Source organism: Paenibacillus sp. FSL M7-0802, from assembly GCF_038004945.1.
In the GTDB taxonomy this organism is placed as follows: domain Bacteria; phylum Bacillota; class Bacilli; order Paenibacillales; family Paenibacillaceae; genus Paenibacillus; species Paenibacillus polymyxa_B.
In genome coordinates this window covers 461372-922744 of sequence record NZ_JBBOSD010000001.1, presented here as the reverse complement: position 1 = coordinate 922744, position 461373 = coordinate 461372, and the positions used below count along the sequence as shown (strand labels likewise).

Below are 461373 nucleotides of genomic sequence, written 5' to 3'. Positions count from 1 at the left end.
TGGATATGTATACATTGAGGATGCTGTGACAGAAGATATCGTCATTCCTGAGATGATCCATGAACAGACAAGGGCCGCGGCGCTACAGGAAATCAAAAAGCAGTTTCAAGGGTTGTCATCCTACTCCGTAGATCATAAGCACAAATATTTTGGCAAGTCATTTTATAAGGTGATGGAATCCATTCTGGACGATATTGGAGGCCGTCAGGACACCATCATTATGTTGATGGATATCGGGGCCGCGGATCAGGATTTGTATCATCATTCTTTGAACGTATGTTTATATTCACTAGTACTTGGAATATCCAATGGCTACGATAATAACCAGCTCATGGAGCTGGGGATAGGTTCACTACTGCACGATATCGGTAAAATGAAAATTTCACCTCAAGTACTCTATAAGCCGGGTAAATTGACGGATGAGGAATATGAGCATATGAAAACACACACGGTGATCGGCTACAAGCTGCTCAAAGACGAGCCTGGAATTCCCTTGTTGTCGGCTCATTGTGCATTACAGCATCATGAGCGTATCGACGGCAGTGGATACCCACATGGTTGGAAAAAGGACCAGATCCACGAATATGCGAAATGGATCGGTCTGGCGGACTCGTACGACGCAATGACAGCAAGTCGGATATATAAACAGGCTTTGTTGCCTTATGAAGCGATGGAAGTGCTGTACGCCGGGGCAGGAACGTTATATGAGCAGCGAATGCTGGAAGCCTTTCGTGATTGTGTAGCTATTTACCCCCTGGGACTCTCTGTGGTGCTCAACACGGGGGAAGAGGGGGTCGTGGTGCGTATACATCCCAAAATCCCGCAAAGACCCGTCATTCGCATTGTAAGGGACCGGGATGGGCAGGAAGTGAAGGCACCTTATGATGTCGATTTGTCCGTATCCCTCTCGGTTATGATTACAAACACATTGGGCGCTACTGCCGCCCCTTTCGGAGGAGTACACGTAGATTAGCAGATGATGTGGAAGAAAGCATGCAGACACTTTACACATCATGATATGATAATTATACGTCTTTTGAGGTTAATAACAGAAATAAGGTGAAAACATAATGACAGTTCTACAAAATAACACGCTACCCCAAATATCGCCAACCTATGATCCGTGGGACCCGATTGTCTCACTGCGTACACATGGTCGTCATTTGCTAACGAGTGTGGAAATGACCGTAACGCATCTATGTAATATGCGCTGTGAGCATTGCGCTGTTGGCGACATGTTAGTTATGAAGGAGGCCCCTTTCCTGCCGTTAGACCTAATGCTGAAGCGTCTGGATGAAGTCGAGCATCTGGAGACCATCAGTATTACAGGCGGGGAACCTGCTTTACTCGATAAAACAGTGGATGAAGTGATCGTTCCACTGCTGAAATATGCCAAGGAGCGCGGTATTCGCTCACAAATCAACTCCAATCTGACGTTAGATATTCGCAGATATGAGAAGATGCTTCCTTATCTGGATGTGATGCATATTTCGTTTAACTATTTGAATGCGGACGATTTTTATGAAGTGGGTTTTGCAAATACCGGCCGGCCGACTCCACGTGCGGGTGCTGTTCGCCTGTATGAAAAAATGATGGAAAATGCCCGCAGATTGAGTGAAATGGGAATGTTCATTTCAGCTGAATCCATGATTAATTATCGGACACACACGAAGCTGGAGGGCATTCATCAGTTAATCAACGAAATGGGATGCCGACGGCATGAAGTTCATCCAATGTATGCGTCGAATTTTGCCTCTGCTTTGCCTGTGCTTTCACTCGACGATATGCGAAACTCTATCCATAAGCTGCTGGATGTACGTAATCAGGACATGTGGATGTTGTTTGGGACATTACCGTTCTTTGCTTGTTCGGATCGGGAAGAAGACCGCAAACTGCTTCGCCGCTTGCGTCAGGAACCGAATATTACGGTGCGTAATGATCCAGACGGAAGAAACCGTGTGAATGTGAATATGTTCACGGGTAGCGTGTATGTGACGGATTTTGCAGACATTCCGGCTTTCGGAAACATTCAGGAAGACAGTCTGGACGATATTTTTGGTGAATGGCTGAATGAGCATCCGCTGAATCAGACTGTGAACTGTCATTGTGATGCCGCTGCCTGTTGTGGACCGAACCTGCTCGTGGCGGATATGTACTACAAAGGAATAGACTTTAAATCAAGAAAAGCATTACAATTATGAGTATTTTTGCATGATTTTAATTAGCAGCTTCCAATCAATAAAATTTGGATTGAATTGCTTGCAAACCAAAAGATGCAAAATGCAAACTATAGAAATGGGGAGTTCGTATTGGATGGTCATACCGAGTTTCATTGGGGATTGCTAGCTGTGAATCTCCTCTTGGTACTGCTGCTTGTCTTTCTAAATGGTGTATTTGTGGCCGCAGAATTTTCGTTGGTCAAAATGCGCCAATCCCGATTGACGCAGCTCCAAAGCGAGGGTCATCGCCTGGCAGGCTATGCGCTGAAGGTGAACCAAAAGTTGGATGCTTATCTGTCCGCCACCCAATTGGGCATTACGCTGGCTTCATTGGGCTTGGGTTGGATTGGAGAGCCAGCAATATCCGGCTACCTGATAGAGCCACTCATGCACAAACTCGGTGTAACTGACGGTACACTGATTACAACGGTATCCGTTATCGTCGGATTTTGCGTAATTACCTTTTTGCATATCGTATTGGGGGAACTGGCGCCAAAGTCCTTAGCGATTCAGAAGACCGAAGGTGTGGCGTTGTTTTTATCGGCGCCTTTGCTGCTTTTTTATAAGGTCTTTCTGCCTGTGATCTGGGTATTGAATGCTGCGGCAAATTTACTGTTGCGTGCATTCGGCATTCAGCCGGCGAGTGAAGCCGAAGCGGCTCATTCGGAGGAAGAGATTCGTATATTGATGAATCAGAGCGCCAAAAGCGGTGTGATTGATAAGGACGAAATTAAGCTGATGGATAATATTTTTGATTTTTCTGACTTGCTTGCCCGCGAAATCATGCTGCCGCGTACAGATATGGATTGTTTGTACACGAATTTGTCGTTTAAGGAAAATCTCAAGATTATCAGCGAGACCAAGCATTCCCGCTACCCGGTAGCGGTTGAGGATAAAGACCAGATTATCGGTTTTGTCCATATTACGGATCTTCTGCTAGCTGAGCAGGGAGAGCAACTGGATCTGGCTTCGGTGGTACGTCCTATTTTGAATGTGCCGGAGTCCATGGAAGTGAGTCACGTGCTACGCCTTATGCAGAAAAAACATTCCCAAATGACTCTCGTGGTAGATGAGTACGGCGGAACGGCCGGGCTGCTGACAGCGGAGGAAATTTTGGAGGAAATCGTCGGGGATCTCTATGATGAATTTGAGGATGAACGCCCGAGCGTGGAAATGAAGGAGAACTTCATCTCTGTGGACGGTCGTATGCTCATTGAGGATGTCAATGATTTGACTGGAGTGAATATTGAAGACGACGAGGTGGATTCCATCGGGGGATGGCTGTTCAAGGAATTGGAAGGCATTCCGGTGAAAGGGAAGAAAATTGAGTTTTATAACCTTACCTTTGAGGTGGAGGAAGCAACAAGGCTTCGCATAATGAGAGTGAAGATTCACCGCAAGCCTGAGCCTGTGATTGAAGATGAGCTTTCTACCGATTGATTCCTGATCCACAGAGATAGGTAAGATCAGTTGAGGTATGTAAGTTATTATAGAGTGCTGAAGAAAGAGCCTTTAGATCCACGTACCGTGGGTTTAAAGGCTCTTTTTTGATTAGAAACAGTTCTATAGTTATTTTCTTTGAACAATTATTTTTATCTGTGATTTTTTGTTCGAGACTTGGGCGATGCGGCATATGTTGAATAGTAAAGCAGATGGATCAATCAAAGGAGGTCCCGGCCCGTGAAATTTCCACAGCAAGGTGAGTATGCCCCGTTTGTCGGCCCGTTCGATCCGTGTCCACCCGTCCTGTGCAAGACTTATGTGCTTCCGCCAAACTTATTTGTACAATTTCAGCCCCCTGGTCTACCGCAATTCAGTCCAGATGAGGCGCTGACGAAGGGGACACTATGGCCTCTACTTTACAGCCCTTATGAGCCTATGAGAAACCAGGGGGGAGGCGAATAGAATGGAGAATCCAAAACAGGGTCAGTCCCCAAACCCATTCCAACAGCAAATTCAGCATGAGAGTGGGTATCAACAGCCGAATCCATATCAAAGCCCTTATTCAAATCCGTATTCATACCAGAACCAGTATCAGAGCCAAGCTCAGGACTATAGTCAAGCCGGAAACCCAGCCCAAGGCTGCACGCCCCAAACCAAGCCGGGTGATGCCCAGTTTTATGCGCTGTTGGAGAAGCTTCAGGCGGTAGATTTTGTATTGGTGGAACTGAATTTGTATCTCAATACACACCCGGATGATTTACAGGCTATCGAACAGTTCAATAAGCTGACGCAGGAAAGAACGGCGATTGCTAACGAGTACCAGATCTTATATGGGCCTTTACAAAATTTTGGCCGTGCCTATTCCAAGTATCCTTGGGAATGGAACCAAACTCCTTGGCCGTGGCAGGTCTAGGTAGGTACAACCTTTTATAAAGGAGGAACATGAATGTGGGTATATGAGAAAAAACTGCAATATCCCGTACGTGTCAGCAAATGTGATCCTCATATGGCCAAACTGCTTATGGAGCAGTATGGTGGAGCGGATGGCGAGCTGGCGGCGGCTTTGCGGTATCTGAATCAGCGGTATACGATTCCGGATAAGGTTATCGGCGTACTTAATGATATAGGTACGGAAGAATTTGCGCACCTCGAAATGATTGCGACTATGATTTACAAGCTGACCAAGGATGCGAGTGTAGAGCAAATGAAGGCAGCCGGGCTGGGGGAATATTATGCGGCGCATGATCATGCGCTGTATTACCAGAGCGCAGGCGGAGTTCCTTTTACAGCGACCTATTTTCAAGCCAAGGGTGATCCAATTGCGGATTTGTATGAGGATATTGCGGCAGAAGAAAAGGCGAGAGCTACATATCAGTGGCTGATTGATTTAACAGATGATGTGGATTTGCAGGATAGTCTGAAGTTTCTGCGTGAACGCGAAATAATCCATTCGCTCCGTTTCCATGAGTCTGTGGAAATTTTGAAGGGGGAAAGAGATCGGAAGAAAGTGTTCTGAGAAAATGATACACAAGGTCTCTTGGTGAGCTTAAGCTTGCAGGAGACTTTTTTCTTTTGAAGTCATCTAAGCTATGAAATGGTCGTTCTCAAGGAGTAGCAATGGGCATTTTGTATATAAGAGGGGGCAAAAATAAAAGCCCCCAAAAATTGCAGGCTGTCAGCCCGGGTATCGTGCCGAGCACATATCGGCATGATGACTAAAAGGCCGCCTACATTAAACGACCTTCCCTGGCGCGTCTTTCTCATCCCTATTGCTTCAGTTGTGCAAAATATTGCTCGTTATATAACACGCTTGGATGGGTAGGATGGTGCAACTGAGCGATGCGATGATGCGATTTTGCCTTTTCGATGTCACCGATTCGGTCGTAACACAGGCATAATTGCAAGTGTGGAAACCAGGTATAGTACGAGGAATTGGTTAAGGCCATCACATCTTGTGGAGGCTCTATCAGCGTCGCCTGACGAAACCAGTAAATGGCTTGAGTATACTGCTCATCTTCAATGAACAAATTGCCAAAGGCACAGCAGAACTGTGCGCGTGGTACATCAAGGTTAAGTGTGCGAAGCAGAGCCATACGCTGCTCCTGTTTTTGACCCTGGTGAGCGTAGCAATCCGCTAGCTTAAAGCAAGCAGCAATCCGATCTTCAATCCATCCGAGATCTAGACCCAGATAGTGTTTGTACTGCTGGATGGCTTCTAGTATGCGTCCGTTATCATAAAGTTCATTAGCGAAGTAGTAGTGATCTCGTTCAGAAAATGCGGTGCCTTGCTCCCGATGTTTGAGATAGATATGCAAATTACGATCAGTGTAAGCACGTGTCTTTTTATGAGTCACCGCCATATTACTGTGAAAGGTACTGCCTGTCACATTCAGGAATTCGTGAACAAATCCGATCCATCTGAATTTACGATCACGTCGCACCATTCGGTTTCTTTTGAGCTTATGCAGCGGCTGCCCCTGTTCATCTACAGATAGCACATAATCCATCGTAATGCTGTCATACGAGACGGTGGCTTGTTTTTTCCAGTCGAGAAATGCCAGTCGGTCTTGCTCTTCTAAGATGTCGTCGGCATCCAGCCAAAATTGATATTCCTGTGTTGCCTGATCAAACGCATAATTGCGGGCTGCGGAAAAATCATCACACCATTCAAAAGGGTATATCCGAGCGTTGAACGATGCAGCTACCTCTTGGGTACTGTCGGTAGAGCCAGTATCAACGATAATGATTTCATCTACCAGGTCATGGACTGATTTCAGACAGGTATGAAGTGCTTCTTCTTCATTTTTGACAATCATACATAAGCTGACAGTTACCATGCTCTTTGTCCCTCCCAAAAAACTTGATATAATCTCCATTTTATGTAGGATAGCTTGCTCATTATGTAGTAATTCCGATGGAGCATTTAGAGGATGTGTAATGATCATAAATTCAAACTTGCTCTAATAAATTAGAAAATCAAAGTCTGATATGAAGGGGGAGGAGATTGTGCGAAATTCGATATTATCAAGTGCGACCGGGAAATAAATTTGATGGCTAAATGTAGTTGGAAAACAGGTGAAAAACAGAAAAAAGGCAGTTAACTGGATGTTAAGGTTGTATTTTTGTATTGATGTCGTTTTCATTGATATTTCCAGGTGTAAGTCCATTCCTACCACGCTCACTCCCATATCGCTTGGTCGCAATTATGGTATGCCTTAGGACATGGAGGGAGAACGGTTTATGAGGCTTCTACCTGATGGAGGCGTTGAATCATGCGTATACTAATCGGTAGCCCGGTGCACCAGAAACCGGAAACATTGTCTTTATTTCTTCAAGCTTTGGAGCGACTGGAGGCACCTGACGTGCTGCCCGATTATTTATTTGTCGATGATAATGACAATCCGACTTCAAGCCAATGGCTTGCCGATTTTTCCAATCGACTGCCAGGCAGGGTTTTGCCCTTGTTGACAGGCTCACAGCAAGTGGAGAACCGAAGTGATGAGCACACTCATTATTGGCCGCCTGCCCTCGTCTGGAAAGTGGCTGATTTTAAAAATCGTCTTATTGATTATGCACTTCAGCATAATTATGACGCGCTGTTTTTGGTCGATTCAGACCTGATTCTCCATTCCCGTACCTTATGTAAACTGGTAGAGGCGGAGAAGGATATTGTATCTGAGATTTTCTGGACACGCTGGCAGCCGGAGGGGCCTCTATTGCCTCAGGTGTGGGTTAGTGATGAATATAATTTGTTCCATCGTGAAGAAGGCGAAGTGTTGTCGGCAGAGGAGCGAGCGCAACGCGAGTTGCATTTCATACACCAATTGCATGTTCCTGGTTTGTACGAGGTGGGTGGTCTAGGCGCTTGCACCCTAATCCGCAGACGTGCACTGGAAGCAGGGATTCACTTTGGTAAAATCAAAAACGTTTCCTATTGGGGAGAAGATCGACATTTCTGTATTAGGGCAGCTGCATTTGGATTTCCACTTTTTGTGGATACACACTATCCGGCGATGCATCTGTACCGGGAAGCGGACAGAATAAAGGCAGAGCAGCTACTATTCACCCTAAAGTATTTTACAACGAGTGGTGTTCATACGGACCATTCAGAACATTTAGCATATCTGGATCACTCCGATACTTCTACTAACTCTCCTGCCTTCAATCGTTCTGCATCATCAAGTCCCTCTAAGTTCTCTGAACCTCCTGTTATACCTTATGATCTCCGTGAGTCAGCTGTCTTTGCCAAGTACACTGCAGATTCTTTTGCTGTACCACAAACATTCTCTGGTCCACGACAAAGTGAACTTCATACGCCGCCTGTCTCCAAACCCAAATTGACGCTGACCATGACGGTATACAATGAGGCAGATCGCAAGCTCATTGACGTGCTGCGGAGTCATCGGGAATATATTGATGAAGCGGTCATTATTGATGATGGCAGTCAGGATGATAGCGGAGAGTTGTGCCGCGAGATCCTGAAGGGAATCCCATTGCGTTTAATACGCAATGAAACAGCTTCTTTTACCAATGAATTAGAGCTGCGAAAACAGCAGTGGAGAGAGACGTTGGCATCCTCTCCCGAATGGATATTAAACATGGACGCTGACGAAATGTTCGAATCCCGTTTTGCTCAAGGGGTACATTCGTTGTTAGCAGGAACGAAAGCGGATACGATTTGTTTCAGGTTGTTTGATATGTGGACTTCCACGCATTATCGCGATGATGATTATTGGCAGGCTCATCAGTATTACCGTCCTTTTTTAATTCGATATAAGGAAGGGTTTTCTTATAAATGGAAGGAGCAGTCCTTGCACTGTGGGAGATTTCCCGAAAATGTGCTTGACCTACCCAGTGAAATCAGCAACTACCGTATCCAGCATTGGGGATGGTGTACACCTGCTATTCGCATGGCCAAATTTCAGCGATACCAGTTGCTTGATCCAAGTGCTCGTTATGGCTGGAAAGAGCAATATGAATCTATTTTGGACCCGAACCCCCGACTCACGCTTTGGGTAGATCAGGACAACATAAATGCAGAAAAAGAAACTGCACCAGAGTATGAAGCTGCCGATGATGTGAACGCCATGGATGTTGCAGAGATTGCGAGTGTCCAGGTTATTAATAATTCCGACCTACAAATAAAAATTGAAACAAAGGACTTACTTTATAGTAAATGCAAACTGTGTGGCTCATCCGACACGGCAGTATTTCATAGCTATGAACGCTTTACCTTGATGGGATGCGGCTCCTGCGGATTGGTTTTTCGTAATGATGTGGATCATATACAGCCAGAGGATATGATTGCAAAAATTTATAATGCCGAATGGGTTGCTATGCGGGATAGTGCAGCAACTTCAACTTATGGAGATCATGCCCTTTTTGGACTTATGCTGCTGGATATGTTCAGTACCAGTAAAGGAAAATTGCTTGAGATTGGATCAGGTACCGGAGAATTTATTCATGCTGCCCTTCAAGCCGGCTGGGATGCAGTGGGCATTGAACCTTCCATAGACTCGCGTGCTTACGCCAAATACAAATATGACGTGGATTTATTGCCGGGTTACTGGGGCGATGAAGCCGAAGAAGATACTCAAACCGAAGAAGCACATGAAATACAGGAATTGAATGAAGAACAAGAAGCAGAAGAAGATACTGACTTATCACTGGATCACAAATACGAGGCCGTAGCATGCTGGCATGTGCTGGAGCATATTGCGGACCCTGTTACATTTTTGACAGATTTACGCGAACAGCTTCAACCTGACGGAACGTTATATATTACGGTGCCCAACAAAAACTCGTTCACCAATGAGGCTTATGGTGTTTATTCGCCTTTATTTACGGAGGAAGATCATTTGTATCATTATTCTGAGCACACGCTTGCGCTCTTACTAGCAAAGTCTGGCTTCCGCCCAGTGGCTATGTTCACCCGCCAACTTCCCTCTGGTTTGGATGCCCTGCTGCAAGCCCATCCTTTGTACGGTGAGCTTGCCTTTACGGAGCAAATGGGATTGTTAGCCAAACTTCAAGGCGAGAAACGGGGTCATGAACTGTGCTGTGTCGCAAGAGTAATTTAATCATCCCTAAAAGGAGGCAGCATCCATGAACATGTCTGACCCGTATCTGTCTCGCTTTTTTGTATATTCTGATCCCAACTCCTCCAGCATGATTTACAGACTCCCCCAAAGCTGGTGGAGTCGCCCCTATGAGTATGAGTGGTGTCTTCAATTTATGTCTGGGCAAGATACAGTGCTGGACGCAGCATGTGGAATCCCACATCCATTCAAATTTGAGTTGGCCCGCCGTTGCGCTCAGGTCTATGCCTGCGATCTGGATATTCGGATCATTTCCGTGGATGCCATTTTGGCCGAGGTGCGGCGGGATATCGGAGAGGAGGCTGCCGAGCGCATTCAGGAGATTTTGCCAGTTCGGCTCCACTCCGCACATGCCAATCTGACGGCTCTGCCCTATGAGGATGCCAGTTTTGACAAAATTGTATGTATTTCGGTGCTGGAGCATTTAACACCTGATGAATCTTTGGCAGCCTTACGTGAATTTCACCGGACCTTACGCGATGACGGAATGCTTCTGCTGACGTTTGATTACCCTACAGTGGACCTGTCAGCGATGGAGCAATGGATAGAGCAGGTGGGATTTTCGTATTGGAATGGTGTGGATCTCAAGCTTCCACGGGGTGCTTTACACACGGATATGTGGGGTGGTTTGCATTGTTTCAGGACTGTTTTAAAAAAATATAAGAGTTAGCGGTATGCGCAATGAGGTTTACACGGACCTCTCTTATTGCTTATCATGAGAGGGGTTAGAGTTGTAAACCTACATAGGAAAGGAATGACTGATAACTACATGAACAATGCACCTGTGTTGAAGAAACCTGAGGCTATGGTATTTGATATGGACGGTACACTTTTTCAGACGGAGACGCTATTGCTTCCTGCGTACCACAAGCTGTTTGATACGCTGCGCGCCGAAGGGCTTTATGAAGGAGAGACTCCTCCCGAGGAGCTTATTTTGAATAGTTTGGGCATGCTGCTGGATGAAATCTGGAGAAGAGTGATGCCGGAAGCCAGCGAAGCGGCCCATAGAAGAGCGGACGAGCTGCTGCTTCAGCTGGAACTGGAAGGATTGAAGAACGGAAGTCATGCCCTGTATCCACATGTAAAAGAAACACTCCAGACCCTTCATGAGCAAGGTGTTCGATTGTTCGTAGCCAGTAACGGGCTGGAGGACTATGTAAAGGGGATCGCTGCTGCGTATGAAATGGTTCCCATTTTTGAAGGACTGTACAGTGCTGGGGAGTACAGCACGCTTTCCAAAGTGAATTTGCTGGAAATTCTGTTGAGCAAGCACGATATTTCGAACGTATGGATGGTAGGAGATCGTTCCTCAGATGTGGAAGCAGGCAAAAAGAACGGACAGACGGTGATCGGTTGCGCTTATGCTGGATTTGGTGTGAACGATGAGTTGAAGGGGTCCGATGCGATTATTACAGACTTTACGCAACTGCTTACACTTTATAAAAACGCCGAGTAACTGTGAAACACAGGTAATTGGTTATAAATAGGCTCGACGCACCATATAATTAAAACATGCTGGTACTGTCGGGCAGACGAAAAAAGAAAGGAAGGCAGCCACTTTACGTGGAGCCTTCCTTTGTCTTATTCTCTGTCTTATTCTCTGTCTTATTCTCTGTCTTATTCTCTGTCTTATTCTCTGTCTTATTTTCTGCTTTATCTTCTGCTTTGTAGTCCGTCTGAGGCTTAGGATTAATTTGTGTGTGGTAGACCCACAAAGCATATTCCATGGGCTTGGCGATGGAACGGCGATAGGTTTCTTTTTCACCAATACGTGAAAAGACCTCACGGGCTGGCTTCGGGTTGACTTCCAGCACGTATATATGACCGTCCTTATTAATTGCCAAATCGAGCGCAAGCTCGCACAATGCCCCGTAGCTTTCTTCCAGATATGCAGCGATGTCCAGTCCGAGTTTTTCCCCTTGCTTGATGATTTTCTCTCTATGGCTTTCATCACGAATCCATTGCGTCAGCAATTGGCTCATCGGTACCGCCTTGCCTCCACCATGCAGGTTGGAAGTGACACTCCGATGTGCCCCGATTCGCCCGGCGCATCCGGTTAGCTCCCATACTCCTTGGCTATTTTTCTGTACCAGCATACGGTAATCATGGACTCTGCCATTCGGCAACTGCACAGGAATGCCTTCCTGAACAATGTAGTTATCCATGTTCCAGCTGCTCAGACGCGGCTCCAGACGGTCTAGACGTACCCGCTGCTGGGGAATAATATGGCGTTTGCGATTGCGGCCCTCAATCAGATACAGGCCTCCTTGCTTGTTAACAGGTTCAATACGTAAAATGCCGCGGCCTCCCGTACCGTTAATCGGCTTGAGGTACACTAGTGAATTCTGTTTAAGCATCCGTTTTACACTATGAAATCCACTGAACAGCTCTGTTGCAGGCAAATGGGCGCGAAAGGCAGACCTCCTCGCAAGCTGCTGATGAATGACCCACTTGTTACTCAGCGGTCGGTTTAAATATACAAGGTCTGTGTATTGCAATCGGAACTGCTTCAACTGACGATATCGCTCACTGCGCTGTACCCGGCAACGGTCGAAAATCATATCTGGAAACTCTCGCCATTTTAGGGTCCATTTTCCGCTGTGTGGATCATAGATTTGGGCAAGGAGCAGCCTGCGATCCTTGTGGACATCTGCAGGAGTGAATACATATATATCCAGTCCCAGCCTTTTCCCTTCTGCAATCATGCGCTCATATATGTCGCGCTCCTCCAATTGCTTCTTGTTGTTCAAATACAAGGTCATGATGCCTAGGACAGGTTTTGGCACAGCATTCCACCTTCCTCTGCCGTCTGCTTATCTTGGGATAACTCCCCGTGAAATATCAGCGTGGGTTTCCCGGTCGGTCCAGTCGTCATTTCGTGCGCAACAAGTCCAGCGCGGAAACAGGTTTTGAGACTGGACATATTGTCGGCGGCTACGCTGCACGTCAGACGGCGCAGCTGTTTGAGCTGGGCGGACAGCAGTCTAGCGCCCAGTCTGCGGCCCCGGTAAAGCGGACGAACAATTACGATGCAAGCATCCTTCCCGTAATTCAGAGCGAGGGAAAATCCCGCAATCCGCAGCCCCTTCTCCGTGCGCACATATGCGCACAGGAGGGAGGAGCCAGGGGTGTTCAATAGCTCGGGCGTTAAAACTGCCAACTGCCGCAGAGCATTACGAGTAATGCGCATGCCCCCTGAACTGCGGGCCAAAAACAGCAACTGTCGTCGTCTCAGTAGCCAGCTCCGGGCAGGCAAATGTTGAACATCGCTAATTTGCGGCATGATTCCACTTCCTTGATCATGATTTCAATCGTCCGGCCAAAAAGGAGCTGTACTGGAATATGCGTCTAAGCGACTTTTGGCGGATTTCCGGCTCGTCAAATTTCATCGGTTTGGCATTGGCCTCAAAAAACCAGAGTGTTCCGAGCGTATCCACGCCCAAATCCATGGACATTTCGCCGTGAGAAAGACCGGATGCGCGTTCAATTTGACGTGCAATCTGTATGGCCGTACTTTTAACTTTGTTCAGTAGATCCGTGCTGTCCTCAGGCCCAAACAGCGAGGATAGTAGCTTGAACGGGTCCTCTACACTCCCGCCACGCGGGACATGTGTGGTGATGCTCCCTTTACCCGCCAGTCTGGCACCGACCCCGGTTATACTCCAGGAGCCACGGATATTTTTTTGTACCAGGATACGCAGGTCGAAGGGTTTTTTCTGATAGGTTGCCAGATCGATACCCTGTTGAATGATATAAGGCGAGTTGCCTGCTTCCCGGCGGATACGTCCCCACAGCCGGGATAGCGATACAGATTTGTAGGTTACACTTTTTTTGTCATGCTGAATGGTCAGTCTGTAAGCCATGAGATGGTCTGGGTGGAATTTAAGAATCATAATCCCTTTTCCGGCCTTACCGTTTTCCGGCTTGAGATACAGGTATGGATACGCAGACAGCATTTTTCCTAATGAAGACAGGTTGCTTAACCGTTTGGTTGCCGGAACAAGCTGACGAGTGGTTTCCGAGGTACGCAACCACTTGAACAGTTCCCATTTGTTAAAAAAGCCTGGATTGTACAGTTCAATGCCTGAGGCATGTGAAATTTCATCCAACTTTGTGCGCACAGAGGTTTTAAGTTCATAATTACGGTTTGGGATGCGATTATAAATGACCTGTGGAGGTGGGAAATTCTGTTCCTCCCACGTCTGTAAGCTCTTGTTGAAGACATAGCCCTTAACCGTCTCATCTGCCAGTTTCAGGTCCCTGACGGTAACAATGTACACCTGATATCCCATCCGTGTTCCCGTTTCAAGAATATCCCTGAAATTGCGCTGATTACCCTTGAAAAATTGCCCTTCGTCGTGCACTGTCAATACAGCAACGACTGGCTTATGCTCCGCCCGGGTATTCATAGTTCCTCTTTTCTGCGGAATTTACTGAGGTAAAGACAGTGGTCCAAAATATGCTCCACGGATGCTTTACCCTCCGCACGCAACGATGGATGCTGAAAAATGGATCGGCCTGGCTTGGAGTTGGCTTCAAACATCCATACCTTTTCATCCTGATCAATGCCCAGATCAAAGCCGATTTCACCCAGTAGATGCTGGTGGTGGTGTTCAATGGCTTCAGCGAGCGTAACTGCTACGTTCTTGGCACGTTGAAGCACTTCACCCGCCCGGTCTCCGAATACCCGGTTCAACGCCTGTTCAGGTGTCATAAGGGAGCCGCCATTTTTGATATGGGTTGTGACACTGCCACGTCCGGATTTTTTAGCTCCAATGCCGACAACGACCCACTGGTTATTTCCATTTTTATGCATGTGAAACCGGAAATCAATCGGGCAATTGTCAATCTCGATCAGCTGGATGCCCTGTTGAATGACATAACCCTTTAGCATCTGTCCCTGATTGGAGTGAAGCATCCTGAGCATGGAGTTAAAAGAGGTGAATTTTAGCAATACATTGCTATTTTTCTTACGGTACCTCACATAATATCCTTGCTTGGGAACATGGGACAGACGGTAGATTCCTTTACCGAGACTGCCTCCACTTGGCTTGTAATAAGCAAATTGATGTCGCTCCAGCATACTTCGGATACGTTCAGAGCTGGGATTCGTGTATGATTCAGGGACATAGCGGTTAACATCTGGGTTATTCTCCAGCAGATTATAGATATCGGACTTATTGAAAAAGCTCCAGTTAAAGAAGGGAATTCGTTTGCGGGAAAAGCGTTCGCGTAGTTGATTGATCGCCGGGGAAAAATCAGAGCGACGGCTCGGCAAACGATTATAGATCACGTCTGGCAAAGGTACAAGTTTACGTGTGAATTCCCCGCTGGATGACAGAAAATAGCCGTTAATCGTATCATTTTGCCAGTTGATATCCCGAGGGGTGAAGGCAAAAATATACGATTTTTTGCTACCTTCCTTCAGCAGTTGCTTAATAAAGCCTGTGCGTGATCCGAAAGGGCGAGTGGTGGAGGTGGTACCGTCAGACAGCACGCCAATCAACGGCCCTAGCTGTATATCACCATCCAGATTTCGCAAATAGATGGACCCGCTTTTGGGAACACGGATTGCGTTACGTAAGCCGGAGGTCAAGTATAGATGGCGTCCCGCCTTCTGAATTGGTTTTACTGTAGCGGGGATCTGATCCTTACCGAGCCGCAGACGAACGGACTTGGCTCCGGATAATTTAAGGCTTTTCAACAAGGCAGTGGATATATACGCCACCTTGTCGGGCTGCTGTGAGAAATGCACATTGCAATGCGTTAAACTCATCTGTTTATCCTCCTATACCGTATGTTCAAGGGAGGCGTCCGCGCCCTTTGGCCCTGTCGCTTTGGAATGGGTCATTAAATATCGAGCATATTCGAGCGGGCGGTTGACCGACTGGAAAGCGCACTCTGGCTGACGGGTCTGAAAAAAGGAGGCCCGCCCAGGTCGGGAATTAACCTCCAATAGCCAGATGTTCCCGATCCGGTCAATACCGTAATCAATTCCCAACTCGCCAAGGCGGCCATAACGTTCCTCCAGCGCCCTGGTAATGGTCAAGGACAGCGTCATCATCTGCCTGATGATGAGACGCGTGGTGTCCGCGCCAAATTGTTCACGAAGGTAAGGCTCAGCAGGATGGGCTTCGCCTCCACCGTGCAGATTAGAAGTCAGGGTTCCTTTTCTGCCTTCTCTTACGGCAAAGCCCGTCAGGCACCAATAGCCGTTGCCATCCTTTTGCATGAGTGCGCGAACATCAAAGGGATGATTGCTTTGGCTTGTTAATTTCAAATAAGGCTGCACGATATAAGCGCGTTTGTGTGCAATTCCGTGGATCCATGACAATCCTGCATCCAATTCGGAAAACGAGCGCCGGAACGGGCGGTTACGGGAGTCTCTACCCTGTACAAGTAGTCCCTGCCCTCCTTCTGCCAGCCGGAGATACAGTGTGCTCTTGCCATGTGTTCCGGTCTGTGGCTTCATAAACAGCTCCGAATGGCGTCGTAGCCATTCCACAAGCTGAGTCGTGTCCCGGTAAGGCGCCGTAGGCGGCACAAAGGGACGCACTTTATCTACCGCATGCAAAGCGCGATACACCTGCCATTTGCCAGGTAAGTTACGCGACCAGTAGATGAGCTTGCGCGATTTTTGCTCCGCCATGTCTTCCAGTGTGCGCCTGACATTCTGGCTCTCGTGGACATGGAGACAGCGGTTATACACAATGTCCGGCAACGGAAAGCGGCCGGATGTCCATACTCCGTTACGATAAACATAACCTCGTATGGAGTGATCTTCAGGTGAGACTCCTTCGGCGGTAAACGCCATTACGCTAAGACCAGAGCGCCTGCCCAACAGACTTAGCCTGCGGCAAAAATCGGCTTCGGTAATAGGGGGAGTGACGGCCTGATTCCGGCTAACAAGCACGCCCAGCGTACCTGGCACAACAAGAGACACCGACAACAGCTCCTTTGGCAGCCAGACTCTGGAAGAGATGAATTCATTTGAAGCCGGCTGAATAACAGCAGTATTCAATCATTTTTTTAACGGACGGGCGAGTTTTCTGATCATTTAACGGCGTGTTGTCATTCTTTGATGGCTTAGAATTGACCTCCAGCAACCAGATGCGCCCTGTGCTATCTATTGCCAGATCAATACCAAATTCCGCGAAATGGGCGGGAATTTCTTTTTCCACTCCGCTTGCGATATCCAGTGCTGCTGTTTTCAGAGAGGTATGCCCATTCGATTTAACGGTTGCGGGCAGCGTGGTTTTGGCAAGTGCTTCCTTGACTGTGCTCAGCGTGCCGCCTCTTGCCAGATTGGACACAAAGTGGCTTCCTCCAGCGATCCGGGCGACAATGGATGTTACGGTCCAGGTTCCGGACGAATTTTTCTGTACAAGCGCACGAAAGTCGACCGGACGCTTACCGTGATCAATCAAGGTAAGTCCCTGTTGGAGTTGAAAGCGTGTTGTTTTCATTTTTCCCGCTAAGCTTTTGTACAGCTTATCTACGTTGGCATACGTTTGCTTGCGGGGCGTGCCCGCTGTTGTGGATAACACCGAAAAGGTGCCATCGGTTTGCTTGTTAATGCGCATTATGCCTTTACCTAAGCTTCCGCGCACTGGCTTGAGAAAAACAGCGGGATACTGGTTGCACATTTTTTTGAAAACAGCAAAGGTTTGCAGCAAGTGGGACTCGGGTAAATACTTGCGCAGGGAAGAATTTGATTTAAGCGCATCAAATACTTCATTCTTATCCAGAAACTTTTCGTTAAAAATGGTCGTGCCGTACTGCGATTTTACTTCTTTCATGAAATGCTGTACGCTAGTTCTGTTCTCGAGTTTACGGGAGGTAAGACGATTATTGACGACATCGCCGGCGGGCATGACCGTCTTTTTCCAGCCTCCGTCATACACCCATCCCTGAACTCGCCCGGGCTGACTTCCGATATGCTCCGGGGTGAAAAAATACACATATGCTCCTTGTCTGCGGCATTCCCCGACTAGTTCACGGCAAAACAGGGTGATCGACCCGAAAGGCTTGTCGGGCTGTTCGGGATAGTCCCGACTGACCAGCACGCTAATAAGTGGGCCCACTCGAAGTGTCCGGCGACCTCGGCTGTAGGTTACTCGCAGATCACAATTGGCATGAAGCCCCATTTTTCGGGCTAGCACGCTTCCCACACGTAGGCCGCTGTAGCGGGGCACCGATATGACGGTAACCTCTTGGCGGAACGAACCGAAGGCGAGCTGAACGGGGTGGCCAGCGGATATTTTCCATTTGCGAAGCAGGGACTCGCCGACCATGAGTACGTCATCCTGCAAGATGCCCGATCCGATGATTTGAATCGTTGTTTTTTTGATGGACATCGTGGATCTCCTTCCGGGCAGCAACTTGATGTCTTGAAAGTAACGGGAAACGTGAATGGGCTGTAATAGCACTGATTCATCATATGAGGACATATATCCCTTGGTGATTGACGGACAATGTGAAATGTTGACACTAAACTTGTATTGGAGGAATAAACAATCATGAACATCTATGACAAAGCCCATGATTTAGCGAAAGCATTGAAGGAAAGCAAAGAGGTAGAGGAAATTACGTCAGCGATGAAGCTGATCGAAACCGATCCAGAAGCCAAGAAAATGCTCGACGATTTCCGTGAACGCCAAATGGAAGTACAGCAACGGATGATGAGCGGCGATATGCCAGCACAGGAAGAGATGGAAAAGATGGAGAAGCTGTTTGAGGTACTTAGCTTGAACCTCAACATCCGACGCCTGTTCGACGCTGAACGCCGCTTGAGCGTGATTATTGAGGATGTTAACAAAATTATTGCAGACAGTCTTCAAGATTTGTACGGTTCATCTCTGTAAGTTTGTCTCATATTCCTTCCTGTCCTCTCATAGACTAGATACATAGAGTCACAGGGAGAGGAAGGGATACGATTGGGTTCTTTTAAAAAATGGAAACACGGTTTGTACACACTGATTGCGCTGGCTATGGTCTTGGTTGCGTTACCACGCATCTCGCTTGCAGGCGGTTTGAACTGGGTCAACGGCTTTGGGATAGTATGGGTACTTTTTGCGCTGCTAGTCATCGGGGCGAACATGCATTTTTTGCTGGGTGTGGATGAGGAAAAGCGCAAAACGCTGGAGCGTGTGCGGCGGGCCAAAATGCAGCAGTGGCAGATGAAATGGGATAAAAAAGCTGACAAAGGTAGCATGCAGTGAGTTTTTTTTAGCTTGTCCTGGGCTTGCCCCTAGATACAAATCAATCATAGTAAGAAGCGGTCCTTGTAATAGAGGGGATCGCTTTTTTGCTATTTCCGAAGCAGAAAACTCAAAATGAACAAAGGTCTAAAATAAAGGGATTTTGTGCTATAATAGATACAGAATGATACAGATTGAACGTTGGGGGTGTAACAGAGTTGGACGGGCTAGATGAAACAGTTACGAAGCATGAGCAGCTATTGCGACATATCGAGCAGTTGAAAATAGGCTCCAAAATTTCTGTGCGCAGGTTGGCTAAAGAAATGAGCGTCAGCGAAGGAACGGCCTATCGGGCCGTGAAGGAAGCCGAGAACCTGGGAATTGTCATTACCAAGGAAAGGATCGGAACAGTACGAGTAGAGAAGCGTCCGCGCGGCTTGTCCGAGCAGCTGACCTTTGCAGATGTCGTGAATATTGTAGAGGGACATGTGCTGGGCGGAAGTGAGGGGCTGGAGAAGCCCTTGCACAAGTATGTTATTGGGGCGATGCGCGAGGAGGCTATGGCCCGTTATATTGACGCTGGCAGTTTGCTGATCGTTGGTAACCGTGAGGATGCGCATTCACTTGCATTGGAGCAGGGGGCAGGTGTGCTGATTACAGGAGGATTCGGTACGAGCCGAGAGGTTAAGCAGCTCGCAGACAAGATCAGTCTGCCGATTATTTCCTCACGCCATGATACTTTTACAGTGGCATCTATGATTAATAGAGCCATATTTGACCGCTTGATCAAAAAGAAAATTATGCTGATTGAAGACATTGCGGCAGGCAAACCGAAAACGTTGACCTTGAAAATCAACAGCACGCTTACCGAGTTTGAAGAACTTTCGGTGACGACTGGACATCATCATTTTGCAATAGTGGATGAATGGAATCGTTTAATTGGTATCGTCAGCCGCAAAGATGTGGAGGGGCTTCAACCTGAGCATACGATGGATAAATGTCTGATCCGCAATCCGATAACGGTCACTTACCAGACCTCGCTGGCTTCAGCCGCGCAAATGATGGCGTGGGAAGGTGTGGATTACTTGCCGGTCGTGGACCGCAACCGCAAGCTGCTCGGGTCCGTTACACGGCGTGAGGTGCTGGAGGCGCTGCGTAACGCCCAAAAGCAGCCACAACTTGGCGAGACGTTCGACCAGCTGATCTGGAACGGGTTTGCTGAGGAGCGCAATGAGGATGGATCGTTATTTTTTCGCGGTTTTATCATTCCGCAAATGGCGACCAATTTAGGTACGATCTCGGAAGGCGTACTGGTCAACGTGATGACACAAGCGGGCTACCGGGCAGCTAGAGACATGACCGGCAAGGATTATGTGCTGGACAATTTGACGACTTATTTTATTAGACCCGTACAGATAGAGGATGCTGTCGTTCTTCGTCCGTTGTTGCTTGAGATGAGTCGCCGCACCTGCAAGCTAGAAATTGCAATTTCACGGGAAAATCATTTGGTATGCAAAGCAGTGATGACGCTTCAATCCATTGAACATGGTTAGTCTACCAATGGATTGGAACAAGGTGTGAAGGCGAATAGATCGACTTAGTGGCTTTCAGGCAATCTTTCTTTTGCTTCCAGCCAAATTTGCAGCACACCTTCCATTACAAGCATCGTTTTGACCTGGATCGTATACTCCTTGTCACGAACGGTGTATTTTTTTTGGTGCAGCAACATACGTACCAGCTTGCTGTCAGAGTCAATCTCAAACATATCTCTGCCACGCAGCACCTCCAGATCACGACTGACACGGCGCAGAAGTTCCTTTAGGTTAATAGAATCAATTTTTTCGGCCGAAGCTTCCTCCGGAATCAGCTTGATCTCTTTGACAACGGTTTGGCGCTTGCTGTATTTGCGCAATGTTTTGTTGTCCTCCTCGGCTTGCTGGAGCTGGAATTGAAGATCCTGGTTGTTCGTCCATAGCTGATTGAAGCTGGCATGCCAGATGGCATTGTAGATCATTCCTCCCGTAATCATACCGAGTACAAAGACGGAGGATAATTGCATAAAAGGGCGCAGGCGCTCAAAAGGGGGGACTCTCATAGTCGTTTCACCTCACGGCCGTCCGTTGCCGCATACCCACTTGACCAGCTCTGCACCCATATGAGCGCCTAAAAAGGCGAAAATCAAATACAATATCTGCTTAATGGCAGGTGACAAATTACCATCTAACATATTGCTTTCAATAACCCGGATCGGGTCCATCGTCCCCCCCACAGCGGCGGCAAGCGCCCATATTTTAATTCTTCCAGCAACCTCCAGCATGGTCTGGGTAGGCGGCTGAAGCGATACCACAGCTCCCATTCCGCCGAGCATGGCTCCCCCGAGCACGATGCCGAAGGCAATGAAGAAGTCGAGAATCGCTTTGGATATAAAAGTGCTCATGCTCTTTTCCTCCTTAGGTATACGAATCAGGACGGCGCTTGTCCGCCGAGGTCTGTACTTTTTATTCTATGGGCGCTACTAACGCGGATATGATAAAATAGTTTGAAGAAAATCAAGCGGTGAAAGGAAGAGAAGCGCATGAGTTCATTTGTGCATTTGCATGTTCATAGCGAGTACAGCCTGCTGGACGGCGCGGCTCGTACCGCGGAGTTGGTCAAACAGGCATCAGCTTACGGAATGAAGGCGCTGGCCCTTACAGATCACGGGGTCATGTACGGTGCCATTCCTTTTTATAGAGCGTGTGTAGAGAACGGCATTAAGCCGATTATCGGGTGTGAGGCCTATATGACGGCAGGATCGCGCAAGGAGCGTGGCAGCCGGAAGGATCAGCCCATATATCATTTAATTTTGCTCGCCAAAAATAAAACAGGCTATCAAAATCTGATGAAGCTGTGCTCCATCGGCCATTTGGAGGGCTTTCACTACAAGCCGCGCATCGACATGGAGGCTTTGGCTGCCCATCATGAAGGCATCATATGCCTGAGCGCTTGTTTGGGCGGTGAAGTGCCGCAGCATTTACTGCATGGTCGGGAAGCTGAAGCACGACGAGCAGCGGAGCGATATCGTAACATTTTTGGCGATGATTTTTATCTGGAACTCCAGGATCATGGTCTATCGGAGCAAAAACGCGTAAATCCTCTCTTGATCGCACTGGCGAAGGAACTGGATATTCCACTGGTGGCGACGAATGACGTGCATTACTTGACTGAGCCAGATGCAGACGTGCAGGACGTTCTGATCTGTATCGGGACAGGGAAGACAGTTGACGATGAGGAGCGCTTGCGTATACCAACACGTCAGTTGTATCTGAAAAGTCAGGAGGATATGGCTCGTTTATTCCCGCATGTGGCAGAAGCCATCGCCAACACGGTGCGTATTGCTGAAAAATGCGAACTGGAGCTGGAATTCGGTCAATCCATTTTGCCTGAATATCGTCCGCTGCCGGAAGGAATGACCTCTTCTTCCTATTTACGCAATTTGTGCGTGCAAGGGCTGGAGCATCGCTATGGAAGCGATCCCGGATGGGAGCAGCCGGAAGAACGGGAAAGGCTGAACCAACGGCTAAACTATGAGTTAAATACCATTGACAGTATGGGTTTCAGCGATTATTTCCTGATTGTATGGGATTTTATTGCCTTCGCTCATAAGCATAAGATAGCAACGGGACCGGGGCGGGGTTCCTCAGCAGGCAGTTTGGTTGCCTATGTGCTTAACATCACGAATGTCGATCCGATGAAATACAACCTGCTCTTTGAACGGTTTCTGAATCCCGAACGAATTAGTATGCCGGATATAGATATTGATTTTAGTGATGAACGGCGTGACGAGGTTATCGACTATGTAGTACAAAAGTACGGAAATGAGCATGTAGCGCAAATTATTACCTTTGGAACGCTGGCGGCAAGAGCCGCTGTCCGTGACGTCGGTCGTGTATTGAACGTGCCATATGGCGAGGTGGACAAGGCAGCCAAGCTGATTCCGGCGCAGCTAGGCATTAATATCCGTCATGCGTTGGAAATTACCCCGGAGCTGAAAACGCTATATGAAACGAAGCCCAAGACACGTGAACTGCTGGATATGGCGATCAAGGTTGAAGGAATGCCTCGTCATGCTTCGACACATGCAGCAGGTGTTGTCATTTCGCGGACTCCATTGACCGATGCGGTTCCGCTTCAAGAGGGGAGTGAAGGGGTACCTTTGACGCAGTACTCGATGGAAAATCTAGAGCGCATTGGTTTGCTTAAAATGGATTTCCTTGGGCTGCGTACACTCTCCATTATTGAACGGTGCATACACTGGATTGCGGAAGACCATGGAGAAACGCCTGATTTTAGCCGTATTCCCGATAATGATCCACATACCTATGACTTGCTAGGCAAAGGAGATACAGGAGGCGTATTCCAGCTGGAGTCGGCTGGTGTACGCCGGGTACTCAAGGATTTGAAGCCGAGTGTATTCGAGGATATCATTTCTGTCCTGGCTTTGTATCGTCCGGGCCCGATGGGATTTATTCCTAACTTTATACAGGCCAAACATGGTCAGATTGAGATTTCTTATCCGCATCCTGACCTGGAACCGATCTTAAAGGAAACGTACGGTATTATTGTGTATCAGGAGCAAATCATGCAGATTGCTTCGCGCATGGCGGGTTTTTCCCTGGGAGAAGCCGATCTGTTGCGCCGGGCTGTGTCCAAGAAAAAGCGCGAAGTGCTGGATCTGGAGCGCGGGCATTTTGTCGAAGGCAGTATCAAGCAGGGATACACGGAGGAGGAGGCCGGAAGGGTTTACGATATGATTGTCCGTTTTGCTGACTACGGCTTCCCGCGTGCCCATGCAGCTGCTTATGGTGTGCTAGCATTTCAGACGGCTTATTTAAAGGCCCATTATCCGGTACAATTTATGGCTTCAATGCTGACAGCGGTGATGGGAAGTCATCGAAAAGTGGCTGAATATGTTGTCGAATGCCGTCGTATGGATATCGCAGTGTTGCCACCTGATGTGAATGAGAGCGGGGTGCTGTTTACTCCGTTACAGCAGGGAGGCATCCGCTTCGGCCTGGCTGCGATTAAAAATGTCGGCACACAGGCGATGGAGAGCATTCTCGCTGTTCGCAAGGAACGGCCTTTCGACAGCCTGCTCGATTTTTGTCGACGTGTCGATTTGCGGGTATGTAATAAGAGAGTAATTGAATCGCTTATTCAGGCAGGGGCCTTTGATTCGTTGACGGGTCATCGGGCACAGTTGCTTGCCATGCTGGATGAAACGGTGGATGCAGCCGTCAAATGGCGCAAGGAACGGGATGACTTACAAATTGATATGTTTGGTTTTGTGGAAATGCCCAATTGGGATATCGAATATCCCAATGTACCCCAATTTAGTGCCAGCCAGCAATTAGAGCTGGAACGTGAACTGCTGGGACTTTATTTATCGGGGCATCCGTTGGATGATTTTGAGTCGCTGTTGGAAAGCAGCGAGGCGGATCGTTTGATGGAGCTGGGCGATGTCCCCGATGAAACGGTTGTTGTGACTGCAGGCATGGTAGTGTCACTCAAAACGATTACGACCAAGCAGGGTAAGGCTATGGCCTTTATTGAGCTGGAGGATCAGATTGAGCGCTGTGAGGTTGTGCTGTTTCCTGAGGTATGGAAGCGAAGCCAGCAGTGGATTGAAAAGGGAGCTTTGCTTACGCTTCGAGCCAAGATGCAGCAGCAGGACGAGCACTTCAAGCTCCTTGCGGATGAGACCGCCCCGCTGGCGGAAGACTCGCTGGCACGGCTCCTCCAGCGCCGACGTGCCAGTACGCGCTCGTCCGCCACAGCTGGAGCATCCGTACCAGCTGCTGGCCCTGCTGCTGGCGGCGCGGGTGGGAGAGCGTCGCGTATGTCGTCTCCGCCTTCGACAGCCACTGCATCTGCTTCGCCTCAACCGAAGGCGGCCCGTCCTGTGACGGCTACTTCACCGCGCGGAGCCGAAGCGGCTCGCGGTGAGCAGGTGCCGGGCCCGCGCAGCGTGGAGTCGACCACTCGTCAGCGGGTGTTTGTCAAAATCACCCGCCAGGCCGAGGAGGACGCCAGCTTGCTGGTCAGTCTCAAGGCACTGCTACAGGAGCATCCCGGTGCTATGCCTACCGTGCTTTTTTATGAGAGCAACCAGCGTCTGCTTGCGTTGAGCGATGCTTACAACATTAAGCCTTCTCCTCAGCTTTTTGATCAAATGGAGTCGATGTTGGGTGAAGGCACGGTGAAAGTCAAATGATAGGCACACAGCAAAGCGCCCTTATTGTAACGGTTTAATGAACATTTTCCTTCCCTCCAGCATACACTTGGAAAACTGGCGGAACAGGAGATTCAACACGTACCCTGCACCATAAGGTCCCGTACGGTGAAAGAATAGAACTGCACGGTGAAAGCGGGAGGGAAATTATGTCCTATGAATATGCAGAAACTTTGTTAAATCGCAGAGGCATTCGGATCGAGTCCATTGCGGACATTGTTTTTCAGCTTCAGCTAAAATATTATCCTCATTTGACGATGGAAGAATGTATAGACAGTGTCAAAGCGGTTTTGCAAAAGCGCGAGGTTCAATATACGTTGCTCACAGGTATTGCGCTTGATGAACTGGCCGAAAAAAAACTTCTTCCCCAGCCATTGCAAGCCATTATGGAGGCTGACGAACCGCTGTACGGAGTGGACGAGACACTGGCTCTTGGAATTACGAGTGTGTACGGTATGATCGGCTTAACCAGTTTTGGTTATCTGGATAAGGAAAAGACGGGGATTATTGAACAGCTGAACCAAAAAGGCAGTGGTATTCATGTGTTTTTAGACGATCTTGTCGCCGGACTGGCTGCCGCTGCTTCTTCGCGCATTGCACATCGGAGCCTCCATGCTAAGCATTATCCTGCATCATTGGATGCTTAATTGACCTGTGTGGACAGAGTTGATGATTTTCTAGGCCCTCCGACGGAACTTGAATGATCAGGAGGGCTTTTGTTGCGGGAAAAAAGTAAGGTATGTTATCATGAGTCTATTATATGGGCTCAAAACTTGAGGCTTAGGGGGTAGAAACAAGGCATGTGGACGGTGATTTATATTGCACCGACGGCCAGACTGGCTGACATGATTAAGCTCAAACTGTCTGAAGAAGGTTTTATGGTGCAGGCCCGGGCCATCAGCGCATCCAAGCAACAGTTTGAGATACTTGTGCCTTCGGGTGAAGTCGAAGAAATACAGGAAGTGCTTAATTCGATTTTGCGCCCTTGAGTCCGGAACGGCGGAAGTGATACAGCAGCATGAGTGGAACAAAGGATGCACGATCGGCGGTAATGTTTTAGTAACAGGCGTTGACGTGTGTATGAACATAATGCTTAGAGGTGCCGCATAGACGGCAGAGGACCTTGTATCGGTTACGGCTGACAAATAAACGGCTGGAGAGGTGTAGTTGTGTTTAAAGATTTATTCCAAAAGAAGCGTAAATACGCGACCATCCCTTCGGAACGGGCGCTGAGCGGCGATCAAGCGGACATGCCGGATCGTCCCAAACGGGAAATTCCCGAAGGTCTTATGACCAAATGTGGCAAGTGCGGAAGTATTCAATACAGCAAAGAACTAGAGAAAAATTTGAAAGTGTGTCCGGTGTGCGGATACCATATGCGTTTGAATGCAATGGATCGCATTCGCATGGTGCTCGACGAAGACACATTTACGGAATATGATGCAGATATGATTTCGGTTGACCCGCTGGACTTTCCGGGATATGCGAGCAAGCTGGAGCAACAGACCCTGAAATCTGGCTTGCGAGAGGCTGTCGTTACAGGCGACGGCCTTATTTATGGACATCCTGTTGTCGTTGCTGTGATGAGCTTTGACTTTTTTACCGGCAGTATGGGTTCGGTCGTAGGAGAGAAAATTACCCGCGCCATTGAGCAAGCAATAGACAAGCGTCTGCCGCTAATTATTTTCTCAACTTCTGGCGGGGCACGTATGCAGGAAAGTATTTTAAGCTTGATGCAGATGGCCAAAACAAGTGCTGCTCTTGCTCGTCTGGATGAGCAGGGCTTGCTCTATATTTCTGTTATCACCGACCCGACTACAGGCGGAGTATCCGCCAGCTTTGCTACGCTTGGAGATATTAATATTGCGGAGCCAGGAGCTGTATTCGGCTTTGCAGGGCGTATTGTAATTGAACAGACAATCAGACAGAAGTTGCCGGATGATTTTCAAACATCCGAATTTAATTTGCAGCACGGACAATTGGATATGGTTGTACACCGCAAGGAACTGCGTGATACCCTCGGGCAACTGCTTGATCTGCACAGTGTGAAAGGGGTGGAATAGATGGCTGGTGAATTGCCTTATGAAAAGCCCCTGGTCGAGATGCGACAGAAGATCGAAGAACTCAAGCAATTCGGACAGGATAAGCAAATTGATTTTACAGATGAAATCAACCGTCTCGAGGACCGTTATCTCGAGATGGAAGAAGAAATATATTCGAACATTACAGCACCACAAAAAATGCATTTGGCCCGTCATCATCAAAGACCAACGTCTCTTGATCTGATTGAGCAGGTGTTTACGGACTTTATTGAATTACACGGCGACCGCTTGTTTGGAGACGATCTGGCGGTTGTGGGCGGAATTGCCAAGCTAAATGGTATTCCGGTGACCGTCATTGGTCAACAGCGTGGTAAGGATACGAAAGATAACATTGCACGTTTCTTTGGTAGTGCTCATCCGGAAGGATTTCGTAAAGGCTTGCGTCTTATGCAGCAGGCTGATAAATTCAAACGCCCTATTATTACATTCATTGATACGAAGGGCGCTTATCCGGGTAATACAGCAGAGGAGAGAGGTCAATCGGAAGCGATTGCCCGCAACTTGCGGGAGATGGCAAAGCTTTCGGTGCCTGTTATTTGTGTGGTCATCGGCGAGGGTGGAAGCGGCGGTGCGCTTGCGTTTGCAGTTGGTAACCGTGTGCTGATGCTGGAACATGCCATTTATTCGGCCATTTCTCCAAACGGTGCTGCCTCGATTCTATGGAAAGATGCTTCCAAGGCCGATCAGGCAGCTGAAGCCATGAAGATTACGGCTAATGACCTCCTGCGCATGGAAATTATCGAGGATATTGTGCCGGAGCCGAAAGGAGGCGCGCATCGTAACTATGAAGTGACCGCTGCCGCAATCAAGGAGCTATTGGAACGTCATTTGGCAGACCTTACGAATATGAGCTGCGATGAATTGAGGGAAGATCGGTATCAAAAATTCCGAAAAATAGGTCAATACACCTTCTTGAAGTCTTCGGAATCTGAGCCTATGTTGTAATACGCTGTAAACGGGTAACAATAAATATGACGAACTTCCTATACAAATAGGAAAAAGTGTAGTAGATTTAATTGTTGGAAAAAGATATAAAGAGTAGCACCTTTGAAAACGGAGGAAAAACCCAAATGCGCAAAACTAAGATTGTATGTACCATCGGTCCTTCCAGTGAGTCATTGGAAAATGTGAAGAAACTGATTTTGGCTGGTATGAACGTAGCCCGCCTGAATTTCTCTCACGGTGATTTCGAGGAGCATGGCAACCGGATTAAAAACATCCGTCAAGCTTGTAAGGAACTTAACAAGAACGTTGCTATTTTGCTCGATACGAAGGGGCCGGAAATCCGGACAGGAAAGCTCGAAGTTGAACCTATTGAGCTTGTTCAGGACGAGTTCATTACGCTGACAACGGAAGAAATTCTCGGTACGCAAGATCGTATTTCTATTACGTACAAAGATCTTCCCTCGGACGTGGAGCCCGGCTCCACCATTCTGATCGACGATGGTCTGATCGGACTCACCGTTATTGAAGTATCAGGCACTGAAATCAAATGCCGCATTGTTAATGGCGGAACGATCAAGAGCAAGAAGGGCGTTAACGTTCCAGGCGTCGCTATTTCTTTGCCTGGTATTACGGAAAAAGATGCTAATGATATCATTTTCGGTATTGAGCAGGACATTGATTTCATCGCGGCTTCTTTTGTTCGTAAAGCAAGTGATGTGCTGGAAATCCGCGAATTGCTGGCGAAACACAACGCAAGTCATATTCAAATCATCTCCAAAATAGAAAATCAGCAAGGTGTTGACAACCTGGATGAAATTTTGGAAGCTTCGGATGGCCTGATGGTTGCTCGTGGTGACCTCGGTGTGGAAATTCCTGCTGAAGAAGTGCCTCTGGCGCAAAAATTGATGATTAACAAATGTAATGTAGCTGGCAAGCCTGTTATTACGGCAACACAAATGCTGGATTCCATGCAACGTAACCCGCGTCCGACTCGTGCGGAAGCAAGTGACGTGGCGAATGCTATTTTTGACGGAACAGACGCAATTATGCTGTCCGGCGAAACAGCTGCGGGTAAATATCCGGTAGAATCCGTATTGACGATGTCACGTATTGCAGAAAAAGCTGAGTCTTCTCTGAACTACCGTGATTTGTTCAAGAAACAAAGAACGGCTCAAGAAATTAGTATTACAGAAGCAATCAGTCAATCTGTTTCTATTTCTGCACTTGACCTGCATGCCAAAGCGATCCTGACGTCCACACAAAGCGGAACAACGGCGCGTATGATTTCTAAATACCGTCCTGAAGCTCCGATTGTTGCTGTTACAACACAGGAAAGAACAGTTCGCCGTTTGGCTCTGATCTGGGGCGTACATGCAGTACAAGGCAGACCAGTCGTTGACACAACAGATAGTCTGTTTGACAATGCGCTGGAAGGCGGTCGCAAATCTGGCCTCGTTAAAGAGGGCGATTTGGTTGTGATTACTGCGGGCGTACCTCTTGGTGATTCCGGTTCTACGAACCTGATCAAAATTAGCTGCGTTCCAGCACAAGCGTAATTAAAGTCTCGAAATAATACCGAGGCTGTATGTATTCGTTACAACAAGCAAAAGAGCATTCAAGTCAATAAGACTTGGATGCTCTTTTTTTATGCTCTCTAGCTTTTCATTTCCAGTCCTTCTCGTCGTATGAAATCAAGGAATGCCTGTTGCGTCAAGTTCATGTGTGTATCTTGTTGGTACACGATGTTTATTTGATAATGACTCCTTTTGTTATCACCCTCGGGATAAGGAAGCCATTCCACCGAGGGAACAGCATTTTCATTATTATCGACTCCACTTGCAGGAAAGAAGGCAAGCGCTTCTCCGCCGCTTACGACTTGCTTTACCGCTTCCCAAGAGTTGATTTCCAGATGAGGCTTAACTAGCGAGGAATACTGATCTACAACTGATGAACCGCTATATTTTACCCATGTGTGCTTGTCCAGCATATCGGGTCCATCGAACTCCTCTGATATGGATGCAGGTGCAAGTGCAGATGCAGAACGGATAACTCCTACTTGATCTGAAGCCACTGGCTCTGCCACCGTATACTCTGAAAGAGAATCTCTATCGTCGAGAAAAGCAAAATCAATTTCTCCCTGTTTCAGTAGCTGCTTAATGGCATCCGGGGATTGAATCTCCAACTGAATACGACAATCTGGATATCGTTGAGCAAACTTAGCCATCAAAGTGGGGAGGAGATACGTACCTGATATCGACTCTGCACTCAGATGTAATTGACCCTGTGACTCTTCTGTCAGTTCATCTACAGCTTGTCTAGCTTCTTGCTCCAGAGAGATGATCTGTTTTGCGTAAGGTAATAATTTTTTTCCAGCTTCCGTTAGCATAATCCTGCCTTGTTGAAGAGAGAATAGGGAAACACCCATTTCCTTTTCCAAGCTTTTCATATGAAAGCTGACGGTAGGTTGTTTGACTTGCAAAGCTTCGGCCACATCCGTTGCCTTATGGAATTTGTCGATCAGCATCAAGATACGCAATTTTAGAATATTCATGGAATCCAGCAGCTCTCCTTATATGTCGTTCATATGTGAATTTCAAACTATAGATTAATTATATACCGAAAAATAATTTATCTATCAATATTTTATATTTGTTTTACAAAACCACGTCGTTCGTCTAACATTCCAGGCCTACAATGTAAAAGTGTTGATGGTCATAAATAAAAAACCGTCACTTAACTAAGGGGAGGACAATAAAAAATGTTGAAAAAATGGCCGTTCATTCTGATGACTCTCACCATGGTATTTGCACTTGCAGCTTGCGGATCAGGTAACAATGCTGCACCACAAGGAGAAGCTGCTACAGGAACAGACAATAAAGCAGCTGCTGAACTGACAGGAAATATTCTGGCTGTTGGCTCCACTGCACTTCAACCATTGGTAGAGCAAGCGGGACAAAAATTTATGGCTGTCGATAAATATAAAGGCATTGCAGTTCAAGTACAGGGCGGCGGTAGCGGTACTGGCTTGACTCAAGTTTCCGGCGGACAAGCGGACATCGGTAACTCCGACGTGTTTGCAAAAGAAAAACTGGAGAGCGGCGCAGATGAACTGGTCGATCACCAAGTAGCTGTTGTAGCCATGTCAGCGGTAGCGAATCCTAAAGTAGGCGTTACAGACCTGAAAAAAGATCAATTGGTACAAATCTTTACAGGTAAAATCACGAACTGGAAAGAAGTTGGCGGTGCAGATCAAAAAATCGTTATCGTAAACCGTCCAAGCAGCTCCGGTACTCGTGCAACATTTGAAAAATACGCATTGGGACAAAAAACGGAAGATCTGCCGGGCTCCATTCAAGAAGATTCCTCCGGTACTGTGAAAAAACTGATTGCTGAAACACCGGGTGCGATTGGTTATCTGGCTCTGTCCTACATCGACAACACAGTAACTACTTTGAAATATGATGGCGTTGAAGCTAACGTTGAAAATGTAGAACAAGGTAAATATCCAGTATGGGCTTACGAGCATATGTACACTAAAGGTGAGCCAAAAGAGCATGTAAAAGCATTCCTTGACTACATTCTGTCAGATGAAATCCAAAAAACGGATGTCGTAGACTTGGGATACATTCCAGTAGCAGGTATGCAAGTGAAACGTGATGCTGACGGTAATATCACGAAATAAGGAGAGTCACACCTCCTGTTCGATGAACGCAGCTAACGCGAGTATATTCACGAAGAAGAGGCGGACTAGCGTCCTGCCTCTATTCTTCGGTTAAAGGAGTTACAGTATGGAACCAATTGAAGGGAAGGCATACATGGAACAGAATAAACGATCCCGAGTTATGAAAGAAAGACATTACTGGGAAGAATGGACCGGCCGCATATATACGTCGGTTTGTGTCGTTTTTTTAGTTGCAGTCATTGTCTCCATCGTATATTTTGTTGCCTCCAAAGGTGTAGCTACATTTGCGGTGAATGGAGTCAGTCTGCGAGAGTTTTTCTTTGGAACCAAATGGAGCCCGGATGGCGAGCCTAAGTCCTTCGGAGCGCTTCCGTTTATTACGGGTTCTTTTGCAGTAACCATACTGGCGGCTTTAATTGCCAGTCCGCTCAGCTTATGTGCGGCTTTATTTATGACGGAAATCGTGCCGAAATCGGGTAAACGTATCCTTCAACCCGCGATTGAATTATTATCTGGTATTCCGTCGGTTGTATATGGCTTTGTCGGCTTGACCGTCATCGTCCCGCTGCTGCGGAACGTGTTTGGAGGACAAGGCATCGGCATTCTGGCAGGTTGCCTAGTGTTGTCAGTCATGATTTTGCCGACGATTACGAGTATTATGGCGGATGCGTTGTCTTCCTTACCGGGGGGGCTGCGTGAATCCTCTTATGCTTTGGGTGCTACCCGCTGGCAGACAATTGCCCGTGTTATTATTCCGACGCTGTTGCCTGCTCTTTTAACAGGAATTATTCTCGGTATGGCTCGTGCCTTCGGAGAAGCGTTGGCTGTACAGATGGTAATCGGGAATGCTCCGCACATACCGCATTCCTTGCTGGAATCCGCTTCGACCTTGACCAGCGTCATTACGCTTAGCATGGGGAATACAGCGATGGGCTCCGTTCATAACAATGCTCTCTGGAGCATGGCGCTTGTTCTTCTGCTCATGACATTCATTTTCGTGCTGCTGGTAAGGCTGCTTGAAAGGAGAAACCGGGTTTGATGAAAGCTAAAACGACCGACAAGATCGCTACATTTGTAATCTGTTTCTTCGCCTTGTTCATTGTTGCACTTTTGGTGGGATTACTGGGCTTCATTTTGGCCCGCGGAGTCAGTCATATTTCTTTTGACTTTTTAACCAGTGCTCCCCAAACATTACGTGCAGGCGGTGGCATTGGCCCACAGCTATTTAATTCCGTATTTTTGTTAATCTTAACTTTGATTATCACCATTCCGATTGGCTGGGGCGCAGGTATTTACATGGCGCAATATGCAAAGCCGGGGAAAATTACGGACTTTATACGACTTGTCGTCGAAGTATTGTCCTCGTTCCCCTCTATCGTCATCGGATTGTTTGGACTACTACTTATCGTAAATACGTTTGATTTTGGCTTTTCCCTCTTATCAGGAGCCTTGGCTTTGGCCGTATTCAACCTGCCGCTGATGGTTCGCACAACTGAGCAGGCTTTCCGAGCTGTGCCGAAGGAGCAAAAGGAAGCTGGACTCGCGCTTGGATTATCCAAGTGGAAAATCATCACCTCCATTTTGTTGCCAGCTGCGCTGCCAAGCTTGATTACGGGTACGATTTTGGCCGCAGGCCGTATTTTCGGGGAAGCCGCCGCATTGCTGTTTACAGCAGGGATGAGTACGCCGCCGCTTGATTTTACCGATTGGAATCCATTGCATGCCAGATCGCCTATTAACCCGATGCGACCTGCTGAAACATTGGCTGTTCATATTTGGAAGGTCAACAGTGAGGGGATTGCTCCTGACTCCAAAGATATTGCTGCAGGCGCTTCTGCCGTACTGGTGCTGCTTGTGCTTGCATTCAACTTGAGTGCAAGATGGTTCGGAAGAGTTGTATACCGCCGTCTGACAGCTGCCAAACGTATGGATTAGAAAGGGGATGGAGAACAATGGAACATGTGATTACGCGAACGGCAAAAACCGCCGCACCAGCAACATCCGTTCAGTCTACGCGTTCGGAACAGCTTGCGGGGCAACCGCCGCATCCGTTCAGTACTGAGGATTTGAGTATTTATTATGGCAGCTTTGAGGCTGTGAAAAAAGTGAATCTGGCCTTTCCCGAGCAGACTGTGACTGCCCTGATCGGGCCTTCCGGCTGCGGTAAATCGACCTTTTTGCGCTCCCTTAATCGAATGAATGATGAGATTGCATCTTCCTCTACAACGGGTCACATCTGGATGGATGGACAGGATTTGACAGCACCGGAAACGGACGTGATCAAGCTGCGTCAGCAAATTGGCATGGTGTGGCAGCGTCCCAACCCTTTTTACAAATCTATTTACAATAATATCGCCTTCGGTCCCAAATACCGTGGGGTGCGTAAGAAGAAACAGCTTGATGAAATCGTCGAAAGCAGCCTGCGTAAAGCAGCATTATGGGATGAGGTCAAGGATCGCCTTCATGACTCCGCTCTGGCGCTGTCTGGCGGGCAACAGCAGCGGCTTTGCATTGCACGTGCACTATCCGTTCAACCGAAAATTCTATTGCTTGACGAGCCAGCCTCCGCGCTGGACCCTGTGTCTACAGGCAAGGTAGAAGAGCTCATTACCGAATTAAAAAAAGAACTGCGCATCGTTATTGTGACGCACAATATGCAGCAGGCTGCACGAATTTCCGATTATACTGCTTATTTTTATATCGGAAGTCTGGTTGAACATGGGAAAACGAACGATATTTTCACGAATCCTGAAAATGAGCTGACTCAGGAGTACATCATGGGTCGATTTGGTTAAGCGATGTTGCTCATCGACCTACTATATATTAGCTGCACGTAAAATCCTCTTACTAATCCAGCATTAGTAAGAGGATTTTTATTGTTTTCAACGTTTTGTAACTTTTTTAATCTATTAGTAAATTAAAATATATTGATCGTTTGGATATATTTTCATATAATACAACTAACTATTTATCATGCATAAATAGTGGTTCAGTTCCCTTCGCTATCAAAAAGAATCTTCAGCAAGAATATATAGGGTTAAACTGAACGCAATTACCCAACTCAAAATAAGGGAGAGGTTCAAATGAAGAAGAAGATGTGTCCAACCGTAAAGATGATAGCGCTCTCAAGTTTGGCGATTACAGTAACGTCAGGACTCCTAAGTCCCTCATGGGCTGCGGCACAGGAGATGGTGCCGGCTACATATGATTCAGGACGTGAATCGGCGACTGCTTCTTATGAGCTTACCACAGATTCAGCTGTGGGACGGGACGTTTATGGTGACGGTGTAAATTCAGGTGTTTTGGATCGTGAGCAATTATTTGGGCTGTCGGCTGTGACGAAGCCAACCGCTGTTGTGAATACAGACAGCCTCCTGAACAAAATGCGCGACTTTAGCAAGTTCTCTACGGGAAATACATCCAAGGATACTACACTTGCCTTAAATATTGTATCCTGGCAATTACCACATGGCGGATTCTTCAAAGCTATGGAAAAGAATTATAAATCCAAATGGGATGGCAAAACTGCACGCTCCACATGGAAGAGCAAGGATGGTGTTGAGCTCGGAACGTTCGATAACGAGGCCACGACAACCGAGATTCGCTTTTTGGCGGATGTATACAAAAAAACAAAAAATAAAGACATTAAGAACAGTGTACAAAAAGCAATTGACTTCGTTTTAACCTCTCAGTATTCCTCCGGTGGCTGGCCGCAAGTATACCCTAAACGTGGTAATTATTCCGATGCTGTAACTTATAATGATGATGCGATGGTTAGAGTTATGGTTTTGGCTGACGATATTGTGAACAAGAAGCAGCCGTTTGATAGCGATATTTTGGACGATGCATCTCGCTCCAGACTTCAGCAAGCGCTAAACAAAGGTATCCAGTACACAATTAAGTCTCAAATTGTAAATAATGGTACACCGACAATCTGGGGTGCACAGCACGATCCGGCTACTTATGCATCTGTTGAAGCCCGGGCATTTGAGCTACCTTCCAAAACAACTACGGAATCAGTAGGCATTACTGCTTTTCTCATGTCCCAGCCGCAAACCGCTGAAGTGAAAAAAGCGGCTCAGAGCGCTTTGAAATGGTTCGACGCGAACCGAATCGACGGTATCAAATACAATCGTCAAGGTCCGGAGTTTTTTCAAAAGGATGCATCGAGCGTAATGTGGTATCGTTTCTATAATGTGGAAGACAATAAGTATTTCTTTTCAGACCGGGATGGCAAAAAGTATACCGACATCATGAAAATTAGTGAGGAAAGACGACTTGGTTACGCCTGGGCGGGAAGCCAGGCTAAGAGTTTGCTTAAGCTGGCTTCGGATAGCGGATATTATAAACTGTCCAAGCCGTTGCCACAATAATAAAGGCATTATTATATATGATTTGCGAGGGTGGACCGGTCGGTCTGCCCTCTTTTTGTTCCTGGGCTGTAAATATGGTTTAATGGAGAGAGGGCAAAATAGAGATAAAGATGCACAAAGATAGGAGAGCTTGTATGACTCAAGAGGAGAAACAAACGGAATTACGCTGGTATGGCGCACCGCTACGTGTCCGTTATCAGGAAAGCGACCAGATGGGGGTCGTATATCATGCAAATTATTTGAACTGGTTTGAGATCGGGCGTACCGAAATGATCCGGCAGGCGGGCTTTAACTATCGGAGCATGGAGGAACGAGGAGTCTTGCTGCCAGTTATTGAAATCAATGCGAAATATGCGAGTCCTGCTCGATATGATGATTTAATTACCATTTATACGGCAATTACGGACTTCTCTAGACTACGTCTAAACTATACCTATGAGGTTCGACGGGTAACGGACGATGAGCATCAAAGGTATCTGGGAAAGGTATGGACCCAGGCAGACACGCTACCGGGAGAACTGCTTGTCACAGGGATGACACGTCATGTATGGTTGAACACCGAATGGAAGCCTGTTCGACTAGATCAGGCGCTACCTGAGCTGTACACTGCATTAAGGTTTGCTTTTACAGGCGGGGAGGGGCAGAAGTCATGATGATGCGTAAACGTCTATGGCTGTTGCTGCTGCTCATTCCTTTGGCGGAGCTGTACGGGTTTATATGGGTAAGTCATTGGATTGGAGCGGGCAAAACGATTTTACTCATCATTCTGACGACCCTAATCGGGGCTGCCATGATGCAATTTGAAGGTCGTAAGGTGATTGCCGATGCGAAAAATGAAATGAACCGGGGGCAAATGCCCGGCCGTAAAATGCTGGATGGATTATGTGTCTTTTTCGGTGGGAGCTTGCTGCTTATCCCCGGATTTTTAACAGATATTATTGGTTTTACGTTGGTATTCCCTTTAACACGAGCGTTGTACCGCCGCTTTTTATTGAAGTGGCTGGAGAAAAAAATGAAAAACGGCAGTATTACGTTTCGGCGATTTTGACGTGAGCTGCCGTTTTTCCTATCCATGATCTAGCGGACTCTTCCAGCGAGAATATAGTTGCGCAAGTCCTGAATGACATTCGCACGATTCAGTGCATCAACGACAATTAGTGATACAGGTCCGATAATTAATCCTAAAACGCCAAATAGCTTGAGCCCGATGAACATACCGATGAGGGTGGGAAGCGGGTTCAAGCCCACGCTGCTGGCCAGCACCTTAGGCTCCACGATCTGTCGTCCAATCAACAGGATGATATAAAGGATCGACAATCCTACCCCTAGTGCCAAATTACCAGACATATACGCATACAGTATCCACGGAATCATCACAATGCCAACCCCCAAATAAGGTAGCAAGTCCACTAGCCCGATCATCAAACCGATGGTAAAGGCGGATTCCACACGCAATATGAACAGCCCAACAATGACTGTTAATGCCGTAATGGAGATGATAATAAACTGTGCACGCAAATAGCCGTACAGTGCTTTACGCAGATCGTGCCATATATCCGACAATGGTTTGCGAATCGTATCAGGAACCGTATTTGAGAGCATCCGACTATGTCGGTCCCAGTCCTTACTAATAAAAAAGGCTGCTAATACAATAACCATTAGAACTGCTCCCATATTAGGCAGAGAGGTTAGCAAGTTCAAAACTCCATTAAAAAATTGAGCGACTAGCGTAGTGACAGCCGAACTCACGGTTTGAGTTGTCTTATCAATATTACTGTTAATGGTATGTTGGTAATCCGGATTATCCCGGATAAAATGGTTAATTTCAATAATTACATTTTGAATCAAATCGCTTTGTGTCCAATCGATAAACAGACTTTTAAAACGCTCAATATGTCCGTCGAAAGTCATGGCCAACTTTATAACTTCTCGGACCATGCGGGTGATTGCCGCAGAAAGGATAATTGCAATTCCACCTAAATATACAAATAATGAGACCGTGACAGCCGTCCAACGTGGCATACGGGCTTTGTTACGCAGAAAACTAACCAGTGGATTCATGGCATAAGCCACAAGCCAGGCGAATAGGAAAGGATAGATGAGAGGGAAAAGCGCATATATGCCCAGTAACAGAGCTACAATCACGATTGCCACCCATATAGCACGAAATATGCGATTCAGGATTAATCGGCTCAAGCTCTCACGGCTCCTTTCTTTTGCGATAGTTTTTCATAAAATAAATGCTCTACTATACATATGCGGGAAAGTGGGGAGACAAGACCTGTGTAAAAAAGTGCAAATAAATCAATATTTTTTGTAAGGGGTTTCAAAAATTTATTTATGGAAGCGATAAAACATTTGAATGTGTTGGAATAGCCCTCAATGTTCACATAAACGACAAAATCCAGTATAGTGAAAGAAGGTTTAAATATTGACATATGGCGTTAACATTACTCAGCTATTTAAAAGACATATCTTACTTTTGAAAATGTTTACATTGCAAGTCCGTTCACAATGTTTTTACAAAGGAGAGATGTAACGATGACAGCGACTAAAGGTCTGGAAGGGATCGTAGCGACCACTTCCTCCATAAGCTCTATCGTAGATGGCGTTCTCACGTACCGGGGTTATAACATTGATGATTTGGCTGTTAACGCCGATTTTGAAGAGGTAGCTTATTTGTTGTGGTTTGGAAAATTACCTGATAAAGAGCAATTGCAGGAGCTTCGCAACCAGTTAAGCGAATACGCTGCTATTCCGGATGAAATTGTTACTCAATTAAAGTTATACCCGAAAAATTTGAGCACGATGGCTGCCTTGAGGTCAGCCGTATCGTCTCTCGCTTTGTATGACCCAGAGGCGGATGATATGTCGAGAGAGTCTAATGTGACTAAAACCGTCAAGCTTCAGGCGCAATTGCCCACCATTGTGGCAGCGATAGCACGTATACGCGAGGGCTTGGAGCCGATTGCGCCTAAAAAAGGTATTTCCATCGCTGAAAACTTTTTGTATCAGCTGACTGGCAAGGATCCAGAGGAGACGGCTATTAAAGCGTTCAATCAGGCTCTCGTGCTGCACGCCGATCATGAATTAAATGCTTCTACCTTTGCTGCGCGTGTAACGGTAGCCACATTGTCGGATATTTATTCTGGAATCACGTCTGCAATTGGAGCTTTAAAAGGACCACTGCATGGTGGGGCCAATGAGGCTGTGGCCAAAACGCTGGAGGAGATTGGTGGTTTGGATCAGGTGGACTCCTATATTCAGGCGAAACTGGATAACCGCGAAAAAATTATGGGCTTTGGACACCGAGTCTATAAAAACGGTGATCCGCGTGCCAAGCACTTGCACAAAATGTCCCGCGAGCTGGGGGAAATGAACGGTGACACAACGTTGTTTGATATGTCAGTTCGAATTGAAGGAATTGTAACAGGGCAAAAAGGCTTGAAGCCCAATGTGGATTTTTATTCTGCCTCTGTGTATACCCAACTGGGCATCAAGAGAGACCTGTTTACACCTATTTTTGCTGTGAGTCGTGTATCTGGATGGACCGCACACATTTTAGAGCAGTATGAAAATAACCGCCTGATTCGTCCTCGCGCCGAATATACAGGTCCAATGGATCAAAAATATGTATCACCAGAGTTGCGCTAACCCTTTGTCGAAGGAAGATTGAGGTTGTATACCCTGAATTTAAAAAATAAGGTACAATAGAGGGGACGACGAGAGATGTACGTTTTTGTCTGTGATAAAGATCATGTCTTTCGTCCTGTACCCATTCATATCTGAGGAGGAAAAGGAACTTATGGCGAAATTTGAAAAGTTTGAGCTCCCAACTGAAGGCGAAAAAATTACGATTGATAACGGTCAACTACAGGTTCCGAACCATCCGGTAATTCCGTTTATCGAAGGTGACGGCACGGGTCGCGACATCTGGAAAGCTTCCAAACGCGTACTGGACGCAGCTGTAGAAAAAGCATATAACGGCAGCAAAAAGATTGCCTGGTATGAAGTATTCGCTGGTGAGAAAGCTTTCAATACATACGGCGAATGGCTCCCTAACGATACTTTGGAAGCCATCCGTGAGTATATTGTAGCCATCAAAGGACCACTTACGACACCTATTGGCGGTGGTATCCGTTCGTTGAATGTGGCATTGCGTCAAGAACTGGATTTATACGTATGTCTGCGTCCTGTTCGTTATTTTAACGGTGTTCCTTCTCCAGTGAAACGTCCTGAATTGGTAGACATGGTTATTTTCCGTGAGAACACAGAAGATATTTACGCGGGGATCGAGTATGCTGAAGGGTCTGAAGACGTGAAAAAGGTTATTCAGTTCCTCCAACAAGAGCTGGGTGTGAACAAAATCCGTTTCCCTGAAACCTCTGGTATTGGCATTAAGCCAGTTTCTTCCGAGGGTTCAAAGCGTCTGGTGCGGGCTGCCATTCAGTATGCTGTTGACCACGGACGCAAGAGTGTAACGCTCGTACACAAAGGTAACATTATGAAATTTACCGAGGGTGCCTTCAAAAACTGGGGTTATGAAGTGGCTGAGGAAGAATTTGCAGATAAAGTATTTACTTGGGCCCAATATGATGTAATCAAGGAAAAAGACGGTGAGGATGCGGCGAATGCAGCTCAAAAAGCAGCTGAAGATGCAGGCAAAATCATTATCAAGGATGCGATTGCTGATATTGCACTTCAGCAAGTACTGACTCGTCCTTCTGAATTTGATGTGATTGCTACGCTCAACCTGAACGGGGACTATCTGTCCGATGCTCTTGCTGCCCAAGTTGGTGGAATTGGTATTGCGCCAGGTGCGAACATTAACTATGTAACAGGGCATGCTATCTTTGAAGCTACACATGGTACAGCTCCAAAATACGCCGACAAAGACGTAGTGAACCCTGGTTCCGTAATTCTGTCGGGCGTAATGTTGCTTGAACACTTGGGTTGGCAAGAAGCGGCTGACCTGATTTACAAAGGGTTGGAGACGTCCATTAATAAGAAGATTGTAACTTATGACTTTGCTCGTCTGATGGATGGTGCTACACAAGTGAAATGCTCCGAGTTCGCAGATACCATTATTAGTAACCTGTAAGGAAGGGGAATACCACTTGTCCATTCAACGTAAAAAAATATCCATTGTTGGCGCCGGTTTTACCGGTGCCACTACCGCATTGCTGCTGGCTCAAAAGGAGCTAGGTGATATCGTACTCATCGATATTCCGCAACTAGAGAATCCGACCAAAGGCAAGGCGCTTGATATTTTGGAGGCCGGTCCGGTACAGGGATTTGACAGCCAGATCACGGGCACTTCCAATTACGAGGATGCAGCTAACTCGGATATCGTCATTATTACAGCCGGGATTGCACGCAAGCCGGGTATGAGCCGTGATGATTTGGTAAATACGAACGCAGGAATTGTAAAATCCGTTTGTGAGAACGTGAAGAAGTATGCGCCGGATTCTATCGTCATTATTCTGAGTAATCCGGTAGATGCTATGACCTATACTGCCTATCAAACGCTTGGGTTCCCGAAAAATCGGGTTATTGGCCAATCAGGTGTGCTGGATACAGCGCGATATTGTACCTTTATTGCACAAGAACTGAACGTTTCTGTCGAAGACGTGCGCGGCTTCGTTATGGGTGGTCACGGTGATGATATGGTGCCCCTGGTACGCTATTCCAGCGTTGGAGGTATACCTATCGAAACCCTGATTTCGCAGGAACGTATCGAAGCGATCGTACAACGGACACGCGGCGGTGGCGGAGAGATCGTTAATCTGTTGGGTAATGGTAGCGCATATTATGCTCCGGCAGCTTCGCTTGCACAAATGACAGAAGCGATTGTAAAAGATAAAAAACGGATTATTCCGGTCATTGCATACCTGGAGGGAGAGTACGGCTATCAGGATTTATTCCTTGGCGTACCGACACTTCTTGGCGGCAATGGCATCGAAAAAGTGTTCGAGTTGGAATTGACAGCCGAAGAAAAAGCAGCGCTCGATCAATCCGCCGAATCGGTCCGCAGTGTGATTAAAATAGTTACCGTATAGATTCAATTTTCTACTAAGACGGTATACTTTTACTTGAAGAGGTGTCCCCAAGCCATAGTCATGGCCGCTGGACACCTCTTTTACTTTTAAGTAATCTATTCGTTTTCTTCTGTATTCCTTTGCTTTGACCCACTTCCCCGGTATAATAGAGTTCATATGTATTGATAGTTACATGAGGATTTTGCAAAATCCTGACATAGAAAAGCATGTCCCAAAACACTGAAAAGATGGTAGTCATTCGTTGGAATATGATCGTTCTATGGAAAAAAAGTTTGTAAGAAAACAAAGAAATGGAGGTTGTAAAGAATGTTTTTTATTCACATTATTGGATCACTGGCAATGGGTTTTTATTTATTGCTCCCCTTCGTTGTGGGCAAAATCGACAAATTGGCTCCTAGCGTGCAGGAGGGAACGATATCGGCTGTTCAGCTATTGAACCGTTTGGCTCAATTTGCACTGATCCTTGTGCTTGTTAGCGGTATCTATATGATTTTTCCCTGGGGTTCTTATTCGGTAGCATGGATCGTTGTCGTTTTGCTGTTGTTTCTCGCCATTTCTGGTATCGCGGGAGCCATGGGTAAGCCGTTACGGCTGTCGCTGGAAGCGATTCGTAGCCAACAGCCTATTACGCAATACGCTGGCAAAATGCGAATGTTCAGTACGCTGCTTGCCGTCTTCCTCATTTTAATTACGTTTTTAATGGTATACAGCCATATTATTTAATTATGCATTTGGTGAGAGCCTGTAATCGAATGATGACAAATGCTAAATTGAAAAAACGGTCTGTGCTGAATAAGCATAGGTCGTTTTTTTGTGCGCTCAAATAACTACATTTTTCGTTTAACGAATAACTTTGTGTGGTAAATCAGGAGTAGAGTGGATGCAAATGTTGCATCCTAAAAAATATCTGATTTTGAAGGGAGAATGTACAATGCCTAAAAGTAACCAACCTCAGCAAACCTTGCCCCCACAGCATCAGGACCAGCAACCGGGGATTGAGTCCAAAATGTCGCCTGCACCCCAGTTTGAAAAACCAACTTACAAAGCTGCTGGCAAGCTAACAGGTAAAGTTGCACTTATTACTGGTGGAGACAGTGGAATTGGACGGGCTGTAGCTGTCACGTATGCCAAAGAAGGTGCGGACGTAGCTATCATTTACTTGAATGAACACAAGGACGCGGAAGAAACAAAACGTCAGGTAGAGCAGGAGGGACGCAAATGTGTGTTGATTCCTGGCGATATCGGAGATGACCAATTTGCCAAAAAAGCGGTTCAACAGACGGTTCACGAGCTGGGCAAGCTCGACATCGTTGTGAACAATGCGGCAGAGCAGCATCCACAGCAAAAGCTGGAGGATATTACCAAAGAACAGTTGGAGCGTACTTTCCGTACGAATATTTTTGGTATGTTCTTCCTGACGCAAGCAGCATTGCCGCATTTGAAGAAAGGAAGCACTATCGTCAACACAACATCGATTACCGCGTACGCTGGGAACAAGACACTCATTGATTATTCATCGACGAAAGGGGCAATCACATCCTTTACTCGTTCCCTTTCACTCAATTTGGCGGATCAAGGTATTCGGGTGAACGCTGTAGCACCAGGGCCAATCTGGACGCCGTTAATCCCGTCTACATTTGATGCCAAGACGGTCAGCGAGTTTGGAGGAGCACAGCCAATGAAGCGTCCGGGCCAGCCGGAAGAATTGGCGCCAGCCTATGTGTACCTTGCTTCAGACGATTCTTCATATGTAAGCGGGCAGGTTATTCATATCAACGGCGGTGAAGTTATAAACGGATAAGAGGATAAAGGAAAGGCTGGGGGCGTGTTATGCCCTGGCCTTTTTTTCTTTTCACAGTGGAACATAATGAAAGTAGCCTGTAGAATGAGACTTAACCTACATAAAGGATGGGCATATTTTATGAAATCGTTTCGTTTCAGGCTTACCCTGATCATGCTGATTTTGATTGGCGTATCTGTCCTTGCTGCTGGAATCACGATGGGACAAATTTTTAAAAATTCGAATATGAAGGTGCTAGAGGAGAACATGGGACGGGAGATTGACCTTCTTCGGGCTACATTCCCTTTTGTTAATGCAGATGCCCTGTCCAGTACGGATTATGTCTCTTATTATTCTCAAAAGGCGAAAGAAATTGCTCGTCTGACGGAATCGCGGGTGACCTTCATTCGCAAGGACGGGACGGTGGTTGGCGATTCGTTAAGTGATCCTCGTAAGATGGAAAACCACGCATCTCGTGATGAAATACGGCAAGCCACGGCGGAAGGAATCGGTCGGACAATACGCTACAGCGAAACTCTGCAACGAAACATGCTATACGTCGCTGAACCTGTTGTATCGGACAAGGGCTTTGATGGGTATATCCGTTTGTCTATGAGCCTGAAAGCGGTGGAGGAGGGAGTACGGCGTGGCTGGACGGCCATCGGGATTGGTCTTGTGTTGCTGTTTATTGCTGCTGGACTGGTGAGCTATCGTATTGCTCGCAGCCTCACCTCGCCCATTGAACATATTACAGGGGTAGCCAACCGCATATCAGGGCTGGATTATGACGCAAGAGTCGGTGTACAGCGCCGGGATGAGGTAGGGCAACTGGGTGAAGCCATTAATCGTATGGCTGACAGTCTCCAAGACCAAATGAAAACGATACGCGACAATGAGGATCTACTCCAGAGCGTCATGAGTAATATGACAGGCGGAATTCTAATGATTGATGCAAGTGAGTGTATTGCGCTTGTAAACCGTGAGTCTGAGCGAATGCTTGGTGTCGTGGGTAAACGGGTGACGGACAAGCCGTATCATGAGCTGAAGAAGCACTATGAGCTCACAAAGCTAATTGAGGGCAGCATACAAAGCCGAGAGAGGTTGCATGGTGAGGTTCATTTGTACAATCCCGAGGAGAGACTCGTGTTGCTGGACGGTGTCCCGATGTATGAGGATGAAGGCGGATACCGCGGGATGCTGTTCCTTTTACAGGATATTACGGCCATTCGACGGTTGGAAAATATGCGGAGCGAATTTGTGGCTAACGTTTCTCATGAGCTAAAAACACCGATTGCCGCGGTCAAGGGCTTTGCCGAGACGTTACTCGGTGGCGGGGTTAAAGATGAAGAAACGGCCCGCTCATTTTTGCAAATTATATATGATGAAAGCGAACGATTGAATCGGCTAATCGGTGACATTCTGGAGCTATCCAAAATTGAATCCAAGCGTTCTCCGCTGGATTGCTCGCCGGTGCACGTTTCGTCGTTCATAGATTCATTGCTGGAAAAACTGAACAATGTTGCGGCCAAAAAAAGAATTACGCTACACATGGATATCCCGGATGAGTTGTTTATGGAGGCAGATGAAGATAAGCTTCAGCAGATTTTCTTGAACCTTTTGTCTAATGGCATCAACTATACACTTGATGGTGGCAAGGTAAAGATTAAGGTTCTAACGATACAGCGGGAGAATGACACGGAAAAGGTCGTATTTACAGTCAGTGATACAGGTATTGGAATTCCGAAGAAGGACCTGCCACGTATCTTTGAGCGCTTTTACCGGGTGGACAAAGGACGCTCGCGCAACTCTGGCGGAACGGGGCTGGGATTGTCGATCGTCAAACACTTGGTCGATTTGCATCATGGCACCCTTTCGGTGGAAAGTGAGCTTGGATTGGGTACCACGTTTACAGTTGAATTACCACTATTGCAACAGGAAGAATGAACTAGAACATTTTTTACATTCTGTTAACAATGCCGTGATAAAATAAACGGGTGTCGCATGAGTATGAAAAAGGTTTCAGGATTTTGACCAATGCGCCTTTAACAGGTAAACAGGAGATGAAGTTATTTATGGGACAACGCTTGCTGGTTATTGAGGATGAACCAACGCTTGCCAGATTGCTATCCTACAATTTGATACAAGAAGGCTTCGAAGTGGACACGGAGGATCATGGCAGTGCCGGGTTTGAGAAAGCCTCCAGAGAGTCCTACGATTTGATCCTGCTGGATTTGATGTTGCCGGGAATGAACGGACTGGACATTCTGAGCAGACTTCGCCATCAGGGGCTGACGACGCCTATCATTATTTTAACGGCCAAAAACGGTGAAGCAGAGGTTGTTCAAGGGCTGAAGTCGGGTGCGGATGATTACATCACGAAGCCTTTTGGCGTTTCTGAGCTGTTGGCCCGCGTGACGGCTGTGCTGCGAAGAACTTCCGGCGGGGATGAAGGAGTGTTGTCTGATCAGAAAGATAGCTCCAAAATTCAATTGGGCGAGCTGGAGATTTACCCCGAAAAATATGAAGTCATTCTTGGAGGTCAGTCCATCAGCCTCAGACCAAAGGAATTTGAGGTACTTCTTTATTTGTCCCGCAAGCCGGGTGTGGTATTGACCCGAGATGATCTGATGAATGCTGTTTGGGGTTTTGACTACATTGGCGGTCAACGGACCGTGGATGTGCACGTCAGTTCCTTACGTAAAAAGCTGGAGCTAGATCCCGACTCGGTTCATATTGATTCGATCCGTGGAGTGGGGTACAAGCTGGTTGTAAATAAAAAAAGAAGCGCTTCTCATTTATTATAAATGAGGAGCGTTTTTCTTTATCTATGGCAGTGTCCGGCGACTTTTGTGTCCATTTCGTGATTTTACATTTCATTAACAAAACTGATCGCTAGAATCAACAAATGACCGATATGATGTTCCCGTCACTCCAAGTAGTTAAAAAAAGGGGACTTCAGAACGATGATAACGGAACCAAAGACCCAGCCGAGTTCCACTGCCGTGATTGAACGTGAAGCATACAAGCCGATTACTACCTATGTGCCATGCCGGGAGGTTCCGATCATTGGTACGGACATGTCTTGTAAAGAACTGTTAGCACTTATGAAAACACAGGAAGATATACCTTGTGTTATTGTTGTGGATAAAAATGATCTTCCACTGGGCATTATTATGAGAGATGCGTACAATCGCCATTTTACGGGCAGATTTGCTGCGGCGTTGTTCTATGACAAGCCTGCAGCCATATTTGCCGACCCCGATACATTAATTGTGGATTTAAAAAGCCGGGCATCGGACATTGTGGAATTGGCGATGTTGCGTGAAGAACAGCGTTTTTACGATTGTGTGTTGATTAAGGAAGGCACACGATTACTCGGCGTACTCACGATTCGTGATATCCTGTCCGTCGTGCAGCGAATGCAAAGAGAAGCGGACGAAGAGCGGGGCGATGTGATTCGGCATAGCTATGACGGAGTCCAGCGTATTCAGCTGACTGTGCTGGATGCAGCTAAAGAGGCCGATGACAGTGTGCGGCTAACCCGCTCAATGAGTGAATTATCCCGCCGTGGCAAAGTAGAATTGGAGGATGTTTTGCTCTCCTATCGTGCGGTCACGGAGCAAATGAAGCGCCAGCATGAGCAGATGACGGCGTTGACCCAATCGCTGAATGACATTGCGGGCATGGCCTCATCCATTCGTGCACTGGCAGATCAAAGCGGACTGCTGGCGATCAATGCGTCCATTGAAGCGGCGCATGCTGGCGAACACGGACGAGGCTTCCAGATTGTGTCTCAGGAGGTGCGGAATATGTCACTCCAGACGAAAGCTTTTTCCACGCAGATTACAGGCTTACTCACCCATATCGAGCAGATGCTGCGTGACACTGCTGAACTGACGGATACGAGTATGCAGCAGATTCATACAGGCTCTCAATATATTTCTGCTGGAACACAAACTTTTGCCAAACTATTGCAGGCTGTCGATGAAATTGAAGCCAAAAACAGCGAAATGTCCCATTCCGCAGAGGAAGCGGCTTTGAATGCAGCCGAAATTGCACAGGAGCTTGAGCTCATGCTAAGTTCTTGATCATTTTACATACCGTTAACAAATCCACCACACTAAATTTACACACAGCTTATATAATCTTCATATTGTGCAAATCAGGTGCAATGCTTGAGGATCATAACTGCAACACGAAGGAGATCATAAATCCATGAATGATTCCGTAATCCGGATTGATAAGCTGAATTTATATTATGAGAAATTTCACGCGCTGAAACATATAAACCTCGATATTCCTGAAAAAACGGTAACTGCCTTTATCGGCCCGTCCGGCTGCGGCAAATCGACCCTGCTGCGTACGCTGAACCGGATGAATGACATGATACCGGGAACGCGTATTGAAGGCACCGTGAGTATCGCAGGTCAGGATATATACGGCGATACTATGGAAGTAGAAACTCTGCGTAAGCAGGTAGGAATGGTTTTTCAACAGCCTAACCCATTTCCCAAATCGATTTATGATAACGTGGCCTACGGCCCACGTCTGCATGGAGTTCGGCAAAAGGACAAGTTGGACGAATTGGTCGAGCAAAGCCTGCGGCAGGCGGCACTCTGGGAAGAGGTCAAGGACTTTCTGAAGCGTTCAGCTCTGAGCTTGTCCGGTGGACAACAGCAGCGGTTGTGCATTGCCCGGGCGCTTGCTGTACAGCCAGATATTTTGCTTATGGACGAGGCGACATCTGCGCTAGATCCGATCTCCACGATGAAAATTGAAGAACTGGTTCAGGAATTGCGAGACACATATACCATCGTCATGGTGACGCATAACATGCATCAGGCAGCGCGTGTGTCCGGTCGAACTGCGTTCTTTTTAAATGGTGTTGTGGTGGAAGCGGCGGATACAGAGACGATGTTTTCCACGCCGCAAGATTCACGTACAGAAGATTATATTTCAGGGCGATTTGGCTAAAGCCTACCAGATGAATATGCCAGAAGGGGTGACTTCGAAATGATACGTAGAAAAGGTTTTGATGAAGGGTTAGATGAGCTGAGAGCCGTACTGCGCGAAATGGGTGCACACGTTTCGAAGGCGCTCGATCAGGCCATTGAATGTTTGCAGACCAAAAATATAGAATTGGCTCAGCAGGTGGTCAAAAATGATGCATCCCTCAATACGCTGGAAGAGAATATTCTCGATATGGGTTCCAAGCTCATTATTACCCAGCAACCGGTAGCGAAGGATTTGCGCCGGATCATTGTTGCATTTAAAATTTCCAGTGATCTGGAACGAATGGGCGATTTGGCACTTGATATTGCCAAGGTGACACTTCGTTTGGAAGGGCAGCAGATCATTAAGCCTCTGGTGGATATTCCGCACATGGCTTCCATTGTTAAAGAAATGATAGATGATGCGATCAAATCCTATTTGGATGAAAATACAGATCTGGCCTACAAAATGGCCAAAGAGGATGATCGTGTGGATTCCATGTATAGCCACATGATCAGCGATCTGTACGCCTTTATGGTAGAAAAGCCGGCAGAGGCTTCACAAGCCATGCTGCAACTGCTTGTAGGACGATACATTGAACGAATTGGTGACCATGCTACGAATATCGGTGAAAGTACTGTATATCTCGTGACAGGGGAGAGACCAGATTTGAACCAGTAGAGCTTTCAGGTATATAGCGGTTGTTTCTGACCCAGACTTGTCTTTGAGCAAAAGGCAAATTTGGTTAGGAAGCAGCCGTTTTTTTCTGAAAAAGGAGTCTTGTATGTTAAGATAGGAAGAGGAATGCGTAAAACGTAAGAACGTTACGAATGCATTGATGAACTTGCGAGGTGCTAAATGGATAAACTCATGCTTATAGATGGTAACAGTATCATTTACCGGGCGTTTTTTGCTATGCCACCGTTAACGAATTCGAGCGGGCAGCAGACGAACGCGGTGTACGGATTTACGACGATGTTATTGCGGCTCTTGGAGGAGCACAAACCAACACATATTCTGGTTGCCTTCGATGCCGGTAAAATAACGTTTCGCCATAAAGGATACGAGGATTACAAAGGTGGACGGGAGAAAACACCGCCAGAGCTGTCTCAGCAATTTCCGTTGCTGAAAGAGCTATTGACCGCTTTCGGCATTGCCCAGTTTGAACTGGATGGCTATGAGGCGGACGATATTATAGGCACCCTGTCCAAGACAGCGGACGAAGCCGGTTTTAATGTGCTGGTCGTGACTGGGGACAAGGATATGCTCCAATTGGCCTCAGACCATGTCACAGTCGGCTTGACCCGCAAAGGGGTTACTGAGGTGGAGACGTATGGACCTGAGCAAATTCAGGAACGATATGGCCTGAAGCCGCTGCAAATTATTGATCTTAAGGGTCTGATGGGCGATACGTCGGACAATATTCCTGGTATTCCTGGCGTGGGAGAAAAAACAGCGCTCAAGCTGCTGCATCAATACGGTTCAGTCGAAGAAGTGCTGGCGCACACGAATGAGCTGAAGGGCAAAATGAAAGAACGTGTAGAGACACATGCTGATGATGCGCGAATGAGCAAAGATTTGGCGACCATTTATCGGGATGTAACGTTGGACAAGCAGCTGGAAGATGTGGCCTTCGGCGGGCTGCAAGCAGAAACGGCCGGGCCAGCTCTGGCGAAGCTGGAGTTCAAGTCCTTGCTGGAGCGTTTATCCTTTTCAGGTGAGGTTGGAAGTACTGGGGTAGACGTAGAGGAAGCCGAGGCTGACGTAACAGTGCTGGATGAGCAGCGGATTAGCGAATTGGTAGAAGTGTTGGATCGTGTGGATGTGCTGCATGTTGAGACGCATGGTGATAATCCGCATCATGCTGACATTGTAGGTCTGATATTTGCCGCAACGGGACAGCAATTTTTTATGACACTGGATGCACTGCAAAGCGATGCAGCTACACCTATTCGCGCATGGCTTGCTGACCCTGAACGCAAAAAACGCGGTCATGATCTGCATCGAACGGATTTGGCTTTACACTGGCATGGAATTGAGTTTGCAGGTGCCGAGTTTGATGTGCAACTGGCAGGGTACTTGCTGGACCCAACCGATGCAAACCAGACATTGAGCGGATTGGCAGCCAAATATGGCTTGTCTTCGATCCGTCCAGACGAAGAAGTGTTCGGCAAAGGAGCTAAATATAAAGTCCCTGACGTGGATGTACTGTCCGATCATGTGGCGCGTAAGGCAGCGGTGATTGAAGCTTTGGTGCCTGTGCAGCAGGCGGAGCTGGAAAAAACGGAAATGCACAAGCTGTTTCATGAGCTGGAGATGCCGTTGTCCCGCATTTTGGCGGATATGGAGAAGCAGGGCATCTTGGTGAACGTAGAAGAACTGCGCGCTTTGGGGAAAGAATTTGAAGCCCAGATTGCAACGTTGGTGGGTGAAATCTACAGCATTGCCGGAGTAGAGTTCAATCTGAATTCACCTAAACAGCTGGGTGAGATTTTGTTTGATAAACTGGGTTTGCCTGTCATTAAAAAGACGAAAACGGGGTACTCGACCGATGCGGAGGTATTGGAAAAGCTGGCCCCCTATCATGATATTGTGCAAAATATTTTGCAGTACCGCACTATTGCCAAACTCCAATCGACGTATGTCGAAGGATTGCTGAAAGAAATTTCGGAGAAAACGGGTAAGGTGCATACGTATTTCCGGCAGACGGTTGCAGCAACTGGACGCTTGAGCAGTCAATTTCCGAATTTGCAAAACATTCCGATTCGTCTTGAAGAGGGTCGTAAAATCCGCAAAGTGTTTGTTCCGTCCGAACCGGGCTGGTCTATTTTGGCGGCAGACTACTCACAGATTGAGCTGCGGGTGCTAGCTGATATTTCGGATGATGAACGTTTGAAGGAAGCCTTTGTCCACGATATGGACATCCATACCAAGACCGCATCCGATGTGTTTGGTGTAGCAGCGGAAGATGTGGACTCCAACATGCGGCGTTCTGCGAAGGCAGTCAACTTTGGGATTGTCTATGGAATCAGTGATTATGGTCTGTCACAAAATTTGAATATTACGCGGAAGGAAGCGGCTCGCTTTATCGACCAGTATTTTGATGTGTTCCAAGGCGTTCGCCGTTACATGGATGATATTGTGAAGGATGCGAAGCGGGACGGCTACGTAAAAACGCTGTTGGAACGCAGACGCTATTTGCCGGAGATTAACGCCAGCAATTTCAACCTGCGTTCATTCGCTGAGCGTACAGCGATGAATACGCCGATTCAAGGTACCGCTGCCGATATTATCAAGTTGGCGATGGTACAGATGGATAAGGCGCTACGTGAACGTAATCTTCGCAGCAGAATGCTGCTCCAAGTACATGATGAGCTTGTGTTCGAGGTTCCGCCTGAGGAAATGGAGACGATGAAAGAGCTTGTCCCGGCTACCATGGAAGCTGCATTAAAGCTGGCTGTGCCGCTCAAAGCCGAAGTAAGCTATGGAAGCAATTGGTATGAGGCCAAGTAAGATATTTCAATGAGTAGATAGTCCCAATTTGACGCTGCTTCCGTTATAATATAGGGTGAGGTGAAGACATCATGCCGGAATTACCGGAAGTAGAAACAATTAAACGAACGCTAAACGAGCTTATCGTTGATAAACATATAGATCATGTCACCGTGAATTTACCGCGGATCATTCAACGGCCCGATGATATCCATGCTTTTGCGATGGAATTGGCCGATCACCGGATTACAGGGGTGGAGAGACGCGGAAAGTTTCTGCGGATTTTGCTGGACGGGCTGGTGTTGGTCTCCCATCTTCGAATGGAAGGGCGATATGGATTGTATTCGCAACATGATCCTGTGGAAAAGCATACCCATGTCATCTTTCATTTTAAAGATGGTACGGAGCTGCGTTATCAGGATGTGCGCCAGTTTGGCACGATGCACTTATTTCCGGCAGGACAGGATTTGCTGGAAAAGCCGCTGAACAAGCTTGGTTTGGAACCGATGGACGAGGCCTTTACACCCGAAATGCTGCGTGTCGCTGTTGGAACTCGTTCGACTTCGATCAAGGCAGCGCTGTTAAACCAGTCATATGTGGTGGGCATTGGGAATATTTATGTAGATGAATCGTTGTTTAAGGCGGGGATTCATCCAGCACAGCCAGCCAAAAGCCTAACGGATAGCCAATTTCATGTCTTGCATGAAGCTATTGTCTCCACGCTGGGTGCGTCGATTCAGGTTGGAGGCTCGTCCATTAAATCGTTCGTTAATGGACAGGGCAAAACGGGCGACTTCCAGCATCAATTGCAAATCTATGGACGTAACGCGAAGCCTTGCATTAACTGTGGCACATTGATCGAAAAATCTGTCGTAGCCGGACGTGGCACACATCATTGTCCGGTCTGCCAGCCTCTGCGCTAAACAGGCACAGTCACCCCAAGCCCATCCCTCTCATATATTGTTCCAAGTACCAATACTGCGGAGGGTTTCGGTTGTTATAAGGCCCTGCCTTCGCAATGGGAGGGAATTGGAGTGGCTAATCATTGGGGAGCACTGCTGTTACTGGCATTTGCGCTAAGTTTGGACAGTTTCGGAGTCGGTGTTACATATGGTCTGCGCAAAATGAAAATTCCACTGTTGTCGATTGCTATCATCTCCGTATGTTCAGGTTTGGTGATTGGCATATCCATGCAATTGGGCGCATTACTATCTCGTGTCCTGTCTCCTGTATATACGACCGTTTTCGGCGCTGTCATCCTGATCTGTATCGGCTGTTACTCTTTGTTTCAAGCTCTGCACCGCAAAGAGGATTCGCTAGAGGATTCAGCGGAGGCCTCTCGGGGGCTGCTTCTTACAGAACAGACTGATCCAGTGAGCAGATCTGTTCTTGGAGAGAAGAAGAGTATAGAGGATGCTGATACAGAGTCTTTCCTTAGCTCAAGAAAAGATCTGTCGGCAGAAGCTTCTGTAGAGCAGCAGGAGCGAACGCTATTTTCTCTGGAGTTCCGCAAATGGGGACTTGTTATTCGGATTCTTCGAAGCCCGTCTGCTGCGGATATGGACCGTTCTGGCAGTATATCTGCTACCGAAGCGGTTTGGCTGGGTATTGCATTATCGGTCGATGCGTTCGGAGCGGGATTAGGGGCAGCTATGCTTGGTTTTCAGCCACTGTCTACTGCGCTGGCTATTACGTTATTCAGTGGAACATTTTTGATTGCAGGGATGAAGGCAGGCTTCTTTCTATCAGCATTTCGATTTATGAAGGCGCTGGGTGTATTGCCGGCATTATTACTGATTATGATGGGCATATTGAAGCTGTTATGAGGTGAAAGAGCATGAATATCGGATTAACCGGAGGTATTGCTACCGGAAAAAGCACCGTGTCGGCTCTTTTGGTCGCCAAAGGTGCGCTGCTGATCGACGCAGATGCCATTGCCCGGGAAGTGATGCTTCCGGGGCATCCGGTGCTGGCGGCGGTCATACAGCATTTTGGACAAGCTATAGTGAACAGTGACGGAACCCTGCACCGCAAAAAACTGGGTGAGATTGTATTCGGAGACCCTGCCCAGCGGCAGGCACTTAACGATATTACACATCCTGCTATTCGTGAGGAAATGCGACTGCGTATGGAAGCATATGAACGGGAACAGCCGGACAAGCTTGTTTTGGCAGATATCCCGTTAATGTACGAGTCCGGGCTGGAGAGCTTGTACGAGGAAATTATGGTTGTGTACGTACCACGTGATATTCAGCTCCAGCGTCTGATGCTCAGAGACGGTCTGACGGAGGAACAAGCTGGACTTCGGCTGTCCGCACAAATGGATATTGAACAAAAGAAAAACTTGGCCGATATCGTTATCGATAATAGCGGAACACAGTCTGAGACGAAACGACAAATTGATCAATTTTGGCAGCGGAAGGGACTTGCATGAATATTTTGCGAAAGAAAAGAGTCCTGCTCACTTTGTTTGTCGGGTTTGTCCTGATTCTGTTCCTCAATTCAAATTGGATGTCCTGGTTCTATCCGATTCAATATAAGGATGAGATTCGGCAGTATTCACAAACGTATGAAGTGGACCCATTTTTGGTGGCGTCTATTATCCGCGTAGAAACCAATTTTAAAACCAGTAAGCAATCGCATAAGGGTGCACTGGGGTTGATGCAGATTATGCCGAATACAGCAAATTGGATTATGGACAGCGCCCAGATTCAAAAGGTTCCGCTAGACAGTGTCAAGCACGAGCCTGGTACCAATATAGAGCTGGGAACCTGGTATTTGCATAACCTATCCATGAAGTTTCAGGATAATCCTGTAGCAATCGTAGCTGCTTACAATGCAGGGCCGGGTAAAGTTCAAGAGTGGCTCGATAAGGGAGTGTGGGATGGAAAAGAAGAGTCCATTAAGCAAATCCCTTTTGGTGAGACACGACATTATGTACAGCGGGTCATTTATTACTACAGGCAATACACGAAAATTTATAATGATTTTTAAAAGACAAGTTAATGACATGATGAGCCTTTTCGCTTTAAAATGAAAAAAAGCGCAGGACAGGCTGTTTTTAGCAGCCCGTCCATACACTTTTTCTTGTTATTTCTGCATTATTACCGCGATTATTGGTATTGACCTGCCAATTGTTGTTCGGCGATCGTTACGAGGCGTTTTGTGATGTAGCCCCCGATCGAACCGTTCTCATAGGAAGTCATGTTACCTTGGTATCCATCTTGAGGAATGCTGATACCCAGCTCTTGAGCGATCTCATATTTCATTTGCTCCAGAGCGCCGGAGGATCTGCTGACTACCAGATTGTTGGAGTTGCCATTGTTTCCTTGTGCCATTGTTGTTCACCTCCTCGCGATGTGGTAAACATATTATGATCCGTTTTGACAAAATTATTACTAAAAATCTTCGGGAATTTATTGGAAAAAGAAAGTGGTGAGATTATGAAATGTCCGTATTGTGCCTACAATGGCACAAAAGTGTTGGATTCGCGACCTGCGAATGATAACAAGTCCATCCGTCGCCGCCGTGAATGTGAGCAGTGTGCCAGGCGTTTTACCACCTTTGAAATGGTGGAGGAAACCCCACTCATGGTCATCAAAAAAGACGGCAGCCGTGAAGAGTTTAGTCGTGATAAAATGCTGCGCGGTCTCATTCGAGCCTGTGAGAAGCGCCCAGTATCCGTCGAGCAATTGGATATGATCGTATCCCAGGTGGAGAACGCTATCCGCAACACAGCAGCCACAGAAGTCGATAGTCAGCAGATCGGGGAGCTGGTCATGGAACAGCTTTACCCAGTGGATGAAGTCGCCTACGTACGTTTTGCGTCCGTCTATCGTCAGTTTAAAGACATCAATATGTTTATGAAGGAACTGAAAACATTGTTATCTAAAGATACAGCCAGCGACTGATCGCTGACTGTATCTTTCTTGGGTCAAGGTGGGAAGATGATTATATTTTTTTTATAAAAGTATTGACACAGGAATAAAAATTTTATATGATATAGAAGTCGCTTGAAACGTTGATTAACTTACTTATGATGGGGCCTTAGCTCAGCTGGGAGAGCGCATCGCTGGCAGCGATGAGGTCAGGGGTTCGATCCCCCTAGGCTCCACCAAACTTACCAATCCAAAACCCTTGTATATCAAGGGTTTTTTTGTTTTTATGTGAAGTGTGCCGTACACACGTTTTTTCAAAATTATCGTCTTGGGGACGAATTGGGGACGAATTATGAATTTCGTCTTTTCAGTTGGTTAAATGTTTGAATAGCTTCTTTATTCATTTTCTCAATTGCGTGAGTATACATATTACCAGTCGTTCGTATGTCTGCATGTCCAAGGAGTGACTGGATTTGTTTAATAGGTACACCTTTACTCATTAGATATGTGGCAGCTGTATGTCTGAGGCCATGAAATGGTAAATGTTTTAATTTGTTTTTTTTCAGGAATTTCCTAAACCACCATGTTGGTGATGTGTGGAACATTGGTAATCCATTGTCCTGACCAAAAAGCAACAGCCTATCACCGCCTTGCCACTTGTCTCCAAAAAACAACTTATTTCTTTTTACTTCATTGATTCGTTTTTTTAGAATAGGTAAAACTTCATCAGCTACTGGAATTGTACGCCGGGACTTTTTGGTTTTTACATCCTTAAAAATTGTCTGCTTATTAGCATATGCCAATGACTCACGAACTTGAATATATGCTGCTTCAACACCATTTTCTTTTTCAATAAAGATATGTTTGATTATATCAAGAGCAAGCAACTCACCACGACGCATACCAGTTGTGGCAGCTAATTCAATCATAACACGCCATTTAAGAGGGGCATTCTCCAGCAACTCAAACATTGTAAACAACTCGTCTTCGTCCATAAAATCTTTTTCCTCAGTATCCAGCTTAGGACGTTTTACTTCACCAGCTGGATTGCTTTTAATTAATTTCCATTCAACAGCGCGATCGAGTATATCCTTTAGTACGCGGTGTGTAAACCTTCTGGATGTGCTGCTTAATCCCCCTTCCTTTCCGTCTTTACGAGCACCTGGTTCTGATAATTTATCCAAAAAAGTTACTACGTGTAGCGGTTTTATTTGGTCAATACGCATATGACCAAACATAGGGGTTATGTGGTTTTTTAAGTGGCGATTATAGTTATCTAAGGTGGTCCCTTCTAAATGCTTGACTGCGTACTTACGCGCCCATTCATTCTTAAACTCTTCGAATTTCATTTTTTCAGGTGAAATGTATTCGCCTGCTTCAACCTCGATTTTGAATTTAGCAAGTTCAGTTTCAAGATAATCTTTCAGTTTCTTTGTGGTTTTCAATAACGCCGGATCATCTACAGTAATGGTTTTTCTCCTACGATCCCTGTCACCGCTTGACAGTAGTCCAACATCTACGCTTAAACGCCAACTGTTATTCCCTCTCTTTTCGATACTTCCTTTAGCCATAGTATGACTCCTTTCAGATTAATGATTTGAACTTAGTTCCAGTTAGCACCACCTCCTTTAATAAATAGAACTTATGTTCGGTTTTTTGGGTGCAGAAAGTAAGCTTTCACTGAGGGTAAAAGCCTACAAAAACAGTTTATGTATTTCACGAGGGACCCCACAGCGCAATAGGAAACGATCTATTGGTTCGTCGGTCTTCTGTTGTTCGTTAAAAGTAAGTAGTTTAACCGCAAATGTATTAGCCTGACGTTCATATTTTCCTGTATTGAAGAAAGTGTTCTCGTCTAACCAAAACCTTCCCAATCCTGGGTGAAGTCGATCATGACCCAATTCATGGGCGCATACAACTCTTTGCCATTCTTCCGAAAGTCCACTGTGAATAACGATGAATCTTCTTCGCAATTTTCGAAAGTATATGCCACGAGTTGCTTTGCCTAAATCTTCATAGACCAAAGCAATATTTAACCCTTTGGCAATTTCAAAAGGATCGTTTGTTCCGAATTTTTTTACAAGCCTTTGAATGACATTGTCCATAGGGTCACCTACTCATTAGTATTATCTGAGTTGCCTTTATTGGTGTTCTTCTTTCTCCCATAGGTCTCTTTGTTTAAGCGTTTAGCTTCCCAGAATAACCCTGTCAGTACGTCATTTATCCGTTGCTTATCTGCATGGTCTAAAGGCAGGCCATCAAACATTAATTCTTGGTCGTCAGTCAAAAGTTGCTTGAAATCCCGTATATCTTTTTTTGTAGCCCAAGCTGGTATTTCTTCATCCTTGTTGTTACTGGACTTTCTTCTGACATCGCTAAGACCCAAAATATAGTCTGTATCGACATCAAATAACTTCGACATCTCTTTCAATATGTTGCCAGGTGCAATTACACGGCCAGATTCATAATTAGCTATATTCGCTCTGCCCATACCTAGTTTCTCCGCGAGTACATCTTGTGAATATCCCTTTAACTCCCTTTCTGACCGTATGCGCAGCCCCATGAGTTTACGCTCTTCTGAATTCATATAAATCTCCTTTTCAAAAAAAGTTTTTTTAAATTACGTTTATACCATTGACGTGTTTTTAAATATCGCTTATGATAATGATGTAATTTAAAAACACATTAAAGATTGAGGTGATACCGTGAGTGTTTCTTTAAAACGCAGAGAACAATTTCGTATCTTGCGTGCAAAGTTCAATATTTCCCAAAGGAAATTATCAATTGATCTTGGAGTTAGTGAAAGCCATATCCGCAATATAGAAAGCGGAAGAGGCAACCCAGACGCTGTTTTACTTTTCAAACTTGCAAAATATTTTGGTGTTCCACCAGAAAGTTTATTTCCAGACTTGGCAGAAGTCGAAGTTGTACAAAAGTAATATACTTACAGTCATTATTATAAACCGTCATTTAAAATAACGCAAGTATAAATGACTATATTTGAGTGGGAAGGAGAGAAGATATGGACTCTAAAGACTTGTTAGATGAAATATCCAAGCGAGTGTTAGCAAAAATCCAGCCTGATATTATTAATTTTTTATCAAATCAAATGAACATATCTCAGGACAGAAAGTTGGATGTTGCCCAAGCTTCTGAGTATTTAGGTATAGCAGACAAAACGTTATATACCATGTGCAAAAAGAAAATAGTTCCACATCGTAGATATGGAACGCGTATCATGTTCAGCTCTGCTGCATTGGATGCATGGGGCCGCGAACAGGATAGGCTTAATTATCAGCCTAATAGGGAAGGAGTATCTTTATGAACCAACTGGTATTTATCCAAAAGGGACAAGTCGTAACAGATAGCCTTATTGTCGCGGAATCATCTGGAAAAGAGCATGCCCGAGTATTGAGGGACATACGCGAGTTGCGATGTAGTGAAGAATTTCGGGTCGGCAATTTTGCCGAGTCAACTTATAAAAACGCTCAAGGGCGTGATACACCCAAAATCATCATGACAGAGCAAGGATTTACCTTGCTGGCTATGAGTTATACCGGACCGAAGGCAATGGAATTTAAAGAGCGTTACATTACAGAGTTCCATCGGATGCGGCAGCAACTACAGACCGCAGCCGTAGACACCTCCCAACTAAGTCCTATTCTCCAGCTTCTTATTCAACAGGAGCAGCAACAGAAGGCAATCATTGAACGTCAGGATGCGACAGACAAACGTGTTTCTGTAATTCAGGAAACAATTTTGCAGCGTGACGACGATTGGAGAGACAAGCTAAACGGGATGCTTAATGGAGCTGCTAGACGGTCAGGCGGAGTATTTCGGGATTTGCGGACGCGTAGTTATGAAATGCTGGAGAGTCGGGCTAAATGCGACCTTAACCGCCGCTTGCGTAATCTGAGGGATCGGCTTCAAGAGACTGGAGCGACCAAGACCAAGATATCCGAAGCAAACCGTCTTGATGTGATTGAGGCCGATCCAAAGCTAAAAGAGATTTACACAACTGTTGTAAAAGAATTGTCCATCGGGACATTAACCTGAAAGGAGTGTGGATGTGTATGGAATACGCAAAACAACGTCTTGACGAACTTGAAAATATGTACGATATGCTGGCTAATAATCCAGGTTGGGTACATCCAAAAGTTTCTCAATGTGCTTTTGGATGGATGCTTAAAGAGATTTTGGACTTACGCGCCGTGCTAGGTATCGTCGGAGAGAGGGTGTACACATTGGAAACACGCTTAATACCAGTTTTGGACGCTTCCGGCTTGCGAAGCTATCTGGAAGTACCGGGAAGCACATACTTCGAGGCCGCATACAACGCAAACAGTCTGCTTAGTGGGGCAGCTACGTTAGACATGGATTTACTCGAATTAACTGAACAGGAGATAGATGTACTGCATAAGCAAAATGAGTGTAAGCTCATTCGGGAACAGTTACATGATGTAAGTTACAAAAAACTTGATGCTCTTGCTAACAATCGCAATCCTCGTAAATTTTTGAAGGAACAAAACGAACTTAGTTTCCGGCTGTTTCGACTGGAGAGAGAAATAAAAAAAGCCTGCCCATGATGGACAGACCCATAATCGTGCTACCAACACGATTGCTTTAGAAAACAATTACCGGAATTATAACACACATTTAAATTTTTGGAAACAGGAGTCCCTTCATGGACCATAAGGAGCTTGAAAAAATTAAGGAGATTAAGTTGTACATCCGAGAGATTCAGAAATACCGGGATACAGCAGAAGGCATCCCTACGGATTCACCGGGCGCGTTAATTCAGAAGGTGGAACTGCTTACCAAGGCACATACCCTTATGGGTCGCGTAGCGGCGTATATGGACGGACGGTACCGCCAGACCTATAGCCATCGAAAGCGGGTGTACGCGGAAACTCTCCGTGATACAACCAAGAGAAACAAGCAGAATGCCGCAGAATTGGCGGTACTGAATATTCGCGATCAGGAGGCGAAAGACCAGGAACGTATGGTCCTCTGGAGAAACGAATTTAGGTCTATTGCAGAGCAGTTGTATGAATTGCGTCTACGGCTTCGGGTGGACATGCACATAGGAGGCGGTCAGGAATGATTTACGGGTACAATCCTGCCCCTAAACCTGCGCATAAGCGAGGCAGAAAGAAGCGGGGGAACCACACGGCTATAACTGCCGCTGTGCGGGAAGAAGTGGATCGTCGGGCAGCTGAACATACCGGATATGTGATATGTGAGCGCTGCGGAGTTTCCCGCCCCGCGTTATGGTTTGAGAAAGCACATTTGGTGAATGCCAGCCAGTACGGTAGCGGGTCGGAGCCTTGGAACATCGCTAACCTGTGCGGCCCCCGTACAGAAACGGGCACATGTCACCAGTGGTCAGACGATACAGCGGCAGGCCGGGAATGGAAGCTCCGAAAGAGGGACGAGCTTATTGAATACTATTTCCGTGGCTCAGGCCGGGAATGGTGGAAAGGGGATTAGATCATGGCGCGGCCGTTAAAGGAGAGCCTGGATTACTTCCCGCTTGATATCGACTTTGACCAGGACGACAAACTGGTCGTGCCGATAGCTAAATATGGGATGCAGGGGCTTGGAATCATCGTGAAGCTCATGATGAACATTTATCGCAACGGGTATTTTTACCCTTGGGAAGAACGTGAACAATATGCACTCGCAAGCAAAGTAAATGTAGACATTAACTCTGTTACTGGTGTAGTTAATGAGTGCATTAAATGGGGTTTCTTCAATCAGCAAGTGTACGAATCACATAAGGTTCTTACTTCACGAGGTTTTCAGAAGAGATATTTGGAGGCGGCGAAGCGGAGGAAGTCCCTTGCACTCAGAGAGGAATGGGTCCTAATTGACCCCGCAGCAGAGTGCAAAAATGTAGTATTTTCCATTTCTATAGTTAATGCTGACGGAAACGTAGTTAATGAGTACATTAACCCGGATAAATGTAACTCAGGGTATACAGGAAATACACAAAGTAAAGTAAAGGAAAGTAAAGATGAAAGTAAAGAACCTAAAAGATTAAAAGATTCTTCTCCTGAACAGCCTCCGGCAGTTCCGGGAAAGCCTCCTGCTACGCCTTCGGGAAAAGGGAATAAGCCGGATAAATACGGACCTGACAACACGTATTACAAAATGGCTGTGTACTTTAAAGACCGGGTAGATGAAATGGCGAAGGGTGAGGGGTTGGAACACCTTACTGCTAGAACCAACATTCAAAAATGGGCAGACGACTTCCGGAAGCTGGTCGAATTGGACAAGCACCATGATAAGGAACTTATTGCTAGGGTAATGGATTGGGTCGTCAAGGATGATTTTTGGTGTAGGAATGTATTGAGTGCTGAGGCATTCAGAAATCAGTTCGGCAAGCTGGTCCTAGCTATGCGTAAACCAAACCGCCAGTCCCGTCCTGCTGGAAGGAACGATAAGCAATCTATAGATATCGTTAAACCGCAGGAAGATGTAGAAGGCGTTTCACAGGCCGAGTTGGACGAGCTCATGCGGCTTGCTGAACGTATGCAAGCAGGCAAAGGAGGCCACCAGAATTGACACCAACTGCATATATGGAAAAGCAATCTGTTTCCCGGTTGCGTGAAATGCTTCATGACGAACGATTGGATTATGACATTCGGGCATATGCCGAAGTGGAGTTATTAAGGCGGATCGGAGGTGCCGGGCTTGGGAAAAAGGATATACACGCCAGAAGATTGGGACAAGCGGTTGGACAAGTTGGGGAAAATGACCCGGAACATACACATCGCCTGTGAAGAAATGAATTTCCTTTGGTCTTCTGACGATCTTGCAGAGTTTCGCGACATGTGGAGGCAGGGGTACAGCGTGGAAGAGATTCGCAGTTACTTTGACCGGGAGAGCTGGCAGGAAGTAATTTTAATCGCACTGGATCAAATGCGGTGGGGATACATCAAAATACGCCCTGACGTTTTGATCGTGGAATAGGACTCTGTTATGGTCAGAGGCCGCAGCCCTCCACAGCCGTTAAACCAAACATATGTACTTATAAATTAATTATTTGGAGGTTTATGTAATGGATAATCATGTGGAATTGAGTGGGTTGGTACAGGGTGGCGTGCAAGAGCAATTCAACAAAGAGTGGGATCGTGTCATTAGGAATATTGACGATCCTAATACGTCTGCAACGGCAGCGCGTAGCATCACAATTACGATAACGCTCAAACCGGATAAAAAGCGGAAGACCATTAATTCTACAATTGCTACTAAATCGACCATCGCGCCAGATAACCCATTGGATACCACATTTGTTATGGGCGCTGACAGCGCTGGAAATGTAGTCTCGAAGGAATTGATGTTCGGTGACGAGGACCAGACGTTTTTTGACAACGAAGGCACTGTACGTACTGGAACTGGCGAAGAGGTCGACAAGAATACCGGGGAAATAAAGTCCGGGGATGGAAATGTAGTCAATTTCAGATAACTAATAACTAAAAATTAGGAGGAATTATAAATGATTAAAGAAGCAATGCAATATATCGCGGGTTTGGCAAACAAGGAAATTAAAGAAGTTGGTGGACAAATGTTTTCTACCGGAAAGCTGGAAGAGATTAATGAACCCACTACCACCGCGTTAAAGGTAAATACTCTTTCCGCAATGGTCACGTATCTGAAAGAAAACTATGACAATGTGGCCCCCGTGTTGATCCATGTGGTTAGTGAAACTGACGTGCGGGTTCTCAGCACCTTCAACCGAGACAAACGCCGTAACGTGTTGATAAATGCGTCTGCTGTGCTTCCAGATATCAGATTTGAACGGTTCATGGATGTAGAGAACTTCAACATACAATTACAAGCTTGCTTTGTAGATAGCCTTGATCGAGCTGCTGTATTGAAGCTAGTAGGGAACGTCAAGGAAGAGACAGGAAATACCTATGCAGACGATGGAGTAACGCAACAGGTAACAGCCAAAAGCGGTGTCGCCAGCCTTGAAAAGGTGATCGTTCCTAACCCTGTGAGCCTGAAACCATTCAGGACGTTTATTGATATCGCCCAGCCAGAATGCAGTTTTGTATTCCGGCTGCAATCCGGCCCAAGTGCTGCTCTGTTTGAAGCTGATGGCGGCGCTTGGAAATTGCAGGCTATGGCGAGTATTAAGGAATATCTGCATGCGGAGTTGGGCAAAGAGGTCGAATCCGGTTTTGTAACCATTATTGCTTAATACATCCTTGGGGCGGCTAAGGCTGCCCCTCTACCAAGGGAGTGAGAATATGCCGAATGCAAACGGCTGGTTAAGCCGCGATGAAGTCAGACAATTAAACGTGCCTGTGCTGATACCGGATAAAGACGCACAGCGGGGGAAATGGCACAATGGACTGCCTCCGGCTGGAGGGGTATTACTTACCCGGACGAGCTGCGTAACCATGAATTGCCCAGTAGCTGAAAACGAAACACCTGTAGCATACATGTACAATCCAAAACACCGATCCGAATACCGATATGCCCCCTTCTACTTCCGTACTAAAGAGCAGTTGAACGGTTTGGAAAAGGTATGACTCAACTGGAATTTAACTTTGATGCCGCTGAGGTTATACCGGAAACACCGGAATTACGAAAAGGGACGGATGGGCAACTGTTAAACGGATGTTTTTATGAGCGAAGCACCGGGGCCTTTGTATCTTATGTGCTGGGGCGGAGGCATCATGTGTTTAATATTGATGTTCTCACGAAGGAATGGATGGAAAAGACCAAGCGGGAACGCTGGATCGAATAGGACAGAAGGGATGATAATCATGTCTAATTCAGGCAGAGCAGTAGTGTTTAACTCAAATCAAACGAAAATAAAAATTGTTGATTTAGAGGAAGTCCTTAAATCAGTGGTAGGGATGGACATAGGGATATCCGTTGGGGAATTAAAAAAAACTGAATATCTTCTTTCTATTAATCCAGAAATATTCAGCTTGACGAAGAGTTATGAATCTAGTGTTAATACTGGATTTGTTAAAAGTGCAGCATCGGAGCTGTACGCAGTGTATAAAACACTTTCAACTATCATTCAAACTTCAATTCAAAATGTGGTAAATCCGCATGAGAAAATGATACTAGAACTTTTGTACATCAAAGCAATGAAATATCAAAAAGCCCAATTGTATATGGAAAAAGGATACCAAGCGGATATCTATCCAATTAGCTCTACAACGTTTGCGGATCGTAGGAGAAAGGCTATTAAATGTGTTGCACAAAGTTTCCGATTAATCGGAATTTTGGAGTATGTCCAAGACGGATATAGATTAGGTGACTTAGCTAGTTTGAAGTTTGTTCAATAATTGGAGCTCTATCCCCTATACCAAAGGAGAGATATACGCATGGCAACAGGACAAGTAAACCCTAATTTATACGACCTATTGAGAGAGCGTGAAACTGGACTTTACACGCAAAACTTCGAAAAAAATGAAACAGTATTTGCATATGTCCATTTAGACTACAGCGACGTTGCAGATTTTGTTGAGTTGGTTGGATACGATTTTTTATGTGAAGGCGGATACGATGCCAAGATTTGCGCTACTTCCGTTTGCATTGAAATAAATGATGTTATAGAACGTTTCGGGCATGATCTATCCGACTATAAAAATTGCTTTGATGAAGACCTGTGGAAAGATCACGAAAAAGAAATTGCAATTATGGAGGCATAACAGCCTCTTACCCTATACCCCCATAAGGAGAATGATTGTATGTCGTTCGTGATATTAGTAAGAGATTTATGGAGCATGAGCACAGATTTTTATGCGGGAAAGACATATATTCATCAAGGCCAATATTTCCCTTGCTTAGCCGATAACGAGAAGCCAGCTAAAAAGTATTCCAGTCGGAAGATAGCCGAGCGTTCAGCTTCTAGGCTAGAAGATAAAACAGGTCAGACATGCGAAGTCATGGAGGTAGAAGGAGAGTGAATAGATATGGATGGACTAATCATTAAGCCTAAATGGGCGGATATGGTTCTGTCGGGATTCAAACCGTGGGAGATTCGCGGGAGTCGCACTCATAAGCGCGGTACCATTGGTATTATCAAGAGCGGCAGCGGCTTAGTATATGGCACGGTGGAACTTGTGGGTTGTGTTCCTCTAACCATGTACAACTGGTACGAAAACAATGATAAGCATCATCTGTCGTATGCAGATGTAGATTACAAAACACCTTATGCATGGGTAATGCAAAATCCAGTCATTTACCCGGTGCCTATACCTTATAAGCATCCACAAGGGGCAGTGATATGGGTTAGGCTACCGAAAACAGTTTACCAAGGAGGCGGTAAAGGTGAGTGAACGGACAATTAATTTACCGGATGGTCTGCAACCTATGTCAGAAGAAGATTTGAAAACTATTTGGAACAAAGCCGACGATGCTCGGGGTGAAGAAGCTCATATGAGTAATGATGTGTTTGATTTGGTCAACGCTCTTGATGCCGCCTATGCACAAATAGACTCACTCCAGCAGCAGATGGCAGAGAGGGACCGGACAATAGCCCGGCTATCTGCTGACCTGGATACATCTGTTTCAAGCCAAATAGACATGACTGACAAAGCATACAGATACCAAAAGGCACTGAAAGAAGCCAAAACAGCCATACAGAAGAACTTAGCATTTGCTAACGGTAAGGATGAACAGGCGTTATTATCGGCGTTTAACCATATCAACACAGCATTAGGTAGGGAGGATATATAGATATGGCAAGACCAATTATAGTCCATAGATTTTATGCAGGAGATAAGTGCGTGTTAATCTCTGAATGGTATGAGCCAATGTCTGTAGATCAGCTCAAGGAAAGAGCACAGCAAGCAGTTGAATGGGGTTATGGTGATCCAGACATTGTTACAGACTCCACTGGTCGTCTTGTAAGGCTCAAGTAAAAAGGGAGGATTAATATTGCCTAAATTCAAGCGGAAAGTTAGATTACCCAATCCCCCAGCATTGAATATAAACCGGATACGTCTTGAACTTAAATTAGGCGGTAATTCATATTGGCAAGAAGTAGCGGGGCAACTGGTGGATGAAATAGACCGGATGAAAAGTATCATGAAAGAATCTTCTTCTGCTTTATCTGAAACAATCAGGCTGTCGGACGAGCTAATAGAGGATCATAAGCAGACAGCACGTATATGGCATGATAAATACATGGAGCTGCTACAAAAATATGAAGGATGAACACAACAAAGCCCCCGCAACCTTGGCAGGGAGCACGGGGGCATGTTACTTCATTTCTCAAACCCATTATATCACAAAGGGGGAATGAGGATGCTTGCAAATGAGGAAAAGCCCATGAAACAACAAATGGAACCTATAGATTTAGGAGCAGCGACACCCCTCAACTATCGCAAGGCAAGGAATATAGCAAAGCGAATATATGAAGAAGCAACTCCTGCCGAAAAGGAAGTTATCTCCGACATGATTAGAGATTGTGAATTTGTGGAGGAATGGCTAGTAACTGGGAGAATGCCAGGGAATAAGCGAGGGGTTGAACGGCTGGCTGCTTATCAGCGTGAGCGGCCTGTAGACCCATTAAGGATGCAGGCATATGTACAAAAAAATCACGCAGGTAGTCCGGCTAATTTATCTGATTGGCAGCTATTTCAAATAGAGGACGCATTATCTACACTCAGTCCACGTGAGCGCGAATGCTATACAATGGCTCATGGACAATGCTTCTCAAGAAGTCAGATAGCGGAGTTTTTGGGTATTACAAAGGATAGCGTAACCGAATATGTGGAGAGGGCCGCAAAAAAAGTTGCTCAGGCTGTTCAAGAGAGCTTGTTTTTGTCCCCCGATTGCCACCTATAGGTAGAAACTATTTTGTGTTTGTCACTAATAGTTTAATAACATAAGCAGACATGAGGGCGTAGGGTAACCGCGTCCTTTTTGTTATGCACACATAGGAGGAAATAATATGTCTGTAAAACCACGTTTTGCATTTCTGAGTAAGGACCGCATTTTACACTTGCACGATGAGGAACACGCCGCACAACATGGCAAGCATGTACAAACATCCCTGACGGACGACGAAAGCGGATATCCAGTAATTGAGGGCCAGGGCGTTGTCTACTATGCCGACGAGGATAAAGCCTACATCAACGGCAACAAGTCGGACGGTAAACTTATTGCCACACCACCAGTGCTCAAGCAACTTGCAGCAGAGCTATTGTAATGCCTTACCCGGCTTATGCCGGGCTTGTGGTGCATACAGGACTATGGGCGGTTCGATTCCGCTGTGTGCCATTTATTAATTGGGGGAAGACATATGTTTAAATCAACCAAGCGACCGCCACCAGTGCCTGTTGTGTCGCCTCTACAGCCCGATCAATGCAAAGGATGTGTATGGGGAGATTGGACGGGCAGTAAGCAGATATGCATGTGGGTGGACTGTTGGAAGGAAATGAAACAGTGAATAAAGTACATGTTTTAGCTGAGTTTATGAACAATGCTGTTGAGTTACCTCTTCAAGATTATTTACGCATTACCATGAATATAGAATGCGATGAACGCACGTATTGGGAAGATGGGCGGCTATATACAACACACGAAGACGGTAGAGTTGCTATAGTTGCTGAGTCTATAAGCGATGCACTCTGTTTTGTTGTACCTAATGAACTGGAACGATTAGGGAGGCAGATATGAAAATACTCAAGTGGCTTGTACGTTTCACAGCAGAGCGCGCAACTGCTCCAAGAAACAGGAAGGAGCGCAGGCATGGAAATTAACCGTGTTAAGGTGAGCGTGTACAACATGAAGAGTCAACCCAGCTTATACAATCGTCCCACTATATACAGTTGGTATATGGAGGGCGTTGTAATAAAGAGTCATACTCAGTCAGTCATAGGTATCCATATACCTGGAGTTAATCAGCAGGATAGAATCATCGTGAACCTGACTCTGTTGGATAGGCTGCGTGGCATCAAGATACAGGACAAGACATGGAAGGTGTTCGAGAAGTGGGAAGGCATCTGCCATGAGAATAATAAAGAACTGGAATATTTCCATGAATTAGGCCAAAAAATAATCGGAAATAAGATTAATTTGTAAATTAATTTAAATTTGGGTCCTTCCCAGGCCGGGGGTACCATGCGGGTACGAATGACCCCGATTTCTGGCTATTTTTAATTAAAAAAAATCACTGTGCACTGTGCAAACCGAGGGGGTGTTTTGAGCTTGGATTCCAACGTAAAAATGATTGAAGAAACCTTATGCATCAGTGCTTCATACGCTGCCGAGCTTTTTGGTGTCCATCGGAACACACTTGCACAGTGGGTGAAGCTGGGTATGCCCAAAATGAAGAATGGTTGGTACCCGCTTAAATCATGTTTTGATTGGGTGATGGATTATAAACTAGGCGTCGATGAAGATGATGACGAAGAAGGGGAGCCTAAGACTGATGCGGCTAAAAAGTTAAAGCATGAGGCTAGGCTAAAAGAACAGCAGGCTGAAGCAGCAGCGTTCAAAAATGCAGTGATTCGAGGGGAATACATTCGGCGGGATGAAGTGATTAGCGAACTTCAACGTTTTTTCACTTCACTTAAACGTTCCATGAATGGTTATAGCCGATCCATCGCCAACGAAGTTGCACCATATGTTGATCCTGAGTTAGTTCGTCAAATTGAGCAGAACATCAGTGACAAGACAAACGCGGTGCTGCTGCAAATGTCTGTCAGAGGTGTTTATCATGCCAAAAAAGGCCGGAAGTAAATGGACGGAATGGCTGAGTGAGGCGTTTTCCGTGCTGCGTCCGCCTGAAAAACTGACAGTCTCCGAATGGGCGGATAAATATCGAATATTGGATGGTAAGACATCATCAGTTCCTGGTCCCTGGTCTACTGATCGGACGCCTTATCTACGCGGTATCATGGATGCCTTTACTGATCCAAGGGTGGAGGAAGTTGTTTTCCTGAAACCTACACAGGTAGGCGGAACCGAATGCCTTAATAACATGCTGGGATATGTCATATCACAGGACCCCAACCCGGTCATGATTGTTTATCCGAATGAAAAATTAGCACAGTTTACCTCAGAAAACCGTCTGCAACCTATGATGAGGTTGAGTCCAGCGCTCCAGAGTCGTTTTCACGAGAACAGAAGTAAAGACTTAGAACTTCAGTTTGACGGGATGTACGTTGTTATTGCAGGTGCCGCCAGTCCTGCAGGTCTTTCTAGTTTACCAGCGCGATATTTGTTTATGGATGAAGTGGACAAGTATCCTGCTGCAGCCGGAAAGGAAGCTGATCCGAGATCACTTGCCCGTGAGCGTACCCGAACATTCGATAGCAATAAAAAAATTATGCAGACATCAACGCCGACTTTGCGTACTGGACCTATTTGGACAGCGTGGGAAAAGGCATATATTAAATTAGAATATTATGTTCCATGTCCTCATTGTGGCGAATTTCAGACGCTAAACTTTAAAAAGGTAAAATTCGATTCAACGATTGACCCTGAGATCATTAGAACAACCGCGCATTATGAATGTGCTCATTGTCAGGGTGTAATTCGTGATGCCCATAAGCCTGCCATGCTGCGTGCGGGTGAGTGGCGGGACCCTAAAGGAGAAACTTCCAGAAAACGTATAACAGGCTATTGGCTGAATGCTTTGTATAGCCCATGGGTACGCTTTGGTGATGCTGCCGTTGAATTTATCAATTCTACGCGTTCCGGGCCAGAAGAACTGCAAAACTTTGTGAACTCTTGGCTGGCTGAACCTTGGGAAAATACCCAAATAAAGCTTAATAGCAGCAAGGTTCTGGAAAAGGACAGTGGGTATGAGGAAGGTGTCGTACCTGACCGAACCATTATGATTACTGGTGGTGTCGATGTTCAGAAGGATCGGTTTTACTACACCATCCGGGCATGGGGCGAAGGAATGAACAGTCAGAATATTCGGCATGGAGTGGTCGAAACATGGGCGCAGATTGAAGATGTGATGAACATTTCTTACTGCGCTCGAGATGGGACAGAGTTTTTTGTAAATCTCTGTGCTATTGACTCCGGTTATAACGCAGACGACACCTATACATTTTGCGTTAACAACAGTGAATGGGCGGTTGCAGTTAAAGGTTCCAACACGGCACTACCCAGTAAGTACAAGCTGTCCAAAATCGACCGCGAGGAACGTGGCATGTACGGCATATCCCTGTACCATGTCGATGGTGGTTATTATAAAGACTTTATATCCAACCGCGTGGTTCGCAAAAATGACGAGCCGGGCGGTTGGTTTGTTTATACAGGTTGTGATCTGGAATATGCTGAGCAAGTTACAGCAGAAGAAAAGGTCATTGAGAAACGAGGCCGCGAAGTTTGGCGACCAAAGACAGCACACGCAGATAACCATTACCTTGACACAGAGGTCTATGCCGCTTTTGCTGCGGATTGTTTGGGCATCCGGTACATGCGATACGAAGAGAAGCCGGAACCCAAAAAAAAGGTTAGTAAAAAGCCTGCGAAGCAAAATTCATGGGTAGGGGGAGGTAATGGTTCATGGCTATGACACAGGAAGAAAGGCTCTTAAAGCTACGTGAACAACTGCTTGAGGTTGAAACAGCAATCAGCGCCATACAGTCAGGGGCGCAAGAATATTCAATCGCAAATAGGTCGCTTAAACGTGCTGATTTATCTACGTTATATACAGAACGAAGCCGCTTAGAAAAAGAAATTGAAGCACTAGAAAGCGGAACAGGGATGTTCCGAAGAGTTTACTTTGAAGGGAGGTAGTCCTAATGAATTGGCTGGACCGATCAATAGCTGCTGTAAGCCCACGATGGGCATATAAGAGGTTGGCTTGGCGCTCCGGCATGGAAGTGTTCGACGCTGGGAGTAGAGGGCGCTTAAATCACAACTGGAACCCTTCCCAGTCTCCTAATGAACACATGAAAGCGACTGAACGATCGTTAATCCGAGCGCGGGCGCAGGATATGGAGCGTAATAGTGATATCGGCGGGGCTATTCTTTCCGCCTTTGATCGAAATGTCGTCGGGACAGGAATAACCCTTCAATCTAAGGTATCCCACGATTTGCCCGGAAACTTAGAAGGAGAATTTAATCGGCAAATTGAACGACTCTGGAAGGAATTTTGTAAGGCTGAAAATGTAGATATCACTGGTACTCAGTCGCTGGAGGAAATAGAAGATATGTCAATCCGCCGTTATATCGTTGATGGCGGTATTTTTCTAGTGAAGGTCTACGTTAAAGACACTAAATTCCCTTTCAAAATCCAAGTTAGGTCCGTTGACGAACTGGACACCAAAAATACCATCGTTACTCCAAGCCAGGGCAACAGGATTGTTGAAGGCGTGGAAATTGACCAGCACAACAAGCCAGTAGCATACCACTTCAAAAAAGTTGATGGTTATCTACTTAATTCCGTTGAAACAGTCAAGATTCCAGCCAAAGACGTTATTTTTTTGTTTAAAAAGACTTCTCCGCAGCAGGTGCGGGAGGTATCCAATTTGGCAACGGCTTTACCACGCGTCAAAGATGCAAATCAATTTGTTGAAGCTGTATCCATAAAGGAGCGTGTCCTCGCTTGCTTGTCTGTTTTCATTAAAAAGGATGTTCCTTCTGGTGGTGCAGGGCGGGGAGTGAGAACCAGTAGCGAAACGATTGACTATTCTGGAGTGTCACTTGCTCCGGGGATGATCGGGGAACTAAATCCTGGGGATGAAGTCCAGACGGTTGTTCCGTCCGGTCAGGCATCGAATGCCAAGGAGTGGATTACCACATTGGTGCGGCTCACATCTGCCGGAATCGGCCTTAGCTATGAAGCTGTGTCGCGGGATCTGTCCCAGGTCAACTATTCCTCTGCACGCCAAGGATTAATTGAAGACCGTAAATTGTACAAGAAACTACAAAAAATGTTGATCGAACGTGTGCTTACTCCAATTTATCTGGAGTTTTTGGACGCTATGGTGCTTACAGGCCAGTTGAATTTACCCAAATACCAACAAAACAAAGATTTGTATATCGCTCATGTATGGATACCACCGGGCAGTACATGGATTGACCCTTTGAAGGAGGTGAAAGCAAATGAAACAGCTCTTGCTTCCAATCAGGACACCCTAGCCCGTATTTGTGCCGAGCGCGGGGAGGATTGGCGCGATGTGGTAGCGCAGCGTGCAGCAGAACAGCAATTGATCCGCGAATTGTCCGGTCCAGAACCGACAGCCACGGATATTCCAAAGGAAGGAGCAGACAATGAGCCAGATGATGAATCGAAAGAAAATGCCGATGACGCTGCATAGAAATGCAACGGTACCGGATAAGCAACTATCTCGTGTATTGACTATCAATACTGAATCTGTAAACGAAGAAGATCGAACGATTGAACTTTCATTTTCATCCGAAGCCCCATACGGTAGGTGGTTCGGTGATGAAATTTTATCTCATGACCCCGGAGCGCTTGACCTATCTAGGTTGAACGATGTCGGGGTTTTACTTTTCGCACATGGTCGTGACCCGAATTACGGAAATATGCCAATCGGTACCATTAAACAGGTATGGACTGATGATACCGAGCGGAAGGCACGAGCTATTGTGGAGTTTGACGACGATCCTGACAGTGACCGAGTGTTTCAGAAGGTTAAAAAAGGGACCATCAAAGGCGTATCTGTTGGCTATGAAGTCAGCTCCTGGGAAGAAGTTAAGGCGGGTAAGACTTCCGCCAATGGTCGATTCACCGGGCCAGCTTATGTGGCTCTTAAATGGCAGCCGTTTGAAATAAGCATCGAGCCTACACCTGCCGATCCGTCAGTTGGTATAGGACGTAATTTACAAAATGGAAGCGAGGAAGATGATATGTTGAAAGGTTTGAAACACATTGCGCTGGCTGCGCAAGGATTGGTACATGCTCCAGATAAAGGCGGGGAGATTGGAGGCGCAGGAGGCGAACACCGATCCGGTGAACCAGCAGCAACACCACCAGCGCCACCGATTAACGAAGATGGTATTCGAGCGGCAGCAGCAGCGGCAGAACGGAGCCGCGTAACAGAAATTAATGCGCTTTGCCGTAACTTCGGCGTGGATGCTTCACCGTACATTGAGGATGGCAGCGGAGTTGATAAGGTCCGTCAGGCCATTTTGCAAAAACAAATTGAAGATCGTAAACCACACCCATCAGGTATACAGGTTACAACAGAGGAAACAGACAAGTTCCGTGCTGCTGCATCCGATGCCCTGCTTATGCGTGCAGGTAGAGGTGTTGCGAAGCCTGCGCCGGGTGCGCCAGAACTGCGCTCGCTGCGGTTGCGTGATTTGGCTGTGGAGTGCTTGGTACGCGCTGGGGAGTCGGGAGCACACTTGCTACGCGATGAAGATTTGTTGAAACGGGCGTTGTCGCCTGATAGTACATTCCAAGGCATTATCTCCAACGCTGCTAACAAAACGCTGGCACAGGCTTACGCAGAAGCCCCAACAACATTCCAATATTGGACAGGCCGTGGTAGTAACTCCGATTTTAAGGCAGCGGAGCATTACCGACTTTCCGAGGCGGGAAGTTTGGAACTGACAGCACAAAATGCTCCAATTCCTTATGATGGTCCCATGAAGGATGAAAAGGTCACAAAAGCAGTCCTGACATACTCCAAGCGTTGGGGCTTTACCCGTCAAGCTTTCATAAATGACGACCTGGACATGCTTTCTAAGGTTCCACAGGCTTATGTTATTGCAGCCAAGCGAGGTATTAATGCCCTGGTGTATAAGATGCTGGCATCCAATCCGCTTATTTGGGACGGTAAAGCACTGTTCGGAGTGGATCACAAAAACTTGGGTACAGGCGCGGATATTTCTACCACCTCCATGACGGAAGCACGCACTGCTATGCGAACTCAAAAAGGGCCACGAGGGGAAGGCACACTTAATCTCGCACCACAATTTCTGTTGGTTCCAGCAGCCTTGGAGACAAGCGCTAATCAATTTGTTCATTCCGATGCCGATCCTTCAGGTAAGCACAGTGGAGTAACAAATGTTTTCCGCAATAGCTTGGATATTATTGTGGATGCGGAGTTGGATCAGTATTCAGCAGCGGCCTGGTATGCGGCGGCTAGCCCGAATATTGCGGATACGATTGAGGTCACTTATCTGCGGGGGCAGGAAGAACCGACATTGGAAACCGATGTGCCGTTTGACCGTCTTGGTTTGGACTTCCGTATTTACTTCGACTATGGAGTAACCGTTTTGGATAGCCGTGGAATGTTCAAAAATCCAGGTGCAACAGGAGGTAGTGGAGCATGATTTTAAAGAAACCACTCAATTATGGCGGACGACTGTGGGAGGCTGGTGAAACCGTAACGGGCCAGCTTCCCATTGATTTGATTTTGGAGCTTCAAGAGAGCGGCGCGATTGATAAGAATGAATCCCCGGCGCAGGAGGCGGCAGGCTTAACAGACACTACTGTTTCTGCTGCTGATTTTGCTGCATTGGGGCCGAACGAACAAAAAGCACGCCTTGAATCACTTGGGCTGACAGCATCCAGTAATAAAGAAGGTCGCCAAGAGCAATATGAAAAATGGCTTGCTGAAAATCCTGCCAAATAATAACGGAGGTGCGTCATGAGCTTGCGTGATCAAATCATTCATGATGTACAGAATGTATTCTTTAACCCTTTGGAGTTTTCGGAGCCGCACGTTCTCGTGGCTGGTAGTAAGTCACGCTGCCTCAATATGATCGTGGAGACGTTTACGTTGGATGGTCGTCCGATTCAAACGGCAGAGGGTGTATCTGCGCATAACGCAATCATCCATATTGATCCGCGTGTATTGGGCTTTACACCTGCAAGGGAACAAGTAATTGTCCTAGACAATCTCAAATATCGTATCACAGCGGTGTCAAACGACATGGGGGTGCTTAAAATTTCCCTTACATCCAATGGCGGTGGTAGGTAGTGACTTTTCTTGATGTAAGAAGTAACCTCCGGGCGGCTCGAAAACAGATGGCAGTCATGGACAAGATACTCAAACAGGCTACACGTTCAAGCGTTAACCGCGCCACACAGCGTTCCAAGACAGAGTTGGGACGGAAGATAAGGGAAAGGTATGTTATTAAGCAATCTGAGGCTACAAAGACCGTCACAGTCCGCAAAGCGGCAGGTACGGGCATGTCTTCCGAGATTAAAACCAAAGGGAAGACTATACCTCTGATTAACTTTAGTGTTAATCCAAAACAACGACCTGCCAGACCTAAGACGGTCAAAGCGGGTGTGTTGAGAGGATCGCCGCGCAAACCACTCAAAAGGGCGTTCATATCCAACATGGGCGGTCATACGGGTGTATTTGAGCGAGTTGGAAAGAAAAGACTTCCTGTACGCGAATTGAGGGGGCCAGCCGTGCCGGAAATGGCGAACAATGAAGAAGTCGTTACGCATGTGCAAGAGGTATATGCAGACGAAATGAACAAGCGTATGCCTCACGAACTCAATAGGCTATTAGGGAGGTTGTAACGATGGAATTATCTCCGTCCAGCATGATGGACAGAATCAGGGACTATATCCTCGAAATCACGTCCGAAATGTATCTTGGCGAAAAGACCAGTGACGATAATACCGATGGAAAAGTCAAAGTATTTACAATGGATTTGCCTCCTAGACAGGTGCCTGAGTATGAGGCTATGCCTGATCCTTACGCGCCGCAGACACTAGAGCCTGTTCCTAACCAACAAACGCTGGAAACATATAGAGACGAACGGTTCCCTTTTGTGATCGTTCGTTTTTTGCGTTCAACGGATACGGACGACATGGTACGGCTGTGTGAAATTGATCTGATATGTGGCGTTGAGGCAGAGGGTTTGCAGGCGCAGAAGGATACACTCCACTTGATGGAGGTTATCAGGCAATCTCTACTAAAGCATGACTACGCTGGATGGGGATTTAGAATAGCACGTCCGCTCGATATTGATTTTTTCGAAGAACAGACGGACCCCTATTTTATAGGCGTGGTCAGCACCAATTGGGAGGCACCTACAATACAAACGGAGGTACGACTATGGTAGATAAAATTGAAGATAAAAGCGAAGAAGCAAAGAACACCCGTAAAACAAGAGCTGTCGAAGCTGAACAGAGTGTAATTGTGAATGAGCAACCACCTGTAGACGAGCAACATCTTGTGTATATTGGCCCAAGATTGGATAAAGGACGGTTACGAACGTACCAAATATTTGTAGGTGGATATCCGAACCACTTTCAAGACCTGTACGACAAGTACCCGCAACTCAAGTCCTTATTTGTGCCCGTTACTCAGCTATCTCAAGCGCAAATTGATGTAGGCGTTCCAGGGCATCCGCTCAATGTTTCGTACAAACTTGTGAAGGAAGTGAAATAATGGCGGAATATCATGGTATTAGAACCAAAGAGCTGTTCCGGGATCGTAGCGGCACCACTGTGCAAACTACTACCTTGCCCGTGTTTTTCGGTGCGGCTCCAGTCAATATGACGCAAAGTAATGCGCCAGTCACCAATAAAGCTATTTTGGTGTCGAGCATGGAGGAATTTGAATACTACTTTGGTTATTCGGATGATTGGGAATCGTTCAAGCTCTGCGAAGCGGCTTTCTACTTTTTTAAAACTGCTAAACTGTCTCCTGCGGTGTTTGTCAACGTGCTTGATCCTGCCACGGATAATAAAGTTGTAGCCCCTGCTGCGGCCACGTTTTCTGATGGGATTTACACCACTTCTGAAAGTGGCATTGTCGCCTCTACGGTGAGCGTGAAGTCCTCTGACGGTGCGACTACGTATGTGGTCAACACAGACTTCGCGACAAGCTTTGATAGCAACGGTAGAACGGTGGTTACGATCATCCCAGGTGGTGCAATCCCTGCAAACACTACAGTGCTACAAGTGGGTTACTCTAAACTGGACCCTTCAAAGGTGACAGCGGCTAAGATTATCGGCGGGGAAAACTCCACAACAGGCGTTAGAACGGGGTTGGAAGTCGTAGAAGAAGTTTTCTTGACTACTCGCCTAGTACCTAACCTATTGGTTGCACCAGGCTGGTCCAGCGATCCTACGGTTTATGCTGCTATGGTTGCGAAGTCCCTCAACATTAACGGTCTTTTCGAAGCTCACGTTATTGCGGACTTGGATGCAAGCGAACGCTACATTAACTTGGTCAACTGGAAAAACGACAATCGCTACACCAGCCCATACAGCTTTAATGTATGGCCTAAAGCCAAGTACAACGATGTGACCTATCACATGTCAGTGGTGGCGGCTGCTCGCACCGTGGCTATAGATGCAGATAATGGCGGTATCCCGTTCGAGTCTCCATCTAACAAAGATATTTTTGTGGATAGCTTGGTCATGGAGGACGGTTCAGAGGCTTACGTTCCGTTTAACCAAGCCACTTATCTAAATAATAACGGTATTGTCACAGGTCTTAATATGGGCCGAGGCTGGAGATTGTGGGGGAACCGGACAGCAGCCTTTCCGACTTTAACGGACGCACAGCGGGCCTTTATTCCTGTTAGGCGCATGTTCTCGTGGGTGAAAAATAACGTCGTCCTTCAATACTGGAATAAAGTTGACCGTCCGCTTAATAATCGTCTGATTGGAGAAATAACGGATGATGTTAACTTTTGGTTGAATGGATTGGTTGCAGCTGGTGCGTTGCTGGGTGGTCGAATTGAATACCGCGCCAGCGACAACACGGTTTCCAACTTGGAGGATGGTATCCTGACATACCGCTTGTTCATCACACCTCCAAGTCCGGCACAAGATATTGAATTTATCGTTGCTTATGATCTGGCGTATCTGACTACGCTGGGCGCAGCAGCATAAGGAGGGGTAGACATTGGCTAAAAATATTCCGGTTAAATTGGTCGGTATGGCGATCTATGCAAATGGCTCAAGCACCGATTTTTCCACGGGTGACATTACGTTGCCCAACTTCACACCTTTGACAGATACGTTGTCCGGGGCTGGCATCTTGGGGGAACTTGATATCCCAACGCCAGGGCATTACGGCTCACTGGAACTTGGCATTGCTTGGCGTACGATTGACAAAGATGCATTCGGGTTGATAGGTACTAAACTCAAGTCCTTGGAGATTCGTGGTGCATTTACCGAGTTTAATACCACATCCGGTGAGTTGGAAACACGGGCCGTTAAGATAGTGGTCAAGGGCATCGGGAAAGGGATTGACCTTGGTACTTTCGCCCAAAATGCCACTACTGGCACCTCAACTACGCTTGAAGTCACGTACATCAAAGTTTTCATTGACGGCGTAGCAGTAATCGAATTGGACAAGCTCAACAGCGTAAGTCGCATTAATAGTGTGGACGATCTATTCGACATCAATAAAGCATTGGGCAAAGCCTAATCCTAAAAATAGAAAGGTTGATTAAACATGAGCGCACAAGGGACAACGGAAGAACAAATGAAAGAGGAAGTAGCACAACCAACAGGGACAGTCATTAGGCTGTCTCTTTCTGTTAATTGGGAGGATGTTGATTATAACGAGCTTAATCTCGAATTCGACAAACTCACAGGCGAAGACATTATCGCGCTTGAGGGTGATTTTCTCGCTCTGAATCAAGGTAAAAACTTCCTGCCCTCCTTCAAAAATGAACATCCGGCGTATTTGGCTGTCTTGGCTGCCAAAGCTGCTGGCGTGCACCCAAACTTCTTGAAAAAGCTCCCAGCCAAAGATTTTAACCGGGTTATTGGAGCGTCTCGACGTTTTTTGGACGGCTTGATCTAATAGGGAACCCGTCTACGAAGGTGATGGAGGATTGTATAGCCCTTGCTAAATTCGCAGGCGGAAGCCCGTTAGATTACATCAAGCGCCCAATGGTTGAAATGGATGATTGGATAATTTCCATGAACAATTTCCACAGGAAAGTGGAAGAACGGCGGAAGGAAGACAATCCACAGTAGAATTGAGGTATTTTAGATGGCTGGAGCTGGAGGGGGTTCGGGAGGTTCAAGGCGGTATGAACTAACGTTTGAGTTGTCGGGACAGATTGACCCACGTATCATACGTAGCTTCACCGACTTGAGTAGAGACGTAGCTTTGCTGGAACAGAATTTGGATGAATTAAGGCGCACACGTCCTATCCCGGACGATGTGCCTGACTCTATCCGAGACATTACAGATCGCGCGCGTGAGTTTGGGGATGTATTTCAACGCGCGCTGGACTTCACAGGCGCTAAAGCGATTATAGACGGTGTTACCGGGGCGTTTGGCAACATGATAAACGACGTGGGTGAGCTTGAGGAATCTTTATTAAAGGTTCAGGCGGCAACTGGAGCCAGTGCCACGGAAATGAAGGATTTAGATAGCTCCATACGTGGCATGTATGAGTCTAATTACGGTGAGGGGTTCGGTGATATAGCCGACTCTTTGGTTGGCGTTAAAAACGCCACAGGACTCACAGGCGAAGCGCTCAAAGATGCTACGGAATCAGCGTTGTCATTGCGTGATGTTTTCGGATACGAAGTTCCTGAAACCATGCGGACGGTTGGCGTGTTGATGAAAAACCTTGGCATATCATCCGAGGAAGCTTTTAACCTCATTGCACAAGGTAGTCAGAAGGGTCTTAATCGCGCTGACGACTTTTTGGATACACTGAACGAATATTCAGTACAGTTCAAAGACGCTGGCTACAATGCCCAACAGATGCTAAGCGTACTCAACAGCGGGCTTGAAAAAGGGGCTTTCAATACGGACAAAATAGCGGATGCCCTCAAAGAGTTCCGTATCCGTATCGTAAGCGGTGATAAGGCAGTAGTTGAAGCAATGGACGAACTGTTCGCGATGGATGGCATAGAGAAGTTTACCAAAAATCTAGCCAAGGGCGGACAGAAAACCAAAGAGTTTCAACAACTGGTAGCTAAAACGAGCAAAACAACAGCGGCTACCATGCTTAAAACGTTGCAGTCTGGCAAAGGCACGCAGGTAGCCAAGATGCAACAAACTATCAGCTCAGTTATGAGTGATAGTCAAAAGGTATTCAACGGTCTTTCTAGCGGGTCTATGAAGGCGCGTGACGCGTTGCAGTTGGTTAATGACAAACTACTAACCATAGACGATTTGCAACAGCGAAATGCTATTTCCGTGTCCCTGTTCGGTACGCAATACGAGGATATGGGCGCAGGCATCACGCAAGCGCTCAATGATGTAAACGGCGGGTTTGATAAAAATCTAAATTCGATGGAAGAAATCAAAAACCTCAACATGCAGTCATTCACCAAGCAGTTGCGCGGATTGGGCAGGGAAATTATGACGGAAGTTGTTCTCCCAATCGGTGAAGAACTTTTGCCGATGCTTCATGAAATGGTGGACTGGGCAAAGGAGCATAAGGATTTTATCGAGTTTATAGCCCTTGCGACTCCTGCTGCTTTGATTGGTAAAAATGTGACTGTACTTGGTAAGGGCTTATGGGACTTGAAAGGTAAGTTAACCGAAGCGGCTGGAGCTGGGGGATTGCTGGGGAAATCTTTGGCGTTTATGAAATCACCTGCTGGCATTGCTGTCGGAGCTGTCGGTTTGCTTACAGCGGGTTTAATTGCGTATCAGGAGCATCAAGAGGCTGTACGCGAGTCTATGATTAACATGGGTGATGAACTTAAAACTGCTTTTGATGATTACAACACAGTGGATAAGCAACGCGACAAACTGACCAACTTGGTCAAGGAGTACGATCGGTTAAAAGCCAAAATCGACAACGCCAAAACTCCAGCTAATGAACTTGCTGAAGCTCAACGGAAAATAGCCGATATTGAACAGAAGATCGTAGAACAAAGTGACGGTTACATCACCGCACAGGATGCTAAAACCAATGCATTACGTGAACAGGCTGGCGCTCAGCTTGATCTTTATAACAACATGGCTAAAGCGTCAGAGCAGGAAGCACGTATTACCATTCTTGACAAGGAGGCACAGCTTCCCGATTTACTGAAGGAATATGATAACCTTCAGAGCAAAGAAAAAGAATTAAACAAAGCGCAAGGAAATAGTGAGTCAGTCCTCACATCATTAATAGCTCTACGCATAAAATATAATGAGGTCATGAACAATACTCCAGCCGGAGCAAAGAGGGATGAACAATTAAAACCTCTAACCGATGAATTAAAGCAATTAATGAACTATGATCAGGCTAATTTAGGTAGCCTTGACCAGTTCATTGGTACAGTAAGAATGACCATGAATAAGACCAAGCAAGACTTGGAAACGAATGAAAAGGAAATGGAGTCCTCTAAAGCCTCATTCCAGGAGCTTTATAACGCAAATGTTCGGCTTGTCGAAGTACAGGACCTGGGTGGAGAATCGCTGCAATCGCTCATGAGGAAGTATGATCAGTTATCCAATACGGAAAAAGCTCGAGTAGACGCTGCTATACTCAGGGTCCAAGAGCTGAATAAAAGCCTTAGTGATTTGCCTTTTGAAAAGCAGATTGATGTCACGCTTGATATAAAACAAAAATATGGGCCAATGGCTACTCCAAACAACTTTCCGAATGTGGTCAAAAATACACACGGGTTCCCTCTACAGGCAATCCCGCCTCTGAAACCTAGAAAGTTTGCTGATGGCGGCATTGTAACAAGCCCAACGCTGGGTCTTGTGGGTGAGGCTGGAGACGACGAGGCAATTATACCCCTCAATAACTCCAAACGATCACGCGACCTCTACGCAGCCGCAGGGAGTGCATTAGGGATGGATGGTGGAGGGGGCGGACACTTTGCCCCTGTGTTTAGCCCTCAGATTGTTATTCAAGGGAACGCAGACGAAAAGGTGATCCAAAGGTCATTGCGAGACTCACAACGCGAATGGGAAGCCAATATGCAGGAGTGGGAGCGGAAGAACAGAAGGAGGTCGATGGTTTGACCACAACATATCGAACCATACAGGGCGATACATGGGATAATATCGCCTACAAACTCACAGGCAGTATAAACTTTATGACCGATCTAATGGCAGCCAACTTCGACCATGTAGATACGGTCTTTTTTGGTGCTGGCGTTATCTTGACCGTCCCTCCTGTTCCTGATGATACATCGTCCACCCTGCCGCCTTGGAGGATTGGAGAGGAAGAGGGTGACGGTGAGTAATGGCAGTTGTAAACGAAGGGCGCACAGCAAGTGTCGCCCTTACCTACAATGGGAAGGTTGTCAGCAGCACGGTCCTGGATCAATACCTAATTGATTTTACCTATTCGGATGGATATAACGGTCAGATTGACACCATTACAATAACACTGGATGACCGAAACAACGATTGGATTAAAGGCTGGGTGCCTTACATTGATGATAAGATACGGGCCGAAATTGTCACCCGGGATTGGCATAAAAACGGCGAGGTCAAAAAGCTGGTATGCGGCACGTTTTATGTCAAAGCGTTTCGGTTTACCGGGAAGCCTGACATGATCGTCATTGAAGCGAGCGCGTTACCTTTATCCGGGCAGTCTACCAAGCAACAAAAACGATCCAAGTCATATGAAAAGGTCCAGTTGCGGACGGTAGCTGCGGATATTGCCAAACGTTCGGGTCTTGCCCTTAGTTACAACGCCAAGGTAAACCCGCAATATGAGCGATTAGACCAGTCGGACGAAACCGACTTCGAATTTCTGATTAAGACATGTCAGGCTGAGGGAATATCCGTGAAACTGTCCGGCAAAAAACTGGTCTTGTTCAGCGAACTGGATTTTGAAAATAACGCCCCTGTGATGGATATTGTCAGAGGTAAAAGTGATATCCTCAGCTACGAATTTAGTAAGGACAGCGAAAGCACGGCATATGGCAGGGCGATTGTAAGCTACACAACAGCCAAAACCAAAACAGAAAAGAGCAAGACGGTAACCGGGACATATAGCGCTCCTGGCATGAGTAAATATCCGACCTTGAGGCTGAATGAACAGGCTGGTACCGTGGCAGAAGCCACAAGAATAGCCCGTAACAGACTCCGGGAACAGAATAAGAAGTCAGGCAAGGCTAAGCTTGAAATGAGCGGTGATACGCGTCTGGCCGCTGGTGTGACGGTTAACGTGCTTGAAATCGGATATTACAGCGGCAAATACATCATCGAAAGCGCGGAACATCATATTGGCTCCAATGCTCCGTATACGACGACTCTTGAAATCAGAAAGGTATTGGGGTGGTGAATATGTTAGCTAAGTTTGGAACCTGTTCAACAGCAGACGAAGCATCCGGCACAATAACAGCAACGTTCCCTGACAGAGAAGACTTTGTTACGGGTGACCTGCCCGTAGTGTTCCCGGCTGGGATGTTGCGAAAAACACTCCCCAAACCGGGAGACGAAGTTTTCGTGCTCATGTTTGACCGTAGTAATGGCGTGTGCTTTGGCGTTACATCCGAATTTGTTAACACGAAGGGTGATGCTGAAATGAAAGGCACACTTACGATAGACGGCAACTTGAAAATCCTTGGAACTCCACCTGAAACGGGCGGTATAGTAGCAGTTGGAGAGGTCAAGGGAAGTAACATATAAGGCGGTGATAGCATGGCAAAGGATTGGGGTGGGTTAGCCACACTTGGCGATATTGTTTTTATCGTTACTCACTACAAAATAAGGACCTTCACCGACTTTACCCGCACCAACAATGACAGATGGGCGGCGAATGAAATTATCGGAAAAAAACCCCGTTCGCAATTCCTAGGGCCGGGGCTTGATACGATAGATTTGACGGTCCGAATTGACGCGTCCTATGGCATGAATCCCCGTAAAGAGGTGGATAAGCTTGTTGACTACAGCCGAAAGGGGAAGGTGATGCCGTTTGTGTTGGGCAATAAGGGGCTGGGTGTGAAGTGGTGGAAAATCAAAGGTATGTCGCAGAAATTTAACAATATCGACAACAAGGGCCGGCTCATATCCGCCACATATTCCCTATCATTGGAGGAATACGTATAATGACGGATCTTTACGAGATTACAGGGATATACAAGCCTTTTAAGTTTGGCTTAACAGGTGTAGACGCAATTAAACAGCGTGTTCGAATTATCACTTCGACAGTGCTAGGAACGTGTGTTATGGATCGGGAATTGGGTGTAGATGATGTGAGTCAGGACTTGACCACGCTGGGCGCTAGACAGCTAATGATTGCAATGGTAATCACAGCAATCAATGAGCAGGAACCTGCGGTAGAGATACAAGAGGTTGATATCGTCGAGGATGCAGACTTTGAAAAAACAGGCAGACTCGTGCCCATAATCAGATTTACGATCAATGAAGGCGGAGAGGGGGCAGGCGTTTAATGGCACAGCAAATAACTTTACCGGATATCCAGTTTACAGATTACGATGTGCAAAAAATATTAAGTGAGTCCCTTGTATCTCTCCAAAACAAAACAGGAAAGGTCTACGAAAAGGCCGATCCTGACCGAATTTTGTTCCTGGCTTTGATGAATGAGATTATCCAGTTGCGTGTGCTGATTGACCGGGAGAAAAAAGCGGACTTATTGCCGTATGCTACGGGTGTCATGCTGGATTACATCGGTTCACTTTATAAAGTAGAGAGATTACAGGCGGAGCCAGCGACCACGCAGCTCCGCTTTAATTTATCTACGCAACTTAGTACATCTTCCACCATCCCAGGCGGGACGCGGGTTGGTGTTCAAAATGCGGACGGGACGATATACTTTACAACCAATCAAACGATCATCATCCCTCCAGGCTCTTTGTTCGGGACGGTGGCAGCGACTGCTAATATAACAGGGGAAAGTGGAAACGGGTTTTCGATTGGTCAGGTCAACACGCTTATGGACCCGCTTGCCTTTGTCGCCAGCGTATCCAATACGACTGAAACGGGTGGCGGATCAAATATCGAAAGTGATGATGCTTTTAGGGAACGGATCAGGATAGCCCCGGAGTCGTTTTCCACGGCTGGCCCTCGTGATGCTTATGTATACTGGGCTAAGTCTGCATCATCTTCTATTATCGACGTTGGTTTGTCGTCTCCCAATCCGTATGAGGTTATTGTCGTCCCACTACTGACAGGTGGAAACATCCCAGGTCAGGAAGTGCTTGACGCGGTATATGAATCTGTAAATGACCGTACACGCCGCCCCCTGACGGACTTAGTTAAAGTTCAAGCCCCCGTTGCTGTCAGCTATGACATTAACGTTAAATTTTACATCAGCCAGGGTAAAGCAGCAGAATCACAGGCGATTGAGTCTAATGTCCGGCAGGCCATAAATGACTATATCCTGTGGCAAAAAAGCAAATTGGGGAGAGATATCAACCCGACGAACCTCATAGGCCGTATGTATGCGGCTGGAGCGGTCCGCGTCGAGGTTGTAAGCCCTGTTTTTACAAAAGTAGGACTATTAGAGGTTGCACATGAAACAACGCCTAATATCGTCTATGGAGGGCTTGCAAATGATTGATATTACGGACGTGAGTATTGTCGATTTGCTTCCCAATAGCATAAGAGACGACCCTAACGTACAAGCATTCGCTAAAACCCTGGACGAGCAGCTTCTAGAGCCTAAGCAAGACATTTACAAGTTGCGGCGACTAACCCGAATCGATGATTTGACGAGCGATGAAGCAAACGACATGGCGTATCAGATGCACGTGGACTTCTACGATCCGGCTCTACCATTGGAAACTCGGCGGGAGCTTATAAAAAACTCAATTAACTTCCACAGGATTAAGGGGACCCCGGCAGCGGTGGAACAATTAATAGATATCTTGTTCGGGGACGGGGTAGTTGAAGAGTGGTTTCAATATGAAGGCATTCCAGGACACTACCGCGTTAAGACGAGCAACCCGCAGGCTACACGGGATAGAGTAGAGGAATTTTACCGTGCTATTGATTCGGTCACTCGCTTTTCCGCACACCTGGACAGTGTGATGCTGGAGCAGACGGAGCAAATGGACCTGTACTTTGGTGCTGGTCTACATATGCGAGATATTATAACGGCAAGGATGGTGTAAGCATGGCGGCATTTGGTGGTTTAGTTTTAACAATCAAGGGGCGTAATCTACAGGCTAAGGTGCAGGCAGGACAGCAATTAAAGTTCAGCCGTATGGGTTTGGGGGACGGTATCGTAACAAGTCAATCCATCCCCAATATGACAGAGCTTATCACGGAGCGTAAGAGCATAACTGCAAATCGGGTGTATACCCCAAGCCCAGGCCGGGCGGCGGTAAGCGCGATTCTATCCAATCAGGACGTGACGACAGGATTTTTCTTTCGGGAATTGGGCGTGTTTGCTCTCGACCCAGACGAAGGGGAAATCATGTATGCGTATGGTAACAGCGGTAGCGGGTCGGCTGAATATATACCGCCTACTGGTGGAGCTGATCTGATTGAAAAACTCATAAATGTAAACCTATTAGTTGGCAATGCGACAAATATAAGCATCACAACCGATCAGTCACTGGTTTATGTGACTATACAAGACTTGGAGGAAACCTTACAAGAGGCAAAGGAGTACACCGACACGCAGATAGCTAATGTCAAAGTGCCGGACGCAACAACCACAGTTAAAGGTATCGTAAGACTAAGTGCAGATTACAAGTCTGCATCTTCTACGACTGTCCCAAACAGTAAGGCTCTGTCGGACTTGTATACCGATTCCCTAGCTGATAAAGGCAAGCCGTTCATGGATGATTTTAATTTATTACTTGGTGCGGGTAGATGGAGGATTGACAGGTCTTCTTTTGCTCCTGCTACGGACCATAGCCCACCAGGAGCATATCCTAAGGGTGTCCTTTTTGTCGCAAGCTCAAATGTGACGGAGGGGCTTGTGGTTGTCCATATGTACGTAGATGATACTGGCGGAATTTATAACCGTGTAAGAACATTAGCTGGGACGTGGTTGCCTTGGGATGGATTAGCCAGCAAGACATACGCCCAAAGGAATTTGAGACTAGAAAGAGCTGTCGAGCTTGGCGCAGACCTTACCGGGGCTGGTCCGACATACATCGACTTCCACAGTAGCGGTACAGGAAATGACTATGATAGTCGCATTATAGCCGAAGGCGGCACAACTGCCACTGGTAACGGTAAAATCACTATCCAAGCCGCGACTACAGCGCTAACCGGGAAGGTCGAAACATCCGGTCAAGTGTGGGTCGCTAAAAACACGCAATTCGGTTCATCATCCTCTCTATCCTTGCCAATAGGTGATGGAGATACAGGGCTTAATTGGTACGGTGACGGTGGGGTTGACTTTTACTCAAACAATTCAAAGGTTGCTGCTTTATCTGATGGCGTTTTTAAGTATTACGAAGCTGACGGTACCTGGAAAGTTTTGCGAGACGAGATAAGCAATTTAAAGCAATCTGTCGTTGATGGGAAAGGTGTCGTTGCTGGCGCTATCAACGGCAAGGGTGGTAATGTATCAGCCAGCAACACTCACGCGGAACTAGCGGCAGCTATAACAAACCTACCCGTCAAGAGATGGGCAACAGGAACGTTCAACGGTCAAAATGCTCAGGCTAGTAGTTGGGGACAATCCATATCAATGGTGGTTTCTGTTGGAGGTCTTTCTTTCACGCCTTCTATGGTTTTTATAAGAGTTAGGTTAACTGAATCGGACGGCTTCCGGCACATAGATTCTTTCGCCCGTCTCAGCACCGCGACCGGAGACACCATTTACGGCTGGAGAGGCAACAGTGTATGGGTTCCTCCTTTGCGTCAACAAGCCGGAGGGTTTAACGCGACCATCGAGGGCAGCAAAATAGACGCATACGCCGGGGGATCGCCTGTTTCTAAGGTATGGGCGTATGAATGGTGGGCATTCGAATAATAGAAAGGGTGGTTTATATGAAAATTGGGCCAAAGGTTTACTGGAGAAAATCAAGCGGTGAGGTAATCTTCGTTACGCCGGAAATCGAATCAGAACATGCCCGTGAGACTACAAAGGACGACGACATGGGGTTTTACCCGCAACTCAAGGGGTTTGATCCTGAACAGGTTGAGGTGTTGAAACTCACCTATAGACAATATTACGAAGACTTCCAGCGAGCAAAGTCATATGTGGTCAACCCGGACACTGAAAAACTGGAGTTTGTCTATATTGACGGCAACGGTGGCGAGACTCCTACACCGCAAGTTCCTCTGACTGATCAGGTGACAGAACTCAAGACGCGCCAGGACAGCACAGAGGCCGCTTTGCTTGCTCTTATGGATACCACTACTACAACCTAACAAGGAGGTGAGGCATTATGTATACATTTCTGCTGAACATGTGGATTATGGGCAAGGTTGATGAGGAACGTCTTAAGCGATACACACCTAAGTTTATTCAAGAAGCAGAGCGAAACGAGATTCTAGCAACACCGCAAAATGTTTAGCCAGCGTATCCAATCGGATGCGCTATTTTTATGCCCTCGTAGTGGTCGGGGGCCTATTTTAGATCAGGAAAAGTTTCCTGAACAGAGAGACGGGGGAAGAAAGGTTGGATAAGTGGGAGATTTTCAAGTTTAGCACCGCTTTAGGGAGTAGTGCGGTGACGTATCTTTATGGTGGGTGGTCGGGAGTATTGGGGGTGTTGCTTGCACTGGTCATTATTGATTATGTGACAGGGCTGTTCGCGGCGGGAGCCGAGGGTAAGAAGGGGACCGGACCCGGCTTGAAAAGTAAGATCGGCCTGATCGGTATTGCCCGAAAGGTATTTATTTTTGCAATGGTAGCAGTATCCCATCTGATTGATGGAGTCTTAGGCGATTCGCACCTTTTCCGGGATGCGGTCGCTTATTTTTATATGGCGAATGAATTGCTGTCGATAGTTGAAAATGGTGGCAGGCTTGGCGCGCCAGTTCCGTCGATCATTCGGCAGGCTGTTGAGGTGCTAAAGAGTAAAAGCGGAAGTCAGGAAGGGGATAGGGAAGATGCAAGCAAGGAAAAAAGGTAATGCTCAAGGGATTGATGTATCCCGTTATCAAGGAAAGATTGATTGGAAGGCGGTCAAGGCTAATGGTATTTCATTTGCCTTCATCAAGGCCAGCCAGGGGCAACGTTACGTTGATCCTACATTCACCACGAATGCAAAAGGAGCCAGAGCAGCCGGGGTATTGTTGGGAGCATACCACTTTGTAGACGCAATCAGCGTTGAGGCAGCCAAAGCAGAAGCGCGGCACTTTGCCGAAGTATTGGAACAGGTAGGTGGTGGGAAAACGCTAGACTTGCCGCCTGTAATGGATTATGAAAATAATCCCGGTAACCTGTCCAAAACGCTTATTAGCGCTGTAACTTTGGCTTTTCTGCTCGAACTGGAGCGACTTACAGGACGCAAGCCCATTATCTATACAGGTAATGCATTTGCAGCGAATTTTAACGCCTCATTGAGCGGTTACCCATTATGGATAGCCCGCTACAGTGATACTCGCGTCCCAAGCGATACAGTGACGTGGAAACGTTGGGATATTTGGCAATACAGCGATAGCGGCAAGGTAGAGGGGATAAAAGGGAACGTGGATATGAATGAGTATGACGGTACAACGGACGAACTGCGAGAATGTTTCACAAAGCGTCCTGAGCAGACGGAGACAGTCACGTCCGGTTCGTTCGTCGTAAATGGCAAACAGGTAGGGAAGACGCTTCTCTTTAGTGGCAGGACGTATGTTCCGCTGCGTGTGCTTGCTAATGTGTTGGGCTTATCGTGTCATTGGGACACCCGTCTCAAGGTCGCTTATTTAAATGGAGCCAAGCTGCAATCTGTCCAACTGGTCGAAGGAGTGGCATACGTGCAGCTCAGACCTGTTGCGGAGGCATACGGTGCTGTAGTGTCCTGGGATCAAAAAAATAAAATCGCAACATTAACGAGAGGGGAATAACCATGATTGAACAATACGTTACAACCATTGCACTGTCCGTTATCTGCTTGATTACTATCGGAGCGTTGACACTTGGCACAGCAGTATACCGCAAGCTCAAGCCTTTATATGAGGCTCGTTTTTCCGTGGAGCAGCGTAACCGAATCGGGCAACTGGCAGGGGATGCATACGCTTGGGTAGAGCGCAATTATGCTGGAGCTGGCGCGGAAAAGTTTCGCGAGGCCGTGAAGTACCTGACTATCAAACTGGATCAGATCGGCGTATCGATCAAGCCGGAGGAAGTCGAAGCAGCTATCCAAAAAGCCTGGGAAGAATTTAACCCAAATAAAATTAAATCTGTATAAAGCAAATACCCTACTGGCATTTAGCTGGTAGGGTATTTTTGTTTCGGACGCTGTGATATGGCAATCACAACAATTCAATTGTAAGTGTGACAAGACATAAAATCAAACAGTATAGTCTTCCACACCTTTCTCTTATTCATATTCCAAGTTAGATTCCAAAAATTCGATGCCCTTAACAGTAATACTTATCGACAACACTTCATCCATTCCTTTTCCGCCCATAGGTGTAATATCTATTAACCCCATAGACACTAGATAGTGGAAAGCTAAATGGCGTTCAGTGTTTCTTTCTTGATATATGTCACGCTTTGTACCAGACATGCTGATTTCGCCGCCACTAAACCAAAGCTGGTATAGTTCTGCTAGTATATCTAATCTTAATTTCTTACGCTCTCTCACTTGCTTAATATCTATCATTTCGGTTATCTCCTTTCAATTAAAAAGACAATAGTCAGGAACATAGACGATCATTATCTCTAATGTCCTGACTATTGTCACTTATAAAGTTTATACTTATTTCAATTCAATTTTATCTGGATCATTGGAAATAATAATCTTCGGATCATAAGCTCTGGAGGCAGACCATAATTCGATATTAGTTCCCCCTTGAGTGTGATATATGTTTCCAGATAAGAAAACTCTATATGTCCCTTTTTGGTCAGGGTAGAACGTACGCTCATTATGTTCATCAGCACCAAGACCACCAGGGTAATTATATCTTACAGTGTCTACTGTCTTCCAAGAATGTAAAAAATCTTCCCTGTATTCTAAATACATCGTCAAGTCTACCTTAGTAACTACTTTGCCCGGATTTTTATAGTCCCACTCAGCAAGTAATCCTCCAGTTCTTCGCACGGTCAAATCGACGTAAGTGTCTGCTTTTTGAAGGCTTATATTGCCATTACCATAAGTCTCACTGGTAACAGTGGCAGGGTTATTTGACTGCAAAACACTACTGGCTTGTGTTGTTGTTGTTTCTTGCGCTGACACTAAACCGAATGGCGCAATTGTTAGCAATAAGACCAACATAGCGAAAACAGAAAAAAATTTCTTCATTCTACTAATCTCTCCCTATTATTAATTATTTTATGAAACGATAGGATTATAACATATATCTTCCAATAATTATGGTATATTTCTACAATAAAATGTAAAATGACTCTTTTGAACTACTTAATTTACAAGATTCGACAATATACACGAAATAAAATAACGACTCCTGTAAGAAGTCGTTATTTGAGCTAAATATAATTATTAGAATATTCCGTGACTATCAGGAGTGATTGAACCAGACCCTGTATTAATGGGTGGTGTGAGGATGATCAAACCTAATACGATTGTCAAAGTAATAAATACCTTTTTCATTTTTCAGTTCCCCTTCCAAGATTTTTTTAAAGATCAGGGCATAACTGTCAAGCTGAGACGGGGTGGCGAAACCTCTAAACGCCTCGAATAGAGCTACACACCGTTTGAAGTATTTACCATCTTCTATTTTAATGGAGGATTCCAATGCCTGTAGCAAACATTTTAATGCATCGACGAACTTATCTTTTCTTAGGTGATACAGAGCTAAATGATAAGAATAGTCAATGAACTGAAAAATATTCCCGTAATCCTCTAACTCTGCGAATGATGCACTGTGATGAATCATGGATGCTAACTCAGAATCAATGTCCCACCCATACTGTAAGGCTGCTTCGACGATTGAGACATGGGCCGGGAGCCAATCATCTTCCGGGGACATTTCTAAGAATTTTATATACTCAGGAATAATGTGCTTGTTACCTTTAAACATTTGTAATTCGTATTGGTTTAGTTTGGCAAGGAGTTTGAAATTTTCTACTACTTCAAGCCCATCCTTATCTAATCCGTTAAACCAACCTAACTCAGAGTATTTTTCAATACAGTCCTGGGTGGCTGTGTAATTTTGCATCTTTAGATGTGCTACACCACGCATTAGGTGGCTGTAACCGTAGTAAAATACCAGAGGTTGTTTTAATTCTTTACTATGTATATTCTCATCTATGTTGTTAAATGTTGCTTCATATGTTGACTTGGCACACATATATAGATGCTCTGTCAACCTTAGAAGTCTTTCCCAATCTTCTGATGTATAACACATCCTGATGTAATGTACGATTGCGTCTAAATCTTCAACATTAAGCAGGTCTTTTTCAACTGTATCCACTTCCATTCCTAAATCCTCCTTTTCTGATTTACCGCATAATCCCACAATATAGAACTATTTACCATATGTCAATTACGTATGTACGGCACAACAGATAGCCTGATTACGCCTTGTGATTTATGAGGTCTGGGCATAATAAAAAAACCGGATTTCTCCGGGGCTGTTTCTACGAATCACGTTTCCAACTGTATTTAGTTACATACTTTGCTTCTATTTCATCACATATTTTTTTTACCTGATCCTTGTCACCAAGCCCAATATACTTAGATGCTTCCATAAACTTATCTCGTACGTCCCCTTTAAAAGTGTCTGCTACATCCCCAACTATTCCTGCAAGTTGTTTTTGAAAATCAGTATCTTCATCATTGAGACTAAGGTAAGACCTCGCTATGCTAATAGCATTAGCTGTCCGTTCTGTCTCATCATCCACGTAAACAATATCGTCCTGTGTGTCATTAGTAACTTCACTATCGGATGTTTGTGTTTGTTTAAAAGTAGTCTGTCCACCATTGGTTGCACAACCCGAAATTAAAAGGATAAGTATGACTAGAAAAATAACAGATGTCTGTCTAAACCTCTGACCCAAATTGTTCCGCCTCCTTATTAATGGTCATTGAGGGTGTTTCTTTTTTAGGTTCACCCAAGCGATCCATAATAAAAAAGAAGCATCCAATTATAGCGAACACAAGGGAAGCGACTCCATATAGGATACCGCGCATACCCATAATAATGTAATTGTACGCATCACCGCCTACAACATGGCCCATCTTATCCCATGAGCTGTCATGCAACGAAGAGTATTCCGCACTATAATCTCCGTAGTGATAAGCAACTATAAAACCAGTTATAAGTAATACACACGAAAGCAAAAAGAAAAAATAAGAAGCTTGTTTCATCTTTCAATCCCCTTTAGGTCTTTTGATACGGTTAGTCTATCAGACCTAGGAATATTTTTCTATATTTTTTCCTCGTACGAAAATCATTGAAAACAAAGGAAACTCCCACTAACTTTGTAGTCAGCAGGAGTTTCCTTCTAATCTAATTCATTTTTTTCTATTGTCGTTTTCCGAGGCTTTTTAACTAATGTTTTTACATACAAATAAGGCTTCCCATGATATTCCCAATTGTTCTTTTGATCTTCGCGTTTATTGATCCTTATCTTTATTTCGATATTTGCTACCTGACGTTGAAATTGAGAGATGTACCTTTTACAAAGCTTCAGCCCGTTTTCCTCTTTGTCATTAAGAATAACTTTTAGTAAGAATCCATTAGCGTAGATTTCAAAACGGTAGATGTTCATGACTGATCTCCTTTAGCGGTGTTACCTTTATAGTAACATTTCTTGAGTTCCAAAGGAGATAAAAGACAGATGAACAGAGGGGCCAAGTTGGGGACAGATTGGGGACAGAACATATCCCTCTATCAAGAAATGAATCCAACAGGCTCCAAATAAAAAATAAAAAAAGCTTGATTTTATTATTTGTAAGGAATATAATCTAAATCACGGTGTACGGAAAACAACACTGGCAGCGATGAGGTCAGGGGTTCGATCCCCCTAGGCTCCACCAAACTTTTATTATGGACTCTTAGCTCAGTTGGTAGAGCAGTTGACTCTTAATCAATTGGTCCAGGGTTCGAGTCCCTGAGAGTCCATCCTTTTAGAAAAAACGGCAGAGATGCCGTTTTTTTGTTGTTTATAGATCTATTCCCAGTCTAACCGAGAACAGTTATGGGGTTTTCATTAGCATTTTTTCATTAGCATATCAAAAGAAGTATGGCAAAAAAGAACATCATTGTTTAACGCTGACTGACATAATCGGAAAGGGATTTGAGATACTCACCATTCACCAATTTTCTTGGGGCGAATACGGCTGTTAAGAAAGTTAGAGATTTTGAACGCGCGATTTTTTCATCCATCATGGAATGGTCGGCTTCAGGTAAATGAATCACGGACAGCAGTTCTGGAGGTATTTTCTGGCGATAGACTCGCTCGGTATCCTTTACATCAACATTAATATCTTTGCCAGCCAGAACCAAGAGTACAGGAGAATGGAAGTGACTTAATTCTTCGGTGGAATCAGACAGAAAATTTTTGCCTATAAAGCTCCATCTTTCTTTGGAAATCATATCGTCAGGATCGGCTATGCCTAGATATTCTTCATAAGAAGCATGCTTTTTCAGTAACTGTAGAACTTCTTGATCGTAGTTCAATGTCTTTTGAATTTCTTGCGGAGTAGCTCCTTCTTGTTCCATTTCTTTTCTGGTATTAAATTGTCCTTGGGAAATCCAGTTCACGGCAGGCGATACAAGGATGCTGAATGCAATATCATGCTCCTCTTTAACGATCTTCGGAATGACCCATCCTGCTTGACTGGCTCCCCATAGGCCGATTTTTTGCTTATCAATCATCGGTAAGCTTCTTGCCCAGTCTATTGCATATCGGATCTCCTGTGCGCGGTCCTCCATGCTTTGGTCGAGCCAATTGCCAGGAGCGCTGTTAATACCGGGCTTATTCAGTGACAGGGAGGCATAACCCTTGGAAGCGAACTTTTCCCACAGTGGTTTGTATCCATCATCATATGTGTCATTAATAGGACCATCCCCATGGACAAAAACAACCAATCCAACCTTTCCCGAGTAGTTCTTAGGCAAAGCTAATGTACCTGTTAACAGCCCTTTAGGTGTCTTAATTTGTATTTTTTCTTCTGTCATCTTGTAGGAATTTTGATATAGAACAATTAGTATCAAGGCAACAGCCAGAGTTGCCGCAATACCAAAAGTAAGCTTGAATGTTTTTTTCAACGATGCTCTCTCCTCGAATGCAGGTTCTCTTTCCAACTCATCAGATACCATACAGGCTCCTTGAACCAAAAATGCCGTAACCCATTATACTTGGATTGTTCTACTTCAAACGCCAGTTTGTGATACAAACGGATAGCCCCTTGGTTCTTATGCGCTACATGAAGCGTCAATGCATGAAACCCAGATTCAACCGTAAATTGCTGTGCGAAAGCTAGAAGACGGCGTCCTATTCCCTGGTTACGATTACTTGAACGAATCGCCAAATGATCAATGTAACACTCATTTGCAGCGGGGGTATACTCCAGCGCATGCATACCTGTCAAAAATTTAAATACATTGAAGCAACCAAACTGTTTTAGGAGCGGAGCTAAAGAAATGGGATTTGTTTCAGGAAGTGAAGAGGAGGGGGCCTTCCATTTGAGGGAAAGAACACCGACAACATCTTCGTTCTCTTTGGCTACAAATTGTTTCATAGATGAAGAATAAGGATTTTGAACCCAAACCTGCATTAACAACTTCTGTATATCTTGCTCCTCCAGTGTAACAAGAGATTGGAATTTTGCTTTAAACGATTCGACTAAAAGACTGCAAACAGCTTCATGGTCTTGTTTCTGGTATGCAACAATGTCAAAGGATTTTGCACTCATGTAACGCCCTCCAAGATTTATTCTACTTTAACCTGAATTTCGTATTGCAGCTTGTTGTTGTCGAACATCGAAAGATAAGATTTTTCTACTAGAACAATCTTGCTTTGGCAGTTATATTGGTGATGAGCTACATATCGTTCCATTTGTTTAATTTCATAATCAATCTCTGGTTCTTCAATGACGGAAAGATGCTTATAAAGATAGTTGCCCTCTTCCAGAATATAGTCAGCCACATCCGCCGTTTCATAACATAGCTTCGCCTGTCCAGCATCAGACAAGTAATGCAGGTCATTTTCAAATAATCGAGGTGGGGCAGGGCGGTGTTCAAATAGGTTACCGGCAGTGAGCTCTTGACCATTCTCCAATGCAAACCATAGCTTTAAATGACGGGGAGCTAATCGTTTGACCTGATACTCATCGTCCTGCTGGGTCCGATTATTATGTTCTTCTAACACTTTGTGAATAAACTGTTCATGCATCTTCAAGTTAGCTATTTCGGCCTGTACCTTCTGCAACGAATGCTCTAAAAGCTGGTTATAGTCATCGGCAGCATAGGAAGCCATACATTCTTGAATCTGACCGACAGGGACATTTAATTTGCGTAATAATAAAATATGCGAAAGCTGATAAATCTCATGAAGCCCGTACATTCGATATTGATTTTCTTCTGTATGTGATGGATACAGGACTCCCTTTTCTTCAAAATATCGCAGTTGATGTACAGATACATTCATGAGCTGAGCAAGCTGGCTGATCGTAATGTGTTCTTTCAATGACAGGACTCCTTACTGATAGTTGAATAACTCCACTATAAACCTTAGGTCAGACCTAGGGTCAATAGAAAATATCAAATCAAATCTTGGATAGGCGTATGTGTCGAGCATTTGATGCCCACACCAAGGGGGAGACTGGAGAGTTTACCTGTCGGTGATAACCCGTTATAATCATAAGATTAGTGAGCATAAACAAGATGCTCCGGATGAAGGTTAGAATGGGGAAATCATGTTGAAAACTTTTAAAAAGGTATACATTGAGATAACGAGCATTTGCAATCTCGCATGCAGTTTTTGTCCTCAAACACAGCGTGTCAAAAAATTTATTGATCCGGAAGTCTTTCGAAATGTGCTTGATCAGGTCAAACCACATACGGATTACATCTATTTGCATGTAAAAGGAGAGCCGTTGCTCCATCCGAAAATTGATCTTTTGCTGGAAAGTGCTCATGAGAAAGGCTTGAAGGTCAATATAACCACCAATGGTACCTTGCTGCCGAAGACCGGACATAAGCTGCTTGGGCAACCAGCGCTGCGTCAGATGAACTTCTCTCTCCACAGTTTTGACGGGCATGAAGGCTCCGTGGATCGAGAAGGATATTTGGGTAATATTTTCACGTTTGTAAGAGAAGCGGTGAAACACAATGTCATTATTTCGTTCCGTCTCTGGAACTTGACTGAAGATAATTTGACTAATGTGCAGCGTCAGCGCAACCGGGAAACACTTGAACGACTGGAGCAAGAATTTGGACTGGACTATCGGATTGAGGAAAAGGTGATACCAGGCAGTGGGGTCAAAATCGCACCAAACGTTTATTTGAATCAAGACCATGAATTTGAATGGCCGAGCCTCAGTGCCCCCGAAGATGACGGAAAAGGCTTTTGCCATGCACTCCGTAGCCAAGCGGCGGTATTGGTGGATGGAACGGTGGTCCCTTGCTGTCTGGATGGAGAAGGTGTCATTAATTTAGGTAACGTGCATGAGCAATCTTTTTCCGACATTGTGGAAGGGGAGCGTGCAAACCGTCTGTACTTCGGGTTCTCTAAGAGAGAAGCGGTAGAAGAGTTATGCCGAAAATGCGGGTACCGCAAACGATTTGGAACATAACGGAGATTTGGCAGGTGGAGACTTCGAATCTCTGACAAATCGTTACCTCCGTTTTGAGTTTAGATTCTTAGGAAAAATCCGCTAAACATCAAGGATTTCTTGGTGTTTAGCGGATTTTTTGCATACGTAAAACATACTTACATTCAACTATTAACCAGCGCTTTGGCATACTGTTTGCCTGCCGAGAGAAGGCTGTCACTCAGTTTAGGATCATTAACAGAACGTGCAAGCACAAGAGAACCAACCATACTACTGAACAATGCACTGCCCTTGGACTGATCCATTCCCCCCAAATTGGAGATAAACGTAATCATTCTTTCCAACTCCTGCGTGAATATCTGCCGGATTTCTTCGGAAGAACGGGCTATTTCTACGGAAAGGGCAGGAATAATACAGCCTATTTCTGTTCGATCACGGTGATGGGTGCTTAAATAGTAATCGATGACAACATTAATTTTAGGATCTTGCTTTTCTTGGTCAACGGCCTCCTGAAGCAGTGCGAGGGTATCACTGACGGCATAGCGACAGGCTTCGGCGACTAGCTGTTCTTTGTTATCAAAGTGTGAATAAAACCCGCCGTGAGTTAATCCTGCCCCTTTCATAATAAAGGGCACACTTACATCTTGAATACCGTTGGCACGGAAAGCTTGGGCAGCACTTTCAACGATCTTACTCCGCACTTTCATCTTATGGCCTTTTGGATAAGGCATTGTAATCACTCCACGGGTTTATAATGCTAACTTCAAAATATTATAATCATCATAATAAAACGTGTCAATTTGTCTTCCTATAACGACAACTTCAGAAAGGCTGATCAAGACTATTGACGCTTTTAAAATATGATGACTATAATATATTATAATCATCATATTTTAAATCATGCCATTTTAACAGGAGGTATTAGTTATGAGCAAGCTTGAATCTGTAGAAACACTGGTCATTGGATCAGGGCCAGGAGGTTATGTGGCAGCATTGCGTTCTTCTCAGCTTGGAATGAAAACGGCGATTGTTGAACGCAGTCAGCTAGGTGGAGTGTGCACGAATGTGGGCTGCATTCCATCCAAAGCTTTGATTGCCGAAGCACATCGCTATGAGATACTCAGGCAGGTAAATCAGGCAGATGCAGCGATGTCATTCGTGAATGCTCAGGCTTTCAAACAGGGGATTGTGAATAAGCAGGCAGGCGGAGTTGGCTTTTTAATGAAAACGGCAGGTGTGAGCATTCTGGAAGGGGAGGCAAGTTTGGTTGATGGGCATACAGCCATCATCAATCAAAATGGAGCGGAACAAACGATATCCTTTAAGTATGCCATATTGGCAACCGGCTCCCGTCCAATCGAGCTGAAAGCATTTCCGTTTGGCGGACGTATTTTGTCCTCTACAGAGGCGCTTTCGCTTCCAGCGGTTCCGTCCAGCCTGATCGTGATAGGTGGTGGATATATTGGCGTTGAGCTTGGACAAATGTATGCCAAATTTGGAACAAAGGTAATGATTCTGGAGGGAGGGGAACGGGTGCTGCCGGGATTTGAGACGGACCTTGTGGCCCCTGTTGTTAAGCAATTGAAAACAGATGGTGCAAGCATCGTAACTGGGGCGATAGCCGAAAAAGTCGTGCATAATACGGATACTATTACGCTGCATTATTCAAAAGATCAAGAGCAGCATCATGTCACCGCTGAGTTTGTATTAGTTACTGTAGGCAGAAAACCGAATACGGATGGCAGATTAGGATTGGAGCACATTGGCTTGCCACTGACGAGCAGGGGGTTGATCGAGACAGACGAGCAGTGTAGAACGGCTATTCCGCATATTTTTGCCATTGGAGATATTACGGAGGGTCCAGCCCTTGCCCATAAGGCTTCCTATGAAGCGAAGATTGCGGCAGAAGCGATTGCAGGTCAAGCTGCTAAAGTGGATTATAAAGCCATGCCGCTGGTTGTCTTTTCTGAACCAGAGCTGGCTAGTGTTGGCCTAAGTGAAACAGAAGCAAAGGAAAAAGCCTTACCGATTGTCATTGGCAGAGCTTCCTTTGCAATTAACGGCAGAGCATTGGCGCTAAGGGCAGCAGAGGGGTACATCAAAATCGTAGCAAAGCAGGGGTCGGGGATCGTACTGGGGGCGCAAATCGTCGGCGTCGAAGCTTCAACACTCATTTCCGAGCTTGCTCTGGCTATCGAGATGGGAGCAACCGTAGAAGACTTAGCTCTAACCATTCATCCCCATCCTACATTGGGAGAAGTAATCATGGAGGCTGCGGAGAATGCGGTCAGAAAAATGGACCGTCCAAAGTAGAGGCTCCGTATGAAATCACTTCATTGCCTGTGAGAATAATTATCAACTATAATATATTATAGTTTGAATATGAGTTTGAGCAGGTACGTGGATGGTTTGGATCGGGGGCTGAACAAAAGCAATGAAGTTGAATGATCACATTTTGCTGTGGAATCATGTTTTTATACAGGTGATGGATGTTCGTCATAAGAAGATCGAAGAAGGGGAGGAGCTACGAACCTACTTACTTCCTGCCAGTGCGTTCTTGTATACCGTTCGTGGAAACGCACGGGTACGGTTGGATAACAGTATTCACAGGGTAGAGCGTTTCCATGTACTGCATGGCGGAAAAGGAATGTGCCTGAGTATCCTGGCGGAAGAGGTGCTTGAATATTACATCATTTTGTACAAGGCAACGTTGGCCCTGCCTAGCCGCAAAGAGATTGCACAATTGCTGGAAAAGGAAAATCCTTTTCAGAACCAGTATGCTTTCGCACCTCATTACCCACTGCCCCTGTACGATAAAGTGAAGCTGTTGGAGCAAGAATGGCGTGAAGCTTCCGGACTTGGCAAACTGCATGTCAAAGCCTTATTTCAACAATTTGTATATGAGTTGATGCAGCAGTTGTATCGGCAGGGCATTGAGCCTCTTAAGCCCGACCTGGTATCGCAGGCTGTAGCCTATATTCGTGAGCATTTTAGTCGGCCTATGGCACTTGAGTCCATTGCAGAGGAGCTAGAATGCAGTATTGGACATTTATCCAGGTTGTTCAAAAATAAAATGCATACCAGTCCGATTCATTACTTGGGCCAAGTAAGAGCAGATCGAGCGGCAGAACTGCTAATGCAGACAGACGCCACTTTGCAGGAGATCGCAGAGCGTGTGGGATATCCAGATGCCCATTCTTTAAGTCGCAGCTTCAAGAAATATAAGGGACTATCTCCCGTACGATTCAAAAAGGAACGGGAGCATCATGCTCAGAAGCAAGATCAGGATATGCCCCAAACGATGCTTAAATATGCCCTTCAGCGGACATCTTTCGCACGTTATACTGATATTGATTATCAATATCGGTATAACGCGGAAGGAGATTTGTTTATGCACGGAAGAGTCAAAATAACGGCCATGATGATTATGCTGTGTTTATCATTGATGCTGGGAGCTTGCTCGGCTCCGACGAATACAAATGGAAGCTCGCAAACGAAGGCTAATCATACAGCGACATCATCCAACAGCGATGGACAAGCGGCAGTGCAAGCACAGACAAGAACGGTTAAGACATTAAAAGGCGATGTGGAAGTACCTGCAAACCCGAAACGAGTGGCATCGGATCAGTATATGGGTCATCTTTTGAAGCTGGGGATTATTCCGGTGGGGGTCAGAAGCTTTATGCTGAATGAGGCTTGGATTGATCAATCGGGATATCCCAAAGAGAAATTGGCCGGAATCAAGGATCTCGGTGAATTTCCTATGGATTTGGAGGAACTGACCGTTCTGCAACCGGATTTAATTATCGGTTCAATCGAAAAGAACATCGACAGCTACCAAAAGGTAGGAACGACTGTGTTCCTGCCGTATTGGGAAGGCGAATCTACAGCGGGACCGCTGGATAAATTCCGCAGAATTAGCGAAATCTTTGGCAAGCAGAAAGAAGCCGAGCAGTGGATTACTGAATATGAGAAGAAAGCTGCAGAGGCCAGAACGAAAATTCAAGGTATCGTTAAAGACGGAGAGACGGTTTCAATTGTACAAGTCGCCAATAAATCGATATATGTTTTGGCAGCAAAAGGCGGCAATTACGGAAGTCCGACCATTTATCAGATGCTAAAGCTGCCACCTACCAAAAAGGCATTGAACATGAAAGAAGGATTTGAAAATATTTCGCTTGAAGTTTTACCCGAGTATATGGGAGATCACATCTTTGTATACGGTTCAGAAGATGAAGGGGCTAATCAGATTCTGCATAGTGAGCTATGGAAAGGCCTTCCGGCTGTAAAAAAAGGACAGGTTTATATGTACGGTTCATTTAGCGATAAAGGGGATGAGTTTGTGATGGAAGATCCTTATTCATTGGAGCTTCAATTGGATACCATAGTTAATCTCTTATTAGCCCACAAGAAATAAAGCTGAATACAGCTATAAAAATCGAAAATACGTTACCGATGAAACACTTGATTCATAGACAAAAAAACTGCTAAAACGAGGGTAAACCTCTGTGTTTAGCAGTTTTTTTGTCGTAATTCAACAGAGGCACTCACCTCAGTCGCTTATTGTAGTCGTCACCACGCCATTAATGACTGCCGTTCGCTGCAACATCCTCGTTTACAAAAAACAGTGACTATTCTCACAAAAAACGACATCTTCCGACACTGGAATGCCATATTATAGTAAGTGTTGATAGGCTATAATCGTAGCAGTGAAAACGGATTGTCACAAAAATTTATTAGAGTCAGGATTGGTGGTTCAAATAATGAAGCTGGCAACAAAATTAACTTGGATGATGCTCATCATATTGCTTCTCGTAGGCTCCTCCATTGGATACTTCGGATATCGTACCGCTTACCATCAAGTGGATGAAGCTGCTGGAATCGAGCTGGTGGGTTGCGCCAATATTACGACTGGCCTTATAGATCCTGCGGATATATCGGCTCTGGTCAGTGGAGATAACAGCAAACTTGCTGCCATTGAAGACCGGATCGGCTGGATTGTAGCCCATAAGCCTATTTTTAAGGAGGCTTTTATTATCTCTTTAGATGGAAAAATTTTGGCCGCCGATGCCAACTTTAAGCAAAGAGGCTATCAAGCTGGCGATTCTTTCTACTTTACAGACGAAGACAAAGAAATGATAACTACCATGAAACATTCAGCATATTCCAAGGTTTATACATATGAAGGAACCTCGCTCAAAACTGGATACGGCCCCATTTATCAGGACCATGATCCCACCAAGCCCATTGTTGCACTGATGGCCATCAATTTTGACGGCTCGTTAATTCAGGAACGGACGTTGGATATTATTGTTCAGCCCTTTATTATTGGCGGCTCCATTTTCATCGTGGCTATCCTTGTTGTTTACCTGTTGATTCGCCATATGGTAAGTCCGCTTACCAAGCTGTCAGCCTCTGTGAACACCATTACCAAGGGCGACCTTACCCATGAACCGCTTCTCTTCAAAAACAAGGATGAAATCGGGACGCTGGCCCGCGACTTCAACGATATGACAATGAACCTGCGCAACCTGATTACTCAGGTCAATGACACCTCTATGCTGGTCGCTTCTTCCTCTCAAGAGCTGTCTGCCAGCGCACAGGCAACGAACCGTGCTGGAGAGCATAGCGTGAATGTTACGATTGAGTTGGCAGATGGGGCGCATACCCAACTGCAAAACCTGGAAGGAAGCTATAAAGCTATTCAGGATATGTCCCGCTTCATCAGCGATATTGCTGGCAATGCGGACATCGCAATGAACAAGGCCGCGGATAATGTCCAGAAAGCACGCCTTGGCCGGGAATCAATGGATTCCACCACCTCCCAAATGGGAGTTGTCAGCGAAAGCATCGGCGATCTCTCAAGCATTATTCATACGCTTGGCAGCCACTCCAAGGAGATTGAGAACATTGTCGGCACCATTGCCAGCATCGCCGAGGAGACCAACTTGCTGTCTTTGAATGCAGCGATAGAAGCTGCGCGCGCCGGAGAAGAAGGTCAGGGCTTTGCCGTTGTCGCTGGCTCTGTCCGCAAATTGGCCGAACGTTCTGCCAATTCTGCCACACAAATCAGCGAACTGATCAGTCTGATTATCGCCCAAATGGACAAGGCAGGAGAAACTATGAAGCGTTCCACGAACGAAATGATGCAGGGCAAGGAGTTGATCATATCAGCCGGGCGCTCCTTCTCCGAGATTGAAGTCTCCATCTCCGACATGTCTTCCCAAAGCGAGCAAATATCAGCCACAGTTCGGGATCTGGCGCTGATCTCTGAAGAGCTCGTTGAAGCCATTCAGAATACCGTAATGGTCTCTAACCATACGGTTAAAGGGGCAGAGTCCCTGTCCGTCTCTTCGGAGCAACAGCTTGCTGCCATGCAAGAAGTGGAATCCTCCGCAGCGCTCCTCTCATCACTGGCCGAGAAGCTTCAGGTGCTTGTGGAGAACTTCAAGATTTAAATATTCGAGGTTCAAAGAGAAATAAACCGCTAAAGACGAGGGGAAACCCTGTGTTTGGCGGTTTTTTTATAGTAATTTTACGAAGGCTTTCTCTCAGTCGCTTATGGTAGTTGTTACTGTGACATTGTTGACAGAGGTTGAGGAAGCACTAGAGTTGAAATTAACAACCTCAACGACTACTGTTGCACCAACAATCAGGCCTGTATTTATAATTAGATTTGTAGCAGAAAGCGTTGTTAAGCCGCCTCGCTGCAACGTCCCATTTACAAATACATTATAGTATCCGCTAATGGTCGGAACAACAAGACTGTTTGCCGCGACTGAAGTACCACTATCATTCGTGAAATTTTGTGCCGGGATAGTGGTCACTCCACCTAATATATTACCAAGCACGACAATAGCTGTGTAACGATTAACCACTGGAGTGACATTGATACTTGTTGTAATAGCAATGTTTCCAGATACGATACTGTCTGCTTCCAGATAGATTCGAATAATAGACATAGGAATTCCTCCATTCCTAATATTCCAGATAAATATTATAGTTTATGTGAATATTCTAGATATGGATTGGATGGGGGGAGGAGTCTTCCAATTATTTCTCTTTGTTCAAGCTTCTTTGGGCCCGGGTTACTATTCGCTTCGTTTCTTTGGTATCCGAAATCATCAGCCATGCATTACAAACTTGAAAAACCCATTCTGGGTTGGTTTTGCTGGCGTCATTCAACCAATTACCAACGGAGTCCTGGACATATTTGGCCGGATCGGACTGAACAGCCTCCAAGAGAGGAAGAGCCAGCTCGGGATGTTCTTTTAGTTCAGGGATGTGCCTGGCCCAAACGCCTTGCGGTCGGGTTAATTCAATGGCAAAACGACGTATGTTAGCATCCTCATCTCGCACCCAACTGTCTAACAGGGCAAGCCCTTCAAGCAGTTGCAAGGATATGGATTCTCTCACGGCCATCCAGGCTATTTCACGTACTCCGAAATGGGAATCGGCTGCAAAGGGGCGAATGCCAGCCAATTTTTCCTTTACACTTAAACAGGGATCAATCCCGATGATGTAGGCAGCCCAGCAGCGAATACTGTCTGAAAGATGGGAGGCCATCGCATCAAAGATGCGAATACGTTCTTCTATCGCTTGTTGCTCAAACACATGAAGCCACGCTCGCGCGATTGCGGGTATCATTTTCATGATCTTCTTTTCCTTCAGCTGATTCAATTCGGTCATGAAGACATCGGATGATCGCTGCAAGCCAAATTCATCAAGAGTATTTTGCAATAGTACAACATGATCGACAGCCAGCCATTCGGTGAGATTCACCGTCTCAAGCCGCCCCTGCTGTAGCAGCTGAAGCACATCATTAGGAATATCTGACCCTTTGCGGGCCCCTTTTCGGTGTAACATTTCATTCACTCCATATCGTAAATTGTCTGATAGGTATACGATACTTTTTTGGGTAGGAGTATAGATGTAATGTAGTTTACAACTTCATTAGCTTTTCGCGATGGATGTAAATCGTCTTAAAGCCGGTTTTAATGACCTTTTCTTTGACAAGCTCCTGAAGAGCAGTTGTTACAGCCTCACGGGTGGCCCCGACCAGATTCGCAATTTCCTGATGGGAGAGAGGAAAATTGATTTTGCAATACTCTTCACGGCTTTGGAGGGCGAACTGATCGGACAATTTCAGAAGAACATACAAAATTTTATCCTGTAAATTTCCCAAAGCTAAATGCTGGGCCAGACTGCTCATTCCTGAGATTCGGTCACTTAACACCTTGATCATGTTCATCATGAACCGGGGATGTTCTATTAAAAAATGCTCGAATCGGTCTTTGTCCATCCGGCAGATATCGCATTCTTCTATCGTTTCTATATACATATCCCTTGTCCCCAGTGAAATCATATCCATTTCACCAAATACATTTCCTTCGCTGAGGATATCCAAAGTAAATTGCTTTCCGTCAGCGTTTAGCTTATACAGACGTACTTTTCCCTTTTTCACAAAATAAAGTCCCTCGGAAAAGGTTTCTGGGGTTTGTATAAAGGTTTTTTTCGCTATAGTCGTAATGGAGGTCATTTGGTCCATTTCAATTAAATCTTCTAATGAGAGACTATGAAGCAAATTAAATTGGGACAGGTATTGAATGCTATTCATATGTTCTCCTTTTCGTTGCACAGGGTATACAGAATCATAATACAATTATAGCTTCTCTGAGGTATTTTGACCTCTATTACTCACTTGTTTGCGCTAGAGTGAATAATGAATTTTGGGGAATCTGTCGGATTTATGTAAAGGGGAGGTTGGTATAAAATAGATATGCATGTTTGATAGTAGATACATAAAGAGTGAGGTAATAACGATGATTAAATTAAAAGATGTAGGCAATTTCGAGGTCCTTCCTGAGCTAGCGATGCATATCGTTCAAGGCAATATATCCGCTTTACGCCAAGCTCTGACCGAAGGCTGGGATATAGAACAAGGGATCGTACTCAGTAAATATACGACATTAAGTCCATTGGATATTACACTCATCACTGAGCAAATGGAAGTCTTGAAGCTACTGGTCGATGAGGGGGTTCAACTTAATGTGAAGGATAATCCCGCATTCCTGACGGCTGTTCGCTATGGTACCGAAGAGATTGTCCGTTATGTGGTCGCCCATGGCGCGAAGCTGGACGGGAAAAATCATGTCAAATCCGGTGCCTATGAGCAAGCCTACTACGGTAACAAAAGCAATATGCTGCTTATCCATGAGCTGGGCCTCGATATGAAGCAGCATGCTGGAGCAACACTCCGCAACGCAGTTAGTAAGCATGACCTGAAAACAGTAGCATTACTAGTGGAACATGGCGTAGATATTAATTTCAATGCCCCTAATATGGTATATCCTTATAAAGCCACGCCTTTGACAGTGGCGGCACGCAACAATGATTTTGCGATGGTGAAGTATTTGGTTCAGCAAGGCGCTGATGTGACGCTGGCAGAAAAAGATGGAGAACGGGCATATACAATTGCACTAAGTAATAAAAACGTAGAAATGGGTGAGTATTTAAAGTCTGTAGAGCCTCCAGCATTTCATAATCTGGAAAATAAACGACATGCTTTGAAAAGCTACAAGCTTCCAAAGGAGATTGTTGCCTTTCTGATGGGGGATCAGCTCCGTGTGGACCTGCCAGAAAATGATCTTGATATTCAATTTGTTGATTTCTTCTCATTCATAGATACGGTTGAGATGAAGGTAGGTCGGCAAAAGCTGTTGCGTCTGTCTCTAAAAGTAGATAATTACTCGGATATTATATTGGTGTGGAATCCGAGGCAGAAGTGCCTGGGTTATTATGACGAGGAGCATCAGGAATATGCGGATGTGTGCAGCTTTGCCGAGTTTCTTGCACAGCCGGAAGATTATCTGGAGAAGATTATTGAGGGGGAATATTTATCATAACGAGGTGAGCCATGAATGCGGTATGCACGCAGTCATGGCTCTTGTTATTTTAAAATACAGCGCTAGTGTACACAGATGCCTAATGCTCATCAGGAATGGTTACGTATGAGCTGAATGAGATTTAGGGTAGCGGTAGATAGGGGTTCGTTCTTGCGGGTACAGATGGCGATTGAATTGAGAAACTGGATGTCTTCTACATATACCCGGCACAGCTCGCCACGTTCTACATATTCATATTCTTGTTTGAATTTTGCAATCCAGGCCGGAATGAGAAAATGAGCCGGTAAATAAGTAGCTGCTAGCCGGATATGACCATGGGCTCCATCACGATAATCTTGAGATAATTGTTCGATTTGCTGTTCGACGACAAAGAGCCGTTTGGCGAGTACAGCAAGTTTTTCACCAGCATCCGTTAAGGCAATCCCTTCCTAGCGGCATGAGCAGTGAGAGAGATATTTCTTTTTCAAATTTTTTAATCTGGGCGGTAACCGCAGGTTGGCTAATATTTATAAGTTCAGAGGCACGTGTCACACTCCCTAATAATTCATTTACAATCAAATTGTAAGTTAATCCAAAGGAGAGTGGAGCGAATGAATCAAACGAACACGTGGGATCAAGTAGACCAGTATATCTCGGAGAGTCTCATTCCGCATGATGCTGTCTTGGAACAAGTATTGGCTACTAACCAAAAGGCGGGACTACCTCCGCATGATGTATCGCCCAATCAGGGAAAGCTATTAAATATCCTTGCTCAAATGCAGGGAGCGCGACGCGTGCTGGAGATCGGTACTTTGGGAGGCTACAGTACAATCTGGTTGGGAAGGGCGTTGCCGAAGGATGGAAAAATAGTTACGCTGGAAGCCAACCCGATCCATGCTAAAATTGCTCGGTCGAATATATCGCTGACTCAGTTGGATGGAATGGTGGAACTTCGGGAGGGAGAAGCTTTGGAGCAGTTAGCACAGATGAAAGAGGAGGAAGTTGAGCACAGACCCTCGGGTGCAGGGAGTAAGAAAGTTTTATGATATGCTGGCTGAAGAATCAAGAATTACAGCTACAGCTATCCAAACCGTGGGGAGCAAGGGGTATGACGGTTTCGTCATTGGAATCGTTAAGGGCTGAACGCTAAGCGTCTCGATTGGCTAAACACAAAGGGGATCAGTCCTCGTGTTTAGCTTTTTTCTGAGTAGAGAAGGTGGGGACGAATTGTGCGCATAATGGTAAAATAGTACTGATGGAAGCCTTAGAACGTTTTTGAACGTTTACTGCTGAATTCCTATGTAAGAAGAATGAATTTACATAAAAGTAGATGGATTTTCTTTAAAATGTAAACGCAATCATAATGATTGGAGCAGGAATTCACCATTTTGTAAAAAAATGAATTAGAAATGAATTTTTTTGAATCTTTTTGAAGAAAAATGATTGTTTTTTGTCAAGTTTGTGGTACGATATGAACAGTTGGGGGAATGATGATGCTGACGGAAGAAAGATACAAGTTAATAATACAGCGCTTACAAGAATGTGGTGTTGTAAAGTTGCAAGAATTGGCTGATCTGTTGGGAGCTTCTGAGTCAACGATTCGGCGTGATTTGATAGATCTTGAGGGCCGTCAGTTGCTCAAGCGGATTCATGGCGGGGCAACCTTGCTGAATCAGAAAAGTCAGGAACCTGGCATGGAAGAAAAAACATTCAAAAACGTTCAAGAAAAAAATGCAGTGGCCCGTATAGCAGCCAAAGAAATTTTGGATGGCGAATGTATTTATCTGGATGCGGGAACAACAACGATGGCGATGATTCCTTACATTGAAGCTAAAGACGTGACGGTCGTGACGAATGGACTATCCCACGTAGAAGCACTGGTAAGCAAAAGAATCAGAAGCTATCTACTGGGAGGGATGATGAAAATTCATACCAAAGCCGTAATCGGGAGTATTGCCCTACAAAATTTGGACAATTTTCGATTCGACAAGTGCTTTCTAGGAACGAACGGGGTGGATATGGAAATGGGGTATACAACTCCTGATCCCGAAGAGGCGCTGATCAAGCGGCGTGCCCACCAGTTGTCTGGCAAAACGTATGTGTTAGCCGATTCCAGTAAAATTGGAGAAGTAACCTTCGCCAAACTGTTCGAGCTCAAGGAAGCTATACTTATTACCGAATCGATGCCAGAACGGTCACGCCGATCCATCGCTCAGAAAACTAAGATAATCGAGGGATAACAATGATATATACAGTAACGCTGAACCCTTCCATTGATTATATCGTGGAAGTTGATGATTTGAAGCTTGGTGATTTGAACCGGATGAAACGTGATTTAAAACTGCCCGGTGGTAAGGGAATTAATGTATCACGTGTACTGAACCAGTTGGGAGCAGATAGCACGGCGATTGGTTTTCTCGGAGGATTCACAGGCAGGTTTATCGACGATACATTGCGGGAAGAATCCATTAAAACTGATTTTGTAATTATCGAAGATGACACACGGATTAACATTAAGCTCAAGCATGGCGATGAAACGGAAATTAACGGTTTGGGACCTGCGATTCGTGAGCAAGAGGCCGATGCGTTGGTGCAAAAGCTGGCGGGACTCCAGAAAAATGACATTGTCGTCTTGTCGGGAAGTATCCCGCCGTCACTTGGAGGAGACTTCTATGATCGGCTGATTAGCGTATGCCAGCAAACTGGAGCTGAATTCGTCATCGACACCACAGGTGAGGCGCTGATGAAGGCACTGGTTCATAAACCGCTGCTCATCAAGCCGAATCACCATGAGCTGGCTGAGTTGTTTGGCGTAACTATTCATTCAAAGGAGGAGATCGTCACTTACGGTCGTAAGCTGCTGGAAGCAGGTGCAAAAAATGTACTGATTTCCATGGCAGGAGAAGGGGCTTTGTTCATTACGGCAGATGAAGTGTATCACGCAAATGTACCAGCAGGAACGGTGAAAAATTCTGTAGGCGCAGGTGATTCAATGATTGCTGGATTCGTGGGTACGCTGGCTCTTCATGGCGATCCGATCGAAGCATTCCGTGCAGGAGTGGCATCCGGAAGCGCAACTGCGTTCTCCGATGATCTGGCTACTAGAGAGAAGATTGAACAATTACGGCCGCAAGTCACGATTTCAAAACGGTAATCCAGCTGCATCATGAGCTTATTATGCGTGTCTCGACACGCTGATCGAACTTAGGAGAGTGTGAAAAATGAGAATAACAGACCTGATGATTAAAGAAACGATGATCATGGACCTGCAGGCGACGACAAAAGACGAGGCGATTGAGGAGCTCATCGCTCGTCTCGAAGCAAGTGGACGTATTAATGACCGTGCCTTGTTTAAAGAAATGATTTACAAACGTGAAGCAGAGTCCAGCACTGGAATCGGCGGCGGCATTGCGATGCCGCATGCCAAGACCAAAGCCGTGAATGAAGCGACTGTCGTTTTCGCCAAAAGCAGTAAAGGCGTAGAATTCGAATCGTTGGATGGTGAGCCGGCAAAAGTGTTCTTTATGATTGCGGCTCCGGAGGGAGCAGCAAATACGCATCTTCGCACATTGGCTGCCCTTTCCCGACTGTTGATTGATACCGATTTTATCGGGAGCCTTATGAAAACGCAAACACCGGATGAAGTAGCTATGCTGTTTGATACCAAGCAGGCGGAAGAAGAAGCTGCCAAGAAAGCAAAAGAGGCTAAGAAAGAGGCTGCCAAAGCGCAGCAAACACCAGACGTTATCGTTGGCAATCCGAGTTCTGACGAGTTTGTGGTTGCAGTGACCGCTTGTCCTACAGGCATTGCACACACGTTTATGGCAGAAGATGCTCTCATTAAGAAAGCGAAAGAAATGGGTGTAAATATCCGTGTAGAGACGAACGGCTCGGAAGGCGCACAAAACGTACTGACAGCGGATGAAATTCGCCGTGCCAAAGGTGTAATCGTCGCAGCTGACAAGAAGGTTGAAATGGCCAGATTTGACGGTAAACCTGTATTGCAAAGACCAGTAAGCGACGGTATCCGTAAATCTGAGGAACTGATCCGCAAAGCGCTGAACGGCGATGCCCCAATTTATCGTAGTGAAGGTAAAGGCAGCGCTGATGAGTCGAAAGCGGAGAAGAGCAGCGTGGGCAGCAAAATCTACAAGGATTTAATGAACGGTATTTCTCATATGCTGCCATTCGTTGTAGGCGGGGGGATTTTGTTAGCAATTTCCTTCTTGATTGAACAAGTGGCAGGAGAAGACAATGTATTGTTCCAACTGTTGCAGACAATTGGCGGTGGAACAGGTGCGTTCCACTTCCTGATTCCGATACTGGCCGGATTTATCGCGATGAGCATTGGAGACCGCCCGGCACTGATGCCAGGTATGGTTGGGGGTCTGATGGCTGTAAACTCTAATGCAGGCTTCCTTGGCGGTCTGGCAGCTGGTTTCATGGCTGGTTATGTGGTGATCTTCCTGCGTAAAGCTTTTGCAGGTCTGCCGAAAGCGCTGGATGGTTTAAAACCAATCTTGTTATACCCTGTATTTGGACTCCTAATTTCAGGCGCGATTATGTTCTACCTGTTCGATCCGATTTTCGGTGGTATTAATACGTGGCTTGTCAATGTTCTGAACAATTTGGGAACAGGTAATGCGGTTATTTTGGGCCTGATTCTGGGCGGAATGATGTCGATCGACATGGGTGGACCTTTTAACAAAGCAGCTTACGCATTTTCGATCGGTGTCTTTACTTCCAGTGGTAACACGAACGGAGCTATGATGGCGGCTGTTATGGCGGGTGGTATGGTACCTCCGTTGGCGATCGCATTAGCTTCGACGTTCTTCAAAAATAAGTTTACTGAGCAAGAGCGCAAGTCTGGCTTGACGAACTATGTACTTGGATTGTCCTTCATTACGGAAGGAGCCATTCCATTCGCAGCTGCTGATCCTCTGCGTGTCCTGACCTCTTGTATTGTAGGTTCAGCGATTGCTGGTGGTCTGACGCAGTTCTGGCAAATCAATCTTCCAGCTCCACATGGCGGAATTTTTGTAGCAGCTCTTGCCAATCATGCTTTGTTGTTCTTGCTTGCAGTGGCGATTGGTTCCGTGATTTCCGCGCTCATTCTGGGATTGTGGAAAAAACCGCTCGAAGCGAAATAACGGGTATCACAGGAGTGAAAAAATAAAAAGAGGGTCACATTTCCTTAGGCCTTCAAAATAGTAAAGCCGCTAAACACCAGGTTTCTGAGTGTTTGGCGGCTTTTTCTTTATGCAAAGGTGTCGGCTTTGCCTATATAGCTTATTAGTAGTTATTGCATTGGAGCTATAGCCTACAAAGCTCCTTAACCAGCTGTATAAACAGCTTTCGGGCCGAAAACATATACTGCTGGTGATGGTTGTTTTGTAGGAGTCCAATAGGAATATTCGGGTCTGTTAACTGGAGGGGGACGGTGACCAGTTCCTCCTGCATAGGCATTGATGATAGAACCACTCCAACTGAAGGGATCGTTTTTACAAATGTGGGGATCGACGAAATTTGACTGACAGTATAAAAAAACGGCATCGACGGGAAGCGGGAAAGTTCTTTTTCCAGTCGTATATGGTACAAGCAATTCTTACCTCCGACGATAAGCGGGTACTCGTACAGATCTTCGAGATGAAGCTCACTTTTTAACGTAAAAGGGTGATTACGGGACACAATAAAGGCGATGTGTTCGTGATATATGGGTTCAAAGTGTAAGGAAGGAATCGAGTGAGGTTCCCCGGAGATTGCAAAATCCAGCTTACCGTCCACCAAAGCATGTGCGAGTGCATCCGTGTTTCCAACTGTAAAATGGCACGTAATTTTCGGTTTATGCTCTCGAAACTGCTGCAGAACCAAGGGCAGTACGGTAGCCGCCACCGTTTCAATCACACCGATATGAAGCGTGCCAATCTCCTCCTTTTTCAGAGACTTCGCCTGGTCCATTACAAAATTCCAATGCTGAATAAGCCCGTCTATCTCCTCGGCATATAGTTTGCCTGGGGACGTTAACTCCGCATCCCAACCCCTTTTAAAAAGCTGAAATCCCAGCTCTTTCTCTAATCTCTGGATTTGGCTCGTGACTGTAGACTGAGCGTAGTTTAATTTGGCAGCAGCTTTTGAAAACGTTCCTTCTTCGATTATGGTACGAAATGTAGTTAATTCTTTCAGATCCACGCATGCTCATCTCCATCGGTGAAATTGAATATATTTATGATTATTTTCAATTATACAGATGAAAGTAAGGGGAGTACAATTATATTATCCCAACGGATAGGAGAGTTGAACATGCCATTTGTACGAGTTGGCTACATGGAGCAGCAATACACAGAGCAAGAGTTGCCTTGGATTAGTCGTTGTATCATGAACGCTTTGATTGAACATTTTCTGGTTCCGGAAAAAGATTACTTTCAGGTTTTTCATGCTCATAAGCAAAGCGAGTTTTATTATAGTCCCGATTATTTGAATGTACCCAGAACAGATAAGCTGCTGTATATTCAAATTACAATGGGAACGGGTAGAACTACGGAACAAAAAAAGAGTTTCTACCAAAAGTTAGCGGAACTCTTATCTATTGAATGTAAGATTAGACCGGAGGATGTATTTGTGACACTGATAGAGACTGAATTAGAGGATTGGTCCTTTGGCAACGGACTTGCCCAGATGATTGTATGAAGCATAAATTGATCAGATCGAGTGTTCGGGTAACGATCGGTGATTTTGCTCCCGCTTTTGTAGGTTATACAGAGGATGTTCTTTTTGGAGATGTATGGAGAAGAAGTGAGCTATCTCTCAGAGAACGGAGTCTCATCACCGTCTCCGCATTGGTAGCGGGTGAGCATGTAAATCAACTCCCTTATCATCTGAAACTGGCCAAGGAGAACGGGATTTCGGAGGAAGAACTGGTTGAGGTCATTACACAGCTTGCCTTTTATGTAGGATGGCCCCGGGCAGCCTCAGCTATTCAGGTTGCCAAAGAGGTATTTTGTAAAGAGAAAGAGAGTTAAACATGAACCTAAAAAAACCGCTAAGCACAAGGGATTCCGAGTGTTTGGCGGTTTTTTTGGCATGGCATACAAATGGAGAAGCGAAGGACTATCTGATCAGATGCAGGCAAAAGTCCAGATCAGCCTGAAGATGCTCCTTCATCAGCCGTTCTGCTGTATCGCCGTCATGTGCGCGGATAGCCTCACAAATATGCTGGTGCTCATCAATCAGAAAGGGACGATGATAGTAGACGACCGTATGACGGAATAAATAAATAACGGATTGCATCCGATCAAACAAATCAATCATCATCGAATTATTACTGGCCTTCATAATGATCTCATGAAACTCTTTGTTCGCTTGCATCACCTCATCCAGCGAGCCGGAACGCCCGATGTCCACACATTGCTCCAAAGCCAGTAGCTCTGTCTCGGACAAGTAGGCAGCCGCGCTGCGCGCCGCATGTCCTTCAAGCAGCATCCGTAGCTCAAAGGTATTGCGCAGGTCGGTTTCAGATAGCTTGACTACACGTTTATTGACGATAAGCCCTTCCTGCTCCAATTTGCGGATGGATTCACGGATAGGCGTGCGGCTTACACCGAGCTGCGTGGCAAGCTTTTCCTCAACCAACTTGGTTCCTTGAGGGATGGTTCCGTTCAGTATCATATCACGCAGTGTTTCATAAGATTGCTGGTGCGCCGTTCGAGAGTTATTGCTGCTGTACTGCATGTCATTCACCTCTACGTCTACTTTAGCGAAAAGATGGAGGTTAAACAATGTCTATCCTATATAATCGATAAAATTGATACAAATTTTAAATTTTTGTATACAAAAATGAATTTATTGTGTACAATCGCAAATATAAAGACGAATTAATAGCGCTTACATGTGATAAAAAGCGTTTACAAATGGATTTATCTAAAAATCCTGAATAGGAAATCGAATTCGAAAAGCTATGGAGGGAATTTACATGACAAAGAAAATTGGATTTATTGGATTAGGTATTATGGGTCGTCCGATGTCGTTAAATCTTTTGAAAGCGGATTATGAGCTGACCGTATTTGATATTAATCAGGAAACCGTCACTGCTTTGGTTGCGTCAGGCGCACATGCAGCGGCATCCCCGAAGGAAGTTGCAGAGCGCAGTGAAATCATTTTTACGATGTTGCCGAATTCCAATCATGTGAAAGAAGTCATTTTGGGCGAGAACGGGATTTTAAAAGGGGCTAGTATTGGAAGCGTTATCGTAGATATGAGCTCGATTTCTCCAGTCGTCTCCAAAGAGCTGTCGGTGAAAGCCGTTGAGGCTGGTCTGCACATGCTGGATGCCCCTGTCAGTGGTGGCGAACCGAAAGCAATTGATGGGACATTGGCGATTATGGTTGGTGGCAAAGAATCAGTGTTTGAGCATGTCTTGGATGTTCTGCATGTGCTGGGTCAGGATGTCACCTTGGTTGGTGATAATGGCTGCGGCACAACGGCAAAGCTGGCTAACCAGATCATGGTGAACCTGAATATCGCGGCCATGTCCGAAGCGCTTGTATTTGCAGCCAAGGCGGGAATTAATATTGAAAAAATGGTGCAAGCGATTCGCGGTGGATTGGCAGGCAGTGCGGTACTGGATGCTAAAGTTCCTCTGATCTTGCAACGGAATTTTGTAGCTGGGGGTCGGATTGATATTAACCTCAAGGACATCACGAACGTTATGGAAACCGCGCATGACATCGGTGTACCGTTGCCACTTAGTAGCCAACTGCTGGAAATATTCCACGCACTCAAAGTGGATGGTAAAGCGGCGGATGATCACGGCGGAATCGTGCAATATTTTGAAAAACTCGCAGGCGTACAGGTAAAAGCAGAGTAGTAGAGCATGCTAATCAAGAATTTGAATAAGGTGGAGATCACATGAATGTAAATGCAGGATATACTTCGTTGTTAGCTCTTCAAGCAGAATTGCCTCCTGAATGGGACAGCAAAGGATTGCGTCAGGAAATTCGCCGGATTAATGACGCCAGAGGACGGAAAATTATCGTATTAGACGATGATCCGACCGGGGTACAAACCGTTCATGATATTGATGTTTTGACGCAGTGGGATGAAGCATTGCTTCGTGAAGCATTCGACTCACCGGAAACGCTATTTTATATCCTGACCAATACACGCGGACTTGATGCGCAAACCGCAGAACGGATTAACCGCGAGATTGCTCGCAACGTACAGGCTGTCGCCACCGAAAAGGGCAAATCATTTACCTTTGTCAGCCGTAGTGATTCCATGTTGCGTGGGTATTACCCGCTGGAAACGGACGTACTGGCAGAAGAAGGATCGCGTCAAAGTGGACGGAGCTACGACGGTCATCTGATCATTCCAGCCTTTTTCGAAGCTGGGCGAGTAACTGGAGGCAACACCCACTATATGGTGGAGGACGATACGCTAATTCCCGTACATGAGTCGGAGTTTGCTAAGGATAAGGTATTTGGCTATGAAAACGGTGATTTGGCGGCATGGGTGGAAGAAAAGACAGAAGGCCGTATTCATGCCTCGGAATGTCTTGTCATTTCACTGGAACAGATTCGCAAGGGACCAGACGCTGTGCAAGAAGTATTGCTACAAGCGAAGGATAACGTACCAATCATCGTCAACGTGCTTTCGTATGCGGATATGGATGTAGTATCACTGGGGCTACTGAAAGCAGAAGAGCAAGGGAAAATGTTTATTTTCCGCACAGCTGCTTCTTTTGTGAAATCGTATGCCGGGATATCTGACCAGGAATATTTGCCAAAGGAACGACTGATTGCAAGTGGACAGGAAGGTCACGGTGGTATTGTAGTCGTCGGTTCCTATGTTCAAAAAACAACAAAACAGCTGGAGCAGTTACTTACGTACCCGGAAATTGTGGGTCTTGAAATTGATGTGGAACGGGTGTTGGATTCTGAGGGCTACACACAGGAATTAAGCCGTGTTATCGCAGAAGCCAATACACAACTGGCTGCGGGCAACAATGTGGTGGTATACAGTAGCCGAAAACTCATTGCGGTAGATAATAAAGCTGATAATTTCAAAATTAGTCAAACGGTATCCGGTGCACTGGTCGAAATCGTACAGTCGCTTGAGACGGTGCCTAAGTTTATCATCGCCAAAGGCGGCATTACTTCCAGTGATGTGGCAACCAAAGGTCTTGCTATCCGAAAAGCACGTGTACTCGGCCAGGTTGCGGCAGGCATCCCTGTGTGGCTGACCGGAAACGAAGCCAAATTCAGCGGCATTCCGTATATTGTGTTCCCTGGTAATGTGGGCGGAGAACGAACATTGCTGGAAACCGTAGAGAAAATTGAAAACGAGCAGGGTTAACCCCTGTTTTTCAACAAACTTAGAGAGCGCTTACTTAATGAGGGGGTTATAACATGTATTCCGTATTCGGACTCAGTCATGATGCAAGTTTGTTATTATATGCACTTATTTCTATTATTGGACTGATTCTGCTGATCGCTAAAGTCAAAATGAACCCATTTGTCGCGCTCATCGTCGGTGCTGTGTTCATGGGTCTAATTGCAGGTATGCCGCTGAAAAGTATTGTGACAGCTTATCAAGAAGGTGTGGCCAGTGTGCTCGGTTTTATCGCCATTGTTCTTGGTCTGGGTACGATGCTGGGTAAGCTGATGGCTGAGTCTGGTGGTGCGGAGCAGATTGCCAAGACCATGGTGCGGGTGTTCGGTGAGAAAAATGTCCATTGGGCCATGATGGTGGTCGCTGTCATTTGTGGTATCCCGGTATTCATTCAGGTAGGTATCGTACTGTTGTTCCCGCTCGTATTCGTTATTGCCAAGCATACCGGAACTTCGCTCATTAAAATCGGGATTTCTCTTGTAGCTGGATTGGCGGTTGTGCATAGTCTTATCCCTCCGCATCCGGCAGCGATGCTGGCAGTAGGTATTTTTAACGCGAATATTGGTAAAACGATCTTCCTTGCGCTTATCGTAGCATTGCCGTCCGCAGCGATTGCGGGTCCGATCTACGGAAGCTGGATTTCCAAGCGTATCAAGGTGGAGACTTCGAGTGAATTGATGGAGCAATTTACAGAAACGAAAGAAAGAGAATTGCCAGGCTTTGGTATTACACTCTTCACCATTATGCTGCCCGTTATTTTGATGTTGCTGGCGACGATTGTCGATCTGATTTTGCCAGAAGCCAACGTCTTCAGACAGGTCATTGATTTCATCGGCAGTCCGATTATTGCGTTGCTGATTGCTTTGCTGTTCTCGCTTTACTCTTTTGGTTATGCACGCAACTTCGATAGCAAGCAGCTATTGAAGTTTACGAACGATTGCCTGGGTCCGGTTGCTTCTATCATCCTGCTGATCGGTGCAGGCGGTGGTTTCAACAAGATTCTGACTGCCAGCGGTGTAGGAGATGCGATTGCAGGTTTTGCCCAGCATGCACATTTGTCTCCGCTTGTATTGGCCTTTGTGATTGCAGGTCTTATCCGGGCCGCCGTTGGTTCCGCCACGGTAGCCATGACGACGGCGGCAGGTATTGTCGCTCCGATTGCAGTCACGATGCCGGGGGTGAGCCCGGAGCTACTGGTGTTGGCTACCGGAGCAGGCTCGATCATTTTGTCCCACGTGAATGACTCCGGCTTCTGGATTGTTAAAGAATACATGAACCTGTCCGTACCTCAAACGCTGAAAACGTGGACAGTCATGGAAACCATTCTCGGGTTCAGTGCTTTTGGTATCGTGATGATACTCAGTATTTTTATCTGATTTGTTCATAAACGATCTTCCCAGAAGACTTTTCAGCATGATTGTATTGTTATTCTGCTTTGAAAGCGGTATAGTAAGAGTAATTGAATGAAGGGTTAAGTGCCCTTCGGGATTGTTACTGGTTAGCAGGCGATACCCAAATAATGACTAATTGATTTAGTCGTTATTTGGTTTTTTTTGTTATTACAAACTTTGTCATTACATCAATGAGGTGAGCAGATAAATGATCATCCGGCAAATATTTAACAACAATGTCATCCGGGCCGAAAATCAGGTGGGTCATGAATTTGTTGTCATCGGGAATGGTCTGGGCTTTAAAAAGAAAACTGGTCAGAGGGTTGATGAGGAAAAAATAGAAAAAACCTTTGTATTAAAGTCTGATAAAATTCCGCAAAAATTAATTGATCTCATTGGAGAAACATCTGTAGAGTATTTAAAGGTGGCGGATGAAATTGTAGGCAGCGCGAAAAGGGAAATGGGAGATATTTTTAGTGATAATATCTATATTTCTCTGATTGACCATATTCAATTTGCCATCTCTCGATACAGAAAATCCGTGGGACTTAAAAATTCACTCTTATGGCAAATTAAAAAATTTTACAAAAAAGAATTTATGATCGGAATGAATGCATTGGACATCATCCATGCTCAATTTGGCATCCAAATGGATGAGCATGAAGCAAGCTTTATTGCTATGCATTTTGTAAATGCAAGACAAGACGGTCAGGGAATGAAACAAACGGTTGAGATTACCGAGGTCATTGATGACATTTTCAACATTGTAACCGATTACTATCAGATTACACTGGATGAAACTTCGTTCAATTATTCCCGGTTTATTACTCATTTGCAGTACTTTGCCCAACGATTGCTGAGCAATGAACAAGAGCAACTAGCTTCAGGTGACAATTTCTTGTATGATCAGGTCAAAGATAAATATGCGAGGGCTTTTCAATGCACCCAATTAATCAATCAATATTTGGAATTAAAGCATGAAAGTGCTATGTCAATTGACGAAAAAGTGTATTTGACGATTCATATACAGCGTGTAACCTCCAGAAACGATATGGCTACTTCTTAGAAAAAAAAGCTTGCAAACGATTTCTAAGTGATTTATAGTAGGCTCACAACTTAAATATAAGGATTGTTACTGGTTAAGCAGGCGATACCTAAATGAATGGCAGTGATCATGTTCTTTGATCATACAGGCCTTTCGTTTAGGTATTTTTTTGTTTTCAGGCAATCTGCCCAAGAGGAGAATGAACATGGACCATAAGAAAATGGGCGAAGACATCGTACGTCTCGTTGGAGGAGAAGAAAATATCAATGGGCTTGTCCATTGTGCTACACGACTCCGATTTGACCTGAAGGATTCACGAAAAGCCGAAAGAGAAGCGCTTGAGAAGCACGAGGGGATCATTACAGTTGTTGAAAGCGGAGGACAATTTCAAGTTGTTATTGGCAGCCATGTTGCCTATGTATATGCGGAGATCATGAAAAACAGGAATTTTGAATCGAATTCCTCTACAGCCAGTGAATCTAGTGGTAAAAAAACATCGGTCATATCCACAATCTTTGAAGTCATTTCCGGCAGTTTCTCCCCGTTGATTCCGGCGATGGCGGGCTCGGGGATGATAAAAGCACTCCTGACGGTTTTGACCTTGCTGGGATGGATGTCTGCAACAAGTGATACTTATATGATCCTGTCTGCTGCAGGGAATGCTGTGTTTTACTTTTTGCCGATTTTGCTTGGGATCACGCTTGGTATAAAGCTGAAGGCGAATCCTTATGTAGCTGGTGTGATCGGTGCGGCTCTCATGGAACCCAACTTTACGGGGCTGATGGACAAAGGCTCTGATGTATCGTTTTTAGGAATACCGGTGGTCATGATGAACTACTCCGCCAGTGTTTTCCCGATTTTCATATCCATTAGCATATATGCGTTGGTGGATAAGTTTTTGAAGAAGATCATTCTTAAGGATTTACAACTATTTTTAGTTCCGATGCTGGCTTTGATGATTATGGTTCCGCTATCTGCGATGGCTTTCGGACCTTTCGGTACAGGGGTAGGAGATTGGATTTCTTCAGGTGTGACATGGTTAATCGGTGTAAGTGGCATTTTGTCAGGGATTGTTCTTGGCGGTTTTATGACCTTTATGGTCGTCTTCGGACTTCACTGGGGTTTTACACCCATTACGATTCAAAATATCGGTGTTGGCGGTGATCCGATTGAGGCGATGGCTGCAGCAGCTGTATTTGCTCAAATTGGTGTCGCATTTGGTATCTTCCTGAAGGCGAGAAAAGATAAAACACTTAGAACTCTTGCCGGTTCCACGAGTATTACAGGATTGCTGGCTGGTGTGACAGAGCCGATTGTGTATGGTCTGGTGCTTCGTTATAAACGTGTCATTCCGATTGTCATTATCGCAGGCGCTATAGGCGGAGCTATCAATGGACATTTTGGAGTGAAAATGACGGCTTATGTTTTTCACAACATTTTTGCAATTCCAGTATATACGCCAACCTTAATTTATGTTATCGCCATTGCATGTTCATTTATAGCTGCAACGATGCTGATCCTTATTTTTGGATATGAAAGCAAGGTGAAGGGGGAGGCCCCAGAAACAGTTGAATCCGTGAAAACAGCAGAACCAGAGCCTGTTGTTACAGCAACCAAGGCCGTTGATATCAAGAAAGAAACAATCTACAGCCCGATCACAGGCAGGACCACACCACTGAGTCAAGTGAATGATTCTGCATTTTCTACAGGGGCCATGGGAAAAGGGTTAGCCATTGAACCGTCTGTCGGCGAGGTTGTAGCGCCAATAGATGGAGTCGTAACCTCGCTGTTCCCCACAGGACATGCCATAGGATTGACTTCCAGTGCAGGTACAGAGATATTAATTCATATCGGAATTAACACCGTTGCGCTGAAAGGGAAGCATTTTAATCCAGTGGTTAAAGAGGGCGACAGCGTGAAACAGGGCGATTTGTTAATCCAATTTGACAGGGAGCAGATTATTGAAGCAGGATACGAAATCGTGACGCCTGTCATCGTCACACTTACGCAACATAAAGTGGACGTATTTGAGACAAATCAGGAGCAGATTCAAAAAAATGAAGTATTGTTAACTTTGGTTGTGTGATACTGGCAAGCATCATCATCACATATATGAATTGCGAACATCAGAAGGATATAACTATAACTGGAGGGACTAGATCATGAAACATAATCAATTGAAGGCATTTCCTGAAAATTTTTTCTGGGGAGCTTCCACTTCCGCTTATCAAGTAGAGGGTGCATGGGACGAAGATGGAAAAGGACCTTCTGTCATTGACATGGCTAATCACGTCGAAGGGGTCACTGATTTTAAGGTAACCAGTGATCATTACCATATGTTCAAAGAAGACGTAGCTCTGATGGCTGAAATGGGCTTTAAAGCATATCGTTTCTCTATTGCTTGGACACGTATTTATCCCCAGGGCGCAGGTGAAGTTAATCAGAAGGGAATCGCGTTTTACAGCTCATTAATTGATGAACTAATTAAATACGGGATTGAACCGATTGTTACTATGTATCATTTTGATCTGCCTTATGCTCTTGAAAAACAAGGCGGTTGGTCGAAGAGGGAGACGATTGATGCCTTCGAACAGTATGCCAAAACATTGTTTGAGAACTTTGGAGACAGGGTGAAATATTGGTTAACCATTAATGAGCAGAACATGCTGATTCTCCATCCCGGTTCTATTGGCACATTAGATACAAGTCTCGAAAATCCACAAAGGGTACTGTATCAACAAAATCATCATATGTTAGTCGCGCAGGCGAAAGCAATGGTATTGTGCCATGAAATGCTACCTGACGCGAAAATTGGACCTGCGCCGAATATCGGGGTTATCTATCCAGCCAGTTCCAAGCCGGAAGATACACTGGCGGCTGATAACTATGCAGCCATTCGCAACTGGCTCTATCTGGATATGGCTGTATTTGGCCGTTACAATCACATTGCGTGGAGCTATTTGGTCGAGAAAGGCTATGAGCCTGTCATTGAAGAAGGGGATATGGACATTTTAGCGAAGGGGAACCCGGACTTTATCGCATTTAATTATTATACCTCTCAAACCGTAGGAGAAAGTTTAGATGACGGAAATGATTTTTCACATACAGGAGATCAGCATGAAATTGTGGGTGAACCCGGAGCGTACCGAGGTTCCATCAACCCCAACCTGCAAACGACGGAGTTTGGTTGGGAGATTGATCCGGTCGGCTTTAGAACCACATTACGCCAAATTTATTCTCGCTACCACTTGCCTTTAATCGTGACAGAGAACGGCTTGGGCGCTTTTGACAAGCTTGAAGAAGGGGATGTAGTGAATGATCCTTACCGCATTGACTTTTTCAAGAAACATATCGAGCAGATTCAACTGGCTATTACAGACGGTGTAGAAGTATTCGGCTTCTGTCCGTGGTCTGCGATTGATCTTGTTAGTACCCATCAGGGCTCCAGCAAGCGTTACGGTTTTATCTATGTGGATCGTGAGGAGTTTGATCTCAAGGATCTGCGTCGTATTCGTAAACAAAGCTTCTATTGGTATCAAAAGCTGATCTCCACAAACGGTGAAATTCGTTAATTAAAGTATCATAACTAGAGCACCTCCCTGAATGGAAGATTTTCATTTAGGGAGGTGTTTATATTTTTTAAACCTTAGGGGGAGAGGCTGATTTCATTTAAGCAACAACTATCCCTTTTCCAGAAGTGTAATTATGTATTATATAATAGAAGAAACACAAACGGAAAGGACATTATGCATTGACCTTACAACAATTAAAATATGTCATTGAGGTTGCCAATCGTGGCTCCATGAATGAGGCGGCGAAGCGATTGTTCATTTCCCAGCCCAGTCTGTCGAACGCGATTCGTGATTTGGAGGAAGAAATTCATATCACCATTTTTGAGCGTACCAATAAGGGGATTTCTTTGTCCAAGGAAGGCGTGGAATTCCTCGGTTATGCACGTCAGGTCGTTGAGCAGGCGGAGCTGCTGGAAAGTCGCTATCTGGATGCCAAGCCTTCACCACAGCATTTTGCTGTGTCCACGCAGCATTACGCTTTTGCTGTAAATGCATTCGTAAATCTGGTGAATCAATATGGTCAAGAAGAGTATGAATTGGCTTTACGAGAGACCAAAACCCATGAAATCATACAGGATGTCAAAAGCCTGCGCAGTGAGATTGGAATCCTGTATCTGAACGAATTTAACGCCAAGGTCATTAACAAGCTGCTAAAAGATGCGAATCTGCAATTCAATAGCCTGTTTACGGCCAAGCCGCATATTTTTATCAGTGCCAATAATCCGCTATCCCGACAGTCTATCGTGACCATTGATCAGCTTCATCCGTATCCGTATTTGTCCTTTGAACAAGGGGAGTACAATTCCTTTCACTTTTCCGAGGAGATTCTCAGTACGTTATCGCATCCCAAAAGCATTCGTGTCCATGACCGGGCGACCCTTTTTAATTTGCTCATTGGCTTGAACGGCTATACGATTTCTACCGGGGTGATCAGTGCGGATCTGAACGGTAACGACATTATTTCCGTCCCTCTGGAATGTGATGAGTCTATTAATGTGGGATGGATTTGCCATAAAAACGCTGCGCTCTCCAAGCTGGCTACCGTCTATGTAGAAGCGTTGCATGAGGCGATAGGGGAATAAAAGGTTGGGTATAGCCTTAGGCTATAACTAGCTATAGTTTATTGGAGTTACCTTATAACTGAAAATGTATGTTATCTTTCTTACAAGAACTTCACTACAGAAGCGAAAAAGGAGATAACCCTAATGAGCAGCATCCTTGACAATGCATCCCAACGTAAAGTGACCCCTTTTAGACATGATATGGTCGGCAGCTTTTTGCGCCCGCAAGCGATTAAAGACGCCAGAATTCAATTTCAAAATAATGAAATCTCTGCGGACGAGCTGAGAAAGATTGAAGATAACGAAATTATCAAGCTAGTGGAAAAGCAAAAATCGGTAGGACTTCAAGCCGTGACAGACGGTGAATTCAGACGCTCCTGGTGGCATCTTGATTTTATGTGGGGTCTGGACGGCGTGGAAAAGGTACAGCTTTCGAACGGCTACCAATTCCAGGGTGTGGAAACAAGAGCGGAAACCGCACGCTTGTCCGGTAAAATCGGACATTCCCGTCATCCTTTCATTGAAGATTTCAAATTCCTGAAGCAAGTAGCAGGTGAGGATGCCATCGCGCGCCAAACGATCCCGGCACCTGCGCAATTTCTGGCTGAGCTGTTGCGTGGCGAAAATAAAGAAACAACCGACACGTATTACAGCAATCTGGATGAGCTGGTGACGGATATCGCCAAAGCCTACAAATCCGTGATTCAAGCGTTGTACAATGAGGGCTGCCGCAGCTTACAGCTGGATGATTGCACATGGGGTATGCTCTGTGATAAAAACTATTGGGAAGCTAGACAGCATGCGGGTGAGAATGTGGAAGATACCAAAAAGCTGTTTGCCCGTGTGAATCAGGAAACGGTGAATGATCTCCCAGCCGATTTGGTCGTTACGACCCACGTATGTCGTGGTAACTACCATTCCACCTGGGCATCATCTGGCGGCTATGAGCCTGTAGCCGAAACTCTGTTCGGCATCGACAACATCGACGGCTACTATCTCGAATTCGATACCGACCGTGCAGGTGATTTCACACCGCTTAAGCATCTGAAAGATCAAAAGCAGGTCGTACTGGGCCTCGTTTCCTCCAAAACAGGTGAACTGGAAGACAAGCAGACGGTCATTAATCGTATTAAGGAAGCGACTCAATTCGTCGACATCAACCACATCTGCCTCAGCCCACAATGCGGCTTCGCTTCGACAGAAGAGGGCAATATTCTGACAGAAGAGCAGCAGTGGAAAAAGCTTGCTTTCATTAAAGAGATTGCGGACGAGATTTGGAAGTAAGGGTTATAGGGAGTTAATATAGCTTTCCAGTGAACTCAACGAGCTACGACAACAGACTCTGATATTAAAGGATAGAAGAGATAGAGGATTAGCAAGCGAAGATCAAGGACCGTGTAGATGAGATTATTCAAATTTCAAACAATCGGCAAGCTATACTAGAACAATTTGTTGATAACCTAATTAATGCGTTGGTGGAGAAGATCACGACTCTCTTACCAGTGCATTTTGTTTTTACCTTGAAATGTGGAATGAGCATAGATGAAATATTGGACTAACAAAATCATAGGTGGCGTAATGCTTCTTGAAACCAATCTGGCCAACTTGACATGGGAAACAGTTGTAGAATTAGTCGGCTCTGGACTTACTGGAGCAGCATCAGCGGCTGGAGTGGTTAATGATCGTTCACAAGCTAGATCTAGTCTTAAACAAGCATATAATTATATTCAACGTATGTAATTTTCGAATGAAGAGTAATAAAATTAGCAAAGGTGATATTAAACCTTTGCTAATTTTATTTTAAAGGGGGAACATGCAAATATGGTTTTCGTTATTATCTCGATAGTATCTTTCTTACTACTATTTTTTCTGATTTATAGAATTATTAAATATAAGACAAGGAAATATAACCGTGAAAATTTTGGGCTATCATTAATTATGCTTCTTATTCTAGGAGGAAGAATATATACCAATACAGGAGAATCTAATCTAAAACCCTTGCTAATAGGTTATACATTTTTGTTCTCTGTTTTATTATTAATTTTTTTATTTGGCATGATTCGTAAGAAAAATAGTAAGCAATGAACGGAAGACCGTTTTAATGGTCGTCGTTGGACTTTTTATGTAGTGAATTTTTATTATGAAAAATCAAATAAGGGAAAACATCGAGGCCTCCATGCTCTAGTGATCAGATCGGTCAATATGCCGGCCTTATATTGAAGGGATTGTTTTCCTAGTTAGTAAGCCATCCGCTAAGGTTGTCACTGCTCGAACCACGACCAGTTCTTTGCCTTGTCCAATTGTAAGGTGATGAGGTCGCCCATCGCATAGTATTGCAGACTTTCGATCATGTAGGTGACATACGAGCCAGCACGTTCTCCCGGCTTTTTTACATCCAGCTCATGAAATGTTTTTCGTACACGATAAAATACATCCTGCTCTACCTTATGTTGCTTGCCTTCTAGCATCCCGAAGAAAACCTTGGGCGAGGCTGCGCTTACCTCTGGCACAAGTACGGAGCCAAAGCGAGAGGCGAGACGTTTTAAAAACGCCCAATCCGTCTCCTCATATTGTAAAACAAATGTATCCAGCTTGGTATAATTAGTTACGGTATCAATGGCATCTCCGTACTGATATTTTCGAACCAGTGCTGTGACCAGATCATCATAAGTACGGTGAATATCTTGATAGGAGCGTCTTTTACGTTTAATATCCATCTGGTATGAATGGGAAGCGGCCTCCAGTTCAAATGTATACACGCCTCGCACACAGTGTACGGACATACGTGTAACAATCCCATGGAACAGCCTTCTCAGCGATTGTCCCTGATCATTCAACTGACGAATCACAATCGGCTCTTGCTCCATATTTTGACCGATACAAGCGGCTCCCTGTTCTTCAGAGAGCATGCCACTGATATGTAAATAGACATGATCGTTAATGGTACGTGTTATTTGAAGTTGATCGATGTGTAGGGGCTGAAAGGGACCATAAAAGCGTAGGCTTTCATATCCGATCCCATCTGATAATACGCTCAAGTGAGTTCATGACTCCTTTCTAGATGCGATGGCTGATTACAAAAGTAAAGTGCAGTATTTTTAATTCGAGTCTGACTAATAGAAGAAATGGATGAATACAACTTTGAGTCAAGACCTATATGTATCACTGAGTTTGTTGGGTATAAAGTTACGAGATGTGATATTTAAATAACAGTCCAGCATATGTATTTATCGGTTAAAAGAGAGATTTAGTTTACAGAATGACCCATTGATTGGTGTATTTACTATGTGTATTTTTGGAAGTAGGAGAAATGCGAGGGGGTTAAGTTGTGTACAGTGGCGGTTATTATCAATACTTTCATTACTCAACTGATCGGATATCTGTGTAAACAAAAAAACGTATTTAGTTTACTCGACTAAATACGTTTTTTCCTTTTAAAAATGCATATTTATGTTTTAGCTACGACTTCCGAATGAACCCACATATGTAAGATCATTGCTGTCAATGACTTGACCTGGAGTTACAAAAGCCTCTTTATTTGGAGTATAGTGACCGATAATATAGTCTGTGTCATAGTTTCCATAATAGAATGCTTGCCAAATAAATTTAGAGCAGTAATTAGGGTTTATAGTTTTAAGTTGAAAGTTATCCCAAGAATAAATAGGTATATGGTAACTTGTTACCGAAGAGTAATTGTTTTGTGCCCAATAAGCTGCGTTACGGCCATGAGTCGCTCTATAGACAGCGATTGATTCACCAGCCTTATGCCTCGTTTGGTAATAAGAAATGGTATCCCTTTTTCCGCCTTCTCCTTGATTATCATTAACTGCATTTACATGATAAACCATATAATCAGGTCCAATGATACCAACATGTCCAACAATCATTGCGCTTCCGCCTAATGCTTTTGATGAATAAAGTACATCTCCTACCTTAACTCTGATATTGGTTCCTGGGTAGGTTGAATCTGGCTCTAACGCTGATGGAGAAAAGTCATACGTGGCCTCTGGAGCACTTATTGAAGGATCAACTTCTGGAGCACTTACAGAAGGATTAACCTCAGGAGCACTTATAGAAGGGTCAACTTCAGGAGCACTTACAGAAGGATTAACCTCAGGAGCACTTACAGAAGGATTAACCTCGGAAGCACTTACAGACGTTATACCAAAAAAAGAGGTAAAGAAGAGAAGCATTAGTAGAGCAGGTAAAAAAACTTTTATTTTTTTCATAATGTACCGCCATTTTCCATAAATTTAATTGCAATACTTATTATACACAGAATGTACTGGAAGTAAATAGAATAATAAGGTATGATTATCCTAAAAGAAGATTTGTTTGTTTGAATAAGATGAGGGAGATGAAAAATTGAATTTTTATAATAATAGAGTGGTTCAGATATTAAGCGTAATACTCTATCCCATTTCGGCATTCATCATATTAAGTAATGGTGATAAGATAGTTTCATGGGGTATACCAGCAGTCATTGCAATTTTGTTTTGTTTTCTTTGGAAAAATGTTCGACATCTAATGATTTCCAATGCATTGTTATGGATTTTATCAGTACCAATTTGGTTGTTTTTGATTGAGGGAGGGCAGGGAGCAGAAGTTTTCATTGCATCTTTACCATTCATCATACCCCTATATATATTTATTGTGTTTCTACCAGAAATTATAATTGTTTTGATTAGGAATTTCCTTCTCAATAAGTTTAGACGGTAGCGTCAAGAACTATGTGTAAATGAAAATAACCTTTCTTGTAGAAGTTGGTATTCATCTTTGCTGGTGAACATGATGAGTCCGCTACAGAAGGGCAACCAATGGATTTATGCTCGCTTGTCAGAGACTCACGTTATCTGATTGCCTCGGATTGTAGTCATAGACTATGTTTAGAGAACAGCCCCGATTAATCAATGATTCTATTCTTTTCGATAGACATGCTATTTCTGCTCATAAGTATATTCTTTCCATCGTCTCGACACACGTGGAGTGCGTGGTAGTAATATACGGGAAGATATACTGGAGAAAGGCCTCGCTATAAGGTGCAGTAATATTTGATCTCTCATCATATTGGAGTGTGGAGACAACCATAGTCGAAGAACCCACCTGTATTTAAGAAACGGGTGGGTTTATTTGATTTTCATAATTTTGAAAACAAAAAAATCTTTTTTAATTTGTAATTTCCCTTATCACATTCCTCGCCAAACGTACTTTCTCTGGACTCGACTTTTTGAGCATCGTAATAATTTCTATAATATCTTCATCAGACTCCACAATTTTGGGGTCCTCGCTTACATATGAAAACAACTGAACTAAGTTTACGTCTAGTGCTTTTGCAATTTTAGCTACATTTATCAAAGAAACATTCTTTTCTCCACGTTCGATCTGTCCAATGTATGTAAAATGAAATCCACCTTTTTCCCCAAGAGCTTCTTGTGAGAGGCCTTTTTCTTTGCGTAACACTCTTATTCTAGCCCCAACTAGCTTTAGTACTTCTTTGTCCTGCATTTATCTACACCCCTTCATACTAAAAAGTGTAGTCAAGATTTTCTTGGGTAAACATGAGATTAAGAATCGTATATTCAGCATTGATTATATCTATAAGTATTATTTTAGAGTATAATAAGACTATTCTTAAAATTCTCTGGAGGAATAGATATGAAAGAAGCTCCTTCTACCTTTATTCCAAGTCCCACCCAACCATCCAGACCTTCACAACACCTACATAATTCAATAACCGATTTCCACACTCTATCCCAATACCACATGAAACTAGCCCAAATCCTGTACAAGCACAATCAAGTCCAATGCTGCATTATCCTATGTGACTGGGCGTTGACTTCCAAGTTAAAAGCACTATATATGAAAGAAAACAACAGCCTTTTCCCCCCCGGATTCCTGTCCATGACTGATCTGCTGCACTTATTACATACCGAAACCAACCCGGGATTGGATGTTGTTGTATTTATAGGTACCACTCAATTTCTTTCATCCCAGTTAGAAACCCCGCTCCTTCAAAAAATGAAGTACAAGGATGTGAGCAGGTTACTGCGAAGAACGGACGACATTCTCTGCCAGTTGTCATCCCGAGTGATTAGCGATCCATCCGAGACGTATCAGTCCATTTTCTGAATAGCCCTTCCATGGCAAATAAACTTGCCAATTCGCCCTGTCGTAATCCGCTTTTCTTCATACGATAAGAGTAAGCTTTAACGCAAGGAGGGATTCAGACATGGGTGAAGTAGGTTACGGTGGAGCATGGACATCCACAGGAGCGATTTTGGTATTGTTCATTTTGTTGGTGATTATTACTAAGTCGTTTCTGATCTAACAGCAGGTTAGCATCGCTTAAATCCACAAATCGGCCTTCTTTCACGACATCGTGAGGGAGGGCTTTTTTATGCAGAATGGGTGTTAGTCCTGCATGTTGTCTGGTTCTGCAAGCATTGTTATACTTTACATACAGGGAGATTTTCCCTCAAGTATATAGCAATACGGATAGCGTAAGACGTGGAAAAACGGAAATTCGCTGACCAAAATCAGGAGGATCGGATGATGAATATGGCAAGCAGTCCATTTCAATTTACGACAGACACGGCGACTCTCTGCCTATTTGATACGCAAGCACTTAAGCATCGTTTGGACGATGATCCGGATTGGTGGTCCATCGAAGAGGACGAGCTGGGCGAGTTGAATGCGGGAAATGTAGCTTTTTTGAATCTGGGAGCCGACGGGACCTATGAGGTTGTGATGACAGATCATATTGACAAGCCTGCTGTACGACTGTTTTTGAAGGTTCCCTCAGGTAACCTATTTATTGGAGCAGGGGAGGAAGCCACAAGTGGTGGACTGGAGCCTGAATGTGTATGGGGAGGGACGTTCCTTTCTGTGCAACCGGGACTTTATGAATGCTTGGCGAGCAGAGAAGACAATCGTATTTATCTTTCTTTAAAAAAAGGAAGCGAAGGCACCAATAGCTTTACGGGTCTGATTCGATTGTAGGTTGCAGGATCAACCCGTAATGGCCCATACAAGCCACCTGAACAGGTGGAAGCAGGAACAACCGGAACCGGGGGAAAATGGAAAAAGGGCTATCCCCACGGCTTACAGATCCGTGAAGGCAGCCCTTTATCCGTCTATTGATACTTTACAATAATGGCATTGCTGATTTGGCGGCCGGGTGTGGTGAGGTAGGAGCCGTTGTGATACAGCCCGCTGGAAGCACCGCCGTCCAGATTCATGGCCTGATAAGCTCCGGCCTGTTTCATCATTTGGGCGAGCTGCGGTATAGTCGCTCCGCTTGTGGTCAGGAGGATCAGCTTATGATCCCGACTCATTCCTATTGCGCTGCGGGCGCCGCCGCCTGTTAATATTTTAGGGTCCTTGAAGCCTTCGGCTTTGACATTTAGGGAAACCTGTCCGTTCGTGACCAGACGAGGCCCGGCTTGCAGGGCACCTTCGATGTTACCTTGGCTTAATCTTTGTTCAAAGGCAGAACCTGACACCAGTTCAGCTAAACGGTTAGCATCGTAGGTGAAGACCGTCCGTTGGTCGCCGGAGCTTTTTTTCAACATCTTTCCGTGACTGACCAGGTAGCCGTAAGGCGTTTTGTAGGAGCTTTTGGTATAGGCGTCAAAGAATGTACCATTTATGGCTACAACCGCTTGATTACGTTTGGCGAGACTGCTTAAGTCTTCCACTTTGCCGATAGTATTGCCTGCCAGAGCCACATCCAGGCTTACCTTGGGATGGAGCATAGAGATGGTGACCACCTTAGCGGAAAAGGTACGAGATCCGACCTTGAAGCTTTTATGAGCCGTCGTAATGGGTGTAGTATTTCCGGGTAGCTTACCAGTAAGTACCGGAAGCGTGACGGACGTTGTACCCTGTTTAATGCGTACAGCTGAGGTTTCCTTTTGCCATGAGATTTGCAGGTTTAAATATTGGCTGATGAACTGCAAGGGGACATAGGTCGAACCATTATCGGTAAAAGGAGCATTTTGCAAACGGACCGTTTGATCGTTCACTTTGGCAGTAGATTTTCCGGCAAATAGGGTAATCCGAGTATTGCCTTGCGCAATTTCTATTTTTTTGTCCGCTGCCGTCATGTTGAGTGTGATCCCTTCATAGCTGTTCAGGAGACGAAGCGGGATGAAGGAGTGGTTACTCTGGTCCACATAGACCAGCATAGGTGCTGGGGCAGCAGCGTAGATCGGGGATACAAGTAATAGCAAGGACAGGATAACAAGTGCGGTGATTCTTTTCATGAATAGATCAATCTCCTTATGTAGTCTTGACACTTTACGAGGTGCTTGTAATTATATCGGGTTTTATAAGTTGTAAATGTATGTTATGCGAATTTTGAGTGTTTAGCTGATATAGGAAGCGGGAGGTTGGAGATGAGCAGGTATGAGACAAGACTTGAGGATTACCGTCGCAGAGAGCGCCCGTCTTATCGTGTATTTGAAGGATTACAGGAATTGGTGCGTAGCGTGGGGCAACTGCATAATAACTGGTTATATGTGAATGTGGATCAATGGGATCAGGACCCTGTTTACACACCGATTTATTATTGGGATGAGCATTGGCTAGAGGAATGTGCAGAGGAGGGTACAGCCGTAACCAACGAACAGGACGAGTATATTCCCAAGTGGGTGCCGGATCGTCAGGTTCAAACCTGGTTTGAGTTGGCGACCTTCGAAAGTATTGTAGGAGTCCTTAAGGCTGCTGGACAGCCAGTGACGCTTCAGATGGTGATTATGGCGGTAAAATACTATGACAAACGAGATGCCTATCTGGACTATGAAGAGGTGAAGGCAGTGACAGACCTGTGGTCTGTGCTGACAAAGGTGAGAAACCACCTTACATAATGAACAAAGCCTGTAGAACAAACAGGGCATACATACACTGGATGGGGGAAGCAAATGAGTTGGTTGAATCATGAAATGGCAGCAAAGTGGCGACAGGAAGGAAAAAGGTATGCCGCAGATGTGAATGAATTTATCAGAGTCGGCATGGAAAGTGAATGGCAGCAGGAGCAATCAGAGCCAAAGCAGGACGAACGCCCCAAGATGGCTAAAGATATTTTTCGTATGATTCAGGAGGCAAATCAGGCTGGTGAAATGGAGCAGTTACGTCGAGAAATTCCAGCCGCGTCTTGGCCGCTTACACCAGCGTTCGAGGAGGCTTTGCAAGCCGTTAGGCCGATAGCTTTTGTGAATGGAGGCAATGAAATCATTGTACATGCGGGCAATCCTCGGGAACGTGGGACGATCTATGTGACGGGAAAAGATGGAATCTTGCAAATCCCCGGACTGCATCGAGTAGGCTGTTCGCCGGACGGGACTTATTTTGCGTTGGTGGATGGACAGGGGATTCGTATTGTTCGTCAACCGGACCGAAATCTGCAAGGAGAAGAGACAGCACATTTTCAGTGGAAGGATATACAAGGACGCTTAAAAGCATCCATTCCTGATCTGGAGTGCTTGGGAGATGAGGATCATCCTGAGGATATATTAGATGAAGTGATTCCGTTTGGCGATGGACAGCGACTTCTGCTGGTTTGTGGTTACGGCGTTTATTTGCTGGCTGGTGATCAGGTGGATTTGATCCATCCTAAGGCGTCTGAACGAAGAGAACTAGAGCTGGAAGATACGATTGTGGATATGGTACATGGAGCTGTGTCGAGGGATGGACGCTGGATCGCATACGGCAGCCAGATGAGTGAGCATATGCTTATGGATCTGTCCGATAAGACGGTGCATACATTGGAGCCAAGTTCTAGTTATCCGCATTATGCTCTATTTTCCAAAGATGATCTGGACGTCTGGTACAATGCCTGTCATTTCTACAACGGTGCCACCATTCAAGTGTCGATTGCTGAGGTGGAGCAGGGTCTTGCTCAGAATAAGGAAGAATGGTCGATAATGAATGAAGAAATGCGAGTATACGCTGCAACAGCGCTGACACAAGGATCTATTTTGGGTGATGCCTACGGTTATCTCCGTCTGATTGACAGGAGGGGTCGTGAACTTTGGCGCTATTTTGTCGGCAGTACGTTATCCGGGCTGGCAGTTACACCTGATGAAGGTATGTTGGCGGTTGGAACGTATGGAGGTATGCTTCATTTGATTGATTTGCAGAGCGGCACGAAGGACGAATATAGCATTGGCACCGCGCCAATTCACGAGACAGCGCGTTGGGTGATCTGGCGGAACTATGAGCCATTGCGCTGGTAATACTAATATTCCGCAAATGGTGATAAAAGCAAGTTCTGATAAGCTGAACTTAAAAAGTGTAGTAGCACATGATTACAATGCTATTTTCAGATAGAGGCATTTGGCATTAACCCATGATGCAAAATGTGAATAGAGAGGAAAGAGGTGTGAGGACATGGACAAGAAAGCGGATATTCGTACATCCATGAAGGAACTATTTGCTCAGATGGATGAAGCCTTTTTTATGGATGTGGAAGAAAATGTACCGATTGAAATGCGTGATGGGAATGTCGACGAGGAGGGATGGATCAAATGGAAGCCTCTCCCTTCACAGATTACTGAACAAGAAGTTCGGGAGATGGAGGAAAAATACCATTTTGAGCTGCCGCCCCTGCTGAGGAGTTTTATCATGTCCTACCATTATGTATCTTTACAATTCGATAATGAATCCATTCCGGGAGTATACTGGAGCGATTGTACGTTTGTTGAGTTTCCACGTCTGCCTGTAGGTCAGGGCTTAAAGGCATTTTATGATTTGCTCGATCAATGGTCACCTCTGCTGTCAGCAGGCTACATTCCTTTTGCAATAGCAGAGGACGACCAGGGCCCCGTTTGTTTAAATGCAGGCAGCAGACATAAGGACGGCGATTATCCTATTGTTTGGTTCTTTCATGAGGACCTACAGCATTTGAATGAGGATGAGTTGCGGATCAGGAGTAATCTGCTTCCCCATGTACAGGGGTTGTTTCCATCTTCTGTCGAAATGTTTAACGTGATGTTTAAGCACATTAGACACTAGCGATTTCCTAAAATGTAATTTTACTGCTCAGCCAACCGAGATATTGACATAAAAAATGAGGAATGTTATAAAAAAGGTAGGCTAGCACTCGAATGATGGGAGTGCTAACAAAGTTGAATCGTTTGCATAGCTCATATCTGCTGGCCTTACATAGGTTCATATCTGAAAGGAGATATCCGAATGGAGAAAAAACAGTTTCAGGCTGAGTCCAAGCGTCTGCTAGAAATGATGATTAACTCGATTTACACGCAAAAGGAAATTTTCCTAAGAGAGCTGATCTCCAATGCAAGTGATGCGATTGACAAAATTTATTACAAAGCATTGACGGATGATCAACTGGTCTTTGACAAAGAAAATTATTATATCAAAGTAACGGCCGATAAGGATAATAGAACGCTAACCCTGCGTGATACCGGGATTGGTATGACCAAGGAAGAACTAGAAAATAACCTGGGTGTTATTGCTAAAAGCGGCTCACTGGCATTCAAAAATGAAAATGAATCCAAGGATGGTCATGATATCATCGGTCAATTCGGCGTCGGCTTCTATTCAGCTTTTATGGTAGCCGATGTGGTTACAGTGACTACCAAGGCTTTGGGAAGTGATACTGCTTATAAATGGGAATCCACAGGTGCAGACGGGTATACCATTGAAGCAGCTGAGAAGGACGAGGTCGGAACCGAGATTGTTCTGAAAATCAAAGCAAACACCGAAGATGAGTCCTACGACGAATATTTGGACGAGTATCGTTTAAAAGCACTGATTAAAAAATACTCCGACTTTATCCGCTATCCGATTAAAATGGATATTACAGGCAAGCGTCTGAAAGAGGGAAGCGACAACGAATTCGAGGATTACGAAGAAGAACAGCGTATCAACAGCATGGTTCCTATCTGGAGAAAAAACAAAAGCGAGCTGACCGACGAGGATTATCAAAATTTCTATGCGGAAAAACGCTATGGCTACGACAAGCCGCTCCAGCATATCCACGTCAGCGCGGACGGCGCGGTAGTGTACCAAGCTATTCTGTTTATTCCTGAAAATATCCCGTTTGATTTCTACTCCAAGGAATATGAAAAAGGGCTGGAGTTGTATGCCAACGGTGTGCTGATTATGGAAAAATCTCCTGACCTGCTGCCGGATTATTTTAGCTTTGTCAAAGGTATGGTTGACTCCGAAAGCCTGTCACTCAACATTTCCAGAGAAATGCTGCAGCATGACCGTCAGCTGAAGCTGATTGCCAAAAATATCGAAAGCAAAATCAAAGGCCAATTGCTGACCTTGCTCAAAAATGACCGGGAGAAGTATGATCAATTCTACAAATCATTTGGCAGACAATTGAAATTTGGTGTTTACAACGATTACGGCAGACATAAAGAAACTCTCCAGGATCTGCTTATGTTCTACTCTTCTACAGAGAAAAAGCAGGTTACCTTGGACGAATACGTATCACGTATGCCAGAGGATCAGAAGTATATTTATTATGCTTCCGGCGAGTCCAACGAGCGTATTGAAAAACTGCCGCAAACCGAAATGGTGGCCGATAAAGGCTACGAAATTCTGTACTTCACCGATGATATTGATGAGTTTTCTATTAAAATGCTCTTAAGCTACAAAGAGAAAGAATTCAAATCTGTATCGAGCGGCGATCTGGGCATTGAGCCTGACGAAAACGAGAAAGAAACAGAAGCAGAACAAAACGACAACAAAGAGCTGTTCGAGTACATGAAGGGCTTGCTGGAAGGCAAGGTATCCAGTGTTAAAGCCTCCAAGCGCTTGAAGACACATCCGGTATGTCTGTCCGCAGACGGCGAAGTGACGATTGAGATGGAGAAAATCTTAAACGCTATGCCTAATAACGCCGATGTCAAAGCGAATAAAGTGCTGGAAATCAACATAAACCATGCGGTGTTCAACTCTTTGAAAGAAGCTTTTGCCGAGGATAAGGAGAAAGTAAACCTCTATACGGCATTACTGTATAATCAGGCTTTGCTGATCGAAGGCTTGCCGCTGCAAGATCCGGTTGAATTCACGAATGATATTTGCAAAATCATGGTTTAAAAAGCTTTACTGTATAGAGCCGTTCCCATACTGGGGGCGGCTTTATTTATCATAAACGCTTCTTAAAGCTCCATAATAGGTCATATAGCGCTTACAGAAAAAGGGATGGGCCACACAATGCCGATCATACTCAATACAAAGGAGGGCGATTACATGAGTCTGGATCGAGCCAGCGAGGAACTCCAAAATTTAGACCGTTTAGAACGAAGTGAGCTTATACAGTTGGTGGAAAAAATCATCAGAGGTGAGGGAACAGAAGAGGAAATCGACAGTATGCTGACCATAGTGATGCAAAATACGCCCCATCCGGGGATCAGTAATTTAATCTACTGGGATGATCGTGATTTGAGTGCGGCAGAGATCGTAGATGAGGCATTACGCTATCAGCCCATTATTTTACCACCCCATGAATCTTCTTCATAGGATGCGGAGGGGTGGTCTTTTGTTTAGAAATAAGATAATATTAACTCTTTAGGGCTATGAGCATTATATTCAAAAAAACTTCCGTTAAATGCGTGCTGACTTCCCTGGTATGTATGGGGTAATATTTGTTTTCTGCTCACTTCACGAAGTTTTTATGCCTAATTTTGGGATTTGTAAAGTTTTTGTGACATGCTCCTGTGAATTTTGATACAGCAAATTGTCGTTTTTCTTGATTATTTGGTGGGATGTCTTTATAATCATTTTGTTTGCAAGAATGATTAGCGATTAGCGTATGGAATAAGGAGGTTATTTATTTTGGGAAAAGCATTGATTATTGGCGCCGGTGGCGTGGCCAGCGTTGTGGTGCATAAATGTTGCCAAAACCCAGATGTATTTGAAGAAATTTGTATCGCAAGCAGAACTGTTGAGAAATGCGATGCGCTTAAAGAGAAGCTGGGTGGAGGTCGTACGAAGATACAAACGGCTCAGCTTGATGCTGACAACACCGACATGGTCATTGACTTGATTCGAAGCTTTCAACCGGATGTAGTTATCAATGTGGCTCTCCCTTATCAGGATTTGACGATAATGGATGCTTGCCTTGAGACAGGTGTTCATTACGTTGATACGGCGAACTATGAACCGCCGGATACGCCGAAGTTTGAATACAGCTGGCAATGGGCCTACAAAGAAAGATTCGAAAAAGCAGGAATTACAGCTCTGCTGGGCAGCGGTTTTGATCCAGGCGTAACTGGAGTATTTACGGCTTATGCTCAAAAGCACTACTTTGATGAAATTCATACGATTGATATTGTGGATGCGAATGCAGGGGACCACGGATATCCTTTTGCAACTAATTTTAATCCGGAAATCAATATTCGTGAAATTACGGCGAAGGGCCGTTACTTTGAAAACGGAGAATGGATTGAAACTGAGCCACTTTCTGAGAAAAAGGTATACGACCTTCCTGAAATTGGACCGAAAAATATATATCTTTTGTACCATGAAGAACTGGAATCTCTTGCAGTGAATATTAAAGGCGTGAAAAAAATCCGCTTCTGGATGACGTTCTCGGACAATTATCTGAATCATCTGAATGTACTTCAAAACGTAGGCATGACTTCTATCGAGCCTATTGATTACGAAGGACAACAAATCATTCCACTGCAATTCCTAAAAGCTATTTTGCCAGACCCAGCTTCTCTGGGACCAAGAACAAAAGGCAAAACGAACATTGGTTGCATCATCCAAGGCGTGAAAGATGGAAAACCAAAAACGTATTATGTTTACAATGTTTGTGATCATGAGGAATGTTATGCAGAGGTTGGCTCCCAAGCCATTTCTTACACAACTGGTGTTCCTGCCATGATCGGCGCAATGCTTATCATCAAAGGTATCTGGAAAAAACCAGGCGTTTACAACGTTGAGGAATTTGATCCAGATCCATTTATGGAAGCACTAAATAAACACGGATTGCCATGGCAAGAGAACTTTACGCCAACGTTGCTTGATTGAGGTCTGCGATGAATATTGATATTACAGGACTTCCATCACCTTGTTATCTTGTTGACGAAAGACTTCTTGTCAAAAACCTTGAGGTTTTAAATTCCGTCCAAGAGCGGACAGGCTGCAGTATTTTGCTCGCTCTTAAGGGATTTTCGATGTTTTCGACCTTTCCTCTGGTTGGCAAATACTTAAAAGGCGTAACCTCCAGTTCGTTGTTCGAGGCACGACTTGGTCGCGAAAAAATGGACAAGGAGGTTCACGTATATGCACCTGCTTATGTTGACAGTGAATTTGATGAGCTATTGGAGTATGTTGACCATATTGTTTTCAACTCCTTTGATCAACTGAAACGCTACAAAAGTAGAGTGCAAGGCGTAACTTCCAAAAAAATTGACATCGGCATTCGGGTTAATCCGGAATATTCGGAAATCGAAACGCCGCTGTATGATCCTTGCTACAACAACTCCAGAATGGGTGTGACCCTGGCTAACTTTAGACCTGAGGATCTGGATGGCGTGGACGGTATTCATTTTCATACAATGTGTGAACAGAATTCAGATACGCTGGAGCGCACCATTAAAGTCGTGGATGAGAAATTCGGGCCATACATTAAGAATATGAAATGGCTCAATTTCGGCGGCGGTCACCATATTACCAGAGAAGACTATGATCTGGACACGCTGGTACGCTGTATTCAATATTTTCAGGATAAATATGGTGTGCAGGTTTATCTGGAGCCAGGCGAAGCTATTGCTTTGAATACCGGATATCTGGTGGCTACCGTATTGGATACGATGAAAAACGGAATGGATATTGCCATTCTGGATACTTCGGCTGAATGTCATATGCCTGATGTACTGGCTATGCCATATCGTCCGAATATCATTGATGCAGGCCAGCCTGGCGAGTATGCTTACACCTACAGACTTGGTGGACTTACGTGCTTGGCTGGAGATGTGATTGGTGACTATTCCTTTAAAGAGCCATTGAAGCCGGGAGACAAGCTTGTATTCTGCGACATGGCCCATTACACGATGGTCAAAAACCACATGTTCAACGGAGTCAACCTGCCAGCCATCGCCAGCTACAACGACGAAGAAGGCATCAAGGTAATCCGTCAGTTCTCCTACGAGGACTTTAGCTCACGTTTGTCGTAAGACAAGGGTAATGTGAAATAACAGAGTGTACCAATTGCATGATCTTAAAAAAGAGCCTAGCCCCTTAAAAAAGGGGCTAGGCTCTTGGTGTAGTTAGAGTTTTTTGATTTTTGTACGCGCCTTTTGTATGTATCCAACACAACAGCAGGCAGTAAATAATAATTTAACTATTTGGAAAGTTACATAAATTTATTTAGGCTACCTTATAACTTCAGTAGAGATTTTATAGTCGAATACCTTTCCTCCAGGTTGAAGTCCTGGTACATCGACAGCTAGGTAGTATTCCTTACCTTTTTCAAGATCAGCATTTAAAGAATATTGGGCGTTTTTTGAACGTTTAATTCGTTTACCATTACTATCGTAAAGAGTTAGTTCCATCCAAGAATCAGGGTATTGGTCGCCTTCAATTATAAACTGAACTTCGTTCGATCTAAAAACCTTAATTTTAAATACATCGTAGGCTTCCCAGTCTCCTTGAACCTCTTTACCAAGGGTACCGATGACAGCATCACCTATAAAAAAATAGTTAGCTTGTTCAAAACTATCATTTGGCTCCTGTTCATTATATTCAAGTACAGAGGTTAGAGTTGATTCCTTTGCTACTGGTACAGAATTTGCTTCTTCGGCTAAAGCGACACTGGCAGAAGTACTTAACATAAGTGTCAGGCCTAATGAAGTTAACAACATTTTTTTCATTGATAAACTTCCTTCCTTTTTTGTGATTTATATTCATTTATATGAATATATTAGTAATTACGCTCGAGTTTATTGTATATCATTAACCAGGGAATTGGAATAATAAAAAGGGATATTTATCAATAAAATAAATATAATAGAACATTTTGTTACGGAATTGCATTTCGCTTGTTTACAGGTTTTTTCTAGGGCTTCTGTTTAAAGGTTAGGTTTCTTGGAGGAAAATATATATGGTATACTCATTGGATTAGGAACAAACTTCGACATGAGTTGGGGAAATAAATTGTAACGATAGGCAGAGGTGAATTGCACATGTTCGATCCGACCGTTTTTGATAATTTAAAAGTGGCCATGGAAAATACAGTATACGATCTGGATAATTTGGATTCACGTATTGACATTACACAGCGGATCGACAGATTGGAAATGTCTGTGATGTCACGTGAATTTGCTGTCCAATTCAGACTGAGAGAACACCCGGGTGTGACAGCAGAGATTCAACTAAAGGCGGATTTAAACAACTTGGCTGCGGAAATTTTGGAAATCAAAGATCAAATTCCGGGATGTGTCTTGTTACTGAGTTTTTACATGGAAATTCGTGAGATTGAGTCACAATGCAGCCGGATTGAAAATATACTGGCCGAAATTTGGAAGCCCGATCTTAGACCGGTACAAACCCTTAGTCAGATTTACGGAGAGAAGACGTCTATATATCAAAACAGGATTGAACTCCGATTTTCCAGACAAATTAACGAAGATCAGATGGAAGACATTCCAGAGCTGTTGGAACACATATTGCTGACGCTTATGGAATTAAACAAGGTCTAAAGGGTTAGGGCCCTAATGTAAATGACATTAGTAGACCAACAAGTTAACGTTAGAGGAGTTGAAAGTATAAATGAATGAACTAGAATTCTCTCAAGTATATGCGATTATGGAGGCTTCTTTTCCTGAAACGGAATGCAGAACATCCGAGTCACAAAGGGCTCTGCTTCATCATCCATGTTATCGTTTACTTACCAAAAAGGACGAACAAGGGCAAATAATTGCTTTTTTGGCGGGATGGGAGTTTACAGATTTTCGGTTTGTAGAGCATATTGCCGTAGATTCGGCTATACGAGGTGGCGGGTTAGGTAAAGAGCTTATGAGCAAGTTTATTTCACAGTCCGGTAAACCGGTAGTACTGGAGGTTGAGCCACCAGTGGATGAATGGACTCGGAGAAGAATTGGTTTTTATGAACGCTTGGGGTTTCATCTGAACCATTTTGACTATGTACAGCCCCCTTTAAGAGAAGGACAGGCTGATCTGCGGCTTCAAATTATGAGCTATCCAGGTGCGCTGGCTGAACAGGATTTTGCTCCGTTTAAAGAGATTTTATATACCGAGGTCTATAGGTTAAATAAGAAGACTATATAGCTAAAGGTGTTTCATTATCGTTAATGTTTTGTCCATGCCATCACAAATTCTTTCTCGTCAGTTTCGGCATCAACAGATTCCGCTTGAATGGTAAATCCATTTTTGGTATAGAAGTTAAATGCTTTCGTGTTCGACTGGTATACTTTTAATTGAATCTCATCATGTTGCTTCTTGATCCAATCTAGTAGTAACTTGCCATAGCCTTTTCTTTGAGAATCAACACGTATAAACAGAGCCGCCAAGTATCCATCCAACATGGAAACAAAGCCGCCAATGCTATGATCATCTTGTATGATAACGTAGTTTTGAGCGAGGGGAAGGTACCTGTTTTCCATCTCGGTAACTTGTGATGCCCAATACTGCGGAGCAATAAAATGATGGGCTTCTATGGAAGCATCTAGCCAGATGGCTGCCAACTCGTTGAGCTCTTCCACATTTGCGGGTCTAATCGACATCGTATCTCCTCTTTTCACAGTGCAGTATGTAATCTTATAGATGATGTTGAAATAAAAAAGACCGTCCGAGGACGGTCTTTCTACCCGTGGCGCTTAATTAAAGCTTTGATCCGTATCCCGCGCCTCCGTCAACTCTGTAAATTAGAGAATAACGGACCGGGTAAGGGATACGCTCAACATGTGATTATTGATGTTGACGCACCTCCTTTCCTGATGGACCCATTTTACCATATCTGGTTTGTGATATCCAGTGATTTTCTTATATTTGCGGAAATGATTCATAGAAAATATAATATAAAAATAGCTTGATTTTATGTTCTATGGGAGATATAATCTGAATTACCGTGATTGAAAAACATCGGTGTGAATACATAATATGCGGTCGTGGCGGAATTGGCAGACGCGCACGGTTCAGGTCCGTGTGGGCTAACCCCCCGTGGAGGTTCGAGTCCTCTCGACCGCATCATAGCCTAACATTTACAGGTTCTTGGATTGGCTGGATGCCACCAAGAGCCTGTTTTTATATGGTTAAGATGCGTGTACCATTATAACTATTTTATTTATACTGAAATATATATTTAATATAGTCCTTTGCACTCTGATTAATGTCTTCGTCGCTTGCTTGAAACGAGGCTCCGAAGACAGCGAAATAGGGTAATGTTATCGCGCCAACATGCACTGCGCTTGCTTTAAAAGGTGCTATAACTTCATCTACAGTAAAAGAAACGGAACCAGTAGGTGAGTAATTTTCTTTTTTATCGCCAATGGACATGGCTATCCCTAGCTTCTTTCCTTTTAGCTTATCACCTTGTGAACCATAAGCCCATCCATGAGTAAAAACATCATCCATCCATTTTTTTAATAAAGGCGGGTAACTATACCAATATAAAGGGAATTGAAATATGATATTACTATGTGCTTCAAGTAACTTTTGCTCTTTCAAAACATCAATGCTCCAGTTTGGGTACTCTTTATAAATTTCGTGAATTGTAATTTCATTGGTATATTGAAGTAATTCTCGTTTCCATCTGTTATTTACTCTAGAATCTTCGATATGGGGATGAGCTAAAATCACAAGAGTTTTCATCATAAATCACCTTTCTTACGTAACATATTTGCCTTTGTAGATGCTCTATTATTATTCTGTATGCTTCAAAAAAAGTAAATACACACAATAAAGTAAGATAGTTACTTGAAAGTGTGCATTGGACTTAGAGTGAAGATACGCAATTATAAAATTAATTAGATAAACTTTGTTATTTTTAGCGTTGAAGAGGTGGTACTATGAAACAATATAATTTAGGCATAGAAGCAACACTTGAGATCATCGGAGGTAAATGGAAATCATTAATCATTTGTTTATTAATGTCTGGTAGAAAAAGGACAAGTGAATTACAGCGTAGTATTCCGGGCATTTCTCAAAAGGTTCTTATACAGCAACTTCGCGAACTTGAAAAGGATTGTATCATAGGTAGACATGTGTATAATCAAATGCCTCCAAAAGTGGAGTATTATATAACGGAATATGGAATTACAGCAAATGAAATTATTGACTTAATGTGTTCTTGGGGGAGGGCTAATATCAAAATAAGACAACAGCAAGGAGAAGATGTGAAATTGTTAGAAAATGATTCGAAATGAATAGTGGAGTAAAAAAGCGTTGTAGACTATGATGTTTACGACGGTTTTCTTCGCCTGCCTTCAAGTGCTAGGTTATATGTTGAGCCGCAAGCTGATTTGCTATATAGTTATGACTGGACAACCATTCCATCCATATTAAATGAATGCCAAAGTAGGGGGACCCTTGCAATGATTATTAAACCGAAAATTCGTGGTTTCATATGTACGACTGCACATCCTGCAGGATGCGCGGCTCATGTTAACCGTCAGATCAACTACATCAAAGATAGCACATCAATACAAGGAGCTAAAAAGGTACTTGTGATCGGAGCATCTACTGGATACGGGCTGGCTTCTCGTATTGCTGCGAGCTTCGGTCTGGGAGCGGACACCATAGGGGTATCCTATGAACGTCCTGCATCAGAGGGGCGCACGGCTTCAGCAGGCTGGTATAATACGGTAGCCTTTGAAAGAGCGGCCAGAGCAGCTGGCTACATAGCAGAAAGCATTAATGGAGATGCTTTTTCTCATGAAATTAAGCAGGCGACGTTGAAGCTGGTAAAGGAAAAGCTGGGCAAGGTAGACCTGATTGTATATAGTGTCGCTTCACCGCGACGGACACATCCCGAAACGGGTGAGACCTTTAATTCCGTTCTCAAGCCTATCGGACAGTCTTTTTCTAATAAAACAGTAAATACCAATACAGGGGTCGTATCAGAAATTACGCTAGAACCGGCTACGCAGGAGGAAATTGAGAACACCATCACGGTAATGGGTGGCGAAGATTGGTCCTTGTGGCTAAAAGCGTTGGAAGAAGCTGATCTGCTGGCTGAAGGGGTAACCACACTGGCTTACTCGTATATTGGTCCCGAAATTACAGAGGCTATCTATCGTAAAGGAACCATTGGCCAAGCTAAAAATGATTTGGAAGCTACAGCACATTCTCTAACAAAGCAACTGGAACGTTATCATGGAAAAGCCTATGTTTCTGTGAATAAAGCTTTGGTTACACAATCCAGTTCGGCTATTCCAGTCGTACCTTTGTATATTTCTTTGCTGTTTAAGGTCATGAAAGAAAAGGGACTGCACGAGGGATGTATTGAGCAGGCACAACGTCTGTTCGAGACGCTATATAGTGGGTCCACTGTGGAAACGGATGAAGCAGGACGCATCCGTCTGGATAACTGGGAAATGAGAGACGATGTGCAGCAGGCTGTCAAAGCAGCTTGGTCCGAAATCACTACAGAAAATGTATCTGAATTGGGCGATCTCGAACAATACCGTCTGGATTTCCTCCAATTATTTGGATTCGGGTTTGATGAAATTGATTATGAATTAGATGTTAATCCAGAGGTTGATACAACTTTATAAGTGAATATTTGTAAAACAAAAACGGGTACTCTCAAGCGATGCAATTGCTTAAGAGACCCGTTTTTTATGTATACTGTCAAAAAAACAAGTTCACTAACAGCATGCATTTATCGAGAATTAGACGTGGAAAGTGACTTACGGTGCAGTAAGCGAAAAACGACAATGGTTATGATAATCCCCGCAACGCCAAAGACTGCAACAGAAGTTAGGGCCCGATAAGCTTGCCAGCCGAACAAAAAAGCAATACCACTGCCAAACGTTGTACCTGCCAGTAACCCAAGTGCACAGGCAATATCCGTTCCAAATTTCATAAACATGTTCCTTTCGAATATATAAATTAAAAAGTAACTTGTACTTTTTCTCTGGACTTGGACACACACTTGTGCGTACAATTAAATAGTAATCGTTTTCAAACGGAATCTATTAATCATTATGGATCATTCTTGTGCAAATTATTCCTTTTCAGGAGGCTGATGAAACGAATATGAATGAACAGATCAAGCTGTGGAACGAAGAGGCGCAGGCTAGTAACGCTGACCATCCTCACCGAAAGGTTGAATTGTGTATCGAGGTACGGGATGGAGCACTGGAGTCTGTTGTTCCTTATTTGAACCAACTGGATTATCGTCATGTAACTTTGGTAGAAGATGAGCATACTTCGGCGGCGGCAGGAAAAAAAGTGGCTGAGCTGATCCGTGATGCAGGTTTGACCGTTGATGTAGTTCGCTTACCTCCGAATGCTGTAGGGGATGTCATTGCTGATGAAACCTACATTATGAAAGTGCTGCTGGGTGTGGCGGATAAGAGTCAGGCTGTACTTGCTGTAGGCTCCGGCACGATTCATGATCTGGTTCGCTTCGTATGTTATAAAATGAATCGTCCGTTCTTGTCAGTACCGACGGCTGCTTCGGTGGATGGTTTTACCTCCGCAGGCGCACCACTAATTGTGGACGGCAGCAAGCAGACATTCCAAGCAGTTCCGCCAGAGGCGATCTTTGCTGATTTGTCCGTGCTGGCAAATGCGCCACAGACGATGACTGCGGCCGGTTTTGGCGATATGCTCGGTAAGTTCACCTCACTAGCGGACTGGCATGTTTCCAGAGATTTGGGAAACGAGCCATATTCACCTGTGGCTAATCGCATTACTGAGGAGGCTCTGCGTGACTGTGTAGAGCATGTCGACGAGATTGCGGCAGGTAGCAAGGCTGGGGTCGAGGTATTGATGAATGCGCTGATTGCATCCGGTATTTCGATGCTGATGATAGATCATTCCCGTCCAGCGTCAGGGGGAGAGCACCATATTTCCCACCGAATTGAAATGGATTTTATCGCAGAGGGACGCAAGCAAGTTTTGCATGGTGCCAAAGTGGGCGTAGCATCCGCATTGCTGTCTGACCTGTACAGGGATTTAGCAGCCAGTCAGGATGTAGAGGCATTTAAGGTGTATCGGGAATTGCCTACGTCGGAGCAGATGCGCGCATGGCTGGCTCAGGTCGGAGGCCCATCTACCATTGCCGAGCTCGGGGTTACGGAGGAACAGCTCGCTCGTGCATTGCGCACGGCTCATACCTTGCGTGATCGCTATACTGGACTTAAGTATATGAATGAACATCAATTGCTTCGTTCGTAATGTGCAACATCTACACAAATTGTCCTTAGATATTCGGCCAGTTATGTGTGGCAAGGAAGGGATAAGTGAATGGGTTTACACCTCCGGCAGCAATACGACGATATCCTGCTCCTGTAACATTTGTATGTACAAATGAACGGTATGCTATAATCGTGGAATATGAACAGGTACACGATATTGCAAGTACGGAGGAAATTATGGCGCCCAAATATATACAAGTTAAACAAGAAATTTTGTCCTGGATTCATTCATCTAAACTGGAACCACAAAGCCAGCTTCCATCTGAGCATGAAATGTCTGAACAATTTGCCGTTAGTCGGCAAACGGTGCGTCAGGCGCTGGGTGAGCTGGTGCAGGAAGGATGGCTGTTTCGGATGCAGGGCAAGGGAACCTTTGTCGAGACACGGGACAGCAAGCAGCCCGAAGATCCAAAGACGATTGGAGTCGTTACAACCTATATATCGGATTATATTTTCCCATCCATTGTACAGGGAATTGAATCCAAATTGAGTCGCCAGGGATACAAGATGCTGCTGTCAAGCACAGGTAATGACCCTGAGCAAGAAAGTCAGTGCCTAGAAATGCTGTTAAGTCAACCGCTGAGCGGAATTATTATTGAACCGACCAAAAGTGGAGAGCGTAACCCCAATCTGAACTATTATTTAACCGTGGAAAATCGCCAAATCCCTTATTTGATGATCAATGCGCGTTATGAGGAAATGGATGCGCCATGTCTGCGAGTAGATGATGAAAAGGGTGGTTTTTTGGCGGCCGAGCATCTGATTAAGCTGGGACACCGACGCTTGGCCGGATTTTTCAAAACCGATGATATGCAAGGAATTCTTCGTATGAAAGGATTTGTGGCTGCTCACCGCAAATATGGAGTGACATTACACCCGAACGCAGTAACGACTTACCGGACAGAAGAAAAAAATGAGATTCCGCTACAACGTGCGTCGAGGCTGCTGGCGATGGAGGCGGGAGAGCGTCCTACTGGATGGGTGACCTATAATGATGAGTTGGCTGTTCGACTCCTGGATATTGTACGTTCGGCGGGCCTGAACATTCCCAATGATCTATCGCTGGTTGGGTTTGATGATTCATTTTTGGCGACAGCAACGGAAATCAAGCTAACGACAATTCGACATCCAAAGGAAGAATTGGGGTTACGTGCTGCCGATACCATGCTGTCGATGATTGAAGAGAAGGGGTACCATGAAGAAGATCGTCAGTTAATTCTACCGCCTGAGCTCATCGTTCGTGAATCTACGGGGCCTGTTCAGGTAATGCCTGGAGAAAACTAGGCAGGGAGATCAGTCTTAACATGTAAGGACAAGTTAGTAAGTGTACAGCTTCAACGCTTAATATTTGATGGGCATGTTACTCGCCATACCGAACAGTCTGTTTTCTGGATTGCAGAAATAGACTGTTTTTGCTATGTTTTTTCTGAAAATGAGTACATAAATCTATCGAGAAAATACATAAAAAAGACTAGCTAAGTTGTACGTACAAGCATATAATGAAAGCGGAACCAAGGATAAAGGGTCGTTAAGACCTTCCTGTAATTTTCCATTTGAAGTTAGTTTCAGTCACCTCCTCCATTGCAGATTTCAGAAATGATAGTAAAAGGTGTGTTTTATACATATTAGAACAATTGAAAAAGGAAGTATGGGAGGCCAATTTGGCTCTTCCAAGGAGTGGCCTATGAAGAACTGAAAGCGGAGCAACTGGTTGTACTGATTCTACAAGGCGATATTGTCGAGGTTGACCTTCGGCCTTCGTCAGATACGCCTACACATCATCTGGCACTATACCGTTCTTTCGTTCGGAATCCAGAATTCACCTTAGTGGATCTGGCGCTGCTGGGTAAGCATTTTCTGCGCAAGCATGGGGCGAACGCTTATGATGGTCAACGATAAAGGAGGAGGCACACAAATGAGCAAGTATACAATTGGTGTCGATTATGGAACGGAGTCTGGCCGTGCGGTCATTGTTGACCTGTCTGACGGAGCTGAAATTGCTACACATGTAACACTTTACCGTCATGGAGTTATTGATGAAGTATTGCCTGGTAGCAGACGCAAGTTGGATATGGATTGGGCGCTGGAACATCCGGCTGATTATATTGAAGTGCTGACTATTTCTATACCTGCCGTTATGAAGGAGACTGGCATTTCTCCAGACGATATCATCGGGATCGGAATTGATTTTACAGCATGCACGATGCTGCCGATCGACGCGCAAGGACAACCGTTGTGCTTTGACGAGAACCTAAAAGATAACCCGCATAGTTGGGTGAAACTGTGGAAGCATCATGCAGCACAGGATGAAGCGGACCGTTTAAATGCCATTGCCTCGCAGCGAGGAGAGGCCTTTCTGCCCCGCTATGGAGGGAAAATTTCTTCCGAATGGATGATCGCAAAAATTTGGCAAATTCTGAACGAGGCACCGGACATTTATAATCAAACAGACCGCTTTGTAGAAGCGACCGACTGGGTAATTTCCCAGCTCAGCGGGGAACTGAAACGTAATCAGTGTACAGCTGGCTACAAGTCTATTTACCATCATCGCGATGGTTATCCGGATCGTGAATTTTTCAGAGCGCTCGATCCGCGTCTAGATAATTTGACGGATACGAAGCTGCGCGGTGAGATTTATGAATTGGGTGCCCGTGCGGGTGGATTAACAGAGGAGATGGCTGCAAAACTCGGACTGAACCCGGGAACGGCAGTAGCGGTAGGCAATGTGGATGCTCATGCGGCTGTTCCGGCAGTAGGCGTCGTCACACCAGGCAAGCTGGTGATGGCGATGGGAACTTCCATTTGCCATATGCTCCTCGGTGAGGAAGAAAAAGAAGTAGAAGGTATGTGTGGCGTTGTAGAGAACGGAATTATTCCGGGCTATTACGGGTATGAGGCTGGACAATCGGCGGTAGGAGACATTTTCGCATGGTTTGTGGAACATGCTGTTCCGGGCGAAGTGAAGGAGCAGGCAGCTGCGGAAGGTGTGAACGTCCATGTATGGCTGGAGCGTAAAGCGGCTGAATATAAACCGGGCGAAACCGGATTGCTGGCACTCGACTGGTGGAACGGTAACCGTTCTTTGTTGGTTGACACCAACCTGACGGGGCTGATTGTCGGATATACGTTGCTGACGAAGCCAGAGGAAGTGTATCGTACATTGCTGGAAGCAACTGCGTTCGGAACACGTAAAATTATCGATGCATTCCATCATAACGGCGTGCCAGTAGACGTATTGTATACGTGCGGTGGATTGCCGCAGAAAAATCGTCTTTTGATGCAAATTTATGCTGACGTAACCGGACGGGAAATTAAGGTCGCTGCTTCTACCCAAACTCCTGCGTTGGGTGCAGCCATGTTCGCAGCAGTGGCTGCGGGAGCTGAAGCTGGAGGGTACGACGATATCGTCGTAGCAGCGCGTCATATGGCGCGTGTACGGGACGAGAGCTTCAAGCCGATCCCTGAGAACGCGGCCGTGTATGATAAGCTGTACGAGGAATACAGCCGTCTTCACGACTACTTTGGACGTGGAGGCAATCCGATGATGAAAAAGCTAAAGTCCATCAAGGAAGAAGCCAAACGTTCAACTGAAACGGCAAGCATTCATTCTTAAAAAGCTGACAAAATATAAGCAAGAAGTATTTAAAGGTCTGTTATCTAAAAAGCACAGTGCGCCGAGGAATCGGCAGACTGTGCTTTTTTGCATTTTTATATTCTGTGAATTACATGATGTGAAAGTCTCAGCGGATGAAAGATGGTAATGCGTTCCTTTCAAAGACTTTCATGAAAATTACAACTATTTCTCTTTTACGGACATTTTTACTTTTTCAGCATGGCATCAGCAAACAAAATGGATTTTGGAATACGGAAAAACTGTTCCGCCTGATCCTGGAAGGTTTGCGAAGGAACGGTACCCTGATGCAACCATTTCCGAAATGTACCGGGGTGAACACCAATCCAATGACTCACATCGGTCACCGAAATATCATGTACCATGCATAGACCCGCCAAGATCCGATTTTTAACCGGAGAACGAGTCACAGTCCGTTTCATAAAACGGGACGGCGCTGGTTGACAGATGAGTGGTGAACGCCGGACAACCTCTTCATTAAATAGAATATGGTGCGGATAACCAAGTGTATTACACGTCTTTTCCAGATTAGTGTTGCCGGGAATGCGACCTTCATATACCCACGCACTGACACTACGGGAGGAAATGGAAAGCTCCTCGGCAAGTTGGGACAGTTTAATGTCATTAGCCATCAAAACGGCAAGCAAAACGCGATTGCGCACTTGACAGCGTGTTGGTTTACGAAAACGTTTGACACGCACACCTTTTCCCAAATATTTGCGATTGATCAGAGACCACGCCTGAATGGAATGTTTATCTTGTTGTTTAGGCATATACCCTCCGATTTTTTTTAACCACATACTACTATACCCGAAGGGGGGTTTGCAAGTGACTCCTCTCCTGATTTTCTTTTAATCCCATGGGCTTAACCGGTTTATGGAAAATAAGGTCCATTTGGCCTATAAAAATGGAAGTTTAAGGTGTCGATATATTAAAATGTGACATTATTAATGGAAATGGAGGTAATATGTTCTTCTCTTACGATTGTAAGGATGTACAGAGAGAAAAGTGGGTTTTTGCAGCCCAACATGCAATTTTTTTGACGAGAGAAAGGGAGGTTATACAGTTAGATGATTTGTAAAAAGGTAATGGTATGGTTTCTGACGGCACTTTTGGCAACGAACACTTTGCTGTGCTTGCCTAGTGTGGCAGGAGCGGAAAAACAAGATTTAAAGGACGGAATGCAACTGGACCAAGCAGATTTGGTACAGAAGGAACAGGAGATCACTAATGAAACAGTTTCTTTTGATCCGCCAACTTCTGTAACAAACAGCGTTTATAATGCACTCATGATGAGCTTGGCGGCAACGGTGGAGTATACGTCAATCGTTATCGAACCTGGGGAAACCTATGAATTCGAGAATACAGATACGATCAGTAAGTCCATATATAGCAACGCTTCTCAATCAAAAGGCATTTTGTACGATAGTGTAAGTTACAAAGAGGACGGAGACATTAGCACTGTCCATATGGACTATGGCATTAGCCCCATTGGTGTTCCTGGGGGAGGCACAGCGTTTATTACGAATACAGGAACAGCAGCATTAACCGTAAAAGTAACGGACGTCTTCACCTACAGTACATCGGAGGACCCGGCACTAGAGCGAGTTACGGTCTCTAAAAATGAAAGCTATCGGATTGTGAATGAAGGATGGACTGCCCGTTCGATTCAGCATGATGGGTCAAATGCGGACAATCGCCGTTTTGATTACGCAAAATACAAGGCAGACGGAACTTTATCCGCATCTGATCTCAATAGCATTGCTCATCCCTCTTTGGGTGATGGCGAGGAACTGATTATTACAGGTTCCACTGCCAATGCGGTGACCTTCGGATTTCCATACGGCAAATACAGTATAGAAAGCACCGGCGAGCCGGCTTATGCGCGGGTTACCCTAAATCAGGGGGAAAGCTACCAATTTATCAATGTGGGAACCCGATTGGATACGGTGGAAAGTGACGGTACATCTAAAGATAAACTTGACTATGTTGTTTATCTGGCAAACGGAACAGAGGCTTCACGCGGCAGTGGCACTACGGCGAAGCCGCAGATTGCTGTGGACAGATACGCGGTAATTACCCAGGTCACTGCCAATCCGGTTACATACGGGGCTCCATATCGCAATTTTATTGCTCGTCCTGTGGGTGGTGATGCAATCAGCCGTGTGGAGCTTGAGGTGGGCAAGAGCTACATTTTCCACAATAATGGTACGCTAATGAATCCGATCTACAATAACTCCAAAAAGGTAGGAAGCTTGTTCGACTATGCTATTTACAAGCCGGATGGAACGGTAAATTCCTCTGGTTTTAACAGCCAGTCTGGTCCCATGATCCCGCCTTCGGGATATGCCATTGTGACTGTGATCGGTCCGAGTCCTATTATCTTTGACTATACAGATGATTTTTCCTGGGAAACGAGTAGCCATCCTGCTTTCTTGCGGGTAACACTTTCGAAAGGTGAAAGTTATGCTTTTACCAATATTAGTGATCATTTGAGGAATCTGCACAGCACTGCCAGTACCGTTAAAGGAAAATATGATGTGGTTCTGTACAAAGCAGATGGTACAGAGCAATCCAGGCGCAATACCGGGAACTCAACCTTTTTGGTTGGTGCAGGTAAAAAGGCCAGTGTGACGGTAACCAGTGACACGCCAATCACGTTTGGTGGTATCTATCGGAGCTTTAAGGCCAGTGAAGATGATAATGGTATCGGGCAAACGACGCTGGAGCCAGGGGATTCGTACATTTTCCGCAATCATGATAGCAAATCGAATTCATTGCGGCATGACAAAAGTAGTGGAAGTGCACGCTTTGATTCGGCAAGCTATCGAGGGCTTCGTTTACTGACATCAGATCATTTCAACAATACAGTGGACCCAGAGATTGTTGCAGGCGGTGAAGCCATTGTCACCAATGTATCCGATCGGCCAATCACCTTTAGTTACAGCAGTAAGGTAGAGGCTATGCTTAACGCACAGGCAGCCTTCCATCGAATTACATTGAAACGCGGTGAAAGCCGGAAATTTATCAATGTAAGCACTTTGGACAAGGCTCTGGATGTCATTTCAGTCAGCAATATGAAGTGGAATTACATGAATTACAAGGCAGACGGTACGGTGTACAGTCAGGCCAGTGATACGACTCAATTGCCGTTGGTACAGGCTGGTGGATATGCCATTGTAACGACGGTTTCGGATGTGCCAGTGACTTATGGAGCTGTGTTAGGAATATTCGACGTTGAGGATGCTCAGGTGCCGACAGGCAATCAAGTCACTGTCAAGCAGGGAGAAAGCTATGTATTCCATAATACTGGTTCACAGGCTTCCTCATTAACGACAGATGCTTCAAACGAAAGCCGCCTCTACGACTATGCCATATATGAAGAAGGTAGCGGTGTAAATTCCAAGGTGGATAGAGCAGGTATGGATGCTTCTCTACCTGAAATCTCACTTGGAGCCGGAGATACGCTCGTTGTGACTGTCACTTCGCCGCAAGCCGTGACCTTTCATTTCAAGAATGAAATTAAAGCGGAGCCAAGCACAGAACCGGCGTTGTTAAAAACGTCTTTGTCTGGCGGCAACCAGGAGATATGGATCAATCGCGGAAGTCAGGAGGCCCCTATCGTGACGAATGCGAAGGCGGCTGGTGGAACGTATCAATATACCGTTACGGATCAGGCTGGAAAAGTGATTCGTGAACATAAAGAGGCGATAGATAATCAACAGCAAGTGCCAGCTAATGCAAATATTCATCTTGCCGTAGCTGCAGCTGCTCCTGCTGTTAACTTTGGAGCGCCTTATCGTGTGTTTGCCGTAAAAAATAACGATGACAGCAAGCTGGACGAGCTAATTGAGCTCATAGATAAAGAAGCTGACTTTACGGCAGGCCAACAAGGGAAATATCGGTTTACACCCAAAGAAGACGGGATTTACCGTTTTGCTGTGAAGGAGAAATCCAACTTTGCTGCGCAGAAACCCATTGTAAGCTTGTTTACGGACCCTGATTTTAGTAACCAGCTTGTCTCTTCAACAGAGCAAGCACAAATATATGGTTGGGATTACACGGTCTTAGAGTATGAGATGAAGGCAGGCCAAACGATTTATGTGAAGTTGACAGAAACCAATAGCGGCGCATTACAAACCGTAATTAAGGCAGCACATATGGCGCTTGGTAAGGATACTTCATATGAATATGGAAAAGGGAACCGAATGAATAAAGTTATTTTGTTCACCGGTGATCAAATTCAACTGGATTATGACTTAAACGGAAACGTCATTAGACGGACGAAGAAGGTATTTCCTTTTACAGATTAAAAGGATGTCTTTGCTTCGAAAAAACATAACAGATAGTTAGATGTACAGGCATTATTAAATAGGGGTGAGCGAGTGTTTAAACGTTATATTTGTAGTCTACTATGTATGGCAATGTTGCTGGGTCCATGGAGCACATGGGCATATGGAGAAGAAGGGCACGGAGAGGCGGCAGCTTCTCAGTCTTCTTCGTCTTCCACTCCACAGATTATTACCAGAGCATGGCTTGCGAAGCAAACTGGTAAGGATCAGGCTTGGGTCAATGCACAGTTATCCAAAGGCTATACTTTATATGATATTTATACAGCTTGGCAAAAAGATGGTGGAGAAAATTCATTACCGGAACAAAGTCCAAGCTTGTGGGTACAGCAGAATGGACTGACATTGAGCATAAATGCAAAGGCGGAACCGTCTGATGAGTCGGCTGAGCTGAAGGAAGGTGAAAAGCCCACTCAGGCCGCCCAGGATGAAGAAGTTACTCAACAACCGCTAGATAAGGAAGAGGGTAAAGCACCGGCTCCAGACACGACTGAGATGGATATACCATCCATCCCCCGTGTAATTGATTCCGTATATGCGCCGACTCCAGGAGAAAACAGTCTGATCAGGCAGAATTTACTTCAACAAAGTTTGTTGCAGGTATCTGCTACAACAGATGTGTATGCTCCTTTTGATCAGGCGGCGCTTGCACAAAGCAGGCTAAGTGATGATACTTCGCGTTATGGGCTGGATTACGGTGACAACAGTGTGTCCACCGCTTCAGGACAGCTTGTCGTGCAAAATACGGACTTGGTGTTGCCGGGTTCATTACCCTTTGCACTGACTCGTGTGTATAACAGTTCATTGGCAAATAATCAGATTGGTGTGCAGCAAAATGGAGGGTTGTATACAAACGCCAGTGCCATCCGTGAGGAGGAAGCAGCTTCTGGTTTGGGAAGAGGCTGGAAGTGGGATCTTCCTCATATACAGAAACAGGATGGTAAGCGGTATTTGTATATGCCGGGAACAGGCTCATATGAGGTAAAAGATGATTTTCAGCTTGAAGGATATGCCTACAAAGATCTCAAGATCAGTACAGATCAAAGCGCAAGTGTGCAGGGAGTAAGCAGTGCATACAAAATAGCAGTGTTGAATGGAAACGACTATTATCTCGATCAGGACGGTTATTTGATTTTGATCCAGGATGCGTATAAGAATCGAGTGGAATTTGATTATACAAGTTCTGGCGGAGCAAAGCTTATTCGTTCGATTAGAAACAATGATGGCAAAGAGCTTGATTTCACTTACAATGCTGGACAGCTTGTTGTTAAAGAGCAAGGCACGGACCATCAGTATACCTATCGACAAAGTAGTGAGGGAAGCAGCAAGGTGCTGTCAGAAGTATTGGATTCTCTTTCCCGAAGCACAAGCTATGCGTATACATTCATGGACGCTCCTTTTAATGTGGTCGTAGATGGTGAAGGAAAGACTGGAGCCCTACAGCAAAATGCATCGGCGTTGCTTACACGAATTGTACGACCTACTTCATCAATCACAGACATTCGTTATGAAGCATTTAACAAGCAGATAGGTGTATACGGTACACAAGGCGTGTTCAAGGTGGTTTCACGCGCTGATATGTACAGTACAACCGCAGGCAATCGTTTTTTAAATAAAATTGATTTCACCTATTCCGGAGAAGATCTAGCCAACTATGGGAAAAACTCTGAATGGACGGTAGTTGCCCAAGGGACACGTACAGCGGAAACCTTCCATTTCGGTAAAGTCTTTAGAGGAGATAACACACCAGACAAGCTTGTTCTTAACCGCTATGATCAAGAGGGTGATTCTACCGGCTATCATATAAATTACACATATAATGAGGCCATGGATTGGAATTTGCCTGTGCAAATGGAAGAGTCCTATACGGAAGGAGGTTCTTCGTCAGAACCTGTAACCACCTCCTATGACTACAATGAATATGGTCTTCCACTAAAAGTATCCCAAAGTACTGGATTGGAGACTGCTCATACGTATAAAACCTCTAGTGAGCCTTTTTTCTGGGTTCAACCTACCCAGACGGTTACTAAAATAAGTGAAGGAAAAACTGGAACGACAGTTCGAACTTATAAAGCAGAGGGCGCATTGTATGAACTAAAAAACTATGAAGGTACAGAGCAAGGGAAACTTTTATCACATACCTATACTTTTTACAATGCAAAAGGGAATGTAAGTGGTCAGAAAGTTCTCATAGATGACAGAAACTATACGGATGTTTCTATTGATTATAAATCGCCATATGGTTCTTACCTCCCAACAAGGCAGCTTTTGCCTAAAGGTGTTGAGTATACGTATGATTACTATCCGACCGGAGAAATCAAGTCCCAAACAGATGCCAAGCGCAAAACGGAGTCTTATGTGTATGACGCAATGGGGCGTGTAACAAAGGTTACTTATCCGGACGGCACTCAAACTGTCGTGGTGTACAAGGATGATACGAATGATGTCACTGTTACCGGACCCGATGGCGTAAGCGTTGAAAGATTGTATAATCCGTTCGGGCAGATGCTCCAGCAGCAGGTGGATGATGCAATCTATGGTTATGGTTATGATGAGAATGGGGATTTGGTAGAAAGCACGGATGCCCAACAAGCAACCACTCGCTATGCCTATGATGCCTTTGGACGACCTGTGAAGACGACCTATGCGGATGGCACAACAGATACCGTGACGTATAACGCGGTGGATCGTACTGTCACTCAGACGGATGTGTCCGGTTATCGTGTGCGTGAAGTATCAGATGCTTTAGGTCGTGTGACTTCCACACAAGAAGCTAAAAATGGATCATTTCAGCCGCTGGAATCGTTAGCTTATAATTATGCGGGTATGGTCACTAGCCGTACAGACGGTAATGGTCAACGCACGCTCTATGATTACGATGCTTTGGGACAAATGACCTCGGTCACTGATCCATCCGGACAGCAGGTCAGCTATGTGTATGATCTAGCCGGAAATTTGAAGACCGTTCAGTTTCCAGATGGGCAAAAAAATGTGTATTCATATGATGAGTTGGGCAGACGTACGTTACTTGAGAAATCAAGCGGAGGAACTACGTTAAATATTTACGATACGGATGGAACTATCTCCCGTATGTTGACAGGAAAATCGGATGCCATTACCTTTCAATATAACACTGACGGATTAGTTACCGAAGCGGCAGGTCCCGATTTTAAAACCAATTATACCTATGACAGCGCAGGACGAAGAAAAAGCATGACAGATGGTCAGGGAACGACCACCTATGCCTATGATCCATCAGATGGGTCGTTGACTGGGCTGAAGTACCCTGATGGTACGCACATCAGCTATGAATACAACAAGCAGTCTCGTACAGGCTATGTGCTAACAGATGCTGCTGGCACGTCTATGCACGTTCAATCCAAGCTGGACAGTGTGGGCCGAGTTACCCAAATAGACATTAGCGCTGGGACCGGTGTGGCAAATGTACAGAGTTTGGGAGAAGCGAGTGCTGCTGCGGGTGGATCACTAGATAGCATGACGTTTGATTATGCTCCTAATGGTTTGCTAAAAGGTCAGTCTTCGAGCAGAGGACTGAGTACACGATTCAGCTATAACGGACTGGATTTATCCGGGGTTACGGTGGAGCAAGGCGGTACGGCGCTACACCAATTTGGTTATGAACGGGATGGGAATAAAAACATCATCGGACGTACACAAAACGGAACAACAGACCAGTTTGGATATGACCCGTCAAATCGGATTGCCAGCGAAGCCGCTGGTGAAAAAAATAAGACCTATGGCTACGATCCGAATGGAAACCGAAGCGCTGAAAGCAGTGGCAAAGTGTTCGGCATGAAAAATGCTGAATATACGTATGATTCTGTCAGCCGTCTGACAAAGGTGACCGGTGAAGGCAAAGAGGTCGGGTACAGCTATAACGGAGACGGTCTACTGTACGAGCGTACAGAGGGCGGCAAAACGACTCGGTATTACTATGACGAAGAAGCGAAGCTGATTGCGGAAGCCGAGGTCCAAGGTGGAACAGCCAAGATCACTTACGCTTACGTGTATGACTTGTCCGGTCAACTGTGGGCCAGACAAGACAAGGTAAGCGGGCAGTTGCAATATTATCAGCTCAACGGTCACGGTGATGTAGTAGGCCTAAGTGATAGTTCGGGCAAGGAATTGAATAGCTACAGCTACGATATCTGGGGCGGCCCGGAGAAGGTCAAAGAGACCGTTCCGAACGTGCTGCGCTATGCTGGCGAGTATTGGGACGATACGACCGGACTCCAGTACCTGCGGGCTCGCTGGTATGATCCAGGCACAGCCCGTTTTATGGGCGAGGATACGTATCAGGGCGAGATGAATAATCCGCAAAGCTTGAACTGGTATGCGTATGCAGCTAATAATCCGCTATTCTATGTGGATCCGAGTGGACATTTTTTTGAAACCAGAGATTATCAAGAGCTTAGAATATTACTAAATGAAGCCAGACTTAAATCGAGTTCCAGCAAGAAGAATCAGAATTATCAGGTATACAAGGATTTCATACGAAAACGCTACGATTTTGTGTCCATTTATGGAGGAGCAAACCAGTACAATTACTTATACGACCTGTTAACGGGAACAAGTGACTATAAGAATAGTTCTGGCAAGTCTGATTGGGCTAAAGATCAGTTGCTAAGTGCATACCAAAAGTGGACAGATGCCGAAGTCCTTGGCATAGCTGCGATGGGAATGATTAGCGATGTGAACTTTAGTGGCAAAGGGAAGTATAGTGGTAAAGTAAAATCAGGGAAATGTAATTGCTTTACAGCTGGTACTAAGGTTCAAACAGACGAAGGAGAGAAACCTATCGAGGAAATCGAGGTAGGGGAGAAGGTACTTGCTAAGTCTGATGAGACTGGAGAAGTGGCATATAAAGAGGTCGTGGGGCTGTTCCAAAAACAAGCTGACGAAATCTACTATGTCCATATCGGAGATGAAATCATCGAGGTAACAGGTGAACATCCTTTTTGGTTGGATGGTAAAGGATGGACGTTTGTTAAAGACTTAAAAGCTGGTGACTTACTTGTTTCGAGTGATGGTTCTAAACTGGCAATAGATAAGATTGAGAAAGAACCGCGAAAAGCAACAGTTTATAACTTTGAGGTTAAAGACTTCAATTCGTACTTCGTTTCAAATCTCGGAGTTTGGGTGCATAATTGTAGTGTTTTAAGATATGCACTAAAATCACAAGATTTGGATTGGAGGGGGGCTGGAAAGTCCTGGAGAGATGCGGTTAATTTAGCATTTAGTAAAACAGGTGTTGATAAAAGTGGATTTACAGCAACAAAATGGGCGAAAAATGTAAATGGTAAATCATTTCCAGTGGAATGGCGATCAAAAAACGGAGCAGAAGTTAGTATTGATTATGCACATTATGGAGTGGATAGAAACGGGAACTGGGCTTCCGGGCCTGATGCGCCACATGTTGGTTGGCAAACCCCGGGTAAAAAGAATACAGTAGGACATATAATAATTGATTCTGTACCATTTGGGAGACCAGCGAATAAATAATCAAATGGGAGGACACATGTGGAATATTAAAGAACAAATATTTTCAGCCTCAAGTAAACTAGATATTGACTTGAGTATTTTGCCCGCAGAAGAAGCAGTAAAAATAAAACAGAGCATTATGAGTAAGTACTTGGAAGATGGTAGTTCACATAATTTTCCGCTTTTTGAAAGAATACATGATTATGTAGGAATTGATGTTCCAGATTCATGGATGTGGATATCCAATTTCGTAAATAAAAATCCAGTAATTTTATTCTTTAATCCAGAGGATGAAAAGGGGTTTTTCAAATTAAATAGTGGTGAGGATGTGGTTTCAATTATCGATGAGATTTACAATGTTGAATTTTATGTAACTAACTTTGATACCGAATATTTATTAGGGTACAACCATTCACAATGTTTGATTGCTTCTGGAACAGCATCGTTCTGGCTAGAAAACCACGAGGGCTATAAAGCAAGATATAATAAATAGACAGAAATTCTTTTTAAGAAGACCTTGACGAGGTAGGGACTGACCCCCGTTTGTGAGACAGGGATCAAAACACCTTGCAAGTTTAAGCAGCCAGTCGCCTGTAATCCACCGGCGACTGGTTATTTAGTTTCGCTTGAATCCGAATTGAGTTATAGTAGGTGATGTAGTCTCGAACGGTCTGTTCAACGATTGCAGTCGTTGTACACATGAGATCTTCGAGGTAGAACGTTTCAGACTTTAATGTGGAATGAAACGATTCGATGGGGGCATTATCAGCGGGCGTTCCTTTACGGGACATGCTCATGGTAATGCCTTTTCCCTTTACTGCAGCTTGATAAGCCTGTGACGTATATACGCTTCCCTGGTCGCTATGGAGCAGCATACTTGTCCGTTTTGGAAGTTGATTCAGCGTATCCAAAACCAAGGACGTATTTTGCTTGTCCGCTATACTGTAAGCCACAATCTCCCCGTTGTACAGATCTAGAATGCTGGAGAAGTACAACATCTTTCCGCCAAATGGTAAATAGGTGATGTCCGTGACGAGCTTTTACAGGGGCGCCTCTGCATGGAATTGCCGCTTCAACAGATTTTCTGCTGGATGAGCGGGCTGCCCAGTGGCCTTTCGTTTCTTCATCCTCACGCGGCACTGTAGCCCCTCACGCTGCATCATCCGCTGAACTCGTTTGTGATTCGTTCTTTGCTCTCTCCGAAGGAGTGCGGCGATTTTCCGGTAACCATACCGAAATTTATGACGGATGCAAAGCTGCCGGATTTTCTCTACCGTAGCATCTGTACGCTCTGTCTCCACGCTTGCTTTCCAGCGGTAGTAGGTAGCTCTTGCGATCCCGAGCCATGCACAAGCCTCAGACACCGTCACTTCTTCTCGAATGGACTCGACCCAGGCAATGACGACTTGAGGTTCCACCTCCTTTCCAGTTCCTTGTACTTTTTTAGCAGGTCCAGTTGCTGCTTCAGGAACCGGTTCTCCGCTTTTAATTTTTCGGGCTCCGAAGAGTGTTCCGGACCTTTTCCGTAGCTGTACTGTTTACCCACAGGTTGCTCCAGACGATGCACTTCGCCTTTTCGATACCAACTCATCCATGTTTTTAGCTGTGTCTTATTCCGTATTCCCAATTGCTCCATAACCTCTCTTACTGGAACTCCTGCCAATCTCATTTCAATAGCTTTCATCTTTATTTCTAAGGGGTAACTCACTCTCGTTGCCAACGTAAAAACACCTCCAAGGTTATCTCCATATCTTACGACATGGCTCGATTCTCTTGAAGGTGTTTTGATTTGTCTCACGTTATGGGGTCAGTCCCCAGTCCCGGTACGCCTCTCAAGGTCTTTTTTCACCGCACCTGGTGCCGAATGAATTGGAAGCTATGTCGAAGCAGATTTTACGCTCATCAATTTCATATGATACTCCGTAAATACGATTGTACGCATATATAAGTTTTTGATTAATATACCTTTATTATTTTTACCTCCGCCCCTTGTCCCAAAGTCATGGGAATGGTCTCGGACAGCCCTACTTTTTTAATGGAAGACAAGAAGAACATGTATAAGTAAAACGAGAGAATGGAACTCGAGAACGGCCAAATTCCTATAGAGATTTTTGTGAGCTCAGGTTTTGACATGGATACCACCTGTTGCAACGCTAGAGTTACTTGTACCGACTGCAAATAGTAGGAGGTTTTTTAGATCCGGCCAATTTATTCACAACTTTGTAACCTTCTCTGGTAGGGGGGTTGCGAGATTGTTTTCAAATTGTTTTACTATATTTACCTACTATAGTCTGGTAATCTATTAATATATATAGGGGGAACGAAAAGACGTCAGGTTCAGTCGGTTCATACGCGTTTATGTTCTATATGTTGAGTGAATGTCTATATTGCCATGTCTATATCGTCATGTCTGTATAACTTCATAGACAAGCTAGAGATAGCTCCCACACATTATAAAATACAGCACAGGATGGTGTAATGAATGAAGCTTTTAAATGCAAAATGGATGGCTGTATACTTGATGGCAATCTGTTGTTTGGGTTTGCTAGGTATACATACGGATACGGCGAGTGCACAAGCGAAGGCTCCTTTGCTGGGGGTCAATGATGTGTTGCTAGATTCGAATACCATTCAGCCCGTAATGAAAAATGATAAGTTGTATGTTCCTATCGTTACATTAGGGCAAAAGATGGGTATTTCTACTTCTGCCAACGGAAATACATTGGTGCTGACTGGACATAATCGCAGCTTTACGCTGAATTTGAACCAGGGGGATGTGTTCGAGCGTGGAGGACGCACGATGGTGCCAATTCGCACTCTGACCGATGCATTCGGCTTCACTATTACGGTTCCTACAAGTAATCTGTATCGAATTCAGAATGCAAACGCTAGTTTGTCTGATGCTCAGTTCTTGAATACATTCGCGGCGGAAATTAAACAGTACGCAGCTGTCAAGCCAGGCAAAACTAGCAATACAGGCAGCACAGAAAATGCCAAGCCTTCCAGTCGTACGATTTATTTGAGCTTCGATGATGGTCCTACGGCGCATACGTCGCAGCTGCTAGATATTTTGGATAAATATAATGCAAAGGCTACTTTCTTCATGCTGGGACCTGAAATTCGTCAACATAGCGCAGTGATGAAAAGAATGGTAGAGGCGGGTCACGGTTTGGGCTTGCATGGGATGACGCATCAGGTGAAGAAAATCTATGCATCCCCGGCAGCAGCATTGGCAGAGATGAATCAGGATAATGAAATTTTATTTAAGGCTACAGGAAAACGCACTTCTTTGATTCGTACACCTTATGGCAGCAAACCATATTTGAAGAAAGCATACCGCGATCAACTGACAGGTGCAGGCTATCATATTTGGGACTGGAATATCGATTCCAATGATTGGCGTTATACTAAAAATCCAGAGCATTTTGTACAGACTGTCCTAAGTGATATTAGAAGATTGAAAAAGCAAGGCAGAACACCAGTCGTTCTTATGCATGATAAGCCATCTACGATCAAGGTGCTTCCACAAATCATGGCGGCCTTGCAGAAAGAAGGATATTCGTTCGAGCCGTTGAATGATAACATGACTCCGCTTAATTTTTGGAATGATCATCGTTAATTGAATAGCATGAAAGAAAAGGCACCTTTTCAACCATTTGTATAGTGGTTTGGAAGGTGTCTTTTTGTTGTATTTGCTCGAAAATGTGAAGTTTGCAGCATGGTTTATATGAATCTATGAATTCATGTCTATGCACAGGTCATATGACTTTACGGGTTATCACGTCGCTGCATATATTACAGTAACCGCCCCGAGAGGAGGAAGGTATGAATATTAATCCGAGTATGTTTAGTATGATTTGTGCTACCGCAGGAGCCTTTATTACGTTTGCCTTTGGCGGCTGGAATCAGCTAATGGTGCTATTCACGGTTGCAATGGCTGTCGATTATGTGACTGGAGTCGCCGCAGCAATTAAGACTGGGCAAGGTTTAAGCAGTAAAGCCGGCTTTTGGGGGCTGGCGAGAAAGGCTTTAATGCTAATGGTAATTTCTTTGGCGCATCATGTGGACCTCCTGATGGGTACCGAAATCATGAAAGGGGCGGCAACGTACTTTTATTTATCCAATGAATTGATCTCTATTACGGAAAACTGTTCACGAATGGGTCTACCGCTCCCACCGAAGCTCAAGAATTTTTTTGCCCTGTTAAAGGACAAGGAGTCTGATGGTAAAAATGGCGGAAAAGATCGCTAGAATTACAAAGTTTCTTTCCGTATGTGGGGCGTTATGATAAAATTTTCAAGAGAACATTTTAAGATAAGGAGCCTATACGCATGATTAAACATATTGTTTTGTTCAAATTGAAAGACCGCTCCCCCGAAAGCATTGAGCACACAGCATCCATCTTGCGCAGTATGAACGGCAAAATCAAAGAGCTGCTGTCACTCGAAGTAGGTACGGATGTGATTCGTTCGGAACGTTCTTATGATATTTCCCTTACCGCAGTTGTCGAAACACTGGAGGATTTGCAAACGTATCAGGTACACCCTGTCCATCAGGAAATTATTGTACACATGAATGAAGTAAAGGATGTATCTATCGCAGTTGATTATGAAATCTAAAGCGATTACTGGAGGTGCAGGACCTTGTATTATGTCAACCGGGAACAAATTGAGCTTCGACTAGGGGCTGTTCCCGACATTGTCGCCGGACTTCGCCAGACTTCTGCTGCCTGGAACGGCGATCTGTTGCAGGGGCTAGTGCAGGAGCGCTGCCTTCATCTGGCAATTGAGACGGTAACGGACGTAGGAAGCTATATCATCGACGGATTTATTATGCGTGACGCTAGTAGCTATGAGGATATTATCGGTATCATTCATGAGGAAGGTGTACTGGATGATACCGTATTTCATTCGCTAGTAGAGCTGGTAGGCTTACGTAAACCCCTAGTACAGGAGTACTTCCATTGGGACCGGACAAGCCTTCACCCGCTTACATCAAAGCTGCCTGGGTTGCTGGAGCTTTTTGCATCTAACGTGCATGATTATTTAAATAAGGAATTGGGTCCCCAGCCCGAGGGAGTGTAAAGGCAAAAGTGACGGATAAGTATATCGTACCCGAAATGCCCACTAGGCGCATGATCATGACATTATTGAAAACCCAGGGACCTGTGGGCGTCGGAAGCTTGGCAGCTCAATTGGGCATTACCGAAATGGGAGTGCGCAGGCATCTCAAATTGATGGAGCAGGATGGTCTGATCGTGGCTACGATCGTGAGACAGGCGATGGGACGCCCGACGTTTTTATACAGTCTGAGCGAGCAGGGAAGCGAGCAGTTTCCTCGTAATTATGATCATCTGTTACTGGAACTGTTAGAGGAGCTGGATGAAGAACAGGGAATGGAAGCTGTTTACTCGCTGTTTGATGGTAGAAAACGTAAAATGATGAAGCGCTACGCCCCTCACATGGAGGGGAAGACTACACTGGCCTCACGTGTGGAAAAGCTTTCGGGCATCCAGAATGCTTCCGGATATATGGCAGAGTGGCACGAGGAAGAGGATGGTAGCTACTCTATTGTGGAATACAATTGTCCTATCTCTCAAATTGCAGGCCGTTACCGCAAGGCTTGTGAATGCGAGCAGCAAATGTTTGAGGAGCTGCTTGATGCCGAGGTTGTTCGTGAGGATTGTTTGGCGGATGGGGGCCGTTGTTGCCTGTATCGTATCCGCTCTAAAAAAAAGTAAAACTTTTCATGCTTGTTTCCTGTATCATAACAAGCTCTCCATGCTTATAATGCACTAACAGATGGGCATTCGCCCGGGCATAAGGGAGAGATGATGATGAAGGAGAACTGCAAAAGTTTTATCCGAGGCGCGTTGGCAGGCAGCATTGTTGGTTCGGTTGCTGCTTTATTATTTGCCCCTAAGTCAGGTCGTGAGCTGCGTCAGAATATTACAGATCAGGCGCGCAACGTAAGTGATAAGGGACAGGAGCTAGCGGGGAAAATTTCAGACACTTCAATTGAGTATACTGACAAAATTAAGGAGACAGCCTCAGCCGTCATTCATGAAATTGGGCAATGGCGTAAAAAGGGTGAAATTATTCCTGAGGTTAGTATTTCATCAGCGACTGTTCAAGTAGATACGGAAAAAGATGCTCTGTAACGGTCTGTAAAACGTAGGTGAAACACTGAATACGGTTTGAATTCGTGGCTTCTCCCGTTGGGGTGGAGCCTTTTTATTGATCACTTCCTCGTTTTAGGGTAATCTTTTGGGGTACCTTTTACATTAATACAACATAAGGTATGTAGCAACGGATAGCTTTCCGAGATGAAACAACTCATATTTGAACAAAAAAGGAAGCGGTGTGTACGTGCAGCAAGCGATTGCAATATTGGATTCCGGTGTAGGAGGTTTGACGGTTGTAAAAGAAGTCATGCGTCAGCTTCCACGGGAAAAAATCATTTATTTTGGAGACACTGCGCGCACTCCGTATGGCCCCCGACCATCGGAAGAGGTTAAAAAATTTACAGAGCAAATGGTTGATTTTCTGATTCAATTTGATCCGAAAGTCATTATTATTGCTTGTAACACGGCTACTGCCGCGGCATTGGACTATATAAGCCAAAAGGTATCCATTCCGGTGATCGGAGTCATTCACCCTGGGGCTCGTGCTGCGATTAGCGCGACGGCTACCGGGCATGTCGGGGTGATTGGGACTGTCGGTACGATTCGAAGCGGAGCGTATACAGCTGCGCTCAAGCAATTGTCTCCTTATGTAGACGTGGTGAGCCATGCTTGTCCTGCGCTTGTTCCATTGGTGGAACAAGGGTTATTCCGCTCCAAGACGACATCGCAGGTTGTGGAGGAGACATTGAGACCTATTCAAACGTATCCGATTGATTGTCTGATTCTTGGTTGTACGCATTATCCTTTTTTGAAGGAAACGATTCAAGAAGTCATGGGGCCTGCAGTAAAGCTCATTAGCTCGGCAGATGAAACGGCGCGTGAGACGAGTACCATTTTGTATAACAAAGGCAAGTTGGAAGCTGGGGACGAAACGCCGGTGCATCAGCTTTTTTGTTCCGGCGATCCTGAATTGTTCCAGCGCATTGCCGCACAGTGGCTCGGGGAGCAAATTCGCCAAACGCCTGTCGTCTGGCAAGTCACCAATTTGGATTAACGAGACAGCCGACTTTTTTTGTCATTGGACAAAAGAAGTCGGTTGTTTTGCTTTTCGCTACATCAAGACACGCCGCGTCTGCATAACATGCAGTAAGGCAGATGGAAGGGGCGTAGTAAGATGAGGGAATATATCGTTCAAAAAGGAGATACATTGCACCGGGTCGCCTCGGCTTTTAAACTATTGGCGGATACTTTGATCGTAGATAATCCGTGGGCCGCCACGCAACCCTATCTGATTAGTGGTCAAGTGTTATATATTCGTCCGTCTACGGATCGCAAATACGTTATTCAGCCTGGTGAATATGCAAGACAGATTGCCAAGCAGTTTGGTGTGAAGCTTGATGAGTTACGGCTAGCCAATCCAGGACTTGCGGAGCATGATTTTACGGAAGGAAAAACAATTGTTATTCCTGAAGACCATCAGGATCAGATTGTACGATTACGTGGAGAGTATGGATATGAAGATTTAAAGGAAGACCTAGCGGCCTTGGCCCACAGATATCCATTTATTGAAGTTGGCAGCATTGGCACCAGTGTCATGGGGAAGGATATTCCTTATGTACGTATTGGGCAGGGAACGCGTAAAATTCATGCCAATGCTTCTGTTCATGCTAATGAATGGCTGACGACGCCTTGTTTGCTGCGTTTTATAGAGCAATATGCACAAGGGATCGATGGGACTGAAGAACATATAGGGACCTCTCAATGGGTGTATGGAGGTTCTCCGCAGGATTTGCTGGAGCATACATCCCTATGGGTGGTTCCGATGGTCAACCCGGATGGGGTAGAGCTGGTGCAACAAGGTGTACTCCCAACTCATCCGTTGTATCATGACCTCAAAAAGTGGAATGAAGGACGTGCTGATTATCGCGGTTGGAAGGCCAATATTCGTGGTGTCGATCTCAACGATCAATTTCCGGCATATTGGGAAGAAGAGGTACGCAGACGCGGTAAAATAGGTCCGTCTCGACGAGACTATGCAGGACCTGCACCTTTGTCTGAACCAGAGTCCAAGGCGCTTGCCGATCTGACGGAGCGCGAACAGTTCGACATGGTGTTATCCATACACAGTCAGGGACAGGAGATCTATTGGAATTATCGGGATCTAGAGCCTAAGGAGAGCCGAGATTGGGCCTTGCGGCTAGCTGCCGCAACAGGGTACCGGGCGGTAAAGCTGGGTGGGAGCGATGCAGGGTACAAGGATTGGTTTATACAGCGATTTGGTAAACCAGGGTTTACCGTTGAAGTCGGTCTAGGTGTAAATCCGCTGCCCATGCGTGATTACGATGATATTGCAGCAGAAGTGGGCATGTTAATGGCAACAGTGCTGTCATGGTGAAAAATTCGGCCTACTGAAACGTATCGAATCATTTGCGCGTATTAGGAGGAACACGTTTTTTATAAGTGTTCCTCTTTACATGTCCCTTCAATGGGGTATATATACTTAGGAGCATTGGAAATGGAGTGAACAACTATGAAGTGGAAAAGATTACTATCTCTCCGTCAATGGTCACATGTATTTCGTCGTATGCCCCGATTTATTACTTCATCAAGGATTCCGCTGGGAGAAAAGTTACTCTTTGCGGTGCCTGTATTGCTCTATTGGGTATTACCTGATGTCATGCCATTTATGCCCATCGACGATATTGGTGTGACGCTATTGCTTATGAATTGGTTTGTCACCCGTGCCGAACGAAAATATCCAGATGTGCTTGAAAAACAGCATGTACGTGTTCGGTAGATAAGCTTATGAATTTCGTGATTGCGATTTTTCACGATTTTCTTTACAATAGGAATATTGCCTTTTGCTATGCTGAATATAATTGTGGTCTATCGGCTCATGATGATGTTTCAGACGCAGCTGTGCTGCCGTAGTACCTCTTTCCCTCTGGGATAGAGGCTAATTATTTGAGTTGTTGATTTTACCCGCTAGGTTGTGTGGTGTGGATAGGTATCCAATGAACCACATTTCATTTAATGAATATGAAGGAGATGAAGTTTGATGAACTGCAAAATTACTCGTAACGCAGCTAAAGTATTGAAACTTGAACTGGATAAGGAAGAGAACCAAGGGAAGAGCCTGCGCGTTGTTATTACTCATGCTCATGGAGATCATGCTCATTACGGGCTGGATTTGGACACGCCTAAAGAAACAGATACTGTCGTATCTACAGATAAAGGCATTGACGTCATTTTGGAAAACGGCCAGCCGCTGCTGGATGGTGTAAAAATTGATTACTTGTACTTCCCCGAAGAAGGATTTGTCATTACTAACCCTTCCCAAGGTAATCACGGCGACCACTAAGCCGGAGCTCGGAGGGATGACAGATGGCCAATGATATTCGCGTATGTGATGAATGCAATCATATCCGCTTGAAAACGATCTTGCCCAAGTTGCAAAAGATGGCACCAGATGCCGAGATCAAAATCGGCTGCAAATCGTATTGCGGTCCTTGTGGGAAACGAGCGTTTGTATATGTGAACGGACGTTATGTGAGTGCGGCCACAGAGGATGAAGTATTGGAGAAGGCTGCGCGCTTTATCAAATAGTTCCAGTACGCAGCATTCGCAATTTTTGAATAGTTCTCCTTCTTCTGATCCATGCTAATGGATGTAGACCACTGCCCAAAAGGAGGAGTGACTCATGGCCCAATATGATTCTAATCTCGACAATCACAGCGTTGAGGCTCAAACACAAAACTCGGTGGACAGGCTCCACAATGCCGTCTCTCAGGCATTGTCACATCCGGCTGAGCAACTGATTGAACAGGCGGAGCAATCTCGCACTCATGCGGAACATGCCATACAGCAGGCAAAGGATAGCCTTGGTGACGACTCAGTAGAAGTTGCAGAGGACATGCTTGGTGAAGAGGTACAACGGCTTGAACAGGCTAAAAAAACGTTGCGTTCCTAGCGCAGTCGAGTGACAATCCATATAAAAAAGCACGATCCACAGCACTTACAAGCTGATGGATCGTGCTTTTTTGTTATATACAGGGTGGGTATGCGATCGGCATCCTTAAAAGAGTCCGGGGAGGATGCTATGTTAGCAACCTCCCACAGAAAAGTCTATTAGATACAGAAGGAGTTACTTCTTTGTTTGTGGTTCCCATTCGCGAATAAGATCGTATGTGATAACCTGATCGGATATGTTCAACCGATTGAGAGCTTCGGTATAGCCCGGTCCGCAGGCGTTTACATCTGTAGGCTGGCCTGTATTCAGGTTGTAACAGGTCCCTTTGGAAAATGTACCGTCTTCAGATGGAATGTAGTACACTCGTCCATCGGTGAAAGCACCAGTACGCAGCACAACCATACGAGGCTTCCCGCTAAACAGATCGTTTCCCATAAAATGATATGGTTTTGTAGAAATCCCAAGTAGGTGCATTACGGAAGGCGTCAGATCCAACTGACCTGCCGGTTCCGTATACGTGCCCGCCTGACTTCCGTCGGGAAGATGCACAAGCAATGGCACCTGATTCATGATTTTCTGCATGTCCAGATCCGTAAGTGGCTTGCCTAAAAACTTCTCATACAGTGCTTTGTCTTTAATAGAATTGTCATGATCCCCATAAAACATCAGGATCGTATCATCCCACAGTCCGTCTTTCTTCATCTGATCTACCAATTCGCCCAGTGCTTCATCTACATAATGGACAGATTTCAGATAGTCTCCGAACATGGTACCTTCAAACTCGCCAACGTCTAAATCTACCGCGTCAGGTGACAGGTTGTACGGATGATGGCTGGAGATACCGACCATATAGGCGTAGAACGGCTGCTTAACTTCGGTGGTGAGATCATTGAGCGTTTGACGGAAAAAGGATTTATCTCCCAGGGACCAACCGAGTGGCTCATCTATTTTAAAATCTTTTTTACTGTAGAACTTGTCATAGTTCATTGCCTTATACATGGTGTAACGGTTCCAGAAGCTGCTATCGTACACGTGAAACGCATTGGGACTATACCCAGTATCCTTCAAAATGGAAGGTAACGTATCGAATTTATGGTTCGCATAACGGATAAATACCGAGCCAGTAGGGAGCGGATGCAGCGAAGCATGTGTAGAGAAGTCCGCGTCCGAAGTACGACCCTGCGCAGTCTGGTGAAAATAATTGTTGAAATACATGCTTTCCTTCGTCAGTTTGTCAAAGTTAGGCGTAATCGCTTGACCGTTGATCTGTTTGCCGATAAAAAAGTTCATGAACGCTTCAGCTTGAATGACCATCACGTTTTTTCCCTTATACTTGCCAGATAGATCATTTTTAACCTGAAGCAACTTTTGGTGCTGATTAAACCATTCCTTATCCTTATCAGATTCCGCTTGAGCCAATGTTGGCTGGGGACCAAGGTGATCTTGACCATAACGGTAGATGTCATATCCATGAAATCCGATCAATCCGGTTACGTTGTACAAGGCCATTGACCACCAGTTGCCGACAAATATGCCAGTTGCCCACGTGGAGGTATAATATTTGATCGGCCCAAATGTCAATACATAGCCAATCAGGAAGGCCAATGCCCCTTTGGAGAAGCGAAGCAGGAACCTCCTTGTGAACGAGCTTCGGGATGCTTCTAAATAAGTATCATTCGTTGTAAGTCGACGTCGTAACGAAGCCACAAATATGACATACGGAATGAATAGAATCCAGTCTGCAAAAAAGAAAATGTCCCACCAGTACATAAGGGATGCGATACTTCCGCCCAGAGAGTCAACTTGTCCGGCTTGAAGTAAGACGGGAATCGTAATGAAATCCTGGAAATACCGATAATAAACCATGTCGGAATAAATGAGCGCGGTGAGCAAAATATCGAGCACCACAAGAGCAATCAAACGTCCGCGACGTGGTAGCCATAAGGTCCAGAAGCTCACAAGTAAAAGAGAACCAATAGCGATGACATAATCCAGCGGATTCATGTCAATATTTTGGGCATGCAAGTTATAGTGAATCAGTACGAGCTTGCCGATCATAAGTACAAAAAACAGACCTAATCCAAAATATCGAGACAGCAGCACTCTGCTGAACGTGTTACCAGTGCGACTTGCACTGGACGTGCGAATAACCAACACTTTACCCCCTCCGGCAGAAATGTTCGGCTAGTATAAACTACATATTAACGTAATGTTAAAACCGAAATGCCTTTAATTATTATAGCGCTCATCTCGCGCATTTCAATGATTAAGTAAAGAAAATACAGCACAAATCAGGCCAGAAGAACGAACTGAGGGTTCGTTTCCTGGCCTAAGCTTCATCATATTTAAGGCTGCAACGGCGAAGTATCTTTGCGGCGCGGAGGCAGAGGGCCTAGATACTGATAGTATTGGCATTCAATACGGCCGTTAAACAACTTCCGGCGCTTGTCTGCTTTACGGCCCCAATAATGCTCAAATTGCTTGGTGGAGCTGATGGCAAAGAAGGACCAAGTCTTCATTTCGGCTGCCGTGCGTGCGAGTGAACGGATCAGCTTTTCCACCTCGGATTGCTCGCTCAGCCTCTCGCCATAAGGTGGGTTTGTAATCATCACACCATATTGTCCTTCGAGTCTGACTTTAGTTACAGGCATTACCTTAAGAGGGATGTCTTTAGCAAAGCCTGCTGCTTTTACAGCTGCCTCAGCAACTTGTATGGCATTTGGGTCGATATCGCTACCTGCAATCTCAAAAGGAATGTCATCGCGGGTCAAATCCATCGCTTCGTCGCGAGCCTGATCCCATAATTCTCTGCCAATGACAGGCCAGTCTTCCGAGTTAAAGGTACGTCTCAGGCCTGGTGCAATGTTCCAGGCTTGCATGGCAGCTTCGACCAATAAAGTACCGGAACCGCAGCATGGGTCATAGAATGGTCGGTCAGGGCTCCAGCGACTAAGCTGAATAAGAGCAGAAGCCATCGTTTCTTTGAGAGGCGCCTCTGTAACGAGCTTACGATAGCCGCGTTTGTGCAGTCCTGGACCGGTCGTATCAAGTGTCAGCAACGCACGATCATTCAATAGAATGACCTCAATGACGTAACGAGGGCCATCTTCAGCAAACCAATCTGTGTGGTAGGTTTCCTTGAGCTTCTCTACAATCGCCTTCTTGACGATTCCCTGACTGGCTGGTACGCTACTAAGCTGTGATTTGTGCGAACGTCCCTCTACGGGAAATTCACCATCTACAGGAATCCAATCCTGCCAAGGCAATGCTTTGGTACCCTCGAACAGCTCGTCGAAGGTAGTTGCAGCAAATTCACCCATTTTTATAAGCACGCGGTCTGATGTGCGAAGCCACAGGTTACACCGGCATATATCCATATAATCTCCGGTAAAAACGACGCGGCCATTTTCAACGGTCAGATCTTCGTACCCGAGTTCTCTGAGTTCCCGGGCCACGACGGCTTCAAGTCCCATTGGCGCAGTTGCAATTAGTTGCAGTTGAGTCATTAAACGTATTCACTCCGTCCCCATAATCATGTAAGCTTGGTTCAATCCCTATAGTATAGGTCATTGTACTCGAAGAGACAAATCATTAAGGTAAAAAATTTGCGAAGGACATCACGTCCAACCTGCGCTATGATTAAGCAAGAAGGAGAGATGAACCGTGGAAATTACACCAAATATGACCCCTGAACAATATGTAGACCAGCTGGTACAAGAAGATGAAGCACTGCGCAGTATTAGGGAGGCTATCGTTAAAGAAGGTATGCCGGAAGTATCCGTTGCTCATCCTTACGGAAAACTGTTGACCTTTCTAATTGAAGTATCTGGCGCACAGCATGTACTGGAAATCGGCGCATTAGGCGGCTACAGTGGATTATGTCTGGTCCGTGGGCTGGGAGAAAAGGGCCGCATTGTGTCACTTGAGCTGAAAGAAGCGTACGCAGCGCTGGCAAATCGACATATGGAAAACAACGGCTACGGTGACCGTGTCGAATACCGTATCGGACCCGCAGCGGATAGTTTGAAGGAACTTCAGGAAGAGGGAAGAACATTCGATTTTTTCTTTATTGATGCAGATAAGGAAAATTACCCAGTGTATCTGGAATATGCGATTGCTCTGGCGAATCCGGGTGCCATTATTGCGGGAGACAACTGTTTCCTTCGCGGACGGACGCTGAATACGGATAAGAACGGCCCTGCCGTCCAGGCCGTGAGACGTTTTAACGAAACGATAGCAACAGATCCACGGCTGGTCAGCACGCTTTTGCCAGCGTACGATGGATTGGCGCTAGCTCGAGTTAAATAGCGTTCATTCCCCATGTATAGCCACATATAAAGAAAGAACCACCTTGTCCACGGCAGCGTGAACAAGGTGGTTCTTGTCTGTTAAGGCAGGCTTGTCTTACCCGAAGGTTATCTTACCTGAAATCAGGCGTAGCCTTACGATCAAAAAGCTTCATGCGTACCCAGAATATGTTGACGATTAACAGGACACCTGACATGATAAACAGTCCTTCGATGCCAATAAACCCGGATAGCACCCCGCCAATGACAGCACCCAGCATATTTCCGAGCGCTAGTGAACTGGTATTGAAGCCGAAAGAACGGCTTTCCATTCCTTCCGGTGTATACGTGCGAATCAACGCATTTACGCTTGGTAGCAGACCGCCCATAAATACACCCATGAAAAAACGGATAATGACAAGTTGCCATACTTCATTGACAAAAGCCTGCGGAATGAGCATAACCGCCGTTCCGAGCAGTGCAATGGTCAAGATCTTGTGCGCTCCTATCTTGTCACTCAATCTTCCAAGGAGCGGTGCAGCAACCATATTGGATACGCCTGTAATAGCCGTAACGAACCCGGCAATCAACGCAATTCCTTCTGCCGACCCATACAGCTTTTGCACATATAACGGCAGCAGAGATACCGTACTGATCATGGCAAACTGGAGTAGAAACGTTACGGTGAACAAAGCCGGAAGCTGGGGCGTATGGCTTAGCTCCTTTAATCCGGCAAGAACCGAAATTTGCGGTATACGTGCGGCTTCCGTTTTGCTGAAATTTTCTTTAACCAGAAACATTGCGATGAGCGAGGCTATAAAAATTAGAGCGCCTGTAATATAAAAGATCGGTCTGAATCCGACCCAGTCAGCCAAAAATCCGCCTAGCAGAGGACCGAGAATCGTGCCAGCCATCTGACCGGATTGCATAATCCCCATAGCGAATCCGGTTCGCTCTTTGGGAGTGGTACCCGACACTAGGGAAATCGATGCCGGATTGAAACCCGAAATCGTACCGTTCAGCAGGCGAAGCGCCAGCAGTTGCCACGGGTGGGTGACCAAACCCATACATCCGATGACCAAAGCCATACCAAAGCCTGAGCGAAGCAGCATGACTTTACGTCCATATCGGTCAGCCAGCTTGCCCCACAAAGGCTGGAACATAAATGAGGTCAAAAAGTTAGCGGCAAAAATAACTCCGGCCCATAGACCAATATCGTGCTCTCCCTTCACATGAAGGTCCTGAGCCAGATACAGGGCGAGGAACGGAGTAATCATCGTGATACCCGCATTGACCAGAAACTGACCGAACCAAAGCACAATGAGATTGATTTTCCACGTCTCCCACGTCTCCCACGTTTTCAATGTGCTTTCACTTCCTTTCTGCCCATTCTCATCCTGTTGTAAATCCTACTTATCAAAGCATAACTTCTCCGGAGCTTTAAAAAAGCCATTTCTCTAGTATAGCACACTTCATTGAAACTTTATCCAAATGTCATGGGTTTGTCATGGTTTGTTCGAGAGCTGCGGTTGTTACGACTCTTGAAAAAGGGCATAATAAAATATAGTATTTATGATTCGAACTGGAGGCTGAAGTCATGACCTACAATGATACTTTTATCCGCGCTTGCCGCAAGCAAGCTGTGGATCATATTCCCGTATGGTACATGCGGCAGGCCGGAAGGTATGACCCTGAGTATCGCAAAATTAAAGAAAAATACACATTGCTTGAAATATGCCGCCAGCCCGAGTTGGCCGCAGAAGTGACCTTGATGCCCGTGCGCAAGCTTGGGGTGGACGCTGCAATTTTATATTCTGATATTATGAATCCGGTAGCCTCGCTAGGGGTTGATTTTGATATTGTCAAAAATATTGGCCCGGTTATTGATAATCCGATCCGGTCAGCCGCAGACGTAGATAAGTTGCGTCCAATTGATGTGGAACGCGATTTGGGTCATATTTTGGAAACGATTCGTATTTTGGACCGTGAACTAAACGTGCCATTGATTACGTTCGCTGGAGCGCCTTTTACCATTGCAAGCTATTTAATAGAAGGAAGGCCTTCGAAAGGATATATTCGCACCAAAGCGATGATGTATGGAGAGCCTGAGCTGTGGCATCGCCTGATGGATAAGCTAGGAGACATGGTTATTACATACGTGCGAGCCCATATCGCTAATGGCGGTAAGGCTTTTCAATTGTTTGATAGCTGGGTAGGTGCGCTCTCGCCTTATGATTTTCAAACTTTTGTGCTGCCGACTATCACACGTATTTTCCATGAACTATCTGATCTGGATGTACCTAAAATTTATTTTCCGGGCGTAAGCTCTGGTGAATTGCTCCCACACTTGAATGGGTTAAAAGCCGATGTGATTGGACTGGACTGGCGGGTAAGTATACCTGAAGGACGTCGTCGTTTGGGCAACGGTTTTGGTGTACAGGGAAACCTGGATCCTTATGTGCTTACTGCGCCAATCGATGTTATCAAGCAGTATGCGAAAACCATTGTAGATGAAGGCATTTTGGAGCCGGGTTACATTTTCAATCTCGGTCATGGTTTATTTCCTGAGGCCTCGCTAGATAAGCTAAGAGAGCTTACTAATTATGTACATGAGTATTCCCGCTCGGTTTTGTCAAAAAATGAATACATTAGAAATGTTAAGAGGTGATCTGTTAATGAAAACAAAAGTGGGTGTACTGGTCATGTCCTACGGGACGCCGGAGAGTCTGGATCAGGTGGAAGCCTATTATACACATATTCGTCGCGGCAATGCTCCCTCGCCGGAGCAGTTAAAGGAATTAAAGGATCGTTATGAAGCTATTGTAGGCGGTGTGTTTCCGCTGCGGCAGAACACGGATCGGCAGGTTCAAAACTTGCAGGAAACCTTAAATCGGGAAAATCGCAACCCGGACATTGAATTTATCTGTTATCAGGGACTCAAACATGCCAAACCGTTTATTGAAGATGGTGTGGAAGCTATGGTGCAAGATGGCATTCGTACAGCGGTGGGTGTCGTGCTGGCTCCTCATTATTCCGTTATGAGTGTAGGCACTTATATTAAGCGCGCACAGGCTAAGGCACAGGAACTGGATCTAGCCATATCATTTGTGGAGAGCTATTATCTTCATCCAAAGCTGATTAAGACGCTGACTGAGCGTGTAAACGCCAAACTGGCGCTTTTTGAAGAAGCTGGAGCCAAGCGGGATGAGGTTCGTGTTCTGTTTAGTGCGCACAGCTTGCCTGAACGGATTTTGGCTATGGGTGATCCTTATGTTGAGCAATTAATGGCTACATCGCAGGCTGTTGCGGACAAGGCGGGAATTACCAACTGGCAGTTTACGTGGCAAAGCGCCGGTCGTACAGCAGAGCCATGGCTGGGGCCAGACATTTTGGATACCATGCACAGTCTTAAAGAGGAGCAAGTGGAGTATGTGCTGGCTGCGCCAGTTGGCTTTGTTTCTGATCACTTAGAGGTGTTATACGATCTGGATATTGAAGCACAGGCGTTGGCGAAGGAATTGGATATGCGTTTTCAGCGTATTGATTCACTCAACAGTGATCCACTGTATATGGAGACGCTTAGTGATGTCATCATAGACCAATGGAAAAAGGGATGAGGGCATAATGGAGCAAAAGTTACGTAATATTGTGATTGTAGGCGGAGGCTTGACCGGGCTTAGCACTGCTTTTTATACACGAAAAATGTACAAAGAAGCTGGCTACACACCTCGAATTACGCTGGTGGAGAAAGCTTCCGTGCTGGGCGGGAAAATTGAAACGCTGCATAAAGATGGTTTTGTAATTGAAAAGGGGCCAGATTCCTTTCTGGCCCGTAAAACGGCCATGATAGACCTGGCAAAAGAGCTGGAGTTGGATCATGAACTGGTGAGCACAAATCCTGAGGCTAAAAAGACATACATTTTGCATGAAGGACAGCTTCATCCGATGCCTCCTGGGCTGGTGCTGGGGATTCCAACAGAGCTGAAACCCTTTTTGCGCAGCGGCTTGATCTCTCTAGGCGGGAAAATGCGGGCTATGATGGATTTTGTCATTCCGCCTCGCCGTGTACCGGGAGATGAGGCGTTGGGTGATTTTATTGAACGCCGACTGGGCAAAGAAGTGCTGGAAAATGTAACTGAGCCACTGCTGGCGGGGATTTATGCTGCCAACATGAAGACGCTAAGTTTGCAGGCGACCTTCCCACAATTTGCTGAGGTAGAGCAACAATACGGAAGCCTCATTCACGGGATGATGACAGGCCGAAAACCAGCTGAAACACATACAGGTACGAAAAAAAGCGCCTTTTTGACCTTCCGTCAAGGCTTGCAAAGTTTGGTGCATGCGTTGCTGAATGATTTGTATGACTGTGATTTACGCACCGGAATTGCTGTTACAGAATTCACAAAGACCACGGAAAGTGGAGACAGCCCATATCGCGTTATGCTGGATAATGGAGAGACGCTGGAGGCGGATGATATTTTTGTAACGACTCCCAACTTTGCTGCTGCGCCGCTATTGCGAGATCATGTCAATGTGGCTGCACTGGAAGCCGTTAATTATGTCTCCGTAGCAAACGTGGTCATGGCCTTCGATAAAAAAGATATTGAGAATGTCTTTGACGGTTCTGGTTTTCTGGTCCCTCGCAAAGAAGGACGCAGCGTGACCGCTTGCACATGGACGTCTGCCAAGTGGCTACATACTAGCCCGGATGATAAGGTGCTGTTGCGCTGTTATGTAGGGCGAGCAGGAGCTGAAGACACTGTAGAGTTACCTAATGATGAGCTGATTGCACTGGTACGTAAGGATTTGAAAGAGATGATGGGGGTTACAGCAACTCCGTTGTTCACGGAAATTACACGTCTTCGCAATTCCATGCCGCAATATCCGGTAGGGCATCCGCAGGCTATAGCTGATTTGCGGGAAGAGTTACAAACTGCCATGCCAGGAGTGTATGTGTTGGGTGCTGGCTATGATGCGATTGGTTTACCGGATTGTATCCGTCAGGCTAAGGAATGGGCCTCCCATTCCGTACAAACGACACAGCAGGAAGCGGTCAAGGTACAGGTGTAAATGTTCAATGATGAACCCTTCGCGATGCAGGCGAGGGGTTCTATTTATATTGAAATTTGATATATAATGGAGAAGGTGTAAAATTCGCTAGCTAATAATGAAGTTATGCATATGCAATAGCATAGAAGGAGTGAAGAATGTACCCTCCCAGATCACAGAGAAATGAAGGTCGCAAGAAAGCGAGAAAACCAAAAATAGGCAAGGCTTGGATTATTACGAATCTGGTCCTGCTGCTTATGATCGTAGGTCTTTTCGGTTATTATTACATATTTGAACACGACAACAGTGGCTCTCTTGCGGAAAATGCCGGGTATTCGCAAACGGAGAAGAAAATCCAATCGGAATCTGCTAGTGAAGAGCGGTCTACTCCCTCGGTCAGTGAAAATGTTACAGCCTTGTCAAATAAACAGCTGGACGAAGGCCCCCATGCAGATAAACAATTTGCTGACGATGAAACGAAGCAATCTGCTGCTTCAGACACAAGCCATCGTCCCGCGACAACGTCTGACACAAATGCTCCCCAAGGCAGCTCTTCAGGAGCAAAATTATCCTCGGGGAAAGACGGGCAGGCAGGGAACGATACGTCTAAGGATGTATACGACGGTAATCCATCCGCCGATAAGGGAGGAACGGAGGATGTGAAAAAATCCAAAACAGACGGTGCAGATTCTCCGACAGTCACGCTTCACTTTGTAGGGGATGTGCAATTTTCCGGTAAAGTTGAGCAGCGATTGGAACAGAATGGGTTTGATTTTCCTTATCAATATCTCGGAAACTTGTTTCATAAAGACGATCTGACGATTGCCAATCTGGAAACGCCCGTGACAACGAATGGTGTGGGTGCGTTAAATAAAACGTATGTGTATAAATCTTCGCCCAAGGCGTTAACTGCGTTGGCTGCGGCAGGGATAGATGCTGTCAATTTGGCCAATAATCACATTTTGGATCAGGGCACAGACGGATTATTGGATACACTGAAATATCTGGATGAAAAAGGTATTTCCCATGCTGGAGCCGGACGTAATGCAAAAGAAGCGTATGCGCCGCATTATTTTGAACGTAAAGGGATCAAAATTGCGTTATTAGGGACTACACGTGTCATGCCTGAAGCCAACTGGAATGCAGGCGCCAAACTGCCCGGTGTAGCAGGAGCCTATGATTCGTCCGCTATCGTAAAGTCCATCCGTGAGGCACGAATGCAGGCCGATCTGGTGATTGTCATTGCCCATTGGGGGAAGGAGCGCGCTACTGCACTTGAGCCCCATCAGACCGAGTTATCGCATGCTTTTATTGATGCTGGAGCTGATCTTGTCATTGGCGGTCATCCACATGTGCTTCAAGGGATGGAGCAATATAAAGGTAAATGGATCGCATACAGCACAGGCAATTTCATTTTTTCTAAATCAACGGTGCCAGCCACTTGGGATACAGCGATATTTCAGGCAACCTGCACCCGAAAAGGGGCTTGCGAAATGAAGCTGACCCCTTATCGGGCGGAGCTGGGTCAACCGATCCCATTGAAGGATACGGAGGCCAGCAAAATTTTGCAGAGAGTGGCGGCACTGTCACCGGGAAATGTCTCGATAGGGACGGATGGTACAGTAAGCACTCAATAGAAGTTCGAAAAGAAATTTTTTATATGGAAATTGACGGAATGATCGTATGAGGGACTCCTTTGTGGATGGAGGTCATAACAAGATGAATCATTTGTGCGTGGCTCACCGCGGTTTTTCGGGTATTGCTCCCGAGAACACGATGGCAGCCTTTAAGCTTGCGTTGGAGCAGCCGTTTGTACACTGGGTTGAGCTGGATGTACAGCTGTCAAAGGACGGTGTTCCGGTGGTAATTCATGATTTTACGCTGGAGCGAACGACGAATGGTACAGGGAAAGTAAAGGATTCAGACTGGAAAGCATTGCAACAACTTGATGCTGGTAGCTGGAAAAGTGCAGAATACCGTGAAGAAATGATCCCTTCCCTCGCACAGGTACTGGATTTATGTCGTGGCCGCGCATCACTCAATATTGAGCTTAAAACAGCGGGAGATATGTATCCGGGACTGGAGAAAGCCGTACTCCGTGAAATTGTGATGAGGGGGATGGAGGGAGAGGTGGTATTAACCTCTTTTGAGCGTGCCGCATTACGCCGGGCTAAGGAGCTGTCTCCTGAGATCCGTACCGGATTGATTATCGATGCGCGCCCAGATGATTTGGCAACGCAACTGGAGCAGCTACATTGCACTTTTTTATCCATAGGCTATCCGCGTTTGGATCGAAACCTGATGAAAGATCTCACCGGACGCGGTATTGCTGTCATGGCGTGGACGGTGGATGACCGCCGTATAATGCGGAGATTGTCCTCAATGCATCCTGAATTGATGATTTGCACCAATTGGCCGGATCGCTGGGAGCAGGTTTTTTTGCTTTCCAAGCACCGGATGTGGCACTATATACGTAAACTTATTCGTTAATCAATTGAACTACATACGCGGGAAGGGTGACGGATCGTGATGAACGTGGAAATTCGTAATGTTTATTGTGTCGGACGCAATTATAAGCTGCATGCGGAGGAGCTGGGTAATGAGGTTCCCGCAGAACCGATGATTTTTTTGAAGCCGTCTCATGCAGTCGTGCCGCTGGATGGCGCCACGCTGGAGCTTCCTCAGGGGCAGGGAGATATTCATTTTGAGACTGAGCTGGTCGTGGCTGTAGGACGTAAATACGAACCAGGCATGTCTGCAGATACGTGTCTGAACGCATTTGCATTCGGCATTGATTTTACCCTGCGTGATGTACAAAGTATCCTCAAGAAAAAAGGCCATCCATGGACCGCCGCCAAAGGCTTCAAATCGTCTGCTCCTGTGACACGATTCCTGCCTTTAGAAAAATTGGACATGCTGGAGCAGCAGGATTTTTCCTTGCTCAAAAATGGACAGGAAGTCCAGCGTGGACATGTTAAAGATATGATTTTTTCTATCCAGCATATCGTTGAATACATAGCTACTCATTATGGGCTGGGTGAAGGAGATATTATTTTTACAGGTACCCCAGCAGGAGTAGGGCCTACAGCAAGCGGGGATCGCTTTGAGCTTTTGTGGGGGAGTGATCGTCAGGGAAGCTTCACCATTGCATAAATTTGTGAACGGCATTCATGGATGAGGATTAAAAAAGGGAATGTTCTTGGTAGTTGGGAAGTAAAGAGCGATTCCCGTAGATAAGCATTGTGAAGGCCGTGTCCTGTGCCAAAGCATGGGACACGGCTTTTATATAAGTGTAGAGCATTGTACAATAATATACAGAACGAAAAAAGAAAAACGGAGATTCATTTCAAAAGCGGGGGTATATCATGGACTGGATCATCGGATTGCTTTGTGCTGCTGTGGTGGCGGGAGCTGCATTTTATAAAAAATCCTTAACCTTATCAGGCTTTGCCGCGGCTGTACTGATGGGAACCGTATATTATGGGGCGGGTAACCTGTTCTGGTTCGGCACATTGCTCTTGTTCTTTATCACGTCGACCCTCCTGTCGAGGTTCAAAAAGGAGCGCAAGGCTGAGCTGGAAAAATCGTATGCCAAAACTGGAAACCGGGATGCAGGCCAAGTATGGGCCAATGGGGGATTAGGTATGCTGTTATGCCTGGGCTATGCGATATGGCCTCATGTTACGTGGCAGCTGGCTTTTGTCGGTGTCATGGCTACGGTAACATCCGATACGTGGGCAACGGAATTTGGCAGCCTGAGTCGTAGGCCACCCCGTTCGGTGCTTAACGGGAAGGTGCTCGCACCCGGAACCTCAGGAGGAGTATCTGTATTGGGAACGGCTGCGGCCTTGGCTGGGGGTGTACTGATCGGCATAGGTGCATGGGGCTTTGGACACGCCATAGGAACGCCGAGCTTGCCGTTATGGCTGTGGGCACTGGTTGGAGGTATATCCGGTAGCGCCGGGGCCTTTGCTGATTCCTATCTAGGTGCTACAGTGCAAATGATGCGTTCCTGCACGGTTTGCGGACGGGAAGTAGAAGTAGACTCACATTGTGGACAAACGACGGTCTATGTACGAGGCTGGCGTTGGATGAGCAATGATCGGGTGAATAGCATTAGTTCTATTTTCGGAGGATTGGTCGCTCTTGCAGGTATTTTTTTTATATTTTGAACACGGAGCTGGAGATCATTACAAGGAAAAAATTGTTATAAGAATTGACCGTGTTTCAATCCTTGTATAAGGAGGTGCTAAGATGGGCGATATACAAGGAGATAAATATGAAGCTATTTTGGACGCCGCTTACACCGTCTTTGGCACCAAAGGCTTTTATGAAAGCAAAATTTCCGAGATTGCAGAACAAGCGGGAGTTGCCAAAGGCACAGTATACTTGTACTTTAAAAGCAAAGAGCAGCTATTTACAGCAGTCACACGTAGAGATTGCGAGCAATACCTAGCCGAAATGCAAGGCGCATTAATCAATCGTACTTTGGGAGAAGGACTGCTGCGGATGGCAAATTTGCATCTGCACTACTATTTCAAGCGCAAGCAGCATACTAAATTATTTTTTATGACCCCCAACAGTGACCCCGACCTAATGGAGTTTATGTGGGGATTTATCCAGGACTATACTGATTTGGTCAAAAATAAACTGGCGTCAGAGGGTGTACAGCAGTCTGAGTTTCATGCGAAGGCTTTCATTGGTATGTTGGAACGCCTAAAAATGGATATTTTATTGAATAAAGATTTCCGCGAATGTGACGTAGATCAGACGGCTGAATTAGCGGCGAACTTATTTATGCATGGCTGTAAAGCCGGGGTACAAAAATCCTGACATCTTGTTGCTAAAAAACCGTACTGACTTCGTTCAGGTAACGGTTTTTTTAATCATTGGCTGTGACTGTGTTAAAATAAACAGGATGCATCACAAAATAGGGGAAGAGTAGGGAATCCGTATGAATATTATGACCGTTGAACATATAACGAAAAGCTATGGCGAGAAAATGTTGTTTGAGGATGCTTCCTTTGGTATGGATGAACGTGACAAAATAGGGGTCGTCGGTGTAAATGGTACCGGCAAATCAACGTTTTTACGGGTAATTTCCGGCTTAGAGCCGCCAGATGATGGCAATATTGCAGTGAACAACGATGTGCGAATTCAGTATCTAGCACAAAATCCGGAGTTTGATCCCGAAATGAAGGTGCTCCAGCATATTTTTCATGGCAACCAGCCTGAGATGAAAGCGGTCCGTGAATATACGGAAATCATGGAGTTGTTGGAGTTAAATCCGGGTAGCGAGGAGCTTCAAAACCGTCTATTGCGAGCAAGTCAGCAAATGGATACGTTCCAGGCATGGCAGCTGGAGAGCGAGGCCAAAAATATACTTACCCGACTGGGGATCACCCAGTTTGAGTCTCGTATGGGCGTTCTATCCGGCGGGCAGCGTAAGCGGGTGGCTTTGGCGGCGGCTTTAATCCAACCCTGCGAGTTGCTCATTCTGGACGAGCCTACAAACCATATTGATAATGAGTCTGTTGAATGGTTGGAGCAGTATTTGCAAAAAAGACGTGGTGCGTTGTTAATGATCACGCATGATCGCTATTTTCTGGATAGAGTTGCAAATGTCATGCTGGAGCTGGATCATGGCCGCCTTTTCCGTTATGAGGCTAACTATACCCGTTTTCTGGAGCTGAAGGCAGAACGCGAGGAGCGGGAAGCGTCTACGGAACAAAAAAGGAAGAACTTGCTGCGTAATGAGCTGGCCTGGATTCGTCGTGGAGCAAAGGCTCGTTCCACCAAGCAGAAAGCGCGTATTGACCGATATGAGCAGCTTAGGGATCAGCAACCGGAAGCTCGTTCTGGATCTGTAGATATGTCTGTCGCCTCCACACGTCTGGGTAAAAAGATATTGGAGATCGAGCATCTGTCCAAATCGGTAGATTCCCGTAAGCTGATACAGGACCTGAGCTACATTGCGGTTCCTGGTGATCGTGTTGGTATCCTAGGTCCTAACGGTAGTGGGAAATCCACTCTGCTCCAAATGATTGCCCAGCACATAGAACCGGATTCCGGCAACGTTGTGCTGGGACCGACGGTGAAGCTTGGCTATTTTACTCAGGAACATCAGGAAATGAACGAATCATTACGTGTTATTGAATATATTAAGGAAGAAGCCGAAGTGATTCGTACAGCAGACGGATCGACGATTACAGCAGCACAAATGCTGGAGCGTTTCCTGTTTGCACCAAGCGCACAATGGACGGTTATTTCCAGGCTGTCTGGGGGCGAAAAACGGCGCTTGTATCTGCTTCGTGTTCTGATGTCGGCACCGAATGTGCTATTGCTGGATGAACCAACAAATGATCTGGATATTCAGACCCTTTCCGTTTTGGAAGACTATCTGGATGAATTCCCGGGCGTGGTGTTTATTGTTTCTCATGATCGCTATTTCCTGGATCGGACAGTAGACAAAATACTGGCGTTTGAAGGGGACGGACAGGTACGTGTACATGTAGGCGACTATAGCGAGTATGCAGAATGGATCAGTAAAAATGCTCAATCTTCTGTGAATACGTCTGTCTCGACGAGTACGGTTTCCTCGAATCGCTCTTCCGCGCCTAAGTCTGCGGGTCCTTCCGATTCAGTCAAGGAGACAAGTAAAACCAAGCTTAAATTCACCTTCAAGGAACAGCGGGAATATGAGCAAATTGATGAACTGATTGAACAAGCCGAACAGAAGTTGGCCGACATTCAGCGGCAGATGGAAGAGTCTTTCAGTGATTCAGCACGACTACAGGAGCTCATGGCTGAGCAAGTAAAGGCCGAACAGCATCTGGAGCACCAAATGGAACGCTGGACCTACCTGAATGAGCTAGCCGAGCAGATTGAACAAAGTAAATCTTAAAAACACAAAAGCAAGTCACCATTCAGAGTGGGGGCTTGCTTTTTTTATCGAATTATTAATACGTTTTTCATATTAAAAGCGAGTCAATTATATATTTCTAATATTAAATTACAGTGGGTATAATGGATTGCAGATGGAGGGGAGGAATTGAAAATGGAATATCGTAAACTTGGAAAAAGTGGTTTGATGGTAAGTGAGATTGCATTGGGGAACTGGATCACCCACGGTGCCCAAGTGGATGATACCATAGCGCAAGCCTGTGTAAAGGCTGCACTAGACTCAGGGATTACCACGTTTGATACCGCTGATGTGTATTCGGATACCCTGGCGGAAACGGTTTTGGGTCATTCTTTAAAGGGAATACGCCGTGAAAGTATTGAATTATGTACTAAGGTTTTTCATCCCACAGGTACCGGACAGAATGATAAAGGGCTGTCTCGTAAACATATCATGGAGGCCTGCCATGCTTCTCTTCGACGCCTACAAACGGATTATATTGATGTATATTATGCACACCGTTTTGATCCAACCGTATCGCTTGAAGAAACTTTTTTGGCCTTATCCGACTTGGTGCGGCAAGGGAAGGTTTTGTATGTAGGAGTAAGCGAGTGGACAGCAGAGCAGATTAAGCAAGGAGCTGCTCTGGCTAGGGAATTAAAGGTCCCATTCGTGGCAAGTCAGCCCCAATATTCCATGCTGTGGCGTGTCATTGAAGCTGAAGTGATTCCCGCTTGTGAGCAGGAAGGGATTGGGCAGGTGGTTTGGTCACCTCTGGCACAAGGTATCCTTTCTGGTAAATATACAGCAGACAAGCCGTTACCCGAGGGTTCACGAGCTTCTACGACAGCAGGGTCACCATTTTTCGAACGTTTGGCTGGACAATGGTTACGTAAAGAAGTCCTTTTGGCAGTAAAGAAAATTCAGCCGATTGCAGAAGAATGCGGACTGACGCTGCCCCAGCTTGCAGTCGCATGGGTTTTACAAAACCCGCAAGTGTCCTCAGCTATTATCGGTGCTTCCAAGCCCGAGCAGGTTAAAGAGAACGTAAAAGCTGCGGGTGTCCGTCTAGATGGGCAGGTCATGAGACAATTGGATAGCGTTTTAAATGGTATTGTTGAACGTGATCCGAGAAAAACAGGTTAAGATATACGATCAAGGAGATTTACATGTCTAACTCTTCGTTACAAGCTGTTTCTTCAACCACTTCCAGAAAATGAGTCAGAACAGTTTCATGTGCACCTGTTTTCCATGCAGCATAAAGTGGGATGGACGGAGACTCTTCTTGAAATGAACGAAATACGACATCACTGCGTTGAAAGACAGATACGGAAGAGGGGACAATGGAGATACCTATACCCGCCGCTACCAAGTTAACGATCGTATACATTTGAACGGCTTCCTGTACGATTTGAGGCTGAAATCCGTGTTGTCCGCAAAAGTCGAGTATGAGATTATGAAAAGAAGCTCCCATATGAGGCGGAGACAGGATAAAAGATTCGTCCGCTAAAGAACGTAAAGACAAAGTTGAATGGTGGGCTAACGGATGTGTCTGAGGAAGAACGGCCATGAGTGATTCGTTGGTGTAAAGACGAGAAGTGATATGTATAGATGGATCTGCACTGCGCAGGAAGCCCACATGAACTTTGCCATCGTGTATGGCTTTTAGTTGTTGGGCAGATGTCATTTCAAATAACGTAAGCTTCACATCTGGGAAGCGCTCTTGGAATTTCTTCAAGGCATTAACCATCAGACTGCCAGAGGCTGAATCTACAAAAGCGATGGATAATTGTCCGAATTTCCCCTGACTTGCAAGCTGTGTGATCTTAATAGATCTTTCCAATTGAGCAACCATATTTCTGGATTCTTCTAAAAATATCGCTCCTGCTGACGTAAGTCGAACTTGTCTTTTGGTTCGTTCCAAAAGCTTCACACCAAGCTCTTCTTCAAGGCTTTGAATTTGTTGGCTCAAGGGAGGTTGGGTGATATTCAGTTTTTTCGCAGCACGGTTAAAATGCAGTTCTTCCGCTACTGCGATAAAGTAACGTAGTTTTTTCAGATCCATAGCTGTGATTTCCTTTCACTAAGCCTTCACCGACCTATTCTCCAGTGGAACAGGTCGGTTTTTATCGTTCGAATTAAACTGTCACATAAGCTGCAAGCAGACGTGCAGTGTTCACCACGGCCTGCTTGTGCGTGCGCTCCATTGCATGGGAGGCGTGTACGCCAGGGCCGATCAACGCAGCACGGATGTTATTACCTGCTCTTAGTGCAGCCGAAGCGTCCGAACCGTAGTGCGGATAAATATCTACAGCATACGGAATATTCAGCTCTTTGGCCAGCTCAATCAGACGGGTCGTCATATTATAGTCGTAAGGCCCGGAGGAATCTTTGGCACAGATAGAAACATCCGTTTCCTTGCAGCTCAGATCTTCACCCATACAGCCCATATCGACAGCTATCATCTCACTGATTCCTTCAGGTATGTAAGCCGCTCCGTGCCCCACTTCCTCATAGTTAGAAATGAGCAATTTAACGGTATGTCGAGGCTTCCAGTTTCCATGTACAGCAGATTCCAGTAGACCAAACAGTGCAGCTACACTAGCTTTATCATCCAGATGCCGTGACTTGATAAATCCACTCGGTGTTACGACTGGACGCGCATCGAACGAAATAAAATCGCCCACCGCAATACCGAGCTGAAGCACGTCTTCTTTTGACTCAACAAGCTCGTCAATCCGAACCTCCATGTGGCTCTCCTTGCGCTCAAAGCTTCGTGCATCATCATAGACGTGCACGGATGGATGGCTGGACAGAATAGTACCCGTATACGTTTGTCCGCTTCGGGTATGAATAAGGCAGTATTCGTTCTCAATGCTGTTCATCATGAAACCGCCGACGGATGTCAGACGTAGGGTGCCTTGTGCTGTAATCGAACGTACCATCGCGCCCAATGTATCCACATGTGCGCTCAGCGCCACCGTACGGTCCGTTTCCTGACCTTCCAGAGTCAAGATGGCACCGCCTTTTGCATTCCATTCGATGGGTACCCCGAGGCTCTCAGCTTCCTTATGAATCAGCTCCATCACATGGTGTGTGTACCCACTGGGACTGGGCGTGTTCAGTAGCTGATTTAAAAAGTTCATCATATAATCTTCATTTAATTGAATCGTCATTTGTTGCTCCTCCTCATTTGGACAACCGATCAGGGTTAGAGGACGGTTGCTCTATATCTTGGTCGAAAGTAGACCCTGTGCTGGAAGACCCAGTCGTGTCATAGGTCACATCCGCGTTTGCTTCCACCGTGGATGTGTGCTCTTCTTGTAATGTATGAAGCTGAGTAGTCAGACGTTTAATCTCTCTCTGAAGCCTATATTGGCGGAAAATACCGAAAGAACCGACAATAAGTCCACCTAGAAGAGTGCAACCAAGAATAAGCAGAATCAAAGGAATGCTAACCATACTGAATAGAAGGTTCACTTGAACCGAATTCACATTAATAACAGCAAATACAGCTGTTAACAGAGCAATAACAAGAGCTGCGATCAAAGACCATTGTGTTTTCAAAATGCCACCTCCTCCCGTTACATTATAAAATCCCTTGCCCGCCATGGACAAGGGATTTATCCGTGCATCATTTCAATGCTGGATTTTAAGTGCGCACGGTTTTACTTTCCTTCAGTTAGCTTTTCCATTTCTGTAATGACTTCTTCGAATACGCTCATCGCTTCGCGAATCGGCTGCGGAGAGGACATGTCAACACCAGCTTTTTTCAAAATATTAATTGAATAATCACTGCCACCGCTCTTTAAGAAGCCCAAGTAACGATCAACGGCTGGTTGGCCTTCTTCCAGAATCTGTTTCGAGAAACTAGTTGCTGCCGAGAAGCCAGTAGCATATTTGTAGACATAAAAACTGTTATAAAAATGAGGGATCCGTGCCCATTCCATTTCAATGTCTTTGTCTACCTTCATGCCAGGCCCGTGATATTTCACATTCAGATCATAGTAAATCTCCGATAAAAGCTGCGGTGTAAGGGATTCCCCCTGTTCAGCGCGTTCATGTACAATTTTCTCAAATTCCGCAAACATGGTTTGACGGAATACCGTTGTGCGGAATTGATCTGCATAGTAGGTGAGAAGGTACATTTTCTCTTTCGGATCGGTTGATTTGTTCAGCAAGTAGTCCATTAGCAACGCTTCATTGGTTGTGGATGCCACTTCAGCCAGGAAAATGGTGTACTGTGCATCTCTATACTTCAATGCGTTGTCTGAATAGTACGAATGCAACGCATGCCCCATTTCATGAGCAAGTGTGAACATGCTGTTCAGGTTGTCTTTATGATTCAGCAGCACATATGGGTGGGTACCATAAGCTCCCCAACTGTATGCACCAGTGCGTTTGTTTTCATTTTCGTATACATCAATCCAGCGCTCATCATAGCCTTTTTGCAACGAAGCCAGATAGTCCGCGCCAAGTGGCTTAAGGCCTTCCTTTGTTTGCTTTTTGGCGTCTTCATACGTAATGTCCATCTTGTATTCGTCCACAAGCGGAGCGAACAAATCATACATATGGAGCTCATCCACACCTAACAACTTTTTACGCAGTTTGATGTAACGATGGAGCAGGGGTAAGCTTTCATGAATGGTGTCAATGAGATTCGTGTACACTTCCTTCGGAATATTGTCACCGTACAGTGACATTTCCAGTACAGAAGGGTATTTGCGAACACGAGAATAAAAAATATTCTTGTTTACATTGGCACTTAGTGTAGAAGCAATTGTATTTTTATTTTTGGCATATGTGTCATATACCGCTTTAAAAGCACGTTCGCGTACTTCGCGGTGTGGACTTTCGAGGAATTGAATGTAGCTGCCATGAGTCAGTTCAACCTCTTTGCCGTTCTCATCCTTAATTTTTGGAAACTTCAGATCAGCGTTGTTGAGCATGCCAAAAATCGTTTGTGGGGCTTGAGCCAGATTGCCAACCTGAGCGAGCAGCGCTTCTTCTGTCTTGCCCAAAATATGTGCTTTTTCCCGCTTCATTTCTTGAAGTGTAAACCGATAATCTGCAAGCTTCGGATCTTCAATGAAGGCATCGAGCTGTTGATCCGGCAGTGCCAAAATTTCAGGCGTCACAAAAGAAAGAGACTCGCTAACCTCAACGCCTAATTTTTTGGCTTTTTGCGAAAGACCCTGGTATGTAGGTTCAGCTGTATCCTCATCATGATGCAGATGTGCATACACATATACACGCTCGGTTTTAAGCGACAATTCATCTTCCAATTTAAAGCAGCTGCCAATCGACTCTGCTGAATTGAGCTTGCCTTGGAATTGTTCAGCCTTTTTGGCTAGTTGTTTGACTTCTTCGTATTCTTGATCCCATGCTTTGCGGTTGGGAAACAAATCTTCCAGTTTCCATGTATTTTCCACTGGCGCATTAGCGCGTTTTACAATTTCACTCATGGAGAGCCTCCTCTGATCGAACGTAATGTGGGGTAGAGCTGCGGCAGTAAGGGACGGATGCCAAAACGAAGAAACCGCCACGCTTACCGTAAGCAGCAGGGCAAGAGGTTTTACAGGATGCATGTAACGGCAGATCCTCCTTATACCATGGCTTGTTATGCCATAGTATGACCTCTTACGCCCGAAAGTATAATTTTCCTTACTGTGGGTTGGAACCTATATTTAATAAGCTGTATACAATAAGATAAAAGGCAAGGCAAACCATGATTACAGCAGTGAGGGCCATCCACTTTTTGAGAGGAGTCGGTATCGTATCACGCTTCATGATCAGCACTCCGCCCAGCGTGAAGGCCAGAATAATGAAGATGAGATAGCTGTTGGACACCATGAATAGGCTAGACCTGTTTGAAAGCGTTCATGATCCGCTGCCACTCTTCCTCATTATCTTGAAAGGACTGCTTGGGAAACCGATTTTGAGCCCAATGCATCAGCGCCGGACGGCTTAAAAACGTGTGGGCTTCCTCGCCCCAATCATCGGATATTTCCCGTAGAACGATGTAACGGCCCTGCACCTCGACAGTCATCATGTTCCAATTGTCTTTTTTGTATATTTCGTGTTTTTTCATCATATGCATGTCTCCGATTTTATAGATGTTTTGGTTCATGATACCGCAGTTTCCGCCGCAAAAGCAAATCATTCCAGCCCGAAAAACCAGGAAAAACATCAATTGCATTGTGAAAAAGCATGAAGTATAATATGGATATTCGCCATAGATGGCGGTATTTTTAGGAGGTTGTTCACTTGAAAGGTACAGTTAAATGGTTTAACGCAGAAAAAGGTTATGGCTTCATTCAAATGGATGGTGGCGAGGACGTATTCGTACATTTCTCCGCAATCCAAGGCGACGGCTTTAAAACTTTGGAAGAAGGTCAAGCGGTTGAATTCGAAATTACTGAAGGTAACCGTGGACCCCAAGCAGCTAACGTAATCAAACTGTAAGTGTAACTGAATTGTAAGAATGGTTCCGTTTCTACGGATGTCTTATATATTACGGTTAAACTATGAATTGAGAGCGCAGTTCCTTAAATTTAAGGGACTGCGCTTTTTTGCGTAAATACGTTGATGATATGAGAAGATTGAGCAGGAATAGGGTATTATACGTAATAAAACTAAGCAGAAGACATCTTAAATTGAAGGAGTTGAGAAAATGAGTGCAGCAGAGGCTAGTCGTAAGCCTTCCCTGATTGAAGGTCCTATTGCCAAAACGCTGTTTATGTTCTCTTTGCCGATGCTGTTCGGAAACATTCTGCAATCCCTGAATGGAACGATCAACTCGATCTGGGTTGGAAAGTTTCTGGGAGAAGCCGCATTGACTGCCGCTTCCAATGGAAATATTATAATGTTTTTTCTTATCAGTTCGATTTTTGGCGTCACCATGGCTGCCACTATTATGATCGGACAAAATATCGGAGCAGGAGACGTAGCTGAAACCAAGCGTGTAGTAGGTACAAGTGCAGTCTTTTTTCTGGTGCTCGCTTTTGCTATAGGTATTATCGGATTTTTGAGTGCGCCTTGGATTCTTCATGTACTCAATACACCTGCCGAATCGGTGAATATGGCGATCACGTATACACGTATTATTTTCGCAGGCATGCCCTTTTTGTACGGCTATAACTACATAATGACTGTAATGAGAGGGGCTGGAGATTCCAAAACACCATTTTATTTTCTAATCGTTTCCGTCGTACTGGATGTACTACTCAACCCGCTGTTAATATTCGGATGGGGACCGATTCCTGCTATGGGCATTGGAGGTTCCGCTACTGCTACCCTGATCGCTCAAGGGATCAGCTTTGTGTTGATCCTCATTTACCTATATCGAGTAAAATATTTTTTGCGCATTGCTTCTTCAGAGCTTCATTTACTCAGATTTGATTGGAAGATTATTTGGACCCTAATCCGTAAGGGAGTGCCGATGGGGTTGCAAATGATTGCTGTCTCCACCAGCGCGATTGCTTTAATGAATCTGATTAATGGCTACGGAACAGTGGCAGCAGCAGCTTATACAGCAGCCAATAATTTGTCCAGCTATGTGCAGATGCCGGCAATGGCGTTAGGTGCAGCCGTATCTTCCTTTGCCGCTCAAAATATCGGAGCCGGACGTTGGGATCGAGTGCGCATGACAACCTGGATTGGGATTGTGTATAATTTTGTGTTGACTGGTGGAGCTGTGGTATTAATTTACGTGTTTAACCGTCAGGCCTTGCTCATGTTCCTTCCTTCTACGGGGGGTGCATTGGAATTGGGTATGCGGATTAATCTGATCACTTTGTGGTCTTTTGTTATATTCGGTGTTACCAATGTCATTACAGGTGTTGTTCGATCAACGGGTTCCGTAATGATACCGCTTTTAATTACCATTATTTCATTATGGGGCATTCGTATACCTTTGGCCTATGCATTTGTCGATGAGTATGGTCTAGATGCTGTATGGTGGAGTTTTCCTGTTGGTTTTGCTATCTCTGCCGTAGCAGTCATTTTCTATTATGCTTTCGGGAAATGGAAGCAGGCAAGCATGGGAGAGGGAATCCAAGGGGTGAAGCCAGCAGAGGACAAGGGATAAGTAGGCGGTAGGCCAATTATACTATTTGCGATTAAAGTCTTATAAGGATAGATTTTGTGTAACTCCTATTTTTGACTAATAAAACATTACAGTTATAAAGTCTTTTTGTGAGAATAGCTCATTTTTCTTGAATTTTAAAGAAAAAAGTGAGGTTGTTCATTTGTGCTAAAAGGACGAACATATTATAATGGATATGGTTTGGATAGGTATAATTACGTAGACAACAATGTGGAGGCACCGTCATTTGAGTTATGTTGAGCAAGGACGTTATCAAGTACCGAGAGGCCCCATAGGTCTAATGAGCCGAATGTACAAGCACATTCTCCCTGAAACGAAACTAGAATTGAGTAACTGGAAGAGCAAGGCCGAACAAATTCCGGACCCTGAGCTGCGAAGCCAGGCGCTTGCGAGCATAGCGGATAAGACGTTTCACTGCGTGGGTGGGGCGGTTTATGCCGCAGCCAATATGTCTGCCCGGCAGACGCTAATTCCGCTGATCGTAGCGTATCAGACCATTAGTGATTATCTGGACAACCTGTGTGATCGCAGTACGTCCATGGACCCGGATGATTTCAGGCTGTTGCATCAGGCTATGCTGGATGCGGTTAATCCGACGGCTAGGCCAGTGAATTATTATGAGTTGCGTCGTGAGCAGGAGGATGGCGGTTATTTGACCGGGCTGGTGACAACCTGTCAGTCTTGTGTAAGCAGGCTTCCGGGCTATGAGGCGGCAATGCCTTACGTTCAGGATTTGGCGCGATTATACACGGATTTGCAAGTATACAAGCATATTAAACCCGAGTTGCGGGAACAAGCGCTTTTGGACTGGTGGTCGCTTCATAAAGACCGTACACCAGAGTTGCGCTGGAATGAGTTTGCTGCGGCTACCGGTTCAACTCTGGGGGTCTTTATGCTGTTTCTTGCTGCCAGCGACCAGCATCTGACCGATGCAGGGGCTGCCTCAATACATGCATCGTATTTTCCACATGTGTGCAGTCTTCATATTTTGCTGGATTATCTAATCGATCAAGACGAAGACCGGAAGGGCGGAGATCTTAACTTTTGCAATTATTATGAAGATACCGACATGATGCTAGACCGGATCGCCTACGTTGTGAATCGGGCGCGGGCTGATATTGCAGATGTCCCTGCCAGCTCCTTTCACCGGATGATTATCGAGGGATTGCTGGCTTTATATTTATCCGACCCTAAAGTTAGCGAGCAGCAGGACGTTCGCGCTGTTTCGAGACGTTTAATGAAAAATAGTCCGCTCATGCGTTTGTTTTTCTTATTAAACAGTCGATGGATAAGAAGGCTTATATGATTATTTTGAGGAGGTCATAAATCATGACAGCAGTTAAGAAAATTGCAGTATTAACAAGTGGTGGAGATTCACAAGGGATGAACGCGGCAGTTCGCGCCGTCGTACGTAGCGGATTGTATTTTGGACTGGAAGTATTCGGGATTCAACGCGGTTATCAAGGCCTTTTGAACGATGATATTTTTCCAATGGATCTGAGAAGCGTTGGAGATATTATCCAACGTGGGGGTACTGTACTTCAATCTGCAAGATGCTTGGAATTTACGACTGAAGAAGGGCAGAAAAAAGGCGCTCAAATTTTGCGTAACCGTGGAATTGACGGCGTAGTCGTGATTGGTGGAGACGGTTCCTATCAAGGAGCTAACAAACTGACCAAGCAGGGCATTAAAACCATGTGTCTTCCGGGTACGATTGACAATGACATTTCCTTCACGGACTACACTATTGGTTTTGATACAGCGGTTAGTATCGTAGTGGATGCAATCAACAAGCTGCGTGATACGATGTCATCCCATGAACGTTCTTCCATCGTGGAAGTTATGGGACGTCATTGCGGTGATATTGCTCTGCATGCGGGTCTGGCTTCTGGCGCAGAAACGATTTTGGTGCCTGAGGTAGAATTTGATCTGAATGAAGTATCCGATCGGATGAAACAAAACTTTAAGCATGGCAAACGCCACAGTATCATTATTGTTGCTGAGGGTGTAGGCAAAGGCGAAACAGTAGCACAGGTTATCCAAGAAAACTGTCCGGATTATGAGCCTCGTGTTACAGTGCTTGGACACATCCAACGTGGAGGCACACCAACAGCGTTTGACCGCAACCTGGCGAGCCGTTTGGGTGACTTTGCTGTTCGCCAATTGATCGAGGGCATATCTGACAAGGCTTGCGGAACGATCGACGGTAAGTTGGTAGCTACAGATATTGACAAGGTTGTAAATACCAAAAAAGATTTCAATATGGAGCTTTATGAGCTGGCCTTGCGTTTGTCCCAATAATAAGAGCCTTTATGTAAAATAGATCGGCTCTGATATTGGAAAAGATCAAAATTATGCGGATGACCCGAGTCATCCGCTATTTTTTTAGCTTTGAATCCTATCAGGAGGTAGTCATACATGTACCTATTCAAAATCGAAGTGGACAGTTCGGAAGGAGCGCTGACCGTCATTCTCGCCGCTGAAAATGAAGAACAGGCATTTGAGGAGATTGAACAACATGTGGAGAGACACTTTCTATTTCCTCCCAAGCTGAACGAAGTGGCGATTGTGGAGAAAAAACGAATAACTTTAGGCGCAGCATATGTAATCGAGACACGCAAAGGCTAGATAGCCTCTGCGTGTTGTTTTTTTTTGGAGAAACGACGTTGTACTTTCACCAGACGCCAGAGAAGTAAAATAGCGCCTACTGCCAATCCTGTAATCAAACCGATCCAGTAGCCGTAGGGGCCCAATGAAGTCCAGCGTGCCAGTATATATCCTACAGGAAGCCCAATGACCCAATAGGAGAGGAATGTGAGCAAAAAGGCTGGATTGACGTCTTTATACCCGCGTAGCGCTCCTTGTGTAGGTGTAGCGACAGCATCAGATATCTGAAAGAAAATCGCATAGATTAGAAAATGCTGTGCCAATTGAATGACCTGCGGATCGGTGGAGTAAAGTCGAGCGACCTGTTCACCCCAGATAAGCAGTACAATAGCTGTAATCAGTGATAGACCTACTGCGCTGCTGATACCCATTACACTATAAGCTTTGGCATCCCGCGGGCGAGTAGCTCCTGTTTCATAGCCAACCAGAATCGTAAGTGCCATGCAAATGCTGAGTGGAATCATATACAGCGTAGATGCAAAGTTCATGGCGGCCTGATGTGCGGCTATGGTAGCTGTATTATAACTGCTCATGAAGAGGGTGACGGCTGAAAAGACGGCAGTCTCAAAAAATATAGCAAATCCAATCGGTACTCCAATCTTGATGAGCTCTTTCAAAGCACCAGCAGCAATCCCGTATATTTTGTTAAAGATTCGGTATTCGGCAAATATTTTTCCACGATGCGCAGTGATACCGGCAACCAGCATGATGATCCAGTAGGTGGTCGCCGTCGCTACCCCGGAACCCACACCCCCCAGACGCGGAAAACCCCAGTTTCCATAAATAAGTAGATAATTTAACAATACATTGATGGGTAATGACATGAGCGTGATTAACATCGTAAAGCGGGTTTGTCCCAATGCATCCATAAAGCTTCGGAGCACAGTGTAGGCAAATAGAGGAACAATCCCGAAGGCCATGGCACAAAGGTAGTATAGGGCCACATTATGAACTCTCAGTTCCAAATTCATACCGTTCAAAATAGGTTTGACCAAAATAATGCCAGCAATCAAAACGACCATAGACAGGGCGAGAGAGAGCCAAAGTGCTTGAATGACATAGTAGGAGACTTTATCTTTGCGCTGTGCTCCTACCAATTGAGATACAATGGGCGTGATAGCCATAAGTATTCCATTAAGGCCTGTTTGTACAGGAACCCATAGGCTTACTCCAATGGCTACTCCAGCCAGATCGGCAGGGGAAAAGTGCCCTGACATATTCGTATCGAAAAAAGTCATGGCAGATAGTGCAAGCTGGGTAATCAGGATAGGGAGCAAAATGTAGAAAAGCTGCTTCCATTTCTGCCCCGTTGTTAGTGTCAATTGCATTTTTGTTTTCCTCATTTACTAGGGATTGATTATTTGTATATATCATAACATGTAAGTATTTATTGTAAGGGATACCGCTACATTTGAACAGTAATAAAAAAGACTGCACCCGTTCGCCAAACAACGGGACAGCCTTCGAAATAATTATATAATTTCTAAATCTTGTATAAGAGAACGAGAAGTCCGGAGGGATAAATTATTTGTAAGTTACTCCACTTGTATAGCGGTTTGTGGCATTCCAGAGTAAATATTCATCCACTTTCATATCCTTAAGCGCGCGAATTTGATCCTCTACTTGAGTTTTCCCATACTTGGCATAATGTCCGCTCCCCAACCAACTTGCGGTAAAATCCTGGATCCAAGGACGGATAATTGGCTTTAGCTTGCCCGTCGGATCGAGCTTTTTGTGGGTATCGGCCATGGAGCCTTTAATCGTCTGGTAAGGATTCTTATCGGGATCTTTTACACCGAACCAGCCTGTGGTGTAGTGACTTGGATAAACCATGGGCGAAATGACATCCACATTTTCGGAGATTTTAGTGAAATCCTGTCCGATCCCCTCCGCAGCAGGAACGGATGCGGCATATCCGAAAATATCTACCGATACTCGCACACCTAATGGAGCAAGCTCTTTGCGGGCATATTGTACGAATTCAGCGACTGCATCCGAGCGGGATTGATCTGATTTGGTATATTTCAGCTTGTCTGCTCTTTTCTCAAAGCCTTCGGGGAAACGTACATAGTCAAATTGAATTTCCTTAAAACCAAGTTTGGCTGCTTCCTTAGCGATGGCGATATTATAATCCCATACTTCTTTATTATAGGGATTAACGAACCCGTCTCCTTTGCCGTTTTTCCAGACAGAGCCGTCAGGGTTACGGAAAGACATCTCGGGATTTTTGTTGGCCAGTACAGTATCTTTAAATACGACAATACGAGCAATCGGGTAAACATTATGCTTTTTCAATCGGTCCATCAAACCGGAAATATCCCGAATGAATTTTTGCGGCTTGCCCAATTCGAGCAGCTCGGGAGTGGTCGTTGGATAAGTGATGTAACCTGCATCGTCTTTAATATCAATAACCATGGAATTGAGCTCTGTCTTGTCAAGCAGTTCAAGCAACTGGCTCATACGCGAACCGCCTGCGCTATAAGCCGTGACATAGATGCCCTTGATAGCAGGAGTCGTCGGTTGTGGGTCAATTTTAACCGGAGGATTGGAGGCATCCACCTTCATATTATTGTGCTGAGCCTGAATCATGGCTCTGCTAATTGTTGTTGCCACCGTATCTTTTACATTTGGAGCGTTGGCTGACTGATCCCCGTTTCCGCCTATCCCCATCGCCAATAGCATAATTGCCCAAATCATATTCATTTCCTAACTCTCTCCCTTATGTATGTCGCTTACCTGATTATACGTAAAGTTATGTATCGAAAAACAACACGCTTGTAACCAATACTGGAATCATCAGGCACAGTCTTACATGATTAACCCAACCGGTGTTCATTGAATCCATAAAAATGCATAAATAATGCCGCTCTCTTCGCGGTCGTAGATGCAACCGGAAGAAGCGGCACTTGGTAAAGAAATTTATTGAAGATAATTATTGTCTTGATGCTCGCAAATACTGTACTGAATAATTTCTAGCGCATCCGTTGGCTTGAGTATGGCCATCCCGTCCCGAAGCACAATCATCGAGTTCAGCTCATCCTTTTTGAGAGAAGGGAGCATTTCCGGGTACCATCTTAAGACAATGTCGGACAGTTTTACCGTTTCCATTTCCACAAAAATCACCCTTTCCTGCTCGGAATCATTCCAAAAGAATCATTCAATACGATTCGGAAAAGCAAAGTGCCTGTGAAATAGCAGGTAAAGCTGGTCTTTATATACTATGGGAACAGCGCACATATAGTGTACCACAGAAACTGTATTTTGACACTTGGGTTTGTGCTTATCTTCGGCGAAATGAACCCATCACCCCAACCGTTTCCACAATATTGACAAAAGCAGAAGGGTCCACTTCTTTAATGATGCGTTTTAATTCAACTAGCTCGTAGCGTGTCGTGACAGTCATCAGCATGTCCTTTTCGGTATGTGAAAATGCGCCTTCAATTTTTATTTTGCTAACACCGCGTGGTGTGGTCAACATCCGCTCCAGTAGCTTGTCGGTGTGTTCTGTAATAATGTAGACGGTAATCTTCGTGTGACTGACATAGATTTGATCCAATACCTTGCCAGTCACAAAAATAGATAGCATCGACGCAAGTGCAATATTCCAATCATCATTCAAATATCCTGCTGCAAGAATGACCAGTCCATTCATGCCAACAAGTACAGTTCCTACGGGGAAGTCACGATAACGAGTGACGATGGAACCGATAATGTCAAAACCGCCCGTGGACCCTCCTACCCGAAAGGAAATTCCTGCTCCAACGCCGATCATTACCCCACCAAAAACGGAGGCCAGCAGGGGGTCCGACACGACAGATTGCACCGGCACCCACGCCAAAATCCACGTTGTAACGACAACGGATAAAATGCTCAGGCTAATAAAACGCTTGCCTAAAATAAACCAGCCTGCAATAAGCATCGGGATATTGATAATAAAATACATCGCGCTGATATCAAATTTTGTGAAGTAGCCGATTAACATGGAAAGCCCGGCTACTCCTCCGCTCAGCAAGTGGTGTGGCACGAGAAACAGATTAAAACCGCATGCAATGGCAGCGGCTCCAAAAATGACAGTTAAGCAGTTTAACACTATTTTTAACAACTTAATTTCACCTCATTTAAATTATACGGGAAGCAACTTGCTGGTATTCATGAATTGTTCTGTGCTATAATGCGATGTGGATATTCTTGAGTAGGGACCTATGTCCAGAGAAACACTTAAAATTTAAACTGTTTTAAAAAGGATAAATTCGTTTAAGATGTATCGGATAGGTTCCCCAAATTCATTACAGAAAGATGCAGTTATAGGTCTAAATAAACTGTCACTGTATTGGGGAAAACTTATACAATAATATCGCTACTTAAGAATACAGACAACATTGTGGATTGTCCACCACATCCACCATTATGAAGGAGTTTGAATAAATTTGACGACATTTGCAGAATTTGATCTTGAACCGAAAGTAATTCAGGCGATTACAGAACTGGGTTTTGAAGAAGCAACACCAATTCAATCCCAATCCATCCCGATTGCACTGCAAGGCAGAGACATGATTGGCCAAGCCCAAACAGGTACTGGTAAAACTGCTGCGTTTGGTATTCCGCTGATCAACAAAATTTCTAGAAGCGACGAAAAAATCAGAGCCCTGATCATGGCACCAACACGTGAGCTTGCTATCCAGGTAGCTGAAGAAATCGAAAAACTCTCCCGTTTCAAAGGTCTTCGTACTTTGCCAATCTATGGTGGACAAGATATCGTACGCCAGATTCGTGCTTTGAAAAAGAAACCTCAAATTATTATTGGTACGCCAGGACGCTTGCTTGACCATATTAATCGCAAAACCATCAAGCTGGAAGATGTAAACACAGTTGTTTTGGATGAAGCAGATGAAATGTTGGATATGGGCTTCATGGAAGATATTCAATCCATTCTGAAGCAAGTTCCAGACGAGCGCCAAACGATGCTTTTCTCGGCTACAATGCCTCCTAATATTAAAAGATTGGCTGAGCAATTCCTCAAAAATCCTGAGCATGTTTCAGTTATTCCTAAACAAGTTAGTGCTCCACTGATTGATCAGGCCTATATCGAAGTTCCTGAGCGTCAAAAATTCGAAGCATTGAGCCGTTTGATCGACATGGAATCCCCAGAACTTGCTATCGTATTTGGTCGTACCAAGCGTCGGGTAGACGAGCTGGCTGAAGCTCTGCAAAAACGCGGATATTCTGCAGACGGTTTGCATGGTGACTTGTCTCAAAACCAACGTGATGCTGTAATGCGTAAATTCCGTGACGGAAGCATCGATGTGCTCGTAGCGACTGACGTAGCTGCCCGTGGTTTGGACGTTTCCGGCGTAACTCACGTTGTGAACTTTGACCTTCCGCAAGATCCAGAAAGCTATGTTCACCGTATTGGACGTACTGGACGTGCAGGTAAAGAAGGGGAAGCTTGGTCTTTCGTAACGCCTCGTGAAATTGACCATTTGCACTTTATCGAACGTGTAACTCGTCACCGCATTCCACGCAAGCCGCTTCCAACGTTGGCTGAAGCTCTGGAAGGCAAACAACGTATCATTGCTGAACGTCTCCTAGAGGCTGTAGAAAGCGGTGAGCTGAACGAGTACAAAGGTTTGGCTATTCAAATGCTGGAGCAATATGATTCTGTACAACTTCTCTCCGCAGCTCTGAAACTGATGACTGGTGAGAAAAGAGAAGCATCGATTGAGTTGACTCCAGAAGATCCGATCCGTGCAAAACGTCGTAAACCAGACGTGCGTTCTGGCGGTCGCAAGCCTTCCAACTATAGCGGTCGCAGCAATGGTGGTTACAATTCCAACCGTTCTGGCGGTACCGGCGGTAGTGGAAGTAAAGGTGGATATGGCGGTTACAACCGTGGCAAAGAAGGCGGTGGCTACAACCGTGATTCCGGAAGCCGCTACAGTGGAGATCGTAAACCACGCCCGAGCAGCAATGGAGAAACTCGTCGTCCTGCAAGACGTGAAGATTCCTCTTCCGAATAAGAAATGAAATAATGAAAAGTCGAAGCAGATGAAGCTTCGGCTTTTTTGTTATGATTGATCAGTATGAATGAACCTTTTAGCGATCTGCTTTAATGGGTCATGTATTGATTTCTCTGGCGTATTAGGGCTGAAATACGGTATGATATAGTCAAGAGCCGGAATTTATAGGCATAGCAACATGAGTCTTGGAACTGCCAAGGCTTGCGGAGGGAGAGACTGACATTGGAGTTTAAAGGAGCTATGGGTGGTATTTACCGCCTGACCGAGTGGATTACCCGACTGGCGGCTACAAATTTGTTATGGGTGTTATGTTCGTCGCCCTTTGTATTCTGCCTCATACTGAAACTACTTGTAATGAATCAGAATTTGGCTAATGAGTCTTTACAAATGAACTGGGCGATGGCTATTTTGGCACCGCTTACTTTATTTCCAGCCACATCGGCTATGTTCACAGTGGTTCGCAAATGGGTAATGGGTGATACCGATACGGGCGTGTTTCGTACCTTTTTTAAAGGGTATAAAGAGAATTATAAGCAGAGTCTGATCGGGGGTATCTTTTACACATTGCTGTTTGTCATCATGTATGTGGATTATACCGTATATATGACACAACTCAGCAACTTGCAAATCGTGGGCGTAATTATGCTTATTCTTATCATTATTTTGCTTGTGTCTATGTTTAACTTCTTTTCGATGGTGGCTCATTATCATATGTCTACCGGACAAATTATTAAAAATGCGGTTTTATTGACGCTGATTCGACCATTCCGTGTATTTTCCACCATGCTCGGCAGCGCCGTTGTTATATTTATTGGAGTCAAATATCCTGTGCTTTTCCTATTCTTCATCGGCAGCGTGGTTGCCTGGTTCGCTTTCTTTAATTTTTATGGAACATTCCTCAAAATGCAAGATCAAATGGAAAAGATGAAGCAGAAAGATGAAGATACGGCAACCATTGAAGACAAGAAAAGTGATAACCTCTAAAAATAAAACATATTTCTCCTAGCATTTACTTTCTGAGTGAGAAGCGCTATAATAAGGTCACATCCTGCGATGCACGTTACGGTCATTTGTTGTTTTGAACCAATGACAATGTCTAGGGAGATCTATACGGATGAACAGCTGAAAAGCCCTGTCAATTCCTGACAAGGGGACTTCAAAAGTTTATTCTGCGGTCACCCACCTGCTAAAGCAGGTTCAGAAGACGCTATGGTCGGACGGCATCGGCGGGTACTCCAAAGATAATGAATACACTCTGTTCATGCTTCGTGCAGAAACAGGGTGTTTTTTGTATGTAACAATGTTAAACTAAGACATGAGGTACTAAGGTCGCATACCACAGGTATGGTCGGTTAAATTTTTGTTGTTTAACGTTTTTATAAAGCGCTTGCAGCAAAAAAACCGATGTGCTGCATTATGGCAACGATTATCGTGAAGGAGGAAATGTCTTGTCGTTGAAGAGGACTCTGGTAGGGATTGTGCGCAGCCAAGAAGGTACAAGCGACCGGGTCAAGGACCCCCAAATGAAGACACGCTATTATAACTTATCGAGAGACAAGGCTTGGGAAGAAGTATCATCTATTTTGAAAAAAATTCCTGGCTACAAGGTACTCCATGAGGTAGCATCTGTAGGTGAGATTACGTTAGAGAAGCGAACGGCGTTCGGTAGAACCGTCGACATTACCGTTTCTATATTGTCCGTCTCGCCAGTTCGGAGTGCGGTGGATATTTATTCTGCTTCACGCGGATCGCTAGGGGACTTGGGCGCGAATTACCGCATCATTTTGCAACTGTTCGCTGTGATTGACAAGAAGCTGTCCGCTCATAAGGTCGTGCAGTAATTGTAGATGTGTGAGCAGTGATGTGGCAGACAAACGTCAAAAAAAGCGAGGAAGGCAACCCTTCACTCGCTTTTTTAATATTCAGTCTTGATTTAGACGAGTTTTTTCACTGCTGCAATCGCTTGGTCGTAGTCAGGATGTTCGGACATTTCGCTCAAGTATTCTACGTAAGCGATTTTGTCATTTTGATCAATCACAAAAATAGCTCTATGATCCAAATGGAATTCCTTGATGAACACACCATAAGCTTCGCCGAAGGAATGATCCTTATAGTCGGACAGTGTCAATACGCGGTCGATACCGGCAGCACCGCACCAACGAGCTTGAGCGAAAGGCAGATCGACGCTGACAGTCAGCACTACGACTTGATCCCCAAGGGAATCAGCTTCCTGGTTAAAACGTCGAGTCTGTGCGTCACACACGCCTGTATCCAAAGAAGGAACAACACTGATCAATTTGACTTTGCCTGCAAAGTCTTGGAGCGTAGCTGCTTCTAGCAGGTTTTTCTGTAATTTGAAATCAGGTGCCTGATCTCCAACCTTCAGTTCGGGACCTAAGAGTGTCAAAGGATTGCCTTTAAAAGTAGCAGCTCCTGTACGTTCTTGTGCCATATGTAATAGCCTCCTTGGTTTTTAGCATTGGTTATCGTTGCCGAAATCTATTATAATCTTTTATAAAAGACATTGTCCAATTTGAATAAGGTGGAGACACCCATGAAGGAAGGATTGCCTTGATTTTTTTACGTTATGAGAACTGGAAAAGTTATTTGCGGTTTTACCCAGTAACCTGTCTGATTTTGCTCATTAATATTGTGATGTTTATTGTACTCACCGTACAGGGTGGATCGGAAAATAGTTTGACGTTGATCCGATATGGAGCTTTGATTAATGAAGCGCCATTCACTGATCAACTGTGGCGATATGTATCAGCCATGTTTTTACATGCAGGGTTTGATCATCTTCTGTTCAATTCCTTCGCCATACTCGTCTTCGCTCCTCCGCTGGAGCGTTTGCTGGGGTCCTTCCGCTATGTGTTATTGTATCTGGTCACGGGCATTGTAGGGAACATACTGTCCATCGCGCATTACAATATGATGACGGAAACGACAGTCTCTGTAGGAGCTTCAGGAGCGATTTATGGCATCTATGGAGCATTCCTATACGTTGCCCTGTTCCAGCGGTCACTGATGGATGACGCCTCGCGTAAAACGCTGTACACGCTGCTTGGGTTTGGTATCCTGTTTTCTTTCGCTGTAGCGAACATTAACTGGACCGCTCACTTCGGGGGATTGCTCAGTGGGTTTTTCCTTTATGGATTAATGATCAGATTGACTGGCCAACGCAAACGTCACTAAAGACAGTTTTACGGTAAGTTAGCAGGGCAAGAAAGAGGATGATGTTCGATTGACGTCTTCTTCCGGATGTTGAAAAACAGATTGGAGCGAATATCGGAGTGGAATTACGACAGTTGCAATACTTCATGAAGGTAGCGCAAAAAGAACATGTCACTCAGGCAGCCGAGGAGCTACATGTGGCGCAATCTGCGGTAAGTCGGCAAATTCATCAGCTTGAAGAGGAGCTGGGAGTCAATCTTTTTATGCAAAAGGGTCGCAATTTGCAGCTTACGCCAGTGGGACAACTATTTTGCAAACGGGTTGAGACGATTATAAAAGATCTAGAGCGAGCTGTTTTAGAAGTTCATGAGTTTTTGGATCCTGAGGGGGGCGAAATCCGCATCGGTTTTCCGCACAGTTTGGGGATTCATCTTATTCCTACGGTGGTGGCTGAATTCCGAAAGCGGTATCCCAATGTTAAATTCAGATTTAAACAGGGGATGTACCCGAGTTTAATTCGTGATGTGTTAGCGGGTGAGGTGGATTTGGCTTTTGTATCTCCTTTTCCGGATCGTCATGATCATGTAGAGGGGGATGTGGTGCTGACCGAGGAGTTGTTTGCTGTTCTCCCGCCCAATCATCCTTTAGCTACGGCCAAACACATTACGCTGAGTCAGCTTAAAGGAGAAAAATTCATCCTGTTCAGAGATGGATATTCGTTACGTCCGATTGTCTGGCAGGCTTGTCTGGAGGCAGGGTTTACGCCGGATATCGCTTTTGAAGGTGAAGAGACAGATACGATTCGCGGATTAGTTGCGGCTGGTATGGGAGTCAGTCTTTTGCCTGAAATGGCGTTGTTTCAGACCAACCCGCTTCAACCTGCAAGAGTGTCGATTGTTGATCCAGAGGTCACGCGAACTATTGGCTTGATTCATCGCAGAGATGACAAACTACCCTTAGTTGCAAAGTCATTCCGAACTTTTTTGTTGCAATATTTTGGCCTTAAAGGTAGTGCTGCTACTCCGAATGGAAGTGCTAAAGCGGATTTAGGGCAGTGAGTATAGCTGATTGGTTTTAGATAAAGGAAAAAGGTTGTTCCTCTTGGTGGAGGAACAACCTTTTTTTGTAATACAAGCAATTAATCCCGGCTGTTAAAGATACCGATTAAGCGGATTAGTTCCAGCAAGGAAACGAGAGCTGCAGCCACATAAGTTAATGCAGCAGCATTTAATACTTTGGCTATACCCCGTTCTTCATCACTACGGATAAACCCTTCGGAAACCATAATTTCTCGGGCGCGGTTGGAAGCATTGAATTCAACCGGTAATGTAATTAATTGAAAAGCGACAGTAGCCGAGAAAAAGATGATACCCAAGCCAATCAGGTTCGTGTAGCTGAATAAGAAACCGGCAATCAGCAGAAACGGTGCAATCCCGGAAGCGAAGTTTACGATCGGAAAGATCCGGTGACGGAGTGCCAGCATGGGATAATGCTCTTTATGCTGAATGGCATGACCAACCTCGTGACAAGCTACGGCAACTGCGGAAATGGATTTTTCATAATAAACGGGCTCGGACAGCCGTACGACTCTTTGCATTGGATCATAATGGTCAGATAACGCACCAGGTACTGGTTCAATAGGCACATCATGCAAACCATTGCGATCCAGCATGTGCCGAGCTGCATCATAACCGGTCAACCCATTTTCGTTTGGGACATCAGACCATTTATTAAAAGTACCTTTTACACGGAATTGCGCCCATAAGGATAATCCGAACGCAAGAATAATCAATATATACATACCCATCATAAAGCAACCCTCCATTATTGTTCATCACTAGCCCGGGCATCTACATCATAGAACTATGCTCCAGCAGATACTTCAGAGCTTCGATACAAGCGGCGCTTTGTGGTAGTAGACCAGTAAGCAACTTGCGCGCTTGAACGGGCTTGAGCTGCCCCAGAAGAGGCTGTAGTTCATTGACTTCACGTTCCAGACGCTGCATGTGCATCTCTAGACTCGTTAGTTTGTCCGTGACGTGCTCTTCCCCCGCGACCGAGTTCCATTTAATCAGTGTCTGTCTGATTTCCTCGAGGCTATATTTCTCTTGTTTCATTTGGTTAATACGTTCAAGCCTGTTTAAGGTTTCATCATTATAAAGCCGATAATTTTTCAATGATCGTTCTTCAGGTGTGATTAAACCAAGCTTTGTGTAATAATCAATAGTTCGTTCGCTGACACCAGCCGCCTTGGCTAGCTCACCAATTCGATACAGCTTCATATCCCCATCTGTCTTCACCTCGCGCTCTTCGTTCAACCTTCAATATTAGCATTTGCAAACGGAGTGTTTATAAAGAATATTTTACATGATTCCCAACCATACAGTCAAACGTCATGCTTTTTTTCGGACAGAAACAAGCTACTTTTATAGTTAGTAAATGTGACATGGATTGTTTGGGACCATATTTTTTTAACATAATAAAAAAAATCTTGTCAACTTTCATGTATTCTGATTATAATGACAATAAGAATTTCACGAAATGTAAAGAAACTTAACATTCGAGGGAGTGGGCTTCATGAGAAAAAAGTGGTTAGTTGTATTATTGGCCATGCTGACAGTATTAGCTTTTCCGGTAGGTGCGTTTGCTGCTGACGGTCCGACAAATATTCAACTTCAAGCTGGGCTAAACACGGCCTTTACGTTCTTGGCATTTATACTTGTATTTTTTATGCAAGCGGGATTTGCATTGCTGGAGGCAGGCTCGACACGAATGAAGAATGCGGGCCATGTCGCTGGTAAAACGATTCTCACCACGGGTGTTGCGGCTTTGTCCTTCTGGGCACTTGGATTTGGATTCGGCTTTGGTAATGATGGCGGCAACGGATTTATGGGACTGACGGGTTTCTTCATGAGTGGTACGGATGCTGCAGTATCGTTTGATGCTCTTTCAGGTCTGGATGTTCCGATTACAATTATGTTTTTGTTCCACTTTGCTTTCGCTGCGGTATCACTTTCTATCGCATGCGGGGGGATGGCAGAGCGTGCAAAATTAAGTGTATACATTATCTTCGGTATTTTATTCTCCATCGTAATCTATCCGGTTGTAGCTCACTGGGTGTGGGGCGGCGGCTGGCTTGGTAAGTTGGGAATGCAGGATTATGCCGGTTCGACGGTAGTCCATTTGACAGGCGCTACGGCGGCACTCGTCGCTACACTGCTGCTCAAACCGCGTCTGGGCAAGTTCAATAAAGATGGCAAGCCGAACATTATCCCTGGTCATAATCAGGTGTACTCTATCTTGGGTGTTATTATTCTCTGGTTTGGTTGGTTTGGATTTAACCCAGGTAGTGCGGTATCGGCTATGAACGACGGATTCTTTGGATATGTGGCCTTGACTACCAATATTGCTGCTGCGGCAGGTGGAGTTTTCGCTTTGCTCGTATCCTGGATGGTATACGGAAAGGCAGATATTCCTGCTATGTTAAATGGTGTGCTGGCGGCTTTGGTTGCCATTACTGGTTCTTGTGCCTTTGTAGCACCTTGGGCGGCACTGGTCATTGGTGCAGTTGCAGGGATCGTCACTTTCTTCACAGCGCAATGGTTTGAGCGTGCAAGAGTAGATGACCCGGTATATGCTTTCTCCGTGCATGGTGTTGCAGGGATGTGGGGCGCAGTGTCCACAGGGTTCTTCGCTACTCCTGAGCTTGTAAAAATAACAGGTGTAGGTCAAGCGGGTCTGTTCTATGGTGGTGGATTTACCCAATTAGGAGTACAGCTGCTTGGACTGATTGGCACCTTGGCTTTCGTGTTCGTCATTTCCTTCATTATTCTTGGTGCGATGAAAGCAATTATGGGTATTCGCGTTACGGAAGAGGAAGAAACGATGGGACTGGATATCAGTGAACACGGTACGTACGGGTATCCTGAGCAAATGAAGTTGGTTGCTGAGGCTGAAAAGCGTTCTGGAATTGTGAACTAATATGTAAAATATAAAGAACCAGTATGGATGAGCGGAGGAGATGGAAGTATGGAACTGCAAAATATGGCCCCTTGGGTGAGTTCCGCCGAAGCGATAGATCATGCAGATACACCTGAATCGCTAAGGCAGGCCAGGGTCGACTCTCAAAAATGGCTGCTGGCTTCCCAAGCCTCCGCTCCGTTATCAGACTGGTTACGAACGGCGAATGAAATGCATGACCGCATCGCGGCCAGAGCTGTACAAATGTGCGAAAAAGGGATGGTTGAGGATGGCTTCGGCCCTCCTCCCGTCCCTTACGCATTTATAGCCTTCGGAAGCATGGGGCGCTCGGAATCGACGCTGTGGAGTGACCAGGATAACGGTATGATTATCAGTGACACAATATCTGCTGACAAAGAATTGTATTTTAGAGAGTTTGGTCGCAGAGTGTCTGCGATGTTAGAGTATTTGGGATATCCCAAATGTGAAGGGAAAGTAATGTGCTCGGAGCCGTTGTGGCGTCAAACATTGTCTGGATGGCAAAAACAGCTAACGAAATGGTCGGATGATTTTGCTTGGGAGCCGATCCGTTATCTGATTATCTCGTCTGATATGAGGCATATCGCTGGAGATGAGCGACTATCTGCAAACTGGAAACGAAGTTTTTATGAGTTGTTCCGAAAACATCCTGATTTACCCTCGGCGGTACTTAGGAACACAGTGAGGCATAAAGCGACACTTAATATTTTAGGTCAGATCGTTACCGAGCGCTTCGGTGAGCATGCGGGCGATTTTGATGTGAAATACGGGTTGTACATTCCGCTGGTGAACGCAGTCCGTTTTTTGGCATTGCAACATGGTGTGGAGGAAACCTCTACCTTCAAAAGGCTCAGTCGTCTCGCATCGCTGGAAGCGGCACCGTTGCCTTTACTCGATGCTTGCGAGCGAGCCTTTCGGATTGCGCTTCAGCTACGAATGGCTACGCCAGTGAAGGAGAATGATGGATTGCTGGTCAGCAATGGCTACCTGGCTGTAAAGCCGCTGAAACAAGGTAAAGGCTGGCATGAGTTGCGCGAGGCGCTTTCGACGGTACGACGGCTGCATCGTGCGTTGCAAAGGCAGTTGCGATTTATGGAAGGGAGAAGGTCATGAAGGAACCAGCGCAGGGAAGTGGCTTCTGGAGCGCTCTCCGCAGAGGAGGAGTGCCGTCTGCGATCGCATCTGTAATGGGGGCTCCTACGGCTCAGCAGATGGCGTTTATTCGCTCCTTAACCCGGGAGCAACGGCGCTCTGAAGTATTGCGGACCCCGCTGGATCGTTTGGAGACGGTAGTTTTTGATCTGGAGACAACGGGATTTTCAGCACAGCATGGAGATGAGATTTTATCGTTCGGGGCGATTCGGGTTGTCGGGGACATGATTATGGAAAAAGAGCAGTTTTATACGCTTGTTAATCCACGGACTGTGATTCCTGAGCACATTACCGAGCTAACTGGGATTACCCGGGAAATGACGGATCAAGCTCCACCACTTATGAATGGACTGCACGACTTTATGTCCTTTGTAGGTGGGCGAGTACTTGTAGCACATGCTAGCGCTCATGATAAGGCCTTTTTGAATGCTGCATTATGGAAAACATCTAAAGTCCAATTGACTCATCGTGTTCTGGATACGATGATGCTTGCCAAATGGCTCGAGCCACAGCAACATCAAACCTACAGTTTGGATGAATTGTTGGCCTACCAATCCATTCCGATTGAAGGGCGGCACCATGCGTTAGAGGATGCGAAAATGACGGCTAAGCTGTGGGTTGCGTATGTTCAGGAAATGCTGAAGCGTAACGTGACCAATTTGGCAGATGTCTACGCGCATTTAAGTCATGCCTGATTCAGTACAAGGCATAGCATTCATATACACATAAAAACAGCAAGTTCGCGATTTCGTGGGTTTGCTGTTTTTTTTGCGTCCTGTTCAGATTTAGAAGGTTAGAGGTGGGAACAGTATGGGCATCCTATGGAGAAGGTAAGGGTCATTTAGATGAAAGACAGGTGATAAGACGTGAAAAGATTTCTTTTCATCAGAGCGATGGTTATGCTGGTTGTGGTTGGGGCTTCATGGGGAGTTATTGCAAACACAACTTATGCAGCAAGCCTGTCTATAAAAAATGTACCATTAAAAGAGGAATATGGTAGAGAAAGACTTGAAGCTGAGAAAGAGGTAGAGGCTGAAACACATGCGGTAGAGGTAATGAAAAAGATAAAGCCTGGTCAACGGCTTCCTTCTATGATTTTAAAGGGGTTAAATGGCAAGTCCTACGATGTAGGGGCTACGCGCAATAAAGCTTTGGTTATTAGCTTTTGGGCTTCGTGGTGCGACCCGTGCCGATTAGAAGCACCTATGCTGAATGAGTTGTATAGTAAGTACAAAGATGATGTGGATGTTTATGGTATCAATGTAACTCGCTATGATCGATTGGAGGATGTACAGAAGTTTTCCCGCTCTTTGGATCTCCAATTTCCCATTTTACTTGATGAGCAAGGAGCATTGTTTGAACGATTTGGAGGGGTGGCTTTTCCGACCCATGTACTGGTTGATCATCATGGACAGGTCCGCGAAATCATAATCGGCATGCTCAGTGAGCAGGAGTTGGAACGCAAAATAAAAACTCTTCAAAAAAAGAAGGTGTCTTTGGGAGCCGAGTAGACCGCCAAAGGCACCTTATAGCTCATGCGAGCACCTGATTAGTGATTAACTAATCCATGATGAGTAAGCTCTGCCTGATCGTTTTTTGGAGTTGGTGCTTCCAACAATGCGTAACGGAAACTGTCCAAGAGAGCTTCCCAGCTGGCTTCAATTACATTTTCAGATACACCTACGTTACTCCAGACGTCCTCGTAATTTTTAGACTCAATGAGCACACGTACCTTGGCGGCGGTGGCATCCTTTTCGTCAAGCACACGTACCTTGTAGTCAGCCAAATGCATGTCCCGCAAGGCAGGGAAATACTGAGAAAGAGCCTTGCGGAGTGCGTTATCGAGCGCGTTGACAGGACCGTTGCCTTCAGCTGCGGTATAGACACTCGTCCCTGCGACATTCAGTTTCAAGAATGCCTCGGATACGACCGGGCGGCCGGCTGTTTTCTCTACCAGCACTTTAAAGGACTCAAAAGAGAACATTTCCTTCACTTCACCGCCTGCTTCACGAATGAGCAGTTCCAGCGAAGCATCCGCGCCTTCAAACTGGTATCCCTGATGCTCCAGTTCCTTGATGCGGCTAATTACGCCACGTGCCTCATCACTGGATGGGTCAAGGGTGATGCCCAGCTCTTGCGCTTTGGATACCACGTTGCTTTGCCCGGCCAGTTCGGAGACCAAAACCCGCTGCTTGTTCCCCACGAGTTCAGGAGCGATGTGCTCATAAGTTCGCGAGTCGCGTAGAATGGCTGACACGTGGATGCCCCCCTTATGGGCAAAAGCTGCATTGCCAACATAAGGCTGGTTCACAGGCATATTGACGTTGGCGACTTCGCTCACAAAGCGGGCTGTATTGTGGAGTTGATTTAACTTTTCAATATCTAGACAGTCGTAGCCCAGCTTGAGCTGCAAATTAGGAATGACGGAGCACAGGTTAGCGTTACCACACCGTTCACCGTAGCCGTTGATGGTACCCTGAACCTGCCTTGCGCCTGCTTGTACAGCACTTAGAGAGTTCGCTACTGCCAATTCGCAGTCATTGTGTGTATGAATACCCAACTGTGACCTCGTTCTCTGGCTTTGCAGCATAGTGACAATTTCCTGAATCTCATGTGGTAGGGTACCGCCGTTTGTATCGCACATCACGAGCCAATCCGCGCCTGCTTCTTCAGCTTTTTTCATAACGGCCATTGCATACTCGGGATTGTTTTTATATCCGTCAAAAAAATGTTCGGCATCAAAAATAACCTCCATGCCCCCTTGCTTTAAAAAGGCGATGGAGTCGTAAATCATAGACAGATTTTCCTCCAGTGTCGTCTGTAAGGCGGTGTGTACATGAAAATCCCATGATTTACCCACAAGTGTAGCAGCCTGAGCGCCGGATTCCAGAATTCGTTGCAGATTGACATCCTGTGCTGCGATGCTATCTTTGCGGCGCGTGCTGCCAAAGGCGACAATCTTTGCCTGAAGGCCCAGCTCTTGTACCCGTTTGAAAAATTCGATATCCTTGCTGTTGCTTCCGGGAATCCCGCCTTCAATATAATGAACACCGAGATCATCGAGTTTTTTGGCGATTTTCAATTTGTCATCAGCAGACAAGCTAATTCCTTCTCCTTGAGTGCCGTCTCGCAGCGTTGTGTCAAAGATAGAAATAGCGGTGGACATGAGGGACTCCTCCTTTGCGGATTGCTCAGATTGGTGATGCTCTGCTTTTTTAAGCACATTAATTTAGTTGTTTAACGCTTAAAAACAGGAAAGCGTTAGTTTGTCGTGTTCGTATGTTAGTCGATTATATCAACTTATGACTTCAATTGTAATATATAATTATCATTTTTAGCCGCAAAACCATTATTTTTATGTAAAATAGAAATAGCATTTAAAAGTGTCTCAAGTATAAAATCAAAACACATATTCCCGCGATGATGGGTGAATTTACAGTTAAAAAGAAGGGTTGAGCATGAAAGATGTCAGTGCTTATTATCCGGCTGGTGGGCGAGTTATTCTGCATGTGGATATGAATGCATTTTATTGTTCCGTTCATGCAGCGGAGGAGCCGGAGAAATATAAGGGACTGCCTACCGCGGTGGCAGGCAGTAGTGAGCTGCGCAAAGGTGTAATTGTAACCTGCTCTTATGAAGCCCGACGATTGGGTATTTCAACAGGGATGGTCGTTCAGCAGGCTCGCCGGATCTGTCCACAGCTCATTGTAATACAGCCTGATTTTCACTTGTATCGTCGTTATTCCAAAGCATTTATGAGCATTGCATATTCGTATACGCCTATGCTTGAAGCGACTTCAATTGATGAGTGCTATCTGGATATTTCTGGCTCCAAACAGTTTGGAACACCTATGGAAATTGCTGAGGAAATCCAGCGCAGAGTAGAAGACGAGCTGGGCCTGCCCTGTTCAATTGGAGTTGCTCCTAACAAGTTGCTGGCCAAAATGGCTTCTGATCTGAAAAAACCACGCGGGATATCTATTCTACGTTTGCGTGATGTACCCAATATTTTGTGGAACCTTCCTTGTGGTCAATTGTTTGGTGTGGGCCGCAAAACGGCAGATAAGCTTCTACAAATGAATATTCGTACCATTGGGCAGCTGGCTAAGGCCGATGAGCATATGCTGGTTGGCGTATTTGGTGTGACGGGTTCGTGGTTAAAATTGGCCGCTAACGGAATTAACCATTCACCAGTCAGCACTGAACGGGAGCCAAACAAGTCCATTGGTCACACGACTACCCTGCCTATGGATGTGGTAAAGCTGGAAGAAGCCCAACGGGTACTTCTTAACATTAGTGATCAGGTGGCCCGGCGGCTTCGACGACACGGTATGCTGGCAGGAGGTATACAATTGACGATTCGGACGCCGGATATGAAGACCTTTACGCGTTCTCAAGTCAGGAGCACTCCTACGGAAAGTGCAGAGGACATATATAAGGAAGCTTGTGCGTTGTATCGTCGCCATTGGGGAGAAGATAAGCCTGTACGCTTACTGGGAATTACGTTACAGCAGCTCATTCCAAAGGAGGAAGCGGCCGTTCAAATGGATCTATTTGAATACCAGGATCAGCCTAAGAAAGAAAGCTTATTGAAGACGATGGATGCACTGCGCGATAAGTTTGGTGAAAATGCAATTTTGACCGCTGGGATGCTGGGAGATGATCCTTCGGTACTTCTGCGCAACTCCAAGCTGCGCGGAACTTCGCTGCAAAAAGACAATCTACCAACTCCGGAGTGAGCTTTTGGATAGATTATTGCAAGCATCAGAAGCTTACGTTATAAGCATTTTTTACACGAAGGATAAAGGAAAATAATTTGTAATAATATTGGGTTTGTATTAATATGTGAATAGAATGTAAAAGCTGGTTTGTTTGATTGTATAGGAGGAAGAGAAAAGTTATGGCTAAATACACTTGGGTAGAAAAAGATACATGCATTGCTTGCGGAGCCTGTGGCGCTACAGCACCTGACATTTATGATTATGATGATGAAGGTTTGGCTGAAGTGATCTTTGAAGGGGATGCAAACCAAGGCATCAAGGCAATCTCGGATGATTTGTTTGATGATATGCAGGATGCTTGTGACGGTTGCCCTACAGATTCCATTAAAGTAGCAGACGAGCCGTTCAATAAAGAAGGTTAAGCGTAGGCTTCTTTGATAGGCACAGCACCGACAGCTCCCTTCGCCGTATAACGGTGAAAGTAAGCTGTCGGTGCTGTTTTTTTAGATTATAGAATGGTTCAGCGGAGCTGAGCCATTCTATAATCTAAAAAAACTTCTGCCAAACGCGGTCTGGCTTCCGTGAAAGTCCATCGATAGACGTTTTTTTTATGTGCTGTCCATCGAGTCTATTTTTACCGATATACATAATAGGAAGTATGCAAGATTACACGATCAGGAGGATCCGATGAACCATTCGCCTCATCTTAAATCGTATGTAAAAAAACACCCTGATAATAAAATGGCCTGGTATTTACTCGGCAAAGAGTATGAGAGCAGCGGTCAGGAGGGCAAAGCAAATTATTGCTTCAATCGCGCAGGAGAAGTGTTCGAAGCCTTCGAGCATAAACAGATTCCGGCAGACGTATGGATGGAATATCAGGATAAACTGGTTCAGATGTCCAAGGAGAAGGAGCGAAGGACGGCTCGAACACGCCACCTGTTAACTGCGTTAATGGTACTACTGCTCATATGGGTTCCTTCAGCCAATTCACCGAGACCCTCAAATGAAAATACATCTGTTCCATCCGGAACTGAGCAGGCAGCAATTGATAATATTGAAGTTACGAAAGTGGCCACTGCTGATCCGAAGGAGATGGCCCAGATCGGTGTGGTTGGTGGTGTGTTTACGGCTCAAGCTCGAAAAGGGAGTGGAGCTGGAACGGGGCTTACTGATATGTTGGCTAAGACTAGCCGATTGCCGTCCAAGACTACGGTGTTGGGCATGGAGCAAGGGGGCTCGTGGCTGCTCTGGAGAGAGGGCATGAAGCCATTACTTAGTGTACAGAACAAAGGAAACGGCGGATTAGCTGTTCAGTCTTACGACGCCGCTGCGTGTGCTTGCAAGCCATCAGACAGTGAAAATCTTCGCAAAGCAGGTCTAAAATGGGCTGCTGGACAGGAGGAATTAGCTGTGTTGAATAGCTCCATGCGTGCTTTTCGCTCACAGCATCAACGTCTTCCCCAGAGTCTTGATGAACTGACTCGAGACTTTCCCGCTAACACGATGTACGGTACGACAGACGGGATGAAGAAGGCTTTTACACCTGTGCGTAATTTACTTGCTTCACCTGGACAGGGAACAGGGAAGGCAGTAGATTTAGACGCTGACTCGTCGGCCGAAAGCAGTCCATTACTGGCATCGTCATTGCACGGACGACCTTTTCTGGGGCAACCGCTGCGAATTGTGGTGGACAAATCTAAGCACAGGCTCGCCCTGGTAAGTGGCAATGTACTTATTCGAAATTATCCTATCGGTTTGGGTGGAGAAAGAACACCAGAAGGGAAATTTGTGATTACCGATAAAGTAGTAAATCCGAACGGTAAATCCAACGGTGAGTTTGGTAGTCGTGGAATGCAACTGTCTGCAACGAATTATGCCATTCATGGCACGAACGAGCCGGACAGCATTGGCAAAAATGAGTCGTTGGGTTGCGTCCGAATGGGTAAAGAGGATGTGGAGGAATTGTTTGCACTCGTACCTTCGGGTACGGAGGTGGTCATTGGTAACGGGGGATTGCCTGATCAAGTGCTGGTGCCTGGTTCTCGATTTACAAGTGAGCCGCAGCATGACCAGACGAATCCCCGCAAAACCTATCACTGGTTAAATTAACGTTTTGATGCTATTGCTACTTGGTGTTTAACGATTTCCTGCTTGTGCTAAAACAATGACCAGAATAATCACAATGATGAGGAGAACAAAGCTGACGGCGGTCCATACAATCGCTTTCTTGTTCACCTCATCCTTTTTCTTTTGCAGACTGGGCGGCTTGCGCTTGGTCTTCATATCAGCAATCCCTCTTTTCTAACGGGCTAAGGTCTTGTCTTACTATGTCCATTGTAAATGGTTTGATTATACATTTTCAATGACATCTCCATGACAACTGAATTGTTCTGATACTACACCTCGCAAATTACTTTCTTTTTGGTATGGAAAAAGCTAAACTATTTTGTAGAGATGTTTTTTTAGGATTGTGCAAGGGCATAGAACGGAGTGGATGAATCGTGTTGTATCGAAGGATTGCTAAACCTGTTTTTTTTAAAATGAGTCCAGAGACGGCCCATCATGTAGTCATTGACGGCTTAAAACATGCGGGTTCACTCCCTGGTGGAGCAGCGACACTGCGAGGGATGTACGGAGTCAAGGAAACGGAGGATCTTGCCGTTGATCTGTTTGGCATTCATTTTCCCAACCCGATTGGACTGGCTGCAGGACTGGATAAAAATGCAGAAGCGGTTACTGGTTTTTCTTCCATCGGGTTTGGATTTATGGAAGTGGGAACGGTGACACCTGTGGGACAGCCCGGCAATGATCGACCTCGTTTGTTCCGACTGCCTCCCGATGAGGCGTTAGTTAATCGGATGGGCTTTAACAATCTGGGTGCTGAGAGCATGGCCAAACGTCTGGCTGCACTCAAACATCGACCTGTTCCGGTCGCAGTTAATATCGGTAAAAATAAACTCACGCCCAATGAGGATGCTCATAAGGACTATGAAAAGTGTATTTCTGCACTGTATCCATATGCGGACTTCTTTGTAGTGAATATTAGCTCGCCGAATACGCCGGATTTACGAAAGCTCCAGCATGGTCATGAACTGAAGTCGCTATTGGAAGCGGTTCGGGCAGAGATGGGAGTCCAGGCGAAAAAGTATGGCAATGCCAAGTCTGTACTAGTTAAAATTGCGCCGGATGTATCGGATGAGGAATTGGAATATATGACAGACGCGATTGCTGCCAGTGGAGTAGACGGCATTATTGCGACCAATACAACAATATCCAGAGCTGGTCTGACGCACCGAAATGCGAGTGAAACAGGAGGGCTGAGTGGTAAGCCGCTGCGTGACCGTTCCACAGAGGTCATCGGACGGGTGTATCGCCAGACGGAAGGTAAGCTGCCTATTATCGGATCAGGCGGCATCTTCACGAGTCGTGATGCCTATGACAAAATTAAAGCAGGCGCAAGCCTGATTGAAATTTATACAGCATTGATCTACGAAGGGCCGGAAGTAAATAGGGCTATACATGCTGGCCTGCGTGAGCTGCTTCGAAAGGACGGCTTTAGACACATTAACGAGGCTGTTGGTGCAGATCACAGATAAAAAAGTGTTGTCGGAAGAGACAGGAGGTACGGGGATGGACGGAAGAGACTGGGGAACATTTTTACTGCCATACGATCAGGCGGTGGAAGAGCTTAAGGTCAAGTTCAAAACAATGCGTGCGGAGCTGAAAAAGCGCGAGGAATACGCTCCTATCGAATTCGTAACCGGACGGGTTAAAAAAATATCAAGCATCCTCGATAAGGCGAAGAGATTACAAGTTCCTTCTGATCAGCTGGAGACGGGAATCGAGGATATTGCAGGCATTCGCATTATGTGTCAATTTGTAGAGGATATTCGGCGGGTGGCCGAATACATCAGAAGACGTAAGGATTTGACCGTACTGTATGAAAAGGACTATATCACCAATTATAAAGACAGCGGCTATCGCAGCTTTCATATGATTGTGGAGTATCCGGTTCAGACAGCAGTGGGGTTGAAAATCGTGCTGGCAGAGATTCAAATCCGTACGTTGGCTATGAATTTTTGGGCAACTATTGAGCATTCTCTTAGCTATAAGTATCGTGAAAGCTTGCCTGATAATATGCGCACACGGTTGAAAAAGGCAGCTGAGGCAGCCTTTGTATTGGATAATGAGATGTCTTCCATGCGTCTTGAAATATTGGAAGCGCAGAAAAAGTTCGAGGATGAAGCCAATATCGTATCCAAAGTGCTAACAGGTATGCATCGGCTGTATTTCTACCATAAGATCAGTGAAACGATTGATGCGCAGCGCAGATTTAATGAACTGTGGGAACGGCACGACATGGAAGGAATCAAGCTGCTTCACGATGAGGTTAAAGAGATGCTAGAAGCCTCTACCAAGGAAGAAGACAGGGATGAATATTAAATGGCAAACCTTTCCTACGAACCGCTGTACGTGACTTATTTGGTATACTTCAATCGGGATCGGGATTACTTTGAATGTCATGAGGTACTGGAAGAGCTGTGGCTTAAGCTGGACCGTGACCCTGTATATAAAGGTTTGCTGCAAGTTGCTGTAGGACTGTATCATTTTCGGAATGGTAACTATCGTGGTGGACATATGATGCTGGATAGTGCGGTCCACCGGCTGGAATATGCTCCTTCGCAGGCGCTGGGCATTAATATGGCGAAACTGGTGGACGAGGCGCGCGTTTGCGCCCGTCAGCTTGCTGAAGCTGTTATGACCTGCACGGAAGAGCTTCAGCACCAACCGCCGGTTTATCGGGATTTGACGATTGAAATCGTCGAGCCCGGGTTGCGCCGTGCCGTGGAGAAGGCATCGTCGTCCATTCCAGTCAACATCCCGCAGCAGAGAGGTCCTCGGCGTGGGGAAAAGCATGAGCAGCGTCAGCAGGCGCTGGAAGCTTCAATTAGGCGAAGACAGGCCGCTGGCGGATCGGGCTTTGTCTCGGTGGAAACGAAGGATGCGCCTTGAGTTTGAAGCACATGCACATGGTAAGCAAGCAGCCCGATCCGTTTCATGGGGATCGGGCTGCTTTATCGTTTCAGGTGTGTGAACGTTTGACTAGGAGGTTACGTTCTTTTTATATTTCTCAAAGAAGGCTTTGAAATCGTCGAGTGTGTACCCATTGTCCGAAGGACTTTCCTTCAACCCGCCTACCATACGTTCCTTTTCCACGCCTTTTTCGTAATAAATGAGCGTAGGGGTATACTCAATCTTATACTTGTCCCAGCCATCCTCATACTCACGCAGGTTAAATTCGTGCATCGTGATGTTCTCCTGCTTGCTCAAAGGCAAGAGCTTGGGAGTAGTGGCGCGGCAATGCACACAGTCGGACGCGAAATGATAGACGAAAAAGTTTTCCTTTTTATCAATTTTGCTCTGTAGATCTTCCGGCTTAATAATTTGCTGATAGTTCGGGTCATTCAGCAACTCTTGAGTAGCAGGATTTAACGAGGCTGTGGAAACGCCATACAGCTTGTTCTTAGTGCCTGAATTTAAAGCGAGTAGCACTCCAAGCAAAATGACCAGCACAACAAAAAAGCCGATGACAGGTATAAGCTTTTTTTTGTTGGATTTTTGTGCGTTCAATGCAATCTCTCCTATCAAAATTCAAAATATGTAGCTATGAATCTCATTATTATACAACATTACAGCTTGTAGTGAAAGTTTGTAAATCACACCGATATTGCAGGATAACAGGTTGAATATGGTACAATAAAATTTATTTTAAAAGGACAGGATGATTACGATTATGGGTGTACAGCTCCCCACAGCATTTGTAAAGCGCATGGAGCAATTGCTCGGCGACGAATTTGAAGCATTTATGACCGCCTATGACCACACGCCCCATGCCGGGATTCGCGTCAATACGTTAAAAATTCCGATGGAGGACTTTAAGGAACGTTCTCCGTTCGAACTGCGGCCGATTCCGTGGTGTGCCACGGGTTTCTACATTCCGCACGGTACAAAGCCGGGGTTACATCCTTACTACCATGCGGGGCTGTACTATGTACAGGAACCGAGTGCAATGTCTCCAGTTGAGCTACTCAATGTAGCTCAGGACGAAGCTGTATTGGACTTGTGCGCTGCACCGGGCGGGAAATCGACCCAAATAGCTGCCAAACTACAAGGAAGCGGCGTATTGGTGACAAATGATATTAGCGCGGACCGAACCAAAGCGTTGGCTAAAAATGTGGAATTGTACGGTGTGCGTAATGCCGTGGTACTGAATGAAAGCCCGGATCGAATCGCCGCTGCCTTTCCACATTTTTTTGACAAGATACTAATTGACGCACCTTGCTCGGGAGAAGGTATGTTCCGCAAGGATGAGGATATGGCAAAACAATGGGAGACGCATTCGGTGGATAAATGTGTAGTCATGCAACGGGACATTTTGCGTGTAGCGGCCTCAATGCTGAGCGCAGGAGGGAGAATTGTCTATTCGACCTGCACCTTTGCGCCAGAAGAAAACGAAGGAATGATCGCAGAATTTCTGGGAGCTCATCCCGATTTTGACGTAGTCCCTGTTCCGTCGGAAGCAGGCTTTGCACCAGGTCATCCGGAATGGATGAGTGAAGAGGTCGCGGCAGCACACCCTGAACTGCGGGGAACAGCACGCCTTTGGCCGCATCTCGTAGAGGGAGAAGGCCATTTTATCGCTGTGTTGCAACATCGGGGTGGCAATGCTGCTGCGATGGAAGATCACACTGAATCCGGGGATTTGACTCAACGTGAGGACAAGAATGACAGGGCATTGAACATAGATGCAGTGTATCCACGGAAGAAGCAGTTTTTGTCCGTCAAGGAAGCGCTGACGCCAAGCGGTCAAGGAAGACATGCGACTGGTGAGCCTAAACGAAGTGGTAAAGGAATGGACGGGAAGTCCGGTAAAGGAAAGTCCGCGCGCGGCTTGGGTGGCAATAAGTCCCGTTCTGGCAAAGAAAATGTAAAATCCGCTGCACGCTCCCCACAGGATGTGCTGGAGTCCTATCACCAATTTGTGAAGGAGCAACTGGAGGTGTGCTTAACAGGCTATACGGTGGTTTACGGAGATCGCATTTATCAGTCGCCACTGGCATCACATCGTTTGGACGGCCTTAAGGTGGTGCGACCAGGCTGGTTTATGGGTACCGACAAGAATGGTCGCTTTGTGCCTTCACATCCGCTGGCGGTGGCATTACGCCCTTCAGAGGCGGTTAGAAGCATCAATCTCTCCAGTTCAGATGCTGAGGCCATCCGGTATTTAAAAGGTGAGACCTTGTCCATCCCCGTTGAGAGAATGGCACTGCGGAACGAAGTCCAGCCCAAAGGCTATACTCTCGTGTGCATTGATGGTTATTCGGCTGGGTGGGGCAAATGGCAGGACGGCATGCTCAAAAATGAATACCCTACAGGCTGGAGGTGGACATCGGTATGAGTGGAAAAGGAAGACAAACGCAACGTTTGGACAAAGTTTTAACCCATATGGGATATGGCTCCCGTAGTGATATCAAGAGACAGGTGAAGCAAGGGATGATCACGGTAAACGGGAGAACCACCAAGGATAGCGGCTTACAGGTTCATCCCTACCAGGATCAGATTGAAGTGAACGGGGAACTTGTTGTTTTTCGGGAGTATATTTACATCATGCTGCACAAGCCACCGGGCGTCATATCTGCAACTGAAGATACGAGGGAGCGGACGGTGTTGGATTTGCTGAGTGCGGAAGAACGACATTTTGAGCCCTTTCCAGTAGGACGCTTAGATAAAGATACAGAAGGACTATTGTTGTTGACCAACGACGGTAAGCTAGCGCACGAACTACTTTCTCCACGGCGGCATGTCCCTAAAACGTATGAGGCTACCGTGTCGGGTCATGTCACGGAGGAGGATATTCATCAATTTACAGCAGGAGTGGAACTGGATGATGGGTATGTTACCCTTCCCGCGCAGTTGACCATTCTTCGTCACGAACATCCGTACCAGGCAGATGGAGAAGTCATTTCCTATATTTCGCTTGTAATCCATGAGGGTAAGTTTCATCAAGTGAAGCGTATGTTCGAGGCGGTTGGTAAAAAGGTGACCTATTTGAAAAGAACGGCCATGGGGCCATTGAAGCTGGATGAACAGCTTCCACTGGGCAGCTATCGAGAGCTGACTAGTGAAGAACTGGCATGGATCGGCCGGGATATAGCATCTGCGACGTCAGAAGTATGATAGGCAGATTAAATATAAATGACGCACAGGTTCTTATGAGATTCCTGTGCGTCATTTTATGATATAGGCAACCAGACAGAGAATTATTCAAACTCAACGTTCAACACTGAATTGCAGGTTACGAATTATTGTGCGCGTGCTGCCCGACTCTTTTTCACTTCGGCTACTTTATAAGCTGTAACCTTGTTTTTACCTGTCGTTTTGGATATGTACATTGCTTGATCGGCCTGCTTGACCAGTTCATCCGGGTTCATTTCTTTCTTCACTGTACTGTATCCGACACTGATCGTGACAATGCTTTCTTCCGCGACCCGCTCGCGGATACGTTCTGCGACATGTCCAACCTTGGCACGTCGATCCACAACCATTGCGACCAGTTCCTCGCCACCGTATCGTCCGGTCAGTCCGATTTCATCCAGTTCATCCTCCATAATCTGTGCGACCTGTTTGAGTACTTCATCCGCACGAGCATGGCCCTGCGTATCATTCAGCTTTTTGAAATTGTCAATATCGCAAAAAATGACCGACACGCGGATTCCTTGATCCATATATCGCCGTAGTCGTCCCGAAAAATATTTGCGGTTATACAGCCCTGTCAGACCATCGGTGATGGAAGAACGGTAAATCCTTTGGAGCAGCTCCACAATCCGTTCAAACAGGATGATGAACAACGTAGTATAGTACAGCAATGGTAAAAATGACATATACAGGACTGCGTTTGACCTGCCTGCTTCTTCAGGGATGTCATTTCGCAGCCACAAATAGCCGAGCCAGAGCAAATACATGAATAAGCCCGCTACATACTTCTTTGGCTGTCCGATTCGTGGGGTTATGAACACAAGGCTCAGTATAAGTACCAGTACTCGATAAAACAGAGTGAACCCAACTAGTTTCGCTGCGCTGATCCAAGCGGGCAACAAACCTGCAGTCCAAGCAATAACCGGCAATATCAATAACGCACCCAGCAGCAGCAGGGTCCATGTCTGCACACGTTTCAGCTTCCGGTAGAGTTGAAATACGGCGGCATTGATGAGCACGAAGGCAGATGCCTCCAGCGCATTTTTCCACACGATTCCTTGGAGTTGTATCTTGCCTCCGCCTGCTGAATAGAGATTCATGGCTTCATATGTCATAATAATAATAGCGGCAACCGAAAAAAGGATATAGGCTTTTTTTCGTTGTCTGCTATATATGATCACGCACATCAGTGCCATCATGAGTATAATATACAAACCGCAGGCTGCACTTACGGCCCCGGCCAGAGATGGGAAACCCAAGGTTCCCGATAAGGACAACAACGTCAACATCACCGACTCCATTTGCAAAAGTAGTCAATCTATTGAACGGATGATACCGTTCCGATACAATAGACAGGATTTATCCCATTTAAAATGTTATAATTTTCTTTTGTGACTAACATTTATTCTCAATATATCATCTTTCAGAAAATCCGGAAACCTATACATACAATCTGTGATCCGGGCAGTTTAATGCTTGAAAGGGGAAGCACGTCATGAAATTGCTACAGGCTCTCTTTTTCCCACCCGAGCAACCGGGAGGCGTTTCATCCATGATTCCATATCTGCAAGAGCGATTTACATCCCCCCGTTGGGAAATGGAGCTATTTTCAATCCCTAAACGGATTCGCAACAAGGGTAGGGACGAAGTAACTTTTGATACCTTTGACTGGACGAGATATGAACAATATCCAATCGTCCAAAAATATATTCAGACGTACCGTGACTATTTGTGGTGGACACGGCTTCGTATTCAGAAGCCCTATGACCTCATTCATGCCCATCATCCTATTGCCGGAATCGCCATGAAAACTGTTTTTCCTGACATTCCGCTCGTACAGACGATTCACTCTTCCTATGAGAAGGAGTTAATTCTAAACGGGAAAATAGAGGAGAACGGGCCTGAACACCAATTCTTGGTGTCACTGTATGGGGAAATGGAGCAGAAGGCGGATCGCTTGATAGCGGTATCTCATTCTTTTCAGCATTACTTAACTCCTTACGTTCAGAATCCGCAAGACATTGCAGTCATTCCGAACGGATATGATGAGAAGCGCTTCAAGCCCATTCCACACGAAAATGAAGTGACACAGCTCATAACCGTTTGCCGCCTTGTTCCGGCGAAAGGACTGGATATTTTATTGCGGGCCTGTGCTGAACTTAAAAAAAGAAATCTGGAATTTGTGCTTCATATTATTGGAGACGGTCCGGTTCGCCCTGAGCTGGAAGAGATGGCACGACAGCTCGATATATACCATGAGACGATTTTTTATGGATATACCCTTCATCCAGAAGAGTTTATGCCTTTCTTTGATGTATTTGTTTTGCCTTCTCGGGCGGAGGCCTTTGGTTCGGTATTTGCGGAAGCAGCGTTGAGTTGTCTGGCATTGGTAGGTACAGAAGTGGGAGGAATACCGGAGCAGATTGAGGATGGGGTAAATGGCCTGCTCGTGCCACCCGACAATCCGAGGGCACTGGCAGACGCTTTAGAGAAGGTCATTGCTGACCCTGCCTATCGTTATGAGCTGGCTAGATCTGCCTGTGATAAGGCTAAATCAAGCTATTCTTTAAGTCGAGCGGTTAACGAGTTGAAGAAAATGTATTTGAAATTTCCACATTAACCATGACGAGTATCACCTGGTTTGGAATCGGAATGCCGAAAGCTGGAGCGAGGACGTGAGGAACGGAAAGGTCTCCCGCGTCCTGCTATGATCAGTTTACTAACCCACATCAGACTGAGCATTCCGAAAATAGGATAAAGGACAGATAACAGTGAACTGAAGCCGAACTGACTGATTAAAAAACAGGTGAGCATAATGAATAGTGTGATGAGCTTGGGCGAAATTTGGACATGCTGACGAATTTGCAGACTGACTCCATAAATGTCGGCTACAAAGGTACTGAAGATTTCCATGAAAATGAGTAGAATGTATATGATTTCGACAAAGGCACCCAGACGGTAAGCAATGCTTCCCATAGGGATTTCAAATTGCTGAATACCCGGCATATGTGCTGACATGGCAAAGTGCGCAGCCATCAGCATAAATCCGACACCAATTCCTCCCAAAACTCCGCCCCAGCGGATGGTTCTTCGGGAAAAGGTTTGGCTGCCAAGTGGTACAAGCACGGCTTGGGCCATAGTCAGGTTGAAGGACGTGTACAGCAGTGGAGAGAGCAAGGTTCGAAATGTACTGTGATCTGTCGTATTCGTAATAAAACTCTGAGGATTAGGCATGGAGAGCGTGCTGTGAACGAGCAGAAGAGACATGATGATCATCAAAGGGACAACCACGGTGTTCATGTGCAAGATGGCTTTAATGCCTTTACTTAGCAGCAAATAAGTTCCAATCAGTGTAATAAGCAGTCCGGTTTGGTAATGCAGGTGAAGGTGCTCTACAAAAACAGAGCCAGCTCCTGCCAGCATGACGCTGTTTACGCCAATCAGCACGATGAGTGTGAACCAGCTAATCCATTTCCCGGCATTGGCGCCAAAAAGATGTTTGTTCAGGTCCTCGTAGGATTTGGCTGAAATATCATGAGCGATCAGCATCATTTTCGTACCCAACCATACAAATATGATTGTGGATAGCATAATAGTGAGTGTAGCCCAACGACCGTACTGCGTAAAAAATTGCAGAATTTCTTGTCCGGTAGCAAATCCGGCACCGACGATTGTACCGATGTATGTAAAAGCAATCTGGAAAACATGAATATTACGTTTCATCCCCAGTCCCTCCTTGCCTGCTTGAATAACGCTGCAGCGAGCATATAATACAAACTATGTTCAACTGAAATAGGACATGACTGGATGAGACTGAAAATAATTAAAGTGAATTTAATGAATAGCTTGACGGGAGCGTAATTTATGGGTCAAATCCTTGCATGGATACTGGAATACGGATATTTGGCAATGTTCGGTTTGCTTGCACTTGGAGTAGCGGGTATGCCGATACCCGACGAAGTGCTAATGATCGCCTTCGGCGGGCTCGTGTCTCAAGGGCACTACAACTTCATTGCTGCACTGGCAGTCACATTTTTCGGTAGTATGACGGGTATGATGCTTAGCTACACCCTGGGGCGTCTGCTGGGCAAACCACTTTTGCATCGATACGGAAAATGGGTGAGGCTTACGCCTTCTAGAATTGCCTCTTCTGAAAATTGGTTTGGGCGCTATGGTACCTGGGGAATCCTGTTCGGATATTTTGTCCCCGGCTTGAGACATGTATCCTCATATCTGGCAGGTACAACCCGTCTAGGCGTTTTTCGCTATATCAGTTATGCATCAGCAGGAGCTTTGCTGTGGTGCGGTACATTTTTGGGGATTGGACATGCGGTGGGCATGCATTGGGAGCAGGTGGCGAAGCTAATGGAGAAGGTGACGCATCGGATAGGGCTGGTCGTTATTCTTTTAATCGTTGTGGGAGGAATCACCGCATGGTTCTGGAACAAGCGTAAAAAAAATGTCACATGACCGCATGGAAAGCAGCTACAGCTTGAAAGCGGCGGGTGAAGTATGGTACTTTTACCGCATAGGAATGTCGTGGGAGGTCATGTAATGGAAGTATTAAAGAAACGAATTTTAAATGAAGGCGTGATTGCATCAGATCAGGTGCTGAAGCTGGATGGTTTGCTTAATCACCAGGTTGATCCAGAGCTGACAATGGCAATGGGACGAGAGTTCGCAGCACGTTTCCGGGAAGAGAAGATCACCAGAGTAGTGACCGTGGAGTCCTCAGGCATTGCCATCGGGTTTGCGACAGCATTGGAATTGGGTGTACCGTTGGTATTTGCTCGTCGTAAAAAGACCCTATTAGCTGATCCAGACGCGCTATGTGAACGCGTACCTTCGTTTACTAAAGGTATTGTTACGGATATTATGCTGTCTCGTCAATTTATTCACGAAGATGATCGTGTTCTGTTCATTGATGATATTATCGCTAATGGTGATGCGGCACGAGGCATGGTTAAAATCATTCAACGCTCCGGAGCGGAGTTGATTGGATTCGGTGTCGCGGTGGAAAAAAGCTTTCAGGCCGGAGCGAGAACCATCCGTGAGCAGGGTATTCGTGTAGAGTCATTGGTCAAAATTTCGTCGTTAGCTGACGGCAAGATTGAGTTTGCTGAATAGTAACAATTCAAAACTCCTGATCCTTATTTCTAATAATAACCTTTGCATGAGCTTCAATTTCGCTTATAATATAGATAAGGTTTTGGAGAGGAGGCAGCAACATGGGGAAAGAACAATTGACCGAACAGTTTTTTCTGGAAAAACTGGCAGCGGCTAAAGTACACTTTGAGCGTGCCTTGGATTGTAAGCATACGGAATTCGACGATTTGTATCCCTATATGATTGAACATCCTCAGTTTTTTTGGTATAAACGCTATGTGGCCTGGTCTGAGTTGTTGACGTTGGTTAACCTATGCGAAGAATTGTCCTTCTCTTGGAAAGAAGAATTTACTGCTCACCAAGTGGAGTATGTAGATCAGCGAGTGTTGTCTGCACAAGTGCTGGACTTCTGGTACGAGAAGAACGATACAAAAGAACATGATCACAGTGTAAACCAGTCGGGATAATTTGTCGCTCTGTTGGCAATCCATATAAGTAGTAAGAGAGAAGAGACCTAAATGATTGTTTAGGTCTCTTTTTAAACTTTTTTCATGTATATAGAATCATGGTTGCTGTGTTAAAAAAGTGAATAAGGAGGGGACAAGGATGATTATGGACGAAGAATTGGATGCTTATCGACTCTCCGGTGAAAAGGTGCGTGTCGTACGCGATGGATTGGAGTCCAACGATGTTGTTGGCATTGTACTGGCATGGGATGATGAACAGGTGCTTATTCGCCGCCAGAATCGACGTGTGGTCAAGTTGGATCGCAGTTATACATACCAGCCGTTCGGCGAGCCGCGTCACAATCCGATAGATCTGGGTTAGGAAGGGGTTCCAAATGGGTGTTGGATAAAAATAACTGAGCGATTCATTAGGCATACAGAAACTCTAAATCGGACACAGTAATGAAGGGAAATCCAACAGAGAGGACGTGCTGTGTCAATGACGGTTATGGACGAAAAAGTACATGCATACAAGGATCAAATCAGCCATTTGAAAGATCAGTTGCCCGAGGTAGTTCATGCATATCATCGCTTTACCGGAGAGTGCTTTCAAGCCGGCAGCTTAGATGAGAAAACCAAGCAACTGATTGCGCTAGGCATTGGCTTATTTGCCAACAATGAAGTATGCACGTTTTATCACGTGGACGAGGCGCGGTCCAAAGGAGCCAGTGATCAGGAAATTATGGAGACCATTGCTGTGGCCGCAGCAGTAGGTGGAGGACATGCTCTAAGTCAAGGGGTTACGCGTGTACAGAAGGCGTTGCAATAAAGCAAATCATTAATAGATATGCTTATACTTCGTGATAGCGAATATAGATCGATTTTGATATATGATGGTTATGGAAAGGAGCTTCCGAGCACAGTTGGTGTCTGCGGAAGCTTCTTTCTTTTGCGTGTTTGTTGTGCGGGGACTATGCTCTTCTGCTTGCGGCAAAAGCAGCAGGGCGAGACGTTTTACGCTTATAGGCCAAAGAGGATGTAACCAAACTTCGTTCAACGATGCGTAGGGGTTTGGAAGTTGAATTGTTTGGTAATTCGGGGCGATGTTTCTCTAGTAAAGGAAGGGCGGCTGTATGAGGCATGGAGGTCGAGAGCCCCAGATATGCTCGCATCCGCTCATACATTTCTTTACGGAATGCTGGCATAGCCATATTGAACTGCTCTTTATTTCCTTTACTTATATAGGTGGCGTGAACGCCGGAGTGGTTTTGTTGTATGTCTAGAACATGAATGTGATATTTATTAAATTCATGCTTTATTTCAGATAGCAGGATTCCGGTACGATCTACACCTGCGTTAACCATTTCGACATAAAGATCAGGGGTTTTCAGCATACCGCTTTCTTCAAGAATTAGGCTGTCCCGCTCAAATACTTTTTGAATAAAGGTAAGGAGCAGATAACTTTTCACAAGAGACCATTCATGCTGAGTAGTATCTAAAGAAGTCATTACCATTCACCGCCTTAGGAAAATGTGATGATAATTCATAACCGATTGAAAAAAAAAGAACCTTCGTTCCCGAGAACTTATGTTCTTATTTTAGTTTATTATTCCTTTTTTATCAAGGGGAAATTAACAAACATAAAAGGTTTGACATCTTGATATGAGCATGGTATGATCTATCTTGTCGCTAAGAAAGATTGATCTTTCGAGGTATATGACAACATATATGCGGTCGTGGCGGAATTGGCAGACGCGCACGGTTCAGGTCCGTGTGGGCTAACCCCCGTGGAGGTTCGAGTCCTCTCGACCGCATCATCTTATAATATACAGGTTCGTGAATTGCTTTTGTAGCAGTTTGCGGACCTTTTTGTATGCTTAAAAGATTTAAGTTGTTACCCAAGACCTGTGTCGAAGAAATCTCTCCGAAGCTATGAGAACAGGATAATAAGTCTACTGTTGGAATGACCTTATAAGCGCATTCCGGTGGATTTTTTCCCATTTCTATTATGAAGTCGATATTTTCACCTCTTCTATCTCTTTCTTTCCAGCCTTGCCATGCTTGATCTTATTTCAGTTCAATCTACTCAATATGCTTACCAATGGCTGTCGAAATTTTCCTAATTGAATCTACTAAATACGAGACTTTTGGAGGCGATTAAAAAATAACAAATAAAACAACTGCCGCTCGTGAGATGTAGCGGCAGTTGTTTAGAATTAACTACATGGAATTAACTGTATCAAAACTCAACATCTCTTTTTTTCTTGGAGCGCGCCCCTGCCAAACGAACAACTAGCGAAGCTACCACCAAAATTGCAGTTACTCCCACAAGGATAACAAAAAAGGATTGATCAAAAGCAGAACGGCCCGCATCTTTCAGTGCTTCTGCAGCCTGGGCAGGCAAACCCTCTGCAGCTATGAGCGCTTCATCCAGGCTGTCTTTCACATTCGCTGGAACGTGGAGTCCCGTAGGGACTTTCATAGCTAGGGAATACGCAAGAGTTGACATGCTTCCGATGATAGCAATCCCCGATGCTCCTCCCATTTCATAGGCAACTTCTTCAATCGATGCAGCCATGCCTGCTTTGTGTGCCGGGGCATAGTTCATAATGGAGTGAGATGCTGCTGTCATACCTGCTCCCAAACCCACACCAAGTAAAGCCAATCCAAGAATCTGCCCGGCCATGCCTGAATTAAATTGCGTGAGATAGATGCCCATTCCCAGACCGGCAATCAGAAGAGAGAAGCTTTTAATACGGATAACGTCATAGCGATGCAATATGGACCCGGTTAAGGGGCCGGCAATGAGAGATGCAATCGGTATGCTGATCGTGTACAGTCCTGCTTGGAGAGGCGACAGACCTTCCACCAGTTGAAGACGCTGGGTTACAATATATTGAATCCCCATCTGTGTAAATGCACCCACCAAGGCCGTTATAAATCCGGTGCTGAACCTTGTAATTTTAAATAAAGTAAGATCAATAAGAGGGCTAGCGCTTTTATTTTGACGACGGATAAAGATGATAAGTGCCAAGACGCCGATAACCGCACCTATTACGGCCAATATTGGAGACCCGTCACGACGAGCAAACTCTTTGATGGAATAGATGAGTCCCACCATGGCGATCATGATTTGGATGGAGCCGGTAAGATCCCATTTTTTCTCTTTATTGCCCGCATGTTTTGGAACATAAATCAGAGTTAATGCAAAAGCAATGATCGCAATCGGCAAGTTAATCAAAAATACAGAACCCCACCAAAAATGCTCTAAAAGAAGCCCCCCGACGATAGGACCTAGTCCTGCTCCTCCTGCAGAAACGGAGCCCCAAATGCCGATCGCGAATCCACGCTCGCGTTCATCTGTAAATGTAACCCTAATGATTGACAAGGTAGCGGGCATCATCATAGACGCTCCGACTGCAAGAAGAACCCGAGACGCCACCAATACAAAGGGCACGGGGGAAAAGGCGGCAGTAAGCGAAGCAGCAGCAAATACAAGCAACCCGAGGGTAAAGATTTTTTTATAACCCAAGCGGTCCCCAAGCGTTCCCATTGCTGGCAGCAGACCCGCCATAACGAGCGAGTAGCCATTGAGAATCCATAATTTTTCTGACGCTGATGCACCGAGGTCATGGGTTAAGCTCGGCAATGCGGTATACAGGATGGTCATATCCATCACAATAAGCAAAAGAGCGCTTGATACGATAGCCAGAACCAACCAGCGTTTGAATTTAGACATGTTGTTCCTCCGTGAATATAAATTTAAGTTATTACAATTTAAAACCTTAATCTATAGGGTTACCCTATAGTCAAGTGCTAATTCTCGGGATAAAATAGACATACTAAACTTCTAAAACATAACGGAGGAATGAGTTATGTCAAAAAGTCACAGCCCATACTTTACTACCAGTGAGCTGGCCAAGACTTGCGGAGTCACCAAACATACCCTGTTCCATTATGATGAGATCGGGCTCTTGAAACCAGAATTCACAAACTCAAAAGGCTATCGTTTTTACTCCATTCAGCAATGCTACGCGCTTGATATTATTAATGTGCTAAAGAAGGCGGGAAGCTCACTACAGGAAATCAAGGAATTTATTGAGAATCAGAATACGCCTCTGCTCATAGAGCTATTCAAACAGAAACTGCATGACCTTGAAGTGGAACGGATTAGAATAAAACGGATGCAAAGCCTATTGAAAGGTGCCATTGAAATGACGGAGCAAGCCAAGGGAGAGTTACACGATGGACCGTCAATAGAAGAATGTGAAGAGGAATATTTCATTGCCACACAACTGGAACAGGGTGATGGTGATAAGGAGTTTGCTCACAAATTAAATGAACATCGAGATTATTGCGAAAATCACTTTACTGATTATGAGTTTCCGATCTGGACCATTTTATCCAAGGATCGGTTTGAGTCAGGGGATTATTATTCCGATTATATTGCCAATAAGCTAAAGGCTCCGACTGTGGGAGAGAGAATAGTTACCAAACCCAAAGGCCTCTATGCTGTCTTAAATCACAGAGGATCATATGAAACAATGTCTGAAGCGTACTCCGTTATAAAAGAGTATATAGCGAGTAAAGGGATGACTGTGTGCGGGAGTGCGTACGCAGTGGATTTGCTCAACTATTTCGCAGAAAAAAATCCAGACGACTATGTAATACGGATATCGGTTGAGGTTTGTAAAGGGAGAAAATTTCTTTTATAAGGTTATCTTTTAAGATATGATAGAAAATAACGCACTTTATGATGAAGTTATTGAAAGGTTGGATGAAATATGGAGAAAGCAACTTTTGCAGGTGGATGCTTCTGGTGTATGGTGACTCCGTTTGAGGAGCAGCCGGGCATTCATGGCATTGTGTCAGGATACACTGGAGGAACGATTCCTGATCCGACCTACGAGCAGGTTAAAACAGGAACTACAGGTCACTACGAGGTGGTGCAGATTACTTTTGAGCCTGAGCTGTTTCCTTATGAAAAGCTGCTCGAATTATATTGGCCGCAAACAGATCCTACCGACGGGGAAGGTCAATTCCAGGACCGGGGTACACAGTATAAACCCGCAATTTTTTATCATACAGAGCAGCAACGTGAGCTTGCGCAACAGTCCAAGGAGCAGTTGGTACAAAGTGGACGTTTTGATAAGCCAATTGTAACGGAGATTCTTCCTGCTTCTATTTTTTATCCGGCAGAGGATTATCATCAGGATTACCACAAGAAAAACGTGAAGCACTATAAGGAAGATCGGGCCCAATCAGGCCGTGATGAATTTATTGATAAGAACTGGTAAGCGGCTTTAATATACGTTTCTACGCACGATAAGGCAGATCAGGGAGTATTCCATGGATCTGCCTTATACATATTTAGACGAGGTTACTCACACAATGAAGGGACAGAGAAGGAGGCTGACCCGCAATGAGTACACGACGGAAGCTACACATGAGAAACATAATAAAAAAGGCTTTAAAGGCATCTCGCGGCCGGAAAGAGCCAGCTTATGTATCTGTATTCCATTCAAGCTCTAAAATACGGAGAACCGTAGTACTCTGTATTTCGGTATGCATGTTATTCATGGTCTGTAGTACTGGTGTTGCAAAAGCATTAGACAAACAGGACGTGCCGCAAAAGATGGTTGCCGTCATTATCGACGATCTGGGAAATAATATGAAAGGGACTGAGCAAATTTTAAATTTACCCGTTAAGATTACCGTTGCTGTGATGCCTTTCCTGCCTACAACCAAGCAGGACGCTATGGAAGCGCATAAGCGTGGTCATGATGTCATCGTCCATCTTCCAATGGAACCAAAGCAGGGAAAGCCCGAATGGCTTGGACCCGGAGCAATTAAGACAAATATGACGGATGAAGAAGTACGCGCTAAGGTGACAGCAGCCATAAAGGATGTTCCTTATGCGATAGGAATGAACAACCACATGGGTTCCAAGGTCACTTCGGATAAACGCATTATGTCTATTGTTCTTGATGTTTGTAAGGAGCATGGACTATTTTTTGTCGACAGCCGTACTAATTATTGGTCAGTGGTACCTGAACTTGCCGCTAAAAAGGGAATGCCACCGGTACGCAATGATGTTTTCCTGGATGATGTCCATACACTCGCTCATGTGAATCGGCAACTTACAAAAGTGGTTGAGTGGCTGGACGAGCACGATACATGCGTAACGATTGGGCACGTTGGCGTGTCTGGCATGTATACATCCTCGGCTCTTCATTCATCGGTTCCCAAGCTAAAGGAGCACGCCAAATTTGTGGGTATTAGCGATTTGGTGCGTGCTGTATGGGGATGGACTGGAGACCCAGCCACCAACACTACCATGCCGTCAGATGCGCAATAATGCCTTCGGCAACAGCTTCAGCAATGCTTTTTTGACCGCGATCCCCGGAAAGCATGGCTCTGTCCTGTTCGTTACTGATAAATCCGGTTTCCACAATTACAGCGGGATGCTGGATTTTATTCAGAAGATAAAAGGGTTTTCCGTACACTGTTTCTCTATTCATGCAAAATAAGCGGTTTAATGAATGCTGAATCCGTTCAGCCAACAGATAGCTGCTGCCTTCATCCTGATACAGCACAATGGGTCCACGTTTTTCGGTACGTTTGGTCCAATTGACATGCAGGCTTACAACCAAAGCGGTGGGCAGTTGTTCTGTTAGACTTTTACGTTGAGCCAGGTCTTTAAGGTGCCGGGATTTGGACTGCAACCAACGGTTATCGTCACTCAGTGCGTAGTCCTTGTCCCGATTCAGGACAGCAGGGTAACCCTGGGAGCGTAAGATCAAGTACAGCTTTTGAGCAATGGCGAGATTGATATCTTTTTCCAAAAGCCCTTTGTGACTTGTTCCACCATCCACACCGCCATGGCCTACATCAATCAGGACAACGGGCTTGGCAAAAGCGTGATAGGACGAATGTACGTTGGATGGACCCTCTGTATACTTGTTCGGTTCGCTACTTTTCTCGTTGGGCTGAGCAGCTATATAGGTAAATGGGGCAAATACAGCACTGCAAAGGATGCATAGACTCAACCCCAGCCCTTTCAGCCATATCTTGTTTAACTTTTTTTTTCGCACGTTCTATTCCTCCAGTGGACGAATTGATTGTTTACTGAAAAACCATGCATAACAGACATCAAACCTAAAGCAACGTAGCTGCCTTCAAACATAACAATTAACCTTGAGGTAACCGTTATGTTGAAGATAGTATGTTCCATTTAAGGGAAACCATGCATAGTTATTCCCACAGGGGTTAGACCTTTTGGAAAATGAGCAAGCTAGTTGTATCTGCACCTAACGTGTAAATCCGATATTTCCAAGCAATGTGAATGGACATGATAGGGGCAGAATAGAGGAGGTCATGGAGGATGGCGAAGAGTGACGAACTGGTGACGTATATTACGCAGCGAATTGTTCGCTATATGGAAACGCCGCGTGATGTTCGGCGCAGTCAAAAACAAGCCAGAGAGCCGTGGGTGAGCAAATGGTTTGGCATGTTGCCTCTCGCTCTGAAAATGTGGATGAAATCCACACGCAGAGAACGAAGAGAGCGACACTAAACTCGCCAAAGAGACCACAAGAGGCATAGGGTATGCCATTTGAGGTCTCTTTTTGTGTTGTAGGTATCATTCCGAATCATTTTGCGTGTTTCTTAATAACTAAGAGTCCAAACGATAAAATTCACCAGCTGACAATAACTGTTTTAAGGGTACAAATCGGGACAGTCCATGATGGTAGGTTAACGCATATAAATTGGGTTGGGACGGATGATCTGGGGATACCCAGGATTGATACCCACTAATGGATAAGGGACCTCCAAAGGCAAAATTGATACCTGTGGCAGAAAATATAATACGCGGTGAAATACTCAGTGTATCCATAAATTGGGCTGTGTTACGGACAGAAAGTTTTTGCTTGGGTTGAAGCCAACCCAGATCGTCATAGGGATCAAAAGGAGCAGACGAGACCGTAACCGCTTGCGCCTTTGTTTTCAAAAAGGGTACAGATAAAGAGAATGCGTTGTTCTGGAGCTTATGTTTCCAACTCCCATCTGCCACTTCTACAGGTAACGGATCGCCAGTCACAGCATCAATACATATTTCGCTGCCTGTAGAGGAACGCACCAGCCAGTAGGCTAGTAGCGGTTCCTCATACATAGGTGTGATTTGCAGCTTGTCGATAGATGAAAGATCAGTATCTGTGAGCGACACCAGGGATTGACGAAGTACAGCCATACTATAAGGCCCGCCCGGACCATTCCCGTATTCGTTGAGTTGATATGCGCCATTGGAGTCTGAGCCGATAATCAGGTAGCCGATGTATTCTCCCGCACGGTTTACTTGAACAAGCCAACTATGGGTTCCAGGTCCGAGCGGATGATAGCTAAGCTCAGCATCTTTCCACGAGGCAAAAGGGGGCTGCGATGATAGGGATTGTACTGTGTTGTTCGCAGCCTGTTTTACGTCTGCGGGCACGCCTTGCTCCTCAGTAGGAAAACTTGCAGAAACGTCACCCGGGGAAGAGGTAACCGGACTCGTGAAGTTCAATGGAGGAACCCACGAGCTTTCGTTGTAGAGAGACACCGAGTTTAAATTGTTGCTTTGTGCGACTGAGGGAGCCGCATGAATGGAAGCGAACGGACAGACTGCGGACAGGCCGATCAGAACAGCTGCGATCATACCTATGCTATAGTGCCCGGAATGACTCTTATTCAATGTAATCCACCTTTCTGTCGGCTTGATTGCCCGACGGAGGCATTCTTTTTTTATCCAGCATACAGCCTGTCCGATAAAAAGACTGCTGCACCTTGTCGGCATAAATGTCGTATCCAGGTTCGTTTTTTGCTGTCGATACATAGGAGACATGTTTAACCAAACTTGTGGTTACAGCAGCGGAAACTGATGTAGGCTGAAGCAAGATGTTACAAGCTGACGATACCTCTGCAACTTTCCTGCGAAGGAGCGAGAGATATCGGTTACCGCAGATGAAATATCCCGCAGTTAATGGCGGATACGAGTACCTTTGGCTCATATTGCCATACCATTTCTTTACGGCGGGCTTGATGCTGCTCTGAAATGGCTTCTTTTTTATCCTCTTCCTCTTTCTGCTCTTTGATTAGATCATCGTAGTAGTGGTCAATAACCTCCAATTCCTCGCGCAATCGTTCCTTCGCCTGCTCAGCCCAACCATAATCTTGCTGACGGAGTTGTTCAGTGATGTAGCTTTCAAGCGAGGTGGAAGCTTCAGGGACAGATAGCTTGGCAGGCTGTACATGCATATTGCCCGCCAGCAGCGGGCTGAGCTGCCGGGTTTCGAGCATGGCGCCAAAATCGGTTACAATGGTGCCGCTTTTGAGCGAAATACCTAGCCACTGAAGTTCCTCACGCTTCAAATCGCAGGCGAATTCAATCTTATAGCAAATGCTGAGCCAAGCTTCATAGACTACGGGAGAGCGGGCAGACAGCTGACGGGCATCAGGCTGCTCAAACAAATAAACATATTTCCCTCCATCCCGTGCGGCTTCAAAAATTTGATGCAGCCGACGGCTTCCATATCGAAGCTCCTCCTGCAAAATACGTCCAGGTCCCAATTGTGGTAACGTCGGTACATGACCGAAGTAACGCCCCATGACCTGATCCTGTGCTGCGTTGCCTGATGCTGGAGTTGGTGGCGTATGATCCGCTAAACGTTCCTGTTCTGTGCGATAGGCTTCCCCATCAAAGATGAAAGTGAAGGACATCGTCTGCGCTGGAACGCCAGTACGCTCTACGTATCCCCAATAGTAGGGGCGGTTTGTTAAGGCTTTATCCGCTTCTGGAGAAAGCTTGACGGTTACATGGTGGGGCGACCTTTCGATGACACTACATCCGGTAGCTTCCAGATAGGTGTGGACAAAGCGCTGGACTTGCTGTGCATTCATGGTCAAACTAGCGACCTCCCTTCACACTGCGTCGAGCTTTGCCCGGAGGAACCGTATTGCCTGCTAAGCCTAATAAATCCTCGGTGTTTGGCTGGTCTGTGCGCAGTTGTTCCATTTCCTGTTTGATGGAATCCAGCGAGTGACCCAGATTTTGCATTTTTTTGCGAATTTCATCATCGCTACTGGATTCAAGCATAATTTTATACAAACTTTTTTCAATGGATTCTTTCTTCTCAAACTTCTCCAGAATAACGTCCAATCCGCCAATGACCATCTCAAACATATTTATCTTTTCATGCAGCAGATGCAGGATATGCTCCTCAATCGTTCCAGTTGTGGACAAGTTAAAAATATTAACATCATGCGTCTGTCCAAGTCGATGTACCCGTCCGATCCGCTGCTCCACGCGCATGGGATTCCACGGTAAATCGAAGTTAATCATATGGTGACAAAATTGCAGGTTAATGCCTTCACCACCCGCTTCGGTGGCAATCATGACCTGAATGCGCCCACGGAACAGATCCATCATCCAATCCTTGCGTCCACGGTTCATGCCGCCTCGGTAAGGAACAGCAGATAGGCCACGGTCACGGAAATAGTTCAGCAAATACTCCTGTGTGGCTCGGTATTCTGTAAAAATGATTACTTTTTCGTTCATCTGACGGATAAGCTCAAGCGCTTTTTCTGCTTTGGAATTGGCCTTGATCGCTTTAATGTGTGCAACCAAATCCCAGACACGATCGCGTAGAGGAGAGTCTGGAGCCATCTTTTTAGACAAATTGACCAGAGTCACGAACACAGCGTCCCGGCTGCTGCACACTTCCCGTTGAAGGGTGACGAGAGACAGCATGCTACTTAAATTTCCGCCATTCGCCTGGTATTGCTCTTTGACAAAAGAGGTCACCCCATCGTACAGCGCTTGCTCTTCCGGCGAAAGTTCCAAGTGAATGTTGGAAACATTTCGTTTGGTGAATTGAACCGGGCCTTCTCCGCGACGATTGCGGATCATGACTTTAGACAGCTCATCCTTGAGCTGATCTTCATTTTTAGGCAGACGTTTATCTACAACAAAGTTGGCTGAAAAATCGCCATGTCTTCCCAATTGACCGGGCTTGAGCAGTGTAATCAGGTTAAACAGCTCAGACAGATCGTTTTGTACAGGTGTTGCTGTCAGGAGCAAACAATATTTTTTACGCAGCTTCATAATGAACTGGTAGTTGGATGTCTTTTTATTTTTCAGCTTATGAGCCTCGTCTATAATGAGCAGGTCATAATCGGTATCTAGCAGGATGTTACTATGGGGCTCCCGCTTGGCGGTATCCATAGAGGCCACGACGACCTCGGAAGACCAAGAATACGCTTTCTTCTGGGCGACAGCGGGAATACCGAATTTGCTGTTCAGCTCACGCACCCATTGTAGGACCAGGGATGCGGGTACAAGAATAAGCACTTTGGAAGCCAGCCCGCGAACCAGATATTCTTTTAGGATCATTCCAGCTTCGATCGTTTTGCCTAGGCCGACTTCATCGGCAAGAATGGCACGTCCGGACATTTGAAACAGTACCTTCCGAGCGGTATCCAGCTGATGGGGTAGTGGAGTGAGGTCTTGCAAATGCTGTAGACATTGAAGCTCATCGAAGCTCGGCACCAGCTTGGCTTTTTCAGCCTCAATGGCCAGCTGATACAGATTCCAATCTCCCCAAGGGCCACCTTTGCGTAGGCGTTGGTCCAGCTCATCCTGCCAGCTTCGATCAAATTGCACCGGAACAGGCAGTGGCTCTTGATTGTGTATATGCGGGGAACTTGTCGATTTGGCTTTCATGATGATTCCCTCCCTCCTGGTAGTAGCACAGTTGAAGCTCTTGGTTCTGTCACATATGTGGCATCTATTTAGCACAGATCGTAGATGTAGTATGGACGGAAAAAGATATCTTCATAACAGGAGGGATGAAATCCTTTAGCTGCCTTCCATTAACTTTTGGAGTTTACTTTCCGTAGAGGTTTGCGCATTGGGGGTGTAAATGCTACAACGGAGATCAACACTGCCTTGTACCTGAAGAGAAGTCAGGTCAAATAGCATTTTGCCAGCCTTGGCATGTCGAAATTCAATGAGCACCTCCGGTGCGGAGCTTACTTCGCTCTGATTCCAAAGCTCGTTAAACTCTGGGTAGGCCTGGCTCATATTTTGTATAAATTGTGCATACCAGGGGTCTGTCACGTATTGCCCGTAATAAGCGCGGAAAATAGCAAGGAATCCCTTTACAAAGTGTTCCCAATTCACGGCTAGACTTTTAAACTCCTTTTTGGTGAATAGCAGTTCAATCATATTGCGTTGCTCATGGGGTAGCTCGGCAAAATCCATAAAAACATGAGCAGCAGCGGCGTTCCAGCCGACAATATGACAGCGCCGATCTGAAATAATAGCAGGGCAGTAGTGTAGCTCTTGTACGATCTTTTGCAGAGAGGGGGAAATGACGGCTTGCTCTGCAGGAGCAGGAAGGCTGTGAGACCCGGCTTCGATCGCCAAATCATACAAATATTTGCGCTCGTCTGTGTTCAACTGCAATGCGGCAGCAATAGCATCCAACACAGAGGCGGACACCTTAATATCTCGTCCTTGCTCCAGCCAGGTATACCAAGTCGTACTGACACCTGCCAGCTGAGCGACTTCTTCTCTGCGCAAGCCTGGTGTTCTGCGACGTGATCCTTGGGGGAGACCGACCATATGTGGGTGTAGGCGGGCTCTTTTTGTTTTTAGAAAAACAGACAGTGCTTCCAGACGTGCTTCCGTTTTCATAGGTATTTTCTCTCCATTCAATGGGTATATCCGAAGTGAGCAAATAAGGCGTTTACTATAGTAGTGTTCATTATACCAGGATAAACAAACACTTGTAATAGGATAAGACGAGGTTAAAATGAGGATTATAAGTAAGTCACCGAGCAGGAGGAATGAATAGCTTATGCAAAGAGTAGTGATAACAGGTATGGGTGTCGTTTCCCCACTGGGTAATGAAGTGGACACGTTGTGGAAGAATTTGCTGGAAGGCAATTCAGGTATACGTAAAATTGATACATTCGATGTGTCCGATTTGAAAGCACAAATTGCTGGACTGGTACAGGATTTTGATGCAGAAAAGCAATGGGGACGTAAAGATGCTAGACGAATGGATCGGTTTACTCAGTTTGCATTATATGCGGCAGAACAAGCGCTCAAGGATTCCGGTCTGGAACTGGATCATACCGATTTGGAGCGTGTCGGTGTTTATGTGGGATCGGGAGTCGGCGGTTTGGATACGTTGGTGGACAATGTAGATGTTCTGCTACATCGTGGACCGGGCAGAGTTAGCCCGACGCTGGTACCTATGATGATCTCGAATATGGCTGCTGCTCAAATTAGTATCGCGTTTGGAGCGATGGGACCTACGCTTTCACCCGTGACGGCTTGCTCTATTGGGAATACAGCAATTGGAGAGGCGTTTCGGACGATTCGTACAGGAGATGCGGATGTCATTTTTGCCGGTGGGGCTGAAGCGGCGGTGACTAGATTGGCCTTGGCGAGTTTCGCTAATGCGACTGCCTTGTCCACACGTAACGAGGAGCCTTCTATAGCAAGTCGACCTTTTGATCAGAATCGGGACGGCTTTGTCATGAGCGAAGGTGCAGGTATTCTGGTACTGGAGTCACTGGAACACGCTATCCGACGTGGTGCGGAAATCTATGGTGAGGTCATCGGTTATGGAGCCAGTTCGGATGCTTATCACATGGTTGCACCGCATCCCGAAGGAACCGGAGCTTACTTGGCGATGAAAGCGGCCCTTCGTTCGGCTCACATCTCACCTGAAGAAGTGGACGTGATTAGCGCCCACGCGACGAGTACGTCTGTCGGGGATGTCGCTGAGACCCTTGCAATCCACAAGCTTTTTGGTGATTATGCCTATCAGATTCCGGTTACTGCGAATAAGTCCATGCTGGGTCATATGCTGGGGGCTGCGGGCGGTGTTGAAGCGATTGCACTTGTGCAAAGCCTGCGAGAAGGTATCATTCCTCCAACCATGCATCTGGATAATCCAGACCCTGCTTGCGATCTGGATTATGTGCCTCACGAAGCGCGCAAGGTTCCACTAAATATTGGGCTATCTAATTCTTTCGGCTTCGGTGGTCATAATGCGGTTATTGTGCTGAAGCGCTACGAGTCATAATTTGTAAGGAGTTATTGAAACCTCAGGCATTCTATCCGGCTGGATAGAGCACCTGAGGTTATTTTAATCGAAGAATAACAGATTCATTTTAGATAAAAGATAGAGTAAGATGAAGGAAAACATTTGGAGGGACGTGAAACCATGATTTTAATCAGGAACATACAATCAGCAGACGCTGAAGCGTATTGGAATTTGAGACTGGAAGCCCTGCAAATGAACCCTGAAGCTTTTGGAACCTCCTATGAGGAAGCTGCACGAGTTCCATTATCTGATGTGGTGAAGCAGATACAAAATAAACGAGATCATTACATACTTGGTGCATTTACAAAGGATCATCAGCTGGCTGGTATGACTGGGTTTAGAAGAGAACAAAAAATAAAAACGCAGCATAAAGGAACGATTTGGGGAGTTTATGTACCATCGACCTACCGAGGTCAGGGGATCGCTAAAAAACTTTTATTGGAAGTCATCAGCCAAGGTAGAAAATTGGAAGGTTTGAAGCAAATTAACCTGAGTGTGGTAACTACCAATCAAGCTGCTGTTAAGCTGTATAGGAAGTTGGGATTTGAAACCTATGGTATAGAAAAGAATGCTTTAGAATATCACGGACAGGAATATAATGAGGAACTCATGGCTTATTTTTACTAAGGGTGAAAGGTTTTGAAAAAATGAAAATTGACCGATTGCTTTCTATCGTCATTTTGCTGCTAAAGAAAAATAGAGTACAAGCGAAGGAACTGGCTGATTTATATGAGGTTTCGATCCGGACGATCTATAGAGATATTGAAGCGATTAGTATGGCAGGTATTCCGGTGGTGACTTATCAGGGAGCCAATGGGGGAATCGGTCTGATGGAAGGATACCGTTTGGATCGCAGTATGCTGACGGATAACGATGTCAAGGACATTGTGATGGGGCTGCAGAGTTTGTCCTCGACGTTGGGCAGCCCCAATGTGTCGCGGTTACTTCATAAATTTGAAAGTATTATACCGGAGTCCGGGAAAGAGCGATTTAGTGTCCGTACCACACAGTTTATCGTCGATCATTCGGGATGGGGAAATCAAGCTGCACAGGAAGGCAAATTGAAAAAGGTGAAAGAAGCAATGAGCCAAGCGCGTACTGTCGCTTTTACCTATCGAAATGCGGAAGGAGCCATAACGGAACGGAATGTTGAACCGCATACGCTCGTTCTGAAAGGACAACAATGGTTTGTATATGCGTATTGTCCCGATAGGGAGCAGTTTCGTCTATTCAAACTCTCCCGCATGAGTGACCCTGTGGTTACAGAGACAGTTTTTGCTCGCAGGGACCTTTCTTATGAAGTGCTGCCGTGGAATGAGGGACGGATGGAGGCATCCAGAGCCGTACAACCATTTACGCTACAATTTAACCGTAATTCAAGGCATTTGGCGGAGGACTGGTTTGGCGTAGAAGCATTGACCGAGCAGGAGGAAGGGATCTACACGGTTTCGGTCCCGTTTCCCGAGGATGCATGGGCGTACGGATTTATTTTAAGCCTGGGACCGGATGTGGTTGTCAAGGAACCAGCCCATTTGCGAGACAAGATTCATAAGATGGCGCTGAGTATTGCGTCTAATTATGAAGAAGTTCGGGAATCATCTTAGATTAAGTAAAACAAACCTGACCCATAGTTGTCAGGTTTGTTTCGTTATACTGGTGGCATACCTGATATCAGTTAGCGAAAGGGGATTTACGAGGATGGATAAAGCTTGTCAAAGTTGCGGGATGCCGTTGGAGCATGAGGACCAATATGGAACGGATGCACAACATCATAAAACGGATGAGTATTGCAAGTATTGTTACAAGGAAGGCGAATTTGTACAGCCTGAATTGACTATGGAGGGAATGATTCAGCAGTCTGTGCCTTTCCTGGTAGAGAAGGGGATGCAGGAAGAAGAAGCGACTTCGATGCTGCGTAATTACCTGCCGTTTTTGAAACGATGGCGGTCCTCAGAGGATACGGGGCTTACACTGGATGGACCCATTCGGGAAGAATATCGAGGTGAGATCCGTTTGATTGGGTTGAAAGCACGTACAAGTAATCAGAATGAACAAACATCTCACGGGATCATTCCAAACATGTGGGAACGTTTTTGGAGTGAGGACGTGCCTGGTCGGATAAAGGAAAAAGCAGGACATGCTTCTGTCTATGGTTGCTATACTGACTATGAAAATGGAGCTTTGGGCGAGTATACATTTTTTATCGGGAAGGAAGTGGCTGTTGATTTCCAGACTCCTGACGATCTTGAAGAACTTGTCATTCCGGCTGCACGCTATGCTATTTTTCAGGCAACTCAGGAACCTTCTTCTGTCTTCCGTGTATGGCAGACGATTTGGGAGTGGGCTGCCATGGGACAAGGGGAGCGGACATACACAGGTGATTTTGAAGTGTATGGCAGTCCAGATGAACCTGTTTTGATTTATATTGCAATCAAGTGATGATTTTGTCGTGACAGAAGAGAACCGCCTGGCCATTATTGTGGACCAAGCGGTTTTTTCTGATTCAATCAATAGCAGTCTCCCCATCAAGTTGAACGTCGAGTTACAGCCCAAAAGATGAGAGCCAGAGCACTGACACCAGCTCCTAATAGACACACCCCGTTCCATCCGGCATAGATGTACATATGAGTGGAAGCAATGGCCCCGGTGGCGCTACCGATGGAATAAAATATCATGTAGCCTGCAGTAAGTCGGCTCCGTGCCTCAGGGCGAACATTGAAAATCAGGCTTTGGTTGGTGACATGTACAGCCTGTACGGCCAAATCCAAAAGTATTACGCCAAGAACTAAAGCGAACAGAGAATGCTCGGTGTAGCGGATAGGTAACCAGGATAGCAGCAATACAACTAGTGCGATACCCGTCGTCCGTTGTCCCAAGCCCTGATCGGCAAGACGCCCTGCTCGTGCTGCTGCTAATGCCCCGGCGACTCCAGCCAGGCCAAAGGCTCCGATGGCTGTATGTGAAAGAGATAGAGGCGGGGCACTGAGAGGTAACACAAGCGAAGTCCACAATATGCTGAACGCCGTAAAAATGAGCAGCGCAAGGACAGCACGAATACGCAGAATTCGTTCTTGCACGAACAGTACGATAACCGAGCGGAGCAGTTGCGGATAGGAAAGTGTCACACTTGTGGGTTCGTTCTTTGGCAACACCCGCAACAGAGCTACAGCCATAAACAGCGTAAGTATAGCAGAAACAAGGTAAACTGAACGCCAGCCTGCCAGATCAGTTAATACACCGGCCACGGTTCGTGCCAGCAGAATGCCGATAACGACTCCACTGGTCACCAGACCTACGATACGCCCACGTTCAGTCGGATTAGCCAAGGTAGAGGCGAAAGCCACGAGTGTTTGAGTGACTACAGCCAGCAGTCCAATCATTGCCATTCCCATAAGCAGTATTGTACGGGTAGGAGCAAAGCTAACCACGATTAGTGCCAGCACGGATAGCAGCATTTGCCCTGTAATCAGTCGTCGTCGATTCAAAAGATCGCCAAGCGGGACGAGCAGCAATAATCCCAACGCATAACAAATTTGCGTGATGGTAATGACCATGCCTACCGATGAGTGCGTAATGCCAAATTCGTTTGCCAGCGCATCCAGCAATGGCTGTGCATAGTAAATGTTAGCGACAGCCAGCCCGCAGGCTATGGCAAACAAGAGTGCCACAGATCGGGACAAGGAGGGAATGGGGGCTGTTTCGGCAGCATTTGCTACCTTTTGATGAGGGAGGAGTACCGCTTTTTCTTCTGACGTCTTCATTTTCACATACCACGTCGCTTTCTGTAATTTACATACCGTTGAGTATAATATACCGATTGGTATGTAATGAATTTAGGTCAATATAACTCGTGCAAATATAAAATGTCAAGAGTTTATCATGTACATATTTGACAGTTTCTTTTCCTGATCATACAATCTTAATATACTGAACGATATGAAAAGAAGGAGCTGCTTATGGTTCGACCACGGGAATTTGATGAAGATCAAGCGTTGAATGCAGCGATGCAAATTTTTTGGGAAAAAGGATTCGAGGCTACATCTTTAAGCGATTTAACCTCCAAAATGGGAATTCAGCGCCCTAGCATTTACGCTGCTTTTGGAGACAAGAAGCAATTATTCGAAGCCGCGCTGCGCAAATATACGCAATCCCACGCTGCTTATGTACGCTCTAGACTACAAAGCAATTCTTCTGTAAAAGAAGCGTTTTACAATTTTTTTGGAGGAATCGTGGCAGAAGAGTACGAGGATGGGCCTAATAGGGGATGCTTTTGTATCAATACGATGGTAGAATTAGCCCCTCATGATGAAAGATTTGAAATTTTAACCAGAGAACATCAGATGTATCTTTCTGCCGTCTTTCAGGAAACCCTTGAGCGCGGTATACGATCAGGAGAGCTGGAGGCTAGCATGGACGCACGAGCTCTGGCCCATACGATGGTCTCTTTGTTAATCGGGATTACCGTGATGATGAAATCACGTCCAGCGCGCTCTTTTGTAGATCAGGCGGTTGCGACTTTACTTATATTACTGGATGGGAAATAGAGATGAAGGGAAGAAGCAGGGATGCCACAGATAAAGGCCGTTCAAACCCCGATTGGAGCATTGTATGGACGAGATGCGATCTATTTGGACCATGTGCATATGAATTATTCGAAGAAGGAGCTAGTTTTGAAGGGAGAGATTAATGGGGGGCTGGCAGCGGAAGCAACAGATGGTTTTGTGCCCTACGAACTGATATTCACAGAAGTCTACTACTTCAACATGATTGAACTGGACGTTGCTTTGCACCTGTCTGATCGGGAATATACGCAGGGCAGCAGCTTTGATGAGCTTACAGATACGCCGTTATTGGCTACAATAGCAAGTGCACGGGGGAAAAATCTAAAGCACCTTATGCTGAAAACCTATGACGATATAGTAGAAATTGCCTGTGGAGACTATAAGATGACTATATAAACGGTTGATTTTTAGAAGAGGAGCAGGATCAATGGATACCCAAATTGAACTATTAAACGTGACTGTATGCTGAATATGTTATTCATACTGTCGGTCCTGTGTGGAATGGTGGCGACCATCGGGAAGAGGAGCTATTGGCGAAATGCTACCATAATGCACTCCAATTAGCTTTAGAACTGAATGCACGAAGCATTGCCTTTCCGAACATCAGCTGAATGAGAGAATACATGCGTGGAAATTAGGGGGGATCATGAATGCATGAGGAGCAAAACCAGGAACATTGGCCGGTGTGGGCTACGGAGCCTGTAAAAATAGTGAATGCTGATCCTGCCTGGTCAGAGCAGGGCTTAAAGGTCATTCACCAGTTGCGGGAGTTATTACTGCCGTTTAAGGTGACGGAAATCGAACATATAGGAAGCACGGCAATTCCCAATCTTTCCGCTAAGCCCATTATTGATATTATGGCAAAATTAGAATCTTGGGATCAACTGGAACAGGTCGTATCTGCTTTACAACCAGCAGGCTGGAACTATGTTCCACCTGAATTGGACGGTCGGGAATGGAGAAGATTTTTGGTTAAAGTGGAACAGGATCAAAGAAAGGGACATCTGCATCTCATGCTGAAATCTGATGAGCATTGGGATCAGCAGCTATTGTTTCGGAATCGACTTCGTGAACAGCCTGAGCTGATTCAGCAATATGATGTATTAAAAAGACGGCTGGCGATGGAAAATCAGCATGATCGTGAAGCATACACGGAGGCCAAGACTGATTTTGTGCAAAACGTTCTGAATACCGGACATCCTAAAGATTAGGACGACCGGACTCCTGGATACTTTCCGACCAAGCGCCGAAATCTCCGACATTTGTTATTGCCGTGTAGGGGAATGGCCGGAAGGCTTGCCAGCACACCAGAAAAAGCTTATTCAGAAGCTGCTAAAGTAACTTTCATCCAGTACTCATGTTCATTTCATGATAGGAAAAATCGTATTTATAGACGTTTCAAGAATACGCTGATGCGTTCCAAAGCCATTTCCAACTGTTCTCGTGATGATGCATACGAGCAGCGGATAAAGCCCTCGCCGCCTGGGCCAAATGCGGAACCGGGTACAGTAATGACTCCTTCTTCTTCCAGCAACCGCTTGGCAAACTGCTCTGAGCTTAACCCTGTGTGCATAATGGAGGGAAAAGCATAGAAGGCACCGTTTGGTTCGTGACATGGCAGTCCTGTCTGACATAGGCCTTCAACGAACCATTTTCTACGCAGATTGTAGGATTCCATCATACGATCTTTTTCCTCCAGCCCGTTACGCAGGGATTCAATTGCGGCAATTTGCCCGATAATAGGAGCGCACATGGCGGTATATTGATGAATCTTCAGCATAGCTGAAATCAACTCTCTTGGGCCGCACACGTAGCCGACCCTCCAGCCTGTCATCGCAAATGCTTTGGAAAAGCCGCTGATGAGCAGGGTGCGCTCTTTCATTCCCGGCAGAGCAGCGAAGCTTACATGCTTCTGTCCATAGGTCAGTTCAGCATAAATTTCGTCTGATATGACGACAAGATTATGCTCCTCAACCAGGCGGGCAATCGGTAGCCAATCCTCATAAGTCATCACCCCACCCGTCGGATTATTTGGATAACAGAGAATAAGCACTTTGGATCGTGGAGTCAGCTTGGCTTGGAGTGCCTCAGCTGTCAGCTTGAACTGCTGATCCGCAGAGGTTTCAACCGTTACGGTATGTCCTCCGTTCAGAAACGTGATGGGTGAATACGAAATATAACATGGAGCCGGAATGAGTATTTCATCGTGTGCGGTGATCAGGGCGCGTAGTGCCAAATCCAGTGCTTCACTGCTGCCAATGGTAACCATGATTTCATCTGTCGGGTTGTAGGATGTGCTGAAGCTGCTCTCCAGATATCCGGCAATCTCCTCACGAAGCTCGGGAAGACCAGCATTCGGTGTGTATGATGTTTTACCATTTTCCAGTGCTGTGATACAGGCCTTTCTGACATGTTGAGGGGTTACAAAGTCAGGTTCACCGACACCAAGCGATACAATATCTTTTCTGCCTGTACTATATTCGAAAAACTTACGGATGCCTGAAGGTGGCATTTCCCGTACAGCTGGAGTCAAAAAATCGGTTATTGATACTGCTGTCGATACATTTGTCATGATGATTTCCTCCTTTTTAAAAAACAAAAAAACCCGCCCCTGTAAAAGGGACGAGTTTATACCCGTGTTACCACCCTAGTTTCATTCCATAGGAAATGACACTCTGTTCACGTATCCATCAATACGTGTTCCGGTTAACGCTGGAAAGGCGGCAGAGCTTACTTCAGGTTCAGCCCGCTTCTCAGAGATGGCGTTCGGCTACCCTCGGAATGTTGGCTTTCACCTGCCCCAACTCTCTGCAAATCCGCTGTATAGCTTACTCGTTCTCGTCATTGAAATTTGTTACCGTATCAAGTTAGGTGTAATTATAAGCACAACATTTCAGGATGGCAAGTCTTTTTTTTATAAACTTTAAAGACACATCATCATCATTGACGACTGGAAAATAACGTATATAGTGGTATCAAGGGGATTGTGCCCCAGATTTCAATGTGTTATATGACTATATTGCCAGAGAGGAATGGTATCCATATGAACGTATTTGAACGCTTTAGCAGTGAAGTTTTGCCGGCGGATTGGAGCTGGATCAATGAGCCGGCTGAGTGGAGATTCGATGATTCCAAGTCTTTGCAAATTTCTGCACCTTCACAGGCAGATTTCTTTAGGGATCCGTCTGGCGTAGCGACTAAATCGTCCGCACCCTTTTTGCATACAACGCTTCAAGGTGATTTTACAATATGGACGAGGGTCCGTGTTGATATGAAGCAGCCTTATGATTCAGGATGCTTGATGATGATGGCGGATGATACCCACTGGGCTAAGCTGTGTTTTGAATATTTTGAAAGCACTCCATCTATTCTTAGTGTGGTCACTCGGGATACATCCGATGATTGTATCTCTGGGGCGATGGACGTGTCCAATCCGTATTTACGAGTGGCACGAGCTGGAAATTGCTTTGCATTCCATTATTCATCAGACGGTCAGCATTGGAAGCTGGCGAGATATTTTGGTATGAATGTTCCTAACCAGCTAAAAGTTGGAGTTGTTGCTCAATCCCCGGTGGGGGAGGGCTGTGCTGTTACCTTTGATGCCTTGACGATAACAAACCATGTATCCGAGGACATACGAAACGTGGAGTAAATAGACAAAGGCTTTCTCTCTAAGTATGAAAGCGCTATAAAATAGGACTTAAAAAGACGTATATACGCATACTCAGGCAGGAGGTAGATGGAAACTTGCTGTTAAGAAGGAAGGGCTACAAGCTGCCCAGTTTGTTGGGAGTGCTGCTTGTAGCTACGTTGGGCTGTTTCGGACTCATTATGTATTTACAGTCCACAAGCGGAACGAGGATGTATCAATTTCTGTACTGGGATATATTCCTGGCCTGGGTTCCGGTCTTTATCACTCTGGGAATGATGGCTTTATCCAGACTGCAAAGTACAAAAGTGAGAAGTATTCTTTTATTTTTCTCTTCAATTGTATGGTTGTTTTTTCTGCCGAATGCTCTTTATTTGGTGACTGAGTTACTTCATGCGTTTCGTTTTTACGATGTGAATCCTGATACACGTTTTTGGTTGAACACACAATTTTGGTTTATCTTATTTACGTCTTTTTCAGCAGCAGGGCTGGGCCTTTTTCTTACATCCCTTTGTGTATTGGTGATCCACCATATGCTGAGGAGGATTTGTTCAGGTGGACTCGCATGGGCTGTAGTTTTTGTGTTGTTGTGGCTGGCCAGCATAGGCGTATATATTGGCAGATTTGCTCGCTGGAATAGCTGGGATGTATTATTGCAGCCACTGGTGCTCCTTGCGGATATTTGGAGATGGGGAGTACATGCAGGACCAAGGCTTCATTTGCTGTCCTTTTGCTGGCTGGTGTTTGGGATAGCAGTCATTTTTTATTTATTGATCTATATCTCTTTAAGTGAGAATCAGGATGTTTAGGCCGAGGACATGTATTCAATGAATACAGGCTTCGGCCTATTTTTACATGTGGCGTGTCAGGAGTTGGTGCTGTCCTCCCCGTGCACATCGTAAAGCACGCGCACAAGCAGATCCTGACTGAAATTCCCGAATCTTTTGCCAAAAATAGTGAGCCCACCTTTGTTTTCCGATTGATCGGTTACGGATAAACGGAGTGTAATGTCGCTTTTATAGTTAAGGTTAATATCGTCTATTGTGACTTCGGATATGCGGCACCCGTCAATGAAGCTGCCATGCTGATTGATGCGAATTAATTTGAGCATACCATATTGATTCAAATGCGGTGGCCACCAATCTGGATTCAGAACCCCCGGCACTTCTCCAAAATCTCCGGCGCTGGTCCAGTGCCCAATAGGGATACCGTTAATATGAAAACAAATGTCAGAGGGATATTCCTCACAATAGCAGGGTGCTTCTGAGCCCAGTTCTGCGGAGAATTGAATTTCCTTAAAGGATTGATTCGCTTTCAGATAGTTGGGGATGCGGTATTCCAAAAAACCTTCGGCCATCCAGATCATTTCCGACTCCAGCCGCCCGGGATCTGCAAAATAGCGTGGATCATCAAAATCGCCGATTATGCTGTCTCGGGTCACCAATCCACAAGTGGGGGACGCTTGGTAGTTACTATAATGACCTACGCGAATCTCAACCTCATACACATTTTTTTGTTCTCTGCTGCGCAAATCTACCATCAGCTTATCCTTGTTCAAATAACACATTTTTCGGGTACCGTGCTTGCCGCTCACGGTATTGATCTCCACAAGGCCGCATTCTTCCAACTTTCGAATATGCATTGTAATGGTACCGTTGCTCAAATTAAGTTTGTTGGCAATGTCATTCATACTTTGGCCCTGATAAGCAAGTAGCTCGAGAATTTGAATGCGGATTTCTGACCCCAGTGCTTTAAAAATATCTAACCCTGACATTAAGTCCTTAATATAAATCATATCTATAGACCATCCTTATCTATAAAAATTGTGATGTAAGCGCTTATATTTTTTACTTTGATTTATGTTAAAATAAAATCAAAAAGAAGTAAACTGCTTTTTTGTAAATTTTTTTTACTAAATAAAGAGGGGAGTGAATTAGACTCCAAATTAGAGATTATTTCATAAATGAATCGTATTTAAGTTTTATTTCTAGTTTTTTAGACAAAAATTAACTTAAATACGATTTAATTTTGCTTTTCATATTACTCTAATCTATGTTTTATAATTATTTAAAAAGATTGAAAAATACATTGACGAACTGAGGAAGGGCATGCTATATTTTGTTTGTAAACGAATTCATTATTGATAAAGTAAAATGTTAATTATATGGTACATGAGAGGGATGATAATCACAGCGTCAATCAACAACGGGTTGTGTACCGCACAGTTAAAGATTAGGCCGAGTGGTATGAAGTTATTTTAACACCAAATGTATGCGGTTTCATTTAAATTTAGGAGGGGTCGCGTTGATAAAGAAAAAAGGTTTTGCAATAGCAATGGTTGTTCTGTTGTTAATGATGGCTGCATTGACTGGTTGTGGCGGGGGAAGTTCCAGTAGTGATGGAAGCAAGGAACTGACATTCATGTTCCGTGGTGGAACAGATGAGCAAAAGGCTTATAAGGAAGTAATTAAGAAATTTGAAGCGGAACATCCTGGCGTAAAGGTTAAAATGGTCGTGACAGCAGCGGACCAATATGCTACAAAGCTTAGAGCTGCGATCACAGGAAATAATCTTCCAGATGTTTTTTATTTTAACCCTGGAGATGTGAAAGCTTATGTAAACAGTGGTGTACTGAAGAACCTCACCCCTTACATTGAGAAGAATAAGGATATAAACCTAGATAACATTTGGAAATACGGTGTGGATTTATATCGCTATGACGGTAAAATGGCCGGTCAAGGAGATATTTACGGTATGCCGAAGGACTTGGGTCCATTCGCACTTGGCTACAACAAAACGATGTTCGAAAAAGCGGGCGTGCCTTTGCCTGATAAAGACAAACCGTATACATGGGATGAGTTCATCAAGGTCAACCAAGAGTTAACCAAAGATACGAATGGTGACGGCAAGCCAGATCAGTACGGTACAGGCTTTAACGTTCAGTGGGCATTACAAGCCTTTGTATGGAGCAATGGGGCGGATTGGCTGGATGAGAGCAAAACCAAAGTAACGGTTGATGATCCGAAATTTGCGGAAGCGCTTCAGTACTTTGCTGACATGCAAAACAAATATAAAATCACACCTGGTATTGAACAATCGCAAACATTGGACACATACCAACGTTGGATGAAGGGCGAAATGGCATTCTTCCCGGTAGGTCCTTGGGATATGAGTACATTTGAAAAACTGCCATTCGAATATGATTTGCTGCCGTTCCCAGCCGGATCGACTGGAAAATCGGCAACATGGATTGGTTCCCTGGGTATCGGTGTTTCCTCTAAAACAAAATATCCAGATGAAGCTGTAGAACTGGTTAATTACCTGACCACTTCCAAAGAAGGAATGAAGCAGCTGGTAGATGCCAAGGTACAAATTCCGAATCTGCTGGACATGGCTGATGAATGGTCCAAAGATACGAAAACCAAGCCTAACAATAAACAGGAATTTATTGATATCGTAAATGACTATGGACGCTCATTACCAGGCAACTATACGTATAATGCAGAATGGTATGATATTTTCTTCACAGATATTCAGCCTGTACTGGACGGCAAAATTACGGCGGCAGATTATCTGAAGCAAGAACAACCGAAAATGCAGAAACTGCTGGATAAAGCGGTGGAGCAAGAGAAAAAATCACAGAAATAATGCGTAAATAGAGGAAAAAAGGATGATGTTAGTGGCTAAATATCATGCTGCTAACATCATCTTCATTCCAAATTAGAAACAGAGGTGAGCCCTGTGATAACCAAATCTAATCTCTACCGCAAAGAGAAGATATATGGATACTTATTTATTCTTCCACCTATTCTCGGTCTGCTAATCTTTACGTTATTCCCGTTTGTCTATTCGTTATACGGCTCTTTTACAGACTGGGACGGATTGGGACAAATGAATTTTATTGGTTTCGACAATTTTAAAGATTTATTTAGCGATGAGCTCTTTTATAAATCGATGTACAATACTCTTTTCTTAATGCTGGGTATTCCAATCGGTCTTGTACTAGCTTTACTGCTGGCACTAGGTTTGAATCGCAAGATTCCAGGTACGACAACATTTCGTGTGATTTACTATATCCCGGTTATTTCTTCGTTGGCTGCCGTTTCTATTATGTGGAACTGGGCATACAACGGAGACTATGGTTTGGTGAACCAATTCCTCGAAATATTCGGTATTAAGGGTCCTAACTGGCTGATGGATAAGGATACGGTCAAACCGGCCTTGATTCTCATGACCGTCTGGAAGGGTCTCGGATATACGATGCTGCTATATTTGGCAGCCCTGCAAAGCGTGTCTCGCTCTTATTATGAAGCAGCAGAGCTAGATGGAGCGAGCGGATTCCAGATGTTCCGCAATATTACATGGCCAATGGTGAAACCAGTAACCTTCTTCCTGGTCGTAACTAATATCATTGGTGGTTCGCAAATCTTTACTGAAATGAACATTATGACACCTACAGGGGGTCCGGAATACTCGTCCGCCTCAATCGTCTTTTATATTTGGGATAAGGCATTTAAAAACCTGCAAATGGGATATGCCTCCGCGATGGCTATGATTCTCGGCATCTTCATTTTTATCGTAACTTTGATTCAATTCAAAATGAATGAAAAATCGTCCTTTGATGGGGATTGATTTTCGCGGAAAGGAGTGAGTCTGATTATGTCCCATAGTCAAAAAACGAAAGTTACCAATACCATTATCTTTATTGTACTAGCGATTGGAGCGATTGTGATGATCGCGCCGCTGCTTTGGATGCTGTCCACTTCGGTGAAAGAAAAGCAGGATGTCTTTGCTCTTCCACCAGTATGGATACCAGAGGTATTCCAGTTTGGTAAGTATAAGGAAATTTGGGAAGCAGGACCTTTGTTAAGCGGGATCAAGAACAGTGTGATTGTGGCTGTAAGTGTTACCGTTATAGGTACCTTTACATCCAGTGTAGCCGCTTTTGCATTTGCAAAGCTGAGATTCCCTCATAAAAATAAACTGTTTCTGGCACTCATCGCATCTATGATGATTCCATACCCAACGGTTATGATTCCACAGTTTATGATGTTTTCCAAACTTGGCTGGGTCGATACACTTTTGCCTCTGATTGTTCCAGGTTTGTTCGGAAATGTAGTTATGATCTTTTTCCTGCGGCAGTACTTGCTTAGTGTACCAGATGCCATTATCGAAGCTGCTAAAATTGACGGAAGTTCTTATTTCCGACTCTACTCGTCGATTACGTTCCCGCTCATTAAGCCAGCAGTTGCGGCACAACTTATTTTATGGTTCATGGGGATTTGGAACGATTATTTGGCACCGATTATTTACTTGAACTCACCAGAAACGCAGACACTGCAGCTGGTTATCGCGAATTTTAATGCGACTTACGCCATTCAGACGGACTATCCGCTTATCATGGCAGCATCAATTATAGCCTTGTTACCTGTACTGATTATATTCTTGATCTTCCAGAAACAAATTATTGAATCGGTTGCCATTTCGGGTGTCAAAGGCTAATTGACACTTGGAGGGTATGGATGAATGATGTAAGGCAGTCACAATATGTAATGGGTAAAGGAAGGAGGAGAATAACAGTTATGGTTATGCTGCTCATGCTGGGTCTATCCGGCTGTGGGGATAACACTCCGGACCCTGTGTATCCGCAGGCTCCGCCTCCCGATCACTTGTATGATCAAAGTACGATTAACGATGAACAGCGCTGGACCATTAACAATGCACATGACCCGGCGATTATCAAAACAGATCAAGGCTATTATGTCTACTCAACGGATGTAAAGACAGGTGGAGAATTGAGACCTGGTGTTATGGTACGCAAATCGACTGATCTGATTCACTGGAACTGGGTTCAGTATGCACTCCCCGGCATTCCAAAGGAAGCGGAGGCGTGGTCATCAGCAACCAATCTGTGGGCACCGGACATCATCAAGATGGGTGATACCTATCGGATGTATTACTCCGCTTCTACCTTTGGCAGCACACGGTCTGCGATCGGATTGCAGACATCCAGCTCCCCGGAAGGCCCTTGGAAGGATGAGGGGCTGGTCGTTAAAACGGGAGAGCATGACAAGCTGAATGCGATTGATGCCAATCCGGTGCTGGATGCAGAGGGAAATCCATGGATGGTATACGGCTCTTTTTTCGGCGGTATTTACATTACGCCGCTTGATCCCCTGACTGGAAAGCTTAAAGAGTCCGGCTATGGCAAAAATATCGCTGCCAGAGATCGGGCAACTGAGGACGGTGCTGTAGAAGGGCCTTACATTGTGTACAATCCAATGTTCCGTAAATACTACTTGTTCGTCTCGTATGATTCTTTGTTCGAGGACTACAATGTTCGCGTTGCTCGCTCAGATTCTATCACAGGGCCTTATGTGGACATGAATGGACATGACATGGCAGATACCAGCTATTTGCCTCAATACGAGATTGGAAACAAGGTATTGGGCGGTTATCGGTTCAGCGAAGGAGAAGGCTGGGTTGCGCCAGGTCACAATTCTGTCCTGAAGGACGGTGCGGATTATTATATTGTACATCATGCGCGGGGAGAAACGGACAAGAGCTGGCCGTACCTGCATGTACGCAAAATATTATGGACGGCAGAGGGCTGGCCGGTCGTCTCTCCGGAGCGCTATGCGGGGGAAAAGGAGCAGGATATACCCAAAAGGCTATTATCCGGCAACTGGGAGCGCATCGTGATAAGGCAGGAAGTAGATGGTCAGGTGGAAGCTGAACCGCTCCGTCTTGAAGATGGAGGGCGGGCAACCAGTGGTTCTCTTGAAGGTCACTGGAGCTTTGATGGTAAGCGTACTCTAACAATGGATTGGAGCAATACATCCGAAGGAACAAAGGAAGAACTGTTATTGCTTCCTTCATGGGACTGGGAGCTCGGTCGCCATACTCTAATTTTCACAGGTATGAATGAAAAGGGAATTTCCATCTGGGGAAAACGTATCAGCGATTAATTGTATGAACTACATACTACACATAGAGGAGAGAAAAACCATGAATCAATCTGTACCCTTTAATAATCCGGTCATTGAGCAACGGGCAGACCCTTGGATTTACAAGCATAGTGACGGATACTATTATTTCACCGGATCTGTGCCAGAGTATGACCGCATTGAGGTTCGACGAGCAAGTACTATTCAAGGCTTGAGTACAGCAGAGCCTGTCGCAGTGTGGCACAAATATGAAACGGGCCCGTTAAGTGCGAACATTTGGGCACCAGAAATTCATTATATTAACGACAAATGGTACATTTATTTTGCAGCAGCTCGTACAACGGAGACGAAGGAAGGCCTGTTCGACCACCGGATGTTCGTGCTGGAAAATGATTCAGCTAATCCTCTGGAAGGGGAATGGGTGGAAAAAGGACAGATCAAAACCCGTTGGGAGACGTTCGCCCTTGATGCGACAACCTTCCAGCATAATGGAGTTCTGTATTATGTGTGGGCTCAGAAGGACCCGGACATCGTCGGTAATTCCAATCTGTATATTTCTGAAATGAGCAATCCGTGGACGCTGCGCGGTGAGCAGGTCATGATCTCCACTCCTGAATATGATTGGGAAATCATCGGTTTTAAGGTGAATGAAGGAGCAGCGGTTCTGAAACGGAACGGGCGGATCTTTATCAGTTATTCAGCTAGCGCCACAGACCACAATTATTGCATGGGCCTGTTGACAGCAGATGAGAATGCGGATTTACTTGATCCGAAATCATGGACGAAATCACCTGAGCCGGTATTCTGCACCAATGAGGAAACAGGACAATTCGGGCCAGGTCATAACAGTTTTACGGTTGCTGCTGACGGTAGCGATGTAATCGTATATCACGCCCGGAACTACAAGGAAATTACAGGTGATCCGCTGTATGATCCGAATCGTCATACACGTGTTCAGCCGTTCAACTGGAAGGAAGATGGAACACCTGATTTTGGTATTCCAGCACCAGATGGCGTTTCTGTTGATAAATAAGCGAAATCTATTATAGATGGTTGACGTGTTGCACAGCGGTACTGTAACTTTCTAGAAATCATAGGGAATTATGATTCGACTGCGTATAACAAGAGTAATAAGATATCTTCTGAGCCTTCAGGCTGGAGGATATCTTTTTGCTTTTGGGACGGCAAGGAGGACTCTTTTCAAAAACTTCGATTTCTGCTATATTTAAATCGTAATATTTACGAATTGATCAAGGGGTGGAAATCTCGTGAACAAGCGGATTGATCCGTTTACCGTTAAAAAGGTTGAATACCTGCTGAATGGCTATATTGCGCTAAAGGTGCCAGGCTACGTGCGTTCTGACGTGCGGCTCATTTATCAAATAAAGGATAACTGTTTGATCTTGACGGAGGAAAGGCCTTCTAATGAAACTGAGTCGTGGGATCGCACGGACATTGTCCAATTTCGCTGGGAGGAAAATCATTGGCATGTATATGCCCGGCAAGAGGCTGAAAGCTGGCAGCGCGTAAAAGAGATTGCACCTAATCCGTGCTTTGAAGAACAGCTCGAACAGGTAGAAATAGATCCAGCAGGTATTTTTTGGACAGGTTAACGAAGTGCAGAATGATAAGTTCGGAAGATGGAGGTAGTGGGAGTCGTCCCGTTAAACTATATATGGAAGTAAACAGACTGACCGTAACTCCTTATATGGAGGTTACGGTCATTTGTTTTGTCTGGGGTGGCACTGTCTAGTTTACGTTTCCATGTCTTGTCATGAGGCTTGTTACGGGCACTGTAAATCAGGGTATGTGAAACACAGAGCGTGATAACGAGTGGGGAGCGGTGTGTAGTGAATGAGCAGCAACGTAATGACAGACAAAGGCGTGTAGATGAGCAGTATCGACCGGAACCTGAGATAAGACAAGTAGAGCGGGAGCTTGGAGCATTGTATCCAAAAGGCAGATCCCGAATTGCACTGACAGGCGCCAGTGGTTATATCGGGCATAATCTGCTGCAGAGGCTGACTGAGCATGCAGATGTCATTGCCTTATCCCGCAGTGGAGATCAGCGTAAAAATACAGAGCACGTGGAATGGCGCTCGTGTGATTTTTTTTCCATGGAGGATGCAAATCAAGGATTACATGGAGCGGATTATGCCGTATATCTCATTCATTCCATGCTGCCCTCAGCGAAGCTGACACAAGGAACATTTGAGGATATGGATGTGATTTTGGCAGAGCATTTTGCCCGGGCAGCGCGTAATAACGGGGTGAAGCAGATTGTATACTTGAGCGGTATCCTTCCCGAGCATACAAGTGAGGATGAACTATCCCGACATTTACGCAGCCGTCTGGAGGTTGAGCGTGTATTGAAGTCTTTTGGAGTACCTGTAACCACAATTCGTGCAGGCTTGATCGTCGGCCCACAGGGTTCATCGTTTCCAATTTTGGTCAAGCTCGTTCGCAGATTACCAGTCATGATTCTACCTCGTTGGACCCGAACCAAGACCCACCCGATTGCATTGGAGGATATTTTGAATGCGCTGGATCGGAGCATCGGCAACCGTACTCTTGATGAACAAATTATAGACGTAGGCGGGCCGGAGGTTATGACATATAGAGAAATGATGCAAAGAACAGCGGAAATAATGGATAAAAAGCGTCGCTTTTTTAATGTGCCGTTGCTGACGATCAAACTGTCCCGCCTTTGGGTTACCCTAGTGACTGGAGCCCCCAAAGAGATGGCTTATCCGCTGATTGAAAGCTTGGCTCATCCGATGGTGGCGCAACGGAAACATAAGGTTCAAGGCATCAGCGATGGGAAGATTTCCTTTGACAAAGCAGCTCGAACCTCACTCGAGCAGGAAGAAGAATATCGGCATAAGAAGAATTCCCATAGCAAGTCCAAAAAGCCGTTAAAGTCAGCAATTCGATCATTAAAATCTGATGTACGCTCGGTGCAACGGATCAAACTCCCGCCTGGTAAGGATGCAACATGGGCCGGGGAACGCTATTTGGCCTGGCTTCCGGTCTTTGCAAAACCTTGGGTGCGTGTCGAGACAGGAGGCCCGGATACCTATCAGTTGTATCTCTTGGGTAGTCGAAAGCCGTTGTTAGAAATGATTTATGACCGTGCGCAGAGCACCTCTGAGTTTGCACTCTATCGAATCACAGGAGGTACTTTTGCCACTGTAAAGGAAGACCATCGCGGCAGGCTTGAGTTCCTGCAAATTCCCGGTACAAATATTTGTGTCGTAGCCATTCATGATTATGTGCCATCGCTGCCTTGGTTTATTTATAAATATACACAGGCCAAAGTACATTTGGGGGTTATGTATGCGTTTGGCAAGTATGTCAAGCGGTTGATTGATACAAATGTTTAATATTTTCCACGAGATGGAAGCTACAAATGTATGGTAAAGTGTAATATATACAAGGTTTTATCCAAATGTCCTATCCAAAGTCTCCTGTGCATACCGAATCCGAATCACACGAGGTGAGAAAAATGCTGCAATCGTTAAAAGCCATTGCTAATTACAGGAAAGAAAATGATCTGGCCTGGGATACACCGACTTGGTTAAAGCTGCTTGTTTCGGCTGAGGAGCGTATTGTAAATTTGGAACGCATTCGATCTATAGGTGAGTTAAAGGATGCGAATCCTGTACTGGATTACGTGGAGCGTACGTTGCTTATTTTGGACGGACTTCCATTGTCATTCTGGGTTAAAGAGCTACTGGAGGATGTATTGGTGTGGTCTGAGACAGCCAAAGGAGGTACAGTCCGCGAACGGCTACGCTGGCAGCATGAGGGCATTAATTTATTTGTACATAATATCGGCTCCTCCCAACTGTATGTCAGACAGGCCCAAGCGGAGTCCCCTGCGTACCCGCGCAATAGCATGACCCGAATTCTGATTGAGACGCATGGATTGATCGGGCAATATATACGGGGAGAAATTCCTTTTGCGGAAAATCGACTGCTGCTTGAAATTACTCGTAAGGGCTGGCTGAGCTCTGAGGAACTGGAGCTTGTTTTACGGGCCCTGAACGAGTGTATTATCGCCGGGGTAGAACCTGCATTATGGGACCAAGTACGCAGTGAAGTAGAGCAGCTGATCGGCTGGATTGCATGGGATAACGCACCTGTAGTCTGGAGTGTAAAGGAGCGACTGGAGAGATTACGGTCGGTTTCGATTCATGAAGGAGAGCCGTTCGAGCAGGCTTACACAGAACTAGAGCAGGAGTTGAATGTAGAGAAGGCGCTGGCTCCGTTGGAGAATCGGACACTTTGGTATGTAGAATCAGCTTTGCAGGATTTTTCACTTCAAGAACTGGTAAAGGTATTCTTACTCACATTAAGGGATGGGACGGGGCAGGAACAGCCTGCGACCGTTCGCCATATCAGTTTCGAATCGCTTATGAATACGATGTATTATGACTATCGTGGTGTCAAGAAAATTAACGTATATAAAAAACGAATGATAGAAAAATATTTAAGTGCACTGTCCTGGCAGGACATCTCAAAAGGGAAACGGAAGCATAATCCTCATTTGAGTGTGATCGTGGAGCATAAAGAGGAGCTGCCGAGTACTGTATTTTTTAATTTTGTATTTTCATCTGCGGCTGAGAAACTAATCGATTTTTGTATTGAAGCAGAAAAAACGCCTCTGTATGACAAAGCAGTCCTGCTGCTGTTCGATCTGTTCGGATTACGGCGTGATGCTTATGATCGCTTTCACAATGAGGAAACGTATCTTACAGATATGAACCAGACCGTAGATTACAAAAGGGTCATTTTGGATTACGTGACGGGAACCCGCATACTGGATATTGGACCTGGCGGGGGCGTGCTACTAGATCTGATCGAACAGGAAAGACCAGATGCGAAGCCATTAGGTCTTGATATTTCTGTGAATGTCATTGAGGCACTTAAACGTAAAAAGCAATTGGAGCGCCATCGTTGGGATGTCATCAAAGGAGATGCGCTTCGGTTGGAGGAATATGTGGAAACGGGGAGCATGGACACGGTCATCTTCTCTTCGATTCTTCACGAGCTCTATTCCTACATCGAACGAGATGGAATTCGGTTCAATCCACAAACGGTGGAGGCTGCTTTGCAGAGTGCCTATCGTGTGCTTGCACCCGGCGGGCGTATCATCATTCGTGACGGTATTATGACCGAACCAGTAGAACAGCGCAGACGAATTCGATTCTTGGAGCCGGATGGAATGGAATGGCTGATGCGGTATGCGCAAGATTTTGCGGGACGCCACATTGAAATAGAGCGTGTGGGTGAGCATGAGGCTGTTTTGCCAGTGAACGATGCGATGGAATTTCTATATACCTATACATGGGGGGCGGAAGCCTATGTACATGAAGTGCAGGAGCAATTTGGTTATTTTACCCCGTCACAGTATGAAGAGTGTATCCGTAACACACTTGGATCACAAGCGATTATCCGGGTGAGCCGCCACTATTTACAAGAGGGCTATGCCGAGGCGCTGTCCAGCCGTGTTGAGTTCATGGATGAGCAGGGCCAGCGGGTTCCTTTGCCAGACAGTACCTGTCTGATCGTGATTGAGAAGCCGAATAATAGGGCTGGAATTGCTGAATGATTTTTAATTTGAACAAGAGAATGCCTTCTGATTTGTGCCAAGCACGATTGGAAGGCATTTTTTAGAAAGCTAGTGGAGGTGTGTTCATGTATGTCCTCGCAGGTGGAAATATCCGGGTATGACCCGCAGTGGGCTGAAGAGTATATGCAAGAGCAAAGGAAAATTGTAGAGGCTCTCAAAGATGTATGTGTCGGCATAGAGCATATCGGAAGTACGTCCGTTCCTAATCTGGGAGCCAAGCCTATTATTGATATTATGGTTGGAGTAGAAGAGTTGGCAAGTCTTCAATCCGAACATCGAGAGCGTCTACAAGGGTTTCAATATGAATATGTATATAAGCCTGATTTTCCAGAGAGAGCTTTCTTTCGCCGTGGAGAATGGGGAGCTGGGACTCATCACTTGCATATTTACAAGTATAAAGGTGAGCATTGGGAAAACCATCTATTGTTCAGAGATTACTTAAAAGCGCATCCTGATAGCCTGCGAGCGTATGATACTTTAAAAAAAGATTTGGCGTACCAATTCAAATATGACCGTGCAGCGTATACCGAAGCCAAAGGACCATTCATTCGGAAGGTGATTGAGCGGGCGAAGCTTGAAAGATATAGGCAGGGACAGATGAATTCTTAGTACGCATGGACAAGGTGGAGGAATGATGAAGAATATGATGCTTGATGCACAGGTAACGCCGAATGGTTTAAAAGACAGAATGATGCTGCTGTCAGCGCTGGACATTATATTGTCCCCAGAAGATTGGTTACGCACGTATCGTATGCAATCTGAATGGTCTGGTGATGTATGCCTGGGTGAGGTGAACAACGGCGCTGGAGATACGATTCATATGCTATGGACGCGTGGAGGTGTGCTGTTGAAGGGTTTTGACCACGAATCCCCTGTAAGTCCTCATGCGAGAGACGAATATGAGGTCTGGCCGGGCATGTACGACGGTGTGCCTGATGATATGATGGAGCTTTTGGAAGACGAAGCCCTGGAGAAGGAGGACGTTACCTTTTGTATGTGGAGGAAAGCGGAAGATAAGGAGTGGCGTATGGGCAATGCGAACATTCCCGAGGCGTATGACGATGGCTCATCCTTTTTGCTGGGGAAAATTATAGTTACACCGGAGGAATATCAGGATTGGGCTGAAAGTTATTATGAGTTGCCGATTTCTCTAGGGGTGGTAAGCCAGATTTTCAACGGCGTTCCGGTCACTGCACAGATGATCTCTGCGCTTCATCCACAGCGTAACGTTACGGAAGCGATAAAGGAGCTAAAGCAGCTTGGCGTTCAGGTGCATGAAAGCTAAGAATACAGATTTGTTTTTCTTGACAAGTTTTGTATATAATACAGGAGAAATGGCTGGGTAATCACCTCGAATTAAAGGAGCTGTGTTGAAGATGTCCAAACGTTTGATTCCTTACATCACGATGGATGGAAATGCAAAAGAAGCAATCGAATTTTATGAAGAGGCATTGGATGCTCAACTGCTTTTTATTCAAACCTTTGGGGAAATGCCGGAAAACCCCGATTTTCCCATTCCCGCAGAGGTCAAGGAACGTGTGGGACATGCTACCCTTAAAGTGGGTGAGACAGAGCTCATGTTTTCTGATACCTTTCCCGGATCACCGTTTAGCAGCGGGAATCAGGTGAGTATCTGTATTACAACCGATAGTGTGGAGCAAGCTCAAAAAATGTTTGATGCTCTACAGCAAGGAGGACAGGTGGGAATGCCTTTGCAGGAAACCCATTTTAGTCCCGCTTATGGGAATGTAACAGACAAGTTTGGTGTCACCTTTCAAATGTTCACAGAGGCTCGGTCTTAAGAAATGGAAAACGGCTCGATTCCGCTACTTTAGCGATCTGGCCGTTTTTTTTACGTATAGTTCAATTTCTAGAATAAATAATGATTTTATTATTGTTGAAATAGAAACAAAAATATATTATATTATGTTGTTAATGCACCAACGGGTGGGAGGACAGGCCATGAACAAAGAAGAACAGGTCATAATGGGTTTCAGGGACTTATATAACAAGATGGTTTGGCTTAATAAGGATAAGATGGAAGACAGTCTTAAGGGTTATAAGTCTTCTGAAGTACATTGCATCGAATACATTGAAAGAAATGTAGATTCCAACGTGACAAAACTTGCGGAGTCCCTTTATATGACTAGCGGTGCCATAAGTAAAATAACTAAGAAGCTCATAAAAAGAGGCATTATCGAAAGCTACCAGAAGCCGGATAACAAGAAAGAAATCTATTTTAGGCTTACGGAGCAAGGGAAAGTAATCTATAAAATCCATGAGGAACTGCACAAAGAGTTTCAAGAGCGGGATAAAGCTGTATTTGAGCAGGTAACTGAGGAGCAATTTAACAGTATGATTAGCTTCCTGGAAAAGTATAGTAGGCATTTGGATGCAGAAATAAAGAAACAGGGTGTAGATATTAAGTCGGAATAAATTTGAATAATGAAAATCAAACCACAGGCAGCTGGGTTCTATTGAGAACGGGCTGCATTTTTTTTGCTACTGTTTTGTTGCCGAGGAAGCAAAACTGTGATACGATATTTTTGATTCCGAGGAAGCAAAACAACAATTTTTAAGGGGAGAATTTAAGTGTTCAAATTTAGATCACACCATGAACAGAACACAGAACAAATTGTAGATAAACACGCTTTAATATTCGGCCTTATCTCTGTGTTTCTTTGCGGAATAGGCTTCAGTATCATAGCACCTGTCGTCCCATTCTTAGTACAGCCTTATATAAGCAATCCGGGACAACAAGCTATCGTTGTCACGCTGCTGACCTCTGTTTATGCCTTCTGCGTGTTTTTTGCGGCCCCCATACTTGGAGCTCTGAGTGACAAATATGGCCGTCGTCCATTGCTCTTAGTATGCCTTTTGGGTTCCGCAATCGGGTACTTGGTTTTTGGCATAGGAGGAGCTCTATGGGTACTATTTGTGGGACGCATAATAGAGGGGATAACAGGTGGGAGCATAAGCACGATCTTCGCATATTTTGCAGACATCATTCCTCCAGAACAGAGAACCAAATACTTTGGATGGGTGAGTGCGGTTGTAGGTGTAGGCACTGTCATTGGCCCAACTCTAGGCGGATTACTTGCCAAGTTTGGTTATTCTGTACCTATGTATTTTGGAGCAATCATAACTTTATTGAATGTTGTTTATGGATTCTTTTTTATGCCAGAGAGCCTTGCCAAGAATAATAGACTGAAAGAGATTACCTTTGTAAGACTGAATCCACTTACACAGCTTGCAAACATACTTTCCATGAAAAGCTTAAGAAGGCTACTTGTCTCGGCGTTCTTACTTTGGATACCCAACGGATCTTTACAGGCCGTTTTTTCACAATTTACAATGGATACCTTCGGTTGGAAGCCTGCACTAATCGGACTTATGTTTTCAATTATGGGCTTCCAAGACTTCATTTCACAAGGTTTCATCATGCCAAAGCTTTTGATAAAACTTAATGATAAACAGATAGCAATTCTTGGAATGGTTTCGGAGATTATAGGCTACAGTCTTATTGCGCTATCTACTTTGTTCTCATTCTATCCTCTTTTTATCGCTGGAATGTTTATATTTGGTTTTGGTGATTCGATCTTTGGGCCTTCATTCAATGGGATGCTCTCCAAGTCTGTCGATTCTAGTGAACAAGGAAGGATTCAAGGAGGTAGTCAATCTATTCAGGCTTTAGCAAGAATGATTGGGCCTATCATTGGAGGTCAAATCTATGTGTCACTTGGTCATGCCGCACCCGCTTTTATGGGTATGATCCTTATAGCAGCGGCAATACCAGTTTTATATAAGCGAACGCAAGTAAATGAGGATTTTGCAAAAATCCCATAAGCGACTTCCAATGAACAAGATATAGATCGAAATGGTTTAGTTCGTCTATATCTTGCACTTCGGAGCGACTGGAATCGAATTTTGCAAAATCCTGAAATATGTAAACTATCTACTTTGTTTACAGTCTGAGCCATCCGCATGCGGACGGCTCTTCATAGTATCACCTTGCTAAATTAATTTCACGTATTTGTACTTATACGCCAAAATTAAAATCATCATCTGTCAGCGGCTCTACATTCATCGCCCGCACATAGCCGTTTCCTTTTTTAGAAAAGAAATCATGCTGCTTAGTGTGGGTGCTGATACCGTTGAATACAATGGGATTAACTTCTTCTTCTTCAAACAGTGGATCAAAGCCCAAGTTCATCATGGCCTTGTTGGCGTTGTAGCGCAAAAAGACTTTCACATCGTCTACGAGTCCAATAGGAGTGTAAATTTGCTCGGTGTATTGTTCCTCGTTATTGTGCAAGTAGCGGAGCAAGCCTACCAGCGTCTGGTAAAGATCACGTTGTTCTTCCTCGGCCAATTCTGCATAAATCTCCTGTGCCAGTACACCTACGTACACACCGTGAATACTTTCATCCCGCAGGATCAAATCGATAATTTCTCCACTGCATGTCAGCTTGCCCTGGCCCGCCAAATAAAGAGGGTAGAAGAAGCCGCTATAAAATAAATAGCTTTCTAACAGCACCGATGCTGCCATCGCGAGATACAGGTCTTTGGGTGTGTGGATATTCATATAATACTGACGAATGGTTTCTGCCTTGGTTTGGAGATGTGGATTTTCTTCCACCCAGCGGAACACACCGTCAATTTCTTCCGTGGAAGCTAGCGTTGTAAAGATGCTACTGTACGACTTGGCATGAATTTGTTCCATCATCGCCATAAAGCTTAGTACGGCTTTGCGTTGCAGTCCGTCCACATGCTCCATAATTTGCGGCATACCCACGCCGCCTTGAATGGTATCCAGTAGCGTCAATCCGCCCAGCACCTTCATGTAGGCTTCTTTTTCGATATCACTGAGGGTTACCCAGGACATTTTATCGTCAGACAACGGGATTTCATCATCCGTCCAAAATTGCATAATGTTCTGGTTCCAGAACATCAGTGTGAAATCATCGTCCGAGCGATTCCAGTTTACAGCTTGTATACCTGTCATTGTTAGCATTCTCCCTTCAGCTTGCGAGATTCCCTGGAAACACATATTGAAATAGTGCAGGCGAATCATCGTATGCTTGACATACGGAAGCTGTATCCGCGAGGGTCTTGTCCAGTCCCGTAAAAGGTCTGAACCACACGCTGGATACAGCTTCTAATGCAAAGCATCCATATCTATTCAAAATCTAATTTTTATACTACAGTTTGTTACCATTTATGTTTTAGATGGAGCAGGTGAGGCACTCTTCCACAGACAGCTTTTTGGTGCGTGTGTAGTATAACGATTTAAGTCCTTTGTGTGCGGCGTACAGATAGCAACGTGCTAACTGACGCGTAGTCACGTCACTATTCACATGAAGCACGGTCGAAATCCCTTGGTCCACGTGCGGCTGGATTTCTGCAATCAGATCAAGCACTTTGAACTGATCCATTTGATAAGCGGATTTATAGAAGAACACGTTATCCTTTTGCAAATAAGGCATTGGATAGTAGGTCGTCGAATTGGCATAGGTACGGGTTTCAATCTGCTCAACAATCGGCATGACGCTGGATGTTGCATTTTGAATGTACGAAATGCTAGCAGTCGGCGCAATTGCCATACGATAGGCGTGGTACAGGCCATTTTTCATCACATCTGCTTTTAATTTGTCCCAGTCCGCTGAAGTCGGAACATAGATGCCTTTGAACAGCTCTTGCACACGTGCAGTTGTCGGACGATAATCTGTGTTCAGGTATCGGTCAAAATATACGCCTGTCGCATAATCCGATTCCTCAAATCCATAAAAGCTTTGTCCAGCTGCTTTCGCGATTTCCATACTCTTTTCGATGGAATGATAGTTCATCGTCATGAAGAAGGTACGGACAAAGTCTTTTGCTTCATTGCTTTCATACGCAATTTTGTTTTTGGCAAAGTAGCCGTGCAGATTCATAACACCCAGACCGACGGAGTGCATTTCACGGTTCGCTTTCGCAACACCTGGTGCATTAGCTACTTGGGTCATATCGCTGACTGAGGTGAGCGCGATCATACCCTCATGAACGGATTCGCGAATTTTACCATGTTCCATCACATTTACAATGTTCAGAGAAGCCAGATTACAGCTCACGTCCCGGCGGATAGTATCCTGTTGTCCGTAATCTGTAATTTCGGAAGTTTCCTGCAACTGGAAGATTTCCGTGCATAGGTTCGACATCTTGACTTGACCCACGTTTTTAAGAGCATGTGCCTGGTTCGCGTTACTTTTGTTCATGATATATGGATAACCAGACTCCAACTGAATCATGGCAATTTTCGTCAGCATGTCACGTGCGCTCATCGCTATTTTTTTCTTCACCCGATCGTCAGCAAGCAGCGTGTCGTACATTTCATCCAAATCCATGTCGTCCAGATGCGTTCCATAGGCTTTGAACACACTGTAAGGAGCAAATACATGCAGCGGTTCATTATCTTGAGCCAGCTTGTAAAAGCGGTTTGGCACCAGCAATCCAATAGAAAGTGTCTTGAGACGTACTCTTTCGTCAGCATTGATTTTTTTGCTATCCAGGAACTCAAGCACGTCCCATCCGAAAATGTTGTAATAGGCTGCGCCAGAACCTTTACGTTGTCCCATTTGATCTGCGTAGGAGAAGCCGTCTTCCATCAGCTTCAGCACAGGCATTATGCCTTTTGCTGCGCCTTCTACACCCTTAATTGCTTCACCGCGTGCCCGCAGTTTCGACAGGTTGACCGCAACACCGCCCCCGATTTTGGACAACTGCATGCAGGTGTTCAGCACATAGTTGATTGAGTTCAGGGAGTCGTCCATTTCGAGCAGGAAGCAGGAAACCAATTCCCCACGGCGGCTTTTGCCTGCATTTAGGAAGGTTGGTGTCGCTGGCTGGAGACGTTGCTCCATCATCGAGCGGGACAACAGGCGTGCCGTATCGGCGTTACCGCGTCCTAAATGCAGCGCGACAGCAGCAACCCGGTCAGGGTAATGTTCCAGATAGACTTTACGGTCGTTACTCTTCATTGCATAGTCGGTATAAAACTTGGATGCTGCCATATAGGAAGGAAATTTAAAATTATAGCTATGAGTGATATGGAAAATATCATTAATTTCGTCAGCCGTGTAGCTGTTATAGAAATTTTCGTAATAATCATTCTCAATCATATACAGCACTTGAGCGGTTGTGTCAGCAAACTTCAAACTCCGTTCCTGAACTTCCTTCATAAATTCCGCTACAGCCTCTTGGTCCTTTTCCAATTGGAAAAAGCCGTCTGTATCGCGTTTCATCAACATGTTGTTCAATTCAATATGCCGCAACTCGGCTCACCTCCTGTTTAAAACGCTCTACATCTCCGAACGTTCCAGATAATTCAAATTTACTAATTACGGGGACATTATAGTGGTCGGAAATCAAATCCGCACTTTTGGCAAATTTCTCACCCCAGTTACGGTTGCCGCTTGCAGCTACACCAACAAGGTTTTGTGCATTTTTTTTCAAAAAGGAAGATACCCTCTCAGGTATCTGCCCAAACCCGGTTGTATATGTAATAAGTACGTAAGGTTCTTCTATAGTCATTTGCTCCTCGATCTGAACCGCTGGAAGCTTGAGCTTGTTTATAAATCTTTTTACATTGCCGGTCTTGGAATCATATGCAATCAGCATGGTATGCAACCTCCTTAAACAATTAACGAAAAAAGAAAACGGCATTGCCTGAGATCCATCATAGCTGGAATCCCTTGCTGGCTGTGCCATTTAAAATTTTTGACTCTATATTTACATGTATTTTCATACCTGTATCTTCAAGATATCGGGCATAAATACGTTTTTTACACTATATTTAGAGTACATTCTCTATTTTATATCTATATATAGTTTTGTCAATCGGTCTAGAGGGGATCAGCGGACCCAGATCGGGTATAAGTCCAAGCGGGGTGCGGAAAAGAGCGAAAGAACTTTTTTTTCGTAAGTATGTTAAAAAAGTATTGGAGTTTTTGAGGGTGAAGATGTACGATTTGTCAATGGGCAATAGAATGGAAAATTTACATTTTACTGTAGAAAGGATGAAGCAGATGGGAAATGATTTTATGGAATTTCAATCGTTTAATATGATCTTTTTTATCGTATTTGGACTCATTGCTATTGTAATGATTATGGGAATTGTCAAAACGATAGGAGCGGGCCTGTCCAATCAAGCAGCCGAACGGATACAACGTTCATGTAAGGTTGTGGATAAACGGACGAGAGTGCGTGGGGGATCAGGCGATTTTTCAGCTTCGACATATTATTATATCACCTTTGAGTTTGACGGGGGTGAGCGTATGGAGCTGGAGGTGAAGGATACGGACTTTGGTATGATTGTGATCGGGGATCGTGGGGAGCTTCATTATAAAGGTACACGTTTTCTGGAGTTTGTAAGAGTAATGGAAGCATAAAGGTGTTGGCGGGGAGTTAGTATTGCCAAAACAAATACATAATTGGAGGGAAGATTACGATGCCGCATATCATTGGAAAACGAATAGTATTGAGAGAATACCGTCAAGAAGATGTACCAGATATCCGAAAATGGGTCAATGACCCGGAAATCACACGTGGTTTAAGCGACGTGTTTATCTACCCGCATTCACAGGTGAATAGCGAATCCTTTGTGCAGATGATGATTGACGGCAACCCCGAGATCAAAGGTTTTGTCATTGCGCATAAAGACACACTGGACTATATCGGACAACTGGATTTATTCAAAATCAACTGGGTAAATCGGCACGCTACCCTTGGTGTTGTGATCGGGCGTGACGGTGACCTGGGCAAAGGTTACGGACGGGAAGCGATCCGGCTGTTACAGAAATTTGCATTTCATACGCTGAATCTGCATCGTCTGGAGCTGGAGGTCTATGCGTTCAATGAACGTGCACACCGTTGCTATTTGGCATGCGGCTTCAAGGAAGAAGGTCGGCTACGGGAAAAGCTATTCAGGGAAGGGCAATACTATGACATTATTCAGATGGGGATTTTGCGAAGTGAATATGAGGCTGCACAGCAAGCGACGGAATCCTGAGAGTGCAACCTCATAAGCTATATTACTCCGTCAGCTTTCTTCAATTTTTTATGAGTGAAATCACGGGGACTACGCTCATCCTTTTTTTATTAGCTAAAGGACTTTCTCTGCAGAGTGCCAACTTCTTACTGGTTGTATTCTTTGTAAGTATTTTTCTGTTTGAGATACCCACGGGGGCTATTGCAGACAAGTATGGAAGAAAAATTTCTGTTATTTTGGGACTTTGTTGTTTTCTAGTCTATAGTGTGTTGTTCGTTTGGACAGATCAAATCGGGGTGCTTGTGTTTGCGCAAGTCTTTGGAGGTCTGGCTATATGTTTACAATCAGGTTCGTTGGAATCATGGGTTGTGGAAAATAGTGATAAGCCCATGGAAGTTCTTTTTACAACCTCTAACAGTATACAGTACATTTCGGGATTTATTTGTGGTCTGTTGGGGGCCTTCCTCGCAACTTTTAACTATTCACTTCCATGGGCGGCTAGTATTTTATCTATTATTGTATGCATTTTTCTATGTTTCTTTTATATGGATGAGGAGAATGTTGCACATCGAAAGACGTCTAATACTCGCATTAAAACGATTATCGGAGAAAGTGTCCGTATCGGTTTTGAAAATAAGTCTATCTGGATTGTGTTTATGATTGGCTTATTTATCAGCTTTTCGAACTCGGCGGGGAATACATTCCAACAGCCACGTCTGGTTGGCCTTTCTGAACAAGGGATTTGGATTATGGGGTTTATCAAGGCAGGGTATTCACTATGTATGACTTTGGGAAGTTACCTGGTTCGAAAGCTAGGCGCACGATTCAGTGATGTACATATACTTATGTATGCCTGCGGCATGATTGGGATATGGCTCATTTTAGCCGGTGCGTTCAACACATTTTATCCTGTGCTGCTTACCTTTTTGATCTATGAAATTGGGCGCGGCATGTACCCGGTTGCCAAACAAATTTTTCTGAACAAAAGAATCTCTAATGAGTATCGTTCTACACTACTATCTCTGGATTCTGCGATTTCACAATTAGGCATGTGCATAGGTTTAATCGTGACAGGGATCATCAGTCGTAATTTTACGGATTTGTCTTCCGATCAAACACCTATTCAAATATCTTGGGTGATGTGTGGGGGGATTGCGTTGATTCCAATCATTTTATTGTTTTACGTCAATCGTGTATCAGGGAAAAGTAATTCTTGGAAAGAAAAAGAAACCAAACAGAATATGTAATGTAAAAGTTAATGTAGAAGGGCTGAACAGCATGGTCTGTCAGCCCTGTAATATTTCATTAAAAGACAAACCCTATTTTTCGCCGTACCACAGCTTCAGCCGATTTTGGATTAGGCCAGTGTAGATTTCTTCAGCCTTTGGCACACCCGCCTGATCCAGCTCTTGGAGCATGCGGTCATACACAGCGTCGAACTGATCTGGCTTGGCGAGTACGGCCTCAGGAATCCGTTTGCGTACAATGTCCTGTGACTTCTGATAAATAACATTGTAATTTGTATTGGTCGGAACAGGCATGTTGTAGGCAGCCCCCCACTCTTTTACCGGAAAATCCTTTTCGTTCGGGAACAGGTCTTTCCACGTCTGGGCTTTGTATGCCTGAAGGGACTCTTTTTCGGCTTGACTATAATTTTCGGTAATCATCTCCGGATAATTGGTTGTGTAATAGTTGCCAGAAGGGTCCTTTACGCTATCGCCGTAATGTGGCCCCCATATCCAGTACAAACCGATTCCTGACTCTCTACTAAAAGAAGCATTATCGGTGTTTTTACGTTGTTGCACATCCGCCGGAATGACACGTTTGCCGTTCTCTACATTGTAATGCTGGCCTTCAATTCCCCAATTGCGTAAAATTTGCCCTTCGTCGGAGGCCAGAAAATCCAGAAACTTGATAGCTCGCACCGGATTTTCACATGAGGTTGTAATTCCGATCCCGGATGCGGTATCGAAGCCAATGGGCTGGAGGGAATGATCCTCGTATTTCTCATTTAAAGTGACTGGAAAATGGGCGTAAGTGAATTCATCCTTACCTGCTGCCTTGAGCGCATTTTCGGCATCTTGATAGTTCCATTCCTGATCAATGAGTCCGATGACACGGCCTGCGGCGATTTTGGACTTATACTGATCACTTTTTTGCACAAAAGTATCCTTATCCAACAGTCCTTCATTGTACATATGGTTCAACCAACGGAAATATTCACGTTCTTCTGGGCGCTTGTAGTGAAGAATGGCTTTGTGTGTTTTAGGATCAATATAATATTCGCCATCGTCGGGTCCACCTGTAGCAGTAACAGCCGGGTTAGTCACTGTAATTTGAATTTTCCAGTCTTCGGCATCAAGTGATAGGGGGATGGTTCGCTGGCCATTGGTAGTAGGGTATTTGGCGACATAATCTTTAAGTGCTTTTTCAAAATCTTGAACGGTGCGGATTTTAGGATATCCAAGCTTCTTAAGTGCCTGATGCTGGATTTCGAAGCCGGCTTGTGCATCAAACGCGATGTGATCCACACCCAAATTGGTCGGGATCGTGTAGATGGCTGGATCTTCACTACTATATTTAATACGATTAAAATAGTCTCCATACACTTTCTTAATGTTAGGGCCGTATTTGTCAATGAGGTCGGTTAGGTCAATGAGTGCTCCGGCATCGACCAGCTTGCCAATGTCTGATTTGGGGTACACGAGATCTGGATACTCTCCGCTCGCTGCCATTAAAGCAAACTTTTCCTCGCCTCGGCCATTGACAGCATGTTCAGCATTTAGCGTAACGCCCGTTTTCTTGATAATTTCCTGCCCGACAGCATCCTTCATGTTGTTCCAGTTAGAGCTGGAATCACCGCCAAAGAAAGTAAATGTAATAGGGCTGGTGTCATTAGGATCTTCCTTTTCTGCCTTACTGCCTGTTCCGTTCGCACAGCCCGTTGTAACGAGCAGCAGCAAAGACAGGAGCAGGATGGAGCTCTGACGTACCGACCTGTTCATGAACATTTGCAAATCCCCCTTAATAAGTATGATTTACACAATGTAAGTGCTTTCAATAGTAAATTGTAGGAAATAAAAAACCTCACGTCAAGTTATTTATAATTGTTTGTTATGCGGTTTGTTTTTTTATTAAGCAAACATATTTTGGTGGAGGGTGTGGATTTGTACAAATCTATCATTTGATGATCTAAAACAAAGTATGCTACGATGGTACCAGTTTATAGGTACACCCGTGTATTAGAAAGGTTAAGGTAGAAAAAGATTCCGAATAGGGTTGGGTGAGAAGATGCGTGGAAAAGTAACGTTGCAAGAAATTGCGGATGCGGCGGGCGTTTCAAAGTTCGCTGTTTCGCGTGCACTGTCAGGCAAACCCGGTGTAAGTGACGAAACAAGGGCGGTTCTGGTCAAGCTTGCTGCCCAGATGGGCTATTTTCGCAGTCATCCCAAAATGACAGGGGTAGAGCCTCGGGACACAGATCCCAGAGAATGGTCGGGTACCGTGCTAGTGTTATTTCCGAATATTAGGTACCAGAACAGGGAATCCAGGTACTGGGGGCCTGTATTTGAAGGGATTTCCGAGCGTCTGAACCGTAAGGGTATGGATATGATCACGTTAACGGAGCCCTCGACTGAAGATACGTTTTCTCTACTGAACCCGGAGGCGATTAAAGGGATTATCACAGTAGGAACGATTTCAACTTCGTTGTTGCTGAACATTTATCGGATGGGTATTCCGGTCGTTATGGTAGATCATTGGGATTCTGCATTTTTAAGTGATACGGTGTTTACAGATAATCGCACATGCATGAGTGAATTAATGAAGGACTTGCTGTGCAGGGGCTATACCCGCTTTCAGTTTGTGGGTCATATTGATGACGCTCACAGTTTCTACGAACGCTGGGAAGCTTGTCGTTCCACACTGGAAATGAGCGGAGTAGAATTGCGGCAGAATAAAGCGCTTCTTCACGGAGGAGCGCAGGCGCTTGCTGAGGAAATGGACAAGTTGTCTGAGGACGAACTGCCTGAGGTTTTTGTATGTGCTAATGATGTGACTGCTGCGCAGGTCGTGGATGTGCTGAAAGAAAAGGGGATTGACGTTCCGAGGCGTTGCGGAGTGACCGGGTTTGACGATACGAATGAACAAATGCCGATTTATGCCACGGTGAGAGTGGATAAGGAATTGCTGGGAATGCGTGCAGTGGACCAGTTGTTGTGGCGCATAACGAACCCGGACTCGCCTGTCGAGAAAAAATTGCTACATGCTGAGCTATTCGTACGGGAAGTTCATGCACCCCGGATCAGTCGGGAAAATGATGACCGTGAGCGTTCCATCAGCACAATCACATATAGTTAATGTCCAGGTACGTGTTACACCATACACCGTGAAGACGAAGGAGGTCGCTTTTAGCCTGTTTAGGGGCAGAGGGCGACTTTTATTTTGTATTTTGTCATTTGTTCCAAAAAACAATTGACTACTTTGTTAGCTTAATGTTATTTTTGTTATGTTACTGATGAATCCAGATGTTCCCAATCATGCTTATAGGGAGGCTTGTGACGATGGTTAATGTGATAGGGTTGGATGGCTGGAGGTTTAGGGAAGCACAAAGTGATGAGTGGCTCAGCGCGAAAGTGCCGGGTTGTGTGCATACCGATCTTTTACGACATGGCAAAATTCCTGATCCGTTTATCGGTATGAACGAGATGGAGGTACAGTGGATTGATAAGCAGGATTGGGTATATGAAGCCCATTTTGAGATAAATGCAGATCAGCTTCAATGTCAATGTGTAGAGTTGGTGTTGGAAGGTCTGGACACATACGCGGATGTAAAAGTGAATGGTCAATCTGTCTTGTCAGCCAATAATATGTTTCGGGTATGGAGACAAGATGTGAAGGCATTTGTTCAGCAAGGGGAAAATCGGCTGGAAATCAGTTTTCGTTCTCCGATTGCTGAAGATGTACCCAAGCTGGAAAGCTTAGGTTATGGACTCCCTGCACCCAATGATCAGTCCGAGATAGGTGGTTTGTCCGACAAAAAGGTAAGCGTTTTCGCACGTAAGGCTCCCTACCACTATGGTTGGGATTGGGGACCGAGGCTGGTGACGAGCGGTATCTGGAGAGAGGTCCGGATCGAAGCGTGGTCCGGTCTGATCGTGAGAGACTTGTTTATTCGACAGGACGAGGTGAATTCGGTAGGGGCTAAACTCATGGCAGTGGTAGAGATCGAAAATGCAGATGAGATTAGAGATGCCGAGTTGCGTATTTCCGCTGACGGGAAGGTGTGGTCCAAGCCAGTTCGGCTGCTGAAGGGGAAGCAGACGGTGGAGCTGGAGCTGGAGATGAAGAAGCCGAAGCTGTGGTGGTGCCGTGGGCTGGGGGAGCCGCATCTATATACGTTTGTGGCCGAATTGGTGGAACAAGAACAAGGAGCTGTAATCGCGGAAAAATCAGTAAAAATGGGACTGCGTTCCATCCGTCTTGTACGTGAACGGGATGCAGCAGGAGAGAGCTTTTATTTTGAACTGAACGGAATTCCGGTGTTTGCAAAAGGGGCTAACCATATTCCGAATGACAGCTTTGTCACTGAAGTTACGATGGAACGATATCGGTATGAAATTGCCAGTGCAGCCGCCTCGAATATGAATATGTTGCGGGTGTGGGGTGGCGGTATTTATGAACAAGACGTATTTTATGAGCTTTGTGATGAATACGGTTTGCTCGTGTGGCAAGATTTTATGTTCGCCTGCAGCATGTACCCAGGGGATGAGGATTTTATGGACAATGTGGCACAGGAAGCCGAGGACAATATCAAGCGGCTGCGTCATCACCCCTGCATTGCCTTATGGTGCGGCAACAATGAGATCGATTCTGCATGGGCGCATTATGAAGAGAATGGAGGCTGGGGCTGGAAAAAGGACTACACACCTGAGCAACGGGAGCGCCTGTGGGATGATTATGAAACGCTCTTTCATCGGATTCTACCGGAGGCGGTACACACCTGGTCTGCGCAGACGGCATATTGGCCCTCCTCCCCACTGATTGACCTGACGAGAGATCGGAACCAGCATGCCCATCGGTCTTCAGCTGCAGGTGATATTCATTATTGGGGTGTATGGCACGCGTCTGAGCCGTTTGAGAATTACCATGTCCATGTGGGCCGTTTTATGAGTGAATATGGTTTTCAGTCCTTTCCTGAATACAAGTCCGTTCGTACTTATGCGGAAGAGAAGGATTTGGAGCTGGAATCTGCGGTGATGCTGGCACATCAGAAGAACGATGCGGGCAATCGTCTAATTAAAGAATATATGGGGCGGTACATGCGAGAGCCAAAGGATTTTACAAGTTTTCTTCCCATGAGCCAAATTTTACAGGCAGAAGCAATGAAAGTAGCTATAGAGGCGCATCGTCGTCACAAGCCTTATTGCATGGGAACATTATACTGGCAAATGAATGACTGCTGGCCCGTTGCCTCCTGGTCGAGTATGGACTATTTTGGTCGTTGGAAAGCGCTCCAATATACGGCTAAGCGCAGCTTTGCCGATGTGCTGTTGAGTGCAACAGATACAGGACAGGGGAATAAGGCCCTGCATCTGGTCAACGATACACTAGAGCCGATATCAGGAACGCTGCGGCTGACGCTTTTGCATATCCGTAGCAGCCAGGCTATTCGTGAAGAAAACGTTAAGGTAAATCAACCAGCAGGCGGTGCAGGAATTGTACATATACTGCCTATCGACAAATGGCTGAGTGGCCTGAAGCGGGCGGAGCATATGCTGGTCGCGCGTCTGACGCAGAATGGTGAACAGGTGGCCTCTGGTGAAATTTATTTTGCAGACACAAAAGAGATGGATTTACCGCAGGCAAAAATTGAAGTGACAGAGATTCAGGGAAGTGGAGGCAGCAGATTCATGCTGTGTTCGGATGTACTTGCTAGACACGTGTGGCTATCGGCAGAGCAGGAAGGTATTTTCAGTGACAACCATCTGGATCTGGCTCCCGGTATTCCAAAAACAGTGGAATTCTTGGCCTTGCGCAACGGTTCATCAGCATTTGTGACAGCTGCGCCGGGTACATTGACAGTACATTCATTGGTCAATTGGATACAAGGTTAGACAACAGTAAAAGCTTATCCGTCTTTAAGTAGATGATGGATAGGCTTTTTTTATAATATAAATTTATTTTATGATATGTAGAGCGTTTTCATAATGTTAATATACATAACAAAAGAGGGTTTTCGACTTAAGTGATAACAGATCATTTGTAAGAAATCTATCTATTTAGCATCTAATTTTGGTAGAATAGGTTCAAAGTATAATCAAATCCGCATTAAAACTGACATCACGAGTATGCTTAGTGTTGAGCGAAGCCCTATAGAGAGGGTCATGAAAGCATTAGGCGGCAGGGGGAGGACATGATGCGAAAGAGCTGGTACAGGAGATTGCTTTTTTCCTATTTCCCGATTTTTATGTTAACGGTGTCGATCCTCATTTTTTTATCCTTCCTGATTGTAAACGAAATATCGCGCAATGAAACTGGAAAGGCGAATCGGATTACAACCGGATTTGTGCTGGACAGTGTGGAGAAGTCGCTGACAAAGGTAGAAATGGACGTATTAAGCGAGGCGGAGACGAACAAGAGCTACAGTTCTTTTCTGAATGGGCAGGCGCAAAGTGGCAGCACGATGCTGTATGGGCTGGTTGGAAGCCTACGCGCGCTTAAGGATAATCATGAACTGGTACATTCCGTTTATATTTATCGAACGAAGGATCACACGGTGTTAACGAGAAGTGGACTTCAGGATGCTTCGACATTCGGTGATTATCCGTATATTGAGCAGGCTCTTCGGTCGGAGGATCGGCAGTGGTCACCTGTGCGGGAATGGACGGAGCCGGGAACACATACGTCAGAACGTGTGATTTCGATGCATAAGCGCCTCCCGTTGCCTTTTGGAGGACAAGGGCTACTGGTAATCAATATCGGTGTGTATCCGTTGCAGCAAATGATTGGTCAAATGACGAATCCGACAGTTTCCTATCTGGTGATTAATGATGCTAGCGGTCAAACCATTTATCCAGCTGCATCCGGTACAAAAGATGCTGTAAAAGCAGAGGACGGGCAGCAACTGACTCATCTGATGTCCCCCCGGCTGGGATGGAGTTTTGAAAGTGGTATTCGTGCCGGACAGTTGTTCGAGTGGGTGTCTGTTATCTCTTACGTCTGGATTGTAGTTGGATTGGCTGTTGTTATATTAGCGGTGATCTACATTATTTATGTGACCCGTAGAAATTACAGGCCAATTCAGCTGATGATGCAGCGTATTCAACAACTGCCCAGCCGTCCGGGTGAGGAAAACAACAAGGACGAGCTGTGGATGATTGATCATGCGTTGCAAAGTCTGATTCGGCAAACGATTGATTATGAACAGCAGGAGCATGCGAATATACTCATTCGGCGGCGGCAGCTGTTCCTTGATCTTATGGAAGGTACAGGCACCGAAACGGTAGAGCTTCGGCTGAATGATCTTTCTCCTTTTGCGGATGGCGGGAAGAGAGGTGTTACTCTGGTTTATGCTGTCATGGTGGTAGAGTTGCACGATCTGGATCTGCCACAGACAGCAGACGGTAGCAGACATTTAGAGGATCATGGGGGCGAAGATCAGCGTTTAAGCCTGTCGTTGCTTGGTGTGGTACAGGAACTAGCAGCTACCTATGGATGGCAGGGCTGGGCAGAATGGATGAGTCGTAAAAGAATTTCCATTTTATTGCGGAAAGAGGTAGATGATGGGGAAGGCTTACTGGGTGTGAAGCTGCAAGAAATGGCACAAACAGGCTGTGAGTGGCTGCATGGGCATCTGGGTGTACAGCTCACGATTGGGATAGGCGGCCAGATTCATGAGTTGGCGCATGTTCAGGATTCCTATCGGTCCGCCATTTCTGCTCTGCGGTACCGGTTAACGCTTGGAGTGCGTGATATTGTAACCAGTGAACAGGTTCCGCAGGCTGATGACATTCCATTATACTCCTATTTGCCGCTGATTTCGGAGACGATTCGTTCTTTTCGGCTGGCGAGCCACGATTGGCGTGTACAGCTGGAAGGACTATTTGGGGCAATGGAAACAGACAAGCTGAAGGATGGAGATATTTTAACGGTAATGCAGTGGCTGCAAGAGCTATTGGAACGAGAAATGCGTGAGATGAAGGATGTATCGGGGGCACTGGATCGTTATTTTAACGGGCCGGAAGCAGAACGATGGAAATCTGAGGTCGAGTCTGCTTCTTCATTGGCTGTGATGCATACGCTAATGCTGGAGCACATGACCACTGTGTATCGGACTTATGTTGCCGCCAGTGAAACCAAAAGCTACCGGGCTATGGTTAGCGAAATGAAGCAATATATTGAAGAGCACTATACGAATCCGGATTTATCGTTAAATCATTTGAGTGAACGTTTTGATGTGTCACCTAAATATGCTAGTCATCTATTTAAAACAGAATTTGATATGAAATTCGTCGATTTTTTGACCCGGCTCCGTATGAATCATGCCCAGCAAATGCTGTGTAACACGACCGAGACGGTTCAGCATATTGCGACTCAGGTTGGTTATGCCAATTCGATTACCTTTGGGCGGGTATTTAAGCGGGTAGTCGGCGTAACGCCGGGAGATTATCGCAAGCTGAGATTAAAACCGGAGGATTCATTAACAGGGGGAGCGCTATAGGCGCTCGCCTTTTTTGTTTTTTTCATTAAAAGGGGGAGTAAAGCGCGTCAGTTTATGGGGCGGAATTTAGTTTATTGCGGCACAGGTGTTCAAATGCGATACTTATGTCCATATCTTGAACCTACAGGGCGTCAACAGCCGATGTATTGGCAGGCATGATGGCGAACCGGAATGACGGAGGATGGCTATGGCGGACATGTATGTACAAAAGCAACACAGGGATGAGCCGAAGGCTTCCGGCTGGGCCGCAGGCATTGATGTTGGCGGGACGAAGACGCTGATCTGTATCGGCACAGCGGAACAGCAAGTAGTGGTGAGGCATAAATTTCCGACGGTTCATACGAACGATGCCCATTTTTTCTTTGAGAGTCTATTCGAGGAGCTGGAACATTGTCTAAAACAGGAAGGCTTGTCGCTGGCACAGTTAAAAGGCATAGGTATCGGTTTCCCCGGTGTGGTAGATAACGATAGCGGAACGATTACCCACGCCCCGGCAATTCCATGGAGTGTTCAAGATCGTATACATGGCGACAGTACGCATGGCGGTAATGCGCATGAAAGTATACGATCTATCGTTGCACACCGATACAGTGGTCGCTTGGTGCTGGATAATGATGTGAATATGGCTGCTTTGGGAGAACAATGGTTAGGGGCAGCTCGGGGATTACGGCATGTGATGATGATAACGGTGGGAACAGGTATCGGTTGTGGTCTTATTTTAAATGGAGAGATGTATAAGGGAGCCGCAGGCGGAGCAGGTGAGATGGCTTACTGGATTGCAGGCGAGGAACAGGCATGGCAAGCAGCAAAACAGAAAGGGACGGACGAGTTCGGTGTGTTCGAATCTTTGACATCGGGTACAGCGATAACGCGCAGTGTAAAATCAGCACTCGCCTCTGGCATACCAGGAACACACATGATCCAGCTGGCAGGAGGAAACAGGGACGAGGTAGGGGCGAGACATGTTTTGCAAGCGGCGTCCGAAGGTGATGTAGAAGCACGGATGATTTTAGAGCCTGCACTAGTGCATATGGCGATGGCTTTGACGAATGTGATCAGCCTGCTGAACCCGGAAATGATCGTTGTAGGTGGCGGTGTAGCAGAAGGTAACACGTATTATTTGGATGAAATTCGGCAAAGAGTAGCCTTATGGACGGATATTCCTTGTACTATTGTACCTGCTGGTCTGGGGAATGAAGCCGGGGCCATCGGAGCATTGGCTACGATTCTGGGCAGCTCGGTACGCTAAACAACAGGGAGGTTTCCAGATGGTAGGCTCACAAATGCTGAAGCTACGAAGCTTCTATTTGTTTATTGGCTTGGCAGGGGGCATGTTTAATCCATATTTGACACTACTGCTGGTTCAGAATGGATTGACGAGCAGCAGTGTCGGTGTTCTGATGGCGATTGGTACGCTGGTATCCATTTTGGTTCAGCCGATATGGGGAATTATTGTGGATCAATATCGTCAAATGCGGCTGGTGCTCATTTTGAGTGTAGCGGTTCCGGGAATTATGGCCGTATGTTATCAGTCGGAGCGTTTTGTTCTGATGGCGCTTGTGTATTCCACTATGGCAATATTTACGGCAACGCAGGCGCCGATTGCGGATTCCTATGCGATTGTGGCGGCCAAGAAGGCAGGAACGACCTATGGCAGTATACGATTTATGGCGAGTATAGGCAATGCGGTGGGCGGTTACGCCGGGGGGCTATTTGTATCGCTGTTATCTGTGACTATGATGTGGGTACCTTTTTTGGTGCTGAACAGTCTTGCGGCCCTGACGGCGCTGGCGTTGCCGAAAAATACGGAGGAAGATCTCGTGCTGCGCAAATCGTTTTCGGACGGCATTGGTCAATTGATACGCAACAGGACATTTTTAATATTTTTGGGGGGCAGTTTTTTAGTAAATCAGACGTTAACTGCATTCAACACCTATTTTGTATTGGCCTTTAAGATGTCGGGAGGACTTACGAGTTTGGTCGGGGTTGCTCTGCTGATTGCGTCCATTACGAATGTCCCCTCCATGCTGCTCGCTTCACGAGTGATTCGAAAGATTGGGTTAGAGAGAACTCTTTTGCTAGGGGCAGTCGCTTATATGATTCGATGGGGAATTCAATTAGCTTTTCCCGACCCTACCGTTATGATTGCTGTGCAGGTGCTGCACGGATTGTCATTTGGTTTTTTCTACATCGCAGCGGTCGAGTATGTTTCACATGTAACTGAAAAGGATATGCAAGCGACCGGACAAAGCGTGTTCAATATGGTATTTGCCGGGCTGGCAGGGATTGTAGGTAATTTGTTAAATGGCTTTCTTCTTCACGCTGGAGGGCCGCAATTAATGAACCTGGCGTGTCTGATCAGCGCAACCTTGGGGGCATTAATGATGGTTTATGTATCACGTAGCCGTAAGGATGGGAAAACAGGGAAGGTACGCAAACTATCCATGAGCCTCCCTTCAGAGACTTCACAGTAGGAGTAGTGACATTAGTATTTCATTGAAATTAACAAAATGTAGTGTGAGCATCGAATCCCTGATGAGGGTGAGGATGCTCTTTTTTTAGTGCGAAAAACTTTTAAATCACGTGATATGGAACTATAGCTCACACAAAACGAATAAAGAAAATGGTTTATTCACAGGAAAATAGTGATTTTTAATAAGAGTAAGCGCTTCATCATGTTCAGTAATCGCTTTCAATCAACCGGTTTATGATTGGGAAACTAGTTTATTGTCAGTTTTCCTGCGGTCATGTCATACTAAGGCACATCCCGGACCAAAAGGGACAGACTCATGCCGATGCATGAAATGTCATAACCTCCTCCTCAGAAGAGGCGACGAACGGGAAAAGCAGACAAAGGGGTGTTCAGGAATGAGTGGGAATAAGGCTGGAGGAACATTGAAGAAGCTTCGTCTGCTGCTTGCAGCTACGGTTGCACTGTCGGTTGTATTGAGTGGATGCTCGTCGGGTGAGGCGGACAAGGCTTCGACCGCTACCGGAAACAAGGGTGGTTCATTGAAGGTTGAAATTTTTGACAGAGGCAATACACCTCAGGGCTATACCATTACTGACAGCTATTTAACCCGTTATGCAAAAGAAAACTTTGGCAAACCCAACGATATTGATCTGACGTACGTGCCCGTTCAGCGCTCCGAAGAAGTTACCAAGCTGAATGTTCTGATGGCTAGCGGTGGTGATGTACCTGATATCGTGTTCACTTATGATTCCGGAACCTTTGAACGGTATGCGGAGCAGGGTGGACTGACAGACTTGACCCCTCTGCTGAATGAGTACGGCCCAAATCTTAAAAAATTCCTCGGTGAAGATACGCTCAGCTACGGTCAGGTGGGGGGCAAGCAGTTCGCCATTCCCGGCAAACGTACCATCTTAGGGAAATATTCCTCTTTTATTCGTCAGGATTGGCTCGATACGCTGAATATGCCTGTTCCTAAAACGACAGACGAACTATACAACACGCTAAAAGCGTTCAAGGAAAAAGACCCCGGCAAGACCGGCGGTAAGGTCGTTCCGCTGGGAATGACGATGGAGCCGGGGCAATATGATCCGCTGTTGTGGTCTTTTATTAAGCCAGTGACAGATGAGCAGAAATATACGCTAACCCAAGAGCTGGGTTCCCGTGACTATCCAATCCTGCTACCTGGATTCAAGGATGGAGTTCAGTTTATGAACAAGCTTTACAATGAGAATCTGATCAGCAAGGACTTTGGTCTGGATAAGGACAAAAAACAGCTGACTCAGGATATTCAAAGCGGAAATACCGGTTTTTTCAGTGAAGATTACGACAACATCTATTATAACGACTCCGCCTATCCGAATCTGTTGGCTAACCAGTCCGCAGCGAAGCTGACTCCAATGGACCCTTATACCAACAGTGAGGGTAAGCACGCCAAGCCAGAATTTGCATCCAATGGACTCTACATTATGGTACCTAAATCCAGTGAGCATGCGATTGAGGCGATCAAGTATCTCGACTGGATGTCTTCCGAGAAGGTGCTGCTTGAAATGCAAAATGGTGTGGAAGGCGAGAACTATACCTTGAAAGACGGAATTCCAGTTGCCAAGGAGAAACCGACACAAGAAGCGCAGGATCGTATCTATAATCAGGGTGATGTGGTCATTATTGCGAATGGCAAGATTGCAGGAGACGATAACAAAAACAAGGAAGCCTTTGTTTTGGGCATGCCGTCCCAATTCCAGGAGGATGTTCGCAAGGCGATGGATATTTCCAACACGGACACAATTTCACCAGTGAAATTTGACCATCCGATTAAAGCCGAGTCAAAATACAGTAACTCATTGCTGGATAAGTTTGACGAAATGGTCGTTAAATCCGTGATGGTGCCTCCGGCGCAGTTTGATGCAACATTCGAAGCGGCGTTGAAGGATTATATGGTGAGCGGTGGTCAAGCGATATTGGATGAGCGTACCGAAGCTTATAAGGCCATGACAGGCAAGTAAGAAGGCGGAAAGTAAAGGAGGAGACAGCGCATGAAAGGGAACGTTTACTTCCGCAGATATTGGCAATTATACGCGTTGCTTGTGCTGCCCCTGGCCTACTTCATTGTGTTCAAATATGGTCCGATGTGGGGAGTACAGATCGCGTTTAAGGATTTCAACTTTTTTCAGGGAATTACAGGGAGTGAGTGGATCGGGTTCGATGCGTTTAGAGAAGTGTTTCGTATGGATGATTTTTATCGAACGCTGCGCAATACCATCGTGCTAAATCTGCTTGATTTGCTGGTATCTTTTCCAGCACCTTTAATCTTGGCGATTTTGCTCTATGAAATGAAAGTAGTCTGGTTTAAAAAGCTGTCACAAACGATTTTGTACGTTCCCCATTTTATTTCGTGGGTGATTATTGGCGGGATTGTGTACCAGGTGTTTGGTACGCAGTCCGGCATGATCAACAATGTGCTTACTTCGCTCGGGTTTCAGGCGATTCCATTTTTGACAGATAAAAATGACTGGGTACTCACCTACCTGCTGACAGGGGTGTGGCAAAGTGCAGGCTGGGGAACGATTTTGTACCTCGCTGCCTTGACTGGGATTAACCGGGAATTGTTCGAAGCTGCCGAGGTAGATGGTGCAGGACGCATGAAAAGAATTTGGTACATTACGATCCCTGGCATGAAAACGACAATTGCTACGCTGCTTATCATTAATTTGGGTAATATGATCACTATTGGCTTTGATCGTCCTTATGTAATTGGAAATGTGGCGGTTCGAGATTATTCCGATGTACTTAGCACGTTCGTGTATCGCATCGGGATGGAATCCGGGCAATATACGCTGGCAACGGTGGTAGGCCTGTTCCAAGCTGTGGTTGGTCTCATCTTCGTATTAGGCGCTAACTATGCCTCCAAGAAACTGACAGATGAAAGTATTATGTAAAGGAGCTGACATCTGATGAGTGAACGTACTGCAAATCGCACCTTTGATATCGTAACCGCCGTGTTGGTGGCTGTGGCTGTACTACTGTGCTTGGCCCCGTTTATTCACATTTTGTCTATTTCCTTTAGCTCGAACCGGGCCATTACATCCGGGGAAGTTACTTTGTTCCCAGTAGAGTTCAATTTGAAGGCATACGGAAAGGTCTTTTCTGATATGAGCATGATCCGTTCGCTCGGGTTTACAGTTATGCTGACGCTGATCACGACAGTGCTGAGTATGTTAATGACAATTATCGCAGCATATCCATTAACAAAGAAACACCTAAGAGGTCGTAAAACGATTATGTTCATTATTGTAGTAACGATGTTTTTCAGCGGCGGCATCATTCCTGAATACATTCTGGTGCGCGACTTACATTTGTTGAATAATATGTGGTCCCTTATTTTACCAGGGCTGATCAGCCCGTTTTATCTGATTATTTTGATTTCCTTTTTTAATGGGATTCCAGAAAGCTTGGGAGAAGCAGCAGAAATCGATGGCAGCAGCCAGTTCGGCACTTTGCTTCGGATTGTACTACCGCTGTCCCTGCCTGTGCTGGCGACATTAAGCCTGTTTTACGGTGTAGGCCGTTGGAACGGATTTCAGGATACGCTGATGTATATTCAAACCCCCGACTTGTTCCCGTTACAGCTCAAGCTGTATCAAATGATTCAAAATAATATGGTATCCGAGCTAACCAGGCTGGAAGGAGCCAGTGGCGCGAGAATTACGCCTGAAGGGTTGAAGGCAGCAAGTGTCATTTTTGCAACGGTTCCAATTCTGCTAGTGTATCCGTGGCTGCAAAGATATTTTGTCAGCGGCGTGATGGTGGGAGCGGTGAAAGGGTGATGATAATGAAGGCGAAGGGGGAATATTCCTTTTCCACCTGTTGGAATATTAAAAAGCATACGGTCGGCCGAGAACTTGTAGAGGAAATCCGTCAGTTGGGCTTTAGCAGGGTGGAGTTGAACTACAACATTACCCGGGAAATGCTGACGACGATTGAGCCTATGATTGAGCGGGGAGAAATCGGCATATCGAGTGTGCATAATACATTTCCTCATACACCAGACCCGGATTACGGCACGGATTCCGTTCTGCTCGGGTTTGACGATGAAAGCAAGCGACAACGTGCGATAGAGCTGTTGGTGCAATCTGCGGAATATGCGCATCGTTATGGTGCAAAAGCGGTAGTTGTGCATCCCGGAGAGGTTCCATTTCCATATGATATCAGTGAGGAACTAGAGGATATTTTCAATGAGCAGGGCAGGGATTCTGCTGCTTATCAAACGTTGTGGGGCCAAATGCTGGAGCGTCGGAATTCACTGAGTGGGCACTATGTACAACGCATCCGTGATAGTCTGGAAGAGGTGTGTGACCGCATCGCATCCAAGGGATATGATGTAGCCATTGGCATTGAAACGCGTTCACGTTGCTATCAGATGCCTACGTTGCAGGAGGCAAAGACGATTATAGATCGTTTGAAGGGTGCACCTGTCTATCTGTGGTATGACATTGGACACGGTATGATTATGGACCGAATGGGACTGTACGACAACGCCAAGGAAGCCAATGAAATGATCGACTATATTCTCGGTGTTCATATTCATGAAACCATTGGATTATCTGATCACTGGTGCCCTTATATTCATAGCGGTGATCTGGAGTTCTTTGATCGTTTCGTGAATATTATCCGGCAGGCCCCTATTAAGGTTTATGAGCTGAAAGCAGCTTGTCAGCCGGAGGATATTGAACGTAGCCATGAGTTGCTGACAAGTAAGATAGCGAAGCTTCAGCCGCAAGGATGATAAACGATTATGCATATTACAGGGGTTGAGAGGAATGTATAGTAAAATCGTAGCGATCAACGATGCCTGGGTAAAACCAGGTATGGACCATCAGGTGCTGGATGCTGACAGCCGTTATTACGGCGGAGTGACTGATGATGAGAATGGAATCGCCTGGCCTAATCATTCGGTCGGTACTCCTGCCGCAATGGCGATCTGGGCGGCAGCGCTCGTCAATCCGGATTCTGCATATTATCGGAATGAGGATGTACTCATCCGACTGGAGCTGGCTGTGCAGTACATGCTACGTGTGCAGCATGAGGACGGTTCTATTTCACCGGGCTGGACCAATTTTCACTCGCCACCGGATACAGCGTTCGTGGTGGTAGGCTACGCCCAGGTCTATCAGCTGCTGGTTGGTGACGACTGGCTGGAGCTGCGTCGGGTGATTGATGCGATCCGCTTGTTTCTGGAGCGGACGATTCCGGTCATGCTGACCGGAGGTTGCCATACGCCAAATCACCGTTGGGTATTGTGTGCTGCGCTGGGATTTCTACATGAGCTGTTTAATCTACCCGAGGCACTCGTGCGGGCCGAGGCTTGGCTAGCCGAAGGGCTGGACGGGACACCAGATGGCGAATGGACGGAGCGCAGCAACGGAATTTATAATGCCGTTAGCGATATTATGCTGATTCATGCTGCCCGATTATTAAAACAGCCGGAGCTACTAGAGTCGGTGCGCCGTAATTTACGCATGATGGTGTACCTTGTCCATCCTGATGGCGAAGTGGTCACAGAGTATTCAGGGAGACAGGATTTTGGGGTGATCCTGAACTTATCTTCTTATCTTCTACCATATGCCATGCTGGCTACAGAGGATGAGGACGCTATATTTGAAGCGATGGCTGTCGCCGCTATTCAAGTCATGGATCATCCGGGTGGTGCTCCTATCAATGCGGCTGTGCGCTTTTTACTAGATCCGCGTTTGCAAACTCGTCAAGTATTGCCAGCTACATTACCTGTCACCTACAACCAGTTACTGAACGGAGACTTCCCGAGGGCTGACTATCTAAGTCGAATGGATGAGGCAGGCCATCACCAGCAGATTTATCATAGCCGACTGCATACGGACTTTGGCGCGCCAGTCGTTCGATATCGGCAGGAGGATACCAGTGCCACGCTGATGACCGAGGCTTCATCGTTCCTATCGTTGCGGCACGGAGATGCACGATTATTGGCGGTTCAGGCTGCATCATATTTCTCGCCTGGTTTTGTACCCATGCAGAAGCTGACAGCTCATGAACACGGTTGGACGCTATCGGGCATACAGTCCAAAGGTTATTATGGCCCTGTAGCGACCTTAGATCTGCCGCCTACCTCGCAGGAGGAAGTCAGTCCGTGGTACTTGCTTCCGCATCACAAACGGCCATTAACCCATGAACAAAAGCATGAAATTCGGGTCGATGTGGATCGTCAGAGCGATATGTGGACGCTTCGTTTTCGCTCAGAGGGTCCAGTAGATTGCATGACACAGATTCGATTTATTTTTGGGCGCGAAGGACGCTTCACTTGCGGGGAATACCGGCTGGTTAACGAAACGGTTCAATGTTGGACTGGCGGTATGGCGCGCTATGAATCTGGGAATGCGTGGTTTGAGCTGATGGGAACAACCGTAGAGCATATGGCTAATTCGGTAAGGGGAGCCACTCTCCCCATGGATTGCCATACATTGCTGGTCAACTGGATGACTCCGTTTGATCAGACGATCCACATTCGTATGTCGCCTTTACCTGTGAGTGAAGTCTAAAACACAGTAAGCATCTATTTTTCGGGGATGAGGTCAATTCCCGGAGAACAGATGTTTTTTTATGTTCATTTATGTAGAGGTAGAGCGCTTCCATTGAGCTTGAAGCCATTGTGGTGTACACTGTCCAGAACAGGTGTAAATTGGAACGTCAGGAAGGCAGGACGGTTACAAGGAGGAAAGACACATATGTATGCCCGTTTAAGATCGTTAAATTATCCACTAAAACTCTATGTTTTTTTAGCACTGGCCTTATGCTCCGTAATCAGTACATTGTGGATCATTAACGTGCGACTGCCCTCAGGGGGCCGCCCTTATCTTTTTATTTGGTGGAATATGATGTTGGCCTGGATTCCTATGCTGTTGACGCTACTGCTTGATGTAATGTACAGCTCGTGGAGGCGGGGAACAAGGACATTTTTACTCTGGGTTACGGGGGCGGCATGGCTTTTCTTTTATCCCAATACACCCTATTTGATCACAGATTTGCTGCATGTATTCGCCAGATATCCATTTCTCGGGGAGCAACGTTTCTGGGGAAATCCGTACTTTTGGAATCATGTACTGGGAATGCTGCTGGTAGCCGTACTTGGCCTGACAATGGGTTTTGTATCGCTCGAATCCGTACGACAATTGGTACAGCGTGCACGTGGTGGGCTTGTTAGTTGGCTGTTTATGTTGGCGGTACTCTTGTTGAGCAGCCTGGGTATTTACATTGGCCGTTTCTTTCGAGGGAACACATGGGATATTGTTTCTGCGCCCTCTCAACTGTATGCACAGGTATCTTCTATATGGGCAGACTCCTTGCAACGTACTCATTTTGTGGAGTTTAGTGGGATGGTATTTGTTATTTTGCTCGTCAGCTATGTATCCACGATGTGCGTAGTCTGGATGGGGAACAACCGCCAGGACGAATGGCGTCGCTGGTGATTTGATTGCAGCTGAGTGGCTGGATATCATCAAAAAATTGTAAAAACAAAGGAGGAGTAGCTACAATGAACGGACAGAATCGATCCGATATTCGCGCTGGTCTTCAGGTAGATATTGTACTTAAAAAGGATCAGCCTACCGGTAAGCTGACGCGAGGAACGGTGAAAGATATTTTGACCAATTCCCCGCGTCATCCGCATGGAATCAAAGTGCGTTTGGCAGACGGACAGGTTGGGCGTGTCAAACATATCGTAACGAACGAAGGCTAGAGCTTTGGGCTGAGGAGGAATGAAGATGAACCAGGCAACGGCATGGTCTAAAAATGATCGCTACCCGCTTGTTTTACTTGTATTGCTGGCGCTTGCCCTCATTTGGTCCTTGATTCGCCCGGTGGATTATTTTACATGGGTACTGGAAGTTCTACCCGCGGTTTTGGGAGCTGTGCTGCTGACGGCTTTGTACCGTAGATTTCGGTTTACCAATCTGGTATACACCCTAATCTGGCTGCACGCATTGATCTTGATTGTCGGTGGACATTATACCTATGCCGAAATGCCACTGTTCAACTGGATCCGGGATACGTTCGGACTGGAGCGCAATTATTATGATCGACTTGGGCATTTTGTACAAGGTTTTGTACCTGCACTCATTGTCAGGGAAGTGCTGTTGCGTAAAACGGCCTTGGGAAGCGGGAGCTGGCTCACTTTCCTCACGGTTAGTGTGTGTCTTGCGATCAGCGCTGTGTACGAGCTGATTGAGTTTGCTGTAGCCAAGGCAACCGGAACGGCAGCAGAAGCCTTTTTGGGCACACAGGGAGATGTATGGGATACCCAATGGGATATGCTTCTTGCGTTCATCGGTGCCTTGACCGCAGTGATTTTGTTGAGTGGGGTACATAACAAGCTGCTGAAACAATTAAGGTATTAGCAGAATTTATTTACCTCGCTTTTATCATGCTATCTGGAATTTCGCTGTTTTTGAAGGCTACATTCGCGTCATGGGACGGCTGTCGAGGTGTAGGGTTGCTGCGTCCATATAGCTGTCCAGTAGCCGTTCAAAAATACGGTCCCACGTCTGCTCCAGGCTGTAGGCTCTACCCGCTCTGGACATCGAATCGCGAAGTGAGGCATCCTCGTACAACAGGTGTACAGCTTTGGCAAAGGCAGCGGCGTCCCCAGAAGGACACAATAGCCCTGTTTTTCCATGGATTAGATTATCTTTTACCCCGCCTTCATTGGCACCGACCACAGGTGTACCGCTCGCCATAGCCTCCAGTACAACGTTGCCGAAGGTTTCCGTGGTGGAAGGGAAGAGAAATACGTCGGCTGCGGCGTAGAGTTCAGCTAATTCCGGCCCTTTCACAAAACCAAGCCAGTGGACTGCATGCTCCGGCACCCCTATATCCGCTGTAGTTTTGACCTTATACAATGGACCATCTCCTGCAATGACCAGCACAGAGGCTGCGCGGACGTCGTCGGGTAACTGGAGATAGGAATCCAGTAACGTGTCTATCCCCTTTTCCGGTGCAAGCCTGCCCACATACAAAATAACAAATGCATCTGCATGAACGCCCCATTTCCTCCATACTGCATTACGGTCCACCTTTGGTTGAAATCGGTCAGTATCAATGCCTCTACTCCAGATTTCGAGCTGCCCCATTCCTTTATTGCGCAACAATTCCATGGTTGATTGAGAAGGGACATACACCCTTTCGCAATGTCTGTGAAACCAGAGCATGTATTTCCATAACGCAGGTTCAAGCCAGCGAAGCTTGTAATATTCGAGGTATTTATCAAAGTGGGTGTGATATGAGGCGACGAGTGGAATATGGTGTTTGGCTGCGTAGCTTGTTCCATACAGGCCAAGGTTAAACGGAGTAGCGACATGAATCAAATGCGGGGAAAAGGCTGACAGACGCTCGTTGATCTGTTTGGCGTTGGGGATCGCAAGTCTGCATTCCCGGTACAATAAAAAGGGAATACTCCGAAATCGCTCCACACCCGGCCCAGAGGGCAGATGATGGTCTGCCTCCGGTGCGAAGACGAGCGTAGATACTCCATGTGTCTCCAGATAGCCAATCCATCGTTCCAGGGTCAGAGCAGCGCCATTCACGTCAGGCGTATACGTGTCCGTAAATAATGCAACTCGAAGCATGCCTTCATTCCTCCTCCGCCATTCTCATTTATCCTATGACGTTCCAGGGGAGTCCGCTTGGAGGCTCCGGCTTTTATTGTGTCATGATTTTGTTTACGGGCTTGCCGGGTTTTGTAAAAGCTGGCCCGCGGACGGGCGCTTTTCTCGGAACATTCTGTAATAGACGAGGGAGGACAAAATATAGAAAACACCTGTCATGCTAAATGTGATGGCATAGCCCCAGTAGTTGCCATAAGTTGTTACCAAATAGGCTTGTACAGGTCCCATACCTGCGGTGCCTAGCATCCAGGTCGTCTGGAGAATGGAGTTGGCAATGCCACGATTTTTATCTGACACACGTTCGACGAGAATGGCGGTTTGCAGCGGATTTGCTGCATTCATTAGCGCTTGCCTGAATAGAAAGCTGATGGAAGCGATCCATAGCACGTTCGTAAAGCCTGTAATGAGAAGGAACGGTAGCGAAAGCATTTGGAAGCCAACTACAGCTCTGACCAGTCCTATTCGGCTACCGAGGGTAGGTCCGATCAACATGGAGAGGATGGTCATGAGCTGGCCGAGTGCAATCAGTAAACTCATTGCGCTGAGTGATACGGAGAAGCGGTTCGTAAAATACAAATTAAGATACGGGATGACCAGACCTGAACCTAACCCAAGAAAAAACTGGGCCAGAACAAATTGTCCAATAACCCGGCGATCAGAAGCAGCAGCAGGCGTCTCCGAGTCAGGTATATCGGATGTACTGTGCGGCGTATGTACTTGTTCTGTTTGAGGTGAAGATTCGGCAGGAGCTGGTGCTTCTAAGGTTGCCGTAGTTTTTGTGATGAATAATAGAGGAATAAAAGCGGTCAATGTTGCCATTCCTCCAAGGAACAGAGCAACCCGCAGACTGGATAGCGGTGTGATTCCCCACGTCTGCAGCCCATCTGCGAGTACACCACCCCCGAAGCTGCCTAGGACTTGGGCTGCCAGTACAAGAGCTGAGTAATAGCTGAATATTTTTAAGCGTTGGGCTTTACTTATGCTTTCCGCTAAGAAAGGCACAGCCAGCACCTGAATAAAGGCGGCGAATACACCTGAGATTACGGCAAATACCAACATGCTTCCACTGGTATCTGTAAAGGTACGGGCGAGAAAGGCCAGGCCGCTGAATAACGCGCCGATGAGCAGCATATTTTTGCGGCTCGTCCGATCGCCCCAAAATCCGACCGGAATGAACAGCAACGCCGTCGCTAGCGCCTGCATGCTGACCACTTGGCCGTTCATATCATCGTCAAAGCCAAGCTTTTGGATATACAGGTTGTACAGCACAGAAAACATTCCCGTACCCATCTGGTACAGCAGATTGGCCATAAAAAACAATCGGATATTACGCGGCCACTTTCGGGGCTCTTCTAACATTTTGCTAATCCATGACACGATGAGTTCCTCCTGTGACGTTGTTGCAAATAAGTTAATTCTGTTGATATGTATTCTATCAGGAACTGTACATTTCATAAATATTCCTGATCTCCGATTGTTTTGGGTAATAATAAAGCATGGACTTTACATTGAATTTTCATTATAGTAATTCGGTATGAATAAATTTGAAAGGTAAGCAGGAGGGATGGCTTTGGCTTTTGGAGCACGGGTGTTAAAAACGGGAATCGCAGTGACGCTCGCCCTTTTTCTGAGCACGCTTTTGAACACCCATTCGCCTGTGGGGGCAGCGATAGCCGCTATTTTTGCCATGCAACCGTCGATATATAGGTCGTGGCGTTATTTTCTGGATCAACTCCAAACAAGCACACTAGGTGCAATCATGGCGTTGCTGGGCGGAATGGTATTTTCGAATGAGCCGATTGCAGTCGGGCTGGTATGTGTATTGGTACTTATGATATGTCTGAAAATAAATATGGCTGATACGGTTGGATTGACACTTGTGACCGTTGTTTCTGTAATGGAAGCCTCAGGGGACTGGAAATTTGCGGTGACCCGCTTTGCACTCACTTTGATTGGGATTGTATCTGCTTTTGTCATCAATGTTAGCGTTTTTCCCCCGAAACCGAAAAGGCAGTTTATTAATCAGATTCAAAATGTATTTAACAGCATGTCTTTGTTGCTGCGTACTGCCATTTCCGATGAGATTAAGGAGTCTGTCTTTAAAGAGGAAAAAGGAAATCTGGAGGGAGCAATTAAATCGCTGTCGGACAAATATCATTTGTTCGAGGAAGAGCAGAAGAAGCTCAAGCGCTCTAAGTTTAGTCAAACGAGACAAATGGTAGTATACAAACAAATGCTCGGAAGTTTGCACAAAGGATATGAGGTACTGGATGCAGTGGAAAGGCACTACTTCCAGTCTCTACGGCCAAAGGGAACGGATGCTTTTTTTGACAGTCATCTGGAGCTACTGATTCGTTTTCACGAGCATGCTCTACTGAAATTCGAAAATAAGCTAAAACCGAATGAGGACGAAAGTGAATTGTTTCAGCAAGCCAACGGCGAATTTATGAAGCATGCGATTACACGTTTTGACCATTGTCAGGAGGGAATGCTGCGGCTTTCCATTGTAGCTGCGGCGATGTACGACTATGGTCATCAGCTGGAGAGGTTGAGCAGACTGGCCGATCATATTCATCCTGTGGAAGAGAGCAGATAGGCGAATTTCCTAAAAGAAAAGCGACCGCATTCATCAATCAGATGGCTGGTCGCTTTTTTATGTAATGAATTCAATTATGTAAGAACAGGTTAATAGAAGGTTGCCAGAACGCACAAAAAAAGCCCACTGGTTGCGAACAGGGACCGAACTTGCTACAATAGAGGATGCTCTGTTTTATGGTAAAACCATATGCATAAGTTGTGAATTACACTTCTTGTTATATTATAGCATGCTTCAAAGGATTAGTCAATTTTCCCGGATCAGGGGGATGCCGCGAGTATGCCCGGGTCCATAATAGAGCATAGTTTGTACGCAAGGGAGCCCTGCGTGGAGCAGGAGGAAACGGAACAGGAGCGATGTCAGTGACTACTGAACAGCAATGGAATGAAGAACAACGAAGAGTAGAAGATGTGACCGCAGTAATTAGCGGGCGTATTCGGAAGCTAGAGACAGAGGTTGGTTCTGTGCGCGGAGATGTCGTCGATATGCGTAAAGACTTCTGGGATGAGGTAACGATCAATTTCAGTGAGGCGGATGATGTGGGCGAGACGTCCACCAGTTTGCGTCAGCAGTCTGAGATTTTGTCTGAGCGGGAACGAAGACACAAGCATTCTACAGAGGCGTTAGGTCGTTTGAAAAAGTTACTTGATTCACCGTATTTTGCACGCATTGATTTTGCTGAGGAAGGGCAGACTGCGGAACGTGTTTATCTGGGGATTGCCTCCCTGCTGGATAATCAAGATGAGGAGTTTCTGATATACGACTGGCGCGCGCCTATTTCCAATCTTTATTACGATAACATGCCGGGGCCCGCTTCATATAAGACCCCGGCAGGGGAGATGGAAGGGGAACTCACGCTTAAGCGCCAATTCTCGATCCGTGATGGACAGATCCGTTTTATGTTCGATACAGGGGTGACGATTGGAGACGAACTTCTTCAAGCAGTATTGAGCCGCAGCTCGGATGCTCAAATGAAAAGTATTGTCGCTACCATCCAAAAGGAGCAGAATCGCATCATCCGTGATGATCGAAGTCGGATGCTCATTGTTCAGGGGGCGGCGGGAAGTGGCAAAACCTCTGCTGCGCTTCAGAGAGTAGCGTATTTACTGTATAAGTACCGGGATCGCTTACGAGCGGATCAGGTCGTGTTATTTTCGCCTAACCCGATGTTCAACAGTTACGTATCGACAGTATTGCCTGAATTGGGTGAGGAAAATATGCTTCAGGCCACGTTTCAGGAATATTTGGAGCGGCGTTTGGGCCGGGAGTTTCAGTTAGAAGATCCATTTGAACAGCTGGAATATGTGCTTTCAGCGTCGTTACAGCCTGGGTATGAAGCTAGGATGGAGGGTATCCGCTTTAAGTCGTCCAAGACATTCTTACATGTGATTACAGGCTACAAGACGTATTTGGAAAAGGAGGGAATGCGTTTTAAACCCATCCGCTTTCAGGGACGTGAGGTGGTTTCAGTAGAGCAAATGGCACGCAAGTTTTATGAATTCGACTCTACGGTGCGGCTGGCGAACCGATTGGAACTGCTGCGGGATTGGATGCTCAAAGAGCTGGCCCGCTTTGGTAAGGAAGAATGCTCCGCCCCATGGGTGGATCAACAGATGGATCTGATGGAGCCGGAGGATTATCAGCGTGCCTATAACCGCATGCGCCGTAAATCCAAGAATAAGGGCGATACCTTCGACGATTTTACGCGTGAAAGAGAAATATTGGCGCGTATGGTGGTCAGTGACCGCTTAAAGCCCCTGCGCAAATGGATTAAGGCGCTTCGCTTCGTAGATACGACCCGGCTCTACAGCGAGCTGTTTATGAACGAGACGCTGCTGAGCCAACTGGCGAATCATGCAGAGCTGCCCGTCAGCTGGGGTGAAATTAGTCGACAAACCCTGGAACGAATTCAGGCTGGGGAGTTAGCGTATGAGGATGTGACACCCTTTTTATATTTGCGTGAGTTGATGCTGGGTTTCCGTTCTAATAGCAACATCCGTCACGTGTTTATTGATGAGGCACAGGACTATTCCCCATTCCAACTGGCTTTCTTCAAGCGCTTATTTCCACAGGCTAAAATGACGGCACTGGGTGATTTTAATCAGGCTATCTATGCCCATGCCTCGGTGCTTCAGGATGCAGAGCCATTGTATGACTTGTATGGTGCAGATCAGACCGAAATGATTTCCCTGACACGAAGCTATCGCTCAACACAGGAGATTGTGGAATTTACCCGGGAAATGGTCGCTGGGGGAGAGCACATTGTGCCGTTTAATCGTAAGGGTGAGAAGCCTCTTGTAACCGAGGTGCATTCGCGTGAAAAGTTGCATCAACAGATAGCTGGGAATGTCACAGAATTGTTGGCTGAAGGGTATGAATCCATTGCGGTGATTTGTAAAAATGCTGACGAAAGCGCGGCAGCCTACGAAGCGCTGGAAGGAAAGCTGTCAGTGAAGCCAAAATTAATTAAGAAAACAACTCCCGCTTTTGAAAAGGGGATTCATATCATTCCGGCCTACCTGGCAAAAGGCGTGGAATTCGATGCGGTCCTGATTTATGACGGATCAGCGAAACAATACCAGCGTGAGAGTGAGCGTAAGTTATTCTACACCGCCTGTACGCGAGCGATGCATCTGCTGCATATTTATAGCATAGGGGAGATTACGCCATTCGTGAGTTTACGGGATTCGGATACGTATACTCGCAAAGTGGAAGAAAGTGATCGTGTTCTATAGAGAGGACATTGGCAATCAGCTGGGGGCAAATACCTTAGAAACCCATGCGATGCTTGAATAGATGTAGAGTTGGCTGGCATTATGGAGCGTATTCCAGTAGCATAAGCAAATAAGAAAAACAGGTAAGAAGCATAAACGGAGGTTACAAACGTAATGGACATGAAGAGTGTATTTCAACGCCCGCCGCTGGCGGACTGTGTACCCGAGCTGGTGGCTACAGCTAGAGGGGAGCGCAAGGCATCGCTGGTGATCCGCGGAGGAACGCTGGTCAATGTGGTATCGGGCGAATTGCTGCCAGGCATGTCTATTGCTGTGCAAGGTTCTCGTATCGCTTACGTCGGTAGGGACGTCAGTCATACGATTGGAGAAGACACCATAATCATTGAAGCCGAAGGCCGCTATATGGCACCGGGGTTACTGGACGGACATTGTCACATCGAAAGCACACAGCTGACCGTAACTGAGTTCGCTAAGGCTGTACTGCCGCTGGGAGTGACGGGTGGTTTTTTTGACCCGCATGAAATTTCCAATGTACTGGGTCTAAAAGGGCTTCGTCTGATGCTGGACGAAGCACGTACGACACCGCTGGCTGCTTACATGCAGGTGGCTTCTTGCGTGCCGTCCACAGGTCCGGAACTGGAAACGACGGGTGCCTCCTTCGGCCCGGCGGAAGTCGCAGAGGCGTTAAGCTGGGGCCCGGATATGATCGGGCTGGGCGAAGTCATGAATTTCCCTGGTGTCGTCTATGGAGACGATGTGATGATCGGGGAAATTCAGGCCACGCTGCGCGCGGGCAAGGTGGCGGATGGCCATTTTACATGGGCCTCCGATGATTGGCGTCTGCCGGTCTATGCAGCCGCGGGAATTACGGGCGACCACGAGTGTGTCACGCCCGAGGATGTAGCCGAGCGTATCCGACTCGGCATGTATGCCAAGATGCGGCAAGGCTCCGCATGGCATGATGTGGCCGAGACGATCCGAGCCAGCACGGAAATGGGTCTCGACACGCGCCGCATGATGCTGGTAACGGATGACCGCAGCGCAGAATCCTTGCTCCATGAAGGACAGATGGATTTCGTCGTGCGTCATGCCATTGCACAGGGCGTCAAGCCCGTAACCGCGTTTCAGATGGCCACGCTGAATACGGCAGAGCGCTTCGGCGTGGCACGGGATATCGGAGCGATCATTCCGGGTGCGATTGCCGACATTATTTTGCTTGATGGCCGATTGGCCGAAGTGAATGTGACGGCTACCATCGCAGCGGGCCAGCTGGTGGCCGAGCACGGTCAAATGGTCGCCGATTGGGACGGCTTCGATTATCCTGCGGAAGTGATGGACACCGTCCATCTGGGGCGAGAGCTGAGTGCTGCAGATTTCCGCATTGCGGCTCCAGTACAGGAGGGGGATGTACCTGTACGAGTGATTCGTGTTACGGAAAATCACGTGGACACGAAGGAAGTGCGGATGACCGTTCCGGTCCGTAATGGAGAAGTCACGGCAGATTCTGCACAGGATTTGTGCAAAATAGCCGTTTTCGAGCGCCATCATGCCAGTGGCAGTCACGCGGTTGCACTTGTAACAGGTGTAGGCTTCACCGAGCCGGCTGCGATTGCCATGACCGTCGCGCATGATAGCCACAACCTGCTCGTCATTGGTAATGATGACGAGCTCATGACCCAGGCGGCGAAGCAGGCTGTTGCCCTGCGTGGTGGCGTGGTCGTCGTATCCGCCTCGGGTGAGACGCGCTTCCCGCTGCCTATCGCCGGGCTGATGTCCCCAGCTCCGTTTGCAGAGGTGGCTGCGCAGTCCGAAAGTATCAGCCGGGCGCTTCAGCAATCCGGCTGCATGCTGAACAACGCGCTGATGACACTGTCACTGCTCGCACTGGTCGTTATCCCTGAAATCCGTCTGTCGGATCAGGGGCTTGTCGTGATCGGAGCGGATGGCATCCGCAAGGTATCTCTTTTCGTGGAAGAGGATGCTGCGGAAGTCTGATAGAACACGTCGCTGGGGGTTGTCCTGCAGGTCTGCCCAGACCTGAGGGATAACCCCTGTTTTTCATATACGAAGCCAAAAAAGTTATCTTCGATTCCTTTATAAAAGTCAAGGAGTGGTGAGCAGATGCATCCCTGTTATCGTTCATTAGAAAAGATGGCTCATCAAGCCTCGATTATAGAGCAGGATTGGAACAGGTTTGTAGAGCAAACCCATGTGAAGCATATTCAGCAGGGAATTTGCCTTTTATCTTTTGGAGACGAAAAAAGTGTAATTAGAAAAAATCACATTATACAGTTGTGTTACTTATAATCTTCAGAAAACCGTTTTTCCCAGCGGTAAACATTAACTGATTAATGGATTTTCTTGCGGTATCGTTAAACAAATACCACTCATCTTTCGATACGTCATGAACTAAAATCTCTGGATATTCTGTTGAAAGTTCAGATGGAACAGGACTAATTAAAGAATAAATATCAAAACGAACTAAGCTTTTCCCTTTTTGGTCTAAGAAATCATATTGTGCATTTTTATAATAAGACCCAAATGTGTCAATAGTGAAGCTCCAAGAGTAGTTTGCAGGTGCTTCAACCTTTTCACCTATGTTTTTTGCGAAAATATTATAAATGGTTTCATTAAATGCATTTACATTAATTTGCTGAACTACGCCGCCCATAAACATATGGTATTCATATTGCAATGCTTTTACTTGTACACCGTCTATGAACAATGGTTTAGTATCAACAGTCACTGCAAAGTTGTTGTAATTGACATTACAGCCAAACGTCTCTGCAATAAAACGAAGTGGAACATATATGCGATTATTTTTCGTGTATGGTTTTACATCAAGCAGTATCTTTTCTCCGTTTTTTTTCGCGGTGTTTCTATTTATTGCTAATTTCACTTTCATATCGCTTTTAGCGAGAATAACCTCGGAATTGGACCACTCGACGCTAGCCCCCAAACTTTCACTAATAACACGTAGAGGTACCATTGTGCGTTTGTTCTTCATTTCGGGCTTCACATCGGATGTAGTAGTCACACCGTCAACTTTGATTTGATTTTCTGCTGCATAAGTAGTGGACGATGAAATAAATAAAAAAATTGTAAGAAAAGCCCCAAAGAAAGCTTTTTTCATAAATGATTGCTCCTTTCTTGGTTTAATTTGTTGCGAGCAATTTTACCCCATATTAAGACGCAACTGGATAAAGATCGTTGCGCTGTCCTGTCTGTTAACTTAACGTAACAACCAGTTTGTACTATTTAATTAACTTCCGACATTTACCAACTTTAAACTTCTAATCTTCCTGGGGAATTATGTCGATAACATTGAATATTATTCATAAAATTTATCAAAGTAAATCCTTAGGGGGAAAGTTAATGAGAATACAGCTAAAAGTTGCGATTTCTCTAGCATGTTTAATGATGTTTATAGGTTGCTCAGCCTCACCAGTATCACAGCAGACGACCAAGATTACACTTTTGAATTCCAAAAGTGAAATAAAAACTCAGTTAGAAGAAGTAGCAAAACAATACAATCAAGAGCACTCTGAAGTATCTTTGGAGATTATTACCGCTCCTGAGGGGACGTCTGCATATCAAAAGCTGATGTCGATGTACGGCTCAGGAAGTCCCGCTACCATGTCGATGCTGGATCCTGGGGATGCTCAGCAATTTCTGGATAAAGCCGTTGATTTAAGCAAAGAAAAGTGGGTAGCTGATACGATAGAAAATGGACTTGACGCCGTTAAGAAAAGTGATGCTGTGCTGGGGTTTCCATTTGCAGTGGAAGGCTACGGATTAATTTACAATAAGAAAGTGCTGGACAAAGCAACAGGTGGGGCTTTTGATGCTTCCTCGGTAAAAAGTAGAAGCAACCTGAACTCATTAATGGCTAAGATTCAGAAGACGGGAGTAGCACCGGTCATGCTTTCACCAATGGACTGGTCTCTCGGCTCTCATCTTTTAGCTTTATCTTATTCTGTTCAGCCTGGGGGTTTTCCGGAGTTTGTTAAAGGTATGCAGGATAACTCCATAGACATGTCCCAAAACAGTGTGATGTCTGGATGGGTACAAACTTTAGACCTACTCAAGGATAACAGCATCAATAAGCATTCGCCTTTGGACAGCACGTATGACGATGGAGCTAAAGCATTAGGAGAGGGAAAAGTGGGGCTTTGGTTTATGGGCAACTGGGCTTGGGCGGGGATTAAGAGCAATGATACAGCAAATGAGGAATACGGTTTTTTGCCCCTTCCGTTAAGCGATAATACGGATGACCCTAACAATGCTAAGATTACAGTCGGTGTAACAAAGTATATTTTCATTGACTCCACAGCTACCACACCTCAGGAGCAAGAGGAAGCAAAGAAGTTTCTGAACTGGCTGGTATACGACAAGTCCGGACAAGATTTTCTTGTAAACAAGGCTAATACGGTACCCGCGTTCAAAAATATTGATTTAGAGCCTGCCGATCCTTTGGGAAGATCAATCAAGTCGTATATCTCGAGCGGAAAGACGCTGCCGTTTATGTCAACCCTTCCACCTGATCATGGGGCCATCACAGGAGCATCTATCCAAAGCTACATCAGTGGAAAGATAGATAAGGCTGAGCTGTTGCGCCAAATACGCATATATTGGAAAGCTCAGCAGTGATGACACGAGACCAGTCACGGGAGGAAGATAAAGATGTTTAAATTAACGTTAAAGAAAAAAATAATTAGTGCAGCGCTCATACTGGTTATCGTACTTTCCCTTTCAAGTGTTATAGGCGTCATTAAGATGTCGGAAATGGGAGAGGCTTCTGACAAGGTAAATAACAGGTCTTTACCCGCGGTTATTCTTCTTCAGGGTATGGATAAGCAGATTACAGAAATCGATAGACTCACCGTTCGATTGATACTTGAAGAGGATGCGGCTGTTCGCAGCACTTATCAAGAAGAACTAACCAAAGCTACTGCTTCAATGGATAAGAGTGTAAATGAATATCAAAGTTTAGCCTCTACGGCAGAGGAAAAAGAACTGTTCACCAACTTTTATGGTCAGTGGGCAATGTATCTTCGCCATCTCAAAGTGGTTTCCGCTGCCATGGAAGAAAACGACAAAGTGATGGCCTACATGATCATTCATGGAAATTCTTCTATTTATAAGGCAGCATTAGACGATGTAAATAAACTGAAGCTACTTAATGAGCAGTACGCTACTGATGCCGCTAATCAATCGAGTCAATCTTACCATTCAGGTAGAATTTTAATGATTTCTCTGACGATCATATGTACGATACTTGGAATCATTGGTTCTTTTTTACTGGCTCAATCGTTCACTAAGCCCATATTAAAGATAGCGGAACAGATAAAGCTGGTAACGAGGGGGAACCTGCAAGTGGAACCCCTTAGTATCCGATCAAAAGATGAGGTCGGGGAACTGGCATCCGATTTTAATGAAATGTGCGATTCACTGCGCAACCTTTTAAAGGAAGTTGTGGATAATTCCTTACTGGTTGCCTCTACGGCTGAACAGTTAACGGCCAGTGCGGAACAGACAAGCATCGCTACCGAGCAGATAGCTATAAGTGCCACTCAAGTCGCAGAGGGATCTCAGACACAGCTTGCAGATATAGCTGAAACGCTGAATTACACGGTAGACGTTTCTAAAAGTGTAGACAACATAACCAATCGCTTTGTTCATGTGGCTAATCTCACAACCCAAGCACAAGAAAAAGCAAACAACGGGAAAACCCGAATGTCTTCGACTGTCTCCCAAATAAGAGATGTGCATACCAAGGTAACTCAATCCGCTGAAGTGGTAAATATTCTAGGCGAAAAGTCGGCGGAGATTAAACAGATCACAGCTATGATCAGTGATATAGCAGCCCGAACCAACTTGCTTTCACTAAATGCGAGTATAGAAGCTGCAAGAGCGGGAGAGCAGGGAAAAGGGTTTGCGGTTGTTGCTTTTGAAGTACGCAATTTGTCGGCACAAGCAAGTGAAGCAACAGGCAAGATCTCTTCTCTGGTCAACGAAATTACCTTAAGAACAAACGAAGTCGTGCTTTCAATGAACGAAGGTGTTCAATCTCTAAATGAAGGTATGATGCTTGTCGAAGGTGTCGGTAACGTCTTTTCTGAGATTGTAGGTGCCGTTGAAGAAGTGAGCGGTGAGGTGGACACTGCGGCTGTAGAAGCAAGATCTGTAAATGAAGGAACCGTTTCTATGGTGGAATCTATGAGAAAAATTGCTGAAATCTCCGAACGTGCAGCCGATTCTACTCAAACAGTCGCAAGCGTGGTCGAGGAAACTACCGCTTCCATGCAGGAAGTGTCTGCAGGTGCTAACATGCTTGCCAAGCGGGCGGAAGAGATGAATCAAACGGTGTCGGTATTCAAGATTTAAAATAAGCTTCAAATTAACTGGAGTTAAGAGCGGCAGCCTTGGACGAGAAAAACAAGTCCTAGACTGCCGCTGTTCTGTTAAGCTCAAACCATTAGATTACGAATGAACTGCTTCAGCTTTTTTGTTTGCTCTTTTCAAATCTTGTTTACGGCGTTCCTCCAGATACCGTTCCCCATTCTTCTTGTCTGCTGTCAGTGTAAAGCAGGATATGATGGTGAACAGGCCTGCAATGGAACCCAGAATTACATAGGTAATCGGGAAATTTAATACTTCATACATATGCCCCACAATGGGCGAGAAAATGGAAACCACCAGGGAGCCCATAAACAAATACAGCAGGTACATGGTGGAGGACAGGCGCTGGTCAAAGTTAACGGTAATATATTTGAAGATGGCTACCAGAATAAGCGGTTTCTCCAGGGAGTGAATCATCTTCATTGCAGCGACCCATATGGAACCGAATGGCAACGAAGAGCCGATAATACGCAAAGACATAATCGACCCGGCAATAATTAATGCCCATTTGGCAGTCGTTTTGTTTACAAACCAAGGGGTAACGAAAAGGAACACAAATTCCAGGAAAACTTGCACAGCGCTCAAATCGCCAAGGAATTGATTTCCTTCCGCTTTGGAACTGAACTGCGATACGAAGTATGTGGCAAACTGTTGGTCATATACCTCATAAATTTGGGTCACGCCAACCATGAATAGCATAAGAAACCAGAACTTTTTGGTACGTACGAGATGCAGTACATCAATTAGCTTCAACGATTCTGTTTTCTGCTGCTCCTGTCCGGAAATTTCGACTTTGGTCAGGAAGATGCAGATCATGGCAACAATGGCAGATACCGAGGCGATCCAGAAGGTCAGATTTACATTGATATTGATGACCCGTCCAGCAACAAAAGTAGCCGCCGCCCATCCGAGCGAACCCCACATACGAACCCGTCCGTATTCAAAGCCATATTTACGCGAAACTTTGTCCATATACGAATCGACGACACCGTTACCTGCATTAAACACCAGGCCGATAAATAGCGCACCAACAATGGCACCAATGACGAACTGCGTTTGAAGCAATGGACCGTACACATAGATAAAAAAGGGTCCGACGAGCAAAAGGATTGTAAAGAGTATGTACAGCAGATGTTTTCTCAAGCCCAGCTTGTCAGATAAGTAACCGAACAGGGGCTGCATGATCAAGGCGACGATTGAATTAGCCGCGTATAGAAATCCCGTGTAGGTTTGTGAAATTCCCAGGCTTTGTCCCAGCCAAATGACAAAAAAAGACATGGCGGCAGACCATGTAAACAGATAAGCGAAGTTAAAAATACTCAAAGACCAATAGTTGCGTTTTGCCAAATTCATCATGTTTAAGCACCCCTTTAAATTGTAGCGGCTCAAATTGTATACAACGTCAGTATGCATTGTCTGTACTATTAATTGTAAGGATTATTCAGATGCTTCCATAGGGCATTTTCCCAAGATTTCCTGTGCTTATTACAATCAGTTGATAATTCGAATAAAACAGCCGATCCTGATATGGATTAAATATGGTAAAATATACAAAACAGATTATGTATTACTCTTTCGAACAGAGATGAAGAATGCGTATGATTTTAAAGAAATCTAACATAGCGAACGCTTGAGAGTTAACTCACTTTCTTTATCCAAAAGCAACCAGTCAGCTCTTGATGTAAGCGATATGACGGTAACATGAGAATATGCTGTTACATGGGTGTTTGAACTAATTAAAAACTTTTACGAGACCTACCAGGTGTGTGTAACTACATCTACGTCTTGTAAGAAATAAGTCCTAAGTGTAAAATTCCCTTATAGTTCATTAAGCTCACTAAGTAGGAGGAGAAACATAGGGTAGCATCATAATTGTAAAAGCAAGGGGATGAAGTGATTCATTTTGCAAGTACAAAGTTACTTGAAACAGTGATCGTATATAGAGTATTGTGTAACGACGAGTTAAGACGAAACCCACTCACCCTAAAGGCACAGGTTATCACCCTACACTAGTCAGAAGGGGGGAGCGGATGGCTGTCCCTGATTGGTGATGGCATTTAGATCGAACTGAGCATTATTTGTGAAAAGCACCAGATTACATACTCTAGGCAATCAGATACCGTTCTTTGGATGCAACATGGGCTACGTCCCTATTAACATATATTATACAAATTAAAGAGAAAACGAATAAAAACAAAATGTTGTGAATTCGTAGTTGGAGGATTTATTATGTCGAAAAGTGTTTCTTCGTCCTTTATTATCATTATAGGATCAATGCTATTTGCCTTATTTTTTGGTGCAGGGAATCTAATCTTTCCACCTATGCTTGGGCAAATGGCTGGAAAGAATGTATGGATAGCCAATGCAGGTTTCTTGGTTACTGGAGTTGGCTTACCATTACTAGCCGTCACAGCCTTTGTTTTTTCGGGCAAAAGCAATTTGCAAACTTTAGCGAGTCGTGTACATCCTGTATTCGGCATTGTCTTTACAACTATTCTTTATCTAGCCATCGGGCCTTTATATGCAATTCCTAGAACCGGTAGTGTGTCATTTGAAATTGGAGTAAAACCTTTTTTTTCAAACAATGCAGATCATCCTGTCGCACTTTTTGTATTTACTATCCTTTTTTTTGCAGTTGCATGTTTGTTATCACTTAATCCTACAAAAATTATTGATGTAATCGGAAAGTTTTTAACACCCATTAAATTGACATTCATTGGATTACTTGTGATTGTAGCTATTATTCACCCAATAGGAAAGTTCCAAGAACCTGCGGAGGGTTATACATCGAATGTCTTTTTCAAAGGCTTTCAAGAGGGTTATTTAACATTGGACGCTCTTGTAGCCTTTATTTTTGGAATTATCATTGTGAATGCAATTAAGGATAGAGGAGTTACTTCCAAAAAAGAGTTGATGATCATTTGTGCCAAAGCGATAGCAATTGCGGTTATACTCTTAGCTTTTATCTATACGTCTCTTTCATACATGGGAGCTTCTAGCGTTGAAAAATTGGGTGTTTTAGGAAATGGGGCTGAGGTGTTAGCTAAGGTTTCCTCCTATTATTTTGGATCTTATGGTTCTATTCTATTAGGCTTAATGATTACAGTAGCGTGTTTAACGACAAGTGTGGGGCTTATCACTTCCTGCTCTTCCTTTTTTCATGGATTATTTCCAAAAGTCTCTTATAAAAGAGTTGCTCTCATGTTATCTATATTTAGTACCCTTGTAGCTAACATAGGTTTAACTCAGCTCATTAAGGTTTCAACGCCAGTATTAATGGCAATATATCCTATTGCTATTTCTCTAATATTTTTAACTTTTTTACATCCCATATTTAAAGGAAGGTCAGAAGTATATCAAGGCAGTTTGATATTAACCTTTATCATTAGTTTATTTGATGGCTTGAATGCTGCTGGAATAAAAATTAATGTAATTAATGATTTTTTCACTCATCTTCTTCCATTATATAATGTAGGGTTAGGGTGGTTAATTCCCTCTGTTTTAGGAGGCGTAGCTGGCTACATATTTACTAAGTTAAGAGGAAGAAAAATAATTTTAGTACTTATGAAGCCCAAAAAAAATAAATGATTTATCCTATGCATATTAGTCTGTTATATAAGGGACAGCAAGCGCCTGATCTGCTTCGTGCTGCTTACGGTACTGCGAAGGGGTCAGGCCGTTCCATTTTTTAAAGGTCGCAATAAAATAGCTTAGATTGTCAAAACCAACATCCAGCGCAATATCAACCACTTTGCGATCACTTTGCTCCAGCAACCTGCAAGCCTTTTGAATCCGATGATAGTTAATATATTCTACCGGGCTTTTCTGAACCATCTGCTTAAAAAAACGGCAAAAATGCCCCTCACTCATTCCAATCTCATCTGCGATCTCCCGTAAACGTATAGGCTCATGAGCATGACTGTTAATATACACCAGCGCTTTTTTGATCCGTTCAACTTTATTGCGTTGCCCTGCCATAATCACATCCTCTCCGTTAGCGGGGGTCATGTGTGGGTACAGACAGGCGATCATGCTATAGAGCTGCGCCTTGGTCGCCAGTTCACGGGCAGGCGCATTCTGCTCATGGCTGGTGATAATGTGTCGCAATGCAGCCAGCACCTCTTGCTCCCAGGGCTGCACGCCGCGAATGTGAGGGGGAGGGACAAGCTTTTTACTGATAAATGGGTCAATAAACTGCGTTTGCACCGTATCCTGCGTGCGGCTGTGCAGCATGTCGGGGTGAAACACCACCGCAGAAAATACGCAACGAGCGCTTTTTTGTAAATAACCTGCATGAAGCTCGCCGCTGTTGACAAAAAGAGCTTCACCTTCGTTCACCTCCGTATAGACCATATCCGTCTGAAATATGGCGCTCCCCTGTTCCACTACGATAAACTCCATCTCCTCATGCCAATGGGACTCCAGTACACTATTTCCATTTAGCTGCTCTACGCTCGGATATACGCTGACCGGATACATGGGATTGCCGTGAATTCGATTTTCCCGCAACATTTCTCTTTGCATTTCTATGACTCCTTTTCCGCAAACTGATTTATATATAAAACATCAAAATATTGATACAATACGTCAAAATAAAAGAAGTAAACCCTTACATAAATCAATATTATTATAGTAAGGATTTCGAAAAAATCCAACAAGCGATTTGGGATTAAGAAAATAAAGATTGAAGCGGAGGAAGAAACAGATGAAATTTACTGATGGCTATTGGATGGTTCGCAAGGGCTATGAAATACAAAATCCTGCTGAAATCCGTGATATTGTGACGGACGATGCTTCCATGACGGTATATGCAGCCACCCACCGGATCGAGCATAAAGGAGATACGCTGAACGGAGCGTTGCTGAAAGCGACCTACAGCTCGCCTATGCCGAATGTCATTCAGGTGCGTCTGAACCACCATAAGGGACGGGTGCATCAGGGACCGAATTTTGAAATTCACACCTTGCCAACAGAGGTAGACATTACGGTGGATGAGGACGTAGCGGTACTGAAAAGCGGCGATCTGAGTGTGCGAGTCGGCCGTGGGAAGAGCTGGGATGTAGGCTTTTATGTCGAGGATCGCAAAGTCACAGGCAGCGGACATCGGGGACCAGGCTATATTACAGACCCGCAGGATCAGCCTTTTTTCCGGGAACAGCTGGAGCTGGGCATCGGTGAGTACGTATACGGACTTGGAGAGCGTTTCACTCCATTCGTAAAAAATGGCCAGGTAGTTGATATCTGGAATGAAGATGGCGGGACTAGCAGTGAGCAGGCATATAAAAACATTCCATTCTATCTATCTAATAAAGGGTATGGTGTGTTCGTCAACCATCCAGAAAAGGTATCCTATGAGATTGCATCGGAAAATGTATCAAAGGTTCAGTTTAGCGTCTCCGGCGAATCGTTAGAGTATTTTATTATTGGTGGAGCTAACCCTAAAGAAGTACTGGACAATTACACCAAGCTGACGGGTAAGCCTGCATTACCACCAGCCTGGACCTTTGGTTTGTGGCTGACCACTTCGTTCACAACAGATTATGATGAAGCGACAGTGAACCATTTTGTCGACGGGATGGCTGAGCGGGATCTGCCACTCTCGGTATTCCATTTTGACTGCTTCTGGATGAAGGAATACCAATGGTGCGATTTCCAGTGGGATCAAGACATGTTCCCGGACCCGGAAGGCATGCTGCAGAGATTGAAGGCAAAGGGTCTCAAAATTTGTGCATGGATCAATCCGTATATTGCGGAAAAATCCATTTTGTTCGATGAAGGTATGGAGAATGGTTATCTGGTCAAAACCGCCGATGGCAGCGTGTGGCAATGGGATATGTGGCAGGCGGGGATGGGGCTGGTTGACTTCACGAATCCGGCTGCAGTCGCCTGGTACCAGGAAAAGCTCAAGGTGTTGGTAGATCAGGGGGTGGATTGCTTTAAAACTGATTTTGGCGAGCGCATCCCTACCCATGTGGTATATCATGACGGCTCTGATCCAATGAAGATGCATAATTATTATACGCATTTGTACAACAAGGCTGTATTTGATGTGCTGGAGGAAAAGCTGGGTAAAAATGAAGCCGCGTTATTTGCGCGTTCCGCTACAGCCGGGGGGCAACAGTTCCCGGTTCACTGGGGCGGAGACTGCTCGTCGACGTATGAGTCGATGGCGGAATCCTTGCGAGGCGGTTTGTCGCTTGGTTTGAGCGGCTTCGGCTTCTGGAGCCATGATATTAGCGGCTTTGAGTTAACGGCTGCGCCGGACGTGTACAAACGGTGGGTACAATTCGGGCTTCTGTCCTCTCATAGCCGTTTGCACGGAAACGAATCCTATCGCGTGCCTTGGCTGTTTGATGAAGAATCAGTCGACGTGGTGCGCAGCTTTACAAAACTCAAATGCTCGCTAATGCCATACCTGTATCCTTCTGCTGTGGAATCCTCAGTAAAGGGACTGCCGATGATGCGGGCTATGGTATTGGAATTCCCGCAGGACCCAACCTGTGCAACGCTGGATCTGCAATACATGCTGGGGGATTCCATTTTGGTAGCCCCGATCTTTAATAAAGAAGGCAATGTGCAGTATTATGTACCAGAGGGTAAGTGGACAAATTTACTTACGAATGAGAGCGTGTTAGGTGGTCGTTGGGTTAACGAGCATCATGATTTTACAACTTTGCCTGTGCTCGTGAAGCCGAACACACTTTTGGCAATCGGTCATGAGAACAGTCGTCCGGATTATGATTATGCTGATCAAGTGGCGCTTCATTTGTTTGAACTTGGTGAGGGGCAACAGGCTCGAACGATTATCGTGAATACGTCAGGTGAAGAAGAGCTAACGGTTACTGCTAGCCGCAAGAATTCTGTCATTACGGTGAAGGCAGAAGGTGCTGTTAAACCATGGTCGATAGTCCTGCGCGGTATCCACGAGGCTGTTCAAGTGGAGGAAGGCAGCAGCCAGTCGGGAGAACAGGGTGTAATCATTACACCAGCTTCCAGCGGACAGCAAGAGCTTACGATTCACTTGGGCTAGGTAAGGCGCTAGAAAGTGGATGAAGTATGTCATAATGTAGCGATTATATGCAAAAAAAGGCTTGCCTGATCCAATAGGCAAGCCTTTTTTGATGCAGATTTTTGATAGAGACCAGTTGCAACTTTTAGCTTTGGTGTTTATTTCTATTTATTCTGCTGGAGTAGCAGCGGTACAATATACTGCCGGAAAATATCTACAGGAGTCCTTTTCTTTTTAAATCTATCAGCGGTAACGACAACAACCATGTCATACGAGGGGACGACAACAATATATTGCCCACCAAAGCCGAGAGCGTAAAAATAGTCCGTTTCAGTTCCTATCTCTGTTTCATCTGAAAAGGAAGAAGTCCACCAGTGCCAGCCGTAAAATGCCTTTTGTGGTTTGGCAGCAGGAAGAAACGGACGGGTTGAATATCGGACTGTCTCTGTTTGGATGATCTGCCGTCCTTCCCAGCCTCCTTGGTTCAGATAAAGCCGCCCGAATTTGAGCATGTCCATCGGCCTGAGATGCAGTCCGAATCCACCCGTATGAGTACCCTGAGGATCGGTTTCCCAATGATAGCTTTCGATACTGAGAGGTTGGAATAATTGCTGCTCGGCAAATTCAGCAACTGTTTGTCCAGAAACATTACGTAGTATGGTGGCCAAAAGTTGAGAACAGCCAGAACTGTATTCCATTCGCGTACCTGGCACATCCGATAATGGCTGTGAAAGCACAAATTGCACCCAGTCTGACGTTTTGCTCATGGTAGGAAAAGAATTTTGTCCGCCAAATTCCGTCCAGTTAAAGCCTGCGGACATCGTCAGCAGATGTTCAATCGTAATATCACGCTTACGAGAATCACTATCTGTGGCCAACTGGGGAAAGAATTCGAGGATCGGCGTCTCCGGTTTCGCTCCCCGTTGCTGGTCCATAGCGATACTAACTAATGCGGAAATCACGCTTTTGGTACAGGAATTTATTTTATAGAGTTCATTAGCAATTTGAGGTTCACGATAGTAATTCATGATCATGTTACCCTGCTGCTCAATAAGGCAGCTGCGGGTTTCCAATTCGTTAAGCACGTGAATAAGCGGTTTTAGTTCCAGACTTTTCATGCAGATCCTCCTTGAGGCTTATGGCATAGCAATACATAGTATATCATTTTAATAGTCCGAAATTCGAAGAGTACAAACTGAAAACAGTTCATTTACTAATTTTGAATTTTTTTGTTCTTTGATATTAAAAAAGATATATATGTTCACTGAATAGACACAAGTATATTTAAAAATCTATACACTTTTTCTGTTTCATTCAAAAAAACAATCGAATAAAACGATATATAGTAAGTTGGACATTTTATTCAGAAATAACTGGGGGACCGATTCATGAATTTAACAATTAAGGCCAAAATGATTCTTAGCGCGATACTGATTCCGAGTGTGATTGCAGCTATGCTGCTGACCAATTACATTTTAAGCGTACATAGTGAGAATGAGTACAAGGATATTATGAATCGTGAAGAGGCTATTGCGTATAACTCGAAGTCTCTTCAATTTTTGTTAAACGGCATATCTAATGATGAGCGGGCATATTTGCTAACTCGTGATGAACAGTACGGGCGAGAGATCGGAAACAAGCAAAGTGAAGTTGCAAAGTTGCTACAGGAGACAGAAGCTCTGCTTAATACAGGTAATGAGGATTCTAAGAAAAAAATGACTGATCTCAAGACGGGGATTAATACTTACATGAATCAAGTTCATCGTTTACTGACTACAGCGGGGTATCAGAGTACAAGAGACGATGCTTTCCCGCCATTTTCTGATTTGCTCGATGATTTTGAAAACGAACGGGTGTTGCGTAAGCAACTTGATACCAAGGTAGTAGCCTTTGTCAAAGCTCAAGAAGATATGGTAACGGTGAAAGTACAGCAAGCGCACCAAACGATGACGAATACATCCTTGATTACGAGTATTGTAGGACTTCTAGTTATCATTTACAGTATTGTTCAATCCATCGTTTTGATTCGTTCAATTCGTCCATTACACCATATGAATGAGCAGCTGTTGGAAATGTCTGAAGGTGGGGGAGATTTGCGTAGCCGACTGGATATTACGTCCAAAGACGAAATCGGTATGATTGCAAGCTCTTACAACAAGCTTATTGAGGGGTTCCGCAGTATTATAGTGGATGCTCAGGATACGGCGCGTACATTAACCGTAACCGCAGAGCGGGTTAGCGTAAGTACAGAGGAAATGAATCAGGCCAATCGTCATACTTCCGGTGTAATGGAAGAGCTAGCGGCTGGTATGGAGCATCAGGTCGATGATATTACACAAACTACAGATACCGTAAAAGAGCTAGCCCACGAACTGGAGCATATTGCAGCTACGAGCCAGCAGGTGTATGAGTTGTCTGATACAGCCGCTAAAGATGCAGAAGCAGGAGAACAATCTATAGGTCAGGCTATGCTTCAGATGGAGAAGGTAAGCGAAAGTGTAGACAGCTCTGCACGTGCTGTACGTTCACTTAGTGAACAGGCCGAACAGATTGGCATGATCGGAGCTGTTATTACTGGGATAGCCAAACAGACAGGAATGCTGGCGCTCAACGCGTCGATTGAAGCGGCAAGAGCCGGAGAGCAGGGCAAAGGATTTGCAGTTGTAGCCTCTGAGGTAAGAAGATTGGCCGAGCAGGTATCGGTTTCAGCAGCAGAAATCACACAATTTGTGCAAAATATTCAGGAGCATGTTGGAAATGTCGCTTCCAGTATGCAGACAGGGACGGTTGAAGTGCAGTCTGGCGTAAAGGTTATGCAATCCGCAGAAACCGCATTTCGTCAGATTGGAAGTTCCATTCAACTGGTCAGCGAACAGATTCACAGTGTAAATCGGTCTGTAGAACAGATGTCCGGCGGTTCCGAGCGAATGGTGGAAGCGGTGGAACGCATACGTGAAGTAGCAGAGCAGTCGGCAGGGGGAACCCAGAGCGTCAGTGCGGCAGCTGAAGAGCAGCTGGCTTCCATGGAGGAAATTGCATCATCTATTCATACACTGGCGGATATGTCGCAACTGCTGAATGCAAGGGTCGGTGGATTTAAAGTGTAACCGCATAAATCCCCACCAATGTAAACACAATAACATCTGTTGAACGAATCAGAACAGCTGTGTTATTACTTTTGCAAAGGTGGTAACGGGATGCAACAAAATAAAGGGAATCTGCTTGCGTTAGGTTCCATCCCGCTGATGATGACGCTGGGTAATTCCATGCTGATTCCTGTTTTACCGGAAATCGGACGTAAGCTACATGTAAGCTCTTTTCGGATTAGCATGTTGATTACAGTATATGCGGTAGTGGCCATTTTACTGATACCGATTGCGGGCTATCTCTCCGACCGATTTGGCCGTAAGGCGGTGATTGTTCCCTGTCTGATTCTGACTGTGATTGGAGGGGGGATTTCTGCGGCGGGAGCATGGCTGCTTCACGATTCGGCAGCATACTGGACCATTATTGGAGGCCGTCTACTTCAGGGTGCGGGAGCGGCAGGGGCTTTTCCTATAGTCATTCCGCTTGTAGGTGATTTGTACGAAAACGAGGATGAGGCCAGCAAGAACCTGGGCGTCGTCGAGACCTACAACACATTCGGTAAAGTGTTAAGTCCGATCCTCGGTGCCGCGTTGGGAGCAGTTCTATGGTTTTTGCCATTGGCAGTAATTCCAGGACTCTGTCTGATTTCGCTCATTTTGGTGCTTTGGCTGATCCATGTGCCCAAACGTAAGAACCAACCGATTATGTTTCGAGAGTTTGTGGGAAATGTGAAGCGGGTGCTTGCTGAAAAAGGACGCTGGCTCTATGCTATTTTCGCTATGGGCGGTATTTGCATGTTTGTCATTTTTGGCGTCTTGTTTTACTTATCCGACATACTAGAAAGTCGTTACAACCTCCGTGGAGTCTGGAAAGGTTTTGTGCTGGCCATTCCGCTTATTTCCCTCTGTCTGTGCTCTTATGTAGGAGGCAAGATTATCGGCAAGCACAAAAAGCGCATGAAATGGATCGGTTTCAGCGGTTTGGCCATATTGACGATCAGCTTTGCCATTCTCGGATTTTTTCAACATATTTATGCGGTGATTGGGTTGTTTACGTTAGGGGGAGGCGGAATTGGGCTCGCATTGCCTTGTTTGGATGCCCTGATTACGAAGGGAATTGAAAAAGAGGAGCGCGGAACCATTACTTCGTTGTACAGCAGCATGCGCTTTGTCGGGGTATCGCTAGGCCCTCCGGTTGTTTCCTTGCTGCTGGGTCGCAGTGGACATGGTCTGCTCTTTGGCGTGATGGCCGCAGTGGGAGGCATTGCAGCTCTGCTGATGCTGTTTGCGGTCAAACCCAAGCAGGATGAACCAACAGATGACAAATCCAGTGACCGTATGAGTGTAAATGAGGAGCTGACAGGCTTGTCCCGAGAAAAGCCTCTTTCTCCCAAGCTAAGACACAAAACTCCTGCGAAATAAAATGAAAAAGCACCCGTTGTCCACACAACCATGGCAACGGGTGCTTTTGATTATAAGCAGTTATAAACTAAATGTATTTGAAAACAATAGCTTTACCCATTGAGAGAAACATGCGATTTAGGCTTACGGCTTGCGATGATTTGTATAACATAGATCAGCAAAAACAGTATAATAAACAGCGAGGAAAGGCGGTACATCCACGCATAATCACTTGCTTTGGCAATAATGCCAAGTATAAGCGCACCGGCTGCAACCCCGAAATCTAGGGAATTGAGAAACATACCATTTGCCATGCCTCTTTGTTTAGGAGATACAATCTGAATCATCCAGGTTTGCAGGGTTGGCTGCATCACACCAAATCCGATACCGTAGCAAAGAGCCGACACATACATGAAATCATCACTGTGCGCGTAGGAAAGCAGGAGCAGACCGCCAATTAAAAAGAGGGAGCCGGGGATGAGCAGTGCTTTTGCTCCTTTTTTGTCATAAATACGGCCTGAGAAGGGACGCACAATCAGCACGGATACTGCATTAAACAGGAAAAAATAGGCCGGGTGCGCCAGATTTGCTTCATCCCCGTAAAGCGCCATAAAGCCGAGTAGCCCACCATATGTGATAGACATCAGCATGTTCAACAAAGCGGGAACCCACAATTTACGGTTAAATGCCGGTTTTCGCCCTTCTTCCAAAGGAATCATAGGGGGTTCGATGTGCCCTTTGGGTAGTGTACGAATCAGCCAGTAAGCCAGCGGGAATATCACAACAATTACGGCTGCTGTCGTATAGGCAAGCAGGTTAAAGCTCCCGTATTGCAGCATCGAAATGCCGATGGTTGGCCCAATCGACATCGCTAGACTGGTGGATAAACTAAAATACCCCATTCCTTCACCAAGGCGCTTGGACGGGATGACGTCAGAGGCCATCGTTGGAAAAGCCGTACTGCTCATACCGAAGCCGATCCCGAATAACATCCGCATGAGCAGCAGCACTGTAATCGTCGGCGAAACACTGTACCCCAGCGTTCCTGCCAATGCAAACAGCAGCCCTACGAAGATCAGAGTGCTGCGATGCCCTTTTTCCAGCATACGGGCGGAAAAGAGCCGTGCCGCAATCGCACTTAAAGCAAATAAAGTGGTAACGAGACTAACCTGAACGGAACTAGCGTGGAATGTATTTTTCACATAAGAAGGAATAGAGGATAGAATCATCTGTAATTCCAAAAACAAAAATAAATTGGAAACCGTAAGAACAATAAATTCCTTGGTCCAAAGAGGTTGCTTGCTTTGTTGCATATTAATCGTTATCTCCTTGTTTTTCTGATTCGGTCATGTTGGCGTGAATTTGTAAAAGAGTCTGGCGGAATTGCTCCAGATCGGCTGAGGAAATTCTTCTTACAAAATCGTGATTGGCATCATATTCAATAGGAAGAATCTCTTTTACAAGCTGTCGGCCTGCTTCAGTCAAATGAAGTAAATAGGCTCGACGATCCTGAGGGCTATTCACACGCCGTACCCAGCCCTTCTTGTCTAATAAATCAATAATTCGAGTCGTGGTCGGCTGGTCCTTCACGGCCTTAGCTGCAATTTCTTTCTGATTTAAACCCTCAGCCTGATAGATTTGGTACAGAACCGACCATTGCTCTGGGGAAATATCATAAGGCTTGAGACGCTGCAAGAGCTGCTGACTCATTTTGCGGTGAGTAATCCCGAGCAACATCCCAATGGAACAATCGGGAGGCAAGTTATTCATAAGGTACTCCTTTCTGTTTCCCGTACATAAATTACTTTGAAATCAATTAGTTGTTATAACAATTATATGAACAACAAGTTATTTTGTCAAAAAAAGTTGTTCGGCGTTTTTAATTCTGCCATCACTAAAGCCAAAATATAAAAACAGCCCGTAAAATACGGGCTGTTTGGGTTAATGCAATATCGTTTGCCATGACTGGCGAATTAAGCTTTAGGTACGGTTTCCCAGTCCTTCAGGAAGCGTTCGATACCACTGTCTGTCAGCGGGTGTTTCCACAGAGAAGGGAGCAAGGAACCTGGAATGGTGGCAATATGTGCACCAGACAGAGCAGCATCTTCTACATGCTTAATGTTGCGGATGGATGCCGCGATGATTTCGGATTTCAGACCATGGATGTCCAAAATTTGTCTTAGTTCACGAATCAGCTTCATACCATCAACAGCGATATCATCCAGACGTCCTACGAATGGGCTGATAAAAGTAGCGCCAGCTTTGGCTGCCATCAAACCTTGAGCCGCGGAGAAAATCAGTGTTACATTCGTTTTGATTCCGTTCTTGGTCAGCTCGTTACAAGCGTACAAGCCGTCTTCGGTCATAGGAAGCTTGATAACCACGTTCGGTGCCCACTTGGCGATATCATAAGCTTCTTTGAGCATATCTTCAGCCTTCAGGCCAATAACCTCAGCACTTACGGGACCTTCAACGATACTGCAAATCTCCTGAATGACTTCCTTGAACACTCGACCTTCTTTAGCGATCAGTGAAGGGTTCGTTGTTACACCATCAACCAGACCCAAACGTTCAATACGTTTGATTTCTTCAATGTTACCAGTATCCAAGAAAAATTTCATTTGATTTCCTCCTCAGGTTTATATAATTCATAATACATATCACATGCGATGTACACTAGCTCATTTAAATGTAGCATATTGCACACGTTAAACTTATAATTAGTATGTATTACATCCTTAATTGTGACACATTTTAAATTTGAAAACAAGCTGTCTATGATTAAAATTTGATGAATTGTCGGAAGATGCTGAAATTTACCGATCTATGCTCATTTATAATATATACTACCCCACTTCATAAGGAGGTAATCATTATTCAACTGTCTGAAAGACAGCGGGAAATTGTTGATATTGTCCAGCGTCTGGCACCTGTAACAGGGGATAAAATTGCTGAAACACTGGGACTGACGCGTCCGACTCTCCGTTCTGATCTTGCTCTGCTCGTTATGCTCGGGCTGGTGGATGCCAAGCCGAAGGTAGGCTACTTGCCAGGACGTTACCCCAAATATGATAGTCATATCGGCAACATGCTCAAAAAGCTGACTGTGGCGGATATACTTAGTGATCCGATTTTGATTTCCGGTGAAACGACCGCCTATGATGCGGTGCTGATGCTGTTTCAGCAAAATACAGGCACGCTGATGGTCACAGGGGAGGAGCAGGAGCTCATTGGAATTGTTACGCGCAAGGATTTGCTGAAGGTCATGCTGGGGCATACCGATCTTCACACCGTCCCGGTGACCATGGCAATGACGCGCCGGGCCCAAATGACGACGCTTGCTCCAGAAGACTCTTTACTGGAAGCGATATCGAGACTGATTCGGCATCAGGTCAATTGTCTTCCAGTTTTGGACGAGCAATGTAGCTCCTCAACTCCAATTCAAGGGTTGGTAGGGCGGGTTACGAAAACGGACATCATGAACGCCATTCTGAGCTTGACAGAAGAAAAAACGTAAAAGATGAATAAGGGGGCCTTGTATGTATTGGTTGGCCATGCTGACGATGCTGATTGACCATGTCGGACTTGTGTTTTTTCCGACGGATCCGGCTTGGAGAATTGCCGGCAGACTTGCTTTTCCAATCTATGCCTACGCGCTGTATATGGGGTATACCCGTACCCGAGATATGCGGAGCTATATGCTCCGTCTACTCGGGCTGGCTCTGATTTCTCAGGTGCCCTATATGCTGGCGTTTGATATATACAGACCGAATGTAATCTGGACGCTACTGGCCTCGTTGCTCGCGCTGGCTGCTGCATCCTGCTTGAAGCATTGGGCGGCTGTAACGGGTCTGTACGTCCTTACAGCTCTGGTCATGGAGTTCAGCCAGATGGATTACGGGGCCTATGGTCTACTGCTGGTTCTCATTTATCGATACACTCGCTCATATATGATGATTGCAGCCCATTTTGCTTTGAACGTTGTGTATGATATGGTGCACCACGCAAATCTCCAACACTTTAGTCTGCTGTCCAGCATTCTGATCGTATGTTTTGCAACGGGAGAAAGCGGATTTTATAGTCGGGTACCGCGCTGGTTGTGGCGTAGCTTTTACCCGGTACATCTGGCTGTTATCGCGACAATTCGCATCTGGCCCTAATCTACATCTCATACAACAAAAGAACCTTTAAAACCACGACATAAATGGTTTTAAAGGTTCTTTTTTATCCTTTATTAAGCTAGCCAATGTTTAGGATACCTTGTTGGGACCTTGGGCAAAAGGAAGTGGGCGAAGAGGAGCACCTTCCTTCATGTATTGCACCAATACTTCTGGAATATTGTGTATTCCACCTGCATTGACACGATAGCCGTTCATTTGCCCTGGCGAGTTAATCCCCCGTTTTACCGTGAACGTAACATCAATTCCCAAGGAACGGCAAATTTCCAGCGTTTCCTTGGTATACCCACCATATGGGAAGGCAAGTACATTCTGATCATTGTGTAGATGCTTGAACAGCTTCTTGTCAGCCATGCCCAAATCGGTATAAACCCGCTGTTTGAACTCATCCTCGGTTTCCATTCGCCCCAGCTTTTTCGAATACACAGGCCCCATCAGAAGCGGCTTTTGTTTGGTGCGTGCTGTGTTGGAGTACCCGTAAGCATGCTGGTCATTGGTATGATTGTAGAAATCAATGCCTTCGGCATGCATCTGATGAATTTGATCCCATGTCAGCTTTGGAATACCAATGTGTTTGGGATTGCTGATCGTGGACGTAATGAGAAAATTGGTTGCCGGAACCTGATACTTTTTCAACACGGGAAAAGTGTCCGTATAAAAGGACTCATAGCCATCGTCGAATGTCATGAGTACCGCATTATCAGGAACCTTGGCTTTATGTAAAATAAAGTCGGTATACTCTTTCATCGTGATCCAGTGGAAGCCGTTAGCTTTCATTTCGTCCAACTGCCTCGTTAAATTACTAAGCTTGAGAGCGCCGGGATCAGGTGGAGTCTTGGTCACCTCATGATACATCAGGACAATGACTTTGTTTTGGTAATATACTTTATCTGGTGTAGGCGTCAGTGAGAATAAATGGCGTACCAGTCGATCTGCATGAGCTGTACGTGTACGATGAGTCCCTTTAACTGTAGGTGTGTGGTATATGCTACGTGCTTCATACACCAAAATCCCTAAAATAGCCAACAAACTTATGATTAGCAACGTTCTTTTAAAAAAAGTGTGTTTCATTGAATGACATCCCCCGCATGCAAAAAATTCTGAAAGTATAGAGGTTTATACTAAATATGAAACTAGCAAAATCTAGTCTATCATACCGAAAACATGCGGGGGAAATATCACAACTTTGTTACCTCTGTGTTGCTTTTACAGATACCGATGAAGAGGTCGGGAAGTAACCGATCTCGACGGCATGCTGGATCATGTTCCGAATAAAGTTCAGGTCGGTTGCCGGGCATTGAACGCCAGCTTGTTCCAGCAGAGCTGCGGTTACAGAGCATCCGTAACGGTAAGCTGAATCCTTGGCTCCGTCACCTTCCAGTTGTCCCATAGCAAGGTGAAGTGCATCCTCCTGAATGCCGGAAGACGGATTCAGCAGCCAAGCGCTGTAATCGTCAAAAGGCAGGGTTTCTACTGCGTAACCGAGTTGGTTTACCATAGCGATCAGTTCATCATATGGCAGTGGGTTCGGATTGCAGATATGGAAAATGCGGTTTGCGCTTTTTTGATGAACGGACAGCTCTACGATAGCACGGCTGGCGTAATCAATCGGTGTGAAGTCCGTATGCCAATCGGCTTGTGGCGCTTTGCCCAGCAGCAGCATCGCCTTCATCATGCGATAATAAGCATTGCTGTCGATATTTCGCTGGAAGCGCCCGTTGGCCGAATGGGCTGTCAAATTACCCGCGCGATAGATCGAGACAGGCGTACCCGCTTGAGCTGCTTGGAACAATAGCTTCTCTGCTGCGAGTTTACTGTTCGTGTACAGGTTGTCCACGTTCAATTCGTCTGGGAAGGCAGAAAGCTCCAATGCCGACTCCCATTTTCCTTCGTTTGCAAGATCCTCCGGTATCCCCATAGTGGAGACATGATGGAACGATACTCCCGGCTTGGCTTGGGCGATTTTCAGCAGTTCCAGTGTACCGGTCACATTCGTGCGATCGAAAGCTGCCGAATCACCAAAATGGCGAACGTCAGCGGCGCTGTGAATGATGCCGTCGATTTGGTGCTCCAGCATATGGCGGTCGACGGAAGAGAGACCAAGATCAGCTTGCTCCAGATCCCCATAGACAGCTTTTACCCGTCCTTCGATCAAGCTGGAGATATCTTGTCCAAAATATCCCGTCAATACGGACTGAATACGCTCGATACCGGATGGACCATCCTGAGAAGGGCGTACCATCGCGTATACTTTGGCTTCTGTCCGTTGAAGCAGGTCATACAGAATGTGCGAGCCCAGATAGCCTGTAGCACCGGTCAACAAGATCACGCGCAAGTCGCGGACTTCAGCTAAGTCAGAAGCACCAGACAACTCAATAGGATGCTCATTCAAGTCCATTTTTTCTTGAGGAATCGCGAGTGACTTGCGTTGCGGCGTTTGTTCCGTACCTAATTGTTCCACGTATTCAGCAAGCTCACGAATGGTTTTGTAGCGGAAAAAGTCTCCGATGCGCAGCGCGCCATAACGCGGCTTCAGAATAGCCAGCACATGAATGACACGAAGCGAATCGCCCCCGATCAGGAAGAAATCATCGGTAGCGCCAATGTTATTTTTACCAAGCACTTGAGTCCATGCTTCGGCAATAAGTGTTTCGGTTCCTTCTCGGAGAGGTTCCCCGCCAAATGAAAGATCAGACGCTTCCGGTAGTGGCCGCAGGGCCAGCTTTTTGCGATCGATCTTGCCAGTTGGTGAAATTGGCATAGCTTCCAGATGAACGACATGGCTTGGTACAAAATACGAAGGTAGCTTGCCCCCAATATAAGACTGAATAACGTCCTGTGGAATGGATTGTCCATCCGAAGTGGTGAAATAGCCAACTAGCATGTTCTGATCTGTGTGATCTTTGACGGCTACCACAGCGACGTCCTGAACACCTGGATGTTTGGAAAAATGGTCTTCAATTTCTCCAATTTCAATCCGATTCCCCCGAATTTTGAGTTGTGAATCCTTGCGGCTTACGTATTCAATCGTACCATCTGGCAGCAGCTTGGCGATATCACCCGAGCGGTACATTTTTTCACCCGGAACAAAAGGATTGTCCACGAATGATTGGGCTGTACGTTCTGGCTGATGGAGATAGCCATGGGCCAATGCAGGAGTAGCAATGCATACTTCACCCGGAATATTGACAGGGCAAAGCTTGTTATCATCGTTAACGATATACACTTTGTAATTGTAAATAGGCTTGCCGATCGGAATATTGACGACATGCTCAGGCACGGCACCACGGACCCGATGGGTCGTCGTTGCTACGGTGCATTCTGTCGGTCCATATACGTTTACGATGTCGGTATCTGTACCGAATTTGCTTTGGAACGCTCGAACTTGTGAGCCGTACAGCGCTTCGCCTGCCACGGTAACAATCCGTACCTTAGCGAGTTTGCGATAGCCTTCGTCTGACAAGTACGTAGATAGCTGATTAAAGAATACGGTCGGCAAAATGGTAATAATCGTCGTGCCTGTACGTGCAATGGCTTCAGCGAATTCTTCAACAGATACACGTTCTTCGGAAGACAGCAAGTACAATTTTGCACCGTAAAACAAGGCTCCAATTGTATCCCAAACGGATGCATCGAAGCTGTAGGTCGCAAATTGGGTCAACACATCCTGAGGTGTAATGTCGCAATCGCGTTGCACGACAGCTCCTAGGTTAACGACACCACGGTGAGCGATCAGGGCACCTTTCGGTTTGCCTGTAGAGCCGGATGTATAGATGACATAAGCTAGATCATCCGGACTTACATTAACGTTCGGATTGCTTGCAGCATAGCCTGCCAGTGGCCCGTTAATCGCTAAAATTTCTTTTACCGTCTCAATCGAACCGCACAGTTCAGTCGCTTGTTCCATGAGTGCGGAAGTTGTTAAGACAAAAGGAGAACGCGTGTCTTCGACAATGTAGCTACTCCGGTCAGCAGGGTGGGCGGGATCAACAGGTACATATACACCTCCGGCTTTCAGGATACCAAGCAGTGAAATGACGGTCTCTAAGCTCCGTTCCATGAAGATAGTCACGAATTCACCTTTGGTAAGACCTTTGGATAACAAGACACGTGCGACTTGGTTAGCACGTTCGTTCAACTCACGGTACGTGTACTCTCCAGTGTGTGAAGCAATAGCCGGACGATCAGGATATTGTGAAGCCGCCTCCTCAAACATTCCATGAATAGTTTGGTGCTCAGGATATTTCACAACTGTATTATTTAAAGCTTCGTGAGCAGCTCGATCCGCATCCGATAATATATCAATGGAATTCACAAGTGCAAGGCTGTTGGTTAGCGCGCCACGCAAAAGGGTTTCAAAGTATTCTGCGTATCGGACAACCGTTGTTTCCAGCAAGAGTGATTGATCATAACGTATCTGTATTTGATAAGCGCCATTGTGTTCACTAACAGCCCAGTCCATAATACGGGATTCTACACCGCTGTCCGTAGGCAGATTTGCCGAAAATGAAGTATCGGCTTGTGGTTCCGCAAGGTATGCATTAGGCTCACGGAGCATCTCCTGAAATAAGCCTGCTAGTTCATGAAAAGTCGTTTCCTTTTCGACTGTCAGCGAAGCTGTAAGCAGACCGGTTTGTGGCACAAAAGTAGAAAAAGAAACTTCTTCTTCTGCGGATAGGCGATATACCCATGCAGTATATGCTGATAAGAGCAACGCTTGTTTGTCTTCCGCAGTTTTTTGCTGATTTAATTGTTCCGAGATGGACGCTTCTAGCTCTACTTGATAAGTAGAGGATGTATGCTTGCGTTGTATACGTGCACAATCCAAGGGAACTAGGAATGGGGATGGGATTGTCTGTGTGCTGTTTTGTAGTAATGAAGCCATTACGCTAACCTCCTGAATGTATGATGTCTTAATATAAATGGTAAACTCAGTAAATGCCTCCGATCCCTTCAAATGCATGAACAGGAGGGAGGCATTACCGAATGATTTACTTATGAAATAAATTTTGGAGTCGATAAATGGTTATTATGATTTGGTACGGTTGGTGTCTGCAATTTTGAAATAAGATGTAATTTCTTGAAGCTCTTCAGACATGGATGTCAATTTATGGGATGAATCAATAATCGAATCCAAAGAAGCTTTTTGTTCCTCCACCGTTCGCACAATGTGAACACTGTTATTGGCTGTTTTGGTTACGGTGGAAGAAAGATCGTCTGCTGTTGCTGTCATTTCCTGTGTACCCGCAGATATTTGCTCAGTAGCACTGGATACTTCTTGGATTTGCCATGCTACATTTTTAGTTGCTTGAAGAATATCATTGAACAGCACGCCTGCTTGTCCGGCAACGACGATTCCGTTTTGAACTTCAACGTTTCCTTGCTCCATCGACTTCACAGCTTGTCCGATTTCACTTTGAATTTCTTCAATCAGGGACGTAATTTGTTTGGTTGCATCCGCAGATTGTTCTGCCAGCTTACGTACTTCACTGGCAACAACGGCAAAGCCTTTACCTTCTTCACCAACACGGGCAGCTTCAATAGAAGCGTTCAGAGCGAGCAGGTTGGTTTGACTGGAGATGCCTGAAATGGTACTGATGATATTGCCAATTTCCTGCGAACGACTGTCCAGCAACTTGATGATACGGGAAGTATTGGTTACTGTATCGGTAATCAAGTGCATTTGGGATGATACCTTACCTACAATCTCGTTGCCTTCATTAGAACGTTTCTCTACCGAATTGGCTTCCTCCGCAACATTGGAAGAACTAGTGGCAATATTTTGAATTACCGAAGCCATTTCAGCCATGGCACGTGCACTATCACCTGTTGCTTTTTCCTGCGAACGGATATTCTCCGTGATTTCACTGATGTTTTGATTGATGATGTTGGAATTGATTCCGTTTTGCTCGCAGATTGCGAGTAATTCCTTGGCAGATTCATTGACTTCATCCGTTGTCTGCTTCACTTTGGTCATAATGCTGTTAATATGACTTACCATATTATTGAAGTTCTGATTCACGAGCCCCAAATCATCATGACCTGCATGAATTTGAACATCCAGATTTCCTCTGCTTACTTCACTGATACCGTACATCAGTTGCTTAATCGGGGACAGCGTGCGTTTTACAACCCAATATTGAAGCGCCAGGCAGATCAGTAGGAAAATCACTAAAATGGTAGCGCCGCTAATGAGTAGCTTGGTCAATCCTGCAGGTACGGCACCGGCATCTGCATCGACTGCAAAATATGCAAAGATTTTGCCACTTGGATCTTTAATCGGAGTCATCAAAGTCGTCCATGTACCAAAAGAATCATCGTAGAAGCTGGTGAATGTTGGTTTGCCACTGTCCAGCATACCGGTTACACCTACTGCTACGACATTGGGTTGCTCGTACATGGAGCCAACGAGCAGCTTATCTTTTTCAAATGCTTCTCTGAGATCCGTTGGCATCGCCACAATAGATGTTAGATTGCCATTTTCGAGCTCCGTCCCGAAAATATAAGCATGAGAGATATTCGGATTCGTCGCCATGATGTTATCTAGATACGCGCGGAGTTTGGTTTGAACGGGTCCATCATAATTTTTCTCTTGAACCGCTTGGGTTACTTCATCGGAATTAATGCCCTGGGCCCACTTCAATGTGATTTTTTCCACTTGCCCATGCAATTGGTCTATCAAAATCGTACGTTGGATCAAATAACTGGACACAATAAGGACTAGCCCAATCAATACGATGTTGAAGAAGGATAATAATAAGTTTTTGGTGAAGAATGATAAGCTACTCCACTTTTTCAAAATGTTCCACTCCCTGGTTGTATTTTTGTATATGGTGTTGAACCGCTTATCGAATGAGATAATCAAGTCCCCCTTACAAACATATTAATCGAGATCATAGACCCTTGAATTTTAAGTAATAGGTCTTAAGTCCTTTTATAGACAAGTATGATATCCCTATATATATGTCGTACGAAAAGCCCTTGAAATGAATACCTTACACAATAAAAAATTAATTTTTAATAGGTAAACGCTGTCTGTGTTTCAGTATATTCCAATTTATACTTCTACTTGAAATTCGACTTCATTACAGTCCATAAGCAACTATTCAACAGAAACCATCATACTTTATAATAGAGTCAAATGCACTTATCAATTTGGGACATTTTTCATATTTGACGTTAAAAATGCTTGATTTAGCGCGGTTTTTGTGAATTGTTTGCGAAATGAGTCCTTATATCCATGTAAAGAGAAGAGGGATAAGAAGAATGTCCAAGCTTACGATTTTAAAGGTTGAGAGTAATCATGAGGATCTGCATAAGTTGATTCAAAGGCTGGATGAGGACTTGCTGGAAAGGTATCCTGCCGACGAAATTTACTTGGTCGATTTTTCCAATCCGAAAGTTAAAGAAATGGTTTTCGCTGTTGTGTATGTGGACGAAAAACCGGTGGCTTGTGGAGGGCTTAGGCCTATAGATGCGGAAGAAATGGAGCTCAAAAGGTTTTATGTCGATTCCTCTTATCGCAGACAAGGAATTGCGGTGAGTCTATTATCTTTTTTGGAAGAGGAAGCCAGCAAACGAGGAGTTGTAAGAATTAAACTGGAGACCGGAGCGGCCCAACCTGAAGCGATTGCTCTCTATACCAAGCGGGGATACGAACCTATTGAACGGTTTGGGGAGTATGAACACGATGAAAACAGCCTTTGTTATGGTAAAAAGCTGTCTCTGTTATTATAAAGCGTTCTCTTATAAAATGGATGATGATCAATACTAGCCTATATAGCGGGAGAGATGATAATGAATTTGAAGCAAAAAGCGGCCGAAAAAGCAGTTGAGGCGATTCAGGACGGCATGAAAGTAGGACTTGGTACAGGCTCGACAGCCTTTTGGGCTATTCAAAAAATCGGTGAGCGTGTAGCACAAGGATTACATATACAGGCTGTAGCTACATCCCAAGCCTCGGAGGATCAGGCCAGGGAGCTGGGAATTCCCATCATTCCGTTTGATCAGATTGGAAGGCTTGACGTTACCATCGACGGTGCAGATGAAGTGAACGAGCAACTGGTACTGGTGAAAGGTGGAGGCGGAGCCCTGCTGAGAGAGAAAATTGTGGAAAGCAATAGCGACCGATTAATCATTATTGTCGATGAGTCCAAGGATGTGAAGGTGCTGGGTGCATTTCCTTTACCCGTTGAGGTCGTACCCTTTGCCAGTGAGTGGACGTTGGAGGCTTTGCGGGGGACGGGCTGTAAAGCAGAATGGCGTATGAAAGACGGCGAGCGCTTCCTTACGGATAATGGTAATTATATTGCCGATTGTCGCTATGGTAAGATCGAGAATCCGCAGGAATTGGAAATCCGCTTGAATCAAATTCCGGGTGTAGTCGATAACGGACTGTTCATTAATATGGCGGACCAGGTTATTATCGCACGGGCCAATGGACAGATCGACGTCCGTAACAAGTAATGTCTAGGACCCGCCTGCTTCATCATGTGGCATTGATGTTATTGATTTTATATACAGGGCTTCTATTATATTGGATGTTTCTCGGTTTTGGTCGTACATTACGACCAGGCCCCCCGTATTCGTATAATATTGTTCCGTTTGATACGATTAGGCAATACTGGCGGGCAATGGAGTCGTTTCCTTTTCGGGTATGGGGTGTTAATTTGCTCGGTAATATTGGCGTATTTATTCCCTTCGGTATCCTTGTGCCTATCATTTGGGTGTCCATGCGAAGTATAGGCAGTCTGTTGTTAACGATAGTGATCGCACTGGTCATTCTTGAGGTGTCCCAAATGCTACTGGGCGCAGGTACAATGGATGTAGATGACATCATACTGAATGTTCTGGGAGTATTATGCGGCCGTGTTGCCTACGTATTTGTACGTAAGAAGTTAGGGATAACAACATAATCGTCCCGCTCTCTGGATCAGTGCTTTAAGACTGGCTGAGAGCGGGCTTTTTTTACATAATGAACTGTAACCTTCTCATAATAGACGGTAATTCCTCCATTTATAGGCCGTAAGAGCAGGGAAAGGAACGCTTAAACTTGACAAAAGTGCACAATTAAGATATCTTGGAATAAAGATATGAGTAACGGAGGCTGTTAATATGTCTGTAAAACCAGATGATCAGGACTTAGCACTTAATTTGTTCGTTGTTCTGGCTCGTGCTTATAATTCGGTCACGTCCCGTACGAATCGGGACATTCATAGTCATGGATTAAATACAACAGAATTTGGAGTGCTTGATCTGCTGTATTATCGGGGACCACAGCCTTTGCAGAAGATTGGTGAAAAGGTACTAATCTCTAGTGGGAATATTACGTACGTGGTAGATAAACTTCAGAAAAAAAACTTGCTTACCCGTCGTGCATCACAAGATGATCGGCGTGTGATTTATGCAGAATTGACTGATGATGGACGTCATTTCTTTGAGCAAATATTCCCGCAGCATCATCGTGTCATTATGGAGACCGTAGATGGCTTATCTGTGGAAGAGAAAGAGCAGGCTATTCATCTGTTAAAAAAGCTTGGACTAACGGCTGAGGGGCAGAAGAGTAACGGATCATAAATTGTGCATGTGCAGGTTAAATCTGCTTTTAGATAAAATACCGACTTCTCGGTATTTTATTTTTTTGTCGTATTTTGGGGAGTAGGGTTAATGTAGAGACGCAAATCAGGTATAATTGTCTAATAGTCACGTCTGGAACAAATCCCCAGTATCTGTTTCGAATACAATACCTTGTCGGGGAAGGAGCTGTACATGAGTATACAGCAATATACCGCAGGTGAATCGCTATTGATGCAAGCAGGAGCTTTGGCTGAATTAGTTACCCATAAGCAATACGAATTACAGCCCGATCTTTTGCAGCGTTTTGGGGATAACGGTAAAATAAAGACAAAACAGGATTCTATATATAGTTTGAACTATTTAGCTGAAAGTGTAATCATGAACAGCCCTATTTTATTTACACAGTATGTTTCCTGGTTAAAAAAGCTTCTGGAGGGTTTCGGCATAACCCAAGAAGATTTGAGCATCAATTTCAGATTAATCCAGGAGACGTTGATAGAGCACTTCGATCATACGGATAAAACCATGGTGCTGGAGCATCTGGATTTGGGGATACAGCAAATTGGGAAGAAAGAGGAGTATGCCTCTTTTATTACAGATGATAATCCTTATGCTGCTAATGCGGCTCAATATTTGGAATATTTACTCTCAGGTAATCGCAGACAGGCTTTGGATTGGATCGTCCGTTTGCTGGATGAGGGTATCTCTATTCAACATACGTATAAATATATTTTTCAAATTTCGCAATATGAAATAGGCCGTCTATGGCATGAAGGCAAAATCACCGTCGGTCAAGAGCATTTTTGCACTGCCGCGACTCAATTTATTATTTCCAGCCTGTACCCCAGATGGATGGGAAGTGGAAGTAAGGAACGCTGCCTCGTGGCGGCGTGTGTAGGCAGCGAGCAGCATGAATTTGGTCTGCGTATGCTGGCTGATATATTTGAAATGGATGGTTGGGATACGTATTATTTAGGTGCCAATGTACCTAACCGGAGTCTGCTTCAGGCCATTGTGAGTTACAAGGCGGATGTGGTGGCTATCTCAGCTACCATGGCTTACCATGTCCATTTAGTGAAAGAGTTGATTGCTCTCATTCGGCAAGACCCAACTACTAGCCATGTGAAAATTATGGTCGGAGGCTTGCCTTTTAATCTCGATTCCCACTTGTGGCAGGAAGTAGGGGCGGACGGATACGCGCCAGGTGCGGAGGAAGCGCTGGAGGTTGCAGGTGACTTACTTTCGCTCAGGAAATAAGGTTAGTTTTGTGAACCTGTAAGTCATTTTGTAAAGGGGGCCTTTTAATATGAAGGAACCGACAGCAGAAATGGCTGTCCTGCGGAAAACGGTCGAACAATTAACGGATGAGATTGTGAAAAGCAAGGCTGAGGAAGAAAAGCTGCTGAATGAATTTTCATCAATGAACAACGAACTGGTCAATCTGCAGCGTCAGCTTGCCAAAAGTAATGCGGAATTAACACGGACGAAGGAAGAAGCGGTACGGGCTAATGACCTAAAGAGCACTTTTCTGGCTGTGGTTAGTCATGAATTCAGAACGCCAATGAATGGAATACTTGGAATGATCGAAATGTTAGGTTCATCCAAACTTTCCCCAGATCAACGGCAGGCCATCGGTGTGATACGTGAGTCAGCCTCTCTGTTGTTGAACATGATTAATAATCTGCTTGATATATCCAAAGTGGAAGCAGGACAGATGGAACTGGAGATCGGAAATGTCAGAGTTCAGGCGATTATGAGTCACGTTGCCCAGTTGTTGGAGCCGCAAATCTATCAGATGGGTAACCGGTTGAGTATAGAGACCGATACCAGTGTGGCAGAGCATCTGGAGGGAGATTCGGCAAGGATCATGCAGATCTTGCTCAATCTGTTGAACAATGCGAATAAATTTACGAGTGAAGGATTGCTCATCGTTCGAACAAAATTAGTGGAGGAAACAAAAGATTCCCAACGTGTTCGGTTTGAGGTGCAGGATTCGGGTATTGGGATTTCATCGGAGGATCAGAATAAGCTGTTTCAGCCCTATGTACAGGCCGGTGAAGGAAGCGCCTCCCAATATGGAGGAACGGGTCTGGGGCTATGGATATGCAGTTCATTTGTGGAACTCATGCAGGGAGAAATCGGGGTCGTCAGTGAAGAAGGCCAAGGCTCGACGTTCTGGTTTGAAATTCCCTTCATGAAAGGATCGGAGCAGGCAGACGAAATGGAGAAGCATGAAACTGGTGATTTGAAGGTGTTTAGCGAGTTGCTGCGTGAGCACAGTCATTCTCAAACTATTTTGGTGGCTGAGGATAATCGGGTAAATCGTCAGGTGGTGCAATTACAGCTTAACCACTTGGGATTCCAGCATATTGATTTTGCTGAGGATGGACAAGCTGCTGTAAGAGCGGCCTCCGAACGATCCTACGCTTGTATTCTAATGGATCATCATATGCCTCTGCTGAATGGTCATGATGCGGCGAAAGCGATCCGCCAGCGGGAAGCAGAAAACCAGCAACCACCTGTGCCAATCATTTCTTTGACCGGAAATGTGTCCGAGGAGGATCAGGCACGGGGCCAGGAGGTTGGAGTGAACGATTACTTGATGAAGCCAGTAACGATTGAAAGGCTCTCTGAAAAGCTTGTCAAATGGCTTCCAAAGCCTGAAACCGAGCCGATTTTGGATGAGGAAGTTATACGTGAAATTATGCTGCTGGACGAGGATGGCAGCACGGGACTACTGGAGTCATTGGTGGAAATGTATACTAGTGATACACCTGCCAAAATCAATAGGTTAAGAGAACTGGCTGCTGCGGGCGAAGCCACAAAAGTAGTAGAGGCTGCTCATGAGTTGAAATCAGGCAGCGTGAGTCTGGGTGTCGGGCGTTTGTCCTCGTTGCTGTCCGATATTGAACAGCTTGCACGGGAGAACCGACTTGAGAATGCGAAAGCGAAGTTGTCTGCGCTCCAATCTGTCTATCAAGCAACGTGTTTAGAGCTGGAACGCTATATTCACCAGTGCTAGACAGGTTTCCCCCTTGTTAGACTTGCATACGGAAGGAGGACGTAAGAGACATATATGAAAGAACAGTTACGTTCCATTCACCCGCTGGCCTGGACGATTATTGTCGGTACAATTTTTGGACGGATGGCGACATCCATGAGTATCCCGTTTTTGTCTATTTACCTTACCACCCGTCTAGGGGTGTCCCCCTTTCATACGGGGGTGATCGTATCGGTCAGCTCGTTGGTCGGCATTTTTGCCAGCTTTTACGGTGGATATATTTCAGATCGAATCGGACGGCGAAAGGTGATGCTGGTGTCCATTGCGAGCTGGGCGCTTGTATTCGTTGCTTTTGCGTTTGCGGAAGCGGCCTGGGCCTTTTTTGTCATTAATGCTCTGAATGGACTGTGCAGATCCTTGTTCGAGCCAACCTCACGGGCACTGTTATCAGATGTAACCCCGAAGGAGAAAAGACTGCTTATCTACAATATGAGATATGCAGCCATTAATGTTGGGGTGGTGGCAGGGCCGTTGCTTGGTTTAATGTTAGGATCTGCATCCACGGGGACGCCGTTTATGGTAGCTGCTGGTGTGTACGCATTGTACGGGGTACTGTTGTTGATCCAATTTGCCCGGTATGCATCGGATCTGCATATAGGTACAACGGCGGGAGAGGCTCCACTGCGGATGGGCGAGGCATTCCGTACAGCCAGCCGTGATCCGGTGTTTATGCCGATTTTGCTGGGAACGGTATTTTGTGTGATGGGCTATGCTCATTCCAATTCCACAATGCCTCAATTCTTGTCCTTATCCTTCGCAGAAGGAACCCGATGGTTTACATACATGCTGACGGTCAACGCGGTTTGTGTATTGGCATTTCAATATCCGCTGGTGCGATTGGCAAGTCGATTTTCCCCGGTGAATTCCTTGATTGCAGGGAATATATGTATTGCGGTCAGCCTGTTGCTGTGCGGTATGCTAAACTCAGGCTGGATGTTTATACTGGATATGGTGCTGTTTACGGTTGGTGAAGTGTTATTGTTCACGATGCTGGACGTACTGATTGACCAAATTGCAGATGCTCAATATAAAGGGACCTACTTCGGTACAATCGGCTTTAATAATTTGGGAAGCGTGCTGGCTCCTTTATTTGGTGGCTGGTTGCTGGATATCTATGGTCAAACGGCGCCGCTTGCCGTTTTTGTTCCGGTTGCCCTGTCGGTTGTGATTGGAATTCCGTTCCTTCTGGTCGCACGCCGCCGTCTGGTGCAGCGTACAGCACGGATCGCGGCTCAAGGAGGAGAATCGGTGCAGCAACTGTCATCATAAAAAGGGAGTTGAGTGCAGGATGAAGTCGGAAGAAAATGTGCTACGAATCATACAATATATGAATGATCCGCAGGTACTGCAAGACTTGCGATATGTGCGAGAGCTGAAGTTGCCGCAAGGATGTATTGCCGCAGGCTATGTACGTAACCGGGTTTGGGACAAGCTCCATGGCTATACAACTGCTACACCTTTAAACGATATTGATGTTATTTACTTTGACCCGAAAAATACGCTAGAGGAACGAGATGAGTATCTAGAATTGTCCTTGAACCGTAAGCAGGCCGGACGTAACTGGTCTGTCAAAAATCAGGCTCGGATGCATATTCGCAACGGGGAGGCTCCTTATTCCTCGATAGAGGATGCGATGAGCCGCTGGCCAGAGACGGCAACGGCTGTGGCGGTTAGATTGAATGACAAGGATCAAATAGAGGTCATTTGTCCGCATGGATTGGAAGATCTGCTGGATATGCGGGTACGGCAAAGCCCTTTGTTTAGTCACACAACGGCTTTTCGTCAGCGTGTATTTGAGAAGCAGTGGCTTGATAACTGGCCGTTGCTTATTATGGAGAATTAGAGGTAATCCTAATTTCAGGATATTAAGGAGAGACGACAAACAATGTTTAAAAATATAAAAACAGATTCAGATCGTGAGGAGGTTCTGGAGCTGTTAACCTACGCTGTGCTGGATCATCCTGAACGCGGAGAAGCAGCTTTACGTACCTATCAAGCCTCGGATGACTGGAAGCTGTTCGGTGTAGAAGATGAAGGACTTATTGTAGGTATTGTTGGCTTTGAGGAGCAGGAGGATGGAACAACCGTAATTCGCCATCTGGCCGTGTTGCCTGAAAACCGTCATAGAGGATATGCCAGAGGTATGCTGCTTACGCTTATTCAGGAGCGTAATCCGAAACGGCTTACTGTGGACACGGATGCGGAGGGGGCAGATTTCTTCCGCAATGTGGGCTTTGCCGTATATGGATCAGAGGATTTGTCGGATGGTGGGCAATTCCATTGTGTATATGAAATAGACGAAGAATAAGCGAATCTCCGGGTCCCGCGTTCCTCTTTCTACATAAGATATGTTATGTAGAAAGAGGGAGGTGGGTTTCATTGGCGTACCACTATACAGCGATTGGAGATTCTTTAACAACAGGTGCGGGGACGTTGCTGAGCGGCGGATTTGTACCTATCTATCGGCGAATGGCAGAAAGACATCTCCGTACGCCAGTCAGTTACGAGAATCTGGGAATCAACGGGCTGACATCGCAGGAGTTGCTGTCAATGGTCCGCAACAATCCGCTTTTTCGGTCGGCGCTCAGCCGGGCTGAACTTATAACGGTAACGATCGGCGGGAATGATCTGCGCCCATACATCAGCGTCCTTGCTGGAGATTCCGGCTTGTCGGGTTCCTCCATTCCGCAAGCCCTGAATCACACAAAAGAACATGTGCGCCAAATTGTACATGCCCTGTATCAGATAAAGTCCGGTCAGCGTGAGCCATTTATCATCCGGATGGTGGGATTATATAATCCTTTTCCAGGGGTAAGGGAGGCGGGAGTATATGTGCGCCAGTACAACTCGTTTCTCTACACATTGGGCGGACCCAATTACCGGGTGGCGAACATTTATCCCGCATTTGAGGGCTATGAACGGGCACTGCTTTCGTTAGACCGGGTGCATCCGAACAGTCGTGGTTATCGTGTGATTGCAGAAGAACTGAATCGGCTTGGTTATGCGCCGTTACGGTGAGCGTGAGAGGATGCTTTGGATCGGACAAAGTATATTAAAGAAAGAGGTTCATGATGGCAGTAGATCTGACTATCATGAACCTCTTTTTATGCATTTCGGCGTGCTAAATCTCCAATACAGCCTTCAGCTTGGTACAGTCTTCCAGCAACTCGGGCAGCTGTCCCAAAAATAGAAGGAGGGCTTTCACGTGAGCTATTTCCACGTTTTCTTCCGAGAGCTCACGCTGTAATCTGCTTAGGATTTGCACATATTCATTCCGTGTAGCTTCATTTAATTTAGTTTGTTTCAGAACCGTATCTATACGTTGCAGTGCATAGGAGATTTGTTTTCCTTTGGTCCAGATTTGATCAGAATCTTCATAGAATACGGAATCGCGGCCCCACATGATTTGATGTTGAACATCAGGGCTCAACATTCCTTGTGCCAGTATATCCGTAATGCTGACAATAAATTCAGCCAGTGTTTGATGCTCCGTCGAGGACAGTTCTGAATCGCTCATTCGGAAGGAATTAATAATGATACTTTTGATGACAAAATTGATATCGTGCGCATAGTCACGTATAGATTGTCCATAAGCATCAATTAAGAAATCAACCATCACGTTAGACAAATAATGTTCAACACGATCAATGGCTTGTGCGATTTTTTCTTCCTTAGAACCGATTAAAGGGACGGAGTATACCAGCAAATGAACTTTATTCTTATAAATCCGGCCCAGCGCAATCAAATACAGTTGTCTCAACTTTTCACGGGAAGGTAGCTGATGCTTCAAATAAAGCTCTTTAATATCTGCATCAAGAAGTTTTTCAATCAGGACGATTGTCCCCAGCAGCAACTCTTCTTTACTTTGAAAGTATTTATAAAAGGAAGCCTTGACCATCCCGCTTTTGCGGGCAATTTCATCCACCGAGGTGGCATCGTACCCTTTTTCAGAAAACAGGGAAAGGGCGGCATAGATAATATCTTCACTCGTTATTTTTTTCATTGTACCCCCAATTTTTTGCTCTGTCTCTTTAATTTCCAGCGGGCAATAACCATATACAGGGACGGAACCACAAACATCGTAAGAATGGTCGAGTACATCAATCCAAACATAATGGTATACGCCAGCGGTCTAAACATAAGCTCTCCAATAAGCGCAATCGGAATCAGACCGACAATGGCTGTCAGTGAAGTAAGCAATATGGGACGGAAACGCGCTTTGGTCGCTGCAATAACCGCCTCCTTCAGTTCGATCCCTTCACGTCTTGCATCCTCAATAAACTCAATCAGCACAATGCCGTTACGTACGACAATACCTGCCAAGGTCATTAAGCCCAACACGCCCATAAAACTAACCGGCGTATTTAGAATGAACAAGCCAAGAAATCCGCCTGCTGCTGCCATATACACGGTAGTCAATATGATGAGTGGAGTCGAGAAAGAATAAAATTGCAAAAAGATCAGCATGAAGATTAATAGTATGACGACAACATATAACCATCCTATTTCTGATAAAATGTCATCTTGTCCTGAAATCTCGCCCCCAATTTCCCAAGTGTAGCCTGGAGGAAATTTAATATCCTGCAATTTAAGCTTGACATCCTTCATGACTTCGGAAGCTGTACGCCCGTGAACTTCAGCTTCAACAGTAATCGAACGTTTTAAATTATAATGGTTAATTTTTTGTGTTGCAAAGGATGGTTTCAACTCAGCCAATTGAGATAAAGGGATTTGTATACCATTGGCATTGGTCACATTCAATTGCTGAAACAAAATTTCAGGATTTTGATCGGTTTGGCTTAGCTTCAGCTTAATATTGATCAAATCTTTCCCCGTATCAAATCGGCTAAAGCTCACGCCATTACCCATTAACAAGAGTGTACGTGTCAGATCATTATTGCTTACCTGATATTGATCCATCGCTTGTTTGTTGATTTGGAAATCCAACGTATATCCTTCATTTTCCATATTATCTTGTATGTCCTGTGTTCCTCTGGTAGCCATAATGCCTTCTTTTAACTGCTGTGACAACGAACGCAACTGATCTACATCATTGCCTAAAATCCGAATGGAGATCGGCTTACCGAGAGGCACCCCCACTTTAGCTATTTTCAAGGAAATGGATTGACCCGGATAACGATCCTTTAAGATGGAGGGCCATTTGTCTGCCATTTCATCGGGATCAAATGCACCTTCTTCCCCAATAATAGCAATTTGACCCACGGTTGTGCCTGTTTTGGCGTCAGCGGTCATATCTTTAAACAACCGGGGAGCGTCGCCGCCAGCCGCATAACTGATCGTTTCCACATGAGGTTGCTGCTTCACCCATTTGGCAATATCCTCGGTGACCCGCTTGGTTTCTTCTATAGAAGTACCTGTAGGCATACGCACATTAATGCTTAATTCCGGATCGTTGGTTCTGGGGAACAGGTCGATCGGAATCAGAGCAAGTATGCCGTACAGCGTGGTACTGATCAATAATCCTAATGCAGCATATAATCCAGGTTGCTTAATGACTCTCGGAATCAGCTTGCTGGTATATACGTTACGAAGAGCATCAATTTGTTTTCCCAGCAGTCCCGACGGCTTCATGGTGGAGTTGGGCGTTTTTTGATTTCGTTGTCCATACCATTCTCTAAAGATTGGGATGACGGTAAAGGACATGAGCATGGAAGCCAATAACGTAAAGATAACAGCAAACGGTAATGGTTTGATAAGGGAGCCTGCATCGCCTGATAAAAAGAACAGCGGGGCAAAGGAGGCTACAGTTGCCAGGGTTGCGGTCAAAATGGAAATGGAAACTTCTTTCGTTCCATTTAATGCTGCTATCTTGGGACTCTCGCCCAAGGTCATCATTCTGCGTTCAATATTATCATTAACCACCACAGCATCATCGACTAGAATCCCCATTACAATAATTAAGCCAATGACCGTAACCTGATTCAATGTTATTCCGAGCATAGGGAGAATAATGAGACCTATGGCGATTGAAATAGGAATAGCCAGTGCCACAAAAGAGGATGTAATCAGATTCAAGCCCAATGTACATACGATCACAACCGCCGCAATGGCAAACAGCAATTCACGGGTCAAGCCATGAAAAATATGATCAATCCGCTCGGTCTGTGAAAATAACGTATTCAGTTGAAACGTATTAGGCAGATCTGGTTTTAACAACTGCATTTCTTTATTTACTTTGCTATAAATCGTGTCTACGTCAGAGCCGGTATTACCGTTAATCGTCAGCGTAATAGCTGGTTTACCGTTAAAAAAGGCCATATAGCTGCTGGTGTTATGTGTAAGCAATACGGTGCCCACATCACTGAGATACACAGGAGCGCCACTTTCAGTTTTGGAAATAATGACTTTACTCAAATCCTGAGCATTCTTGGACTGCGTCACATTCATTCGGTAGGTACGTTCATTGTAATCCAGATTGCCTATCGGATATTGCTCATTTTCCTTCTGCACTGCACTCATGAGATGTTCCCAACTGATATGGTACTGCTGGAGCTTTTGAGCATCAATCTGAATCTGAACCTCTTGATCCGATAATCCCTTGATTGTTACTTCCGATACACCGGGAATGGTTTTTAATTGATCCTTCCATGATATCACCATATCATTTAGTTGATACAATTGCTCCACAGAGTCCCCCGTGATGGCGTAGGAATGGATAAATACTTTATTCAAATCATCGTTAACGACAGGCTTTTGAGCATCTGTGGGCAGAAAAAATTGGGCATCGTTCATTTTTTTGCGTAATGTATCCCAGACTTCTGCGGCATTGGCGTTGCCTTCTGTCTCAATGATAATCGTCGAAAGTCCATTTTCGGATGTAGAAGAAATCTTTTTAATATGATTGATTTCTTTCATTTTTTGTTCCAGAGGCTTCGTGACCGTTTGTTCTACCTTTTGGGGTGTAGCTCCAGGGTAGAGGGTCGTGACCACAGCGGTTTTCTTGATAATATCCGGCGTTTCCTGCCGGGGAAGTTGAGAGACACTATATAGCCCGGCAACAATCGCCATGATAAAAATAAAGAGGGTCAGTTTTTTCTTTTTGATAAAATATGCAATCATTTGCTCGTTCCCCCCATGATCTGAACGAGCAGCCCATCGTAGATCAGGTTTACTCCGGTGGTAACGATACGATCCCCGACATTCAGTCCCTTGGTAATTTCGAGCTTATTGTTGGACATCTGACCGACATTCACGACCGTCTTGACCGCTTTGTTGTTCACCACTTTATAGACAAAAGTATCTGTACCGTTATTAATGACAGCTTTGGCTGGGAGCAAAATTTGCTCACTCTGAGTCAGTTGGCGGCCTGCCTTTATGACTTGTCCCGGGGCCCAATCATGCTGGGGGTTAGGAACAATCACTTCTACGTTGATACTGCCCGTATTGATGTTGGTGGCCGGATAAATTTTGCTGACCGTTCCTTCTCTGTTCTCATCGTACAGTTGAAGTTGGACTGTCTGACCTTGCTTCCAGTTCGTGATTTCATGATCGGGAACAGGGAGCAGCACCTTGAGCTTGTCGATTTGTCCGATACGATATATCGGCTGTCCAGTGCTCGCCAATTGTCCCACCGTTGCCTTTTTCTCCAGAATAACGCCGGAAATGGGGGCTTTTAAAGCTGTCTTGGAGAGGGAAAGTTCGGCTTGCTTTTTGGCAATGACCGCCTGTTGATATGCCGCAGTTGAGTTATCTCGAGAGGCTTCTGCCTGTTCCTTCGCAGCGATAGCAGCTTCTTTCCCGGCTTGGGCTTGCTGTAGGCTGGATTCTGCCGATTGCCGATCTTCCAATGTTGCTCCCTCCTGGATTAAGGAGAGGGCTTCTTGTGTATCCTCCAGGTCCTTGGTGGCATTGGTCAAAGCGAGCTGCGCATTTTCATAATCGTTTTTGGTTGCAGCTCCCTGATCATATAAAAGCTTGGTGCGTTCAGCGGTAGCCTGTGCTTTAGTCAAAGCGGACTGTGCTCTTTGCACTTTGGTACGGACCTGTGCCCTTTCCTGCTCACGGGCACCCTTGTTCACTTTGTTAACTCCAGCTTGAGCTGCTGCCTTTTGCGCGTCGGCGGATTGAATGGAGGCATCTGCACTTGAAATGGCAGCTGTAGCATTTTTGATACCTGCCTGTGCTTCAAGTATAGCTGTACTAGCCTGCTCCAGTTGTAGCTGGTAGCTGGATGAATCAAGCATCGTCAAGATCTGCCCCTGGGATACGGAGTCTCCCACATTGACAACTGTGTCGCGAATCAGTCCGGATAACTCAAAAGATACGGAGGTATCCTCATAGGGCTGTAGCGTGCTTGAAAGGTCAAAAGAAGCAGACAGCGGTTCTTTTTTAACAACCATCGCTTCTACCTTTTGATTTTGTTGTTCTGCTGCTTCTTGATCACTCGATCCTGTAGATGAGCAAGCTGAGGTGAACAGAAGAATGAATATAGCAGATATGTAGAGACTGGGTTTTAACAAGATGATCATCCTTTCTGTCTTTTTTTTGTACTTTAAAGTTTATGTATAAACTCATCAGTTCATAAACGGATTATATGACCTGATTTGTGGCATGTCAACAACTGATTACAAAAAAATGCCTCAAATTCAGGATGCGAAAGGGAGCCGATTCAGGTCCGTGGAAGTACATGGTAGACAAACGTAAAAACGACCTTTCTCAAAAGAAGAGAAAGGTCGTTAAGAAAATAAATATAGCTGTTTAGCCGATTAATTTACGGAATAAGCTACGTACAGCCCACTTGCGCTCACTTCGTTTGCGGTATTTGGGCAGGGAACGATAGACGGCAATGGACTGGTTAAAGGCTACAGTGGCTTCATCCTTGCGTCCCAGCATACGGTACATCAAGCCTGTCAGATAATAGCCCTCACTGGAAGAAGACTGAATCTCCTGAAATTGCTGCAGATAATGAAGTGACTTATTTACGTCACGTTCTTTGAAAGCAGCGGCTAAATGCAAATAAGGCTCACCGTATTGCACCCGCGGGTTAATGTCCAGTGCTTTCAGTAAATCCTGTTCTCCATCCTCCAGATGGTTTGTGTGAACTTCAGCCGTTCCCCGTGCGTTCCAATAGTCTGCTGATTCTTCATAACGGGATTGAATTTCCAATAACAGCTCCAAAGCCTGAGGATATTTCTTGCTTTCGATCCAGATACGAGCCAAATCGAACTTGGCAGCCACATCGTTGGCGTTTAGCGTAATCTGTTGGCGCAATCGAGCGGCATTGCGTCTTCTTTTCCATGGTTTGCTGATGCTGGGCAATACACCGACAAAGCTGCGATCTAATATATAGATCACGATTAGGAGTACGAGCATTGCCAAAAACGGGTTGCCAAGCAAACTCCATAGTAGAGAGAAAATTAAAAATTTCCCAATCATTCTGCTCCAATCCTCCTGTGCATGTAACAATCCATACTTTCCACATTATAGCATAGGGTCACTTTAAGGGTGATTAGCATGATGAGATTTGGAAGGATGGTAGAGGGGGCGAGAAGAAAAATACTTATTTGTGATGCTCGATGTATAGTTTTACGAGAAAAGGAACCTTTTTTTATTCCCGCCAAAAGGTTGAACAGTCTGCCTTATCCAAAATATTAAACTCGATCATTTTCTCAAGTAATGAGAAATCAACTGGACTATCCCACTGGATACGTACCAACTGCTTGGTGTGATCATAGCCAGCCTGCACAATTAACTCCGAAAAATGATTAATCCCTGCCTTTTCAGGGGCAACGGCCAAATGATGTTTGGCTACGCTAAAGCCAATAATAAATGTGCCGTGATCCGTAAACATAGGTTGATTCCACGCAATTTTTGCCATTAAATTTGGAAACTTCTTGGTTACCCAAGCCAAAACCTCTTGCGTTCGGGCCCGATGTTGGGGGTTATCAATATGCTCTAAATATTCTGCAAAAGCTTCCATGTTGTACCCTCCTTAATTAAAAATTATATCGTGCAGAAAAGTTCCTCAAACTTATTTCTCATTAAATGGTTTAAATATCATTTTATCGCAGTAACATGTTTCTCAAGGAGTAATTGTCTGTTGAATAATCAAAAATATATTTAGATATAAAAAACACCGTTTATGTCCTGTTATATTCCTCAGCAAGAATAGAGTACAAACATGAATCATGAAACTCGCCTTTATAGTACCAGTGTTCACGCATCAAACCTTCACGTTGCATTCCGATCTGTTGCATAACCTTCTCAGAAGCCTTGTTTTCTGGACGACATGTTGCATAAATACGGTGGACAGCAAGTGTGCTAAATCCAAAGTCTAGTAACGCTCGTGCTGCCTCTGCTGCATAACCCTTCCCTTGATAATCTGGATTCAAAACGTAACCCAATTCTGCATTAGTATCTTTGACATGAATACCCATACCGCCGATCAGGATTCCATTATTTTTCAGACAAACGGCTAGTTCGTAGTCTTGTCGTGGCTGTTCCTGCTGCGAAGCTAAAACTTGTTCTATATATGCCTTTGTATCTTCTTCTGTATTCGGTCCCCAGGCTGTATATCTAGTAACTTCAGGCAATGACGTGTACGTATGTATACTTTCCCAATCAGATCTGAAAATATCACGAATGATGAGCCGGTTTGTCTCAAATTGCATAATTATTTATTCCTCCTGTCTATAGTCAAAAGACTCTACCTAGTATTTCAAAACGATTAATACCTCAATCCAATTTTTTAAGCGAACGTAGTCTTTAAACGTTATGACCTCCATTTTACAATGAATCCAGACCTTTTGCCGCCTGAACGCAATCCGCAAGGGAGCGTCCGGCAAAAGGCAATTAGAAGATAATGAATGTGGACTGGAATAGCCTACTGTTACTGGCTATCTGGTTCGTCCTAAAACAGCCTGCGCGCTGTTACGAAACGTTTCTGCCATTTATCGTCAAGCGTGTCAAAATGAACGCCGCGTTCTTTGGAGAATGTATGCAGCAATTTGTTGTTCCCTGCATAGATAGCCACATGGCCGATCTCTAGCCCGCGTGCGCTGAAGAACAGCAGGTCGCCTTTGCGCAGCTCGTTCAGCCCGACCTCCCGCCCTTCTTTAGCCTGATCGTAAGAGACACGGGGGAGGTCGATAGAGAGCGTATGCTGGAACACTTCCCCCACAAAAGAAGAACAATCAAAGGTCGATGTCTGTCCGGTTGCTGCGCCGAATTCATAAGGGGTACCGAGAAATTTCTCTCCGTAGGCGATGAGTTCATCTCCCTGCCGTTCCGCCAGGGATGGGCTGGAATAGTCGCTGTATTTTGGTTTTGCCGATATGTATCCGGTCAGGTTGTCTTTAGTGCGCACTTCCAGCCAGAGAGCATTGACCTCGCGGATGACGTGAACCTTTTCGCTGGCTGGAATAAGCCGCAGGGAAGGGGAAGCTCCCGATGAATCCGGTTCGCTGCGCAGGTTGACCCTGGAAAGAACTGTTGTGAAAAAATCGTCCCTGGAGGCAATCCGGATTGTCCGGGTAAGGGCATCCCACTTCACTGTGCTCCCAAGTGCTTCGCTCACAAAACGCAGTGGAATCATCGTGTTGCCCTCAACGATCTGTCCCGGAACATTCAGGGACAGCGTTTTGCCGTTTAGGGTAGCAACGAGTTCCCCGATGTGGTAGGTCAGCACCGTGTCGGTTTTGGTTGCTGTTACGGTTTTGCTGAATCCGTTCCAGGAAAGCACAGCTCCTTGCGCCTCAAACAACTGACGCATGGGGACGAGCGTTGTCCCGTCTAGCAGCAGCGGCTCGGCGGCAAGCTGAAGCGGGTGGTCATCCACATAAACGGTCGTCACTGGAGTCAGCGGTACCGACTTCGCATAAGACGGGTTTGCTTGGAGCAGCGATACTGCCAGCAGAGCCAGCAATACTCCCTTGTTGATTGTCATGCTGTCATCACCTCGTTGTTAATGTGTTCATCTAAGTTGTACGAGGCTTCCTCCGATTAGTTGTGTACCAAATATTGGATTCACTAAAAAAACAAAACAAACAAAAATAAAACCAATAAATATCTGTGTTTTATTATTGACATCAAAATAAAATAAAGATAAAATTATAAATGTGAAATATTTCACTTTATAGAATAATTCCGTATTTAGCGAGGCAACAAGAAGTGAATCCTTTAGGAGGCCGATTTTATATGAGCGCACATGTATTTTTTGTACCATCTATCAATCTTATGGGAACAGGCTGTTTGCATGAAGTTGGGCCGTATATAAAAGAACTGAATTTAAACAAAGCTCTAGTCGTTACGGATAAATTTTTGATGAAGAGTGGCATTGCAGGCAAGGTTACATCTTTGCTGGATGATATTGGATTGAACTATGCGGTATACGATGAAGTAAAACCAAATCCGACCTGTAAAAATGTACATGATGGTGTTCAGTTTCTGCAAGAAAACGGATGTGACTTTTTAATTTCGATTGGCGGAGGATCACCACAGGATACGGCTAAGGGAATCGGCATTATTGCTACCAACGGGGGACATATAACCGAGTATGAGGGCGTTCATAAATCCAAGCACAAATCGCTTCCTATTGTGGCTATTAATACCACAGCAGGAACATCGGCTGAAATCACGATCAATTATGTCATTACGGACGAAGAGCGCAAGGTCAAGATGGTTATGGTTGATAAGAATAGTGTAGCTACGATTTCGGTCAACGACCCTGAGCTGATGGTAGACAAACCCGCCGCATTAACGGCAGCTACAGGGCTAGATGCTCTGACCCATGCTATTGAAGCTTTGGTTACACCAGGTTCCTATCCTGTAACGGATGCCACTGCGTTGGCAGCAGTAGAGATTATTTTTAATCATTTGGCTCGTACAGTGAGCAACGGTCATGATATAGAAGCACGTGAGCAAATGGTATACGCTATTTTCTTGGGAGGACTTGCATTTAATAATGCCGGATTGGGTTACGTTCATGCGATGGCGCATCAGCTTGGCGGCGTATACGATTTGCCTCATGGTGTTTGCAATGCCATGCTGCTGCCGATTGTGGAAGAGGAGAACGCCAAGCATGTACCAGAGAAGTTTCGTGCCATCGCTAAGGTCATCGGTTTTGAAGATAAGGGGAAAACGGATAAGGAATGCGCTGACTATGTAATCCAAAGAATCAAAGACCTGTCGAAGGAAGTGGGGATTCCTTCCAAACTTTCTGAACTGGGTGTAAATGAAGTGGATTTGGATCTGCTTGCCGAGAACTCAATGAAGGATGCTTGCGCTCCGGGCAATCCGTTCATACCTAGCAAAGAACAAGTTATCGAGATGTTTAAGAAAATTCTTTAAATAAAAGATGCAATTATTTTACTAAATACTATAAGGGCTGTCCCAGGAACTGATCGAAGTATACTGGGAACGGCCCTTTTTATTCGCATTTTCTGCTAAGAGATTTGTGAGACTAGAGATAAGACAACCCCATTGAAGATTAAAGGCACAGCTCTCTCGGCTAAATCTGTAGGAGACTCTTTTTTTCCTTCCACATTCCAGCGAAAGGTTACACCATAAATGGACCAGCTTAAAATGGTCGCGGCAAGTTCTAACGTTCTTTGGTCTGTATTATTGGCTTCTCTTGTTATGAGTTGAAGTATGAATTGCTCTAATTGATTCTTAATATGTTCTTCCAGGATCGGTGCCACTGAATTATATTTATGAACGCATTGGTTACTTGAGTCGTGATAGTCACATAACGAAAGAATAAGTTTCTGAATGATCTCCTCCGACAAACGTGCCTCAGCATCAATCCTCTTGATAACATACTCCAAAAATGCGTCTGACAAAAGGGTTTCAAGCAGTGCATATTTATCTTGAAAATGTGCATAGAACGTGGCACGGTTAATGGTGGCTTTTTGGGTAATGTCATTGATCGTAATCGTGTAGAAGTCTTTCTTATTTAATTGGTCAACGAATGCGTCGAGAATTAATCTACGTGTTCGAATGACGCGCGGATCGTTTGGGTTGGGTGAGGTTACACCAGGCATCCTCAAGACACTCCTTTCAGGTAAATTAAATGATTCCCCCATTATAAACATGTGTTGTTTTGTCAACAAGTGAGTTTAGATATACAACAATTTTATAACCCTTTTGGTTAAGCAACAGAATGAACATTTTGTCGGTTGAATGATAAATTAAACATTGCTAACATTTCACTTGCACCCCGTTTGATGGTGCACGAGCTTTTTATATATCGCTAAAAACGATAAAAGAAAATGGGGAGGTACAATCCTTGAGTAATCAACCGCAAAATGTCCATTCAACAGAAGCTTTATTTCAACCTTATACCATTCATAATCTGACCCTACAGACTCGTATTGTAATGCCGGCAATGGGCCGCGCTTTTTCACCAAATGGTGTGCCAGGACCGGATGTAGCCGCTTATTATCGCCGTCGCGCAGAGAATGGTGTAGGTCTTATTATTACTGAAGGTGCAGTAATTGACCATCCTGCTGGAACAAGTGAGCCGAGGATACCTAATTTTTATGGAGAAGCGGCTTTAAACGGTTGGGCTGAAGTGGTCAGACAGGTTCATGAAGCCGGTAGTAAAATTTTTCCACAGCTTTGGCATATGGGGATGGCTCGCCCTTTGGGATCTCAGCCGAACCCAGAAGCGCTGTCGATTGGTCCATCAGGGCTGGATCTGGAAGGAAAAAAAGTGACCGAGCCGATGACAGAAGAAGAAATCGTCAAGGTCATTGGGGCCTATGTCGATGCAGCTGCGAATGCAAAACGATTGGGCTTTGACGGCGTTGAAATTCACGGAGCGCACGGCTATCTGGTTGATCAATTCTTTTGGGAGAGAACGAACCAACGTACGGATCGCTATGGTGGCGATATCATAAAACGTGCACAATTCGCCATTGAGCTTGTGGAAGCTATTCGTGCTGAGGTTGGCCCTGATTACCCTATTGCCATGCGCCTATCCCAATGGAAAATGAATGATTACAACGCAAAGCCGTTCGATACACCGGATAAACTGGGGCAACTCCTGAATGTGTTAGTACAAGCGGGCGTGGACATCTTCCATTGCTCGACACGTCGCTTTTGGGTACCTGAATTTGAAGGCTCCGATTTGAGCTTTGCCGGATGGGTGAAGAAGCTGACTGGAAAAACCACGATTACGGTTGGCTCTGTAGGTCTGGATGAGGATTTTGTAAGTTATACGGAAGGGAAAGGGGCAGGACACCAAGATATTAATGAACTTCTGGAACGGCTGGACAACAATGAATTTGATCTGGTAGCTGTTGGGCGTGCGCTTCTGGGTGATCCTGCATGGGCTACAAAAATACGTGAAGGCCGAATTCATGATCTTCAAACCTTTACACCTGAGGTACTTCAAACGCTCAACTAAAACATATCATACTTCCAATATCTCTTTAAATAAACAGTGTAAGCCAAAATACTCAAAGTCAGGTAAGGAACTTTGGTGTTTTGGCTTTTTTATGCGTCTGCAATAGTAGTCCACCATGAACCATTTTAGATTAAGTCATATTTGCTTTAAAGTTTTCTTGGGTACTCAAGTATTGAATTTTCTTTAAAAGCTGCTCCATTTAACAAGCTCCTATCTATTTTAGATTTCATTATATCAAACTTAATCCTAGTTCTTTGAATCATTCATATGCTAAAACCAGATCAGACTGAAACCAACACTTGATATATATAGATGTCTATGTAATAATGCTTGTATGTTAAAAAATAATGCAGCTGCACTGATAGGAACCATTAGAGACTCGATCAATAAATTGATTGTGTCTGAGCTCGAATCGAATGGAATTGAAGGAATTGTTCCTACTCATGGTGGAATTCTAATGTTCCTTTATCAAAAGGACGGGCTTTCCATTAAGGAATTGACGCAAAAAATTTCTCGTCAGCAACCCACTGTCACTGTTTTGATCGACAAGCTAGTGAAGTTGGGGTATGTCGAAAGAAAAAAAGAAAGGGAGGATAGTCGGGTTACCTTGATATTTCTGACCGATAAGGGAAGAGAGATAGAGCCTGTATTTGAGATGATCTCCAATAGATTAAAAGAAACCATCTATGGTGGTCTGAAAGACGAGGAAAAAGAACAACTGGAATATCTGTTAGAGCATGTAAAAAACAGATTATAATTTTTTTTTTTGAATAAATGCATAGATATCTATATTAATATCAAAATAACAATAAAACTTCTGGAGGTTATTTAAATGAAACATCTTATCATCTATGCTCACTCTAACGCTGAAAGCTTTAATCACGCGATACTCGAAACGGTTGTAAATACTCTGAAAGAAAAAGGTGACGAAGTCGTTGTACGTGATCTATATGCCCTTGATTTTCAACCTGTATTAAAACCTGAGGATACTGCCGCTATGAGAGCAGGGCAAACTCCGGCTGATATCAAAGTGGAGCAGGAATACATCTCACAATCGGATACAATTACTTTTATTTCTCCCATCTGGTGGACAGGTCTTCCTGCCATCCTGAAAGGTTACGTTGACCGTGTATTTGCATACGGATTTGCATATACGGCTGGTGCGGAAGGGATTAATAAGCTGCTTACAGGTAAAAAAGGTTTTATCGTGAATACACATGGTACTCCCAACGCGATCTACGATGAAATCGGTATGACCGCAGGATTGAAGATCACATCAGATACGGGAATTTTTGATTTCGTTGGAATTGAATCCGTCGGTCACTTGCTGCTTGGAAGTATTGGTTACCTTGATGAAGATGGTTATAAAGGACTGCTGAAGCAAGTCCAAGACACGGTTAAAACGGTGCTGTAAAGTCAGTTTATGTTCTCTTAGAAACGTAAGACATTCTTTAAATGATGAGGTCAACCCGTATTTAGTGGTTGGCCTTTTCTTATAGTGCTTATATATCTCCAACATCCCGGTTCATAGATCTTTTGAATTTGTAATAGCATCTTGGGGCAGATATAACTGGACATTCAAGGGTGGTTGAAGCATGACTCTATGATCTTTCGACGGTTTTGGAATGTCCCTCTACGATTAAGTACATGTAAACGTCAATAGGGTCCTCACGTTCAATTTTAAAACCAAACCGTTCATAAAGACGTCTGGCTGAGCTTCCTTGCAGAACATTTAAGGTTACATGTTTTCCTTTTACATGATTTTGTTCTAGCAGATTTTTTAATATTTGACTGCCGACTCCTTTACCTTGGTAACTGGGATGAATATAAAAATGCTCCAATAAATAACCGTCTAATCTCGGTTTAAAAGCTATGCAGCCCACAAAAGAAGAGTCTTCCTCAATGATCCAGGTATGGACAGAATCGAATGCATCACGAAAGCGTTGACGAACTTTCTCTTCATCAAACCTTCCTAATCTGGTTAAATCGTTCCGCAGTACAATCGCCCGTAAATTAGCAATGCTTTCAATATCCGAATTGTGGGATTGGCGAAGAGTAAACCGTTTCATCTTATGTAACAACTCCTTTACCGTAAACTGGCAAGAGGTGATCAAGCGTATTTTTTCTTATTCGACGCTGAGCTCATTAACCCTTGTATTAAAATTCACAAATATTTCATTGTTATTATCGTGGGCAATTCATTATAGTACATAGTATTAATAGTTAACTGTATGTATTATGTGTTTTGCGGAGGTTCACTATGAAAGATTATGAACTAAGGGACGAATTGAGAGAATCCGTTAACCGGATTTATGACATGGAATTATTCAGTAGCCTGACGGAGCTTGTTCAGGGGGAAAACCATGTGCTTCAATATTTAGTTCAGCATCGGGATGATGAAATTAATCCTTCCTTGCTCAGCGATCATCTGCATGTATCCAGATCAAGAATTACGGCAGCGCTTACGGGATTAAGGAAAAAAGGCTATGTGACTATGGAAATGTCTGAGCATGACAGACGACGAATGTGTGTAAGGCTCACAGTAGATGGTGAATCGTTGATCAAACAGAAGCAACAGAGAATTGAGGGTTATTTTGAAGCGCTTGTAGTAGGTTTGGGTGAGAAGAATGTGAAGGATTTTATACGGTTAATTGAGCTTTCTTTGAGTATTATGAATGCGGGTTCTATTGAAAAATAACATAATGTGAGGGTGTACCGGGTGAGATATAAAATAATAGCAGACAGCTGCTGTGATTTAACGAGAGAGCTTAGAGAAGAGATGCAAGTTACTACAATTCCGTTAAATATGACGCTGGGAGATAAATGCTTCGTAGATGATGACACATTGGACTTGCCTCAGTTTATGGAAGAAATGAAAGCCTGTACAACCAAAATTGGATCCGCATCACCGTCACCTATGCTGTATAAGGAAGCCTTTCAAGGTACGCATACTTCTTTTGCCATTACATTATCCAGCAACCTGTCCAGTTCGTATTCCAGTGCATTGGTAGGAAAAGATATGGCGGAAGAAGAGGGGGCGGATGTTCATGTATTTGATTCGAAAAGCGCTTCGGCTGGACAGCTCTTGTTAGCTCTAAAACTACGCAAGCTAATCGACGAGGGCTATCATAAAAGCGAAATTATTTCTTCCTTGGAGAGCTTTATCAGCAAGATGAAAACGTACTTTGTTTTAGAAAATCTGGATAATTTGGTTAAGAACGGACGAATGAATAAAATCACTGGAAAGATACTTTCACTCTTGCATATCAGGCCTATTTTAGGCTCGGATGGTGACGGGAATATCGCATTTTTTACTCAAGCACGCGGTCAGAATCAAATTATCGAAAAGCTGGCAGATACTATTGAAAAAAGTGGCCGGGCTACCGAAGGAGAAAGCATCGTCATTACTCACTGCAATAATCCTGGGCTGGCGGAAAAATTAATGAATGCGCTGAAGAAACGCTATCAATTTAAAGATATTCATATTGTGTCCACCAGAGGGATTAGTTCAATGTATGCCAATGACAAAGGGATCATTATGGCCTTTTAAAAATATTCAGGGTTTATCCTCGCTGTATGGATAAACCCTTTTTAGTACACTGAGACTTTGCGGGAGTTCAAGCCTATCTCAATTTTTTAATGAGGACAGAAGCGTTTATACTGGCTTGAGTTCCTCCGGCTTGTGTTTGCAGGGTAACAGCAGTAGTAGAGCTATGGTTTCGCAGAGTAAGGACGTCACCGCATGCCAGAGCGAGGATAGCTTGCCCTGTGTTCTGTTGTGTCCCGGCTCCTGAGCCGTATACAGTTCCCACAGCCAGTGCGCCATTAATAAAGATAGCGAATTGGTTAGGTTCCACACCGGACACCGAAAAGTGAACTTCATATTTTCCAGCATCGGATACAGCAATCTGTGTAGTTCCTGGAACATGAGCAATTCCAGGTGTAAGTATACCGTTCGTATCCAAAATGACATCCCCTTCAATCGGAACAACTTGGGGCTTCACATTATAAATATAACCGAACTGCGCTAAATCACCTATGGTTCCAGGATCCCCTTCAGGCCCTAAAGCGCTATGATTAATATTCACACTTACAAGTTGCTTTTTGACGATGATATCTTTTCCAACCCCTTTCCGTTTCGAGCGGACTTTTCTCTTTGGGGGCTTCTCCTCAAACTTTTTTTCTAACTTATCAAACCAGGCACGGACAAAAACATTTTTTTTACGGCCTTTTTTTCGTTTTAATTCAGGATGACCCAATACAAACACCTCCATATGGTTTGTTGTATACTACTCCATTCATCTAGAGGAGGCATGGATATCTGTCCTGTGATTCATAGGAAACGATCTATTTTGACTAAAAACGGGCTGCTGTACAAGGTGCATTCGTCTAGTATGTAAAAAAGCACCTTTGAATGTGCACTTGGATGACAACCAAGGAACAGACAAAGGCGCCAGTAGAGACGAGTCTCATGATGAAGCGGTTTGAAGCCGTTTTTTGCGCACATATAGGGCGTACAAGATGCCCCCAAGCAGGCACAGGATACAGGCGAAGCCTGCCAGCAACCACGCTGATGAGACTGCTCCACCACGGTCCATGCTATTTCCGAGCCATAAAGGCAGCAGAGCTCCCCCAACTCCACCTGCGCCGATAAGCAGGCTAGTGGTAGATTCTTCTGTACCCGGCATCATTTTGCTGGCAAAAACAAGTGCGATGGAGAAGATGCCGGACATGCCCAGCCCCAGCAGTACAATAAGGATAAAGGCGCCTTCAGTCCCTTTGATCAGCGGGAACACGCACAGCAGCACGGTCGCTGCCAGTGAGCTCAGGGCGACAAAGACACCGTAGCCGTATCGATCGGCAATGTAGCCTGTGAATAACCGGCCGGTAGCCATTGCTAACCAGAAGCAGGTGACACTAAGTGCTGCTTCGGCTTGTGTGAGACCCAGCCGTTCGATGAACATGGAGGGCAGGAAATTAGCCAGGCTCATCTCTGTCCCTACATAGATAAAGAAAAAGACGATAAATAGTGCAAGTAGCTTCCAATTGCCTATAGGGCTACCCTTAGAAGCCTCCACCGTGGGGGATTTGGGTGAGTTAGTGGAACGCGTATGGTTGTCACCTTGGTGTTCCTGTTGGTCTAATACAGCGTCCAGCGTGCCGAAGGACCCGCGCAGCCAAGCTATAATGGTGATGGCTGCAAACATGGAAATGATGGGAAAGGCCAATCGCCACCAACCGAGTGCAATGAGCTGGCTGGCGATAGCGGGCATAGCCAAAGCGCCAATCCCAAAAAAGACTTCCAGACGGCTCATAGCCGCGCCCGTTCCTTGAGTAATACCGCTGATAATAATAGTGCCAATGAGTGTTTCTACCATACCGAAGCCAAACCCGGCTGTTGCCCCGACGGCATATAGCCAACCCCAAGGCGGCAGCAATGAGTACAGCACTTCCGCCGCGCATAGCAGGAGCAGGGCGAATACCAGACTTCGGCGTTTGCCGAAACTCCGGGCAAGCCACGGCGACAGCAGGACTCCAGCCAGAAAACCGGAAAATTGAGCGAAGATTAGACTTCCGCCATCCGTATAGTTTCTACCGTAATGCTCTAACAACACAGGCAGTAGGGAGCCTACAACCACGTGTGCCAGGCCGATTAAAAAATAAGATAAGCTGCCGATCCATAGCAGTCGTTTCATGATGAACTCCTTTGATACCTAGATTTGACTCATGCGGCAAGCTAAACTGCATGAGTCAAATCTGAGTGATTATGATAGCTCCAGTACATGAAAGCCGTAGCCTTCAATAGAAATTTCTCCTTCCAGGTATTTACCGCTGATCAGCTCATTCCCTTTCTGATCATCCAGATGATATTGCTGCGTCTGGGCGTTATGATTCAGAACGAATAGATATGATTTTCCATCTTTGGTCCGTACAGTGGCTTCTACACCCGCAGGAGCGCGCAGCAGGGATGGAATCCCTTTTTGCTCACAAATGTAGCCCAGCAGGCCATCAAGGAAAGCTTCTTCAGGGTCTGAAGCAACGTACCATGCCTCACCTTGACCGAAACGATTGCGTGTCAGCACTGGCATGCCCTGATAGAAATCATCGCCGTATTCTGCCAGCACCTCGGCGCCTTCGCTATGCAACAAGTCGCAGAGCAGACCGCATTTATATTCACCTTGTAATACGCCCACCTTTTCTTTCAATACAATGCGATTGTGTGATTCCGGCAGAAGGGCGTCAATTTCTTCCACCCAGATCCCGAGCAAGTTACGTAGTTTACCAGGATATCCTCCGGTTGTGACCAGATCGTTTTCATTTACAATGCCACTGAAAAAGGTCGTTACGAAGGTGCCGCCATGCTCTGTGAACTGTTCCAGCTTCTCGGCGGTACCCGGCTTGACCATGTATAGTACAGGCGCGATAATGAGATCATATTTCTGGAAATCTGCATCAACAGAAACCAGGTCTACCTGTACACTCCGCCGGAAGAGGGGAGTATAATACTTGTGTACCTGATCCATATATTTCAAGGCAACAGAAGGGCCACTTGATTTTTCCAAAGCCCACCAATTATCCCAATCGAATAAAATGGCTACTTTGGCATTAACGGTCGCGTCAAGTAGCCTGTTGCCTAATGCGCCAAGCTCACTGCCAAGCTGTGCCACCTCGCGAAATACACGTGTGTTCTCATGCCCGGCATGCTCAATGACGGCCCCGTGGAATTTCTCACAAGCGCCGATCGAGCGGCGAAGCTGGAAGAACATGACCGTGTCCGCGCCATGCGCGACTGCCTGATAGCTCCATAACCGCATAACGCCGGGCCGTTTAAGCGAATTATACGCCTGCCAGTTCTGCTGGCTCGGTGTTTGCTCCATCAGCATAAAGGGTTGCCCATCCTTCAATCCGCGCATCAGATCGTGCGCCATCGCCGTATAGCTTATCGGAGTATTGGCCCCGGGATAGCTGTCCCAAGATACAATATCCATGTACTTAGCCCATTTAAAATAGTCCAGTTGCTTAAAAAAACCCATCAGATTGGTCGTTACCACGGCATCGGGAACATGTTTTTTAATCGCGTTATATTCCAATAGGTAGCAATCCAGCATACTGTCTGAATTGAAGCGCGCATAATCGAGGGATATGCCCTGAAAGCAGGAGTGATTTTCTCCCCAATGCTCGCTCAGATTATTTGGCGGTACAATTTCATCCCAATCATAGAAGGTGTGACCCCAGAAGGAAGTATTCCACACCCGGTTTAGCTCTTCCAGTGATCCGTATTTTTGCTTGAGCCACACCCGGAATGCGGCCGCGCAGTTATCACAATAGCAATCCCCGCCGTACTCATTGGACACGTGCCACACGAGGATCGCGGGATGGTTTTTGTATCGTTCTGCAATTCGATCAGCCATCTGCTCCGCGTATTTTCGATACGTTGGACTGTTCGGACAGGAGTTGTGGCGGCCACCGAATTTCCGCTTCCGTCCGTCAGCGTCTACCCGGAGAACGTCGGGGTAGCGGGTAGCCATCCAAGCAGGGTGCGCTGCCGTGCTAGTAGCTAGACAAACGAAGATATCGCTTTCATAAAGACTGTCAATCAATTGATCCAGCCATTCAAAATGATATGTGATTTCGTCGGACTGAATTTTGGCCCATGAGAATACGTTGACCGTGGCGATATCAATCCCTGCTTGCCTGAACATCCGTAAATCTTCCTGATGCGTGGCCTCATCCCATTGCTCAGGATTATAATCTCCACCGTAAAATACTTTAGGAAGTTTGCTGCTTATCATGCCAATCACCTCTGTATATAAGAATAATTCTATCTTATAATACAAATAACTGCTTTTAAATATAATAAAATGAACGTGTATATAACAATATGGATCTACATGAAGAATATATACCCGCATACGCCGGAGGTGCTTTTTATGATTTTAACTCCCCATCATTTAAGATTTTTCCTGACTACGCGTGAGCACTCTTTACCCCTTTTTATTGAAAGTATCGGATTTAACAGCAGGCAGGAGGATGTGTCCCGTCCAGAGGGTTATCCGTGCTTTCACTGGATTCAGACGGTGTCTGGTGAAGGGATGTTTACATTTAAAGGGGGGACCTTCCGTCTGGGAGAGCAGTCCGGGGTTCTGCTGCTGCCCGGGGAATCCCATGCATACAGACGGGCGACCAAGGTTTGGCGAACGTTATACATTACATTTGACGGCCCCATCGCCGCTGCTGTATTGACTGCACTGGGATTGAAGCATACGCGTGGGTATCATTGGGACCCGGATAGCGAGCTGCACAGCTTTGGGGAAACTATGCTCCATTCCATGGTTAGTGAACGTGATTTGTCTGGATTAGATGCTTCGGCCAATATGTATCGTTTTCTGACTCTACTGCGTAAATATGGACAACATAGCTCGATGCCTTCCCTATCCCATAATGTGGAACGTTTAACCCCTGTACTGGCCTTTATGGAGCAAAATTATGCCAGTCCAGATGTGGGCCTAGGTGATATGGCAGTTATGATGAATGTCAGCTCCCGTCATTTAAATACATTATTTAAGCAAGCGTTTGGTGTGACTTCTTATGCTTATCTGATTGTAATTCGGCTGCGGAAGGCCAAGGAAATGATGACGGAATATCCGCAATTAACAGTAAAGGAGATTTCGGAGCGAGTAGGATTCCGAGATGCCAGTCATTTTGTGGCAACTTTCCGCCGAGCTGAAGGAATTACCCCGGAAAGGTTCAAATTACTGTATACATAAGGGTATTTTATCGAAATACTCTTTCTTACTCGGGAATGCTCTTTTTAGGGAGCATTCCTTATTGTTTTTTTCAGGATGAGGGAGTATAAAATAATAGTTCATTTGTTTCATCAAACTGATGTGCAGGTGACATAATAAACATAAGATCCATAGTTCTTTTGCAAAACCCTCATCCAAAGAAGGAGTCAACGAAATGCTGAGTAAAGTCAAAAGATTATTAATCGGTCGTCCGCGAAAGTCGACGGCCCTTGAAGATGAGAAACTGAATAAGCTCAAGGCACTGGCCATTCTGTCCTCAGATGCCTTGTCCTCTGTAGCTTACGGAACGGAGCAAATTCTGCTGGTTTTAATTACAGCTGGCTTCGCTGCCCTATGGTATTCCATTCCTATATCCATTGCGGTATTGGGTTTGCTGATCATTCTGATCCTGTCCTATAGACAGACCATATTTTCCTATCCTGGTGGTGGCGGAGCGTACATTGTTGCACAGGACAATTTGGGAAAGAGTCCGAGTCTGATTGCAGGTGGTTCTTTGCTGGTCGATTATATTCTGACGGTAGCAGTTAGCTCATCAGCAGGTACAGATGCCATTACATCTGCGTTCCCGTCGTTACATGATCATCGGATCGCCATTGCTCTGATTATGATTATCTTTTTGACTATTATGAACTTGCGCGGGGTGACAGAATCTGCCTCGGTGCTGGCTGTACCGATTTACTTATTTGTTGTTGCTATTTTTGTTTTGATTATTAGCGGTATCATTCATTACGTGGCAGGGGGAGCTCATGCTGCAGCACCGCAATTTGGAGCTACGGTATCCAACGTCAGCCTGTTCCTGCTACTGAAGGCGTTCAGCTCGGGTTGCTCGGCGTTAACTGGGGTAGAGGCTGTCTCGAATGCCATTCCGAACTTCCGCAAGCCAGCTGCCAAAAATGCAGCAACTACACTAATGATGATGGGTTTGATTCTCGGGTGTATGTTTATCGGAATTAGTTTGCTGGCTTATTGGTACGGTGTTCGTCCTAATCCGCATGAAACGGTCATTTCGCAAATTGCGAACGCCACTTTTGGGCGCGGTGTGATGTATTACATCATTCAGGGCGTAACGGCGCTCATCTTGTTTTTGGCGGCGAATACAGCCTATTCGGCCTTTCCATTGCTTGCTTTTATGCTTGCGAAGGACAAATACATGCCGCACATGTTCATGGTTCGTGGAGATCGGCTTGGATACTCTAATGGTATCCTGTTTCTGAGTATCTTCTCGGCATTGCTGGTTATCGTATTTGGCGGAAACACAGAAAATCTGATCCCGCTTTATGCCGTAGGGGTATTTATTCCGTTCACGCTCTCGCAACTTGGCATGATGATTCGCTGGATCAAGCTCAAACCGCCAGGCTGGATCGTCAAACTTGCTATTAATACGGTTGGGATGCTGACCACGCTGTCGATTACGCTCATCTTTATTTTCACCAAATTTAGCCAGGTGTGGGTAATATTTATCTTTCTGCCTTTGGTTCTGTATTTCTTTATGAAGATCAACAGGCATTACAAAAATACGGCTGAACAACTGCGCATTGATATTACCAAGGATAAACCTATGGTGAAAGGCAATACGATTATTATTCCGGTGGCAGGTATTACGCGAGTCGTTATGAATACGATCAGCTATGCCAAAACCTTGTCGGATAATGTGGTTGCCGTATATGTGGGTGTGGATGATGAGGCGATTCAAAAAATGGAACAGAAGTGGGAAGAGTGGGACGTGGGCATACGTTTAGTAGTGCTGAGATCCCGTTATCGCAGCATCATTAATCCGCTCCGCAAGTTCATCGATACAGTAGAGTGGAAAAAAGCAGACGAGGACCATATCACTGTTCTCATTCCACAATTCATCACCAAGCACTGGTGGGAAAATATTCTACACAATCAGACCAGCTTACTGATGAGAGCTTATTTGATTAATTACAAAGACGTGATCGTAACGACCGTCCCTTTTCATTTAAACAAATGAGGATTTTGCAAAAATCCCATAAGCGACTTCCGATGAACAGGATATAGATCGAAATGCTTTAGTTCGTCTATATCTTGCACTTCGGAGCGACTGGAATCGAATTTTGCAAAATCCTGAAATAAAGTCACTGCCAATTAGCCCATACTCATTTGCGTGAGCTGACTATAGCAAGGACAAAATGAACATCTTTTGGCCGCATTTCTTTGCGGTCGGAGGGTGTTTTTTTGCATAACGGAGATATTTACTTTGGTGATACATTTTGTGTATTATAGATACGAAATGTATCATTCGAAACTGTTATGGAGGGATACGATGCCCGAAGCCAAGGGGAAAATGGAAGATGACAAGCTGCAATTTGTAGATACGCTGAGGGCGCTGGCTATTATTGGAGTTTTACTTGTGCATGTCAGCCAGCATGTAGACGGATTAAACGGATGGTTGCAAAAAGGCTTGAGTATAGGAGCTAAAGGAGTCGCTTTATTTTATATGGCCAGCGCTTTTACACTATTTCTGTCCTTGAGCAGACGTTCAGGTGACAAGAGGGAAAGAACTTCAGCTTACCTGTTGCGTCGTTTTTTTCGAATTGCTCCTTTGTATTACGTGATGTTAGGAATCTATTTGGTTGTGAACGGGACAGGTCCACGATTTTGGCTTGGAGATCAGGAGGGAGTCACTGCCGCCAATATCGCAGCTCATTTCCTGTTTTTGAATGGTCTGAATCCGTACTGGATCAACAGCATTATTGGTGTGGAATGGTCCATTGCGGTGGAATGTATGTTTTATCTGTTTATCCCCCTATTATTTAAGCTGATCCGATCAATCCGCCATGCGACCTGGTTTGTTGTGATGGCACTTGTGGTAAGCTTTGGGCTAAATGCGGTATTTGCTCAATATCCATGGATTAATGATCACTCTTTATGGGGGCACTATCTGTATTTATGGTTTCCGAATCAATTGCCTGTCTTTGGACTAGGTATATTGTTGTTTTTCATTTGGAAAGACGAGCGGCATTGGAAAAGTATAGACCGGGTCAGTGGAGGTTGGCTGCTGGTTTCTGTGCTATTTGCATTTTTTGGAGGTATGACCGATTATCTCATAGGTATCGGGTTGCTGCTGGGAGCGTATGCTTTGTATCACTGGCAGCCGATCTGGCTGCTTAATCGGGTGTGGTCATGGATCGGCCGTCTTAGTTACAGCATGTATTTGACGCATATGCTGGTTCTGGGACTAATCGTACAGGTTAAACTACCTTTTGCTCCCCTAGTCAGCCTCACACTTATGTTTATCATGACGTTGCTATTCACCATCGGACTATCCTGGTTTACCTACTCGTGGATTGAACAGCCCGGCATCCGTTGGGGGAAAAAGCTTATCTCACGTATGAAGTCTGTGCACAAGCAGGGAGATTCGGTCAAAGAAAGTGTTGCCTAAGCTGCAACTTGAAACAGCATCCGATAACATTTGGTTGAAGTGCTTGAATAAATCTATGAAATAATTGAAAAGACCTCTTGAAAAGTAGCTCCCAGCCCTTTATATTCGATGTACATCCAAGTTTTTGAATACACCGATGAGGTTTGTTGGAATTGTAAAGGAGATGCACGCATGCTTTTGAAGCCAATCGGCTTTTTGCTTTTCTCCACGCTTGAGGGAGTAGCTGTTTTTGCGCTGATTTTGAGTATTTTTAAAGTTAAAATGACCCCTTATCTATGGCAGGCCATTTTTGTTAACCTGATTATGAATTTGCAAAGTTATATGCTCCGAGAGGAGTTTTCCTTTTCGTATTTGGTGCCTGTCGTAAATATGCTGCTTTTTATTTTTTTACTTGCTACGGTCGTGAAGATTCCGATTGTGTGGTCCGGTATTATGACGGTTACAGGTTATTTTGCATATGCCGTTGTTCAGTCGGTATTCCTAAAAGTCATGTTCGGCAACCTTCCGGTTTCTGAGCTGCAGGATGGGTCCTTGAAGGGCTATCTGCTACAAGTGGTAAGCGCGGCAGTAGGACTGCTTATTTCATTGATGTTGTATCGAAAAGGGATCGGCTTTTCCCCTAATTTCAAGAAGCTAAAGTTCAAAGAGGAATATGGCATTGTCATCACGCTGATTATCCTGTCGCTCATTTCAACTTCTATTGTGCTCTACTATAACGAGGTATGGTTAAATATGATATTTTTTGCACTGGTTTCGGGATTTTTCATCTATTATGCAATCGGAAAGGAATACCGGGATGATTGAAGCGATGGCTTTCAAACTTGCTAACCAGATCAAACGTACTGTGCCTGATCATCCGGCCTCTGTCGCGGTACTTAAATACGCACTTGCTCTCATTCTGAATGCGTCCATGATCATCGTGTTAACACTATTCGCCTCAATCTTCACGGGGCGGATGGTAGAGGCTGTAATGATTCTCGTCGCTTTCGCCCTGCTGCGCCAAATATCAGGAGGCATTCATTTGAAAACGGGCATGGCATGTGTGTTGGTGACCTCAGCAGCTTTTACTTACATATCCTGCATGGCCTTAAATAGTTGGTGGACAAACCTGTTTACCGGAATAGCTCTCATTCTCGTTTTATGTTTTGCCCCGTCCAGAATTGAAAAGCAGTCGCGCATTCCAGTACAATTTTATCCCCTCTTGCGACTGTTATCCTCCTTGCTTGTATGTACTAATTTTGTAATCGGTTCCTCTGTAGTGGCTATTGCTTTTTTGGTCCAGAGCCTAACATTGATCCGGGGAAGGAGGTGAGTGGAATGATGAGGAAAATGGTATATGGATTAGCTACATCGTTGTCTATGTTTGCAACATTTGCTGTATCAGTGGCGAGTTACGTGTATGTTTATCAAGGGGATACACCCGAGGAACTGCTGAAATAAACAAAATGCCGAAATAGAAAAATGATACATAGAGCTGCTATTAAGCAGCTTCTTTTTATGCAAAAAAATCAGGCGCTCCATTAAAGAGCGCCCGAATGGGAGAGGAGAAACCGGACGAAGAGCTTATGGGGAAACGTAAGTCTTCTCCGCGGTTGTCTACGACATTGGTTGAATGCCGATATCCTAAGGATGCCCAGGGAATGGTTTTTTATACCTGCCTCATCCTAAGTTTTTCAAACGGCGGTGCATGTGGTACGATAGCGTCATAATCTTATATGGTTATGAACACATATAGAAAATAGGTGAGTTTCAGCGTGAGAGTGGTATCGGGTAGTGCCAAAGGAAGGCCGTTAAAGGCAGTTCCCGGCACAGGGACGCGGCCGACCACGGATAAGGTCAAGGAAGCGCTATTTAGCATGATAGGTCCTTATTTTGATGGGGGAGTCGCACTTGATCTGTTTGCTGGCAGTGGTGGCCTGGGTATAGAGGCGCTTAGCCGGGGAATGGACAAGGCTGTTTTTATTGATATGGAATCCAAAAGCATTGATGTCATTAAAGAAAATTTGCGAAAAACTGGATTGGAAGGACAGGCTGAAGTGTTCCGCAATGATGCCGGACGAGCGCTCAAGGTGCTGGCAAAACGTGGAGCTCTTTTTGATGCTGTTTTTCTGGACCCACCCTATCGTCTCAAACACGGAGATGAATTAATGAGCCGTATGGCTGAGTTGAACTTGCTTCGTTCAGATGCAATCATCGTGCTGGAGTATGAATCGGGACATGAATATCCGGAAAGCTTCGGGCCGTTCGAACAGGTCAGAAAAGCAGTTTATGGTGAAACGGCGTTATCTATTTATCATTTTGCAGCCGATGTTTTGTCGGATGTCGTAGAACATACAGAAGCCGAAGGGGTCAAATTCGGCATCAGCGAATCAGACGGGGAGGACCATCATGATTGAGCACAAACCACGTATTGCTGTATATCCGGGAACTTTTGATCCCGTGACGATGGGGCATCAGGATATTATTCAAAGAGCAGCCAGACAGTTTGATCTATTGATTGTCGCGGTTCTTAACAATATTAGTAAAAATCCGCTGTTTTCACTTGAGGAACGAATGGAGTTACTGCGAACGGTAACTCGCGATATCCCGAACGTTGAAGTGGACAGCTTCCGTGATCTGACAGCTAATTATGTACGTCAAAAAGGGGCCCAGGTTATTGTCAGAGGAATTCGGTCGGTGACTGATTTTGAATATGAGCTACAATTAGCCTCTACAAATCATAAGCTGAACCCGGATGCGGAAACGATCTTTATGATGACCAATCCAGCTTATTCATATCTGAGTTCCAGTATGGTGAAGGAAATTGCGCATTTTGATGGCAAGGTTGTAGATCTGGTGGCACCGGAGGTGGAAGACGCACTGCGTGCGAAGGTCAACGCGAATCGTGGCGGCTCCACCATGAAGTCATAAAGGAAAAGGCCAGCAGGGTAACTATAATTGTACCTAACAGTGCAATGGACAGTACGGTTAGTTGCCAGGGGTACATAGATGTTCCTTCAATTTGTGTTAATAAGCCGCTGGCTCCGGCCATGACAGGATGCGTGGCGGATTCATTTACGCTTTCCGCAAAAGAAGACACAGAACTGCGACTGACGTAAGCGGGAGTTGTATTGCTGAAGATGCGGCTAAGCGGGACCCATGTCGCCAAGGTAAGTCCAAAAGCAATGATCCCATGGAGCACTCGTGACAGGGTGAAGGTGATGCCCTTGTCGGAAGGCCTGGTGACGGCGGTAATTTGAAGCCAGCCGCACAGGCCACCCCAGCCCAACACAGCACTGATCAGGGCTGCTTGTGTACGGAGATCAAAGGGCAGACGGCTGATTTCATAGGAACCCAGATGGATTTCCATCCAGGCAGGCCATATGAAAGAAAGCGATCCTTGGCCTGTATATATGGACAGCAGTCGAATCAGTACGGAAAAGAAAATAATGAATCCACCTGTCACCATCAGCGTCTGTACAGCATGGGATACGGTTTCGCCCAACAGTTTTCCGAAACTGCGGCCGTCCCGTTCTCTGGCAGAGCGGGTAGCTTCCCATGCGGATCGGATCAGGGAGGGAGAAGTACGGGAAACTGAGGTGCGCCGGAGGGCAGCTGGCGTTTCCCGTTTTTGCAATTCTTTGGACGGTACAGGTAGTCTGGCTGTGATCCAGCCTGCCAGCAGCCCGGAAATCCAGTGAACGGCAAGTAACATCACACCTGCGGCAGCATTGTGCAGTAGCCCTGTCCCGATGACGAGCAGGATGGTAATCGGATTGCAGAAATGAGCGATAGCGGTTAGACGTCGAAGCTGAAACGCGGTCATATCCTCCTGTTGTGCCCATTGGCGCACTGCTTCCGCAGCAGCCGGGAATCCTGCGGTCAGGCCGAGGGCCAACACCCAGCCGCTTCGCCCGGGTAGACGGAACCAGAATCGCATAAACGGCTCCAGCAGGACACCTAGTCCATGGACTAGACCAAAGGCGATGAGCATTTCGGACAGCATCAAAAAAGGCAACATGGCCGGGAAAATAATACTCCACCATAGCTTAAGGCCTTGAGTAGAGGCTTGAAATACTTTTTCTGGTGAGGCGACAACAGCCAGTACAAGTAAAATGGCTCCAAGGCCAAGCAGTACGGTTGTCCAATAAGGAGCGGAATGGGCTTCCTTTTGCATCAAAGAATTCACCTCTCATAAATATACTAAGGAGAGTCGGATGCTGTCTCCAGCGTTTATTCACGTTCGTTGTCTTGGGATAGGTTGTTCGTATACGTTGTCGTAAACAATGTATGCTTTTTCGGAAGGCTTGAGAACAGGTGGCGTAGAGGCACTTGGGTAAGATAGGAGAAGTTAGGCTGTAAGGGGGAGAAGCAATGAAACGAATAAACCGGAAAAGAGCTTTTTTTACAACCGGTTATGTCTTAATGCTGGCTGCAATGGTCTATGTGCTGGTCTATATGCCAACCCCTTATCTGATCTATGGACCAGGTGGGGCAAACGAGATCAAACCGATGGTTAGAGTCCAGGAGGGTGACAGCATCGAACGGGGGACTTTTATGATGACGACGGTATCGGCGCGTTATGCCAATGTTATCATGTTGGGCCTGTCCAAGTTGGACCGCAATTCGGAGATTCAACGCAAAGAGGATCGTCTGCATGGAAGAAGTGAAGACGAATATGCGGCAGAACAGGTATGGTATATGGGGGATTCCCAATCTTCCGCAATGGAGGCTGCCTACACCCGTGCCCATGTCCCCTATCGGATTGTGCCAGATTATGTGTATGTATTTAAGGTCCCGGGCTCGAACAGCGTGTTCGAGCCTGGAGATGAAATATTGGAGCTGAACGGAGTGAGGGTGACCGATAATCGTTCCATTCGGAAGGCTTTGGAGGACGAAAAACCGGGAACAATGGCTAAAGTGAAGCTAAAGCGTGATGGAAAGTTGCTGACCGTGCAAGCTCCCTTAACGACCATCAAGGACAGTGAGACGGGCAAGCAACGTTCTGGATTTGGCGTCAGTATTGCCACGGTACAGAAGGTACAGCCGAAGGATGGACGTAAAACGATTCATTTTACATCTACGGATGTTGGCGGTCCTTCGGCAGGGTTGATGTTTACCATGGAAATCTATAACCAACTGACACCAGGTGATCTGAGTAAGGGATATCGTGCAGCCGGTACGGGTACTATTGATAAGGACGGTCAGGTTGGAGCGATTGGTGGTGCAAAGTATAAAATAGTTGCTGCTGACCGTCAGGATGCGGATTTGTTTTTCGTCCCTGCAGATAATTATAAAGAGGCGAAGGCCAAAGCTGAGCAAATTGGAACCCGGATGAAGCTTGTTCCGGTTCGCAAGCTTGGCGATGCGCTGGATTATATGGAAAAGCTGCCCATCAAACCATAATGGGCGGTCGCAAGTAATCAGCATACATGTCGCGGATGGCGGGACGTGGCATCCCAGCTGCGTATATGGCGGCTGCGGCTGTATCCCAGTCCAGCTGAGGATGTGATCCGGCAGACAGCTTGACCCATACCGGAAGGGTGGCTGTCTGCTTCATACGTGCCAGCAGCTCGCGTCCAGCCCTGTTAAAGCCGAGCACGCGGATATAGCCCGGACCTTTCGCCAGCTCAGCCGGAGTCATATCGGTTTTGGCATGATTCAGCAAAATATGTGTACACATCCGCTGAAGCTTCGTACGAGTATAGCGCCTTGTCTTGATCGCGGCGAGCAGGGCCTCCACAGAAGGCTGGGGCAACGTGTACAGCGATTGCCGCAGACGATGCTCCAGCCCTTCGGTGACCTCGTGCAGCTCCGCCAGCTGCTGCGGGCTACGTGTGATCAGAGCGTTCAGCAGCGGCTGGCTGAACGCTTCCCAATGCAGCGGCGCGCGTTCGGCTTGCCACTCGCGCTGCAAAATCTCCAGTGTCGCCGCAGGTATGTACGGCGACGCGGCCTCAGGCCCGCCGTTCAGCAGCAGACGGCGGATGGCCGTGGCGCTGGCGATGACTCCGTCCGTAGGGGCCGCGGCTTCATGGTAGCCCGATCCCGTGCGGGCTACCGTGAAGGGCTTGATTGTGCTGCCCAGCCTTTCCAGCGCAATCAAGTAATGCAGCCCCAACGTATTGTTGGGCTGCTGCATGAGGGCGGCGAGCGCAGCGCCGTCCTCTCCTTCGGCCGCCAGCGCGGCTGCGGCTCCCGCGTAGGCAGCGGGATAGCTCGCGCCGCTGCTTAGGCGCTGCGCGATGCCGGCCTTGAGCTCGGCCGACTCTGCCGCCAGCACGCGGGCCAGCGCGCGCAGCGGGGCGATGTCTCCGCTCTCGCTACCGAAGCAGAGCGCATCGACGATGCCCGTCGCATGGAGCAGGGCGACCGCTCCGCGGGCAAACCATTCTGCAGGCTGGACGGCATAGGCCACAGGCAGCTCCAGAACCAGGTCCACACCCATGGCGAGTGCCATTTCGGTGCGGGACCATTTGTCTGTAATCGCGGGTTCACCCCGCTGAAGGAAAGGGCCACTCATCACAGCCACTGTGCGCTGTGCACCAGTGATGCGAAGAGACTCCTCCCAGTGATGGACATGTCCGTTATGCAGAGGATTGTACTCTACAATCATACCGAGTGTTTTCAAGACCGTATGTCGGCTCCTTTCTTAAAGTAACTTATTGGGTAACTATTTTGATAATAATGGTTAAGTACCCGTGAATGATTGTTTTCAGGGCAGCTATACTGTTTTTCATCGTCGGCATGAACAAGACCATTGAGACCTGGACGAAAAAGCTTTATACTCGCATTATTGTACACGAAGAGTGGCGGGGGTACGAATACTCATCGGTACATGTTTAGCACAATGCATTTTTGCTTCTGCATAAAACTTGTCGAACCATTGGAAAACCGGTGGATTTGTGAGTGGTGTAAAGTGAAAGGTGTTGACAAACGACTCGATCAGTCGGTATAATAATTTTTGTTTGTTTGGAGTGATAGTGATGCAACTATTTTTTCGCAAAGTAGCAACAAGTGACGGTCCTTTTCCTATCCGTGAATCTCTTAATGTGAGTGAATTGGTGGATGATCGTGCTGATGTTACGGCCGTTTCCCCGCTGGAGACCGACTTGGTCGCCGTTAGTCTGGGTCAAGGCTTGATGAGCGTGGAAGGCACGTTGACCGCAGGTCTGGACATGCTGTGTTCACGCTGTTTAAGCCCGATGCACGAGGATTTAAAGATTGAATTCCGTGAACGGTTCAAGCAAACCTCTTCGAGTGTTGAAGAGGAGGATGAAGATGGCGATTTTATCGCAGTGACGGAGGACTCCTTCGACATTGCACCGTATTGTGAAGAACTGTTTGTACTGCATGTGCCGTTTGCGCCTTTGTGCAGTGAGGATTGTCAGGGAATCGCACCAAAGACCGGACAAAACTGGAGTATTGGCTCCGATGACAGTAACGATGGCGATACGGAAAAGATTGATCCGCGTCTGGCAGGGCTTAAGGATTTTTTTAAATGAGAATTGAGTTCAATTCTGAAAAATCATCATCCGCTTGTGCCGGAGAGTTACTGAACCGATGCGTGGATGTTGCAGGCTTGATTCACCGGCTGTAAGATAATTGCTTCTGGCATTTTCTTTCAGTCTTGAATGAGATAAGAAGTCATACCCGCTATGCGGGGGTGATCTGGTTAAGGAGGTGGGAATAATGGCAGTACCTCAACGGAGAACATCCAAAACTCGTCGCGACAAACGTCGTACTCACTTTAAACTGGCAGTACCAGGTATGGTGAAATGCTCCGAATGCGGCGAATTGAAACTTGCTCACCATGTGTGCAAAGTTTGCGGAACGTACAAAGCTAGAGAGATCATCTCTCAATAATGTCCGATAAGCGGATTCTTTGGAATCTTCGCAGGAAGAGTAGCGCTTCACTTCAGTGAGGCGCTACTTTTTTTTGTCTGCATGCTTCCTTTTTACGTCAGCATGCTATATACTGTTTTAGTACCAGGTTCTAAGAAAGAAGGGCCGAAGAGGTTCCTTTATACATACAAGAAGACAAATCGGCTTGAAGTTTCGCCGTTAGAAAGTGAAGTGAAGTAACCCGAACTGTCGTCTGAACGACAGTTTATTGTAGGGAAAGGAGGCGTCACTGACATCGAACGTTTGCCGAAGAGACAGAGACAGCAGCGGCTGACTCAATTAATTGATGATAATCCGTTCGTAACGGATCAGGAATTGACAAGACAGCTGAAGGTAAGTATTCAGACTATTCGGCTGGACCGGATGGAACTGGGAATCCCAGAATTGCGGGAACGGCTAAAGCTGATGGCTGAGCGCTCCTACGACCAGGTTCGTTCCTTGCCTTTGCATGAAGTGATCGGGGATATCGTTGATCTACAGTTGGATCGAAGCGGTATTTCGATTTTTGAGATTAAAGAGGAACATATTTTTTCGCGTACTGGCATTGCGCGGGGGCATTATGTATTTGCTCAGGCCAATTCATTGGCCGTTGCCGTGATTAATGATGAGATAGCATTGACTGCATCAGCGGATATACGCTTTGTCCGCCCGGTTCATTTAGGTGAGAAGTGCATTGCCAAGGCATATGTACGCTCAAATCCAGAACAAAAAGGGAAGGCTAAAGTGGAAGTCTTTGCCTACGTAGGAGAAGAAATGGTGTTCCAAGGCAACTTTGTCATTTATCGCTCCACGGAGGAAGAGTATAGCGAAGGAGGAAGTCAGCATGCGGATCGCCATTGATGCCATGGGGGGAGATAATGCTCCTGAGGCGACAGTAGAGGGCGCGCTATCTGCGGCAGCGGAATGGAAGGATACGGACATTACGCTGGTTGGTGACCTGGAACGAATTGAATCGGTTCTGAACGGTAGGGCGTTGCCGACGAACCTCAGCATTCGCCATGCATCCGAAATGATAGATGCGCAGGACGAGCCTGTAAAGGCAGTGCGCCGTAAAAAGGATGCCTCGATGGTCGTAGCTGGTCGAATGGTCAGAGAAGGCGAAGCGGATGCCATGATATCCGCAGGTAATACAGGCGCGCTAATGACCACAGGGTTGCTGGTGGTTGGAAGAATGGAGGGCATTGAACGTCCGGCTCTCGCGCCGATGATACCAACGATAGATGATCAGGGTATTCTAGCGCTGGACTTGGGAGCCAATATGGATGCCAAGCCTGAGCATCTTGCCCAGTATGCACTGATGGGGAGCTTGTATCGTCAGAAAGTTCACGGTGTGTCTTCTCCAAGGGTGGGTCTGCTAAATGTGGGGACCGAAGCTGGGAAGGGCAATGAACTGACGAAGTTGGCATATCCACTTATTGAGCAGTTACCTGTCAATTTTGTGGGTAATGTTGAATCGAGAGATGTGTTAACCGGGAATTGCGATGTACTGGTGTGCGATGGATTTGCTGGAAATATCATGCTAAAATCGCTAGAGGGTACAGCCGGAGCCATATTTTCTCTCTTAAAAGAGCAATTCACCAAATCCTTGAAGACCAAGCTTGCGGCAGCCTTGATTATGCCTGAGCTTCGCAGTCTGAAAGGTAAATTGGATTATAAAGAGCATGGCGGGGCTCCTTTGCTGGGTTTGAGTGGACTCGTCCTGAAAAGTCACGGTTCGTCTGACGGCGTTGCCGTCAAAAATGCGGTAAGGCAGGCTCGTACGGCCTTGCAAAACCGGTTGGTGGAAAGTATATCCAAGGAAATCAGCAGGAAGTGAGTGACGATATGAATAAATTACGGCCGGTTGGTGTTATCGGAACAGGGAAATACGTACCTGAGAAAATTCTGACCAATAAAGATTTGGAAGCAATCGTAGAAACAAGTGATGAATGGATTGTCAGCCGTACAGGGATTCAGGAGCGCCATATTGCGGCTCCAGAGCAGGCTACATCTGATTTAGCTTATGAAGCAGCAATTAAGGCGTTGGAGTCCGCGGGTATGACGGCACAGGATCTGGATTTAATTATTGTAGCTACGGTTACACCGGATATGGCGTTTCCGTCAACTGCCTGCATTCTTCAGGATAAATTGGGAGCCAAAGGCGCAGCAGCTTTCGATTTGTCTGCGGCATGCTCGGGTTTTGTATACGGACTGGCTACGGCAACGAGCTTCATTAAGACAGGTATCTATAATAATGCATTAATCATTGGGGCAGACTGTCTTTCTCGGATTACAGATTATACCGACCGCAATACCTGTGTTCTATTCGGAGATGGTGCAGGAGCTGTAGTGATTGGCGAAGTGCCTGAAGGTAGAGGATTCCAATCCTTTGATCTCGGGGCTGAGGGTGCCGGAGGCAGCTTACTCAAGTTGGAAGCAGGAGGCTCGCGTTTGCCTGCGAGTGCAGACACACTGGAAAATAAACAGCACTATATTTACATGAACGGACGCGAAGTGTTCAAGTTCGCGGTTCGTGTTATGGGAACGGCAACGGTCGATGTGTTGGAAAAAGCAGGGCTGTCCAAAGATGATATTGATCTGTTCGTTCCGCATCAAGCCAATGTTCGCATCATCCAATCGGCGATGCAACGTCTGGATTTACCAGAGGAAAAGGTAGTTGTTAATGTTCATAAATATGCGAATACATCGGCAGCATCAATCCCTCTCGCTCTTGTGGAAGCAGCTGAGGAAGGCCGCATGAAGGAAGGCGACCGTGTATTAATGGTGGGCTTTGGCGGTGGCTTGACCTGGGGAGCGTCGGTTCTTGTCTGGTGATAAAATGGAATTTTTGATATAATATTGAATTTGTGTAGTGTTTTACAGGACAAGCATTGGATACAGAGAGGTGCATACACGATGGGCAAAACGGCATTTATATTTCCCGGTCAGGGTTCACAAGCTGTAGGTATGGCTAAAGATGCTTATGAAGCAGTTCCAGCTGCAACAGAAGTATTTCGCCAAGCGGACGAACGGTTAGGGTTCGCACTAAGCACACTGATTTTTGAAGGGCCGGACACAGCTTTGAAGCAAACATCCAATACGCAGCCTGCACTGTTAACGGCGAGCATTGCGTTGTATGAAGCGTTCAAGGAAAAAATGGGCATTCATCCCGATTATGTGGCTGGACACAGTCTAGGAGAATACAGCGCGCTAGTCGCTTCCGGTGTCCTCGCATTTGAGGATGCGGTTGAAATCGTTCGTACACGTGGCGAGTTCATGGAGCAGGCCATTCCTGATGGGCAAGGCGGGATGGCTGCTGTGTTGGGAGCTGATCGTGAAGCATTGGCAGCATTGTGCCGTGATATTACGAAGTCTGGTCAACTGGTCGAACTAGCCAACATCAATTGTCCTGGACAAATTGTTGTATCTGGTACGAAGGAGGGCGTAGCTGCTGTCGCTGAACGTGTGAAGGAAGCAGGAGGCAAGCGCGCTATTACTCTGGAGGTTAGCGGTCCTTTCCACTCGTCATTGATGAAGGAAGCAGCGACCAAGCTCTCCGGCAAGTTGGAGGCTGTAACTTTCTCGAAAGCTCAGGTTCCGGTTGTTGCCAATGTAACAGCTAAACCTGTACGTGAGGGGAGCGAAATTCGCCAACTGTTGGTGGATCAGGTCTATTCTCCGGTACTGTGGGAAGACAGTGTAACATGGCTACTAGAACAAGGTGTTGACACCTTTGTTGAGTTTGGACCGGGAAGTGTATTGACTGGACTGGTTAAAAAAATCGACAAATCGGTTAAGCTGTATAATATAAGCAGCCTGGAGTCGTTTGCTTCTGTAACGGAAGCCTTGGAGGCCCGTTAAAAGTATAATCATTGCCTTAACGGGTTATATACTTGCAAGGGGGGGACTATGATGTCTAAGCCATTGAGTGGAAAAACGGCGCTCGTTACGGGAGCGTCGCGCGGAATTGGCCGTAGTATTGCGCTGGCGCTGGCTGAAGCAGGTGCTAATGTGGCGGTAAACTATGCTGGTAGTGAAGCGGCTGCGACTGAGGTAGCAGAGCAGATCCGTGCCAAAGGTGTAGAGGCTATTACAGTTCAGGCAAATGTCGGTCGCGCTGACGAAGCAGATCAGTTGATCAAGGATGTGATTGGCGCTTGGGGCAAGATTGACATCCTGGTGAATAATGCCGGCATAACAAGAGATAATTTAATCATGCGCATGAAGGAAGAGGAATTCGATCAGGTGATCGAAACGAATCTGAAGGGTGTGTTTAATTGTCTTAAGTCGGCAACACGTCCAATGATGAAGCAGCGTTCTGGCCGAATTATCAATATCTCCTCCGTGGTTGGTGTACTTGGCAACGCAGGACAAGCCAACTACGTTGCTGCTAAAGCAGGGGTAATTGGTCTTACCAAATCCTCTGCTCGAGAGCTTGCTTCGAGAGGTATTACAGTGAACTGTGTGGCTCCTGGATTCATCGATACTGAGATGACGCAGGTGCTGGCTGATGATTTGCGTGACAATATGCTGAGCGGTATTCCGCTGGCCCGTCTTGGACGGCCTGAGGAAATTGCTGACGTGGTGCTGTTCTTGGCCTCGGATGCTTCCTCATATATGACGGGCCAGACTTTGCATGTGGATGGCGGCATGTATATGTAGTAGCATGTTGCAATCCGCATGCCCCGATGAAGAGTTGTCAATGAAAACTCTCTTCTATGGCATTTTAATTGTAATTTTCGTATAATACCTAAGAGGAGGTGAGCCGGATGTCCGATGTATTGGAGCGCGTAAAACGCATTGTCGTTGACCGTTTGGGAGCCGACGAAGCCGAAGTTACACTTGAAGCATCTTTTAAAGATGATTTAGGCGCTGATTCTCTCGATGTAGTTGAATTGGTAATGGAATTGGAAGATGAGTTTGATATGGAAATCTCTGATGAAGATGCAGAGAAAATTACAACTGTAGGTGAAGTTGTGAAGTACATACAATCTCATACCTAATTCATGTCATCAAAAGTCCCGTTCTGTTACAGGCGGGACTTTCTCCTAATTATACAGATTGAACTAAAGACGGAATTGCCGCGTGTTTTTGAGTCTGGCTCAGCTTCACTTAGTCAAAGGCTGAGGAGTATGCGGCATTACTAACTTTAGTTGATTCTATATTATTTTTACGCACAAGAGAGTGCGGTCTTAAAATACAATATGCAGTAGACATAGAGGTGATTATCTTTGAAACAACGTGTTGTCATAACAGGAATGGGTGTAATCACTTCGCTGGGACAGGATTTGAACACACTATGGGATAATCTGATGGCTGGAAAATCCGGCGTCAGTGAAATCGAAGCTTTCGATACAAGTGAGTACACTACGAAAATAGCCGCTTCCATTAAAGATTTTAATCCAGAGGATTATATTGAACGTAAGGATGCGCGTAAAATGGACCGCTTTGTGCAGTTTGCGGTTGCTGCTAGTAAATTGGCGCTTGAGGACAGCGGACTTGTAATCGGAGAAAATGCGGATGCTGAGCGTGTTGGTGTATCTGTCGGTTCCGGTATTGGCGGATTGGGAACTTGGGAGGATCAGCACAACGCACTGATTGAAAAAGGACCTAAACGCGTAAGCCCTTTCTTCATCCCGATGATGATTGCTAATATGGGTTCCGGTCAAGTGTCGATTTCACTCGGTGCTAAAGGCCCCAATACATCACCAGTTACGGCTTGTGCCACGGGCAGTCATGCTATTGGTGATTCCTTCCGCATGATTCAGCGTGGTGACGCAGACGCCATGATTTGCGGAGGAGCTGAGGCGACTATTCGTCCGATTGGTATGGCTGGATTTTGTTCCATGCGAGCAATGTCCACGCGTAACGACGAGCCTGAAAAGGCAAGCCGTCCTTTTGATACCGAAAGAGACGGGTTTGTTATGGGCGAAGGCTCTGGTGTTCTTATTCTAGAATCGTTGGATCATGCTTTGAAGCGTGGTGCGCGTATTTACGGTGAAGTGATTGGCTACGGTCTTTCTGGCGATGCCCATCATATGACGGAGCCTGATCCAGAGGGAGCAGCACGCTGCATTAGAATGGCGATCCGTGATGCTGGATTGAATCCTGAAGAGATTGATTATATCAATGCACATGGTACATCTACGCCAGTCGGTGATAAATCCGAAACGGAAGCAGTCAAGAAAACGCTGGGAGAGCATGCCTATAAGGTAGCGATCAGCTCAACTAAGTCGATGACAGGGCATTTATTGGGTGCAGCGGGCGGCGTTGAAGCCGTGATCTGTGGTCTCGCCCTTCAGCATCAGACGATTCCGCCAACGATTAATTTGGATAATCAAGACCCGGCATGCGATCTTGATTATGTACCTAATAAGCCGAGAAAAGCGGAACTGAATGTGGTTATGTCCAATTCCTTTGGTTTTGGCGGTCACAATGCTACGGTTATTCTAAAAAAATATGAAGCATAAGGGGTCAGTTCGTTGAGTGGAGACTTGAAGCAATTACAGCAGAAACTTCATATTCAATTCAACAATCGGCAGCTTCTGAAGCAGGCCTTTACGCACGCTTCCTACGTAAACGAACATCGGTTCAGTCAGCATGCAGACAATGAGCGTCTTGAATTTTTAGGTGACGCTGTTCTGGAACTGACGGTGTCCGAGCAATTGTACAATCAGTACCCTAACCGACCCGAAGGCGAACTCACCAAGCTGCGTGCAGCTATTGTCTGTGAGCCTTCTCTGGTGAAGTTTGCTGTCGGGCTTGAGTTTGGGCAATATGTACTGCTTGGAAAAGGTGAAGAGTTGACAGGTGGACGTACTCGTCCGGCTCTGTTGGCTGATGTATTCGAAGCGTTCGTAGGTGCGCTTTATTTGGATCAGGGTCTGGAGGCCGTCCGTTCGTTTCTGGAACGTTATATTTTTCCTCAAATTGTATTAAACGGTAAGCTTCAGATGAGTGATTTCAAAACAGAGCTTCAGGAACTGACGCAGCATCATAACATGGGGATGCTTGAATACAAGATTGTAGAGGAGCGCGGACCAGCCCATGAGCGCGAGTTTGTAGCTGAAGTATATATGGACAGCGAACGGCTAGGGGCAGGTACAGGACGCTCCAAAAAAGAAGCTGAGCAGCAAGCGGCGGCAGTAGCTTTAAACCGTTTGAAGCTGGCAGAATCGTAATCGGTACCTGAGCAGCCCGGACGGGTTACGCAAGCAGGGGACACAAAGTAAGAGCAAAGGGCAGTCCGCGGGGAGTCCCGGCCCGTAATGGCGAATGGACTGCGTTTTGCTCTTTTTTCGTGGCTTTGCTGGTGTAATGTGAGTGTCGGTACTGTGCTTTATACAAGCTAGTTTATGCTACAATAGGGATAATTCATATCAATCAGGTGTACGGTGTTGTACAAGCATATTTGAAATGTTAGAGGTGAGATTGAGCATGTTTTTAAAGCGCATTGAGCTGGCGGGCTTCAAATCGTTTGCAGATAAAACGGAAATGGAATTTGTCCGCGGCATTACGGCAGTCGTCGGACCCAACGGAAGCGGAAAAAGTAATATTTCCGACGGGATTCGTTGGGTGCTTGGCGAACAGAGTGCCAAATCACTGCGTGGCGGCAAAATGGAGGACATTATTTTTGCGGGTAGTGATGCTCGTAAGGCTGTTAATTACGGTGAAGTATCGCTTACGTTGGATAATGAAGATCAGGCGTTGCCTCTGGATTTTGGCGAAGTCACGGTAACGCGACGTGTACATCGAAGTGGGGATAGTGAATATTTCATTAATCGGCAATCATGCAGACTCCGAGATATTACAGAGCTGTTTATGGATACAGGGATTGGTAAAGAAGCTTATTCAATTATTGGACAGGGACGCATTGAAGAAATTCTGAGTACCCGATCTGAGGATCGTCGCGGTATTTTTGAGGAAGCCTCGGGTATCGTAAAGTATAAATCGCGTAAAAAAGATGCGGTTCGCAAGCTGGATGAAACGGAGCAAAATTTACTGCGTATTCACGATTTGGTTAGTGAACTGGAGGATCAGATTGGACCGCTTAAGGAGCAGTCTGAAAAGGCGATTCATTTTAAAGAGCTGCGCGGTGAATTGAAATCCAAAGAAATTTCAATGTACGTCCATCAAATTGAACAAATTCATACTTCGTGGAGCGATGCGACTTCCAAACTAGCTTTGCTGCAGCAGGAGCAGCTTCAGTTGTCTACGGTGGTGTCCCGCCACGATGCGATGCTGGAAAGCGACCGCAACGAATTACGCCAGCTGGAAGAGCAAGTAGAGCGGTTGCAAAGGGATCTGCTGCAATACAGTGAAGCGACGGAGAAAAGTGAAGGCTACGGCGAATTGCTCAAAGAGCGCACACGCAATCTGGAGGCTAATCGGGAACAATTGATCTTATCACTTAGCACAAGCGAATCACGGCATTCCGAGCGCAGGAGTGAACTGGATCAACTGAACGAAAAGCTGTCTGCACTGAATGTAGAGCTTGACGAGTTGCGTGGGCGGCTGTCTGACGAAGAGGCCAAACTGATTGGTGTTACAGGCGGAATCAGCCAGGAGCAGGAAGAAAGCCTAAAGGGTGGTCTGCTGGAGCTGATGAATCAGATGGCACAGGCGCGTAACGAAATTCGTTATACAGACCAACAGAAGGAAGCATTGGAACGGCGTGTGACTCGTGTAAGTGACGAATCCGGCAAATGGGAAGCCCAGAAAGTACAGCTTGAACAGCGCAAAAAGGGACTGGAAACTGCTGTTCAGAAGCTGGGGCAGGAAATCAGTAGTTTGCGTAGTGGCTATATTCAGGGAAGTGAAAAGTACCAAGCCCTGCAAAAACTACTGGAAGAAAACCAGGGTACGGTTCGTAAATGGGAACAAAAACGAGAGGCTCTAATTTCACGGCGAGATACGATGAAGGAAATGCAGGATGATTTTGACGGCTTCATGCTTGGAGTTAAAGAGGTATTGAAGGCTGCACGAAAAGAAACCTTGCACGGTGTACATGGAGCGGTAGCGGAGCTGATTCGGGTGCCTGAGCATTTAGAGCAGGCGATGGAGACCGCTTTGGGTGCTTCAGTTCAGCATATCGTGATGGAAAATGAATCCGTATCCAGACAGGCGATCAGTTTTCTAAAGCAACGTCAACTGGGCAGAGCGACATTTTTGCCTATGGATGTTATCCGCCCGCGTCAAATCGGTGCGGGGGAACGCCAAATTGCAGAAGGCGCTGAAGGCTTTGTCGGGATCGGTGCAGATCTTGTTCAGTATGATGATCGATATGCCGGAATTGTAGGCAGTCTCTTGGGGAATGTGGTCATTGCCCGTACGTTGGAAGATGCAAACCGTATTGCGGCCCGTTGCCAATATAGATACCGCGTGGTCACTTTGGAAGGCGATGTTGTCAATGCAGGGGGTTCCATGACTGGGGGAAGCCAGTTCAAGAAAAATGCTAATCTGCTTGGACGTAAACGTCAGCTGGATCAGTTGGATCAAGACATTGTAGATACGGAGCAGCAAATTGCAAGGTTGCGCCAGAGTGCAATAGATACCAAACGCCAGCTGGAGGAGACACAGACCCGTCTGGACGAGTTGCGTCAGGGCGGCGATGTGAAGCGCGGTGAAGAGCAGCAGATGGCAATGGAGCTCAAGCAACTGGAGCATGAACTTCGTCATGTTCTGGAGCAGGTCGCTGCGTCTGGTCAGGAGAAAAAGGGCTTTGATCAGGAAATCAAGGAGCTGGAAACTTCCCGTGAAGAAGCGTTGGTAAAGTTGGCTGCGCTGGAGGAAGAAGAGAAGAAAACGCATCAGGCCATTCACGCTGCCGAATTCGCCCGTAAAGCCAACGAATCTGCCAAAGAGCAGCTGCAGGGAGAGCTCACGAATCTCAAGGTAAGAGAAGGAAAGCTGGACCAGGAGCGCTTTTCATTGGAAGAGCAGCTGCGCAGATTGCGTGGGGATTATGATACTCTTGGTAAGGATTCGAGACAAAACAAGACCTTGCTTGCTTCCATCGAAGCAGATTTGCTGACCAATGAGCAGGAGACCGTGAAACAGATTGAAAATCTCAATCAATACCGTTTGAAAAAGGAAGAAGCCGCACAGCAACTGGAATTCAAGCGGGCTGCACGCAGCAGCTTGTCCAAAAAGCTGGAAGTGGCTGAGAACGACACGAAAGAACAGCGAATTCAGCTCAAGTCAGTGGAGGAGTTGCTTCGTCAAACGGAAATTGGAGTAAATCGACTTGATGTGGAACTGGAAAATGTTCTGAAAAAATTAAGTGATGATTATGAACTCAGCTATGAGTTAGCCAAGCAGCGTTACCCTATACCTGAAGATATTGAAGGTACGCAGAGTGAGGTTGAAAGGCTCAAACGTGGTATTTCCGCGTTAGGTGAGGTGAATCTAGGTGCCATTGAGGAATACCAGCGTGTGCATGAGCGTTATACGTTTCTTGATGAGCAAAAGTCTGATTTGGTGGAGGCCAAGACAACGCTTTATCAGGTTATTCGTGAAATGGATGAAGAAATGTCCAAACGCTTTAAGACTACATTCGATGCTATTCGGCGCGAATTTGGAACGGTATTCTCCAAGCTGTTCGGAGGCGGACGTGCTGATCTCGTGCTGCTTGACCCGGAACGCTTGCTGGAGACGGGAATCGACATCGTAGCTCAACCACCGGGCAAAAAACTGCAAAACTTGCAGCTACTGTCGGGCGGTGAGCGTGCGTTAACAGCGATGGCGTTACTATTTGCCATTTTACACGTTAAACCTGTTCCATTCTGTGTACTCGATGAAGTAGAGGCTGCATTGGACGAAGCAAACGTGGTGCGTTTTGCCCAGTATTTACGAGAATTCTCGGAGCAGACACAGTTCATTGTAGTCACACACCGCAAGGGCACAATGGAAGAATCTGATGTGCTGTACGGGGTTACGATGGAGGAAGGCGGGGTTTCCAAACTCGTATCTGTCAAGCTGGACAACGATGAAGCTGAGATTGCCTGACATTAAATAACATACTTTCAGACCAACGGAGGGAATCCATGAGTTTCTTTAGAAAATTGAAGGAAAGCATTGCAAACAAAACTGAATCTGTCACAAAACAGTTCAAAGATGGTTTGGAAAAAACACGTAAAGGTTTTGTTGAAAAAGTAACGGACTTGATGATTCGCCGTAAAAAGATTGATGAGGAATTTTATGAGGAACTGGAAGAAATTCTGATCGGAGCAGACGTAGGCGTCAACACGGTTATGAACCTCATTGAAGACCTGCGAGAAGAAGTGAAAAAGCGCAAAATCGAGGACGCATCCGAGTTACAGCCTGTATTGTCGGAAAAGCTGTCCGAGTTGCTGCGGGGTAATGACAATAGTCAGCTCAAAATGAGTCCTGACGGGATTACAGTCATTTTATTCGTGGGAGTCAATGGCGTCGGCAAAACAACAACCATTGGCAAGTTAGCTCACCGTTTTAAACAAGAGGGCAAAAAAGTATTGTTGGCTGCTGGGGATACGTTCCGGGCGGGTGCGATTGAACAGTTGGAGGTATGGGGCAAACGGGCAGGTGTAGAGGTTATTAAGCAGCAATCCGGTTCCGATCCGGCTGCGGTTATGTTTGATGCCGTACAGGCTGCCAAGCAGCGTAAAGTGGATGTTTTGTTGTGTGATACCGCAGGACGTCTTCAGAATAAAAGCAATCTAATGGAGGAACTGAACAAAATTTTCCGTGTGATTCAACGCGAAATTCCAGATGCTCCACATGAAGTGTTGTTGGTACTTGATGCGACGACTGGACAAAATGCACTTAACCAAGCCAAGCTGTTTGGTGAGAAAAGCGGTGTAACCGGGCTGGTACTAACGAAGTTGGATGGTACAGCGAAGGGCGGGATTGTTGTGGCCATACGTCAGGAGCTGAATTTGCCTGTTAAGCTGGTGGGCTTAGGTGAAAAAGTGAATGATCTTCAACCGTTTGATTCCGAGCAATTCGTTCATGCGTTGTTTGCGGGGTTGATTCAGGAAGAGACGGTCGAAGCAACTGCTACAGGCGAGGAAGAACAGAACTGATACGTTTAAAGTAGGCTTTCATGCTACGTTTGGGACTAAGTAGCCATCCTGTTGCTGCTCAAGTTCGCCCAGATGTATAATGAAAGCAAGAAGTCTGTCGATGCCGTATATGTAATGTATCTTGTATGTAAAATATAAATCAGGAAGTCGGGTGAAAAACCGATGGCAAACACCTATACCTACTCCCGACGGGAAGAAGTAGCCAACGCCATTACACATGGAATTGGAGCCGTTTTAAGCGTAGCAGCGCTTGTGTTGCTCATTGTTTTTGCTAGCATGAAAGGAACCACTTGGCATGTCGTCAGCTTTACGATTTACGGGATTACGATGTTGCTGTTGTACACCAATTCAACGTTGCTTCATAGCCTGCGTGAAGGGAAAATGAAAGATTTGTTCGAAATATTCGATCATTCTTGCATTTACCTGTTCATTGCAGGTAGCTACACCCCGTTTATGCTCGTTGCATTGCGAGGTACTATGGGATGGACGCTGTTTGGAGTGATTTGGGGGATTGCACTGTTTGGTGTGTTGTTCAAGGCGTTTTTCACCAAGCGCTTTCTGTTTATGTCTACCGTGTTTTACATTGTGATGGGCTGGCTCATCACCATTGCCTGGAATCCTCTTGTTGCGACTGTTCCCGCCGGAGGGATGACGTTATTGTTCGTAGGTGGTCTAATGTATACGTTGGGCACGATTTTCTATGTGTGGCGGGCATTTCCATATCACCATGCGATCTGGCATCTGTTTGTTTTAGCAGGCAGCATACTTCATTTTCTGGCTGTTCTGCTGTATCTTACTCCAGTAAGGGTTTAAGTAACAGTGGGCAAAAAGCCGATCCGTACTTCCGTTTGAGGGCAGTGGATCGGCTTTTTTTTGTATGACAAGGGATAACGCTTGACATCTTCTTTTCTTTTATGTATCATAAGGAACGTTGAAAAGAACTGTAAAGTGTTTTTCCTTGACGATGGAGGTATACAAGATGAGTCAGGAGAATCGGCTGGAAAAGACAAACCGGATTAACCGACTGTTTGACTTCTATGAACCTCTGCTTACAGAGAAGCAACAGATGTTTTTAAAATATTACTTCCATGATGATTTTTCTTTAGGGGAAATTGCATCGGAATTTCAAATTAGCCGTCAGGCAGTGTATGAACATATTAAACGCGCTGAACAGGTATTGGAAATGTACGAGGAAAAGCTTGGTTTGCTAAGTAAGTATGAGCGTAGAATCCAAGATCTCGAAGAATTAAATAAGACGTTGTATGAGGCATTCGGTAAAATCGGTGAGTCCGATGAAGGCACTCTGCAACATGTCCATCAAATTGTAAATCGCCTGCAGGAATTGTAGGACATATAGATATAAGAACAAACAACCCTGGTAGACAAGGAGGTGCGAAAGTATGGCATTTGAAGGATTATCGACTCGCTTGCAAAATGTATTCAGTAAACTGCGCGGTAAAGGAAAAGTGTCTGAGGATGATGTAGCTCAGGCGATGCGTGAAGTACGATTAGCTTTGCTTGAGGCGGACGTTAACTTCAAGGTTGTAAAGGACTTTATTGCCAAGGTAAAGGAGAAATCCGTTGGTAAGGAAGTGATGGACAGCTTTACGCCAGGCATGGTCATCATCGACATCGTGAACAAGGAACTGACCGAGTTGATGGGTGGCAGTCAGGCCAAGCTTGCCAAAGCAAACAAACCGCCTACGGTCATTATGATGGTGGGTCTCCAGGGCGCAGGTAAGACGACGACGTCTGGTAAACTGGCGAAATTGTTGCAAAAGCAAAATCATCGTCCATTGCTTGTAGCTGGTGATATTTATAGACCAGCCGCGATCAAGCAACTTCAGGTTCTGGGGGAGCAGATTAATACTCCTGTATTTACACTGGGAGATCAGACAAGCCCGGTAGAAATTGCGAAACAGGGTTTGCAGCATGCTAAGGATAATGGTAATGACTACGTTATTATAGATACTGCTGGTCGTCTTCATGTTGATGAAGAGCTCATGGAAGAGTTACGCCAGATTCATACCAACGTCAACCCGGATGAAGTTCTACTGGTTGTAGATAGCATGACGGGGCAGGACGCGGTTAACGTTGCAGAGCACTTTAATAGTAGCTTGGAGTTGACGGGAGTTGTACTGACGAAGCTGGATGGTGACACTCGTGGTGGTGCAGCTTTATCAGTTAAGGCTGTGACGGGATGCCCGATCAAGTTTGCTACATTGGGTGAAAAGCTGGATGCGATGGAGCCGTTTCATCCTGAACGGATGGCTTCACGGATTTTAGGCATGGGTGACATGTTGTCCCTGATTGAAAAAGCGCAGTCCAATATCGACGCCGATAAGGCGAAGGAAATGGAACGTAAAATGCGTAATGCCGAGTTTACTTTTGAAGATTTTCTGGAGCAAATGGATCAAGTTAAGAAGCTTGGTCCAATCGACCAGATTCTTGATATGATTCCCGGTATGGGCAACATGAAGCAAATGAAAGATATCAAAGTGGATGACAAACAGATGGGCCGGATTGAGGCTATCGTTCATTCTATGACCACACAGGAAAAGCAAAACCCAGACATGATTAATCATAGCCGACGCAAACGTATTTCTGTAGGCAGTGGAACATCACTGGCTGAGGTAAATCGTCTGATAAAGCAATTTGACGAAATGCGTCGCATGATGAAGCAGTTCTCAGATATGATGGGACCTAAGGGTGGCAAAAACAAGGCTATGAAGCAGCTGAAGAGTATGGGTAAAGGTATGAAGTTTCCTTTCCGCTAAGGCCGTTAGGCCCTTGGAATTATGGGATAACAATATACAGTCTACTTTTTGAAGGAGGTGAATTTTCGTGGCAGTTCGTATTCGTCTGAAACGTATGGGTGCACATAAAGCTCCTTTCTATCGCGTCGTGGTATCTGATTCTCGTTCCCCGCGTGACGGTCGTTTTATCGAAGAAATCGGTTACTACAACCCAATCACAGTACCAGCGGTTGTAAAAATTGATGAAGATAAAGCGCTGAAATGGTTGCAAGATGGTGCACAAGCATCCGACACAGTCCGTAACTTGCTTAGCAAAGCGGGCGTAATGAAAAAGTTTCATGAATCTAAACTACAGAAATAAGGTGCTGATACGGAGGGTCAACCATGGAAGAATTAGTGATAATCATTGCTAAGGCTTTAGTCGATCATCCGGAAGATGTAACCGTGAAGACCTTGGAGAAGGATCGGCTTGTTGTATATGAGCTTAGTGTGCATCCTGAGGATGTAGGCAAAATCATTGGTAAGCAGGGTCGTATCGCCAAGGCGCTTCGCACTGTGGTTGCATCAGCAGCCGTTAAGATGGATAAACGGGTTACCGTAGACATCATATCTTAAAGATATACGAAAGTGGGTTAGGATGTATGTCCTAACCCTTTTTCGTACATGATGAAGATGATATGGAGCGGGACCGATTACAAGCAGGAGGAACACGATGCAACAATTGTTTAATGTCGGAAAAATTGTGAACACCCATGGAATCCGTGGGGAGCTTAAAATATTAACGACGACAGATTTCCCAGAAGATCGTTTTGCTAAAGGTAGTGAGCTTTTGATTGTTCCGGCGGAAGGTAAAGCACCGATCCCCGTAACTGTTGAAACAGCGCGTTTTCAAAAAAATATGGTTGTCGCTAAATTTAAGGAATATCACAATATTAATGAAGTTGAAAAATATAAAGGTACATTGTTGAAGGTATCTGCTGAGCGGTTAGGCGAATTGGAAGAAAACGAATTCTATTTTCATGAAGTAGTCGGCATGGAAGTGGTGACCGAAGACGGAAATGAGCTCGGCGTGGTCAAAGAAATTTTGACTCCGGGAGCCAATGATGTATGGGTAGTCAAAATGCCTAAAGGCAAGGAACTGCTATTGCCGTATATAGAGGATGTTATTTTGGATGTAAACGTGCGTGAAAAACGGGTTACGGTACGGTTAATGGAAGGTCTGCTGTAATGAGGGTGGATGTGCTAACCCTGTTTCCAGAGATGTTTGATGGAGTATTTAATGCAAGCATTCTGGGAAAAGCAAGGGATAAGGGAATTGTATCACTGCAAGCGGTTAATTTTCGTCAGTATGCTGGCAACAAGCATGGACAAGTGGATGATACGCCCTATGGCGGTGGGGGCGGCATGGTTTTGAAGCCTGACCCTATTTTTGCTGCGGTGGAAGCGCTGTTGGATAAATCAGAGCAACCAACATTAGAGACAGCCGATGAAGTTATCCAACATGAAGGGGTAGAACGTAACACAGACATAAAATCTCCGCGTATCATTTTGATGTGTCCACAAGGCGAGACTTTTACGCAAAAGAAAGCGGAAGAGCTGGCCAAAGAGGACCATCTTATTTTTATATGTGGGCATTATGAGGGTTATGATGAGCGTATTCGAGAGTATTTGGTGACGGATGAGCTTTCTATCGGAGATTATGTATTGACTGGTGGTGAGCTTCCAGCCATGACCGTCATTGACAGTGTGACACGGTTGCTACCAGGAGTGCTGGGGAACGAAACGAGTGCGGTAACGGACTCGTTTAGTACGGGGCTGCTGGAGTACCCCCATTATACCCGGCCTGCGGAGTTTCGGGGCTGGAAAGTACCTGATGTACTCCTGTCAGGGCATCACGTCAATATTGATTCTTGGAGACGCCAAGAGGCGTTACGTCGCACGATGGAACGCCGACCAGACCTGTTGGAACAGGCTGAACTGACAGGCAAGGAGCGCATGTGGATTGAGGAGCAGCGCAAATCTGACTGTTTGGGGGATAAGCAATAAAGCGCCTTAGACATGAGTGGATTTGAAAGCAGGCGGTGACCTGTTTTATAATGGAGTCAATTAAATAATGTTTGGTCAAATCCCTTTTTGTTGTTGCAATGCGGTATCCTCCATGATACAATACATCTGTTGTGTGTAATACGGTGGTCCTCTGTGGATGATGAAGGAAACGGTTGTGTTTCCAGAAGAAGCATGAACACCTGTACGGAAGGAGGGAGTCATAGATGAATATCGTCCAAGCGATCACTGAAGAACAACTGCGTAAAGATTTGCCTAACTTTCGTCCTGGTGACACTTTGAAAGTGCACGTGAAAGTTATTGAGGGAACTCGTGAGCGTATCCAGTTGTTTGAAGGTGTTGTAATTAAACGCCGTGGTGGTGGAATCAGTGAGACTTTTACAGTTCGTAAAATTTCTTACGGTGTAGGTGTGGAAAGAACTTTCCCGCTTCATTCCCCGAAAATCGATAAAATCGACGTGGCTCGCCGTGGTAAAGTGCGTCGTGCGAAGCTTTATTATCTTCGTGAACTGCGCGGTAAAGCAGCGAGAATTAAAGAAATTCGTCGTTAATACAACGAATAACGAAAGGGGCTTGGTTACAAGCTCCTTTCGTTTTTTCTACGTACATAGGGAACTGTGGATTATTGACCGTAAAGAGAGGACAGTGAGCTATGGAGCAAGAAGTAGGACAAGGAGCTGTACAGCAGCCAACTGATCAGGATGGTACGCCCAAGCGTAAACAAAAAAATGAGATTTTTGAGTGGCTCAAGGCCATCATTATTGCGTTAGTGCTTGTCTTTTTAATCCGCTGGCTTCTCTTTAAGCCGTTTATTGTGGATGGCCCGTCGATGCAGCCTAACTTTCATACCGGAGAACGCGTCATTGTAAATGAGATTTTGTATGATTTCCGCGCCCCTAAACCAGGCGAAGTGATCGTGTTTCATGTGCCGGAGGAAGGAAGAGACTTTATCAAACGCGTCATTGCCGTTGAAGGAGATACGGTCAAGGTAGAAGGTGACACGATTACAGTAAATGGTAAGCCGATTCAGGAAGCTTATTTGAAAGCTCCTTTAGAAGAAGCGCATCAGAATGGCGAGCTTTACAATAAGTTTACAAATTTTCCAAATGAGAAGTTTAAGGATGGAAAAGTTCCGGCAGGGCATATTTTTGTAATGGGAGATAACCGTTCCAATAGTACAGACAGTCGGATGATTGGATATATTGATTTGAAGGAAGTCGTAGGTCGGGCTGACGTTATTTTCTGGCCGGCGAAAGATATGCAGTGGATTAACCACTAGAATAACTAATAAGCAGCATAGCTGCCGTAATCCTAACTAAGAGCCTAAGGGTAAAAGTAGGAGTTACGATCAATGGGGTGATGACGGTGACGATTCAATGGTTTCCTGGTCATATGACCAGAGCGCGCCGCCAAATTGAAGCAAAATTAAAGTTAATTGATTTGGTCATTGAGCTGATTGATGCTCGATTGCCGCTCTCCAGCCGAAATCCAATGATTGATGATATTTTGCAAGGCAAGCCGCGGATGATTATTTTGAATAAAGCAGATTTGGCGGACCCGGTAGTATCACAGCAATGGATTGCCTATTTTAAGGAGCAGGGGCATGTGGCCCTTCCGGTGGATGCCACATCTGGGACGGGACTAAAAGAAATTCCGATTCAGGCTAAGCTGCTGCTTAAGGAAAAGATAGATCGGCAGATTAGGAAGGGAATGAACCCGCGTCCTATGCGTGGGTTGATTGTTGGTATTCCGAATGTCGGCAAATCGACACTGATCAACCGAATGGCGGGACGTAATATTGCAGCTACGGGTGACCGTCCAGGGGTAACGAAGGCACAGCAGTGGATCAAGATCGGAGAAATTGAATTGCTGGATACACCAGGTATTCTATGGCCTAAATTTGAGGATCAGAATGTAGGCTATCGTCTGGCAGTTACAGGTGCGATCAAGGAAGAAATTCTGAATGTCGAGGATATTGCCTTTTTTGCGACTAAATATTTGGTTCAGTACTATTGGGATGCACTGGCAGAGCGCTTTGAGCTCACCGAACGTCCAGAAGATACAGAAAATCCTGATGAAATTGTCAACGTTATGGAAGCGATCGGACGTAAACGTGGCTGTATTGTTAGCGGCGGACGTGTAGATCTCGAAAAGGCGTCAAAAATCATTTTGCGTGAGCTGCGTGCAGGGAAGCTGGGACGATTCAGTTTGGAAGCTCCTTACTGATTTTACTGGTACACCGATGCAGAACATAGCATTTTGTGGCAAGGAAGAACCTTCCCCATCTCTCCGGAGAGGAGGAAGGTTTTTTTTGGTATTTGAAGGCAGTTAGAAAAGGGTTTTGGACGGTGAAGGTCTGTGGTAAGCTGAATTCAATCGCTAGAGCTACGGCATGAATGACGCGTTAAACTACATATAGATGGGCAGGTATTGAATATGGAAAATAAAGAGATTGTAGTGAAGGACATGCTACATTATGAAAAAAAATGCTGGGAGCAGTCTTGTGAGCGGATTGCAGGTATTGACGAGGTAGGTCGTGGGTGCCTGTTTGGTGATGTTGTGGCCGCAGCAGTCATTTTACCAGTGGGTGAGTTACTGGAAGGTGTGGATGATTCCAAAAAATTGACGGATAAGAAGAGAGAAGCTTACTACGAGCTGATTATGGAGAAGGCCATTGCTGTAGGAGTTGGCTATGTAGACGCGCACACGATTGATGATATCAATATTAAGCAGGCAGCTCGTTTGGCTATGAAGCAGGCTATTGAGGCTTTACATGTATCTCCTGATTATTTACTGGTGGATGCAGAAAAGGTAGATGTGCCTATTCCTCAGCTCTCTATTATTAAAGGAGATGCGAACAGTCAGTCCATTGCGGCGGCCTCTATCATCGCCAAGGTAACCCGTGATCGGCTGTGTAAAGGTGAATGGGATGCGAAGTATCCGGAATATGGGATCGGTATACATAAAGGTTACGCTACCAAGTTGCACAGGGAACAAATTTTGGCGCTAGGACCTACAAAGATGCATAGACGCAGCTTTCTGGGCAATTTGTTGACAGAGCAACCGACACTGTTTGATCTGTAGTTACTTATTATGAATCGGGACAATGCCGATATAAAGTATAACTAATACCATAAGCCCCTTTGAATGGGGGAGAGTGAGAGGAGGGGCGATATGAACATCGGATCTGTATTTCGTGGATTACTTGGAGATGTGAAGGCTGGAGAGGCTAAAAAACTTGATATGCAGCCAGGTCAGGTCGTACGAGGAGTCGTGCTAAAGGTGTCTGAGGACGGCGGTGAGGCTGTGTTGCAAATACAAGGTTCTCAGGTCAGGGCAAAGCTGGAGACCCCTCTTCAACCTGGACAGACTACAACGTTTCAGGTTCAACCGGCTTCCCCCAGCGGAATGACGGTGCTTAAGCCTCTGAACGATGTGGCCAATACACCACAGCAAACCGTAGCGCTGACAGATGTATTGGAATCGGTGGGACTGCCGGATACAGCTCAGAACAGGGAGCTTATACAGGCAATGCAAAAGAATGGTGTGCCGTTGACGTCGGAAAATGCGGCTTCTTTGCGAGAAGCTATGGCGAAGCAAAGCGGCAATGTACAATTGGGAACGTTTGTGCAGGCGGCGGCAGTTACCTTTCAGCGTGGACTTCCATTGACGACAGAAAGCATAAATGGATTGCGTCAAGCGATGTTTGGGCCTCCTTTAAATGATCTGTTGTCTTCGCTGGAGCAAGAGCTTGAAACGGTATTAAAACAGCAAGCACAGGGAATATCCACTGACCGTTCAGTGGGGGAATCGACACCTATAAAGAACGCTGACCGAATGTCTGCTAGTCCAACAGGTGCTTCTTCTGTGGTGGTAGATGGGCAGGAAGGCCAAGCACCTCTATTGTCCAAGGATGCTTCTACCGCTGCAAAGCAGGCAGAAGCTGGACAAACCACAGGCGGCAAGGAATTGTTAAAAGGGACTCAAGCAGCCAACCTTGCTGCAGCAGCGAGTGCTTTGGCAACAGATTCAGATACTGCGACGGGGGCTACATCTGCAGCCAAAGGGACTGCTCCAGGAGAATCGGAGGCAGCCAATGGACGCGGAGCGACAGTGGCATCGGAAACTGGCGTAAATGCGCCAGAATCGAGTGCTGATGCATTAAATGGTCCCCGCACCAGAGTGGAGCAGTCACAGTCACAGCAAGCTCCAGCGGCAAGCACACAGCTTAAGGATGCGGATGGCGCTCCAGCGGCTGCCACGGCAGAGCCTGCGGGGGCCAAGCCCGCCTTAACCTCAGCCACGGCTGACCGTCTCTCGGCACAGCAGGCTGGTGCCCCTGTGCCGCAATCCACAGCAGGCAACACTGCTGCGCCAGAGGTGCCGCTCCAGCGGCTGCGCACGCTGTTGCAAGAGCTACGCGCGGCGGTGCCGCCCGCACTGAGCACGGCTGCCCCAGAGCAGCCCGCAGCGGAAGTGGCGCAGCGGGCGGCTGGCGCCTCGCGGGCCGCAGACGCCGCTGCATCGCAGCCTGTGGCGTCCAGCCCGCAGCTCACCCCCACGGAAGACCCGTGGGTGGGCCGCGTACTGAAGCTGCTCGGTGCAGAGCACGAGCAGCAAGTGCACCGCGCGACTACACAGGTCGCGCAAGGGGCGGCGGCACGTATGGAGTCGCCAGAGGGAATGCCTCAGACACTGCCGGGATTAGCGGCTGCGTCTGGGGACACGGTGTCAGCAGACGCAGACACCGTAAAAGGGGCACTGCTCCAGCTGATGAGCAGTGACGACCTGCCACCCGCTTTGAAAGAGGCGGCTCAGCAGGTTGTACAGCACCTGACAGGTCAGCAGTTGCTGCTCAATACAGACCGAACGGCGCCTTTTGCACAAGTACACATGTTTATACCGTTCGTTGGACCGGACGGTCGTGAAACAGCTACGATCCAGATTCAGTCCCGCCGCGGCAAACGGGGAGAGCTGGACGCCTCCAACTGTCGTCTTTGGTTTGATTTGGACATGAAGGGACTTGGACCGACCCTGGTAGATGTCCAGGTTGTAGATCGGATTGTAAGTGTCAAGCTCCATAATGATCATGAATGGGCGGCTTCGTTGTTAACTAGTGGGCGTGAGTCCATTCACACAGCGTTGGAGTCACTAGGATACCAGCTTCTATCGCTTCGTACCGAGCCCATGCCCATAAGGACTGAACAGAACAGCCTCGCCTCTTCTGAAGTACAAAGCTATGTGCCTCAGCCGTATAAAGGAGTCGATCTTAAAATATGAAAGAGCCATTGGAACCTCCTTCTCCTTCCATAAAGAAGGCGGTCGCCCTTAAATATACGCCTGGCGAGAGCGAAGCACCGATTGTCGTTGCCAAAGGGAGCGGCCGTATTGCGGATAGCATTTTAGAAAAAGCTAAAGAACATGGTGTTCCAGTACAGGAGGATGCTGCGCTGGTAGAAGTACTGTCCAAACTTGATTTGGACGAACAAATCCCTGCTGAGCTCTATCAGTTGGTGGCAGAGGTGCTTACTTATATATATCAAATGGATCGGCTTGCATCAAGGGATGACTGGTGATGCGTAATGAGATGAAGGCTGGAAGCAAGGATCAACGGAAAGCCAAAGGAGCGATGGGCGAAGAGGCAGCGGCTTTGTTTTTAGAAAACTTGGGTTACCGAATCATAGAGCGTAATTGGCGGTGCCGCAGTGGTGAAATAGATCTGATTGCCAAGCAGGAGCATACACTCGTGTTTATTGAGGTACGTAGTCGAAGTAGCTCCAAATATGGAACGCCAGCAGAATCAGTTACTGAGCGTAAAATAGCCCAAGTTCGCCAAACAGCCGCTGTATATTTGCATATGAACGGGATTGGAGATGCTCCAATCCGCTTTGACATGATTTCTGTACAATTAATTGACGAAAAGGCAGTTGTTACAAACCATTTAATAGGCGCATTTTAAAAGAGTAAGAGCTTTTTCGAAGGTAAGAGTGCGAGACTGAATTCATATGTGCAGGTTGACAGGAAGGAAAGCTACAGGTATATTTTATTGAGAATAGTTATCATTTTCATCTGAAAATGAATATCGAGAAGTTGTACCTGTGAAGGAGGATTTACGTGACAAAGCATACCTTTAGTGAACATGTCATAGATGTAATTCAGGAACGCCGGACAATTAAACGATTTAAATCCGACTCCATTCCGGTAGATACGATCAAAGAACTGCTGGACGTCGCTGTGTGGGCTCCTAATCATAAAATGCGTGAACCGTGGCGTTTTCTGTTGTTTGCTGGTGAAGGACGGAAAAAGCTTGCAAAAGCAATTGCAGCCGATATCGGTAAGGACAACAAGTTTGAGAGCGGCATTTTGCACAACCCGATCCAGCTTTTAGTAGTGCTGGAAGAAGACCCGCGTCAAGCGGTTTGGGATGAGGATTTTGCAGCGGTCAGCGCGCTTGTACAAAACTTTATGCTTGCCGCATGGAGCAAAGGAATCGGAACGTTTTGGGTGACAAAGCCATTTTTGTATTCGCCTAAGTTCCGTGAGCACTTGGGAATTCAACCGGGTGAGAAGGTAATAGGAATGATATATGCAGGCTATCCTGACATTATCCCGGAATCAAGACCACGTACTCCCGCAGCCGATAAGCTGACCTTGTTTGACAAATAATCTGTCGTCAGATAAACTTAGTCAAGAATTTTGAAAGCATAGTTCGAAGCTAAAATTTCGAACATTACATTTGCAAAGAATGAAAATTTGGAAGCACCTTTTTTCATATATGCAATGATTCCCGAGAGGGAGCATTCCAATATGAGGAGAGGTGCTTTTTGATATGTATGGAAAATTACACGGAGCTTGTCTGTATGGAATAGATGGCGTTCTGATTGAAGTTGAGACTGATTTGTCCAATGGCTTGCCTCAGACAGCGATTATAGGATTGCCGGATTCGGCGATTCGAGAGGCAGTGGAGCGTGTCAGAGCAGCAATTAAAAACTGTGGCTTTAAATATCCGTCCCAGCGTGTCACGATTAATTTAGCTCCTGCTGATTTGCGTAAGGAAGGTTCATCTTTTGACCTTGCTATCGCTTTAGGGTTGCTGACAACCAGTGAACAGGTCGTTTTACCCGTGGGAGAACGGACGCTGTTTATTGGCGAGCTGGCGCTGGATGGCAGTATTCGCCCTGTAAATGGGGTGCTGTCCATGGTTGATCTGGCCAAGCGAGAAGGATTCAACTCCGTGCTGCTTCCCCAGGAAAACGCAAGCGAGGCTCGTCTGATTACGGGTATACGTATTTACGCTATACGTCATCTAGCAGATCTTATCCCGATTGAAGATCGTGCACAAGGGACTGTTGATAGGCAAGCGACAAATCAGAGTTGTACTGCCAGTAAACAAGTCATGATCTGTTCCTATGGCCATTTACCTCAGGCAGAGCATTTACCGTTGTGTGAGAAAGAAGAGATAACTAGCAACATGGAGGATTACAGCGATGTGCTGGGTCAGCTGCACGCCAAGCGTGCGTTAGTCATCGCTGCAGCCGGAATGCATAATATCTTGCTTATGGGACCGCCGGGGGCTGGGAAAACCATGCTCATCCGCAGGTTGCCATCTATCCTTCCGCCTTTGACAGAAAAGGAGGCGCTTGAAGTCACCAAAGTATACAGCGCTGCCGGGAAGTGGAAGGAGTCATCGCCTCATCTGATGAATATTCGTCCCTTCCGTTCGCCTCATCATACGATCTCTGCTGCTGGTTTGGTGGGTGGAGGAGGTATACCCAAACCAGGAGAAATCAGTCTTGCACACCGGGGGATTTTATTTCTGGATGAGTTGCCTGAGTTTAGCCGTCATGTACTAGAAGTGCTGCGCCAACCATTGGAAGACCACAATGTTACGATCAGTCGTTCACGTGCTGTTTTTAAGTATCCGGCGCATTTTTTACTTGCTGCCTCTTTAAATCCGTGTCACTGTGGCTTTTTCGGAAATGATACGGAACATCAGCGCTGTACCTGTTCACCTGCAGCAGTAGCTCGCTACCGTTCACGTATTTCCGGTCCACTGCTGGATCGGATTGATCTTCAGCTTGAAGTATCGCAGCCGAAGGATTGGCGGGAGGAAAAAGAATCATTGTCATCCGCTGAAATGCGAAGGCAGGTGCAGGCTGCTCAAGCGATACAAATCCACAGATATAGCAAGCTTCCCTTTTCATGGAATAGTGAGCTGTCCGGTCAGATGCTTCGTAAATATGCCGTATTAGAAAAAAATGCAGCGGACTTGCTTGATCAGACAATGGACGCACTCGGTTTAAGCATGCGTGCGTATGATCGAATTCTCAAGCTTTCGCGTACCATTGCAGACTTACATGACTCAGAGAAAATTTTGATTTCACATGTGGCTGAAGCTATTCAATACCGCCATATGGATAGAGCAAATGCCAGTTTTCCCGAAAGTTAAAAAGCAATAAAACTAGTAGTTATAACACGATCATTTTTATAAAAGAGTTTTTCCAAAGGGTATGTACAATAGAAAATGGAAAAAAGGACAAAAAAAGCTCCAGACAATAAAGATCTGGAGAAGAAAAATAAGATTATGACAATAGTGATTATACTATGAGTATATCAGTTTCGTATATACGTTTATGCAGCATCTCCCATGTTACTTGATGGAAAAAAATAAACAGTCTTTAACGAAGGGATAGCTGAAAGGATAATAAGCCCCTCGACAAAAAACGGTTGAGGGGCTTGTTGTGAAATTCATTCTAACGAAACTATTGAATCCATGAAGAGAGATGGAGATATCCCCCTACATATGCTAAAGAAAATCTGAGTTACAAGACGTTCAGTTTCACTTCAATATTACCGCGGGTAGCGCGGGAGTATGGACATTGTTCGTGTGCGCCTTCCACCAGTTTTAATGCAGTTTCATGATCGACGCCTTTTACCAATACATCGAGGTTTACTCCAATTCCGAAGCCGCCGTCTTCCACTTTGCCGAAATGGACCGTAGCTGTTACTTCAGTACCTTCATGCTTAACACGTTGCATGCGAGCAACCATATTTAAAGCACTATCAAAGCAAGCGGAATAGCCTGCTGCGAACAATTGCTCTGGATTCGTACCTGCACCGCCTGCGCCGCCCATTTCTTTTGGGGTATCAATATCTAAACGAAGTTCAGGGGAAGAAGACTCGATATAACCGTTACGTCCACCAACCGCTTTTACTGTTGTTTCATACATTTTTTGTTGAATGGTCATCATAATCCAATCACTGCCTCTCGCTCAATTTATATTTTACACAATTTAATTTATCAAAATAATTATGGTTTGTAAAGTATTTTGTGCAATTAGCATGTATTTTATTATACAATGTGCTAAAATAATGACGAAAGTAGGTGATCAGACAGCATGGAAAACAACCCTAATGAAGGTACAGCGTTAAAACTTGATAATCAGTTATGCTTTGCCATATATGCATGCTCCAGAGAGATTACGAAGCTATACCAGCCTTATCTGGAAAAGCTCGGTGTGACGTACTCGCAATATTTGGTACTTATCGTGCTCTGGGAGCGTGAAGAGTGTACAGTGAAGGAATTGGGTGAGGCACTATATTTGGACTCCGGCACACTAACTCCGCTATTGAAGAGATTGCAGAACGCCGGGCTGATCGATCGAAAGCGTTCCACTCAGGATGAGCGTAAGGTGCTGATTTCTTTGACGACAGAGGGAAGCGCATTACGGGAAAAAGCTCTATCTGTACCAGGATGTATCCAGGAAAAAACAAGTATGACTCATGATCAATTTGGGTCGCTTCTGCTCCAGTTCAATGATCTGCTTGATCGTGTTCATCAAGCGAATGTACAAATTGAAAAATCATAAGGTATTTTCAGTTGCTCTTGCGAATCTTATGGCATGAGTTGTTCTCAGCTGAAAGTAATAATGCTTGAAGAAATAAAGTGCCTCTCATTGCTGGGTAATCCCATTTGCAGAGGTGCTTTTTTTGTGTGAATTTGTATTAATGGTAATATCCAATAATATCCAAGCATTCGATTTTGGGAATGATAATGATATCAAAATACTGTAATTCATGAGGTTAAATTATAAGGAAAGCGTTTTAAAAACATGTTACAATGATGTAGGTTTAGTATAGATTTCCTTGTGAACCGCCCTTGTTGCAGTCATGTTGATAGGAGGATTCCAGAATGAATATCCATGAATATCAGGGTAAAGAAGTATTAAAGCAGTACGGAGTGGCTGTACCGAACGGTAAGGTTGCCTATACGGTGGAGGAAGCCGTTGCTGCGGCAGAATCGCTTGGAAGCGCTGTTACGGTGGTAAAAGCACAAATTCATGCTGGTGGACGCGGTAAAGCGGGTGGCGTGAAAGTTGCCAAAGGTTTGGATGAGGTGCGGACTTTTGCTTCTGAAATTTTGGGTAAGGTGCTGGTGACGCATCAGACCGGACCTGAAGGTAAAGAGGTCAAACGCCTTTTGGTTGAGGAAGGCTGCGATATTCGTAAAGAATATTACGTCGGCGTTGTCGTAGATCGTGCGACTGGACGTATCGTAATGATGGCCTCAGAAGAAGGCGGTACGGAAATCGAAGAGGTGGCTGCAGCCACTCCGGAGAAAATTTTTAAAGCGGTTGTTGATCCAGCGATTGGGCTTCAGGTGTATCAGGCGCGTAAGTTGGCATATGACATTAATATTCCTAATGAACTGGTAAACAAAGCGGTCAAGTTTATGCTGGCGCTATACGAAGCTTTTGTGGACAAGGATTGTTCGATTGCAGAAATCAATCCCTTAGTCGTTACGGGTGATGGGAATGTACTGGCGTTGGATGCCAAACTGAATTTTGATTCTAATGCGTTGTTCCGTCATAAGGATATTTTGGAATTGCGTGATTTGGATGAAGAGGATGAGAAGGAAATTGAGGCATCTAAATACGATCTAAGCTATATCGCTCTGGACGGAAATATTGGCTGTATGGTCAATGGTGCGGGTTTGGCGATGGCAACCATGGATATTATTAAATATTACGGTGGCGATCCGGCCAACTTCCTAGACGTAGGGGGCGGTGCGACGACGGAAAAGGTAACCGAAGCGTTCAAAATCATTTTGTCCGATCCGAAGGTAGAAGGTATTTTCGTGAACATTTTCGGCGGAATTATGCAGTGTGACATCATTGCGAACGGCATCGTGGAGGCTGCCAAACAGTTGGGGCTGACTCGTCCGCTTGTTGTCCGTCTTGAAGGTACGAATGTTGAGCTCGGCAAACAGATTTTAGCGGAATCCGGTTTGAATATCGTGGCAGCCGATTCCATGGCGGATGGCGCCCAAAAAATCGTCGAACTTGTTCAATAGCCTGTTTGCATTCCGATATGCCGAATAAACGATAGGGGATGTGAAGATCGTGAGTATTTTGGTCGATAAGCATACAAAGGTGATTACACAGGGGATTACGGGAAAAACGGCGTTGTTTCATGCCAAGGGTGCACTTGATTACGGTACACAAATGGTAGGTGGCACCTCTCCAGGTAAGGGAGGCACCGAGGTAGAAATTACACTGGAGAACGGACAACAGGTCAAATTGCCGGTGTTTAATACAGTGAGCGAAGCCAAGGAAGCTACTAGCGCAACAGCGAGCGTGATTTACGTGCCACCAGCTTTTGCCGCAGATTCCATTTTGGAGGCTGTAGATGCGGAATTAGATCTCGTGATTTGTATCACGGAGGGCATTCCGGTGCTTGATATGATCAGGGTCAAACGTTTTATGGAAGGTAAAAAGACCGTTCTGATTGGCCCTAACTGCCCGGGCGTTATTACGCCAGGAGAATGTAAAATCGGTATTATGCCAGGTTACATTCATCTACCAGGTCATGTAGGCGTTGTGTCACGTAGTGGTACTTTGACCTATGAAGCAGTGCATCAGTTAACGACCCGAGGTATAGGACAATCTTCTGCGGTTGGTATTGGCGGTGACCCCGTTAAAGGTTCAGAATTCATTGATATTTTGCAACGCTTCAATGAGGACCCCAACACTCATGCTGTCATTATGATCGGAGAAATTGGTGGTACAGCCGAGGAAGAGGCTGCCGAGTGGATCAGGGACAATATGACGAAGCCAGTGGTTGGTTTTATCGGCGGTGTGACTGCGCCTCCAGGCAAACGGATGGGGCATGCAGGTGCCATTATTTCTGGTGGAAAAGGAACGGCCAAAGAGAAAATTGCCACGCTTGAAGCCTGTGGGATCAAGGTGGCACCGACTCCTTCCGAAATGGGCTCGACACTGGTAAGTGTGCTGGAAGCACGTGGTATTTTGAATTTGTGTACGACACATTAAATCGTGTTTCTTCATTAATATACAGGCCATAAAACTGCATCGAAATTTGCCGCAGGCTAGTGTATAATGAAAGAAAGGTAAGCAACCTTTTTATCTTCTGAAACAGGGGATGAAAAGGTTGCTTTTTTTGCGTTAAGACAGGCTTGTCAGGGAAACGCTTGCAAAATGATTCATTGTGCCACAAAATAAGGGAGGGTTCACTCTTCCGTGAATGGGGGAACCATAGTTTGGAAGAAAGATGGCTTTTGTTAGGCTTACATGAGTTAGAGGGAATCGGAAGAAAAACAATTCAGCGTATTTGGTCGAGTGACTATCAATTGCATGAGCTACTGCATTTTAGCGAACAGAAGTGGATCGAGATAGGGTTAAGCCCTGCTCAGGCACGCATTGCGGCTCAGTGTTATGATGAAGAATGGGTGCATGAACGATATCAGCGAGTTCAATCCGGTGATATTGGAACGGTAACTTATGTGGACGAGGATTATCCCCTATTAATGAAGGAAACAGTTGACCCACCTTGGGTAATGTATACAAAAGGGGATAAATCACTTTTGCATACATGTTCTATAGCCATGGTAGGAACCCGCGTTCCCACCGCTTATGGACGTAGAGCAGCGGAGATACTAACAGAGGGATTATGTAATGCAGGGATTACAATCGTTAGCGGATTGGCGAGAGGGATTGACAGTATTTGTCACGAAACAGCCCTGCGTCGGGGAGGAAACACGATTGGTGTACTGGGAACAGCGATTGATCAAATTTATCCTCCCCAAAATGCGTCTTTATTTGCAGAGATGGCTAGCAATGGCTTGATCTTATCAGAGTATCCTCCAGGCACAAGGTCGCATCCAGGAATGTTTCCACAACGTAATCGGATTATAGCCGGTCTAACGAAGGGAACGCTTGTTGTCGAAGCAGATGCAAGAAGCGGCTCCTTGATTACCGCTGATGCTGCACTGGAGGCAAATCGAGATGTGTTTGCTGTTCCCGGACCCATTACGTCACCGAAGAGTAGAGGTACGCTGAGCTTGATTAAGCAAGGGGCAAAAACGGTCACTGAAGCTTCGGATATTATTGAGGAGTATGAAGCAGATTTGCGTACAAGGGAGGTTTCTTCATACAATAGAGAGCAGAGTCTTAATCTGAAGGAGGTCTCCAAAGTGCCAGAAAGTGAGACTTCTGAGGAAAACCGTGTCATACTGTTGCTTGAACAGGGAACCATGACACTGGATGAACTGCTTGATGCTACGGCATGGGATTTTGGACTTTTACACGCAGTTCTGTTATCGTTAATCATAAAAAAAAGGATCGCCCAGCTAGCGGGCACAAAATACAAGCTTATTTAGTAGTTGTTTTTGCAAAGTCCTTAGTTAGTAAATGCACAAATTCAATTTTAAACATCAGGTGGAGGGCAGTATGGCATTCATCCGCGTCGCGGATTCCTACTCCTTCCCCACTTCCTGAAATGTGTTGACATTATGACTCGCAGCAGCGGAGCAGATGGAATTTTTCTGAAGAATCTCAGCGATCCGGAAGAATGACCAATCTGTGAAGCTCTCTATCGCGTCATAACTCACCACATTTCAGGAAGTCTATCATATTCATGTGTGTAATTGAGAGGAGGAAGAGCCTATGGCGGATTCACTCGTCATCGTGGAATCGCCTTCCAAGGCGAAGACGATCGGCAAATACTTAGGCAGCAAATATATCGTCAAGGCTTCCATGGGTCATATCAGGGATTTACCGAAGAGTCAGATCGGCGTAGAGGTCGAAAATGATTTTAATCCCAAATACATTACCATTCGAGGTAAAGGCTCAATTCTAAAAGAATTAAAGGATGCCCGAAAAAAAGTAAAAAAAGTATATCTGGCGGCTGACCCGGATCGCGAAGGTGAAGCTATTGCCTGGCATCTGGCGCATGCGCTGGAACTGGACGATACAGCAGATTGCCGTGTTGTATTTAATGAAATTACGAAGCAGGCTGTCAAAGATGCTTTTAAAACACCCCGTAAAATCAATATGGATTTGGTCAATGCTCAGCAGGCACGACGGATACTGGATCGACTTGTTGGCTACAAAATCAGCCCGTTGCTCTGGAAAAAGGTAAAAAAGGGCCTATCCGCTGGGCGTGTGCAGTCGGTTGCGGTGAAAATTATTTTGGACCGGGAAAACGAGATCAGTGAGTTTGTACCGGAAGAATACTGGACGATTACAGCTAAACTAGCTATTAAAGACAGTACCTTTGAAGCGAAATTTCATAAGCTACGCGGTGAAAAGAAAGAACTCTCTAGCGAAGCGGATGTACAAGAAGTGTTAGAAGCTATCGGAAAATCGTCCTACAAGGTACGCGATGTTAAAGAGAAAGAGCGTTTACGCAATCCTTCTCCTCCATTCACAACAAGTTCCTTGCAGCAGGAGGCGGCTCGGAAGCTCAACTTCCGTGCATCTAAAACGATGTCTGTAGCTCAGCAACTATATGAGGGTGTGGATTTAGGTAAAGAAGGGACCGTGGGTCTGATTACGTATATGCGTACGGATTCCACACGGATCGCCGCTTCAGCTCAAGAGGAAGCGAAAGAATTAATTATTCAAAAATATGGCGAAGCTTTTGTACCTGAAACTCCTCGTCAATATTCAAAAAAAGCGGCCAACGCCCAGGATGCGCATGAAGCGATTCGTCCAACCTCTGCGTTACGCGATCCGGAAACAGTTAAGCCGTTTATGAGTCGGGATCAGTTCCGTTTGTACAAATTGGTATGGGAACGTTTCATGGCCAGCCAGATGGCTTCTGCTATTATGGATACTTTGTCCGTAGATATTGAAGCGGGTGAGACGATATTCCGGGCAGCAGGTTCTAAGGTTCGTTTTCCAGGTTTCATGAAAGTGTATGTAGAGGGAAATGACGACGGTAAAACCGAAGAAGATAAACTGCTGCCACCACTTCAACCAGGCGATAAGTTAAAAAAAGAAGCGGTTGAGCCGAAGCAGCATTTTACACAACCGCCTCCCCGTTATACGGAAGCGCGACTGGTGAAGACGCTGGAAGAACTGGGTATAGGACGTCCAAGTACGTATGCACCAACGCTGGAAACCATTCAGAAACGTGGGTACGTTGCTATTGAAGAGAAGAAGTTTTTCCCTACAGAGCTGGGCGAATTGGTCATCGAACAGATGGAGGAGTTCTTCCCAGAGATTCTGAATGTGGAGTTTACAGCTAACATGGAAGGTGATCTTGACCACGTCGAAGAAGGCGAAGGTAATTGGGTCAAGGTGTTGAGTGATTTTTACGAGTCATTCGAGAAGCGACTTGAAGTGGCTGAAGAAGAAATGAAAGAAATTGAAATAAAAGATGAAGTATCCGATGTCATTTGTGATAAGTGTGGCAGCCAAATGGTGTATAAGCTTGGCCGATTTGGTAAATTCCTGGCCTGTTCTGCTTTTCCAGATTGCCGTAACACAAAGCCAATTGTTAAGGATATCGGGATTAATTGTCCTACATGCGGTGAGGGTCATGTCGTCGAACGACGGAGTAAAAAGGGACGTGTCTTCTATGGATGTGACCGCTACCCGGAATGTGATTTTGTTTCTTGGGATAAACCGTCCATTAAGCCTTGCCCAAGTTGCAGTAGCCTAATGGTCGAAAAACGTACAAAACAAGGAACGAAGCTCAACTGTACTGTCTGCGATCACAGCGAAATGCTGGAAGAGAGCGATGAGAGCGTAGAGACTTCTTAAGAACAACAATAGCAGGGGGATTTAAACGTGAGTGAACTACAAAAGGTAACGGTCATCGGAGCAGGTTTGGCGGGCAGCGAAGCTGCCTGGCAAATTGCAAGCCGTGGAGTGCCAGTTAAGTTATATGAAATGAGGCCGGTTGTAAAAACACCAGCACATCATACAGATAAATTTGCCGAACTGGTATGCAGTAATTCCTTGCGGGCAAACGGCCTAACGAATGCAGTAGGCGTACTGAAGGAAGAGATGAGAATACTGAACTCCTTGATTCTGAGTGCAGCAGATCGTCATGCAGTTCCGGCTGGCGGTGCATTGGCAGTGGATCGTGACGGATTTTCCGGTCATATTACTGATACGCTTCATCAACACCCTTTGATCGAGGTTGTTAATGAAGAGCTTCAGGAAATCCCACAGGACGGTATTGTGGTCATTGCGACGGGGCCTTTAACTTCTCCAGCTTTGTCGGAACAGATTAAATCGCTGATGGGAGAGGAGTATTTTTATTTTTACGATGCGGCAGCCCCGATTGTAGAAAAGGACTCTATCGACATGAGCAAGGTTTATCTGGCTTCCCGTTATGATAAGGGAGAAGCAGCGTACTTGAATTGTCCGATGAACGAAGCGGAATTTGATGCTTTTTATGAGGCTCTGATTACGGCTGAGGTAGCGCAAGTCAAGGAATTCGAAAAAGAAATTTATTTCGAAGGCTGTATGCCCATCGAAGTGATGATGCAACGTGGGAAACAAACGGCATTGTTCGGACCGATGAAACCTGTGGGTCTCGTAAATCCACATACAGGTGAACTGCCCCACGCAGTTGTTCAGCTTCGGCAGGATAACGCCGCAGGAACGTTGTATAATCTGGTTGGTTTCCAGACTCACCTCAAATGGGGGGAGCAAAAGCGTGTATTTTCAATGATTCCGGGTCTTGAAGAGGCAGAGTTTGTTCGTTACGGTGTGATGCATCGCAATACCTTTATTAATTCTCCGCAGCAACTTCATCCAACCTATCAGTTCAAGGGAAGAAGTAATCTATTCTTCGCCGGACAAATGACCGGTGTAGAGGGATATGTGGAGTCGGCGGCTTCTGGTCTGCTGGCCGGGATGAATGCGGCACGAGCAGCGCGTGGACAGGAAATGTTTGTATTTCCTGCAGAAACGACATTAGGCAGCATGGCGCGGTATATTACGACCGCTGATTTTAAGCATTTTCAACCGATGAATGCAAACTTTGGTTTGCTTCCAAAGTTGGAGAAACGGATTCGTAACAAAAAGGAAAAGAATGAAGCTCTCGCTAATCGCGCGCTGGAAAGTTTGCATGGTTATATCAACAAAACGGGAGTTATGTCAGCTGAAGTACAGGCATAAGGATGAAGGAAAAGGAGGAGCGCGTTATGGATATGTCCTTTCATGCTACCACCATCTGCGCTGTACGCCACAATGGCAAAGGAGCTATTGCGGGTGATGGACAGGTAACGTTCGGCAACAGTGTTGTAATGAAGCAGACGGCAAAAAAAGTGCGCAGATTGTATCGTGGTCAGGTCGTTGCGGGATTTGCGGGTTCGGTGGCAGATGCTATCACGTTATTTGAAAAGTTCGAAAATAAGCTAGAGGAACACCACGGAAATCTTCAAAGAGCAGCCGTGGAACTGGCCAAGGACTGGCGTCAGGATCGTATTCTGCGCAAGCTGGAAGCGCTCATGATTGTGATGGACTCATCCGGAATGCTGCTCATTTCTGGAGGCGGCGAAATTATCGAGCCGGATGATGATGTGCTTGCCATTGGCTCAGGTGGTAATTTTGCATTGGCGGCTGCCCGTGCTTTCAAACGCCATGGCTCTGGCATGGAAGCAAAGGACATGGCACGGGAAGCGCTAGAGGTTGCTTCGGAAATATGTGTGTATACGAACAATCAGATTATCGTGGAAGAACTGTAAATCGGCTCTGAGTATTCAAGGGTGGAGGAGTGCAAAATGAATAATCAATCGTTGACGCCCAGACAAGTGGTATCCGAGCTGGATAAGTATATTGTCGGACAAAAGGAAGCTAAAAAATCTGTTGCTGTTGCCTTGCGTAACCGTTATCGGCGTAGTAAGCTGCCGGATGATATCCGGGATGAAATTGTGCCTAAAAATATTTTGATGATCGGGCCGACTGGTGTGGGTAAAACTGAAATTGCACGTAGACTTGCACGGCTCGTGGGAGCTCCTTTTGTCAAGGTAGAGGCGACCAAATTTACAGAAGTGGGTTACGTCGGTCGTGATGTGGAATCCATGGTGCGTGATCTGATGGAAACCTCTATTCGCATCGTTAAGACGGAACGAACAGAGAATGTGAAGGACAAAGCGGAGGACATGGCAAATGAACGGATTGTCAGCATCCTTGTACCTGCAGAAAAGTCAAACAAATCGCAACGTAATCCCTTTGAAATGCTATTTGGCAATAACACGGGAACTTCGGTAGAAGAAGAACCACCACAACAGGATGGATCTTTGGCAGAAAAGCGCCGTAAGGTTAAATTCGATCTGTTGTCTGGTAAGCTTGAGGATGATGTTATAGAGATTGATGTGGAGGATACTGCACCCAATATGCTCGATATGTTTGCTGGGCAAGGGAATGAACAAATGGGTATGAATATGCAGGAGATGTTCGGAAGTTTTCTGCCCAAGCGGACGAAGAAGCGCAAGCTACCACTCAAGGAAGCTCGCAAGGTGCTAATTCAAGATGAAGCTGCCAAATTGATCGATATGGATGATGTGATTCAGGAGTCTGTGAAGCGTGCTGAGCAATCCGGTATTATTTTTATTGATGAAATAGATAAGATTGCCAGCCAGGGTAAGGGGAGCGGCCCCGATGTGTCGAGAGAAGGCGTCCAGCGCGATATTTTACCTATTGTCGAGGGATCTACCATCATGACCAAATACGGTCCGGTAAGAACAGATTACATTCTGTTTATTGCTGCAGGAGCTTTTCATGTTGCAAAACCATCTGACCTGATCCCTGAGCTTCAGGGCCGTTTTCCAATCCGTGTGGAATTAAGTAGCCTGACTTTGGATGAGTTTGTGTCGATACTGACGGAGCCTAAAAATGCGCTGACCAAGCAATACACTGATCTACTCCGTACTGAGGAGATTGAAGTCGAATTTTCTGCGGAAGCGATCCGTGAGATTGCCAGCATTGCTGAGTCTGTAAATCGCAACACCGAAAATATTGGCGCACGTCGTTTGCATACCATTCTAGAAAAGCTGCTGGAGGATCTGTCGTTTGAAGCACCAGAGCTTACATTGGATCGTATGATCATTACCCCGGAATATGTACGTGAGAAGCTGGGAGATATTGCCCAAAACAGGGACCTTAGTCAGTATATTTTATGAATAGGGTTTCTAAAAATAGGGTGTGTGGTCCAGAATAACACTATCTTGCACCGTCGTTTAGACCTAGATAATGGTCAAGTTGATGATTTTTCTGTCTATTCCAAAAGTAGGACGTATAATCTTTTACAGGTGTAAAGTGCTAAGAAAACATTCATTTTCTTGAAATAAACCTGAAAAATTTAACATTTTATGCATCTAAAGCCCTCTTTTTTAAAAAAGATAGGGCTTTTTTCTTATTGTAATTAGGTCCCAACTCTACGAAACTTAGAATATATGACAGAAAGTTATTATTTTCTACTTAAGACCTAAAAGAAATGTATAATTATGAAATTTTATTGTCGAAAAAAAGTGAAAAATCTTGTTTTATTGAATCTTACTTTGGAGTAGACGCTGGGAGGGAGGAGCTAAATGAATCTGCTGGGTGATATGAGCTTTCAAAAGCTTCAGGCAGGTGTACAGGCGGCAAATACGAGACAACGTGTGATGGCGGACAATATATCCAATGCGGATACCCCGTATTTTAAGCGTTCGGAGGTTTCATTTGAAGAACTGCTTCAGCAGCAAATGGACGGTGATGTCACACCACTACGTGGAAAAGTAACCAATTCAAGACATTTTCAAATAGGACCTGTGAACTCCATTCCAGATGCCACGGTCACCAAAGATGGGTACTCAGTCATGAATAACAATATGAACAACGTAGATATCGACAGAGAAATGAGTCTTATGGCTGAAAATCAACTAAGATATAATACCTACATCCAAGAAATTAATGAGCGCATCAAAATGATGAGAACAGCGGTAGAAGGGAGATAGGACTAGGTGAAGATTAACAACGGCTTTGATATTAGTGCATCTGCTCTTACGGCCCAACGGTTGCGGATGGACGTTATATCTAGCAACATTGCCAACGCAGAGACAACTCGGGCGAAAGTAGAGAATGGACAAGCAGTTCCATATCGGAGAAAAACGGTTGTTTTGGAGCCGAACCAATCTGGCTTTGCCGATGTTTTAAAGGCTCAAATGGAAGGAAGTAGCACAAGCGCTGCTGGCGTTAAGGTTTCGCAAATTCAGGAAGATCAGTCACCTTTGAAGCCTGTGTACAATCCGGGTCACCCGGACGCTGATAAAGATGGCTATGTATATATGCCTAATGTAGACATTATGAAAGAAATGGTCGACATGATTTCCGCAACACGCTCATACGAAGCCAATGTAACAGCTCTGAATGCATCAAAGGCTATGGTTTCCAAAGCGCTTGAAATCGGTCGCTAAGTTCTAGGACTACTAACTACTTAATAGGGAGAGTAAAACATGATTCAGAACGCCATGTTTAATGTACAGACACCGGTAATACAGCAGATTCAATCGCCTAACAATGAGTTGACGAAAGCGACGCCTTCCGAATCCTTGAAGGATTTTGGTTCCTTCCTAAAGGATGCTCTCAATGAAGTAGGGCAGCAGGAAGCCGCTACGCACCAGATGTCCGACCAATTCATGGCAGGCAAAGTTGATGTAGATCAGGTCATGATCACTTCCCAACAAGCGCTGCTTTCCCTGCAGCTTACTACACAGGTCCGAAACAAAGCGATCGAAGCCTATCAGGAGATCATGCGTACACAGATGTAAAGAGGGTTTAGCAAAGTTTCGGATGGGGTGACGGAGTGAACGAGAGAATCGCCCAATATCGGGATAAGATTTCCGGGTATTGGAATAATTTCAGCAAAAAACAGAAGATATTACTTGTTTCGACATTAGCATTCATCATTATCGCCGTTGTAGTGCTAACGATGCAGTTTACTAAAACCGAGTATGAAGTGGCTTTCCGAGATTTAAATGCTAACGATGCAGCCGGAGTCATTAAATATCTCGATTCTGCGGGTATACCGTATCAACTTAATGCTGGTGGGACACAAATCTCAGTTCCAACCGCTAATGCGGATAAGGCGAAGGTAGATGTTGGGTCTCAAGGCCTGATTCAGAAGGGTTCAATCGGCATGAGTGCTTTTGACCAGTCCTCCTCTGCCATTGGTATGACGGAGAACGAGTTCAATGTGAAGTACAATAATGCATTGAACGGCGAAATACAGCAACTGTTGGAACGGATGGATGGTGTCCAAAGCTCCAAAGCTGTCATTAATATGCCAAAGGAAAACATTTTTGCCGGACTTGAAGAAAAGGACAAAGCCTCCGCTTCGATTCAAATGGAATTCGAGCCTGGCTTTACTCCAAATCAGCAAGCGATCGACGGATATTTTAATCTGGTAAAAACGGCCGTACCGAATCTGCCAGTGGAAAACATTACGATCACCAATAAGGAATATGAGTTGATTCCAACGGCCAAGGGCGGCCAAGGTGGGCTCACTAGTGGTGTTCAGGAAAACATGGCTCTACAGAAGAAGTTTGAGAGCGATGTAAGGAATAATGTTCAACAATTTTTGTCGAAAATTGTTGGAGACGACAAGGTAAATGTGCTGGTTATGTCCCAGCTAAATTTCGACAAAGTAACATCAAAGGAACAAATGGTCACACCTGTTGATCAAACGAAAATGAAGGGTATTGAAATTAGCGCCCAACAAATTCAGGAAAGCTATACGGGCAGTAGTGGACAAACCGGAGGAGTTGCAGGAACAGGAACACAGGATGTTCCAGGCTATCCTGGAGGAGCTAATTCCGGCAATACCAGCTCAGATAAGAGTTCAAGTACGATTAACTACGAAGTTAACCGAATTGCAAGGGATATTATCCAAAGTCCGTACACTGTAAAAGATTTAACCATTAATGTAGCAGTTGAACCACCAACAGGTCAGCAAACGTTGGATACTGCAACTCAGACAGCAATTCAAAATATTTTGGTTAATATTGTAAGAGCGTCGTTAGCGAATTCTGGTACTACTATTACAGACGCTGATTTGGCTAAGAAGGTTTCAGTGTTCTCACAAGCTGTTCCGGCGCCTGCGAGCACGAATACATTCTTCTCAGCTTCCAACCCTTGGCTATGGGGCATCGGAGCTGCTGTTCTGGCACTGCTGGCGGGTGTAATCTTCCTCATCGTACGCGGTCGTCGTAATCAGGAAGAAGAGTTGGATGAAGAATTGCAACTCATGCCAACGCCGACGGAGTTCCCGTCTATTACCATGGAAAGTGTGACAAATGAAAGTCAAGTGCGTAAACAGCTTGAAAGTCTGGCGAAAAAGAAACCCGACGAATTCGTCAATCTGCTTCGTACATGGCTGGCTGACGAATAGAGGTGAGTTCATTGGCAAAGGCAAGCAGTCAAGGTTTAACGGGAAGACAGAAGGCGGCTATACTTCTCATCACAATGGGACCAGAGGTATCTGCTCAAATATTCAAGCATTTGCGTGATGAGGAGATCGAGCAACTTACATTGGAAATTGCCAATGTGCGGAAGGTCGATGCCATTGAGAAAGACTCCATCATGGCCGAGTTTCATCAAATTTGTTTGGCTCAGGAGTACATTTCCCAAGGCGGTATTAATTACGCTAAAGAAATATTGGAAAAAGCACTCGGGTCGCAAAAAGCAGTTGAGGTCATTAACCGTCTAACAGCGACGTTACAGGTAAGACCCTTCGATTTTGCCCGCAAGGCTGATCCAAACCAGATATTGAATTTTATACAGAATGAGAATCCGCAAACGATTGCTCTCGTGCTTTCGTACTTGCAATTCGAGCAGGCGGCTGCAATTCTGTCGTCTCTGCCACAGGAAAAACAGGCAGATGTGGCCCGGCGTGTCGCTGTCATGGACAGTACATCTCCGGAAGTTATTTCCCAGGTGGAACGAGTGTTAGAGCAAAAGCTATCTGCAACCGCAACGCAGGATTATACAAATGCGGGTGGTATCGAGTCCATTGTTCAGATTTTGAATGGCGTAGACCGCGGAACCGAACGTACGATTCTCGACTCGCTTGAAATTCAAGATCCAGAACTGGCTGAGGAAATCAAGAAAAGAATGTTCGTGTTCGAGGATATCGTCAATGTGGACAACCGTTCCATTCAGCGCATTATCCGCGATATCGACAATGCAGATTTGCAATTGGCGCTTAAAGTGTCCAGTGAAGAAGTACGCGATGTGATTTTCCGAAATATGTCGAAACGTATGGCAGAAACCTTCAAAGAGGAAATGGAGTACATGGGACCGGTGCGGTTGCGTGATGTGGAAGAAGCACAGACACGTATCGTATCGACGATCCGCAGATTGGAAGAGGCCGGTGAGATTATAATCGCACGCGGCGGAGGAGATGACATCATTGTCTAACTTGATTAAATCTTTCCAATATGTTCCTGTAGAGGCTTTGAAAACAATTGATGTGGCACATACGTATGCGCCAGAAACGACGGATGAAGAAATCACAACTGAATATACGGAGCCGGAGCCTCAGCGAGATCACGAGGCTGAACGGCTGCGGGATGAAATGCTGAATGATGCTAAGGATTTTGCCGAACGTCAGGTTCGCGACGCAGCTGAAGAAGCGGAACGGATGCTTCAGGAGGCACAGCAGCAGATTGAAGCCTGGTGGCAGGAACGACGCGAGCATGACGAGCAGTTAACTCAGTCGTTAAAAGCTGATGGGTTTCAGCAAGGATATGAAGAAGGTCAGAAGCTGGCTGAGGCCGAGCTCCAGACGAAATCAGAGCAGATGATGGAAGAAGCACAGGATATTCTGCGTCAGGCCTATGAGATCAAGGAACAACTGATTCAGGAAGCTGAGCCTTTCCTGGTTGAACTGAGTAGTGCTATTGCTGAGAAGGTCATTGAGAAACAGCTTAGCCTTGAGCCTGAATACACGATTGAATTAATTCGTAAAAATTTGGCTCGTAAGCGGGAAAAAGGAACCATTACATTGTGTGTGTCGCCTCAGCATTTCGCATTTGTGCAAGGTGCGCGAGAAGAATTGTCATTAACTGTCGATTCGCAGGCAGAACTGCAAATTATTCCTGATGGTACCGTGAAAGATCGCGGTTGTGTTATCCGTTCTTCCTTTGGAAGTGTGGATGCGCGGATTGATACGCAATTAGCTGAGATCAAAAAGGAATTATTGCGTCTGGCACATGAGAATGAGGAGCGAAGACATGAAGGGGCTTAATGCGCAGCGCTACATGGATCATTTGCGCCAGCTGGACCCTGTTCGGGTAAATGGCAAGGTTACGCAGGTTATCGGCCTGATGGTTGAATCGGAAGGTCCAGACGCCAGTATCGGGGATGTTTGTTACATTTATCCGGGTAAAACGGCAAAGCCGTTGCAAGCGGAGGTCGTAGGCTTCAGGGACAATAAAGTGCTTCTGATGCCACTTGGAGAACTGCAATCCATTGGTCCCGGTTGTGATGTTGTAGGAACAGGGAAACCGTTGAATGTGCAGGTCGGGTCGGAGCTGTTAGGCAAAGTGCTGGACGGATTGGGTCAGCCTCTGGATGGCTCATTGATTCCCTCTCGAATGGCGAGATATTCAACCTTCAATATTCCGTCCAATCCGCTGAATCGTCCGCGTGTGCAGGAACCAATCAGTATCGGGGTGCGCGCTATCGACGGGTTGCTTACTATCGGTAAAGGACAACGGGTTGGTATTTTTGCAGGTTCGGGTGTAGGTAAAAGTACCTTGATGGGAATGATTGCTCGTAATACGGAAGCTGATGTGAATGTAATTGCCTTGATCGGGGAACGTGGACGCGAGGTGCTGGACTTTATTGAACGGGATTTAGGTCCGGAGGGACTAGAACGTTCCGTGGTCATTGTGGCAACTTCCGACCAGCCTGCGTTAATCCGTATTAAGGGTGCACTTATTGCAACGACGATCGCGGAATATTTTCGGGATCGCGGGTTAAATGTCATGCTGATGATGGATTCAGTTACCCGGTATGCGATGGCCCAACGTGAAGTGGGACTAGCCGTAGGGGAGCCGCCAGCAATGAGAGGGTACACACCTTCCGTGTTTGCTAGTCTACCTAAGCTTCTAGAACGTGCAGGGACAGGTCCTACTGGCTCCATAACCGCTTTTTATACGGTACTGGTCGATGGTGATGATATGAACGAGCCCATCGCGGATGCGGTGCGCGGGATTTTGGATGGACACATTGTCTTGAATCGTGGGATTGCGAACAAAGGACATTTTCCCGCAATTGATGTGTTAGCGAGTATTAGCCGGGTTATGAAGGATATCGCACCACGAGATCAGATAGACGCTGCCGAGAACATTAAGCGCTTGATGGCCGTCTACAAAGATTCGGAGGACCTGATTAATATCGGGGCCTATCAGCAGGGTTCAAATGCAGAAATTGACGAATCCATGGAGCGTATACGGGATATATGGGATTTTACAAGACAAAGAACAGATGAAAAGGCTGAGCTGGACGAGGTAAGGGAGCGTTTGATTTCTGAATTTACGAGGAGATGAAGGTTGAACGATGAGATTTCAGTATTCCTTTCAGAAAGTTGTAGACTTGAAAACCAACGAAAAGTCACAGGCCGAATGGTTGCTTTCCAGTGCTGTTGGACAATTGCAGGCTGAGGAGCAGACATTAACACAGCTTGTAGGCGAAAGGAATCGGGTCATATCAGCCATTCAAAAGGCTGCCGAGGATTGCGCGCCACTCTCTACCATTCAGGAATTACAGGCTTATGTTAATCATCTGGACCAATGTATTACACGCAAGCATAGGGATGTTCAATATGCGCAGCAAAATGTGCAAAGCAAACAAACCGTTTTGACCGATAAAATGCTGGATGAACAGGTTTGGCTGAAAGCGAGAGAGAAGGCCAACGTGAAATTCCAACAGGAAATGCTCCTGCGCGAGCAGAACGAGCTGGATGAAATGGCTTCCGTGCGATTTGCCATGAAAGCCCGGTAAGCGGAAAGTCATAGGATACGCATATCAGCTGCCTGAGGAGGAAGACGATGGCACAGAAGTTAGCAGAAAATGAACTGGATATGGATTTAGGAAAAGAATCAGGCGGGGGATTTGAACGGTTTATGTTTTTCCTGATTCCGATTGTGTTCACAATCGTTCTGGTCGGGGTCCTGCTTACATTGTTCAATATGGACTTCAGAAGCGAAATGATTTCATTAGGGAACAAAATACCAGTTGTTAAAAATTGGGTGCCTGAACCGAAAGATAAGGCTACCCAGACGAAAGAGGCAGATCAGAAGGCACAGTCTGAAAGTTCTGAAGCAACCATTCAGCAGTTAAAGGCAGATTTAGCCAAGCAGACGGAGGAGCTTAAAAAGGCTACCGCTGCTAGGACGACACAAGATAAAAAGGTTACTGAACTGCAGAATCAGGTCAATACGCTGCAAACGCAACAGGAACAGCAGCCACAGGCCAGTCAGCAGGGACAGGCTGGTACGCAAACTACAGGTGGAACAACAAATGAAGATCCTTATGTAAAACAGGCCAGAGATCTTGCTAGCATGTATGAAGGAATGACAGCTAGTAAAGCGGCACCGATTATGGAGAATCTGACTACGGAAGAGACTGTGCAGCTGCTAAGCTACATGGACCCTGCCAACAGTGCAAAGATTTTGCAAAAGATGGACGCTAAAAAAGCAGCCGATATTACTATGGCTCTGAAAAACGTAACGCCATCTACGGATTTGTCAGTTGCTGCGTTGCAGTCTCGTCTGAAAAAGGATCAAGGTACCACAGCTGGCACGACGAGTAAGAGTTTGCAAAGCACTCAAATCAGTAGCACATTTGCTTCCATGGACAAGAAGAGCGGTGCCGAACTTATTTTACAAACTTACAAAATCAGTCCAGACAAGGCATTAAACATATTAAATACAGTAGATGATTCGACACGTGGTTCTTTACTACAAAATATGTCTGCCAAGGATGCGGCTCAGACTGCAAAAATTTTGAACAAACTGATGGGCAGTAAGTAATTTAAATGAAGGGAGGTGAAAAATAAATGACCCTTATTTCTCAAAGTGTATCGCTCAGCTCCAGTCAAACAGCTAGCAGTACGACAGCCTCAACAACGAGTACAGCCACGGCTGCCGGAGCAACCACGGGTGCTTTTAATCAAACACTTACGCAAATGATGACAGGCGGGCAAATGGGCTCAGCAGGCACAGATGCGAACGGTTCTCCATTAGTTATGGTACTTCCGCTGATTGCAACCGGAGAATCCACGGAAGCTCCAACCGAGCCGCTGGTCGAAACACTGGCTCCTTTGCTGCAAAATCTCGAAAAGCTGGATGATCAGGTAGCTGCCGATCCTGCTCTGCTTGCTTCTCTGCAAGCGTGGATTCAGCAAGTACAACAGTTTTTGCAAGGCGACGGAACAAATCAACAGTTAAACGGTGGAGAAACGTCAGAGGCGACAGGCTTAACAGCCTTGGCAGCCAACCCTGCTACTCTTCGATTTGCATTGCAGGACGCTTTGTCACAACTTGCCAATGTAGCAGAGCAGGCTTCTGGAGACCAAAAGTCCCAGGTGGCACAGTTGCTACAATCGCTCCAAAGCGCAACGGCAGGGACGGGAGCTATTTCCGATGAGCAGTGGAATGGTGTAATGAAAGCTGTGGAACTTGCTGATGGTGGGGATTCACAAGCGGTTCAGCCTTCTGCAAATCGAGCAAATGGTACTCAGACCGTAGCTACAGCTACTACAGACAAACAGGTTGTTGTTTCTCAGCAGCAAGCAAGTCAGGGCGAAACTAATCAGCAAGGTTCAGAAGGGCAACGTTCATCAACTAATATTCTCGTTCAGTCTACAGTTAAGACGACTGGAGCGGATGAAGCGAGTGCATTCGTAGATGCAACTGAGCAAGCGGATCCGACAGCAACTGACAATCAGACTCCAGTGATCACGACTGCGGGACAGCTTTCGGTACAAACGCAAGGAACAACACCTTCGACTCCGGCTCAACCAGTCGTACATGTACGGCAATTTGCCAAGGAGATGACCGAATTTGTAGTGCAGAAACTTGACATTGTAAAACACACTGGTTTGACGGAAGCGACTATCATGCTTCGTCCAGATCATCTGGGCCAGCTGGAGGTTAAGCTGACAATGCAAAATGGTCATCTGGTTGCCCAGTTCATGACTGAGCATAGCGGAGCGAAGGATTTGCTGGAACAGCAAATGTCGCAGCTGCGTTCGAGCCTGCAGAGCCAAGGTATCCAGGTAGATAAGGTAGAAGTAACGCACAATGAGTCGCTTTCCTCCCATATGTATCAGGATGGACGCGGATCTGGAGCTAATCAGCAGCAGCAATCCAACCAACGTTCCAAAGCTCGTGGTAGAGAAGAGAGCGAGGATGCTATGAAGGTAGCTGAAATGGCAGAAGAGCTTCGTAACTGGACAGCAGAACAACGCGCAGATGATATGAATCGGACAGGCTCCTTTACAGCACAAGCGTAATGATGGAGGTGAGAACACAATGACGACTACAGACAACAATGTATCCACCAGTAACGTCTGGCCGAATTACAATGTGAACAATGTCAAAACAGCAAGTGCTAAGGATACTAAAACGATGGGTAAAGATCAATTTCTGAAAATTTTGATCACCCAGCTACAAAATCAGGATCCGATGCAGCCTTTGGAGGATAAAGAATTTATCGCTCAAATGGCCCAGTTTTCCTCGGTGGAACAACTGATGAACATTTCTACGCAGTTGAATGCATTGGGACAGTCTTTGGGTACGGCTTCCGGTTTGATAGGAAAAGAAGTCAGCTGGATTGAGGCAGGTAAAAAAGACTCCATTACAGGTGAAGCAGGCGCGGGTACAGTGAAAAGTGGAATCGTGGATTCCATCGTTATTCGCGACGGTGTGCAGTATGCCAAAATGGGAGCGGCTGAGGTAGCATTAAAAGATGTAACATCAGTAAGCCAGGCTAACACAACGACTCCCGCTACAGATACATCGGATACTTCATCTTCTTCCTCTACTGGAAGCGGTGAGAACTCATGAATGACAGGCTAACGGTCGGACGCCTTTTTCCCGCCAACGTGCCCCCGGCAGCAATCTCACAAAACCGAGTGAATTCGGTATCCAAGGATGCCAGACCGTTCGGTCAGGTGTTGCAGGATCAGGTGCTCAAGCTGAGCAACCATGCAGCCAAGCGTCTGGAGCAGCGGGGAATAGAGTTGAGAAGTGACCAAATGGCGAAAATTAACTCTGCTGTGGATAAAGCAGCTGCCAAAGGCGCCAAAGAATCGTTGATTTTAATGCAGGATATGGCTTTGATTGTAAGTGTACCTAATCGAACAGTTGTTACCGCGATGGATAAGAAATCCATGGAGGATAACGTATTTACGCAGATAGATAGTGCTGTAATTATTTCATGAAAAATGTATACGAAGTGGCTGGCCCGAATAGGAAAGCCATGAAAAAGCCGCGGATCGACTGATGCGGTCAACTAAGCAACCAATCAGAGGAGGATTTATACTCAATGTTGAGATCAATGTATTCAGGTGTATCGGGCATGAAGGGCTTTCAAACGAAGCTGGACGTTATCGGTAACAACATTGCAAACGTAAATACTACAGGCTTCAAGTCCAGCCGAGTGATGTTCAAGGATATCTTGAGCCAAACGAGTTCAGGCGCAAGTGCACCAGACGGAACCACAACCGCCGGGCAGAATGCCAAACAGGTAGGTTTGGGGGTATCGGTCAGTTCAATTGATACACTCCACCTTCCAGGTAGTGCAATGACTACGAATAACCCAACGGATTTACGTATTAACGGTGACGGATTTTTCCTGGTCAAAATGAATGATGCACAGGAAGTTCCTTATCTGACTCGTGCGGGCGATTTTCATGTAGACGCGAACCGAAATCTGGTTACATCTGATGGATTTTTCGTAGGAGATGCGGGTGGAGATCCCATCACACTTGCTGACAATGTTACAGCGTTCTCCATCTCACAGGACGGTACAATTGTACAACAATTGGATGACGGAACAGTTGATAATGGTACACAAATTGGATTAGCCAGAGTCACGAATCCAGAAGGTTTAGAAAAAATCGGTGGGAGCTTGTACCGTACTACGGTCAACTCAAATATTGATGCAATTGAGCCTGGAGCAGCCAACTCAGAGGGGCGTGGAGCTATCATCGCGGGTCAGCTGGAAATGTCCAACGTTGATCTGACAGGCGAATTTACCGAAATGATCGTAGCTCAGCGCGGATTCCAAGCGAACTCGCGTATCATTACGACCTCGGATGAAGTGCTTCAGGAAGTTGTAAACTTGAAACGATAATCTCATTTAAACGCGGAGGAGTAGAGGCTCCTCCGCACCTATCAGGAGGTTGGTGTTACGATGATCCCGTTAACGCGGCTGAACGGCTCGCCTATGTGGCTTAATGCGCTGCTCATTGAGACTGTGGAGGAAACACCGGATACATACGTCACTTTGGTGACGGGGAAACGGTTGATTGTATTGGAAAAAGCGGCAGATGTCGTCTCCTTGATCAAGGGTTACAGCCGTGAAATCGGCATGCATGCCGCCACGATAAAAGTGCAACAAATGGAGGAAGACGAATGAAGAAGATGCTGCCATGGCTCATTACAATTTTACTCGCGATTACTTTGATTGCAGGCGCGGCCTTTGTACTTATACCAGCGCTTAGCGGGAAGAAGTCGGAAGTCATACCGAATGCGCAAGCTGCTCAAGCAGAACAACTTCCAAGATTGTCAGCAGATGAATTGGTGGAAGTGAGCTCTGAAATTACCGGTATCAAAACGAATTTGGCAGACGCAGATTACATTGTCCAGATGAACCTATCTTTTCAATTGAACGATGCCAAAGCAAAAGAATCTTTTGAAAAAATCAAAGATATCAGTATTAAGCCCATCGTTATTCAATTACTTGCAGACACCAAACCTGATGAGCTCAGAACGGCTAAAGGCCGGGACCAGTTCAGTGACAAGCTGACGGATCTCATCAACAAGTCGCTCCCTGAAGGTCACCTGGGGAACGCCAAAATTACAGACTTTTTGCTGGCAGCCATTTGATTCCAGGTGAACTTGTCAGGAACACGTAAGGGGGTGAATAACATTGGTGGATGTACTGTCACAAGGGGAAATTGATGCCCTTTTAGCAGCTCTTTCGTCCGGTGAAATGGATGCGGAAGAACTTAAAAAGGAAGATACCCAAAAGAAAGTTCGCGCTTATGATTTTAAAAGAGCGCTGAGGTTTTCCAAGGATCATATACGGAGTCTGACGCGGATACACGAGAACTTTGCACGGTATCTGACCACATATTTTTCAGCGCAGCTTCGTACTTTTGTCCAAATTAATGTCGTTCAGGTGGAGCAGCTTCCTTATGATGAATTCATTCGCTCCATTCCGAAAATGACCATTCTAAACATTTTTGAAGCTGAACCGCTGGAAGGCCGTATGGTGCTTGAGGTTCACCCGAACGTTGCTTATGCCATGTTGGACAGGCTACTCGGAGGAACAGGTTCGGCACCGTCAAAGGTTGCTGCGTTGACCGAAATCGAGACGACGATCATGGAGCGAATTTTCAGTCGTACCTTTGATAGCCTGCAAGAGGCTTGGAAAACGGTACTAGACATTGAACCGCGCCTAGAGGCGATGGAAACAAATCCGCAGTTCATGCAGATTGTTTCGCCGAATGAAACGATTGCTCTGATTTCGCTTAGCACCAAAATTGGTGATACCACAGGGATGATTAACCTCTGTATCCCGCACGTGGTATTGGAACCCATTATGGCCAGACTGTCCACGCACCAGTGGTTTACATCCGAAAAGAAATCAAGGGCGCCCGAAGAGATCGACGCCTTGAGATTACGGGTCACCAAAGCAGAGCTCCCTATTATTGCGGAGTTGGGTGAATCCCGGATAAATGTAGCCGAGTTTCTGGGTCTTTCGGTAGGGGATGTCATTTCATTGAACAAGCCTGTCAAAGAAGGACTATCCATCCGGGTAGGCGAGAAATTGAAGTTTATGGGAAGTCCCGGCATGGTAAGAGATCGTGTTGCCGTACAAATTGATGAAATTGTCAACGAAGGAGTTGAAGAAATTGACGAGTAAAGACTATTTGTCCCAGGAGGAAATCGATGCCTTGCTGAAACAGTCTGAAGCGGGGACGGATTCTACTCCCGCCAACAAGACCGTTGACGATTTTCTGACTCCTCTGGAGCAGGATGCTCTCGGGGAAATCGGTAATATAACGTTCGGCAGCGCGGCTACGGCTCTTTCCACACTGCTCGGTCAAAAGGTGGATATTACGACACCTAAAGTTTCAATTATTACCCGTTCTGAATTTGAAACTGCATTTCCAAAGCCACACGTAGCTGTACATGTAAATTATGTCGATGGATTCGAGGGTATTAACTCACTCGTAATCAAAAAGCGTGATGCACAAGTGATAGCGGACTTAATGCTTGGTGGTGAAGGAAACCCAGTAGATGAAGAATTGAATGAAATCCACATCAGTGCCGTGCAGGAAGCGATGAACCAGATGATGGGGTCGTCGGCGACCTCTATGTCTACCATGTTTAATCGTTTTGTTAATATCTCTCCACCGGGGATTGATATTTTGGATCCTATGCACGGTGATGGAGTATCCAGTCTGCCGGATGAAGAGACGCTCATTACAGTATCCTTCCGGTTATTGATCGGGGATCTTATTGACTCTACGCTGATGCAATTGTTACCTGTTAATTTCGCCAAAAAAATGGTGAGCATCCTAATGAATGGCGGAGAGGAAGAGGAACAACCGCAAGCGTCCGCACAGCAGGTAGCTGCAACAGCAACTCCTGAAGCGCCGCAACAAGCTAGCGTTCCGCAGCAACCGCCTGCACCAGCCTATCAGCAGCCGCCTGCAGCCGCGCAGGCGCCACAAGACGCAGGCTATGGGCAACAACCGCCAATGTATCCTCAAGACCCGGGATATGGGCAGCAGGGCGCTCCAGGCTATGGAACACCGGGTTATGGAATGCCAGCTGGTGTACCGCCGCAAGCTCCTTACGGAACGCCTCATCACTACGGCGCAGTACCGGGACGTAATGTAAATGTACAACCTGTACAATTTTCTAACTTGCAGTCCGGTGCATTTGCGCAAGTGGATGAAAACAATTTAAATTTATTGATGGACATTCCCCTTAGAGTCACCGTAGAATTAGGAAGGACCCAAAAGCAAATTAAAGATATTCTGGAGCTCTCACAAGGTTCAATTATTGAACTGGACAAGCTTGCCGGGGAGCCGGTGGACATTTTGGTTAACAACAAACTGATTGCCAAGGGCGAGGTTGTCGTAATCGACGAGAACTTTGGCGTGCGTGTAACAGATATTGTAAGCCAATGGGACCGTATTCAAAAATTACAATAAAAGCATAATTTAGGGAGGATTTATTTCAGATGGCAAACCGTATTTTGATCGTGGACGATGCTGCATTTATGAGAATGATGATTCGGGACATCCTGTCCAAAAATGGATTTGAAGTAGTAGGAGAGGCCCAGGACGGATCACAGGCCATTGAGAAATTCAAGGAGCTTCGTCCGGACCTGATTACGATGGATATCACGATGCCTGAAATGGACGGCATTGCCGCTCTGAAGGAAATCAAACAAATTGACGCGAACGCAAAGGTTATCATGTGTTCCGCGATGGGTCAGCAAGCAATGGTTATTGATGCCATTCAAGCTGGCGCAAAAGATTTTATCGTTAAGCCTTTCCAATCGGATCGGGTTATCGAAGCCATCAACAAAACACTGGGTGTGTAAGGCGCACCCAGTATGGATACACAACAGGGTGCCTCTGACGCATTGAGTACATCCAGCAATATAGGCAACATTGCCTGGGTCCTTTTCGTGCTAATCTTTATCATCGTACTGATCGTGTACTTGATACGGTTTTTGAGTAAAAGAAATCAGAGCTGGTTCAGCAACCGCTCCGTTCGCATACTGGGAGGCGTGGGACTTGGTCCCAATAAATCCCTTCAGCTTGTTGAAGTTGGTAGCAGTGTGTACCTCATTGGTGTGGGAGAAGATATCCGGCTTGTTGACAAAGTATCCGATCCTGAAGAAGTGGAGCAAATTTTGGCCGCACTGGAGCAAGAAGCTTCTCTGCAGCGCGGCCCGATTGCCCCGCTATTCGCTAAAATTGCGGATAAGCTTCGCCGGAACAACGCGGCACAGCAGCAGCCTGAAGAGGAGACATCTTTTCACGAGATGTTTGAATCCAAGCTTCGGCAAATGCCGAATCGCAAGGATAAACTTGAAAAGCTGCGCAATGAGGAGAATACTACAGATCGGTCGGGAGATTCATGAGAAAAAAGATTATACTTGCATGTTTGCTGCTTGTCTTGTTCAGCTTCATTTCGGTGACGGCGGCCTCTGCGGAACCGATTCCGAACATTGATATTCAAGTCGGCAATTCGGACAAAGGACAGCCCGGTGCCACCTCGCTGTCTATTATTTTACTTATTACTGTCATTAGTGTAGCGCCCGCGTTGCTTGTACTTATGACAAGTTTTACGCGAATTGTGATTGTGCTTGGCTTTGTGCGAACTTCGCTGGGAACCCAGCAGATGCCGCCTAATCAGGTGCTTGTCGGGCTGGCTTTGTTTCTCACTTTATTCATTATGGCACCGACGTTCTCAGCTATGAATGAAACTGCACTTCAGCCGTATCTCAAGGGGGATATAACACAGTCTCAGGCGCTGGATAAGGCATCGGTACCGATCAAGACCTTTATGTTCTCTCATACACGTGAGAAGGATCTACTGCTCTTTATGAAATACACCAAGATGGAAAAACCAAAGAATTATCAGGATATTCCACTAACGGTGATGGTTCCGGCTTATGCAATCAGTGAGTTGAAAACGGCATTTCAGATGGGCTTTATGATTTTCATACCATTTTTAGTTATAGACATTGTGGTGTCGAGTACACTCATGGCTATGGGGATGATGATGCTACCACCAGTAATGATTTCACTTCCTTTTAAAATACTGCTTTTCGTACTTGTAGATGGTTGGTATTTGGTTGTCAAATCATTGCTTCTGAGTTTTAACACATGAATACTTCATGCAAGGACAGCAATCAAGGAGGACGGCAATGACTTCGGAGTTTATTATTTCCCTGGCTGGGCAAGCGGTGTACATTGTACTCAAGGTGAGCGCTCCGATGCTGATTTTGGGGCTAGTCGTGGGTTTGATTATCAGCATTTTTCAGGCGACAACCCAAATTCAGGAGCAAACACTGGCCTTTGTTCCGAAGATTGTCGCCGTATTGCTGGCATTGCTTTTGTTCGGGCCCTGGATATTGACCACATTAGTGGACTTTACGTATAACATTCTGGACAATTTGTACAAATATATAGGTTAGGCTGAATGTTATGAACATATTGTTACAGAGTTTTCCTGTTTTTTTGCTGATTTTTTGTCGGATTACCTCATTTTTTGTAGTAGCGCCTATTTTTTCAACCCGAGGGGTACCTAATATCTTTAAGGTCGGAATTTCAGGATTTCTAGCTTTGGTCGTGTATCTTACATATGGTACGCATCAACAGGTACCGACTGATGTAGCGTATGTGCTCTTAGTGGGCCGTGAAGTGCTGATTGGGTTGTTATTGGGGTTTACTGCATATCTGTTCATGACAGCGATCCAAACCGCAGGTTCTTTTATAGACCTACAGGTGGGTTTCGGAATGGCGAGTGTGTTTGATCCCATGACAGGGGCTTCAACGCCTTTAACGGGGAATTTCAAGTTTGCCATAGCTGTATTGTTCTTTTTAAGTATAAATGGGCACCATCATCTGCTAAATGCTATCTTATACAGCTATGATTGGGTACCGTTGACAAATGATTTTTTTGTAAAGCTGTATGGTGGCAGTGTAACTGAATTCCTGGTACGTTCTTTTGCGGAATCATTTATGCTTGCTTTTCAAATTGCTGCTCCCATTGTAGTGGCTACCTTTTTAACAGATGTGGGACTCGGTTTTTTAGCTAAAACAGCGCCACAATTCAACATTTTTGTTATTGGTGTACCTCTTAAAATTATTGTGGGACTGTTCATGTTACTGCTTCTCATGCCAAGTTTTGCTTTTATATTCGAAAGATTGTTTTCTGTGATGTTCGAATCCATGCGCAACTTGTTGGATATTATGGGTAATCGTCCTTAATGTCTGGTCTGGAGGAACGTAGTTTGTCATTTAAATATGCTATGAACCTGCAGTTGTTCTCAGGGGAAAAAACGGAAAAAGCTACACCCAAAAAGAAACAGGATGCAAGACAAAAAGGGCAGGTTGCCAAAAGCATGGAGTTGCCCGCCGCTGGTGTCCTGCTGGTTACGTTTTTTTGCCTCATGATTTTCGGCGGGTATTTTAAGGATCATGCAGTTCGACTATTTCGAGATATTTTTGTGAATCGGCTCTCTATGGAGGTAACGCCGAACACAACGCTGCTGATGATGGGTGAGTACGGCGTGCAAATCTTGATTATGCTGGCACCTATTTTTATTGGGGCTATTGTCATCGGGATAGTAGCAAATTACATGCAGATCGGTTTTTTATTAACCGGAGAGGGCATTACGCCCAAGTTTAGCAAGATTGATCCGATTAAAGGATTCAAAAATATTTTTTCCATGAGGTCATTGGTTGAATTCCTGAAATCTGTTTTAAAGATGACCGTAATTGGTTATCTGGTGTACAGCGTACTCTGGAAAACAAAGGCTGACCTACCCAAACTAGCTGAAATGTCCGGCGATCAGATGTTGAGCTTTACAGCTTCATTAACAATGGAACTGGGACTCAAAATTGGTGTGGTGCTGTTCGTTTTAGCGGTGTTGGATTATATGTATCAACGTTACGAGCATGAGAAAAACCTGAAAATGTCCAAGCAGGACATTAAGGATGAATACAAGAAAATGGAGGGTGACCCGCTGATCAAGGGGAAAATTCGCGAGCGTCAGCGCCGTATGGCTATGCAGCGTATGATGCAGGAGGTTCCTAATGCAGATGTCATCATCACCAACCCTACGCACTTTGCTGTGGCTTTGAAATATGACGGTTCGGAGATGGAAGCGCCGCAGATTATTGCGAAAGGGCAAGATTACGTTGCACTCCGAATTAAAGAAATTGCCAAGCAAAACGGCGTAATAACGATGGAAAACAAGCCGCTGGCGCGGGCGCTGTTTCAACGAGCCGAAATCGGGGATGCGATACCAGCTGATCTGTTCCAGGCCGTTGCCGAAGTGCTGGCGTATGTATATAAATTAAAAGGTAAAGTGAAATAAAGGGATCGGAGGGCTAGAGACCCGTGAAAATAAAAGAAATAACTGTCCTTGCAGGCGTCATCGGTATCGTTCTTATGATGATTCTCCCGATCCCATCATGGCTGCTGGATATCCTACTCGTCATTAATATTTCTATTGCTTTGATGATTCTACTCGTTTCTATGAACACGAAGGAAGCATTACAGTTCTCTATTTTCCCTTCATTGTTGCTCATTACAACGTTGTTTCGATTGGCACTTAATATTTCTACAACCAAACTTATTTTAGGTGAGGGCCATGCAGGGGAAGTAGTTGCTACGTTTGGTAGTTGGATTGCAGGAGGGCAAATTGCCGTCGGTTTTGTTGTCTTTCTCATTCTCGTGGTCGTACAGTTCATTGTTATCACCAAGGGATCTGAGCGGGTTGCTGAGGTAGGCGCACGGTTTACGTTGGATGCGATGCCGGGTAAACAAATGAGTATTGATGCTGATCTGAATGCAGGTTTGATCAATGAGCAGCAAGCCCGTGAACGACGCAGTAAAATCGAACGGGAAGCAGATTTTTACGGAGCGATGGATGGTGCGAGTAAATTCGTTAAAGGTGATGCCATTGCTAGTATTATCATTTTGATCATTAACTTGGTCGGTGGCTTTATTATCGGTATGGCCGTTCAGGGAAAAGGATTTCAAGAGGCGCTGTCGACTTATTCTGTCCTCACCATCGGTGACGGACTGGTCAGCCAGATTCCCGCACTGCTCATATCCACGGCGTCAGGCTTGATTGTTACGCGGGCTACGTCGGATGGCAACTTGGCGGAGGATTTAACTGGACAGCTCTTTTCTTATCCAAAACTGATCTACATTGTGGCAGCCACAATTGCATTATTGGGACTTTTCACACCTATTCATATCATTACAACTCTTCCACTGGCGATACTGCTGTTTTTCGCGGCTCGAAGAATGCAGGGCAATATGGAGCGCAAGCAGATAGCCGATGAACAGCTGGAAGAGGAGCAACAAATTGAAGAAGTCCGTAGTCCGGAAAGTGTCATTAATCTGCTTCAAGTAGATCCAATTGAATTTGAATTTGGATACGGGTTAATTCCGCTGGCGGATACACAGCAGGGCGGGGATTTATTGGATCGGATTATTATGATCCGTCGTCAATGTGCTTTGGAGCTGGGTTTGGTTGTGCCGGTCATTCGTATTCGGGACAACATTCAGCTCAAGCCTAACGAGTATGTAATTAAAATTAAAGGTAATACCGTGGGCGGCGGAGAGCTTCTGTTAAATCATTACCTGGCTATGAGTCCAGGATACGACGATGATTCTATTACAGGAATCGAAACGACGGAACCAGCCTTCGGATTACCTGCGCTCTGGATTGATGAGAACACCAAGGATGTTGCGGAACTATCGGGTTATACCGTAGTTGATCCACCTTCAGTTGTAGCTACTCATCTTACGGAGACGATCAAGAAACATGCTCATGAGTTGCTTGGCAGACAGGAAACACGGTCGCTGGTCGACAATCTCAAAGAGAATTATCCAGTGCTGGTGGACGACCTTATTCCTTCTGTGCTTGCGATTGGGGATGTACAAAAAGTGCTGGCCAAGCTGTTGAAAGAAAAAATCTCCATTCGCGATATGGTGACTATTTTCGAAACATTAGCTGACTACGGCACTTATACAAAAGATCCCGACGTGCTGACTGAATATGTCCGTCAGGCGTTGTCCCGCCAGATTACGCAGCAATTTGCCCAACAAGGGGAGACGTTACGCGTTATTACAGTGGGACCAGGATTGGAGAAGAAAATTGCTGAAAGCGTGCAACAGTCGGAGCAAGGTAGCTATTTGGCTCTTGATCCGGTGTCTACGCAAACGGTGTATCAAAGAATGATGGAGCAAATCAACCGCCTTATTCAATCTGGACAGCAGCCTATTGTGTTAACGTCACCGACAATTCGTATGTATTTGCGGCAAGTGATGGAGCGGACTATGCAGGATGTCCCGGTGCTGTCGTACAGTGAGCTGGAGCCGAACGTTGAAATTCAAAGTGTCGGGGTGGTGAACTTATGAGAGTGAAACGATATGTAGTGGATACCATGCCAGAAGCTATGCTGCAAATCAGGGGTGACTTAGGAACAGACGCCGTCATTTTAAGTACAAAAGAAATGAAGGTCGGCGGTTTCATGGGAATGTTCAGTAAAAAGAAAATCGAAGTGGTTGCTGCGGTAGAGGAGAAGCAACCTCAAAAGCCACGACGGTTTGGACCCTCTTCACAAGAACTTGCCCAGGCGGCTTCACCTCTAATGAACGCTCCTGAACAGCCAGAAAAATCATTTATGCCTGTGGTTCCCAGACAAGCTGCTCCAGAAGCTTATCGACGGGTAACGCAGATGACGGGTGGTTCCAAAGAAGAACAAGCTGAATTAACGATTAATGAAGAACAAGCTGCTTCAGCAACTGAGCATTTGTCATCTAGGTCTGCAAATAATCTGGAGACTATATCTCAAGCACTTGATCATGAAGCATTGCTTTCGAACATGAAATCATCCAGTGAACTGTTTAAACAGCCCATTGAAGTAAGTGCTCCAGATAAGAGCGGAGTAGAAGAAAATCAGGCTCTGCTTAATGAATTGCGGGAAATGAAAGCCATGATGACTCGGTTTTCCCGAAATTCTTCATTGGAAAGTACTTGGCCGGAGCCGTTGCAAGAGATTTGTGAGCGTGTACTGGAGCAGGAAGTGGAACGTGATTTACTGGAGTATTGGCTCGAACAGGTATATGTGCGTCGGAGTGAGCACCCTTTTGCGCCTGAAACTTTTGATTGGGAACAAGCCTTTCGTGAGGAAGTGGCCAGTTTTATTCAGACAAGACTGGACAAAGGGATCTCTAAAGATACCAAAATTGTGTATGTGGCAGGTCCTACCGGAGTAGGGAAAACGACAACCATTGCCAAGTTAGCAGCAGAGCAGTTGTTTAAGCATCATCGCAAAGTTGGATTTATTACTTCTGACACGTACCGGATTTCAGCCGTCGAGCAACTGCGTACATATGCTACGATTTTGAATGTACCGCTTGAAGTTGTGCAATCTCCTGGTGACGTCCACAGAGCCATTCAACGTCTGGAACATTGTGACCTGATCCTCATGGATACCGCAGGACGAAATTATCGTAATGAATTACTTGTTTCGGAACTGCAAAGTCTGCTCTCGCCTATTAATGAAAGTGAGACGTATCTGGTACTCAGTCTGACATCCAAAAGTAAAGATATGCTCAATATAACTGGACATTTCAGCAAGTTTGGTCTTGGTAAGGTTGTATTTACTAAGATGGACGAGACAGGTAGCTGTGGTGGGATGTTTAACCTTTTGCATCATTTTCCGATGCAGCTGGCCTATATTACCAATGGACAAAATGTTCCTGACGACCTGCTTCATCCCGATACAGAAATGGTGACAAGCATGCTGCTTGGACCCAAAGCATCAACAGGAGTTAACGGAGATTCCATATGAGTGACCAAGCCCAATCACTTAGACAAATGGCTTCTTCCTTGGATAAATATCGATTGCCCCCACGTAATCGTCAAGCAAAAATTATAACGATCACCAGTGGTAAAGGCGGGGTGGGCAAATCCAATTTCACGCTGAACTTTGCTCTGGCTCTGCAATCCTTTGGTCGAAAGGTACTTGTGTTTGATGCTGATATAGGTATGGCCAATATTGATGTATTAATGGGAGCCAATTCACAATACAATCTTCTTCACCTGCTAAAACGAGAGAAATCAATTGATGAAATTATTCAAACGGGTGTAGGTGGTTTGCCTTATATTGCTGGAGGATCGGGCTTGAGCGAATTGTTTACGTTATCGGATAACGATCTGAATTATTTTGCCGAAGAAGTAGAGAAAATGGCGGCAGATATGGATTACATTCTATTTGATACAGGTGCAGGTTTATCCAAAGAAAACCTTAAATTCATCACTTCAGCTGACGAATGCCTGGTCGTAACCACACCGGAACCGACGTCCTTAACAGATGCGTATGCGCTAATTAAAGTCGTCAGCGGGTTACAAAAGGATACGGTATTCAAAATTATAGTCAATCGTGCCGATAACGATAATGAGGCCCGTCAAGTTGCCGATAAGATCGCACTGGTTGCGAAACGCTTTTTGGAGATCGAAATCCCGTTGCTTGGACATATCAGTGATGATACTCATGTCATGCAAGCAGTCAAAAGGCAAGTACCTTTTATGGTTGCTTTTCCGGGATGTGCGGCTTCAAGAGATGTATTGAATCTGGCACACCGTTTTGCAGCAATGCCACAGATTCCGCAATCAGGTGCATTGAGTGGAATTAAAGGGTTTATGCAAAAATGGTTGCGGCGTTCTGTACATTGATTTTGATGAGAGGAAACAGAGGTGTTTAACATGTGTGCTTACCAGGTGCTGGTTGTAGATGATTCGGCCTTTATGCGCAAAATTATTACAGATTTAATTGTAAGGGATGAGTCGTTCAACATCGTAGGTACAGCCGCCAATGGCAAAGAGGCTGTAGAGAAAGTGAAGGAATTGCAGCCCGATTTGGTCACCATGGATGTCGAGATGCCTGAAATGAATGGTCTTGAAGCATTACCATTGATTATGGCAGCCCATCCGCTACCTGTTATTATGCTGTCAGGCATTAATGAACAAGGTATGAAGGAGACCATCATGGCTCTGGAGGCAGGAGCTTTCGATTTTATAAGAAAGCCTTCCATTGCTCATGCGCAAGATATTGAGCAAGTGAGCAAGGCGCTGCTGGAACAGATGCACACTGCTATGCAAGCAGTGCGGAGCCGCCTGGAACGCAAGGAAGCTAATGAGCGCAAAGCTGCATTGGAACAAGCGGAAAAAACGCCACAGGAAAAGCCTCCAGGACAGGCTGTGACTGAGAAACGAACAGGCAGTCAAGCTTCGACAGACAAGCCTCCTGTTGTTCCGCTTGCTCCTTCACCTGCTGTATCAGCTCAGCCGAAGCGTGATGCGGGCAAGTCCGCCCCGGCAACAGCCAAGCAGGAAACTAAACGACAACAGTCTGGAACATCTGTTACAGCGGGGCGCATAGAACAGCCAGCTGCTCAGCCAAGCAAGTCAGTCCAAGCACCTACTGTTCAGAAGAAGGAAGACTTGTCCAAGGGGATGGGACGAACACCAGGGCAACTAAACAGTTCTAATGCGGCCGCTGGCAAATCGCTGCATGGTAAGGATAAAGCAGGGCTGGTTAAGCCGGAGCCCCGTAAGACGGTGATTTCATCAGCTACGCCTACTCCTGCGGCTGCTACGCCTCCAGTAACGGCACCTACAGTTACTGCCACACCTAAGGGATTTTCTCTTAAAAAAGGTGTGCACACGTCCAGCTTTCGCAAACTGGTGGCGGTGGGATGTTCTACGGGCGGTCCGCGGGCGCTCAAGACGCTGTTGGAACGCATTCCTGGTGATTTTCCTGCTCCAATCGTTATCGTTCAGCATATGCCGCCAAACTTCACTCGTTCGCTGGCACAACGCTTAAACACGTTAAGTCCACTCCGAGTTGTGGAGGCTGAGCAGGGAATGACGCTGGAGACTGGAACGGCCTACATTGCCCCAGGGGGATATCAACTAAGAATTGTGCCAGGAGCCGGTGGTAAATACACTGTGTCACTGAAGATGGAGGAAGCTCGCAATGGTCACCGTCCTTCCGTAGATACGATGTTTGAATCGTTGCTCTCGTTAACCTCGTTGGAGCGGCATCTAGTATTGCTCACTGGAATGGGGAGCGACGGGGCCAAAATGATGAAAAAGCTTTATGATGCTGGGGTGCAATCCACATTTGCTGAAAATGAGGAAACTTGTGTAGTGTACGGAATGCCCCGCTCAGCAGTAGAGTTAAAATGTGTGCGTCACCTTCTGCCAATGCAGGAGATCGCCCCCAAGCTTGTACAAGTTGTGAAATAATCGGAGTGTAACTCATGGAGGAGGTGTCTCACAATGGACATGAACCAATATTTAAACATGTTTATTGATGAGTCGAATGATCATCTGCAATCTCTTAACGAAAAAATGCTTCAACTGGAAAGCAATCCAACCGATCTAGGCATCGTTCAGGTGATTTTCCGTTCTGCCCATACCCTCAAGGGAATGGCTGCTACGATGGGGTTTGAAGACCTAGCATCGCTCACTCACCAAATGGAAAACGTTCTTGATCTGGTACGTAACAACAAGCTGGCGATGCATGAATTTATATTCGATACCTTATTTAAAGGATTGGATGCTTTGGAGTCCATGGTGCAGCACATTACAGAGGGAGGCGACGGAAAAGCGGATGTCTCCTCTATTGTATCTTCACTACAATCCATCGTGAGCGGGGATTTCCAAAAGTCTGGCGCAAATGCTGCCACTGAGGAGTCTCCATCTAAAAAAGTGGACAAAAACGATAGTGCTGGGCTTGTCTTGGATCAGTTCCAGTATTCTGTACTGGAGCAATCTATTTCTGAAGGACATCGTGTTCACTATATACAGGTAACAATCAGCTCAGAGAGCCAGTTGAAGGCGGCACGTGCTTTTATGGTGTTCAATACGCTGGAAAACTCTGGTGAAATCGTCAAGGCCTATCCGTCGGTACAGGATATTGAGCAGGAGAAATTCGAGCAAAGCTTCTCGTTATATTACATAACGCAGAAAGAAGTTGGGGAGCTGGAAAAGGAAATCGCGGGTATCTCTGAAATTGAGACTGTCTCAGTGGTACAACTAGATCAGGAATCGCTTAAACAAATGAGCGAAGTTACTGCTGGACTGGCTGAGACTGCTGCAGTACAGGAAGCTCCTGTTGCCGTGCAACCACCTGCTCCTTCCCAGCCGCAGTCTCCAGCTGCGGCCTCTGTGGCTAAGCCAGCTGCAGGTAAGGCGCCAGCAGCTAAGGCAGCTGCGCCTACGCATAACCGTACGATTCGTGTAGATATTGAACGTCTGGATGTACTTATGAACTTATTTAGCGAGTTGCTTATTGACCGTGTGCGGTTAGAGCAGTTGGCAAGTGAAGCTTCCAATCCAGCACTGACAGAAACCGTAGAGCACATGAGTCGTGTGAGCAGCGATTTGCAAAACGTCGTTCTTAAATTGCGGATGGTACCAGTAGATACTGTTTTCAATCGTTTTCCGCGTATGGTGCGCGATCTGGCCAAATCGCTGGATAAAAAACTTGATTTGGTTATTACTGGAGCAGAGACTGAAATGGACCGCACTGTTATCGACGAAATTGGCGATCCTCTGGTGCATTTGCTTCGTAACTCCGTGGATCATGGCATTGAGTCGGTAGCCGATCGGATAGCAGCTGGTAAACCTGAGACAGGAACGGTTAACTTGCGTGCTTTCCATAGCGGAAATAACGTATTCATCGAGATTGAAGATGACGGAAATGGTATTAATCGCGATAAGGTACTAAACAGTGCTATTTCTAAAGGGATTTTGACGGCAGAGCAGGCAGCGGTCATGACCGACGAGGAAGCCTATCAGGTATTGTTTGCTCCGGGCTTTAGCACAGCTGCAGTCATTTCAGACGTATCAGGACGCGGTGTCGGTTTGGACGTTGTTAAATCCAAAATCACCGCTTTGGGTGGCAATGTTACGGTTCACTCTACACTGGGCCAAGGCACTAATTTCTCTGTGCAATTGCCGCTGACCCTATCCATTATTGCAGCCATGATGATACAGATCGGTTCTGAAAAATATGCGATTCCATTGTCCTCCATTGTGGAAACTGCGATCGTCAAACGGACACAAATTCGTTCTGTACATGGCAATAAAATGATTGCTTTCCGCGATTCTCATATCCCGCTCATCTCCTTGAGTCAGCTGTTTGAGGTACCGGACTTCAATGAAGATGAAGAAGAAGAGACAGAGGTCGTGGTCATCCGCAAGGGAGACCGTCTGGCAGCTCTTTCCGTACAGGACTTTTTGGGGCAAAGTGAAATTGTCCTTAAAAATCTGGGCAAATACCTTCCAAACATCCAAGGAATTTCAGGCGCCACGATTCTGGGTGACGGTCAGGTTGCTTTGATCATTGACCCGAATGTTTTCATTAAATAATGTCTTCATCAGAAATGAAAGAAATGTGAAGTTGCTGACATCAATAAGGAGGGTTTTTAGACATGGGAGAAGAAATTAAAGTTATCGTATTTAAGCTTGGTGAAGAGGAATACGGTGTTGAAGTAGAAAAAGTCCAATCTATTGAACGCATGGTGCCGATTACACGGGTTCCAAGAACCTACGATTTTGTTAAAGGCGTATTCAACATGAGAGGCGTAGTCATTCCGGTTATTGATCTTCGTGGCCGATTTGGATTGCCTGAAGCTGAATATACCGATCAAACTCGCATCATTATCGTTGCAGTGGGTGAAATGCAAGTCGGCTTTATCGTTGACTCAGCGAATGACGTTATTGACCTGAATACTGACAATATCGAGACACCACCGGAAGTGATTGGCGGAGTTAAGGCTAAATACCTTCGCGGAGTTGCTAAAATTGGTGAAGAGCGCTTGTTGATTATGCTGAACTTGTCCGAAGTCCTGAATCGTAGCGAGATGAACCAACTGGAAGGCTTAGAGGATTAACATATGGAAAATCTCGGAAATCTTGAAGACTTCAAGTTGGATGTGTTGAAAGAAGTCGGCAACATTGGCTCGGGGAACGCTGCTACAGCGCTCTCCCGGCTTCTCAATAAACCGGTCGATATGGGTGTCCCCAAAGTACAAATGCTGCCCTTTGAGGAAATTGCCGAGAAAGTCGGCGGCTATGAGCAACTTGTTGTTGCAATATTTTTTAGGGTAGAAGGGGAAGCCCCCGGGAATCTATTCTTCATATTGCAGCCTCAGGCGGCAAAAAGCTTACTTTCCCGTTTGGCGAATATTCCTTCAGATGACGAGGACAGTTTTAACGAAATGGAGCACTCAGCCCTGTCGGAGATCGGAAACATTTTAGCGGGCTCATACCTGTCTTCGCTGGCAGACTTTACGCGTTTATCTATGTATCCAACAGTCCCTGCGCTGGCGTTGGACATGGCAGGAGCAATTCTCAGCTATGGACTGCTGCAGTTTGGGCAGATGGGGGATGCTGCATTATTGATTGACACATCGTTTCTGGAAGGGCAGAATCAGATAGAGGGTCAATTTTTCCTGATTCCTGATCCAGAATCGTTCGGGAAAATCTTTAGGTCGTTAGGAGTCCCGATGAACGATGATTGAGGATAAAAGCATCATTAAAGTCGGTATGGCTGACTTAAATGTTACCAGTAACCCGAACTCGATTCGCACGACAGGACTTGGCTCCTGCGTCGGATTGACTCTCTACGATCCTCATTTGAAATTGGCAGGTATGGCACATGTGATGCTACCATCCTCGGATATTGCACGTGAAGGGCAACTGAATATTGCTAAATACGCCGATACGGCGCTGCCCGAGTTATTTGAGCGGATGCTGAAATTGGGTGCTGAACGACGCAGACTGATTGCCAAAATGGCAGGGGGAGCGCAGATGTTCGCCTTTGCTGGTAGTGGAGACACCATGCGGATTGGTCCACGTAATGTAGAATCATGCAAGGAAATGCTCGTAGATCTCGGCATTCCTTTGATTGCGGAGGACACAGGTGGCAATTATGGACGAACGATTGAGTTGGACTCTGAAACTGGCGTTTTGAATATTCGAAGCGTACAAAAAGGTGTAAAGGAATTATAAACATGTTATTTGGCAGCTTACGCATTAATCTTTGGTCTGGAGTAGTCGGATTTATTCTGACTTTTGTGTTGTCCGTTGGCAGCAATCTGCTGACCACGAGCTTAATTCGTGGCTTGATCGCCTTCGTTTTTTGGTTCCTACTTGCATTTGTGCTGCGCTGGACACTAGGTGTTGTGGCGCGGCCAGATCTGGGGAATGCCCAAAGCCGGGCAAGCTCTCAGGTAGATGGCGTAGGGGGTAACCTGGACCTGACGACACCAGACGAAAATGAAGACCTGAATGAATTGCTGAAACCGAAACCAGAGCAGACGGACGAGGGGAATAATGGTTTCGCACCTTTAAACCCACCTAAGCTGGTTTCCAACAAGGACCCTGAAGAATTGGCCAAGGCCGTTCGTCACCTGACAGACAAATAAGGAGGGTGAAGCCGATGAACGAGCGAAAAGCCGCTCATTTAAACCATTCCGAACTATGGGAACAATGGAAAGAACACGGTGACAAGGAAGCAAAAAAACAGTTAATTGAAAAGTATCTCCATATTGTGGAATATGTGTCAGGCCGTCTTGCAGTAGGATTGCCTAAAAATGTATCCAAGGATGACCTGGCGAGTAATGGCGTTATGGGTTTGATTGACGCTTTAGAGAAATTTGACTATGAGCGTGGCTTGCAGTTTGAGACCTATGCTTCTTGGCGTGTTCGTGGAGCGATTTTGGATGGTCTTCGTCAAGGGGATTGGGTTCCTCGTTCAGTTAGGGAAAAAGCGAAAAAAATCGAGGATGCCTACCAGCATTTGGAACAAAGATATCTACGCACGGTAAGCGACGAAGAGATGAGTCATTATTTGGACGTTTCTGAGAAAGAGTTTCAAAATATGATCCAGGAGGTCGCCGTTATGTCGATTGTCTCACTGGAGGACCCGATCCGCGAAGAGGAATCGGAAACACGGCTTTCCCTTTTGGTGGACGAGAAGGCGAAAAATCCGGATCATAAGGTCAATGAATTTACACTTCGTGATGCCCTTGCACAAGGCATTGATAAATTGACTGAAAAAGAACGTATCGTTGTTTCTTTATTGTATTACGAGGATTTGTCACTCAGTGAAATCGCTGAGGTCATGTCGCTATCTCCATCGCGAATTTCACAGTTGCATTCCAAAGCAATATTACGTCTGAGAGCGACATTGGACAAACAACGGGATTTGCTAATGCGTAAAGATTAACGTACGGGAGGTTACAGTAACAGTTAGACGGAAGGAGCACCCTTGTGGAGAAGCAATATGCTTTGGACCAGTTTTTAAAAGTGGTTGTCTCACCTGACAAACAAACCGCCTACTTGGAGTTTGCCAAACGTGAAGAAGGCTTTGCCTGTTCTGTGGAAGAATTAGAGCGTTTTCTAAGCAACCAAAAAATATCCTACGGTTTAATGACCGATGCAATTCGTGTATTTGCGGCAAGTCCGGAAGATCATTTCTTCGGAAAATTACTGATTGCTCAGGGAAAGCAGCCGATCCATGGCACAGACGGAAAAATTAATCTGGCTGATATTGTGACTGGCGAAGATGCACATAAGCCGCTTGAAACCGTGGATGGACGGGTGGATTATAAAGAATTAACTCGTTTAAGAAATGTAAAACGTGGTCAACTGATTGCCGAACGGGTTGATCCTGTGCCGGGTGTACCGGGGATTGCTGTAACCGGAGAGGAAATTCCTTTTCTTCCAGGTAAAGAGGCGCGTTTTAAAGTCGGAAAAAATGTAGTGATCCATCCAGAAGGTGTTGCGATGTATGCGGCTATTGACGGACTGGTGACTACGACTGAAAAGGGCAAACTTAATGTATTCCCTGTATATGAAGTGAACGGGGACGTCGATTATAGTGTCGGTAACATTGATTTTGTTGGAACCGTCGTCATTCGTGGGAATGTCTTGACTGGTTTTCGTGTTCGGGCGGCTGGCGACATTCGTGTCATCGGTGGTGTGGAAGGCGCTGAAATTGAGGCGGAAGGTTCAGTGGAAATCAGTGGCGGTATTATCGGATACCATAAGGGGTTCGTGAAAGCTGCACAAAATGTCAAATGCTCATTCATACAAGATGGTAACGTGATTGCCGGAGGCGATATACTTGTATCCCAGAGCATCATGCATTCCCAGATTAAAGCGAGTGTAAATGTACTCTGTGAGGGGACCAAAGGGCTTATCGTAGGTGGCAGTGTACAAGCTGGTAAAAAGGTAGTGGCTCGTACCATCGGTAATACGATGTCCACAGCTACTGTTATCGAAGTTGGTGTGCTTCCCGAACTGCGCGATGAACTGACAGAACTCCGCGCACGTTTGAAGCAGCAGACAGACAGTCAGGATAAAACGAATAAGGCTCTTACCATATTGGATCAGCTTGCCGCCGCCGGACAGCTTGCACCTGAAAGAATGGCTATGCGAATCAAGCTGACATCTACTAAAAAGTCTAATGAACAGGAGCTTTTGGAAACCAAGTCCAGAATGCTTGAAATTGAACGAACATTAGAGGATACAAGCCGCGCACGGGTAGAAGTGAAAAATGTGATTTACGGTGGCTCTAAAATAGTTATCGGCAGATATACAAAATTTATTAAAGATTCAGTGGAAAGAATGGCGTTTTATTATCACGAAGGAGACATCAGCATGTCCTCCTACGTGTAATTCGGCACACTGAAAAACAACATTAAACTTTGTATTCCTTGGAAGACAGAACGGATGCCCAATCGGAAAGGGTGTGGTCCAATGAGCTTGAAGGCTGTTGAATTGCAAATTGCCGTACCTCGCACCAGCGAAGCAGGAAAATACCAAAGTGAGTCCCAGCAGCGGCCGATGAATGATCAAGCATTGCTTGGACAAAAGGCCGCGTTGGAGACGGAAAACATGCGTCAGCGAAGCAGTGCCGTAGACCAGTCTGCGGAAACATTCGTCGGTGAGCGGCAAACAGGAGGGCAGAGCAGAGATTCTTCCCAGCAGAGCCGCTCCCGCTCAGATGAGTCTGAGCTACCTAAGGAGCATCCGGCAGAGCATCCGTTCAAGGGACACCATATTGATTTTTCGCTCTGATCCGACAGGTGGAGAAGCGTTATTAAAGGAGACGATGGGCAGTGGATCAACCATGGATTTATATTGTTCTGCTGGGCGCCGCAGCTGTTGTCTACGCCTGGCTTCTGCCTAAGCGTCAGCCAAGCCGGGGAACAGAAGAGGCCGTCGTCCAAAAGGTCGAGGCCACATTGGAGCAATATATGGCCGATATTGAAAACGATAATGACGAGTTGATTGAGCTCGTTTCGGGTATGAAGCAGGAGCATACAGTTAAACAGGCGGCATTACAGGAGCAAGTAGCTGAGCTTCGGCGCCGTATCGTGGAGCTTGAGCACCAGGCTATGTTTGCGACTGTCTCTATGCAAACCGAGCCTGTATCTAAGGAAATACAACATACAGCTACTTCTCATCAGGCAGCGGTTGCATACGGTCAATTTCAAAGTCCGCAACCTGGAATGTCTGTGCAGGAAGGCTACTCTGGTTCAGAAGCTCCCCTCATAACTATGGAGGAGCAGACGGTATTACAAGACCCTGAAACTGAGCAGGAAGCAGAGTCCATCCGTGATCGTTATCAAGAGTTGTTTGCGCTGCATGAGCAAGGCAAGTCAGTGGACTATATAGCCAAGCAATCAGGCATTCAACGGGGTGAAGTACAGCTCATATTGCAACTCGCGGAGCGGGAGGATGTAACGTGATCAAAAACCGTTCATTTATGCTAGGCATGGGTACTGGTCTGATAACGGGGGCATTGCTGTTGCAATTGGCAATGATCGGTCAGGGACAATCACAGCAATCTTCCACAGACCCGAAAAACATGACGCGAGAGCAGTTAGAAAAGGCAGCAGCCGAATTAAATCTTCAGATCAGTGACAGCTCTGATCCGAAAATGACAGAAGAGGAATGGCGTAATAAGGTGATCAAGGAAGGTAATAAAACTCCGGTTGCACCCCAAAAGGCTAAACCAGCTCAAACGCCGGCAACACCAAAGGCACCTGCAAACAGCACATCCTCGACTGCGTCTAAACCTTCGACTAGCACATCGGTTCCACAAAGTCCGAATAAGCCGCAAACTCAAAGATCCGGCACTACACCGACTCCCAATATCCCCAAGCAGCCTGCCACCCCACAAGTGCAGTATAGCATTGCATCGGGAAGCAATTTGAGAAGTGTGGCATCAGGATTGCAACGGGCAGGGGTCGTATCTGATGCTAGTGCATTTGAGGCAGCAGCTAAGGCCGAAAAAATCAATACCAAAATTCGTACGGGTACCTATCAGTTTGCTAAAGGTGAGGATTTCAGTTCTATTATTACTAAAATTACGAAAAAGCCGTCCAACTGACCAGACCGGGAAGTGGACGGCTTTTATTCATGCTGACAAGTTCGATAAGAGGCGTAAAACGTCACATTTTGCGTTGTTCCAACTATTGTCGAAAAGTTGGTTGCAACGATGCAAGTGTTATGGTATATTAATTGACGGTGTTAAAAACGCACGTCGGTTAATTTTATAGAGGGTGCTTTCCAATGGAAAGTCTTTATGAAAAATGATGTCGGCGGAGGACACACAAAAAACCAAACTTAGGAGGTGCGTGAAGATGGCAGTAATCTCCATGAAACAGCTTTTGGAAGCTGGGGTTCACTTTGGTCACCAAACACGTCGCTGGAACCCGAAAATGGATCGTTATATCTTCACTGAAAGAAACGGTATTTACATCATTGACTTGCAAAAGACAGTGAAAAAGGTTGAGGAAGCTTACAACTTCGTAAAAAGCATTGCAGCTGAGAATGGTACAATTCTGTTCGTAGGCACGAAGAAACAAGCACAAGATTCCGTTAAAGAAGAAGCAGCACGCGCTGGTCAATTCTACATTAACCAACGTTGGTTGGGTGGTACGCTGACTAACTTCCAAACGATTCAAAAACGTATTGACCGTTTGAAACAACTGGAAGCTTGGGAAGAAGACGGTACATTTGCAGTTCTTCCTAAAAAAGAAGTTATCATTCTTCGCAAAGAAAAAGATCGTCTTGAAAAATTCTTGGGCGGTATCAAAAACATGAAGGGCCTTCCGAGTGCTCTGTTCATCATTGATCCACGCAAAGAACGTATCGCGGTTGCTGAAGCTCGCAAATTGGGTATCCCAATCGTTGGTATCGTTGATACAAACTGCGATCCAGACGAAATCGACTATGTTATCCCAGGTAATGACGACGCAATCCGCGCTGTTAAATTGCTGACAGGTAAAATGGCTGATGCAGTTATGGAAGCAAACCAAGGCGAAGAAACTACAGCATAATATTTCCATTAGGAAATACCTATATGAATTAAATGAAAAGGGTGGTTGGCAGGTGTATAACCTCTCACTACCCTTTTTTTAAGGAATAAAGCACGGTATACCACTGAAAATCAAATTTGGAGGGAAATAATATGGCAGTTAATGCTAGCGCAGTAAAAGAGCTTCGTGAAAAAACAGGCGCAGGAATGCTGGATTGTAAAAAAGCGCTTGAAGAAGCAAACGGTGATTTGACAAAAGCGGTTGAAGTTCTGCGCGAAAAAGGACTTGCAGCTGCAGCCAACAAAGCAGGTCGTATTGCTACTGAAGGTGTTGTTGAATCCTACATTCATGCTGGCGGCCGTATCGGCGTACTGGTAGAAGTAAACTGCGAAACAGACTTCGTAGCTAAAACAGACCAGTTCAGAGATTTTGTACGCGACATTGCAATGCATATCGCTGCATCGAACCCTCGTTATGTTCGTCGTGAAGAAGTGCCACAGGAAGAAATCGAAAAAGAAAAAGAAATCCTGAAAGCACAAGCTCTGAACGAAGGTAAACCAGAGAAAATCGTTGAGAAAATGGTTGAAGGCCGCATTGGTAAGTTCTATGAAGAGTTCTGTTTGCTGGAGCAATCTTTCATCAAAGATCCGGACAAAACAATCTCCACGCTTATCAACGAAAAAATCAGTACAATTGGCGAAAACATCTCCCTGCGTCGCTTTGTTCGTTTTGAACTGGGTGAAGGTCTGGAGAAAAAAGAAGACAACTTCTACGAAGAAGTTATGTCTCAAGTGAAACAATAATTACCAACGAACGGTAATTGCATATGAAAAAAACGGAAATGGAACACATCAGTGTTCCTTTTCTTGCAACAGGACACCTATCCTGTTACATAAAGTATAAATGATATTGGAGGGTGATCATTTGGAAAAACCTGTGTTTAAGCGTGTTGTCCTGAAAGTTAGTGGTGAATCGCTGTCAGGCCCTAACGGTTACGGTATTGATGCGGATACGATTGCGTCCATTGCTGAACAAGTCAAAGATGTGGTGGAACTGGGAGTAGAAGTTGCTATCGTGTGTGGTGGCGGTAACATCTGGCGTGGTATTGCTGGAAGTGCCAACGGAATTGACCGGGCCACGGCAGATTACATGGGTATGCTGGCAACAGTGATGAACTCACTGGCCTTACAGGATGCTTTGGAACAGATTGAAGTACCTACGCGTGTACAAACATCCATTGCGATGCAACAGATTGCAGAACCATACATCCGCCGTAGAGCTATCCGTCATTTGGAAAAAGGTCGGGTTGTAATTTTTGCAGCAGGTACAGGTAATCCGTTCTTCTCGACTGATACTACAGCTGCACTGCGTGCCGCTGAGATTGAAGCGGAAGTGATTCTGATGGCTAAAAATAAAGTGGATGGCGTATATTCTGCTGATCCGTTTAAAGATAGCACAGCTGAGAAATATGAGCAGCTTACGTATTTGGATGTGCTCAACAAAAATCTCGGTGTCATGGATTCTACTGCTTCCTCGTTGTGCATGGATAACAATATTCCGTTGATTGTCTTTGCTATTACAGAGCAAGGTAACATTAAACGTGTCGTGCTGGGTGAGAAAATTGGTACGATCGTCAAAGGGAGTGTAAATTAATGCCACAATCTGTGAAAAAGAGTGCTGAGGAGCGCATGCAAAAAGCAATCCAAGCATTGCAACGTGATCTTGCATCTTTGCGTGCAGGACGGGCGACACCAGCTTTACTGGACCGTGTGCAGGTAGAGTATTATGGTGCAATGACTCCAGTCAACCAGCTGGCGAATGTCAATACACCTGACAGCCGGACCTTGATGATTCAGCCTTGGGACAAATCTTCCTTGGCCGATATCGAGCGCGCTATACAAAAATCCGATTTAGGTTTGACACCTTCGAATGATGGCAACACCATTCGTCTGAGCATTCCTGCTTTGACGGAGGAGCGCAGAACTGACTTGGTGAAGTTGACGAAAAAGAACGGTGAAGAAGCGAAGGTCGCTATTCGTAACATTCGTCGTGATGCAAATGATGACATCAAAAAAATGGAGAAAAGTGATATTTCCGAGGACGAATCTCGTAAATATCAGGAAGATATCCAGAAAACAACTGATAAATTTATTGCTGAAGTGGATAAAGTTTTAGCTGCAAAAGAAAAAGAAATTATGGAAGTTTAAAAGATTGGCAGCCCCTCCCTTACGGTGGGGTTTGTCTCTTTTCAAGCCTGAGGCACATTTTCAGAGAATGCTGGAGGAACTGGAATGATCAAACGGGTTCGGTCTTGGTGGAACGGGGAACAAAAACAGCAAACACCGGCCATTTCAAAAGACAATATTCCGCAGCATGTTGCTGTCATCATGGATGGGAACGGCAGATGGGCCAAACGGATTGGAATGCCGCGGATTGTAGGGCACCAAAATGGAATGAAGGCAGTGAAACGCACAGCAATTGCGGCGGATGAACTGGGTATTAAGTATTTGACTTTGTTTGCATTTTCAACTGAAAATTGGACGCGTCCAAAGGACGAAGTTGATTTTCTAATGCGCTTACCGCAGGAATTTCTGGCTATTGAGCTAGATGAGCTGATTGAAAAAAATGTGCAAGTGCGTATGATGGGAAACAAGGAACATTTACCTTCCCATACCGTTGAGGCGCTGACTGAAGCGACTCGACGAACTGAAAATAATACCGGACTTGTTCTTAATTTCGCATTAAATTATGGAAGTCGGTTGGAAATCACAGAATGCATGCAAACATTAGGGCGTCAAATTGCGGATGGGAAGCTTAAAACAGAAGATATAACATCTGAGCTGATCGGTAATACGTTGCTTTCTAGTGGTATGCCAGACCCTGATTTACTGATTCGAACAAGCGGTGAGCTTAGACTTAGTAATTTTATGCTCTGGCAGCTTGCCTACAGTGAGTTGTGGTTTACTGATATTTATTGGCCTGAGTTTAAGAAAGAACACTTATACGAAGCAGTGATCGAATATCAGCAAAGAACACGGCGGTATGGCGGACTGAAGTAAATGGAGGATGAAAGCCGTTGAGACAGAGATTAATTACCGGTATTCTGGCAGGCATATTCTTTTTGGCGATGGTCCTGTGGGGCGGCTTGGCCTACCATTTGCTTATATTGGCGATGGCCCTAATCGGATTTTATGAGTTCGCACGAATGACGCAGGTATCTCCTTTTGGAGGTACAGCAATACTCGGATACGTAAGCATATTAGCTTTTGTATTTCCATATGAACCTTTTGGTTTGCACTCACCCTTACCCATTGCCAGTATGCTTTGGCTGGTAATGATAGCTTTTATGATCATCACGGTAGGAACGAAAAATAAAATCCCAATTCAAACGGTAGCTATACTATTCCTTGGTACCGTTTATATAGGGTTTGGATTTTCGTATATAGCGGAATCACGTCATATGGAACATGGACTGTTATGGACTTTTTTATTGTTGGCTTGTATTTGGGCAAGTGATGCAGGGGCATATTTTGTAGGCAAAATGGCAGGGAAGACAAAACTATGGCCTGCGATTAGTCCAAACAAAACGGTCGAAGGATCCATTGGCGGCATTGTTTTAGCGTTGGTTATAGCTCTAGTATTCGCTGGATTGTCAGGTGGACTGCTGCCATGGGGCAAAGCCATCGGCATCGGTTTGTCATGTGCAGTTGTGGGACAACTGGGCGATTTGGTACAATCTGCATACAAACGAGTGTACGGCATTAAAGATTCCGGTAATCTGCTGCCAGGGCACGGTGGTATACTAGACCGCTGCGACAGCTGGATTGTCGTTTTTCCATTTGTACATATGCTGATGCTGCTTCCATGAGTCTGTTGATTACAGTTTATGCTCAGGCTTAATCTCTATGCTGTCACTCTGCGCTACTAAAAGGATGGAACCAGTAGCATAGCTGCCTGAATAACAAACAATGAGCTCCTGGCTAAAAGTGATTTTCAGGATAGGAAGGTGCATCATGAAAAGAATTACGGTACTTGGTTCAACCGGATCTATTGGAACTCAAACGCTGGATGTAGTGTCCATGCACCCGGATCAGTTTACTGTTGAGGCTTTAGCAGGTGGTTCTAATATAAAGTTACTTGCTGAGCAGGCGCATCTCTATAAACCCAAAAAAGTGTCTGTGGGTACTCGGCAGTTGGCGGATGAAATTCGTCCTTTACTGCCTTCTGGAATGGAACTGTATTGGGGAAATGAAGGACTCGTTGAGCTTGCTGCGAACACAGAGGCGGATATGGTTGTGACGGCTGTAATGGGCAGTGTCGGATTGCACTCCACGCTGGCCGCGATTGAGGCTGGAAAACAGATCGGTTTGGCCAATAAGGAAACACTGGTTACTGCTGGTCATCTGGTCACAGCGCGGGCTCGGGCGAAAGGAGTGCCGTTGCTGCCGATTGACAGTGAGCATTCAGCTATTTTCCAATGCTTGAATGGTGAGCGTATGAAAGATGTGGCACATATTACCCTCACAGCATCAGGGGGTTCTTTTCGAGATTTGACAAGAGAACAGTTGCTTGAAGTTACAGTGGAAGATGCACTCAAGCATCCCAATTGGTCAATGGGGGCCAAAATTACGATTGATTCAGCAACGATGGTAAACAAGGGGCTGGAAGTCATTGAGGCGCATTGGCTATTCGGACTTGATTATGAGCAGATTCATGTGTTGCTTCATCCGGAAAGCATTATTCATTCCTATGTTGAGTTTCAGGATACAAGCATTGTTGCTCAACTTGGGAATCCGGACATGAGAGTACCCATTCAATATGCGTTGACTTACCCTGAGCGTATGAAGTCCCCGGCGAAGCCGTTGTCACTGGCTGAAGTGGGTAGACTCCATTTTAAGGAAATGGATTATAATCGTTTTCCTTGTTTAAGGCTTGCCTTCGAATGTGGTAAAATGGGTGGTACAGCACCGACCGCCTTTAATGCAGCTAATGAGATTGCTGTTGCCCGTTTCCTGCGTGGAGAAATTTCTTTTCTGCATATTGAAGCTATTATTGAACGTGTGCTGGAGCGGCATGTCAATGTGGCTAATCCTGATCTTTCTGCGATTGAAGCCTGTGACGGAGAGACTCGTAGCATAGCTGCGGGGTTGTAGGCTAATGCTGGGTTAAGAAACGAAATGTGATTCTCTTGTGCGGGATTGGAGAATAATGATAATCTAGGAAGACAAACTCGATCTCATTGAAAGGGGAACGGAAACGATTGGAAACGATTCAAATAGTGTTGATGACGGTGCTCATGTTTTTCGTCATAGTGACAGTGCATGAATGGGGGCATTATTATTTTGCCAAGCGCGCCGGGATTCTGGTACGGGAGTTTGCGATCGGTTTCGGTCCGAAACTGTTTTCTTATAAAAGAAACGAGACGCGATTTACGCTGCGTTTGTTGCCGTTCGGTGGCTTTGCCCGCATGGCGGGAGAGGATCCGGAGATCAATGAAATTGAGACCGGACAAACGATTGCTGTACGCGTAACGGATGACGTCGTTAAAACCATCTATCTAGATCAACTGGATAATCGCAAGAATGTGGTACGCGGCGAAGTGTTGGATATTGATCTGGAACAGTCGTTAACTTTAAAATTGGATGTAGATGGCGAAGATCAGCAATACACTGTACACCCGCAAGCGATGATGGTAACCAAAGGACAATCCATTCAGATTGCACCAAAGGATCGGCAGTATGGGAGTAAAACAGTAGGACAGCGTGCGATGGCTATTTTTGCTGGACCACTGATGAATTTTATACTTGCCTTTATTCTGTTTGGTCTTCATATTCAGATGGTCGGCATACAAGTGGACAACCCGACTTATGTCCAAATTAGTGAAATTACAGCAGGTATGCCCGCTGCTGAAGCTGATTTGCATAAGGGAGATATCATTGAATCGGTGAATGGAATAGCCATTGGTGCAAATGTTGAAAACATGATCAAACTGATTGCGGATTCTCAAGACAAGCCGATGAAGTGGACGATTCGCCGTGATAATAAGACCTTTGATCTTACTATTACACCTCGTGCAATGGAAGGACAAAAGGGTGGCAAGGTGGGCATTGTGCCTGAACTTCCAAAACGCCAAGCAGGTGTGGGTGAAACGTTCAAATTTGCCGGACAATCCATGGTCAGAACGACCGATATTATTTTCCAAGGATTTAGCCAGCTCATTCAACGTTTTTCTATCAACGACCTGGGAGGCCCGGTACGTACTTTTGAAGTGACGGGGCAAATTGCCAAGCAGGGGATTGAGCAGTTGACGTATTGGACTGCTATAATGAGTCTTTATCTGGGGATATTTAATTTATTGCCTATTCCGGCGCTGGATGGAAGCAGACTTGTTTTCCTTGGTGTGGAGGCTGTAAGAGGACGTCCCGTTGATCCGAGCAGGGAAGGAATGGTCCATTTCGTTGGTTTTGCTATGCTATTCCTGCTTATGATTGCGGTCACGTATAACGATATTTTACGCTTAATTAATGGTTAATTAGAGACGGACCTATATAAAAACGGTCAGTATGGGAGGACATGCATTTCTATGTCGAATGATAAACAGTTTGTCGAGGAAATTACGCCGCAGAGCGAAGATTTTTCCCGATGGTATATTGATGTTATTAAAAAAGCAGAACTGATGGATTATTCCCCTGTTCGCGGATGTATTGTATTCCGACCCGATGGTTTTGAAATTTGGGAGCATATCAAGGAAGCCATGGACGTGCGCTTCAGAGAAACAGGCCACCGTAATGCCTATTTTCCAATGTTCATTCCCGAAAGCTTTTTTCAAAAGGAAAAAGAGCATGTCGAAGGGTTTAATCCTGAACTACCTTGGGTAACCGAGGCTGGTGGAGAAAAGCTGGAAGAGCGTCTTGCAATACGTCCGACTTCGGAAACCATGATAGGTCATATGTACTCCAAATGGATTCAATCCTATCGTGATCTGCCGGTGCTTATTAACCAATGGGCTAACGTAGTGCGTTGGGAAAAACGCACGTTGCCTTTCTTGCGTACAAGTGAATTTTTGTGGCAAGAAGGTCACACGGCCCATGAAACAGAAGAAGAAGCACGTGAAGAAACGATGAAAATGCTGGAAGTATACCGTGAGGTTATTGAGGAAGTTCTAGCTATTCCGGTTATTACTGGACAGAAAACACCTTCTGAAAAGTTTGCAGGTGCGAAGGATACATTTTCACTAGAAGCGATGATGAAGGATGGACGGGCGGTACAAGCTGGGACTTCCCACTACATGGGGACTAATTTTGCCGTTGCATTTGATATTAAATATTTGAGTCGTGAAAACAATCTGGAATTCGCGCATACGACTTCATGGGGAACAAGTACACGTTTGATCGGCGCACTGATTATGGTCCATGGAGATGACCGTGGTCTGGCATTGCCTCCTAAAGTTGCGCCTACGCAGGTTATTATGGTTCCAATTGGACCACCTAAGAAGCGTGATGCGGTTATCGCTCGTGCAGATGAACTATTTGCTGAGTTGAAACAAGCGGGAGTGCGTGTTAAAATGGACGACCGCAGTGATGTAAGCCCAGGCTGGAAATTTAATGAATATGAAATGCGCGGTGTGCCGGTTCGTATGGAAATCGGGCCTCGTGATATGGAAAACGGCGTCTGTGTGCTCGTATCCCGTATCAGCGGTGAGAAAAAAATCGTGCAGCAGGATAATCTGGTTGAGGAAGTACACGCGATGCTCGCACAGGTACAGCAGGAGATGTTTGATCGTGCGAAAAATTTCATGGAAGAAAATTTCTATTCTGTCGATACGTTGGACGAAATGAAGACTCTCATGGAGGAAAAACGCGGTTTTACTTTGGCAGGTTGGTGCGGATCTGAAGAATGTGAAGACAAAGTTAAAGAAGTGACAGGTGCTACAAGCCGTAATATACCGTTTAAAACAACCGAGCAAAAGTCCACATGTTTGTGCTGTGGCAAACCTGCCAAGCATACAGTAGTGTTCGCACGGGCGTACTAATATAGAAGTAGGGCAATACCACTATACTCACTTCATTCTCTTCGCCGACAGGGTAGCTGTTACCGGACAATGTTCCGAAGGATCTATGTCGTTGTGAGGAGGATTAAAGAGGGTTACGAAAAGCTTTTGCGGTCGGAGATGTTTTTGACGCAGAAGCTTTTCATGTTTTCAGAATGGTAGATTTGAAATTGGGGGGAGAGCCATGGGCGGAGCTGAAGAAAAGAGAAAGCGGCTGGAACTGCTGATGAAGCAGGTTGTGATGCCGACGGGAGTGGTTGAACCTTATTTTTTGGACGGTTGGATTGATCAAGTGGAGATTAGCCGTACCAATAAGGATTGGAATATCACTATTGCCAAGGAGACACTGGTCCCCGCTCAGGTGTATCGTACGTTCTGTATTCAAGTACAGGAAAAAATGAGTCACATCGCAAAAATTACGTTCCGTTTTCAGTATAGTGAGCAGATTCAGCCGGGTGATATCATTAGTGAATACTGGAAACTTTTTCTAGAGTGGGTACATCGTGAGATTCCTTCTGTTAACGGTTGGTTGAATCGGGCTGTGCATGAGTGGGAAGACGGTCTATTATTGCTAACGATGAGCGACAGTATGTCATTGGAACTGGCGCGTAAAAAGCAGATAGATCAAGCTATCATCAAATTTTACAATAAATATTTCGGGCTCTCTATGCGCATTAAAGTCCAGGTGGGTGAAAGTAACCAGGAGGCATTACAGCAATTCCAAGAGAAGAAGATGCAGGAAGAACGCGAAGTTATTCAGCAGATGATGGAAAGTATGGAATCCGAAATGCCGCCTTTGGACGAAGAAGAAGGAGACGTACGGCTTCAATTTGGTTATGACATCAAAGAACCGGCTGTTCCGATGCAAGATATTCAGGACGAAGAAAAGAAAGTCACCTTACAAGGGACAATCTTCGGTTTGGATAGTAAAGAATTGCGCAATGGCAGTACGTTGTTTACGTATTATTTGACCGACTTTAGTGATTCCCTGCAAATGAAAATGTTTGCTAAAACTAAAGAAGATCTGAAGATCCTCAGTTTGTTGGCTAACGGGAAATGGGTCAAAGTGCGGGGGCGAGTTGAATATGATCGTTTTATGCAAATTCCCGAGCTGGTTATGATTCCTTCCGATCTAGTTGAAGTACAGGCTCCACCCACACGTAAGGATAAGGCAGAGGAAAAACGGGTTGAGTTCCATCTACACACAAAGATGAGTGCAATGGATGCTGTCGCCTCGATTGATCAATACGTCAAAACAGCCGCCAAATGGGGGCACAAAGCGATTGCCGTCACCGATCACGGTGGTGTGCAATGCTATCCTGATGCAGCAAAAGCAGCAAAGAAAAACGGAATTAAAATGATCTACGGTATTGAGGCCAACGTGGTTAATGATGCCGTTGAGGTTGTAATGCAGGCACAACCATTAAATTTGAAAACAGCGACTTATGTCGTTTTTGATATTGAAACCACCGGTTTATCGGTTACACAGAATAAAATTATTGAGATTGCGGCTGTAAAAATGCATGATGGCAAAGAAGTTGATCGTTATGCTACCTTTGTCAATCCGCATGAGCGTATACCCTACAATATCCAGCAACTGACCAATATTAACGATGAAATGGTCAAGGATGCGCCGGATGTAGAACCTGTTATGAAGGAGTTTGTAGCTTTTGCTGGCGATGCTGTATTGGTTGCCCATAATGCGCGATTTGATGTCGGCTTTATCCAGGCCACCCTTCGAAATATGGGTTTGCCTGAAATGACCAATCCGGTACTGGATACGCTCGAACTGGCTCGTTTACTGTTTCCAACGATGAAAAACCACCGTCTGAATACGCTGACGACCAAATATAAAGTGGCGCTCGAAAGCCATCACCGGGCCATTGACGATACAGTCGCACTGACTGAAGTGCTGAATGGCTTGCTGAATGATGCGGAACAAATTAAGGGTTTAAAAATGCTCGATCGTCTGAATGATTATGTGGGTAAGGATTTATCTACCGTTCGTCCTTTTCACTGCTGTATTTATGCCCTCAACCCGATTGGTAAAAAAAATCTGTACAAGCTGGTTTCGATGTCTCATACCGAATATTTCAAGCGTGTGCCTTGTATTCCTAAATCAAAATTGTCAGAAATGAGAGACGGATTGCTTATTATTTCTGGCTGCGAAAAAGGAGAGTTCTTCGAGGCTGTGTTGAACAAGTCCGAGGAAGAGGCCGAGGAAATTGCACAGTTTTATGATGTGTTGGAGATTCAGCCTTTGACAATGTATATGCATCTAGTGGAAAAGCAATTGGTAAGTGGGCCTGATGCTCTGAAAACGGCGATACGCAAAGTATGCGAAATTGGACGGCGACTTGATAAGCCCGTAATTGCCACAGGTAATGTTCACTATTTGGAAACTCGCGATAAGCTGTACCGTGATATTACGATACACGGCATTACGGGATTTAGCCCGCTAAAAGATATTCGTAAGCCAGATGCGCATTTACGCACCACAGACGAAATGCTGGCAGAATTCGAGTTTTTGGGCGAGGAGAAAGCCTATGAAGTCGTTGTGAAGAATACCATTGAGCTGGCGGATCGGTTTGAGGAGCTGGAGCTGTTCCCTGACAAGCTGTTTACACCTTTGCTGGATGGGGCGGACGAGGAAATCCGCAACACTTGCTACGAGACGGCTAAATCCATCTATGGTGAGGAATTGCCCGAGGTGGTTGTAGCCCGCCTTGAAAAAGAACTGGAGCCGATTATTAAATACGGTTTCTCTGCCAATTATCTCATTTCCGAGCGTCTGGTTAAAAAGTCTAATAAGGATGGATATCTGGTAGGTTCACGGGGTTCTGTTGGATCTTCTGTGGTCGCTACCTTTCTCGGAATTTCCGAGGTTAATCCACTGCCTGCACATTATATTTGTGGTAATCCTGAATGCAGACATAGCGAATGGATTTTGGACGGTAGTGTGCCGAGCGGATTTGACTTGCCAGACAAAAACTGTCCGAACTGTGGTGGCAAATTGAAGGGTGAGGGACAGGATATTCCGTTTGAAACGTTTCTTGGGTTTAAGGGAGATAAAGTTCCCGATATTGACTTGAACTTCTCTGGCGAATATCAGCCTGTCGCACATAACTATACGAAAGTACTGTTTGGTGAGAAAAGTGTATTCCGTGCTGGAACCATAGGTACAGTTGCCGAAAAAACTGCCTTTGGCTTTGCAAAGAAATATGAAGAGGCGCATCATAAAAAATGGCGTGGGGCTGAGCTGAACAGGCTGGCTTCGGGCTGTACAGGGGTCAAACGCAGTACAGGGCAACATCCAGGCGGAATTGTCGTTGTTCCCGATTATATTGAGGTCGAGGATATTACGCCGGTACAGTATCCCGCCGATGATACAAGCTCGGAATGGAAAACAACGCATTTTGATTATCACGCTTTTGATGCGAATTTACTCAAACTCGATATTCTGGGTCATGATGATCCGACTATGATGAGAATGCTTCAGGATTTGACCGGTGTCGATCCTACGACCATTCCAATGAATGATCCTAAAGTGATGAGCATGTTCAACTCCACGGAGGCGCTCGGTGTAACCCCCCAGCAAATCCGCACGCCTGTAGCAACCTATGGTGTACCAGAGATGGGGACGAAGTTTGTACGCCAAATGCTAGTAGAGTCGCAGCCAAGTTCTTTTGCTGATTTACTGCAAATATCCGGACTGTCTCACGGCACGGGCGTATGGCTGGGGAATGCACAGGAACTGATTAAGAATAATACCTGCAACATCAAGACTGTAATTGGTTGCCGTGACGATATTATGCTGTTTCTGATTTACAAGGCAGGGATGGACGCAGGTCTGGCCTTTAAAATTACGGAGAGCGTACGTAAAGGTAAGGGGCTTAGTGCCGAATGGATTGAGGAAATGAAAAAATGCAAGGTGCCACAGTGGTACATTGATTCCTGTCTGAAAATCCAGTACATGTTTCCGAAGGCGCATGCTGCAGCCTATGTTATTTCAGCAGTGCGCACAGCGTACTTTAAGCTGTATCATCCGATTGAATATTATGCGACTTACTTTTCAGTACGTGCAGCTGATTTTGATATTGAGCTGTGCTGTCAGGGATATGATGCAATCGCGCGGAAGATTGTCGAAATCGAGCAGCTTGGCTTTCAGGCACCGCCCAAAGAAAAAGGGATGCTTCCGATCCTAGAAATGGCTCTGGAAATGACGGCTCGCGGGTTTAGTTTTAAATCCATTGATTTGTACCGTTCCGAAGCTACACGCTTCAAGGTCGATGGAGATTCACTCATTCCGCCATTCGGAGCTCTTCAGGGAATTGGAGACAATGCAGCACGTAACATCGCAGCCTCCCGTGAACAGGGTGAATTTTTGTCTGTCGAGGATTTTCAACAAAAATCGAAGGCAAGTAAAACCATTGTCGAAATGCTATCCCAGTTGGGATGCTTTCGAGGTTTGCCAGAGAGTAATCAGCTGTCTCTGTTTTAATCCGAACTACAGTAGTCAAGCTCTGGCACTTGTCACATAACTATGGTTATGTTATAATTTTTTTGGTAATCATGGAGATAAAACCGTTGCTAAAAGAGTGGGGAAACCCACTCTTTACTGTTTGATATACAGTTACAACGTGAAAAGGTTATTTTTGGGCACGAAACCGGTACGCCGGTTTATTTGCAGTGAGCCCGAAATGAACATTACATCAAATGAAAATGAAAATGCCGGTGATGGAGAAGCATTGTCCATGGTAATAGGGCGTCTTTTTTTCACCACAGGAAAGTTCACTTTTGGAGGTTATAATCTTTGAGCACACCAAAGATCAAATCAGTAGTAGAAGAAATGGCCCAACCTTACCTCGATGAGCATGGTTTTGAACTGGTCGATGTCGAGTATGTCAAAGAGGGCAGCAATTGGTTTCTTCGCGTTTTTGTGGACAAAGACGGAGGAATTGATCTGGACGACTGCAGTATGATCAGTGAATATCTGGGTCAAAAGTTGGATGAAAATGACCCTGTTTCTACAGCATATTTTCTGGAAGTGTCTTCACCAGGCGCCGAAAGACCGCTAAAAAAAGCGGAGGACGTTACTAAAGCGGTAGGCAAAAACGTATTCGTTACTACATACGAGCCGATCAACGGCCTGAAGGAATTCGAAGGTCGTTTGCTTTCTTTTGAAGATGGGGAACTCACCGTTCAAAGCGGACAAAAGAAGCATGTTATACCTTATGACAAGGTAGCTGGTGCAAGGCTCGCGATCATATTTTAATTCAGATTTGACTGTTGCTGTTTGACATGTACTACATGTTTTTTGCCTCGTGTGCCGACCAGTACGCAGGTGCATCATTTGAAAGGGGGAGCAGTAATCCATGAGTATGGATTTTATTGAAGCAATGAACGAGTTGGAAAGAGAAAAGGGGATCAGCAAGGATGTGCTGTTTGAGGCCATTGAAGCAGCCTTGATTTCCAGTTACAAACGGAATTTCAACACCGCACAAAACGTGCGTGTTGATATGAACCGCAACTCGGGAGTCATTAAGGTATATGCCCGCAAGCTGATCGTTGAGGAGGTATTGGATCCTCGCACCGAGATTTCGTTGCCTGCGGCCCGTGAGATTAACCCGCATTTTCAGTTGGAAGATATCGCTGAAATTGAAGTCACACCACGTGATTTTGGACGGATTGCTGCACAAACTGCGAAGCAGGTCGTGACCCAGCGTATCCGCGAAGCGGAACGGGGACTGATCTACAACAAGTTTGTGGACAAGGAAGAGGATATTGTAACAGGAACTGTACAGCGCCAAGACCCACGTAATATTTATATTGATCTTGGTAAGGTGGAAGCGGTTCTCCCGTTAGGTGAATTGATGCCTAATGAGAAATTTAGCCATCTGGATCGAATTAAGGCTTATATCACCAAGGTAGAAAACACAACCAAAGGACCGCAAATTATGCTGTCCCGATCACATCCGGGTCTGCTTAAGCGTTTGTTCGAACTCGAAGTGCCTGAAATTTTTGATGGTGTTGTAGAGATTCGTTCCGTAGCGCGTGAAGCAGGCTTCCGTTCTAAAATCGCGGTTCATTCCCGTAACGCCGAGGTTGATCCGGTCGGCTCTTGTGTGGGTCCTAGAGGTACACGTGTACAGACCATTGTAAATGAGCTGCGTGGCGAAAAAATTGACATTGTACGTTATTCGGATAATGTTGATGAATACGTGGCTAATGCGCTGAGTCCATCCAAGGTGCTCGAAGTGCAAGTATTTGAAGAAGAGAAAATGGCGCGTGTTATTGTGCCTGATTATCAGCTTTCTCTTGCTATTGGTATCAAAGGGCAAAATGCTCGCCTTGCTGCTAAGCTTACGGGCTGGAAAATTGATATTAAGAGTGAAACACAGGCGGAGGAAGAACTCGGCAGACCGAGAACATCCACCGATGAAATGCATCAGGATTCCGTTTCTGTAGATTAAGCGGAGTGTAGGGGGGTTAATGCATGAAACAGAGAAAGATACCTTTGCGCAAATGTGTGGCCTGTCATGAAATGATGCCAAAGAAGCAGTTGATCCGTGTCGTCAAAACCCCTGAAGACGAAGTATTGATTGACTTGACTGGCAAAAAGTCGGGACGCGGCGCTTACTTGTGCGGCAAAGCCGCCTGCTTCAAGCTGGCTCAAAAGAGCAAGGCACTGGATCGAGCATTGAAGCACTCGGTTCATCCTGATATTTATGAGCAGCTAAGTCGTGATTTTGCTGCCGTCGAGGAAGAATTCCTGGCGGCACAAGGCAGCGTGCAGGATGAATAAGGCGCTGTCTGGATTGGGTCTTGCCATGAGAGCTGGCAAGCTGCTAACAGGTGATGAGATCGTTTTTAAAGCGATCAGGTCTTCAGAAGCCAAGCTGGTCATTCTTGCGAAAGATGCTTCAATGAATACTCAAAAGAAATTCCGCGACAAATGCGGGACGTACAAAATCCCCTTATTGATAGGATTTGACCGGGAAAGCTTGGGAAGCAGTATCGGCAAACCTGAACGGGTTGTGCTGGCTGTGACGGATCAAGGATTCGCGAAATTGATCAAGAAACATGCGGGGATAATGTCGGAGGTGGAGTATATTGAGTAAACAAGAAAGCAAAGACAAAGTGCGGGTATACGAATACGCCAAATCGTTGAACATGAGCAGCAAAGAAATTATCACCATTCTTAAACGGCTGGATATTCCCGTGAACAACCATATGAGCGTCATGGAACATGATGCCGTAGGTAAAGTGGAAAGTTTTTTTAAGAATATTAAATCCAATGCTGCGGCCAAGCAAGGCGGAGCAGGTACGGCGCAAGTAAGCTCGAATCAGGCCGGTTCAAGCCAGAATAGTAATCATTCAACTGAGCAAACCAAAAATCAACAGGAAAAGCAGGTAAGTATGAATAGGACAAACAACAACCAAAACAGTAACCGAAGTAGCGCTCCAAAAGCGCAAAGCAGTCAGCAGGGCGGTCAAAACCGCAGTCAACAAAGTACTAGCAGACCCACTGGTCAGCAAAGTACACAGAACCGCAGTAATGGTCAACAACAGGGAGGACAACAGCGTCCCGGCGGTAACACAGGTTCGCGTCCTCAAGGTAACCAAAGCACTAACTCACGCCCTCAGGGAAGTAGTCAGGGTGGTACGGCTGTAAGAACATCATCCTCCACAGGTAGCAACAATGCGAACCGTAGTGGTGGCAACCGTACAGGTAGTAACTCCAGCAACGGTGGTAACCGTTCCGGTCAAGGACGTTTTGACGATAACCGTCAAGGCGGCGGACGCGGTGGTAACGGTGGTCGTGGAGGCAATAATCGCGGCGGCAGCAATCGTGGCGGGAAATTTAACAATCGTGGTAAAGGTCAACAACAGGAGCGTCGCGAGAAAATCGACAACACGCCTAAGAAAATTATTGTGCGTGGTGAGATGACCGTAGGCGAAACAGCCAAGCTTCTTCATAAGGATGCGTCAGAAGTCATCAAAAAGCTGATTGTGCTCGGAACAATGGCGACCATCAACCAGGAACTGGATATGGATACCATCCTCTTGCTTGCCGGAGACTTTGGTGTCGAGGTAGAAGTGAAAATTCCTGTCGAAGAAGATCGTTTTGAAACCGTGGAAGAAAATGATGATCCTGCGGATCTCAAAACACGTCCACCGGTTGTAACGATTATGGGTCACGTCGATCACGGTAAAACAACTTTGCTGGATGCCATTCGCTCAACTAATGTAACCGGTGGCGAAGCTGGCGGTATTACACAGCATATTGGTGCATACCAAGTTGAAATTAACAGCAAAAAAATCACTTTCCTGGATACACCGGGTCACGAAGCCTTTACTGCTATGCGTGCACGTGGTGCCCAAGTGACAGATATGACGATTATCGTGGTTGCAGCTGACGACGGTGTTATGCCACAGACGGTCGAAGCTATTAACCATGCGAAGGCGGCAGGTCTGCCAATTATCGTAGCTGTGAACAAGATCGACAAACCGGATGCCAACCCGGATAAAGTGAAGCAAGAACTCACTGAATATGAATTGGTACCTGAAGAGTGGGGCGGCGATACAATTTTCGTCAACGTTTCCGCGAAACAAAGAATGGGTCTGGAAGACCTGCTCGAGATGATTCTGCTCGTAGCTGAAGTGAATGAGTACAAAGCGAACCCGAACAAACGGGCACGTGGTACCATCATCGAGGCAGAACTTGATAAAGGTCGCGGTTCTGTAGCCCGTATCCTCGTTCAGAACGGTACACTGAAAGTCGGCGATGCTTTCGTAGCGGGTAACTGCTTCGGACGTGTGCGTGCCATGGTCAACGATAAAGGTCGTCGTCTTAAGGAAGCAGGTCCTTCCACTCCAGTTGAAATTACTGGTTTGACAGAAGTTCCACTTGCTGGCGATCCATTCATGGTGTTTGAGGATGAGCGCAAAGCTCGTGCTATTGCTGATAGACGTGCGATCACGCAACGCCAATCTGATCTGGGCAGTAATACCCGTGTAACACTGGATGACCTGTTCCAACACATCAAGGATGGCGAAATGAAGGATCTGAACGTCATTATT

The 461373-nt window shown here is 45.6% G+C and carries 449 protein-coding genes, 4 tRNA genes, 1 other RNA gene, 5 pseudogenes and 1 other annotated feature (2 of these 460 only partly in view); of the genes and pseudogenes, 355 read left to right on the top strand and 104 right to left on the bottom strand.

Annotation, left to right across the window (positions count from 1 at the left end):
* The 6 genes from MHB54_RS04705 to MHB54_RS04680 form a co-directional block, all read left to right on the top strand.
* On the top strand, window positions 1–973 hold the 3' portion of the coding sequence (locus MHB54_RS04705) for an HD-GYP domain-containing protein (RefSeq protein ID WP_025722542.1). Its footprint begins 188 nt before the window's first position; the window shows 973 of its 1161 coding nt (coding positions 189–1161); its start codon lies beyond the left edge, outside the window; the stop codon is at window positions 971–973.
* A gap of 97 nt (window positions 974–1070) precedes the next feature.
* The gene (gene yfkAB / locus MHB54_RS04700) at window positions 1071–2201 is read left to right on the top strand and encodes a radical SAM/CxCxxxxC motif protein YfkAB (protein ID WP_023987890.1); all 1131 of its coding nucleotides are present in this window, start codon (window positions 1071–1073) and stop codon (window positions 2199–2201) included.
* Window positions 2202–2309: 108 nt separating this feature from the next.
* Window positions 2310–3659, top strand: coding sequence for a hemolysin family protein (locus tag MHB54_RS04695; protein ID WP_023987891.1), 1350 nt, complete (start codon window positions 2310–2312; stop codon window positions 3657–3659).
* A 240-nt stretch (window positions 3660–3899) separates the two neighbouring features.
* Window positions 3900–4124 (top strand): spore coat associated protein CotJA, encoded by a 225-nt coding sequence (locus MHB54_RS04690; protein ID WP_025722540.1) that lies wholly within the window; start codon window positions 3900–3902, stop codon window positions 4122–4124.
* A 1-nt stretch (window position 4125) separates the two neighbouring features.
* Window positions 4126–4575, top strand: coding sequence for a spore coat protein CotJB (locus MHB54_RS04685; protein WP_023987893.1), 450 nt, complete (start codon window positions 4126–4128; stop codon window positions 4573–4575).
* A 33-nt stretch (window positions 4576–4608) separates the two neighbouring features.
* Entirely contained in the window at window positions 4609–5178 is a 570-nt protein-coding gene (locus tag MHB54_RS04680) for a manganese catalase family protein (protein ID WP_013309567.1), read from the top strand.
* A 250-nt stretch (window positions 5179–5428) separates the two neighbouring features.
* On the opposite strand, the gene MHB54_RS04675 is transcribed toward MHB54_RS04680, so the two are convergent.
* Window positions 5429–6499 (bottom strand): glycosyltransferase family 2 protein, encoded by a 1071-nt coding sequence (locus MHB54_RS04675; RefSeq protein ID WP_023987894.1) that lies wholly within the window; start codon window positions 6497–6499, stop codon window positions 5429–5431.
* Window positions 6500–6934: 435 nt separating this feature from the next.
* On the opposite strand from MHB54_RS04675, the gene MHB54_RS04670 reads away from it, so the two are divergent.
* The 3 genes from MHB54_RS04670 (at window position 6935) to MHB54_RS04660 (ending at window position 11216) form a co-directional block, all read left to right on the top strand.
* A complete protein-coding gene (locus MHB54_RS04670; RefSeq protein ID WP_068940179.1) occupies window positions 6935–9742 on the top strand; it encodes a bifunctional glycosyltransferase/class I SAM-dependent methyltransferase in 2808 nt (935 codons plus the stop codon).
* A gap of 25 nt (window positions 9743–9767) precedes the next feature.
* Window positions 9768–10430, top strand: coding sequence for a class I SAM-dependent methyltransferase (locus tag MHB54_RS04665; RefSeq protein WP_068940180.1), 663 nt, complete (start codon window positions 9768–9770; stop codon window positions 10428–10430).
* An 84-nt stretch (window positions 10431–10514) separates the two neighbouring features.
* A complete protein-coding gene (locus tag MHB54_RS04660) occupies window positions 10515–11216 on the top strand; it encodes an HAD family hydrolase (protein ID WP_013309571.1) in 702 nt (233 codons plus the stop codon).
* Between the two features lie 103 nt (window positions 11217–11319).
* On the opposite strand, the gene MHB54_RS04655 is transcribed toward MHB54_RS04660, so the two are convergent.
* Genes MHB54_RS04655 through MHB54_RS04630 form a run of 6 tightly spaced genes read right to left on the bottom strand, consistent with a single transcriptional unit; the run spans window position 11320 to window position 18117 of the window.
* A complete protein-coding gene (locus MHB54_RS04655) occupies window positions 11320–12546 on the bottom strand; it encodes a YheC/YheD family endospore coat-associated protein (protein ID WP_340981438.1) in 1227 nt (408 codons plus the stop codon).
* Window positions 12528–13043 (bottom strand): GNAT family N-acetyltransferase, encoded by a 516-nt coding sequence (locus tag MHB54_RS04650; protein WP_023987899.1) that lies wholly within the window; start codon window positions 13041–13043, stop codon window positions 12528–12530. Before MHB54_RS04650 ends, MHB54_RS04655 begins: the two co-directional genes overlap by 19 nt.
* A gap of 16 nt (window positions 13044–13059) precedes the next feature.
* Entirely contained in the window at window positions 13060–14169 is a 1110-nt protein-coding gene (locus tag MHB54_RS04645; RefSeq protein WP_053325093.1) for a YheC/YheD family endospore coat-associated protein, read from the bottom strand.
* Entirely contained in the window at window positions 14166–15536 is a 1371-nt protein-coding gene (locus MHB54_RS04640) for a YheC/YheD family endospore coat-associated protein (RefSeq protein WP_013309575.1), read from the bottom strand. Before MHB54_RS04640 ends, MHB54_RS04645 begins: the two co-directional genes overlap by 4 nt.
* 12 nt (window positions 15537–15548) lie before the next feature.
* Entirely contained in the window at window positions 15549–16703 is a 1155-nt protein-coding gene (locus MHB54_RS04635) for a YheC/YheD family endospore coat-associated protein (protein WP_069080141.1), read from the bottom strand.
* Window positions 16704–16746: 43 nt separating this feature from the next.
* Window positions 16747–18117: a YheC/YheD family endospore coat-associated protein gene (locus MHB54_RS04630; RefSeq protein ID WP_023987902.1), complete on the bottom strand. Its 1371-nt coding sequence runs from the start codon at window positions 18115–18117 to the stop codon at window positions 16747–16749.
* Window positions 18118–18279: 162 nt separating this feature from the next.
* Here MHB54_RS04630 and MHB54_RS04625 point away from each other — a divergent pair, with 162 nt between their 5' ends.
* The 3 genes from MHB54_RS04625 (at window position 18280) to MHB54_RS04615 (ending at window position 20513) form a co-directional block, all read left to right on the top strand.
* Entirely contained in the window at window positions 18280–18624 is a 345-nt protein-coding gene (locus MHB54_RS04625) for a YlbF family regulator (RefSeq protein ID WP_013309578.1), read from the top strand.
* A gap of 72 nt (window positions 18625–18696) precedes the next feature.
* On the top strand, window positions 18697–18981 hold the full coding sequence (locus MHB54_RS04620; protein ID WP_013309579.1) for a hypothetical protein: 285 nt from the start codon (window positions 18697–18699) through the stop codon (window positions 18979–18981).
* Window positions 18982–19178: 197 nt separating this feature from the next.
* Window positions 19179–20513 (top strand): DRTGG domain-containing protein, encoded by a 1335-nt coding sequence (locus tag MHB54_RS04615; protein WP_013309580.1) that lies wholly within the window; start codon window positions 19179–19181, stop codon window positions 20511–20513.
* 44 nt (window positions 20514–20557) lie between these two features.
* On the opposite strand, the gene MHB54_RS04610 is transcribed toward MHB54_RS04615, so the two are convergent.
* Both MHB54_RS04610 and MHB54_RS04605 read right to left on the bottom strand, forming a co-directional pair.
* Window positions 20558–21055, bottom strand: coding sequence for a hypothetical protein (locus tag MHB54_RS04610; RefSeq protein ID WP_023987904.1), 498 nt, complete (start codon window positions 21053–21055; stop codon window positions 20558–20560).
* Between the two features lie 12 nt (window positions 21056–21067).
* The gene (locus MHB54_RS04605; protein ID WP_013309582.1) at window positions 21068–21397 is read right to left on the bottom strand and encodes a YtrH family sporulation protein; all 330 of its coding nucleotides are present in this window, start codon (window positions 21395–21397) and stop codon (window positions 21068–21070) included.
* Between the two features lie 138 nt (window positions 21398–21535).
* Here MHB54_RS04605 and MHB54_RS04600 point away from each other — a divergent pair, with 138 nt between their 5' ends.
* The 6 genes from MHB54_RS04600 (at window position 21536) to pyk (ending at window position 29834) form a co-directional block, all read left to right on the top strand.
* Window positions 21536–25213, top strand: a complete 3678-nt coding sequence (locus tag MHB54_RS04600) for a DNA polymerase III subunit alpha (protein ID WP_264453960.1) — start codon at window positions 21536–21538, stop codon at window positions 25211–25213.
* Between the two features lie 167 nt (window positions 25214–25380).
* The gene (locus tag MHB54_RS04595; protein WP_023987905.1) at window positions 25381–25878 is read left to right on the top strand and encodes a phosphatidylglycerophosphatase A family protein; all 498 of its coding nucleotides are present in this window, start codon (window positions 25381–25383) and stop codon (window positions 25876–25878) included.
* 153 nt (window positions 25879–26031) lie between these two features.
* Window positions 26032–26220, top strand: a complete 189-nt coding sequence (locus tag MHB54_RS04590; RefSeq protein WP_013309585.1) for a hypothetical protein — start codon at window positions 26032–26034, stop codon at window positions 26218–26220.
* A gap of 180 nt (window positions 26221–26400) precedes the next feature.
* Window positions 26401–27294, top strand: coding sequence for an acetyl-CoA carboxylase, carboxyltransferase subunit beta (gene accD, locus MHB54_RS04585; RefSeq protein ID WP_013309586.1), 894 nt, complete (start codon window positions 26401–26403; stop codon window positions 27292–27294).
* On the top strand, window positions 27295–28278 hold the full coding sequence (locus tag MHB54_RS04580) for an acetyl-CoA carboxylase carboxyltransferase subunit alpha (protein ID WP_023987906.1): 984 nt from the start codon (window positions 27295–27297) through the stop codon (window positions 28276–28278).
* A gap of 125 nt (window positions 28279–28403) precedes the next feature.
* On the top strand, window positions 28404–29834 hold the full coding sequence (pyk, locus tag MHB54_RS04575) for a pyruvate kinase (protein ID WP_023987907.1): 1431 nt from the start codon (window positions 28404–28406) through the stop codon (window positions 29832–29834).
* A 98-nt stretch (window positions 29835–29932) separates the two neighbouring features.
* Here pyk and MHB54_RS04570 read toward each other — a convergent pair whose 3' ends face one another.
* Window positions 29933–30829, bottom strand: a complete 897-nt coding sequence (locus tag MHB54_RS04570) for a LysR family transcriptional regulator (RefSeq protein ID WP_264453959.1) — start codon at window positions 30827–30829, stop codon at window positions 29933–29935.
* Between the two features lie 207 nt (window positions 30830–31036).
* Here MHB54_RS04570 and MHB54_RS04565 point away from each other — a divergent pair, with 207 nt between their 5' ends.
* From MHB54_RS04565 to MHB54_RS04535, 7 genes are all read left to right on the top strand, one after another.
* The gene (locus tag MHB54_RS04565; protein ID WP_025722004.1) at window positions 31037–31960 is read left to right on the top strand and encodes a phosphate ABC transporter substrate-binding protein PstS family protein; all 924 of its coding nucleotides are present in this window, start codon (window positions 31037–31039) and stop codon (window positions 31958–31960) included.
* 106 nt (window positions 31961–32066) lie between these two features.
* Complete coding sequence (gene pstC, locus MHB54_RS04560) at window positions 32067–32999, top strand: phosphate ABC transporter permease subunit PstC (RefSeq protein WP_013370343.1); 933 nt, start codon at window positions 32067–32069, stop codon at window positions 32997–32999.
* Entirely contained in the window at window positions 32999–33895 is an 897-nt protein-coding gene (pstA, locus tag MHB54_RS04555) for a phosphate ABC transporter permease PstA (protein WP_023987910.1), read from the top strand. The genes pstC and pstA overlap by 1 nt, the downstream gene beginning before the upstream one ends.
* 17 nt (window positions 33896–33912) lie before the next feature.
* Window positions 33913–34755, top strand: coding sequence for a phosphate ABC transporter ATP-binding protein PstB (gene pstB / locus MHB54_RS04550; RefSeq protein WP_023987911.1), 843 nt, complete (start codon window positions 33913–33915; stop codon window positions 34753–34755).
* A gap of 288 nt (window positions 34756–35043) precedes the next feature.
* Entirely contained in the window at window positions 35044–36333 is a 1290-nt protein-coding gene (gene pelA, locus MHB54_RS04545) for a pectate lyase (protein ID WP_028542895.1), read from the top strand.
* 134 nt (window positions 36334–36467) lie between these two features.
* Window positions 36468–36986, top strand: coding sequence for an acyl-CoA thioesterase (locus MHB54_RS04540; RefSeq protein WP_023987913.1), 519 nt, complete (start codon window positions 36468–36470; stop codon window positions 36984–36986).
* Complete coding sequence (locus MHB54_RS04535) at window positions 36983–37381, top strand: FxsA family protein (protein WP_013309596.1); 399 nt, start codon at window positions 36983–36985, stop codon at window positions 37379–37381. The genes MHB54_RS04540 and MHB54_RS04535 overlap by 4 nt, the downstream gene beginning before the upstream one ends.
* Before the next feature lie 29 nt (window positions 37382–37410).
* Here MHB54_RS04535 and ytvI read toward each other — a convergent pair whose 3' ends face one another.
* On the bottom strand, window positions 37411–38529 hold the full coding sequence (gene ytvI / locus MHB54_RS04530; protein ID WP_028542894.1) for a sporulation integral membrane protein YtvI: 1119 nt from the start codon (window positions 38527–38529) through the stop codon (window positions 37411–37413).
* A gap of 345 nt (window positions 38530–38874) precedes the next feature.
* Between ytvI and citZ the strand changes: the two genes are divergently transcribed.
* The 15 genes from citZ to MHB54_RS04455 all read left to right on the top strand — a co-directional run bounded on the left by citZ (window position 38875) and on the right by MHB54_RS04455 (window position 55650).
* Window positions 38875–39987 (top strand): citrate synthase, encoded by a 1113-nt coding sequence (citZ, locus tag MHB54_RS04525; RefSeq protein ID WP_028542893.1) that lies wholly within the window; start codon window positions 38875–38877, stop codon window positions 39985–39987.
* Between the two features lie 151 nt (window positions 39988–40138).
* Window positions 40139–41434: an NADP-dependent isocitrate dehydrogenase gene (gene icd / locus MHB54_RS04520; RefSeq protein WP_023987916.1), complete on the top strand. Its 1296-nt coding sequence runs from the start codon at window positions 40139–40141 to the stop codon at window positions 41432–41434.
* 16 nt (window positions 41435–41450) lie between these two features.
* Window positions 41451–42392, top strand: a complete 942-nt coding sequence (gene mdh, locus MHB54_RS04515) for a malate dehydrogenase (protein ID WP_028542892.1) — start codon at window positions 41451–41453, stop codon at window positions 42390–42392.
* Window positions 42393–42698: 306 nt separating this feature from the next.
* A complete protein-coding gene (locus MHB54_RS04510; protein WP_023987918.1) occupies window positions 42699–43115 on the top strand; it encodes a hypothetical protein in 417 nt (138 codons plus the stop codon).
* A gap of 208 nt (window positions 43116–43323) precedes the next feature.
* Window positions 43324–44193, top strand: a complete 870-nt coding sequence (locus tag MHB54_RS04505) for an SDR family oxidoreductase (RefSeq protein ID WP_023987919.1) — start codon at window positions 43324–43326, stop codon at window positions 44191–44193.
* A 120-nt stretch (window positions 44194–44313) separates the two neighbouring features.
* Window positions 44314–46116, top strand: a complete 1803-nt coding sequence (pnpS, locus tag MHB54_RS04500) for a two-component system histidine kinase PnpS (RefSeq protein WP_053325099.1) — start codon at window positions 44314–44316, stop codon at window positions 46114–46116.
* Window positions 46117–46244: 128 nt separating this feature from the next.
* Window positions 46245–46976: a response regulator transcription factor gene (locus MHB54_RS04495; protein WP_013309604.1), complete on the top strand. Its 732-nt coding sequence runs from the start codon at window positions 46245–46247 to the stop codon at window positions 46974–46976.
* 159 nt (window positions 46977–47135) lie between these two features.
* Window positions 47136–48260, top strand: a complete 1125-nt coding sequence (locus MHB54_RS04490) for a methyl-accepting chemotaxis protein (RefSeq protein WP_023987921.1) — start codon at window positions 47136–47138, stop codon at window positions 48258–48260.
* 127 nt (window positions 48261–48387) lie between these two features.
* Complete coding sequence (gene pstB / locus MHB54_RS04485) at window positions 48388–49146, top strand: phosphate ABC transporter ATP-binding protein PstB (protein WP_023987922.1); 759 nt, start codon at window positions 48388–48390, stop codon at window positions 49144–49146.
* Between the two features lie 39 nt (window positions 49147–49185).
* Window positions 49186–49845, top strand: coding sequence for a phosphate signaling complex protein PhoU (phoU, locus tag MHB54_RS04480; protein WP_023987923.1), 660 nt, complete (start codon window positions 49186–49188; stop codon window positions 49843–49845).
* Window positions 49846–50022: 177 nt separating this feature from the next.
* Window positions 50023–52677 (top strand): DNA polymerase I, encoded by a 2655-nt coding sequence (gene polA / locus MHB54_RS04475; RefSeq protein ID WP_053325101.1) that lies wholly within the window; start codon window positions 50023–50025, stop codon window positions 52675–52677.
* A 71-nt stretch (window positions 52678–52748) separates the two neighbouring features.
* Window positions 52749–53579 carry a DNA-formamidopyrimidine glycosylase gene (gene mutM / locus MHB54_RS04470; protein WP_023987925.1) on the top strand — a complete coding sequence of 277 codons (831 nt, stop codon included), beginning with the start codon at window positions 52749–52751 and terminating at the stop codon, window positions 53577–53579.
* 111 nt (window positions 53580–53690) lie between these two features.
* Window positions 53691–54482, top strand: coding sequence for an MntP/YtaF family protein (locus MHB54_RS04465; protein WP_023987926.1), 792 nt, complete (start codon window positions 53691–53693; stop codon window positions 54480–54482).
* A gap of 11 nt (window positions 54483–54493) precedes the next feature.
* Window positions 54494–55090 (top strand): dephospho-CoA kinase, encoded by a 597-nt coding sequence (gene coaE / locus MHB54_RS04460; RefSeq protein WP_023987927.1) that lies wholly within the window; start codon window positions 54494–54496, stop codon window positions 55088–55090.
* Complete coding sequence (locus tag MHB54_RS04455; RefSeq protein WP_023987928.1) at window positions 55087–55650, top strand: lytic transglycosylase domain-containing protein; 564 nt, start codon at window positions 55087–55089, stop codon at window positions 55648–55650. Before coaE ends, MHB54_RS04455 begins: the two co-directional genes overlap by 4 nt.
* Window positions 55651–55769: 119 nt before the next feature.
* Here MHB54_RS04455 and MHB54_RS04450 read toward each other — a convergent pair whose 3' ends face one another.
* Window positions 55770–55994 (bottom strand): alpha/beta-type small acid-soluble spore protein, encoded by a 225-nt coding sequence (locus tag MHB54_RS04450; protein ID WP_013309613.1) that lies wholly within the window; start codon window positions 55992–55994, stop codon window positions 55770–55772.
* Between the two features lie 105 nt (window positions 55995–56099).
* Between MHB54_RS04450 and nrdR the strand changes: the two genes are divergently transcribed.
* Window positions 56100–56567, top strand: coding sequence for a transcriptional regulator NrdR (nrdR, locus tag MHB54_RS04445; RefSeq protein ID WP_013309614.1), 468 nt, complete (start codon window positions 56100–56102; stop codon window positions 56565–56567).
* Between the two features lie 130 nt (window positions 56568–56697).
* A tRNA-Ala gene (locus MHB54_RS04440) sits at window positions 56698–56773 on the top strand.
* A 111-nt stretch (window positions 56774–56884) separates the two neighbouring features.
* On the opposite strand, the gene MHB54_RS04435 is transcribed toward MHB54_RS04440, so the two are convergent.
* The 3 genes from MHB54_RS04435 to MHB54_RS04425 form a co-directional block, all read right to left on the bottom strand.
* Window positions 56885–58105, bottom strand: coding sequence for a tyrosine-type recombinase/integrase (locus MHB54_RS04435; RefSeq protein WP_340981436.1), 1221 nt, complete (start codon window positions 58103–58105; stop codon window positions 56885–56887).
* Window positions 58106–58228: 123 nt separating this feature from the next.
* The gene (locus MHB54_RS04430; RefSeq protein ID WP_340981435.1) at window positions 58229–58639 is read right to left on the bottom strand and encodes an ImmA/IrrE family metallo-endopeptidase; all 411 of its coding nucleotides are present in this window, start codon (window positions 58637–58639) and stop codon (window positions 58229–58231) included.
* Between the two features lie 8 nt (window positions 58640–58647).
* Window positions 58648–59121 (bottom strand): helix-turn-helix domain-containing protein, encoded by a 474-nt coding sequence (locus MHB54_RS04425; protein WP_340981434.1) that lies wholly within the window; start codon window positions 59119–59121, stop codon window positions 58648–58650.
* A 118-nt stretch (window positions 59122–59239) separates the two neighbouring features.
* Here MHB54_RS04425 and MHB54_RS04420 point away from each other — a divergent pair, with 118 nt between their 5' ends.
* The 50 genes from MHB54_RS04420 to MHB54_RS04175 all read left to right on the top strand — a co-directional run bounded on the left by MHB54_RS04420 (window position 59240) and on the right by MHB54_RS04175 (window position 91628).
* Window positions 59240–59473: a helix-turn-helix transcriptional regulator gene (locus tag MHB54_RS04420; protein ID WP_322172009.1), complete on the top strand. Its 234-nt coding sequence runs from the start codon at window positions 59240–59242 to the stop codon at window positions 59471–59473.
* Window positions 59474–59556: 83 nt separating this feature from the next.
* Window positions 59557–59859, top strand: a complete 303-nt coding sequence (locus MHB54_RS04415) for a helix-turn-helix domain-containing protein (RefSeq protein WP_340981433.1) — start codon at window positions 59557–59559, stop codon at window positions 59857–59859.
* Entirely contained in the window at window positions 59856–60590 is a 735-nt protein-coding gene (locus tag MHB54_RS04410; protein ID WP_340981432.1) for a Rha family transcriptional regulator, read from the top strand. The genes MHB54_RS04415 and MHB54_RS04410 overlap by 4 nt, the downstream gene beginning before the upstream one ends.
* Before the next feature lie 17 nt (window positions 60591–60607).
* Complete coding sequence (locus MHB54_RS04405) at window positions 60608–61120, top strand: hypothetical protein (protein ID WP_340981431.1); 513 nt, start codon at window positions 60608–60610, stop codon at window positions 61118–61120.
* A 98-nt stretch (window positions 61121–61218) separates the two neighbouring features.
* A complete protein-coding gene (locus MHB54_RS04400) occupies window positions 61219–61638 on the top strand; it encodes a hypothetical protein (protein ID WP_053324968.1) in 420 nt (139 codons plus the stop codon).
* Window positions 61635–62024, top strand: coding sequence for a hypothetical protein (locus MHB54_RS04395; protein WP_340981430.1), 390 nt, complete (start codon window positions 61635–61637; stop codon window positions 62022–62024). Before MHB54_RS04400 ends, MHB54_RS04395 begins: the two co-directional genes overlap by 4 nt.
* 3 nt (window positions 62025–62027) lie before the next feature.
* Window positions 62028–63101, top strand: a complete 1074-nt coding sequence (locus tag MHB54_RS04390) for a DUF4373 domain-containing protein (RefSeq protein ID WP_340981429.1) — start codon at window positions 62028–62030, stop codon at window positions 63099–63101.
* A complete protein-coding gene (locus MHB54_RS04385; RefSeq protein ID WP_340981427.1) occupies window positions 63098–63319 on the top strand; it encodes a hypothetical protein in 222 nt (73 codons plus the stop codon). Before MHB54_RS04390 ends, MHB54_RS04385 begins: the two co-directional genes overlap by 4 nt.
* Window positions 63320–63597: 278 nt before the next feature.
* A complete protein-coding gene (locus MHB54_RS04380) occupies window positions 63598–64005 on the top strand; it encodes a replication terminator protein (RefSeq protein ID WP_340981426.1) in 408 nt (135 codons plus the stop codon).
* 30 nt (window positions 64006–64035) lie between these two features.
* On the top strand, window positions 64036–64743 hold the full coding sequence (locus tag MHB54_RS04375) for a hypothetical protein (protein WP_340981425.1): 708 nt from the start codon (window positions 64036–64038) through the stop codon (window positions 64741–64743).
* Window positions 64744–64792: 49 nt separating this feature from the next.
* Complete coding sequence (locus tag MHB54_RS04370) at window positions 64793–65077, top strand: hypothetical protein (RefSeq protein WP_340981424.1); 285 nt, start codon at window positions 64793–64795, stop codon at window positions 65075–65077.
* Window positions 65074–65295, top strand: a complete 222-nt coding sequence (locus tag MHB54_RS04365) for a hypothetical protein (RefSeq protein WP_340981423.1) — start codon at window positions 65074–65076, stop codon at window positions 65293–65295. Before MHB54_RS04370 ends, MHB54_RS04365 begins: the two co-directional genes overlap by 4 nt.
* A gap of 19 nt (window positions 65296–65314) precedes the next feature.
* Window positions 65315–65848, top strand: a complete 534-nt coding sequence (locus tag MHB54_RS04360) for a hypothetical protein (protein ID WP_340981422.1) — start codon at window positions 65315–65317, stop codon at window positions 65846–65848.
* A 39-nt stretch (window positions 65849–65887) separates the two neighbouring features.
* Entirely contained in the window at window positions 65888–66214 is a 327-nt protein-coding gene (locus MHB54_RS04355) for a hypothetical protein (protein ID WP_340981420.1), read from the top strand.
* 39 nt (window positions 66215–66253) lie between these two features.
* Complete coding sequence (locus MHB54_RS04350) at window positions 66254–66472, top strand: hypothetical protein (RefSeq protein WP_340981419.1); 219 nt, start codon at window positions 66254–66256, stop codon at window positions 66470–66472.
* 6 nt (window positions 66473–66478) lie between these two features.
* Complete coding sequence (locus MHB54_RS04345; protein WP_340981418.1) at window positions 66479–66844, top strand: ASCH domain-containing protein; 366 nt, start codon at window positions 66479–66481, stop codon at window positions 66842–66844.
* Window positions 66837–67244 (top strand): hypothetical protein, encoded by a 408-nt coding sequence (locus MHB54_RS04340; RefSeq protein WP_340981417.1) that lies wholly within the window; start codon window positions 66837–66839, stop codon window positions 67242–67244. Before MHB54_RS04345 ends, MHB54_RS04340 begins: the two co-directional genes overlap by 8 nt.
* Window positions 67245–67294: 50 nt before the next feature.
* Window positions 67295–67429 (top strand): hypothetical protein, encoded by a 135-nt coding sequence (locus tag MHB54_RS04335; RefSeq protein ID WP_340981416.1) that lies wholly within the window; start codon window positions 67295–67297, stop codon window positions 67427–67429.
* Between the two features lie 16 nt (window positions 67430–67445).
* Window positions 67446–67724 carry a hypothetical protein gene (locus MHB54_RS04330; protein WP_340981415.1) on the top strand — a complete coding sequence of 93 codons (279 nt, stop codon included), beginning with the start codon at window positions 67446–67448 and terminating at the stop codon, window positions 67722–67724.
* A gap of 90 nt (window positions 67725–67814) precedes the next feature.
* Complete coding sequence (locus tag MHB54_RS04325) at window positions 67815–68357, top strand: sigma factor-like helix-turn-helix DNA-binding protein (RefSeq protein ID WP_340981414.1); 543 nt, start codon at window positions 67815–67817, stop codon at window positions 68355–68357.
* A gap of 106 nt (window positions 68358–68463) precedes the next feature.
* Window positions 68464–68721 (top strand): hypothetical protein, encoded by a 258-nt coding sequence (locus tag MHB54_RS04320; protein ID WP_340981413.1) that lies wholly within the window; start codon window positions 68464–68466, stop codon window positions 68719–68721.
* A gap of 206 nt (window positions 68722–68927) precedes the next feature.
* Window positions 68928–69191, top strand: coding sequence for a hypothetical protein (locus MHB54_RS04315; RefSeq protein WP_340981412.1), 264 nt, complete (start codon window positions 68928–68930; stop codon window positions 69189–69191).
* Between the two features lie 72 nt (window positions 69192–69263).
* A complete protein-coding gene (locus MHB54_RS04310) occupies window positions 69264–69596 on the top strand; it encodes a hypothetical protein (protein ID WP_340981411.1) in 333 nt (110 codons plus the stop codon).
* A 126-nt stretch (window positions 69597–69722) separates the two neighbouring features.
* Window positions 69723–70256, top strand: coding sequence for a hypothetical protein (locus MHB54_RS04305; RefSeq protein ID WP_340981410.1), 534 nt, complete (start codon window positions 69723–69725; stop codon window positions 70254–70256).
* Window positions 70234–72048, top strand: a complete 1815-nt coding sequence (locus MHB54_RS04300) for a phage terminase large subunit family protein (protein ID WP_340981409.1) — start codon at window positions 70234–70236, stop codon at window positions 72046–72048. Before MHB54_RS04305 ends, MHB54_RS04300 begins: the two co-directional genes overlap by 23 nt.
* Window positions 72039–72272, top strand: a complete 234-nt coding sequence (locus MHB54_RS04295; RefSeq protein ID WP_149032564.1) for a hypothetical protein — start codon at window positions 72039–72041, stop codon at window positions 72270–72272. The genes MHB54_RS04300 and MHB54_RS04295 overlap by 10 nt, the downstream gene beginning before the upstream one ends.
* Window positions 72273–72277: 5 nt before the next feature.
* Entirely contained in the window at window positions 72278–73798 is a 1521-nt protein-coding gene (locus MHB54_RS04290) for a phage portal protein (RefSeq protein WP_340981408.1), read from the top strand.
* Window positions 73752–75785, top strand: a complete 2034-nt coding sequence (locus tag MHB54_RS04285; RefSeq protein WP_340981407.1) for a prohead protease/major capsid protein fusion protein — start codon at window positions 73752–73754, stop codon at window positions 75783–75785. The genes MHB54_RS04290 and MHB54_RS04285 overlap by 47 nt, the downstream gene beginning before the upstream one ends.
* Entirely contained in the window at window positions 75782–76087 is a 306-nt protein-coding gene (locus MHB54_RS04280) for a hypothetical protein (protein WP_023990519.1), read from the top strand. The genes MHB54_RS04285 and MHB54_RS04280 overlap by 4 nt, the downstream gene beginning before the upstream one ends.
* Window positions 76088–76102: 15 nt before the next feature.
* On the top strand, window positions 76103–76435 hold the full coding sequence (locus MHB54_RS04275) for a hypothetical protein (protein WP_340981406.1): 333 nt from the start codon (window positions 76103–76105) through the stop codon (window positions 76433–76435).
* Entirely contained in the window at window positions 76435–76989 is a 555-nt protein-coding gene (locus MHB54_RS04270; protein ID WP_149032568.1) for a phage tail protein, read from the top strand. Before MHB54_RS04275 ends, MHB54_RS04270 begins: the two co-directional genes overlap by 1 nt.
* A 2-nt stretch (window positions 76990–76991) precedes the next feature.
* A complete protein-coding gene (locus tag MHB54_RS04265) occupies window positions 76992–77537 on the top strand; it encodes a hypothetical protein (protein WP_340981404.1) in 546 nt (181 codons plus the stop codon).
* Complete coding sequence (locus MHB54_RS04260) at window positions 77531–77866, top strand: hypothetical protein (protein ID WP_340981403.1); 336 nt, start codon at window positions 77531–77533, stop codon at window positions 77864–77866. Before MHB54_RS04265 ends, MHB54_RS04260 begins: the two co-directional genes overlap by 7 nt.
* On the top strand, window positions 77866–79320 hold the full coding sequence (locus tag MHB54_RS04255; protein ID WP_340981402.1) for a phage tail sheath family protein: 1455 nt from the start codon (window positions 77866–77868) through the stop codon (window positions 79318–79320). The genes MHB54_RS04260 and MHB54_RS04255 overlap by 1 nt, the downstream gene beginning before the upstream one ends.
* Window positions 79321–79333: 13 nt before the next feature.
* Window positions 79334–79861, top strand: a complete 528-nt coding sequence (locus tag MHB54_RS04250) for a phage major tail tube protein (protein ID WP_340981401.1) — start codon at window positions 79334–79336, stop codon at window positions 79859–79861.
* A 27-nt stretch (window positions 79862–79888) separates the two neighbouring features.
* Window positions 79889–80242: a phage tail assembly protein gene (locus MHB54_RS04245; protein WP_023990512.1), complete on the top strand. Its 354-nt coding sequence runs from the start codon at window positions 79889–79891 to the stop codon at window positions 80240–80242.
* A 192-nt stretch (window positions 80243–80434) separates the two neighbouring features.
* A complete protein-coding gene (locus tag MHB54_RS04240; protein ID WP_340981400.1) occupies window positions 80435–83368 on the top strand; it encodes a phage tail tape measure protein in 2934 nt (977 codons plus the stop codon).
* Window positions 83365–83592 carry a tail protein X gene (locus MHB54_RS04235; RefSeq protein ID WP_023990509.1) on the top strand — a complete coding sequence of 76 codons (228 nt, stop codon included), beginning with the start codon at window positions 83365–83367 and terminating at the stop codon, window positions 83590–83592. The genes MHB54_RS04240 and MHB54_RS04235 overlap by 4 nt, the downstream gene beginning before the upstream one ends.
* Window positions 83592–84641, top strand: coding sequence for a phage late control D family protein (locus MHB54_RS04230; protein WP_023990508.1), 1050 nt, complete (start codon window positions 83592–83594; stop codon window positions 84639–84641). The genes MHB54_RS04235 and MHB54_RS04230 overlap by 1 nt, the downstream gene beginning before the upstream one ends.
* Window positions 84638–84988: a hypothetical protein gene (locus MHB54_RS04225; protein WP_340981399.1), complete on the top strand. Its 351-nt coding sequence runs from the start codon at window positions 84638–84640 to the stop codon at window positions 84986–84988. The genes MHB54_RS04230 and MHB54_RS04225 overlap by 4 nt, the downstream gene beginning before the upstream one ends.
* Before the next feature lie 12 nt (window positions 84989–85000).
* Window positions 85001–85408 (top strand): phage tail protein, encoded by a 408-nt coding sequence (locus tag MHB54_RS04220; protein WP_023990506.1) that lies wholly within the window; start codon window positions 85001–85003, stop codon window positions 85406–85408.
* Window positions 85408–85752 carry a GPW/gp25 family protein gene (locus MHB54_RS04215; protein WP_048481515.1) on the top strand — a complete coding sequence of 115 codons (345 nt, stop codon included), beginning with the start codon at window positions 85408–85410 and terminating at the stop codon, window positions 85750–85752. Before MHB54_RS04220 ends, MHB54_RS04215 begins: the two co-directional genes overlap by 1 nt.
* A complete protein-coding gene (locus MHB54_RS04210; RefSeq protein WP_023990504.1) occupies window positions 85752–86882 on the top strand; it encodes a baseplate assembly protein in 1131 nt (376 codons plus the stop codon). Before MHB54_RS04215 ends, MHB54_RS04210 begins: the two co-directional genes overlap by 1 nt.
* A complete protein-coding gene (locus MHB54_RS04205) occupies window positions 86875–87435 on the top strand; it encodes a phage tail protein I (protein ID WP_023990503.1) in 561 nt (186 codons plus the stop codon). The genes MHB54_RS04210 and MHB54_RS04205 overlap by 8 nt, the downstream gene beginning before the upstream one ends.
* 2 nt (window positions 87436–87437) lie before the next feature.
* A complete protein-coding gene (locus tag MHB54_RS04200; protein ID WP_052405443.1) occupies window positions 87438–89255 on the top strand; it encodes a phage tail-collar fiber domain-containing protein in 1818 nt (605 codons plus the stop codon).
* Window positions 89256–89272: 17 nt separating this feature from the next.
* Window positions 89273–89656, top strand: a complete 384-nt coding sequence (locus tag MHB54_RS04195) for a hypothetical protein (protein WP_034095218.1) — start codon at window positions 89273–89275, stop codon at window positions 89654–89656.
* A gap of 17 nt (window positions 89657–89673) precedes the next feature.
* The gene (locus MHB54_RS04190) at window positions 89674–89802 is read left to right on the top strand and encodes a hypothetical protein (RefSeq protein WP_023990501.1); all 129 of its coding nucleotides are present in this window, start codon (window positions 89674–89676) and stop codon (window positions 89800–89802) included.
* Window positions 89803–89906: 104 nt separating this feature from the next.
* Window positions 89907–90362 (top strand): phage holin family protein, encoded by a 456-nt coding sequence (locus MHB54_RS04185; protein ID WP_023990500.1) that lies wholly within the window; start codon window positions 89907–89909, stop codon window positions 90360–90362.
* Complete coding sequence (locus MHB54_RS04180; protein ID WP_023990499.1) at window positions 90340–91284, top strand: GH25 family lysozyme; 945 nt, start codon at window positions 90340–90342, stop codon at window positions 91282–91284. The genes MHB54_RS04185 and MHB54_RS04180 overlap by 23 nt, the downstream gene beginning before the upstream one ends.
* Window positions 91285–91286: 2 nt before the next feature.
* Window positions 91287–91628 carry a phage holin gene (locus MHB54_RS04175; protein WP_023990498.1) on the top strand — a complete coding sequence of 114 codons (342 nt, stop codon included), beginning with the start codon at window positions 91287–91289 and terminating at the stop codon, window positions 91626–91628.
* Between the two features lie 132 nt (window positions 91629–91760).
* Here MHB54_RS04175 and MHB54_RS04170 read toward each other — a convergent pair whose 3' ends face one another.
* The 6 genes from MHB54_RS04170 to MHB54_RS04145 all read right to left on the bottom strand — a co-directional run bounded on the left by MHB54_RS04170 (window position 91761) and on the right by MHB54_RS04145 (window position 95116).
* Window positions 91761–92045 (bottom strand): hypothetical protein, encoded by a 285-nt coding sequence (locus tag MHB54_RS04170; protein WP_023990497.1) that lies wholly within the window; start codon window positions 92043–92045, stop codon window positions 91761–91763.
* 96 nt (window positions 92046–92141) lie between these two features.
* A complete protein-coding gene (locus MHB54_RS04165; RefSeq protein WP_023990496.1) occupies window positions 92142–92684 on the bottom strand; it encodes a hypothetical protein in 543 nt (180 codons plus the stop codon).
* A 244-nt stretch (window positions 92685–92928) separates the two neighbouring features.
* Entirely contained in the window at window positions 92929–93822 is an 894-nt protein-coding gene (locus tag MHB54_RS04160) for a hypothetical protein (protein WP_023990495.1), read from the bottom strand.
* A gap of 160 nt (window positions 93823–93982) precedes the next feature.
* Complete coding sequence (locus MHB54_RS04155) at window positions 93983–94402, bottom strand: hypothetical protein (RefSeq protein ID WP_023990494.1); 420 nt, start codon at window positions 94400–94402, stop codon at window positions 93983–93985.
* Window positions 94386–94712, bottom strand: a complete 327-nt coding sequence (locus tag MHB54_RS04150) for a hypothetical protein (RefSeq protein ID WP_023990493.1) — start codon at window positions 94710–94712, stop codon at window positions 94386–94388. Before MHB54_RS04150 ends, MHB54_RS04155 begins: the two co-directional genes overlap by 17 nt.
* A 137-nt stretch (window positions 94713–94849) precedes the next feature.
* The gene (locus MHB54_RS04145; protein ID WP_023990492.1) at window positions 94850–95116 is read right to left on the bottom strand and encodes a hypothetical protein; all 267 of its coding nucleotides are present in this window, start codon (window positions 95114–95116) and stop codon (window positions 94850–94852) included.
* Window positions 95117–95396: 280 nt separating this feature from the next.
* On the opposite strand from MHB54_RS04145, the gene MHB54_RS04140 reads away from it, so the two are divergent.
* Window positions 95397–95469 (top strand) — tRNA-Lys (locus MHB54_RS04140).
* Between the two features lie 144 nt (window positions 95470–95613).
* Here MHB54_RS04140 and MHB54_RS04135 read toward each other — a convergent pair.
* From MHB54_RS04135 to MHB54_RS04125, 3 genes are read right to left on the bottom strand one after another with little or no spacing between them, the layout of a single operon-like run.
* On the bottom strand, window positions 95614–96618 hold the full coding sequence (locus MHB54_RS04135) for an alpha/beta hydrolase family protein (RefSeq protein ID WP_264453952.1): 1005 nt from the start codon (window positions 96616–96618) through the stop codon (window positions 95614–95616).
* Window positions 96615–97265 carry a GNAT family N-acetyltransferase gene (locus tag MHB54_RS04130; RefSeq protein WP_023987930.1) on the bottom strand — a complete coding sequence of 217 codons (651 nt, stop codon included), beginning with the start codon at window positions 97263–97265 and terminating at the stop codon, window positions 96615–96617. Before MHB54_RS04130 ends, MHB54_RS04135 begins: the two co-directional genes overlap by 4 nt.
* A gap of 17 nt (window positions 97266–97282) precedes the next feature.
* The gene (locus MHB54_RS04125; RefSeq protein ID WP_340981396.1) at window positions 97283–98038 is read right to left on the bottom strand and encodes a helix-turn-helix domain-containing protein; all 756 of its coding nucleotides are present in this window, start codon (window positions 98036–98038) and stop codon (window positions 97283–97285) included.
* 229 nt (window positions 98039–98267) lie between these two features.
* On the opposite strand from MHB54_RS04125, the gene MHB54_RS04120 reads away from it, so the two are divergent.
* On the top strand, window positions 98268–99146 hold the full coding sequence (locus MHB54_RS04120; RefSeq protein ID WP_025719701.1) for a radical SAM/SPASM domain-containing protein: 879 nt from the start codon (window positions 98268–98270) through the stop codon (window positions 99144–99146).
* 143 nt (window positions 99147–99289) lie between these two features.
* On the opposite strand, the gene MHB54_RS04115 is transcribed toward MHB54_RS04120, so the two are convergent.
* Window positions 99290–99856, bottom strand: a complete 567-nt coding sequence (locus MHB54_RS04115) for a TetR/AcrR family transcriptional regulator (protein WP_023987933.1) — start codon at window positions 99854–99856, stop codon at window positions 99290–99292.
* 196 nt (window positions 99857–100052) lie between these two features.
* On the opposite strand from MHB54_RS04115, the gene lpdA reads away from it, so the two are divergent.
* From lpdA to MHB54_RS04100, 3 genes are all read left to right on the top strand, one after another.
* Complete coding sequence (lpdA, locus tag MHB54_RS04110; protein WP_053325104.1) at window positions 100053–101438, top strand: dihydrolipoyl dehydrogenase; 1386 nt, start codon at window positions 100053–100055, stop codon at window positions 101436–101438.
* A gap of 121 nt (window positions 101439–101559) precedes the next feature.
* Window positions 101560–103542: an AraC family transcriptional regulator gene (locus MHB54_RS04105; RefSeq protein WP_076294934.1), complete on the top strand. Its 1983-nt coding sequence runs from the start codon at window positions 101560–101562 to the stop codon at window positions 103540–103542.
* 346 nt (window positions 103543–103888) lie between these two features.
* Window positions 103889–105583 (top strand): methyl-accepting chemotaxis protein, encoded by a 1695-nt coding sequence (locus MHB54_RS04100; protein WP_264453951.1) that lies wholly within the window; start codon window positions 103889–103891, stop codon window positions 105581–105583.
* 93 nt (window positions 105584–105676) lie between these two features.
* On the opposite strand, the gene MHB54_RS04095 is transcribed toward MHB54_RS04100, so the two are convergent.
* The 3 genes from MHB54_RS04095 to MHB54_RS04085 form a co-directional block, all read right to left on the bottom strand.
* On the bottom strand, window positions 105677–106087 hold the full coding sequence (locus MHB54_RS04095) for a DUF4183 domain-containing protein (protein WP_076157079.1): 411 nt from the start codon (window positions 106085–106087) through the stop codon (window positions 105677–105679).
* 91 nt (window positions 106088–106178) lie between these two features.
* A complete protein-coding gene (locus MHB54_RS04090) occupies window positions 106179–106991 on the bottom strand; it encodes a DNA alkylation repair protein (protein WP_264453950.1) in 813 nt (270 codons plus the stop codon).
* A 76-nt stretch (window positions 106992–107067) separates the two neighbouring features.
* Window positions 107068–107742: a Crp/Fnr family transcriptional regulator gene (locus MHB54_RS04085; protein ID WP_023987939.1), complete on the bottom strand. Its 675-nt coding sequence runs from the start codon at window positions 107740–107742 to the stop codon at window positions 107068–107070.
* 205 nt (window positions 107743–107947) lie between these two features.
* On the opposite strand from MHB54_RS04085, the gene MHB54_RS04080 reads away from it, so the two are divergent.
* Complete coding sequence (locus MHB54_RS04080; RefSeq protein ID WP_264453949.1) at window positions 107948–109030, top strand: ankyrin repeat domain-containing protein; 1083 nt, start codon at window positions 107948–107950, stop codon at window positions 109028–109030.
* A gap of 399 nt (window positions 109031–109429) precedes the next feature.
* Here the strand turns inward: MHB54_RS04080 and MHB54_RS28675 are convergent, their stop codons facing one another.
* Window positions 109430–109561, bottom strand: a complete 132-nt coding sequence (locus MHB54_RS28675; RefSeq protein WP_413630618.1) for a helix-turn-helix domain-containing protein — start codon at window positions 109559–109561, stop codon at window positions 109430–109432.
* Between the two features lie 59 nt (window positions 109562–109620).
* Here MHB54_RS28675 and MHB54_RS04070 point away from each other — a divergent pair.
* The 4 genes and pseudogenes from MHB54_RS04070 to MHB54_RS04055 all read left to right on the top strand — a co-directional run bounded on the left by MHB54_RS04070 (window position 109621) and on the right by MHB54_RS04055 (window position 114159).
* Window positions 109621–110152, top strand: a pseudogene (locus MHB54_RS04070) (O-methyltransferase).
* 350 nt (window positions 110153–110502) lie between these two features.
* Window positions 110503–111249 (top strand): DeoR/GlpR family DNA-binding transcription regulator, encoded by a 747-nt coding sequence (locus MHB54_RS04065; protein ID WP_023987941.1) that lies wholly within the window; start codon window positions 110503–110505, stop codon window positions 111247–111249.
* A gap of 2 nt (window positions 111250–111251) precedes the next feature.
* On the top strand, window positions 111252–112163 hold the full coding sequence (gene pfkB, locus MHB54_RS04060; protein ID WP_023987942.1) for a 1-phosphofructokinase: 912 nt from the start codon (window positions 111252–111254) through the stop codon (window positions 112161–112163).
* Window positions 112164–112230: 67 nt separating this feature from the next.
* Window positions 112231–114159, top strand: coding sequence for a PTS fructose transporter subunit IIABC (locus MHB54_RS04055; protein ID WP_160789363.1), 1929 nt, complete (start codon window positions 112231–112233; stop codon window positions 114157–114159).
* Window positions 114160–114322: 163 nt separating this feature from the next.
* On the opposite strand, the gene MHB54_RS04050 is transcribed toward MHB54_RS04055, so the two are convergent.
* Window positions 114323–115198, bottom strand: a complete 876-nt coding sequence (locus MHB54_RS04050; protein WP_264453948.1) for a LysR family transcriptional regulator — start codon at window positions 115196–115198, stop codon at window positions 114323–114325.
* Between the two features lie 111 nt (window positions 115199–115309).
* Between MHB54_RS04050 and MHB54_RS04045 the strand changes: the two genes are divergently transcribed.
* Together MHB54_RS04045 and MHB54_RS04040 are read left to right on the top strand one after the other, a co-directional pair.
* Window positions 115310–115696 (top strand): tautomerase family protein, encoded by a 387-nt coding sequence (locus MHB54_RS04045; protein WP_264453947.1) that lies wholly within the window; start codon window positions 115310–115312, stop codon window positions 115694–115696.
* Window positions 115693–116028, top strand: coding sequence for a carboxymuconolactone decarboxylase family protein (locus MHB54_RS04040; protein WP_028542876.1), 336 nt, complete (start codon window positions 115693–115695; stop codon window positions 116026–116028). Before MHB54_RS04045 ends, MHB54_RS04040 begins: the two co-directional genes overlap by 4 nt.
* Window positions 116029–116116: 88 nt before the next feature.
* On the opposite strand, the gene MHB54_RS04035 is transcribed toward MHB54_RS04040, so the two are convergent.
* Window positions 116117–116737, bottom strand: a complete 621-nt coding sequence (locus tag MHB54_RS04035) for a GntR family transcriptional regulator (protein WP_071558950.1) — start codon at window positions 116735–116737, stop codon at window positions 116117–116119.
* A gap of 241 nt (window positions 116738–116978) precedes the next feature.
* Between MHB54_RS04035 and garR the strand changes: the two genes are divergently transcribed.
* From garR to MHB54_RS03990, 9 genes are all read left to right on the top strand, one after another.
* Window positions 116979–117872, top strand: coding sequence for a 2-hydroxy-3-oxopropionate reductase (garR, locus tag MHB54_RS04030; protein WP_071558949.1), 894 nt, complete (start codon window positions 116979–116981; stop codon window positions 117870–117872).
* Window positions 117873–117913: 41 nt separating this feature from the next.
* Window positions 117914–119359: a four-carbon acid sugar kinase family protein gene (locus MHB54_RS04025; protein ID WP_068940208.1), complete on the top strand. Its 1446-nt coding sequence runs from the start codon at window positions 117914–117916 to the stop codon at window positions 119357–119359.
* A gap of 53 nt (window positions 119360–119412) precedes the next feature.
* Window positions 119413–120771, top strand: a complete 1359-nt coding sequence (locus tag MHB54_RS04020; protein ID WP_023987950.1) for a GntP family permease — start codon at window positions 119413–119415, stop codon at window positions 120769–120771.
* A 223-nt stretch (window positions 120772–120994) separates the two neighbouring features.
* A complete protein-coding gene (licT, locus tag MHB54_RS04015; protein ID WP_264453946.1) occupies window positions 120995–121852 on the top strand; it encodes a BglG family transcription antiterminator LicT in 858 nt (285 codons plus the stop codon).
* 184 nt (window positions 121853–122036) lie between these two features.
* Window positions 122037–123917, top strand: a complete 1881-nt coding sequence (locus MHB54_RS04010; RefSeq protein ID WP_264453945.1) for a beta-glucoside-specific PTS transporter subunit IIABC — start codon at window positions 122037–122039, stop codon at window positions 123915–123917.
* A gap of 76 nt (window positions 123918–123993) precedes the next feature.
* Window positions 123994–125403 carry a glycoside hydrolase family 1 protein gene (locus MHB54_RS04005; protein ID WP_023987953.1) on the top strand — a complete coding sequence of 470 codons (1410 nt, stop codon included), beginning with the start codon at window positions 123994–123996 and terminating at the stop codon, window positions 125401–125403.
* A 179-nt stretch (window positions 125404–125582) separates the two neighbouring features.
* A complete protein-coding gene (locus MHB54_RS04000; RefSeq protein WP_023987954.1) occupies window positions 125583–126485 on the top strand; it encodes a LysR family transcriptional regulator in 903 nt (300 codons plus the stop codon).
* 123 nt (window positions 126486–126608) lie between these two features.
* A complete protein-coding gene (locus MHB54_RS03995; protein WP_023987955.1) occupies window positions 126609–127748 on the top strand; it encodes a 5-methyltetrahydropteroyltriglutamate--homocysteine S-methyltransferase in 1140 nt (379 codons plus the stop codon).
* 258 nt (window positions 127749–128006) lie between these two features.
* Window positions 128007–128204: a hypothetical protein gene (locus tag MHB54_RS03990; protein ID WP_143109547.1), complete on the top strand. Its 198-nt coding sequence runs from the start codon at window positions 128007–128009 to the stop codon at window positions 128202–128204.
* 498 nt (window positions 128205–128702) lie between these two features.
* Here the strand turns inward: MHB54_RS03990 and MHB54_RS03985 are convergent.
* The 4 genes and pseudogenes from MHB54_RS03985 to MHB54_RS03970 all read right to left on the bottom strand — a co-directional run.
* Window positions 128703–129502: pseudogene (locus MHB54_RS03985) on the bottom strand (contractile injection system protein, VgrG/Pvc8 family); the annotation flags it as partial.
* Between the two features lie 417 nt (window positions 129503–129919).
* On the bottom strand, window positions 129920–130693 hold the full coding sequence (locus tag MHB54_RS03980) for a hypothetical protein (RefSeq protein WP_340981394.1): 774 nt from the start codon (window positions 130691–130693) through the stop codon (window positions 129920–129922).
* Between the two features lie 183 nt (window positions 130694–130876).
* Complete coding sequence (locus MHB54_RS03975) at window positions 130877–131098, bottom strand: hypothetical protein (RefSeq protein WP_158451761.1); 222 nt, start codon at window positions 131096–131098, stop codon at window positions 130877–130879.
* A 532-nt stretch (window positions 131099–131630) separates the two neighbouring features.
* Window positions 131631–131969 (bottom strand): helix-turn-helix domain-containing protein, encoded by a 339-nt coding sequence (locus MHB54_RS03970; protein WP_023987960.1) that lies wholly within the window; start codon window positions 131967–131969, stop codon window positions 131631–131633.
* A 396-nt stretch (window positions 131970–132365) separates the two neighbouring features.
* Here MHB54_RS03970 and MHB54_RS03965 point away from each other — a divergent pair, with 396 nt between their 5' ends.
* The 3 genes from MHB54_RS03965 to MHB54_RS03955 all read left to right on the top strand — a co-directional run bounded on the left by MHB54_RS03965 (window position 132366) and on the right by MHB54_RS03955 (window position 133463).
* Window positions 132366–132593 (top strand): hypothetical protein, encoded by a 228-nt coding sequence (locus tag MHB54_RS03965; RefSeq protein WP_226887705.1) that lies wholly within the window; start codon window positions 132366–132368, stop codon window positions 132591–132593.
* A 100-nt stretch (window positions 132594–132693) separates the two neighbouring features.
* Window positions 132694–132792 carry a hypothetical protein gene (locus MHB54_RS03960; RefSeq protein WP_014599622.1) on the top strand — a complete coding sequence of 33 codons (99 nt, stop codon included), beginning with the start codon at window positions 132694–132696 and terminating at the stop codon, window positions 132790–132792.
* 221 nt (window positions 132793–133013) lie between these two features.
* A complete protein-coding gene (locus MHB54_RS03955) occupies window positions 133014–133463 on the top strand; it encodes a DUF6386 family protein (RefSeq protein ID WP_023987962.1) in 450 nt (149 codons plus the stop codon).
* Between the two features lie 134 nt (window positions 133464–133597).
* Here MHB54_RS03955 and MHB54_RS03950 read toward each other — a convergent pair whose 3' ends face one another.
* The gene (locus MHB54_RS03950; protein WP_053325129.1) at window positions 133598–134728 is read right to left on the bottom strand and encodes a phosphodiester glycosidase family protein; all 1131 of its coding nucleotides are present in this window, start codon (window positions 134726–134728) and stop codon (window positions 133598–133600) included.
* 132 nt (window positions 134729–134860) lie between these two features.
* Here MHB54_RS03950 and MHB54_RS03945 point away from each other — a divergent pair, with 132 nt between their 5' ends.
* From MHB54_RS03945 to nspC, 7 genes are all read left to right on the top strand, one after another.
* Window positions 134861–135331 (top strand): DUF7716 domain-containing protein, encoded by a 471-nt coding sequence (locus tag MHB54_RS03945; RefSeq protein WP_068940227.1) that lies wholly within the window; start codon window positions 134861–134863, stop codon window positions 135329–135331.
* Between the two features lie 54 nt (window positions 135332–135385).
* Window positions 135386–136699 (top strand): PQQ-binding-like beta-propeller repeat protein, encoded by a 1314-nt coding sequence (locus MHB54_RS03940; protein ID WP_068940229.1) that lies wholly within the window; start codon window positions 135386–135388, stop codon window positions 136697–136699.
* A gap of 154 nt (window positions 136700–136853) precedes the next feature.
* Complete coding sequence (locus MHB54_RS03935; RefSeq protein WP_053325132.1) at window positions 136854–137477, top strand: SMI1/KNR4 family protein; 624 nt, start codon at window positions 136854–136856, stop codon at window positions 137475–137477.
* A gap of 180 nt (window positions 137478–137657) precedes the next feature.
* Window positions 137658–139538, top strand: a complete 1881-nt coding sequence (htpG, locus tag MHB54_RS03930) for a molecular chaperone HtpG (protein ID WP_053325133.1) — start codon at window positions 137658–137660, stop codon at window positions 139536–139538.
* A gap of 153 nt (window positions 139539–139691) precedes the next feature.
* Window positions 139692–139961: a bacteriocin immunity protein gene (locus tag MHB54_RS03925; RefSeq protein ID WP_053325134.1), complete on the top strand. Its 270-nt coding sequence runs from the start codon at window positions 139692–139694 to the stop codon at window positions 139959–139961.
* Between the two features lie 315 nt (window positions 139962–140276).
* Window positions 140277–141476 carry a saccharopine dehydrogenase family protein gene (locus MHB54_RS03920; RefSeq protein WP_013309649.1) on the top strand — a complete coding sequence of 400 codons (1200 nt, stop codon included), beginning with the start codon at window positions 140277–140279 and terminating at the stop codon, window positions 141474–141476.
* Window positions 141477–141484: 8 nt separating this feature from the next.
* The gene (nspC, locus tag MHB54_RS03915) at window positions 141485–142624 is read left to right on the top strand and encodes a carboxynorspermidine decarboxylase (RefSeq protein WP_023987969.1); all 1140 of its coding nucleotides are present in this window, start codon (window positions 141485–141487) and stop codon (window positions 142622–142624) included.
* A gap of 198 nt (window positions 142625–142822) precedes the next feature.
* Here the strand turns inward: nspC and MHB54_RS03910 are convergent, their stop codons facing one another.
* The gene (locus MHB54_RS03910; RefSeq protein WP_264453935.1) at window positions 142823–143320 is read right to left on the bottom strand and encodes a hypothetical protein; all 498 of its coding nucleotides are present in this window, start codon (window positions 143318–143320) and stop codon (window positions 142823–142825) included.
* Between the two features lie 312 nt (window positions 143321–143632).
* Here MHB54_RS03910 and MHB54_RS03905 point away from each other — a divergent pair, with 312 nt between their 5' ends.
* Window positions 143633–144148, top strand: a complete 516-nt coding sequence (locus MHB54_RS03905) for a hypothetical protein (RefSeq protein ID WP_023987971.1) — start codon at window positions 143633–143635, stop codon at window positions 144146–144148.
* Between the two features lie 70 nt (window positions 144149–144218).
* A complete protein-coding gene (locus tag MHB54_RS03900; protein WP_023987972.1) occupies window positions 144219–144737 on the top strand; it encodes a GNAT family N-acetyltransferase in 519 nt (172 codons plus the stop codon).
* 20 nt (window positions 144738–144757) lie between these two features.
* On the opposite strand, the gene MHB54_RS03895 is transcribed toward MHB54_RS03900, so the two are convergent.
* Window positions 144758–145192 carry an N-acetyltransferase gene (locus MHB54_RS03895; RefSeq protein ID WP_034095009.1) on the bottom strand — a complete coding sequence of 145 codons (435 nt, stop codon included), beginning with the start codon at window positions 145190–145192 and terminating at the stop codon, window positions 144758–144760.
* Window positions 145193–145570: 378 nt separating this feature from the next.
* On the opposite strand from MHB54_RS03895, the gene MHB54_RS03890 reads away from it, so the two are divergent.
* Window positions 145571–145655: transfer RNA gene (locus MHB54_RS03890), tRNA-Leu, on the top strand.
* 93 nt (window positions 145656–145748) lie between these two features.
* On the opposite strand, the gene MHB54_RS03885 is transcribed toward MHB54_RS03890, so the two are convergent.
* Window positions 145749–146279 carry an NAD(P)H-dependent oxidoreductase gene (locus tag MHB54_RS03885; RefSeq protein ID WP_053325138.1) on the bottom strand — a complete coding sequence of 177 codons (531 nt, stop codon included), beginning with the start codon at window positions 146277–146279 and terminating at the stop codon, window positions 145749–145751.
* 197 nt (window positions 146280–146476) lie between these two features.
* Here MHB54_RS03885 and MHB54_RS03880 point away from each other — a divergent pair, with 197 nt between their 5' ends.
* Both MHB54_RS03880 and fabV read left to right on the top strand, forming a co-directional pair.
* Entirely contained in the window at window positions 146477–146833 is a 357-nt protein-coding gene (locus MHB54_RS03880; protein WP_264453934.1) for a winged helix-turn-helix transcriptional regulator, read from the top strand.
* 168 nt (window positions 146834–147001) lie between these two features.
* Window positions 147002–148183, top strand: coding sequence for an enoyl-ACP reductase FabV (fabV, locus tag MHB54_RS03875; protein WP_264453933.1), 1182 nt, complete (start codon window positions 147002–147004; stop codon window positions 148181–148183).
* 107 nt (window positions 148184–148290) lie between these two features.
* Here the strand turns inward: fabV and MHB54_RS03870 are convergent, their stop codons facing one another.
* Window positions 148291–148494, bottom strand: a complete 204-nt coding sequence (locus tag MHB54_RS03870) for a hypothetical protein (RefSeq protein WP_028542853.1) — start codon at window positions 148492–148494, stop codon at window positions 148291–148293.
* A 173-nt stretch (window positions 148495–148667) separates the two neighbouring features.
* Between MHB54_RS03870 and MHB54_RS03865 the strand changes: the two genes are divergently transcribed.
* From MHB54_RS03865 to MHB54_RS03850, 4 genes and pseudogenes are all read left to right on the top strand, one after another.
* Entirely contained in the window at window positions 148668–149813 is a 1146-nt protein-coding gene (locus MHB54_RS03865; RefSeq protein ID WP_264453932.1) for a sn-glycerol-1-phosphate dehydrogenase, read from the top strand.
* Window positions 149814–150010: 197 nt separating this feature from the next.
* On the top strand, window positions 150011–151117 hold the full coding sequence (locus MHB54_RS03860; RefSeq protein ID WP_264454844.1) for a GntR family transcriptional regulator: 1107 nt from the start codon (window positions 150011–150013) through the stop codon (window positions 151115–151117).
* Between the two features lie 338 nt (window positions 151118–151455).
* Window positions 151456–151636, top strand: a pseudogene (locus tag MHB54_RS03855) (class II aldolase/adducin family protein); the annotation flags it as partial.
* A gap of 112 nt (window positions 151637–151748) precedes the next feature.
* Window positions 151749–153446, top strand: coding sequence for a ribulokinase (locus MHB54_RS03850; protein WP_053325142.1), 1698 nt, complete (start codon window positions 151749–151751; stop codon window positions 153444–153446).
* A 206-nt stretch (window positions 153447–153652) separates the two neighbouring features.
* Here MHB54_RS03850 and MHB54_RS03845 read toward each other — a convergent pair whose 3' ends face one another.
* Window positions 153653–154237: a helix-turn-helix domain-containing protein gene (locus MHB54_RS03845; protein WP_007429779.1), complete on the bottom strand. Its 585-nt coding sequence runs from the start codon at window positions 154235–154237 to the stop codon at window positions 153653–153655.
* Between the two features lie 297 nt (window positions 154238–154534).
* On the opposite strand from MHB54_RS03845, the gene MHB54_RS03840 reads away from it, so the two are divergent.
* The 3 genes from MHB54_RS03840 to MHB54_RS03830 all read left to right on the top strand — a co-directional run bounded on the left by MHB54_RS03840 (window position 154535) and on the right by MHB54_RS03830 (window position 163808).
* On the top strand, window positions 154535–157777 hold the full coding sequence (locus tag MHB54_RS03840; RefSeq protein ID WP_264453931.1) for a hypothetical protein: 3243 nt from the start codon (window positions 154535–154537) through the stop codon (window positions 157775–157777).
* Between the two features lie 72 nt (window positions 157778–157849).
* Entirely contained in the window at window positions 157850–163336 is a 5487-nt protein-coding gene (locus MHB54_RS03835) for a polymorphic toxin-type HINT domain-containing protein (RefSeq protein WP_264453930.1), read from the top strand.
* A 16-nt stretch (window positions 163337–163352) separates the two neighbouring features.
* Complete coding sequence (locus MHB54_RS03830) at window positions 163353–163808, top strand: hypothetical protein (RefSeq protein ID WP_160789790.1); 456 nt, start codon at window positions 163353–163355, stop codon at window positions 163806–163808.
* 82 nt (window positions 163809–163890) lie between these two features.
* On the opposite strand, the pseudogene MHB54_RS03825 reads toward MHB54_RS03830, so the two are convergent.
* Window positions 163891–165035 (bottom strand): annotated as a pseudogene (locus MHB54_RS03825) (IS3 family transposase).
* A gap of 762 nt (window positions 165036–165797) precedes the next feature.
* Here MHB54_RS03825 and MHB54_RS03820 point away from each other — a divergent pair.
* The 12 genes from MHB54_RS03820 to MHB54_RS03765 all read left to right on the top strand — a co-directional run bounded on the left by MHB54_RS03820 (window position 165798) and on the right by MHB54_RS03765 (window position 173409).
* Window positions 165798–166934, top strand: a complete 1137-nt coding sequence (locus MHB54_RS03820) for a polysaccharide deacetylase (protein ID WP_264453929.1) — start codon at window positions 165798–165800, stop codon at window positions 166932–166934.
* A 206-nt stretch (window positions 166935–167140) separates the two neighbouring features.
* Window positions 167141–167566 carry a phage holin family protein gene (locus MHB54_RS03815; RefSeq protein ID WP_029516680.1) on the top strand — a complete coding sequence of 142 codons (426 nt, stop codon included), beginning with the start codon at window positions 167141–167143 and terminating at the stop codon, window positions 167564–167566.
* Window positions 167567–167646: 80 nt separating this feature from the next.
* A complete protein-coding gene (locus MHB54_RS03810) occupies window positions 167647–167934 on the top strand; it encodes a Dabb family protein (protein ID WP_013309679.1) in 288 nt (95 codons plus the stop codon).
* 24 nt (window positions 167935–167958) lie between these two features.
* Window positions 167959–168399 carry a DUF86 domain-containing protein gene (locus tag MHB54_RS03805; protein WP_039269973.1) on the top strand — a complete coding sequence of 147 codons (441 nt, stop codon included), beginning with the start codon at window positions 167959–167961 and terminating at the stop codon, window positions 168397–168399.
* Window positions 168400–168407: 8 nt separating this feature from the next.
* A complete protein-coding gene (locus MHB54_RS03800) occupies window positions 168408–169055 on the top strand; it encodes a helix-turn-helix transcriptional regulator (RefSeq protein ID WP_028542843.1) in 648 nt (215 codons plus the stop codon).
* A gap of 96 nt (window positions 169056–169151) precedes the next feature.
* Complete coding sequence (locus MHB54_RS03795; RefSeq protein WP_264453926.1) at window positions 169152–169475, top strand: YtxH domain-containing protein; 324 nt, start codon at window positions 169152–169154, stop codon at window positions 169473–169475.
* Window positions 169476–169683: 208 nt separating this feature from the next.
* Entirely contained in the window at window positions 169684–170493 is an 810-nt protein-coding gene (racE, locus tag MHB54_RS03790) for a glutamate racemase (protein ID WP_023987989.1), read from the top strand.
* 120 nt (window positions 170494–170613) lie between these two features.
* A complete protein-coding gene (locus MHB54_RS03785) occupies window positions 170614–171834 on the top strand; it encodes a M14 family metallopeptidase (protein WP_264453925.1) in 1221 nt (406 codons plus the stop codon).
* 135 nt (window positions 171835–171969) lie between these two features.
* On the top strand, window positions 171970–172236 hold the full coding sequence (locus MHB54_RS03780; protein ID WP_023987991.1) for a hypothetical protein: 267 nt from the start codon (window positions 171970–171972) through the stop codon (window positions 172234–172236).
* A 261-nt stretch (window positions 172237–172497) separates the two neighbouring features.
* Window positions 172498–172800, top strand: a complete 303-nt coding sequence (locus MHB54_RS03775) for a heme biosynthesis protein HemY (protein WP_013309686.1) — start codon at window positions 172498–172500, stop codon at window positions 172798–172800.
* 23 nt (window positions 172801–172823) lie between these two features.
* Window positions 172824–173045, top strand: a complete 222-nt coding sequence (locus tag MHB54_RS03770) for a DUF1450 domain-containing protein (protein WP_007429791.1) — start codon at window positions 172824–172826, stop codon at window positions 173043–173045.
* A 94-nt stretch (window positions 173046–173139) separates the two neighbouring features.
* A complete protein-coding gene (locus tag MHB54_RS03765; protein WP_023987992.1) occupies window positions 173140–173409 on the top strand; it encodes a hypothetical protein in 270 nt (89 codons plus the stop codon).
* Window positions 173410–173583: 174 nt separating this feature from the next.
* On the opposite strand, the gene MHB54_RS03760 is transcribed toward MHB54_RS03765, so the two are convergent.
* Entirely contained in the window at window positions 173584–175566 is a 1983-nt protein-coding gene (locus MHB54_RS03760) for an LTA synthase family protein (RefSeq protein ID WP_068940246.1), read from the bottom strand.
* Window positions 175567–175754: 188 nt separating this feature from the next.
* Complete coding sequence (locus tag MHB54_RS03755; protein ID WP_023987994.1) at window positions 175755–176915, bottom strand: THUMP domain-containing class I SAM-dependent RNA methyltransferase; 1161 nt, start codon at window positions 176913–176915, stop codon at window positions 175755–175757.
* A 157-nt stretch (window positions 176916–177072) separates the two neighbouring features.
* Between MHB54_RS03755 and MHB54_RS03750 the strand changes: the two genes are divergently transcribed.
* Window positions 177073–177717, top strand: a complete 645-nt coding sequence (locus MHB54_RS03750; protein ID WP_264453923.1) for an O-methyltransferase — start codon at window positions 177073–177075, stop codon at window positions 177715–177717.
* Between the two features lie 112 nt (window positions 177718–177829).
* Here MHB54_RS03750 and MHB54_RS03745 read toward each other — a convergent pair whose 3' ends face one another.
* Complete coding sequence (locus MHB54_RS03745) at window positions 177830–179059, bottom strand: MFS transporter (protein WP_053325151.1); 1230 nt, start codon at window positions 179057–179059, stop codon at window positions 177830–177832.
* A gap of 233 nt (window positions 179060–179292) precedes the next feature.
* Between MHB54_RS03745 and hemE the strand changes: the two genes are divergently transcribed.
* The 10 genes from hemE to MHB54_RS03695 all read left to right on the top strand — a co-directional run bounded on the left by hemE (window position 179293) and on the right by MHB54_RS03695 (window position 190791).
* Window positions 179293–180363, top strand: coding sequence for a uroporphyrinogen decarboxylase (gene hemE / locus MHB54_RS03740; protein ID WP_023987997.1), 1071 nt, complete (start codon window positions 179293–179295; stop codon window positions 180361–180363).
* Between the two features lie 7 nt (window positions 180364–180370).
* The gene (gene hemH, locus MHB54_RS03735) at window positions 180371–181312 is read left to right on the top strand and encodes a ferrochelatase (RefSeq protein ID WP_068940250.1); all 942 of its coding nucleotides are present in this window, start codon (window positions 180371–180373) and stop codon (window positions 181310–181312) included.
* A 7-nt stretch (window positions 181313–181319) separates the two neighbouring features.
* Window positions 181320–182765 carry a protoporphyrinogen oxidase gene (gene hemG, locus MHB54_RS03730; protein WP_023987999.1) on the top strand — a complete coding sequence of 482 codons (1446 nt, stop codon included), beginning with the start codon at window positions 181320–181322 and terminating at the stop codon, window positions 182763–182765.
* 137 nt (window positions 182766–182902) lie between these two features.
* Window positions 182903–184381, top strand: a complete 1479-nt coding sequence (locus tag MHB54_RS03725) for a CapA family protein (RefSeq protein WP_069079869.1) — start codon at window positions 182903–182905, stop codon at window positions 184379–184381.
* A gap of 82 nt (window positions 184382–184463) precedes the next feature.
* Window positions 184464–185234, top strand: coding sequence for a glycerophosphodiester phosphodiesterase (locus tag MHB54_RS03720; protein WP_069079868.1), 771 nt, complete (start codon window positions 184464–184466; stop codon window positions 185232–185234).
* A 39-nt stretch (window positions 185235–185273) separates the two neighbouring features.
* Window positions 185274–185897, top strand: a complete 624-nt coding sequence (locus MHB54_RS03715) for a fumarylacetoacetate hydrolase family protein (protein WP_023988002.1) — start codon at window positions 185274–185276, stop codon at window positions 185895–185897.
* 212 nt (window positions 185898–186109) lie between these two features.
* A complete protein-coding gene (locus MHB54_RS03710; RefSeq protein ID WP_068940251.1) occupies window positions 186110–186916 on the top strand; it encodes a DUF92 domain-containing protein in 807 nt (268 codons plus the stop codon).
* Window positions 186917–186998: 82 nt separating this feature from the next.
* Window positions 186999–187577 (top strand): TetR/AcrR family transcriptional regulator, encoded by a 579-nt coding sequence (locus tag MHB54_RS03705; protein WP_028542833.1) that lies wholly within the window; start codon window positions 186999–187001, stop codon window positions 187575–187577.
* A gap of 121 nt (window positions 187578–187698) precedes the next feature.
* Window positions 187699–189648, top strand: a complete 1950-nt coding sequence (locus tag MHB54_RS03700; protein WP_053325157.1) for an ABC-F family ATP-binding cassette domain-containing protein — start codon at window positions 187699–187701, stop codon at window positions 189646–189648.
* 153 nt (window positions 189649–189801) lie between these two features.
* Complete coding sequence (locus MHB54_RS03695; RefSeq protein WP_023988006.1) at window positions 189802–190791, top strand: aldo/keto reductase family protein; 990 nt, start codon at window positions 189802–189804, stop codon at window positions 190789–190791.
* 19 nt (window positions 190792–190810) lie between these two features.
* Here MHB54_RS03695 and MHB54_RS03690 read toward each other — a convergent pair whose 3' ends face one another.
* From MHB54_RS03690 to MHB54_RS03665, 6 genes are all read right to left on the bottom strand, one after another.
* Window positions 190811–191710, bottom strand: coding sequence for a LysR substrate-binding domain-containing protein (locus tag MHB54_RS03690; protein WP_071558935.1), 900 nt, complete (start codon window positions 191708–191710; stop codon window positions 190811–190813).
* A gap of 73 nt (window positions 191711–191783) precedes the next feature.
* Complete coding sequence (locus tag MHB54_RS03685) at window positions 191784–192821, bottom strand: M42 family metallopeptidase (RefSeq protein ID WP_028542829.1); 1038 nt, start codon at window positions 192819–192821, stop codon at window positions 191784–191786.
* Window positions 192822–192834: 13 nt separating this feature from the next.
* Window positions 192835–193257, bottom strand: coding sequence for a LapA family protein (locus MHB54_RS03680; RefSeq protein ID WP_028542828.1), 423 nt, complete (start codon window positions 193255–193257; stop codon window positions 192835–192837).
* Between the two features lie 56 nt (window positions 193258–193313).
* Entirely contained in the window at window positions 193314–195110 is a 1797-nt protein-coding gene (gene pepF, locus MHB54_RS03675; RefSeq protein WP_076157023.1) for an oligoendopeptidase F, read from the bottom strand.
* Window positions 195111–195309: 199 nt separating this feature from the next.
* Window positions 195310–195498, bottom strand: coding sequence for a hypothetical protein (locus MHB54_RS03670; protein WP_025715827.1), 189 nt, complete (start codon window positions 195496–195498; stop codon window positions 195310–195312).
* Between the two features lie 7 nt (window positions 195499–195505).
* Window positions 195506–195739, bottom strand: coding sequence for a hypothetical protein (locus MHB54_RS03665; protein ID WP_013309704.1), 234 nt, complete (start codon window positions 195737–195739; stop codon window positions 195506–195508).
* 173 nt (window positions 195740–195912) lie between these two features.
* Here MHB54_RS03665 and MHB54_RS03660 point away from each other — a divergent pair, with 173 nt between their 5' ends.
* From MHB54_RS03660 to MHB54_RS03640, 5 genes are all read left to right on the top strand, one after another.
* Window positions 195913–196110 (top strand): cold shock domain-containing protein, encoded by a 198-nt coding sequence (locus tag MHB54_RS03660; protein ID WP_013309706.1) that lies wholly within the window; start codon window positions 195913–195915, stop codon window positions 196108–196110.
* 208 nt (window positions 196111–196318) lie between these two features.
* Window positions 196319–197734 (top strand): MATE family efflux transporter, encoded by a 1416-nt coding sequence (locus MHB54_RS03655; protein WP_264453919.1) that lies wholly within the window; start codon window positions 196319–196321, stop codon window positions 197732–197734.
* A gap of 244 nt (window positions 197735–197978) precedes the next feature.
* Window positions 197979–199058 (top strand): tetraprenyl-beta-curcumene synthase family protein, encoded by a 1080-nt coding sequence (locus MHB54_RS03650; RefSeq protein ID WP_013309708.1) that lies wholly within the window; start codon window positions 197979–197981, stop codon window positions 199056–199058.
* A 23-nt stretch (window positions 199059–199081) separates the two neighbouring features.
* Window positions 199082–200053 carry a 6-phosphofructokinase gene (gene pfkA / locus MHB54_RS03645; protein ID WP_023988013.1) on the top strand — a complete coding sequence of 324 codons (972 nt, stop codon included), beginning with the start codon at window positions 199082–199084 and terminating at the stop codon, window positions 200051–200053.
* Window positions 200054–200170: 117 nt separating this feature from the next.
* Window positions 200171–200380 carry a DUF3906 family protein gene (locus tag MHB54_RS03640; RefSeq protein WP_023988014.1) on the top strand — a complete coding sequence of 70 codons (210 nt, stop codon included), beginning with the start codon at window positions 200171–200173 and terminating at the stop codon, window positions 200378–200380.
* On the opposite strand, the gene MHB54_RS03635 is transcribed toward MHB54_RS03640, so the two are convergent.
* The 4 genes from MHB54_RS03635 to MHB54_RS03620 form a co-directional block, all read right to left on the bottom strand.
* On the bottom strand, window positions 200377–201747 hold the full coding sequence (locus tag MHB54_RS03635; RefSeq protein ID WP_340981390.1) for an MATE family efflux transporter: 1371 nt from the start codon (window positions 201745–201747) through the stop codon (window positions 200377–200379). The genes MHB54_RS03640 and MHB54_RS03635 overlap by 4 nt on opposite strands.
* A 196-nt stretch (window positions 201748–201943) precedes the next feature.
* A complete protein-coding gene (locus MHB54_RS03630; protein WP_340981389.1) occupies window positions 201944–203122 on the bottom strand; it encodes a putative glycoside hydrolase in 1179 nt (392 codons plus the stop codon).
* 216 nt (window positions 203123–203338) lie between these two features.
* Window positions 203339–203527 carry a hypothetical protein gene (locus tag MHB54_RS03625; protein ID WP_080683009.1) on the bottom strand — a complete coding sequence of 63 codons (189 nt, stop codon included), beginning with the start codon at window positions 203525–203527 and terminating at the stop codon, window positions 203339–203341.
* Window positions 203528–203699: 172 nt separating this feature from the next.
* Window positions 203700–204521, bottom strand: a complete 822-nt coding sequence (locus tag MHB54_RS03620) for a YitT family protein (protein ID WP_023988017.1) — start codon at window positions 204519–204521, stop codon at window positions 203700–203702.
* A 325-nt stretch (window positions 204522–204846) separates the two neighbouring features.
* On the opposite strand from MHB54_RS03620, the gene MHB54_RS03615 reads away from it, so the two are divergent.
* The 4 genes from MHB54_RS03615 to MHB54_RS03600 all read left to right on the top strand — a co-directional run bounded on the left by MHB54_RS03615 (window position 204847) and on the right by MHB54_RS03600 (window position 208277).
* Entirely contained in the window at window positions 204847–206436 is a 1590-nt protein-coding gene (locus MHB54_RS03615) for a DEAD/DEAH box helicase (RefSeq protein WP_023988018.1), read from the top strand.
* Window positions 206437–206658: 222 nt separating this feature from the next.
* Window positions 206659–207420: a YesL family protein gene (locus tag MHB54_RS03610; RefSeq protein WP_023988019.1), complete on the top strand. Its 762-nt coding sequence runs from the start codon at window positions 206659–206661 to the stop codon at window positions 207418–207420.
* Window positions 207421–207478: 58 nt separating this feature from the next.
* Window positions 207479–207673, top strand: a non-coding RNA gene (ssrS, locus tag MHB54_RS03605) — 6S RNA.
* 211 nt (window positions 207674–207884) lie between these two features.
* A complete protein-coding gene (locus MHB54_RS03600) occupies window positions 207885–208277 on the top strand; it encodes a DUF1499 domain-containing protein (RefSeq protein ID WP_013309718.1) in 393 nt (130 codons plus the stop codon).
* A gap of 92 nt (window positions 208278–208369) precedes the next feature.
* Here the strand turns inward: MHB54_RS03600 and tpx are convergent, their stop codons facing one another.
* A complete protein-coding gene (gene tpx, locus MHB54_RS03595; protein ID WP_023988020.1) occupies window positions 208370–208888 on the bottom strand; it encodes a thiol peroxidase in 519 nt (172 codons plus the stop codon).
* 119 nt (window positions 208889–209007) lie between these two features.
* Between tpx and MHB54_RS03590 the strand changes: the two genes are divergently transcribed.
* A complete protein-coding gene (locus MHB54_RS03590; protein ID WP_023988021.1) occupies window positions 209008–209631 on the top strand; it encodes a rhomboid family intramembrane serine protease in 624 nt (207 codons plus the stop codon).
* A 98-nt stretch (window positions 209632–209729) separates the two neighbouring features.
* Entirely contained in the window at window positions 209730–210668 is a 939-nt protein-coding gene (locus MHB54_RS03585) for a LysR family transcriptional regulator (protein WP_023988022.1), read from the top strand.
* A gap of 80 nt (window positions 210669–210748) precedes the next feature.
* On the opposite strand, the gene MHB54_RS03580 is transcribed toward MHB54_RS03585, so the two are convergent.
* Window positions 210749–211420 (bottom strand): zinc metallopeptidase, encoded by a 672-nt coding sequence (locus tag MHB54_RS03580; protein WP_023988023.1) that lies wholly within the window; start codon window positions 211418–211420, stop codon window positions 210749–210751.
* 40 nt (window positions 211421–211460) lie between these two features.
* Entirely contained in the window at window positions 211461–211892 is a 432-nt protein-coding gene (locus MHB54_RS03575) for a MerR family transcriptional regulator (RefSeq protein ID WP_023988024.1), read from the bottom strand.
* Between the two features lie 295 nt (window positions 211893–212187).
* On the opposite strand from MHB54_RS03575, the gene MHB54_RS03570 reads away from it, so the two are divergent.
* The 4 genes from MHB54_RS03570 to MHB54_RS03555 all read left to right on the top strand — a co-directional run bounded on the left by MHB54_RS03570 (window position 212188) and on the right by MHB54_RS03555 (window position 216272).
* Window positions 212188–213591, top strand: a complete 1404-nt coding sequence (locus MHB54_RS03570) for an ammonium transporter (RefSeq protein ID WP_023988025.1) — start codon at window positions 212188–212190, stop codon at window positions 213589–213591.
* A gap of 48 nt (window positions 213592–213639) precedes the next feature.
* Window positions 213640–214722, top strand: a complete 1083-nt coding sequence (locus MHB54_RS03565; RefSeq protein WP_023988026.1) for a DUF294 nucleotidyltransferase-like domain-containing protein — start codon at window positions 213640–213642, stop codon at window positions 214720–214722.
* On the top strand, window positions 214719–215456 hold the full coding sequence (locus tag MHB54_RS03560; RefSeq protein ID WP_023988027.1) for an exonuclease domain-containing protein: 738 nt from the start codon (window positions 214719–214721) through the stop codon (window positions 215454–215456). Before MHB54_RS03565 ends, MHB54_RS03560 begins: the two co-directional genes overlap by 4 nt.
* A 171-nt stretch (window positions 215457–215627) precedes the next feature.
* Window positions 215628–216272 (top strand): TlpA family protein disulfide reductase, encoded by a 645-nt coding sequence (locus tag MHB54_RS03555; RefSeq protein ID WP_023988028.1) that lies wholly within the window; start codon window positions 215628–215630, stop codon window positions 216270–216272.
* A 38-nt stretch (window positions 216273–216310) separates the two neighbouring features.
* On the opposite strand, the gene cimA is transcribed toward MHB54_RS03555, so the two are convergent.
* Complete coding sequence (gene cimA, locus MHB54_RS03550; protein ID WP_023988029.1) at window positions 216311–217927, bottom strand: citramalate synthase; 1617 nt, start codon at window positions 217925–217927, stop codon at window positions 216311–216313.
* 292 nt (window positions 217928–218219) lie between these two features.
* Here cimA and MHB54_RS03545 point away from each other — a divergent pair, with 292 nt between their 5' ends.
* The 3 genes from MHB54_RS03545 to MHB54_RS03535 all read left to right on the top strand — a co-directional run bounded on the left by MHB54_RS03545 (window position 218220) and on the right by MHB54_RS03535 (window position 221594).
* Window positions 218220–219500 carry a DNA polymerase IV gene (locus MHB54_RS03545; protein WP_023988030.1) on the top strand — a complete coding sequence of 427 codons (1281 nt, stop codon included), beginning with the start codon at window positions 218220–218222 and terminating at the stop codon, window positions 219498–219500.
* A 161-nt stretch (window positions 219501–219661) separates the two neighbouring features.
* On the top strand, window positions 219662–219904 hold the full coding sequence (locus MHB54_RS03540) for a ferredoxin (protein WP_023988031.1): 243 nt from the start codon (window positions 219662–219664) through the stop codon (window positions 219902–219904).
* Between the two features lie 265 nt (window positions 219905–220169).
* Window positions 220170–221594, top strand: coding sequence for a L,D-transpeptidase (locus MHB54_RS03535; protein ID WP_034095011.1), 1425 nt, complete (start codon window positions 220170–220172; stop codon window positions 221592–221594).
* Window positions 221595–221621: 27 nt separating this feature from the next.
* On the opposite strand, the gene MHB54_RS03530 is transcribed toward MHB54_RS03535, so the two are convergent.
* Window positions 221622–221768 (bottom strand): hypothetical protein, encoded by a 147-nt coding sequence (locus MHB54_RS03530; protein ID WP_023988033.1) that lies wholly within the window; start codon window positions 221766–221768, stop codon window positions 221622–221624.
* Window positions 221769–221986: 218 nt separating this feature from the next.
* Here MHB54_RS03530 and MHB54_RS03525 point away from each other — a divergent pair, with 218 nt between their 5' ends.
* The 3 genes from MHB54_RS03525 to MHB54_RS03515 are packed head-to-tail and all read left to right on the top strand — an operon-like array spanning window position 221987 to window position 224498.
* Complete coding sequence (locus MHB54_RS03525; protein ID WP_023988034.1) at window positions 221987–223081, top strand: quinone-dependent dihydroorotate dehydrogenase; 1095 nt, start codon at window positions 221987–221989, stop codon at window positions 223079–223081.
* Window positions 223082–223115: 34 nt separating this feature from the next.
* Window positions 223116–223928 carry a GTP pyrophosphokinase gene (locus tag MHB54_RS03520; protein WP_023988035.1) on the top strand — a complete coding sequence of 271 codons (813 nt, stop codon included), beginning with the start codon at window positions 223116–223118 and terminating at the stop codon, window positions 223926–223928.
* The gene (locus tag MHB54_RS03515) at window positions 223929–224498 is read left to right on the top strand and encodes a DUF309 domain-containing protein (RefSeq protein ID WP_023988036.1); all 570 of its coding nucleotides are present in this window, start codon (window positions 223929–223931) and stop codon (window positions 224496–224498) included. It abuts the gene before it with no gap.
* 90 nt (window positions 224499–224588) lie between these two features.
* On the opposite strand, the gene MHB54_RS03510 is transcribed toward MHB54_RS03515, so the two are convergent.
* Window positions 224589–225116: a thioredoxin family protein gene (locus tag MHB54_RS03510; RefSeq protein WP_013309735.1), complete on the bottom strand. Its 528-nt coding sequence runs from the start codon at window positions 225114–225116 to the stop codon at window positions 224589–224591.
* 163 nt (window positions 225117–225279) lie between these two features.
* Here MHB54_RS03510 and MHB54_RS03505 point away from each other — a divergent pair, with 163 nt between their 5' ends.
* A complete protein-coding gene (locus MHB54_RS03505) occupies window positions 225280–226944 on the top strand; it encodes an RsmB/NOP family class I SAM-dependent RNA methyltransferase (protein WP_023988037.1) in 1665 nt (554 codons plus the stop codon).
* A complete protein-coding gene (locus MHB54_RS03500) occupies window positions 226941–227723 on the top strand; it encodes a pseudouridine synthase (protein WP_023988038.1) in 783 nt (260 codons plus the stop codon). Before MHB54_RS03505 ends, MHB54_RS03500 begins: the two co-directional genes overlap by 4 nt.
* A gap of 125 nt (window positions 227724–227848) precedes the next feature.
* Here the strand turns inward: MHB54_RS03500 and MHB54_RS03495 are convergent, their stop codons facing one another.
* Window positions 227849–229030: a GGDEF domain-containing protein gene (locus MHB54_RS03495; RefSeq protein ID WP_023988039.1), complete on the bottom strand. Its 1182-nt coding sequence runs from the start codon at window positions 229028–229030 to the stop codon at window positions 227849–227851.
* Between the two features lie 206 nt (window positions 229031–229236).
* On the opposite strand from MHB54_RS03495, the gene MHB54_RS03490 reads away from it, so the two are divergent.
* Window positions 229237–230361, top strand: coding sequence for a glycosyltransferase family 4 protein (locus tag MHB54_RS03490; protein ID WP_023988040.1), 1125 nt, complete (start codon window positions 229237–229239; stop codon window positions 230359–230361).
* On the opposite strand, the gene MHB54_RS03485 is transcribed toward MHB54_RS03490, so the two are convergent.
* Window positions 230358–231464 (bottom strand): YkvI family membrane protein, encoded by a 1107-nt coding sequence (locus MHB54_RS03485; RefSeq protein ID WP_023988041.1) that lies wholly within the window; start codon window positions 231462–231464, stop codon window positions 230358–230360. The genes MHB54_RS03490 and MHB54_RS03485 overlap by 4 nt on opposite strands.
* A gap of 141 nt (window positions 231465–231605) precedes the next feature.
* Between MHB54_RS03485 and MHB54_RS03480 the strand changes: the two genes are divergently transcribed.
* The 5 genes from MHB54_RS03480 to MHB54_RS03460 all read left to right on the top strand — a co-directional run bounded on the left by MHB54_RS03480 (window position 231606) and on the right by MHB54_RS03460 (window position 234122).
* A complete protein-coding gene (locus tag MHB54_RS03480) occupies window positions 231606–232211 on the top strand; it encodes a DedA family protein (protein ID WP_023988042.1) in 606 nt (201 codons plus the stop codon).
* Between the two features lie 84 nt (window positions 232212–232295).
* Window positions 232296–232868 carry a xanthine phosphoribosyltransferase gene (locus tag MHB54_RS03475; RefSeq protein ID WP_023988043.1) on the top strand — a complete coding sequence of 191 codons (573 nt, stop codon included), beginning with the start codon at window positions 232296–232298 and terminating at the stop codon, window positions 232866–232868.
* Between the two features lie 101 nt (window positions 232869–232969).
* Window positions 232970–233314, top strand: a complete 345-nt coding sequence (locus MHB54_RS03470; RefSeq protein WP_007429850.1) for a hypothetical protein — start codon at window positions 232970–232972, stop codon at window positions 233312–233314.
* A gap of 139 nt (window positions 233315–233453) precedes the next feature.
* Entirely contained in the window at window positions 233454–233675 is a 222-nt protein-coding gene (locus tag MHB54_RS03465) for a hypothetical protein (protein ID WP_023988044.1), read from the top strand.
* A gap of 117 nt (window positions 233676–233792) precedes the next feature.
* Window positions 233793–234122, top strand: a complete 330-nt coding sequence (locus MHB54_RS03460) for a carboxymuconolactone decarboxylase family protein (protein ID WP_023988045.1) — start codon at window positions 233793–233795, stop codon at window positions 234120–234122.
* A 142-nt stretch (window positions 234123–234264) separates the two neighbouring features.
* Here MHB54_RS03460 and MHB54_RS03455 read toward each other — a convergent pair whose 3' ends face one another.
* A complete protein-coding gene (locus MHB54_RS03455; protein ID WP_023988046.1) occupies window positions 234265–234801 on the bottom strand; it encodes a hypothetical protein in 537 nt (178 codons plus the stop codon).
* Window positions 234802–235023: 222 nt separating this feature from the next.
* Between MHB54_RS03455 and MHB54_RS03450 the strand changes: the two genes are divergently transcribed.
* A tRNA-Leu gene (locus MHB54_RS03450) sits at window positions 235024–235107 on the top strand.
* Window positions 235108–235532: 425 nt separating this feature from the next.
* On the opposite strand, the gene MHB54_RS03445 is transcribed toward MHB54_RS03450, so the two are convergent.
* Entirely contained in the window at window positions 235533–237032 is a 1500-nt protein-coding gene (locus MHB54_RS03445; RefSeq protein WP_023988047.1) for an MFS transporter, read from the bottom strand.
* Between the two features lie 136 nt (window positions 237033–237168).
* On the opposite strand from MHB54_RS03445, the gene MHB54_RS03440 reads away from it, so the two are divergent.
* The 3 genes from MHB54_RS03440 to MHB54_RS03430 all read left to right on the top strand — a co-directional run bounded on the left by MHB54_RS03440 (window position 237169) and on the right by MHB54_RS03430 (window position 239651).
* Window positions 237169–238008 carry a MerR family transcriptional regulator gene (locus MHB54_RS03440; protein WP_023988048.1) on the top strand — a complete coding sequence of 280 codons (840 nt, stop codon included), beginning with the start codon at window positions 237169–237171 and terminating at the stop codon, window positions 238006–238008.
* 69 nt (window positions 238009–238077) lie between these two features.
* On the top strand, window positions 238078–238590 hold the full coding sequence (gene msrA / locus MHB54_RS03435) for a peptide-methionine (S)-S-oxide reductase MsrA (RefSeq protein WP_028542807.1): 513 nt from the start codon (window positions 238078–238080) through the stop codon (window positions 238588–238590).
* A gap of 125 nt (window positions 238591–238715) precedes the next feature.
* A complete protein-coding gene (locus MHB54_RS03430) occupies window positions 238716–239651 on the top strand; it encodes a divergent polysaccharide deacetylase family protein (RefSeq protein ID WP_264453914.1) in 936 nt (311 codons plus the stop codon).
* Here the strand turns inward: MHB54_RS03430 and MHB54_RS03425 are convergent.
* Window positions 239626–240387, bottom strand: coding sequence for an N-acetylmuramoyl-L-alanine amidase (locus MHB54_RS03425; protein ID WP_028542805.1), 762 nt, complete (start codon window positions 240385–240387; stop codon window positions 239626–239628). The two genes, MHB54_RS03430 and MHB54_RS03425, sit on opposite strands and share 26 nt — an antisense overlap.
* 290 nt (window positions 240388–240677) lie before the next feature.
* On the opposite strand from MHB54_RS03425, the gene MHB54_RS03420 reads away from it, so the two are divergent.
* Window positions 240678–240869, top strand: coding sequence for a YqzE family protein (locus tag MHB54_RS03420; RefSeq protein WP_023988052.1), 192 nt, complete (start codon window positions 240678–240680; stop codon window positions 240867–240869).
* Window positions 240870–240968: 99 nt separating this feature from the next.
* On the opposite strand, the gene MHB54_RS03415 is transcribed toward MHB54_RS03420, so the two are convergent.
* From MHB54_RS03415 to MHB54_RS03400, 4 genes are all read right to left on the bottom strand, one after another.
* On the bottom strand, window positions 240969–242024 hold the full coding sequence (locus tag MHB54_RS03415; protein WP_076294908.1) for a hypothetical protein: 1056 nt from the start codon (window positions 242022–242024) through the stop codon (window positions 240969–240971).
* Window positions 242025–242284: 260 nt separating this feature from the next.
* On the bottom strand, window positions 242285–243235 hold the full coding sequence (locus MHB54_RS03410) for a YqhG family protein (RefSeq protein ID WP_053325174.1): 951 nt from the start codon (window positions 243233–243235) through the stop codon (window positions 242285–242287).
* 1 nt (window position 243236) lies between these two features.
* Window positions 243237–245051 (bottom strand): DEAD/DEAH box helicase, encoded by a 1815-nt coding sequence (locus MHB54_RS03405; protein ID WP_023988056.1) that lies wholly within the window; start codon window positions 245049–245051, stop codon window positions 243237–243239.
* 135 nt (window positions 245052–245186) lie between these two features.
* Window positions 245187–246026 carry a helix-turn-helix transcriptional regulator gene (locus MHB54_RS03400; RefSeq protein ID WP_023988057.1) on the bottom strand — a complete coding sequence of 280 codons (840 nt, stop codon included), beginning with the start codon at window positions 246024–246026 and terminating at the stop codon, window positions 245187–245189.
* A 163-nt stretch (window positions 246027–246189) separates the two neighbouring features.
* Here MHB54_RS03400 and fabF (MHB54_RS03395) point away from each other — a divergent pair, with 163 nt between their 5' ends.
* The 4 genes from fabF (MHB54_RS03395) (at window position 246190) to MHB54_RS03380 (ending at window position 249888) form a co-directional block, all read left to right on the top strand.
* On the top strand, window positions 246190–247428 hold the full coding sequence (fabF, locus tag MHB54_RS03395) for a beta-ketoacyl-ACP synthase II (RefSeq protein WP_023988058.1): 1239 nt from the start codon (window positions 246190–246192) through the stop codon (window positions 247426–247428).
* Between the two features lie 141 nt (window positions 247429–247569).
* Window positions 247570–248076 carry a GNAT family N-acetyltransferase gene (locus MHB54_RS03390; RefSeq protein WP_023988059.1) on the top strand — a complete coding sequence of 169 codons (507 nt, stop codon included), beginning with the start codon at window positions 247570–247572 and terminating at the stop codon, window positions 248074–248076.
* A 20-nt stretch (window positions 248077–248096) separates the two neighbouring features.
* Window positions 248097–249053, top strand: coding sequence for a helix-turn-helix transcriptional regulator (locus MHB54_RS03385; RefSeq protein WP_023988060.1), 957 nt, complete (start codon window positions 248097–248099; stop codon window positions 249051–249053).
* Between the two features lie 94 nt (window positions 249054–249147).
* Window positions 249148–249888: a zinc ribbon domain-containing protein gene (locus MHB54_RS03380; protein WP_028542800.1), complete on the top strand. Its 741-nt coding sequence runs from the start codon at window positions 249148–249150 to the stop codon at window positions 249886–249888.
* A gap of 86 nt (window positions 249889–249974) precedes the next feature.
* Here the strand turns inward: MHB54_RS03380 and MHB54_RS03375 are convergent, their stop codons facing one another.
* Window positions 249975–251210, bottom strand: coding sequence for an MFS transporter (locus MHB54_RS03375; RefSeq protein WP_023988062.1), 1236 nt, complete (start codon window positions 251208–251210; stop codon window positions 249975–249977).
* Between the two features lie 195 nt (window positions 251211–251405).
* Here MHB54_RS03375 and MHB54_RS03370 point away from each other — a divergent pair, with 195 nt between their 5' ends.
* The 4 genes and pseudogenes from MHB54_RS03370 (at window position 251406) to MHB54_RS03355 (ending at window position 253222) form a co-directional block, all read left to right on the top strand.
* Complete coding sequence (locus MHB54_RS03370; protein ID WP_023988063.1) at window positions 251406–251993, top strand: TetR/AcrR family transcriptional regulator; 588 nt, start codon at window positions 251406–251408, stop codon at window positions 251991–251993.
* 21 nt (window positions 251994–252014) lie between these two features.
* Window positions 252015–252407, top strand: coding sequence for a hypothetical protein (locus tag MHB54_RS03365; protein WP_023988064.1), 393 nt, complete (start codon window positions 252015–252017; stop codon window positions 252405–252407).
* A gap of 62 nt (window positions 252408–252469) precedes the next feature.
* Window positions 252470–252619: pseudogene (locus MHB54_RS03360) on the top strand (macro domain-containing protein); the annotation flags it as partial.
* 42 nt (window positions 252620–252661) lie between these two features.
* On the top strand, window positions 252662–253222 hold the full coding sequence (locus tag MHB54_RS03355) for a GrpB family protein (protein WP_023988065.1): 561 nt from the start codon (window positions 252662–252664) through the stop codon (window positions 253220–253222).
* A 176-nt stretch (window positions 253223–253398) separates the two neighbouring features.
* Here the strand turns inward: MHB54_RS03355 and MHB54_RS03350 are convergent, their stop codons facing one another.
* The gene (locus tag MHB54_RS03350; protein WP_023988066.1) at window positions 253399–254583 is read right to left on the bottom strand and encodes an aminotransferase class I/II-fold pyridoxal phosphate-dependent enzyme; all 1185 of its coding nucleotides are present in this window, start codon (window positions 254581–254583) and stop codon (window positions 253399–253401) included.
* Between the two features lie 43 nt (window positions 254584–254626).
* Window positions 254627–254865, bottom strand: a binding site (T-box leader).
* A gap of 189 nt (window positions 254866–255054) precedes the next feature.
* Here MHB54_RS03350 and MHB54_RS03345 point away from each other — a divergent pair.
* Window positions 255055–255663, top strand: coding sequence for a DUF1349 domain-containing protein (locus MHB54_RS03345; RefSeq protein WP_076294906.1), 609 nt, complete (start codon window positions 255055–255057; stop codon window positions 255661–255663).
* 95 nt (window positions 255664–255758) lie between these two features.
* Window positions 255759–256469 carry a DUF1361 domain-containing protein gene (locus MHB54_RS03340; protein WP_023988068.1) on the top strand — a complete coding sequence of 237 codons (711 nt, stop codon included), beginning with the start codon at window positions 255759–255761 and terminating at the stop codon, window positions 256467–256469.
* Between the two features lie 56 nt (window positions 256470–256525).
* Here the strand turns inward: MHB54_RS03340 and MHB54_RS03335 are convergent, their stop codons facing one another.
* The gene (locus MHB54_RS03335; RefSeq protein WP_028542797.1) at window positions 256526–257455 is read right to left on the bottom strand and encodes an ArsR/SmtB family transcription factor; all 930 of its coding nucleotides are present in this window, start codon (window positions 257453–257455) and stop codon (window positions 256526–256528) included.
* A 509-nt stretch (window positions 257456–257964) separates the two neighbouring features.
* On the opposite strand from MHB54_RS03335, the gene MHB54_RS03330 reads away from it, so the two are divergent.
* The 13 genes from MHB54_RS03330 to MHB54_RS03270 all read left to right on the top strand — a co-directional run bounded on the left by MHB54_RS03330 (window position 257965) and on the right by MHB54_RS03270 (window position 272088).
* The gene (locus tag MHB54_RS03330) at window positions 257965–259308 is read left to right on the top strand and encodes an ABC transporter substrate-binding protein (protein WP_023988070.1); all 1344 of its coding nucleotides are present in this window, start codon (window positions 257965–257967) and stop codon (window positions 259306–259308) included.
* 93 nt (window positions 259309–259401) lie between these two features.
* Entirely contained in the window at window positions 259402–260292 is an 891-nt protein-coding gene (locus MHB54_RS03325; protein ID WP_023988071.1) for a carbohydrate ABC transporter permease, read from the top strand.
* Window positions 260293–260319: 27 nt separating this feature from the next.
* Complete coding sequence (locus tag MHB54_RS03320) at window positions 260320–261162, top strand: carbohydrate ABC transporter permease (protein ID WP_023988072.1); 843 nt, start codon at window positions 260320–260322, stop codon at window positions 261160–261162.
* Window positions 261163–261242: 80 nt separating this feature from the next.
* Window positions 261243–262628, top strand: coding sequence for an arabinan endo-1,5-alpha-L-arabinosidase (locus MHB54_RS03315; RefSeq protein ID WP_076294904.1), 1386 nt, complete (start codon window positions 261243–261245; stop codon window positions 262626–262628).
* A 40-nt stretch (window positions 262629–262668) separates the two neighbouring features.
* Window positions 262669–263640, top strand: a complete 972-nt coding sequence (locus MHB54_RS03310) for a glycoside hydrolase family 43 protein (protein WP_068940562.1) — start codon at window positions 262669–262671, stop codon at window positions 263638–263640.
* A 235-nt stretch (window positions 263641–263875) separates the two neighbouring features.
* A complete protein-coding gene (locus MHB54_RS03305) occupies window positions 263876–264220 on the top strand; it encodes a DUF3024 domain-containing protein (protein WP_256704463.1) in 345 nt (114 codons plus the stop codon).
* Between the two features lie 237 nt (window positions 264221–264457).
* The gene (locus MHB54_RS03300; RefSeq protein ID WP_305954119.1) at window positions 264458–265990 is read left to right on the top strand and encodes an NAD(P)H-binding protein; all 1533 of its coding nucleotides are present in this window, start codon (window positions 264458–264460) and stop codon (window positions 265988–265990) included.
* A gap of 122 nt (window positions 265991–266112) precedes the next feature.
* Entirely contained in the window at window positions 266113–268221 is a 2109-nt protein-coding gene (locus tag MHB54_RS03295) for a class I SAM-dependent methyltransferase (protein ID WP_069080861.1), read from the top strand.
* Between the two features lie 90 nt (window positions 268222–268311).
* On the top strand, window positions 268312–268851 hold the full coding sequence (locus tag MHB54_RS03290) for a GrpB family protein (protein WP_076294903.1): 540 nt from the start codon (window positions 268312–268314) through the stop codon (window positions 268849–268851).
* Window positions 268852–268873: 22 nt separating this feature from the next.
* A complete protein-coding gene (locus MHB54_RS03285) occupies window positions 268874–269527 on the top strand; it encodes a hypothetical protein (protein ID WP_256704462.1) in 654 nt (217 codons plus the stop codon).
* Between the two features lie 91 nt (window positions 269528–269618).
* The gene (locus MHB54_RS03280) at window positions 269619–270044 is read left to right on the top strand and encodes a VOC family protein (RefSeq protein ID WP_053325184.1); all 426 of its coding nucleotides are present in this window, start codon (window positions 269619–269621) and stop codon (window positions 270042–270044) included.
* 160 nt (window positions 270045–270204) lie between these two features.
* The gene (locus MHB54_RS03275) at window positions 270205–270678 is read left to right on the top strand and encodes a MarR family transcriptional regulator (RefSeq protein ID WP_076294901.1); all 474 of its coding nucleotides are present in this window, start codon (window positions 270205–270207) and stop codon (window positions 270676–270678) included.
* Window positions 270679–270834: 156 nt separating this feature from the next.
* Window positions 270835–272088, top strand: a complete 1254-nt coding sequence (locus MHB54_RS03270) for an MFS transporter (protein WP_076294900.1) — start codon at window positions 270835–270837, stop codon at window positions 272086–272088.
* 193 nt (window positions 272089–272281) lie between these two features.
* Here MHB54_RS03270 and nrdF read toward each other — a convergent pair whose 3' ends face one another.
* From nrdF to nrdI, 3 genes are all read right to left on the bottom strand, one after another.
* Window positions 272282–273247, bottom strand: coding sequence for a class 1b ribonucleoside-diphosphate reductase subunit beta (gene nrdF / locus MHB54_RS03265; RefSeq protein WP_025723500.1), 966 nt, complete (start codon window positions 273245–273247; stop codon window positions 272282–272284).
* A gap of 220 nt (window positions 273248–273467) precedes the next feature.
* Window positions 273468–275552, bottom strand: coding sequence for a class 1b ribonucleoside-diphosphate reductase subunit alpha (gene nrdE / locus MHB54_RS03260; RefSeq protein WP_340981384.1), 2085 nt, complete (start codon window positions 275550–275552; stop codon window positions 273468–273470).
* On the bottom strand, window positions 275539–275898 hold the full coding sequence (gene nrdI / locus MHB54_RS03255; protein WP_053325185.1) for a class Ib ribonucleoside-diphosphate reductase assembly flavoprotein NrdI: 360 nt from the start codon (window positions 275896–275898) through the stop codon (window positions 275539–275541). Before nrdI ends, nrdE begins: the two co-directional genes overlap by 14 nt.
* A 407-nt stretch (window positions 275899–276305) precedes the next feature.
* Here nrdI and MHB54_RS03250 point away from each other — a divergent pair, with 407 nt between their 5' ends.
* From MHB54_RS03250 to MHB54_RS03240, 3 genes are read left to right on the top strand one after another with little or no spacing between them, the layout of a single operon-like run.
* Window positions 276306–276668 (top strand): DUF2500 domain-containing protein, encoded by a 363-nt coding sequence (locus MHB54_RS03250; protein ID WP_023988085.1) that lies wholly within the window; start codon window positions 276306–276308, stop codon window positions 276666–276668.
* Between the two features lie 59 nt (window positions 276669–276727).
* Entirely contained in the window at window positions 276728–277288 is a 561-nt protein-coding gene (locus MHB54_RS03245) for a GNAT family N-acetyltransferase (protein ID WP_053325186.1), read from the top strand.
* A gap of 2 nt (window positions 277289–277290) precedes the next feature.
* Complete coding sequence (locus MHB54_RS03240; protein ID WP_076264281.1) at window positions 277291–278514, top strand: MFS transporter; 1224 nt, start codon at window positions 277291–277293, stop codon at window positions 278512–278514.
* Between the two features lie 72 nt (window positions 278515–278586).
* Here MHB54_RS03240 and MHB54_RS03235 read toward each other — a convergent pair whose 3' ends face one another.
* Entirely contained in the window at window positions 278587–280278 is a 1692-nt protein-coding gene (locus MHB54_RS03235; RefSeq protein WP_023988087.1) for an ABC transporter substrate-binding protein, read from the bottom strand.
* A 280-nt stretch (window positions 280279–280558) separates the two neighbouring features.
* Here MHB54_RS03235 and MHB54_RS03230 point away from each other — a divergent pair, with 280 nt between their 5' ends.
* From MHB54_RS03230 to MHB54_RS03170, 13 genes are all read left to right on the top strand, one after another.
* On the top strand, window positions 280559–281626 hold the full coding sequence (locus MHB54_RS03230) for a LacI family DNA-binding transcriptional regulator (protein WP_023988088.1): 1068 nt from the start codon (window positions 280559–280561) through the stop codon (window positions 281624–281626).
* 203 nt (window positions 281627–281829) lie between these two features.
* Window positions 281830–284382, top strand: coding sequence for a beta-mannosidase (locus MHB54_RS03225; RefSeq protein ID WP_023988089.1), 2553 nt, complete (start codon window positions 281830–281832; stop codon window positions 284380–284382).
* Between the two features lie 299 nt (window positions 284383–284681).
* Window positions 284682–286988: a helix-turn-helix domain-containing protein gene (locus MHB54_RS03220; RefSeq protein WP_048481499.1), complete on the top strand. Its 2307-nt coding sequence runs from the start codon at window positions 284682–284684 to the stop codon at window positions 286986–286988.
* Window positions 286989–287175: 187 nt separating this feature from the next.
* Window positions 287176–288237, top strand: coding sequence for an ROK family protein (locus MHB54_RS03215; protein ID WP_023988091.1), 1062 nt, complete (start codon window positions 287176–287178; stop codon window positions 288235–288237).
* Window positions 288238–288256: 19 nt separating this feature from the next.
* Window positions 288257–289462 carry an MFS transporter gene (locus MHB54_RS03210; RefSeq protein ID WP_023988092.1) on the top strand — a complete coding sequence of 402 codons (1206 nt, stop codon included), beginning with the start codon at window positions 288257–288259 and terminating at the stop codon, window positions 289460–289462.
* A gap of 394 nt (window positions 289463–289856) precedes the next feature.
* Window positions 289857–291464 (top strand): extracellular solute-binding protein, encoded by a 1608-nt coding sequence (locus tag MHB54_RS03205; RefSeq protein ID WP_209941677.1) that lies wholly within the window; start codon window positions 289857–289859, stop codon window positions 291462–291464.
* A gap of 30 nt (window positions 291465–291494) precedes the next feature.
* A complete protein-coding gene (locus MHB54_RS03200) occupies window positions 291495–292397 on the top strand; it encodes an ABC transporter permease (RefSeq protein ID WP_025721738.1) in 903 nt (300 codons plus the stop codon).
* A gap of 15 nt (window positions 292398–292412) precedes the next feature.
* The gene (locus tag MHB54_RS03195; protein ID WP_023988095.1) at window positions 292413–293285 is read left to right on the top strand and encodes a carbohydrate ABC transporter permease; all 873 of its coding nucleotides are present in this window, start codon (window positions 292413–292415) and stop codon (window positions 293283–293285) included.
* Window positions 293285–294244, top strand: a complete 960-nt coding sequence (locus MHB54_RS03190; RefSeq protein WP_034095012.1) for a sugar phosphate isomerase/epimerase family protein — start codon at window positions 293285–293287, stop codon at window positions 294242–294244. The genes MHB54_RS03195 and MHB54_RS03190 overlap by 1 nt, the downstream gene beginning before the upstream one ends.
* 34 nt (window positions 294245–294278) lie before the next feature.
* Window positions 294279–296030 (top strand): hypothetical protein, encoded by a 1752-nt coding sequence (locus MHB54_RS03185; protein ID WP_264453911.1) that lies wholly within the window; start codon window positions 294279–294281, stop codon window positions 296028–296030.
* Window positions 296031–296216: 186 nt separating this feature from the next.
* Window positions 296217–296957 (top strand): DUF1361 domain-containing protein, encoded by a 741-nt coding sequence (locus MHB54_RS03180; protein WP_069080066.1) that lies wholly within the window; start codon window positions 296217–296219, stop codon window positions 296955–296957.
* A gap of 65 nt (window positions 296958–297022) precedes the next feature.
* On the top strand, window positions 297023–297226 hold the full coding sequence (locus MHB54_RS03175; protein WP_013309792.1) for a YwbE family protein: 204 nt from the start codon (window positions 297023–297025) through the stop codon (window positions 297224–297226).
* Between the two features lie 25 nt (window positions 297227–297251).
* Entirely contained in the window at window positions 297252–297884 is a 633-nt protein-coding gene (locus MHB54_RS03170) for a DUF2238 domain-containing protein (RefSeq protein ID WP_023988099.1), read from the top strand.
* A 57-nt stretch (window positions 297885–297941) separates the two neighbouring features.
* On the opposite strand, the gene MHB54_RS03165 is transcribed toward MHB54_RS03170, so the two are convergent.
* Together MHB54_RS03165 and MHB54_RS03160 are read right to left on the bottom strand one after the other, a co-directional pair.
* Entirely contained in the window at window positions 297942–299111 is a 1170-nt protein-coding gene (locus tag MHB54_RS03165) for a glycosyltransferase family 4 protein (protein ID WP_023988100.1), read from the bottom strand.
* A gap of 93 nt (window positions 299112–299204) precedes the next feature.
* Entirely contained in the window at window positions 299205–300527 is a 1323-nt protein-coding gene (locus MHB54_RS03160) for an MFS transporter (RefSeq protein WP_023988101.1), read from the bottom strand.
* A 187-nt stretch (window positions 300528–300714) separates the two neighbouring features.
* Here MHB54_RS03160 and MHB54_RS03155 point away from each other — a divergent pair, with 187 nt between their 5' ends.
* The 3 genes from MHB54_RS03155 to MHB54_RS03145 all read left to right on the top strand — a co-directional run bounded on the left by MHB54_RS03155 (window position 300715) and on the right by MHB54_RS03145 (window position 306476).
* On the top strand, window positions 300715–301746 hold the full coding sequence (locus MHB54_RS03155) for an FUSC family protein (protein ID WP_175405266.1): 1032 nt from the start codon (window positions 300715–300717) through the stop codon (window positions 301744–301746).
* Window positions 301747–302102: 356 nt separating this feature from the next.
* Window positions 302103–304481: an RNA polymerase recycling motor HelD gene (helD, locus tag MHB54_RS03150; protein ID WP_264453908.1), complete on the top strand. Its 2379-nt coding sequence runs from the start codon at window positions 302103–302105 to the stop codon at window positions 304479–304481.
* A 153-nt stretch (window positions 304482–304634) separates the two neighbouring features.
* Window positions 304635–306476: an adenine deaminase gene (locus MHB54_RS03145; protein WP_028542774.1), complete on the top strand. Its 1842-nt coding sequence runs from the start codon at window positions 304635–304637 to the stop codon at window positions 306474–306476.
* A gap of 289 nt (window positions 306477–306765) precedes the next feature.
* Here MHB54_RS03145 and MHB54_RS03140 read toward each other — a convergent pair whose 3' ends face one another.
* Window positions 306766–307614: a copper amine oxidase N-terminal domain-containing protein gene (locus MHB54_RS03140; RefSeq protein ID WP_023988106.1), complete on the bottom strand. Its 849-nt coding sequence runs from the start codon at window positions 307612–307614 to the stop codon at window positions 306766–306768.
* A 242-nt stretch (window positions 307615–307856) separates the two neighbouring features.
* On the opposite strand from MHB54_RS03140, the gene MHB54_RS03135 reads away from it, so the two are divergent.
* Together MHB54_RS03135 and MHB54_RS03130 are read left to right on the top strand one after the other, a co-directional pair.
* Window positions 307857–309131, top strand: a complete 1275-nt coding sequence (locus MHB54_RS03135) for an ABC transporter substrate-binding protein (protein WP_023988107.1) — start codon at window positions 307857–307859, stop codon at window positions 309129–309131.
* Between the two features lie 33 nt (window positions 309132–309164).
* Window positions 309165–310868 (top strand): methyl-accepting chemotaxis protein, encoded by a 1704-nt coding sequence (locus MHB54_RS03130; protein ID WP_034095013.1) that lies wholly within the window; start codon window positions 309165–309167, stop codon window positions 310866–310868.
* Window positions 310869–310964: 96 nt separating this feature from the next.
* Here the strand turns inward: MHB54_RS03130 and MHB54_RS03125 are convergent, their stop codons facing one another.
* Window positions 310965–312239, bottom strand: a complete 1275-nt coding sequence (locus MHB54_RS03125) for an oligosaccharide MFS transporter (RefSeq protein WP_034095014.1) — start codon at window positions 312237–312239, stop codon at window positions 310965–310967.
* 873 nt (window positions 312240–313112) lie between these two features.
* On the opposite strand from MHB54_RS03125, the gene brnQ reads away from it, so the two are divergent.
* Complete coding sequence (gene brnQ, locus MHB54_RS03120) at window positions 313113–314471, top strand: branched-chain amino acid transport system II carrier protein (protein WP_076156945.1); 1359 nt, start codon at window positions 313113–313115, stop codon at window positions 314469–314471.
* Between the two features lie 15 nt (window positions 314472–314486).
* Here brnQ and MHB54_RS03115 read toward each other — a convergent pair whose 3' ends face one another.
* Entirely contained in the window at window positions 314487–315407 is a 921-nt protein-coding gene (locus MHB54_RS03115; RefSeq protein WP_028542770.1) for an AraC family transcriptional regulator, read from the bottom strand.
* Between the two features lie 181 nt (window positions 315408–315588).
* On the opposite strand from MHB54_RS03115, the gene yicI reads away from it, so the two are divergent.
* A complete protein-coding gene (gene yicI, locus MHB54_RS03110; RefSeq protein ID WP_076156938.1) occupies window positions 315589–317913 on the top strand; it encodes an alpha-xylosidase in 2325 nt (774 codons plus the stop codon).
* 143 nt (window positions 317914–318056) lie between these two features.
* On the opposite strand, the gene MHB54_RS03105 is transcribed toward yicI, so the two are convergent.
* Window positions 318057–319010 carry a serine hydrolase domain-containing protein gene (locus MHB54_RS03105; protein ID WP_264453907.1) on the bottom strand — a complete coding sequence of 318 codons (954 nt, stop codon included), beginning with the start codon at window positions 319008–319010 and terminating at the stop codon, window positions 318057–318059.
* A gap of 270 nt (window positions 319011–319280) precedes the next feature.
* Between MHB54_RS03105 and MHB54_RS03100 the strand changes: the two genes are divergently transcribed.
* Both MHB54_RS03100 and MHB54_RS03095 read left to right on the top strand, forming a co-directional pair.
* Window positions 319281–320999 carry a methyl-accepting chemotaxis protein gene (locus MHB54_RS03100; protein ID WP_023988114.1) on the top strand — a complete coding sequence of 573 codons (1719 nt, stop codon included), beginning with the start codon at window positions 319281–319283 and terminating at the stop codon, window positions 320997–320999.
* Window positions 321000–321089: 90 nt separating this feature from the next.
* Entirely contained in the window at window positions 321090–322400 is a 1311-nt protein-coding gene (locus tag MHB54_RS03095) for an MFS transporter (protein ID WP_076156932.1), read from the top strand.
* A gap of 92 nt (window positions 322401–322492) precedes the next feature.
* On the opposite strand, the gene MHB54_RS03090 is transcribed toward MHB54_RS03095, so the two are convergent.
* The 3 genes from MHB54_RS03090 to fsa form a co-directional block, all read right to left on the bottom strand.
* Window positions 322493–323692 (bottom strand): MFS transporter, encoded by a 1200-nt coding sequence (locus MHB54_RS03090; RefSeq protein WP_264453906.1) that lies wholly within the window; start codon window positions 323690–323692, stop codon window positions 322493–322495.
* Between the two features lies 1 nt (window position 323693).
* Window positions 323694–324149, bottom strand: a complete 456-nt coding sequence (locus MHB54_RS03085; RefSeq protein WP_023988117.1) for a MarR family winged helix-turn-helix transcriptional regulator — start codon at window positions 324147–324149, stop codon at window positions 323694–323696.
* A 203-nt stretch (window positions 324150–324352) separates the two neighbouring features.
* On the bottom strand, window positions 324353–325000 hold the full coding sequence (gene fsa, locus MHB54_RS03080) for a fructose-6-phosphate aldolase (RefSeq protein ID WP_013309811.1): 648 nt from the start codon (window positions 324998–325000) through the stop codon (window positions 324353–324355).
* A gap of 185 nt (window positions 325001–325185) precedes the next feature.
* Here fsa and MHB54_RS03075 point away from each other — a divergent pair, with 185 nt between their 5' ends.
* Window positions 325186–325896: a CBS domain-containing protein gene (locus MHB54_RS03075; RefSeq protein WP_028542764.1), complete on the top strand. Its 711-nt coding sequence runs from the start codon at window positions 325186–325188 to the stop codon at window positions 325894–325896.
* Window positions 325897–325918: 22 nt separating this feature from the next.
* On the top strand, window positions 325919–326539 hold the full coding sequence (locus MHB54_RS03070; RefSeq protein ID WP_264453905.1) for a conjugal transfer protein TraX: 621 nt from the start codon (window positions 325919–325921) through the stop codon (window positions 326537–326539).
* Window positions 326540–326629: 90 nt separating this feature from the next.
* On the opposite strand, the gene MHB54_RS03065 is transcribed toward MHB54_RS03070, so the two are convergent.
* From MHB54_RS03065 to MHB54_RS03055, 3 genes are all read right to left on the bottom strand, one after another.
* Window positions 326630–327628 (bottom strand): polysaccharide deacetylase family protein, encoded by a 999-nt coding sequence (locus MHB54_RS03065; protein WP_023988120.1) that lies wholly within the window; start codon window positions 327626–327628, stop codon window positions 326630–326632.
* Window positions 327629–327746: 118 nt separating this feature from the next.
* Window positions 327747–331442: a non-ribosomal peptide synthetase family protein gene (locus MHB54_RS03060; protein WP_023988121.1), complete on the bottom strand. Its 3696-nt coding sequence runs from the start codon at window positions 331440–331442 to the stop codon at window positions 327747–327749.
* A gap of 144 nt (window positions 331443–331586) precedes the next feature.
* Window positions 331587–333356, bottom strand: coding sequence for a methyl-accepting chemotaxis protein (locus MHB54_RS03055; RefSeq protein WP_023988122.1), 1770 nt, complete (start codon window positions 333354–333356; stop codon window positions 331587–331589).
* A gap of 467 nt (window positions 333357–333823) precedes the next feature.
* Here MHB54_RS03055 and MHB54_RS03050 point away from each other — a divergent pair, with 467 nt between their 5' ends.
* From MHB54_RS03050 to MHB54_RS03005, 10 genes are all read left to right on the top strand, one after another.
* The gene (locus MHB54_RS03050) at window positions 333824–334294 is read left to right on the top strand and encodes a GNAT family N-acetyltransferase (protein WP_023988123.1); all 471 of its coding nucleotides are present in this window, start codon (window positions 333824–333826) and stop codon (window positions 334292–334294) included.
* 60 nt (window positions 334295–334354) lie between these two features.
* Entirely contained in the window at window positions 334355–335023 is a 669-nt protein-coding gene (gene rpiA / locus MHB54_RS03045; protein WP_023988124.1) for a ribose-5-phosphate isomerase RpiA, read from the top strand.
* On the top strand, window positions 335023–335472 hold the full coding sequence (locus tag MHB54_RS03040; RefSeq protein ID WP_023988125.1) for a VanZ family protein: 450 nt from the start codon (window positions 335023–335025) through the stop codon (window positions 335470–335472). Before rpiA ends, MHB54_RS03040 begins: the two co-directional genes overlap by 1 nt.
* Before the next feature lie 199 nt (window positions 335473–335671).
* Window positions 335672–336133 carry a MarR family winged helix-turn-helix transcriptional regulator gene (locus MHB54_RS03035; protein WP_013309820.1) on the top strand — a complete coding sequence of 154 codons (462 nt, stop codon included), beginning with the start codon at window positions 335672–335674 and terminating at the stop codon, window positions 336131–336133.
* Between the two features lie 192 nt (window positions 336134–336325).
* Window positions 336326–337390 (top strand): cobalamin B12-binding domain-containing protein, encoded by a 1065-nt coding sequence (locus MHB54_RS03030; protein WP_068940621.1) that lies wholly within the window; start codon window positions 336326–336328, stop codon window positions 337388–337390.
* Between the two features lie 49 nt (window positions 337391–337439).
* Window positions 337440–339155: an ATP-binding protein gene (locus tag MHB54_RS03025; RefSeq protein ID WP_076156926.1), complete on the top strand. Its 1716-nt coding sequence runs from the start codon at window positions 337440–337442 to the stop codon at window positions 339153–339155.
* A gap of 54 nt (window positions 339156–339209) precedes the next feature.
* Window positions 339210–340463 (top strand): MDR family MFS transporter, encoded by a 1254-nt coding sequence (locus MHB54_RS03020; RefSeq protein ID WP_264453901.1) that lies wholly within the window; start codon window positions 339210–339212, stop codon window positions 340461–340463.
* Window positions 340464–340482: 19 nt separating this feature from the next.
* The gene (locus MHB54_RS03015) at window positions 340483–341037 is read left to right on the top strand and encodes a nucleotidyltransferase family protein (RefSeq protein ID WP_069080048.1); all 555 of its coding nucleotides are present in this window, start codon (window positions 340483–340485) and stop codon (window positions 341035–341037) included.
* A 42-nt stretch (window positions 341038–341079) separates the two neighbouring features.
* The gene (locus tag MHB54_RS03010; RefSeq protein WP_069080047.1) at window positions 341080–341502 is read left to right on the top strand and encodes a GNAT family N-acetyltransferase; all 423 of its coding nucleotides are present in this window, start codon (window positions 341080–341082) and stop codon (window positions 341500–341502) included.
* A gap of 71 nt (window positions 341503–341573) precedes the next feature.
* On the top strand, window positions 341574–342212 hold the full coding sequence (locus tag MHB54_RS03005; protein ID WP_069080046.1) for a GDSL-type esterase/lipase family protein: 639 nt from the start codon (window positions 341574–341576) through the stop codon (window positions 342210–342212).
* A 103-nt stretch (window positions 342213–342315) separates the two neighbouring features.
* Here the strand turns inward: MHB54_RS03005 and MHB54_RS03000 are convergent, their stop codons facing one another.
* The 7 genes from MHB54_RS03000 to MHB54_RS02970 all read right to left on the bottom strand — a co-directional run bounded on the left by MHB54_RS03000 (window position 342316) and on the right by MHB54_RS02970 (window position 351099).
* A complete protein-coding gene (locus MHB54_RS03000; protein WP_023988132.1) occupies window positions 342316–343197 on the bottom strand; it encodes a TetR/AcrR family transcriptional regulator in 882 nt (293 codons plus the stop codon).
* On the bottom strand, window positions 343194–346274 hold the full coding sequence (locus tag MHB54_RS02995) for an efflux RND transporter permease subunit (RefSeq protein ID WP_340981383.1): 3081 nt from the start codon (window positions 346272–346274) through the stop codon (window positions 343194–343196). Before MHB54_RS02995 ends, MHB54_RS03000 begins: the two co-directional genes overlap by 4 nt.
* Window positions 346271–347683, bottom strand: a complete 1413-nt coding sequence (locus MHB54_RS02990) for an efflux RND transporter periplasmic adaptor subunit (RefSeq protein ID WP_413630577.1) — start codon at window positions 347681–347683, stop codon at window positions 346271–346273. The genes MHB54_RS02995 and MHB54_RS02990 overlap by 4 nt, the downstream gene beginning before the upstream one ends.
* A gap of 229 nt (window positions 347684–347912) precedes the next feature.
* Complete coding sequence (locus tag MHB54_RS02985) at window positions 347913–348590, bottom strand: tetratricopeptide repeat protein (protein WP_069080043.1); 678 nt, start codon at window positions 348588–348590, stop codon at window positions 347913–347915.
* A gap of 172 nt (window positions 348591–348762) precedes the next feature.
* The gene (locus MHB54_RS02980) at window positions 348763–349134 is read right to left on the bottom strand and encodes an iron chaperone (protein ID WP_023988136.1); all 372 of its coding nucleotides are present in this window, start codon (window positions 349132–349134) and stop codon (window positions 348763–348765) included.
* A gap of 160 nt (window positions 349135–349294) precedes the next feature.
* Window positions 349295–349825 carry a GNAT family N-acetyltransferase gene (locus MHB54_RS02975; protein ID WP_023988137.1) on the bottom strand — a complete coding sequence of 177 codons (531 nt, stop codon included), beginning with the start codon at window positions 349823–349825 and terminating at the stop codon, window positions 349295–349297.
* A gap of 239 nt (window positions 349826–350064) precedes the next feature.
* Entirely contained in the window at window positions 350065–351099 is a 1035-nt protein-coding gene (locus tag MHB54_RS02970; protein WP_069080042.1) for a C40 family peptidase, read from the bottom strand.
* Window positions 351100–351350: 251 nt separating this feature from the next.
* Here MHB54_RS02970 and MHB54_RS02965 point away from each other — a divergent pair, with 251 nt between their 5' ends.
* Window positions 351351–352502, top strand: coding sequence for an iron-containing alcohol dehydrogenase (locus MHB54_RS02965; RefSeq protein ID WP_025718549.1), 1152 nt, complete (start codon window positions 351351–351353; stop codon window positions 352500–352502).
* 95 nt (window positions 352503–352597) lie between these two features.
* Here the strand turns inward: MHB54_RS02965 and MHB54_RS02960 are convergent, their stop codons facing one another.
* Window positions 352598–353194: a TetR family transcriptional regulator gene (locus MHB54_RS02960; RefSeq protein WP_023988140.1), complete on the bottom strand. Its 597-nt coding sequence runs from the start codon at window positions 353192–353194 to the stop codon at window positions 352598–352600.
* Between the two features lie 245 nt (window positions 353195–353439).
* On the opposite strand from MHB54_RS02960, the gene MHB54_RS02955 reads away from it, so the two are divergent.
* The 3 genes from MHB54_RS02955 (at window position 353440) to MHB54_RS02945 (ending at window position 355975) form a co-directional block, all read left to right on the top strand.
* Complete coding sequence (locus MHB54_RS02955) at window positions 353440–354561, top strand: NADH:flavin oxidoreductase (RefSeq protein WP_028542748.1); 1122 nt, start codon at window positions 353440–353442, stop codon at window positions 354559–354561.
* 334 nt (window positions 354562–354895) lie between these two features.
* Window positions 354896–355318 carry a MarR family winged helix-turn-helix transcriptional regulator gene (locus tag MHB54_RS02950; protein WP_069080039.1) on the top strand — a complete coding sequence of 141 codons (423 nt, stop codon included), beginning with the start codon at window positions 354896–354898 and terminating at the stop codon, window positions 355316–355318.
* 75 nt (window positions 355319–355393) lie between these two features.
* On the top strand, window positions 355394–355975 hold the full coding sequence (locus tag MHB54_RS02945) for an NAD(P)H-dependent oxidoreductase (RefSeq protein WP_028542747.1): 582 nt from the start codon (window positions 355394–355396) through the stop codon (window positions 355973–355975).
* 187 nt (window positions 355976–356162) lie between these two features.
* Here MHB54_RS02945 and MHB54_RS02940 read toward each other — a convergent pair whose 3' ends face one another.
* Window positions 356163–356630, bottom strand: coding sequence for a GNAT family N-acetyltransferase (locus MHB54_RS02940; RefSeq protein WP_023988144.1), 468 nt, complete (start codon window positions 356628–356630; stop codon window positions 356163–356165).
* A 191-nt stretch (window positions 356631–356821) separates the two neighbouring features.
* Here MHB54_RS02940 and MHB54_RS02935 point away from each other — a divergent pair, with 191 nt between their 5' ends.
* Both MHB54_RS02935 and MHB54_RS02930 read left to right on the top strand, forming a co-directional pair.
* Window positions 356822–357259 (top strand): MarR family winged helix-turn-helix transcriptional regulator, encoded by a 438-nt coding sequence (locus MHB54_RS02935; protein ID WP_023988145.1) that lies wholly within the window; start codon window positions 356822–356824, stop codon window positions 357257–357259.
* Window positions 357260–357280: 21 nt separating this feature from the next.
* Window positions 357281–358111: a DegV family protein gene (locus tag MHB54_RS02930; RefSeq protein WP_023988146.1), complete on the top strand. Its 831-nt coding sequence runs from the start codon at window positions 357281–357283 to the stop codon at window positions 358109–358111.
* A 73-nt stretch (window positions 358112–358184) separates the two neighbouring features.
* Here the strand turns inward: MHB54_RS02930 and MHB54_RS02925 are convergent, their stop codons facing one another.
* The 3 genes from MHB54_RS02925 to MHB54_RS02915 form a co-directional block, all read right to left on the bottom strand.
* On the bottom strand, window positions 358185–358820 hold the full coding sequence (locus tag MHB54_RS02925; protein WP_023988147.1) for a hypothetical protein: 636 nt from the start codon (window positions 358818–358820) through the stop codon (window positions 358185–358187).
* A gap of 210 nt (window positions 358821–359030) precedes the next feature.
* Complete coding sequence (locus MHB54_RS02920) at window positions 359031–360257, bottom strand: MFS transporter (protein ID WP_023988148.1); 1227 nt, start codon at window positions 360255–360257, stop codon at window positions 359031–359033.
* A 69-nt stretch (window positions 360258–360326) separates the two neighbouring features.
* Window positions 360327–362354 carry a beta-galactosidase gene (locus MHB54_RS02915; RefSeq protein ID WP_264453896.1) on the bottom strand — a complete coding sequence of 676 codons (2028 nt, stop codon included), beginning with the start codon at window positions 362352–362354 and terminating at the stop codon, window positions 360327–360329.
* Between the two features lie 138 nt (window positions 362355–362492).
* Here MHB54_RS02915 and MHB54_RS02910 point away from each other — a divergent pair, with 138 nt between their 5' ends.
* The 8 genes from MHB54_RS02910 to coaD all read left to right on the top strand — a co-directional run bounded on the left by MHB54_RS02910 (window position 362493) and on the right by coaD (window position 369681).
* A complete protein-coding gene (locus MHB54_RS02910; protein ID WP_076294885.1) occupies window positions 362493–363329 on the top strand; it encodes an AraC family transcriptional regulator in 837 nt (278 codons plus the stop codon).
* A gap of 193 nt (window positions 363330–363522) precedes the next feature.
* Window positions 363523–365340 (top strand): APC family permease, encoded by a 1818-nt coding sequence (locus tag MHB54_RS02905; RefSeq protein WP_023988151.1) that lies wholly within the window; start codon window positions 363523–363525, stop codon window positions 365338–365340.
* Between the two features lie 312 nt (window positions 365341–365652).
* On the top strand, window positions 365653–366771 hold the full coding sequence (locus tag MHB54_RS02900) for an acyltransferase family protein (RefSeq protein WP_023988152.1): 1119 nt from the start codon (window positions 365653–365655) through the stop codon (window positions 366769–366771).
* Between the two features lie 171 nt (window positions 366772–366942).
* A complete protein-coding gene (locus tag MHB54_RS02895; RefSeq protein WP_023988153.1) occupies window positions 366943–367575 on the top strand; it encodes a hypothetical protein in 633 nt (210 codons plus the stop codon).
* Window positions 367568–368083: an accessory gene regulator ArgB-like protein gene (locus MHB54_RS02890; RefSeq protein ID WP_023988154.1), complete on the top strand. Its 516-nt coding sequence runs from the start codon at window positions 367568–367570 to the stop codon at window positions 368081–368083. The genes MHB54_RS02895 and MHB54_RS02890 overlap by 8 nt, the downstream gene beginning before the upstream one ends.
* 5 nt (window positions 368084–368088) lie before the next feature.
* A complete protein-coding gene (locus MHB54_RS02885; protein ID WP_023988155.1) occupies window positions 368089–368211 on the top strand; it encodes a cyclic lactone autoinducer peptide in 123 nt (40 codons plus the stop codon).
* 314 nt (window positions 368212–368525) lie between these two features.
* The gene (gene rsmD / locus MHB54_RS02880; RefSeq protein WP_023988156.1) at window positions 368526–369167 is read left to right on the top strand and encodes a 16S rRNA (guanine(966)-N(2))-methyltransferase RsmD; all 642 of its coding nucleotides are present in this window, start codon (window positions 368526–368528) and stop codon (window positions 369165–369167) included.
* Window positions 369160–369681, top strand: coding sequence for a pantetheine-phosphate adenylyltransferase (coaD, locus tag MHB54_RS02875; protein ID WP_013309846.1), 522 nt, complete (start codon window positions 369160–369162; stop codon window positions 369679–369681). Before rsmD ends, coaD begins: the two co-directional genes overlap by 8 nt.
* Here coaD and MHB54_RS02870 read toward each other — a convergent pair.
* Complete coding sequence (locus MHB54_RS02870) at window positions 369644–370927, bottom strand: nucleoside recognition protein (RefSeq protein ID WP_023988157.1); 1284 nt, start codon at window positions 370925–370927, stop codon at window positions 369644–369646. The genes coaD and MHB54_RS02870 overlap by 38 nt on opposite strands.
* A 197-nt stretch (window positions 370928–371124) precedes the next feature.
* Here MHB54_RS02870 and MHB54_RS02865 point away from each other — a divergent pair, with 197 nt between their 5' ends.
* Window positions 371125–372156 carry a YlbL family protein gene (locus tag MHB54_RS02865; protein ID WP_023988158.1) on the top strand — a complete coding sequence of 344 codons (1032 nt, stop codon included), beginning with the start codon at window positions 371125–371127 and terminating at the stop codon, window positions 372154–372156.
* On the opposite strand, the gene MHB54_RS02860 is transcribed toward MHB54_RS02865, so the two are convergent.
* Complete coding sequence (locus MHB54_RS02860) at window positions 372146–373381, bottom strand: nucleotidyltransferase (protein ID WP_264453895.1); 1236 nt, start codon at window positions 373379–373381, stop codon at window positions 372146–372148. The two genes, MHB54_RS02865 and MHB54_RS02860, sit on opposite strands and share 11 nt — an antisense overlap.
* Window positions 373382–373736: 355 nt before the next feature.
* Between MHB54_RS02860 and MHB54_RS02855 the strand changes: the two genes are divergently transcribed.
* The 28 genes from MHB54_RS02855 (at window position 373737) to MHB54_RS02720 (ending at window position 399965) form a co-directional block, all read left to right on the top strand.
* A complete protein-coding gene (locus tag MHB54_RS02855; protein WP_023988160.1) occupies window positions 373737–374255 on the top strand; it encodes a YceD family protein in 519 nt (172 codons plus the stop codon).
* 187 nt (window positions 374256–374442) lie between these two features.
* Window positions 374443–374616 (top strand): 50S ribosomal protein L32, encoded by a 174-nt coding sequence (rpmF, locus tag MHB54_RS02850; RefSeq protein ID WP_007429979.1) that lies wholly within the window; start codon window positions 374443–374445, stop codon window positions 374614–374616.
* 282 nt (window positions 374617–374898) lie between these two features.
* Window positions 374899–375495 (top strand): transcription factor FapR, encoded by a 597-nt coding sequence (gene fapR, locus MHB54_RS02845; protein WP_007429980.1) that lies wholly within the window; start codon window positions 374899–374901, stop codon window positions 375493–375495.
* Window positions 375479–376471, top strand: a complete 993-nt coding sequence (gene plsX, locus MHB54_RS02840; protein WP_023988161.1) for a phosphate acyltransferase PlsX — start codon at window positions 375479–375481, stop codon at window positions 376469–376471. The genes fapR and plsX overlap by 17 nt, the downstream gene beginning before the upstream one ends.
* An 8-nt stretch (window positions 376472–376479) precedes the next feature.
* Complete coding sequence (locus MHB54_RS02835; protein ID WP_023988162.1) at window positions 376480–377469, top strand: beta-ketoacyl-ACP synthase III; 990 nt, start codon at window positions 376480–376482, stop codon at window positions 377467–377469.
* A gap of 81 nt (window positions 377470–377550) precedes the next feature.
* Window positions 377551–378495 carry an ACP S-malonyltransferase gene (fabD, locus tag MHB54_RS02830; RefSeq protein WP_023988163.1) on the top strand — a complete coding sequence of 315 codons (945 nt, stop codon included), beginning with the start codon at window positions 377551–377553 and terminating at the stop codon, window positions 378493–378495.
* A gap of 51 nt (window positions 378496–378546) precedes the next feature.
* Window positions 378547–379296, top strand: a complete 750-nt coding sequence (fabG, locus tag MHB54_RS02825; protein WP_023988164.1) for a 3-oxoacyl-[acyl-carrier-protein] reductase — start codon at window positions 378547–378549, stop codon at window positions 379294–379296.
* 107 nt (window positions 379297–379403) lie between these two features.
* Complete coding sequence (locus MHB54_RS02820) at window positions 379404–379637, top strand: acyl carrier protein (protein WP_007429985.1); 234 nt, start codon at window positions 379404–379406, stop codon at window positions 379635–379637.
* A 228-nt stretch (window positions 379638–379865) separates the two neighbouring features.
* Complete coding sequence (gene fabF / locus MHB54_RS02815; RefSeq protein ID WP_023988165.1) at window positions 379866–381104, top strand: beta-ketoacyl-ACP synthase II; 1239 nt, start codon at window positions 379866–379868, stop codon at window positions 381102–381104.
* 12 nt (window positions 381105–381116) lie between these two features.
* The gene (rnc, locus tag MHB54_RS02810; RefSeq protein ID WP_013309856.1) at window positions 381117–381815 is read left to right on the top strand and encodes a ribonuclease III; all 699 of its coding nucleotides are present in this window, start codon (window positions 381117–381119) and stop codon (window positions 381813–381815) included.
* 256 nt (window positions 381816–382071) lie between these two features.
* Entirely contained in the window at window positions 382072–385641 is a 3570-nt protein-coding gene (smc, locus tag MHB54_RS02805; protein ID WP_023988166.1) for a chromosome segregation protein SMC, read from the top strand.
* Between the two features lie 38 nt (window positions 385642–385679).
* Entirely contained in the window at window positions 385680–386696 is a 1017-nt protein-coding gene (gene ftsY, locus MHB54_RS02800; protein ID WP_264453893.1) for a signal recognition particle-docking protein FtsY, read from the top strand.
* A gap of 162 nt (window positions 386697–386858) precedes the next feature.
* Window positions 386859–387509 carry a PAQR family membrane homeostasis protein TrhA gene (gene trhA / locus MHB54_RS02795; RefSeq protein ID WP_023988168.1) on the top strand — a complete coding sequence of 217 codons (651 nt, stop codon included), beginning with the start codon at window positions 386859–386861 and terminating at the stop codon, window positions 387507–387509.
* A gap of 166 nt (window positions 387510–387675) precedes the next feature.
* A complete protein-coding gene (locus tag MHB54_RS02790) occupies window positions 387676–388044 on the top strand; it encodes a putative DNA-binding protein (protein WP_023988169.1) in 369 nt (122 codons plus the stop codon).
* A 52-nt stretch (window positions 388045–388096) separates the two neighbouring features.
* The gene (gene ffh / locus MHB54_RS02785) at window positions 388097–389473 is read left to right on the top strand and encodes a signal recognition particle protein (protein WP_023988170.1); all 1377 of its coding nucleotides are present in this window, start codon (window positions 388097–388099) and stop codon (window positions 389471–389473) included.
* Between the two features lie 67 nt (window positions 389474–389540).
* On the top strand, window positions 389541–389813 hold the full coding sequence (rpsP, locus tag MHB54_RS02780; RefSeq protein WP_013309862.1) for a 30S ribosomal protein S16: 273 nt from the start codon (window positions 389541–389543) through the stop codon (window positions 389811–389813).
* A 23-nt stretch (window positions 389814–389836) separates the two neighbouring features.
* Window positions 389837–390067, top strand: a complete 231-nt coding sequence (locus MHB54_RS02775) for a KH domain-containing protein (protein ID WP_013309863.1) — start codon at window positions 389837–389839, stop codon at window positions 390065–390067.
* A 97-nt stretch (window positions 390068–390164) separates the two neighbouring features.
* The gene (gene rimM / locus MHB54_RS02770; RefSeq protein ID WP_013309864.1) at window positions 390165–390680 is read left to right on the top strand and encodes a ribosome maturation factor RimM; all 516 of its coding nucleotides are present in this window, start codon (window positions 390165–390167) and stop codon (window positions 390678–390680) included.
* On the top strand, window positions 390680–391498 hold the full coding sequence (trmD, locus tag MHB54_RS02765; RefSeq protein WP_023988171.1) for a tRNA (guanosine(37)-N1)-methyltransferase TrmD: 819 nt from the start codon (window positions 390680–390682) through the stop codon (window positions 391496–391498). The genes rimM and trmD overlap by 1 nt, the downstream gene beginning before the upstream one ends.
* A gap of 224 nt (window positions 391499–391722) precedes the next feature.
* The gene (gene rplS / locus MHB54_RS02760) at window positions 391723–392067 is read left to right on the top strand and encodes a 50S ribosomal protein L19 (protein WP_010346403.1); all 345 of its coding nucleotides are present in this window, start codon (window positions 391723–391725) and stop codon (window positions 392065–392067) included.
* Window positions 392068–392168: 101 nt separating this feature from the next.
* Window positions 392169–392795 (top strand): signal peptidase I, encoded by a 627-nt coding sequence (lepB, locus tag MHB54_RS02755; RefSeq protein ID WP_023988172.1) that lies wholly within the window; start codon window positions 392169–392171, stop codon window positions 392793–392795.
* An 86-nt stretch (window positions 392796–392881) separates the two neighbouring features.
* Window positions 392882–393742, top strand: a complete 861-nt coding sequence (gene ylqF, locus MHB54_RS02750) for a ribosome biogenesis GTPase YlqF (RefSeq protein ID WP_264453890.1) — start codon at window positions 392882–392884, stop codon at window positions 393740–393742.
* A 210-nt stretch (window positions 393743–393952) separates the two neighbouring features.
* Window positions 393953–394600: a ribonuclease HII gene (locus MHB54_RS02745; RefSeq protein ID WP_209941739.1), complete on the top strand. Its 648-nt coding sequence runs from the start codon at window positions 393953–393955 to the stop codon at window positions 394598–394600.
* Window positions 394601–394690: 90 nt separating this feature from the next.
* On the top strand, window positions 394691–396796 hold the full coding sequence (locus MHB54_RS02740) for a DNA ligase (protein ID WP_264453889.1): 2106 nt from the start codon (window positions 394691–394693) through the stop codon (window positions 396794–396796).
* Window positions 396793–397092 carry an EscU/YscU/HrcU family type III secretion system export apparatus switch protein gene (locus MHB54_RS02735; protein ID WP_023988176.1) on the top strand — a complete coding sequence of 100 codons (300 nt, stop codon included), beginning with the start codon at window positions 396793–396795 and terminating at the stop codon, window positions 397090–397092. The genes MHB54_RS02740 and MHB54_RS02735 overlap by 4 nt, the downstream gene beginning before the upstream one ends.
* The gene (locus MHB54_RS02730) at window positions 397092–397475 is read left to right on the top strand and encodes a YraN family protein (protein WP_076156885.1); all 384 of its coding nucleotides are present in this window, start codon (window positions 397092–397094) and stop codon (window positions 397473–397475) included. The genes MHB54_RS02735 and MHB54_RS02730 overlap by 1 nt, the downstream gene beginning before the upstream one ends.
* A gap of 155 nt (window positions 397476–397630) precedes the next feature.
* Window positions 397631–398182: a nitroreductase family protein gene (locus tag MHB54_RS02725; protein ID WP_264453888.1), complete on the top strand. Its 552-nt coding sequence runs from the start codon at window positions 397631–397633 to the stop codon at window positions 398180–398182.
* Between the two features lie 163 nt (window positions 398183–398345).
* Window positions 398346–399965 carry a YifB family Mg chelatase-like AAA ATPase gene (locus MHB54_RS02720; protein ID WP_264453887.1) on the top strand — a complete coding sequence of 540 codons (1620 nt, stop codon included), beginning with the start codon at window positions 398346–398348 and terminating at the stop codon, window positions 399963–399965.
* A gap of 373 nt (window positions 399966–400338) precedes the next feature.
* On the opposite strand, the gene MHB54_RS02715 is transcribed toward MHB54_RS02720, so the two are convergent.
* Window positions 400339–400767 carry an organic hydroperoxide resistance protein gene (locus MHB54_RS02715; RefSeq protein ID WP_025723282.1) on the bottom strand — a complete coding sequence of 143 codons (429 nt, stop codon included), beginning with the start codon at window positions 400765–400767 and terminating at the stop codon, window positions 400339–400341.
* Window positions 400768–400914: 147 nt separating this feature from the next.
* Here MHB54_RS02715 and MHB54_RS02710 point away from each other — a divergent pair, with 147 nt between their 5' ends.
* From MHB54_RS02710 to infB, 60 genes are all read left to right on the top strand, one after another.
* Window positions 400915–401385: a MarR family winged helix-turn-helix transcriptional regulator gene (locus MHB54_RS02710; protein ID WP_023988180.1), complete on the top strand. Its 471-nt coding sequence runs from the start codon at window positions 400915–400917 to the stop codon at window positions 401383–401385.
* Window positions 401386–401708: 323 nt separating this feature from the next.
* Window positions 401709–402869, top strand: coding sequence for an ADP-forming succinate--CoA ligase subunit beta (gene sucC, locus MHB54_RS02705; protein ID WP_264453886.1), 1161 nt, complete (start codon window positions 401709–401711; stop codon window positions 402867–402869).
* Between the two features lie 49 nt (window positions 402870–402918).
* Window positions 402919–403848 carry a succinate--CoA ligase subunit alpha gene (sucD, locus tag MHB54_RS02700; protein WP_028542729.1) on the top strand — a complete coding sequence of 310 codons (930 nt, stop codon included), beginning with the start codon at window positions 402919–402921 and terminating at the stop codon, window positions 403846–403848.
* 227 nt (window positions 403849–404075) lie between these two features.
* On the top strand, window positions 404076–405194 hold the full coding sequence (gene dprA / locus MHB54_RS02695; protein ID WP_023988183.1) for a DNA-processing protein DprA: 1119 nt from the start codon (window positions 404076–404078) through the stop codon (window positions 405192–405194).
* A gap of 286 nt (window positions 405195–405480) precedes the next feature.
* Window positions 405481–407583, top strand: coding sequence for a type I DNA topoisomerase (gene topA, locus MHB54_RS02690; RefSeq protein WP_023988184.1), 2103 nt, complete (start codon window positions 405481–405483; stop codon window positions 407581–407583).
* Window positions 407584–407610: 27 nt separating this feature from the next.
* Entirely contained in the window at window positions 407611–408951 is a 1341-nt protein-coding gene (gene trmFO / locus MHB54_RS02685) for an FADH(2)-oxidizing methylenetetrahydrofolate--tRNA-(uracil(54)-C(5))-methyltransferase TrmFO (protein WP_075154070.1), read from the top strand.
* A 26-nt stretch (window positions 408952–408977) separates the two neighbouring features.
* Window positions 408978–409520: an ATP-dependent protease subunit HslV gene (hslV, locus tag MHB54_RS02680; protein WP_013309881.1), complete on the top strand. Its 543-nt coding sequence runs from the start codon at window positions 408978–408980 to the stop codon at window positions 409518–409520.
* Window positions 409521–409556: 36 nt separating this feature from the next.
* Window positions 409557–410957, top strand: coding sequence for an ATP-dependent protease ATPase subunit HslU (gene hslU / locus MHB54_RS02675; protein WP_264453885.1), 1401 nt, complete (start codon window positions 409557–409559; stop codon window positions 410955–410957).
* Window positions 410958–411365: 408 nt separating this feature from the next.
* Complete coding sequence (flgB, locus tag MHB54_RS02670; protein WP_013309883.1) at window positions 411366–411773, top strand: flagellar basal body rod protein FlgB; 408 nt, start codon at window positions 411366–411368, stop codon at window positions 411771–411773.
* Window positions 411774–411779: 6 nt separating this feature from the next.
* On the top strand, window positions 411780–412232 hold the full coding sequence (gene flgC, locus MHB54_RS02665) for a flagellar basal body rod protein FlgC (RefSeq protein WP_013309884.1): 453 nt from the start codon (window positions 411780–411782) through the stop codon (window positions 412230–412232).
* Between the two features lie 39 nt (window positions 412233–412271).
* Window positions 412272–412586, top strand: a complete 315-nt coding sequence (gene fliE, locus MHB54_RS02660; protein WP_007430020.1) for a flagellar hook-basal body complex protein FliE — start codon at window positions 412272–412274, stop codon at window positions 412584–412586.
* A gap of 35 nt (window positions 412587–412621) precedes the next feature.
* Complete coding sequence (gene fliF / locus MHB54_RS02655; RefSeq protein ID WP_023988187.1) at window positions 412622–414205, top strand: flagellar basal-body MS-ring/collar protein FliF; 1584 nt, start codon at window positions 412622–412624, stop codon at window positions 414203–414205.
* A gap of 11 nt (window positions 414206–414216) precedes the next feature.
* A complete protein-coding gene (gene fliG, locus MHB54_RS02650; protein WP_013370674.1) occupies window positions 414217–415233 on the top strand; it encodes a flagellar motor switch protein FliG in 1017 nt (338 codons plus the stop codon).
* Window positions 415226–416062, top strand: coding sequence for a FliH/SctL family protein (locus tag MHB54_RS02645; protein WP_023988188.1), 837 nt, complete (start codon window positions 415226–415228; stop codon window positions 416060–416062). Before fliG ends, MHB54_RS02645 begins: the two co-directional genes overlap by 8 nt.
* The gene (gene fliI / locus MHB54_RS02640) at window positions 416049–417368 is read left to right on the top strand and encodes a flagellar protein export ATPase FliI (RefSeq protein WP_013309889.1); all 1320 of its coding nucleotides are present in this window, start codon (window positions 416049–416051) and stop codon (window positions 417366–417368) included. Before MHB54_RS02645 ends, fliI begins: the two co-directional genes overlap by 14 nt.
* Before the next feature lie 10 nt (window positions 417369–417378).
* A complete protein-coding gene (gene fliJ / locus MHB54_RS02635; protein WP_013309890.1) occupies window positions 417379–417822 on the top strand; it encodes a flagellar export protein FliJ in 444 nt (147 codons plus the stop codon).
* Between the two features lie 47 nt (window positions 417823–417869).
* A complete protein-coding gene (locus tag MHB54_RS02630; RefSeq protein WP_053325257.1) occupies window positions 417870–418853 on the top strand; it encodes a magnesium transporter MgtE N-terminal domain-containing protein in 984 nt (327 codons plus the stop codon).
* A gap of 26 nt (window positions 418854–418879) precedes the next feature.
* On the top strand, window positions 418880–420337 hold the full coding sequence (locus MHB54_RS02625) for a flagellar hook-length control protein FliK (protein WP_264453884.1): 1458 nt from the start codon (window positions 418880–418882) through the stop codon (window positions 420335–420337).
* A gap of 19 nt (window positions 420338–420356) precedes the next feature.
* Window positions 420357–420890, top strand: coding sequence for a flagellar hook capping FlgD N-terminal domain-containing protein (locus tag MHB54_RS02620; protein WP_053325259.1), 534 nt, complete (start codon window positions 420357–420359; stop codon window positions 420888–420890).
* On the top strand, window positions 420887–421267 hold the full coding sequence (locus MHB54_RS02615) for a TIGR02530 family flagellar biosynthesis protein (protein ID WP_053325260.1): 381 nt from the start codon (window positions 420887–420889) through the stop codon (window positions 421265–421267). Before MHB54_RS02620 ends, MHB54_RS02615 begins: the two co-directional genes overlap by 4 nt.
* Window positions 421268–421371: 104 nt before the next feature.
* Window positions 421372–422181, top strand: a complete 810-nt coding sequence (flgF, locus tag MHB54_RS02610) for a flagellar basal-body rod protein FlgF (protein ID WP_071640489.1) — start codon at window positions 421372–421374, stop codon at window positions 422179–422181.
* A 60-nt stretch (window positions 422182–422241) separates the two neighbouring features.
* The gene (locus tag MHB54_RS02605) at window positions 422242–422466 is read left to right on the top strand and encodes a flagellar FlbD family protein (protein ID WP_013309896.1); all 225 of its coding nucleotides are present in this window, start codon (window positions 422242–422244) and stop codon (window positions 422464–422466) included.
* Window positions 422463–422936, top strand: coding sequence for a flagellar basal body-associated FliL family protein (locus MHB54_RS02600; RefSeq protein WP_023988194.1), 474 nt, complete (start codon window positions 422463–422465; stop codon window positions 422934–422936). The genes MHB54_RS02605 and MHB54_RS02600 overlap by 4 nt, the downstream gene beginning before the upstream one ends.
* A 43-nt stretch (window positions 422937–422979) precedes the next feature.
* Window positions 422980–423978 (top strand): flagellar motor switch protein FliM, encoded by a 999-nt coding sequence (gene fliM, locus MHB54_RS02595; protein ID WP_023988195.1) that lies wholly within the window; start codon window positions 422980–422982, stop codon window positions 423976–423978.
* Window positions 423968–425278, top strand: coding sequence for a flagellar motor switch phosphatase FliY (fliY, locus tag MHB54_RS02590; protein ID WP_264453882.1), 1311 nt, complete (start codon window positions 423968–423970; stop codon window positions 425276–425278). Before fliM ends, fliY begins: the two co-directional genes overlap by 11 nt.
* A gap of 29 nt (window positions 425279–425307) precedes the next feature.
* Window positions 425308–425673, top strand: coding sequence for a response regulator (locus MHB54_RS02585; protein WP_010346372.1), 366 nt, complete (start codon window positions 425308–425310; stop codon window positions 425671–425673).
* A 12-nt stretch (window positions 425674–425685) separates the two neighbouring features.
* The gene (locus MHB54_RS02580; RefSeq protein WP_023988197.1) at window positions 425686–426219 is read left to right on the top strand and encodes a flagellar biosynthetic protein FliO; all 534 of its coding nucleotides are present in this window, start codon (window positions 425686–425688) and stop codon (window positions 426217–426219) included.
* The gene (gene fliP / locus MHB54_RS02575) at window positions 426216–426971 is read left to right on the top strand and encodes a flagellar type III secretion system pore protein FliP (protein WP_013309901.1); all 756 of its coding nucleotides are present in this window, start codon (window positions 426216–426218) and stop codon (window positions 426969–426971) included. Before MHB54_RS02580 ends, fliP begins: the two co-directional genes overlap by 4 nt.
* 37 nt (window positions 426972–427008) lie before the next feature.
* Window positions 427009–427278 (top strand): flagellar biosynthesis protein FliQ, encoded by a 270-nt coding sequence (gene fliQ, locus MHB54_RS02570; RefSeq protein ID WP_007430038.1) that lies wholly within the window; start codon window positions 427009–427011, stop codon window positions 427276–427278.
* Window positions 427279–427288: 10 nt separating this feature from the next.
* Entirely contained in the window at window positions 427289–428074 is a 786-nt protein-coding gene (gene fliR, locus MHB54_RS02565) for a flagellar biosynthetic protein FliR (RefSeq protein WP_023988198.1), read from the top strand.
* Window positions 428074–429186: a flagellar biosynthesis protein FlhB gene (gene flhB / locus MHB54_RS02560; RefSeq protein ID WP_023988199.1), complete on the top strand. Its 1113-nt coding sequence runs from the start codon at window positions 428074–428076 to the stop codon at window positions 429184–429186. The genes fliR and flhB overlap by 1 nt, the downstream gene beginning before the upstream one ends.
* A gap of 23 nt (window positions 429187–429209) precedes the next feature.
* Window positions 429210–431243: a flagellar biosynthesis protein FlhA gene (gene flhA / locus MHB54_RS02555; protein ID WP_016820963.1), complete on the top strand. Its 2034-nt coding sequence runs from the start codon at window positions 429210–429212 to the stop codon at window positions 431241–431243.
* Window positions 431240–432682, top strand: coding sequence for a flagellar biosynthesis protein FlhF (flhF, locus tag MHB54_RS02550; RefSeq protein ID WP_028542720.1), 1443 nt, complete (start codon window positions 431240–431242; stop codon window positions 432680–432682). Before flhA ends, flhF begins: the two co-directional genes overlap by 4 nt.
* Window positions 432679–433566, top strand: a complete 888-nt coding sequence (locus tag MHB54_RS02545) for a MinD/ParA family protein (protein WP_023988201.1) — start codon at window positions 432679–432681, stop codon at window positions 433564–433566. Before flhF ends, MHB54_RS02545 begins: the two co-directional genes overlap by 4 nt.
* 30 nt (window positions 433567–433596) lie before the next feature.
* A complete protein-coding gene (locus tag MHB54_RS02540) occupies window positions 433597–435141 on the top strand; it encodes a chemotaxis protein CheB (protein WP_264454843.1) in 1545 nt (514 codons plus the stop codon).
* Between the two features lie 33 nt (window positions 435142–435174).
* Window positions 435175–437271: a chemotaxis protein CheA gene (locus tag MHB54_RS02535; protein WP_023988203.1), complete on the top strand. Its 2097-nt coding sequence runs from the start codon at window positions 435175–435177 to the stop codon at window positions 437269–437271.
* A gap of 62 nt (window positions 437272–437333) precedes the next feature.
* Window positions 437334–437795 carry a chemotaxis protein CheW gene (locus MHB54_RS02530; RefSeq protein ID WP_007430046.1) on the top strand — a complete coding sequence of 154 codons (462 nt, stop codon included), beginning with the start codon at window positions 437334–437336 and terminating at the stop codon, window positions 437793–437795.
* A gap of 3 nt (window positions 437796–437798) precedes the next feature.
* Window positions 437799–438425 (top strand): chemotaxis protein CheC, encoded by a 627-nt coding sequence (locus MHB54_RS02525; protein WP_023988204.1) that lies wholly within the window; start codon window positions 437799–437801, stop codon window positions 438423–438425.
* Entirely contained in the window at window positions 438418–438915 is a 498-nt protein-coding gene (locus tag MHB54_RS02520) for a chemotaxis protein CheD (RefSeq protein WP_010346358.1), read from the top strand. The genes MHB54_RS02525 and MHB54_RS02520 overlap by 8 nt, the downstream gene beginning before the upstream one ends.
* Before the next feature lie 2 nt (window positions 438916–438917).
* Window positions 438918–439331 carry a hypothetical protein gene (locus tag MHB54_RS02515; RefSeq protein WP_013309910.1) on the top strand — a complete coding sequence of 138 codons (414 nt, stop codon included), beginning with the start codon at window positions 438918–438920 and terminating at the stop codon, window positions 439329–439331.
* A gap of 14 nt (window positions 439332–439345) precedes the next feature.
* Window positions 439346–440134, top strand: a complete 789-nt coding sequence (locus tag MHB54_RS02510) for a FliA/WhiG family RNA polymerase sigma factor (RefSeq protein ID WP_013309911.1) — start codon at window positions 439346–439348, stop codon at window positions 440132–440134.
* A 44-nt stretch (window positions 440135–440178) separates the two neighbouring features.
* Entirely contained in the window at window positions 440179–441588 is a 1410-nt protein-coding gene (locus MHB54_RS02505; RefSeq protein WP_023988205.1) for a DUF342 domain-containing protein, read from the top strand.
* Window positions 441589–441669: 81 nt separating this feature from the next.
* On the top strand, window positions 441670–441990 hold the full coding sequence (locus MHB54_RS02500; RefSeq protein WP_023988206.1) for a hypothetical protein: 321 nt from the start codon (window positions 441670–441672) through the stop codon (window positions 441988–441990).
* A gap of 41 nt (window positions 441991–442031) precedes the next feature.
* Window positions 442032–442664, top strand: a complete 633-nt coding sequence (locus MHB54_RS02495; protein WP_209941764.1) for a hypothetical protein — start codon at window positions 442032–442034, stop codon at window positions 442662–442664.
* Window positions 442661–443308, top strand: a complete 648-nt coding sequence (locus MHB54_RS02490) for an endolytic transglycosylase MltG (RefSeq protein WP_209941773.1) — start codon at window positions 442661–442663, stop codon at window positions 443306–443308. Before MHB54_RS02495 ends, MHB54_RS02490 begins: the two co-directional genes overlap by 4 nt.
* Window positions 443309–443561: 253 nt before the next feature.
* Entirely contained in the window at window positions 443562–444260 is a 699-nt protein-coding gene (gene rpsB, locus MHB54_RS02485; protein ID WP_013309916.1) for a 30S ribosomal protein S2, read from the top strand.
* A gap of 131 nt (window positions 444261–444391) precedes the next feature.
* Window positions 444392–445042 (top strand): translation elongation factor Ts, encoded by a 651-nt coding sequence (gene tsf, locus MHB54_RS02480; RefSeq protein ID WP_013309917.1) that lies wholly within the window; start codon window positions 444392–444394, stop codon window positions 445040–445042.
* A 121-nt stretch (window positions 445043–445163) separates the two neighbouring features.
* Window positions 445164–445892, top strand: a complete 729-nt coding sequence (gene pyrH, locus MHB54_RS02475; protein ID WP_013309918.1) for a UMP kinase — start codon at window positions 445164–445166, stop codon at window positions 445890–445892.
* A complete protein-coding gene (gene frr / locus MHB54_RS02470) occupies window positions 445892–446446 on the top strand; it encodes a ribosome recycling factor (RefSeq protein ID WP_023988209.1) in 555 nt (184 codons plus the stop codon). Before pyrH ends, frr begins: the two co-directional genes overlap by 1 nt.
* A gap of 84 nt (window positions 446447–446530) precedes the next feature.
* On the top strand, window positions 446531–447298 hold the full coding sequence (locus MHB54_RS02465; RefSeq protein ID WP_023988210.1) for an isoprenyl transferase: 768 nt from the start codon (window positions 446531–446533) through the stop codon (window positions 447296–447298).
* A gap of 17 nt (window positions 447299–447315) precedes the next feature.
* Window positions 447316–448107, top strand: coding sequence for a phosphatidate cytidylyltransferase (locus MHB54_RS02460; protein WP_023988211.1), 792 nt, complete (start codon window positions 447316–447318; stop codon window positions 448105–448107).
* 145 nt (window positions 448108–448252) lie between these two features.
* Window positions 448253–449392, top strand: a complete 1140-nt coding sequence (locus MHB54_RS02455; protein WP_023988212.1) for a 1-deoxy-D-xylulose-5-phosphate reductoisomerase — start codon at window positions 448253–448255, stop codon at window positions 449390–449392.
* Window positions 449393–449499: 107 nt separating this feature from the next.
* Entirely contained in the window at window positions 449500–450771 is a 1272-nt protein-coding gene (gene rseP, locus MHB54_RS02450) for an RIP metalloprotease RseP (RefSeq protein WP_264453880.1), read from the top strand.
* A gap of 51 nt (window positions 450772–450822) precedes the next feature.
* Window positions 450823–452271, top strand: coding sequence for a proline--tRNA ligase (gene proS, locus MHB54_RS02445; protein ID WP_013309924.1), 1449 nt, complete (start codon window positions 450823–450825; stop codon window positions 452269–452271).
* 202 nt (window positions 452272–452473) lie between these two features.
* Window positions 452474–456790: a PolC-type DNA polymerase III gene (locus MHB54_RS02440; RefSeq protein WP_068940658.1), complete on the top strand. Its 4317-nt coding sequence runs from the start codon at window positions 452474–452476 to the stop codon at window positions 456788–456790.
* A 312-nt stretch (window positions 456791–457102) separates the two neighbouring features.
* The gene (gene rimP / locus MHB54_RS02435; RefSeq protein ID WP_013309926.1) at window positions 457103–457564 is read left to right on the top strand and encodes a ribosome maturation factor RimP; all 462 of its coding nucleotides are present in this window, start codon (window positions 457103–457105) and stop codon (window positions 457562–457564) included.
* 100 nt (window positions 457565–457664) lie between these two features.
* Window positions 457665–458762: a transcription termination factor NusA gene (nusA, locus tag MHB54_RS02430; RefSeq protein ID WP_013309927.1), complete on the top strand. Its 1098-nt coding sequence runs from the start codon at window positions 457665–457667 to the stop codon at window positions 458760–458762.
* A gap of 23 nt (window positions 458763–458785) precedes the next feature.
* Window positions 458786–459094: an RNase P modulator RnpM gene (gene rnpM / locus MHB54_RS02425; RefSeq protein WP_007430067.1), complete on the top strand. Its 309-nt coding sequence runs from the start codon at window positions 458786–458788 to the stop codon at window positions 459092–459094.
* Window positions 459087–459410, top strand: a complete 324-nt coding sequence (locus tag MHB54_RS02420) for a L7Ae/L30e/S12e/Gadd45 family ribosomal protein (protein WP_025720915.1) — start codon at window positions 459087–459089, stop codon at window positions 459408–459410. The genes rnpM and MHB54_RS02420 overlap by 8 nt, the downstream gene beginning before the upstream one ends.
* On the top strand, window positions 459403–461373 hold the 5' portion of the coding sequence (infB, locus tag MHB54_RS02415; protein WP_028542714.1) for a translation initiation factor IF-2. 585 nt of this gene lie beyond the right edge of the window; the window shows 1971 of its 2556 coding nt (coding positions 1–1971); it begins with the start codon at window positions 459403–459405; its stop codon lies off the right edge, out of view. Before MHB54_RS02420 ends, infB begins: the two co-directional genes overlap by 8 nt.

Bases quoted from the DNA above. Each gene is read 5' to 3' on its own strand.
- yfkAB (WP_023987890.1), top strand. From the start codon at position 1,071: ATGACAGTTCTACAAAATAACACGCTACCCCAAATATCGCCAACCTAT.
- MHB54_RS04685 (WP_023987893.1), top strand. From the start codon at position 4,126: ATGGAGAATCCAAAACAGGGTCAGTCCCCAAACCCATTCCAACAGCAA.
- MHB54_RS04680 (WP_013309567.1), top strand. From the start codon at position 4,609: ATGTGGGTATATGAGAAAAAACTGCAATATCCCGTACGTGTCAGCAAA.
- MHB54_RS04675 (WP_023987894.1), bottom strand. From the start codon at position 6,499: ATGGTAACTGTCAGCTTATGTATGATTGTCAAAAATGAAGAAGAAGCA.
- MHB54_RS04670 (WP_068940179.1), top strand. From the start codon at position 6,935: ATGCGTATACTAATCGGTAGCCCGGTGCACCAGAAACCGGAAACATTG.
- MHB54_RS04665 (WP_068940180.1), top strand. From the start codon at position 9,768: ATGAACATGTCTGACCCGTATCTGTCTCGCTTTTTTGTATATTCTGAT.
- MHB54_RS04660 (WP_013309571.1), top strand. From the start codon at position 10,515: ATGACTGATAACTACATGAACAATGCACCTGTGTTGAAGAAACCTGAG.
- MHB54_RS04650 (WP_023987899.1), bottom strand. From the start codon at position 13,043: ATGCCGCAAATTAGCGATGTTCAACATTTGCCTGCCCGGAGCTGGCTA.
- MHB54_RS04645 (WP_053325093.1), bottom strand. From the start codon at position 14,169: ATGAATACCCGGGCGGAGCATAAGCCAGTCGTTGCTGTATTGACAGTG.
- MHB54_RS04640 (WP_013309575.1), bottom strand. From the start codon at position 15,536: ATGAGTTTAACGCATTGCAATGTGCATTTCTCACAGCAGCCCGACAAG.
- MHB54_RS04630 (WP_023987902.1), bottom strand. From the start codon at position 18,117: ATGTCCATCAAAAAAACAACGATTCAAATCATCGGATCGGGCATCTTG.
- MHB54_RS04625 (WP_013309578.1), top strand. From the start codon at position 18,280: ATGAACATCTATGACAAAGCCCATGATTTAGCGAAAGCATTGAAGGAA.
- MHB54_RS04610 (WP_023987904.1), bottom strand. From the start codon at position 21,055: ATGAGAGTCCCCCCTTTTGAGCGCCTGCGCCCTTTTATGCAATTATCC.
- MHB54_RS04605 (WP_013309582.1), bottom strand. From the start codon at position 21,397: ATGAGCACTTTTATATCCAAAGCGATTCTCGACTTCTTCATTGCCTTC.
- MHB54_RS04600 (WP_264453960.1), top strand. From the start codon at position 21,536: ATGAGTTCATTTGTGCATTTGCATGTTCATAGCGAGTACAGCCTGCTG.
- MHB54_RS04595 (WP_023987905.1), top strand. From the start codon at position 25,381: ATGTCCTATGAATATGCAGAAACTTTGTTAAATCGCAGAGGCATTCGG.
- MHB54_RS04590 (WP_013309585.1), top strand. From the start codon at position 26,032: ATGTGGACGGTGATTTATATTGCACCGACGGCCAGACTGGCTGACATG.
- MHB54_RS04580 (WP_023987906.1), top strand. From the start codon at position 27,295: ATGGCTGGTGAATTGCCTTATGAAAAGCCCCTGGTCGAGATGCGACAG.
- pyk (WP_023987907.1), top strand. From the start codon at position 28,404: ATGCGCAAAACTAAGATTGTATGTACCATCGGTCCTTCCAGTGAGTCA.
- MHB54_RS04570 (WP_264453959.1), bottom strand. From the start codon at position 30,829: ATGAATATTCTAAAATTGCGTATCTTGATGCTGATCGACAAATTCCAT.
- MHB54_RS04565 (WP_025722004.1), top strand. From the start codon at position 31,037: ATGTTGAAAAAATGGCCGTTCATTCTGATGACTCTCACCATGGTATTT.
- pstC (WP_013370343.1), top strand. From the start codon at position 32,067: ATGGAACCAATTGAAGGGAAGGCATACATGGAACAGAATAAACGATCC.
- pstA (WP_023987910.1), top strand. From the start codon at position 32,999: ATGAAAGCTAAAACGACCGACAAGATCGCTACATTTGTAATCTGTTTC.
- pstB (WP_023987911.1), top strand. From the start codon at position 33,913: ATGGAACATGTGATTACGCGAACGGCAAAAACCGCCGCACCAGCAACA.
- pelA (WP_028542895.1), top strand. From the start codon at position 35,044: ATGAAGAAGAAGATGTGTCCAACCGTAAAGATGATAGCGCTCTCAAGT.
- MHB54_RS04540 (WP_023987913.1), top strand. From the start codon at position 36,468: ATGACTCAAGAGGAGAAACAAACGGAATTACGCTGGTATGGCGCACCG.
- MHB54_RS04535 (WP_013309596.1), top strand. From the start codon at position 36,983: ATGATGATGCGTAAACGTCTATGGCTGTTGCTGCTGCTCATTCCTTTG.
- citZ (WP_028542893.1), top strand. From the start codon at position 38,875: ATGACAGCGACTAAAGGTCTGGAAGGGATCGTAGCGACCACTTCCTCC.
- icd (WP_023987916.1), top strand. From the start codon at position 40,139: ATGGCGAAATTTGAAAAGTTTGAGCTCCCAACTGAAGGCGAAAAAATT.
- MHB54_RS04510 (WP_023987918.1), top strand. From the start codon at position 42,699: ATGTTTTTTATTCACATTATTGGATCACTGGCAATGGGTTTTTATTTA.
- MHB54_RS04505 (WP_023987919.1), top strand. From the start codon at position 43,324: ATGCCTAAAAGTAACCAACCTCAGCAAACCTTGCCCCCACAGCATCAG.
- pnpS (WP_053325099.1), top strand. From the start codon at position 44,314: ATGAAATCGTTTCGTTTCAGGCTTACCCTGATCATGCTGATTTTGATT.
- MHB54_RS04495 (WP_013309604.1), top strand. From the start codon at position 46,245: ATGGGACAACGCTTGCTGGTTATTGAGGATGAACCAACGCTTGCCAGA.
- MHB54_RS04490 (WP_023987921.1), top strand. From the start codon at position 47,136: ATGATAACGGAACCAAAGACCCAGCCGAGTTCCACTGCCGTGATTGAA.
- pstB (WP_023987922.1), top strand. From the start codon at position 48,388: ATGAATGATTCCGTAATCCGGATTGATAAGCTGAATTTATATTATGAG.
- phoU (WP_023987923.1), top strand. From the start codon at position 49,186: ATGATACGTAGAAAAGGTTTTGATGAAGGGTTAGATGAGCTGAGAGCC.
- polA (WP_053325101.1), top strand. From the start codon at position 50,023: ATGGATAAACTCATGCTTATAGATGGTAACAGTATCATTTACCGGGCG.
- mutM (WP_023987925.1), top strand. From the start codon at position 52,749: ATGCCGGAATTACCGGAAGTAGAAACAATTAAACGAACGCTAAACGAG.
- coaE (WP_023987927.1), top strand. From the start codon at position 54,494: ATGAATATCGGATTAACCGGAGGTATTGCTACCGGAAAAAGCACCGTG.
- MHB54_RS04455 (WP_023987928.1), top strand. From the start codon at position 55,087: ATGAATATTTTGCGAAAGAAAAGAGTCCTGCTCACTTTGTTTGTCGGG.
- MHB54_RS04450 (WP_013309613.1), bottom strand. From the start codon at position 55,994: ATGGCACAAGGAAACAATGGCAACTCCAACAATCTGGTAGTCAGCAGA.
- nrdR (WP_013309614.1), top strand. From the start codon at position 56,100: ATGAAATGTCCGTATTGTGCCTACAATGGCACAAAAGTGTTGGATTCG.
- MHB54_RS04435 (WP_340981436.1), bottom strand. From the start codon at position 58,105: ATGGCTAAAGGAAGTATCGAAAAGAGAGGGAATAACAGTTGGCGTTTA.
- MHB54_RS04430 (WP_340981435.1), bottom strand. From the start codon at position 58,639: ATGGACAATGTCATTCAAAGGCTTGTAAAAAAATTCGGAACAAACGAT.
- MHB54_RS04425 (WP_340981434.1), bottom strand. From the start codon at position 59,121: ATGAATTCAGAAGAGCGTAAACTCATGGGGCTGCGCATACGGTCAGAA.
- MHB54_RS04415 (WP_340981433.1), top strand. From the start codon at position 59,557: ATGGACTCTAAAGACTTGTTAGATGAAATATCCAAGCGAGTGTTAGCA.
- MHB54_RS04410 (WP_340981432.1), top strand. From the start codon at position 59,856: ATGAACCAACTGGTATTTATCCAAAAGGGACAAGTCGTAACAGATAGC.
- MHB54_RS04405 (WP_340981431.1), top strand. From the start codon at position 60,608: ATGGAATACGCAAAACAACGTCTTGACGAACTTGAAAATATGTACGAT.
- MHB54_RS04400 (WP_053324968.1), top strand. From the start codon at position 61,219: ATGGACCATAAGGAGCTTGAAAAAATTAAGGAGATTAAGTTGTACATC.
- MHB54_RS04395 (WP_340981430.1), top strand. From the start codon at position 61,635: ATGATTTACGGGTACAATCCTGCCCCTAAACCTGCGCATAAGCGAGGC.
- MHB54_RS04390 (WP_340981429.1), top strand. From the start codon at position 62,028: ATGGCGCGGCCGTTAAAGGAGAGCCTGGATTACTTCCCGCTTGATATC.
- MHB54_RS04380 (WP_340981426.1), top strand. From the start codon at position 63,598: ATGGATAATCATGTGGAATTGAGTGGGTTGGTACAGGGTGGCGTGCAA.
- MHB54_RS04375 (WP_340981425.1), top strand. From the start codon at position 64,036: ATGATTAAAGAAGCAATGCAATATATCGCGGGTTTGGCAAACAAGGAA.
- MHB54_RS04370 (WP_340981424.1), top strand. From the start codon at position 64,793: ATGCCGAATGCAAACGGCTGGTTAAGCCGCGATGAAGTCAGACAATTA.
- MHB54_RS04365 (WP_340981423.1), top strand. From the start codon at position 65,074: ATGACTCAACTGGAATTTAACTTTGATGCCGCTGAGGTTATACCGGAA.
- MHB54_RS04360 (WP_340981422.1), top strand. From the start codon at position 65,315: ATGTCTAATTCAGGCAGAGCAGTAGTGTTTAACTCAAATCAAACGAAA.
- MHB54_RS04355 (WP_340981420.1), top strand. From the start codon at position 65,888: ATGGCAACAGGACAAGTAAACCCTAATTTATACGACCTATTGAGAGAG.
- MHB54_RS04350 (WP_340981419.1), top strand. From the start codon at position 66,254: ATGTCGTTCGTGATATTAGTAAGAGATTTATGGAGCATGAGCACAGAT.
- MHB54_RS04345 (WP_340981418.1), top strand. From the start codon at position 66,479: ATGGATGGACTAATCATTAAGCCTAAATGGGCGGATATGGTTCTGTCG.
- MHB54_RS04325 (WP_340981414.1), top strand. From the start codon at position 67,815: ATGCTTGCAAATGAGGAAAAGCCCATGAAACAACAAATGGAACCTATA.
- MHB54_RS04320 (WP_340981413.1), top strand. From the start codon at position 68,464: ATGTCTGTAAAACCACGTTTTGCATTTCTGAGTAAGGACCGCATTTTA.
- MHB54_RS04310 (WP_340981411.1), top strand. From the start codon at position 69,264: ATGGAAATTAACCGTGTTAAGGTGAGCGTGTACAACATGAAGAGTCAA.
- MHB54_RS04300 (WP_340981409.1), top strand. From the start codon at position 70,234: ATGCCAAAAAAGGCCGGAAGTAAATGGACGGAATGGCTGAGTGAGGCG.
- MHB54_RS04295 (WP_149032564.1), top strand. From the start codon at position 72,039: ATGGCTATGACACAGGAAGAAAGGCTCTTAAAGCTACGTGAACAACTG.
- MHB54_RS04290 (WP_340981408.1), top strand. From the start codon at position 72,278: ATGAATTGGCTGGACCGATCAATAGCTGCTGTAAGCCCACGATGGGCA.
- MHB54_RS04285 (WP_340981407.1), top strand. From the start codon at position 73,752: ATGAGCCAGATGATGAATCGAAAGAAAATGCCGATGACGCTGCATAGA.
- MHB54_RS04280 (WP_023990519.1), top strand. From the start codon at position 75,782: ATGATTTTAAAGAAACCACTCAATTATGGCGGACGACTGTGGGAGGCT.
- MHB54_RS04275 (WP_340981406.1), top strand. From the start codon at position 76,103: ATGAGCTTGCGTGATCAAATCATTCATGATGTACAGAATGTATTCTTT.
- MHB54_RS04265 (WP_340981404.1), top strand. From the start codon at position 76,992: ATGGAATTATCTCCGTCCAGCATGATGGACAGAATCAGGGACTATATC.
- MHB54_RS04260 (WP_340981403.1), top strand. From the start codon at position 77,531: ATGGTAGATAAAATTGAAGATAAAAGCGAAGAAGCAAAGAACACCCGT.
- MHB54_RS04255 (WP_340981402.1), top strand. From the start codon at position 77,866: ATGGCGGAATATCATGGTATTAGAACCAAAGAGCTGTTCCGGGATCGT.
- MHB54_RS04245 (WP_023990512.1), top strand. From the start codon at position 79,889: ATGAGCGCACAAGGGACAACGGAAGAACAAATGAAAGAGGAAGTAGCA.
- MHB54_RS04240 (WP_340981400.1), top strand. From the start codon at position 80,435: ATGGCTGGAGCTGGAGGGGGTTCGGGAGGTTCAAGGCGGTATGAACTA.
- MHB54_RS04230 (WP_023990508.1), top strand. From the start codon at position 83,592: ATGGCAGTTGTAAACGAAGGGCGCACAGCAAGTGTCGCCCTTACCTAC.
- MHB54_RS04220 (WP_023990506.1), top strand. From the start codon at position 85,001: ATGGCAAAGGATTGGGGTGGGTTAGCCACACTTGGCGATATTGTTTTT.
- MHB54_RS04215 (WP_048481515.1), top strand. From the start codon at position 85,408: ATGACGGATCTTTACGAGATTACAGGGATATACAAGCCTTTTAAGTTT.
- MHB54_RS04210 (WP_023990504.1), top strand. From the start codon at position 85,752: ATGGCACAGCAAATAACTTTACCGGATATCCAGTTTACAGATTACGAT.
- MHB54_RS04205 (WP_023990503.1), top strand. From the start codon at position 86,875: ATGATTGATATTACGGACGTGAGTATTGTCGATTTGCTTCCCAATAGC.
- MHB54_RS04200 (WP_052405443.1), top strand. From the start codon at position 87,438: ATGGCGGCATTTGGTGGTTTAGTTTTAACAATCAAGGGGCGTAATCTA.
- MHB54_RS04195 (WP_034095218.1), top strand. From the start codon at position 89,273: ATGAAAATTGGGCCAAAGGTTTACTGGAGAAAATCAAGCGGTGAGGTA.
- MHB54_RS04190 (WP_023990501.1), top strand. From the start codon at position 89,674: ATGTATACATTTCTGCTGAACATGTGGATTATGGGCAAGGTTGATGAG.
- MHB54_RS04180 (WP_023990499.1), top strand. From the start codon at position 90,340: ATGCAAGCAAGGAAAAAAGGTAATGCTCAAGGGATTGATGTATCCCGT.
- MHB54_RS04175 (WP_023990498.1), top strand. From the start codon at position 91,287: ATGATTGAACAATACGTTACAACCATTGCACTGTCCGTTATCTGCTTG.
- MHB54_RS04170 (WP_023990497.1), bottom strand. From the start codon at position 92,045: ATGATAGATATTAAGCAAGTGAGAGAGCGTAAGAAATTAAGATTAGAT.
- MHB54_RS04165 (WP_023990496.1), bottom strand. From the start codon at position 92,684: ATGAAGAAATTTTTTTCTGTTTTCGCTATGTTGGTCTTATTGCTAACA.
- MHB54_RS04160 (WP_023990495.1), bottom strand. From the start codon at position 93,822: ATGGAAGTGGATACAGTTGAAAAAGACCTGCTTAATGTTGAAGATTTA.
- MHB54_RS04150 (WP_023990493.1), bottom strand. From the start codon at position 94,712: ATGAAACAAGCTTCTTATTTTTTCTTTTTGCTTTCGTGTGTATTACTT.
- MHB54_RS04145 (WP_023990492.1), bottom strand. From the start codon at position 95,116: ATGAACATCTACCGTTTTGAAATCTACGCTAATGGATTCTTACTAAAA.
- MHB54_RS04130 (WP_023987930.1), bottom strand. From the start codon at position 97,265: ATGAGTGCAAAATCCTTTGACATTGTTGCATACCAGAAACAAGACCAT.
- MHB54_RS04120 (WP_025719701.1), top strand. From the start codon at position 98,268: ATGTTGAAAACTTTTAAAAAGGTATACATTGAGATAACGAGCATTTGC.
- MHB54_RS04115 (WP_023987933.1), bottom strand. From the start codon at position 99,856: ATGCCTTATCCAAAAGGCCATAAGATGAAAGTGCGGAGTAAGATCGTT.
- lpdA (WP_053325104.1), top strand. From the start codon at position 100,053: ATGAGCAAGCTTGAATCTGTAGAAACACTGGTCATTGGATCAGGGCCA.
- MHB54_RS04105 (WP_076294934.1), top strand. From the start codon at position 101,560: ATGAAGTTGAATGATCACATTTTGCTGTGGAATCATGTTTTTATACAG.
- MHB54_RS04100 (WP_264453951.1), top strand. From the start codon at position 103,889: ATGAAGCTGGCAACAAAATTAACTTGGATGATGCTCATCATATTGCTT.
- MHB54_RS04095 (WP_076157079.1), bottom strand. From the start codon at position 106,087: ATGTCTATTATTCGAATCTATCTGGAAGCAGACAGTATCGTATCTGGA.
- MHB54_RS04090 (WP_264453950.1), bottom strand. From the start codon at position 106,991: ATGTTACACCGAAAAGGGGCCCGCAAAGGGTCAGATATTCCTAATGAT.
- MHB54_RS04085 (WP_023987939.1), bottom strand. From the start codon at position 107,742: ATGAATAGCATTCAATACCTGTCCCAATTTAATTTGCTTCATAGTCTC.
- MHB54_RS04080 (WP_264453949.1), top strand. From the start codon at position 107,948: ATGATTAAATTAAAAGATGTAGGCAATTTCGAGGTCCTTCCTGAGCTA.
- MHB54_RS04065 (WP_023987941.1), top strand. From the start codon at position 110,503: ATGCTGACGGAAGAAAGATACAAGTTAATAATACAGCGCTTACAAGAA.
- pfkB (WP_023987942.1), top strand. From the start codon at position 111,252: ATGATATATACAGTAACGCTGAACCCTTCCATTGATTATATCGTGGAA.
- MHB54_RS04055 (WP_160789363.1), top strand. From the start codon at position 112,231: ATGAGAATAACAGACCTGATGATTAAAGAAACGATGATCATGGACCTG.
- MHB54_RS04045 (WP_264453947.1), top strand. From the start codon at position 115,310: ATGCCATTTGTACGAGTTGGCTACATGGAGCAGCAATACACAGAGCAA.
- MHB54_RS04040 (WP_028542876.1), top strand. From the start codon at position 115,693: ATGAAGCATAAATTGATCAGATCGAGTGTTCGGGTAACGATCGGTGAT.
- MHB54_RS04035 (WP_071558950.1), bottom strand. From the start codon at position 116,737: ATGCAGTACAGCAGCAATAACTCTCGAACGGCGCACCAGCAATCTTAT.
- garR (WP_071558949.1), top strand. From the start codon at position 116,979: ATGACAAAGAAAATTGGATTTATTGGATTAGGTATTATGGGTCGTCCG.
- MHB54_RS04025 (WP_068940208.1), top strand. From the start codon at position 117,914: ATGAATGTAAATGCAGGATATACTTCGTTGTTAGCTCTTCAAGCAGAA.
- MHB54_RS04020 (WP_023987950.1), top strand. From the start codon at position 119,413: ATGTATTCCGTATTCGGACTCAGTCATGATGCAAGTTTGTTATTATAT.
- licT (WP_264453946.1), top strand. From the start codon at position 120,995: ATGATCATCCGGCAAATATTTAACAACAATGTCATCCGGGCCGAAAAT.
- MHB54_RS04010 (WP_264453945.1), top strand. From the start codon at position 122,037: ATGGACCATAAGAAAATGGGCGAAGACATCGTACGTCTCGTTGGAGGA.
- MHB54_RS04005 (WP_023987953.1), top strand. From the start codon at position 123,994: ATGAAACATAATCAATTGAAGGCATTTCCTGAAAATTTTTTCTGGGGA.
- MHB54_RS03995 (WP_023987955.1), top strand. From the start codon at position 126,609: ATGAGCAGCATCCTTGACAATGCATCCCAACGTAAAGTGACCCCTTTT.
- MHB54_RS03990 (WP_143109547.1), top strand. From the start codon at position 128,007: ATGAAATATTGGACTAACAAAATCATAGGTGGCGTAATGCTTCTTGAA.
- MHB54_RS03980 (WP_340981394.1), bottom strand. From the start codon at position 130,693: ATGAAAAAAATAAAAGTTTTTTTACCTGCTCTACTAATGCTTCTCTTC.
- MHB54_RS03975 (WP_158451761.1), bottom strand. From the start codon at position 131,098: ATGATGAATGGTAAAGATGCAATGAAAACTTCTGCTCCCTGCCCTCCC.
- MHB54_RS03970 (WP_023987960.1), bottom strand. From the start codon at position 131,969: ATGCAGGACAAAGAAGTACTAAAGCTAGTTGGGGCTAGAATAAGAGTG.
- MHB54_RS03965 (WP_226887705.1), top strand. From the start codon at position 132,366: ATGACTGATCTGCTGCACTTATTACATACCGAAACCAACCCGGGATTG.
- MHB54_RS03960 (WP_014599622.1), top strand. From the start codon at position 132,694: ATGGGTGAAGTAGGTTACGGTGGAGCATGGACATCCACAGGAGCGATT.
- MHB54_RS03955 (WP_023987962.1), top strand. From the start codon at position 133,014: ATGATGAATATGGCAAGCAGTCCATTTCAATTTACGACAGACACGGCG.
- MHB54_RS03950 (WP_053325129.1), bottom strand. From the start codon at position 134,728: ATGAAAAGAATCACCGCACTTGTTATCCTGTCCTTGCTATTACTTGTA.
- MHB54_RS03945 (WP_068940227.1), top strand. From the start codon at position 134,861: ATGAGCAGGTATGAGACAAGACTTGAGGATTACCGTCGCAGAGAGCGC.
- MHB54_RS03940 (WP_068940229.1), top strand. From the start codon at position 135,386: ATGAGTTGGTTGAATCATGAAATGGCAGCAAAGTGGCGACAGGAAGGA.
- MHB54_RS03935 (WP_053325132.1), top strand. From the start codon at position 136,854: ATGGACAAGAAAGCGGATATTCGTACATCCATGAAGGAACTATTTGCT.
- htpG (WP_053325133.1), top strand. From the start codon at position 137,658: ATGGAGAAAAAACAGTTTCAGGCTGAGTCCAAGCGTCTGCTAGAAATG.
- MHB54_RS03925 (WP_053325134.1), top strand. From the start codon at position 139,692: ATGAGTCTGGATCGAGCCAGCGAGGAACTCCAAAATTTAGACCGTTTA.
- nspC (WP_023987969.1), top strand. From the start codon at position 141,485: ATGAATATTGATATTACAGGACTTCCATCACCTTGTTATCTTGTTGAC.
- MHB54_RS03910 (WP_264453935.1), bottom strand. From the start codon at position 143,320: ATGAAAAAAATGTTGTTAACTTCATTAGGCCTGACACTTATGTTAAGT.
- MHB54_RS03905 (WP_023987971.1), top strand. From the start codon at position 143,633: ATGTTCGATCCGACCGTTTTTGATAATTTAAAAGTGGCCATGGAAAAT.
- MHB54_RS03900 (WP_023987972.1), top strand. From the start codon at position 144,219: ATGAATGAACTAGAATTCTCTCAAGTATATGCGATTATGGAGGCTTCT.
- MHB54_RS03895 (WP_034095009.1), bottom strand. From the start codon at position 145,192: ATGTCGATTAGACCCGCAAATGTGGAAGAGCTCAACGAGTTGGCAGCC.
- MHB54_RS03885 (WP_053325138.1), bottom strand. From the start codon at position 146,279: ATGAAAACTCTTGTGATTTTAGCTCATCCCCATATCGAAGATTCTAGA.
- MHB54_RS03880 (WP_264453934.1), top strand. From the start codon at position 146,477: ATGAAACAATATAATTTAGGCATAGAAGCAACACTTGAGATCATCGGA.
- fabV (WP_264453933.1), top strand. From the start codon at position 147,002: ATGATTATTAAACCGAAAATTCGTGGTTTCATATGTACGACTGCACAT.
- MHB54_RS03870 (WP_028542853.1), bottom strand. From the start codon at position 148,494: ATGAAATTTGGAACGGATATTGCCTGTGCACTTGGGTTACTGGCAGGT.
- MHB54_RS03865 (WP_264453932.1), top strand. From the start codon at position 148,668: ATGAATGAACAGATCAAGCTGTGGAACGAAGAGGCGCAGGCTAGTAAC.
- MHB54_RS03860 (WP_264454844.1), top strand. From the start codon at position 150,011: ATGGCGCCCAAATATATACAAGTTAAACAAGAAATTTTGTCCTGGATT.
- MHB54_RS03850 (WP_053325142.1), top strand. From the start codon at position 151,749: ATGAGCAAGTATACAATTGGTGTCGATTATGGAACGGAGTCTGGCCGT.
- MHB54_RS03845 (WP_007429779.1), bottom strand. From the start codon at position 154,237: ATGCCTAAACAACAAGATAAACATTCCATTCAGGCGTGGTCTCTGATC.
- MHB54_RS03840 (WP_264453931.1), top strand. From the start codon at position 154,535: ATGATTTGTAAAAAGGTAATGGTATGGTTTCTGACGGCACTTTTGGCA.
- MHB54_RS03830 (WP_160789790.1), top strand. From the start codon at position 163,353: ATGTGGAATATTAAAGAACAAATATTTTCAGCCTCAAGTAAACTAGAT.
- MHB54_RS03820 (WP_264453929.1), top strand. From the start codon at position 165,798: ATGAAGCTTTTAAATGCAAAATGGATGGCTGTATACTTGATGGCAATC.
- MHB54_RS03815 (WP_029516680.1), top strand. From the start codon at position 167,141: ATGAATATTAATCCGAGTATGTTTAGTATGATTTGTGCTACCGCAGGA.
- MHB54_RS03810 (WP_013309679.1), top strand. From the start codon at position 167,647: ATGATTAAACATATTGTTTTGTTCAAATTGAAAGACCGCTCCCCCGAA.
- MHB54_RS03795 (WP_264453926.1), top strand. From the start codon at position 169,152: ATGAAGGAGAACTGCAAAAGTTTTATCCGAGGCGCGTTGGCAGGCAGC.
- MHB54_RS03785 (WP_264453925.1), top strand. From the start codon at position 170,614: ATGAGGGAATATATCGTTCAAAAAGGAGATACATTGCACCGGGTCGCC.
- MHB54_RS03780 (WP_023987991.1), top strand. From the start codon at position 171,970: ATGAAGTGGAAAAGATTACTATCTCTCCGTCAATGGTCACATGTATTT.
- MHB54_RS03775 (WP_013309686.1), top strand. From the start codon at position 172,498: ATGAACTGCAAAATTACTCGTAACGCAGCTAAAGTATTGAAACTTGAA.
- MHB54_RS03770 (WP_007429791.1), top strand. From the start codon at position 172,824: ATGGCCAATGATATTCGCGTATGTGATGAATGCAATCATATCCGCTTG.
- MHB54_RS03765 (WP_023987992.1), top strand. From the start codon at position 173,140: ATGGCCCAATATGATTCTAATCTCGACAATCACAGCGTTGAGGCTCAA.
- MHB54_RS03755 (WP_023987994.1), bottom strand. From the start codon at position 176,915: ATGACTCAACTGCAACTAATTGCAACTGCGCCAATGGGACTTGAAGCC.
- hemE (WP_023987997.1), top strand. From the start codon at position 179,293: ATGACCTACAATGATACTTTTATCCGCGCTTGCCGCAAGCAAGCTGTG.
- hemH (WP_068940250.1), top strand. From the start codon at position 180,371: ATGAAAACAAAAGTGGGTGTACTGGTCATGTCCTACGGGACGCCGGAG.
- hemG (WP_023987999.1), top strand. From the start codon at position 181,320: ATGGAGCAAAAGTTACGTAATATTGTGATTGTAGGCGGAGGCTTGACC.
- MHB54_RS03725 (WP_069079869.1), top strand. From the start codon at position 182,903: ATGTACCCTCCCAGATCACAGAGAAATGAAGGTCGCAAGAAAGCGAGA.
- MHB54_RS03720 (WP_069079868.1), top strand. From the start codon at position 184,464: ATGAATCATTTGTGCGTGGCTCACCGCGGTTTTTCGGGTATTGCTCCC.
- MHB54_RS03715 (WP_023988002.1), top strand. From the start codon at position 185,274: ATGAACGTGGAAATTCGTAATGTTTATTGTGTCGGACGCAATTATAAG.
- MHB54_RS03710 (WP_068940251.1), top strand. From the start codon at position 186,110: ATGGACTGGATCATCGGATTGCTTTGTGCTGCTGTGGTGGCGGGAGCT.
- MHB54_RS03705 (WP_028542833.1), top strand. From the start codon at position 186,999: ATGGGCGATATACAAGGAGATAAATATGAAGCTATTTTGGACGCCGCT.
- MHB54_RS03700 (WP_053325157.1), top strand. From the start codon at position 187,699: ATGAATATTATGACCGTTGAACATATAACGAAAAGCTATGGCGAGAAA.
- MHB54_RS03695 (WP_023988006.1), top strand. From the start codon at position 189,802: ATGGAATATCGTAAACTTGGAAAAAGTGGTTTGATGGTAAGTGAGATT.
- MHB54_RS03690 (WP_071558935.1), bottom strand. From the start codon at position 191,710: ATGGATCTGAAAAAACTACGTTACTTTATCGCAGTAGCGGAAGAACTG.
- MHB54_RS03685 (WP_028542829.1), bottom strand. From the start codon at position 192,821: ATGACGATTCAATTAAATGAAGATTATATGATGAACTTTTTAAATCAG.
- MHB54_RS03680 (WP_028542828.1), bottom strand. From the start codon at position 193,257: ATGGCGGGCAAGGGATTTTATAATGTAACGGGAGGAGGTGGCATTTTG.
- pepF (WP_076157023.1), bottom strand. From the start codon at position 195,110: ATGAGTGAAATTGTAAAACGCGCTAATGCGCCAGTGGAAAATACATGG.
- MHB54_RS03670 (WP_025715827.1), bottom strand. From the start codon at position 195,498: ATGGTGTCCAACAGCTATCTCATCTTCATTATTCTGGCCTTCACGCTG.
- MHB54_RS03665 (WP_013309704.1), bottom strand. From the start codon at position 195,739: ATGATGAAAAAACACGAAATATACAAAAAAGACAATTGGAACATGATG.
- MHB54_RS03655 (WP_264453919.1), top strand. From the start codon at position 196,319: ATGAGTGCAGCAGAGGCTAGTCGTAAGCCTTCCCTGATTGAAGGTCCT.
- pfkA (WP_023988013.1), top strand. From the start codon at position 199,082: ATGACAGCAGTTAAGAAAATTGCAGTATTAACAAGTGGTGGAGATTCA.
- MHB54_RS03640 (WP_023988014.1), top strand. From the start codon at position 200,171: ATGTACCTATTCAAAATCGAAGTGGACAGTTCGGAAGGAGCGCTGACC.
- MHB54_RS03635 (WP_340981390.1), bottom strand. From the start codon at position 201,747: ATGCAATTGACACTAACAACGGGGCAGAAATGGAAGCAGCTTTTCTAC.
- MHB54_RS03630 (WP_340981389.1), bottom strand. From the start codon at position 203,122: ATGAATATGATTTGGGCAATTATGCTATTGGCGATGGGGATAGGCGGA.
- MHB54_RS03625 (WP_080683009.1), bottom strand. From the start codon at position 203,527: ATGGAAACGGTAAAACTGTCCGACATTGTCTTAAGATGGTACCCGGAA.
- tpx (WP_023988020.1), bottom strand. From the start codon at position 208,888: ATGGCACAAGAACGTACAGGAGCTGCTACTTTTAAAGGCAATCCTTTG.
- MHB54_RS03580 (WP_023988023.1), bottom strand. From the start codon at position 211,420: ATGATGGGTATGTATATATTGATTATTCTTGCGTTCGGATTATCCTTA.
- MHB54_RS03575 (WP_023988024.1), bottom strand. From the start codon at position 211,892: ATGAAGCTGTATCGAATTGGTGAGCTAGCCAAGGCGGCTGGTGTCAGC.
- MHB54_RS03570 (WP_023988025.1), top strand. From the start codon at position 212,188: ATGAGAAAAAAGTGGTTAGTTGTATTATTGGCCATGCTGACAGTATTA.
- MHB54_RS03565 (WP_023988026.1), top strand. From the start codon at position 213,640: ATGGAACTGCAAAATATGGCCCCTTGGGTGAGTTCCGCCGAAGCGATA.
- MHB54_RS03560 (WP_023988027.1), top strand. From the start codon at position 214,719: ATGAAGGAACCAGCGCAGGGAAGTGGCTTCTGGAGCGCTCTCCGCAGA.
- cimA (WP_023988029.1), bottom strand. From the start codon at position 217,927: ATGTCCACCGCTATTTCTATCTTTGACACAACGCTGCGAGACGGCACT.
- MHB54_RS03545 (WP_023988030.1), top strand. From the start codon at position 218,220: ATGAAAGATGTCAGTGCTTATTATCCGGCTGGTGGGCGAGTTATTCTG.
- MHB54_RS03540 (WP_023988031.1), top strand. From the start codon at position 219,662: ATGGCTAAATACACTTGGGTAGAAAAAGATACATGCATTGCTTGCGGA.
- MHB54_RS03535 (WP_034095011.1), top strand. From the start codon at position 220,170: ATGAACCATTCGCCTCATCTTAAATCGTATGTAAAAAAACACCCTGAT.
- MHB54_RS03530 (WP_023988033.1), bottom strand. From the start codon at position 221,768: ATGAAGACCAAGCGCAAGCCGCCCAGTCTGCAAAAGAAAAAGGATGAG.
- MHB54_RS03520 (WP_023988035.1), top strand. From the start codon at position 223,116: ATGGACGGAAGAGACTGGGGAACATTTTTACTGCCATACGATCAGGCG.
- MHB54_RS03515 (WP_023988036.1), top strand. From the start codon at position 223,929: ATGGCAAACCTTTCCTACGAACCGCTGTACGTGACTTATTTGGTATAC.
- MHB54_RS03505 (WP_023988037.1), top strand. From the start codon at position 225,280: ATGGGTGTACAGCTCCCCACAGCATTTGTAAAGCGCATGGAGCAATTG.
- MHB54_RS03500 (WP_023988038.1), top strand. From the start codon at position 226,941: ATGAGTGGAAAAGGAAGACAAACGCAACGTTTGGACAAAGTTTTAACC.
- MHB54_RS03495 (WP_023988039.1), bottom strand. From the start codon at position 229,030: ATGTTGACGTTGTTGTCCTTATCGGGAACCTTGGGTTTCCCATCTCTG.
- MHB54_RS03490 (WP_023988040.1), top strand. From the start codon at position 229,237: ATGAAATTGCTACAGGCTCTCTTTTTCCCACCCGAGCAACCGGGAGGC.
- MHB54_RS03485 (WP_023988041.1), bottom strand. From the start codon at position 231,464: ATGAAACGTAATATTCATGTTTTCCAGATTGCTTTTACATACATCGGT.
- MHB54_RS03480 (WP_023988042.1), top strand. From the start codon at position 231,606: ATGGGTCAAATCCTTGCATGGATACTGGAATACGGATATTTGGCAATG.
- MHB54_RS03475 (WP_023988043.1), top strand. From the start codon at position 232,296: ATGGAAGTATTAAAGAAACGAATTTTAAATGAAGGCGTGATTGCATCA.
- MHB54_RS03470 (WP_007429850.1), top strand. From the start codon at position 232,970: ATGGGGAAAGAACAATTGACCGAACAGTTTTTTCTGGAAAAACTGGCA.
- MHB54_RS03465 (WP_023988044.1), top strand. From the start codon at position 233,454: ATGATTATGGACGAAGAATTGGATGCTTATCGACTCTCCGGTGAAAAG.
- MHB54_RS03460 (WP_023988045.1), top strand. From the start codon at position 233,793: ATGACGGTTATGGACGAAAAAGTACATGCATACAAGGATCAAATCAGC.
- MHB54_RS03455 (WP_023988046.1), bottom strand. From the start codon at position 234,801: ATGACTTCTTTAGATACTACTCAGCATGAATGGTCTCTTGTGAAAAGT.
- MHB54_RS03445 (WP_023988047.1), bottom strand. From the start codon at position 237,032: ATGTCTAAATTCAAACGCTGGTTGGTTCTGGCTATCGTATCAAGCGCT.
- MHB54_RS03440 (WP_023988048.1), top strand. From the start codon at position 237,169: ATGTCAAAAAGTCACAGCCCATACTTTACTACCAGTGAGCTGGCCAAG.
- msrA (WP_028542807.1), top strand. From the start codon at position 238,078: ATGGAGAAAGCAACTTTTGCAGGTGGATGCTTCTGGTGTATGGTGACT.
- MHB54_RS03430 (WP_264453914.1), top strand. From the start codon at position 238,716: ATGAGTACACGACGGAAGCTACACATGAGAAACATAATAAAAAAGGCT.
- MHB54_RS03420 (WP_023988052.1), top strand. From the start codon at position 240,678: ATGGCGAAGAGTGACGAACTGGTGACGTATATTACGCAGCGAATTGTT.
- MHB54_RS03405 (WP_023988056.1), bottom strand. From the start codon at position 245,051: ATGAAAGCCAAATCGACAAGTTCCCCGCATATACACAATCAAGAGCCA.
- MHB54_RS03400 (WP_023988057.1), bottom strand. From the start codon at position 246,026: ATGAAAACGGAAGCACGTCTGGAAGCACTGTCTGTTTTTCTAAAAACA.
- fabF (WP_023988058.1), top strand. From the start codon at position 246,190: ATGCAAAGAGTAGTGATAACAGGTATGGGTGTCGTTTCCCCACTGGGT.
- MHB54_RS03390 (WP_023988059.1), top strand. From the start codon at position 247,570: ATGATTTTAATCAGGAACATACAATCAGCAGACGCTGAAGCGTATTGG.
- MHB54_RS03385 (WP_023988060.1), top strand. From the start codon at position 248,097: ATGAAAATTGACCGATTGCTTTCTATCGTCATTTTGCTGCTAAAGAAA.
- MHB54_RS03380 (WP_028542800.1), top strand. From the start codon at position 249,148: ATGGATAAAGCTTGTCAAAGTTGCGGGATGCCGTTGGAGCATGAGGAC.
- MHB54_RS03375 (WP_023988062.1), bottom strand. From the start codon at position 251,210: ATGAAGACGTCAGAAGAAAAAGCGGTACTCCTCCCTCATCAAAAGGTA.
- MHB54_RS03370 (WP_023988063.1), top strand. From the start codon at position 251,406: ATGGTTCGACCACGGGAATTTGATGAAGATCAAGCGTTGAATGCAGCG.
- MHB54_RS03365 (WP_023988064.1), top strand. From the start codon at position 252,015: ATGCCACAGATAAAGGCCGTTCAAACCCCGATTGGAGCATTGTATGGA.
- MHB54_RS03355 (WP_023988065.1), top strand. From the start codon at position 252,662: ATGCATGAGGAGCAAAACCAGGAACATTGGCCGGTGTGGGCTACGGAG.
- MHB54_RS03350 (WP_023988066.1), bottom strand. From the start codon at position 254,583: ATGACAAATGTATCGACAGCAGTATCAATAACCGATTTTTTGACTCCA.
- MHB54_RS03345 (WP_076294906.1), top strand. From the start codon at position 255,055: ATGAACGTATTTGAACGCTTTAGCAGTGAAGTTTTGCCGGCGGATTGG.
- MHB54_RS03335 (WP_028542797.1), bottom strand. From the start codon at position 257,455: ATGATTTATATTAAGGACTTAATGTCAGGGTTAGATATTTTTAAAGCA.
- MHB54_RS03320 (WP_023988072.1), top strand. From the start codon at position 260,320: ATGTCCCATAGTCAAAAAACGAAAGTTACCAATACCATTATCTTTATT.
- MHB54_RS03315 (WP_076294904.1), top strand. From the start codon at position 261,243: ATGGTTATGCTGCTCATGCTGGGTCTATCCGGCTGTGGGGATAACACT.
- MHB54_RS03310 (WP_068940562.1), top strand. From the start codon at position 262,669: ATGAATCAATCTGTACCCTTTAATAATCCGGTCATTGAGCAACGGGCA.
- MHB54_RS03295 (WP_069080861.1), top strand. From the start codon at position 266,113: ATGCTGCAATCGTTAAAAGCCATTGCTAATTACAGGAAAGAAAATGAT.
- MHB54_RS03290 (WP_076294903.1), top strand. From the start codon at position 268,312: ATGTCCTCGCAGGTGGAAATATCCGGGTATGACCCGCAGTGGGCTGAA.
- MHB54_RS03285 (WP_256704462.1), top strand. From the start codon at position 268,874: ATGATGAAGAATATGATGCTTGATGCACAGGTAACGCCGAATGGTTTA.
- MHB54_RS03280 (WP_053325184.1), top strand. From the start codon at position 269,619: ATGTCCAAACGTTTGATTCCTTACATCACGATGGATGGAAATGCAAAA.
- MHB54_RS03275 (WP_076294901.1), top strand. From the start codon at position 270,205: ATGAACAAAGAAGAACAGGTCATAATGGGTTTCAGGGACTTATATAAC.
- nrdF (WP_025723500.1), bottom strand. From the start codon at position 273,247: ATGACAGGTATACAAGCTGTAAACTGGAATCGCTCGGACGATGATTTC.
- nrdI (WP_053325185.1), bottom strand. From the start codon at position 275,898: ATGCTGATTGCATATGATTCCAAGACCGGCAATGTAAAAAGATTTATA.
- MHB54_RS03250 (WP_023988085.1), top strand. From the start codon at position 276,306: ATGGGAAATGATTTTATGGAATTTCAATCGTTTAATATGATCTTTTTT.
- MHB54_RS03245 (WP_053325186.1), top strand. From the start codon at position 276,728: ATGCCGCATATCATTGGAAAACGAATAGTATTGAGAGAATACCGTCAA.
- MHB54_RS03235 (WP_023988087.1), bottom strand. From the start codon at position 280,278: ATGTTCATGAACAGGTCGGTACGTCAGAGCTCCATCCTGCTCCTGTCT.
- MHB54_RS03230 (WP_023988088.1), top strand. From the start codon at position 280,559: ATGCGTGGAAAAGTAACGTTGCAAGAAATTGCGGATGCGGCGGGCGTT.
- MHB54_RS03225 (WP_023988089.1), top strand. From the start codon at position 281,830: ATGGTTAATGTGATAGGGTTGGATGGCTGGAGGTTTAGGGAAGCACAA.
- MHB54_RS03220 (WP_048481499.1), top strand. From the start codon at position 284,682: ATGATGCGAAAGAGCTGGTACAGGAGATTGCTTTTTTCCTATTTCCCG.
- MHB54_RS03215 (WP_023988091.1), top strand. From the start codon at position 287,176: ATGGCGGACATGTATGTACAAAAGCAACACAGGGATGAGCCGAAGGCT.
- MHB54_RS03210 (WP_023988092.1), top strand. From the start codon at position 288,257: ATGGTAGGCTCACAAATGCTGAAGCTACGAAGCTTCTATTTGTTTATT.
- MHB54_RS03205 (WP_209941677.1), top strand. From the start codon at position 289,857: ATGAGTGGGAATAAGGCTGGAGGAACATTGAAGAAGCTTCGTCTGCTG.
- MHB54_RS03200 (WP_025721738.1), top strand. From the start codon at position 291,495: ATGAAAGGGAACGTTTACTTCCGCAGATATTGGCAATTATACGCGTTG.
- MHB54_RS03195 (WP_023988095.1), top strand. From the start codon at position 292,413: ATGAGTGAACGTACTGCAAATCGCACCTTTGATATCGTAACCGCCGTG.
- MHB54_RS03190 (WP_034095012.1), top strand. From the start codon at position 293,285: ATGATAATGAAGGCGAAGGGGGAATATTCCTTTTCCACCTGTTGGAAT.
- MHB54_RS03185 (WP_264453911.1), top strand. From the start codon at position 294,279: ATGTATAGTAAAATCGTAGCGATCAACGATGCCTGGGTAAAACCAGGT.
- MHB54_RS03180 (WP_069080066.1), top strand. From the start codon at position 296,217: ATGTATGCCCGTTTAAGATCGTTAAATTATCCACTAAAACTCTATGTT.
- MHB54_RS03175 (WP_013309792.1), top strand. From the start codon at position 297,023: ATGAACGGACAGAATCGATCCGATATTCGCGCTGGTCTTCAGGTAGAT.
- MHB54_RS03170 (WP_023988099.1), top strand. From the start codon at position 297,252: ATGAACCAGGCAACGGCATGGTCTAAAAATGATCGCTACCCGCTTGTT.
- MHB54_RS03165 (WP_023988100.1), bottom strand. From the start codon at position 299,111: ATGCTTCGAGTTGCATTATTTACGGACACGTATACGCCTGACGTGAAT.
- MHB54_RS03155 (WP_175405266.1), top strand. From the start codon at position 300,715: ATGGCTTTGGCTTTTGGAGCACGGGTGTTAAAAACGGGAATCGCAGTG.
- helD (WP_264453908.1), top strand. From the start codon at position 302,103: ATGTCAGTGACTACTGAACAGCAATGGAATGAAGAACAACGAAGAGTA.
- MHB54_RS03145 (WP_028542774.1), top strand. From the start codon at position 304,635: ATGGACATGAAGAGTGTATTTCAACGCCCGCCGCTGGCGGACTGTGTA.
- MHB54_RS03140 (WP_023988106.1), bottom strand. From the start codon at position 307,614: ATGAAAAAAGCTTTCTTTGGGGCTTTTCTTACAATTTTTTTATTTATT.
- MHB54_RS03135 (WP_023988107.1), top strand. From the start codon at position 307,857: ATGAGAATACAGCTAAAAGTTGCGATTTCTCTAGCATGTTTAATGATG.
- MHB54_RS03130 (WP_034095013.1), top strand. From the start codon at position 309,165: ATGTTTAAATTAACGTTAAAGAAAAAAATAATTAGTGCAGCGCTCATA.
- MHB54_RS03125 (WP_034095014.1), bottom strand. From the start codon at position 312,239: ATGATGAATTTGGCAAAACGCAACTATTGGTCTTTGAGTATTTTTAAC.
- brnQ (WP_076156945.1), top strand. From the start codon at position 313,113: ATGTCGAAAAGTGTTTCTTCGTCCTTTATTATCATTATAGGATCAATG.
- MHB54_RS03115 (WP_028542770.1), bottom strand. From the start codon at position 315,407: ATGCAAAGAGAAATGTTGCGGGAAAATCGAATTCACGGCAATCCCATG.
- yicI (WP_076156938.1), top strand. From the start codon at position 315,589: ATGAAATTTACTGATGGCTATTGGATGGTTCGCAAGGGCTATGAAATA.
- MHB54_RS03105 (WP_264453907.1), bottom strand. From the start codon at position 319,010: ATGAAAAGTCTGGAACTAAAACCGCTTATTCACGTGCTTAACGAATTG.
- MHB54_RS03100 (WP_023988114.1), top strand. From the start codon at position 319,281: ATGAATTTAACAATTAAGGCCAAAATGATTCTTAGCGCGATACTGATT.
- MHB54_RS03095 (WP_076156932.1), top strand. From the start codon at position 321,090: ATGCAACAAAATAAAGGGAATCTGCTTGCGTTAGGTTCCATCCCGCTG.
- MHB54_RS03090 (WP_264453906.1), bottom strand. From the start codon at position 323,692: ATGCAACAAAGCAAGCAACCTCTTTGGACCAAGGAATTTATTGTTCTT.
- MHB54_RS03085 (WP_023988117.1), bottom strand. From the start codon at position 324,149: ATGAATAACTTGCCTCCCGATTGTTCCATTGGGATGTTGCTCGGGATT.
- fsa (WP_013309811.1), bottom strand. From the start codon at position 325,000: ATGAAATTTTTCTTGGATACTGGTAACATTGAAGAAATCAAACGTATT.
- MHB54_RS03075 (WP_028542764.1), top strand. From the start codon at position 325,186: ATGCTGAAATTTACCGATCTATGCTCATTTATAATATATACTACCCCA.
- MHB54_RS03070 (WP_264453905.1), top strand. From the start codon at position 325,919: ATGTATTGGTTGGCCATGCTGACGATGCTGATTGACCATGTCGGACTT.
- MHB54_RS03065 (WP_023988120.1), bottom strand. From the start codon at position 327,628: ATGAAACACACTTTTTTTAAAAGAACGTTGCTAATCATAAGTTTGTTG.
- MHB54_RS03060 (WP_023988121.1), bottom strand. From the start codon at position 331,442: ATGGCTTCATTACTACAAAACAGCACACAGACAATCCCATCCCCATTC.
- MHB54_RS03050 (WP_023988123.1), top strand. From the start codon at position 333,824: ATGTCCAAGCTTACGATTTTAAAGGTTGAGAGTAATCATGAGGATCTG.
- rpiA (WP_023988124.1), top strand. From the start codon at position 334,355: ATGAATTTGAAGCAAAAAGCGGCCGAAAAAGCAGTTGAGGCGATTCAG.
- MHB54_RS03040 (WP_023988125.1), top strand. From the start codon at position 335,023: ATGTCTAGGACCCGCCTGCTTCATCATGTGGCATTGATGTTATTGATT.
- MHB54_RS03035 (WP_013309820.1), top strand. From the start codon at position 335,672: ATGTCTGTAAAACCAGATGATCAGGACTTAGCACTTAATTTGTTCGTT.
- MHB54_RS03030 (WP_068940621.1), top strand. From the start codon at position 336,326: ATGAGTATACAGCAATATACCGCAGGTGAATCGCTATTGATGCAAGCA.
- MHB54_RS03025 (WP_076156926.1), top strand. From the start codon at position 337,440: ATGAAGGAACCGACAGCAGAAATGGCTGTCCTGCGGAAAACGGTCGAA.
- MHB54_RS03020 (WP_264453901.1), top strand. From the start codon at position 339,210: ATGAAAGAACAGTTACGTTCCATTCACCCGCTGGCCTGGACGATTATT.
- MHB54_RS03015 (WP_069080048.1), top strand. From the start codon at position 340,483: ATGAAGTCGGAAGAAAATGTGCTACGAATCATACAATATATGAATGAT.
- MHB54_RS03010 (WP_069080047.1), top strand. From the start codon at position 341,080: ATGTTTAAAAATATAAAAACAGATTCAGATCGTGAGGAGGTTCTGGAG.
- MHB54_RS03000 (WP_023988132.1), bottom strand. From the start codon at position 343,197: ATGAAAAAAATAACGAGTGAAGATATTATCTATGCCGCCCTTTCCCTG.
- MHB54_RS02995 (WP_340981383.1), bottom strand. From the start codon at position 346,274: ATGATTGCATATTTTATCAAAAAGAAAAAACTGACCCTCTTTATTTTT.
- MHB54_RS02990 (WP_413630577.1), bottom strand. From the start codon at position 347,683: ATGATCATCTTGTTAAAACCCAGTCTCTACATATCTGCTATATTCATT.
- MHB54_RS02985 (WP_069080043.1), bottom strand. From the start codon at position 348,590: ATGATTGGGAAATTTTTAATTTTCTCTCTACTATGGAGTTTGCTTGGC.
- MHB54_RS02980 (WP_023988136.1), bottom strand. From the start codon at position 349,134: ATGGAAGCTTTTGCAGAATATTTAGAGCATATTGATAACCCCCAACAT.
- MHB54_RS02975 (WP_023988137.1), bottom strand. From the start codon at position 349,825: ATGCAATTTGAGACAAACCGGCTCATCATTCGTGATATTTTCAGATCT.
- MHB54_RS02970 (WP_069080042.1), bottom strand. From the start codon at position 351,099: ATGACAATCAACAAGGGAGTATTGCTGGCTCTGCTGGCAGTATCGCTG.
- MHB54_RS02965 (WP_025718549.1), top strand. From the start codon at position 351,351: ATGAGCGCACATGTATTTTTTGTACCATCTATCAATCTTATGGGAACA.
- MHB54_RS02960 (WP_023988140.1), bottom strand. From the start codon at position 353,194: ATGCCTGGTGTAACCTCACCCAACCCAAACGATCCGCGCGTCATTCGA.
- MHB54_RS02950 (WP_069080039.1), top strand. From the start codon at position 354,896: ATGTTAAAAAATAATGCAGCTGCACTGATAGGAACCATTAGAGACTCG.
- MHB54_RS02945 (WP_028542747.1), top strand. From the start codon at position 355,394: ATGAAACATCTTATCATCTATGCTCACTCTAACGCTGAAAGCTTTAAT.
- MHB54_RS02940 (WP_023988144.1), bottom strand. From the start codon at position 356,630: ATGAAACGGTTTACTCTTCGCCAATCCCACAATTCGGATATTGAAAGC.
- MHB54_RS02935 (WP_023988145.1), top strand. From the start codon at position 356,822: ATGAAAGATTATGAACTAAGGGACGAATTGAGAGAATCCGTTAACCGG.
- MHB54_RS02920 (WP_023988148.1), bottom strand. From the start codon at position 360,257: ATGAAACGACTGCTATGGATCGGCAGCTTATCTTATTTTTTAATCGGC.
- MHB54_RS02915 (WP_264453896.1), bottom strand. From the start codon at position 362,354: ATGATAAGCAGCAAACTTCCTAAAGTATTTTACGGTGGAGATTATAAT.
- MHB54_RS02910 (WP_076294885.1), top strand. From the start codon at position 362,493: ATGATTTTAACTCCCCATCATTTAAGATTTTTCCTGACTACGCGTGAG.
- MHB54_RS02905 (WP_023988151.1), top strand. From the start codon at position 363,523: ATGCTGAGTAAAGTCAAAAGATTATTAATCGGTCGTCCGCGAAAGTCG.
- MHB54_RS02900 (WP_023988152.1), top strand. From the start codon at position 365,653: ATGCCCGAAGCCAAGGGGAAAATGGAAGATGACAAGCTGCAATTTGTA.
- MHB54_RS02895 (WP_023988153.1), top strand. From the start codon at position 366,943: ATGCTTTTGAAGCCAATCGGCTTTTTGCTTTTCTCCACGCTTGAGGGA.
- MHB54_RS02890 (WP_023988154.1), top strand. From the start codon at position 367,568: ATGATTGAAGCGATGGCTTTCAAACTTGCTAACCAGATCAAACGTACT.
- MHB54_RS02885 (WP_023988155.1), top strand. From the start codon at position 368,089: ATGATGAGGAAAATGGTATATGGATTAGCTACATCGTTGTCTATGTTT.
- coaD (WP_013309846.1), top strand. From the start codon at position 369,160: ATGATTGAGCACAAACCACGTATTGCTGTATATCCGGGAACTTTTGAT.
- MHB54_RS02870 (WP_023988157.1), bottom strand. From the start codon at position 370,927: ATGCAAAAGGAAGCCCATTCCGCTCCTTATTGGACAACCGTACTGCTT.
- MHB54_RS02865 (WP_023988158.1), top strand. From the start codon at position 371,125: ATGAAACGAATAAACCGGAAAAGAGCTTTTTTTACAACCGGTTATGTC.
- MHB54_RS02855 (WP_023988160.1), top strand. From the start codon at position 373,737: ATGCAACTATTTTTTCGCAAAGTAGCAACAAGTGACGGTCCTTTTCCT.
- rpmF (WP_007429979.1), top strand. From the start codon at position 374,443: ATGGCAGTACCTCAACGGAGAACATCCAAAACTCGTCGCGACAAACGT.
- plsX (WP_023988161.1), top strand. From the start codon at position 375,479: ATGCGGATCGCCATTGATGCCATGGGGGGAGATAATGCTCCTGAGGCG.
- MHB54_RS02835 (WP_023988162.1), top strand. From the start codon at position 376,480: ATGAATAAATTACGGCCGGTTGGTGTTATCGGAACAGGGAAATACGTA.
- fabD (WP_023988163.1), top strand. From the start codon at position 377,551: ATGGGCAAAACGGCATTTATATTTCCCGGTCAGGGTTCACAAGCTGTA.
- fabG (WP_023988164.1), top strand. From the start codon at position 378,547: ATGTCTAAGCCATTGAGTGGAAAAACGGCGCTCGTTACGGGAGCGTCG.
- MHB54_RS02820 (WP_007429985.1), top strand. From the start codon at position 379,404: ATGTCCGATGTATTGGAGCGCGTAAAACGCATTGTCGTTGACCGTTTG.
- smc (WP_023988166.1), top strand. From the start codon at position 382,072: ATGTTTTTAAAGCGCATTGAGCTGGCGGGCTTCAAATCGTTTGCAGAT.
- ftsY (WP_264453893.1), top strand. From the start codon at position 385,680: ATGAGTTTCTTTAGAAAATTGAAGGAAAGCATTGCAAACAAAACTGAA.
- trhA (WP_023988168.1), top strand. From the start codon at position 386,859: ATGGCAAACACCTATACCTACTCCCGACGGGAAGAAGTAGCCAACGCC.
- MHB54_RS02790 (WP_023988169.1), top strand. From the start codon at position 387,676: ATGAGTCAGGAGAATCGGCTGGAAAAGACAAACCGGATTAACCGACTG.
- ffh (WP_023988170.1), top strand. From the start codon at position 388,097: ATGGCATTTGAAGGATTATCGACTCGCTTGCAAAATGTATTCAGTAAA.
- MHB54_RS02775 (WP_013309863.1), top strand. From the start codon at position 389,837: ATGGAAGAATTAGTGATAATCATTGCTAAGGCTTTAGTCGATCATCCG.
- rimM (WP_013309864.1), top strand. From the start codon at position 390,165: ATGCAACAATTGTTTAATGTCGGAAAAATTGTGAACACCCATGGAATC.
- trmD (WP_023988171.1), top strand. From the start codon at position 390,680: ATGAGGGTGGATGTGCTAACCCTGTTTCCAGAGATGTTTGATGGAGTA.
- rplS (WP_010346403.1), top strand. From the start codon at position 391,723: ATGAATATCGTCCAAGCGATCACTGAAGAACAACTGCGTAAAGATTTG.
- lepB (WP_023988172.1), top strand. From the start codon at position 392,169: ATGGAGCAAGAAGTAGGACAAGGAGCTGTACAGCAGCCAACTGATCAG.
- MHB54_RS02745 (WP_209941739.1), top strand. From the start codon at position 393,953: ATGGAAAATAAAGAGATTGTAGTGAAGGACATGCTACATTATGAAAAA.
- MHB54_RS02740 (WP_264453889.1), top strand. From the start codon at position 394,691: ATGAACATCGGATCTGTATTTCGTGGATTACTTGGAGATGTGAAGGCT.
- MHB54_RS02735 (WP_023988176.1), top strand. From the start codon at position 396,793: ATGAAAGAGCCATTGGAACCTCCTTCTCCTTCCATAAAGAAGGCGGTC.
- MHB54_RS02730 (WP_076156885.1), top strand. From the start codon at position 397,092: ATGCGTAATGAGATGAAGGCTGGAAGCAAGGATCAACGGAAAGCCAAA.
- MHB54_RS02720 (WP_264453887.1), top strand. From the start codon at position 398,346: ATGTATGGAAAATTACACGGAGCTTGTCTGTATGGAATAGATGGCGTT.
- MHB54_RS02715 (WP_025723282.1), bottom strand. From the start codon at position 400,767: ATGATGACCATTCAACAAAAAATGTATGAAACAACAGTAAAAGCGGTT.
- MHB54_RS02710 (WP_023988180.1), top strand. From the start codon at position 400,915: ATGGAAAACAACCCTAATGAAGGTACAGCGTTAAAACTTGATAATCAG.
- sucC (WP_264453886.1), top strand. From the start codon at position 401,709: ATGAATATCCATGAATATCAGGGTAAAGAAGTATTAAAGCAGTACGGA.
- topA (WP_023988184.1), top strand. From the start codon at position 405,481: ATGGCGGATTCACTCGTCATCGTGGAATCGCCTTCCAAGGCGAAGACG.
- hslV (WP_013309881.1), top strand. From the start codon at position 408,978: ATGGATATGTCCTTTCATGCTACCACCATCTGCGCTGTACGCCACAAT.
- hslU (WP_264453885.1), top strand. From the start codon at position 409,557: ATGAATAATCAATCGTTGACGCCCAGACAAGTGGTATCCGAGCTGGAT.
- flgB (WP_013309883.1), top strand. From the start codon at position 411,366: ATGAATCTGCTGGGTGATATGAGCTTTCAAAAGCTTCAGGCAGGTGTA.
- fliE (WP_007430020.1), top strand. From the start codon at position 412,272: ATGATTCAGAACGCCATGTTTAATGTACAGACACCGGTAATACAGCAG.
- fliI (WP_013309889.1), top strand. From the start codon at position 416,049: ATGAAGGGGCTTAATGCGCAGCGCTACATGGATCATTTGCGCCAGCTG.
- fliJ (WP_013309890.1), top strand. From the start codon at position 417,379: ATGAGATTTCAGTATTCCTTTCAGAAAGTTGTAGACTTGAAAACCAAC.
- MHB54_RS02630 (WP_053325257.1), top strand. From the start codon at position 417,870: ATGGCACAGAAGTTAGCAGAAAATGAACTGGATATGGATTTAGGAAAA.
- MHB54_RS02625 (WP_264453884.1), top strand. From the start codon at position 418,880: ATGACCCTTATTTCTCAAAGTGTATCGCTCAGCTCCAGTCAAACAGCT.
- MHB54_RS02620 (WP_053325259.1), top strand. From the start codon at position 420,357: ATGACGACTACAGACAACAATGTATCCACCAGTAACGTCTGGCCGAAT.
- MHB54_RS02615 (WP_053325260.1), top strand. From the start codon at position 420,887: ATGAATGACAGGCTAACGGTCGGACGCCTTTTTCCCGCCAACGTGCCC.
- flgF (WP_071640489.1), top strand. From the start codon at position 421,372: ATGTTGAGATCAATGTATTCAGGTGTATCGGGCATGAAGGGCTTTCAA.
- MHB54_RS02605 (WP_013309896.1), top strand. From the start codon at position 422,242: ATGATCCCGTTAACGCGGCTGAACGGCTCGCCTATGTGGCTTAATGCG.
- MHB54_RS02600 (WP_023988194.1), top strand. From the start codon at position 422,463: ATGAAGAAGATGCTGCCATGGCTCATTACAATTTTACTCGCGATTACT.
- MHB54_RS02585 (WP_010346372.1), top strand. From the start codon at position 425,308: ATGGCAAACCGTATTTTGATCGTGGACGATGCTGCATTTATGAGAATG.
- MHB54_RS02580 (WP_023988197.1), top strand. From the start codon at position 425,686: ATGGATACACAACAGGGTGCCTCTGACGCATTGAGTACATCCAGCAAT.
- fliP (WP_013309901.1), top strand. From the start codon at position 426,216: ATGAGAAAAAAGATTATACTTGCATGTTTGCTGCTTGTCTTGTTCAGC.
- fliQ (WP_007430038.1), top strand. From the start codon at position 427,009: ATGACTTCGGAGTTTATTATTTCCCTGGCTGGGCAAGCGGTGTACATT.
- fliR (WP_023988198.1), top strand. From the start codon at position 427,289: ATGAACATATTGTTACAGAGTTTTCCTGTTTTTTTGCTGATTTTTTGT.
- flhB (WP_023988199.1), top strand. From the start codon at position 428,074: ATGTCTGGTCTGGAGGAACGTAGTTTGTCATTTAAATATGCTATGAAC.
- flhF (WP_028542720.1), top strand. From the start codon at position 431,240: ATGAGAGTGAAACGATATGTAGTGGATACCATGCCAGAAGCTATGCTG.
- MHB54_RS02545 (WP_023988201.1), top strand. From the start codon at position 432,679: ATGAGTGACCAAGCCCAATCACTTAGACAAATGGCTTCTTCCTTGGAT.
- MHB54_RS02540 (WP_264454843.1), top strand. From the start codon at position 433,597: ATGTGTGCTTACCAGGTGCTGGTTGTAGATGATTCGGCCTTTATGCGC.
- MHB54_RS02535 (WP_023988203.1), top strand. From the start codon at position 435,175: ATGGACATGAACCAATATTTAAACATGTTTATTGATGAGTCGAATGAT.
- MHB54_RS02530 (WP_007430046.1), top strand. From the start codon at position 437,334: ATGGGAGAAGAAATTAAAGTTATCGTATTTAAGCTTGGTGAAGAGGAA.
- MHB54_RS02525 (WP_023988204.1), top strand. From the start codon at position 437,799: ATGGAAAATCTCGGAAATCTTGAAGACTTCAAGTTGGATGTGTTGAAA.
- MHB54_RS02520 (WP_010346358.1), top strand. From the start codon at position 438,418: ATGATTGAGGATAAAAGCATCATTAAAGTCGGTATGGCTGACTTAAAT.
- MHB54_RS02515 (WP_013309910.1), top strand. From the start codon at position 438,918: ATGTTATTTGGCAGCTTACGCATTAATCTTTGGTCTGGAGTAGTCGGA.
- MHB54_RS02510 (WP_013309911.1), top strand. From the start codon at position 439,346: ATGAACGAGCGAAAAGCCGCTCATTTAAACCATTCCGAACTATGGGAA.
- MHB54_RS02500 (WP_023988206.1), top strand. From the start codon at position 441,670: ATGAGCTTGAAGGCTGTTGAATTGCAAATTGCCGTACCTCGCACCAGC.
- rpsB (WP_013309916.1), top strand. From the start codon at position 443,562: ATGGCAGTAATCTCCATGAAACAGCTTTTGGAAGCTGGGGTTCACTTT.
- tsf (WP_013309917.1), top strand. From the start codon at position 444,392: ATGGCAGTTAATGCTAGCGCAGTAAAAGAGCTTCGTGAAAAAACAGGC.
- frr (WP_023988209.1), top strand. From the start codon at position 445,892: ATGCCACAATCTGTGAAAAAGAGTGCTGAGGAGCGCATGCAAAAAGCA.
- MHB54_RS02465 (WP_023988210.1), top strand. From the start codon at position 446,531: ATGATCAAACGGGTTCGGTCTTGGTGGAACGGGGAACAAAAACAGCAA.
- MHB54_RS02455 (WP_023988212.1), top strand. From the start codon at position 448,253: ATGAAAAGAATTACGGTACTTGGTTCAACCGGATCTATTGGAACTCAA.
- proS (WP_013309924.1), top strand. From the start codon at position 450,823: ATGTCGAATGATAAACAGTTTGTCGAGGAAATTACGCCGCAGAGCGAA.
- MHB54_RS02440 (WP_068940658.1), top strand. From the start codon at position 452,474: ATGGGCGGAGCTGAAGAAAAGAGAAAGCGGCTGGAACTGCTGATGAAG.
- nusA (WP_013309927.1), top strand. From the start codon at position 457,665: ATGAGTATGGATTTTATTGAAGCAATGAACGAGTTGGAAAGAGAAAAG.
- rnpM (WP_007430067.1), top strand. From the start codon at position 458,786: ATGAAACAGAGAAAGATACCTTTGCGCAAATGTGTGGCCTGTCATGAA.
- MHB54_RS02420 (WP_025720915.1), top strand. From the start codon at position 459,087: ATGAATAAGGCGCTGTCTGGATTGGGTCTTGCCATGAGAGCTGGCAAG.